Source organism: Streptomyces sediminimaris (assembly GCF_047049295.1).
Taxonomy (GTDB): Bacteria; Actinomycetota; Actinomycetes; order Streptomycetales; family Streptomycetaceae; genus Streptomyces; species Streptomyces sediminimaris.
The window spans coordinates 2,113,342-2,566,046 of sequence record NZ_JBJWOT010000001.1 but is presented as its reverse complement, the minus strand read 5'-3'; the positions used below and the strand labels follow the sequence as shown (position 1 = coordinate 2,566,046).

Sequence of the window (452,705 nt, the reverse complement as noted above, 5' to 3'; positions counted from 1 at the left end):
GCGTCGAGGCCTCGCCATAGGGGTCGTCCAGTTCCTGGTAGAGCACGACGGCCTCCTCGCAGCGGTCGAGGGCCTTGTCGTGCTCGCCGATCAGGATGTACGTCCACGCGACCTGGTTGAGCACACCGGCCTCGCCGCTGAGGTCGCCCCCGGACCGGTACAGCTCGACGGCCCGCGCGTAGTGGTCGAGGGCGGCGGAGCGGCGGTCCGTCCGGTTGCACAGATAGGCGAGCCCGCGATGGGCCCGGGCCTGGCCGTCGGCGTTGCCCGTCGACCGGAACAGCTCCAGCCCGTCCTCCAGGTGCCGCCGCGCCTGCTCCGCGTGGTCGAGCTGGGAGTGCGCGACACCCAGCCCGCACAGTGAGTACGCCTGACCGGTCAGGGACCCCAGGGCCTGCGCCGAGCGCAGGGCCGCGCTGTTGATCTCGAGCAGGTCGTGCCAGTAGCCGAGCCGGTTGAAGTACACGTCCAGGGCCGCGGCGGTGCGCCAGGCGTGGGAGGCGAACCCGTGCGCGGCGGCGTGCGCGACGATCTCGCGCAGGACGTAGCGCTCGGTGCGCAACCAGGCGGTCGCCTGCGCGCGGTCGGTGAACCGCAGCGGCGTGGCATCCGTTGTGCTGGAAGGCAGCGGGATGGTCTCGCGGAACGGGTCCAGGACCATGGAGGCGTGGTGGGCGGTGAACAGGAAGTGGTCGTGCATCCTGAGCAGCGCCGCCCTGCACTCCGGCTCGCTGTCCTCGTCCTCGGTGAGCTCCGCGGCGTAGGCGCGCAGCAGGTCGTGGAAGACGAACCGGCCGGGGACCCGCTCGATGAGCAGGCTCGCGCCGGTCAGCTCCGTCAGCGGGGCGCGCACCTGGCGCGGGGACAGGCCGGCCAGTGCGGCGGCCGCGGCGGTGGTGATGTCGGGGCCGGGGTGCAGCGCGAGCCGGCGGAAGAGAGCGGCCGCTTCGGGCGACAGGGCGTGGTACGACCAGGAGAAGACGCTACGGGCGTCGGTGCCGGAGTCGTCACCGGTGAAGGCGTCCAGACTGCCGTGGTCCTGCCGCAGCTCGGCGGCGATGTCGGCGAGCCGGAAGCCGGGGTGCAGGGCGGCGCGCGCCGCCACGATCGACAGCGCCAGCGGCAGCCGTGCGCACAGGCCGACGATGGCCCGGGCGTCCTCCGGCTCGGCGTCGACGCGTGCGTCGCCGAGCCGCCGGGCGAGCAGTTCGAGGGATTCCTCGGCGGACAGCGGACCCAGGGTGAGCGGATGGGCGCCGTGCCGGGCGACCAGGCCGCTGAGCCGGCTGCGGCTGGTGACGATGACGAGGCAACCGGGAGTGGCAGGCAGCAGCGGTCCCACCTGCTCGGTGTCGCCGGCGTTGTCCAGCACGATCAGCATCCGCCGGCCGGCCAGGACACCGCGGTACAGGGCGGTCTGCGCGTCGAGCCCCTCCGGGACGGCCTGCGGGGCGACCCCGAGCGCCACCAGGAACGTCCCGATCGCCTCGCCGGGGTCCATCCGGGAGCCGGACGGGTCGTAGCCGCGGAGGTTGACGTAGAGGCTGCCGTCGGGGAAATGGTGGGCGATCCGATGCGCCCAGTGCACGGCGAGGGTCGTCTTGCCCGCGCCGGCCATCCCGCTGATCAGACCGATCACCGTGGTCTGCGGCTGCCCCCGGTCGGGCAGCAGCGCGGCGGCTCCCTCCAGTTGGGCCCGGCGGCCGGTGAACGTCAGCAGGTCGGCGGGCAGTTGGGACGGCCGTACGGCACCCTGGCCTCCGGCGGCACCATGGCCTCCGGCGGTACCGGTGACTCCGGCGGCACCGGTGGTGCGCCCGTCGTCCTCGCCGGTCGCGGCGGCACGGTCCGCCTCGTGGTCGGGTCCGCCGTCGGTCTCGGGGTGTGGTCCGCCGTGGGTCTCGTGGCCGGATCTGCCGTGGGTCTCGTGGCCGGGTCCGCCGTCGGTCTCGGGGTGTGGTCCGCCGTGGGTCTCGTGGCCGGATCTGCCGTCCGCCTCGCGGCGGGGTCCGTCGTCGCCCGCGCGGTCCCCGCCCTCGTTGGAGGGCACGTCGGCCCGGACGCCGGCGTCGGGCGTCATACCGGAGGGGCCACCGGCAGGCGGCGCCGTGCCGGAAGGGCCACCGGTGTGCGGCGCCGGTACGGAGCCGCCCCCGGTGTCCGGCGCCGTACCGGAGCCGGCCCCGCTGTCCGGCGCCCGCTGCCGCGGGCGCCGCGTCGGCGTGGGATCGCCCGCCAGGAGTGCGGCGTGCCGGGCGCGCAGCGACGGGCCGGGTTCGATGCCGAGCTCCTCGACGAGGGTGTGGCGGGTGCGGGCGTACACGTCGAGTGCCTCGGCCCGGCGTCCGGCGCGGGACAGAGCGACGAGAAGGAGCTCGCACAGTGCCTCGCGCAAGGGGTGCTCCTCGCACAGGGCGGTCAGTTCGGGCAGCACCCGTGCGTGCTGCCCGAGGTCGAGTTCGAGGCGCAGCCGTGTCTCCAGCACGGCCAGCCGCCGTTCCGCCAGCCGCCTCCGCTCGGCCTCGGCGCGCGGTCCCGGCAGCCCGGCGAGCGGGGTGCCCTGCCACAACCGGAGTGCGTCGCCGAGCAGTTGGACGGCGGCGCGGTCGTCGCCCTCGCCCCGCCGGGTACCCGCTCGGGCCACCAGGTCCTCGAACCGGTCGAGGTCGCTGAGGACGAGGTCGGAGCGCAGGGCGTACCCGGCGCCGAGGGACACCAGCAGGCGCGGTGACGCGTCCGCGGGCCGGTCGGGTTCGAGGATTCCGCGCAGCCGGGAGACATAGGTCCGCAGGACGGAGACCGCGGCGGCCGGCGGGCCGGCGCCCCAGAGCCCGTCCACGAGTTCACCGACACCGACCGCCTGGCCGCGGCGCAGCAGCAGCAGTGCGAGGACGGTGCGCTGCTGGGGCGGTCCGAGCGCCAGTTCCGTCTCCTGCCGCCAGGCGCGCAGCGGACCCAGCAGGGAGAACCGGAACGACACCTTCGCACTTGCGTTCACGCGGAGGACAGTAGCCGCCGGGGTCCCGGGCCGTCAGATCGAACAGCCATTCCAAGACAGATGTACGAGGGTGAACGGAGTTCCCGATCGCCTACCAGGGGTAAACCCTCGAACTGGTGGACGCACCGGGCTCGTTGGGGGCACCGTGGACTCCGCTGTGGTACGGCGCCGACCAGTGGAGGTACGTGCGTGACCGAGTTACGGGCGACCGGGTCCCCCTACGCGCGGGAGTTCACCGATCTGCTGCGGAAACTGAAGAGCCGGGCGGACTGCAGCTACGAGGCGCTGGCCCGCCGGTCGGGAGTGAGCGGTTCCGCCCTGCACCGCTACTGCTCGGGCGCCGGCGTACCCAACGACTTCGATCCCATCGCGCGGTTCGGCAAGGCCTGCGGGGCCGACCCGCGCGAACTCCTGGAACTGCACCGGCTCTGGGTGCTCGTCGACGCCGGCCGAAGACGCGGCACGCCGCGGGGCGAAGGCACCCCGGCCGCCGCCCCCGCGGCCGGCGAACCGGCTGGGACCCCGGCCGCCACGGCCCAGGCCGCCATGGGCCCGGCCGCCACCGAGATGACAGAGCCGCTCGCCGGACGGCCCGGCGCCGGTTCGCCGCAGCCGCTCGCCGAGCGGCCCGCCGCCCACGCCGTTGCCGCGTCGGCGCCCGTGCCGTTCCGCCCCGGGCTGCGGCGGCTGCGCCGGTGGCCGGTTCTGCTCGGCGCCCTGGTCGTCGTCGGGGCGACGGTGGCGGTCGCCGTCCTCCTCACCGGCGGGCGTCCGGCAGGTGCCGACGACGCGCCGAACCGTCCCCTTCTGAGCACCAAGTGCCGTTTCGTCGCCATGGGACACCAGGACGGCTGCGTCCGTGAACTCCAGCTCCGGCTCAAGCAGGCGGGGCTCGACCTCGACGTCGACGGCGCCTTCGGCCCCATCACCCAGATGCGTGTCGTCGTCTTCCAGCTCCTCGCGGGGCTGGAGCCCAACGGGTCGGTCGACGACAGAACCAAACGCGCCCTCTACTCCGGCAAGGTCAAGGCGCGTCCGTGGTCACCCGCACGGGTCGACCGGCGGGTACGGGAAGTCTTCACCGAGGACCCGGACCGCGCCAGCGGCATCGCCAAGTGCGCCTCGAACCTGGACCCGCTCTACAGCCTGGGCAACACCAACGGCACCCGTAACTGGGGGGTGTTCCAGCTGTACGACGGCACCCTGCGCGAACTGGGCGGCACGCCCCGCAAGGCCCTCGACCCGGAGTGGAACATCCGGGCCGCCCACCGTCTGTGGGCCCGCACCCACGACTTCCGCGCCTGGCCGTCCTGCGACAAGGCCTACGAGGCGGGAGTGGCCAAGTCGGGCGCCTCGACGGGACCGAAGGGGGCAAAGGGACCGAAGGGGCAGCCGACGTCCTGACCGCGTCGCCTTCACCGCCACCGGCCGTCATCCCGTCCACCGTCCCAGGCCGTCACGTCGCCGCTGGTGAGAAGGGGTGAGACAGCCCGCTGTCCCGATGTCCCGCAGATCGTTGGCCGGGCCGCCCGTACCTGCCATCGTCCTCTTCCGCCGCCCGCTGCGGGCGGCCCCGACGGGACGAAAGGGCGTACCGCGATGGGCGGTTCACGGCATTGGGCGGTTCACGGCATTACGGCGGACGGCCCCGCGACCGGACCGTCCGCCGTCCGCTGCTCCGGCCACTCCGTGACGACGTGATCGGCCGACCCGTGACGACGTGATCGGCCGCCTCGTGACGACGGGATCGGCCGCGCCTCAACGACGCGATCGGCCCGCCCCGTCAGGGCGCTCCGGGCACGCCGCCGGCACAGGTGATCCCGTGCCGCGTCGTGTTCCGCCTCAACCAGCCAAGGAGAACAAGCACTTGAACGCGAAGACCAAGTTCGGCGCCGCACTGGGCGGCACGGTCCTGACCGTCGCCCTGGCCGTCACCGGAGGCACGGCCTGGGCCGCCCCCGGCTCCTCCACGGCCTCCGCCACCGCGGGCTCTGCCACGGCCTCCGCCGCCGTGGCCAAACTGCACCAGGCGGACGCCGCCAACCGCCTCCGCAACGCGGGGGTCGGCTGGTCGTCCAGCGGCAACTGCACCAACCGCAACAACCCCCACTGCACGTCCTTCGAGCAGATCAACCTCGCGACCGTACAGGGCGCCATCACGCTGAAGAACGCCAGCCGCTGCGCGCTCACCATCACCGGAGGCACCGAGACGGGCCACGCCTCCGGCACGTACAGCCACTGGAACGGCTACAAGCTCGACTTCAACCCGACCACGTGCCTGAGCAACTACATCACCGGCGCCTTCACCTACATCGGCAGGCGCGCGGGGGACAACGCCCCGCAGTACCGGGCCGCCTCCGGGAACATCTACGCCCGCGAGAGCAACCACTGGGACGTCCTCTTCTACTCCTGCGGCTGCTGAACGCCCGCGCCCGCGAAGACGGAAACCGACGCACCCCACGTCACCCCCCACTCCGACGACCAAGGACATTCCGCATGTTCGGCAACCGCAGTACTCCCGGCCACCGCCCCGCCACCCGTCCGCGCCGGCGCCCGCGCCGCGCGGCCCTGGCCACGGCCGCCGCCTCCCTGCTGGCCGCGGCGGGCCTCGCGGCGCTGCCCGCCGCGCAGGCCTCGGCGGCGACGTCGGCACTGTGCTCGACCACGCTCAGCCAGGGCGCGAGCGGCTCGTGCGTGTCCGCGCTGCAGTCCAGACTCGACCAGCTCGGCGCCCACCTCGCGGTGGACGGCGCCTTCGGCCCGGCCACCCGCAACGCCGTCGAGGCGTTCCAGGGCCGTGCCGACCTGGCCGTGGACGGCATCGTGGGCCCGGCCACCCGGGGCCGCCTCAACAGCCCCGGATCGGTGAACCTGAACACCCGCTCCGCCGCGCAGATCGAGACGATGATCCGCCAGACCTTCCCCAGCAACCTGGAGGACAAGGCGGTCCGGATCGCCCGCTGCGAGTCCGGCCTCAACGAGATAGCCGTCGGCCGCAACAACAACGGCTCGCGCGACTTCGGCGTGTTCCAGTTCAACAACGGCGGCACGCTGCAGTCCTACCTCGGCACCACGTCACGCGCCCTGGACGCCCCCCAGAACATCGCCGCCGCCTACCGGCTCTACCAGGCCCGCGGCTGGCAGCCCTGGACCTGCCGCAACGCCTGACGTCCCGACCGGCCGCGGCCTGTCCGCGCCGGGCTCCCCTCCCCGGACGACCCACGACCGCGGTCCGGCGCCGCCCGCCGGCCCCCCCCGGCGGGCGGCGCTCGCGTCAGGCCGCGGGGGCCGCCTCCAGTGGGTCGCTCGGCGAGGGCGGCCCGTGCCGTGAGCCAAGTGACGTGATCGTCAGTCACCGGCGGCGGAGGACGCCCCGAGGGAGCGTGCCGTGACCCCCGCCAGGTGGCGGGTGAACACCTCGCGGGCCTCGGGGGTGAGCGTGCGCAGAGCGACCAGCGCGGTGATCACCACGTCGCAGAGCTCGCCCTGCACGTCCTCCCAGGTGTGGGTCACCCCCTTGCGCGGGTTCTGCCCCGTCGCCCCGATGACCGCCTGCGCCACCTCGCCGACCTCCTCGGAGAGTTTGAGCACGCGCAGGAGCAGGCCCTCCTCGCCGTCGTGCCTGCGGTCGGCGTCCAGCCAGGTCCACAGGGCGTCGACGGAGGACCAGAGGTCGGGACGGGGAGAGGTACGGCCGTGATCGGTCATGGGCGGAGCCTGCCCCGCCGGCTCACTGCCCGAACAGCGCCTCCTCTTCCTCGAACAGCGCCTGCAACGACACCTGGGGCGAGATGCGTACCCGGTGGGGCTGCACCATCGACGACGACGGCCGTATCTCCCGCTTCGAGACCGGGCAGGCGTGACAGCGGCGCGCGAGCCCTTGCGCTGAAGTGCGCTCCAACTCCTAGCGTTCTCGTCCATGGAGACCATCAGGACTTTGGGACGCGGCGGGGCAGGGGTAAGCGCTCTCGGCTTCGGCTGCTGGGCGATCGGCGGTGAGTGGTCCGACTCGGACGGACAGCCGCTCGGCTGGGGCAAGGTCGACGACGACGAGTCCGTTCGGGCGATCCACCGTGCCCTCGATCTCGGGGTGACCTTCTTCGACACCGCCGACACCTATGGCGCCGGGCACAGCGAGCGGGTGCTGGGCCGCGCGCTCGGCAAGCGGCGCGCGGACGTGGTCGTCGCCACCAAGTGGGGCAACCTCTTCGACGAGCGCACCCGCGTCCGCCACGGCGAGGACGCCTCCGTGGAGTACGTCCGCACGGCGCTCACCGCCTCCCTGGCCCGGCTCGGCACCGACTACGTCGACCTGTACCAGCTGCACCTCTCCGACGCCGACCCCGATCAGGGTGCCCGACTGCGGGACGTGTGCGAGGAGTTGGTCCGGGAGGGGCTGATCCGCGCCTACGGGTGGAGCACCGACGACCCCGCCCGCGCCGCCGTCTTCGCGCGGGGCGCGCACTGCGCGGCCGTGCAGCACGCCCTCAACGTGTTCCAGGACGCCCCCGACATGCTCGCCCTGTGCGAGGAGTCGGACCTCGCGAGCATCGACCGCAGCCCCCTGGCGATGGGGTTGCTGGCCGGGCGGCGCCGGGACCGGCTGGAGGCCGGCGACATCCGCAGCAGGCCGCCGGCCTGGCTGCCGGGCTTCGGCGAGGGCACCGGCGCCGACCCCGACTGGCTCGCCCGCGTCGACGCGGTCCGCTCCGTCCTCACCAGCGACGGCCGTACGCTCGCGCAGGGCGCCCTCGGCTGGATCTGGGCGCGCAGCCCGCGCACCGTCCCGATCCCGGGCTTCCGCTCGGTGGCCCAGGCCGAGCAGAACGCCGGCGCCCTCGCCAAGGGGCCGCTCAGCGCCGGGCAGCTGGCCGAGATCGACCGGATCCTCGGACGGTGAACGGCCCCCGCGGGTGCACGGCCCGGCAACTCCGCCTCCGTCATTTCCCGGCCTTTGTCATGTCGTGGCCTCCGGCATTCCCCGGCTTCGGTCTGCGTCATTCCCGGAGACGGGCCATTCCCGTCATTCCCTGAGACAGGCCATTCGCGTGCCCCGGAGGGCCTGCTGACGGGAAGCCGCTGCTGGGCGCGGTGTACGGTCCCGGGATGCGCGATTTCTCTCAGCCGACCCGGCGTGCCGCCCTGGGTCTGGTCGCCGCCGCCGTCCCGCTCACCGCGGCGGCCCCCGCCTCCGCCGCAGCCACCGTCGTCGGCGGTGCGCGACTCGCCCGTGCGGGAATCCAGGTGAACGGTGCCACGGGCCTGCCGGAGAAGCTGACCGCGAGCGCCTGGATCGTCGCCGACCGCGACAGCGGAGAGGTGCTCGCCTCCTACGGCGCGCACCGGCGCCTCGCCCCCGCCTCCACGCTGAAGATGCTGTTCGCCGACACGGTGCTGGGCAGGTTCCACCGCACCGACCGGCACAAGGTGACCGCGGCGGAGCTGGCCGACATCCCGGCGGGCTCCAGCCTGGTCGGGATCAAGCCCGGGATCACCTACACCGTCGAGCAGTTGTGGCAGGGCGTCTTCCTGCGCTCCGGCAACGACGCCGTGCACGTACTCGCCCATATGAACGGCGGGGTGGCGAAGACCGTCGCCGAGATGCAGGCCAGGGCCGAGGACCTGCAGGCGCTGGACACCCATGTGGTCAGCCCCGACGGCTTCGACCACAAGGGCCAGCTGTCCTCGGCCTACGACCTCACCCTGTTCGCCCGGCACGGGCTGCGCAACGCCGACTTCCGCGAGTACTGCCACACCAGGACCGCCGCCTTCCCGGCCGGCGGCGGCAAGACCTTCCAGATCCAGAACACCGACCGCCTGCTCACCGGCTCCTGGGGCCTGAAGACCTACGACGGGCTGATCGGGGTCAAGAACGGGTTCACCAGCCACGCCGGCAACACCTTCACGGGCGCCGCCACCCGCGGCGGCCGGACCCTGCTGGTCACCGTGATGCACCCCAAGAGCGGCTACAACGCCGTCTACCGGGAGACGGCCGCGCTGCTCGACTGGGGCTTCGCGAAGGGCCGTTCGGCCAAGGCGGTGGGCACGCTGGTGGAGCCGGTCAGCGAGGGCGGGGCGCGGACGACCCCGGCGCGCAGGACGGCCCGGGCGGCGGCCGGCCCGCCGGGCGCGGCGTCCGGCAGCCCCTCCGCCTGGCGGCTGCTGGAGGGCGCGGGCAGCACGGTCGTCCTGCTGGCGGGCGGGGTGTGGGCGCTGCGCAGGCGGATGCGGGGCAGCGGCGGCAGGCACGCGGGCTGAACATGCGGCAGCCGTTCCACCCGCCGGTGCTTCTCCCGCGGTCCCACGCGAGATCCACCCCCACCCGGCGCGGTGGAACGGCTGCCGTCTCCCCCCTCGGTGCGGCCTACGGAACGAGGACCTCCCAAGTGTGAAGCTCCTGTGGAGGTGGTTCGAGCATAGGGCTTTGACCGGCCCCTATGGAGCGGATGCAGAAATTCCGCTTGTAGAAGTTGAGGAGTTGAGGAGTTGACGAGTCGTGGGCCGGCGGACGGGGCCGGCCCCGGTCAGCCCCGCCCCACGTACGGCATCGCGGTGGCCAGCACGGTCGCGAACTGCACGTTCGCCGCCGGCGGCAGCTCGGCCATGTGCCGCACCGTACGGGCCACGTCGGCGACGTCCATCACCGGCTCGGGCGCCATCTCGCCGTTGGCCTGGAGCGCTCCGGTCCGCATCCGGGAGGTCATGTCGGTCGCCGCGTTGCCGATGTCGATCTGCCCGACCGCGATGCCGTACGGCCGCCCGTCCAGCGACAGCGACTTGGTCAGCCCGGTCAGCGCGTGCTTGGTCGCCGTGTAGGCCACGGAGCGCGGCCGGGGCGTGTGCGCCGAGATGGAGCCGTTGTTGATGATCCGCCCGCCCTGCGGCTCCTGCTCCTTCATCTGCCGGAAGGCCGCCTGCGCGCACAGGAACGCGCCGTTGAGGTTGGTGTCCACCACGTGCCGCCAGGCGTCGTACGCCAGTTCCTCGACCGGCACCCCGCCGGGGCCGAACGTGCCCGCGTTGTTGAACAGCAGGTCCACCCGCCCGAACCGCTCGACGGCGGCGGCGAACAGCGCGGCCACCTCCTCCGGCCGCGAGACGTCCGTCCGCACGGGGAGACCCGCCCCGCCGGGCACCAGCGCCGCCGTCTCCCGCAGCGTCGCCGGGCGGCGTCCCGCGAGCGCCACCGACCAGCCCGCGCGCAGCAGTTCCACGGCGACCGCCCGTCCGATGCCGGAGCCGGCGCCGGTGACGACCGCGATCCTCGACCGCTGTTCCCTCCGCATGGCATCCATGGCCCCGCAGCGTAGGCGACCGTCCGGCACGCGGGACGCAGGCGTCCGCCATCCGGTTGCCGCGCCCCGGCGAGGGGGCGCCCCGGGACCCCCGCCCGCTCCGCGCCGGGCGCGCGGGGCGGCACTCCGCCGTGCACCCGGCCGCGCCCTCCCGTGGCATCCGGCACCGGGTGCGAGCTGAGAGCATGGTGGCGGACGACTCGCAGAGGGAGGGCGCATGGCCGAGCAGGGGGCCTCGACGGCACACATACGGCACACGGCCGGAGCGGGACACGCACCGGCCGCTCCCGCCGCGCGCCGCACCGGACTGCTCGTCACCCTGATCCTCGGCGGTCTCACCGCCACGCCCCCGCTGGCGATGGACATGTACCTCCCCTCGCTCCCGGAGGTCACCGGCTCCCTGCACGCGCCCGCGGCGACCGTGCAGCTCACGCTCACCGCCTGTCTGCTCGGCATGGCGCTCGGGCAACTGGTGGCCGGCCCGATGAGCGACCGCTGGGGCCGCCGCCGCCCGCTGCTGGCCGGCCTCGTCGCCTACGTCGTCTCGACCGTCCTGTGCGCCCTCGCGCCGACCGTCGGGGTCCTGGTCGCCTTCCGGCTCGCGCAGGGCCTCGCGGGCGCGGCCGGCATCGTCATCGCCCGGGCCGTGGTCCGCGACCTCTACGACGGCGTGCTGATGGCCCGCTTCTTCTCCACCCTGATGCTGATCAGCGGGGTGGCCCCGGTCGTCGCGCCGCTGATCGGCGGGCAGATCCTGCGGGTGACGGACTGGCGGGGCGTCTTCGTGGTGCTCACGCTGGTCGGAACGGCGCTGACCGGGCTCGTATGGGCGAAGCTGCCCGAGACCCTCGCCGCACCGGAGCGCCACGGCGGGGGAGTGGGCGAGGCCCTGCGCGCCATGCGGCGCCTCCTCGCCGACCGCCCGTTCACCGGCTTCATGCTGGCGGGCGGTTTCGCCTTCGCGGCCCTGTTCGCGTACATCTCCGCCTCGCCCTTCGTGATCCAGGAGATCTACGGCGCCTCTCCGCAGACCTTCAGCCTGCTCTTCGGACTGAACTCGGTCGGGCTGGTCGCCGTCGGCCAGATCAACGGCAAGCTGCTGGTCGGCCGGGTCCGGCTGGAGCGGGTGCTGGGCCTGGGACTGGCGGTCGTCATCGCCGCCGCGACCGCCCTGCTGCTGATGTCCACCGGCGTCCTCGGCACCGTCGGGCTCCCGCCCGTCGCCGCCGCCCTGTTCGTCCTGATGTCCGCGATGGGGGTGACGCTGCCGAACGCCCAGGCCCTCGCCCTGATGCGCACCCAGCAGGCCGCCGGCTCCGCGTCCGCGCTGCTCGGCACGTCCTCGTTCCTCATCGGCGCCGTCGCCTCCCCGCTCGTCGGGGTCGCCGGGGAGCACACCGCCGTCCCGATGGCCGTCGTCCAACTGGCCGCCGCACTGGTGGCCCTGGCCTGCTTCGTGGGAATGTGCCGTCCTTGGAACGGGCGTGCGAACGCGGAGGGAGCAGAGAGCTGAGCGCACCGAAACTGCGCAGGGACACCGCCGAACGGGCAGGACTCGACCCCGGCGAACTCCGCCACCTCGTCCAGGAGGTCCGCGACCTCACCACCGGTGAGCATCCGTGGGCCGCGGGCACCGTGGTGGTCGCCGGGCGCGGCCCGGTGATCGCCGTCGAGGAGGCGGCCGGCTGGGCCGTGCGGTACGCGGCCTACGACGCCGAGACCGACCGCGGGGTCGAACTGCCCGCCGGCGCACGGGTCCCCATGACCGTCGACACCCCCTTCGACCTGGCCTCGATCACCAAACTGTTCACCGCGGTCGCCGCCGTGCAGCAGATCGAGCGCGGCACCCTCGGCATCGACGCCCGGGTCGGCGCGTACCTGCCGGAGTTCTCCGCCGCCGCCCGGCACGGCGTCACCGTGCGGCAACTGCTCACTCACACCTCCGGGCTGCGCCCCGAACTCCCGCTCTACGACTGCGCCGACGACGCCGAGCGGCTGGCGAGGCTGCGCGCGGAGGCACCGGTGGGGGTGCCCGGCACGTACACCTACTCCGACCTCAACTTCCTGCTGCTGCAGTTCGTCCTGGAACGCAGCACCGGGCGCACCCTGGACGTCCTGATCCACGACGGGATCACCCGGCCGCTCGGCATGCTGTCCACGGACTTCGGTCCCTGCCCCGGCGCGGCCGCGACCGAGGACCAGCGCCGGCCGTGGGCCAAGGTCGACCGGGGCATGGTGCGCGGTGTCGTGCACGACGAGAACGCGTGGGCACTCGGCGGGATCGCCGGCCACGCGGGCATGTTCTCGACCGGCATGGACCTCGCCGTCTTCTGCCGCACCCTGCTCGCCGGCGGTTCCTACGGTCCCGCCCGCATCCTCGGCGCGGACTTCGTGGAGCTGCTGCTGACCCCGCCGGGCCTGGGCTTCGCGGTCGACCAGCCGTGGTTCATGGGGGAGCTGGCGGGGCGGGGCGCCGCCGGGCACACGGGCTTCACCGGGACGTCGCTGGTGCTGGACCCGTCGACGGGAACGTTCCTGGTGCTGCTGGCGAACGCGGTGCACCCCCGGCGGCGGTCCGCCGACAGCCGGCCTCGGGCCGCGGCGGCGACCCGGATGGCCCGGGCTGTCCGGCCGGTGTAGCGCCGCGGCTGGTGCGCGTCCCTGCCGGGTGCGGCCGGCCCTCGGCCCGGTCCCCCTCTGGTGCTGCTGGCGAACGCGGTGCACCCCCGGCGGCGGTCCGCCGACAGCCGGCCTCGGGCCGCGGCGGCGACCCGGATGGCCCGGGCGGTCCGGACGGTGCAGCGCTCCTCCGGCCGGTGCGGCGCCGCGGCCGGTGCGCACCCCGCCGGGCGCTGCCGCCCCACGCCCCGGCCCCCCTTAGAATCGCCCGGTGAACGCCCCCGTATCCCCGGCCGAGACCCTGCGCGGCGCCCTCGCCGCGCTCCTGGACGGACTTCCGCCCAAGCGGGCCGCCCAGGCCGTCGATCGGCTCATCGGCCACTATCGGGGGGCCACCCCGACCGACGCGCCCATCCTGCGGGACCGCGCGGACGTCGCCGCCTATGCCGCGTACCGGATGCCGGCGACGTTCGAGGCGGTGCGGGCCGCGCTCGGGGCGTTCGCCGACGCCGTGCCCGACTGGGTGCCGGCAAGCCATGTGGACGTCGGCGGGGGCACGGGTGCCGCGACGTGGGCGGTGAGTGCCACCTGGCCCGGTGAGCGCGGTGTCACGGTGCTGGACTGGGCCGAACCCGCCCTCGCGCTCGGCCGGGAGATCGCGGCCGCCAACCCGGCGCTGGAGCGGACCGACTGGCGGCGGGCGCGGATCGATGCCGGTCTCGGTCCCGACCTCGGGGACACCGATCTCGTCACCGTCTCCTACGTGCTCAACGAGCTGACCGAACCCGACCGGGCGGCGCTGGTGGACGCCGCGGCCGCCGCCCGGGCCGTGGTGATCGTCGAGGCCGGCACCCCCGGCGGCTACGCCCGTGTCATCGAGGCCCGCGACCGCCTGCTCGCGGCCGGCTTCCGCGTCGCCGCGCCATGCCCGCACAGCGCGGCCTGCCCGATCGTGCCCGGCGAGGACTGGTGCCACTTCTCGGCCCGGGTCAGCCGCTCCTCCCTGCACCGGCAGGTCAAGGGCGGCTCCCTGCCCTACGAGGACGAGAAGTTCAGCTACGTCGCCGCCACCCGCCTCCCGCCCGCGCCCGCCCCCTCCCGCGTCGTCCGGCGGCCGCAGATCCGCAAGGGGCAGGTGCTGCTCGACCTGTGCGAGCGGGACGGGCGACTGCGCCGCACGACGGTCACCAAGCGTCACGGCGACCGGTACCGTGCGGCGCGGGACGCGGACTGGGGAGACGCCTGGCCGCCGTGACGCGCGACGGCCGCAGAGCCGCGGGGCGATACCGTCGGACCATGGCCGACAAGCCCGCCCCCGACGCCACCCGCCGCAGCGAGAGGTCCCGTCGCGCGATCTACGACGCGGCCCTGGAGCTGGTCGCGGAGACCGGCTACCCCAGGACCACCGTCGAGGGCATCGCCGCCCGGGCCGTCGTCGGCAAGCAGACGATCTACCGGTGGTGGGGATCCAAGGCGGACGTCCTGCTGGAGGCGTTCCTGGAGATGGGCGAGCGGGCCGCGCGGGAGGCCGGGCACGAGCCGCACGCCGTCCCGGACACCGGCGATCTCGCCGCCGACCTCAGGGCGGTGCTGCGGACCACCGTCGACGAGCTCCTCGACCCCCGCTTCGCGGTGCCCGCCCGCGCCCTGGCCGCCGAGGGCCTGGTCGACGAGCGGGTGGGCCGGATGTTCCTCGCCGAACTGCTGGAACCCCGGCTCGGGCGCTACGCCGCCCGGCTGCGCTCGGCGCAGCACACCGGTGAGATCCGGCCCGACGCCGACCCGCGCATCGCCCTGGAGCTCTTCGTCTCGCCGCTGGCCCAGCGCTGGCTCCAGCAGACGGGACCGATCTCCCACGCCTACACCGACACCCTCGTCGAGTACGCGTTGCACGGTCTCGCCCCCCGTACCCGGGATGTCCCTTCTGGCACCCCGGAGGGCGGTCCGGTGGGACCATAGGGCATGCTGGACCGCACGACGGCGAGGCGAGGAGATAGATGAGCGCGGAGTTCGGCGGCCGGACCGGCCGGCAGGGCAGACTCTCCCAGTGGCTGCGCGGACGCCGCCCGCAGGAGGCCGGCGCCGGCGACGGCGGCCGTGAAGCCCTGCTGCTGGCCGCCGCCGGAGCGGGTCTGCCGCTCGCACCCGCCGCCCATCCCGCCCCCGGCTACGGGTGCTCCTGCGACCGCGTGGGCTGTCCCACCCCGGCCCGCCACCCGGTCTCGTTCGCCTGGCAGACGCAGTCCACCACCGACCGCGCGCAGATCGAGCACTGGGCCCGGCACCAGCCGGAGGCCAACTTCATCACCGCGACCGGCATGGTGCACGACGTGCTGGACGTACCCGTGGAGGCGGGACGGCAGGCGCTTCGGCGGCTGCTCGCCTCCGGCGTCGAGGTCGGCCCCGTCGCGGAGAGCGACGACGGCCGGCTCTTCTTCTTCACCCTCACCCGCGGCACTCCCGAGGACGAGGACGAGTGGTGGCCCTGCGAGCTGGACTGCCACCCCGAGACGATGGACGAGCATCCCGGACTGCGCTGGCACTGCCGCGGGTCCTACGTCCTCGTACCGCCCGCCCGGCTGCCCGGTGACGGCGCCCCGGCCGTGCACTGGGTGCGCGGCCCGGAGCACCCGCTGCCGGACCCGCTGAGCCTGCTCGAGATCCTCACCGACGAATGCGCCCGCCACGCCGGCGAGGAGGCCGACCACCTGAGCCCGGCCTGGCCCTCGCACCGCTGAGCCACCGGACCCGCCGCCGAGCCACCGGACCCGGCCGGCTACGACCCCTGGGCCGAGGTCAGCCCCTCCAGCCGGGACAGGACCGACACCTGCCCGCCGCCCGCGTCCCGCTCCGGGTCCAGCGCCACCCCGTTGGAGACGAACTCCATCGTCAGCGACTGCTTGATCTCCCCGGTCGTCAGCGCCTTCACGCTCGCGTTCGGCGCGGAGATCGTGGTGCCCGCGGCCGCCGTCTGCTTCTCGTAGCGGCGGGTGGTGAAGAACACCAGCGCGCCGCCGTCCGCGGTGCGCAGCGCCAGCGGGGCGTAGTCGCCGCTGATCAGCGGCTCGTCGATGTACTGGGTGACCAGGCCGGGCCGCTTGGCCTCCTTCTCGCGCTGCGCGCGCCGGCGGTCGGTCTGCGGGCCGGGGGCGAAGGTCCTGCCGCCCTTCTTCAGGTAGGTCACGTAGTCCCGGCTCAGGTCCCGCGGCGCGACGGCGAGCCCGGCGGAGTCGGCGGGCACCGCCTCGGCGAGGCCGTTCGCGTCCTCGCGCACCTTCGGCAGCGTGCCGGGGGAGACGAGCGTCAGATACGCCGCCTTCCACGTCTCGCCCAGGCCGTCCCGGGTGAACACCAGCAGCCACCGCAGATCGCCGCCCTTGTTGCCCCGCGCGTCCGCCACGAACCAGCGCGGCCAGCCCGCCTTCTTGGGGATCGTGTACCTCGCGTCGGTCAGCTTCAGCGGCGTGTGCGACGGATTGCCGTCCGGGTCGATCGTGTGACCGGCCTTCAGGCGGGCCGCGTCGATGTCGCCCAGGGCGCCGGTGACATGGCCGGCGTCGAGCGAACTGTCGTACGCCTTGTCCGCCTTGTTGTACGCCGTGACGAACTGCTCCATCGCCTTCGCGGCCTCGGCGCGGGTGGCGGCCGGGAGCACCTCGCGCTCCCCGTGGACCACCACACAACCGCTCGCCGTCATCGACAGAGCGGTCAGCGAGGCCGCGACCAGTGCGCCGCGCTCAAGCCTGCGAAGCCTTCGAGGGCCGCGATCCCTGCTCATCAGGTGACTTCACCTTCCCCTTCCCGGAGGCGAACCCTACCGGGGCGAAGAACAGCGCGAGCGTCGGGACCAGGTACAGCAGCCACACCGTGACCTGGAGAACGGTCGGGTCGGGCTGGAAGTTGAACACGCCCTTCAGGAGCGTGCCGTACCAGCTGTCGGGCGGGACGGTGCCGCTGATGTCGAAGGCGAGCCGCGTCAGACCGGGCAGCCAGTCGGCCTCCTGCAGATCGTGGAAGCCGTACGCGAGCACGCCCGCCGCGACCACGACCAGCATGCCGCCGGTCCAGGTGAAGAACTTCGCCAGGTTGATCCTCAGGGCGCCGCGGTAGAACAGCCAGCCCAGCAGGACCGCGGTCGCCAGGCCCAGGGCCACCCCGATCAGCGGGCGCGGGGTGCCGTCGCTGGCCGCGTGCACCGACGCCCACACGAACAGGGCGGTCTCCAGGCCCTCGCGGCCCACGGCGAGGAAGGCGGTGGCGACCAGGGCGCCGGTGCCCATCGCGAGGGCCGCGTCCAGCTTGCCGTGCAGTTCGGACTTCAGGTGCCGGGCGGTGCGCCGCATCCAGAACACCATCCACGTCACCAGGCCGACCGCGAGGACGGACAGGGAGCCGCCGAGGGCCTCCTGCGCCTGGAACGTCAGCTCCTGCGAGCCGAATTCGAGGACGCAGCCGAAGCCCATCGCGATCACGACCGCGATGGCGATGCCGATCCAGATGGGCCGGATAGCGTCCCGGCGGCCCGTTTTGACCAGGTAGGCGATCAGGATGCAGACGACGAGGCTGGCTTCCAGACCCTCGCGCAGGCCGATCAGGTAGTTGGAGAACACGGGCTACGCCTCCTTGGAGAACAGCGTGCCGCCCCACCAGTCGTCCGTGTCACGGACGCCGGGCGGGACCGCGAAGACCGCCGAACCCACGTGCTGGATGTACTCGTTGAGGGCGTCCTGAGCCGAGAGCCTGCGCTGCAGGGGGATGAACCCCTCGCGGACGTCGCGCTGGTAGGCGAGGAAGAACAGACCGGCGTCGAGCCGGCCGAGGCCGTCGGTGCCGTCGGTGAAGGAGTAGCCCCGGCGCAGGATCGTGATCCCGTTGTTGGAGTCGGGGTGGGCGAGCCGGACGTGCGCGTCGGGCTTCATCGCCTTCAGGAACGGCTCGTCGTGCTCCTCGGCCCTGCCGACCGGGGCGCCGGTGCCCTTGTCCCGGCCGAAGACGTCCTCCTGCTCCCGCAGCGAGGCGCGGTCCCAGGTCTCGATGTGCATCCGGATGCGCCGGGCGACGAGGTAGGAGCCGCCGGTCATCCAGGCCGACTTCTCGTCGACGTCCCTCTCGCCGACCCACACGAACCTCTTCAGCCGGTCGGTCTCCGTACCCGCGATGTTGCGGGTGCCGTCCTTGAAGCCCATCAGGTTGCGCGGGGTCTGCGCGCCCGGGGTGGTGGACGAGGTCTTGCCGAAACCGAGCTGCGACCAGCGGACGTTGACCTTGCCCATGCCGATCCGGGCGAGGTTGCGGATGGCGTGCACCGCCACCTGCGGGTCGTCCGCGCAGGCCTGGACGCACAGGTCGCCGCCGGTGCGGGTCCGCTCGAGGTTGTCGCCGGCGAAGTGCGGGAGGTCCACCAGGGCCTCGGGCCGCCTGTCCTCGATGCCGAACCGCTCGCCGTAGCGCTCGAACAGCGAGGGACCGAAGCCGATCGTCAGCGTCAGCCGCGAGGGCTTCAGGCCCAGCGCCTCACCGGTGTCGTCCGGCGGCGCCTCGGCGAGACCGCCGTACGCGCCGTCACCGACCGGCTTCCCGGCCGTCATCCGGCGCGCGGCCGCCGTCCAGTCCTTCAGCATCCGCACGAACTCGGCGCGGTCCTCGGTCTGCAGGTCGAACGCGGCGAAGTGCAGCCTGTCCTGCACCGGCGTGGCGATGCCGGCCTGGTGGGCGCCGTGGAAGGCGACCGCGGCGCCCGACTCGGCGGCGGCCGGGTCCGCGTCGGCGCCGGCCCGGCTCAGCGCGACCCCGCCGCCGGCCGCGGCGGCACCGAGCGCGAGCCCGGCCCCGCCCCAGCCGATCAGCGAGCGCCGTGACGGCCTGCGGCCGGCGGAGGCGGTGGCGGCTTCCTGGGTGTCCGTCATATCGGTCGGTCCCTACTTCGCGACGGCGGCGGCGAGCTTGGACAGCGGCTCGGCGAGCGCGTTCACCGCGTCCGAGAGCTCCTTGCGCCGGGCCTCGCTGACCTGGTCGTACGACACGAATCCGTTCATCGCCTTCGCCCGCGGATCGTTCGTGCGGTACGTGTCGAGCGTCGCGTCCAGCGCGGCGAACTGCTTGTCGAGTTCGGTGGTCAGCGCCTTGTCGTTCTCCCGCGCCACCGGCTTCAGCAGCTCGTACGCCCGCTGCGCGCCCTCGACGTTGGCCTTGAAGTCGCTCAGGTCGGTGTGCGCGTAGCGGTCCTCCTCACCGGTGACCTTGCCGGTGGCGACCTCGTCGAGCAGTTCCTTGGCACCGTTGGCCATGGAGGTCGCGGTGATCTCGGCCTCACCGACCCGCTTCTGCCAGTTCTCGAGGTCGGAGACCAGCTGGCCGGCGAGCGTCTTCTCGGCGGGGCCGATCCTCTGGTCCTGCCACAGCGCCTTCTCCAGCGCGTGCCAGCCGGTCCACTTCTGGCCCTTCTCCAGGCCGTCGGCGCGCGCGTCGGTCTTCGGGTCGATGTCGCCGAAGGACTCGGCGATCGGCTCGGTGCGCTCCCAGCCGACGCGGGAGGGGGCGTAGGCGTTCCGGGCGGCCGTCAGGTCACCGGCCTTGATCGCCTCGGCGAAGGCCGCCACCTTCGGGATCGTCGCGTCGGCCTGCCCCTGCACGTACCGGCGGTAGGCGGCGACGGCCTTGTCCAGCCGCGGGTCGTGCTTGGCCGCGGCGGCGGAGCCGGTGACGGTGAGCTTCTGCCGGATGCCGTGGCCCTTCATACCGGGGCGGCAGGCGATCTCGTAGTCACCCGCCTTCACCTCGGCGGTCAGCGAGTACTCGGTGCCCGGCCCGATGTTCTCCTTCTCCGACACGATCCGGTCGTCCGGGAAGAGGATCTCGACCTCGGTCGCCTTGGAGCCCTTGTTCTCGATGCTCAGCGTGACCTGGCCGGCCGGCACGGACTTCGTGGAGGTCTCGCACCTGGAGTCGGCGGCCGTCACCTTGATCGCGGCGTCCCCCTCCGCCTTGCTCTTCTGCGTGCAGCCCGTGACGGCGGTCAGGGCCGCCGCGGTCGCAACGGCGGTGACGACGGAGAGTCTGGCGGCTGGCATCCGGGCTCCAAGAGAAATCGCGTGTCGGCTCACACCAAGGTTGGTGAGGCTCGCCTAACTTATCTAAGGCTTGCCTGCCTGGAGTCCGCCCATGCGGTGATTCAGCTCTCATGGACGCCGTATGGGCACGGACGGATCACGTAAAGGTAAGGCAATCACCAAGAAACACCCAAGTGGAAGTCAAGGGGTCCGCGTGCACCGTCTCCGCCACCTGGGACGCCCTCGCCGCCCGCGCGATGCTTCAATGCCGGGGTGACCGACTACGACGTGCTCCGCGTCTTCTGCGCTCCCGACGGCGGCTACGGCAACGAACTCGGCGTCGTCCGTGAGGGATCCGTCATGCCCGAGCGGGCGCAGCGGCAGGCGTTCGCCGCGAAACTCGGCTTCAGCGAGACCGTGTTCGTCGACGACCCGGAGCGCGGAGTCGTCGACATCTACACGCCCACCTCGCGGCTGCCGTTCGCCGGGCACCCGTGTGTCGGTGCGGCCTGGCTGCTCGACGTGCCCGAACTGCTGACGCCGGCCGGGGCCGTCGGGGCCCGGCAGGACGGGGAGTTCTGCTGGATCGAGGCGCGCGCGGAGTGGGCGCCGCCGCGGACGCTGCGTCAGTACGCCACGGCCGCCGAGGTCGAGGCGCTCGCCGTGCCGCCGAAGGGGGAATGGATCTACGCCTGGGCCTGGGAGGACGAGCCCGCGGGCCGCGTCCGCGCACGCGGCTTCCCCGGCCGTGACGACGGCATCGACGAGGACGAGGCGACCGGCGCCGCCGCCCTGCTGCTGACCGACCGGCTGGGCAGGGCGCTCAACATCACGCAGGGCGCGGGCTCGCAGATACTGGCCGCGCCGCAGCCGTACGGCTGGGTCGAGATCGGCGGCCGGGTGTACCTGGAGCGCCAGCCGGAGCGCTGAGCGGCGGGCACCGGACCGAGCGCCGGTGCCCGGGTCCGGCCCGCGCCCTCACGGGAGGGTGAGGATCTCCGCTCCCGTCTCCGTCACCACCAGCGTGTGCTCGAACTGGGCCGTCCGCCTGCGGTCCTTGGTGACGACCGTCCAGCCGTCGTCCCACATGTCGTACTCGTGCGTCCCGAGCGTCAGCATCGGCTCGATCGTGAAGGTCATCCCGGGCCGGATCGGCGTCGTCGCGTGCGGGCTGTCGTAGTGCGGGATGATCAGGCCCGAGTGGAAGGACGAGTTGATGCCGTGGCCGGTGAAGTCGCGGACCACGCCGTAGCCGAAGCGCTTGGCGTACGACTCGATCACGCGGCCGATGATGTTGATCTGGCGGCCCGGCCTGACCGCCTTGATGGCGCGGTCGAGGGACTCGCGGGTGCGCTCCACCAGCAGGCGGCTCTCCTCGTCGACGTCTCCCACCAGGTAGGTCGCGTTGTTGTCGCCGTGCACCCCGCCGATGTACGCCGTCACGTCCAGGTTCACGATGTCGCCGTCGCGCAGCACCGTCGAGTCCGGGATGCCGTGGCAGATCACCTCGTTGACGGAGGTGCACAGGGACTTGGGGAAGCCGCGGTAGCCCAGCGTGGAGGGGTAGGCGCCGTGGTCGCACATGTACTCGTGGGCGACCCTGTCGAGTTCGTCGGTGGTGACCCCCGGCGCGATCAGCTTCGCGGCCTCCTCCATCGCCCGCGCGGCGATCCGGCCGGCGACCCGCATCGCCTCGATCGTCTCGGGCGTCTGCACCTCCGGGCCGGTGTACGGCGTCGGCGCGGGCTTGCCGACGTACTCGGGACGGCGGATGTTCCCGGGCACGGAACGGGTGGGGGACAGCTCCCCAGGGACGAGCAGTGACTGGCCAGACATGCGAGCGAGTCTAACGAGCCTCCGTCGGGGAAGATGTCCGTGGCGAGAGGAGCGGGTCATGGCCTTGTTCAAGAAGCGCACGGTCGGCAAGCCGGGCGAATGGTTCTACTGCCTGAAGCACAAGAAGGCCGAGGAGGGGCCGGAGTGCCCCGCCAAGGACCGGTTCGGGCCCTACGCCTCCCGGCAGGAGGCCGAGCACGCGATGGAGACGGCCCGGGAGCGCAACCTGGAGTGGGACAACGACCCCAGGTGGCAGGACACCCCGGCCGGGACCGCCGACGAGGACTGACCAACACCGATCAGGTCCGCGCCGCAGCGCCGTCCGCAACGGCCGCCGTGCGGCGGGCGCGCATCCGTACCGCGTGCTCGTTCGTGCGGACGTCGTACGTCATCAGCTTCGGCAGGCACAGGGCGAGCAGGCCGACCGCGCCCGCGCACAGCAGGCCGCCGGACCACACGGACGCCCGTACGCCCCACCAGGCGGCGAAGCCGCCCGAGCGGACCTGGCCGAGGGTCGGTCCGACCGAGTACGACAGCAGCTCGATGCCGGCGAGGCGGCCGCGCAGCTCGTCCGGGATCGTCTGGTTCCACATGGCCCCGCGGAAGATCCCGCTGACCATGTCGCAGCCGCCCGCCACGGTGAGGAACAGCAGCACGAGCCAGACGTCGTCGACGATGCCGGCCGCCGCGATCGCCAGGCCCCACAGGGCGGCCGACAGCGCCACCGTGCGGCCGTGGCGGTGCACGCGTGAGGTCCAGCCGCTGGTCAGGCTCACCAGCAGCGATCCGAGGGGGACGGTCGCGTACATCAGGCCCAGGGACCAGTCCGCGCCCAGGTCGTCCGCGAGGAACGGCAGCACGGCCAGCGGCATCGCCAGGAACATCGCCGCCAGGTCCACGGCGTAGGTGCCGAGGAGTTCCTTGCGGCTCCAGGCGTAGCGGGCGCCCTCCGCGATCGCCCTCAGCGACGGCTTCGCGGCCTCCTGCGCGGCGGGGGAGGCGGCGATGCGGACGATCAGGGCGACGGAGACGGCGAAGGTCAGCAGGTCCGCGCCGTAGGCCCAGCCGAGTCCCGCGTACGCCACCACGACGCCCGCGACCGCGGGGCCCGCGACGCCGCCGACCGTCCAGCGCAGGGAGTTCAGCGCGGCCGCGGCGGGCAGGTGCTCATGGGCCACGATCCGGGGCCAGAGCGAGTCGATCGCCGGGCGCTGGACCGAGACCAGTGCCGAGGACAGGGCCGCCACCACGTACAGCGGCCAGACTGCGGGGTTCGGCAGCAGGGCGTTGAGCAGCAGCGCGGCGGACAGCAGGCCCTGCCCCGCCTCCGTCCACACGATCAGCTTCCGCTTGTCCAGCGCGTCGGCGAGCGCACCCCCGTACAGCCCGAACACCAGCAGCGGCAGCAGCTCCACCGCCCCGACGGCCCCGACCGCGGCCGCCGAGTCCGTGAGCTCCTTCAGCTGCACCGGCAGGGCGACGAAGGTCAGGAAGCTGCCGAAGTTCGAGACCGTCCCCGACACCCACAGCCGCCGGAAGTCGGCGGAGGCCCGCCAGGGGGTGAGATCGGGCAGGAGGGCGCGCAGGCGGGAGGTGCGCGGGGCGGCGGGCCCGGGGGAGTCGGCGGTCACGAGCGGCCATGCTCGGGCGCGACGCCCCGCGCGGCAACTGCTTTTCGGCGGGGCGGGTGCCGGCGGACGGGTGCCCCTACCACCCCGCGGGCGGTGGCGCCGTCAGGTGGTCGGCCAGGCGGGCCAGGCGGTCGCGCAGGCGGCGGTGGCCTCGCGGGGACGGCAGGGCGTTCTCGCCGGCTGCCGCGCTGACCAGGTGCTGGACCGTGTCGAGGTCGAGCTCGGCGGGGGCCGGGACCGCCAGGGCCTCGTGGGCCATCGACGTGAGGTCGTTCTCCTCCGGGCCCAGGGTGAGGATGGTCGTGCCGGCCCGGCGGGCGTCGCTGACCCGTTCCAGGAGGGGGGCGTGCGGACTCGGCCCGCTCCCGGACGCGCCAGCGCCGGGGGACTGCCACGGCGACACCACGAGGAGCGTCTCGCCGCGCCGGGCCGCCGAGAGGCGGCCCAGGCCGACCGCCAGGTGCGCGGGGTCGGTGGGGCGCGCGTCGTGGCGTACGAGGGTCGGGGTCAGCTCCGGGGTGCCGGACCAGGCGGCCTCGTCCACCAGGTGGGCCGCGAGGTGCCAGGGCTCGTACTCCTCGGTGCCGACGAGCAGCAGCCCCCCGCCGTGCGACACCACCGAGCCGCGCAGCGCCCCCGCGAAGCGGCGCGTGGCGCCCAACCACTCGGTCCCGGCGAGGACTTCGCGCAGCAGCGCGACCCGTACGGCATCCATACGCACGCATCCTGCACCGATCGCCCGGCCGGGCACGGGAGTTCGCCGCCGATTCGCCCGGCCGGGGGACGGCGGGCGAACGACGGAGCGACGGACCGCCCGCCCCGCGATCCCGGCCCGATCCGGCCCTGATCCCATCCCGATCCCGTACGGTTCGACGCCCGGACCGCCGGGCTCCGCCGCCGGATCCGCCTCCGGACGGGCGACGTCGGGGAGGCCGGGCGGACCGTCTCCCGGACGGTGCCCGTGACGCGGCTCACCTGACCGGCGGCGCCGCCCGGGGCGGACGTAAAGTCGGCGCATGACCTCTAGCGACAGTGCTGCACAGACCCCCGCGAAGGCCCCCGCCAAGGACCCCTGGGACCTCCCCGACGTCTCCGGACTGGTCGTCGGCGTCCTCGGCGGGACCGGGCCGCAGGGCAAGGGGCTGGCCTTCCGGCTGGCCAGGGCGGGGCAGAAGGTGATCATCGGCTCGCGGGCCGCCGAGCGGGCGCGGGCCGCGGCCGAGGAGCTCGGGCACGGTGTGGAGGGTGCCGACAACGCCGAGTGCGCGCGCCGCAGTGACGTCGTGATCGTCGCCGTGCCGTGGGAGGGCCACGGCAAGACGCTCGAGGCGCTGCGCGAGGAGCTGGGCGGCAAGCTGGTCGTGGACTGCGTCAACCCGCTCGGCTTCGACAAGAAGGGCGCGTACGCGATCCGGCCGGAGGAGGGCAGCGCCGCCGAGCAGGCCGCCGCCCTGCTGCCGGACTCGCGGGTCACGGCCGCCTTCCACCATCTGTCGGCCGTGCTGCTGCAGGACCCGGAGACCGCCGAGATCGACACCGACGTGATGGTGCTCGGCGAGGTGCGGGACGACGTCGAGGTCGTGCAGGCGCTCGCCGGGCGCATCCTGGGCATGCGCGGCGTCTTCGCCGGCCGGCTGCGCAACGCCCACCAGGTCGAGTCGCTGGTGGCGAACCTGATCTCGGTGAACCGCCGCTACAAGGCGCACGCCGGGCTCCGCGTGACGGACGTGTGAGCGGGTGGGGGACACTGGAGGCGGTAGCAGTGTCCCCCGAACCCGCGCGGTGTTCTGCCGAGCCCGTGCGGCGTTCCTCCGAGCCTGTCGACAGGAGCCGAACGAAATGCCCCGCCTTGGCGTCTACGCCTTGATCGTCTTCATCCTCGCCGTGGCCGCGGCCGTGGTCTCCTTCGCGAAGGGCAGCTGGCTCGGGATCGTCTGGATCCTGCTGGCGGGGCTGTCCAGCAACATGTGCTGGTACTACGTCAAGCGGGGCAGGGGCGCCTACCAGAAGCGGTAGAGGCTGTAGCCGTAGGAGGCGTCCCCGTCGCCGACGCCGAGCCCGCGCAGGATCGCGTCGACGAGGTCGAAGAACACCCCGTTGACAGACGGCAGCCACAGCAGCGCGAACACGAACAGCAGGCCGAACGGCGCGAACGGCTCCACCTGGCGCTTGGCGCCCGGCGGCAGCCAGGGCTCGATGACGCCGTAGCCGTCCAGGCCCGGGACGGGCAGGAAGTTCAGGATCGCCGCGCTGACCTGGAGCAGGGCGAGGAAGGCCAGGGCGTACCGGAAGTCGCCCGGCACGCCGTCCAGGGCGTGCAGCCAGAACGGCGCGGTGCACACGGCCGCGAACAGGACGTTCGTCAGCGGGCCCGCGGCGGAGACCAGGCTGTGCCGCCAGCGCCCCCGGATCCGGCCCCGCTCGATGAAGACGGCGCCGCCCGGCAGACCGATGCCTCCCATGATCACGAAGATCACCGGGAGCACGACGCTCAGCAGCGCGTGCGTGTACTTCATCGGGTTCAGCGTGAGGTAGCCCTTCGCGCCGATCGTGATGTCGCCGCTGTGCAGCGCGGTGCGCGCGTGGGCGTACTCGTGCAGACACAGCGAGACCACCCAGGCCGCCGTCACGAACAGGAACACGGCCACGCCCGGCCGCTCGGCGAACCCGGTCCAGGTGGCCCATCCGGTCACCGCCGTGACGGCCAGGATCCCGAGGAAGACGGGGCTGACCCTCCGGTCGCCGCGGCTGGTGGTGGCGGTGGTCATGAAACTCCCTGGACGATGCTTTCCCCACGCGGTGGGACGGCCCGACGGTACCGGGCGCACGGGGAAAACGTCTCGCGGGGGTGCGGGGGTTCCGTGGAAGGGTGGGCCGGGGCTCCGCCGCCGCCCGGGGAGGCAGGCGCCGCCCGCGCCGACCCACCGCCCGCCCGAACCCCGTGACCGGCCCCGACGTCTACGGAGACAATGGACCCCGTGCGCTACCGCATCCTCGGCACCACCCAGGCGCTCCGCCCCGACGGCACACCCGTCCAGGCCGGCGGGGCGCGGCTGCGTGCCCTGCTGACCGTGCTGGCCCTGCGGGCCGGCCGCACCGTGCCGGTGAGTGTGCTGCTCGACGAGGTCTGGGACGGCGAGCCGCCCGCCGACGCGCCGGGCGCGCTGCAGGCACTGGTCGGGCGGCTGCGCCGGGCCATCGGCGCGGACGCCGTCGCCTCCGCCGAGGGCGGCTACCGGCTCGCGGCCCGGCCCGACGACGTCGACCTGCACCGTTTCGAGCGGCTGACCGGCGAGGGCGTCCGTGCGCTCGCCGACGGCGACCCCGCCAAGGCGGCCGTCGTCCTCGACGACGCCCTCGGCCTGTGGCGCGGCCCCGCCCTCGCCGACCTGCCCGACCGCACCGCCGAGGCGGCCCGCTGGGACAGCCGCCGCCTCGACGCCCTGCGGGCCCGGCACACCGCCGCCCTCGCCCTGGGCCATGCCGAGCAGTCGCTGCCGGAACTGACCGCCCTGTGCGACACCCACCCGCTGGACGAGCCGCTCCAGGCCCTGCGCCTGCGCGCCCTGCGCGACGCGGGCCGCACCGCGGAGGCGCTGGCCGCCTTCGAGGCCGTACGGCGGCTGCTGGCGGACCGGCTGGGTTCCGATCCCGGCCCCGAACTGGCCGCCCTCCACCAGGAGTTGCTGGGCGGGAGCGGCACCGCGCCGCTCGCGCGCGGTGAGCGGCCCGCAGCCCCCGTCCCCGCCTCGCGGGAGGCCGCGCGCCCCGGCAACCTGCGTGCCCGTCTCACCTCCTTCGTCGGCCGGGAGGCCGACATCGACGCCATCCGCGGCGACCTCGCGGCGGCCCGTCTGGTCACGCTGCTCGGCCCCGGCGGGGCCGGCAAGACGCGGCTGTCGCAGGAGGCCGCCGAGACCGTGCGGTACGCGGCCCGGGACGGGGTGTGGCTGGCCGAACTGGCCCCCGTCGACGACCCCGAAGCCGTACCGGAGGCCGTCCTCACCGCCGTCGGAGCCCGCGAGACCGTGCTGTACGGCGCCGGGGCCGAGGCGATGCGGGCCGCCGGCAGCGACCGGCACGACGATCCCCTGGAGCGGCTCGCCGAGCACTGCGGCAGGCGCCGCATGCTGATCGTCCTGGACAACTGCGAGCACGTCGTCGACGCCGCCGCCCGGCTCGTGGAGGAGCTGCTGAAGCGCTGCCCGGAGCTGACGGTGCTCGCCACGAGCCGTGAACCCCTCGGCGTACCGGGGGAGTTGCTGCGCCCGGTGGAGCCGCTGCCGGAGCCGGTCGCCCTGCGGCTGCTCGCCGACCGGGGAGCCGCCGCCCGGCCCGGCTTCCGGGTGGAGGACGACCCGGAGGCGTGCGCCGAGATCTGCCGGCGCCTCGACGGGCTCCCGCTCGCCATCGAACTCGCCGCCGCCCGGCTGCGCATGCTCACGCCCCGCCAGATCGCCGACCGGCTCGACGACCGCTTCCGGCTGCTCACCTCCGGCAGTCGTACGGTCCTGCCGCGGCAGCAGACCCTGCGCGCGGTCGTCGACTGGTCCTGGGAGCTGCTCGACGAGGACGAACGGGACGTGCTGTGCCGCCTGTCGGTGTTCGCCGGCGGCTGCGACCTCGCCGCCGCCGAGGCCGTCTGCGGTCCCGCGGCCCTGCAGGCCCTGGGCTCGCTCGTCGACAAGTCCCTCGTCGTGGCCGCCCCCTCGGGCGACGGCGAGATGCGCTACCGGCTCCTGGAGACCGTCGGCGAGTACGCGGGCGAGCGCCTGGCTCAGGCGGGCGGACAGCCGGAGGCGGGGCGCGCCCACCGCACGTACTACCGCGAACTCGCCCGCCGCACCGACCCGTTGCTGCGCGGCCCCGGGCAGCGCGCCGCCATCGCCCGGCTGGAGCGGGAGTACGAGAACCTGCGCAGCGCGCTGCGCCACGCCGTCGCCGAGCGCGAGGAGCAGGAGGCGCTCTGCCTGGTGCTGTCGCTGGGCTGGTACTGGCAGATGCGCGACCTGCGCATCGAGGCCCGCAACTGGTCCCGGGATGTCCAGGCCCTCGGCCCCGACCCGTTCACCGAGCCCGTCCGCCCCGCCCCGCCGCTGTGGGAGCGCTGCACGGACACCCCGCCGCCCTGGAGCGGCGCGCTGCTCGACGAGGCCCGGCGCGGTCTGCACCTCGTCCATCTCGCCTGCATGGACACCGAGTTGGAGTCCTGGCAGACACCGCAGGCGCAGGCGAAGCTGCGCATCATCTCCGAGACGTACGCCCCGGGGCTGCCGCAGACCTGCCGCACCCCCGGCTCCCTCTGGCTCTTCGCCGTCATGCTCACCGGCGACATGAGGAGACTGCACGAGGTGATCGAGAGCACCGTCCGCACCTGCCGGGCCACGCCCGGGTACGAGTGGGAGCTCGCCGCCGCCCTGCACATGCGTGCCAACCTGCTCGCCAACCGCAGCGACTGGGCGGGCGACGCGACCCGTGACGCCGACGAGGCACTGGAGATCTACCGCCGGCTCGGCGATCTGTGGGGCACGGCGGAGGCGCTCTCCGCGCGCGGCGAGGCGAACGAGAAGCGGGGCGATTGGCAGGCGGCCGCCGCCGACTACCGGTCCGCGATCGAGCACGCCGAGCGCCTCGGCGCCCGCGCCCAGGTGGCCGTGCTCAGCGCCCGGCTCGGCGCCGCGCTGATGGAGGCGGGCGAGCCCGAGCGCGGCGAGCGGCTGCTGCGCGAGGTGATCGCCCGGCAGGACGGCTCGGGCAACGAGGCGATGCCCGCCGCCCGGCTGTTCCTGGCGGGCCGCTACGGCATGACCGGCCGGATCCCGCAGGCGCGCGAGCAGGTCCGGCTGCTGCGCGAGCAGTTCAAGATCGCGCACTTCGTCGTCTTCGACGCGTTCATCCTCGGCACCGAGGCCTGGCTGGACGGCGCCGACGGCCGCTACGAGGAGGCCCTGGTCAAGATCCGGCAGGCGCTCGCGCGGGCCGGCGAGCCGCTCTCCGAGGCCATCGCCCCGTCCATGCGCTCCACCTATCTGACGATCGCGGCCGGCGCCCTGGCCGGCCTCGACGGCGGCGGCCGCGCCCGCGACGCCGCCCGCTGCCTCGGCGCGGCGCATGCGGCCCTGCCGCCCCGCCACGTCCCCTCGTCCCTCGAGCGGGAGACGCTCGGCCAGGCCGTGGCACGCACCCGCGCCGCCCTGGACGAGGAGACGTACGAGGCCGCGTACGCGGAGGGCGGCGGCCTCTCCGCGGAGGAGGCCGCCGCCCTGGTCTGACCCGGGCCGTCAACGCACGGGCCCGGACGTCAGCTCTTGGTGCGGAACTTGTGGATCGCGTACGGCGCCGCCACCGCGGTGATCGCCACCGACCAGCCCAGCGTCACCCACAGGTCGTGCGCGACCGGGCCGCCGACCATCAGCCCGCGCGCGGCGTCCGCGAGCGTGGACAGCGGGTTGTAGTCGGTGAAGGCCTGCAGCCAGCCCGGCATCGACTTCGTCGGCGCGAAGATCGACGAGCCGAACTGCAGAGGGAACAGCACCAGGAAGCCCATCGCCTGCACGGACTGCGCGTTCTTCAGGACCACGCCCAGGGTGAGGAACACCCACATGATCGAGGAGGCGAACACCGCGGACAGCCCGACGGCCGCGAACAGGCCGGCCCAGTGGTGGATGTCGAAGCCGACCAGCACGGCGACGACCATCAGCACGGTGGTCGCGAACAGCATCCGCACCAGCTCGACGGAGATCTTCGCGAACAGCACCGAACCGCGGCCGATCGGCAGGGACCGGAAGCGGTCCATGACACCGGAGTTGAAGTCCTGGCTGAAGCCGGTGCCGACGCCCTGGGACAGCGTCATGCTCATCATCGCGATCATGCCCGGGATGACGTACTGCACGTACCCGTCCTGACCGCCGCCCAGGGCCTGCCCGATCGAGCCGCCGAAGACGTACACGAACAGCAGGGTGAAGACGACGGGCATCAGCAGCGCGTCGAACATCGACTCCGGGTCCTGCTTGATCCACAGCAGGTTGCGGCGGATCAGGGCGCCGGTGTGGCGCAGGTGGCCGCGCAGCGTGATCCGGGCGTCGGCGACGGCGGCCGGCGCGGCCGCGGTGGCGGTGGGGGAAGGGGCGGCGTGAAGCGCCTCGTCCAGGGTGGCGGTGGGCGACGGGTGGGAGCTCATACGGCGACCTCCTCGCGGGTCTCGGTGGGCACGGCGTCCTGCGGGGCACTGGCGCGGTGGCCGGTGAGGGACAGGAACACCTCGTCCAGGCTGGGCAGTTCGGTGGTGATGGAGCTGATGGTGATGCCGCGCGCCATGACCACACCGACCACGGCGGTCAGCTGCTCGTCGCTGAGGACCGGCACCAGCACGGTGCCGGTGTCGGCGTCGACGGCCGTGGTGGCGAGCCCGGTCATGCCGAGCTCGTCGAGAGCGTCGGCGAGCGGTCGCAGCTGCCCCCGGTCGGCGGGCCGCACCCGCAGCGTCCGCCCGCCGACTCTGGCCTTCAGCTCGTCGATGGCGCCGCCCGCGATGACCTTCCCGCGGTCCACGACGGTCAGCTCCGAGGCGAGCTGCTCGGCCTCCTCCATGTACTGCGTGGTCAGCAGGACGGTCACGCCCTCGCCGACCATGACCTTGACCTCGTCCCACACCTCGTTGCGGGTGCGCGGGTCGAGCCCGGTGGTGGGCTCGTCGAGGAACAGCACCTCGGGGCGCCCGATCATCGAGGCGGCGAGGTCGAGCCGGCGGCGCATACCGCCGGAGTAGGTGCTCGCGGGGCGCTTGGCGGCGTCCGTGAGGGAGAACCGCTCCAGCAGTTCGTCGGCACGGGCGCGGGCGTCCTTGCGCGGCAGGTCGAGCAGCCGCCCGATCATGTAGAGGTTCTCCCAGCCGGGGAGCTTCTCGTCCACCGAGGCGTACTGCCCGGTGAGTCCTATCACCCGGCGCAGCTGCCTCGGCTGCCGCAGCACGTCGTACCCGGCGACGGTCGCCCGGCCGGCGTCCGGTGCGAGCAGGGTGGACAGGATCCGCACGAGGGTGGTCTTGCCGGCCCCGTTCGGCCCGAGCACACCCATCACGGTGCCCTCGCGCACGTCCAGGTCGACGCCGTCCAGCGCCTTGGTCTCGCCGTAGTGCTTGACCATCCCCCGCACGGTGACGGCCATGCCGCCGCCACTGGCGTCGTTGTCGATTCGCGTCATGACCCGAACGGTGCCAGGCCCCACCGACAAACGACCGACAGGCCGCCGACACGGCGCCGCCGGCGCCTGCGGGCCACCGACACGGCGCCGGCCGGCCGACGAAGCGGCAGCCCGCCGACGGGGGAAGATCGGCGGGCTGCCGTGGTGCCGCAGTGGCTCAGTGGACGGAGTGCTCCTCCGCCGGGAAGGTCCCGCCGACGACGTCGTCGGCGAACGCCTTCACGGCGTCGCCCATGACCTCGCGCAGGTCGGCGTACTTCTTGACGAACTTCGGCATCCGGCCCGGGGTCAGGCCGAGCATGTCGGTCCAGACGAGGACCTGCGCGTCGGTGTCCGGCCCGGCTCCGATGCCGACCGTCGGGATGTGCAGCACGCGCGTCACCTCGGCCGCCAGCTCCGCCGGGACCAGCTCCAGCACCACCGCGAACGCGCCCGCGTCCTGCACGGCCTTCGCGTCGCGCAGCAGCTGCTGGGCGGCCTCCTCGCCGCGGCCCTGGACGCGGTAGCCCATGGCGTTGACGGACTGCGGGGTCAGGCCGATGTGGGCCATGACCGGGATGCCGGACTCCACGAGGAGGCGGATCTGCTCGTGCGAGCGCTCGCCGCCCTCCAGCTTGACCGCGCCGACCCCGGCCTCCTTGACCAGCCGGGTCGCCGAGCGCAGCGCCTGCACCGGGCCCTCCTGGTAGGAGCCGAACGGCAGGTCGCCGACGATCAGGGGGCGCCGGGTGCCGCGCACCACCGCGGCCGACAGCATGGTCATCTCGTCCAGGGTCACGGGTACGGTCGTCTCGTACCCGAGGTGGCAGTTGCCCGCCGAGTCGCCGACGAGCAGCACCGGGATCCCGGCCGCGTCGAAGACGGACGCGGTCATCGCGTCGTAGGCGGTGAGCATGGGCCACTTCTCGCCGCGCTCCTTGGCGAGGGCGATGTCGCGCACGGTGACGCGGCGGGTGCTCTTGCCCCCGTACAGCGCCTTGGTTCCGTCGGAGGGCTTGTTCTGCGCGGGCTGGGCAGCCGAGAGCTGCGTCATGGCAACGGCTCCTTCAGTCATCTCGAGGCGCCCTGACGGCGTCCCCGGATCAGGTCCATGGTGGCACCTCGTGCCAGTCCCAGCCAAGGGGACCTGCGTCACGCGACCGCGCGGGGGCCTGTGTAAGGGCTGGGTAAAAACATTTCGATACGGTACGGTCTCGTATCTGAATTGCCTAGGCTGGAGCGCATGACCACTCCACCTGCCACCGTCGGCCGGATCCCCGAAGAGGTGCACCGGCGCCGTTGGGCGATCCTCGGCGTGTTGATGCTGAGCCTGCTGATCGTGGTGCTCGACAACTCGATCCTGAACGTCGCCATCAAGACGATCTCCACCCCGGCTCCCACCGGCCTCGGCGCCACGCAGAGCCAGCTGGAGTGGGCGATCAACGCCTATACGCTCGTCTTCGCGGGCCTGCTGTTCACCGCGGGCCTCATCGGCGACCGGGTGGGCCGCAAGAAGGTACTGCTCGGCGGCCTCGTCGTGTTCGGCGCCGGCTCCGCGCTGGCCGCCGAGTCCGGCTCGCCGGCCCAGCTCATCGCCTTCCGCGCGCTGATGGCCCTCGGTGCCGCCTTCGTCATGCCGGCCACCCTCGCCGTCCTCATGAACGTCTTCGAGCGCGAGGAGCAGCCCAAGGCCATCGGCATCTGGGCCGGCGGCGTCGGCCTCGCGATCGCCATAGGCCCCATCACCGGCGGCCTGCTCCTCGACCACTTCTGGTGGGGCTCCGTCTTCCTGATCAACGTGCCGATCGTGCTCCTCGCCCTCGCGCTGATGATCTGGCTGGTGCCCGACTCCCGGGACCCCAGGCCGGGCCGGGTCGACCCGATCGGCGTGGTCCTGTCCGTCGTCGGCCTCGTCCTGCTCGTCTACGGCATCATCAAGGGCGGCGAGCTCGCCGACTTCACGGACGCGACGGTGCTGTCCACCATCGGCGCCGGTCTCCTCGTGCTCGCCCTGTTCGTGGTGTTCGAGAAGCGCAGCGACCACCCGTCCCTGGACGTCACGTACTTCAAGAACAAGGTGTTCTCGGCCGCCATGGGCGCCATCGCGCTGGTCTTCTTCGCGCTGATGGGCGTGACCTTCTTCTCCGTCTTCTACACCCAGAGCGTGCGCGGCTACTCGCCGCTGCAGTCCGGTCTGCTGATGCTGCCGCTGGCCGCCGCGCAGATGATCTTCGCACCGCGGGCCCGGCTGGTCGTCGACCGGTTCGGCAACAAGGTCACCAGCGGAGCCGGTCTGCTGCTGCTCGCCGGCATGCTCGCCGCCTTCGCGGGCTTCGAGGCGGACACCCCGATCTGGGTGCTGGAGGTCGTCTTCTTCCTCATGGGCACCGGCATGGCGCACGTGATGACGCCGACCAGCGTCGTCATCATGCAGGCGCTGCCCCGTGAGAAGGCCGGCTCCGCCTCCGCGCTCAGCAACACCTTCCGCCAGGTCGGCGGCGCGCTCGGCATCGCGGTGCTCGGCTCGGTGCTGTCCGCGGCGTACCGCACCGGCATCGAGGACAAGCTGGGCCTGCTCCCGAAGGGTCTCAGGGAGACCGCCGGCGAGTCCATCGAGGCCACGCTCGGCGTCGCCGCGAAGCTGGGCCCGCGGGGCAGGGGCCTCGTCACCCCGGCCAACGACTCCTTCCTGCACGCCATGCACGTCACCGCCCTGTGCGGCACGGGCGTCGCGCTGCTCGGCGCGCTGGTGGTCTTCCTCTTCCTGCCCGGGAAGCCGCCGGCCCGTCAGGCGGGCGAGGAGCGGCAGGAGTTGGTGGCAGCGGCGGAATAACTCCTTCCGACGTGCTCGGAGGTGCCGTACACAAGGGAGAATCGGACCAGCACACCGAAGGGACGCAGTGACGTGAGCCTCGCCGACAGCCAAGCCGATCCCGGGGCGCCCGCCAGGGGCCGCCCCCGCAGTGAGGCCGTCGAGCGCGCCATCGTCGAGGGCGTGATGAAGCTCCTGGAGGACGGCGTGCCGCTGGCCGAACTCTCCATCGAGCGCATCGCCCGCACCGCGGGAGTCGGCAAGGCCACCATCTACCGCCGGTGGAACGGCAAGGAGGAGCTCTTCGTCGACGTCATCCGCGCCGCCGAGCCGCCGGATCCCGAACTGCCCGGCACCTCCCTGCGCGACGACCTGGTGGCGATGCTGGAACAGCTGCGCCGGCGCGGTGTGATGACCCGTACGTCGGCGCTGCTGCACAACGTCTTCGCCCAGATGAAGAGCAGCCCGAGGATCTGGCGGGCGTACCAGACCGCCGTCGTCGAACCGCGCCGCCGGCTCCAGGTCGAGGTGCTGCGGCGGGGGCAGGCGGCCGGCGAACTCCGGGCCGACGTCGACGTCGAGCTGCTCAACGACATCGTCGTCGGCCCGATGCTGCTGCGCAGCGTCATGCGCCCCGACGCGGACCTGCCCGAGGGCCTCTCCGAGCAGATCGTCGACACCCTGCTGTCGGGGCTGCGGCCCGTCGGTTAGGCCCCGGCCCGCCGGCCGGCCGGTATGTGCGCGTTCCGTCACAGAGCAGGCTTTCCGTCCGCGAATCCGGAACTCACCGCCCCGACTTCTTCGTCCCACTGCCCGTACGGCCGTCGTGGGACGGCGAGATCGAAGCCGGACATCCCCTAGGGTCGGAGACACGGGGGACGGATGGTGGGCACGGCAGGCAGTGAGGCGACGCGGTATGGCGCAGCAGGCGTACGTGACGGAGACCGGCAACGGCGGCTCGGGGCCCGAGCGCCGGGGAGACCGATTCCGCCGCCTGCTGAACCGTCTGTTCTCCGGCTGGCGTGGCGATCCGAGAATCTGGCGCCGCGGCATCGTGACCGCGGCCCTCGCCGTGCTCCTCGGGCTCGTGATGCTCCTGCACGCGCAGATCCCCAACCGGGTCGGCAACCTGGGCAGTCTCACCGAGACCTTCCTGCCCTGGCTCGGCCTGCTGGTCCCGGTGCTGCTGCTGATCGCGCTGGTGCGCCGGTCGGCCACCGCGCTGATCGCGCTGGTGGTGCCGGTGGCCGTGTGGCTGAACCTCTTCGGCGGCCTGCTCACCGACAGGACCGGCGGCGGCGGTGACCTCACCGTCGCCACGCACAACGTCAACGCGGACAACCCCGACCCCGCGGGCACGGCCCGTGACGTGGCCGCCTCCGGCGCCGACGTGGTGGCCCTGGAGGAGCTGAAGGCATCGGTGGTCCCGGTCTACGAGCGGGCGCTGGCGCCGACGTACAGGTACCACTCGGTGCAGGGCACCGTCGGGCTGTGGAGCAAGTACCCCATGACCGGCATCCGCGCCGTCGACATCAAGCTGGGCTGGACCCGGGCCATGCGTGCCGCGGTCGACACCCCGAAGGGACAGGTCGCGTTCTACGTCGCCCACCTGCCCTCGGTCCGCGTCAAGCTGAAGGCCGGCTTCACCGCCCGGCAGCGCGACACGAGCGCCGACGCGCTGGGCGAGGCCATCGCCGGCGAGCCGCTGAAGCGCAAGGTGCTGCTCGGCGACCTCAACGGCACCATGAACGACCGCTCCCTCAACGGCGTGACCGCGCAGATGCGTTCCACGCAGGGCGCGGCGGGCAGCGGCTTCGGGTTCAGCTGGCCGGCCTCGTTCCCGATGGCGCGGATCGACCAGATCATGGTCCAGGGCGTGGAGCCGGTGACCTCCTGGACACTGCCCGCGACCGGGAGCGACCACCTGCCGATCGCGGCTCGTGTGAGCCTGGACACCGGCTCGTAACCTCTCGGAATACCGGGCCCGGGAGGGTTTGTTCCGCAGTTGAACTTAAACTGGGAACACACGCACCTCCAAACCCCCGGAAGGAACAGGCCCTCCATGCCCCTGGCCCTGCTCGCACTGGCCGTCGGCGCTTTCGGTATCGGCACGACCGAGTTCGTGATCATGGGCCTGCTGCCCGACGTCGCGGACGACCTGCACCTCTCGATTCCCGTCGCCGGACACCTGGTCTCGGCGTACGCGCTGGGCGTCGTCATCGGCGCCCCGCTGCTGGCCGCGATCACCGCGCGGATGTCCCGCCGCACGGTGCTGATCGGCCTGATGGCCCTGTTCGTGGCGGGCAACGCCCTGTCCGCCCTCGCCCCGGGGTACGACTCGCTGCTGGCGGCCCGCTTCCTGAGCGGACTGCCGCACGGCGCCTTCTTCGGCGTGGGCGCGGTCGTCGCGACGACCATGGTCGCGCCGGAGCGCAAGGCCCGCTCCGTGTCACTGATGTTCCTCGGCCTGACGGTCGCCAACATCGCGGGCGTACCGGTGGCCACGCTCATGGGACAGCACCTGGGCTGGCGGGCGACGTTCCTCGGGGTCGGCGCGATCGGCCTGGTGGCGATAGTGTCGCTGGCCCTGCTGATCCCGCACGACCACACGCACGCCCCGGCCGCGGGTCTGCGCGGCGAACTGGCCGCCCTGCGCTCCCTGCCGGTCTGGCTGGCGCTCGGCACCACGGTCGCCGGATTCGGCGCGCTGTTCGCCGCCTACAGCTACATCACGCCGATGCTCACGGACGCCGCCGGCTACGCCGGGGCCAGCGTGACCCTGCTGCTCGCCCTGTTCGGTGTCGGCGCGACGATCGGAAACCTGGCGGGCGGACGCCTCGCCGACCACTCCCTGCGCGGGACGCTCTTCGGCGGACTGGTCTCCCTGGCGGCCGTCCTGGCCCTGTTCCCGCTGCTGATGTCGTCCCACTGGACCGCGGCCCTCGCGGTCGTGCTGCTCGGCGCCGCCGCCTTCATCACCGGCTCGCCGCTGCAGCTGATGGTGATGGAGAAGGCATCCGCGGCCCCCTCCCTGGCGTCCTCGGCCAACCAGGCCGCGTTCAACCTGGCGAACGCCGGGGGAGCGTGGATCGGCGGGCTGGCGCTGGCGGCCGGGTTCGGGGTCACCTCGCCGGCCCTGGCCGGAGCGGCACTGGCCGTACTCGGCCTGGGGGTTGCGGCCGCGGCGTACGCGGTGGACCGGCGGCGGGAGGTCGTCCGGGTGGGCCGTGTGGTCGCCGCGCATGTGCCGGAGCGGTCGGGGGCGCTGCACCACTGACCTGGGCGCCCCGTTATGTTTTCCGCGGTCCTGCAAGAGGGCCGCTGGCCTCCGGGCCCGGCATGACTGTTGCCCCCTGTCGAAGGCATGACCTGGGGGGTGGTGTCACCGGGCCCGGGAGGTGCCGTCGGAGACGCTGATCAGAGGTCCGGCCACCGCCCGGTCCGGCGCAACGCCGGACAGTTCGCGGGCGGCAGGTCTGCATAACGTGGATGCGCGAGCACGACACCCGAGCCGAGGCCGGCACCGTCAACACCCCTGGGGAAGGGGCACGATGTTCGAGATCGAAGACGTGGGCGTGTTCCTGGGCCTGGACGTCGGCAAGAGTGCCCACCACGGCCACGGACTCACCCCGGCCGGGAAAAAGGTCTTCGACAAACCGCTGCCCAACAGCGAGCCCAAGTTGCGGGCCGTCTTCGCCAAGCTGCGCGAAAAGTTCGGCACCGTCCTGGTGATCGTGGACCAGCCCGCCTCCATCGGCGCCCTGCCACTGACCGTCGCCCGCGACGCCGGCTGCCAGGTCGCCTACCTGCCCGGACTCGCGATGCGCCGGATCGCCGACCTCTACCCCGGCGAGGCCAAGACCGACGCCAAGGACGCCGCCGTCATCGCGGACGCCGCACGGACGATGCCGCACACCCTGCGCTCGCTGGAACTGACCGACGAGATCACCGCCGAACTCACGGTCCTCGTGGGCTTCGACCAGGATCTCGCGGCCGAGGCCACCCGCACGTCCAACCGGATACGCGGCCTGCTCACTCAGTTCCACCCGTCGCTGGAGCGCGTTCTGGGTCCCCGCCTCGACCACCAGGCCGTGACCTGGCTGCTGGAGCGCTACGGCTCCCCGTCCGCCCTGCGCAAGGCCGGCCGCCGCAGACTCGTGGAGCTGATCCGCCCGAAAGCCCCCCGCATGGCCCAGCGGCTGATCGACGACGTCTTCGACGCACTCGACGAGCAGACCGTCGTCGTCCCCGGCACCGGCACCCTCGACATCGTCATTCCCTCCCTGGCCGCATCCCTGGCCGCCGTCCACACCCATCGCCGGGCGATGGAAGCCCAGATCAACGCCCTGCTGGAGACTCACCCTCTTTCCCCGGTCCTGACGTCGATGCCCGGCGTCGGCGTCAGGACCGCCGCCGTCCTGCTGGTCACCGTCGGCGACGGCACCAGCTTCCCCACCGCCGCCCACCTCGCCTCCTACGCCGGCCTCGCCCCCACCACGAAGCAGTCCGGGACCTCGATCCACGGCGAACACGCACCCCGAGGCGGAAACCGGCAGCTCAAACGGGCGATGTTCCTCTCCGCCTTCGCCTGCATGAACGCTGACCCCGCCTCCCGCACCTACTACGACCGCCAGCGAGCACGCGGCAAGACCCACACCCAGGCCCTCCTCCGCCTGGCCCGTCAACGCATCAGCGTCCTGTTCGCCATGCTCCGCGACGGCACCTTCTACGAATCCCGGACACCGAAAGGCGTCGAGCTCGCCGCGTAACCTCAGCAACCCCGAACCACCCCAAACCCGACAGGAGTGCCTTGACGAAAGACATAGAGGCACCCTCCCGCCGCTGCCCACGCGACCTTCCTGACGTACTGTCAGTTCTGCTTCGCGCCGGCGAAGTCGGGCAGTTCCGTGGACAGCAGCCCGGTCACGGCGCCGTCGAGGAGCCGGGCCGTCTCGGTGGAGCGGGGCAGCATGGTCTTCTCGTAGGCGCGGACGGCCTCGTCGACGGTGTCCGTGTGCGCGATGGCCAGGGCGAGTTCGCAGGCGTCGAGCATGGCGAGGTTGACGCCGACGCCGAGCGGAGGCATGAGGTGGGCGGCGTCGCCGAGCAGGGTGACGGCGGGGTGGTGGTCCCAGGTGTGCGGGACGGGCAGGGCGAAGATCGGGCGGTCGGTGTAGGGGCCGTCGTTTCCGGCGATCAACTCGCGCATACGGGGCGACCAGTGGGCGTAGCGCTCCAGCAGGACGCGGCGGATGCCGTCGGTGTCCTCGGGCGTCAGGCCGACGGCGGTGATCCAGTCGGCCGGGACGCGCTGGATGACGTAGACGCGGATGTGGTTGCCGCTGTTGCGCTGGGCGAACAGTGCGCGCTCTCCGTCGGCCGCCGCGGCGCTGCCCTGGCCGACGAGTTCGGCGACGCGGGGGTGCCGCTCGTCGGCGTCGTCGAACCGGGCCTCCAGGAAGCTGACGCCGGTGTACTCGGGAGTGGCGCGGGAGACGGCCCGGCGGACCGCGGACCAGGCGCCGTCCGCACCGATGACGAGATCGGCCTCGACGGTGGCGCCGTTGGTGAAGTGCAGGGTCCGCGGTCCGTCGGCGGGTCCGGAGACCTCCTCGAGGGTGTGGCCCCAGCGCACGGTGCCCGGGCGCAGGGAGCCGAGCAGCAGGTCACGCAGGTGGCCGCGGTCGATCTCCGGCTTGAACTGCTCGCCCTCTTCGGGGAGATGGTGGAAGAGCAATGTGCCGGCCGTGTCCAGCCGGCGCATTTCCTGCCCCTCGGGGCGCGCCAGCCGGAAGAAGGCGTCGAGCAGTCCGGCTTCGCGCAGCGCGATCTGGCCGTTGTCGGCGTGCAGGTCCAGGGTGCCGCCCTGGTCGCGGGCGTCGGGGCCGGCGTCGCGGTCGTGGACGGTGGCGGTGATGCCGTGCCGCTGGAGGATACGGGCGCAGGTCAGGCCGCCGGGGCCGGCGCCGATGATGGCGATGCGGGGTGCGGGGGTGGGGTTCATGGTGGCTTCCGCTCGTGACGGGCGTGCACGGCACACGGCTGTGCCGCGGTGGCCGGTGGGAGGTGAGGAGTCCACAGAAAAGCACACCGAGGCAATAAGTGCAACGACTCAACTTTTGAATCCGTGCAACCTTGGCGGTAGGCTGTGGGCATGCCCGACACCACCACCGACACCGCGCCCACCGCCGCGCCGGCGCCCCAGGGGCGCCGTGAGCGCAAGAAGGCCGCCACGCGCCGGGCCATCGCGGACGCCGCGCTGCGCCTGTTCCTCGAGCGCGGATACGACGACGTCGGCATCCGGGAGATCGCGGACGCCGCCGACGTGTCCACCACCACGCTGTTCAAGCACTTCCCGGTCAAGGAGGCCCTCGTCTTCGACGAGGAGGACGACGTGGAAGCCGCCCTGCTCGCCGCGGTGCGCGAACGGCCCGAGGGCCGGTCCGTCCCCGCGGCGCTGCGCGAGCACGCACTGCGCTCGCGGATCCTCACCGCGGACGGCGACCCCCGCTTCGCGGCCTTCCTCCGCCTGGTGAACGACACCCCCGCCCTGCGCGACTACCGCCAGAACATGTGGCTGCGCCACACCACCGCCCTGGCGCGAGTCATCGCGGAGGAGTGCGGTCTCCTCGCGGACGACCCCGCCTGCACCGCCCTCGCCCACTTCGCCCTCGAAGCACCCCGCGTCGCCCAGGGTCACGACGACCCCCGCCGGGCCGTCACCCGCGCCTTCGAACTGCTGGAATCCGGCTGGAGCACGCTCGCGCCCACCCGTGGACGACCGTCCTGAGCGCGGCTCTCGCCGCTACTGAGTTGCTGCTCACCGACGCCATCCTGCCGCCGCCCGGGATGGCCGAACAGCTGGAGCGGATCGTGGAGTTGGTCGAACGCCGCCGCATCGTCACGCAGATCGTTCTGCGGAAGTGCAGCCCACATCCCTTCATGCTCGGCAACGCACTCCTCATGACCTTCGCCGACGCGCCGCCGCTGATCTACACCGAGGCGTCCTACAGCGGAGATACCATCGACGATCCGGCCCTCGTGAAGCAGTACCGCAAGGCATACGATCGGCTCAGGGCCGTCGCGCTGTCACCAGACACGTCCCTGGCCATGATCAAGGCGGCGGCAGAGGATTACCGAAAAGGCGAGCAACGGCATCGACTTGAGTGACGCGCTCTGGTGTAAGAGCAGTTACAGCAACGGCGATGGCGGTGAGTGCCTCGAAGTCGCCTCCGACTTCCCCGGCGCCGCCCTCTGGCGCAAGTCCAGCTACAGCAACGGCAGCGGCGGCGACTGCGTCGAAGTCGCCGCCGGCGTCCCCGGCCTCGTCCCCGTCCGGGACTCCAAGGTCCCCGACGGCCCCGCTCTCCTCGTCACCGCCGCCGCCTGGGCCCCCTTCGTCGACTCGCTCAAGTCGTAGGGTCGTCGAAGCGGGCGAGGTCCCGCAGCCAGGCCCGTGCGTTGCTGTCGGACGGCGCGCGCCAGTCGCCGCGAGGTGACAAGGACCCACCGGCCGACACCTTCGGCCCGTTCGGCATGGCCGAGCGCTTGAACTGCGCGAAGGCGAAGAAGCGTCGGCAGAACACCTCCAGCCAGCGCCGGATCTCAGCGAGGTCGTAGGCGACCCGCTTGGCCTCGGGGAAGCCCGGCGGCCACTCGCCGCCCTCCGCGTCGTGCCAGGCGTGCCAGGCCAGGAACGCGATCTTCGACGGCCGGAAGCCGTAGCGCAGCACGTGGAAGAGCGTGAAGTCGTGCAGCGCGTACGGGCCGATCTTCGACTCCGTCGACTGCAGCTCCTCACCCGGCACCAGCTCCGGGCTGATCTCGGTGTCGAGGATCGCGGCGAGCGTGCCGCCCGTCTCCTCGTCGAACTGGCCGCTGCTGATGACCCAGCGGATCAGGTGCTGGATCAGCGTCTTCGGCACCCCGCCGTTGACGTTGTAGTGGCTCATCTGGTCGCCCACGCCGTAGGTGGACCAGCCGAGCGCCAGCTCCGAGAGGTCACCGGTGCCGAGCACGATGCCGCCGCGCTGGTTGGCCAGCCGGAAGAGGTAGTCCGTGCGCAGACCTGCCTGGACGTTCTCGAAGGTGACGTCGTAGACCGGCTCACCGGAGGCGAAGGGATGGCCCATCTCCTCCAGCATCAGCCGCGCGGTGGGCGTGATGTCCAGCTCGGCGGCGGTGACACCGAGCGAGTTCATCAGCTTGTGGGCGTTGTCCTTGGTGTGGTCGCTGGTGGCGAAGCCGGGCAGGGTCCAGGCCAGGATGTCGCTGCGCGGGCGGCCCGCGCGGTCCATCGCGCGGGCGGCGACGATCAGCGCGTGCGTGGAGTCCAGGCCGCCGGACACCCCGATGACGACCTTCGGGCCGCCGATGGACGCTAGGCGCTGCTGGAGCCCCTCGACCTGGATGTTGTACGCCTCGTAGCAGTCCTGGGCGAGCCGGTCGGCGTCGGCCGGCACGAACGGGAAGCGCTCCAGACGGCGGCGCAGCCCCAGGTCGGTGCGGGGCGGGTCGAGCTCGAAGGAGACCGTGCGGAAGTCGTCCGTCCGCGCCTTGTGCGTACGGCGGTTGTCGTCGAAGGTGCCCATCCGCGTCCGTTCCTGCCGCAGCAGGTCCAGGTCCACGTCGGCCACCGCGTAACTGTCGCCGAGCGGGAAGCGCTCGGTCTCCGCCAGCAGCACGCCGTTCTCGTGGACCATGGCCTGGCCGTCCCAGGACAGGTCGGTGGTCGACTCGCCGAGGCCGGCCGCCGCGTAGACGTACGCGGCGAGGCAGCGCGAGGACGCCGAGCGGCACAGCAGCTTGCGGTCCTCGGCCCGTCCGACGGTGATGGGGCTGCCCGAGAGGTTGACCAGGACGGTGGCACCGGCCAGCGCGGCCTCCGCGCTCGGCGGCACCGGCACCCACATGTCCTCGCAGACCTCGGCGTGCAGCACGAGCCCGGGGACGTCCGCCGCTTCGAAGAGCAGGTCCACGCCGAACGGCACGCTCTCGCCGCCGACCCGGATCGTCCCGCCGCGCTCGTCGTCGCCCCCGGCGATCTGCCGGCGCTCGTAGAACTCCCGGTAGTTCGGCGGGTACGACTTGGGCACGACGCCGAGGACGCGCCCGCGGTGGACGACGACGGCGCAGTTGTGGATCCGGTTGCGGTGGCGCAGCGGAGCACCGACGACGAGCACCGGCAGCAGCTCGGCCGACCCCGCCACCACGCTCGCGAGGGCCGCCTCGACCCCGTCGAGCAGCGCGTCCTGCAGCAGCAGGTCCTCGATCGAGTAGCCGCACAGGACCAGCTCGGGGAAGACCGCGACGGCGACGCCCTCCCCGGCGCACCGGCGCGCCTGGTGCAGGACCGCCTCGGCGTTGGCGGGCGGATCGGCGATGACGGTGTGGCCCGTGCACGCGGCGACGCGTGCGAAGCCGTGCTGATAGATGGACCAGAAGTTCGACTGAGGCACGGGACCAGTGTAATCGTCAGAGCGACGCAATAGGGGGCACGGGGGGCGGGGCGCCCCGCGCATGGCGAAGGGGCGCGGGGTGTGTGCGGCCCCGCGCCCCCTCAGAGTGTCGTTTCCGGCGGTGCCTCAGTGACGCTTGTACGACGTGACGTAGCCGTTCGCGGGCGTGCCCACGCCGGTGACGTCGTCGTAGCCCTTCACGGCGGACAGCGAGCTGTCCTTGCCGAGGGAGCGGAGCGAGGTGACCCGGCCGTCGGTGGCGTCGTAGCCGTTGACGTAGTCGACGCGGACGACCGCCAGGCCGGAGCCGGTCGGGTTGTCCGTGACGTCGTGGTACACCTTCGACCCGAACTTGGCGTAGATCGACGGGTTGGCGAAACCGATCGCCCTGCCGCCGCCCGCCTGCTGGGCCAGGGCCTGGATGCCCGCGATCACCGGCGCGGCGAGCGAGGTGCCGCCGATGCGGTACTCGCTGTACGCCAGGGTCTTGCCGTCCGGCATGGTCTGGGTCTGGCCGACCAGGAAGCCGGTGTTGGGGTCGCCGATCGCCGCGATGTCCGGGACCACGCGGTTGCCGGCCGCGTTGTTGGCCGTGGCGAGCGAGTCCGGGACGACGCCCTTCTGGTAATAGGGCTCCGACACCGTCCTGCTGGTGCCGCCGCCCGCGCCGTAGACGAACCCGCCGGGGAAGTTCACCCAGCTCTTGCCGTCGGCCGACAGCGACGCCTTCTCGGTGCCCCAGCCGGTCTCCCACTGGTACTTGTTGTGCTTGCCGACGGCCAGCGAGGTACCGCCGACCGCCGTCACCCAGGCGGAGTTGGCCGGGGTGTCGACCTGCTTCGTACCGGTGTGGGCGACCTCGTCGCCGTTGTCACCGGAGGAGAAGTAGAAGCCGATGCCCTCGACCGCGCCGAACTGGAAGACCTGGTCGTAGGCGGCCGCGAGGTCGGGCGTCTGGTTGGCCTCGATGTCGCCCCACGAGTTGGAGACGATGTCGGCCAGGTGGTTGTCGACGACCTTGCTGAGCGAGTCCAGCAGGTCGTCGTCGTAGCAGGACGCGGCGCCCACGTACGTGACGTCGGCGGCCGGCGCGACCGCGTGCACGGCCTCGACGTCGAGGGTCTCCTCGCCGTACCAGCCGGCCCCGCCGCACTCGTTGACCTTCGTGTACTTCTTCGGCAGCACCTGGTGCAGCTGGCTGGTCTTCCACCGGGCGTCGCCGTGCTTCATCGCGTACATCTGCGCGTCGAAGGCGATGGTCGGCGAGGCGTAGGCGTCCGTGATGGCGACCCGGACGTGCTTGCCGGTGTACTTGCCCGCGCCGTAGGCGGCGCGCAGTTGCTTGCCCGTGTAGCCCTTGACGGTGTACGGCACCTTCTGGCCGTAGGCGTCCGGCAGCGTGCTCGCGATGTTCGAGCCGTAGTACGAGGAGAACGGCCCGGAGTTGCGGAACACGGTCTCCGGGGGCGGCAGCTGGTCGTGGTGGCTGGACTTGTGCGGCGCGTTGTCCAGGCCGGTGACGGTCAGCACGGCGCCCTTGAGGCTGTCCGGGGCGGAGGCGGTCTTCGCCGGCGCCCGGTAGGTCTTCGCCCCCTTGGTGTAGTTGTGCAGCTGGGTGCCGAACGCCTTCTCGGCGGCGGCCACGTCACCGGAGACGGAGACGTAGTGCTGCGTGACGCCCGTGACCTTCAGGCCCGCGGACCTCAGCCACGACTTGACCGCGGCCACCTGGGCCTTGGTCGCGCCGTAGCGGGACCGCGCCTGTCCGGCGCTCAGGTACTTGCCGTACGAGGCCGAGTTCGGGTCGGAGACGGCCTTCGCGTACGCGGCGAGGCCCGCCGCGTCCTTACCGGCCAGGTAGACCCGGGCGGAGACCTGGGCGCGGTTGGACGTCGCGCCCTTGTCCGCCCTGGCCGTCGCCCACGCGGGCTTGGTGCCCGTGAGGGCGTGACGGCCGTGGTTGTCCGCGGCGTGGGCCGCGGGTATGCCGAGCGCCAGCGCGCCGGCGATCATGGGCAGTGTCGCTGCCATGCTCGCGGCACGCATCGTGGCGCGGTTGGATCTCATAGAACCCCCTGCGATGCGGTTCTTCGCATGTGTGGTCGGTCGTCGCCCGTCTCTGTGGCCCCGCGCCGCGGCGGAGGTGCGGGCAGTGGATCAAGCGATAGGGGCCACTCTTGCGATGAACCGTTCATGCCAGGGGAATGCGTAAGCCAAGAGAAACCCAAGGAACCGTCACGCTGGGCGATTTGAGGCTTTCGTTCGTTCGGTGGCGTTACGAACGGGCCTGTGCGCCGCGCTCCTTGAGCATGTCCGCCATCTGTGCGAGCTCCGACCGCCGGGCACTCACCATGCCCCGGGCGAGGTCCCGCTCCACGCCGACCGTGCACCTGGCGACACAGCCCTCGGCCATGTGGACACCGCCCTGGTGATGGGCCGTCATCAGCTGCAGGCAGAGGATCTCCGCCTGCTTGCCGTCGAGCGTGCCGAGCCTGCGCAGCTCGGCGCCGGTCGCCATGCCGGGCATCAGGGAGCCGTCCCCGCGCCCGGGCGTGCCGCCGCCCATGCCCATCCAGGACATCGGCGGCTTCGCCGACGTCTTCGGCGGCCCCCACGGGTCCAGCCGGCCCAGCAGCATGCCGCGCTGGTCGGCCTGCGTCTGCGCGATGTCGTAGGCGACTCGCCGCACTTCGGCGTTCTTCGTGCGGTCGCGGACGAGGTAGGACATCCCGACCGCCTGCTGGTGGTGCACCGCCATGTCCCGGGCGAAGCCGGCGTCGGCGGAACCGGCAGCCGGCGCGCCGGGGGAGGAGCCGCCGCCCTCGGCGACCGCGCAGGTGATCGCGCCGGCCGCGACCGGCGCCGCCGCGGTGACCCCGGCGAGCCGGCCGATGCAGGCCCTCACGTCACATCGCCCCGCTCGAGCAGGGCGCGCCCGGCTCCGGTGTCTGCTTGCCCTGCACGTAGGTCTCGAAGAACGCGGCGACCTTCGGGTCGTCGGCGCTCTTGACGCTCAACTGGTGTCCCCAGGCCGACAGTTCGATCGGCGCGGGCTGGTCCGCGTACGGGCTCATCATCGAGTACGGCGTCCGCCTGACCTTCGCCGCGAGCGCGGCCACGTCCTTCTTGGCCGCCTTGTCGGTGTACGTCACCCAGACCGCGCCGTGCTCCATGGAGTGCACGGCCTTCTCGTCCTTCACGGCCTTGGTGTAGACGGCGCCGTCGCAGTCGACCCAGACCGGGTTGTGGTCGCCGCCCACCGGCGGGTGCATGGGGTAGTGCACGGTCCCGGCGACGTGGTTGCGGGTCAGCTTGCCCGTCCAGGTGCGCACTCCGTCCGCGCCGGTGACGAAGTGCCCCGCGCCCTGGGTCCGGGTGCCGGCCGCGCTCGCGGTCTCCTTCTTGCCCCAGTCGTCCTTCTTGCCCCCGTCCCGGGACGTCGCGACGAAGACGCCGCCCACCACCAGACCGGCGACCACCACCACGCTCGCGGCGACGGCCAGGATCCGGTTGCGCCGCTGCCGGGACCGCTCGGCCCGCCGCACCTCTTCCATCCTCGCCTTGCGTGCCGCGCCGGTGGTCTTGTTGTCGGAGCCCATGGGGGTGTCCTTCGGGAGAAGGGGCGGTCGGGTCCGCTGATGGTAATGGGGAGGACGGGGCGTCCGGCGGGCAGGTCGCGGGACGGCCGATTAGTTGAATGCGAGATGCATATTATCTAGGCTGGCGGTATGCGGCTGCTCCGATCCACCGACCTCGCGTTGCGTGTGCTCATGCGGCTCGCGGTCGCCGGTGAGACCACTCCCACGACCCGCGAGGTCGCGGCCGACATGGACGTGCCCTACACCCACGCGGCGAAGGTCGTGGCCGAACTCCAGCACCTGTCCCTGGTCGACGCCCGCCGGGGCCGGGGCGGCGGCCTCTCGCTCACCGCGGAGGGCCGCACGGCCTCGGTGGGTGCCGTCGTCCGCACCTTCGAGGGCGACGGCGACGTGGTCGACTGCGAGGGCTCCGCCCCCTGCCCCCTCGCCCCCGCCTGCCGCCTGCGCGGCGAACTCCGCCGCGCCCAGGAGGCGTTCTTCGCCTCGCTGGACCCGGTGACGGTGCAGGACATCGTGGCGGGGCCCACGGGGGCGTTGCTGCTGGGGATGCCGCGGGTGCCCTGACCCCGGCGGGGGCGGCGGGGACCGCGGGTGCCCCGGCCCCGCGGGAGCAGCGGGGGCTGCGGGTGCCCTGGCCTCGCGGGGAGCGGCGGAGGCTGCGGGTTCTCTGGCCCTCGCGGGGGCCGGGGGTGTCCTGGCCCGGGTGTCCTGGCCCTCGCGGCGGCCGCGGGCGTCCTGGCCCCCTCGGGTGGTGCCTTCGTCCGCTGCCTCGGCCCGGGCCGGTGCGACTGCCTCGGCCCGGGCTGTACGGCGGCGGCCGGGCGGCCGTACCCGCCCGGCCGCCGCCCGGGGGCACGGCCCGCAGGGGCGCCGGCGGCCCCGGACCGTGGCCCTCGGCTCACCCCTGGCGCTCACCCACGTCGCACCCTCGGCTCAGGCGCGGGTCAGCCAGAGGTCGGGGCCGAAGACCTCGTAGTGGATGTCGGCGGGGGCGACGCCCTTCTCGATGAGCTGGGCGCGGACCGCGCGCATGAAGGGGAGCGGGCCGCACAGGTACGCGCGCGTGCCCCCGGGGACGGCGACGTCGGTGAGGTCGACGAGGCCGGTACGGGTGCCGGGGGCCGCGTCCTGCTCGTACCAGAAGTGCGCGGAGGCGTCCGGGAGCTTCTCGGCGTAGGCCGTGTGGTCGACGCGGAGGGCGTGGTCCGCGGGGGAGCGGTCGCCGTGGACGACGGTGACGGGGGCGGGGTGGCCGGTTCCGGCGAGCTGCGCCAGCATGGCCACCATCGGGGTCACGCCGATGCCGGCGGAGGCGAGCAGCAGGGGCCGGCCGTCGCGGTCGTCGAGGACGAGGTCGCCGTACGGCGCGGACAGCTCCAGCACGTCGCCCGCCCGCACGCGCGCGTGCAGGTGGTTCGAGACCTCGCCGTCGGGTCCCGTGGCGTCCCCGGGCACCCGCTTGACGCTGATCTGCCGGATCGTCGAGCCGGGCGCCCCGGAGAGGCTGTACTGCCGTATCTGGCGGGCCCCGTCCGCCAGCTCCACGCGCACGGACACGTACTGGCCCGCGCGGAAGTCCGCGACCTGTCCGCCGTCCACCGGGCGCAGCCGGAAGGTGGCCACGTCCGCCGTCTCCGCGACCCGCTCCACGACCTCCCAGCGCCGCCAGCCGGTCTCGGCGGACTCCTCGTACAGCCGCTTCTCGATCGCGGTGAGGGCGTTCGCCATCAGCCAGTAGACCTCGTCCCAGGCGGCCGCGACCTCGGGGGTGACGGCCTCGCCCAGGACCTCGGCGATGGCGGCGAACAGGTGCTCGTGGACGAGCTCGTACTGCTCGGGGGCGATGCCCAGCGAGGCGTGCTTGTGGGCGATGCGGGACAGCATCGCGTCCGGCCGCCGGTCCGGGTGCTCCAGCAGGTGCGTGGCGAACGCGGCGATCGAGCCGGCCAGGGCCTGGCGCTGGGTGCCGGCCGCCTGGTTCCCGCGGTTGAAGAGGTCGCGCAGCAGCTCGGGGCGGGCGGCGAACATCCCGGCGTAGAACCGCTCCGTGATCTCGGCGAGCGACGCGCCGACGGCGGGCAGGGTGGCGCGGACGGTGGCGGCGGCTGACTCGGAAAGCATCGGGGCTCCTCGTGAACTCGGTTCGGCAGCACGCTAGTTAAATTGGTATCTGAGATGCAAATTAAAACGACGTGGCGCTCCTCACGTGCGGGGTGGGGCGGGGCATTACGGATGTCAGTCCGAGCAGGCAAGATGGGCAGCAGAGCCGTCCACCCGCCGTATGCGAGCCATTCAGACCCGCGACGCCCGCGTCGATCAAGGTCTGCAACGCGCGTGAAATGCTGTTGTGGTGTGATGCTCAGGTGCCCGACCGCCTCCTGCGGGACACGGAGACAGGCGGCCTGACCAGCAAGGATGGGGAAGCGGAAGATGGACAAGCAGCAGGAGTTCGTGCTCCGGACCTTGGAGGAGCGCGACATCCGGTTCGTACGCCTGTGGTTCACGGACGTGCTGGGCTTCCTCAAGTCCGTCGCCGTGGCCCCGGCCGAGCTGGAGCAGGCCTTCGACGAGGGCATCGGATTCGACGGCTCCGCGATCGAGGGCTTCGCCCGGGTCTACGAGTCCGACATGATCGCCAAGCCGGACCCCTCGACCTTCCAGATCCTGCCCTGGCGCGCCGAGGCCCCCGGCACCGCCCGCATGTTCTGCGACATCCTGATGCCGGACGGCTCCCCCTCCTTCGCCGACCCGCGCTACGTCCTCAAGCGCGCCCTGACCCGCGGCTCCGACCTGGGCTTCACCTTCTACACCCATCCGGAGATCGAGTTCTTCCTGCTGAAGGACCGGCCGCTGGACGGCTCCGCGCCCACCCCCGCGGACAACTCCGGCTACTTCGACCACACCCCGCAGAACATCGGCATGGACTTCCGCCGCCAGGCGATCACCATGCTGGAGTCGATGGGCATCTCGGTCGAGTTCTCCCACCACGAGGGCGCCCCGGGCCAGCAGGAGATCGACCTGCGCTACGCCGACGCGCTGTCCACGGCGGACAACATCATGACCTTCCGCCTGGTGATGAAGCAGGTGGCGCTGGAGCAGGGCGTCCAGGCGACGTTCATGCCGAAGCCGTTCTCGGAGTACCCGGGCAGCGGCATGCACACCCACCTCTCCCTCTTCGAGGGCGACCGCAACGCCTTCTACGAGTCCGGCTCGGAGTACCAGCTCTCCAAGGTCGGCCGCTCCTTCATCGCGGGCCTGCTCAGGCACGCGGCGGAGACCTCCGCGGTCACCAACCAGTGGGTGAACTCCTACAAGCGCATCTGGGGCGGCTCGGAGCGCACGGCCGGCGCCGGCGGCGAGGCCCCGTCCTACATCTGCTGGGGCCACAACAACCGCAGCGCCCTGGTCCGCGTCCCGATGTACAAGCCCGGCAAGACCGGCTCCGCGCGCGTCGAGGTCCGCTCCATCGACTCCGGCACCAACCCCTACCTCGCCTACGCCGTGCTGCTGGCCGCCGGCCTCAAGGGCATCGAGGAGGGCTACGAACTCCCGCCGGGCGCCGAGGACGACGTCTGGGCCCTCTCGGACGCCGAACGCCGCGCCATGGGCATCGAGCCCCTGCCGCAGAACCTCGGCGAGGCCCTGACCCTGATGGAACGCAGCGACCTGGTCGCCGAAACCCTCGGCGAACACGTCTTCGACTTCTTCCTGCGCAACAAGCAGGCGGAGTGGCACGAGTACCGGTCCGAGGTCACCGCGTTCGAGCTGAAGAAGAACCTGCCGGTGTTGTAGGGGCCGGGTCGAACTCCGGACCCCCCGTCCCAGGCCCCGCAGCCTGCCGCTGCGGGGCCGACTCTGGGTTCAGCGGATCGCGCCAGGAGGAAGGACGGCGTGTACTCCGACGACGCCGTTGACGATCTGCGTGACGCGTAAGTCGACCGCAACACTCGCCAGCATGACGGCGTCCGAGCGCGGCACCTTGTAGTGCCGTTCGATGAGGGCGAACATCGCGTCCAGCGCCGGCCGGGTCGCCGTGTCGAGGTCGTCACCTAGCCCCAGGGTCAGCCAGCCCGCCGGTGTATGGGCCACCGGACCATCGAGCGCCCAGTCGGAGTGCAGGTCCAGCCTCAGGTCCACCTGCCGCATGGGACATTCGATGGCTGTGCCGCTGATTTCGCCGTCTCCCTGAGCGGCATGACCGTCACCGACGGAGAGCAGCGCTCCGTCCACTGGGATGGGAAGGTACAAAGTGCTTCCCGCGACGAGTTCCTTGCAGTCCAGGTTGCCCCCGTGCCACCGCGGCGGAAAGGTGGGGTGCAGGCCGGGCTCCGCCGGAGGCATACCCATGACGCCGAGGAACGGTCGCAGCGCGACGGTGTGCCCGTGCTGGTTGCGGCCTGTCATGCTCGCGGAATCGAGTTCCCAGGCGTGCACCGTACCGGGGGTGGAGAGTCCATAGTGGGCGTTGAGCGCGCTCTGTGGCTCCGCGCAGGTACCCCAGGCGTCGGTGATAACGCTGTCGATCCGTATCTCGAGCACCATTCCCGGCCGTGCGCCACGTACTTCGATCGGGCCGATGAGAGCGTGTCCGAATCCCTCCTGGTACTGGCTGACACGCGGCCGCTCGTCGACGTTTGCACCGATGTACGGGCCGGTGGACCACCAGGCGTCCAGCGTGCGGAGGCGCACGGAGTCGCCGGGATCAATGGTCAGTACCGGGGGGAAATCACGCGAGAAGAAGCCGTGCAGGGTTCGGTCATTCGGCACAAGCGAGTGAGTGGATCCCATTGTCACCTCCGGTGCGTCACGGTAGACGTCCATGGCCGCGCAGAAGTCTGTTCCTCAGCTGGATGGCCGAAAATTGCCGCTTCCATGGAGCCTTCCGGACGTCTTTTCCGAGGCCGCGAACTGAAGTATTGTCCCGGGATGGCTCACCAGTGAACTTTTCTCGTGGCTCGGCAGTGTACCAAGAGTAAGGGAACCCGTTTCCGGCTTGAGAGGAGCCACGCATTCCATGATGCGCGAAGAGTTCACACCCGCGGCGCGTTCCATCTCTTATCTCATGAAGAACAACGAGCATGACATCACCGGTGTCCTCATCGGGCGGCCACATCCGACGGTGCTCGGAGTCATCATTGGTGTCACCCCTGGCGAGACCGACAGCGAGCTGGAGTACGCGAAGGCTGTCCGGGCTCATTCGCTCGGCGTCCAGACGCTCACGGACGTCACAACAAACGGTGACACACGGCTGCGGGAGCGGGTACTGGCTTCGCTTGACATCGTCTTCGGCACGGTTCCCACGTACGAGATCCACCGTCGTATCGAGCGGGATGGCGAGGACGCGCGGTCGGCGGTCATGGGCGTCCTGGAAGGGCAGGCCCGCCAGGGCGTCGACTTCGTGACGATCCACGCCTCAGGAACGCTCGAGATGGCGCAGCGTATACGCGACAGCGGGCGAGTCATCCCGGTGACCAGTCGGGGCGGTGCGATGATGGCCGAGATCTCACTGAGTTCCGGAATGCAGAACCCGTACATGGAACACTTCGACGACGTTCTGGAGGTCTGCCGAGACAGCGGAATGGCGCTGAGCCTCGCCGGCACTTACCGTCCAGGCAGTGTTGCCGACGCGTTGGACGCAGCTCATCTGGAGGAGATCGACCACCAAGCGGAATTGGTGCGTCGAGCCCAGGAACGAGGGGTCAAGGTCTCCGTCGAACTGGTGAATCATGTGCCGTTGCATCTCATCCCGGTGTACTGCGAACTCGGCCGTACGAAACTGCACGGCGCGCCGTTCGGTGCTCTCGGTCCCACTCCCACAGACATCGGCATCGGCTATGACGACGTGGTCGGCGCGATCGGTGCGACAACGGCAGCCCAGCACGACACTTCGTGGATCACCTGCGTCACCGCGGGCGAGCACTGCCACATGCCTACGAAAGGCGACATGACACAGGCGGTCAAATACTTCCAACTCGCCCTGCACGTCGCAGCGCTGGGCCGGCACGGTGACCTTGGTCGTGATGCCAAGCTCTCCGAGGCACGCAACCGCAACGACTGGGCGACCATGGCACACCTCGCGCTCCACCGGGACGACGCAACCGATCTCTTCGGCCGGCTTGGTTACCACGAGGGCCAGGCGTGCAGCATGTGTTCCGGGGCCTGCCCCTTGGTCCGCTCGAGAGTCAGCCTCAATGGCAGGATGGAGTAATGACTGACGGCTGGATCGTCCGGGACGAGAACTACAGCAGCGCATCGGTCTCGGAGATCGGGGGCAAGGCCAGGGGGCTCGGCATGATCCTTGCCCGATCGCTCCCCTGCCCGCCGTCGTTCTGCGTCACCACTTCGGCACTGCGGCACTCCCTCACGTCTGTCGCGCATGCGCGGGCCGAGCGTGAAGACATGCAGGCTCTCATGGGGCGCCTGCCGGTGCCCCCCAGACTGGCGCACGAGATCAAGGCACAGACGAAGGCCCTGCTCGACGGCACCGACGGCCCGTCTTCCCTGGCCGTTCGTTCCTCCTTCGTCAGTGAGGACGCTCCGGGGACGATTTCACCAGGCGTCTACCACAGCGAGATCGTCGACGGCTCCTTTGAGGAAGTACTCGAAGCGGTCAGCCGGGTCTGGGCGTCCGCGTACACACCGGAGGCATGTGGCTACCGCAGACTGCATGGTCTGCCGCTGTTCGAACCGGGTATGGCGGTCATTGTGCAGCGAGCGCCCGTGCCGGCCGCAGGTGGCGTGGTGTACACGATGCTCCCCGATGCGGGCGATGCCTCCGCCCTGTTCATCGAGTTCGCCGAGGGTCCTCCCGCCAATGTGGTCGAGAACCGGGGGGAGGTCAGCGCACGTGTCGTCGACAAACACACGCGGGCAGTGGACGCCATTCCAACAGGACCGTTTCGGGCCGATCATGCCGACGATTTGGTCGCATGGTCTCTTGAGCTGGAACGCGCGTACGACTCCCCTCTGGACATCGAATGGCTGGTAGATGAGGACGACGCGCTCTGGCTGCTGCAAGCACGGCAGTTGACCTATCCGACCACGCCACCAGCCGGTCAGTTCGTCTCCGACGCACGGGGGACGACGCTGCGCAGTCCGAAGCTGGTGCCGTTCCAGCTCGCTGGAGACACCCCGATCAACACCATTTCGGCGGCGTTGATCCTCCCGGAGGCGTTCGCGGCGTTCAAGCGCAACGACAGCCAGGTGCCCCCCGACGTAGCCGCGGCGTGCCAGTCGGTTTTCCTCAGCTACTTGTCCCGCGGTCCAATCTCACTGCGGTCCGTCTACTGGTCGGCCTTGGACAGCGGCGACCTGATGCCGCAGTCGGGCTTGTTGACCACGGCGGAGGCCTGCCTCGCCCACCTCATGGATTTCTGGAGCTTCATCGTCGACAACGGCCGCGACGACTACACGGCCGAGGTCGCACTGCTGGTCTGTAACTGGACCGATCTGAGAGCCTCTGTCATCGCCACCGCACCGGCTGCCGACGACAGCGGCGTGGCCACTGTCGCGGCGCTGTATGGACAACTCGACGGGCTCGAATCGTGCGCGCACGACGTGTACGAGGTCCAACTGGAGACCGGGGCCACGATTCGGAGGATCGTGCCGCAGAAGCCGCGCGCCGTGCGCGTTCCCGGCCGGGCGCCGGAACCGGTGCCGGGCGAGCTGTGGCGGTCGCCGGTACTCGACGGGGACGAGACCGCGGCGGTGGCGCGGAACCTGTCGGCGGTCCGTGACTCGTTCGGCCCCGCAAGAGTCGAGCTTCTGATCCTGAAAGGAAGCGGACCTGTCGACGACCGCGTTGTGACCTGGCAGGTCTCACCACTCACTCCCACGGAAGCGCGACTACGCTACTTCAAGGTGACCCCGGCCACGCGGACCGAGACGGGCGCCGTGGTGACGGGCGCACTGACCCCGGTCCGCACCCCGCACGACATTCAAACGCTGCGCAGCCGCCCCGACGGCCGACTGGCCTACATCGATTTCAGCCACTCGGCCTTCCGGGACGCGGCCCTGGCCAACGCCATGGCACTGGACCTCAAGTGCGCCGATTGCCCGATCCTTCTGCGGGGGAGCCTGCTGTCACACTTCGCGGCGCTGCTTCGGGACCACAGACTGACCGTCTATCCGATTATCGAATCATTGAGCGAGATTGTTGCCGGTTCCCTCGTGAGGGTTGATCCATTGGTCTGAGCCGCATCAATTCCGAAGAGCGCGCACCAGTCGAAAACCCAAAGCAGGATATCGGAGTTCGGGATCGTCCCAGCCGCGGAAGCTGGACCGGGCGAACGAGCGAGCGACGAGCCACGAGCCGCCGCGGACCACTCGGGCGTCCTGCGACGAGTAGTCGACTCCTTGAACCGTCGTATCGGACAAGCGGTTCAGGCACCACTCCCAGACATTGCCGTGCAGATCGTGGACGCCCTCCGGGGTCGCGCTCGCCGGGTAGAGCCCGACGGCCACCGTGCGTCCCACTCCCGACTCCAGAGTGTTCGCTTGATCATCCGCCCAGCGTTCTCCCCATGAGTACCGTCGGCCGTCGCCCGGGCCAGACACGGCCAGCTGCCATTCCCAGTCGGCCGGCAGACGGACCTCGATCCCCGATTTCACGCTCAACCACCGGCAGAATGCGACGGCATCATACCAAGAGACGTTCTCGGCCGGGTGGTTGGACATCCGTCGGAACTGGTGTCCTGGAGCGTCTGGACGGCTTGCCAGGTCGACGAACCAGGTGGGATCACAAAAGCCATCCGTGGCTTCGAGGAAAGTCAGGTACTGGCTGTAGGTGACCGGATAGGCGGCGATCTCGAATCCGGGCATTTCGATCTCCCCGGCATCGCTCAGCCGTACCCGTCCCCCTGGAATAGCGCGCCACAGGATGTCCGGTACGCCATGGCGGTCCGCGCCGAGACCGGGGCGGGGATCGCCGATCTCGGCAAGACGGTCACCGATGCTGGCGCGCCGCTGGTGCGGGCAGATCTGTCCGGCCACTTCGGAGAGGATACGTGCCGCCTCGGGGACGATGAACGCCTCGATGGAGGGATCCAGTTCAGGGTCCAGGTTGCACAGCATCGCCTCCGCCATGATCAGACGCTCATGTGGCCACAGGAATGAGTCCGGTCGACCGGCGCGTTCCCAGTCGGCAGCCGCACGCCGCAGCTGCCGCAGCAAGGTCATGTCATCCTGGGTCTGTTGGATCCATTCCGCGAGTCGGGGCCAGGAACTGAACAGGGCTTCGTGAGCCACCTCGACCGTCGGCTCCCGATGCTCGTCGTCGCTGATGACCACCAGGCGGGCCTGAGTCAGCAGGTTGACGAGTTGCCTTGCGGCCGGATCCTGCCCCAGGCTGCTCAGGCGGGCTCGACGCCGGACCGGGGCCCCAGATTCCGCGACATCCGTGAGTTTACGGAACAGCGCGGGTAACTGCTCGCGGTCCGCGGCGGTGAGGTGCTCGAAGATCTCCTCGGCACGACTGGCGATGGCGCCCCGGATGCCTCCGATTCGCTCGTACTCGCTGATCAGTAGCTCGCCTTGGTCGCCGGCCCGCGAACGGAGCAGGTTGAGGGTGAAAGCCATGAGGGCAAGGCCCCCGGGTTCGGCGCCCGCGTCCTCGAGGATCCGCTCCGAAAGGCTGTCCTGGAACCGTAGACCAGCGATCTCCGCCGGCTTCGTGATCATTCGGTACAAGGCACCCAGACTGGCCGTGCTGAGCGGGAACGATCCATTGCGCAGTTGGGCGGCAAGTCCCGGGTACTGCAGGCAACTGGCGTAGAAGTCGGCGCGCAGTGTGACCATCACGACGACACGCTCGGATCGGAGCGCCTTCCCGAGCATGGCCACGAACCGGGCCCGTTGCACTTCCTCGATTGCCGAGACGAAGAGTTCTTCGAACTGGTCGATAATCAGCAGGACCTTGCCCCATGGAGGCGAATTCTCCAGCACAGCGCCGACGTACTGCTTGAAGCTCTCCAGGTCACGCTCGATCCTCTCGGCGATGTCCGGAGGGCCGCCTCGTACTGTCGGCGCACTGTTGGCGAAAGCGGCAGCCACTGCGAGGAATGGGTTGCCTTCAAATTCACCCGGTGTCATCCGCAGGATTTTCCAACTGTCGGAACCGGGAATGGCTCCGGCGCGCAGGTTTGGGATCACCCCGGCGTTGACCAGCGAGGATTTTCCCACGCCGGATGCTCCAATGACGGCGAGGAAGTGATATTCAGGATGGCCCAGACGCTGGATCAGCTCACTGGTCTCCCGTTCACGACCGAAGAAGATCAGCGACTCTTCCTCGTTGAATGGGCGCAGACCAGGGAAGGGCGTAGAGGGAAACTCGCGGCCGGCCCTGGGACCCGTATTCAACGTTTCCTCCTCATCCAGGAGATCCTTTATTACAGTGCGCAGATGACTCTCGACGAGTGATCCGAAATTAGATGCGTCATTGTACTTATTTATCCCGACCGAATCGAGTCTGGATAAATCTGCCACGTGTGTCAAGAAGTCTTCCACCAGGCCCAACTGCTCTTTCTTCGCGGCCAGGTCGGGGTCCCTGAGTGAGACCGGTATGTCCGACGTCCTGTGGTAAAGCAGCACCTTCGGCCGCCGGGTTGCCGCTTCGGAGGTTATCGCGTCATGGAATTCCCACTCTGTTCCGGAACGAAAGGGGTGGCCGTCGGGGCGCGTGTACCCCGGCCCTAGTGGTGTGCCGAGCCGGCCCCATAGGACAACGACCACGACATCACATTCTCGAGGGCGTGGCAGCCCACGGTTTATCGCCTCTTGCGGTGCATAAGATGCCAGCAGTGGAACTTCCGAGCGTGGGCGGTCCCAGGAAATATCCTCGAGGGTCACGCGGTTGCGCAGGAAAGGATCGTAGCGCAGATCCTCCAGAATCCTTCTCACTATCGCACGTTCTTCACTCACATCTGCCGGTGAGGAGATGAACACCTGTATGTGTCTCATGTGGTCACGGCTCCTAGGGTGGGTGGTCAAGCGCCGCTCATGTCATCGAAATGTCCTCACGACGTTGTCGCACCACGTCTCGGCCGGCATGGCGAAGGGAATGATAGGAACTGTGGTGTTGTCCCGGCGATTGGCGTACCAGGACTGGGCGACCGTTTCGTTGCCGATGCCGGTAAGTCGCGCCGGATACTGGTTCAATCCGCCAAGGACGATCAGGTGATCGAATGAGTCGATCCCGTCGGCCATGGTCAGTTCAATGTTGGAGAAACTGTTGCACCAGATTATGGTGAAAAGCGACCGGGAGGCGCCTTCACGTAAGAGGCGCATGAACTTGGATGCGTTCGGGTTGAGGCCGGGCTCTGCGTAGGAGCCTTGCGAGCGCACGCCGTGCGCCGCCTGTAATCCGCACAGGAAGAGGAATTTGGCAGGTAGTTGGGAATCTGCCCCCACATCACGGTGCGTGAGCTCATATTCGAAATCCGTGAGTGTGGTCATTGCTGTGTCGGTAGCACGCTCCGATTTCACGGGCAGGGGCAGGGACATTGCTGCGTCAGTGAAGACGCGAGACTCGTCGGTGCCCAGGAAGTCCATGATGCTGAAGGGCGGTGACGTGTAGATCTCGCGCCTGCCGGGGGTAGTGATGATCTGATTGGCGAGATCGAGCAGCATGGCGGTGAAGATGCCGAGGGCTGCCGTACGGGACGGGCCGACGATCATCACATTAGCCTCGATCTTTCGTGACGGTCCGTCGGTTTCTTCGGCGGGCCGTTTCGGTTGTTCGAGCTGGTGGTGGTCAGGCTGATGGCCCGACTGTCGCGTCGGGTGGGCGCCGGGTTCCACGGCTCCGGTCGGGGTGCTGCTGCTCGCAGGGACGGGAACGTGCTGGTCAGCCAGGGTTCGGGAGAGCGTCAAGTCGTGCCAGGGCGTCGGTGATCACGTCGGTCCAAGGCCAATGGCGTGTGAACCTCAGGTACCGGCGGCGGGCGGTGGTGACGATCTGGGCGGCGGCGGAGAAGAGACGGATCCGGAGACGCCGGGGCTCCCACCTGCGGATTTCGCCAGTCAGAGCGAGCATGGGCATCCATGCGAGGAGATCGAGGGCGATCTGGACGATCTCCAGCCAGATCTGGTTCTGCGCGGTGTCGTGCAGGGGCAGGTTACGCAGGCCGGTGGCGCGGGCTGCCCGGATGCGGTCCTCGGCGCGTGCCCGCTGGCGGTGCCGCAGTTCGAGTGCGGCGATCGGGGCGTCCGCCGTGTTGGTGGCGAAGCAGGTGAGCCGCAGGCCGTCGGCGTCGGTGATCCGCAACTGGGCGCCGGGGTGCGGCCGTTCCTTGCGGACGATCAACCGCATCCCCTTCGGCCAGCCGTTCAGCACGTCACCGGCGATCTCGGCGACCCAGGCGCCGTCACGGATGTCGCCGCCGGTCTCGACGGCCGGCGTCCAGGCGGAGGGAGGAACCTTCAGGACGGCCTGGTGGATGGCGTCGGTGATGGTCATGCCGACCGAGTACGACAGCCACCTGCCGCGCTGGGCGAGCCAGGCGACGAACTCGTGGGTGCCGCCTCCGGAATCGGCGCGAATCAGAGTCCGTCGGCCTCGCCGGTAGGTCTTCGGCAGCTGGGCCAGAGCCAGTTGGGTGGTGGCGATGTGGTCGGCGGCGGTGTTGCTGCCTGCGTTTCCGGGCCGCAGCACAGCAGCCACCGGCTCTCCGGACCCACCTGTGCCGTGGTCGACGAACCCCATCAGCGGGTGGTGCCCGAAGGTCTTCTTCCAGGTGGCGGCCGCGTCCTGCTTGTCGGAGTGGGAGATCACCAGGACTCCGTCCAGGTCCACGGTCACCTGCCCGTCGGCGTCCGGCGCCGCGTCGCCGGCCAGTTGCCAGACGTGTTCGCGGACGTGAGCGCGGGCCTGGCGGATCGCGGTCAGAGCGCGGTTCCCGCTGGCGGCGAGGGTGTCGATGAGCCGGGAGACCGTCGGATCTGAGGCCACCGGCCCGAACACGCCGGGCTCGGCCCGCAACATGGCGACATCGGCGAGGCAGTCGCCGCCGACCGCGACCGCGAGCGCGAGATCCAGCACCGTCTTGCCGGGATCGTGCACCGCGCGGGACTTCCGCCACGGCGCCAGTGCCGTCGATATCGCCTGATCCAGACCGGACTTGCGGACCGTCTCCACCAGCAGTACGGCTCCGGCCTGCGAGACCACCCCGCGACCGCCGCCCTCAGCGCGGACACGCGGGTACGACCCGATACGCTTCTTCACCTGGAAAGTGCCTCCGACAGGGGCGGGAACAAGGGCCTAGACAATCCTCATTCTCGCTGGTCAGAGGCACTTTCTGCTGTCTTGATCACCAGCTGGACAGCCCACTTCGTGAAAGCGCGAGGTTAGCGCGTTTCGTTTTCTCGAACGTGAGTCGCACGGTACTCCAGTCGCACTTCGTGATCTGACTGGTCGTTGGGGTGCGGGGTTCAGTCGAGGTCGGTGAGGCGTCGCTTGTAGTGGTGCCAGCGGGCGCGTGCTTGGTGGCGTCGTCGCCAGGTGGACCACTGCAGGTGGAAGGTCATGCGGCGGGTGGTGAGGGCGGCGGGCAGGTCCCGCAGCAGGTTGGTGAACAGCTGGAACAGGCGTCGGGCCTCGGTGACGGTCAGGGCGATCTGCCCGAAGTCCGCGGGTGCTTCGTCGGTGGGGCTGGTCGGCAGGACCGGGGCGGGATGTTCTCGCTGCTCCAGGCTGGCGATCACGGAGAGCAGGGCCAGGGCGGCCATCGCGAGGACGACGTGGCGTCGCCAGGAGCGGTAGCGGCGGGCCTGGGTGTGGTCCAGTCCGACGGCGTCCTTTCCGTTGGCGAAGTCCTCCTCGACGGTCCATCTGATCCCGGCGATCGCCACGAGGTCGGTCAGCGCCATCGAGCGGCCTTCGGGTGCGTAGGCGTAGAAGTAGGCCAGATCGGTGGGGTCGGCGATGCTGCGGCGGACCAGCAGGTGGTGGCGCGGGTCGGCGGTGGCGACCAGGGCCCAGTCGTAGACGCGCGGTCCCTTGGCGCCCTGCCCGCACGAGAGCCGGTTCCAGGCTCGCTTGGGGACCTTCTTCGCCGCCAGGACGTCCACGCGCATCGGCCCGGCGCTGGTCGGCACGGCGAAGTTGACGCCGACGGCGAAGACGTAGCCGATGCCGTTCTCCTCGAAGAAGCCGCGCAGTTTCGCGCTGCGGCCATAGACCTCGTCGCCCGCCGCCCAGTCCACCGGGACGCCGGCCGTGAGGGCCAGTCGGGCCTGGTCCAAGGCGATGGTGGTCTTGGTGCGGAAGGTGAAGTCCGAGCCCAGTCCGGCTCGTTCGCACCGGTCGGGGTCCTGGGCCCAGTGGTTTTGGACGTAGAGGTCGCCGTCGATCAGGCAGTGGCCGAGCGGGCTGGCGTAGGTGCAGTACACCGCGACGACGGCATTGCTGACCTGTCCGGTGGTGCCGGTGTACTGGCGGCCGACCCCGGCGGTGGCCTCGCCCTTCTTCTCCTGGCCGGTCTCGTCGAAGACCAGTACTGCGCCGGGCGCGGCCAGGTGCCGTACGGCGAAGCGGCGCACCACGCCCAGGGCGGCGTCCTCGTCCCAGGCCGCCTGGGAGAGCAGGCGTTGCAGTCCGAAGGCCCGGTCTTGTCCGGCGTGTTCAGCCATGGTCCAGCAGTTCTTGCGCGGCAGGTCGGCCAGCAGGCCGCGCAGGTAGTCGAGGGCGTGCGCCCGGGGCTCCCGGCGGGTGAAGAGCGGGGCGAGACCGGCCGCGAGCTCGTCGAACTTCTCCTGGAACAGCAAGGGATCTATGCTGGCGGCAGAGGCCGCCTGATCTTCATGATGCGTCACAACACCATGATCAACAGGTGGCCTCGCCCATGCTCCGGAGCCCCCATGGCACCTGCCGCCCCGTCAGATCACGAAGTGCGACTGGAGTAACGGGCTCATCGGATAACTCCGAAAATCCGATGCATGCTGACAATGGCGCTCGCGGCGAGTAGGTCAGGAAGAGACTCGATGGCTCACACTCGAGGTGTCGGATATGCACGAGCGGCTCCTTCGTGACGCCGGCGGTCCTGGTGTCCGACCTTGTACCGTTTTACCCCGGGCGAGCGATCGCTGCACTCGAACGGCAGCAGATGACCACTTCATCCCAACCCCCCTGCGATGCTTGGCAGTCGGAGACGCGGCAGGCGTGTTGGGCCAGTCTACTGGCGGCTCCTCAGCGGTGTGCTTCAGCGCGCCCGGCGTGCGCCCCGCTTCTCCGCTCCTGTGGGGTGTCGGGGACCGACTAGGTCAGGCAGGATGACCTCATGGACGGCACGCGTGAGGGTGAGGGGCTCCATAATGGCAGTGCGTCGCGCCAGAAGATCAGTTTCCTCAACCGCTTCTTCCGGAGCGTGCCGCCGCCGTCGCTGGACATGGTGAACCGGAACCTCTGGGTCGCGTCGTCGGAGTGGTCGGATCAGAAGGCCGCCTACCAGGTGGCTGTACTCGAGCAGTACAAATTATATGCAGAAATGGCGGATCGGGTCAGTGCTCGTCGCGCTCAGGCCAACACGCTTTTCCTGACCCTCAACACCTCCATCTTCACCGCCTTTGGGATATTTTGGCAGAGTCCGCCTTCGATCCATCGTGGCCTGCTGCTCGTGCCATGGCTTGTTCTGGTTGCCCAATGCATGGGATGGTTCTGGTTGCTGCGCTCTTATCGGCAGCTGAACACTGCTAAATATGTGGTGTTGGGGGCGATCGAACAGCGGCTCCCCGCTTCTCCTTATTGGAGTGCGGAGTGGGTGGCCCTCGGTGAGGGCAGGGATCCGGCTCGATACGTTCCCATGAGTTACCTGGAACAGTGGATCCCGTTGTTCTTTGCTTGTGCCTACACCGTTGGGTTTCTGTTGCTGTCGCTCAGTTGAGGGGGGTGGATCAATGACCGTCGCAAGAGTGGCGCTGGTGACGGGAGGGTCTCGTGGGATCGGTCGGGCCGTGGTTGAGAGGCTGGCCGATGCGGGATATTCCGTTGTCATCAACTACCTGAACTCGGGAGAAGCGGCCACTGATCTGATCAAGTACCTCCCCGCGAATGTCCGCGCCCTGCCGGTCCAGGCGGATGTCTCCGATCATGGATCCGTTGTCGCCATGAGAGAGAAGGTTGCGCGGGAATTCGGACGTCTCGACCTGCTGGTGAACAATGCTGGGCAAACGTTGGCGGGTGACTGGTGCACTCTCGAGCCGACAGCTTGGGAGCGAGTACTGCAGGTCAATCTCACCGGTGTGTTCAACTGCATTCAAATTTTCGCGCCGTTACTTTCGGATTCCGACCAAGGGCGCATTGTCAATATCAGTTCGGTCTACGCTGGTATCGGAACTGGTTTTGTTGCGGGATACGCTGCAGCCAAGGCGGCTGTCCCATCGCTGACGCGAGTATTCGCCAAGGAACTCGCTCCTCGCGTTCTGGTCAACGCCGTCGCCCCTGGCGACATCGACACCGAGATGACCATGGCCGCCGGCCCGGAGTTCATTTCGTCCACTGTTGAGAAAACTCCGATTGGCCGACTGGGCAAGCCGGCCGAAATCGCCGCGGTTGTGGCGTTCCTCGCGTCTCGGGATGCGGCATTCATCACTGGGCAGACGATCGTGGTGGATGGTGGCCGGACACTCGGTGACTGATGTACGGACAGGTGGCGGCGGGACTGCGCGGTCTCAGCCCACGTAGGCCGGGGATACCGCTGCTGTGCTGATCAGGCGCGCGCCGAGAATCACCGCCCGGTAGGTGTCCGAGGCCGCGTCGTGCACCGTTGCGAAATGACCATGCGGCCCCGTCGCGTGAGGGTCACCAGTCCTGGTGTGACCTTCGGCCCGCCCGCCTGGACCCGGTCACGGCGGTCCGCGCGTGCCGAGGCGTGCAGTCGGATGCCGCACCGACCCCCGCGAGCGCCACGAGGGCCGAGGGCAGCCCCTTGAAGCGGTTCCGTACCGACATGCCCTTGCCGCCGGGCACCGTAGGACAACCTCAGGATGCCCAGATGCCGATGATGTCCTTGGCGGAGGCCGCGTTGCCCGCGTGCGCGGTCAGGCCCTGGGAGTCCTCCAGGGTGCGCAGGAGGTCGTAGTGGTCGTACGTCGTGGAGCTGGACGAGCCGGCCGTCACCGGCTGTCCGTACAGGACCGTCGGGATGCGGTTGCCGGAGAGGCGGTTGTCCTCGTCGAAGGTGACGACGAGGAGGCTGTTGTGGGTCCTGGCCCAGGTGGCGTAGGCACCGAGGTTGTTCTTCAGCCAGGTGTCGCCGGTCGACACCGAGCAGTCGTGCATGTCGCTGCACAGGTTCGGGATGACGAAGGAGACGTCGGGGAGGGCCGAGTAGTCGGCCGGGAACTGGGCGAAGGTCTTCGCGCTCGACGTCGGCACGTTGCTGAAGCCGAACCACGGGTTGTGCTTCTGCGCGTACCTGCCGCTGCCGCACGTCGTGGAGCCCTGGCCGGGCAGCGACTCGTTGTAGCTGGCCCAGGTCTTCCCGGCGGCGATCAGCTCGGAGGCGAGGTTGGCGGCCGAGGAGAAGCCCGGGGTGACGCAGCTGTCGTCGGTGACGCCCTGGGTGGAGCCGGAGAACAGCGCGTAGTAGTTGGGCTGGCTCGGGTGGGTCTCGGCGTGTGCCTGGCTGAGGTTGGCTCCGCCGATCCTGAGCGAGTTGATGTACGGGGCGCTGGAGGAGCCGATCACCTGGTTGTAGGCGTGGTTCTCGAAGACCACGACGACCACGTGGTCGGGGGACGGCACGCCGGAGGCGGCCGACGAGGAGCCGCCGAGGCCGGTCCACAGGCCGACGGCCGCCGCCGTGAAGGCGAGCGCGGACGCGATCGCCGTGCGGCCGCGGCGGCGTGGGCAACCGGCGGAACGTGCGGAACCGGCGGAACGTGCGGTGCTGGCGGAACGTGCGGTGCTGCCGGACACATCGACCTCCGGAAGGGGAAGGACGGGGGTGGCGGTGCGGACAGGACATGCACACGCCAAGATTCCCGGTCTCCGCGTCACCCAACCCGCGTCACCCGACCCGCCCGGTGAAGAGCGGGTGAACTGCTCCCCCCGCGGTGACTCGTTCCGCCGCGTCGGTCACTGGTCGCGTTACTGGTCGCGTCACTGACCGCACCACTGACGCGTCCCGCACGTGAATCGCGCGAATCGCCGCCGCGCGCCGCTGAACGGCTCCCCTTCCAGCGAAGCCGGGAACCGGCCGGGTCGCCACCGGGAACGGCGATCCGCCCGCCGAAACCGCACTCCCGCCCCGGCGCTCGTGTCAGTGTCTCCGGTTAGGCTCGGGCCAGTACGACCTTGATCCGACGGGAGGACCGGGGATGACTGTGCCGGGGCGCAGGAGCAGTACCTTCACACGGCTGCTGCGGCACGGCTTCACCGATCCGTCGGCCGCCGAGCGGCTGCTGGACAGCGACGAGCTGATGCCCGTGCGCAACGACCCGGTGCTGCTGGAGGCGCTGGGCGCGACCGCCGATCCCGACCTGGCGCTGCTCGGTCTGGTACGGCTGCTGGAGGCCCAGCCCGGCCCCACCGCACACCGCGAGCTGCTGGACACGCTGATAGCGGCCAAGCCGCTGCGCGACCGGCTGCTCGGTGTGCTCGGCGCCTCCACCGCGCTCGGCGACCACCTGGCCCGGCACCCGCGCGACTGGCAGGCGCTGGTCACCTACGAGCCGCGGGACCTGCACCCGGGGGTGGAGGAGTTCGAGCGCGGCCTGGCCGAGGCCGGCGACCCGGTCTCCCTGCGCGTCGCCTACCGCCGGTGCCTGCTGTCCATCGCCGCCCGCGACGTGTGCGGCACCACCGACGTCGCCGAGACCGCCGCCGAGCTCGCCGACCTCGCCACCGCCACCCTGCGCGCCGCCCTCGCCCTCGCCCGCGCCGCCGCGCCCGAGGACGCCGCGCTGTGCCGGCTCGCGGTCGTCGCGATGGGCAAGTGCGGCGGCCATGAACTCAACTACGTCTCCGACGTCGACGTGATCTTCGTGGGCGAGGCGGCCGCGGGGGCACCCCCGGGCCTCTCGGGCACGGGGGGAGGCGCCGACGAGGACAAGGCCCTGCGGGCCGCCACCAGGCTCGCCTCGCACATGATGCGGATCTGCTCGGAGACGACCGTGGAGGGCTCCATCTGGCCCGTCGACGCCAATCTGCGGCCCGAGGGCAGGAACGGCCCGCTGGTGCGCACGCTCTCCAGCCACCTCGCCTACTACCAGCGCTGGGCCAAGACCTGGGAGTTCCAGGCCCTGCTCAAGGCCCGTCCGGTGGCCGGCGACATCGAGCTCGGCGAGGAGTACGTCGCCGCACTGGAACCCCTCGTCTGGAAGGCCGCCGAGCGCGAGAACTTCGTCGCGGACGTGCAGCAGATGCGCCGCCGCGTCGTCGCGAACATCCCCGCCGCCGAGGTCGACCGCGAGCTGAAGCTCGGCCCCGGCGGCCTCAGGGACGTCGAGTTCGCCGTACAGCTGCTGCAGTTGGTGCACGGCCGGGCGGACGCGGCCCTGCGCAGCGGCACCACGCTGGACGCGCTGCGGGCGCTGGCGGCGGGCGGCTACGTGGGCCGCGCCGACGCCGTGCAGCTCGACGAGGCCTACCGCTTCCTGCGCTCCATGGAGCACCGCATCCAGCTCTACCGGCTGCGCCGCACCCATCTCGTCCCCGAGGACGAGGCCGACCAGCGCCGCATCGGCCGCTCCCTGGGCCTGCGCGTGGAGCCGGTCGCCGAGCTGAACCGCGAGTGGCGGCGGCACGCCGCCGTCGTGCGCCGGCTGCACGAGAAGCTCTTCTACCGCCCGCTGCTCGACGCGGTCGCCCAACTGGCGCCCGGCGAGGCCCGGTTGAGTCCGGAGGCGGCCCGGGAGCGGCTGGTCGCGCTCGGGTACCACGACCCGGCGGCGGCCCTGCGCCACCTGGAGGCGCTGGCCTCCGGCGTCACCCGCAAGGCGGCCATCCAGCGCACCCTGCTGCCCGTCCTGCTGGGCTGGTTCGCGGACTCCGCCGACCCGGACGCGGGCCTGCTCAACTTCCGCAAGGTGTCGGACGCGCTGGGCAAGACCCCCTGGTACCTGCGGCTGCTCAGGGACGAGGGCGCCGCCGCCGAGAATCTCGCGCGCGTCCTGTCCGCCGGCCGTCTCGCCCCCGACCTGCTGATGCGCGCCCCGGAGGCGGTGGCCCTGCTCGGCGAGGGGGACGGCGGCGGGCTCACGCCGCGCGGGCGGGACCACCTGGAGCAGGAGATCCTCGCCGCGGTGCGCCGCGCCGAGAACGCACAGCAGGCGGTCACCGTCGCCCGCGGCGTACGGCGCCGGGAGCTGTTCCGCACGGCCGCCGCCGACATCGTCGGCTCCTACGGCACCGAGACCCAGCCCGCCGAGGCCGACGAGGGCGCCCTGGTGGACCGGGTCGGCGCCGCCATCTCCGACCTGACGGCGGCGACGCTGGCGGGCACGCTGCGCGCCGTGGTGCGCGAGGGCTGGGGCGACACCCTGCCGACCCGGTTCGCGATCATCGGCATGGGCCGCTTCGGCGGGCACGAACTGGGCTACGGCTCCGACGCCGACGTGCTCTTCGTGCACGAGCCGCCCGAGGGTGCCGACGAGCGGGAGGCCGCCGACGCCGCGAACCGGGTCGTCTCCGAGATGCGCCGCCTGCTGCAGCTCCCGAGCGCGGACCCGCCCCTGCTCATCGACGCCGATCTGCGCCCCGAGGGCAAGTCCGGGCCGCTCGTGCGCACCCTCAAGTCCTACCAGGCCTACTACCGCCGCTGGTCCCTGGTCTGGGAGTCGCAGGCGCTGCTGCGCGCCGAACCCGTCGCCGGGGACGAGGAGCTCGGCCGGCGCTTCGTCGAGCTGATCGACCCCTTGCGCTACCCGGCGCGGGGGCTCGGCGAGGACGCCGTACGGGAGATCCGGCGGCTGAAGGCGCGCATGGAGTCCGAGCGGATGCCGCGCGGAGCCGACCCCAAGCTGCACACCAAGCTCGGGCCCGGGGGCCTGTCCGACGTGGAGTGGACCGTGCAGCTGCTGCAGCTGCGGCACGGCTGGTCCGAGCCGGGTCTGCGTACGACCCGCACCCGGGATGCCCTCGCGGCGGCCCGCGCGGCCGGACTGATCTCCGCCGACGACGCCTCGACCCTGGACGAGGCCTGGGTGCTGGCCACCCGCGTGCGCAACGCCGTGATGCTGGTCCGGGGCCGCGCCGGGGACACCTTCCCCTCGGACGGGCGGGAGCTGGCGGCGGTGGGGCGCTACCTGGGATACGGCGACGGGCACGTCGGCGACATGCTGGACGGCTACCGGCGCTCGGCGAGGCGGGCCCGGGCCGTGGTGGAGGAGCTGTTCTACGGGGCGTAGGCGGCCGCCGCCGCCCGCCGTCCACCGCGGCCCGCCGCGCCGCCACCGCCCGCCGCCGCCCGTCGTCCACCGCGGCCCGCCGCGCCGCCACCGCCCGCCGCCGCCCGCCGCCGCCCGCCGTCCACCACCGCCCGCCGCGCCGCCGCGCCGCGAGCAGGGCGTGCGGGCGCTCGGCGGCCCAATCCTGGCCCGATCCCGGCCTAATCCGGCGCCCGGGAAGGGGAAGGCGGCAGTTTCGGCAGGGCGTACGGCAGGGCCCCGTACCAGATCCAGGCGACCGCGAACCCGAGGGCGAGGCAGAGGACGCCGCCCACCGCGTCCAGCCAGAAGTGGTTCGCCGTGGCGACGATGACGACCAGGGTCGCCACCGGGTAGAGCAGCCCCAGCACCCGCACCCACGGCACCGTGGCCAGCGCGAAGATCGTCAGGCCGCACCACAGGGACCAGCCGATGTGCATGGACGGCATCGCGGCGTACTGGTTCGACACGTGCTTCAGATCGCCCGACGCCATCGAGCCCCAGGTCCGGTGGACCATGACCGTGTCGACGAAGTGGCCGCCGCGCATGAGCCGCGGGGGCGCGAGCGGATACAGGTAGTAACCGAGCAGCGCCGCACCGGTGGTCACGAACAGCACCAGCCGCGTCGCCGCGTAGCGCCCCGGATGACTGCGGAACAGCCACACCAGCACGCCCAGCGTGATCACGAAGTGCAGCGTCGCGTAGTAGTAGTTCATGCCGACGATGAGCCAGGACACCGAGTTCACCGCGTGGTTGACCGACTTCTCGACGGCGAGGCCGAGTTGGTGCTCGGTCCGCCAGATCCAGTCGGCGTTGCGCAGGGCCTCGCGGCGCTGCTCCGGGACCGCGTTGCGGATGAGTGAGTACGTCCAGTAACTCACCGCGATCAGAACGATCTCGAACCACAGGCGGGGAGCGTGCGGGGTGCGCAGCCGGCGCAGGTACCGCAGATCCCTTGCGGCCGTGCTCGAGCCGGGAACGGCCGCCTGATCACGGTCTTCCAGACTGGTCACGGTCGGGTCACCCATGGGTCCAGAGTCTGCCAGAAACACCTTCCCCGACCGATCATCCTCCGGTCGGGTTCGGCCCGCATGTTCTACAACGCCGGGACGCCCGCGCCTACTCCCGGCGTACCGCGGAACGCCGTGGGACCTCCCCCTCAGGGACGATTCCGGTCCCCGGGCGCCGAAGCGGTCGAACCACGCACCACCAGCTCCGGCATGAACACGAACTCGCTGTGCGGCGCGGGCGTACCGCCGATCTCCTCCAGCAGCGTCCGCACCGCCGCCTGCCCCATCGCCGGGACCGGCTTGCGGATCGTGGTCAGCGGCGGGTCGGTGAAGGCGATCAGCGGGGAGTCGTCGAAGCCCACCACCGAGATGTCGCGCGGGACCTCCAGGCCGTGCTGCCGTGCCGCCCGTATCGCGCCGAGCGCCATCATGTCGCTCGCGCACACCACCGCCGTGCAGTCGCGGCCGATCAGCGCGGTGGCGGCGGCCTGGCCGCCCTCCAGGGTGTAGAGCGAGTGCTGGACCAGCTCCGTCTCGATCACCTGCGGGCTCAGACCCAGTTGGTCCTGCATCGCGCGTACGAAGCCCTCGATCTTGCGCTGCACCGGCACGAACCGCTTCGGGCCGAGCGCCAGCCCGATCCGCGTGTGCCCGAGCGAGGCCAGGTGCGTCACCGCCAGCGTCATCGCCGCGCGGTCGTCGGGGGAGATGAAGGGCGCCTGCACCTTCGGCGAGAAACCGTCCACCAGCACGTAGGGCACGCCCTGGGCGCGCAGCCGCTCGTAGCGCTCCATGTCGGCGTTGGTGTCGGCGTGCAGTCCGGAGACGTAGATGATGCCGGCCACGCCGCGGTCGACGAGCATCTCCGTCAGCTCGTCCTCGGTGGAGCCGCCGGGGGTCTGGGTGGCGAGGACCGGTGTGTAGCCCTGCCGGGTCAGGGCCTGGCCGATCACCTGGGCCAGCGCCGGGAATATCGGGTTCTCCAGCTCCGGGGTGATCAGACCCACCAGCCCCTCGCTGCGCTGCCGCAGACGCACCGGGCGCTCGTAGCCCAGGACGTCGAGCGCGGCCAGCACGGACTGGCGGGTGGTGGCGGCGACGCCCGGCTTGCCGTTGAGGACGCGGCTGACGGTCGCCTCGCTCACCCCCGCCTGAGCAGCGATGTCGGCAAGCCGTGTGGTCACGCCACCGGACTGTACCGGCCGTATCGTCATCGCGGTCCCTCTGTTCTGGTCGGTGCGCCTTGTCCCGCAAGGGGATGATTCCCGTGCCGGAGCCGGATGGCAAGAGCTTGCAGAGTCTTGCACAACCTGGGCCGCCCCCGCTCAAGCCCGTAGAACAAGGGTCTCGCAGCGGTCGACAGGTGGTCACGGCGACGTAACTTCCGTCGTCTCTTTCACTTTTTTGCTGCAAGGTCTTTCGCAACGGTTGCATCGCTGTTACGTTCCCACTCGCCCGGCGGCCTCCCCCGCTCTCGACCTCGCTCGAGCGGGGGACGCCCATCGGCACAGCGGCATCACGGGAGCGGCGGACGGGGCCGCTTCCCGCACCACACGGGCATTCACCCTCAAGGAGAACTCATGCGGCGTGGCATAGCGGCCACCGCGCTGGTGGCGTCCCTCGCCCTCGCGGCGACGGCCTGCGGCGGAAGTGACAGCGGCAGCGACAAGAGCAGCGGCCCGGTCACCATCACCTGGTGGGACACCTCCAACGCCACCAATGAGGCGCCGACGTACAAGGCCCTGGTCAAGGAGTTCGAGGCCGCCAACAAGGGCATCAAGGTCAACTACGTCAACGTGCCCTTCGACCAGGCGCAGAACAAGTTCGACACCGCCGCCGGCTCCAAGGGCGCCCCGGACGTGCTGCGTTCGGAGGTCGGCTGGACGCCCGCCTTCGCCAAGAAGGGCTACTTCCTGCCGCTGGACGGCACCGAGGCCCTCAAGGACCAGGGCAAGTTCCAGCCCAACCTGATCCAGCAGGCCCAGTACGAGGGCAAGACCTACGGCGTCCCGCTGGTCACCGACACCCTCGCCCTGGTCTACAACAAGGCCCTGTTCAAGAAGGCCGGCATCACCGAGGCCCCCAAGACCTGGGACGAGCTGAAGGCCGACGCCGCCAAGGTCGACGCCAAGGAGAACGTGTACGGCTACTGGGGCTCCACCCAGGCCTACTACGCCCAGTGCTTCCTCTACGGCGAGGGCACCGACACCGTCGACGCCTCCGCCAAGAAGATCACGGTGAACTCGCCCGCGGCCAAGAAGGCCTACGGCACCTGGCTGAGCATGTTCAAGGGGCAGGGCCTGCACAAGGCCGACACCACCGCCGACGCCTACGCCCACATCCAGGACGCGTTCGTCAACGGCAAGGTCGCCTCGATCATCCAGGGCCCCTGGGAGATCACGAACTTCTACAAGGGCTCGGCCTTCAAGGACAAGTCCAACCTCGGCATCGCCACCGTCCCGGCCGGCTCCAGCGGCAAGGCGGGCGCCCCGACCGGCGGCCACAACCTGTCCGTCTACGCGGGCTCGGACTCCGCGCACCAGAAGGCCGCACTGAAGTTCGTCAACTTCATGACCTCCGCCACGTCGCAGACGGAGATCGCCCTGAAGAACTCCACGCTGCCCACGCGTGAGGACGCCTACACCGCCGAGGTCAAGGCCGACCCGGGCATCGCCGGCTTCCAGACGGTGCTGCCCGCCGCCCAGCCGCGGCCCGCGCTGCCGGAGTACAGCTCGCTGTGGGGCCCGCTGGACACCGAGCTGCCGAAGATCGCCGGCGGCAAGGAGCCGCTGGACAAGGGCCTGAGCAACGCTGAACTCGCCATCGCCAAGCTGGTGCCCGACTTCAGCAAGTGAGCCCCGGGTGGCCGTCGGATCCGCCCAGGGGGACGGACCGACGGCCACCGGCCTGCGCCCAGCCGCTTCTTCGAGCCGTAGAACTTCCAGAAGGTGCCGAACATGACAGTCGCCATCGACCGCGCGACCGGCAGGGTCCGCGGTGGCCGCGGGCCACGCCCCGGGCTGGGCCAACGCCTCAAGCACGGCTACCACAAGCACTGGTACGCCTACGCGATGATCGCCCCGGTGGTCGTCGTGCTCGGTGTCCTGGTGCTGTACCCGCTGGTGTACGGCCTGTACCTGACCCTCACGGACGCCAACAGCCTCAACACCGCGCGCACGATCGGCGTCAACCACATCGACGCCACCTACAAGTTCATCGGGCTCGACAACTACAAGGACATCCTGTTCGGCCCGACCTCCTACGACCGCTTCTGGTCGCACTTCGTCTGGACGATCGTGTGGACCGCGCTCTGCGTCGCCCTGCACTACACGATCGGCCTGGCCCTCGCGCTGCTGCTCAACCAGAAGCTGCGCGGGCGCACCGTGTACCGGCTGATCCTCATCCTCCCGTGGGCGGTACCGACCTTCGTCACCGTCTTCGGCTGGCGCTTCATGCTCGCCGACGGCGGCATCGTCAACCTGGCCCTGGACGCCCTGCACCTGCCCACGCCGGACTGGCTGGAGTCCACCTTCTGGCAGCGGTTCGCCGCCATCATGGTCAACACCTGGTGCGGGGTGCCGTTCATGATGGTCTCGCTCCTCGGCGGCCTGCAGTCCATCGACGGATCCCTGTACGAGGCCGCCGAGATGGACGGCGCGAGCCCCTGGCAGCGCTTCCGCTACGTGACCCTGCCGGGTCTGCGGTCGGTCAGCTCCACCGTCGTCCTGCTCGGCATCATCTGGACCTTCAACCAGTTCGCCGTGATCTTCCTGCTGTTCGGCAACACCGCCCCCGACGCCCAGATCCTGGTGACCTGGGCCTACTACCTCGGCTTCGGACAGCAACCGCGCGACTTCGCACAGTCCGCCGCCTACGGCATCCTGCTGCTGGCCATCCTGATCGTCTTCACCTCCTTCTACCGCCGCTGGCTGAACCGCAATGAGCAGCAGCTCGCGATCTGAGGCAGGAGCTCCCATGAGTACGACCACCGTCGAGACCTCCGCCGAGGTGCCCCCGCACGACGCCGCGCAGGCCGGCCCGGGCAAGGTGCGCCGCCGGGGCGAGCGCAGCCGTCCGGCGTCCCTCGCCTCGCACGCCGTCCTGACCGTCGCGAGCCTGATCGCCTTCTTCCCCGTGGCCTGGCTGATCTACCTCTCCCTCGGCCCGGACAAGGACGACTACCTGCACCCGGGCGGCATCTGGGGCAAGGCGAGTCTCACCAACTACTCGTTCGTGCTCGAGCACACACAGTTCTTCGACTGGCTGAAGAGCTCGCTGATCGTCTCGCTCGGCACCACGCTCATCGGCGTGACGATCGCCGCCACCACCGGCTACGCGGTCTCCCGCATGCGCTTCCCGGGCTACCGGAAGTTCATGTGGGTGCTCCTGGTCACCCAGATGTTCCCGGTGGCCGTGCTGATGGTGCCGATGTACCAGATCCTGTCGGACCTGCAGCTCATCGACAGCTACCTCGGACTCGTCCTCGTCTACTGCTCGACCGCCGTGCCCTACTGCGCCTGGCTGCTGAAGGGCTACTTCGACACCATCCCGTTCGAGATCGACGAGGCCGGCCGGGTCGACGGGCTGAGCCCCTTCGGCACCTTCGCCCGGCTGATCCTGCCGCTCGCCAAGCCGGGCCTCGCGGTCGCCGCCTTCTACAGCTTCCTCACGGCCTTCGGCGAGGTGGCGTTCGCGTCGACGTTCATGCTGTCCGACACCAAGTACACCTTCGCCGTCGGCCTGCAGACCTTCGTCAGCGAACACGACGCCCAGCGCAACCTGATGGCGGCCACCGCCGTGCTGATCGCGATACCCGTCTCCGCGTTCTTCTACCTCGTGCAGAAGAACCTGGTGACCGGCCTGACCGCCGGCGGCACGAAGGGCTGACCCCCAGGACCGGGACGGTCGCGGTGCCCATCCGACCCCGCAGTCACCGCGACCGTCCCGCCCCACCGGGGTATGCACACCCCACCCCCTGACCCTTCCCCCACTCTCGAATCGGCTCGAGCGGGGGGACCCTCACCGCACCAAGGACGCCATGAGCCAGCAGCACTCCGCCATCGCCCCGGCCCCGCACTCCGCCGAAGCCAAGCGCAGCGACTGGTGGCGGGACGCCGTGATCTACCAGGTCTATCCGCGCAGCTTCGCCGACGGCAACGGCGACGGCATGGGCGATCTGGAAGGCGTGCGTTCCCGCCTGACGTACCTGCGCGACCTCGGCGTCGACGCCGTGTGGCTCAGCCCCTTCTACGCCTCCCCGCAGGCGGACGCCGGTTACGACGTCGCCGACTACCGGGCCGTCGACCCCATGTTCGGCAACCTGCTGGACGCGGACGCGCTGATCCGCGACGCCCGCGAGCTGGGTCTGAGGATCATCGTCGACCTCGTCCCCAACCACTCCTCCGACCAGCACGAGTGGTTCAAGCGCGCGCTGCGGGAGGGCCCGGGCTCGCCCCTGCGCGAGCGCTACCACTTCCGTCCCGGCAAGGGGAGGAACGGCGAACTCCCGCCCAACGACTGGGAGTCCATCTTCGGCGGCCCGGCATGGACGCGGGTGACGGAACCCGACGGCACGCCCGGCGAGTGGTACCTCCACCTCTTCGCGCCCGAGCAGCCCGACTTCAACTGGGACCACCCGGCCGTCGGCGACGAGTTCCGCTCGATCCTGCGCTTCTGGCTGGACATGGGCGTCGACGGCTTCCGCATCGACGTCGCCCACGGCCTGGTGAAGGCGGCCGGCCTGCCGGACCTCGGCTCCCACGACCAGGTGAAGCTGCTGGGCAACGATGTCATGCCGTTCTTCGACCAGGACGGGGTGCACGAGATCTACCGGCAGTGGCGGCTGATCCTCGACGAATACGCCGAAAAGGAGGGGCCCGAAGGGCCTTCGTCGGAAGGGCGGTGGCGGGAGACGGGCGGGCGCATCTTCGTGGCGGAGGCCTGGACCCCGACCATCGAGCGCACCGCGAACTACGTCCGCGCGGACGAGCTGCACCAGGCCTTCAACTTCCAGTACCTGTCGACGGCCTGGGACGCCGGGGAGCTCCGTGAGGTCGTCGACCGCACCCTGGAGGCGATGCGCCCGGTCGGCGCGCCCGCCACCTGGGTGCTGTCCAACCACGACGTCACCCGGCACGCCACCCGCTTCGCCAACCCGCCCGGCCTGGGCACCCAGATCCGCCTGGCCGGCGACCGCGAGCTGGGGCTGAGGCGCGCCAGGGCCGCCACCCTGCTCATGCTGGCACTGCCCGGCTCGGCCTACGTCTACCAGGGCGAGGAGCTCGGCCTGCCCGACGTCGTCGACCTCCCGGACGAGGTGCGCCAGGACCCGGCGTACTTCCGCGGCGCCGGACAGGACGGCTTCCGCGACGGCTGCCGGGTGCCCATCCCGTGGACGCGCGAGGGCTCCTCGTACGGCTTCGGCAGCGGCGGCAGCTGGCTCCCGCAGCCCGAGGGCTGGGGCGCGCTGAGCGTGGAGGCGCAGCAGGGCGTGCCGGACTCGACCCTGGAGCTGTACCGCGCCGCCCTCGCCGTCCGCCGGGAGCACCCCGACCTGGGCGCGGGGGACGCGGTGGAGTGGCTGCGCGCCCCCGAGGGCGTACTCGCCTTCCGGCGCGGGGAGTTCGTGTGCGTGGCGAACACCGGCGGCGAGTCGGTGACGACTCCCGCGTACGGCCGCGTCCTGCTCGCCAGCGGTGAGGTGACCGAGGCGGACGGCGAGGCGAAGGTGCCGGCCGACACGACGGTGTGGTTCACCACCCGCCCCTGAAATTTCTTGCATCAACTTCACACGGCCCGCTGCCTTTTCAGGCAGCGGGCCCTTAACATCTCCGTCACCGCAAGTTGGTTGAAAACTTGCAGCAAAAACCTTCAACGGTGAAGGAGCCCCACATGGTACGCAGAACGCTCTCCGCGGCGGTCGCCCTCACGGCCGCCACGATTGTCATGACCCCGACGAACGCGCAGGCCTCGCCGCCCGGCACCAAGGACGTCACCGCCGTCCTCTTCGAGTGGAAGTACGCCTCGGTCGCCCGGGAGTGCACCACCACGATCGGCCCGGCCGGCTACGGATACGTCCAGGTCTCCCCGCCCGCCGAGCACATACAGGGCTCGCAGTGGTGGACGTCGTACCAGCCGGTGAGCTACAAGATCGCCGGCCGGCTCGGCGACCGCACGGCCTTCCGGAACATGGTGAACACCTGCCACGCGGCCGGGGTGAAGGTCGTCGTCGACACCGTCATCAACCACATGTCCGCGGGCAGCGGCACCGGCACCGGCGGATCGTCGTACACGAAGTACGACTACCCCGGGCTGTACTCCTCCTACGACTTCGACGACTGCACCGCGCAGGTCAGCAACTACCAGGACCGCTGGAACGTCCAGCACTGCGAACTGGTGGGCCTCGCCGACCTGGACACGGGCGAGGAGTACGTCCGCAGGACCATCGCCGGCTACCTGAACGACCTGCTCTCGCTCGGTGTGGACGGCTTCCGCATCGACGCCGCCAAGCACATCGCAGCCGCCGACCTGGCGAACATCAAGTCCCGGCTGACGAACCCGAACGCGTACTGGAAGCAGGAGGTCATCTACGGCGCCGGGGAGGCCGTCCAGCCCACCGAGTACACGGGCAACGGCGACGTCCAGGAGTTCCGCTACGCCTACGACCTCAAGCGCGTCTTCAACAACGAGAACCTCGCCTACCTGAAGAACTTCGGCGAGGGCTGGGGCTACCTGAGCAGTTCGGTGGCCGGCGTCTTCGTCGACAACCACGACACCGAGCGCAACGGCTCCACCCTGAACTACAAGGACGGCGCGAACTACACCCTCGCCAACGTCTTCATGCTGGCCTACCCCTACGGCGCCCCGGACATCAACTCCGGCTACGAGTGGTCCGACGCGGACGCCGGCCCGCCCGACGGCGGCACCGTCAACGCCTGCTGGCAGGACGGCTGGAAGTGCCAGCACGCCTGGCCGGAGATCAAGTCGATGGTCGCCTTCCGCAACACCACCCGCGGCCAGGCCATGACCGACTGGTGGGACGACGGCGCCGACGCCATCGCCTTCGGCCGCGGCAGCAAGGGCTACGTCGCCATCAACCACGAGACGGGCACGCTGACCCGCACCTACCAGACGTCGATGCCCGCGGGCACGTACTGCAACGTGCAGAACAACACGACGGTGGCGGTGAACTCCGGCGGGCAGTTCACCGCCACCCTGGGCGCCGGTACGGCGCTGGCGATCTACGCCGGGAAGTCGAGCTGCTGAGGCCCTACTTCCAGGTGTCGTTCGTGGTGTAGCCGGACGAACCGCCCGTCGTGTACGAGCGGTTCGTGCCGGACTCCCAGGTCACGTTCCCCGAGCCGTCCTTCTTGACGTACTTGTACGTGAAGGCCGTGTTCTTCGGGACGATGACCAGCCGGCTCCACGTCGGGTACGACTGCGAGGACAGCGGGATCGCGTCGGCGGTGTTCCACGAGCCGAGGCTCGGCAGGGAGCCCACGACGTAGACGTTGGTGCCCCAGTCGGTCGTCGCGGACTCGTTGAAGGTGACGTCGGTGGCGTCCGCGTCCGCCACGTTCCAGGAGTCGTCCAGCGAGAGCGCCGACGTCGTGGTCGTGGCCGACCGGTTGGCGTTCGACTCCCAGGTGACGTTTCCGGAGGCGTCCTTCTTGATGTACTTGAAGGTGAAGGACGTGTCGACCGGCACGCTCACCTCGCCCGACCAGACCGGGTAGCCGGCGGAGGAGAGCTTGACCGCCTTGGCGGTGTCCCAGCCGCCGAGGGCCGGGATCGACCCGACCACGTACACGTCCGTGCCGGACGTCGTCGGCGCGTACTCGTCGAACGTCGCGCTCACGGTGGAGCCGGACGAGCCGCCGCCGCCCGCGTCGCCGCAGCCGACGGTGCAGGTGTAGGACGCGTCGTAGAAGGCGACCGCGCCCTTGGCCGGGAGGGTGAGCGAGGCGCTGCCGCCGGAGACGGTCACCGTGCTCGCGCCGCCGTCGACGACGTTGCTGTACGTGCCGTCCGCCATGCCGGTGGTGAAGGTGTAGGTGGCCGGCGAAGAGCCGTTGTTCAGGGCGAAGAAGCCCGCGCCGCCCCGGCCGAAGCCGATCACGTCCGGGGACTTGGTCTGCCAGTCGGTCACCGCCGCCGAGTCCACCGCGTTGTGCCAGGCCACCATGCCGACGACCGCGGTGTCGCGGTCGAGGCAGTACCAGGTGCCGCTGCCGCAGTCGGTGTCCGTGACGAAGCCCGAGGAGTTCGGCGGGGCCTGGTCGCTCTGGGTCCACTCCCAGCTGGCGTAGACCGTGGGGGTCGCCCACTTGTAGGCGAGCTCGAAGAGGTTGGCGAGCTTGTAGGTGCCGCCGTCCTTGTAGCTCATGTGCAGGCCGTTGCGCTCGGTGTCGTGGTTGGTCACGAAGGACACCGAGTTCGCCGCCGGGAGGATGCCGCTGCTCGCCAGCGAGGACAGGTCGCTGACATTGCCCTGGAAGGCGGACTTCATCCGGCTCGCGTAGGTGAAGTCCAGGACGTCGCCGGAGGCGTAGTAGTCGGCGGGCTGCGGGGTCGAGCCCGGGTAGACCTCCTGGAAGACGTACGGCGCCGTGCCCGCCGTCGTGTTCGTCAGCTTCGCCTCGATCGCCGCCAGGTCGGTCTCGGGGATGTGCTTGGCCGCGTCGACACGGAAGCCGTCGACGCCCAGCGCGAGCTGGGAGTTGAGGTAGTCGGCGAGGCCCGCCCGTACGGTGTCGGAGCCGGTCCTCAGATCGGGCAGGCCCAGCAGTTCGCAGTTCTGGACCTGGGTGAGGTTCCCGTAGTCCTGGATGGTGAGGTCGGAGGTGGGGCAGTCCGAGGAGTCGTGGTAGTCGGCGCGGTTCCACTCCGGGGTGTCGTACTTGCTGGTGATCGTCGTGCCGTGGTAGCCGGTGCCGGTCTGCGCGGCGGTGTGGTTGATCACCGCGTCCGTGTAGACCTTGACGCCGGCCCGGTGGCAGGCGGTGATCATCGCGGCGAACTGCGCCTTGTCGCCGAAGCGGCTGTCGAGGTCGTAGGAGTAGGGCTGGTAGACGTCCCACCAGTAGTACGAGGACTGCTTCAGGGACTCGGCCGGGGGCGCGACCTGCACGGCTCCGTAGCCGGCCGGGCCCAGGACGTTCGTGCATTCAGAGGCGATGGAGTTCCAGTTCCACTCCCAGAGGTTGGCGATGACGTCGCCCTTGGCGGTGGTGTCCGCGTGCGCGGAGGCGGCGGGCAGCGCGACGGCGCCCGCGAGTGCCAGCGCGCCGGCGGCCACGGCGCTCGCCGTGCGGCGCCGGAAGACACCCGGGGGTCGGTGTCCGGTCATGTGCGGCTCCGATGAGGGGGTGTGTGGGTTTCGACCAGTGGTGAGCGTGGGGGTGTTGAGAAGGGCACGTCAAGGTTGCCGTTGAAACTTCTTGCTATGAGTTTCAAAACTCTTGCTGTAAACCTTTCGTCAGCGATACGGTCACGCGGGCGCCCGGCGACGAAGCCGTCCCGCGGCGCAGGGGTCGGACCCGACTGAGCCGTAATCGCAAGGAGTTCCCGCCTGTGATACCGAGATGGCCGGCGCCCGCGCGGCGCCGCACCGCCCACGTCAGACGGGTCGCGGCCGTCACCGTCGCCGCGCTCGCCGCCGCACTCGTCCAGCCGCTCGCGGCGCACGCGGACGCTCCGCCCCCGCCGCCCTCCGACGCGCGGCTCGCCGCCGCGCCCGCCCGGCACGGCGACACCCGCGAGCAGTTCTACTTCGTCATGCCGGACCGTTTCGCCAACGGCGACCCGTCCAACGACCGGGGCGGGCTGACGGGTTCGCGCCTGAGCACCGGCTACGACCCCACCGACAAGGGCTTCTACCAGGGCGGCGACCTCAAGGGCCTGACCCGCAGGCTCGACTACATCAAGGGCCTCGGCACCACCGCCATCTGGATGGCCCCGATCTTCAAGAACCGGCCGGTGCAGGGCACGGGCAGCAACGCCTCGGCCGGCTACCACGGTTACTGGATCACCGACTTCACCCAGGTCGACCCGCACTTCGGGACCAACAAGGACCTCCGGACCCTCATCTCCAAGGCGCACGCCAAGGGCATGAAGGTCTTCTTCGACGTCATCACCAACCACACGGCGGACGTCGTCGACTACAAGGAGAAGTCCTACGACTACCTCTCCAAGGGCGCGTTCCCGTACCTGACGAAGGACGGCAGGCCCTTCGACGACAGCGACTACGCGAACGGCACGAAGAGGTTCCCGGCCGTCTCCCGCGACTCCTTCCCGCGCACCCCGGTGGTCACGAGCAGGAGCAAGGTCCCGTCCTGGCTCAACGACCCGACGATGTACCACAACCGCGGTGACTCCACCTACGCGGGCGAGTCCGCCACGTACGGCGACTTCTCCGGCCTCGACGACCTGTGGACCGAGCGCCCCGAGGTCGTCCGCGGCATGGAGAAGATCTACCAGCGCTGGGTGCGGGACTTCGGCGTGGACGGCTTCCGGATCGACACCGTGAAGCACGTGAACATGGAGTTCTGGACGCAGTGGGCGACGGCGCTGGACAGGTACGCCGCCGCGCACGGCCGCAAGAACTTCTTCATGTTCGGCGAGGTCTACTCCGCCGACACCTCCGTCACCTCGCCCTACGTCACCCAGGGGCGGCTCGACGCCACCCTCGACTTCCCCTTCCAGGACGCCGCCCGCTCCTACGCCTCCCAGGGCGGCAGCGCGCAGAAACTCGCGGCCGTCTTCGGCGACGACTACAAGTACACGACCGACAAGGCCAACGCCTACGAGCAGGTCACCTTCCTCGGCAACCACGACATGGGCCGCATCGGGTACTTCCTGAACCAGGACAACCCGAAGGCCGGCGACGCGGAGCTGCTGAAGAAGGACGAGCTCGCCAACGAGCTGATGTTCCTCAGCCGCGGCAACCCGGTCGTCTACTACGGCGACGAGCAGGGTTTCACCGGCTCCGGCGGCGACAAGGACGCCCGCCAGACGATGTTCGCCTCCAAGGTCGCCGACTACCTCGACGACGACGAGATCGGCACCGACCGCACCCACGCGAGCGACTCCTACGACACCAAGGCGCCGCTGTACGAGCAGATCAGCGCGCTCGGCAGGCTGCGCAGGGACAACCCCGCCCTGACCGACGGGGTGCAGACCCAGCGCTACGCGGCCGACGGCGCGGGGGTGTACGCGTTCAGCCGCACCGACGCGAGGTCCGGCCAGGAGTACATCGTCGCCTTCAACAACGCGGGCGAGGCCCGGTCGGCCACCTTCGCGGCCGGCTCCGCGGACATGAAGTACCGCGGTGTCTACGGCACTTCGCACGACGTGACGTCCGGCGCGGACAGCAAGGTCACGGTCACCGTCCCGGCCGAGTCCGCCGTCGTGCTGAAGGCGGCCGGCGAACCCGCCCGGCCGGCCGCGGCCCCGGCCCTCACCCTCAAGGCCCCCGCCGCGGGCGCCACCGGCACGGTCGAGGTCGCGGCCGGTGTCGGCGGCGGCGGGCTGAACCGCGTCGTCTTCGCCGCCCAGGTCGGCAACGGCCGGTGGCGCACGCTGGGCAGCGCCGACCACGCGCCGTACAAGGTCACGCAGACCATCGGCAAGGACGTCGCGCCCGGAACCGCCCTGCGCTACAAGGCGGTCGTCGTCGACTCGGCCGGGCACACCGCGAGCGCCACGGCCGCCTCGACGACCGGCACCCCGCCCGCCCCTCAGATCCCCACCGCCTCCTCCCGCGACTACGCGATCGTCCACTACAAGCGCACCGACGGCGACTACGGCAACTGGAACCTGTACGCCTGGGGGGACCTGGCCGACGGCGAGTCCACCACCTGGCCGGCCGGCCACCCCTTCACCGGACGTGACGCCTACGGCGCCTTCGCCTACGTCAAGCTGAAGCCGGGTGCCTCGAGCGTCGGCTTCCTCGTCGTCGACAAGGACGGCAACAAGGACGTCTCCGCCGACCGCACCATCGACGTGACGAAGACCGGGGAGGTCTGGATCGAGCAGGGCAAGGACGCCATGTCGACGACGCGGCCCGGCTATCCGGCGCAGGACACGACGAAGGCGGTCATCCACTACCACCGCGCGGACGGCAACTACGACGGCTGGGGTCTGCACGTGTGGACCGGCGCCGCGAACCCCACGGACTGGTCCAGCCCGCTGAAGCCGGTGCGGACCGACGCCTACGGCGCGGTCTTCGAGGTACCCCTCACCGACGGTGCCACCAGCCTCAGTTACATCATCCACAAGGGCGACCTGAAGGACCTCCCCGCCGACCAGTCGCTGGACCTCAAGGCGAGCGGCTACGAGGTGTGGCTGCTCGACGGCCAGGAGAAGTACCTGCTGCCGCAGCCCGCGGGCTCCTCGGCCGCACTCGACCTGACCACCTCCAAGGCGGTCTGGATCGACCGGAACACCGTGGCCTTCAACGGCTCCGACGCCGCCGTCTCCACCCAGCTGCTGTACTCCCACGACGGCTCGATCGCCGTCAAGGACGGGACACTGACCAGCGACGACGAGCGCTGGCTGCGCCTTGGGAAGACCACCCTCACCGATGCCCAGAAGGCCAGGTTCCCCTACCTGAAGAGCTACACGGCCTGGTCCGTCGACCCGCGCGACCGCGACCGGGTGCGCGAGGCACTGGACGGCCAGATCGTCGCCTCGCAGCGGGCCGCGAACGGCGCCGTGCTGGCGGCGACGGGCGTGCAGATCGCCGGCGTCCTCGACGACGTGTACGCGGGCGCGACCAGGGCCGCCCTGGGGCCGACGTTCCACAAGGGCCGTCCCACGCTGTCCGTCTGGGCGCCGACCGCGCAGCGCGTCTCACTGGAGCTCGACGGCTCCCTGAAGACGATGAAGCGCGATGACGCCACCGGCGTCTGGTCGGTCACCGGGCCCCCGTCCTGGAAGAACAAGCCCTACCGGTACGTGGTGAAGGTGTGGGCGCCATCCGTCCGGAAGATCGTCACCAACAAGGTCACCGACCCCTACTCCCTCGCCCTGACCGCGGACTCCGAGCGCAGCCTCGTCGTCGACCTGCGCGACCGGTCCCTGGCGCCCAGGGGCTGGTCGTCCCTGGCCAAGCCCAAGGCCGTGCCGCTGAAGGACGCCGAGATCCAGGAGCTGCACATCCGGGACTTCTCGGTCGAGGACGCGACGGTGCCGGCGAGCCACCGGGGCACCTACCTCGCCTTCACCGACCAGGGCAGCGACGGCTCGAAGCACCTGCGTGAGCTGGCGAAGTCCGGTACGTCGTACGTGCATCTGCTGCCCGCCTTCGACATCGCCACCATCCCCGAGAAGAAGGCGGACCAGGCACGTCCCGACTGCGACCTCGCCTCCTACGCCGCCGACTCCGACAAGCAGCAGGAGTGCGTGGCGAAGACCGCGGCGAAGGACGCCTACAACTGGGGCTACGACCCGTTGCACTACACCGTCCCCGAGGGCTCGTACGCGACCGACCCGGACGGCACGGCCCGTACGGTCCAGTTCCGCCAGATGGTCAAGGCCCTGAACGAGGACGGTCTGCGGGTCGTCATGGACGTGGTCTACAACCACACGGCGGCGGCCGGGCAGGCGGACACCAGCGTCCTGGACAAGGTCGTGCCCGGCTACTACCAGCGGCTCCTCGCGGACGGCTCGGTGGCCAACAGCACCTGCTGCGCGAACACGGCCACCGAGAACGCGATGATGGGCAAGCTGGTCGTCGACTCGGTCGTCACCTGGGCCAAGGAGTACAAGGTCGACGGCTTCCGCTTCGACCTGATGGGACACCAGCCGAAGGCGAACATCCTCGCCGTCCGCAAGGCCCTCGACGCCCTGACCGTCGCGAAGGACGGCGTCGACGGCAAGAAGATCATCATGTACGGCGAGGGCTGGAACTTCGGCGAGGTCGCCGACGACGCCCGCTTCGTGCAGGCCACGCAGAAGAACATGGCCGGCACCGGTGTGGCGACCTTCTCCGACCGGGCCCGGGACGCCATCCGCGGCGGCAGCCCCTTCGACTCCGACCCCGGCGTCCAGGGCTTCGCCTCCGGCCTGTACACCGACCCCAACTCCTCGTCGGCCAACGGCACTCCGGCCGAGCAGAAGGCCCGGCTGCTGCACTACCAGGACCTGATCAAGGTCGGGCTGACCGGCAACCTCGCCAAGTACCGCTTCACCGACACCGACGGCAAGGAGGTCACCGGCGGCGAGGTCGACTACAACGGCCGGCCGGCCGGCTACGCGGACGCGCCCGGCGACGCCGTCGCCTACGCGGACGCGCACGACAACGAGTCCCTGTTCGACGCCCTCACCTACAAGCTGCCGAAGGGCACGTCCGCGGCCGACCGGGCCCGGATGCAGGTCCTCGCGATGGCGACGGCCACCCTCTCGCAGGGCCCGTCCCTCTCGCAGGCGGGCTCCGACCTGCTGCGGTCGAAGTCCCTGGACCGCAACTCCTTCGACAGCGGTGACTGGTTCAACGCCATCCACTGGAACTGCGCCGACGGCAACGGCTTCGGACGCGGACTGCCGATGGCGGCCGACAACGCCTCCAAGTGGCCGTACGCCAAGCCCCTGTTGAGCTCGGTGCGGGTGGGCTGCCCGCAGATCGAGGGAGCCTCGGCGGCGTACCGGGACCTGCTGAGGATCCGCTCCTCGGAGCAGGCATTCTCGCTCGGCACGGCCGGGCAGGTGCAGTCGGAGCTGTCCTTCCCGCTGTCCGGGAAGGACGAGACGCCCGGGGTGATCACGATGGAACTCGGTGACCTGGTCGTCGTGTTCAACGCGACGCCGGGCAAGCGGGAGCAGCACGTCGCGGCGCTGGCGGGTACCGGCTACCGGCTGCACCCGGTGCAGTCGGCCGGTGCGGACCCTGTCGTGAAGTCTTCCGCTTATGACCGGAAAACCGGCACGTTCGTCGTTCCGGGGCGCACTGTTGCAGTATTCTCCCGGATCTCCTGATCAGGGCATTACGTTGGTGGGGCGGACCCCGAACCGGTCCGTCCCACCGATGTTGTCCAAGGGTTCGAGAGATGGCAGTCGACGGCAAGCTGACAGACACGACTGTGCTGGTCGTGGACGACGTGGCGGCCAACCGCTACGCCATGGGCACGGTGCTGCGCCGCGCCGGACACCAGGTCGTTCCGGCCGCCAGCGGCCAGGAGGCCCTCGTCGAGCTGGACGTACGGCTGCGCAAGGGCACCCTGCCCGACGTGGCCCTAGTCGACGTCGGACTGCCGGACATGAGCGGCTTCGAACTGTGCCGCCGGGTCAAGGAACGGCCGCACATGGCCAACCTGCCCGTCGTGCACTTCTCCGCCGCCGCGGCCGCGCCGGGGGACCGCTGCCGCGGCCTGGACGCGGGCGCCGAGACGTATCTGACGGTGCCCGCCGAACCCGAGGAGATCGAGGCGGTGGTGCGGGCCGCCCTGCGCACCGCGCGGCTGCGCGCCGGCGACAAGGCGCTGGTACGGCGGCTGACGATGCTCTCGCAGGTCGTCATCACCATCCAGTCGGCGCGCTCCCTGCAGGAACTCGCCGACGCGGCCGCCGACGGCACCGCGCTGCTGACCGGCACCCCCGCCGCCGTCTTCGTGCTCGGCCCCGACGACGAGCTCTACCGCGGCGTCTCCCGGGACCGCACCTCGCTCGCGCTGCCGGACGAGGGCGCCCACCGGACCGTGGCCGGTCTCCTGCGGCGGCTCAGCCGGGGACAGGCCGGCGTGCAGATCACCACGGTGCCCGCGCCGCTGTGGCCGGCCGGGTTCTTCCGTCCCGGCGTCCAGCACGACGCCCGGCTGACGCTGGCCCTCACCCAGGACGGCAGGGCCCCGCTGTGCCTGGCCACGCCCACCCGCGGCACCCGCCGGCCGAACCCCGGGGACGAGGCCCTGGTGGCGCAGCTCGCGCAGGCCACCGCGCTGGCCGCCGAGCCGCTGCTCATGTACCAGGTCGAGCGGCACGTCGCCCTCACCCTCCAGCACAGCTTCCTGCCCCGGCCGCAGCGGCTCTCCGAACTGCCCGGCATGGAGGTCGCGGTCCGCTACGTGCCCGCCTCCCGGGAGACCGAGATCGGCGGCGACTTCTACGCGGCGCAGCGCACCGGCGAGGGCGTGCTCACCGCGGTCGGCGACGTGGTCGGGCACTCGCTGGACGCCGCCACCGTCATGGTCGAGATCCGGCACGCCCTGCGCGCCTACTGCGTCGAGGAGAGCGACCCGGCCGTGCTCGCCGCGCGCCTCGACCGGATGCTGCAGCACTACCACTGCGAGGTCACCGCCACCGTGTGCCTGGCGCTGATCGCCCCCGCGACCGGCCGCACCCGGATCGCCAACGCCGGCCACCTGCCGCCGCTGATCCTGCGCGGGAACGGCGACGCGGAGTACGCCCGGGCCGACGGCCCGCTGCTCGGCCTGGGACTGCCCCGGCCGGAGCCCACCGAGCTGACCCTGCACCCCGCCGACCGGCTGCTCATGGTCACCGACGGCCTGATCGAGACCCGCGGCACGGACCTGACCGTCTCCATGGAGCAGCTGCGCTCCGCGGCCGTCGGCGCCGAGCCCGGCCTGGACGCACTGTGCGACACCCTGCTGGGCTGCTTCGGCCACGACCGCGAGGACGACATCGCGATGCTCGCGGTCCAGCTCAAGAACTAGGCTGGGCCCGCCGCCGTAGAACAGGAGTGCCCATGCCGCAGATCACCGTCGACTACTCGCGTACGATCGCGCCCGCCTTCGACCGGGCCGCCTTCGCCCGCGCCCTGCACGAGGCGACGGTCGAGATCGCCGCGGCCAGGCCGGAGGCGTGCAAGACGCAGTTCCGGCCGGGCGAGTTCACCGTGTACGGCTACGACGATCCCGCCGCGGAACGCCACGGGATCGTCCACGTCACCCTGGGGCTGCTCGCCGGACGCTCCGAGGAGACCAGGGCGAAGCTGACTCAGGCCGTGCTGGAGCTGCTGCGCGAGCACGTCGCGGACGAGGGCATCGTGCTGCACGCCTCGGCCGAGGTGCGCGACCTCGACCCGTCCTACCGCAAGTTCGACCGTTAGCCACTCCGCCGCGGCCGGTCGCCCGGTTCCCCGCGCCCACTCGGGGCGCTGGTCAGGAGGTCAGTGAGATCAGCCGGGCGACCAGGTCCGTGAAGGGGCCGTCGGCCGGCTCGTCCTTGAAGATCCGGCGCAGCAGCACGGCCATCTCCGCGTCGTAGGCGGCACTCACGGCGGCCAGGGCGGCGAAGTCGTGCACCAGCTGGGCCTCCAGCTCGGCACGCGGGATGCGCCGGCCGTCCAGCCAGATCAACGCGGTCGACTCGGCGAGCGAGATCCAGGAGCGTACGACCAGTTCCAGTCGCGCGGGCGGTTCCTCGACGCCCAGATGCGAAAGGATCTGGTCATGGGCGGCCTGCCGTACGGAGTCGATGAGGGCGTTGGTGGCGGAGGAGCCGACGGCCGGGCCGCCGCGCATCAGCGCCGAGAAGCCGGGCCCGTGCTCGTCGACGAAGTCGAAGAAGCGGCGCATCACCCGTCGCAGCCGCGCGCCCAGCGGCCCGTCCCGCGGCTCGTCGAACCGGCCCGCCAGATCCTGCGCGGCCCGCCTCAACGCGGCCTCGTACAGGCTGAGTTTGCCGGGGAAGTAGTGGTAGACCAGCGGGCGGGAGATGCCCGCCGCGGACGCTATCTCGTCGATCGAGACGTCGTCGGGAGAGCGCCGGCTGAACAGTTCGAGGGCGACGCCGATCAACTGCTGCCGTCGCTCCTCGACTCCCATTCTGCGGCGCACTCCGGTAGTCATGCGAACACCTTACCGATCGGATCCGGCCGGGAACGGACCGGACCGGCCGCCGGGTGTTCACATGTCCGGCACCGAACGCTCACTTCGCGCCCTCATATGCGGACCGGCGGCCCGTCCCCGCACCCCACCCCGCCTGCCCTAGCCGAGGCCGGTGACGGATCGTCCGTCGTCCGTGGTGCCCTTCAGCCGGGCGCGGGCGCCCTGTTCGGCCCGGGCGGCCAGCAGGTTGCCCCGTGCGCTCGCCCGCACCCCACCCGTCGTACTGATCGACGCGGTCCCCTCGCTCCCGGCCGCGAGCAGGTACCAGCGGCCCGACTCCGCCTTCCACAGCACACCGGCGAGCACCTGCGGGTCCTTCGCCCCGCACGCCGGGACGTTCTCGGCCTTCGCCGCGACCGCCCCGTACGTCCCGCCCGGTGTGTGGAACTGCGCCAGCACCCGCGTGCCGCCGCCCCGCCAGGTCTCCGCCCGCGTGCACACCCAGTCCGCCGCCGCACCGTCCGGGCCGGCGGACCCCGGCCCGGACGGCAGCGGCTGCTCGGCGTACGGCCAGGCGTTGACGCTGCGCACCCCCGCCGAGCGCAGCGCGCCCAGCGAGCAGGCGTACGGCGCCCAGGTGCGCAGCGCCCGCGCGCCGGAGACCTCGTGGGTGGCGCCGGGGCGCCCCGTGGTCAGCCGCGCGGGGACGAGCTCGCCGAGGTCGGTCGACACATGGGTGCCGGTGGAGTCCGTCAGCTGCATCACGTTCCAGGACGTGCAACTGCCGTTCTGTGCGGAGGAGTTCGCCAGCGGCGCCGTGACGCCGCCGGTGATGGGCAGGTCCATGGCGCCCGCGCCCGGCTTGAGCAGGTCACGCTCGGCGGCCTTGGTCACCCAGGGCGCCGTCAGATAGCGGACGTTGCCGTCGGCCCGGTCCAGGACCAGCGCGCTCGCGTCCGCGCGGCCGGCGCCGTCGACGCGCGCGAAGTCGAGGGCGGCGCCCTTGGTGCCGTCCCGCGGCTCGGCGTACCGCACGATGCGCAGGCCGTCGTAGAGGATCACCACGTGGGCGCTGTCCACGGTCCCGGCGTAGAGCAGCTGGGGCGGGCCGGAGGGGCCGCCGGAGGGGGTGCCGGGGGTCGCGGAGACCTGGACGCTCTCGCCGGGCCTGGCCCAGACGGCGAGCGCGCGGCGCAGCAGGGCCTTGTCGCCTGCGAGGTCCCCGCGGGCCGGCCAGACGGAGAAGTCGGTGCGCGCGGAGGACTCCCACGCGGTGGGGGCGACCCTGGCCAGCTTCGCCGGGTCGAGGGCGGCCTCGGCGGCCGGGTTCTGCGCGTACACGGGGGCGGCGGCGCCGTCCGGGGCCCAGCCGTCGCCGGGCAGACCGAGCAGGGCGCCGCACACGGTGAGCGCCGCCGCGGCGGCGAGCGCGGCCTTGGCGTGCTGCCTGCGCCGCATCAGGTCGGTGGGCCGGGCCTGCAGCGAGCAGGGGTCGAACTCGGGGGAGTCCAGCAGTGCGTACCGCTCCGGGACGCCGTCGGCCTCCGCCAGCGCGGCGTCCGGGTCGGCGCAGCCGGCCGCGGTCAGCACGGCGCGCACCTCGGCGTCGGCGAGCCGCTCCGCACCGCGCAGGACGTAGGCGGCGCGGGCCGGCCCGGACAGCGTCGACAGGTGCTGGTCCAGGGTGAGTTCGTCGGCGCCGCCCGAGCGCGGGAACAGGCGCAGGCCCCATACCTGGGGCAGCAGCGGAGGCAGCTGGGAGCGCCTGGGCCACAGCGTGCGCTTCAGCGGCAGGCCCGCCTCCAGCGCCGTGCGCAGCACCCGCAGGCGGACGAAGGCGTACCCGGGGTCGCCGTCGCGGCCGGCCGACTGCGCCGGGATCGCCGGTGCCGCTGTACGGCCCCTGGGCAGGGCGCGCTGGGTGAGGGCGTGGGCGGTCACCACGCGCCGGTTGCGGCCGAGGCCCGGCGGCAGCACCAGGTAGGCGAGCCTGACCAGCCGCGGGTAGTGCTCGACGAGCGCGGCCTCCGCCTGCTCGACGTCGACGACCGGGTCGGCGGAGGAAGGTGCGGGGCGCGGGGCGACATCCTGTGACTGCACGTTCAGCAGAACGAGCGAATCGTGCGATGGTCACCGCCGCCCGGGCGGGTCGTCTTCCGGCGGGTCGCCCCACGGGCGCCCCGGTCGTGGTCCACGGGCCCGCCTTCGCAGAGGTGTGCAGGGGCCCCGGCGGGCTTTGAGTGCGCCGTACTCCGCGCCCGTATCGATGGTGACGGGCCCCTCGCCGGGGCCGGAAGGGACCGGAGGAACCGATGAGGACGACCCGACCGATGCTCGCCGCGGCGGGCGCCGCGGCCGTGCTGGCGCTGTCCGGCTGCGGAGCCGGGGAGAGCGGCACCGCAGCCGAGGTGCCGCCCGCCGCCACCGGCACGCTGGAGAGCCTCGCCACGGCGGTGAAGTGCCGGCCGGACATGCAGCTGGACACCGACGAGGTCCGCCAGGCCATCTGCGGGCGAGCCGCGGGCAGGTTCGTCCTCGCGACCTTCGCCACCGACCGCGGCCAGCGCGAGTGGATCAACTCGGCCAAGGACTACGGCGGTTTCTACCTGGTCGGCCGCAAATGGACGGTCTCCACCGGCACCCGGAGCGTGATCACGGCCCTGCGTCCGAAGCTCGGCGGCGACGTGGAGATCGGTACCGACCACAGCGCCCACACCGGCTGACCGGCACCGGGCGCACACACCGGCGGCCGGTGGCGGGCTCTCCCGCCACCGGCCGCCGGTGTGTGGTCACCGGATCTGCCGGGTCACTTGCACCGCTGGCCGTTGTTGATGCAGTTGACCACCCGGTTCATCAGGTTCTGGTCCATGACGCTGATGAAGTCGTCGTGGTCGGTGATCGCCTTGTGCAGCTCCTCGGGGAAGCCGTCGACCGCGTACGGGTTCTTGACCTGACCGTTGGCGATGGTCGGCGTCGGAACGTCGTACACCAGGCGCTGCGTCAGCTGCGGGATGGCCTTGAAGCCGTTGGGGCAGGCGCCGCTCGCGGGGTCGGCGAAGGCCACGTGCGTACGGTGGTTGGCGCTGTCGATGTTCTGGCCGTCCCAGCAGCTCTGGAAGGCGAACGTACGGACCACCTTGCTGCCCTGCGGGCACAGCGGGTACTGGTTGGTCAGCTGGACCTTGTCCTCGAAGCCGGTGCAGCTCCAGTGCGCGTTGGCGTTCGCCGCGCCGTTGGTGGCCGCCTTGGCGTCACCGGTGATGATGCGCAGGAACGTGGGCATCGCCACGACCTTGCTGGTCGGGTTGCCGACGTAGGTGATCTGCGCCGACTCCGCCCGCAGGATCTTGCCGACGTTGCCCTCCTTGCCGCCGCCGAGCTGGTTGGCGTCCTTCTCCTGGGTGCCGTCCTGCAGGCGCAGCACCGGCCAGTAGTAGGCCGACTTGTCGCCCTGCTCGGAGCAGGTGGTACTGGCCTTGGCCAGGGTGTCGTTGCTGGAGAAGGCGTTGACGTCCTGGTTGCCCACGTAGTCGTGGGTGTGGTGCGCGCCGTTGTTCACGCCGGGCGCGACGATCAGGTTGTCGGTGTTGCGGTTCTCGTTGGCGTTGACACCGCAGTTGAGGCTGAACGTGCCGGTCGAGGCGTTGTTGCCCTTGTCCGGCTTGCCCTGCACGTTCGGCGCGACCTTCGTGATGTCGACGAAGTCGGCGGCGACCGGCCCGGCCGCACCGTTGCCGTTGTCCTGCTGCTGGCCCGCGCCGGCGGTGGCACCCGCCGAGGGGGAGGCAGTGGCCTGGCCGTTCTGGCCGCCTGCGTTCTGGCCGCCTCCGTTCTGGCCGTTCTGCCCCTGGTTGGCTGCCTGGGGCGTGCACGCCGCGAGCTGGCTGAGGTTGTCGGGCGCCTTGCCGCCGACCCGCTCGATGTCGATCCGGATGCGGTCGAGCGTCGCGATGCGCTTGTCCTTGAGCGGGCCGACGATCGCGTTCTGTACGAAGTTGGCGTCGTTGGCCTGGGCCCGGCGGGTGGAGGCGAGCCGGGAGTAGGCCTCGGTGACCTGCTTGTCGAGGTTCGCCAGCTCCCTGGTCACGCCCTGCCGGGCCCGGTACGGCACGTTCGTCAGCTTCTGGCTCACGTCAGGACAGGCCAGCGTCGCCCACTGGGCGTTGGCGGACTTCGTGTAGTTGTGCCCCGAGTTCGACTCGTGCGCCGAGGCGTAGAAGTTCGCCCAGAGCAGCCCGCCCCCACCGAGCGCTAGGGCCGCCGATGCGGCTATGGCCTTGGTGGCCAGCGGCGTGCGGCGTTTGCGTGTGTTGCGTCCCATGGAACTCCTCTGACTTCCTTGCGGGCTTGGCGGGGCATCGAGGCGCCCGACAGGAGTGAAGCGGCGCCCATGGATACGGACGGCGTCCCAGGGGTGTTCAGCAACCTCACCGGCAAATCAGAGGACTGCACGGCCGACCGGCCTCAACAGCAGCTTGAGCAGCGGAAGTTACGGAGAATCAGCATCCGTTCACCGGCCCTGGTCCAGGTAGGCGAGGACCGCCAGAACGCGCCGATTGTCATCGTCCGACACCTCGAGGTCCAGTTTGGCGAAGATGTTGGAGGTGTGCTTGGCGATCGCCCGTTCCGTCACCACCAGCTGCCCGGCGATCGCCGAGTTGGAGCGGCCCTGCGCCATCAGCTCCAGGACCTCCCGCTCACGGGGTGTCAGCCGGGCGAGCGGCCGGTCCTCGGCGGCCCGGCGGGACAGCAGCTGCCGGATCACCTGCGGGTCCATCACCGTGCCGCCCCCCGCGACCCGCCGCACGGCGTCCACGAACTGCTCCGCGTCGAAGACCCGGTCCTTCAGCAGATAGCCCACCCCGCCACCGCCGTGCCGGGCCGCGCCCGCGCGGGAGGTACCCGCGTCGCCGGCGAGCAGCTCGCGCGCGTACAGCTGCTCCACGTGCTGGGAGAGCACCAGCACCGGCAGACCGGGTCTGTCCCGGCGCGCCCGCAGCGCGCACTGCAGCCCCTCGTCGGTGTACGTCGGCGGCAGCCGGACGTCGACCACGGCGACGTCCGGATCCAGCTCGGCGAGGGCGCGGGCGAGTTCGGGGCCGGACTCGACGGCGGCGGCGATCTCGAAACCGTGGGCCTCCAGCAGGCGCACCAGCCCGTCGCGCAGCAGGAAGAGGTCTTCGGCCAGGACTACGCGCAAGGGATCTCCATGGTCACCATGGTCGGACCGCCCGCGGGGCTGCTGACGGCCAGGACGCCGTCGAATGTAGCGAGGCGCCGCTCGACCCCGGCGAGGCCGGTCCCGGCGCCGATCACCGCCCCGCCACGGCCGTTGTCGGTGACCGAGATCCGCAGCGTGCCGCCGCGCTCTTCCTCCGCCTGGTGCAGGTCGATCCAGATCCGGTCCGCGCCGGAGTGCTTGACCGCGTTGGTGAGCACCTCGCTGACCGCGAAGTAGGCGGCGGACTCCACCGGCGCGTCCGCACGGCCGCTCAGTTCGACGTTCACCTCGGTGGCCACGGGCAGTCGCAGCGCCAGCGCCCGTACCGCGTCACCGAGCCCGCGTTCGGCCAGCACCGGCGGGTGGATGCCGCGGACCAGGTCGCGCAGCTCGGTGAGGGCGTCCGCCGAGGACCGGCGGGTGCGCGCGAGGAGCTCCTTGGCCTTCGCCGGGTCCCGGTCCACGAGCGCCTCGATGGTGCCCAGGTCCATGCCCATCGCCACCAGCCGGGCCTGCGCCCCGTCGTGCAGGTCCCGCTCGATGCGGCGCAGTTCGGCGGCGGAGGTGTCGACGGCGTCCCTCCGGGTCTCGGTGAGCACCCGCACCCGCTCGGCCAACTCGCCCTGGCTCGCGCCCAGGACGGCCCGGGTGAGCCGGAAGTGGGCGGCCAGCAGGCGCGGTGCCAGCGGGCTGAGGCCGAGGAGCACGACGGCCAGGGCGCCGGCCGCCAGGGCGGAGGCCTGACCGGTGACGTGCACGAAGCCGTACCAGTACCCGCCGCTCGCGGAGAACGGCCGCCACAGCCCGGCCGCGACCGCGAGCCCCTCCAGCGGGTAGAGGACGAGCGCCGCCGGCAGCAGCGCGGTGACGAACCCCGCCGTCATGTCGACCTGGAGCCACCGCAGGTCGCGCCAGACCGCCGGGTCGCGGAGCATCGCGTACGTCCGCGCCCAGGGGCCCGCGCCCTCGGGGAGCGGACGGTAGGAGGCCGGGATCCGCACCCCGGCCCACTCGGCCGCCAGCATCCGCCGCCGGTCCGCGAAGACCCGCACGCCCGTCAGCAGCCACGGCGTGGTGTAGGCCCCGACGCCGACCGGGACGAGCGCCAGGGACACCAGGGTGAGCGTGTAGAGGACGACGGCCGGAGGGAGGGTCACCAGGGCCAGCACGAACCCCCGTCCCGCCGCCAGGGCGACGGCCCGCGCCCTCCCGGTCGGGGAGCCGCTTTCCGTGTTGGTGGTCATGACGCAGAGTCTGGCGGAGCGGGCGCGGACGGTCACGGGGCCGAGCCCCCCGGTCCCGGGGTGGTGCCAGGTACACCCCGGCCGGTCTTCTTCCGGGGGTGCGGGGAATCGTGCGTGCTCTTCCGGGGGTGCGGGGAATCGTGCGTGCTCTTCCGGAGGCGCCGGGAATCGTGCGTCCTCTCCCGGGGGTGCGGGGAATCGTGCGTGCTCTTCCGGGGGTGCGGGGAATCGTGCGTGCTCTTCCGGGGGTGCGGGGAACCGCGCGACAGGCCCCCACCGACCGCGGCCCGGTCACCGACCGCGCAGGACGTCCGCCTCCACCGCCGGGTCGAGCCCCACCGGCGGCCGGTCCGGGCGCTGAGGCGCGGTTCCGCCGATGTCCCGCAGCCACCTCCACGTGTCGCCGACGGTCTCCTCGACGGGCCGGCAGGCCAGCCCCGTCGCCAGGGCCCGCGAAACGTCCGAGCCATGCAGGAAGTCGTGCAGGTCACTGCCCGCCGGCACCCACACCGGCAGCTGCGTCCACGGCTCGATCCCCGCCTCCAGGATCACGTCCGGCTCCGTCCAGCACAGCCGGGCCGCCGCGCCGGTGGCGGTCGCACACGCCTGGAGCAGGGACCCCATCGTGGCGTGCCCCCGCGGACCGACGAGGTTGTACGGGCCGCTCAGCTCCCGCTCGGCCGCCCCCAGGATCCACTCGGCCAGGTCCCGCACGTCGACGTACTGCAGCGGGAGGTCCCGCGGTCCGGGCGCCAGCACCGGCCCGCCGCGCGCCACACGGGCCAGCCACCACGGCAGCCGGCCGACGTTCTCGTACGGGCCCAGGATCAGCCCCGCCCGGACCAGCACGCAGCGGTCCGCGCCGAAGGCCTCGACGGCGGCGATCTCCGCGCCCCTCTTGTCGCGCGCGTAGTCGGTCTGCCCGGCGTCCGGCTCGGCGCCCTCGACCAGCGGCGCGTCCTCGGTGTAGCCGGCGGGCGCGGGCCAGGCGTACACCGAGCAGCTGGACACGTACACGTACCGTCCGGCACGGCCCCGCAGCAGCCGCGCCGCCTCGTGCACGGCCCGGGGCGCCGCCGACCAGGTGTCGACGACGACGTCCCAAGCTCCGTCGGCGAGGGCGCCGAGCCCGCCGGGCACGGTCCGGTCGCCCCGCAACGCCTTCGCACCGGAGGCGGGCCGGTGCCGGCCGCGGTTGAGGACCGTGACCTCCCAGCCGCGCCCGAGGGCCGCCTCCACGACGGCCCGTCCCGCGAACTCCGTACCACCCAGCACCAGAAGTCTCATGCCGGTGAGCCTGCCCGGCCCGGACGCGGGGCGGAACGCCGCTCTGCCGAGGGCAGACGACGGCGGACGAGGGCGGACGAGGGCAGGGGATCAGCGGCCGGGCGCCGCGAGGCGGGCGAGCGGCGGGATCAGACCTGGCCGGCCTTCTCCAGCGCGGAGCAGCAGGTGTCGACGAGCAGACGCGTCACCACGTACGGGTCGACGTTGGCGTTCGGACGGCGGTCCTCGATGTAGCCCTTGCCGTCCTTCTCGACCTGCCACGGGATGCGGACCGAGGCGCCGCGGTCCGAGACGCCGTAGGAGTACTCGTTCCACGGGGCGGTCTCGTGCAGACCGGTCAGGCGGTCGTCGATGCCGGCGCCGTAGTTCTTGACGTGGTCCAGGGGCTTGGAGCCCTCGCCGAGCGACTCGCAGGCGGTGACGATCGCCTCGTAGCCCTCGCGCATCGCCTTGGTGGAGAAGTTGGTGTGCGCGCCCGCGCCGTTCCAGTCGCCCTTCACCGGCTTCGGGTCGAGCGTCGCGGCGACGCCGAAGTCCTCGGCGGTGCGGTACAGCAGCCAGCGGGCCACCCACAGCTGGTCGGAGACCTCCAGCGGGGCCAGCGGGCCGACCTGGAACTCCCACTGTCCGGGCATGACCTCGGCGTTGATGCCGGAGAGGCCGAGACCGGCCTTCAGGCAGTTGTCCAGGTGCGCCTCGACGACGTCACGGCCGAAGATCTCGTCGGCGCCGACGCCGCAGTAGTAGCCGCCCTGCGGGGCCGGGAAGCCGCCCTTGGGGAAGCCGAGCGGGTAGCCGTCCCGGAAGAACGTGTACTCCTGCTCGATGCCGAAGACCGGCTCCTGCGCGGCGAACTTCCCGGCGACCTCGGCCAGCGCGGCACGGGTGTTGGACTCGTGCGGCGTCATGTCGATGTCGAGGACCTCGCACAGGACGAGGACGTCGTCGCCGCCGCGGAGCGGGTCGGGGCAGGTGAAGACCGGCTTGAGGACACGGTCCGAGGAGTGACCCTCCGCCTGGCTCGTGGAGGACCCGTCGAAACCCCAGACCGGCAGCGCGTCGAGCCCGCCGGGCTCACCGGTGATGATCTTCGTCTTGGAGCGGAGCTTCGCCGTCGGCTGGGTGCCGTCGATCCAGATGTACTCAGCCTTGAAGGTCACGGGCCACTTCCTTCGGGGTGTGTCTGGCGCACCTGCGGGTGCCGCGGCGCCGCGGCACCGGGGCGCCGCCGTTGATGGCCGCGAGCCTGCCAACGGGCGGTTTCCCGGCCATTGCCCGTACGTGAACCCCGTGTTACCCGGCATGGCTGCGGTGCGACTCACGTGTGAGGGCGGCGGTCGCGGGTCAGCCCGCCCCGGCCGCGGCCTCCCGCACCGCCTCCAGGAACCCCCGGATCGCCGCCCGCTCCCGCTCGTCGTAACCCCGCAGCACGTCCACCGCGCGCCCGATCAGCGGCCCGAAGTAGGCCCAGCCGAGCTCGACCGCCCTCTCCTCCACCTCGATCACGACCCGGCGCCGGTCCGTCCCGCCGCGCACCCGCCGCACGTGCCCGGCCCGTTCCAGCCGGTCCACGAGTGCCGTCGTCCCGGCGGAGTTCAGCCCGAGCGCCGCACCGAGCCGGCCCGCCGTCATCTCCGCACCCGCGCGTGCGGCGTCCATGAGGGCGATCAGGGCGCGCACGTCGGTGGGGTGCATGCCGTAGCGCTGCGCGAACCGGCCGCTGTGCAGGCCGAGTTCGACGGTCACCGCACGCAGCAGATGGACGATCTCCAGTTCCGGGCCCTGGGGCTGCATACGCCTTCTCCGTTATCATCTCGCTCGACGAGTATCTCGCTCAGCGAGATAATAGGGGATGCCGGAGGATCACCCGGGGAGGGCACACGGATGAGCGGTGCATACGACATGGACGGCTTCCTGGCCGCCTACGAGACGGTCATGGCCAAGTGGCCCGCCGGGCGGGAGGCGCTGGCCGTCCGCACGCCGTTCGGGACCGCCCACGTCAACGCGTGCGGCCCGCGCAGCGGCCCCCCGCTGGTCCTCCTCCCCGGCGGCGGGGGAGCGACCTCCGCCTCCTGGTACGCCCAGGCCGCCGACCTGGCCCGCACCCACCGCGTCCTGGCCGTCGACCTGATCGGCGCCCCCGGCCGCGGAACCGAGGCCGGCGACCGCCACCCCCGCACGGTCGCCGACCTGGTGGCCTGGCTGGGCGCGGTCCTCGACGGGCTCGGCGTGGGGGAGACCGCGCTCGCCGGGCACTCCTACGGCGCCTGGATCGCCCTGCACCACGCGCTGCGGGCACCCGCGCGGGTGCGGCGCCTCGCGCTGCTGGACCCCACCGGGTGTTTCGCCGGGTACCGGCCGGCCTATCTGCTGCACGCCCTGCCGATGCTGCTGCGGCCGACGCCGGCCCGTGTCCGCGCCTTCCTGCGCTGGGAGACCGGGACGGGGGCGCCTCCCGCTCGGGCGGGGGCGCGGGATCGGGAAGCCCTCGACCCCGACTGGCTGCGCCTGCAGGAGGCGGCCGCCGGCTTCCCCTCCGTATCGAAGCCGGTGACCGGTCCCCGCCCGGCGCCCGACGCCCTGCGCGGGCTGGACGTGCCGGTCCTGCTGCTCCTGGCCGGGAGCAGCAGGACGCATGACGCGTACCGCGTGGCGGCGCGGGCCGGTGCGCTGCTGCCGCGTGCCGAGACGGTCGTCCTGCCCGGTGTCTCCCACCACGCGCTGCCGCAGGCCGCACCGGCCGAACTCGGCCGCCGCCTCACGGAGTTCCTGGGTCGCTGAGCCTCACCCCACCTTCTCGATCAACGCGTGGCGGATCAGGAACTTGCCGGGCTCACGGACCTGTTCGAAGGCCGCGTCGTTGAGCAGCGCACAGCTGCCGGAGACCGAAGTAACCTTCACCGTCGTGGACTTGGCGTTGTCCAGGTTGGTGACCTTCAGCGTCGTCCCCACCGGGAACTGGTTGCTGGAGGCGGCGGGCGCCCCGCCCTCGCCGGAGAGGGTCACGGTGGAGCCGTTGCACACCTGCCGGCCCGGGGCCGCACCACCACCGGCGTTCCCGCCGGCGCTTGCGCTCGCGTTTCCCGCGGAGGCCCCCTGCGAGGGCTGAGCGGTCCCCTGCGCCGGCTGCGTCGACTGGGAGCCCTGAGCCGACTCCCCAACGGTGCAACCGGACGCCTTCTGCTGGACCTTGATCTGCTCGATGACCGCCTGGCGGTTGGCGATCCGGGCCGCGGACTGGGCGTCGGGAGCGGCCTTCTGCCCGTCGATGAACCTCTGGTTGTTGCCGAGGGCGGTGGCGAGCCCGAGGCAGACGTTGGAGTCCGCGGCGGACGACAGGGTCCTGGCCCCCGGACCCTGCGCGGCGTTGGAGGTGCTCGCCATGGCGAAGGCGCCGCCTCCCGCCACCGCCGCCGCGCTCACCAGCAGCGCGATCTTCTTTTTCGTACCGAGCCTTCGCCTGCGCGACATGCGCGCCTCCTGAGGGGTAGGGGAGCGTACGCCGCTATGTACGAGATACCGAACGCAGTTGCTCAGCGGTCGCTGGGGTCGCTGAAGTAACCTGTGTCACAGCCCAGTTGGAGCTGTGGCGAGGCTCCGGCGGGGGTCCTACCGGGACAAAGCGTCCCGTACGGCCTCCTCCGTGCGGCCGATCACGGCGGTGCCGTCGTCGGCGGTGATGATCGGACGCTGGATCAGCCGCGGGTGCCCGGCGAGCGCCCTGATCCACCGCTCCCGCGAGGAGTCCTCCCGTGCCCAGTCCTTCATGCCGAGCTCCCCGGCCTCGGCCTCCTGGACACGGGTGATGTCCCACGGTTCGAGGCCCAGGCGCCCCAGTACGGCCCTGATCTCGTCCTCGCTCGGTACGTCCTCCAGGTAGCGGCGCACGGTGTAGCCGGCGCCCTCGGCGTCGAGCAGGTCGAGGGCGCCGCGGCACTTCGAGCAGGCCGGGTTGATCCAGATCTCCATGCGCCCACGGTACGCGACCGCAGCCGCCCGAAAGCCCTTGTGGCCAGGGGCTTTTGTCAGTGGCGGGCGCTAGAATAGAAGCAGTGTTCGAGGAAGCCGCCGGGGTCGGAACGTCCCTGGTGGGCGACCTGACCGCGACAGGAGGATGCCTGTGCCCGCTGCCGCACTGAAGCCGAAACCGACGCAGTCCACTGCCCAGCACCCCGTTCTGCTCGACCTGCCCTACGAGCCCGTGGAGAAGCGCCCGCTGCCGCCGGGCCGTCCGCGCGAGTGGTACGTCACGCACAACCGCCGCCTGAAGGCGATGCGGCTCGCGATCGCCCTGCTCGACTCGGGCGTCTACATGCCCAACCAGGCCCGCAACGAGACGATACGCAGCACGGCGGAGATGATCGGCGTCCATCCGCCGTCGGACACGACGTGCCACATGGTGCGGGCACTGATGCGGTACTCGCGTTGACGGGTGTGCCGGGTGCCGCCCGACGCCGCGGCACCCGGCGCCGCCCCTGCTTCCGGGGGTCCTGCCCCCGGAGGAGGGACGGCCGGGGGACGGCGGGGGCCGGGCTTGCCTACCCCGCCAACTCCCGCTCCACCGGCGTCCGGAACCGAGGCGTCACCCCCGTGGCACCCACCCACCCCCGCAACCGTTCCGCCTCCGCCGAGATCAGGGCCTCCGCCTCCCGCCCCACCCCGCCGGGGACCAGCACGCGCCACACGATCTCCCCGCCCCTGCGCTGGGCCCAGGCTCCGACCACCCGTCCGTCCCACCACACCGTCGGCCCCACGTTCCCACTGCGGTCGAACAGCATCGGCCGCAGCTCCGGGGCCAGGTACCAGTCCCGCTCCCGCCACCCCATCGCCGTCGGATCCAGCGCCGGCAGCAGCGCCGCCCACGGCTCGGCGGGCCCGGTCACGGGCTCGGTGTCACCGGCCACGACGTATCCCGTCCCCTCGTCCAGCGACACGGCACGCGCGCCGATCGTGGCCAGCGCGCGCCGCACGTCGGTCACCTTCCAGCCCGTCCACCACTTCAGGTCGTCCTCCGTGGCGGGCCCGCACACCGCGAGCCACCGGCCGAGCAGCGCCGCCTGCGCCTCGGCCACGCCCAGTTCCGGATGCGGCGGCGCCACCGCCCAGCGGAACTGGCTGGAGGTCCACGACCCGAGCGGCCGCCCCCGGACGACCTTGCCCTCCAGGCCCAGCACCCTCAGCAGCCGGGTCGAGACGGTGTGCACGCCCTCGTAGCTCTTCCCGGCCGCGTACACGAACCGCTCCCGCAACCGCGGTTCGTCCGAGGCGAGTTCGGCCGCGGTCGCCTGCCCGCGCCGCGCCAGCGCCGCCAGCGCCGACTCCTCGACCTCCTTCAGCCAGGCCGCGTCCGGTGCCCCGGCCTCCGCCATGGCCTTGAGCAGCGACGCCCGCTCGCGGGCGGCGACCGTGAGACCGGTCGAGGCGTGCACGACGGCGGCGAGAGCCGTCGGGAAGACGAACACGGTGTGCCGCATGCCGTGCATACGGACCAGGGAACGGTCCTCGTACAGCGCACGCTCCGTCTCCGCCACGGTCACCGCCGGGTCCGCGAGCCGTGCGCCGACGGCAAGGTGGACCGTCGCCGGGTCCGTGCCGTGCAGCGCGACCAGGGTCCCGGCGACCTCCTCGGGGCTGCCCGCCCGCGCCGCCCCGGCGAGCCGGTGGCGCCACGCCAGCCGGGCCCGCCGCTCCTCCGCCCCGATGTACCGCACGCCACCGTCCACACCGGCCTCCCCGTCGCTCACGTCAGTGTCGCTCACGCCCATCCTGCAGGAGGTCACTGACAACGGGCCCGGACGGCGTGGGGTACGGCGGCCTCGGGACAGCGCCCCCACGTCCGCGGCAGGCCCTAGTCTGGCCGTGTGCAGCCCCCCGAGTCCGCGTCCGACCGTTTCGAAGTCGTGGCCATCGCCTCCTCAGCCGGCGGCATCCACGGCCTCGCCACCGTGCTCGGCGCCCTGGACGCCGAACTCCCGGTGCCGGTCCTGGTCGTGCAGCATCTCGACCCCCGGCACCGCACGGTGATCGCGGAGGTCCTGGACCGCCGTACGGAGATGGCGGTGAAGCTCGCCGAGGACCATGAGCGGACCGTTCCCGGCACGGTCTACATCGCCCCGCCGGACCGGCACCTCCTGGTCCGTCCCGGCGGGCGGCTCGCCCTCACCGACAGCGAACTGATCCACTTCGTCCGGCCCTCCGCCGACCTGCTCTTCGAGTCGGTCGCCGGGGCCTACGGGGCGAGGGCCATCGCCTGTGTGCTCACCGGCACCGGGCGCGACGGCGCGATGGGGGTGGACGCCGTCAAATCACGCGGGGGCACCGTCATCGTGCAGGATCCGGCGACGGCGGAATTCAAGGGCATGCCGGATGCGGCCGTGGGTACGGGGAGGGTGGACTTCGTGCTACCTCTTGAGGAGATCGCCGCGGTGATCAGCGGACTGGTCGGGCTCGAGCGGCAGTAGCGGAGAAGTGGGCGACAGCAATGGTTGACGGACATCCGGACGTGGAGACGGACGAGGAGCTCGAGGAGCTGCTCCGGTTCCTCCGTGACGCCCGCGGTTTCGATTTCACCGGGTACAAGCGCTCCTCGCTGGGCCGCCGCATCCGCAAGCGGATGGCGGACGCCCAGGTCGGGTCCTACACGGACTACCGGGACCGCCTGGAGACCAACGCGGACGAGTTCGACGCGCTGTTCAACACCATCCTGATCAACGTCACCTCTATCTTCCGCGATCCCGACGCCTGGACCTTCCTGCAGCGCGAGGTGCTGCCCGAACTGCTCGCGCAGAGCGGGAGCGAGGACGAGATCCGGGTGTGGAGCGCGGGCTGCTCCAGCGGCGAGGAGGCCTACTCGCTGGCGATCATGTTCGCCGAGGCCCTCGGCCTGGAGGAGACCCTCGAACGCGTCAAGATCTACGGCACGGACGTCGACGACGAGGCACTGCGCGATGCCCGCAGCAGCCTGTACTCGGCCAAGGCGCTCGAGCCGCTCGCGCCGGAGCTGCGCGAGAAGTACTTCGAGCCGAACGGCGCCCGGTTCTGCTTCCGCTCCGACCTGCGCCGCAAGGTGATCTTCGGCCGCCACGACATCACGCGCGACGCGCCGATCTCCCGCCTCGATCTGCTGGTGTGCCGCAACACGCTGATGTACTTCAACGTCGAGGCGCAGACGCAGATCATGGACCGCTTCCACTTCGCGCTGCGCGACGGCGGCTACCTCTTCCTCGGCAAGGCGGAGATGCTGCTCAACGACGCCGAGCGGTTCGAAGTGGTGAGCATGCGGCAGCGCGTGTTCCGGCGCCGGCCCGGCGACGCCGCCACGCCGTACCAGCCCGCCCCGGTGAAGATCAGGGCGGGAGCGGGCGGCGAGCTGCACAGCGCGGCACGCCACCGCCAGCTGCGCGATCTCATCCTCGACGCCGCGCCGGGCGCGAGCCTGGCCGTCGACGCCGACGGCCTGGTCCTGCTGATCAACAACCACGCGCGCGTGGAGTTCGGCCTCACCACGAACGACATCGGCCGGCCCTTCCAGGACCTGGAGATCTCCTACCGCCCCGTCGAACTGCGCTCCCTGATCGAGCAGGCCGTCCACGAGCGGCGCACCCTGCGGGTCAACGGCGCCGAGCGCCGGGTCGCCGACGGCGTCCAGTTCTTCGACATCACCGTCCAGCCGCTCACCGGCCCCGACGGCCAGGTGACCGCCACCAGCATCACCTTCACCGACGTCACGGTCGCCACGCAGCTGAAGTCCGAGATCAAGCGGGTCCGCGAGGACCTCGAGACGGCGTACGAGGAGCTCCAGTCCACGAACGAGGAGCTGGAGACGACCAACGAGGAGCTCCAGTCGAGCATCGAGGAGCTGGAGACGACCAACGAGGAGCTCCAGTCGACCAACGAGGAGCTGGAGACCACCAACGAGGAGCTCCAGTCCGGCAACGAGGAACTGGAGACCATGAACGAGGAGATGCGGGTCCGCACCGAGGAGCTGGACGAGGCCCGTACCTTCCTGGAGGCAGTGCTGACCTCCATCGCCGCCGGAGTCGTCGTCCTCGACCAGAACATGAAGGTCAAGAGCTGGAACCGCGGCGCCGTCGACCTGTGGGGCCTGCGCGTCGACGAGGTCCTGGACCAGTCCTTCTACGGCCTCGACTTCGGCCTGCCCACCGAGAAACTGCGGGAGACGATCCAGCTCTGCGTCGACACCGGCGGACGGGGCGATCCCGTACCCGTGCCGGCCATCAACCGGCTGGGCCGCTCGATCATCTGCACGGTGCAGTGCAGTCCCTTCGACGGCCACAACGGCGGGGTCGTCCTGCTGATGGAGGAGGCCCGGGCGAACCGCTCCGAGTAGGACGAACGTGAGCGTACGATTCCGATATGGCCACCGAAGGCGCGGCTTCCGAGCTCATCGCCTCCGCAGAGCGGAAAGCCGCCATGGCACACGCGCGTTTCGGGTACGAGACCGATCGCGCGGAGCGGCATGAGCTCCTCGCCGACCAGGCCCGCACCCAGGCCCTCAGGGAGATGCATCTGCGGATCGCCAGGATGCACCGCTCGACGGCGGCCTGCCATCAGACCGCGGCGCGCCTCCAGGAGGACTACGTGACCCGGCTGACGGGCTGGACGCCTCGGCGCGGTGGCCCGATGCCGGTGTTCATGTCGGGTGTCGCGGCGGCATGCGGCACCGACAGCGCGGCGGTGGCCCTGATCGGAGCCTCCCACGACCAGCTGGCCCTGGCCGCCTCCGACGAACCGTCCCGGGCCGCACAGGAGCTGGAGTTCCTGCTCGGCGAGGGCCCGGCCCGGGACGCGACCAACGAGGCCCGTCCGGTGCTGGCCGACGGCTCCGACCTGTTCGACCGCTGGCCCGGCTACGGCCCGGCCGTCGCGGAACTGGGCATCAAGGCGGTGGCCGCCGTGCCGCTCGGTCTGTCCGGCACGTGCGTCGGCGCCCTCGCGGTCTTCGACCCGGCACAGGGCGTCGCGGACGCGGGCCCCTTCGGGGAGGTCGCCGAGGCGCTGACACGCTCCATGATCCTCGGGCCGGACGGCGATCCCGGACTGTATGGTGCCACCGACGTGCGTGCCGAGGTGCACCAGGCCGCGGGCATGGTCTCCGTGCACCTCGGGTGCCCGGTGACCGACGCCCTGCAACTGATCAAGGCCCACGCGTTTGCCGAGGGTTCCTCCGCCCACTCGGTCGCCGAGCGCGTCCTCAGCGGCGAACTGAGACTCGGCCGATGAGACACCCGGCAGCGAACGAGCAGGACACGCGGACACGACCGGCACCGGCCGGCCGACAGGTGAAGGGAAACCAGCCGATGAGCACGATGTCCCCGTCGCCGCAGGAGCTGGCACGGGCATTCGTCGACCTGGCCGCCAGTCCGGTCACCGAGGTCTCCGACCCGACCGGACTGCTCGCGGCCCTGGCGGCGCACGGAACCCAACTGCTCGGTGAGTGCGCGGCGGTCGTGCTGTACGCCCCCGACGAGCGCTCCCCCGCCGGGGTGACCGCCGTCGGCGAGGAGCTGGTGCGCTTCGCCGGCGAGGCCGCCGGCCGGGGCGAGGGGCCGGGGTCGGAGTCCCGCCGCAGCGGCCGCCCGGTCCCCGACACCGCGCTCGACGGCGAACGGGCCCGCCGCGACTGGCCGTGCTACGCGGCGCGCGCCGTTGAGCTGGGGTTCAACCGGGTCGCCGCACTGCCGCTGCACGTCGGCCCGGACACCCTGGGCGCCCTGGTGCTGCTGGGCCCCGGCACCGCACCGCTGCCCGCCGAGCTCCTCGCGCTGGGCCAGGCCCTCGCCGACGCGGTCGGCTGGGCCCTGGAGCGGGACCTCCGCCTGCGCGAGACCCGCGTCCTGGCCGGCCAGCTGGAGCACGCGCTGACCAGCCGCATCATCATCGAACAGGCCAAGGGCACCCTCGCCGCCCGGCACTCCATCTCGGTCGACGAGGCCTTCCGCATCCTGCGCTCCCACGCACGCTCGCACCGTCGCCGGCTGAACGAAGTCGCCTCCGAGGTGGTGGCGCGAACGCTGGACCTGCCGGTCGTCTAGGCCGGCAGACCGGACCGCACCGCGCCGGCCGGACCAGTTCGAGCTGCTTCTCGCGCACCTGCCCGGCGGTCGCGAGGTGTCCCTCCCGGCTCTGGGCCCGGAGAAAACCGGGTGCACGCCGCGTGACCGTCTCCCTACGCTGGACACGCGTTGCGGAGCTGCTCCTCGCTCTTCGTGCGGGACAGGCACCACCCCGCGGACTCGGGGCTACTCTCTACGCACCGGCGGCCGGACGCCCGTCCCCCAGCGCCCCGCCGGAGAGCACGAAGAGCACCTCGTCACCGCTCGTACACACCCACGCCCACGGAGGCCCTGATGGGCAGCGTCGTCATGGCCGGGACCGTCGTCCTGGTGTTCCTGGGATTCGGAAACCATGTCTGGTGGCTCGCCGCGGTCGCCGTCCTCTTCCTTTACCTGCAGTACGGACGCAGGGGCTCCACCGGCAGCGCCTCGCGGCCCACCGCGTCGGGAGGATCCTCGTCGGGGGCCGTGCCGGCCAGCTACGAGGCCTACCGCAAGCGCCGTGACCAGCAGGCGAAGTGGGAGCGCCGCTACCGCCGCGAGCGTCCCCTGGAGTCACGCCGGCAGGCCCGGGAGAAGCAGCGGTAGGCCTACAGGCCGGGAGCGCCCCACACGGGGAACCAGCGGCTGAGGTCCTCCTCCATCCGCAGGTCGCCGTCGAGCGCCGCCTTCACCTGGAGTTCCAGCGCGTTGTCGCGCCGCTGTCCCGCACCGGGCTGCGGCGCGAACGGGTAGAACGTGCCGCGCTTGTAGAGATAGACCAGCGCCAGCCGTCTGTCCCCCTCGGCCCGGAACCCCGCCACGGAGCACAGCAGCTGCGGCCCGAAGCCGTTCACCTCCATCGCGCTGTTCACCGCGTGCAGGTCGTTGACCAGCGCGGACAGCTGGTCGGGGGAGCGGCGGGAGACCAGCCAGGAGTAGCCGTACTCGTCCTGGCTGAGCTCCACCGGGGGGCCCTCCCGGTCCGCGTCCGCGTCCAGCAGGGCCTGGACCTCCCGGTGCGTCTGCTCGAAGGCCGAGCCCTCGACCGTGGCGAAGCACACCGCGCCCGTGCCGGTCGGCGTGAAACCGGCCGCGGCCTCGAGGGTCACGGCCGCCGACGGAAGCGCGAAAAGGCGGTCCAGGTCGGGCAGGACCGGTTTCGTACGGCCGAGCAGGATGTCCAGCAGGCCCATGCATCACGCCTTTCCGGGGGTCTGAGCCTCGCCCAGCTCGGCGGAGATCCGCCCCAGTTGGTCGAGCCGCTGCTCCAGGCTGGGGTGGGTGGAGAAGAACCGCTCGAATCCGGGCTCCTTGCCGGTGGCGGGCGTGAAGTAGAAGGCGTTGAAGGCCTGCGCGGTCCGCAGGTCCTTGGTGGGGATCCGCGCGATGTCGCCGGAGACCTTGGTGAGCGCGGAGGCCAGCACCGAGGGCCGCCCGGTGAGCAGCGCCGCCGCCCGGTCCGCGGCCAGCTCCCGGTACCGGGACAGGGCCCTGATCAGCAGGAAGCTGATCGCGTAGACGGCCGCCGAGACACCCATCACGGCGGCGAAGACCGCCGCGGTGTTCTGGTCCCGGCGTCCGCCGCCGAAGAGCTGGGAGTAGAAGGCGAACCGCACGATCAGCCCGGCGATCACGCCGAGGAAGGACGCGATCGTGATCACGGCGACGTCCTTGTGCGCGACGTGCGAGAGCTCGTGGGCGAGCACGCCCTCCAGCTCGGCGGGCTCCAGCCGCCGCAGCAGCCCCGTGGTCACGCAGACGACGGCGTGGTCGGGATTGCGTCCGGTCGCGAACGCGTTGGGCATGTCCATGCTGGACACGGCCACCACCGGCTTGGGCATGTCGGCGATCGCGCACAGCCGGTCGACGACCGCGTGCAGCTCGGGATACTCCTCGCGCTCCACGACCCGCCCGCGCATGGCGAACATCGCGATCCGGTCGGAGAACCAGAACTGCGCGACGAACATCGCGGCCACCAGCACCACGATGAGCAGCCAGGACTTGAGCAAAACGATCAACGCGGCGACAAAGGCCACGTACAGCAATCCGAGCAGGAACATCGTGACCGTCATCCGCACGGTCAGCCGCCGGTCGCTCCGGAAGCGGCTCTGCATCTGCATCACCCCGCAGTCAGGCACTCGTCCCACTGCAAGTGTGCACCCGGCGACTCCCATGAAGTGGTCCCGAACGGCCCTAGGAGCTGCAAAAGGCACAGCCGACCGGCCCTGTGTGACGCGAAAGACAGAGGAAGGGCGCGCACGGCAGAGGAAGAGCGGACGAGGCGGTTCCGGAACGACCTAGAACGGCGGACGGAACCGCGCGTAGCCCAGCAGCAGGATGAGCGCGGCGACGGCACCCAGTACGACGGCGGCCGACACCCAGGCCGAGCGGCGCGGCGCCACCGGGTCGGGGTCGGCGCGGAAGGGCTGCGGCTCGGGCGGGTTCTGCCGCCATCGCGCGGCCAGCATCCGGGCCCGCGCCGAGGGCTCCTTGTGCTCGGCGTCGTCCGCCCACCTCAGGTCGAACTCGCGCTCCTCGTCGTCGTGTCCGTGCTGCTGCGGCATCCCGTCCACCCCCGTGTCGTCCTCCCGGAGAATAGAACATACGCCCGTGCCCCCGCCGTCGGTACAGCCGACGGCGGGGGCACGGGCGTATGTTTCGGCCAGGCGCCGGTCACCCGGCGCCAGGCGCGGATCACACGTCGAAGTAGAGCTCGAACTCGTGCGGGTGCGGACGCAGCTGCAGCGGGGCGATCTCGTTCGTGCGCTTGAAGTCGATCCAGGTCTCGATCAGGTCGGACGTGAAGACGTCGCCCGCGAGCAGGAACTCGTGGTCGCGCTCGAGGGAGTCCAGCACGGCCGGGAGCGAGGTCGGGACCTGCGCGACGTTCGCGTGCTCCTCCGGAGCCAGCTCGTAGAGGTCCTTGTCGATCGGCTCGGCCGGCTCGATCTTGTTCTTGATGCCGTCGAGGCCGGCGAGCAGGAGCGCCGAGAAGGCCAGATAGGGGTTGCCGGAGGAGTCGGGCGCACGGAACTCCACGCGCTTGGCCTTCGGGTTCGAGCCGGTGATCGGGATACGCATCGCCGCGGAGCGGTTGCGCTGCGAGTACACCAGGTTGATCGGGGCCTCGAAGCCCGGGACCAGGCGGTGGTAGGAGTTCACCGTCGGGTTGGTGAAGGCCAGCAGCGACGGGGCGTGCCGGAGGATGCCGCCGATGTAGTAGCGGGCGGTGTCCGACAGGCCCGCGTAGCCGGCCTCGTCGTAGAACAGCGGGTCGCCGCCCGCCCACAGGGACTGGTGGACGTGCATGCCCGAGCCGTTGTCGCCGAAGATCGGCTTCGGCATGAAGGTCGCGGTCTTGCCGTTGCGCCAGGCCACGTTCTTCACGATGTACTTGAAGAGCTGCAGGTCGTCGGCGGCCGCGAGCAGCGTGTTGAACTTGTAGTTGATCTCCGCCTGGCCGGCGGTGCCCACCTCGTGGTGCTGGCGCTCGACCTTCAGGCCCTGCTTGTCCAGCTCCAGGGAGATCTCGGCGCGCAGGTCGGCGAAGTGGTCGACCGGCGGGACCGGGAAGTAGCCGCCCTTGTAGCGGACCTTGTAACCGCGGTTGTCCTCGAGGGCGCCGGTGTTCCAGGCGCCGGCCTCGGAGTCGATGTGGTAGAAGGACTCGTTCGACGTGGTGGCGAAACGCACGCTGTCGAACACGTAGAACTCGGCCTCGGGACCGAAGTACGCGGTGTCCGCGATACCGGTCGACGCGAGGTAGGCCTCGGCCTTCTTCGCCACGTTGCGCGGGTCACGGGAGTACTGCTCGCCGGTGATCGGGTCGTGGATGAAGAAGTTGACGTTGAGGGTCTTGTCGCGGCGGAAGGGGTCGACCCGGGCGGTCGACAGGTCCGCGCGCAGCGCCATGTCGGACTCGTGGATGGCCTGGAAGCCACGGATCGACGAACCGTCGAACGCGAGCTCCTCGTCCGGGTCGAACGCCTCGACGGGCACCGTGAAGTGCTGCATGACGCCCGGCAGGTCGCAGAAACGGACGTCGACGAACTTGACGTCCTCGTCCGCGATGAACTTCTTGGCCTCGTCGGCGTTCTGGAACATCCAGCTCCTCCTACTCCCGACCGTCCCGCCGGGGTGGTAGTTCGTTCGTGCGGCCAATGCGGTGGCACACCTGGACCCGAGCCTAGGGATGCGTGATTTCTCGGGCGTGACCCATTTGTTTCGCACAAGTTAACCGGGATCGCGTCCGGCATACCCCACCTGTCCGGATCGCGAAACGGCCGCAGTACCGTGGAGCCGTGGACAACAGGGATGCAATCGGTTCGTGGCTCTCGGGCCCCCGCGCGGCCGCCGAGGAAGCCGGAGTCGAGTTCGGATACCGGGGCCGCCAGCTCGGCCTGCCGGAGGAGGGGCCGGGCTCGATCGCCCGCCCGGGCCGCCGGTTCGCCGCCCTGGCCGTCGACTGGGGCCTGTGCCTGCTGATCGCATACGGTCTCATCACGCACGGCTATGACCAGGCGACGGGCAACTGGGCCCTGCTGGTCTTCTTCCTGCTCCACGTCCTGACGGTCGGCACCGTCGGCTTCACCCCCGGCAAGCGTCTCCTCGGCCTCCGCGTCGTCGCCCTGGACACGGGCCGCCCCAGCCCCCTGCGGACCGTCCTGCGCACGGCCCTGCTGTGCCTCGCCCTCCCGGCCCTCGTCTGGGACCGCGACGGCAGGGGCCTGCACGACCGGCTGGCACGCACGGTCGAGGTCCGCATGTAGGGCTCCCCGGCCCGCCCGCGACAAGCAGCCCTCCTGCGGCGAAGGGGGCCGCCCGGAGTGATCCGGGCGGCCCCCTTCGCCGCAGGACGAGGTTCAGCGGGCCTTCGGCCCGCCCTTCGGCAGCTTCATGCCCTTCGGCATCGGCCCCTTCGGCAGCGGCATGTTGCTCATCAGGTCGCCCAGGGCGCGCAGCCGGTCGTTGGTGGCGGTCACCTGCGGTCCGGTGAGCACCCGCGGCAGCTTCAGCATGGTGGTCCGCAGCTTCTTCAGCTCCACCTGGCCCTCGCCGTCGCCGACGATGATGTCGTGCACCGGGACGTCCACGACGATGCGGTTCATCTTCTTCTTCTCGGCGGCCAGCAGGCTCTTCACCCGGTTCGGGTTGCCCTCGGCGACCAGGACGATGCCGGCCTTGCCGACGGCCCGGTGCACCACGTCCTGGCTGCGGTTCATGGCGACCGCGGGCGTCGTCGTCCAGCCCCGGCCGACGTTGTCCAGCACCGCGGCGGCCGCGCCCGGCTGGCCCTCCATCTGCCCGAAGGCGGCCCGCTCGGCCCGGCGCCCGAAGATGATCGCCGTCGCGAGGAAGGCGAGCAGCAGGCCCAGGATGCCGAGATAGATGGGGTGACCGATCAAGAAACCGATCGCGAGGAAGACACCGAAGGTGACGATGCCGATCGCCGCGAGTACAAGACCGATCTTCTTGTCGGCCTTGCGCGTCATCTTGTAGGTCAGAGCGATCTGCTTCAGTCGCCCGGGGTTCGCAGCGTCCGCTGCAGGTTCCTTCCTCGCCATGCCACGAAGTCTACGTGGCCCGGGGAGCGCCGTACGACGGCAGTGTCCGCAGGGCGGGAATCAGGGGCGGCGGAGCACGTTCTGGTCCAGGACCCGCTGGGCCTCGACGCGGTCCTTGGCGCGGCGGCGGTCCTCCAGCACGGAGGTCCAGGCGTTGCGGCGGGCGGTGCGCTGGCCCCCGCTCATGAGCAGCGACTCGACCGCACGCAGTGCGGTGGTGAACGACGGGATTGCGGTGGCGCGAACCGGCGCGGCCTGCATGGTTGAGGTCCCCCCTCGGATACGGGCTACGGGTTGGAGTGCGGGTGCACATGGCGTGAGCCCACTGTCACTGTTTGGTGTTACCAGGGCGTGACCGACCGGTCAAACACGCATGAAGCCCTGATGCGCGGGTCCCGAACGCCGGCGCGGTCCCGGCGTACGCCCTCATCAGGGCGTACTCCCGGGACCGCGTCATCTCGGTCACTACTCATGAGTAGCCGCTTGTGCGCGAATTCACACGATTGCCCCGCACCGGACTGGGCAAGGCGGGTGACGGTGTGTCAGGAGTCAGCCGGCCTGCGAGGCGGCGTAGGCGCCGTCCGGCCGCGGAGCGGCTGAGTGGCGCTGCTCGACGGCCATCCGGTACAGCCGGCCCGCGCGGTAGGAGGAGCGCACCAGCGGTCCGGACATCACGCCGGAGAAGCCGATCTGCTCGGCCTCCTCCTTCAGCTCCACGAACTCGTGCGGCTTGACCCAGCGCTCCACGGGGTGGTGGCGCACCGACGGGCGCAGGTACTGCGTGATGGTGACCAGCTCGCAGCCGGCCTCGTGCAGCTGCCGCAGCGCGTCGCTGACCTCCTCGCGGGTCTCGCCCATGCCCAGGATGAGGTTCGACTTGGTGACCAGGCCGACGTCGCGGGCCTCGGTGATGACCTTCAGCGAGCGCTCGTAGCGGAAGCCGGGACGGATGCGCTTGAAGATCCGGGGCACCGTCTCGACGTTGTGCGCGAAGACCTCGGGGCGGGAGGAGAAGACCTCGGCCAGCTGCTCGGGGACCGCGTTGAAGTCGGGAGCGAGGAGCTCGACCTTGGTGTGCCCGCCCTCGCGGCCGGCCGTCTGCGCGTGGATCTGGCGCACGGTCTCGGCGTACAGCCAGGCGCCGCCGTCCTCGAGGTCGTCGCGGGCGACGCCGGTGATGGTGGCGTAGTTCAGGTCCATGGTGACCACGGACTCACCCACCCGGCGCGGCTCGTCACGGTCGAGCGCCTCGGGCCTGCCGGTGTCGATCTGGCAGAAGTCGCAGCGCCGGGTGCACTGGTCGCCGCCGATGAGGAAGGTGGCCTCGCGGTCCTCCCAGCACTCGTAGATGTTGGGGCAGCCGGCTTCCTGGCAGACGGTGTGCAGCCCCTCGCTCTTCACGAGGTTCTGCATCTTCGTGTACTCGGGACCCATTTTCGCCCGGGTCTTGATCCACTCGGGCTTGCGCTCGATGGGGGTCTGGCTGTTGCGGACCTCCAGGCGCAGCATCTTGCGTCCGTCGGGGGTGACTGCGGACACAGCGGCTCCCTGTAGCTTCGATTCCTCGGCGTACACCAGGGTACGCCCGTGATGTGTACGGCCCTCCGTGTGGGCCAACCTGGGGCAGCCGGGGTTGATTCCCGTCTACGCGGAGGCCTTCTCGATGACGCGCGGCTTCAGTTCCGCGTGCTCCAGCACGTCCTTCAGGTGCCGCTCGACGACCGGCAGCACCTCGCCGACGGTCACGTCGCGGCCGAGTTCGCCGGCCAGCGAGGCGACGCCGGCGTCGCGGATGCCGCACGGGATGATCCTGTCGAACCACTTGTTGTCCGGGTTCACGTTCAGCGCGAAGCCGTGCATCGTCACGCCCTTGGCCACGCGGATGCCGATGGCTGCGATCTTGCGGTCCTCGCGGCGCTGGCCGGCGTTGGAGGGGGCGTACTCGGGGCCGTTGAGCCGCGGGTCGAACTCCTCGTCGGTGAGCCGGGGGTCGAAGTCGAGGGAGAGCCCGCCGGGCGACGGGCGCCGCTCGACCGGGTCGCCCAGCACCCACACCCCGCTGCGGCCCTCGACGCGCGTGGTCTCGAGGCCGAACTCCGCGCAGGTGCGGATCAGCGCGTCCTCCAGGCGCCGTACGTGCGCGACGACGTCCACCGGACGCGGGAGCTTCTGGATGGGGTAGCCCACCAGCTGGCCCGGGCCGTGCCAGGTGATCTTGCCGCCGCGGTCCACGTCGACGACCGGGGTGCCGTCCAGGGGCCGCTCGCTGTCCGCCGTGCGCCGGCCGGCCGTGTAGACCGGCGGGTGTTCCAGGAGCAGCACGGTGTCGGGGATCTCGTCGGCGAAGCGCGCGGCGTGCACACGGCGTTGCTCGTCCCACGCCGCCTGGTAGTCGACCGCCTCGGCACCGAATCCCATGCGGACGAACCGCAGCTCACTCACGGCAAGCGCCTCCCTAGAAGGTCGTAAGGCACGAAAGGTGCCTACGCCACTGTACGACCGTCCGCTTCGCGTCAGCCCCGCGGGCAATTCTCACACGATCGGATGAACGAGCGGCGGAATGTGCGATCGGCTGCTCACTCTCCGCTACATTCGCGCCGTTCACAGAGGTCCATAAGGGCTGCTCACAGGCAATCCGGGCACAACAGGGCCGACGGCGGTCCCAGAAGGCCCGAAAGGCAGGAGACCGCACCGCAGATGACGGAACGACCCGCGCAGCGCACTCCCAACCGCCAGCTCGCCGCGCTCATCGCAGAAGCCGGGTTCTCCAACGCGGGTCTCGCCCGTCGGGTCGACCAGCTCGGTCTCGAACACGGGCTTGACCTGCGTTACGACAAGACGTCGGTCACCCGCTGGCTCCGCGGCCAGCAGCCCCGCGGCACCACGCCCGCCCTGATCGCCGAGGTCTTCACCCGGCGGCTCGGCCGCAGACTCACCGCCCAGGACCTCGGGCTCGACGCCTGCGCCCCCGTCTACGCGGGGCTGGAGTTCGCCGCCTGCCCCGAGGAGGCCGTCGACATCGTCGGCGGCCTGTGGCGCAAGGACTCCGGCTCGCACGCCGAACTCCGCAAGATCGCGTTCACCCCGGCCGGGCTGGTCGTGCCCAGCCGCGACTGGCTGATCGGCCGCCCCGACGACCGGGTGGCCCGCGGCGAGCAGCCGGCCCGGGTCCCCGCCCAGGGCCGCCCGGTGGTGCCCCGCCAGCGCGGCCAGGCCGAGCGCGGCCCCGGCCAGAAGGTCACCGGCGGCGACATCTCGGCCCTCCGCTCGGTCGCCGAGCTCTTCCGCGCCCTGGACGACATGTACGGCGGCGGCCACGCCCGCCAGGCCCTGGTGCGCTACCTGGAGCACGAGTGCGAGCCGATGCTGCGCGGCACCTACGGCGAGCAGACCGGACGCCGGCTGTTCGCCGCGACCGCCGACCTGACCCGGCTGGCCGGCTGGACGTCGTACGACATCGCGGCGCACGGGCTCGCCCAGCGCTACTTCGTGCAGGCGCTGCGCCTCGCGCAGGCGGCCGGGGACCGGGCCTACGGCTCCTACGTGCTGGTCACCATGAGCCGCCAGGCCGTCTACCTCGGCCACGGCCGGGAGGCGGTGCAGCTCGCGCGGGTCGCCCAGCAGGGCCTCGCGACCAACGCCCCGCCCGTCGTGCAGGCCCTGCTGCACGCGGCCGAGGCGCGCGGGCACGGGGTGCTGGGGGAGGTGCGCAGCTGCACCGCCTCGCTGGTGCGCGCCGAGCGGGCGCTCGAAGCCGCCCGGCCCGGCGACGAGGTGCCGTTCTGGGCCCGGTTCTTCGACGAGGCCCAGCTCGCCGACGAGTTCGGCCACTGCCACCGGGACCTGCAGCAGTTCCGGGCGGCGGCGCAGCACGCGGAGCGGTCGCTGCAGCTGCGCGCGCCGGCGTTCGCCCGCAGCCGGCTCTTCTGCCGTGTCGTCCTCGCCTCGGCGCGGCTCGGCCTGGGGGAGCTCGACCAGGCCTGTTCGCTCGGCGCGGAGGCGGCGGCCGCGGCCGCGGAGATGCGGTCGGTGCGGGCCGTCGAGTACGTGCGGGACTTCGAGCGGCGGCTGGAGCCGTACAAGGACGCGGGACCCGTGCGCGGGTACCGCGACCGGATCGCGGCACTCGGGTAGCCGGTCGCCGCGGGTGCCGGCGCGGTGGGCCGTGCGCGGCTCCCGTCGTGACGTGACTGGTCGCGCGGTTCCCCGCGCCCCTGGAAGACCTTCAGGCCGCCCGTGCCGACGGCAGCGGGGCCGCCCGGTGCATGGAGCCCGCCGCTCCCAGGTCGGTGAGGATCGCCGCGGCGGCGCGGTGGGCCGAGTGCAGGGCGCCCTGGACCGTGCTGGTGTCGCGGTGGTCGCCGCAGACGTAGAGGCCGGCCAGCAGGCGGACCGGGCGGCGCAGGTCGTGGGGCGGGCGCATCGCGGGGACCGCCTCGGGGGTGTGGTGGACGGCGAGGGTCTCCCAGCGGGCGGTCGAGGTGCCGTAGAGGCGCGAGAGGTGCATGCGTACGGCGGTGTCGAGGCCGGGCGGGGGCGGGCCGAGAACCGTGGAGGAGATGAGCGTGCGGCCCGCGGGCGCGCGGCTGGGGTCGACCGCGCTCACCACCGCGGTGTGCGCGACCGGGCCGCCGCGGTCCGCGTCGAGCAGCAGGGCCGCGCCGGTCCGCGGCGGCTCCTCGGCCGTGTGGTGCACCACCGTCAGCGGGTGGAAGCCGGGTACGCGCAGCCCCGGCAGCAGCTCGGCTGCGGCGCGCGCGTCCGTCGCCAGCAGGACGGCGCGGCAGCGGATCACGCCGTGCTCGGCGGTGGTCACCGCGCTGGTGGAGACGGAGGTGACGCGGACGCCGGTGTGCACGGTGCCCGGCGGCAGCGCCCGCGCCAGCAGCTCCGGCAGCATCTCGGCGCCGCCCTCGGGCAGGCACAGCCGCCCGCGGGCGAAGGCGCGCAGCGCCAGGTCGGCGCACCGGCTGGAGGTGGTCAGTTCCGGGTCGCACAGCAGCGCGGCGAGCAGCGGGCGCAGGAAGCCGTCGACGGTGCGCGCGGGCAGTCCCCGGGCCGCGAGGGCCTGGGCCGCGGGCAGTTCCGGACGGGTCAGCAGCCGCTCGGCGGGCGTCGCCGCGAGCCGGGCGAGCGCGGCGTTGAGCCGGGCCTGGTCGACGGCGCCGCCGAGCGGGGCACCGGCCCGGGGCGCGCCCATGGCGGGGGCGCTCGCCAGGGCGCGCACCGCATGGAGTGCGCCCCGTGCGCCCCCCACGGCCGCCGGAGCGACCGCGCGGCAGTGGCGTCCGTCGCTGTGCAGGAGCACGCCCGGCGCGAACCGGCGCAGGACCAGCGCGTCGAGCCCGGGCGCCGTCCGCAGCTCCGGGTACGCCGTGGACAGCAGCTGCCCGATCCGGTCGAGCCGGAATCCGTCGACCTTCTCCGTCGACATGCGGCCCCCGGCCCAGGGGGCGGCCTCCAGGACCGCGGTCGACACTCCTGCGCTGGTCAGCCGGTGTGCCGCCGAGAGTCCGGCCACCCCGGCTCCCACGATCACGACGTCTGCCTGGTACGCGGGCTCAAGCACGTGCCCCTCCTCGAGGTTGCGCGGCCGGTGGAGACGTCATGCCCCCAACAGGCTCCGGGGATACCCGAGTTCGGGTCGAGGTTAGGGCGGTGACCGGTCGAGGACAGTCGCGCATCGGCAGGGCACGGTCGCACGGCGGTCGCATACGGTCGCCGCGGCTCACCGCCCGGCCGCCGGCAGCCCTCGCTACGCCGCCCTCAGCGCCCCCTCGATGTCCGGGAAGGCGAACGTGAAGCCGGACTCCAGCAGCCGCTTCGGCAGCACCCGCGCGCTGCCCAGGACGTCCCCGGCCATCTCCCCGAGCACGGCCCGCAGCACCGGCGCGGGCACCGCGAACAGCGTCGGCCGGTGCAGCACCCGCCCCATGGCCGCCGTGATCTCGCGGTTCGTCAGCGGGGCCGGGGCGGTCAGGTTGAAGGGCCCGGACAGCCCGTCGGTGTCGATCAGGTGCCGGATCGCGGCGACCTCGTCGTGCAGCGAGATGTACGACCAGTACTGGCGCCCGTCGCCCATGCGTCCCCCGAGCCCCGCCTCGAACAGCGGGAACAGCCTGCCCCAGGCCCCGCCCCCGCGGGCCACCACCAGCCCCGTGCGCGTGAACACCGTCCGTACCCCCGCCTCCCGCGCGGGCGCCGCGGCGGCCTCCCACTCCACGCACAACCGCGGCAGGAAGCCGTCGCCGGGCGGCGCGCTCTCGTCGACCGCCCGCTCGCCGGTCTCGCCGTAGTAGCCCATCGCGCTGCCGTTCACGAACACCCGCGGCTTCTGCTCCAGACCGGCGACCGCCTCGGCCAGCGCCGTGGTGCCGAGCACCCGGCTGGTCCTGATCCGCCTCTTGTAGGTGTCGGTCCAGCGGTGATCGCCCACGCCGGCGCCGGCGAGGTTGACCACGGCGTCGCACCCGGCGAGCCCGGCCGCGTCCACCCGCCCGTCCTCCGGGTCCCAGTGGATCTCGTCCTTCGCCCGGGGCGGCCGCCGCACCAGCCGCACCACCTCGTGCCCGTCGGCGGTCAGGGACCGCACCAGGGAGCCGCCGATGAGACCGGACGCGCCTGCCACCGCGATTCGGGAACGTTCCATGCGCCCATTCTGCTCGACGCACCGGTTTCATAAGGTGACCGTCATGCCCGTTGCGCACATCCGCCACGCCACCCTCGACGACGAGGACGCCCTGGGGCGCCTCGACCGCGTCACCTGGTCCCCGCTGCACTCCGTGCAGCCGCGCCCCCAGCCGCCCTACGAGCCCTTCTACGACGAGCGGTTCGGGCCGCGGGACCACCTGGTCGCGGAGCTGGACGGACGGGTCGTCGGCTACGTCCGGCTGGGCTCGCCGACCCCGCTCGCCTGCAACGCCCACGTCAAGCAGATCCAGGGACTGGCCGTGGCCGAGGAGGCGCGCGGCGCCGGTGTCGGACGGGCGCTGCTGCGGGCGGTGTGCGAGGAGGCCCGCCGCCACGGCGCACGCCGGCTCACCCTGCGCGTCCTCGGCCACAACACCCCGGCCCGCCGGCTCTACGAGGCCGAGGGCTTCGCCGTGGAGGGCGTCCTGCCGGGCGAGTTCCTGCTGCAGGGCGCCTACGTCGACGACGTCCTCATGGGACGCGCTCTCTGAGCGAGCGGACCGCGCTACGACGTGACCAGGTCACCGGTGTCCACCGCCGCCGTCGAGGCCGCCGCGCGCCGGGCGTCGGAGGAGACCTCGGCCGCCGTCAGCACGTAGCCCGTCTCGCTGTCCGTGGTCGAGCGGGCGAAGACCACCCCGTAGACCCGGCCGTCGGTGGTCAGCAGCGGGCCGCCGGAGTTGCCGGGCCGGACGGTCGAGCGGATCGAGTAGATCTCACGCGTCACGGTGGCGTCGCCGTAGATGTTCCGGCCGGTGGCCCGCACCCGGCCCGCGACGGTCGCCGCCTGCAGGTTCAGGTCGCCGTCCTGCGGATAGCCGGCCACCACCGCCGAGTCCCCGCGCGAGGCGCCGGTGTCGAAGCGCAGCACGGGGGCGCGCAGCCCGGGCACGTAGAGCACCGCCACGTCCCGGTCCGGGTCGAAGAGCACCACCCGGGCGTCGTAGGACCGCCCGACCCCGCCGACGCGCACGCTCGGGCCGGTGATGCCGGCCACCACGTGCGCGTTGGTCATCACGTGGTCGCGCGCGTACACGAACCCGCTGCCCTCGCGGCCCTGGTCGCCCGAGGCGCCCTCGATCTTCACCGTGCTGAACCTGGCGGCGTTCGTGGCGCTCGCCGTGACGCTGTCGCCGCTGGGCTTGGCGACCTGGGCCGTCGACTCGTTCTCGAAGGGGTTGAAGACCTGCGGGAAGCCCGCCTGGGTGAGGGCGGAGGTGGCCCGCGAGAACCAGGCGGGGGTCGTGTCCGGCATCGCGTCCTGCACCGCGCCGAGCACCGCCGAGTCCCGGATCGCCGTCGTCACCAGCGGCGAGGAGGACGCGCCCAGGACGCTCGCGGCCACCCACGCCACGATCAGCACCGCCACCGAGTTGGCCGCGGCGCCGCCGACCCCGTCGGCCACCCTGAGCGGCCCGTGGTCCAGTTCCCGGCGCAGCCGCAGCGCCAGCCGCCCCGCAAGCTCGTGACCCACCACGGCCGGGACCAGCACGGTCAGCACCGCGGTCACGGTCGCCCGGGTGGTGCCCGCGGTCACCAGGTCCATCACCCACGGCAGGATCCACACGCCGAGGACCGCACCGCCCACGAACCCGGCGAGCGAGACGCAGCCGGCCACCAGCCCGCGCCGGTAGCCGGACACCGCGTAGGCCACCACCACCAGCAACAGCAGGATGTCGAGCAGATCCACCAAGCCGCCTTTCTCTCAGACCCCCGGTCACGCGTTAGTACGAGCGGGACGGGCCCAGTGATCAGCTACGCACGCGGGGGGCCCGGAACCGGCCACGCGCGCGCGTGTACCGGGAAAAACGTCTCGGACCAGGACGATGGTTCCACCGGGTGGCACAGCACACATCGCGGACGGTGCGGATCGGTCCGAAAGTGAACTCATGCGTGTCCGAAGACCGCGAGGAACAGGGCGGGCGCACCGAGGGCGGGTACCCCGTCCCGCGCTCGTGCTGCTCTCCTGGCTGCCCGGACTGGCCGCCGTCCTCGGACTCGCCCTGTGCGCGGACGGCGTCGGGCGCCGGGGCGCCCAGGACGGTCCGCCCGCCGGGGCGCGCGCCGTCCTCCGGCACACCGCGCCGAAACCGCGCATCGTGCCCCGGTCGGCGTGGCTGGACACGCTCACCCGGCACGCCCAGCCGCCCCCGCGCTACGACGACGAGGTCGTCGCGGTCTTCGTCCACCACACCGACTCGCCCAACGGCTACGACTGCGCCGACGTGCCGCGCATCATCCGCTACCTCTACGCGGGCCAGACCGGGGCCCGGAACTGGGACGACATCGGCTACAACTTCCTCGTCGACCGCTGCGGCACCATCTACGAGGGCCGGGCGGGCGGCGTCGACCGCGCCGTCACCGGCGCCCACACCCAGGGCTTCAACCACCGCACGGCCGGCATCGCCGCGATCGGCACCTTCACCGCGGGCGTCCCCGTGCCGAAGGCCATGACGGACGCGATCGCCGCCCTCGCCGCCTGGAAGCTGGGGCTGGCGGGCGTCGACCCGCGCACCGAGGCACGCCTGGTCTCCAGCAACAGCCACAGCCGCTACCCCTCCGGCGCCACCGCCGTCCTGCCGGCCCTCGCCGGCCACAAGGACGCCTACATGACCTCCTGCCCCGGCCGGGCCCTCAGCTCCCGCCTCCCGGCGATCCGGCGGCAGGCGGCGCGGCTGCAGGGGCGTATCCCCTAGGACTGCGGGGGCGGGTCCCCGCGGAGCGCCCGGGGCCCGCTCACAGGCGCCTCCCAGCCGTCTCACCGGGTCCGCCGAGGTCGCCCGCCCAGGATCGGGCACACGCACCGACCGGAGGTGGGAAAGACATGAACAGCAGTCGCACCGGCGGCACCGCCCGGGCCGTCCGCGGTCCCTGGGCGGCGCTCTGCGCGGCCGTCGCCGTCGTCCTGGGCCCGGCGGCCGTCACCGCGCCCGCGCTCGACCAGGCCAACGCGGCCCCGACGCACCACCCGGTGAGGGCCGGCCGTACGCAGGCCCGCGTCCCCCCGGGCACCGCCCGCCGGCGGACGGCCGGGGCCTGACCCTCAGCCTCCGTCGCCGCCGGCCAGTCCCAGGAACCGCTCACCGGACGGATCGACGTCCACCGCGAGGCCGTTCATGAGGCCCGCCAGCATGACGTAGTAACCGGTGGTCGTCACGATCTCGACCACCTGCCGGTCGCTGACGTGGTCGCGCAGCGCCGCCAGCGTGCCCTCGGACAGGGTGTGCCGGGCCACCTGCTCGAACGCCGCGGTCACCGCCGCCGACTCCGTCGGGTCCAGCTCCGGCCCGTCGGCGCGCTGTTCGGCGATCGCCGCCAACTGCTCCGGCGTGACCCCGGCGGCGAGCGCGATCGGGCTGTGCTGGACGGACAGATAGGTGCACCGCGTGCCGGACGCGACCGCCAGCACGACCAGTTCGCGCAGCCGGACCGGGAGCGTCGACTCGCGCAGCACGGCCAGGCCCAGATCGATCGCCGGGCCCGTCAGCGGCGGGGCGTGGGAGAGCATGCGGAAGGCGTTCAGCGGCACGGGCAGCCTGGCGACGGCGTCGGCGGCGCATTCCGGGTACGGGATGCGGGCCATGGTCCCCCTGACGTCGAAACGGTGGTCGTCAATCCCTGAACCGGTCCCAGAGCTTGGGATAGCGCTGTGCCAGCACCCGCTCGTTCTCGAAGTCGAGCGGCGCACCCTCCGGCTCCGCGGGCGCGGGCGGGAGGCCGAGGTCGGGCGCCACGGTCCCGGTGAGCTGCTCGTAGGCCTCGTCCGCCGCGTAGCCCAGCTCCTCCCCGTCGCCGTCGACCTCCTCGTCGAAGTCGTCCAGGAGGTCGGCCAGCGCGTCGGGCTGGTGCACGGCGCCCTCGTACACCTCGCGTCCCTGACCGATCAGCCAGCACCGGAAGAAGTCGAACGCGTCGTCGCTCGCGCCGTCGAGCAGGACCCATGCCGCGCCCCACAGGTCCCAGGTGTACGCGCGGTTGTAGCGGGCCTCGAAGTGACGGGCGAAGTCCAGGACCAGGTCCGGGTCCAGCTGCAGCAGCCGGTCCACGAGCAGGTCGGCCTGTTCCTCCGGGTCGCCCTCGGCGGCCTCGCGGGTGGCGTCCACCAGCTCCCAGAACTCCGTCTCGTCCATCACGGGTCAAGCATCGGCCCTGGGCGGGTGGGGCGCACGCGGAGTGCCACGGATTGTTATGTCCCGTACAGGCGGGCCAGCCGGGCCGCGTCGTCGGCGAAACGCGCCCGCAGGGCCGGCGGAGCCAGCACCTCCGCCTCGGCGCCGAGCCCCGCGAGCTGGCCGTGCGCGACCTCCTCGGACTCCACGGGGAGCGTCAGCGTCACCCAACCGTCCCCGTCCGGCGCGCCCGCGCCCGCGAGGGCCTCCCGCGCGGCGGCGGGATCGACGGCGTACGGCAGCCTTCGCGCACCGGCGGGCGAGAGCCGCAGGACGACCTCGGAGTGCAGGATCGACCGCGCGAACTGCTCGGCCCGCTCCTTCCAGAAGGCCGGCAGGTCGAACTCCCCGTCGCGCGCGAACCGCTCCTCGCCCGTCCTGACGGCCGTGAACCGGTCGATGCGGTACACCCGGTACGACCGACGCTCCACCACCCGCGCACACAGGTACCAGACCCCGGCCTTGAGCACGAGCCCGTAGGGCTCCAGCTCGCGCTCCACCTCCGCCTCCCGGCCGCGGTAGCGCGCGGTGATCCGGCGGTCGTCCCAGACCGCGTCGGCGACGGCGGGCAGCAGGCCGGGCGCCTTCGGCTCGGCGAACCAGTTGGGGGCGTCCAGGTGGAAGCGCTGCGCGGCGCTGCGGGAGGCGTCCCGCAGCGACGGGAGCAGGGCGGCCGACACCTTCAGCCGAGCGGCGGAGGCGGCGTCCTGCAGCCCCATCTCCCGCAGCGCCCCAGGCACCCCGCTCAGGAACAGCGCCTCGGCCTCGCTCCGGGCCAGCCCGGTCAGCCGCGTCCGGTACCCGCCGACGAGCCGGTACCCGCCGGCCCGCCCCCGGTCCGCGTACACCGGCACCCCCGCCTCGGACAGCGCCTGCGCGTCCCGCGTGACGGTCCGCTCCGAGACCTCCAGCTCCCGCGCCAGCTCGGCGGCGGTCATCGAATGCCGTGCCTGCAGGAGCAGGACCATCTTGATGAGGCGGGCAGCGCGCATACGGCCATCATGCTGCGTCGCCGGGCGCGGGCCCGCGGTGAGGGGTGTGGGGGACCGGGGCGAGCGGCCTCCCGCACCCGCGGCCGGGGTTACAGCCCGTACCGCTCCCGCGCCTCCTTCACCGCCGTCGCCTTGACCTCGCCGCGCCGGGCCAGCTGGGCGAGCGCCGCGACGACGATCGACTCGGCGTCGACGCCGAAGTGGCGGCGGGCCGCCTCGCGGGTGTCCGAGAGGCCGAAGCCGTCGGCGCCGAGCGAGGAGTAGTCCTGCTCCACCCACTGCGCGATCTGGTCCGGGACCTGGCGCATGTAGTCGGAGACCGCGAGCACCGGGCCCTCGGCCCCGTGCAGCGCCCGGCGGACGTGGGGGACACGCTCCTCGCCGCGCAGCAGGGCCTCGTCGGCCTCCATCGCGTCGCGGCGCAGCTCGGTCCAGCTGGTCGCCGACCAGACGTCCGCGGCCACGCCCCACTCCCCGGCGAGCAGCTTCTGCGCCCGAAGGGCCCAGTGGATCGCCGTGCCGGAACCGAGCAGCTGGACGCGCGGGGCGTTGGCGGCCGGCGCGAGCCCGGCCTCCTCGGCCGTGTTGAAGCGGTACAGGCCCTTGACGATGCCCTCGTCGATGCCCGCCGCGGACGGCTTCGCCGGCTGCGGCAGCGGCTCGTTGTAGACGGTGAGGTAGTAGAAGACGTTCGGGTCCTCGCCCGGCGCCGTCTCGCCGTACATCCGGCGCAGACCGTCCTTGACGATCGCCGCGATCTCGTACGCGAAGGCCGGGTCGTAGGTCAGCGCCGCCGGGTTGGTCGCGGCGATGACCGGCGAGTGACCGTCGGCGTGCTGCAGGCCCTCACCGGTCAGCGTGGTCCGGCCGGCGGTGGCGCCCACCAGGAAGCCGCGGCCGAGCTGGTCGCCGAGCTGCCACATCTGGTCGGCCGTGCGCTGCCAGCCGAACATCGAGTAGAAGATGTAGAACGGGATCATCGCCTCGCCGTGCGTCGCGTACGACGTCGAAGCGGCGATGAAGTCGGCCATGGAGCCGGCCTCGGTGATCCCCTCGTTGAGGATCTGGCCGTTGGCGGCCTCCTTGTAGTACATCAGCTGGTCGCGGTCGACCGGCTCGTACGTCTGGCCCTTGGGGGAGTAGATCCCGAGGGAGGGGAAGAGCGACTCCATGCCGAAGGTGCGCGCCTCGTCGGGCACGATCGGCACCCAGCGCTTTCCGGTCTCCTTGTCGCGCACCAGGTCCTTGACCAGGCGGACGAAGGCCATGGTGGTCGCCACGTTCTGGGAGCCGGAGCCCTTGTCGAAGGAGGCGAACGCCTTCTCCGCCGGGGCCGGCAGCGGGGCGAGGGCGTGCGTGCGGCGGGCCGGGGCCGGGCCGCCGAGGGCCGCGCGGCGCTCCTGGAGGTAGCGCACCTCGGGGGAGTCGGCGCCGGGGTGGCCGTAGGGGACCTGGCCGTCGGCGAACCGCGCGTCCGGGATGGGCAGTTCGAGCAGGTCGCGCATCGTCTTGAACTCGTCCACCGTCAGCTTCTTCATCTGGTGGTTGGCGTTCTTCGACGCGAAGCCCTCGCCGAGGGTGAAGCCCTTGACGGTCTGGGCCAGGATGACGGTCGGGGCGCCCTTGTGCTCCAGGGCCGCCTTGTAGGCCGCGTACACCTTGCGGGCCTCGTGGCCGCCGCGGGAGAGGTGGAAGCACTCGAGGATCTTGTCGTCGCTCAGCAGCTTCGCCATCTCGGCGAGCGCCGGGTCCTTGCCGAAGAAGTCCTCGCGGATGTAGGCGGCGTCCCGCGTCTGGTACGTCTGCACCTGCGCGTCGGGCACCTCGCGCAGGCGGCGTACGAGCGCGCCGGTGGTGTCGAGCCGGAACAGCTCGTCCCAGGCCGAGCCCCACAGCGACTTGATCACGTTCCAGCCGGCGCCGCGGAACTGGGCCTCCAGCTCCTGCACGATCTTGAAGTTGGCGCGGACCGGGCCGTCGAGGCGCTGCAGGTTGCAGTTGATGACGAAGGTCAGGTTGTCCAGGCCCTCACGGGAGGCGAGGGCGATGGCGGCCGTGGACTCCGGCTCGTCCATCTCGCCGTCGCCGAGGAACGCCCAGACGTGGGAGGCCGAGACGTCCTTGATGCCGCGCGCGGTCAGATAGCGGTTGAAGCGCGCCTGGTAGATCGCCGACAGCGGGCCGAGGCCCATGGACACCGTCGGGAACTCCCACAGCCAGGACAGGCGCCGCGGGTGCGGGTAGGAGGGCAGGCCGCCGCCGGCCGCCTCCTGGCGGAACCGGTCGAGGTGCGCCTCGCTGAGCCGGCCGTCCAGGAAGGCGCGGGCGTAGATGCCGGGGGAGGCGTGGCCCTGGATGTAGAGCTGGTCGCCGGAGCCGGGGGAGTCCTGGGACTCCTTGCCCCGGAAGAAGTGGTTGAAGCCCGTCTCGTAGAGCCAGGCGGCGGAGGCGAAGGTGGCGATGTGGCCGCCGACGCCGAGTTTGCTGCTCCGGGTCACCATCGCGGCCGCGTTCCAGCGGTTCCACGCGGTGATCCGGCGCTCCATCTCCTCGTCACCGGGCACGGCCGGCTCGGCGGCGGTCGGGATGGTGTTGACGTAGTCCGTCTCGAGGAGCTTCGGCAGCGCGACGCCGCCCGCCTCCGCGCGCTCCAGCGTGCGGCGCATCAGGTACGCGGCACGGTGCGGGCCCGCCGCCTTCGCGACGGCGTCCAGCGAGGCCTGCCATTCGGCGGTCTCCTCGGGGTCCCGGTCGGGGAGCTGGTCGAGCTCGCTCGGCTGGATGGCGTTGGGGTCGGTCATGTCGCCGCCTTCCTCAGTCGAAGGGGGTTCCCTCATCGGTAAGGGTTCAGAGGTGCCCTTGGTCTTTGGCAGGACAGGGCGCTGGGCCTCGGTTCAGGCCCGTCGGCGACAATAACTCCCTGATCGATGATCGATCAAAGGGTTCAGGGGTAAAACTTCTCGATGACGAGAAAGTCGGCATGCGGTGCCTTCACGGATGGCACCCGGTGCCGCGATTCCGGGGGGTTTTCGCAGGTGAGCGCGGGGATGCTCGGCTGCTTCAGGCCCGCGGCGCGCAGCCGAGCACGTGGGCCTTCACCAGCTCGGCGATCCTCGGGTCCCTCCTGCGGAACGCCTGTACCAGCTCCTCGTGCTCCTCCGCGTACGACTGCTGGACGGTTCCCAGCCAGCGGATGGACAGCGCCGTGAAGACTTCGATGCCCAGGCCCTCCCAGGTGTGCAGCAGCACGGAGTTCCCGGCGGCCCGCACCAGTTCGCGGTGGAAGGCGACGGTGTGCCGCACCTGGCCGGTGCCGTCGGCGGCGCGGTCGGCCCGGTAGAGGGCGGCGACATGCGGCTCCAGGGCCGAGCAGTCCTCGGCCAGGCGCTCCGCCGCGAGTTCCGCCGCGATCGCCTCCAGGCCGGCCCGGACCGGGTAGCTCTCCTCCAGGTCGGCGGCCGTCAGGTTGCGCACCCGCACGCCCTTGTTGGGAGCCGACTCGATCAGCCGCAGCGACTCCAGCTCGCGCAGCGCCTCCCGCACCGGCGTCTGGCTGACCTCCAGCTCGGTGGCGATGCGCCGCTCCACGATCCGCTCGCCCGGCTGCCAGCGCCCGCTGACGATCCCTTCCACGATGTGCTCGCGGATCTGTTCGCGCAGCGAGTGGATGACGGGCGCGGTCATGAGGGCTCCTTCGGGAGGGGCCGCCCATCGGCCCCGGGGGCGTTTGACGTTTCGACCATAAGGCCGCGAGCGCTTTCCGTAGGGGTGCACGGGGGCGCTTTCACGCAGGTGAGACGAGACTTACACGCCGCACAGAGTGCTACCGGGTGTAAAGACCCGTAGCGGAGCGGACCCGGAGCCGTCACCGCCGTGTCACGGCGAGAACCGCCGGGCGCACCCCGCCGTCGCGGTCGGCAGGGGTGCCCGGGCGGGGTGCCCCCGCACCGTCCGGGGGTCGGCATGGACATCGGGGAACGCAGCGGCAGGCTCGGACTGGCGGTCGCGGTGGCCGTCGCGGGCTCGGTCATCGGCCTGGCGGGGTGCCGGCCGATGCCCACGCAGGCGTCCGGCGGCAGCACCCGCCCGGCCGCCACGGTCCCGGTCACGGCACACGGCGGCCGGCGGGTCCCGGTGCCCGCGGTGGCCGCAGGTCCCGGCCGGGTGCGTCTGCCCGCCGGGGCGGACGGGGCGGACCGGGCGCCGAACTCCGGCCACGACGGCCGGGGCGCCCCGGGTACGGGGACGGACCGGTAGGTCCACGGGGCCGCCGGACCCGGCGGGCAGACGCACGGCGGGGGCCTACGGCGGTGCCCCCGCCCGGAGACTCCGGACAGGGGCACCGTCACAGGGACGCGGAGTCTCAGAGGCCGAGCTCGACCTCGAACTCGCCCGCCTCCAGGATCGCCTTGACCGCGGTCAGGTAACGGGCCGCGTCGGCGCCGTCCACCAGACGGTGGTCGTAGGAGAGGGTCAGGTAGGTCATGTCGCGGACGCCGATGACCGTGCCCTCCTCGGTCTCGATGACCGCCGGGCGCTTGACCGTGGCACCGATGCCGAGGATCGCGACCTGGCCCGGCGGCACGATGATCGTGTCGAAGAGCGCGCCGCGCGAACCGGTGTTGGAGATGGTGAAGGTCGCGCCGGACAGCTCGTCCGGGGTGATCTTGTTGGCGCGGACCTTGCCGGCCAGCTCCGCCGTGGCCTTCGCGATGCCGGCGATGTTCAGGTCGCCCGCGTGCTTGATGACCGGGGTCATCAGGCCCTTCTCGGAGTCCACCGCGATACCGATGCTCTCGGTGTCGAAGTAGCTGATCGTGCCCTCGGCCTCGTTGATCCTGGCGTTGATGACCGGGTGGGCCTTCAGCGCCTGGGCCGCCGCCTTCACGAAGAACGGCATCGGGGAGAGCTTGACGCCCTCGCGCGCGGCGAAGGAGTCCTTGGCCTGGGCGCGCAGGCGCATCAGGCGGGTGACGTCCACCTCGACGACCGAGGACAGCTGCGCCTGCTCGTGCAGCGCCTTGACCATGTTGTCGCCGATGACCTTGCGGATGCGCGGCATCTTGACGGTCTGGCCGCGGAGCGGGGAGACCTCCAGCGCCGGGGCCTTCCTGGCCGGGGCGGCAGCGGCGGCGGGAGCCGGGGCGGCAGCGGCGGCCTTCGCGGCCTCGGCGGCGGCGGTGACGTCCTGCTTGCGGATACGGCCGCCGACGCCGGTGCCCTTGACGGTGGACAGGTCGACGCCGTTCTCGGCGGCGAGCTTGCGCACCAGCGGGGTGACGTAGGCGCCCTCGTCGGTCGCCTTGGCGGCGGCCGGGGCGGGAGCCGGAGCGGCCGGAGCCGCCGGGGCGGGCGCCGGAGCCGGGGCGGGCGCAGGGGCGGACGGCGCCGGGTCCGGAGCCGGCGCCGTGACCTGCTGCGGGGCCGGGGCCGACGGGGCCTGCGGGGCCGGGGCGGGTGCCGGGGCCGCGGGGGCGGCCGGAGCCGGGGCCGGAGCCTCGGCGGCGGGCGCGGGGGCCGGGGCGGCGGGGGCCGGGGCGGCCGCGGGAGCGGCACCCGCGGCGCCGATGACGGCGAGCTTGGCGCCGACCTCGGCGGTCTCGTCCTCACCGACCACGATCTCCAGCAGCGTGCCGGAGGCGGGCGCCGGGATCTCGGTGTCGACCTTGTCCGTGGAGACCTCGAGCAGCGGCTCGTCGGCCTCGACGGAGTCGCCGACCGACTTCAGCCAGCGGGTGACGGTGCCCTCGGTGACGGACTCGCCGAGCGCGGGCAGGACCACGTCCGTGCCGGACGCGCCGCCCGCGGGGGAAGCAGGCGCGGCGGGGGCGGCGGGCGCGGGGGCCGGGGCGGCCGGGGCCTCGGCGGCCGGCGCCGGGGCGGGCTGGGCGGCGGGGGCCGGAGCCTCCGCGGCGGCCGGGGCGGGCGCGGCGGCGGCCGCCCCGGAGCCGTCGTCGATGACGGCGAGCTCGGCGCCGACCTCGACCGTCTCGTCCTCGGCGACCTTGATGCTGGCGAGGACACCGGCGGCGGGCGAGGGGATCTCGGTGTCGACCTTGTCGGTCGAGACCTCGAGCAGCGGCTCGTCGGCCTCGACGCGCTCGCCCTCGGCCTTCAGCCAGCGGGTGACAGTGCCCTCGGTGACGCTCTCGCCGAGCGCCGGAAGGGTTACGGAAACCGCCATGGTTTCGGTTGCTCCTTAGGAATTGCGGAAGTCTGTGTCGTCGCGGAGTCGCTTCGTCGACCGAGGGTCAGTCGTGCGAGTGCAGCGGCTTGCCGGCCAGAGCAAGGTGGGCCTCGCCCATCGCCTCGTTCTGCGTCGGGTGGGCGTGGATGAGCTGGGCCACCTCGGCCGGCAGCGCCTCCCAGTTGTAGATCAGCTGGGCCTCGCCGACCTGCTCGCCCATGCGGTCGCCGACCATGTGGACGCCGACCACGGCACCGTCCTTGACCTGGACGAGCTTGATCTCACCCGCGGTGTTGAGGATCTTGCTCTTGCCGTTGCCGGCGAGGTTGTACTTCAGAGCGACGACCTTGTCCGCACCATAGATCTCCTTGGCCTTGGCCTCGGTGATGCCGACGGAGGCGACCTCGGGGTGGCAGTAGGTCACCCGCGGGACACCGTCGTAGTCGATCGGGACGGTCTTCAGACCGGCCAGGCGCTCCGCCACCAGGATGCCCTCGGCGAAGCCGACGTGCGCGAGCTGGAGCGTGGGGACCAGGTCCCCGACGGCGGAGATGGTGGGCACGTTGGTGCGCATGTACTCGTCGACCAGGACGTAGCCGCGGTCCATGGCGACGCCCTGCTCCTCGTAGCCGAGACCGGCGGAGACCGGGCCGCGGCCGACGGCCACCAGCAGGACCTCGGCCTCGAACTCCTTGCCGTCGGCGAGGGTGACCTTGACGCCGTCCTGCGTGTACTCGGCCTTCTGGAAGAACGTGCCCAGGCTGAACTTGATGCCGCGCTTGCGGAACGCGCGCTCGAGCAGCTTGGAGGAGTTCTCGTCCTCGACCGGGACGAGGTGCTTCAGGCCCTCGACGACGGTGACGTCCGCACCGAAGGACTTCCAGGCGGAGGCGAACTCGACGCCGATGACGCCGCCGCCCAGGATGATCGCGGACTTCGGCACGCGGTCCAGGACGAGGGCGTGGTCGGAGGAGATGATGCGGTTGCCGTCGATCTCCAGGCCCGGCAGCGACTTCGGCACCGAGCCGGTCGCCAGCAGGACGTGGCGGCCCTGGACGCGCTGCCCGTTCACGTCGACGGAGGTGGGGGAGGACAGCCGGCCCTCACCCTCGATGTAGGTCACCTTGCGCGAGGCGATGAGCCCCTGCAGGCCCTTGTACAGGCCGGCGACGACGCCGTCCTTGTACTTGTGGACGGCGGGGACGTCGATGCCCTCGAAGCTCGCCTTGACGCCGAACTGCTCGCTCTCGCGGGCCTGGTCGGCGATCTCGCCCGCGTGCAGCAGGGCCTTGGTGGGGATGCACCCACGGTGCAGGCAGGTACCGCCGACCTTGTCCTTCTCGATCAGGGCGACGTCCAGGCCCAGCTGCGCCCCGCGCAGGGCCGCGGCGTAACCACCGCTACCACCGCCGAGGATCACTAGGTCGAAAACGGTGCTGGCGTCGTTCGCCACGTCACGTCCTCCATGCATGTGCGCCGTACGCCGGGCCCCTTGGTGCCATACGGGGGGTTGACCGGTCGGTCGGCTGGTGTCCGGCCGCTCTTTCTTCGGCCCTGTGGTGGGGGCCCTGTCCTGCCGTGGCCCATCTTCGCACTTGTCGGAGGTGAACGAGACGCCGGGCCGGTGTGTGAGACGTCCCACGTTCACCTGAGCACCCGCCGGAAAAACCCGGCAATCCGTCGGCCACGAGGGGGCTCCGCCCTACCCGCGCGCGGAGCCCCCTCGCTCATCGCCGCATCAGCCCAGGTCGCCCGAGGCCGTCAGCTCCGCCAGCCGGACCAGGGTCCGCACCGCCGTACCCGTGCCGCCCTTCGGCGTGTAGCCGAACGGGCCGCCCTCGTTGAAGGCCGGGCCCGCGATGTCCAGGTGCGCCCAGGTGATGCCCTCGCCCACGAACTCGCGCAGGAAGAGCCCCGCGACGAGGCCGCCGCCCATCCGCTCGCCCATGTTGGCGATGTCGGCGGTCGGGGAGTCGATGCCCTTGCGCAGGTGCTCGGGCAGCGGCATCGGCCAGGCCGGCTCGCCGACCTCCTCGGCCGCCTCGTGCACCGTGGAGCGGAACGCGTCGTCGTTCGCCATGATCCCGAAGGTCCGGCTGCCCAGCGCCAGCATCATCGCGCCGGTGAGGGTCGCGACGTCCACGATGGCGTCCGGCTTCTCCTGGGAGGCGGCCCACAGCGCGTCCGCCAGCACCAGCCGGCCCTCGGCGTCGGTGTTGAGGACCTCGACCGTCTTGCCGCTGTACATGCGCAGCACGTCGCCCGGCCGGGTCGCGGAACCGGACGGCATGTTCTCGGCGAGCGCCAGCCAGCCGGTGACGTTCACCTCCAGGCCCAGGCGCGCGGCGGCGACCACGGCGGCGAAGACGGCCGCCGCGCCGCTCATGTCGCACTTCATCGTCTCGTTGTGGCCCGCCGGCTTCAGCGAGATGCCACCCGAGTCGTAGGTGATGCCCTTGCCGACGAACGCGAGGTGCTTCCTGGCCCTGGAAGGGGTGTACGACAGCTTCACCAGCCGCGGCCCCGACGCCGAACCGGCGCCGACGCCGAGGATGCCGCCGTAGCCGCCCTTCTGGAGCGCCTTGACGTCGAGCACCTGCACCTTGATGCCGTGCTCCTTGGCCGCGGCCACCGCGACCGCGGCGAACGCCTCCGGGTTGAGGTCGTTCGGCGGGGTGTTGACCAGGTCGCGGGCGCGGTTGAGCTCCTCGGCGACGGCGACGGCGCGCTGGACGGCGGCCTTGTGCTCCTTGTCGCGGGGCCTGGCGCCGAGCAGCGCGGCCTCGCCGAGCGGGGCCTTGCCGTTCTTGGCGGCGCCGCCCGAGGGCGCGGTCTCCTTGTAGGTGTCGAAGGAGTACGCGCCGAGCAGCACGCCCTCGCCGATCGCGCGGACGTCGGCGGCGTCGCCGACGGGCAGGGCGAAGGCGGCCTTCTTCGCTCCGGCGAGGGCACGGGCGGCGCAGCCCGCGGCCTTGCGCAGGGCCTCGGCGTCGAAGGCCGCGTTCGCGTCCTTGCCGGGCTCCTGGCCGAGGCCCACTGCCACCACGAGCGGGGCCTTGAAGCCGGAGGGCGCGGGCAGCTTCGTCACCTCGCCCTCGGCGCCGGACGCGCCGAGGGTCTCCAGGACGCCGGCGAGATGGCCGTCGTAGGCCTTGTCCACGGCCTCGGCGCCCGGCGCCACGACCGGGCCCTTCGCGCCCTTGGCCACACCGATCACGATCGCGTCGGCCCGAAGACCGGGCGCCGCGGCGGTGCTGAGAGTGAGAGCAGTCACGGTGGTGAATTCTCGCTTCCGATGTGAAGTTCCTGTGGTCGATCTGTGTGGGTCGACCGGGCCCGACAGCCGACCCTAGATCCGACCTCAGGGTGCGGTCTCAGCGGGGCCTTCCCCGGTGCGGCGAACACTCCGGACGAGACTACGCGCGTGGGCGCGTCGGCTCATTCCCCGCGTCGTCCCCGCGTCGTCCGCGCCCGCGCCGGTCAGAAGGTGCGGGCCGCAGGCGTGGCGGTGGGCGTCCTGATGCCGAGACCGGTGACGGCCGTGCCGGCCACGCGGTCGGCGAGGGAGCGCCGGGTGGGGGAGAAGACCGGGAGCGCGTTGAGGAAGAAGAAGACGACGGCCAGCGCCCACACGGCGACCGACAGCAGGAACTCGCCCTCCATCAGCAGCACGCAGGCGACGGCGTAGACGGCGATGTCGGCGGCCGTGGTGACGGCGGCGCGCACCGCGGCGCGGCGCGGCGCGCTCGGGGCGACCTTCAGGCCGAGCAGACCCTTGCCGAGGGTGCGCCCGGCGAGGGAGAGGCAGGCCCACTGGTAGAGGAAGGTGACGACGATCAGCAGGCCGAAGGCCTCCTCGACGTAACCGACCGCCTTGTCCCACAGCGACACCCCGAACCCCTCCGAGGCGCTGATCACGTCGCCGCGTGAGGTCAGCAGGTCGAGGCCGCCGCGGGTGGCGAGTCCGGGTACGTCGGCGACGAGCGCGGATATGCGGTGGAAGGTGAGCACGGCCAGCGCGGCGGCGAGCGCCAGCACCAGCGCGAAGTCGATGAACCAGGCCGTGACACGGCGAAGCTTCGGCACGAACGTCCCCCGATCGAATTCCTCTGTCCGTACGGCCGAACAGACTACTGCCCCAGTGACATCACGAGGAGACAGACGGTCGCCGCCGTCTCGGCCAGCCCTCCGAACACGTCGCCGGTCACCCCGCCGAAGCGGCGCGTGCAGTGGCCGAGCAGGAGTTCGGCGACGACCAGCGCGGCGAGCACCGCGGCCGCCGTGCGGACGACGCCGTACGTCCCCAGGAGCGCGCCCGCGGCGGCGGCCGCGCCGGTGACCAGCACCGCGGCGAGCGCCGCCGCCCGTACCGGCACCACACCCGCCACCGCCGCGCCCAGCCCCTCGGGGCGGGCGGCCGGCACGCCGGCCCGCGCCGCCAGGGTGAGCGCGAGGCGGGCGGCGGTCGCCGAGACGACGGCCGCGAGCGCGCCCCGGGCCCACGAGCCGCCGTACGCCTGGGCCAGGGCGGCGACCTGGGCGAGCAGCACCAGGACGAGCGTGAGCACTCCGAAGGGCCCGATGTCCGACTGCTTCATGATCCGCAGGGCGTCCGGTGCGGGCTTGCCGCTGCCGAGGCCGTCGGCGGTGTCCGCCAGACCGTCCAGGTGCAGACCGCGGGTGAGGGCGGCGGGGACGGCGGCGGAGACGACGGCGGCGAGCAGGGCGTCGGCGCCGAGCGCCAGCAGCGCCACGCCGGCCAGGGCCGCGCAGCCGCCGACGACGGCTCCGGCGAGCGGCGCGCACAGCATGCCGCCGCGGGCCGCGTCCCGGTCCCAGCGGGTCACCGGGACGGGCAGCACGGTGAGGGTGCCGAAGGCGAAACGGAGGCCGTCCGGCCAGGGCGTCGAGGAGGGTCCGGGCACCGGCGCAGGTTACCGGGCGGTCGGGAGGAGGGCCGCGACGGGCCTGGATACAGTGCGCATATGGGACATTGGCTGCAGCGGAACATCATCGAGCCGGGCAAGCTTCCGCTGCTGCTCGCCCTCACCGCCTTCGTGCTGACATTCCTGGTCACGCGGGCCGTCACGCGCCTCATCCGGGCCGGCAAGGGCCCCTTCGGCAACGTCAAGGCGGGCGGGCTGCACATCCACCACGTCGTCCCGGGCGTCGTCCTCACGACCCTCGGCGGGTTCGGCGCGGTCGCCAGCGGCCGGCACGGGTTCGGCGCCGCCGCGTTCGCGGTCGTCTTCGGCATGGGGGCGGGGCTGGTCCTCGACGAGTTCGCGCTGATCCTGCATCTCGACGACGTCTACTGGAGCGAGGAGGGCCGCAAGAGCGTGGAGGTGGTCGTCCTCACGGCGGCCCTGGTGGGCCTGATGCTCGCGGGCTTCGCGCCGTTCGGCGTGAACGGCATGACCGAGCAGGAACTGCAGGACCGCGGCAGCGTGATCTCGACCGTGGTCGTCAACTTCCTGTTCTCCCTGGCCGTCCTGAGCAAGGGCAAGACCCGGATGGCCGTGTTCAGCGTGATCGTCCCGTTCATCGGCCTGATCGGCCTCGTCCGGCTGGCCCGTCCCGGCTCCCCCTGGGCCAGGCGCTTCTACCGCCGCCGCCCCCGCGCCCGCGCCAGAGCCACCCTCCGCGCCTACCACCACGACCGCCGCTGGCTGGGCCCCCGCCGCAAATTCCAGGACTTCCTGGGCGGCAAGCCGGACCCGGCACCGGGCCGCGCGCTGACCCGGTGACGGCGCTCACGGCACGGCGGGCCTGCTCCCTCCGGCCGGCGGGCGGGACCTGAACGCTCAGCCGTCGCCGTACTCGCCGCCGGTGCTCTCGCGGTGCGGGACCAGGGCTGCCGTGGGTCCGGTGCCGTCGCGGGCTGCGCGGGTTCCCGCGCGGGGGTCCGGTGGCGGTTCCCGGCGCCGTCGGCGCAGCGCCGGGAGCGCGCACAGCAGGACCGTCACGACGATCGCCGCCAGGTGTTCCTTGCCGGCCAGGTTGCCCTTGAGCGCGGCCTCGGCCGCCATGGCGGCCGTCACGGCGCCGGCCGTGGTGTACGCGCCGTAGCGCCAGCCGAGGAAGACGGCCAGGCCCACGACCGCCGCCGAGGGGCCCGTGTCGATCACGGCGGCGTCCGAGGGCGGCAGGCCCAGGGGGCTGTCGAAGCCCAGCCGGACGCCCGCACGGGCGTAGAGCGTTCCGGCGAGGGTGGCGGCGTAGGCGATGACGAGGGTGTGCCGTAGGCCCAGGCAGAGTTCCGCGATGCCGAAGACGAGGAGGACCTGGGCGAGTGCGCCCCACACGGGGAGGTCCAGGGCCGGGACGAACAGCGAGAGAGGGGTGCGCAGCAGGGCCGGCCACACCGGGTCCTCCGCCCGCACCACCCCGACGTCCTGCACGAACCGGTAGCCCCAGGGCTGGTTCTGGACCAGTTGCGCGAGAGCCGTCAGACCCACCGCCCCGAGCGTCCCCGGGAGCGCCCGCCAGCGCCGCGCCAGCAGCGGCTCGCGCGCCGTGACGTACAGCAGCCCCCATTCGGCGCGCGCCCAGCGGGCGAGGGCCCTCACGCGGTGGTCCTCATCGGTGGGTCCCCAGGTGCTCGCGGCGCAGCCACTTCGGCAGCCCCGGTGCCGCGGGGCCCGCCGTCAGGAACCCCTCCGCCCGCGCCGCGGCGATGGCGATGCGCGGCAGGTCCGCGCTCTTCTCGAACAGCAGGAACCGCGGCTCCCAGATGGGCCGGTACTTCGCGTTGGCGCGGTACAGGGACTCGATCTGCCACCAGCGCGAGAAGAAGCTGAGCAGCGAGCGCCACAGCCTCAGCACCGGCCCGGCACCCAGCCGCGCCCCCCGTTCGAAGACCGACCGGAACATGGCGAAGTTCAGTGAGACCTGGGTGACCCCGATGTCCCGGGCGCGGCGCAGCAGTTCGAGCACCATGAACTCCACCAGCCCGTTCCCGGAGTCCCGGTCGCGCCGCATCAGGTCGAGGGAGAGCCCGTGCGGCCCCCACGGCACGAAGGACAGCAGCGCCCGCAACTCGCCCGTCCCGTCGGTGCACTCGAGCATCACGCACTGCCCGTCCTCGGGGTCCCCGAGCCGTCCCAGCGCCATGCTGAACCCGCGTTCGGTGGCCCCGTCGCGCCAGTCGTCCGCCCGCCGGAGCAGATACGCCATCTCGTCGGCCGGGATGTCCTCGTGCCGCCGGATCCGCACGCCGTAGCCGGCCCGCCGGACCCGGTTGCAGGCCTGCCGCACGGTCCGCATGGCCCGGCCCTCCAGCGTGAACTCGGCGACCTCCACGATCGCCTCGTCGCCCAGCTCCAGCGCGTCCAGGCCGTGCCGCGCGTACACGGTCCCGGCCTCCTCGCTCGCCCCCATCACCGCCGGGATCCACCCGTGCGCCCGCGCCTCGGCGAGCCACGGCCCGATCGCGCCGGGCCACGCCTCCGGGTCGCCGAGGGGGTCGCCGGAGGCCAGCGAGACACCCCCGACGACCCGGTACGCCACCGCCGCCTTGCCCGTCGGCGACCACACCACGCTCTTCTCCCGGCGCAGCGCGAAGTACCCCAGCGAGTCCCGCTCCCCCTGCCGCCGAAGCAGTTCCCGCAGCCGTTTCTCGTCGTCCTCGCTGAGCGGGTCCACGGTGCGCCGGGAGCGGAAGGCGGCGTAGAGGACGGCGAGGACGAGGACCGTGCTGAGCACGTTGACGGCGACGTTGACCCAGTTCGGCGCGTCCACGCCGGGGAAGCGGGACTCGTCGACGGCGATGGAGACCAGCCGGAAGGTGCCGTAGCGCCAGCGCTCCGGGAAGGTCGAACGGGCCGCGTCCGGCGCCTGGTCGGTGAGTGTCACCAGCAGCCCGGCCAGCAGCGAGGCGGCCAGCGTCCCGCCCACCGCGACCGCGGCGGCGAGCCGGGGGTTGGCGCGGTCGCCCTTGGCGTAGAACTCCCGCCGCCCGGCCAGCAGGGCCGCGACGAAGGCGGCGGTGAGGGCGAGCGAGATCCAGTTCTGGGCGGACCGCCGGATCTCCGGGAACGCCATCGCGAAGCCGAACAGCCCGAGGAACGGGCCCGCCAGTGCGAGGTTGAGGATCCACGCGGCGCGCTTGCGGCGCCGCATGGTCACGGCGAGGAAGGCCGTGAACACTCCGGAGGCGAAGCCCGCGGTCAGCAGGTACGGCGTGAAGAGGTTCTCCTGGTTGTGCCGCCGCACGTCCTGTCCCAGCGACACCCACACGGCACTGAGAAAGTTGACGAACGCGACGGCCCGCAAATACCAGACGGCGAACGCGGCGGCCCGCCGCGAGGCAATTCGGGCATCTCCCATGGATGAGGATCATATGGGCGATGTCCTGATGAACCCCTCCATCTCGGGTCGTCGGTCGGTCGGCTTTCGGTCCGTGTCGCGGCGCCTGGCCGGCGCCTGCCTAGCCGATCTCCTGCGCCTCGGTCTCCCCGCCCTTCTGCTCACCGTCGCCGGAGAGTCCCCGCTCTTCCCGCTGTTCCCGCTGTTCCTGCTGTTCCTGCTCCTCCGGCCGCTCCGGCAGTTCCGCGGCGAGCGCCGCCGCGGCCTGGACCAGCGGCAGCGCGAGCAGCGCGCCCGTGCCCTCGCCCACGGTCACGCCGTGCGACAGCAGCGGCTCCAGCGCCATCCGGTCCAGGGCCTTGGCCTGCCCCGGCTCCCCGCTGTCGTGCGCGGCCAGCCACCAGTCCGGCGCCCGGAACGAGACCCGCTGCGCCACCAGGGCGCAGGCCGCCGCCACGACGCCGTCCAGGATCACCGGCGTCTTGCGCACCGCGCTCTGCAGCAAAAAGCCCGTCATCGCGGCGACGTCGGCGCCGCCCACCGCCGTCAGCAACTGCAACTGGTCGCCCAGCACGGGCCGCGCCCGCCGCAGCGCGTCCCGGATCGTCGCGCACTTGCGCATCCACGTCAGGTCGTCGATGGCGAGCCCGCCCCGCCCGGTGACGACCGAGGCGTCGGTCCCGCACAGCGCGGCGATCAGCACGCCGGCCACCGTCGTCCCGCCCACGCTCACATCGCCGAGCACCACCAGATCCGTGCCGGAGTCGGCCTCCTCGTCGGCCACCGCGACGCCGGCGCGGAACGCCGCCTCGGCCTCCTCGGCCGTCAGCGCGTCCTCGATGTCGATACGCCCGCTGCCGCGCCGCACCCGGTGCCGTACGACCTCGTCCGGCAGCGTCTGCGGGTCGCAGTCCAGGGCCATGTCGACGACGCGCACCGGCACGCCGAGCCGGCGGGCGAGCACGGACACCGGACGGCCGCCCTCCAGCACCTCCCGCACCAGCCGGCCGGCGCTGCCCGCGGGCCGGGCCGAGACGCCCAGTGCGGCGACTCCGTGGTCGCCGGCGAAGAGCACCACCCGCGGCCGCTCGATCGGCCGCACCGGCACGGCGGACTGCGCGGCGGACAGCCACTCACCGAGTTCGTCGAGGCGGCCCAGTGACCCGGGCGGCACGACCTGGCGCTCCCTGCGCGCCTCGGCGTCGCGGCGTACCCCGCCGTCCGGGCGCTCGATCAGATCGGTGAAGTCGTCGAGATTAAGCGAGCTCATTCGCCGAACAGTACCGGCACCGGTCGAACAGGACAGCGCCACAGGGGCACCACACGCACCCGACGTCGTTGCTCCCGCGTTCCCGATCCCTTACGTTCCGTTTTGCAGCGGAATGTCGTACGCCTCCGGGAGCCGCCTTGAACAGCCTGCGCAGCCGTGTCAGCGCCCTCGGCCGGCGCAGACGTCACCGTTCGGCGGCCCGCGCGATCCTGCGGCTGCTGCCCGAGCCGGAGAGCTGGCTGGACGTCGGCACGGGCGAGGCGCACTTCCCCGAGACCGCCCGGAAGCTCTTCCCCTACACCTCCATCGACGGCCTCGATCCCGGCCCGCGCGTGGCGTACGCCCGCCATCTGGAGCGCGTCGAGGAGGCGTACGCGGGCCATGTGACGGACCGGCACATCACGGCGATCCTGCGCGGCCGCTACGATGTCGTCACCCTCCTCGACCGCCGCTCACCCGTCCCGGACCCCCGCGCCGAACTCGCCGCCGCCCTCACGCTGCTGCGCCCCGGCGGCCTCCTCCTGGTGGAGGCGGCCCCGCAGGAGTCGTACGAGCTGCGCCGCCGGCTGGAGGCGTACGACTGCGCGATCGTGGCCGCGAGCCGGCACGTCCTGGACCGGCTGCCGTACACCTGCCGGATCGTCGCGCGCCGGCCCCGGTCAGCCCCGTAGCACCAGCGCCTGGCCCGCCACCACCAGCACCACGTGCTCGCACTCCCCGGCGAACGCGGCGTTCAGGCGCCCGAGTTCGTCCCGGTAGCGCCGCCCGGACGCCGTGGCCGGCACGATGCCCGAACCCACCTCGTTCGACACGGCGACCACGGTCCGCCGGGTGGCCCGCACCGCCTCCGTCAGCTCCCGCACCCGCTCCCGCAGCGCCCGCTCCCCGCCGTCCGCCCACTGAGCGTCGTCCCACGCCCCGACCGCGTCCATCGCGTCCGTCAGCCACAGGGACAGGCAGTCGATCAGCAGCGGGGGCCCCTCCTCCCTCAGCAGCGGCACCAGGTCGCAGGTCTCGGTCGTCCGCCAGGACCCCGGCCGCCGCTCGCGGTGGGCGGCGACCCGCGCGGCCCACTCCGTGTCGCCGTTGCGCGTGCCGCCCGTCGCCACGTACCGCACGTCGGGGAAGGCCTCCAGGCGCCGCTCCGCCTCCACGGACTTCCCGGACCTGGCCCCGCCCAGCACCAGCGTCCGCCGCGGCACGCCGGCCAGGTCGGCCACGTCGGTGAATTCCCCCACCGTCAGCGTCGTCCCGTCCGGCACGGCCCGCGCCCCCGCGGCGGCGAGCCGCCGGGCCAGTTCGCCGCCCGGCGGCACGTCGTGGTCCAGATGGACGGCGACCACGTCCGTGGCCGGGCCGAGCGCCCCCACCGCCCGCAGACCGGCCAGCGCGTCGGGGCGCCGCACCACGTCGGCGAGCACCATGTCGTACGACTGCGCCGGACCCTCCTCCAGCCCGGCGGGCGCGGACCGGGGCGGCAGGTACAGCAGCCGCTGCCCGCTCGGCCCGGTGACCGCGTACCCGGTGCCCGGCGCGTCCATCGCCACCGCGCGCACCCGGTGCCCCGTCAGCAGCGCCAGCTCCCGCCCGTCCGGCACCCGTCCGGGATGCGGCGTCCCGGCGGGCACCTCGACCGGCGGTCCGTCGTGCGGATGCGTCAGCAGCACCTGCCGTACGCCGCCGAGCGAATGCCCGGACCGGGCGGCCGCGAACGCCGCGCCCGGCGTCAGGTCGAGCAGCAGCGTGCCGTCCACCAGCACGGCGGTCGCCGCCCGCGCGTCAGCGCCGAGCGCGGACGCACAGGCGGCACAGGGACAGTCGGGGCGGGGCAGGCCCGCGGGGGCGCCGGTGCCGAGCAGAGTCACTTCCACGACAGTGATTTTCGCGTGTCTGCGCAGGTGCTGCCCGTCCGACTAGTCTTCTGGACAGGAGCCGGACCAAGATCCGGCTTCTGCTCTGCAGGTGCCCCAGACACGGGAGGCGTACATGGCGGCATGGACGTGGCGTTTCGAGAAGGCGGACGGGGCGGAGGTCCGGCCCGCGGTGCAGCCCGAGGACTTCACCACGCAGGGAGACGCCGAGTCCTGGATCGGGGAGCACTGGAAGGCCCTGCAGGAGGGCGGAGCCGACCAGGTGCGGCTGTTCGAGGACTCCGCGGAGGTCTACGGGCCGATGAGCCTGCACGCCGACGAGGCATAGGCGGTAGCGCGCTACCGGGTCACGCCGGAGGGGCGGCCGGGATCCGGCCGCCCCTCGCGGTGCCGGTCACTGCTCGCCCAGCGTGACGTCCGTCTTCTCCTCCCGGCCGTCGCGGGTGTACGTCACCGACGTCCGGTCGCCCGGCTTCTCGGCGGCCAGCGCCTCGGTCAGCGAGGTGATGGTGGTGATGTCCGTGTCACCCAGCCTGATGATGACGTCCCCGGCACGGATACCCGCCTTGTCGGCGGCCCCGCCCTTCTCCACCTCGACCACGGCGACCCCGGCGGGCCGGAACCGGTCGTCGACGACCGTGCGGCCCGTGATGTTGAGCGCGGCCCGGCCCGAGTCGGTGACCTTGCCGTTCCTGACGATCTGTCCGGCGACCGTCCCCACCATCGACGAGGGGATCGCGAACCCGATGCCGGGCGCCGCGCTGTTGCCGAGGTTCGGGTCGACGGCGGCGAGTGTCGGAATGCCGACGACCCGCCCGTCGAGGTCGACCAGTGCGCCGCCGCTGTTGCCCGGGTTGATGGCCGCCGACGTCTGGATCATGTTCCCGATCGTCGCTCCCGGGCTGCCGCCCGATCCGCCTTCGGTGACGGTCCGTCCGGTCGCCGACACGATCCCCTGCGTGACGCTGGACGACAGCCCGAGCGGCGAGCCCATCGCCAGCACGATCTGCCCGACCCGCACCTTCGAGGAGTCCGCGAAGGCCGCCGGCCGCAGCCCCTTGGGCACCGCCTCCAGCTTGATGACGGCGAGGTCCTGCTGGGGGTAGGAGTACACCAGCGTGGCGGTGAGCGCCTTGTCGCTGTTCGCGGTCGTCACCCGGAACGTCTTCTGGTCCCCGACGACGTGCGCGTTGGTGACGATGTGCCCCTGGTCGTCGTAGACGATCCCCGAGCCCAGGTCGTTGCCGGCCTGGATCTGCACCACCGACGGCAGTACGTCCTTGATCACTTTCTGGTAGTCGCTCTGCAGGTCGGCGGCCGCCATCGGCACGGCGGTCTGCGCGGTCTGGGCGGTCGCCCTCTCCTTCTCGCTCCGGGACGCGGAGCCGGAGCAGCCCGCGACGAGCGCGAGGCAGCAGCACAGCGCGGCGGCCACGGCCGGCAGCCGGACGGCACGGGTGCGGGAAACGTCCATGCCCCGAGTCTCACGTCCGGCCCCGCGCCCGGCCCGCGGTGCGCACCCGAACGGGGCTCAGCCGCGCACGCCGCACAGGTGCAGCAGTGCCGCCACCCCGCGGTAGGGATCGGTCCGCCCGGCCCGCTCCTCGGCCGCGAGCAGACTCTCCATGTCGGCCGGGATCTCCGCCCCGTCCGCCGCGGTGTCCGTGAACACCCGCACCCCGTACCAGGCGTGCAGGGGCGCGCCGATCCCGGCGAGCGTCGCCGTCAGCGCACTCAGCCGGTCGGCCCGTACGTCGAGCCCCAGCCGGTTGGTGTACGACACCGTGTCGAAGGCGCCGAGCGCGCCGGACCAGTCGCCGGACAGGCCCGGCCGCATCGCCAGCGCGTCGGCGTTGCGCACGAGCAGCGACAGAAGCCCGCCGTGGGCGAGCATCCGGGCCAGTCCGGCCAGCAGCGGATCGGGCTCCTCCACGTACATCAGCACCCCGTGGCACAGGACCACGTCGAAGCTGCCCGGCAGGAAGTGCACACCGGTGTCCCGGCCGTCGCCCTCGATGATCCGCATCCGCTCCCGGATGCCCTCGGGCTCACCGGCGAGGGCCCGGCGCGCGGCCGCGACCATAGTGGCGTCCTGCTCCAGCCCGGTCACCTGGTGCCCGGTCCTGGCCAGGCGCAGCGCCTGGGTGCCCTGGCCCATGCCCACGTCGAGCACGCGCAGCCGCCGCCCGACAGGGAACCGTGCCGCCATCTGCTCGTCGAGCTGCCGGGCCACCAGCTCCTGGCGTACGACGTCCCGCAGCCTACCCAGCCCGCTCAGCCAGGCATCCGCCGCGCCCCCGGAGAAAGACGTCGTGCTCAGGGCCGCTCTCCGCGCTTGACCTGCGGCTTCGGCAGCCGGAGGCGACGCATCTGCAGGGAGCGCATCAGGGCGTAGCGGGTGGCGCCCTTGGTGTTCCGGTCGGGGAAGCGCGCGGCCAGCGCCTTCTTCAGCCGGACGGCGCTGACGACCGCGTCGAGCACGATCAGCACGATGATGACGAGCCACAGCAGCAGCGCGATGTTCTGCAGCGCGGGCACCCGGACGACGCTCAGCACCAGGATGACCACGGCCATGGGCAGGAAGAACTCCGCCACGTTGAACCGGGAGTCGATCCAGTCGCGCGCGAACTTGCGGACCGGGCCCTTGTCGCGGGCCGGCAGGTAGCGCTCGTCGCCGCCGGCCAGCGCCTTGCGCTGCCGATCCAGGGCGGCACGCCGCTCCTCGCGCTGGCGCTTGGCGGCGTCCTTGCGCGTCATCGAGGTGTTGGCGACGCTGCGGCGCTGGGACTGGGCCTCACTGCGCTTGGGCGTGGGCCGGCCCTTCGGGGCCTGCGGGTCACGGGGCTGCTTGGAGTCGGTCACGGCCGCCTTGGCGGCGGGGGCCTTCTCTTCCTTGGCACGGCTACGGAACACAAAACCCAAGGGTACGGGGTGGCCGGGGTTGGACCCCAGCCCCGCGGGGAACGATCCGGCAACGCCAGTCGTCATGTAAGGGACAGAGGGGACGTTGCACACGGTGCCTCCCTGGGGAGCCACCTACTCCTTACGCCGGACCGGGATCGGCAGCAGTCGTCCTTGCGGATGAGCGCATCCGTCCCCGAACAGTGCGTCAATGGATGCAGGGCCCGTACTGTGGGTTCTGTCGCAGAGCTGGAGCCGGAGTCGGTCAGAAGGGGGCGCGCGAAGCCCATGAGCGGTGTCATGAAGCGTATGGGGATGATCTTCCGCGCGAAGGCGAACAAGGCCCTTGACCGGGCCGAGGACCCGCGCGAGACCCTCGATTACTCGTACCAGAAGCAGTTGGAGCTGCTTCAGAAGGTGCGCCGGGGCGTGGCGGACGTGGCCACGTCCCGCAAGCGGCTGGAACTCCAGCTGAACCAGTTGCAGCAGCAGTCCACCAAGCTGGAGGACCAGGGCCGCAAGGCGCTGGCGCTGGGCCGTGAGGACCTGGCACGCGAGGCGCTGTCGCGCCGCGCCGCTCTCCAGCAGCAGGTCACCGACCTGGAGACGCAGCACGCGACGCTGCAGGGCGAGGAGGAGAAGCTCACCCTGGCGGCCCAGCGGCTGCAGGCCAAGGTCGACGCCTTCCGCACCAAGAAGGAGACGATCAAGGCCACGTACACGGCGGCCCAGGCCCAGACCCGCATCGGTGAGGCGTTCTCCGGCATCTCCGAGGAGATGGGCGACGTCGGCCTCGCCATCCAGCGCGCCGAGGACAAGACGGCGCAGCTCCAGGCCCGCGCCGGCGCCATCGACGAACTGCTCGCCTCCGGCGCCCTGGACGACCAGTCCGGCATGCACAAGGACGAGATCCAGGCCGAGCTGGACCGGATCTCCGGTGGTAGTGATGTAGAGCTGGAACTGCAGCGCATGAAGGCGGAGCTGGCCGGAGGCTCGCAGCAGCAGGCCATCGAGGGCGGCACCGGTGAGGGACAGTCCCAGCAGCAGCCGACGGACACCCCGCGCTTCGACAAGCAGTAGGGGCCACGCCTAGGAGGCCGGACATGGGCGACGACCTGATCGTGCGGATCATGGGGGAGGGTCAGGTGAGGCTGGCGGAGAGCCACCTCGCCGAGCTCAACAAGCTGGACGACGAACTCCTGCGGGAGATGGAGAACGGCGACGGCCCCGGCTTCCGCCACACCCTGGAGGCGCTTCTCGCCAAGGTCCGCGAACTCGGAGCCCCGCTCCCCGACGACTCCCTGGAACCGTCGGAGCTGATCCTGCCCTCCCCGGACGCGACCTTGGAGGAGGTCCGGGGGCTGCTGAGCGACGACGGGCTGATCCCTGGCTGATCCCGGGCTGACGGGCATCCGGGGCTGACGGCTTTCCGCGGCCCGGGGCCGACGGCTCTCCGCGGAGCCGGCCGGACGGCGGCTTCGTCCCCGCCCGGCGGTCGGGGCGGAGGCCCTTTCGGTGCGGGGGCGGGCGAGCCGTCACCGCAGGCGGCCACCGCGGGGCGCAGGCACCACCCGTTCCGGCCCGGCGTACACCCCCGTACTGTCAGAGCGTGAGCACACTCGACCGCACCAGATGCCGGCTCAGGGCCCATCCGCTGGCACTGGACGCCGCCCTCGCGGCCGGCGTGCTCGGCTGCATGCTGGCGGGCTCCTTCGTGGACCCGAACGGCAGGCACGGCGCCGACTGGGGTCTGCGCACCCCCGACCCGCTCGCCCTGGTCCTGATGACCCTCGGCGCCCTCGCCCTGGTCTTCCGCCGCCGCGCGCCCAGAACGGTCCTCGCCCTCACCGGCACCGTCTCGGTCATCGAGTGCGTGGTCGACGACCCCCGGGCGCCCGTCGCGATGTCCGCGGTCGTCGCCCTGTTCACCGTCGCCGCCACCACCGACCGCCCCACCACCTGGCGCCTCGGCCTGCTGACGATGACCGTGCTCACCGGTGCCGCCATGCTCGCCGGCCCCCTGCCCTGGTACGCCCAGGAGAACCTCGCCATCTTCGCCTGGACCGGCATCGGCGCCACCGCGGGCGACGCCGTCCGCAGCCGCCGCGCCGTCGTGCAGGCCATCCGCGAGCGCGCCGAGCGCGCGGAACGCACCCGCGAGGAGGAGGCCCGCCGCCGCGTGGCAGAGGAACGCCTGCGCATCGCCCGCGACCTGCACGATGTCGTCGCCCACCACATCGCCCTGGTCAACGTGCAGGCGGGCGTCGCCGCCCACGTCATGGACAAGCGGCCCGACCAGGCCATGGAGGCCCTCGCCCACGTCCGCGAGGCCAGCCGCTCCGCGCTCAACGAACTGCGCGCCACCGTCGGCCTGCTGCGCCAGTCCGGCGACCCCGAGGCCCCGACCGAACCGGCCCCGGGCCTGGACCGCCTCGACGAACTCGTCGGTACCTTCCGCAGCGCGGGCCTGCGCGTCGAGGTCGCCCGCGCCGACCAGGGCACCACCCTGCCCGCCGCCGTGGGCCTGGCCGCCTACCGCGTCATCCAGGAGGCCCTCACCAACGTGCAGAAGCACGCGGGCACGGAGGCCAAGGCCGAGGTCAGCGTGGTGCGCGTCGGCCCGAACGTGGAGATCACCGTCCTCGACAACGGCTCCGCCGAGAACGACGAGCCGGCCGGTGGCGGCGGCCACGGCCTGCTCGGCATGCGCGAGCGGGTCACCGCACTGCGCGGCACCCTCACCACCGGCCCCCGCTACGGCGGCGGCTTCCGCGTCCATGCCATCCTTCCGGTCAAGACCCGCTCCCGGGCCGCGGAAGACGCCGTATGACCCACCGCCGTATGACCCACCGCCGTATGACCCACCGCCGTATGACCCACCGCCGTACGACCCACCGCGTGCGACTCACCGCCGCACGACCGTGACTCACTCACCGCCGGACACCCGCCCCGCACTCCGCGAAGGACCCTGCATGACGACCATCCGCGTCCTGCTCGCCGACGACCAGGCCCTGCTGCGCAGCGCGTTCCGTGTGCTCGTCGACTCCGAGCCCGACATGGAGGTCGTCGGGGAGGCGTCCGACGGTGCGGAGGCGGTGCGCCTCGCCAAGGAGCAGCGGGCCGACGTCGTGCTGATGGACATCCGGATGCCCGGCACCGACGGCCTCGCCGCGACCCGCATGATCAGCGCCGACCCGGCCCTCGCCCGGGTGCGCGTGGTGATCCTGACCACCTTCGAGGTCGACGACTACGTGGTGCAGTCCCTGCGCGCCGGCGCCTCGGGCTTCCTCGGCAAGGGCAGTGAACCGGAGGAGCTGCTGAGCGCCATCCGCGTCGCGGCCGGCGGGGAGGCCCTGCTCTCCCCGGCCGCCACCAAGGGACTGATCGCCCGCTTCCTCGCCCAGGGCGACGCCGCCGGCGACGGCCACGACCCCGCCCGCTCCGAACGGCTCGGTGCCCTCACCGTCCGTGAGCGCGAGGTCCTCGTCCAGGTCGCCGGCGGCCACTCCAACGACGAGATCGCCGAACGTCTCGAGGTGAGCCCGCTCACCGTGAAGACGCACGTCAACCGCGCCATGGCCAAGCTGGGCGCGCGGGACCGCGCCCAGCTGGTGGTGATCGCCTACGAGTCCGGTCTGGTACGTCCGAGGGTGGAGTGACGGCCCGGTGCCGATCGGGCCGGCCGCCGGAGCCCTGTGCGACCGGCCGGGACCCTACGGCAGGGCGAGCATCCGCTCCAGCGCCAGCTTCGCGAACGCCTCCGTCTCCTTGTCGACCTCGATCCGGTTGACCGGCTTGCCGTCGGCCAGGGACTCCAGGGCCCAGACCAGGTGGGGGAGGTCGATGCGGTTCATGGTCGAGCAGAAGCAGACCGTCCGGTCGAGGAAGACGATCTCCTTGCCCTCGGGCGCGAAGCGGTTCGCGAGCCGGCGTACGAGATTGAGCTCGGTGCCGATGGCCCACTTGGAACCGGCCGGGGCCGCCTCCAGGGCCTTGATGATGTACTCCGTGGAGCCGACCTGGTCGGCCGCCGCGACGACCTCGTGCCGGCACTCGGGGTGGACCAGGACGTTGACGCCGGGGATGCGCTCGCGGACGTCGTTCACCGAGTCCAGCGAGAACCGGCCGTGCACCGAGCAGTGGCCGCGCCACAGGATCATCTTCGCGTCGCGCAGCTGCTCGGCCGTCAGCCCGCCGTTCGGCTTGTGCGGGTTGTAGACGACGCAGTCCTCGAGGGACATGCCCATGTCCCGCACCGCGGTGTTCCGGCCGAGGTGCTGGTCGGGCAGGAACAGCACCTTCGTGGTCGAGGGATCACCCTGCCGGAAGGCCCACTCCAGCGCCCGCCGCGCGTTGGACGAGGTGCAGATCGTGCCGCCGTGCCTGCCGGTGAAGGCCTTGATGTCGGCGGAGGAGTTCATGTACGACACCGGCACGACCTGCTCGGCCACACCGGCCTCGGTCAGCACGTCCCAGCACTCGGCGACCTGCTCGGCCGTGGCCATGTCGGCCATGGAGCAGCCGGCGGCGAGGTCGGGCAGGACCACCTTCTGCTCGTCGGACGTCAGGATGTCCGCGGACTCCGCCATGAAGTGCACACCGCAGAACACGATGTACTCGGCCTCCGGGCGCGCCGCCGCGTCCCGGGCCAGCTTGAAGGAGTCACCCGTCACGTCGGCGAACTGGATGACCTCGTCGCGCTGGTAGTGGTGGCCGAGCACGAAGACCTTGTCGCCGAGCTTCTCCTTGGCCGCGCGGGCACGGGCCACGAGATCGGGGTCGGACGGCGAGGGCAGGTCGCCGGGGCACTCGACGCCGCGCTCACTCTTCGGGTCGGCCTCGCGGCCGAGGAGCAGCAGGGCGAGAGGAGTCGGCTGTACGTCGAGCTCCGGGGTCTGGGCGGTGGTCACGGCACGCACCCTTTCTACTTTTCGTCGAATTGACGTTATCTATCATAACCCGCTTCACGTCAGTTTGACGATGGTCATAGCGTCGATGTGACGTGAATCCCCTCGGGGAGTTTTCCGCTTCCGGGAGCATGTGCGAGCATGAAGAGGGGAACCGAAACCAGGACGCCGGCCCGGAACGAATCGGCCGGAATGAATCGGCCGGAAGAAATCGGCCCGGAATGAATCCGCGGCCTTGCCGGTTGCACTCGTCGGCAAGCAGTCTCCGTACAACCCGGGAGAGATGTAGATGTCCGTATCGGACGAGACCACCACCGTCACCGACGGCATCGTTCTGACCGACGCCGCCGCGTCCAAGGTCAAGGCCCTGCTCGACCAGGAGGGCCGTGACGACCTCGCCCTGCGTGTGGCCGTCCAGCCCGGTGGCTGCTCGGGCCTGCGTTACCAGCTCTTCTTCGACGAGCGCTCCCTCGACGGCGACGTGGAGAAGGACTTCGGCGGCGTGAAGGTCGTCACCGACCGCATGAGCGCCCCGTACCTGGGCGGCGCCACGATCGACTTCGTGGACACGATCGAGAAGCAGGGCTTCACGATCGACAACCCGAACGCGACGGGCTCCTGCGCCTGCGGCGACTCCTTCAGCTGAGCCGTCCGGCCCACCGGACCCGGCCGAAGGCGGCGGCCCCCTCCGACGGGGCCGCCGCCTTCGTGTCTCCACGGGCGCCTTCGTGTCTCCACGGGGCCGTTCCAGCAGGGCTGCCGCGGCCGGGCTACCGCACCGGAGTCGTCCCCGGCAGGCGCGCCCCCTGCCCGGCGGCCGGCGGAACCGGACTGCCGTCCGAGCCCTCGACCGTGCGGTCGCCGAGCGGCCGCTCCAGCCGCACGGTCTTGTGGAACTCCTTGGCGATCATGATGCAGACCTTGCCCTTCCAGGGCTTCTCGGTCACCGCGACCCTCACCTGGTCCGCGCTCTCGTCGGCCGTCGCCTCGTAGTCCGCGCACACCCCGCCGGTGAAGCTCACGGTCAGCTCCCTGCCGTCCGCGGTGTAGCCGTTCACCCTGACGTCCCGCGGGGTCGGCGCCGACGTCGGCTCGTCGCCCGGGGCGGTCGTCGCCGGCGGTGTGGACGCGGGCGAGTCCGAGGCCAGGTACCTCGGGTCGACGGCCGGATACGTCACCGTGAAGCCACCTCGCGCGTCCGCGCCCCTGACCCGGAACAGCCAGGACGGCACCAGCGCCGGCCGCCCGTCCACGGACCGCGTGGCCAGTCCGAACACCGCGCTCTCGATCGTGACGGTCTCCCGCGGCGCCGGCCCCGTCGTCGGCCGCCCGCACGGCGCCTCCGGCCGGTCCTTCATCGGCAGGGGGCTGACACAGCCGCCGATGCCCATGCGGTGGTCGGTCGTGGGCGCCGAGTTCATCAGCTCCACCGTCCTGCGCGCGCTCAGCACGGGGTAGGTGTCGCTCTTCGCGGGTGCCGCCAGCCGGCCGGTGCCGCCGACCACCTCGCCCTGCGCGCTCACCGTCAGATCGGTCGCCCAGCCGGAGGTGGGCAGCCCGCCGAACCGGGGATCGGCGTTCACCACCCGCTGGGCGCCCATGACCTGGCTCGCGTCCACCTTGGCGTCGTCCTGCCCGATCGCCTTCAGCACCGGCGCCGCGGCCCGCAGGGCGTCCGCCTCTCCCACCCTGCGGCCGGCCGGGTTCGCGGGGTCCTTCGTGCAGGTGGCGACGCCGTTGCAGTTGTCGGTGCCGGCCGCGTACCGGCGGAACATCCACGTCCCCGGCGCCTGCCTGTCGACCACCAGGCTCGGCCCGAACCCGTCCTTGGCGGGGCCGACCTGCCAGGACTGCCCCCGTACCACCGGGGTCCCGTCCAGCCCGAGCGCCTTCGCCAGCCGGGCCACGGCGTCCTTGCCGACCTCGCCGCTCGCCCGGTAGACGGGCGCGGAACCGGGACCGCCTGGAAGCGAGCCCTCCACCTTGTACGTCACTCCGTACGGATTGGGCTCCCCTGGCGCGATCCCGTTCGTACCGCCCCCGGAGTACCCGTCGAGGCGCAGCGGCGGGGGCGTGCCCCCCTCACCGCGCGCCCCGGAGTCCGTCCCCGCGCCGGAGCCTCCCGCGGCCCCCATGGCCAGATACGCGCCACCGCCTCCGACGAGCAGCACGGCGGCGGCGACCGAGGCGACGAGCACGGGGGTGCGCCGCCGGATGGGCGGGACGGGGGCCAGCTCATGGGGACCGGGAACCTCGGCGTGGCCGACCGCGGCGCCGCCGTCCCCGGGGGAGCGGGCGCCCGTACCCGCGTCCCCGCCGGACCCAGTGCCGGAGGGGGTGCCCTTGTCGGTGCCCTTGTCGGTGCCGGTGCCGGCGCCGGAGCCGGTGCCCCTCTCTGTGCCGGAGGAGGAGCCGGAGTCCGTGTCGGGGCGGGAGCCATCGCCGGTGCGGGTGCTGGAGTCGGTGTCTGTCTCCGTACCGGAGCCGGAGTTCGCGCCGATACCCGTCGCCGTCCCCGTGCGGAAGCCGGAGCCTGGGCCCGTGTCCCCGCCGGACCCAGTGCCGGAGTGGATGCCCGTGTCCCCGCCGGGCTCAGTGTCGGCGCCCGTGCCGACGGAGCCCGTACCCGTGTCTGCCCCGGAGCCCGTACCCGTGCCGGCGTCGGCTTCCGCGTCGTCGGGGGCGGTCGTGCCGGACGTGCCGGCCGTGCCGGCGGAGGCGGCCGGGGCCGTCTCGGTCCCGGAGCCGGCGGCGCCCTCCCGCGGCTGTTCCGGAGCGTCCGGCCCGGGCTCCGCGGCGCCGCCGGAGGCCCCGGCCCCGGCCCCGGTGGCGCGCCGCCGCGTACCGTCGCTCCGCTCGTCGGCGGGGCCCGCGGCGTCGTTGTCGGGTCGCTCGGTGTTCACCGCATCGCTCCTTCGGCTGCACAGCTGTCCTGTGACCCTGACCGGACCCTGTCAAAAAGGACGGCCTGAGGGTCGTATCGCGCATCCCCTCGAAGGGGGACGGCGATGGGACGCAGCGGGGGAGCGCGCGGTTCCCTCGAACGCGCCGAACCGGACTACCGGGGCGCGCTCAGTCGCCGTAGTCGGACATCGCCTCCAGCAGCCGGGCCGACTTCGGCGGCACGGTCACGCCGTGGATGAGCGACAGCGGAACCGGAAGAGGAGCGATCGGTTCGGGAGCGGCCCAGTGGGGAACCATCCGGGCGCAGTCGCCGCGCAGCGACGCGAGGCCGCCTTCCGGGTCGACCGGTGCCGGAGTATGGACCTTGAGGTTCGTCATAGCGGAACCGTATGCACGCACCCGCCCGCGAAGAAAGATCTACTATCGGGTAGTTCCGGCCGCTTCAGAGGTCCACCGCGACCCGATAGCGTGAACCGTCTAGTCGTCTCCCCACAGGAGAAACCCCCGTGCGCATCGCAGTCACAGGCTCCATCGCCACCGACCACCTCATGACCTTCCCCGGCCGCTTCGCCGACCAGCTCGTCGCGGACCAGCTGCACACGGTCTCGCTCTCCTTCCTGGTCGACAACCTCGACGTCCGCCGGGGCGGCGTCGGCGCGAACATCGCCTTCGGCATGGGCCAGCTCGGCACGGAGCCGATCCTGGTCGGCGCCGCCGGCTTCGACTTCGACGAGTACCGCGCCTGGCTGGAGCGCCACGGCGTCGACACCGACTCCGTCCGCATCTCGGAGACGCTGCACACCGCTCGCTTCGTCTGCACCACCGACGCCGACCACAACCAGATCGGCTCGTTCTACACGGGTGCGATGAGCGAGGCCCGGCTGATCGAGCTGAAGACGGTCGCGGACCGCGTCGGCGGCCTCGACCTGGTCCTGATCGGCGCCGACGACCCGGAGGGCATGCTCCGGCACACCGAGGAGTGCCGCTCGCGCGGCATCCCCTTCGCCGCCGACTTCTCGCAGCAGATCGCCCGCATGAACGGCGACGAGATCCGGATACTGCTGGACGGCGCGACGTACCTCTTCTCGAACGAGTACGAGAAGGGCCTGATCGAGTCCAAGACCGGCTGGAGCGAGGCCGAGATCCTCGACAGGGTCGGCCACCGCGTCACCACGCTCGGCTCGCGCGGCGTCCGCGTCGAGCGGGCCGGCGAGGACCCGATCGAGGTCGGCTGCGCCGAGGAGGAGCGCAAGGCCGATCCCACGGGCGTCGGCGACGCCTTCCGCGCGGGCTTCCTGTCGGGGCTGGCCTGGGGCGTCTCGCTGGAGCGCGCCGCGCAGGTCGGCTGCATGCTGGCGACCCTCGTCATCGAGACGGTCGGCACGCAGGAGTACCAGCTGCGGCGGGGCCACTTCATGGACCGCTTCGCGAAGGCGTACGGAGACGAGCCCGCGGCGGAGGTCCGCAAGCACCTGGCCTGAGCCCGGCGCACCGGGTGCGGGGGCGCGGCCCCCGCACCCCCGCCGGGCGCTCAGAGCACTCGGCGGACCAGGTACGCCCTGCCGTCGTCCGCCGGCTCCTCGCCCACGTACTCCTGTTCCCGCATGGCGCACCACGCCGGGATGTCCAGCCGGGCCGCCTCGTCGTCGGACAGGACGCGCACCAGCCCGCCGACCGGCACGTCCCCGATGACCCTGGCCAGTTCGATGACGGGGATCGGGCAGCGCTTGCCGAGGGCGTCGACGACCAGGACGTCCTGCCGCACCGTCGCCGCCGGAGCGGGCGCCCCGAGCTTCTCCCGCACTCCCGCCACGGCGCCCGGCAGCACCCGCAGGAACCGCTCGACATCCTCCGCGTCCGTCCCCATGGGCAGCGAGACCCGCACGTTCCCCTCGCTCAGCACCCCCATCGCCTTCAGCACATGGCTGGGCGTCAGCGTGCTGCTCGTACAGGACGATCCGGACGAGACGGAGAAACCCTCCCGGTCCAGCTCGTGCAGCAATGTCTCTCCGTCGACATAGAGACAGGAGAAGGTGACGACCCCCGGCAGCCGCCGCCGCGGGTCCCCGACCACCTCCACGTCCGGCACCAGCTGCGGCACCCGCGCCCGGATCCGCTCCGTCAGCTCCCGCAGCCGTGCCGCCTCCGCCGCGGCCTCCGCGCGCACGGCCCGCAGGGAGGCGGCCGCCGCGACGATCGCCGGCAGGTTCTCGAACCCCGCGGCCCGCCCCGACTCCCGCTCGTCGGCGGGTTCCTGCGGCGCGAACCGCGTGCCCTTGCGTACGGCGAGCAGCCCCACCCCCGCGGGCCCGCCCCACTTGTGGGCACTGGCCGTCAGCAGCGACCAGTCGCCCTCCACCGGCCCCCACCCGAGCGACTGCGCCGCGTCCACCAGCAGCGGCACCCCGGACTCCCGGCACACCGCGGCCACGTCCGCCACCGGCTGCTCGGTCCCCACCTCGTGGTTGGCCGACTGCAGGCAGGCCAGCGCGGTGCCGGGGCGCAGGGCGGCCGCGTACGACGCCGGAGCCACCCTGCCCCGCCGGTCCACCGCGACCCGGGTGACGCTCCCCCCGCCGGCCTCGTGCGCGTCGGCCGCGTGGAGCACCGAGGAGTGTTCGACCGCCGACACGATCAGGTGACGTCCGATCCGGTGACGCCCGGCCAGCGCCCCCGCGACCGCCGTGTGCGCCGCCCGCGTCCCGGACGAGGTGAACACCAGCTCGTCCGGCCGGCACCGTACGGCCTCGGCCGCCGTCTCCCGGGCGGCGTCGAGCAGTATCCGGGCCCGCCGCCCCTCCCGGTACAGCCGTGCGGGATCGGCCCATCCTTCATCCAGGGAGGCCAACAGCGCCTGACGGGCGACGGGATGAAGAGGAGCACCGGAAGCGGCATCGAAGTAGGACACGCGGCAACGCTAAACGCCCCCGGAGGCGCGGGGAACCGCGTGCCCGACCACGACGGCGCCGCGGCCGAGCGGCAGGCCCGCAACCCGGGTCATGAGGCGCCCGGTGTAACCCGCGGCGCGTATGGCACCCCTCCCCGCAAACCCCCGGAGGGCGTCGGCTAGGGTTTGGTCCGCATAAACATCCAAACCCCTGCCCGACGCAGGGCGGCGACCGACCAGCGAGAAGGCAGGCCGCAGCCAACCGCGCGGGCGAGACTCTCGGGAAGGCGCTACGTGAGTCCCAACGGCTCCGACCGCTCGCCGCGGCGCCCGATGCGGCGGAAGCTGCTGCAGGCAATGACCGCGGGCCTGGTCCTGGCGACCGCCACCGGTTGCACATACAAGGACTTCCCCCGCCTTGGTATGCCCACCCCGACCACGGAAGAGGCTCCGCGGATCCTCTCCCTGTGGCAGGGTTCCTGGGCTGCCGCGCTCGCCGTCGGCGTGCTGGTGTGGGGTCTGATCATCTGGAGCGCGATCTTCCACCGGCGCAGCCGCACCAAGATCGAGGTTCCCCAGCAGACCCGGTACAACATGCCCATCGAGGCGCTGTACACGGTCGTCCCGCTCATCATCGTCTCGGTGCTCTTCTACTTCACGGCCCGTGACGAGTCGAAGCTCCTCAGCCTCACGGACAAGAAGCCGGACGTCACGGTGAACGTCGTGGCGTTCCAGTGGAGCTGGGGTTTCAACTACGTCGAGAACGTCGACGGTTCCACCGGTGACGCGAAGACCGACAAGAACCTGGCGGCCATTCCGGACCGGTTCAAGAAGGAATTCCCGGCGAACGCCGGCGGCGTCTACGACGTCGGCACCCCCGCCACGCGCAACCCCCAGACGCACAACCCGGGTCCGACCCTGTGGCTGCCGAAGGGCGAGACGGTCCGCTTCGTCCTCACCTCGCGGGACGTCATCCACTCCTTCTGGGTGCTGCCGTTCCTGATGAAGCAGGACGTCATCCCGGGTCACACCAACGCCTTCCAGGTGACGCCCAACAGGGAGGGCACCTTCCGGGGCAAGTGCGCCGAGCTGTGCGGTGTCGACCACTCCCGGATGCTGTTCAACGTGAAGGTCGTCTCCCCCGAGCGCTACCAGCAGCATCTCAAGGACCTCGCGAAGAAGGGGCAGACCGGTTACATTCCCGCCGGCATCGCGCAGACGAGCCACGAGAAGAACCGGGAGACGAACAACCTGTGAGCATCCTCAACGAACCCCAGGGTGCCGCGGCAGCAGGGTCCCACTACGCGGACGAGCTGCCGGTCCGGCGCAAGCAGCCCGGCAACGTCGTGATCAAGTGGCTCACGACCACCGACCACAAGACGATCGGGACGCTGTACCTCGTCACGTCGTTCGCGTTCTTCCTGATCGGCGGCGTGATGGCGCTGCTGATGCGCGCCGAGCTCGCCCGGCCCGGTCTGCAGATCATGTCGAACGAGCAGTTCAACCAGGCGTTCACGATGCACGGCACGATCATGCTGCTGATGTTCGCCACGCCGCTGTTCGCCGGCTTCACCAACTGGATCATGCCGCTGCAGATCGGCGCCCCTGACGTCGCATTCCCGCGGCTGAACATGTTCGCCTACTGGCTGTACCTGTTCGGCTCCACCATCGCCGTCGGCGGCTTCCTCACCCCGCAGGGCGCGGCCGACTTCGGCTGGTTCGCCTACTCCCCGCTGTCGGACGCGGTCCGCTCGCCCAGCGTCGGCGCCGACATGTGGATCATGGGTCTGGCCTTCTCCGGCTTCGGCACCATCCTCGGCGCGGTCAACTTCATCACCACCATCATCTGCATGCGCGCCCCGGGCATGACCATGTTCCGCATGCCGATCTTCGTGTGGAACGTGCTGCTGACCGCCGTGCTGGTCCTGCTGGCCTTCCCGGTCCTGGCCGCCGCCCTGTTCGCCCTGGAGGCGGACCGAAAATTCGGGGCACACGTCTTCGACGCCTCCAACGGCGGCGCCCTGCTGTGGCAACACCTCTTCTGGTTCTTCGGCCATCCAGAGGTGTACATCATCGCCCTGCCGTTCTTCGGCATCATCAGCGAGGTCATCCCGGTCTTCTCCCGCAAGCCGATGTTCGGCTACATGGGCCTGATCGGCGCGACCATCGCCATCGCCGGCCTGTCCGTGACCGTGTGGGCCCACCACATGTATGTCACCGGCGGCGTGCTGCTGCCGTTCTTCTCCTTCATGACGTTCCTCATCGCCGTACCCACCGGCGTGAAGTTCTTCAACTGGATCGGGACGATGTGGAAGGGGTCGCTGAGCTTCGAGACCCCGATGCTCTGGGCGACCGGCTTCCTGATCACCTTCACCTTCGGTGGTCTGACCGGTGTCATCCTGGCCTCGCCGCCGATGGACTTCCACGTCTCGGACTCGTACTTCGTGGTGGCGCACTTCCACTACGTCGTCTTCGGCACGGTCGTCTTCGCGATGTTCTCCGGCTTCCACTTCTGGTGGCCGAAGATGACCGGCAAGATGCTCGACGAGCGCCTGGGCAAGATCACCTTCTGGACGCTGTTCATCGGCTTCCACACCACGTTCCTGGTGCAGCACTGGCTGGGCGCCGAGGGCATGCCGCGCCGGTACGCCGACTACCTGGCCGCCGACGGCTTCACCGCCCTCAACACGGTCTCCACGATCGGTGCGTTCCTGCTCGGCCTGTCGATCCTGCCGTTCCTCTACAACGTGTGGAAGACGGCCAAGTACGGCAAGCGGGTCGAGGTCGACGACCCGTGGGGCTACGGCCGTTCGCTGGAGTGGGCGACGTCCTGCCCGCCGCCGCGGCACAACTTCCTCACCCTGCCGCGGATCCGCAGCGAATCCCCGGCGTTCGACCTGCACCACCCGGAGATCGCCGCTCTCGACCAGCTCGAGAACGCACCGCACGGTGCGGCGGCGCTGGCTGGCGGCAAGGAGGCCGGCAAGTGAAGATCCAGGGCAAGATGTTCATGTGGCTGAGCGCCTTCCTGCTCGTCATGGCGACCGTCTATGGCGTGTGGTCGAAGGAGCCGGCCGGCACCACGGCCCTCTTCCTGGCCTTCGGTCTGAGCATCATGGTCGGCTTCTACCTGGGCTTCACCGCCCGGCGGGTCGACGCGGGTGCGCAGGACAACAAGGAGGCGGACGTCGCGGACGACGCCGGCGAGGTCGGGTTCTTCAGCCCGCACAGCTGGCAGCCGCTCGCGCTCGCGGTCGGCGGCGCGCTCGCCTTCCTGGCGATCGCGATCGGCTGGTGGCTGCTGTACTTCTCGGCACCGCTGATCCTGATCGGCCTCTACGGCTGGGTCTTCGAGTACTACCGCGGCGAGAACCGCACCCAGTAGCACACGCCGAGCGCATCAGAGCCCGGACACTCCGCCAGGAGCGTCCGGGCTCCTGCTTCTGCCGCAACAACCATCCCTCGTACGAGTTACCCGGCGCGCCGTACTTGACGGACGTCCCTAGCGTCGAGGACATGAACCACACAGTGTCCTTTCGCGGCGCCGGCGTCAGCTGCACGCTGCTGGCGATCGCCCTCGGCGCGGGCGGCACCGCCTGCAGCAGCAGCGGCGGCGACCCGCTGACCGACAAGCCGTACGACGCGACGGACCAGATCTCCTTCAACGGCCTCTCCGAGGACAAGAAGGCCGACCCGGACAAGCCCCTCGAGGTCACCGTCGACGACGACGGCCGGATCACGGACGTCACGGCCACGGACGCCACAGGCCGCTCCGTGACGGGCGAACTCTCCGCCGACGGCACCCGGTGGCACAGCACCTCCCCGCTGGCCGCGAACGCCCACTACACGGTCCGGGTGAGCACGGAGGACGAGGACGGGGCACCCGGCCGCAAGGTCCTGACCTTCGACACCACCAGGCCCACCACCAAGAAGCGCCTGGGCGTGACGTTCGGGCCCGGGTCGGGCACCTACGGCGTCGGTCAGCCGATCACCGCCAAACTGGACAAGCCGGTCAAGGGCAAGGCGCAGCGGGCCGTCGTCGAGCGGGCGCTGCGGGTGGACTCCGTGCCCGCCGTGCAGGGCGCCTGGCACTGGGTCGACGACAAGGAACTGCACTACCGGCCCAGGGAGTACTGGCCCGCCCACGCGACGATCCGGGTGCACAGCAACCTCGACGGCATCAAGGTCGGGGACCGGCTGTGGGGCGCGAAGAGCAAGCCGCTGAAGCTCACCATCGGCGACAGCATGATCGCCGTCGCCGACGCGGCAGCGCACTCCATGACGGTCTACAGGAACGGGGAGGCCGTCAAGGAACTCCCCATCACCACCGGCAAGCCCGGCTTCGAGACCCGCAACGGTGTCAAGGTGGTGCTGAGCAAGGAGTACTACGTACGTATGCGCAGTGCCACGGTGGGCATCGCCGCGGGCAGCTCCGACTCCTACGACCTGCCCGTCTACTACGCGACCCGGGTGACCTGGAGCGGCGAGTACGTCCACGCCGCCCCCTGGTCCGTCGGCTCACAGGGCTACGCCAATGTCAGCCACGGCTGCATCGGGATGAGCACCGGCAACGCCGAGTGGTTCTTCGACGCCGTGCACGAGGGCGACGTGGTGAAGGTCGTCAACTCCGACGGCGACACCATGGAGCCCTTCGGCAACGGCTTCGGGGACTGGAACCTCTCCTGGAAGAACTGGCGCACGGGCAGCGCCCTGGTGGCCGGCACCCCCGATGCCCCGACCGCCGCACAGAGGGCGCGGCTCCGGCCGGAGAGCGTGTGAGGCGACCCCCGGGGGCAGCCCCGCGGGAGCCGCCCCCCGGCCGCTAGGCGCTGCGCTGGAGGTTCCTGCGCCGCAGCAGCGAGGCCAGCGCGGAGGCGAACTCCACCGGCTCCACCGGCAGCGTCACGGCCGCGTCCGCCCGGCTCCAGGTCGCGAGCCACGCGTCCTGCGGCCGCCCGATCAGCAGCAGCACCGGCGGGCAGCCGAACACCTCGTCCTTGATCTGCCGGCACACACCCATGCCGCCCATGGGCACGGACTCACCGTCCAGGACGCAGACGTCGATGCCGCCCCGGTCCAGTTCCTTCAGGACGGCCGCGGGCGTCGCGCACTCCACGAACTCGACGACGGGGACGTCGGGCGCGGGCCTGCGCCCGGTGGCCAACCGGACCTGTTCCCGGGTGTTGGAGTCGTCGCTGTAGACCAGCACCGTGGCGGTCGGCTGCATTGTTCCTCCGGTACGCAGTGATGTCTGACGTCGTACGGAAAGGCCCGTCGCGGCGGATGTTACTCCGTTCAACACCACGTCAACACCGGTACGGACCGGAGCAACACTCCGAACGGCACCCCCCGGGGTGAGGGCGGGATAAGCGACCGACATAATGTCGGACGTGGCGACAGCAACGACAGTAGATACCGGGCACGCGCACCCGTCGGTCAACCGGCCGAACCTCACCAGCGTCGGAACCATCATCTGGCTGAGTTCCGAGCTGATGTTCTTCGCGGCCCTCTTCGCGATGTACTTCACCCTGCGATCGGTGACCGGTCCGGATCACTGGAAGGAGATGGCGAGTCATCTCAACATTCCGTTCTCCGCGACCAACACCACGATCCTGGTGCTCTCCTCCCTCACCTGCCAGCTCGGCGTCTTCGCCGCCGAGCGCGGGGACGTGAAGAAGCTCCGGGGCTGGTTCATCGTCACCTTCGTCATGGGTGCGATCTTCATCGGCGGTCAGATCTTCGAGTACACGAACCTGGTGAAGGAGGACGGCATCTCGCTCTCCTCCGACCCGTACGGCTCGGTGTTCTACCTGACCACTGGCTTCCACGGTCTGCACGTGACGGGCGGCCTCATCGCCTTCCTGTTCGTCCTCGGCCGTACCTATGCGGCCAAGAGGTTCACCCACGAGCAGGCGACCGCAGCCATCGTCGTGTCCTACTACTGGCACTTCGTCGATGTCGTGTGGATCGGCCTCTTCGCCACGATCTACCTGATCAAGTAGCCGGGCCCGTTCCCGCGTGCGCCCCAGGGCGCAGACAACAGAAGCATCGACGCAGAAGATCCTGACACCGGGGTAATCCGTGAAAAAGCTCTCCGCACGACGACGCCATCCGCTGGCGGCGCTCGTCGTCCTACTCCTCGCGCTGGCATGCACCGGGGGGCTGTACGCCGTGTTCGCACCCGCGAGCAAGGCGCAGGCCGACGAAACTGCCCAGTCCCTCGCCATCGACGAGGGCAAGAAGCTCTTCTCCGTGGGCTGCGCCAGCTGCCACGGAACCGGCGGTCAGGGCTCCTCCAACGGGCCGAGCCTCGTGGGCGTGGGCAGCGCGGCCGTCGACTTCCAGGTCGGCACCGGCCGCATGCCGGCCCAGCAGCCGGGCGCGCAGGTCCCGAAGAAGCGGGTCATCTACACGCAGGCCCAGATCGACCAGCTCGCGGCCTACGTCGCCTCGCTCGGCGCCGGCCCGACCATCCCGACCAAGGACCAGTACGGTCCCGAGGGCGCCGACATCGCCAAGGGCGGTGAACTGTTCCGCACCAACTGCGCGCAGTGTCACAACTTCACCGGCAAGGGCGGTGCGCTGACGCACGGCAAGTTCGCGCCGAACCTCGAGGGTGTCGCTCCGAAGCACATCTACGAGGCCATGCAGACCGGCCCGCAGAACATGCCCGCGTTCCCCGACACCACGCTGACCGAGCAGAACAAGAAGGACATCATCGCGTACCTGCACACGGTCAACGGGGACAACAGCGAGAGCCCGGGCGGCCTTGAGCTGGGCGGGCTCGGCCCGGTCTCCGAAGGCCTGTTCGCCTGGATCTTCGGACTCGGCGCGCTGATCGCGGTCGCCGTCTGGGTCGCCGCTCGGACCGCAAAGGCCAAGAAGTCATGAGTAGCCACGACATTCCAGAAGAGAACCTGCCAGCTGAGCAGGACCAGCACGGCGCGGTCGGCGTCGCGGACGAGAAGAACCCGTTCGCCGACCCCGGTCTGCCCCCGCACGAGCACCGCGTCCAGGACATCGACGAGCGGGCCGCCAAGCGGTCCGAGCGCGTGGTGGCCCTGCTGTTCACGGTGTCGATGCTCGCCACGGTCGGCTTCATCGCCTCGTACGTGTCGATCCCGAACGACAAGACGATCTACGTCTTCCCGATCGGTCACATCAACGCGATGAACTTCGCGCTCGGTCTGACCCTGGGCCTGGCGCTGTTCGCGATCGGCGCGGGCGCCGTCCACTGGGCCCGCACCCTGATGTCCGACGTGGAGATCGCCGACGAGCGTCACCCCATCGAGGCCTCGCCCGAGGTCAAGGCCAAGGTGATGGACGACTTCCGGCAGGGTGCCAAGGAGTCCGCGCTCGGCCGCCGCAAACTGATCCGCAACACGATGCTCGGCGCGATGGCCCTCTTCCCGCTCTCCGGCGTCATGCTGCTGCGCGACCTCGGCCCGCTGCCGCACAACAAGCTCCGCCACACGCTGTGGTCCAAGGGCAAGCTGCTCGTCAACATGAACACGAACGAGCCGCTGCGTCCCTCCGACGTCGCCGTCGGCTCGCTCACCTTCGTCAAGCCCGAGGGCCTGGAGGAGACCGACGAGGACTTCCAGACCCAGATCGCCAAGGCCGCCGTGATGATCATCCGGCTCCAGCCGGCCAACATCAAGGACAAGCGCGAGCTGGAGTGGTCGCACGAGGGCATCGTCGCGTACTCGAAGATCTGCACCCACGTCGGTTGCCCGATCTCGCTGTACGAGCAGCAGACGCACCACGTGCTGTGTCCCTGCCACCAGTCCACCTTCGACCTCTCCGACGGTGCCCGGGTGATCTTCGGCCCCGCCGGCCACGCCCTGCCGCAGCTGCGCATCGGCGTGAACGACCAGGGCTACCTCGAGGCGCTCGGCGACTTCGACGAGCCCGTCGGTCCTGCATTCTGGGAGCGCGGATGACCACCAACGACACCACCGCGGTACGCCGCGGAAAGGCACCCGCCGGCGAGCGTGTCGCCGACTGGGCGGACGGCCGCCTGGGGATCTACTCCCTGGCCAAGACCAACATGCGCAAGATCTTCCCCGACCACTGGTCGTTCATGTTGGGCGAGGTCTGCCTCTACAGCTTCATCATCCTCATCCTCACGGGTGTGTACCTGACGCTGTTCTTCCACCCGTCGATGAACGAGGTCACGTACCACGGCAGCTACGTCCCGCTGCAGGGACAGCTGATGTCCGAGGCCTTCAACTCGACCCTGCACATCTCCTTCGACGTGCGCGGTGGCCTGCTGATCCGGCAGATCCACCACTGGGCCGCGCTGATCTTCCTCGCCGGCATGTTCGTGCACATGATGCGCGTGTTCTTCACCGGCGCGTTCCGCAAGCCGCGTGAGGTCAACTGGCTGTTCGGCTTCCTGCTGCTGGTCCTGGGCATGTTCACCGGCTTCACCGGCTACTCGCTCCCGGACGACCTGCTCTCCGGCACCGGTGTCCGCTTCATGGAGGGCGCGATCCTGTCCGTGCCGGTGGTCGGCACGTACCTGTCGTTCTTCCTCTTCGGCGGGCAGTTCCCGGGCGGCGACTTCGTGGCCCGCTTCTACTCGATCCACATCCTGCTGCTGCCGGGCATCATGCTCGGTCTGCTGGTCGGCCACCTGATCCTGGTCTTCTACCACAAGCACACGCAGTTCGCGGGTCCCGGACGGACGAACAACAACGTCGTGGGCATGCCGCTGCTGCCGGTGTACATGGCCAAGGCCGGAGGCTTCTTCTTCCTGGTCTTCGGTGTCATCACGGCCATCGCAGCGATCGCCTCGATCAACCCGATCTGGGCCATCGGCCCCTACCGTCCGGACCAGGTGTCCACCGGCGCCCAGCCCGACTGGTACATGGGCTTCTCCGAGGGCCTGATCCGGACGATGCCGGGCTGGGAGATCAACTTCTGGGGCCACACGCTCGTCCTGGGCGTGTTCATCCCGCTGGTGATCTTCCCGCTGGTCCTGGTCGCGATCGCGGTCTACCCGTTCATCGAGGCCTGGGTCACCGGCGACCGTCGCGAGCACCACATCCTGGACCGCCCGCGCAACGCCCCGACGCGTACCGCGTTCGGTGCCGCGTGGATCTCCTGGTACTTCGTGATGATGATCGGCGGCGGCAACGACATCTGGGCCACGCACTTCCACCTGTCGATCAACGCGATCACCTGGTTCGTGCGGATCGCCTTCTTCGTCCTGCCGGTGCTCACCTTCATCGCCACCAAGCGCGTCTGCCTCGGCCTGCAGCGCCGGGACCGGGACAAGGTGCTGCACGGCCGCGAGTCGGGCATCATCAAGCGCCTGCCGCACGGTGAGTTCATCGAGGTCCACGAGCCGCTCACCCAGGACGCGCTGCACACCCTGACCGCGCACGAGCAGTACCAGCCGCTCGAGATCGGCCCCACGGTCGACGAGAACGGCGTCGAGCGCAAGGTGAGGGGCTCCGAGAAGCTGCGCGCCAAGCTCAGCGAGGCGTACTACGGCGAGGAGTCCCAGATCGCGAAGCCCACCGCGGAGGAGTACAAGGAGATCACGAGCGGCCACGGCCATCACTGATCGCTGAGGCGTCGCCACGCCACGGCGAGGGGCCCCGTCCGGTGTTCGGACGGGGCCCCTTGTCATGCCTTCCGGCTGGATAGGGTGGGGGTCGGACTCCCGCGACGAGTCCTCCTCTTCTACGACACCAGGAGCGGCCCTATGAGCGCTGTGACCCCCGCTGGAGGCGACACCGCGGCGGGCCGTTCCTGGCCCGAGGTGCTGAACGCCCTGCTCTACGGCCGCGACCAGAGCGCCGACGCGACGGCCTGGGCGATGGACCAGATCATGCGCGGCGAGGCGACGGACGCGCAGATCGCGGGCTTCGTCGTGGCCCTGCGCGCCAAGGGCGAGACGGTGGAGGAGATCGCCGGCCTGGTCCGGACGATGTACGAGCACGCCAACGTGATCGAGGTGCCCGGGCGGACGGTGGACATCGTCGGCACCGGCGGCGACGGCGCCAAGACGGTCAACATCTCCACCATGTCCGCGATCGTCGTCGCCGGTGCGGGCGCCACGGTCGTCAAGCACGGCAACCGCGCCGCGTCCTCGGCGTCCGGTGCCTCGGACGTCCTGGAGAAGCTCGGCGTCAATCTGGAACTGACCCCGCAGCGGGTGGCCGAGGTGGCGCAGGAGGCGGGGATCACCTTCTGCTTCGCCGTCAAGTTCCACCCGGCGCTGCGGCACGCCGGCGCCGCGCGCGGCCAGCTGGCCATCCGCACGGTGTTCAACATCCTCGGCCCGCTGACCAACCCCGCCCGGGTGCGGGCCCAGGCGGTCGGTGTCGCCGACCCGCGGATGGCTCCGGTCGTCGCGGGCGTCTTCGCCGAACGCGGCAACTCCTCGCTGGTCTTCCGCGGGGACGACGGACTCGACGAGCTGACCACCACGGCCACCTCCCGGGTCTGGATCGTCCGCGACGGCAAGGTCGCCGAGGAGACCTTCGACCCCCGCGAGGTCGGCATCGAGCTGGTGCCGGTCGAGGCGCTGCGCGGCGGCGACCCCTCGTACAACGCCGAGGTGGCCCGCAGGCTCCTCGACGGGGAGCGGGGGCCGGTGCGGGACGCCGTACTGCTGAACTCGGCGGCCGCGCTCGTCGCCCTCGACCCGGGCCCGGGACCGCTGGCCGAACAGCTCCGCGCCGGGATGGCCAGGGCCGCGGAGTCGATCGACTCGGGCGCCGCCAAGCGGGCGCTGGAGCGCTGGGTGGCGGCCAGCAACGGCTGAGCGTCCGCCGGGAGTGCCACGGCTCGCCGGCCGGCGGCCGCCGGCCGCCGGCGAGCAGGGGCGCGGTCCCGTCATCCGGACACGGGTTGCGGGACCGCGATCACTTCACGTACGTTTCCGACCAGGTCATGAGTGACAGTCATGAGGCCCCGGCCGACTGTCCGGCAACCCTCCGTCCGTGGCGGGGTGCCCCGGGTGAGGACCAGGCCGTGGGCAGCGAGGTCCAGGGCAAGCGCGGATCCCTCGTACACCAGGGGTCCTGGTCGTCGAGGAGCCTTCTGTGAGCCAGCGAATGCGCTAGGGCGTCGAGCCCCGCCTCCGCGTACCCCTTTCACCTCTCCCCGTGCTGGAGCCGTACCGCTCGCACGGCGGATCCGCTCGTCCCTCGCAGGAGTCTCGCCATGTCCGTCCCCACCGCTGCCGCCGTCCAGGCCGTCTGTGCCCCGCTGCCCGTTCTGGGCCGGGACGTCACCGTCCCGCTCGTCACCGGTGGCGAGGTCACCTACGCCGCACTCGACTACGCGGCCAGCGCGCCGGCCCTGCAGCGCGTCTGGGACGACGTGGCGGCCTACGCACCGTACTACGGCAGCGTCCACCGGGGCGCCGGGTACCTGTCCCAGCTGTCGACCGACCTGTTCGAGGGCGCCCGCAGGACGGTCCTGGAGTTCCTGGACTGCCGTCCCGGCGACCAGCTGGTCTTCACCCGCTCCACGACGGACTCGCTGAACCTGCTCGCCCGCGCGCTGCCCGCAGGCTGCCAGGTCCTCGTCTTCGAGACCGAGCACCACGCGAGCCTGCTGCCCTGGCAGGACGCCCGGGTCACCTGCCTCGACGCGCCGCGCACCCCGCAGCAGGCCGTGGCGACCCTGGAGCGCGCCCTCGCCGCCCGCGACCCGCGGACTCCGGCGCTGGTCTGCGTCACCGGCGCCTCCAACGTCACCGGCGAGCTGTGGCCGGTGCGCGAGCTGGCCGCCGCGGCGCACGCCCACGGCGCGCGGATCGTGCTGGACGCGGCGCAGCTGGCCCCGCACCGCCCGGTCTCCGTGCGGGACCTCGACGTCGACTGGGTCGCCTTCTCCGGGCACAAGCTCTACGCGCCCTTCGGCTCCGGTGTGCTGGCCGGCCGCGCCGACTGGCTGCGGGCGGCCGAGCCGTACCTCGCGGGCGGCGGCGCCAGCCGCAGGGTGACGCGGCGCGCGGACGGGGGCGTGGACGTGGAGTGGCACGACGGCGCCGCCCGCCACGAGGCCGGCTCCCCGAACGTGATCGGTGCCCACTCCATCGCCTCCGCCTGCCGGGCCCTCACCGAGGCGGGCTTCGACGGCCTGGTCGCGCGTGAGCAGCGCCTGATCACCCGGGTCCGCGCGGGTCTGGCCGAGGTCCCGCAGGTCACGGTCCTGTCCCTGTTCGGCGACGACGCCCCCCGGGTCGGGGTGATCTCGTTCGTCGTCGAGGGCTGGCACAGCTCCCACTTCGCCGCCGCGCTCTCCGCCGAGTACGGCATCGGCGTGCGGGACGGCCTGTTCTGCGCCCACCCCCTGCTGCGCACCCTGCTGGGCGGCGGCCCCCAGGCCCGGGGCGAGTGCGGCGCCCCCGAGGCCGCCCCGGGCGGGAAGTCCCTCGACGCCATCCGCGTCAGCTTCGGCGCCGGCACCCCCGACGAGCACGTCACCCGCTTCCTGGCGGCCGTGCGGGAACTGGTGCGCGACGGCGCGAAGCGGCGCTACCGCACGCAGGACGGCCGCTGCGTGCCGGCGGTTTGACGACGCCGGTACGACGCGCCTTCAGGAGTCCAGGCCGATGGCGAACGCCGCCTCCAGGTCGTGCTGGGAGTAGGTGCGGAACGCGACGTGCGTGTCCGTGGCCTCGACGCCGGGGATCTTGCTGATGCGGCCCGGGATGATCTCGGCCAGGTCCTCGTGCTCCTTGACCCGGACCATGGCGATCAGGTCGTAGGTGCCGGTGACCGAGAAGACCTCGCTCACGGACTCCAGCGCCGCGATCGACTCCGCGATCTCGGGGATCCGGTCCACGCTGGTCTTGATGAGGACGATCGCGGTGATCACGGCTGGTTCTCTCCCTCGGGAGCCGGAGCTGGGGCGGACCTCACTCTAGTCGCCCCCGGGTCGCCCACCACCGCCCTTCCGCGGCCGCCCCTCGGGCCCTTCCCCCTCCTCTTCCCGGACCGGGCCCAGGCGTAGCAGAAGCCCAGGCCGAAGCCCACCAGGTGGGCCAGGTAGGCCACCCCCGGCCCGCGGTCCGCCCGGCCCGCGGCCAGCCACTGCAGGGCCGCCCAGAACGGCAGGACCACCCACGCGGGGAAGCGCACCGGGAGGAAGAAGAGGAACGGGAGCAGGCTTGTCACCCTGGCCGTGGGGAACAGGTAGAGGAACGCGCCCAGGACGGCGGAGATCGCCCCGGACGCCCCCACCAGGGACTGCTCGGAGGCGGAGTTCGCGGCCGCGTAGCCGAGCAGGGCCAGGTAGCCGCAGCCGAGGTAGAAGAGGGCGAACCGCACGCGGCCCATCCGCTCCTCGGTCATCACGCCGAAGACGTAGAGGAAGAGCATGTTGCCGAGCAGGTGCACCCAGCTGCCGTGCACGAACAGGGCGGTGGCGGGGGTCAGGACGGCCCTGGGGGAGCCCTGGAACAGCTCGGCCGGGATCACCCCCCACCGGTGGAAGTACGCGCGCTGGGCGGCGAGCAGTGCCTCCCCGGAGCCGTAGACCCGGTCCAGGCCCGATGCCGGGCCGATCACGAAGACCAGGCAGCACAGGACGAGCAGCGTGTGGGTCACGGGCGCCGACGGGCGCCGGCTCGTTCTGCTGTCGGTCGGGCTCCGGTGGCTGATCATGAACACAGAGCATGACGTAAGGGGACGCACTCGCACAGAACGCCTCGCCGCCGTGGACAGGCGGGCGGCGGGTCGCCGCCAGGCCGTAGGGTTACGGCCACACGCTCCGGGGAAGCCGGGGCGTCGCGGACACCAGACGGCCCAGAAGGAAAAGGTACGAGTCACGATGACGGTTCCCCTGCCGACCGCCTCGACACGGTGGCGCTGCACCCTCTGCGGCAACCTCACGCGGTTCGACGTGACCCGCTCCTCGAAGGTCGTCGAGTACGTCCACCTCGATCTGGCCGGCGAGCCGAAGGTCGAGGAGCGCGAGGTGGTCAGTGAGACCATCGAGTCGGTGCGCTGCCGCTGGTGCAACGCGGTGGACCAGGTGGAACTCGTGGACAGGCCGGGCGCCGACTCCTGAGCGGAGCGGCCCCACAGGTAATGGGGTGTGACGGATGGCGGAGACCGCGGACGGGGGGCCGGGCGACGGCACCGCCGAGGTGCTTGACCGTCCGCTGCCCGACGGAGTGCGCCGCAGGGTCGTCCAGATCGTCGCGGACGCGTTCGGCGGCCTGACCGTCGCCGAACTGCCCGGACAGCTCAGGCAGTACGCCCGGTTCACCCCGTCTCGCCGCGCCAAGTTCGCCGGCAACGCGATGGCGGCCGCGCTGGAGACCGAGCCGCTGTTCCGGCAGCGGATCGGGGAGAAGCTCAGAGAGGCCCAGCCGGAGCTGGCCGGCGCCCTCGACTCCGGCTCGCCGCCCCCGGCCGCGGACCCGCTCGACGTGGCGGCCGCGGCCTATGTTCTGCGGCCCACCGGCTGGGTGAAGCTCGTGACGGCGGCCGGCGAGGAGGCTCAGCGGGCCGACGCCGAGCGGGCCGGCGAGGAGAGCCGGGCCGAGCTGGAGCGGCTGCGCGAGGAGCTGGAGCGGGCCCGCGAGCAGACCCGGCTCGACACCGAGCGGCTGCGCACCGAGCTGGAGGCCGCCCGCAAGGAGGCCGACTCGCTGCGCCGCAAGCTGCGCGCGGCCCTCAGCGACGTCAAGCGGGGCGAGGCGGCCCTGCGCAAGCTCCAGGGCGAGATGGAGGCCGCACGCGCCGAGGGGCAGGCCCAGGTGTCCGCCGCGGAGAGCGAGTCCCGGCGCCTGAAGGCGCGGCTCGGCGAGGCGGAGGCCGCCCTGGAGGGCACGCGCAGAGCAGCGCGCGAGGGGCGCAGTGTCGAGGACATGCGCGTGCGCCTGCTTCTGGACACCCTTCTCGACGCGACACAGGGGCTGCGCCGGGAACTGGCGCTGCCGCCCGTCTCCGTCCGCCCGGCCGAGACCGTCGACGCGGTCGAGCCGGGGCGCATGACCCCGAAGGACATCGCCGCCCGGGCGCTGTCCGAGCACGACCCCGCGGTCCTGGACCAGCTGCTCGCCCTGCCGCAGGCCCACCTGCTCGTCGACGGCTACAACGTCACCAAGACCGGCTATCCCCAGATGCCCCTGGAGAAGCAGCGGTTGAGGCTGCTGGGCCAGCTCTCGCAGCTCGCCGCACAGACCGGCGCCGAGGTCACCTGCGTCTTCGACGGGGCCGAGCTGGTGGCGCCGGTGCTGCTGGCGCCCCCGCGCGGCGTGCGCGTGCTGTTCTCCAAGCCGGGTGTGACGGCCGACGAGCTGATCCGTCAGCTGGTGCGCGCCGAGCCGCCCGGGCGGCCCGTCATCGTCGCCTCCACCGACCGCGAGGTGGCCGACGGGGTGGCCAGGGCGGGTGCCCGGCCGGTCGCCTCCGCCATGCTGCTGAAACGCCTTTCCTGAGCGACTGTCCCGATGGTCGAAATTCCAGGTTTAATGCCCGAATTGGCGGGATCGTCACGCAACGTAGTGTCAACCGCGTATCACCGCACGTGAGTTGTGTGTAAAGAATGCATGGTGTGACGAGATTTTGCTCCTGAGGATTTGATCTGATCACGATGAGGTCACTAGGGTCTGGCTCCGAACCTCCGAGCGGGTGATCACTCAGAAGAAGGAGTTCACCTTCGTGGCGACCCACCGTCGACCCAAGCAGCCGAGCCGTGCGCGCGTGACCGTGCTCACCACCGCCGCTGCTGCCGCAGTTGCCATCAGCGCCCAGGCCGCCAACGCCGCGCCCAGCGAGAAGCCGTCGAAGGACGAGGTCAAGGCAAAGGTCGACAAGCTGTACGAACAGGCCGAGCAGGCCACCGAGAAGTACAACGGCGCCAAGGAGAAGCAGGAGAAGCTCCAGAAGGAGATCTCCACCATCCAGGACAACGTCGCCCGCGGTCAGCAGGAACTCAACGAGCTGCGTGACTCCATAGGCATGGCGGCGGCCGCGCAGTACCGCTCCGGCACCATCGACTCCTCCCTCCAGCTCTTCCTGTCGTCGAACCCGGACGACTACCTGGACAAGGCGTCCACCGCGGACCAGCTCAGCGCCCAGCAGGTCGAGGCGCTGAAGAAGATCCAGCAGAAGCAGCGCGAACTCGCCCAGGAGCGCGCCGAGGCCTCCGACAAGCTCAAGGACCTCGCCTCCACCCGCACCGAACTGGGCAAGAAGAAGAAGCAGGTCCAGAGCAAGCTCGCCGAGGCGCAGAAGCTGCTCAACACCCTGACGGCGGCCGAGAAGGCGGCGCTGGCCGCCGCGGACCAGCGCGCCAGCCGCTCCTCCGCCGAGCGCGTCGACCTCGGCAACACCGGCTCCGCCTCCGGCCGGGCCGCCGCGGCCTTCTCCGCCGCCCAGAGCCGGATAGGTTCGCCCTACGTCTACGGCGCCACCGGCCCGTCCTCCTTCGACTGCTCGGGCCTGACCTCCTGGGCCTACGCCCAGGCCGGCGTCTCCATACCGCGTACCTCCCAGGCCCAGGCCAACGCCGGTACGCGCATCTACAGCGAGAGCCAGCTCAAGGTCGGCGACCTCGTGCTCTTCTACGGCGACCTGCACCACGTCGGCCTCTACGCCGGCAACGGCCAGGTGCTGCACGCCCCGCACACCGGCGCCACCGTGCGCTACGAGTCGATCGGCAACATGCCGTTCGAGTTCGGCGTCCGGATCTGACGCGCGCGGCCGCGAGCCCGTACCGAACCCGTATCAGGATCAGCGCCACGTGCCGCCCGAACGGGCGAATCGCGTGAACCCGCGCTGACCCCACGCCCCGCCGGTGACCTGCGTCAGCGGCGGGGCGTCACGTTGCGTGGCCACGGAGGGCTTTGGCCGCCGCCCCGCCGCGGGGTTACTGTCTGCCGCGTTTCCCCGCCGTCGTGGGGAGGCAGTCCTTGTCGCCAGCGGAAGGAGCTTGGCTTCCCGTGGGGTCCCATCGCCGCCTTGCACCGACGTCCGGGTTCAACCGCGGCGCCGGCGCCGCCCTGTGCGTGCTGTCCGCCGCGGCCTCCGCGCTCGGCGCGCTGCCGGCCGACGCCGCTCCGCACGACCACACCAGGGCCGAGGTGGACCGCCTCTACGAGGAGGCCGAGAAGGCGACGGAGGCCTACGACAAGGCCGACGAGAACGCCGACACGCTGCGCCGGCAGGTCAGCGACGCGCAGGACCGCATCGCGCGCCAGCAGCAGCGCATCAACACCATGCGGGACTCGCTCGGTTCGCTGGCCGGCGCCCAGTACCGCTCCGGTGGCATCGACCCGACCCTGGCCCTGCTGTTCTCCGACGACCCGGCCGACTACCTCGACAAGGCCGCCGTCCTCGACCGGGTCGGCGCCCACCAGGCCTCCGCGCTCGGCGAGCTGCGGTCCGCGATGCGCGAGCTGTCCCAGGAGCGCGCCGAGGCGGTCCGCAAGCTGGCGGACCTGGAGCGCAGCCGCAAGGCGGTCGCCGCCCACAAGAAGACCGTCGAGAAGAAGCTCGCCAGGGCGCGCCGGCTGCTCAACTCCCTCCCGTACGCGGAGCGCGCCGCCTACGACCGCGTCTCCCGCGGCGCCCGCGGCGCGATCCCCGACTTCGGCGACGCCCTGCCCGCCTCGCCCCGCGCGGCCGCCGCGATCGCCGCCGCCCGCTCGGCGCTCGGGATGCCGTACATCTGGGGCGCCTCCGGCCCCTCGGGCTTCGACTGCTCGGGCCTGATGCAGTGGTCGTACGCGCAGGCCGGCGTCCAGCTGCCGCGCACCTCGCAGGAGCAGCGGTACGCGGGCCGGCAGATCCCGCTCTCCGAGGCGCGCCCCGGCGACCTGGTCGTCTACCGGTCCGACGCCAGCCATGTCGCGATGTACATGGGCAACGGCGAGGTGATCCACGCGCCCCACCCCGGCGCGGCCGTCCGCTACGACCCGGTGAACATGCTGCCCGTGTCCTCGGTCACCAGGGTCTGACCAACCGCGTCGATGCGCCTTACGATCGGGAAGGTGGCTGGTCGTAGGCGGGCGTCGGAATGCGCGGTGGTGGCGCTCGTGCTGCTGCTCGCCTCCCTGGTGGGCTGCGGCGGGCCGTCCGCCGGTGCCGACGGGCGGGCCGGGCTGCAACGGGTCCTCGACCGCCGCTCCACCGCCCTCCTGCACCGCGACCGCGCGGCCTTCGCGCGCACGGGCGCGCTCGGCTGGTTCGAGAACGTGCGCGCGGTGCCGCTGGCCTCCTGGTCGTACCGGGTGACCGCCCTGCACGGCAGCGGCGGCAGGGCCACCGCCGACGCCGAACTGCGCTACCGCATCGAGGGCTACGACAACGCCCCCGTCACCGTCGGCCGCACCCTCACCCTCTCCCGGGACCCGGACGGCCACTGGTACGTGGAGACCGACAGACCCGCCGGGAAGTCCCCCCAGCAGCTGTGGGACCAGGGAGCGGTGACCGTCGTCCGCGGCCGGCACAGCATCGTCCTGGGCACCGGGCAGTCCGGCGAGGCGCTGCACACCTACGCCGGCCTCGCGGACCACGCGGTGCCGGAGGTGTCCAGGGCCTGGGGCCGCGACTGGGCGGGCCACGTCGTGGTGCTCGTGCCGGGATCGGTGCGGGGAATGGCCGGGCTGCTCGGCTCGCCCGCCTCCCAGTACCGCGGGATCGCGGCGGTCACGACGGGCGAGGTGGGCGGCCCGCCGCGGGCGCCCGCGGACCGCATCGTCGTCAACCCGGACGCGTACGCCCTGCTCGGCTCGGTGGGCAGGCAGGTCGTGCTGACCCACGAGGCCACCCACGTCGCCACCCGCTCGCACACCGACGCGGCCACCCCGCTGTGGCTGTCCGAGGGGTACGCCGACTGGATCGGCTACCTCGGCACCGGCCGGACCCCGGCCGAGGCGGCGCCGGAGCTGGCGCGGGCGGTCGGCGACGGTGACGTGCCGTCCCGTCTGCCGACCGACAAGGACTTCGGGTTCAGCGGCGAGCCGACGAAGCTCGCCCGGTCCTACGAGGGCGGCTGGCTGGCCTGCCGGCTGATCGCAGACCGGTGGGGCGGCGAGCGCCTGCGGGCGTTCTACCGGGCGGTCGGCGACCACACGTCGCGGGCGGGCTCGGTCGAGGACGCGATGAAGAAGGTGCTCGGCACCACTCCGGAGGACTTCACCCGGCAGTGGCAGGACTACCTGCGGGTCCAACTCGGCTGATCCGGGCGGCCGGCGGTGCTCAGGAGGACGCCGACGCCTCCCGTGGCCGTTCCGCCCGGGCCGGCCCGGGCGGCAGCGGTTCGCGGGGGACCGCCGACCGCCACAGCCGCACGGCGGCGAGCAGGGCGGCGGCCAGCAGCAGGCCGTTGCGCAGGACGAGCAGGGTGACGCCGAGGGTGTCGCTCATGACGACGTGCTGGAACCAGACGGGGAACTCCAGGACCGTCACGAAGGCGGCCGCCAGGACCAGCCCGACGGGCAGCCGCATCCGGCTGCCGCGGAAGCACAGGCAGACGGCTCCCGTCCCGACCAGCCAGACCATGTACTGGGGGCTGATCACCCGGCTCGTGGCGGTGAACATCAGCACCGCCACGAAGGCCGCGTCGGCGGGCGTGTTCGGCAGGAAGCGCGTCGCCATCAGCCGCCACAGCAGCAGCCAGCCGAAGGCGACCCCGGTCAGGAAGAGCGCGGCCGAGCTGACGAGGGTGACGTAGGGTCCGAGGAACTCCACCGAGCCGTAGTTCAGCAGCACCTGGCCGTCCCAGCCGAAGTGCCGGGCGACGTGGAAGACGAGGGAGCCGACCGACTCCACCTCGGTGCCGCGGTTGCGCTGGAAGGTCACGAAGGCGAACGCGCCCGGCATGCTCAGCGCGAACGCCGCCGTGAGCGAGAGCGCGGTCGCCGCCGCCCAGGCCCAGGCGGCGCGCCCGCGGGCGCCGGTGAGCAGCAGCGCCGGCCATACCTTCAGCATCGCCCCGAAGGCCAGGAGGGCGCCCATCACGCGGGGACGGCGGGCGCCCGCCAGCAGCCCGGCGACGGCCACCGCGGTGACCATCACGTCGTAGCGCGCGTACACGGTCGGACCCAGCAGCGGGACGCCCGCCACCCACACCCAGGCGCCGCGCAGCGTCTTGCCGGGGCGCGGGCCCGTGTACAGCAGCAGCGCCAGGACGGCCAGGTCGGCCAGGAAGGCGAGGACGAAGAAGGCCTTCGCGTACGACAGGAAGCCCAGCAGCGCGGGCGAGAGGATCGCCAGGGCGGCGGCGGGCGGGTACTGCCAGGTGACGTCGCCCCGCGGGAAGGCGCCGTGGCGCAGCGTCTCGTACCAGCCCTGGTAGTACACCGAGACGTCGGTCGTGACGTCCGGGCCCGGGAAGACGAACACCTTGAAGACGAACAGCAGCAGCACCAGCCTGGTCAGGCCCCAGACCCCCAGCAGCCCCGCCACGGACCGCCTCGCCGCCGCCCTGTCCACCACAGCCTCCGTCCCTCCGTCCGCCTCGTGCGGAGAACATGATGTCCTGCCCGGCTGTGTGCCTGCCACAGGCACGGCCGTGACGAGCCGCGGGCGCCGGTTGGATAGGGTCGGCGGCGATGCACAAGACCCTGATCGTGACGAACGACTTCCCGCCCCGCCCGGGCGGCATCCAGGCGTTCCTGCACAACATGGCGCTGCGGCTCGACCCCGAGCGGCTCGTCGTCTACGCCTCCACCTGGAAGCGCGGCCGGGAGGGCGTACAGGCCACGGCGGCCTTCGACGCCGAGCAGCCCTTCACCGTCGTACGGGATGCCACCACGATGCTGCTGCCCACCCCGGCGGCCACGCGCAGGGCCGTCGGGCTGCTGCGCGAGCACGGGTGCGCCTCGGTGTGGTTCGGGGCGGCCGCGCCGCTCGGGCTGATGGCGCCGGCGCTCAGGCGGGCGGGCGCGCAGCGGCTGGTGGCCACGACCCACGGGCACGAGGCCGGATGGGCGCAGCTGCCCGCGGCGCGGCAGCTGCTGCGACGGATCGGGGAGTCGACGGACACGATCACCTACCTCGGCGAGTACACGCGCTCGCGGATCGCCGGCGCGCTGACGCCGCGGGCGGCCGGGCGGATGGTGCAGCTGCCGCCGGGAGTCGACGAGAAGACCTTCCACCCGCAGTCGGGCGGCGACGCGGTCCGGGCGCGGCTGGGACTGACGGACCGGCCGGTGGTCGTGTGCGTGTCCCGGCTGGTGCCGCGCAAGGGGCAGGACACCCTCATCCGCGCCATGCCCCGCATCCTGGCCGCCGAACCGGAGGCGGTGCTGCTGATCGTCGGCGGCGGCCCCTACGGCCGGGACCTGCGCAGGCTGGCGCACGAGACCGGCGTGGCCGGCTCCGTGCGCTTCACCGGCGCGGTGCCCTGGCCGGAGCTGCCCGCGCACTACGGCGCGGGCGACGTCTTCGCCATGCCGTGCCGCACCCGCCGGGGCGGGCTCGACGTCGAGGGGCTCGGCATCGTCTACCTGGAGGCCTCGGCGACCGGGCTGCCGGTCGTCGCGGGCGACTCCGGCGGAGCCCCCGACGCCGTGCTCGACGGCGAGACCGGCTGGGTCGTGCGCGGCGGCTCCCCCGAGGAGGCCGCCGACCGCGTCACCGTCCTGCTCGGCGACGCGGAACTGCGGCGCCGCATGGGGGAGCGGGGGCGGGAGTGGGTGGAGGAGAAGTGGCGCTGGGACCTGCTGGCGGAGAAGTTGAAGACTCTGCTTTAGAACCTCTAGGCGGAATGGGATAATCCGCCGATGCTGCGCGCATGACAGCGAAACTGATACAGCGTCAGCTGACGAGACGTCAAATCCTGGGCATGGCAGCCCTGCAGGCGGCCGCCGCGGCCGGTCTCACCCGTATCGGACTGCAGTCCGCCCAGGCCGCCGAGGAGGCGGCCGCGGTCGACAACGCGCCCGCGATCGTGGTCGGTTCGGGCTACGGGGGCGCCGTCGCGGCCCTCCGGCTCGGCCAGGCCGGCATCCGCACCCTCGTCCTGGAGATGGGCCGCCTGTGGAACACCGCGGGCTCCGACGGCAAGGTCTTCTGCTCCACCGCCGCCCCGGACCGGCGCTCCATGTGGTTCCGCGACCGCACCGAGGCCCCGCTGGCCACGTTCCTGTGGCTGGACGTCGTCAACCGGGACATCACCCCGTACCCCGGCGTCCTGGACCGCGTGCACTTCGAGCACATGTCCGTCTACGTCGGCCGCGGCGTCGGCGGCGGCTCCCTGGTCAACGGCGGTATGGCGGTCACCCCGCTCCGGTCGTACTTCACCGAGCAGTTCCCCACCGTGGACGCGGCGGAGATGTACACCACGTACTTCCCGCGCGCCCGCTCCATGCTCGGCGTCAACACCGTCGACCCCGCGTGGTTCGAGTCCACCGAGTGGTACCGGTTCACCCGCACCTCCCGGAAGGCCGCGGCGAACGCCGGCCTGAGGACCACCTTCGTGCCGAACGTCTACGACTTCGGCTACATGGAGCGCGAGGCGGCCGGCACGGCCACCAGGTCCGCGCTGGGGCAGGAGGTCATCTACGGCAACAACCACGGCAAGCGGAGCCTGGACAAGACGTACCTCGCCGCCGCGCTGGGCACCGGCAACGTCACCGTCAACACCCTGGAGAGGGTGCGGGCCATCGACCGCGCCGGTGACGGGAGCTGGCTGCTCACCGTGGACCGGATCGACACCACCGGCGCGGTCGTCGGGACCAAGCAGTACGGATGCACCTACCTCTTCCTCGGCGGCGGCAGCCTCGGCACCACCGAACTGCTGGTCCGGGCCCGCGACACCGGCGCCCTGCCCGCGCTGGACGCCTCCGTCGGCGCCGGCTGGGGACCCAACGGCAACACCATGCTCGGACGCGCCAACCACGTCTGGGACACCGTCGGCGCCGACCAGTCGACCATGCCGGTCATGGGCATCGACGACTGGGCCAACACCGCCAACCCCGTCTTCGCCGAGATCGCCCCGCTGCCCATCGGGTTCGAGACCTGGGTCAGCCTCTATCTGGCGATCACCAAGAACCCGGAGCGGGCGGCCTTCACCTACGACGCCGCGAGCGACGGGGTCCGGCTCGGCTGGAGCGCCGAGCAGAGCGCCGTCTCGGCGGCGATGGCCAAGAAGCTCTTCGACCGGATCAACGCGGCCAACGCCACGATCTACCGCTACGACCTGTTCGGCTCGTCGAGCAAGGTCTTCGCCGACGACTTCTGCTACCACCCGCTGGGCGGCTGCGTGCTGGGCCGGGCGACCGACGACTACGGCCGGGTGAAGGGCTATCCCAGGCTCTACGTCACCGACGGCTCGCTGGTGCCCGGCTCGATCGGCGTGAACCCGTTCGTGACCATCACCGCGCTCGCCGAACGGACGATGGCGCGGGTCCTCGCCGAGGACACCGCGCCGTGAACCGCCGCGAGCGGGCGTACTACTTCGCGTAGATCGCCTCGATCTCGCCCGCGTAGTCCTTCGCCACCACGTTGCGCTTGAGCTTCAGCGAGGGCGTCAGGTGGCCCGACTCCTCCGTGAACTGGGAGGACAGAATGCGGAACTTCCGCACCGATTCCGCCTTCGACACCGCGGCGTTGCCGTCGTCGATCGCCGACTGGATCGCGGCCAGCAGGTCGGGGTCCTCGCGCAGCGACGCCGCGGTGGCACCCGCCGGCTTGCCGTGCTCCTCCAGCCAGCGGCCCAGGAACTCCTCGTCGATGGTGACCAGCGCGCCGACGAACGGCCGCCCGTCGCCCACCACCATGCACTCCGCGACCAGGGCGTGCGCCCGGATGCGGTCCTCGATCACGGCCGGGGCGACGTTCTTGCCGCCCGCGGTGACGATGATCTCCTTCTTGCGGCCGGTGATCCTGAGGTATCCGTCCTCGTCGAGGGTGCCGATGTCACCGGTGTGGAACCAGCCGTCGGTCAGCGCCTCGGCCGTGGCGGCCTCGTTGTTCCAGTAGCCCTTGAACAGGTGCTCGCCGTGCAGCATGACCTCGCCGTCGTCGGCGATCCGGATCACCGAGCCCGGCAGCGGCTGGCCGACCGTGCCGATCTTGGTCCGGTCCCAGGGGTTGAAGGCGGTGGCCGCGCAGGACTCGGTCAGGCCGTAGCCCTCCAGCACCGTGAAGCCGATGCCGCGGAAGAAGTGGCCCAGCCGCTCGCCCAGCGGGGCGCCGCCGGAGATGGCGTACTCGCCCCGGCCGCCGAGCACCGCGCGCAGCTTGCTGTAGACGAGCTTGTCGAACGTCCTGTGCTTGATCTTCAGGCCGAGCGAGGGGCCCGAGGGGGTGTCCAGCGCCTTGCTGTAGGCGATGGCGACGTCCGCGGCCTTGTCGAAGATCCTGCCCTTGCCGTCGGCCTGCGCCTTGGCGCGCGCCGAGTTGTAGACCTTCTCGAAGACACGCGGCACGCCGAGGATCAACGTCGGCCGGAAGGAGGCCAGTTCGTCGGTGAGGTTCTTGATGTCCGGGACGCAGCCGAGCTTGATCGGCGCCATCATCGGCGCGATCTGCACCAGACGCCCGAAGACGTGCGCGAGGGGCAGGAACAGCAGCACCGAGCACTCGCCGGTGCGGAACAGGGGACGCAGGCGCTCGACGATGTTGCCGCACTCGGCGAAGAAGCTGCGGTGGGTGAGGACGCAGCCCTTGGGGCGGCCGGTGGTGCCGGAGGTGTAGACGATCGTCGCCGGGTCGTCCGCCCGCGCCAGCGAGCTGCGGTCCTCCACCATCGCGTCGGTGACGCCCTTGCCGAGGGTGCCCAGTTCCTCGATCGCGCCGGCCTCGATCTGCCAGATGTGCTTGAGGGCGGGCAGCCGGTCGCGCACCGACTCGACGGCGGCGACGTGGTTGTCCGTCTCCGTGACGACCGCGGTGGCGCCCGAGTCGGAGAGGATCCACTGCACCTGCTCCGGCGAGCTGGTCTCGTAGACCGGGACGGTGATCGCGCCCGCGCACCAGATCGCGAAGTCCAGCAGCGTCCACTCGTAACGGGTGCGGGACATCAGGGCGACCCGGTCGCCGGGCTGGATGCCGGAGGCGATCAGCCCCTTGGCGGCGGCGTGCACCTCGGTCAGGAAGGCCGCGGCCGTCACGTCCTGCCAGGCGCCCCCCGCCTTGCGGGCGATGACGGCGACATCGGGATGCTGCGCGGCGTTTCTCCGGACGATGTCGGTCAGGTTTCCGTCCGCGGGGACCTCGTACAAGGCCGGAAGGCTGAACTCGCGCAAGACTGCTGCTCCTCATAGGGCGCCGGCGCCACGACGTTGTGTGATGCGACGGGGGTCCACGGCTCGGGCGGGTACTCAGGTGTTCGGAGGTTGAAATCCTGAGCACGACTGGACGGCCCGGACGTTACCCGCCGGTATGGCCTCTTCGACAGGGGGTCCCGGCGAGATGTTCGCTGCGTCACACAGGCTGGTGTTCCTCTCCGTACGGTAGTCCACCCGCTAACTGACTGGCCAGTAACGGCAAGGTCACCCGGCACTGTTCACCTCGGCCGCACACGCCTACCCTTGATCGCCATGGCATCCACACCGGCCGGCGGTCGCACCGCACGTGTTCATGTGGTCAGCGACGTGCACGGCAACGCCCGGGACCTGGCCAGGGCCGGCGAGGGCGCCGATGCCCTGGTCTGCCTGGGCGACCTCGTCCTCTTCCTCGACTACGCCGACCACTCGCGCGGGATCTTCCCCGACCTGTTCGGCAGGGAGAACGCCGACCGCATCGTCGAGCTGCGCACCGCCCGCCGTTTCGAGGAGGCGCGGGAGTTCGGGGCCCGGCTGTGGAGGGGCGTCGGCGAGGACCGGGCCGCCATGATCGAGCAGGCGGTGCGCAAGCAGTACGCCGAGATGTTCGCCGCGTTCCCGACACCGACGTACGCCACCTACGGCAACGTCGACATGCCGCCCCTGTGGCGCGAGTACGCCGGGCCGGGTACCCGGGTGCTCGACGGCGAGCGGGTGGAGATCGGCGGCTGGACCTTCGGCTTCGTCGGCGGCGGCCTGAAGTCCCCCATGCGCACTCCGTACGAGATCGGTGACGAGGAGTACGCGGCGAAGCTCGAAGCCGTCGGCGAGGTGGACGTGCTGTGCACCCACATCCCGCCCGAGGTGCCGGAACTCGTCTACGACACCGTCGCGCGGCGCTTCGAGCGCGGCAGCCGGGCGCTGCTGGAGGCGATCCGCGTCACACGTCCGCGCTACGCCCTCTTCGGCCACGTCCACCAGCCGCTGACCCGGCGGATGCGGATCGGGACGACCGAGTGCGTGAACGTCGGGCACTTCGCCGGGACCGGGAGGCCGTGGGCGCTCGAATGGTGAGGCGGCGACGGCGCCGGAACGCAGGTGGGGGTGAACTCCGGTACCCACGTGCGCGGTAGCCTTCACGCTGCACACACGTGCGCACGACCTCTCTACCGGCCCGCATCTGGAGGAGCCACGGCGATGGCGGAACACACCAGCTCGAGCATCACGATCGAGGCGGCACCGGCCGATGTCATGGGGGTGATCGCCGACTTCGCCCGCTATCCGGACTGGACCGGCGAGGTGAAGGAGGCGGAGGTCCTCGCGTCGGACGCGCAGGGCCGCGCCGAGCAGGTCCGCCTCGTCATGGACGCGGGCGCGATCAAGGACGACCAGGTACTGGCGTACACCTGGACCGGAGCGCACGAGGTCTCCTGGACGCTCGTCAAGTCCCAGATGCTGCGCTCGCTCGACGGCTCCTACATCCTGAAGCCGGCGGGGGAGGGCGGCACCGAGGTCACCTACCGGCTGACGGTGGACGTCAAGATCCCGATGCTCGGGATGATCAAGCGCAAGGCCGAGAAGGTCATCATCGACCGGGCGCTGGCCGGGCTGAAGAAGAGGGTCGAGTCGGGGGAGAAGTAACGCCGCCGCCGTACCGGCCGCCGCTCGAACGCGCCGGGGGACCGGGCTCCGTTACCGTTCAGCCTCATGCGCACCATCCTGATCACCGGCCCCGGCGGCAGCGGTCGTACCACGGTCGCCGCCGCCACCGCCCGGGCCGCCGCCCGCGAGGGAACCCGCACCCTCGTGCTGAGCGCCGACCGCGCCGACACCCTCGGTGCGGCCCTCGGCGCGGCGACGGGCCCCGAGCCCGCGCGGATCGCCCCGGGCCTCACCGCGTGCCGGCCCGACGCCGCCGCCGGTTTCCGGGAGGACCTCACCGCCTTCTCGGAACGGGCGGCCGGTGTCCTGGACCTCCTCGGAGCCTCCCGGCTGGACGCCGAGGAGGTCACCCCCCTCCCCGGCGCCGAGGAGCTCAGCTTCCTGCGCGCCCTGCGCGACGCCGCCCTCTCCGAGCGGTTCGACCTCCTCGTCGTCGATCTGCCGCCGGTGGCCGACGCGCTCGCCCTGCTCTCCCTGCCCGAGGAGCTGCGCCGCTACCTGCGCCGCCTGCTGCCGCCCGAGCGCCGGGCGGCCCGCGCGCTGCGGCCGGTCCTCGGCAAGCTGGCCGGTGTGCCCATGCCCGCGGAGTGGCTCTACGAGACCGCCGCGCGCTGGGACGTGGAACTGGCCGCCGTCGAGGCCGTGCTCGCCGACCGCGACACCACCGTCCGGCTGGTCGCGGAACCCGGTCCGGCCGGCGCGGACGCCGTCCGCGACGCCGGCCTCGGCCTCGCCCTGCGCGGCCTGCGCCCCGACGCCCTGCTCGCCAACCGGGTGCTGCCGGAGCGGACGGCCGAGGGCTGGCTGGCCGGGCCCGTCGCCCAGCAGCGCAAGACACTGGAGGAGTGGCGGCAGACGTACGACGTCACCGCCGTCCACCACCTCGGCCGCGACCCGCGCGGCGCCGAGGACCTGGACGCCCTCCCGGTCCCCGGCGTCAACGGCGCGGGCTCCACGGTCGAGTGGCCCGTCCTCGACCGGCGCGCCGACGACGGCGTGCTCGTCTGGCGCATCCCGCTGCCCGGAGCCGTACGCGACGATCTGGACCTCGTCCGGCGCGGCGACGAACTCGTCGTGGCGGCGGGCCCGTTCCGCCGCGTCGTGGCGCTGCCCTCGGTCCTGCGCCGCTGCACCGTCTCGGGAGCGGCGCTGCGCGAGGGCGAGCTGCGCATCCGGTTCGCGCCGGACCCCGGTCTGTGGCCCGGGACCCGGTGAGGCACGTACGCCCATTCGGGTAACGTCGGAGAGACGAACCGTAGTCAGGAGGTCGTCATGAGCGAAGAGCTTCCTCCGTCCGACGCGTGGGAATCCCCCCGACCGAGCGAAGCCGGGAACGGGGAGGAGCACGAGGCGGCCGACGAGGTGCGGGCCGGTGACGCCGACGCCTGGTCGACGGCCTGCGCCGAGGACCTCGCGGCGGAGAAGGCCCGCCGCCGCGTCGAGTACGGCCCGCCGCCGGGCTCGGCCGCCGAGGAGTTGCGCAAGTTCGTCGACGCGGTCACGGACAGGCTGTCGTCGATCCAGTCCCCGCTGCTCGGCTCCGTCGCCGGACCCGCCGCCCAGCAGGTGGTGCGGCAGGTCGTCGAGCAGGCGAAGGCCGCGGTCGAACCCGTCATCGAACGCAATCCGGACGTCTTCGACCACCTCGCCGCCGCGGGCAGCGAACTGCTCGCCGCCTACCGCTCCGCGGTCCAGGCCCAGGAACAGCGCTGGACGACCCGCGTGACGGACCTGCGCAAGGACCTCGACGAGCGCCGGGACGACGGTGAGGGCACCGGCCCCGGACAACGCATCGACCTGGACTGACTCCCTCCCCGCCGCGCGCCGCCGGGCCCCCGCCCGCCCGGCGGGTGGACGACGCGGATGCGACGCCGGGGCCTCGGGTACGGTTGCCGTAGCGGGGCTCGACCGAAACTGAGGGATTCATGGGACTCACCATCGGCGTCGACATCGGCGGTACCAAGATCGCGGCCGGTGTGGTCGACGAGGAAGGCAACATCCTCTCGACCCACAAGGTGCCCACCCCGGGCACGCCCGACGGGATCGTGGACGCCATCGCCTCCGCCGTGGAGGGCGCGCACGCCGGGCACGAGATCGTCGGCGTGGGCATCGGCGCGGCCGGCTACGTGAACCGGCAGCGCTCCACCGTCTACTTCGCGCCGAACATCGACTGGCGCCAGGAGCCGCTGAAGCAGAAGGTCGAGGCCCGCGTGGGCCTGCCCGTCGTCGTGGAGAACGACGCCAACGCCGCCGCCTGGGGCGAGTACAAGTTCGGCGCCGGCAAGGGCCACCGCAACGTCATCTGCATCACCCTCGGCACCGGCCTGGGCGGCGGCATCATCATCGGCAACAAGCTGCGCCGCGGCCACTTCGGCGTCGCCGCCGAGTTCGGCCACATCCGGATGGTGCCGGACGGCCTGCTGTGCGGCTGCGGCTCGCAGGGCTGCTGGGAGCAGTACGCCTCGGGGCGCGCCCTGGTCAGATACGCCAAGCAGCGCGCCAACGCCACGCCCGAGAACGCCGAGATCCTGCTCGGCCTGGGCGACGGCAGCCCCGACGGCATCGAGGGCAAGCACATCTCCATGGCCGCCCGGCAGGGCGACCCGGTCGCCGTCGACTCCTACCGCGAACTGGCCCGCTGGGCCGGCGCGGGCCTCGCCGACCTCGCGTCCCTCTTCGACCCCTCCGCCTTCATCGTCGGCGGCGGCCTCTCGGACGAGGGGGAGCTGGTCCTCGACCCGATCCGCAAGTCCTACAAGCGCTGGCTGGTCGGCGGCAACTGGCGCCCGGTGGCGGAGGTCATCGCGGCCCGGCTCGGCAACGACGCGGGCCTGGTGGGCGCGGCGGACCTGGCCCGGGAGCCCGACCCGATCATGTAGTCCCGGGGGCGTCAGTACGTGATGAGCCCGCCGTGCCCCGCCCCGGGGCGGCGGGCCTCGTCGTATGTTGATCGTCATGGCGACTTCGACCCCGCTGCCCAACTCCCGCACCCACCCCGACGGTTCCGCCGTCGTCCGGGTGCTCAGCTACAACATCCGCTCCATGCGCGACGACACCGCGGCCCTCGCCCGGGTCATCGCCGCCTGCGCCCCCGACCTCGTACTGCTCCAGGAGGCGCCGCGCTTCTTCCGCTGGCGCAAGAAACTGGCCCGGCTGGCGGCGGCCTCGGGTCTGGTGATCCTCACCGGCGGGGCGACGGCCGCGGGCCCGGCGATCCTGTGCACGCTGCGCGCCACCGTCGAACGCACCGAGGACGTGCTGCTGCCGCTCACCCCCGGGCTGCACCGCCGCGGCTTCGCCACCGCCGTCGTCCGGTTCGGCGGCGCCCGCCTGGGCGTGCTGAGCTGCCACCTCTCCCTGCAGCAGGACGAACGCCAGGAGCAGGGCGGCATGCTGCTCGACCGCCTCGCGGGCCTCGGCGTGGACCACGCGGTGGCGGGCGGTGACCTCAACGAGCGCCCCGGCGGCCCCACCTTCCGGCGCCTCGCCGACGACCTCCAGGACTGCCGGGCGGTCGCGCCGTGGGGCGGCGAGCACACCTTCAACCCCGTCACCCCCTTCCAGCGCATCGACGCGATCTTCGCGACGAAGGGCGTGGAGGTGCTCGGCTGCGGGGTGCCCCTGGAGCAGCCGGGTGTGACGCAGGCGGACCTGAGGGCGGCCACGGACCACCTTCCGGTGCTGGCCGCCCTCAGGATCCCGGCCGGTTAGACGACCGCTCCGCGCCCCGGGTCGTCGTCCTCGTCGTCGTCGGTCCTCATCCGCACCACCAGGGTGGTGAAGCCGCCCACGAAGCCGCCGATGCTGAGCGTGGCGAGCCACCAGGTCATCTCCCAGCCGAGCACCACCGCCAGCAGGAGCAGGACCGGACCGCCGATCACGCCCAGCCAGCCGAACTTCGCGGTCGTGTCGGCGGCGGGCAGCGGCGGCGGCTCCGGCGGCACGAAGTGGCCCTCGTCGTCCTCGTCGAAGTCGTCCTCGGACGGCTCGGGGACCTGATGGTCACGCGGTCCCACGCCGGGCGCGAAGGAGACCGAGCCGCCCAGCGGCCGGGCGGGCCCGTCCTGCCGGGGAGCCTCCTTCTCGGGCTCGTCGTCGGTCTCCGGCTCGAGCAGCGCCAGGTCCTCGACCGACTTGAAGGGCTTGGCGCCCGGCGGGTCCTTGGGCTCCTCGCCGTAGCCCGCGACGATGGCGGCCCAGGCAGCCGCCTCGTCGAAGGGGACGCCCTGCTCGTCCGGCTCGCGGCCCTCGCGGTCCGAGTCGTGCTCAGCCACCTACGGCCGTCCCTTCCTTGCCGACACCGGGTGCGAGCCGGCCGATGAACGCGACGCTCTCGTCGAAGATCCGGTCCGCGTCATGGTCCAACGTCGCCACGTGGTAGCTCTGTTCCAGCACGACCTCCGTCACGTCCCGCGACGACACCCGGCTGAGGATCCGCGCCGAGTCGGCCGGCGGCACCACGTGGTCCTGCGGACTGCGCAGCACCAGCAGCGGCTGGGTGACCTGCGGCAGTTCGCGGTCGACCAGCCGGAAGAAGGCCCGCAGCGAGTGGGCCGCGTGCAGCGGCACCCGGTCGTAGCCCAGCTCGGCGGCGCCCTCCTTGGCGATGTCGCTCGCGATGCCCTTCGTCGTCCGCACGAGATGGCGGGCCACCGGAAGGGCGTACGGGGAGAGGCCGTGCATGCGGTTCGCCGGGTTGACGACCATCACCCCGCGGACCGCCTCCCCGTGCTTCGCCGCCAGCCGCAGCGCCAGGGTGCCGCCCATGGACAGGCCCGCCACGAACACCTCGGCGCAGCGCTCGCGCAGGGCCCGCAGCTCGCGGTCCACCTCGGCGTACCAGTCCTGCCAGCCGGTGAGCTGCATGTCCTCCCAGCGGGTGCCGTGCCCGGGCAGCAGGGGCAGCGACACCGTGAGGCCGCGCTCGGCGAGATGCTCCGCCCAGGGGCGCAGCGACTGGGGGGAACCGGTGAAACCGTGGCAGAGAAGGACGCCGGCCTCCCCGCCCTGGTGGCGGTACGGCTCGGCTCCAGGAAGGACCGGCACCATCGGTCTCCTGTTCATGAGAGTCACGTGAAGTCCAGGTGTTGCTTCACCGTACGCGACCGCACTGACACCGACCAGGGCCGTCGGCGCCATTGGGGGCGGGCCGGGTTAAGGTCTCATCGAAGGAAACAGGAGGCACTCGGTTGTTGTACGGCACGATGAAGGTCGCCATCGGGGGACCGCTGAAGGTCGCGTTCAGGCCCTGGGTGGAAGGCATCGAGCACATCCCGGCCGAGGGCGCCGCCATTCTGGCGAGCAATCACCTCTCCTTCTCCGACTCGTTCTTCCTGCCCGCGGTGCTCGACCGCAAGGTCACCTTCATCGCCAAGGCGGAGTACTTCACCACGCCCGGTGTGAAGGGCCGGCTGACGGCCGCCTTCTTCAAGAGCGTCGGCCAGCTCCCGGTGGACCGCTCCGGGGCGCGCGGCGCGGGCGAGGCGGCCATCAGGAGCGGCCTGGAGGTGCTGGAGCGCGGCGAGCTGTTCGGGATCTACCCCGAGGGCACGCGCTCGCCCGACGGCCGTCTGTACCGGGGCAAGCCCGGCGGCCTCGCGCGGGTGGCGCTCGCCTCCGGCGCGCCGGTCATCCCGGTCGCGATGATCGACACCGAGAAGATCCAGCCGCCCGGCCAGGTGATGCCCAAGCTGATGCGCCCCGGCATCCGCATCGGCCGGCCCCTCGACTTCAGCCGCTACCAGGGCATGGAGCACGACCGCTTCGTGCTCCGCGCGGTCACCGACGAGGTCATGTACGAGATCATGAAGCTCTCCGGCCAGGAGTACGTCGACATGTACGCGACCGCGGCCAAGCGCCGGATCGCGGAGGCGGCGAAGGCCGAGAAGGAGGCGGAGAAGGCGGCCAGGTCCGCACTCGCCCAGGAGCACAAGCAGGAGCAGAAGCAGCAGCGGGACGAGAAGCAGGACGAGAAGCAGGACGAGAAGCAGGACGAGAAGCAGGACGAGAAGCGCGACGAGAGGCGCGAGGAGAAGCGGTGACGGAGGCGGACGGATAACGGCAAGTCCGGGTCCTGGGGGCCGGGCACAGGGCAGTCTGGGGCACGGGGGTGGGGAAATGCCCAAGCGCGACACCGTGATGCGCATGTCGGTCGAGCAGCCGCTGTGGCGTGCGCTCGCCGGGTACCGGGTGCTGACGATGCTGTACGCGGTCGGCCTGTTCGCCACCGCCTACGACGAGTACGACCGCGCGGACCTCGCCGTCGTCTACTACGTCGTGCTGTTCGTGTGGACCCTGGCCACCCTGCCCCGCGTCCAGAACGCGGCCGCCTGCACCAAGCGCTTCCTCGCCGTCGACCTCGCCATCGCGCTCACCGGCATCCTGCTCACCCCCCTCGCCGTCGACGACCAGCACATCCGCAGCGGCGGCCCCACCCTGCCGTCGATATGGACCGCCGGCTCGGTCCTGGCGTACGCCATCAAGGGCGGCTGGCGCTGGGCGGCCTTCGCCTCGACGCCGGTCGCCGTCGCCAACCTCATCGAGCGCGGCGCCCCGGCCCGCGACACCGTGCACAACGTGATCCTGGTCTGGGTGGCCGCCATCGCCATCGGCTACGTCGTCGAGGTCGCCCGCGCCTCCGAGCGCACCCTCGCCCGGGCCCTGGAGATCGAGGCCGCGACGCGGGAGCGGGAGCGGCTGGCCCGCGACATCCACGACGGCGTCCTGCAGGTGCTGGCCATGGTGCAGCGCCGGGGCGCGGTCATCGGCGGCGAGGCGGCCGAGCTCGGCCGGATGGCGGGCGAGCAGGAGATCGCGCTGCGCACCCTGGTCTCGGGCGGGCTGCTGCCGCTCTCCCGCGCCTCGGAGAACACGGCCGGGGGCGCCGTCGTGCGGACCGCGCGGGAGCCGTCGTACGACGCCGACGCGCCGGTGGACCTGCGGACGCTCCTCGCCCCCTACGCCGCCGCGAAGGTCGGCTTCGCCGAACCCGGCGCCCCCGTGCTGCTGCCCGCGCCCGCCGCGAAGGAGCTGGCCGCGGCCGTCGGCGCCGCCCTGGACAACGTCCGCCGGCACGCCGGCGAGCACGCGCGCGCGTGGATCCTTCTCGAGGACGAGCCCGGTGAGGTCGTGGTGACCGTGCGGGACGACGGGCCCGGCATCCCCGAGGGGCGGCTCGCGCAGGCCGAGGGCGAGGGCCGGCTCGGGGTGGCCCTGTCGATCCGGGGCCGGCTGCGCGAACTCGGCGGCAGCGCCGAGCTGGTCTCGGTGCCGGGGCAGGGCACGGAGGTCGAGCTGAAGGTACCCAAGGACGAGAAGGCGGGGCATCGATGAGTGAGCGGCAGGATCCGATCAAGGTCATGGTGGTCGACGACCACCCCATGTGGCGCGACGCCGTCGCGCGGGACCTGACCGAGTCCGGCTTCGACGTGGTCGCCACCGCGGGCGACGGCGACCAGGCCGTGCGCCGCGCCCGGGCCGTCGCCCCCGACGTGCTCGTCCTCGACCTCAACCTGCCCGCCAAGCCCGGTGTGCAGGTCTGCAAGGAACTCCTCGGCCACAACCCCGCCCTGCGCGTCCTGGTGCTGTCGGCGAGCGGCGAGCACGCCGACGTGCTGGAGGCGGTGAAGTCGGGAGCGACCGGCTATCTGCTGAAGTCGGCGTCGACCGGCGAACTGCTGGAGGCGGTGCGCCGCACGGCCGCCGGCGACCCGGTGTTCACACCCGGCCTGGCCGGCCTCGTCCTCGGCGAGTACCGCCGTCTCGCCTCCGACCCCGCCCCCTCCTCGGACCCCGACGAGCCCAGGGCCCCGCAGCTCACCGACCGGGAGACGGAGGTGCTGCGCCTGGTCGCCAAGGGGCTGAGCTACAAGCAGATCGCCGAACGTCTGGTCATCTCCCACCGCACCGTGCAGAACCACGTCCAGAACACGCTCGGCAAGCTCCAGCTGCACAACCGGGTCGAGCTGGTGCGGTACGCGATCGAGCGCGGGCTTGACGACGCGTAAACCGCGCGCCCGGCAGTTCACCGGAATTGCCCCTCCGGCCCATCCCTCTGTGACGGGGATCACCATTAGCGTGGCTGTCACCAGGCAACCGCGGCGAAGGGACTTTTCCATGCGGGTCGGAGTACTGACCGGAGGCGGCGACTGCCCCGGGCTCAACGCCGTCATCCGGGGCATCGTCCGCAAGGGCGTGCAGGAGTACGGCTACGACTTCGTCGGCTTCCGGGACGGCTGGCGAGGTCCGCTCGAGGGCGACACCGTACGCCTCGACATCCCGGCCGTGCGCGGCATCCTGCCCCGCGGCGGCACCATCCTCGGCTCCTCGCGCACCAATCCGCTGAAGCAGGAGAACGGCATCCGCCGGATCAAGGAGAACCTCGCCAAGCTGGAGGTCGAGGCGCTCATCGCCATCGGCGGCGAGGACACCCTGGGCGTGGCGGCACGTCTCACCGACGAGTACGGGATCCCCGTCGTCGGCGTACCGAAGACCATTGACAACGACCTGTCCGCGACCGACTACACCTTCGGCTTCGACACCGCGGTCGGCATCGCCACCGAGGCCATCGACCGCCTGCACACCACCGCCGAGTCGCACATGCGCGTCCTGGTCTGCGAGGTGATGGGCCGTCACGCCGGCTGGATCGCCCTGCACTCCGGGCTCGCGGGCGGCGCCAACGTCATCCTCATCCCCGAGCAGCGCTTCGACGTCGACCAGGTGTGCGCCTGGGTCACCTCCCGCTTCAAGGCGTCGTACGCCCCGATCGTGGTCGTCGCCGAGGGCGCCATGCCCAAGGACGGCGAGATGGTCCTCAAGGACCAGTCGCTGGACTCCTTCGGCCACGTCCGGCTGTCCGGCGTCGGCGAGTGGCTGGCCAAGGAGATCGAGAAGCGCACGGGCAAGGAGGCCCGCACGACGGTCCTCGGGCACATCCAGCGCGGCGGCACGCCGAGCGCCTTCGACCGCTGGCTCGCCACCCGCTTCGGCCTGCACGCCATCGAGGCCGTCCGCGACGGCGACTTCGGCAAGATGGTCGCCCTGCGCGGCACCGACATCGTGCGCGTGCCGATCGCGGACGCCACCGCCCGGCTGAAGACGGTGGACCCGGGGCTGTACGAGGAGGCCGGGGTCTTCTTCGGCTGACCCCGGACCGGCGCGTCAGGGTGGTGGGCCGTATATTCGGCCCATCACCCACCGGAAGGGAAGCCGCTTCGTGGAGATCCTGGCCTTCGGCGTGCAGGCCGACGAGAAGCCACTGATCGAGCGGGCCTTCCAGGGGCAGCAGGAGGTCCGCTGCCTCGACGTCTTCCTCAACGAGGACACCGCGCCCATCGCGGCAGGCCACGAGATCGTCTCCACCAGCGTCAACGCCGATCTCGGCGCCCGGGTCCTCGAGCTCCTCGCGGCCGGCGGCACGCGGATGGTCGCCCAGCGCTCCACCGGCTTCAACAACGTCGACCTCGACGTCGCCCAGCGCCTCGGCCTGACCGTCGCCCGGGTCTCGTACTACTCGCCGTACTCGGTCGCCGAGTTCGCCTGGACCCTCGCCATGGCGGTCAACCGCCGTATCGTCCGCGCCTCCACCCGCACGCGGGACTTCGACTTCCGGCTCGACGGGCTGATGGGCCGCGACATGCACGGCCGCACCGCGGGCGTCCTCGGCACCGGCAAGATCGGCGAGGCGTTCGCCCGGATCGCCCACGGCTTCGGCATGCGGCTGCTCGGCTGGGACGTCGCCGAGAACCCCGCGTGCCGGGAACTCGGCATGACCTACGTACCCAAGGAGCAGCTGCTCGCCGAGTCCGACCTGATCACCCTGCACGTCCCGCTGATGCCCCAGACCCAGCACCTCATCGACGCCGACGCCCTGAAGGCGATGAAGGACGACGCGATCCTGGTCAACTCCAGCCGCGGCGGCCTGATCGACACCGCGGCCCTCGTCGCCGAGCTGCGCGAGGGCCGCTTCACGGGTGTCGGGCTCGACGTGTACGAGGCGGAGGCCGGGCTGTTCTACGTCGACCGGTCGCTGGAGGCGATCGAGGACGACACCCTGGCCCGCCTGCTGACCTTCCCCAACGTCCTGGTCAGCTCCCACCAGGCGTACTACACCGAGGACGCGGTCGGCCAGATCATCGAGGCCACGGTGAAGAACGTCCTCGACTACCGGGCCGGCCGCCGCTCGGAGAACGTGCTGGTGCCGCGCAGCTGAGCGACCAGCTCCCGTACGACCGAGACGCCGTCGAGCGTCAGGACCGACTCCGGGTGGAACTGCACGCCGGCGAAGCCCGGGCCGCGCAGCGCGTGCACCTCGTGCGACGGGCTGCGGCTGACCTCGATGCCGTGCGCGGCCAGCTCCGCCCCGGCCTCGTCGTCGCAGCGCGCCACGAAGCTGTTGTAGAAGCCGACCGTCTCGGTCCGCCCGAACAGGTCGATCGCCGTCTGCGCCCCCTGGTACGGCACCTCCTTGCGTACGATCTCCAGGCCCAGCTCGGCCGCGATCAGCTCGTGGCCCAGGCAGACGCCGAGGACGCCGTGGCGGTGGACGGGGGTCCCGCCGCGCGAGCGGAGCCGGGCGTGGGAGAGGAGCACCTCGGCGGTCAGCGCCCGCAGGGCGCGCATCCTTCGATCGCCCGGGTCGCAGGGATCGCCGGGACCGGGGCCGAGGACGACCGGGCCCTCGTGGGCGAGCACGGCGTCGCGCAGCCCGGGTTCGTCGTGGCGCCGGACGCTCACCTCCAGCCCGCTCGACCGCAGCACATGCGCGAGCATCGCGGTGAAGGTGTCCTCCGCGTCCACGACCAGGGCGTGCCCGTCGAGCCGCGCGGAGCGCTCCTGCATCCGCAGCCAGAAGGGGGCGAGCGAGGCCCGGCGCCCGTCGAGCGCGGCACGCACGCGCGGGTCGTCGGCGAGCCGTGTCCGCGCGTGCTCCGCACGCGGCCGTGCCGGGCGCACCCCCAGGGCCGCCAGCACGCCCGCCGCCTTCGCGTGCGTCTCCGCGACCTCGCCCGCCGGGTCCGAGCCGCGGACCAGCGTGGCGCCGACCGGAACCGCCAGGCGGCCGTCGCCGGAGATGTCGGCGGTGCGGATCAGGATGGGGGAGTCGAGGGTCTGGGCGCCGCCGGAGTCCCGGCCGAGCAGCGCCAGGGCGCCCGCGTAGTAGCCGCGCCCCCCGGTCTCGTGGCGCTCGATGACCCGGCAGGCGTTGCGCACCGGCGACCCGGTGACGGTGGCCGCGAACATGGTCTCCTTCAGCACCTCGCGCACGTCCAGCGACGACCTGCCGCGCAACTCGTACTCGGTGTGCGCGAGGTGGGCCATCTCCCTCAGCCGCGGACCGACCACGACCCCGCCCATGTCGCCGACGGTGCACATCATCTTGAGCTCCTCGTCGACGACCATCGACAGCTCCTCGATCTCCTTGCCGTCGGCGAGGAAGCCGAGCAGGTGCTCCGGGGCCGGGCCCCCGGCGGGATAGCGGTACGTCCCGCTGATCGGGTTCATGACGACCGTGCCGCCGGACATCCGCACGTGGACCTCCGGGCTGGCCCCGACCAGGGTCCGCCCACCCGCCTCCCGGTCCCCGGTGTGCACGACGAACGTCCAGTACGCGCCCCGCTCGACCTCCAGCAGCCTGCGGAAGAGCGCGAGCGCGTCCGCGCGGGAGAACCCCGGGATCTCGCCCTGGTACGTCCGGCGGATCACGAAGTTGGCGCCCTCGCCCCGCCCGATCTCGTCCCGCAGTACCCGCCCGACGATCTCGCCGTACTCCTCGTCGTCCACGTCGAAGCCGCCGCCCACCACGCGCACGTCGTGCGCCGGGAGCTGTGCGAGGGCGTCCGCGAGCGGGATCTCGCAGGACTCCTCGGGGCTGAGGAACATCAGCGGGGTGCCGTCGTCGCGGACGTCGAAGCCGCGCTCGCGGATCTGACGGAAGGGCACCAGGGCGAGGCCCTCGTCGGGGAGGTCGGCCAGGCGGTCGCGGGTGGTCACCGGGCCGAGGAGCAGCTCGACGGTGTTCCCGTCCCGGCCCGGCGCGCGGCGGCGCAGCAGGGCGAAGGGTCGGGGGTCGTGCACGAGCCGGGTCAGGTCCATCGGTCCTCTTCCGTCGAGTCGGTGAGGAACGGGCCCCGGGAACGCCGAAGGCCGCCCCTCGGGCGGCCTTCGCGAAGTCTTGCGTACGCGCAGTCAGTGGGCCGCCGGATGAGCGGTCCACCACCAGGTGCGGGTCGAATGCGCGAACATGCGGGGCACTTTACCGCATGTCCCGCCGCCGTACGCCGTGTCTCAATTGATGGGCACGGGGCGGGAGGCCCGACACGACCCCGTAATGTTGAGGCCGTGACCGTGAACGCTAAGACCAGCGCGAGTGCTGGCAACACCTGGCGAAACCTGCCCGCGGCGCAGCAGCCCGAGTACCCCGACACCGAGGCTCTGCGCGCAGTGATCGCGGACCTCGAGTCGTATCCGCCGCTCGTCTTCGCGGGCGAGTGCGACCAGCTGCGCGCCCGGATGGCGGCCGTCGCCAAGGGAGAGGCGTTCCTCCTCCAGGGCGGCGACTGCGCCGAGGCCTTCGACGCGGTGTCGGCCGACCACATCCGCAGCAAGCTCAAGACGCTGCTGCAGATGGGCGCCGTGCTGACCTACGCCGCCTCGGTGCCGGTCGTGAAGGTCGGCCGCATCGCCGGCCAGTACTCCAAGCCGCGTTCCAAGAACACCGAGACCCGCGACGGCGTGACGCTGCCGACCTACCGCGGCGACTCGGTCAACGGCTTCGACTTCAGCGAGGCCGCCCGCGTCCCGGACCCCGAGCGCCTGAAGCGGATGTACCACGCGTCCGCCTCCACGCTCAACCTGGTGCGCGCCTTCACCACCGGCGGCTACGCGGACCTGCGCCAGGTGCACGCCTGGAACCAGGACTTCGTGAAGTCGTCCCCCTCCGGCCAGCGCTACGAGCAGCTGGCCCGCGAGATCGACAACGCGCTCAACTTCATGCGCGCCTGCGGGGCCGACCCGGAGGAGTTCAAGACGGTCGAGTTCTACGCCTCGCACGAGGCGCTGCTGCTCGACTACGAGTCGGCGCTGACCCGCGTCGACTCCCGCACCGGGCAGCTCTACGACGTCTCGGCGCACATGGTGTGGATCGGCGAGCGCACCCGGCAGCTGGACGGCGCGCACATCGAGTTCGCCTCGAGGATCCGCAACCCGCTCGGCATCAAGCTCGGCCCGTCCACGACGGCCGAGGAGGCCCTGCAGTACATCGAGCGTCTGGACCCCGAGCGTGAGCCGGGCCGGCTGACCTTCGTCGTCCGCATGGGCGCGGACAAGATCCGCGACAAGCTCCCGGAGCTGGTCGAGAAGGTCACCGCCTCCGGTGCCACCGTGGCCTGGGTGACCGACCCGATGCACGGCAACACCTTCGAGGCGGCCTCCGGGCACAAGACCCGCCGCTTCGACGACGTGCTCGACGAGGTCAAGGGCTTCTTCGAGGTCCACAAGGGCCTGGGCACCCACCCGGGCGGCATCCACGTCGAGCTCACCGGTGACGACGTCACCGAGTGCGTGGGCGGCGGCGACGAGATCTTCGTCGACGACCTGCACCAGCGCTACGAGACGGCCTGCGACCCGCGGCTGAACCGCAGCCAGTCCCTCGACCTGGCGTTCCTCGTCGCGGAGATGTACCGGGACCAGTGAGCGGCGGTGGGGCGCGGATCACATCCGATCCGCGCCCCTCGGCACTTTTGCGGACTCCGCACGGCGGGTAAGGTTAGGTTAGCCTCACCGATCAGTCGGGACGGCACCACATCGAACCCGCCGGGAGGTGAACCGCGTGTACGTCTGCAGTTGCTTCGGCATCACCGAGCAGCAGGTCAAGCAGCACGCGGACGACGGCGCCCGCACCCCCCGCGCGATGGCCTCCGCGTGCAAGGCGGGCACGGACTGCGGCTCGTGCGTACGGCGCATCCAGGCGCTCCTGGGCCGCGGCGCGTGCCCCCGCCACGAGCTCGCCGAACCGGGCGCGCCGGCCCTCGCCGGGCTCGACGAGGCCGCCTGAGCTCCTCCGCCTAACTCTCCGGCTGCTCGATCAGCTGCGCGATGTAGAGCGCCTCGCCGAGTTTCTCCACCAGCCCCAGCTGGGTGTCCAGGTAGTCGATGTGGTGCTCCTCGTCGGCCAGGATGTCCTCGAAGATGTTGGCGGACGTGATGTCGCCCTTCTCGCGCATCACCGCGATGCCCCGCCTGAGGCGGTCGATGGCCTCGACCTCGACCTGCCGGTCGGCCTCGAACATCTCCTTGACGGTCTGCCCCACGCGCACGTGGAAGAGCCGCTGGTAGTTCGGCAGCCCCTCGAGCAGGAGGATGCGGTCGGTGAGCACCTCCGCGTGCTTCATCTCGTCGAAGGACTCGTGACGCGTGTACTTCGCGAGCTTGGTCCAGCCGAAGTTCTCCTGCATCTTCGCGTGCAGGAAGTACTGGTTGATCGCGGTCAGCTCACCGGTGAGCTGCTCGTTGAGGAATTCGATGACCTCGGGGTCGCCCTGCATCGCAGAGGCTCCTTCCGCGGGGGAACGGGCAGGTTGGGCCGCATGATTGCACCGGCACCCAAGATCGTCCAGTAAGTCTTCACTTAGTGGGTATGGGCGCGCCCGGCGGCTATTGCCCCGGTTCGCGGAGGCCGGTCAGGGGCACCGTCCCCGGTCTGTCAGGATGGAGGCATGGGTCAGCCGGTGGAGCGAGGATCGGGAGAACACGATTCGGGAAGAGCGGCACAGCCCGAGCTTCCGCCGGGACAGCGGCTGCAGCGGGGCTGGCCGGTCACGCACTACGGCCCCGTTCCCAGGTTCCGCCCCGAGCGCTGGGAGTTCCGGGTCTTCGGCGCCACCGCGGACGGCGGGAAGCACTGCTGGACCCATGAGGAGTTCGCGGCGCTGCCGTACACCACCGTGGTGGCCGACCTGCACTGCGTGACGAAGTTCAGCATGCTCGGCGCCGAATGGGGCGGCATCCCGGCCCGTACGATCCTCCGCATCGCCCCGCCCGCTCCCGCGGTCACCCATGTGATGGTGTGGGCCGAGTACGGCTTCAGCGCCAACCTCCGCCTCGCGGACTTCGCCTCGGAGCGCAGCATCTTCGCCACCCACAAGGACGGCGAGCTGCTGACGGCGGAACACGGCTTCCCGCTGCGCCTCGTCGTCCCCCATCTGTACGCCTGGAAGGGCCCCAAGTGGGTGCGCGGCGTGGAGTACATGACCGCCGACCGCCGCGGCTTCTGGGAGGAGCGCGGCTACCACAACGTCGGTGATCCCTGGAGGGAGCAGCGCTACTCCTACCAGGAGGAGCCCGGGGAGGGCCCCGAGCTCTGACTCCCGGCGGACGCCGTCAGCGGTGGTGGGCGTGGACCACCGCGTGACCCTTGCCGCGGCCGATCATCCACTTGTTGACGGGCGTCGTCGCGACGAAGGCGAGCGCCAGCGAGATCGTCAGCGAGACCCAGAACAGCGGGTCGGCGAGGGTGGCGTCCATCGCGTCCGGCCACAGCGCGATCACGCCGTTGTCGATCAGCTCCATCACCGCGATGGACAGGGTGTCCGCGGCCAGCGCCACCCGGAGGGCCGTACGGAAGCCGACGCCGGCCCGCAGCACGCCGCGCAGCGTGAGCGAGTAGCCGAAGAAGAACGCCAGGACGATCGCCAGGACCGTCGTGGAGAGGTTGCCCCAGCCCAGCGCGGTGCCGATGACCATGCCCAGTACCTCGCCGACGGCGCAGCCGGTGAGGCAGTGCAGGGTCGCCCGGGCGGCCGTGCTCCAGGTGGCGCCGGCCGGGTGGTGGTGTGTGTGCGTCCGCACCGGCGCCGGTGCGTGTGCCGCTGCGTGCGTCTGGTCGTGCATCACTGCCCCCAATGTCAGGTCACGGTTCCTGCAGGAGCTGGAGACCGCATACCCCCCAGGGGTATTCCCGCGCGTCAGGAGTCGCGGAGTTTCTTCAGGCGCTCCACGTCCGCCGCGTGCCCCTCCTTGCCGCCGGGCGTCTCGATGACCAGGGGCACGCCCTCGGTCGCCGGGTGGGTCATCAGCGCCCGGAACGGATCCTCGCCGATGTGGCCCGCGCCGATGTTCTCGTGCCGGTCCTTGTGGGCGCCGACGACGTCCTTGGAGTCGTTGGCGTGGATCAGCCTCAGCCGGCCCGCCCCGACCGTCTCCACGAGCAGGTCCAGCGTCCGGTGCATGCCGCCCGGCCCGGTCAGGTCGTGTCCGGCGGCGAAGATGTGGCAGGTGTCCAGGCAGACGCCGAGCCTGGGGTGGGCGTCCAGCGCCTCGAAGTACGGCCCGAAGTCCCAGGTCCGCGAGCACAGCGAGGCGCCCTGCCCGGCCGTCGACTCCAGCAGCAGGAAGGGATCGTCGTCACGGGTGAGCCCGTCCAGCAGGGGCAGCAGACGCTCCCGCACCTGCTTCAGCGCCACGGAGCGATCCCGGCCCCCGGTCGCGCTGCCGGTGTGCACGACCACGCCGAGCGCCCCGATCTCCCGCCCGCGGCGCAGCGAGTGCGCCAGCGACTCCACGGACCTCTCGGCGGTCGCCTCGGTGTGCGAGCCGAAGTTGATCAGATACGGGGCATGGACGTACGCCGGGATCGACTCGGCCTCGCACACCGCGCGGAACTCCTCGTCCTGGCGCGGATTCCCGGCGGGCGTCGCCCAGCCGCGCGGGTTGGCGACGAAGACCTGCACCGTCTCGGCCTTCAGGTCATGGGCGTAGGACAGGCCGACGGAGCTCAGGCCGCCGGCCACGGGGACGTGGCCGCCGACAGGGTTGCGGGGCTGCTGGCTCTTCACCCCTCAAGGGTGTCACGCGCCGCGGCCCGCTCCGTCACCGGATCTTGATGCTGATCGTCGACCCCTTGGGCGCCTTGTCGCCGCCCTTCACGGACTGGTCCTTGACCGTGTCCCCGAACAGCCCCAGCAGGCCGCGGTTCTCGTCGACCTTGAAGCCGGCGTCCTCCAGCGTCCGCTTCGCGTCGTCGACGTTGTCACCGGTGACGTCCGGGACCACGACCATCACCGGGCCCTTGGACAGCGTCAGGGTGACCGTGTCGCCCTCGGCGGCCCGGCCGTCGCCCGCGGGCGTCTGGGTGGCGACCTGGCCCTTGTCGAACTCGGAGTTGACGCGCTCGGGCGCGACCCGCACCGCCAGGCCCGCGTCCTGCAGGTCGGCCTTCGCCTCCTGAAGGTCCTCACCGGTGACGTCCGGGACGTCGACCGGGGTGCCCTTGCTGACGACCAGGGCGATCGCCGAGCCCGCGTGCCGCTCGGTCCCGGCCTGCGGATCGGTGGAGATCACGGAGCCCTTCTCGACGGTGTCGCTGAACTCGCGGGTGACCATGCCGGGCTCCAAGGCGGCCTGCTTCAGCTCGGCCCTCGCCCGGGCCAGCGGCCGGCCCTCCAGGTCCGGCACCCGCACGGTCTCCGGGCCGTCGGAGATGGTGAGCGTCACGGAGGCGTTGTCCCGGACGCGCGTACCGGGTACCGGATCGGAGCTGATGACCGTGCCCCGCTTCACCGTGTCGCTGTAGGCGTGCTCGACCTTCCCGAGGTCCAGTCCGGCGTCGCCGAGCTGCCTGCGCGCCTCGGACTGGCTCTTGGCCAGCACCGGCGGGACCTTGGTGAACTGGCCGGAGTTGATGTACCACACGCCCGCGCCGACGCCGAGGGCCAGCAGCACGGCGAGCACGATCGCGACCGGACCGCGCCGGCCACCCGCGCCGCGGCGGCGGCGCGGCGGCAGGGGCGGCGGGCTCTCCAGCAGGCTGGTGCGGTGGACGTCGTCCTCGTTCACCGGCAGCGGGCGCTGCGTCGTCAGCGCGCGCGGGATCACGCTCGTACGGTCCTGGGAGATGTCCCGGTGGTCCGCGGCGAGGGCCTGCGGCGGCATCGCGTCGAGCTGGTCCGCGTCGAGCGCGAGCCGGACGTCACGCACGTGCGCGAGCAGCGCCACCGCGTCCTGCGGCCGGCGGGCGGCGGTGCGGGCGGTGGCCACCGCGACCAGCTCGTCCAGCTCGTACGCCAGCCCCGGCACGGCGGCCGACGGCGGCGGGACGTCCTCGTGGATGTGCTTGTACAGGACGGTGGCCGCGGAGTCCCCGCCGTGCGGCCGGTCCCCGGTCAGCATCTCGTAGAGCACGACGCCGCACGCGTACACGTCGACCCGGGGATCGGCGATGCCGTGCTCGATCTGCTCCGGGGCGAGGTAGGAGACGGTGCCGAGGACGGTTCCCGTCGTGTTGGTGACCGTGTTCACCGAGCGGACCAGCCCGAAGTCGGCGACCTTCACCCGGCCGTCGTCCCCTATCAGGACGTTCTCCGGCTTCATGTCCCGGTGCACGAACCCGGCCCGGTGCGCGGCACCGAGCGCGGCGAGGACCGGCTCCAGGATGTCCAGGGCGGCGCGCGGCTGCAGCGCCCCGCGCTCGCGCAGCACGTCACGCAGGGTGCACCCGGCGACGTACTCCATGGCGAGATAGACGTAGGACCCGTCGGTGCCCTGGTCGAAGACCTGCACCACGTTCGGGTGGGCCAGCCGGGCGACCGACTTCGCCTCCCGGATGAACCGCTCGACGAACGTGCCGTCGGCGGCGAGGGCCGGGTGCATCACCTTCAGCGCGAGCACACGGTCCAGGCGGGTGTCCAGGGCCCGGTAGACCGTGGCCATCCCGCCGACCGCGACCCGCGCGTCCACGCGGTAGCGCCCGTCGAGCACCTGCCCGACCAAAGGGTCCTGAAGGGTCGTATCCACGCAGGTGAGTGTACGAGCCGCGACCGACAGCGCCCCGCGTTCCCGCCGGATCGGGGCGTGACTGCAGCCGACCTGTGACGGACCTCGCACCGGCTCCCGGATTCCGTCGAACGCCCGTTCAGAAGGCGGGGCGCTCGGGATCCAGGTGCGCCCGGCCCTCGTGCGGCGAGGACGCCTCGGCGAAGTGGCGGCGCGGAATGCGGCCCGCCCGGTGCGCCAGCCTGCCCGCCTCCACGGCGTGCCTCATGGCCTCGGCCATCAGCTGCGGCTCCCGCGCCCGGGTCACCGCCGAGGCGAGCATCACCCCCGCGCACCCCAGCTCCATCGCGAGCGCCGCGTCCGATGCCGTGCCGGCGCCCGCGTCCAGGATCACCGGCACGCGCGCGTGCTCGGTGATCAGCTGGAAGTTGTGCGGGTTGCGGATGCCGAGACCGGAGCCGATGGGAGAGCCGAGCGGCATGATCGCCGCGCAGCCGGCGTCCTCCAGCCTCCGTGCGAGCACGGGGTCGTCGTTGGTGTACGGCAGCACCGTGAAGCCGTCGTCGACCAGGGTCTCGGCGGCGTCCAGCAGCTCGATCGGGTCGGGCAGCAGCGTGCGCTCGTCGGCGATCACCTCCAGCTTGACCAGGTCGGTGCCGAGCGCCTCGCGGGCCAGCCGCGCGGTCAGCACCGCCTCCCCGGAGGTGAAGCAGCCCGCCGTGTTCGGCAGCACCCGGATGCCGAGCCGGTCGAGCACGGACAGCACCGAGCCGTGCACCGAGGCGTCCACGCGCCGCATCGCGACCGTGGTCAGCTCCGTGCCGGACGCCACCAGCGCCCGCTCCAGCACGTCGAGGCTCGGGGCGCCGCCGGTGCCCATGATCAGGCGGGACGTGAGGGACGTGCCGCCGATGACGAGGGGATCGTCGGCCATGGGTCAGCCTCCTTGGACGGCGGTGAGGACCTCGACGCGGTCTCCCTCGGAGAGGGACGTCGACGGCCACTCGGCGCGCGGGACGACGGTTTCGTTGAGGGCGGCGGCGACCCCGGAGGGGGCCGGGGTCAGTGTCCTGACGACGGTGTCGAGAGCGGTGCCGGGAGCGAACTGACGGAGCTCCCCGTTGACGGAGACGTTCATACGGGCTGCTCCACGCGCGCGAAGCGCCTCGGGGTGAACGGGCGGGCCTCGTCCGGCAGCCGGCCGGTGACCAGGACGTGGGCCATGGCGTCACCGGTGACCGGGGTGAGCAGCACGCCGTTGCGGTGGTGCCCGGTGGCCAGCAGCAGCCCCGGCAGCTCCGTCGGGCCGAGCAGGGGGGCGTTGTCGGGGGAGCCCGGGCGCAGCCCCGCGCGGGTCTCCGTCAGCGGCAGCTCGGTGAGGCCGGGGACCAGCTCGTGCGCGTCGCGCAGCAGCTCGTACACCCCGCCAGCGGTGACCGTGGTGTCCCAGCCGAGCTCCTCGGTGGTCGCGCCGATCACCAGCTCGCCGTTCTCACGCGGCACCAGGTAGACGTGGCTGCCGCGCACCACGGCGCGCACGGTGCGGCTCAGGAAGGGCGCGAGCCGCCGCGGCACGGTCAGCCGCAGCACCTGCCCCTTCACCGGCCGCACGGGCGGCAGCACCTCGTCCGGCACGCCCGGCAGCCGCCCGCTGAGGCTGCCGGCGGCCAGCACCACCTGGTCCGCGCCCAGCTCGGTCCCGTCCGCCGTGGTGACACCGGCGGCCCGGCCGCCCGCGACGCGGAGACGCTCCGCCCACGCGCGGTGGAGGACCACGCCGGCCTGCTCGCACGCGGCCACCAGCGCTCGTGCCAGGCGCCGCGGGTCGATCTGGTGGTCGCCGTCGACCCGGAGCCCGCCGCGCACGCCCGGCGCGAGCATCGGCTCCAGGCGCCGGCACTCGCGCCCCGACAGCCACTCCGACTCCAGGCCCGACTCCCGCTGCAGGGCGTGCAGTTCGCGCAGGTGGGCACGGTCGTCGGCGTCCAGCGCGACGGCCAGCGTGCCGCACCGGCGATAGCCCAGCTCATGGCCGGTGACACCGGTGAGCTCGGCCGCGAAGTCCGGATAGCGGCGGGCCGAGGCGAGGTTCAGGCCGAGCAGGGTCTGCTCGCCGTGGTGCAGTTCCGTGACCGCGGCCAGCATGCCCGCGGCCACCTGCGCGGCCCCGCCCCCCGGTTCGGGGTCCACGACGGCCGTGGCGAACCCGCGCTGCGCGGCGCGCCAGGCCGTGACCAGGCCGATGATCCCGCCCCCGATGACGAGGACGTCTGACGTACGTGACGGCATGGGCGTCCAGCCCCTCCCTTCGCCGGCATGACCCGGATCAGGTTCGTACGGTCGGAGGCCGCCAGCCTCCCTCTCAGCCCGGTGCGTCCGGGCTCCCGCGAGTGCTTGTACGGTGGCCACCCTAGCCCGACCCCGCCCGCCTCTGTAAGGGAGCCCGCCGCCGTGTCCCGCTCGCTGGACGGCCTCGTCCTCGCCCCGGTCGCCGACCAGGCCCCAGGTCAGGTGGGTACGCGGACCCGGTTCCGCTACCACGAGAAGGACGGCGGGATCTGGGCCGAATACGCGGGCGGGGACGTCGTGCGGGGCCGCCTGGTGGGCACCCGGGCGGGCGACCGGCTGGACTTCCGGTACGTGCAGCTCAAGCGGGACGGGACGACGTCCTCGGGGCACTGCGTGTCCACGGTGGTGGAACTGCCGGACGGGCGCGTCCGGCTGGAGGAGACCTGGGAGTGGGAGTCGCGGGACGGCAGCGGGACCAGTGTTGTGGAGCAGGTCACCGGGCACGACCGCTGACTGACGATTTGTCAGTTGGCTAGGGTGATCAGGTGAACGAGCAGACGCGGGAAACGGACGGGCCGCCCTCGCGGCGCGTGGTCGTGGTGGGTGCGGGCATGGCCGGTGTGCAGACCGCGGTCGCCCTGCGGGAACAGGGCTTCACCGGCAGCGTGACGCTGATCGGCGCCGAACCCCACCAGCCCTACGACCGGCCCCCGCTGTCCAAGGCCGTCCTGCTCGGCAAGGCCGAGGGCTCCGCCTTCGACGTCGACTTCGAGGCGCTCGGCATCGGGCTGCGGCTGGGCTGCGAGGTGCTGGGCCTGCGTCCCGGCGAGCACGAGCTGGACACCGGGGCCGGGCCCGTCCCGTACGACGTCCTCGTGATCGCCACCGGTGCCGAGCCGGTCCGGCTGCCGGGCGCCGAGGGCGTGCCCGGCGTGCATCTGCTGCGCACCCTGGACGACGCCGAACGGCTGCGCCCGGTGCTCGCCCGGCAGCACGACATCGTGGTGGTCGGCGCGGGCTGGATCGGCGCCGAGTTCGCCACCGCCGCGCGCGAGGCCGGCTGCGCGGTGACGGTCGTCGAGGCGGCGGACCGGCCCCTCGCGGGCGCCCTGCCGGCCGAGGTCGCCGCGCCGATGGCGGCCTGGTACGCCGACGCCGGCGTGGAGCTGCGTACGCACGCGCGCGTGCGGCGCGTCGAGCCCGGCGCGGTCGTCCTCGACGACGGCTCGCGGCTGCCCGCGGGCGCGGTCGTGGTCGGCATCGGCGCGCGCCCCGCCACCGCCTGGCTGGCCGGCTCCGGTATCGAGCTCGGCAGGCACCACGAGGTCGTCGCCGACGCCCGTCTGCGCTCCTCGGCGCCGGACGTGTACGCCGTCGGCGACTGCGCCTCCTTCCCCTCGGGGCGCTACGGCGAGCGCCTGCTGGTCCACCACTGGGACAACGCCCTCCAGGGGCCGCGCACGGTGGCCGCGAACATCGTGGGCGAGACCACCGGCGCGCCACCGGCCGTCTACGACCCGGTCCCGTACTTCTGGTCCGAGCAGTTCGGCCGTTTCGTCCAGTACGCCGGCCATCACCCCTGCGCCGACACCACCCTGTGGCGCGGCGACCCGGCCGGGCCCGCCTGGTCCGTCTGCTGGCTGCGCGGCAACCGCCTGGTCGCACTGCTGGCGGTGGGCCGGCCCAGGGACCTGGCGCAGGGCAGACGGCTGATCGAGGCCGGGACCCCGATGGACCCGGAGCGCCTGGCGGATCCGGCCCGGCCCCTGAAGGCGGCCGCGGCCTGACGCGAAGCCCCGGGTCGGACCGGCCCGGCTTCCGACTGTCGGTGCGGGATGGCAGGCTTGATTCCGTGACCGAGATTGACGCAAAGATCGATGCTCTCGTCCCCGCCTGGCTCACCCTCCCCGACATCGCGGAGATGCTCGATGTGGAGGTGACGCGCGTGCGGCAGCTGGTCAAGGAGGGCCAGCTCATCGCCGTACGCCGGGGCGAGAACCGCGCACTGCACGTCCCCGCCGCCTTCATCGACGGGGACAAGGTCGTCAAGGGCCTCAGCGGCACCCTGACGCTCCTGCGGGACGACGGCTTCACCGACGAAGAGATGCTGGAGTGGCTCTTCACCCCCGACGAGAGCCTGCCGGGCACCCCCGCCCAGGCCCTCAGCGAGAATCGAGGCACGGAGGTGAAGCGCCGCGCCCAGGCGCTCGCCGTCTGAGCCGAACCCGCTGATCACCCGCTGATCCGAACACCGTCCGGCGTACGGGGCCGGGGTCCGCGCGGGCCGCGGCCGCGCTACGGCGCGGCCCGCCGCAGGGAAGCCGACGCTTCCGGGCCCGCGGCCCGTACGCCACCGACCACGGGGGGACACCCGCATGCCCGGCACCGCAGCCACCGCCCGCGCCCGCCTCGCCGACGCCCGCGTCTACCTCTGCACGGACGCCCGCAGGCGCCAGGGCGATCTGCCGCAGTTCCTGGACGCCGCCCTGGCGGGCGGTGTCGACATCGTGCAGCTGCGCGACAAGGGGATGGAGGCGCGCGAGGAGCTGGAGCACCTCGAGGTCCTCGCCGAGGCCTGCGCCCGCCACGGCAGGCTGCTCGCGGTCAACGACCGGGCGGACGTCGCGCACGCCGCCGGCGCCGGCGTCCTCCACCTGGGCCAGGACGACCTCCCGGTCCCCGCGGCCCGGGCGATTCTCGGCGACGGCGTCCTCATCGGCCGTTCGACGCACGCGGAGTCCGAGGCCGCGGCGGCCGCCGTCCAGGAGGGCGTCGACTACTTCTGCACCGGTCCCTGCTGGCCGACCCCCACCAAGCCGGGCCGCCACGCCCCCGGCCTGGACCTGGTCCGGTACACCGCCGCCCTCGGCACCGACCGTCCCTGGTTCGCCATCGGCGGCATCGACCTCGGCAACCTCGACCGGGTGATCGACGCGGGCGCCCGCCGGGTCGTGGTCGTCCGCGCGATCACCGAGGCCGACGACCCGGGCGCCGCCGCGGCGGAGTTCGCGCAGCGGCTGCGGCAGGCCTGAGCGCCCCGGCTGTCCGAGGCGTGGACAACAGGTCGACAATTCGGGTAAAAATCCCGCGTTCGGTTGGGGGACCGTCGGCCCCTGGTTAACCTGCGAGTATGGCCCTCGGAACCGCATCCACCCGGACTGATCGCGCACGCACCGTGCGCGACATGCTCGCCACGGGCAAGACGACGTACTCCTTCGAGTTCTCGGCGCCCAAGACCCCCAAGGGCGAGCGGAACCTGTGGAGCGCGCTGCGCAGGGTCGAGGCCGTGGCTCCCGACTTCGTCTCCGTGACCTACGGCGCCGGCGGCTCCACACGGGCGGGCACGGTCAGGGAGACCCAGCAGATCGTCGCCGACACCACGCTGACCCCGGTCGCCCACCTCACCGCGGTCAACCACTCCGTCGCCGAACTGCGCAACATCATCGGCCAGTACGCCGACGCCGGGATCCGCAACATGCTCGCCGTGCGCGGCGACCCGCCCGGCGACCCCATGGGCGAGTGGGTGCCGCACCCGAAGGGCCTCGTCTACGCCGCGGACCTCGTCCACCTCATCAAGGAGTCCGGCGACTTCTGCGTGGGCGTCGCGGCCTTCCCGGAGATGCACCCGCGCTCCGACGACTGGGACACCGACGTCACCCACTTCGTCGACAAGTGCCGGGCCGGCGCCGACTACGCCGTCACGCAGATGTTCTTCCAGCCGGAGTCCTATCTGCGGCTGCGCGACCGCGTCACCGCGGCGGGCTGCGAGACGCCCGTCATCCCGGAAGTGATGCCGGTGACCAGTGTGAAGATGCTGGAACGACTGCCGCAGCTCAGCAACGCCCACATCCCCTCCGTCCTGAAAGAGCGGATCCTCACAGCAAAAGACGATCCGGCCGCTGTACGCTCCATTGGCATCGAATTCGCCACGGAGTTCTGCGCGCGGCTGCTGGCCGAGGGAGTGCCCGGGCTGCACTTCATCACGCTCAACAACTCCACGGCGACGCTGGAAATCTACGAGAACCTGGGCCTGCACCACCCCCCGCAGGCCTAGACCGGCCGCACCGGTGTACGACACACTGCGTAGCGGCGACTGGGAGAGGGGCGTACATGGGCTGGACGGTCCTCTATATCGCGTTCGGCATCGTCGCGCTGTGGCTGCTCGGTGAGGTGCTGCTGCAGTACAAGGCGCGGCTGCGCTGGCGGCTGCTCGCGTTCGCGGGTTTCCTGGGCGTCGTCATCGGCGTGCTGATCCCCTCGGTGGTCGTCATCGGCCTGGGCGCGGCGGCGTTCGCGGTCGGCCAGACCTACGTCACCCTCTCCTTCCGCCGCGGCTTCTCCGCGGGCTGGGCGGTCAAGCGCCCGGAGGGCGACGACGGCAGCAAGCGGCGGCGCGGCAGGGCGGACCACCAGGACCCGGCCCTGGAGGTCTCCGACCTCGAGCCGGACGACGGCGGATACGACGAGCGGGCCGCCTACACCCGCGAGAACGCCGCCCTCAACGACGACGACTACGACCGCGACGACGTCTTCACGCCCGCCCAGCCCACGGCCGCCGAGAGCACCATGGTGTACGAGCCGCAGCCCATGCCCGACGACACCGGTTCCTACGGCGTGTACGACACCTCCGCCTACGCCGGCGCGGGCCAGGCCCAGCAGGCCCAGGACCAGTACGCGACGGCCGCCCAGGGCGCCGACCAGTCCTACGGCTACGACTACTCCGGCTACGACCAGCAGCAGTACGGCTACGACACCGGCGGCCAGCAGCAGTACGCCGCCTACTCCGACCCGTACATCGGCACCCAGACGTACGGCGGCTACGACGCCGCCTACGGGCAGCAGTACGGCCAGCAGGGGTACGGCCAGGACCAGCAGCAGTACGCCACCGGCGGTTACGGCGGCGAGACCCCGTCCGGCGCGGTGTGGGTCCCGCAGCAGCGCACCGACGAGTCCTACGGCGGTGAACTCCCGCCGGAGCAGAACTACCCCTACCAGGGCGACGGCCAGGGCCGGCCGCAGGGGAACGGGTTCGACGAGCAGTACCGGTTCTGAGCCGCTCGCCCGCGCGCCGCTCGGCGCAGGGCGCTCACTGAGAGCCCCTGAACTGCGGTCCCTCCACGATGAGGCCGGCCACCAGCGCGCCCGACATCCCGGCGTGCGGCAGGCCGCCACCGGGGTGCGACCAGCGGCCGACCCGGTACAGCCCCGGCAGGCGGGTGGTGTTGGCCGGGTGCAGGAAACGCCCCTGCCCGGCGGCCAGTGAGGGCGGGGACACCTCGCCCGATCCGGCGCCCGTCCCCTCCTCGCCGTGGCCCGGCGCCCGCACCTCGCGCCAGAGGATCCGCTCCCGCAGCCGCGGTATCGCGGCCTCCGCCGCGGTGACCAGCACGTCGGCGAGGGCTTCGCGCCGTGCGGCCGGGCGCCCGCCGGTCTCCGGCGGCACCACCGCCGACACGACCACCGACTCGTGCTCCCCGTCCGGGCGCAGCGCCGGGTCGTCCGGCCGCAACACGGTCACCGTGGGCCGGACGGGCTCGCTCGAGCGGCCCGCCAGGAAGTCCCACTCCGCCGTGCGGTCGGGGGCGTGGACGACCGTGCGGTGCACCGCGCCGGGCTCCCGCGGGCCGCGCAGCGCGAGCAGCACGGTGAACCGTCCGGGGCGCGGGCGGGTGTCCGGCCGTACGTCGCCCTCGTCGTCGAGGGGGTGGCGCGTCAGCTCCCGCAGCCTCCGCGGATGGACACCGGCGACCACGTGGTCCGCCTCCTCGACCGTCACTCCTCCGGAGCCGGAGCCGGAGCCGGGGGCCCGGGAGGCGCCCTCCGTCAGCTCCACCCCCGCCGCCCGGCCGTCCTTCTCCAGCACGCCCGTCACCTCGGCGCCGAAGCGGAACTCGACCCGGCGGGCCAGGCACCGCTCGTACACCGCGCGCGCCAACTCCCTTGTGCCACCGCGCACGTACCAGGTCCCGAAGGCGTGCTCCAGGTAGGGCAGCACGGCCGCGCCGGCCGGAGCGGTGCGCGGATCGAGGCCGTGGGCGAGGGCGTGGCTCTCCAGGAGCGCGGTGAGACGGGGGTCGCGCAGCTCCCAGGCGCCGATCTCCGCGAGCGTGGCGGCCCGCCGGGTGCGCAGCAGCCGCTTGTGCGGGACCGCCGGGTAGGGCTCACGCTCCGCGAGCACCGGCCAGTTCGGCCAGAGGGGCTCCTCGAGGAGCGGACGGCGGGTGCGGTCCCAGGTCTCGCGGGCGCGCACCAGGAAGTCGCCCCAGCGGTCGCCGGCGCCGGTCCCGAGCGCCTCGTCCAGGGCGGCGACGACCCCCGCGCGCGAGGCGTTGGGCAGCACCACCTCGGTCCCGTCCGCGAACACGTGCCGAGCGGACGGGTCGGCCTGGACCAGTTCGACGCAGGCCTCCAGCGGCTCCTTGCCGGTCTTGACGAACAGATCGCGCCAGACGGCGGGCAGCGTCAGCAGCCCCGGGCCGGTGTCGAAGCCGAAGCCGTCCCGCTCGAAGCGGCGCACCGCTCCGCCGTACGTCTCCGCACGTTCGTAGACCGTCACCCGGTGGCCCGCGACGGCCAGCCGGGCGGCGGCCGCCATCGCGCCCGTCCCGGCGCCGATCACCGCAATCCGTCCCATGCCTGCGACTTTATCGACCGCCACCGACAGTCACGGCAGGCGCTCCCGCCCGTGGCAGGACGGGCGGGGGAGTACGGGCGCGGGCGCGCTGATGACCAGTCGGGGAGACAGCACCCTGGGGGTGAGTGCGCAGCCTTGAGTATCCGTACCTAGTGATGGAGATGAGTAGCCGCGCGGATGGGCCGCGACCTGCGGGAACGAGACAGTGGAGACACGGAGAGGGGCTCGGCTCCGGCACCGGCGGCACGGGGCGCCGGAACGGAACCGCCCGCGATCCGCTCCTTCCGCCGGCCGAGGCCGGCGGGAGCGAGGCACGGGGGAACCCGGGGGAACGACCGAGAACGGGGGCCCAACGGGGGGAAGTGGAAACGGGGGAGCACGAGAGGGCGCCGGTTCGAGGCGGCCCGCGGGGGACGCGGCCGCACCGGACCGGCGCTTTCGTGTCTCCGGGGTGGTCAGGGGTTCCCTGGGGGGATCAGGGCTTGCCGGTGCGATCAGCGGCTCGGTGGCGTACTCAGCGGCGCCCGCTCCCGCTCACGCGCCCCTGGAGCAGCCGGGACAGCGCCGCGTGCACGTCGTCCAGGGAGCGCTCCGGCTGGAAGGACTGCCAGTCGAGCGCGGCCACCAGCACCATGCCGACCAGCGCCGACGCGGTCAGCGGCACGTCGATCTCGTCGCTGAACTCGCCGTTCGCCACTCCCTCGCGCAGCACGTCCTCGACCACCGCGACCGCCTGCTGCCTGACCACCATCAGCGTGGACTGCCAGGCCCGGTTGGTGCGCCACAGCTCGGCCACGTACAGCTGGGTGAAGGCGGGGTAGCGGTCGATGAAGACCAGACCGGCCCGGATCATCGCGTCCAGGGCGTCCAGCCCGCCGCCCCCGTCCCTGGCCGTCTTCTCCGCCGCCTCACGCAGGGAGGCGGTGAGGAGCCCGACGCCGTGCCGCAGCAGTTCCTCGAAGAGGACGGACTTGCTCGCGAAGTTGTAGTAGACCGTGCCCTTCGCCACCCCGGCCCGCTCGGCGATCTCGTCCACCGTGGTGGCGGAGAAGCCCTGCTCGGCGATGAGCGTGACGGCCGCCTCGTAGAGCCTCTGCCGGGTGGCCTCGCGGCGCGTGCTGCCGCCCGAGGCGGTGCTGCTGCTTTCCATGGCTCCGATTGTCACAGCAGCCGCACCTCCCGTCGGCACCGCGGCGCTCACAGGCTCAGCTCCGGGTGCAGCCGCTCCAGCGTCCACACCTGCCGGCGGCGGGCCGACAGCGCGGTCAGCGCCAGGGCGCCCGCGGTGAAGGCGCCGAGCACCACGCACGCGTGCCACACCGGTCCCGCGCCGCCGCCCGTGATGAGCCGCCTCAGGGCCTGCACGACATAGCTCATCGGCAGGAAGGGGTGGAGCGCGGTGAAGAAGCCCGGACTCGTCTGCACGGGGTAGGTGCCGCCCGCGGACGTCAACTGCAGCATCAGCAGGGCGAGGACGAGGATCCGGCCCGCCGCCCCGAAGCGCGCGTTCAGCCACTGCACGATCGCCGCGAAGCACGCCGTCACCAGGAACAGGAAGCCGATCGTGCCGGCCGCCCGCACCATCCGCAGGCCGATCGCCCAGTGCAGCACCGCCATCAGGGCCACCGTCTGCAGCACGCCGATCGCCACCACCGGGAGCCAGCCCGCGAACGCGATCCGCCAGGCCGGTGCGCCCGTGGCGAGCGCGCGCCGGTTCAGCGGCGGGATCAGCATGTACGCCACCATCGCGCCCACCCACAGGGACAGGGGGATGAAGTACGGGGCGAACCCGGTGCCGTAGTTGGGCGCCTCGTGCAGGTCCCTGGAGACGAGGTGGACGGGGTCCGCCATGACCTCGGTGCGCCGGTCGCGGTCCTTCTTGCCGTAGTCGGGGATCTTCCCGGCGCCGTCGTGCAGCCCGCCCGCGAGCTTCCCGGAGCCGTCGACGAGCTTGTACATGCCGCCGTTGAGGTCCTCGGCGCCGGTCTTGAGCCTGCCGATGCCCTCGTCCAGGTCGCTCGCGCCGCCGGAGGCCGTGCCGAGCCCCTTGTGCAGCTTCCTGGCGCCCTCGGCGACCTTCCCGGCGCCCTCGTTCAGCTTGTCGATCCTGGAGACGGCGTCGTCGAGGTCCTCGGAGAGGTGCGGCGCGCGGTCGGCGAGGGCCTGGGCCTGCGTCTGGAGGGTGGCCAGGTTCGTGTCGAGCTTCTTCAGGTCGCCGTCCTGGTCGCCGATGAGCGTGTTGAGGTCGTCGGCGATCGCCGCCACGTCGTCGGCCGCCTCCTCGGCCTTCTTCAGGTCGGAGCAGGCCGCGTCCGGCAGCACGGGCTTCTCGCAGCGCGTCCGGTAGACGTCGTGCAGTGCGGCGGAGGCCGTGTGGGCGCCCTTGGCGGCGACCGGGGCGGTCCTGACCAGGGTGCCGAGGTTGTGGCGGATCGCCTTGGAGGAGTCGGCGACCAGCTGGGCGGTGTCCCCGATGGTCTTCTCGTTGTCCTTCAGGAACGGGCCCGCCTTCCTGTCGACCGCGTCGACCTTGTCCGCGAGCGTCTGCGTGCCCGCCGCGACCTGCTTCGCGCCGTCCTCCAGGGCGTCCGCACCCGTGTTGAGCTTCTTCAGGCCCTTGGCGAGCCTGCCGCTGCCGCTCTTGGCGTCCTTGAGCCCGTCGGCCAGGTCCTTGGCGCCCTTCTCCGCCTTGCCGATCCCGCCGTTGAGCTTGTCGGCCCCGTCGGCGGCCTTCACCGTCGCGCCGTGGATGTCGGAGAACGAGATGAAGATCTTGTCCAGGAAGGACCGCGACGCCTTGGTGGAGGCCGCCCGGCGCACCTCGCTGAACACCGTCCGCGAGATCTGCCCGACGATGTAGTTGTTGGCGTCGTTCGTACGCACCTGGAGCGCGCCCGTCTCCGGGGAGTCGCCCGCGCTGGAGGCGATCCGCCTGCTGAAGTCGGCGGGCATGGTCAGCGACAGGTAGTAGGTGCCGTCCTCCAGGCCGGCGCGTGCCTCGTCGGCGCTCACCTCGTGCCAGTCGAAGACCTCGCTCTCGCGCAGCCCCTCGGTCAGGTCGTCGCCCGCGGTGATCTTCTTCCCGTCGGCCGTCGCCCCCTTGTCGTCGTTGACGAGCGCCACGGGGATGCGGTCCAGGCGGCCGTAGGGGTCCCAGAACGACCACAGGTACAGCGCGCCGTAGAGCAGCGGCAGCACCAGGAGCGCCACCAGGGCGGCCCGGGGCAGCCTGCCCCTGCCGAAGCGCCTGAGCTCAAGCGCGGCCAGTTTCGGCGAGCGCATCGGCCCTCTCCCTTCCCGTGGTGTTCTCCGTGGTGACGACGACGGCGTCCTCGGGGGCCTCGCTGCACACCGCGACGACGGTCGTGCCGGACTCGGCGACCGACCTCAGCAGCGCCCAGACCTCGTCCCGCTCGGCGTCCGAGAGCTTCAGATCGGTGTCGTCGACGCCGAGCAGCCGGGGACGGCCGAGCAGGGCGAGCGCTATCGACAGCCGCAGCGCCTCCAGGCGCTCGAGGTCGCGCACGGCCGTGCGCGCGCCCTTGGGCAGGGCCGCGCGGTCCAGTCCGGCGGCGGACAGCGCGGTGTCGATCCGCAGCTTCTCCTCGGCCGCGTGCTCGCCGCGCGGCCGCAGCAGCGCGCGCAGCGAGTCGCCGAACCGGCGCTGCAGCAGCGCCCGCTCGTGCAGATGCTCGGCCACGGTCAGGGCCGGCTCGAGTTCGGTGACCCCGGCGACGTGCGCGAGCCCGCAGACCCGCCGCACGGACGCCATCTGCCTGGGCAGCCCGTACTCGCCCAGCACGGCCTCGCCCGCCGTCGGCTTCATCCGTCCCGTGAGCGCGAGCAGCAGACAGGTACGGCCGGACCCGGACGGGCCCTCGATCGCGATCAGCGAACCGGGCTCCGCGTCGAACGTGACGTCGCGGAAGGCCCAGCCGCGCGGGCCCCTGAGCCCCAGCCCGCGGGCGATGACACCCACACCGGACACGGTTCTTCCCACCCCTGTATTTGAACTGACTGGTCAGTGCAAAAACTATCCCGAACCTTCGATCGAAGCAAAGCCCCAGGTCAGAACGGATTGTCAGTGGCGTATCGCACGATGGACACATACGGCAGCCCTTCTCGGGCAAGGCCGTCACGCAGACGACAGGAGGTTCGTCATGGCCAGCTATCACGCAGCAGCCGCCCGCCGGCGCCGTGCCACCGGCCCTGCCCCCTCACTGACCGGCCCGGCGAGCGACGTCCACCCCGTGCTGCGCCGGACCACGGCCCCGCCCGCCGCCCTCGACCTGCTCGCCCAGGCCCGCGCCGGGCTGGACGAGGCAGCCGTCCTCGAGACGCCCAACGAGCGCTACGCCACGGCCCACCTCGCAGCCCTGCGCACGGCCGCCGCCGTGCTCGCGGCACGGGGGCGGCCGGAGCCGTCGTCCCGACGGCGTGCCCGCATCCGGAGCGCCTGGGAGGTGCTCCCCGAGATCGCGCCCGAACTGACCGAGTGGAGCGTGCTGTTCGCCTCCGGGGCCCGGCGCCGGGCCCGCGCCGAGGCGGGCATCCAGGGCGCGGCCAGCCGCCGCGACGCCGACGACCTGATACGGGACGTGGCGATGTTCCTGCGCCTCGTCGAGCGGATGCTGGTCCTGCAGCCCGTCCTCCCGCAGCCGCGCCAGGACGCCGACCATCCGCACGCCGAAGTGGAGAGCGACCGTGGCTTACCGGACACCGGCTGACCGCGTCCGCGGTACGAGACGCCCGGCGGGGCGCGTCACCGCGGTGACCAGGCGGGCCACCGGAGGCAATAGGGTGGAGGGCGCCTGAACCCTTCCCTCCCGCGCCGAGGAGTCAACTGCCGTGTCGGACCCCATGCGCCCCCGTGCGTCTCTGCGTACAGCCGTGGTCTGGGAGGTCCTCCAGGACGCCCTCGAACGCCGGGTCAAGGCCACGGGGCGGGAATCGCTTGACGTTCTCGACACCGGAGGCGGCAGCGGCAAGTTCGCGGTGCCCGTCGCCCGCCTCGGCCACCGGGTCACCGTCGTCGACCCCAGCCCCAACGCGCTGTTCGCCCTGGAGCGCCGCGCCGCCGAGGCCGGTGTCGCCGACCGGGTGAAGGGCGTCCAGGGCGACGTCCACGGCCTCTTCGACGTGGTCGAGCGCGCTGGCTACGACGCGGTGCTGTGCCACGGCGTCCTGGAGTACGTCGACGACCCGGCCGACGGCGTGCGCAACGCCGTGGCCGCGCTGCGGCCCGGTGGCGTGCTCAGCCTGCTCGCGGCGGGCCTCGGCGGCGCCGTGCTCGCCCGCGCCCTGGCCGGCCACTTCAAGGAGGCCCGCCAGGCCCTCGAGAACCCGGACGGCCGCTGGGGCGAGGGCGACCCCGTGCCGCGGCGCTTCACCGCCGGGCAACTGTCGGCGCTCGTCGAGGGCGCGGGCCTCAGGGTCGGCGCCGTGCACGGCGTACGGGTCTTCGCCGACCTCGTCCCGGGCGTTCTGGTGGACACCGAGCCCGGTGCCCTGGAGGCGCTGCTGAAGCTGGAGGAGGCGGCGGCCGAGTCCCCCGCCTTCCGCTCCGTCGCGACCCAGCTCCATGTGCTCGGCGAGACGGCAGGGACCGCCGGGGCCTGAGTCGTCTCCTGCGGTGCGCCGCTGATCAGGGACTTGGCCGCACATGGAGTACGCCACAGGCCCCCCGATAGGGCGCTCAGCGCCGTATGATCGAGGAAGACCGCCCGGCATGACGGGTCGGCCGTTGGGGAATGCAGGACTCAGCGAGCCGGGGCCGCGCATGGCGGGTACCGGTTGGTCAATTGGCGCAGAGGGGCGGGTTTCACGGGGGCGATTCCCTGCCTATCCTGAAGGGACCCCCCGGGTCGCCCCGGCGACTGCACGATGAGGAGGACTCCGTGCCGCTCTCGGAGCACGAGCAGCGCATGCTCGAGCAGATGGAGCGAGCGCTGTACGCCGAAGATCCCAAGTTCGCGTCGGCGCTCGAGGGAAGCGGGCTGCGTACGTACACCCGACGGCGGGTCTACCAGGCGGTCGCGGGCTTCCTCGTGGGTATCGCGCTCCTCATGGCTGGAATGGTCGCCAAGCAGGTGTGGCTGAGCGTGGTGGGCTTCCTGGTCATGCTGGGGTGCGCGGTGCTCGCCGTGACCGGCTGGCGCAAGGCCCCCAAGCCGGGTGAACAGCCCGCCGCCGGCGCCCCGCACGCGCGCCGCCAGGGACGGCAGAAGCGCTCGATGATGGACCGTATCGAGCAGCGCTGGCAGCGCCGCCGCGACGAACAGGGTCACTGACACCTCGTCCACGTGAGTGAGGGGGTGACCACCCACCGGGTGGTCACCCCCTCACTCACGCGCCCGTGGGGCGGCCGGGCCGGCAGGCCGCGAGCGAACCGACCGTGACCGGCAGCCCGTGATCCGGCCCAGCCCCGCAGGCTGCCCGCCGAGCCGCGCCCGCGGGGCGTGAGCCGGGCCGGGCCTGCAGTCCGGGCTTGGCCGCAGCTCGTGAGCCGGGCTTGGCCTGTGGCCCGTGGGCCGGGCTTGGCCGGCGGGCCGGGGGTCGGTCTTGGTCCGCAGCCCGTGAGCCGGGCGTGACCGGCAGGGCGCGGGCCGGCCCTGGCCCGAAGTCCGCAAGCCGGGCCGCGCCCGCGACGCGTGAGCCAGGCCTGACTGGCAGGGCGTGAGTCGGCCCTGATCCGAAGTCCGCAAGCCGGGCCTGACCGGCAGGGCGTGAACCGCTCCTGCCTCGAAGTCCGCAAGCCGGGCCGCGCCCGCGGGGCGCAAGCCGGGCCGCGCCCGCGAGGAGTGAGCCGGGCCGCGCCCGCGGGGCGCAAGCCGGGCCGCGCCTGCAGGGCGTGAGCCGGCCCTGTCTCGCAGGTTGCCCGCCGGGCTTGGCCCGTAGTCCGCAAGCCGGGTCGGGTCCGTGGCATGCGGACACGAACCGGTCCGTGGTCCGTGAGCCGAGTCGGCTCGCGCGTGGCGAGGCCGGCCCCCGGCTCGCGTCAGCCGCCGCTCTGCTGCCCGGACGGACGTCGTACCAGTGCCGCCAGCGCCGATCCCCGCCCGGCCCAGCGGGCCTTGGCCGCCGTCCAGCGTTCCGTCGCCTCCCACACCGCCCGCACGGCCGAACGCGGGGCCAGGACCGCGCGCACCCGGGTGGTCCGGCCGGCCCCGGACCGCAGCGCCGCCCGCATCCTGCGGACGTCGTCCGCCAGTCCGGGCTCGGCGTGCGGCTCCGGCGCGAAGAGCACCTGTTCCACTGCGCTCGCCACCCGGTGCACGGAGTGCGCCGTTGCCGCGTCGAGCTGCCCGAGGCGCACGATGCGCGCGGCCGCCCTGCGCGGGGTCAGCGCGTCGTCCGGCACGATGCCGTAGTCCCAGGCGGTGTCGGTGAGCTCGCGCCAGACGGCCAGGACGTGGTGCGCGGCCACCTCGGCGGCGTACCCCGCCGCGGCCTCGACCGGCAGAGCCGTCGGATCCACGTCGTCCGTGGACCCGGCGTCCGGATCGCGGGCTCCGCGGCCCCGCCGGGCCGACGCCGGCCCGGACGCGGAGTGCTGGGCCGAGGCCAGCCGCGCCGAGCGCCGTCGCAGGCGCCACAGCATGGGCAGCAGCGGAAGGGCGATCACGAGGAGCGCGAGCAGGGCCCACGCGGCGATCCGGTACCAGGGCACACCCGCGTCCTGCGGCTTGGCCGTGTCCACCGGCAGTGCGCCCGCGCAGGCCTGGAGCTTCCTGTCCACGGCCGAGCAGCTCGTGCTCGCCGACGGCGCGGACGAGGCCGCCGCACCCGCCGACTGCGTGGGCCGCGCCACGTCGGGAAGGCTGCTGCCCGGCGTGTCCGTCTGCGTGTAGGAAGGGGCCACGCCCCGGTTCGGAGTCGGCTCGAAGCGGGTCCAGCCCACTCCCTCGAAGTACAGCTCGGGCCAGGCGTGGGCGTCCTTGAGGCCCACCGACACCGAGCCGTCCGCCTGCGGCGTACCCGGTGCGAAGCCCACCGCCACCCGGGCCGGGATGCCCAGACTGCGGGCCATCGTCGCCATCGCGAAGGAGAAGTGGACGCAGAAGCCCTCCTTGTCCTTCAGGAACTTGGCGATCGCCTTCGGGCCGCTTCCCACCTGCACCTGGGTGCTGTACTGGAAGCCGCCGTCGACCGCGAAGTAGTCCTGGAGCTTGACCGCCTGCTCGTAGTGGGTGGTCGCCCCCTCGGTCACCGCGCGGGCGGTCCTGGCCACCACCGCGGGCACCGAGTCCGGCACCTTGGTGTAGTTGCGCAGGATGGCGGCGGGCGGCGCAGGCGCGTTCGCCAGCTGCTCCGCCGTCGGCTCCACGTCCAGGCTCTTGACCAGGTAGGTCTTGCCGCGCGTGGTCTCGCCGTGGTCGCCGACCAGGGTCATGCCGACCGGTTCGTAGCGCCACTTGCCCGGCACGTCCACGCCGCTCGGCGGATACGGCATCGGCAGCCAGTCCTGGGCGTACCAGTCGGCGGCCGAGATACGGGTCTCGATCTCCGCCCGCTTGACGTCCGCACCGAGGCCGGACGGGGTCGGGAACCTGTCCGGCACGCCGGTGACGTGCCGCTTGGACGGCCGCCAGGTGCTGCCGTCGAAGTCGTCCAGGGAGACGATCCGCAGGTACAGGTTCGAGATGTCGCTGCTGTTCGTCTTCAGGGACATGACCTGGCGGTCCTGGTCCACGTTCAGGCTGTCGCGCAGCGAGACCAGCGGGTTGACCGCGGAGATCGTGCCGCCGCCTCCGGTGCCGTTGCCCACGCCCGTCCCGGCGGCGTCCAGCAGACCGCCGTTCATCGCGGGCAGGGCCAGCGGCACCACGAGGGCGACACCGAGCGCGACCATCCCGATGCGCCGCCCGGTGCGCACGGGCGCCACCGCGCCCGGCTCCCCGCCGGGCGCGCGCGCCGCCCCGGCGAAGACCCGGCCCCACTGCGCGAGCCGCTCACGGCCCTCGGCCAGCAGCAGCATCAGATAGCCGCCCGCCGCGACCAGGAACCACAGCCAGTCGGCGCCGCCGCCGGACAGTCCCGCGGCGACGGAGTACAGCGCGAGCAGCGGCAGTCCGGCCGGGGCCGCGCTGCGGAAGGTCACCGCGAGCGTGTCCACCGCGAGGCCGATCAGCATCACCCCGCCGAGCAGCATCAGCCGGATGCCGTCGGACTCCAGGGGCGCGGGGATCGAGTACCGCGCGATGTCGTCGCCCCCCTGCCGGAGCAGCTCGGCGAAGTGGCGGAACGCCTCGGGCCCCGGCACCACCCCGGCCAGGGCCTGCTGCCGGGCGAAGACCAGGGTCAGCAGCAGCAGCGTCACCAGGGCCTGCGCCGCGACCGTCAGCGGCCGCGCCAGCGGCACCCGGCGGGTCGCCGCGCCGACGCCCGTCTGCACCGCCAGCAGGACGGCCGCCTGCAGGATCCAGGTGGCGGGGGAGACCAGGGGCAGCAGGGCGCAGGACGCCATCAGCGTGGCCGCCCAGGCGCACAGCGCCAGTCGTGCCCGCCCGCTCATGAGCCCGCCCCCTCACCGCTCGTCCCCGTCGTCGCGGCCAGGCCCGTGCGCTCACGGTCCGCCTGCCGCCACAGCTCGCCCAGCGAGGCGCCCCGCGGCACGCTCAGGGCCGTCCAGCCCGCCTCGCGCAGCATCCGCAGCCGCTCCTGGTGCCGGTCCGACGCCCCGGGCACATCGGTGGGTTCCCGCAGCCAGGCACCGCTGTCCAGGACGAAGGCGACCGCGCCCCCGCTGCGCTGGCGCATCTTGGCGGCCACCGCGGCCTGCTCCTCGTCCAGGCCGCCGAAGAAGGCCACCAGAAGCCCTTCGTTCCCGCCGCGCAGCACGTCGTACGCCCGGGACAGGCCGGTGCCGTCCGAGTGGTCGACCACCGCGAGGGTGTCCATCATCAGCCCGGCCGAGTCGGCCGTCTCCTGGCTCGCGCCCGCGAACCCGTCGGAGCCCTCGCCGGGCACCGAGTTGCCGGTGTCCGTCAGCAGCCGTACGGAGAAACCCCGCTCGAGCATGTGCACCAGCACCGACGCGGCGCCCGAGACGGCCCACTCGAAGGCCGAGTCGGGTCCGGCGCCCTCGAAGGCGATGCCCCGGGTGTCCAGCAGGACCGTGCAGCGGGCGCGCTGGGGCTGTTCCTCGCGGCGCACCATCAGCTCGCCGTAGCGGGCGGTGGAGCGCCAGTGGACGCGGCGCAGATCGTCGCCGTGGCGGTAGCCGCGCGGGATCACGTCGTCCTCGCCGGCCAGGGCGAGCGAGCGCTGCCGCCCGTCGCCGTACCCCTTCGCCTCGCCGGCCAGCCGCACCGGAGGCAGCGCCTCCACGCGCGGGATCACCGTCAGGGTGTCGTACGTGGAGAAGGACCGGGTCAGCTCGCACATCCCGAACGGGTCGGTCAGGCGCAGCTGCAGCGGGCCGAGCGGATAGCGGCCGCGCAGGTCGGAGCGGACCCGGTAGGACACCTCGCGGCGGCCGCCCGGCTCCACCCGGTCCAGCACGAACCGGGGGCGCGGGCCGAGCACGTACGGCACCCGGTCCTGGAGCATCAGCAGGCCCGTGGGCAGCCGCGAGACGTTGTCCATCCGCAGATGGACCCGGGCCTCGCTGCCGGCGGGCACGCGCCCGGGGGAGAGGCGGCGGCTGCCCGCCACCCGGTAGCGCGTGCGGTACAGGAACACCGCGCAGACCAGGGGCAGCGCGGCCAGCAGCAGGCCGACCCGCAGCAGATCGCTCTGCCCCAGGACGTAGGCGCAGACGGCGGCCGCGATGCCGGCCGCCAGGAAGGAGCGCCCGCAGGTGGTCAGACCGGCCAGGGCGGTGCGAAGACCGCCCTTCTCGCCCCGGCCGGTGTCCGCCTGCCCCGTCCCCCCGCCGGCCATCACAGCCTCCGCGGCGGTTGCTGGGGATACGCCGGGGCGCCGCGGCTCAGGCCGCCGAAGCCGCTCTGCTGCTGGGGCGCGGCCGGTACCGGCGTGCGCTGCAGGATCTCCTGCACCACCTGCTCGGAGGTGCGGCGGTTGAGCTGGGCCTGCGCGGTGGGCAGCAGACGGTGGGCCAGGACGGCGACGGCGAGTGCCTGGACGTCGTCCGGCAGCGCGTACTCCCGGCCGTTCAGGGCCGCGGCCGCCTTCGCCGCGCGCAGCAGGTGCAGCGTCGCGCGCGGTGAGGCGCCGAGTCTGAGGTCGGGGTGGGTGCGGGTGGCGGCCACCAGGTCCACCGCGTACCGGCGGACCGTTTCCGCGACGTGGACGCCGCGGACCGCCTCGACCAGCTTCACGATGTCGTGCGCGTGCGCCACCGGCTGGAGGTCCTGCAGGGGGGACACACCGCCGTGCACGTCGAGCATCTGCAGCTCGGCCTCCACGCTGGGATAGCCCACGGAGACCCGGGCCATGAAGCGGTCGCGCTGGGCCTCGGGCAGCGGGTAGGTGCCCTCCATCTCGACCGGGTTCTGGGTGGCCACCACCATGAAGGGGCTCGGCAGTTCGTAGGTCTGCCCGTCGATGGTGACCTGGCGCTCCTCCATCGACTCCAGCAGCGCCGACTGGGTCTTGGGGGAGGCGCGGTTGATCTCGTCGCCGATCACGATCTGCGCGAAGATCGCGCCCGGTTTGAACTCGAAGTCCCGGCGCTGCTGGTCCCAGATCGACACGCCGGTGATGTCCGAGGGCAGCAGATCCGGGGTGAACTGGATGCGCCGGACCGAACAGTCGATGGACCGGGCCAGCGCCTTGGCGAGCATGGTCTTGCCCACGCCGGGGACATCCTCGATCAGAAGATGTCCCTCGGCGAGCAGTACGGTCAGCGAAAGCCGTACGACCTCGGGCTTGCCCTCGATCACTCCTTCCACCGAACTGCGGACCCGCTCCACAGTGGCAGTCAGATCAGTGAGGCTCGCTCGATCGTCATAGGTCGTCACCCGGCCCTCCTCGGCCCGTTTCTTTCACCGGGCCGTCGCTTGGCGATGCGGACCGGCCCACCCCGGAACACGGACACCACGCGTGGGTAGTTCCGCGTGACGTCACTCCCGCATTCTTGCTGCCGTTACCGATTCGTGTCACTCGACTGTGGACAACTGGCTGCGATATGTCGGGTTTTACGGCGCTTGGGCTCCAGCATGCGCGGGTTTTGCGGAAAACGCGAAGGGCCGGGTGGCGGTCAGGCGGGATCGATCTCGCGCAGCAGGCCCGTCCTCACGTCGAAGACGAAGCCCCGTACGTCGTCGGTGTGCTGCAGGAACGGCGAGGTGCGCACGCGCTGCATGGACTGCCGTACGTCCTGGTCGACGTCGGCGAAGGCCTCCGCCGCCCAGGCGGGGCGCTGGCCGACCTCCTCCTCCAGCTCGGTGCGGAAGTCCTCGGTGATCGACTCCATGCCGCAGTTGGTGTGGTGGATGAGCACCACGCTGCGGGTGCCGAGCTTGCGCTGGCTGATGGTGAGCGAGCGGATCACGTCGTCGGTGACCACACCGCCGGCGTTGCGGATGGTGTGGCAGTCGCCGAGCTGCAGGCCGAGCGCCTTGTGCAGGTCGATACGGGCGTCCATGCAGGCCACGACCGCGACGTGCAGGACGGGGCGGGCGTCCATGCCGGGGTCGGTGAAATCGGCGGCGTACCGTTCGTTCGCCTCGACGAGGCGGTCGGTGACGGAGCCGCCGCGTATGGCGCCTTCGGACTCGGTGGGAACGGATGCGGAAGTCGTCATACCTGTGACGTTACTGGTCATACGCGATCCGGTCGCGGTGTGGGGGCGGGAAAAGGGTGTCATCACACTCCTGTTGTGAGGTACGCCACACGTGTGGAGTCGGGTCCGTGCGGATGGTTTTCCCCGCCCGCGCCGCATCGCACTCATCCGGCCGCGCGACGCGCAGGCCGGTTGATTGACCGCGCAAGACCGTGGACTAAAGTGACGCGGAGCGGGAGGCGAGGCCCTCCCCGCTGGACTGACATTCCCGGAGGCCGGACGCGCGGACGGCCTCCCCGCGTGCGCGGCGCGTACGTACGGCTCGGCCTCCTCCCGCCCCCGGCCGGCCGACGCTTCCGGCGCCGGCACGGCCCCCCTTTCCCCGGGGACCCCCGGCCTGCCGGGGAAGGGCGGGGAACCCGGTGGTGCGTACGGCCGCGCCGGATCTGAGAGGGCCCACGATCACATGGGGCGCGAAGCGCAGTCGTACGAGGGCGGTGGTGGGCGACCGGTGGGTCGGAGCCGGCACGTGCCGGTGATGCTCCAGCGGTGCCTGGACCTGCTGGCCCCCGCCCTCCAGCGGCCCGGAGCGGTGGTCGTCGACTGCACGCTGGGCCTCGGCGGGCACAGCGAGGCCCTGCTGGAGCGGTTCCCCGGGGCCCGGCTCGTCGCCCTCGACCGCGACAAGGAGGCACTGCGCCTGTCGGGTGAGCGGCTGGCCCCGTTCGGCGAGCGCGCCACCCTGGTGCACGCCGTCTACGACGAGCTCCCCGGCGTCCTGGAGCGGCTCGGCATCGCGCGCGTGCAGGGCGTCCTGTTCGACCTGGGCGTCTCCTCCATGCAGCTCGACGAGGCTGGCCGCGGCTTCGCCTACGCCCAGGACGCACCGCTCGACATGCGCATGGACCAGACGGCCGGCATGAGTGCCGGCGAGGTCCTGAACACCTATCCGGCGGGCGAACTCGTCCGGATCCTGCGGGCGTACGGCGAGGAGAAGCAGGCCAGGCGCATCGTCTCCGCGATCGTGCGCGAGCGCGGGAAGGAGCCGTTCAGCAACAGCGCGCGGCTCGTCGAGGTCATCCGGGACGCGCTGCCGCAGGCCGCCAAGCGCACCGGCGGCAACCCGGCCAAGCGCACCTTCCAGGCCCTGCGCATCGAGGTCAACGGCGAACTCGCCGTCCTGGAGCGGGCGATCCCGGCCGCGGTGAAGGCGCTGGACGTGGGCGGGCGGATCGCCGTGCTGTCGTACCACTCGCTCGAGGACCGTCTGGTCAAGCAGGTGTTCGCGGCCGGTGCCGCCAACACCGCCCCGCCCGGGCTGCCGGTCGTGCCCGAGCGCTACCAGCCCCGGCTCAAGCTGCTCACCCGCGGTGCCGAACTTCCCACCGAGGAAGAGGTCGCCGAGAACCGGCGGGCGGCACCGGCCCGGCTGCGCGGGGCCCAGCGCATCAGGGAGGACGCCGAGTGAGCAGGCTCGTCGAACGGGCGAAAGAACGGCCCGGCGAACAGGCCGGCCGGCGGGCCGGCGCACACGTCGGGCAACAAATCGGGGAGTGAGCGAGTTGGGAAACCGGACTCACTGGAGGCGGTGTGAGTAGGAAACCCGAACTGAGGGGGCGGGCCGCTCGTCTCGCGCGGCTCTTCCCGGGACCCGCCAACCGGGGAAGGGCGGCCCGCACCCCCTTCGTCCTCCTCGTCGTGCTGCTCCTCGGCGGCGGCCTGATCGGACTGCTGCTGCTGAACTCCGCGGTCAGCGAAGGCTCGTTCAAACTCGACGACCTGCAGAAGGACACCAAGAGCCTCACCGACGAGCAGCAGGCGCTCCAGCGCGACATCGACTCCTACTCCGCGCCGGAGGCCCTCCAGCGCCGTGCCCGCGAGCTCGGCATGGTCCCCGGCGGCGACCCCGCCTTCCTCGGCCCGGACGGCACCGTGAAGGGCGTGCCCTCGGCGGCCGCCGAGCAGTCCGCCGCCGACCGGCCGCTGGTCCTGCTCCCGCCCGAGGCCCTCGCCTCCGAGTCCGCGGCCCCCGGCGCGTCCCCGGCGCCCACGGACCCGTCCCTCGGGGCGGCCACCCCGGCCGCGCTCCCGGACCGGGCGACCACCCCCGCCGCGCTTCCCGACCGGGCGACCACCCCGGCGGCCCTCCCCGAACAGCCGACCACTCCGGCCGCCCTCCCCACTCCGACGACCCCGACCCCCGGCAGGTGACGGAAGTGCCAGACGCTTCTGGAGACAGGCAATCGCCGCGCCGCCGCGTGCCCGGCCCCGCGCGTCCCGCCTCCGGCCGGCGCCCGGGCCCGGGCGCCCGCCCGGCCCGCCGCCCGGCGCCGGCCCGGCCAGCGCCCCCCAGAATCCTCCGGCTGGGCAGCCCACGCCCCCGGCTGCGCATGGTCGGCCTGGCCCTCGCCCTGGTCCTGATCGCCTTCGTCGTACGGCTGCTGCAGGTGCAGGCCGTCGACGCGAGCGCGTACGCCGCCAAGGCCGAGCAGAACCGCTACGTGGGCCATGTCCTGGCAGCCGAGCGCGGCGGCATCACCGACCGCAACGGCGTGGCCCTGGCGACCAGCGTGGACGCCTACGACATCACGGCCGACCCCACGATGTTCAACCGTGAGCAGCTGAAGATCGACGACGGCCCCGAGCAGGCGGCCGCGCTCCTCGCGCCGATCCTCGGCGTCGACCAGGAGTCGATCGTCAGGAAGCTGCGCCCCGCCAACAAGGACCTGCGCTACGTCCTGCTCGCCCGCCGCCAGACCCCGCAGGTCTGGACCCAGATCAAGGACCTGAGGTCGGCCCTCGCCGCCAAGGGGGAGACGGACAGGTCCACGGTCGACGTGCTCGCCGGCGTCTTCGCCGACCCCAGCAGCAAGCGGGTCTACCCCAACGGCGACCTCGCCGCCGGGATACTGGGCTGGGTCAACCTCGACGGCAAGGGCGGCGGAGGCGTCGAACGGCAGTACAACCGCGAGCTGGCCGGCAAGGACGGCAAGATCCGCTACGCCCAGTCCGGCGGTCGCCAGGTCCCCACCGCGGGTTCCACCGAGACCCCCGCCGTGCCCGGCAGCGACGTCGAGCTCACCATCGACCGCGACATCCAGTGGGCCGCGCAGGACGCGATCAGCCGGCAGGTCGCCAAGTCCAGGGCGGACCGCGGCTACGTGGTGGTGCAGGACACCCGGACCGGCCAGATCCTGGCCATGGCCAACTCGCCCGGCTTCGACCCCAACGACCTGTCCAGGGCGAGTTCGAGCGCGCTGCACAACTGGGCCGTCGAGGACGCCTTCGAGCCCGGCTCCACCGCCAAGATCATGTCGATGGCGGCCGTGCTCCAGGAGAACGTCGCGACCCCGCTGACGCACGTCGTCGTGCCGAACCGGCTGCACCGCGGCGACCGGCTCTTCAAGGACGACATCGACCACGGGACCTGGAACCTGACGCTCAACGGCGTGCTCGCCAAGTCCAGCAACATCGGCACCATCCTGGCCACCGGTCAGCTGGGCAAGACCCAGGCGCAGGCCAACCGGGTCCTCTACTCGTACCTGCGCAAGTTCGGCCTCGGCAGCTACAGCGGCCTCGGCTTCCCCGGTGAGACGAAGGGCATCCTCGCCCCGCCCGGCAAGTGGTCGACCTCGCAGCAGTACACGATTCCTTTCGGCCAGGGCGTGTCCCTCAACGCGCTGCAGGCGGCCTCCGTCTACTCGACCATCGCCAACGGCGGCGTACGCGTCGAACCCACGCTCGTACGCGGCACGAAGGGACCCGACGGGCGCTTCACACCGACCGGGAAGCCCAAGAAGACAAGGGTCGTGAGCGCCAAGACGGCGAAGACCCTCGCCCACATGCTGGAGTCGGTCGTCGACGACCAGGAGGGCACGGGCACCAAGGCGCGCATCCCCGGCTACCGGGTCGCGGGCAAGACGGGTACCGCGAACCGAGTGGATCCGGCCACCGGCAAGTACCGCGGCTACACCTCGTCGTTCGCCGGATTCGCGCCCGCGGACAAGCCCCGCGTCACCGTCTACTGCGCCATCCAGAACGCCACGAGCGGCAGCTATTTCGGCGGCCAGATCTGCGGGCCCATCTTCAAGCAGGTCATGGAGTTCGCCCTGAAGACCCTCCAGGTCCCGCCCACCGGGGCCAAGCCCGCGAACCTTCCCGTCAGCTTCAAGCCCTGACCAGCGCACTCAGCCAGGAACGCCCCGTGACCATGATCACTCCCGATCCCGGGAACCAGAGCCCGCCGCTGTCCCCGCCCGCCCGTCTGCCGCCACCGCCCCCACCGGGCCGCGCTGCGCGCGGGTCCCTGTTTAGCCCGCAGGCAGGTGCGCCCGGTACGCTCACCGCCGTGCCACACGCTGATCAGTCCCAAACCACCCAGAAGGGCGTATCCGTGACATACCCCGGGCCGCCCAGGCCGGTTCAGGTCTCCGCCACACCCCTCGCGGAACTTGCCGATCAGCTGGGTGCCGCACGGCCGGAAAGCGCCGCCGACGTCACGGGCATCACCCACGACTCGCGCGCCGTCCGCCCCGGAGACCTCTACGCCGCCCTGCCCGGCGCCCGCCTGCACGGCGCGGACTTCGTCACCCAGGCCGCCGGCCTCGGCGCGGCCGCGGTGCTGACCGACCCGACCGGCGCCGAACGCGCCGCGGCCACCGGTCTGCCGGTCCTGGTCGTCGACGACCCCCGGGCGCAGATGGGCGAACTGGCCGCCACGATCTACGGCCACCCGGGCCGCGACCTGCTCCAGATCGGCATCACCGGCACCTCCGGCAAGACCACCACCGCCTACCTCGTCGAGGGGGGGCTGAAGACCAAGAGCAACACCGGACTGATCGGCACGGTCGAGATGCGCATCGGTGACGAGCGCATCAAGTCCGAGCGCACCACCCCCGAGGCCACCGACCTGCAGGCCCTGTTCGCGGTCATGCGCGAGCGCGGCGTCGAGGCCGTCGCCATGGAGGTCTCCAGCCACGCCCTGGTCCTCGGCCGGGTCGACGCCTGCGTCTTCGACATCGGCGTCTTCACCAACCTGAGCCCGGAACACATGGAGTTCCACTCCGGCATGGAGGACTACTTCCAGGCCAAGGCGCAGCTGTTCACGCCGGCCCGCAGCAGGCTCGGCGTCGTCAACGTCGACGACGAGTACGGCCGCCGGCTGGCCAAGGAGGCGACCGTGCCGGTCGTCACCTACTCCGCCGAGGGCCACCCCGACGCCGACTGGCGCGCCGAGGACGTCGAGGTCGGCCGGCTGGACTCGACGTTCACCGCGATCGGCCCCGACGGCGAGCGGATCGACGCCAAGTCGCCGCTGCCCGGCCCCTTCAACGTGGCCAACACCCTCGCCGCGATCGTCGCCCTCGCCGTCGCGGGCCTCGACCCGCAGGCCGCCGCCGACGGCATCGCCGCCGTGCCGGGCGTGCCGGGGCGCCTGGAGCGGGTGGACGCCGGGCAGCCGTATCTCGCGGTCGTCGACTACGCCCACAAGACCGACGCCGTCGAGTCGGTCCTGCGCGCCCTGCGCAAGGTCACCGAGGGCAGCCTGCACGTCGTGCTCGGCTGCGGCGGCGACCGCGACAGGACCAAGCGGGCGCCGATGGGCGCGGCGGCGGCGCGGCTGGCCGACACCGCCGTACTGACCTCCGACAATCCCCGCTCCGAGGACCCCCTCGCGATCCTTGCAACCATGCTGGAGGGTGCGGCGTCCGTACCAGCACACGAACGCGGCGAGGTCCAGGTCTTCGAGGACCGGGCCGCCGCGATCGCCGCCGCCGTCGCCCGCGCGCAGCCCGGGGACACCGTGCTGGTCGCGGGCAAGGGCCACGAGCAGGGCCAGGACATCGCCGGGGTGGTCCGTCCCTTCGACGACCGCCAGGTGCTTCGAGAAGCCATCCAGAAGACCCAGGGATGAACTTGTGATCGCCCTCTCTCTCGCCGAGATCGCAGAAGTCGTCGGCGGGCAGACGTACGACATACCGGATCCGTCCGTCGAGGTCACCGCGCCGGTCGTCCGGGACTCCCGCGAGGTGGAGCCCGGAAGCCTGTTCGTCGCCTTCGCCGGCGAGCGCGTGGACGGCCACGACTTCGCACGGCAGGTCGTCGAGGCGGGCGCGGTCGCCGTACTGGCGTCGCGTCCCGTCGGCGTCCCCGCGATCGTCGTCGACGACGTCCAGCGGGCCCTCGGCGCCCTCGCGCGTCACGTCGTACGCCGGCTCGGCGCGACCCTCGTGGCCCTCACCGGCTCCGCGGGCAAGACCAGCACCAAGGACCTGATCGCCCAGGTACTCGGGCGCAAGGCGCCGACGGTGTTCACGCCGGGCTCCCTCAACAACGAGATCGGGCTGCCGCTGACGGCCCTGTCCGCCACCGAGGAGACGAAGTTCCTCGTGCTGGAGATGGGCGCCCGCGGCATCGGCCACATCCGCTACCTCGCCGAGCTGACGCCCCCGAGGATCGGCCTCGTCCTCAACGTCGGCAGCGCCCACATCGGCGAGTTCGGCGGCCGCGAGCAGATCGCGCAGGCCAAGGGCGAACTGGTGGAGAGCCTGCCGTCGGCTCAGGACGGCGGCACCGCGGTCCTCAACGCGGACGACCCTCTCGTACGGGCCATGGCCTCGCGTACGAAGGCGAAGGTCGTCCTCTTCGGAGAGGCCGACGAAGCGGACGTACGCGCCGAGAACGTGCGACTCACGGACACCGGACAGCCCGCCTTCAGGCTCCACACACCCTCCGGTGCAAGCGATGTGACCATGCGCCTGTACGGTGAGCACCACGTGTCGAACGCGCTCGCCGCGGCCGCCGTCGCCCATGAGCTGGGCATGTCCGCGGAAGAGATCGCCACCGCGCTCTCCGAGGCGGACTCCCTCTCCCGCTGGCGTATGGAGGTCACCGAGCGACCGGACGGCGTGACCATCGTCAACGACGCCTACAACGCGAACCCCGAGTCCATGCGAGCGGCCCTGCGCGCGCTCGTGGCGATGGGCAGGGCCTCACGGGCACGGGGGGGTCGGACCTGGGCGGTGCTCGGCAAGATGGCCGAGCTCGGGGACGAGGCGCTCGCCGAGCACGACGCGGTCGGACGGCTCGCCGTCCGGCTCAATGTCGGCAAGCTCGTCGCGGTCGGGGGCAGGGAAGCGTCCTGGCTGCAACTGGGCGCATATAACGAGGGTTCGTGGGGTGAGGAGTCGGTGCACGTGTCCGACGCACAGGCGGCGATCGACCTGTTGCGCAGCGAGTTGCGCCCGGGGGACGTCGTCCTCGTGAAGGCGTCCCGTTCGGTCGGTCTCGAAGGCGTCGCCCAGGCGCTCCTCGCGACCGGTGCCGAGGGTGAGGTCGCCGCCCGATGATGAAGCAGATCCTGTTCTCGGGAGTCATCGGCCTCTTCCTGACGCTGGTCGGCACCCCGCTGCTGATCAAGCTCCTCGCCCGCAAGGGCTACGGCCAGTACATCCGGGACGACGGCCCGCGCGAGCACGCCAGCAAGCGCGGTACGCCGACCATGGGCGGCATCGCCTTCATCCTCGCGACGGTCGCCGCCTACTTCCTGTCCAAGCTGATCACCGGCTACGCCCCGACCTACTCGGGTCTGCTGGTGCTCGGCCTGATGGTCGGCATGGGCCTGGTCGGCTTCCTCGACGACTACATCAAGATCGTCAAGCGGCGCTCACTGGGCCTGCGCGCCAAGGCCAAGATGGCCGGCCAGCTGATCGTCGGCATCTCCTTCGCGGTGCTCGCCCTGCAGTTCCAGGACGCCCGCGGCAACAGTCCGGCCTCCACCAAGCTGTCGTTCATCACGGACTTCGGCTGGAAGATCGGCCCGATCCTGTTCGTGGTCTGGGCGCTGTTCATGATCCTCGCGATGTCGAACGGCGTGAACCTGACCGACGGTCTGGACGGCCTGGCCACCGGCGCCTCGGTGCTCGTCTTCGGCGCCTACACCTTCATCGGCGTCTGGCAGTTCCAGGAGTCCTGCGCCAACGCCACGACGCTGACCAACCCCAACGCCTGCTACGAGGTGCGCGACCCCCTCGACCTCGCGGTCATCGCCTCGGCGCTGATGGGCGCCTGCCTCGGCTTCCTGTGGTGGAACACCTCGCCGGCCAAGATCTTCATGGGCGACACCGGTTCGCTCGCGCTCGGCGGTGTCCTCACGGGCCTGGCCATCTGCTCCCGCACGGAGCTGCTGGTGGCCATCATGGGCGGCCTGTTCGTCCTCATCACCATGTCGGTCGTCATCCAGGTCGGCTCCTTCCGCCTCACCGGGCGGCGCGTCTTCCGCATGGCGCCGCTGCAGCACCACTTCGAACTCAAAGGCTGGTCCGAGGTCCTGGTGGTGGTCCGCTTCTGGATCATCCAGGGCATCTGTGTGATCGTCGGACTGGGCCTCTTCTACGCGGGATGGGCAGCGGACAAGTGACCGACTCGGTGTCCGGAGGATCTTCGGAGTTCCAGGGCAAGCACGTCACCGTCGCCGGGCTCGGCGTCTCAGGTGTCCCGGCGGCCAAGGCGCTGCACGCACGCGGGGCGATCGTCACGGTCGTCAACGACGGCGACGACGCACGCGCGCGTGAACAGGCCGCCGGACTCGAGGCGCTGGGCATCAGGGTGCGGCTCGGTGACGGCGCCACCCTGCCCGAGGGCACCGAACTCGTCGTCACCGCACCCGGCTGGAAGCCGGACAAGCCCCTGTTCGCCGCGGCCCGCGAGGCCGGCCTGGAGATCTGGGGCGACGTCGAACTCGCCTGGCGCCTGCGCGGACCCGACGCGGCGCCGTGGCTGGCCGTCACCGGCACCAACGGCAAGACCACCACCGTCCAGATGCTGGCCTCCATCCTCGAGGCCGCCGGACTGCGCACCGCCGCCGTCGGCAACATCGGCGTCTCCCTGCTCGACGCGGTGCTCGGCGAGGAGCACTACGACGTGCTGGCCGTGGAGCTGTCGAGCTACCAGCTGCACTGGGCGCCCTCGCTGCGTGCCCACTCCGCCGCCGTGCTGAACCTGGCGCCGGACCACCTCGACTGGCACGGCTCCATGGAGGCCTACGCCGCCGACAAGGGCCGTGTCTACGAGGGCAATCGCGTCGCCTGCGTCTACAACGCCGATGCCACCGGCAAGCCGTCCACCGAGGACCTGGTGCGCGAGGCGGACGTGGCGGAGGGCTGCCGTGCCGTCGGCTTCACCCTCGGCACGCCGGGCCCGTCCCAACTCGGCGTCGTGGACGGCATCCTGGTCGACCGCGCCTTCGTGGAGAACCGGCACAGCAGCGCCCAGGAGCTCGCCGAGGTCTCCGACGTCCGCCCGCCCGCGCCGCACAACATCGCCAACGCCCTCGCGGCGGCCGCCCTCGCGCGCGCCTTCGGGGTGCCCGCCACGGCCGTACGCGACGGGCTCAGGAACTTCACGCCGGACGCGCACCGCATCGCGCACGTCGCCGACCTGGACGGGGTGGCGTACGTCGACGACTCGAAGGCGACCAACACCCACGCCGCCGAGGCCTCGTTGGCGGCGTACGAGTCCATCGTGTGGATCGCCGGCGGGCTCGCCAAGGGCGCCACCTTCGACGAACTGGCCGCCGCGTCGGCGAAGCGGCTGCGCGGTGCCGTGCTCATCGGCAGGGACCGCGCCCTGATCCGGGAAGCCCTGGCGCGACACGCGCCGGAAGTCCCCGTCGTCGACCTCGACCGGACCGACACTGGGGCCATGCTCGCGGCCGTCCAGGAGGCGAAGCGGCTCGCGGAGCCGGGTGACACGGTGCTGCTGGCCCCGGCCTGCGCCTCCATGGACATGTTCGCCAACTACAACAAGCGCGGTGACGCGTTCGCGGAGGCGGTTCGCGAACTCGGCTCCTGACCGACGCAGCGGAGGCGCTGATGCCCAGTAGCCGTACCGGACGGCCGCCCGTGCAGCGGGCCGCCAGACGTCCCGCAGCTGTCCGGGCGCCGCGCGAGCATCCCGCCCTGCGGCTCTACACCAACGCCCGCAGGGCCTGGGACCGGCCGCTGACCGCGTACTACCTGATCCTCGGCGGCAGCGTGCTGATCACCGTGCTCGGCCTGGTGATGGTCTACTCGGCCTCCCAGATCACCGCGCTGCAGATGTCCCTGCCGGGCTCGTACTTCTTCCGCAAGCAGCTCCTCGCCGCCGTCATCGGCGGCGTCCTGCTGCTGATCGCCGCGCTGATGCCGGTGAAGCTGCACCGGGCGCTCGCCTACCCGATCCTCGCGGGCGCCGTCTTCCTGATGGCGCTGGTGCAGGTGCCGGGGATAGGGATGTCGGTCAACGGCAACCAGAACTGGATCGCGCTCGGCGGCTCCTTCCAGATCCAGCCGAGCGAGTTCGGCAAGCTCGCGCTGGTGCTGTGGGGCGCGGACCTGATGGCCCGCAAGCAGGACAAGAGGCTGCTGAACCAGTGGAAGCACATGCTGGTGCCGCTCGTGCCGGTCGCCTTCATGCTGCTGGGCCTGATCATGCTCGGCGGCGACATGGGCACGGCGATCATCCTGACGGCGATCCTGTTCGGCCTGCTGTGGCTGGCCGGAGCGCCCACGCGGCTGTTCGCCGGGGTGCTGTCGATCGCCGGCCTGCTCGGTGTGATCCTCATCAAGACCAGCCCGAACCGCATGGCCCGTCTGGCCTGCATCGGCGCCACGTCCCCGAAGTCGGGACCCGCCGACTGCTGGCAGGCCGTGCACGGGATCTACGCGCTCGCCTCGGGCGGAATCTTCGGATCCGGGCTCGGTGCGAGTGTGGAGAAATGGGGCCAACTACCCGAAGCGCACACGGACTTCATCTTCGCCGTCACCGGTGAGGAACTGGGTCTGGCGGGGACGCTGTCGGTGCTCGCCCTCTTCGCGGCTCTAGGCTATGCGGGTATCCGCGTGGCCGGACGCACGGAGGACCCCTTCGTCAGGTATGCCGCGGGAGGCGTGACCACCTGGATCACCGCTCAGGCGGTGATCAACATCGGTGCGGTGCTCGGCCTGCTGCCGATCGCCGGCGTCCCCCTCCCGCTGTTCTCCTACGGAGGATCCGCCCTGCTGCCGACCATGTTCGCCATCGGGCTGCTGATCGCGTTCGCGCGTGACGAGCCCGCTGCGCGGGCGGCGCTTTCCGTGCGGCAACCCCGCTTTGGTAGAAAGCGGGCGGGAGGCGCCGTGCGGAACCGGGGGCCTCGGAGATGGAACACGATGCGACGGCGCGCCTAGGCGGCGCGTTCGTCCGGAGAGCGGTGAATTTCGGTGCATGTCGTACTCGCCGGTGGGGGGACCGCCGGCCACATCGAGCCCGCGCTCGCCCTCGCGGACGCCCTGCGCAGGCAGGATCCGACCGTGGGAATCACGGCCCTGGGCACGGAGCGGGGTCTTGAGACCACGCTCGTCCCGCAGCGCGGCTACGAGCTCGCGCTGATCCCGGCGGTACCGCTGCCGCGCAGGCCGACGCCCGAACTGATCACCGTTCCGGGCCGGCTGCGCGGCACGATCAAGGCCACCGAGCAGGTCCTGGAGCGCACCAAGGCGGACTGCGTGGTCGGTTTCGGCGGTTATGTCGCCCTGCCCGGCTACCTCGCCGCCAAGCGACTCGGCGTGCCGATCGTGATCCACGAGGCCAACGCCCGCCCCGGCCTCGCCAACAAGATCGGCTCGCGCTACGCCTCCCGGGTCGCCGTCTCCACTCCGGACAGCAAGCTGCGCGACGCACGCTACATCGGCATTCCGCTGCGCCGCACCATCGCCACCCTGGACCGGGCGGCGGTACGCCCCGAGGCCCGCGCGGCCTTCGGCCTCGACCCCAACCTGCCCACGCTGCTGGTCTCCGGCGGCTCGCAGGGCGCCCGCCGTCTCAACGAGGTGACCCAGCAGGTCGCGCCCTGGCTCCAGCAGGCCGGGATCCAGATCCTGCACGCGGTCGGTCCGAAGAACGAACTGCCGCACGTGCAGCAGATGCCGGGAATGCCCCCGTACATCCCGGTAAGTTACCTGGACCGGATGGACCTCGCGTACGCCGCCGCCGACATGATGCTCTGCCGCGCGGGCGCGATGACCGTCGCCGAACTCTCCGCCGTCGGGCTCCCGGCCGCCTATGTCCCGCTGCCCATCGGCAACGGCGAACAGCGGCTGAACGCCCAGCCGGTGGTCAAGGCCGGCGGCGGACTGCTGGTCGACGACGCGGAACTGACGCCCGACTGGGTACGGGCGACCGTGCTGCCCGTGCTCGCCGACCCGCACCGGCTGTACGAGATGTCCCGCGCGGCCGCCGAGTTCGGCCGCCGGGACGCCGACGACCTGCTCGTCGGCATGGTGTACGAGGCGGTCTCCGCCGGCCGTGCACATCGGTAGCGACCGTATTTCGACGCAGGCGAAGGGCAGGAAGCGTGGCCGGACCGACCACCGCCGAACGCGGTGAACGCCAGCAGGAGTCGTCCGGCCCGCCTCCGGCAAGGAGGTTGAGGCTTCCCCGTCCCCGTACGATCATCATCTTTGCCGTCGCGCTCGTCCTTCTCGGAGCGGGCGCCGTCTGGGTGCTGTACGGCTCGCAGTGGACCCGGGTGCAGCGCGTATCCGTCTCCGGCACCCGGGTCCTGACGCCCGGACAGGTCCGCGAGGCCGCCCAAGTCCCCGTCGGGGCGCCGCTGATTTCCGTCGACACCGACGCGATCGAGACGCGTCTGACCCGGAAACTGCCCCGTATTGACACGGTTGACGTCGTTCGTTCCTGGCCCCATGGAATCGGCCTGAAAGTGGTTGAGCGCACTCCGGTTCTGGTGGTGCAAAAAGGCGGAAACTTCGTCGAAGTGGACGATGAAGGTGTCCGTTTCGCTACGGTTTCCCGGGCCCCGAAAGGCGTTCCGGCACTGGAATTGAGGCCGGCCTCCTCGGGGTCCGCCGCCGCGAGCCTGCGGCGCTTCGGGCAGGACCGCCTGGTGCGTGAGGCGGTGCGCGTCGCCGACGCCGTCCCGGCCGCGGTGGCCCGCGACACCAGGGCCGTCACCGTGCGCTCCTTCGACGACATCTCACTGGAGTTGGGCGACGGCCGGACCGTCGCCTGGGGAAGCGGCGAGGAGGGTTCCGCGAAGGCCCGTACGCTCACCGCTCTCATGAAAGCGGCGCCCGATGCGCGGCACTTCGACGTCTCGGTTCCCACCGCCCCCGCGTCATCGGGGAGTTGACGCACATCCGCGCAGGCCAGCACCCTGGCTGGGCACCGCTATGGCTGATCACATAGGGTGAAAAGAAAAACGGGAGGTTCGGCGTGTTCGTTGAACGTGCGCCACTTGTCGACTTAGTGTCCTGTTCGGAAGAGTCCAGCGAACAGACACACTGGTAACCCTAAACTTCAACGTTAGGGTTTGGGTCGGCGATATGGACCGTCCCAATCGGCATCAGTCGTACGACCGCGGCACCGCCCGCGAGAGGACGACACGTAACTCGAGGCGAGAGGCCTTCGACGTGGCAGCACCGCAGAACTACCTCGCAGTCATCAAAGTCATCGGTGTCGGCGGCGGTGGTGTCAATGCCATCAACCGGATGATCGAGGTCGGTCTCAAGGGTGTCGAGTTCATTGCCATCAACACGGACGCACAGGCGCTGTTGATGAGCGACGCCGACGTCAAGCTCGACGTCGGCCGTGAACTCACCCGCGGACTCGGCGCCGGAGCCAACCCGGCCGTCGGCCGCAAGGCCGCCGAGGACCACCGCGAGGAGATCGAAGAGGTCCTCAAGGGGGCCGACATGGTCTTCGTGACGGCCGGTGAAGGCGGCGGCACCGGCACCGGCGGCGCACCCGTCGTGGCCAACATCGCCCGTTCCCTGGGCGCCCTCACCATCGGTGTGGTCACCCGCCCGTTCACCTTCGAGGGACGGCGCCGGGCCAACCAGGCCGAGGACGGCATCGCCGAGCTCCGCGAAGAGGTCGACACCCTCATCGTGATCCCCAACGACCGGCTGCTGTCCATCTCGGACCGCCAGGTCTCGGTGCTGGACGCCTTCAAGTCGGCCGACCAGGTGCTGCTCTCCGGTGTCCAGGGCATCACCGACCTCATCACCACGCCCGGTCTGATCAACCTCGACTTCGCCGACGTCAAGTCGGTCATGTCCGAGGCAGGTTCGGCCCTCATGGGCATCGGCTCGGCCCGTGGCGACGACCGTGCGGTGGCCGCGGCCGAGATGGCGATCTCCTCGCCGCTGCTCGAGGCGTCGATCGACGGCGCCCGCGGTGTGCTGCTGTCCATCTCCGGCGGCTCCGACCTCGGCCTGTTCGAGATCAACGAGGCCGCCCAGCTGGTCAGCGAGGCCGCCCACCCCGAGGCCAACATCATCTTCGGCGCGGTGATCGACGACGCCCTCGGCGACGAGGTGCGGGTCACCGTCATCGCGGCCGGCTTCGACGGCGGCCAGCCGCCCGCCAAGCGGGACAACGTCCTCGGCTCCGCCTCCGCCCGCCGCGAGGAGCCCGCCCCCGCGCGGCAGCCCGAGAGCCGCCCGTCCTTCGGCTCCCTCGGCAGCGTCACGCCGAAGGAGGACCCGGAGCCCGCGCCCGAGCCGGCGAACGACATCCCGGCCGCCCCGCCGGTCCCCTCCTCGCGGTCCTACTCGGACAGCGGTGCGGAGGAACTGGACGTACCGGACTTCCTGAAGTGATAGGACGGCACTCCGGGACGAGCACCGTGAACGGCGCGCACTTCGCTTTCACCGACCGGTGGGGCGGGGTGAGCGCCGTTCCGTACGAGGAGCTCAACCTCGGCGGAGCGGTCGGCGACGACGCCGACGCGGTACGGACCAATCGCGAGCTGGCGGCCAAGTCCCTGGGGCTCGACCCGGCCCGGGTGGTCTGGATGAACCAGGTGCACGGCGCGGAGGTGGCGGTGGTCGACGGACCGTGGGGCGAGTCTCCCGCGCCCGAGGTGGACGCCGTCGTCACGACGCGGCGCGGTCTCGCCCTCGCGGTCCTCACCGCCGACTGCACGCCCGTTCTGCTCGCCGACCCCGTCGCCGGGGTGGTCGCCGCGGCCCACGCGGGGCGGCCCGGCATGGTTGCCGGGGTCGTCCCCGCCGCCGTACGGGCCATGACCGGACTCGGTGCCGAGCCCGGCCGGATCGTGGCCCGCACCGGACCCGCGGTGTGCGGCCGGTGCTACGAGGTGCCGGAAGCGATGCGCGCCGACGTGGCCGCCGCCGAACCGGCGGCGCACGCGGAGACGAGCTGGGGTACGCCCGCGGTCGACGTGACCGCCGGTGTGCACGCCCAGCTGGAGCGGCTCGGGGTGCGCGACCGGGAGCGGTCGCCGGTGTGCACGATCGAGTCGGGCGACCACTTCTCGTACCGTCGCGACCGGACCACGGGGCGACTCGCGGGATATGTCTGGCTGGACTGAGGGACATGACGGACCGTAAGGACGAACTCGCCGCGAACCTGGCGAAGGTGGAGCGCCGTATCGCCGCCGCGTGTGCCGCAGCCGGGCGCGGGAGCGAGGAGGTGACCCTGATCGTGGTCACCAAGACCTACCCGGCGGGCGACGTGCGGATCCTGTCGGAGCTCGGTGTGCGGCACGTGGCGGAGAACCGTGACCAGGACGCGGCGCCCAAGGCCGCGGAGTGTTCGGACCTGCCGCTGACATGGCACTTCGTGGGTCAGTTGCAGACCAACAAGGTGCGTTCCGTGGTCGGTTATGCCGACCTTGTGCAATCCGTCGACCGCGCCCGGCTCGTCACGGCGCTGTCGAAGGAGGCCGTTCGGCAGGAGCGCGAGATCGGCTGCCTGGTCCAGGTCGCGCTGGACGCGGACGAGGGCGGACGTGGTGAGCGCGGGGGCGTCGGGCCCGGCGGAATCGAAGAGTTGGGCGAACTGGTCGCCCGTGCGCCGGGTCTGCGGTTGGACGGTCTGATGACCGTCGCGCCGCTCACCGGGCCTTACGCGGGTCGCGAACGGGCGGCTTTCGAGCGGTTGATGGATTTGTCGACCGACCTGCGCCGAGCCCATCCGGCTGCGAACATGGTCTCGGCAGGAATGAGTGCGGACCTCGAACAGGCCGTGGCGGCGGGGGCGACACATGTACGCGTCGGTACGGCGGTACTCGGAGTCCGCCCCAGGCTCGGGTAACGTCGCCAGGAAGTCGGACCACAGCAGAAAATATGGTCAATGCCGCCGAAGACGGGCGCAACGACCTCGTGGATCGCGGGCACTTGGCGGTCGTCAGCCGATCCACCACAGAGCGGAGGACTCAGAGCATGGCCGGCGCGATGCGCAAGATGGCGGTCTACCTCGGCCTCGTGGAGGACGATGGGTACGACGGCCGGGGATTCGACCCCGATGACGATTTCGAACCCGAACTCGACCCTGAGCCCGAACGGGACCACCGTCGGCACGAACCGTCCCACCAGCAGCATGTGGCACATCAGTCACAAAGGGACGAAGAGGTGCGAATCGTGCAGGCGCCGGCGGCGCGTGAACCGGTCGCCCGTTCCACTTCGCTCCCCGCGGAATCCGGCCGTCCGGCGCGTATCGCGCCCGTGTCGTCCATCACACAAGAACGCGCAAGCCTGGAGAAGAACGCACCGGTGATCATGCCCAAGGTCGTGTCGGAACGAGAGCCTTACCGGATCACCACGCTTCACCCGCGGACCTACAACGAGGCCCGTACCATCGGGGAACACTTCCGTGAGGGCACCCCGGTGATCATGAATCTGACTGAGATGGATGACACAGACGCCAAGCGACTTGTCGACTTTGCGGCCGGATTGGTGTTTGGTCTTCACGGCAGCATCGAGCGGGTGACGCAGAAGGTGTTCCTGTTGTCGCCTGCTAACGTCGATGTCACGGCGGAGGACAAGGCCCGCATCGCAGAGGGCGGGTTCTTCAACCAGAGCTGAGACGCACGACCGGAAACAGCGATACTGAGATACAGAGCAGTACCCAGCAGCACGGAAACAGGGGAGAGGGAAGCACGGGTCATGAGCGTGGTCCTTGATGTGATCTACATCGCGCTGATGTGCTTCCTCATCGTGCTGATCTTCCGGTTGGTCATGGACTACGTCTTCCAGTTCGCCCGCTCATGGCAACCCGGCAAGGCGATGGTGGTCGTTCTGGAGGCCACCTACACTGTCACTGATCCACCGCTCAAGCTTCTGCGGCGGTTCATCCCGCCGTTGCGTCTCGGGGGCGTGGCGCTCGACCTGTCCTTCTTCGTACTGATGATCATCGTCTACATCCTGATCTCTGTGGTGAGCCGGCTGTGAGCGATGTGACCTACCGTCTTGCCGAATGCCGACGACTACGTTGAGGTGAAGAGATGCCGTTGACCCCCGAGGACGTGCGGAACAAGCAGTTCACGACCGTCCGCCTCCGAGAAGGCTATGACGAGGACGAGGTCGATGCCTTCCTCGACGAGGTCGAAGCCGAACTGACCCGCCTGCTCCGGGAGAACGAGGACCTGCGCGCCAAGCTGGCCGCGGCCACCCGTGCCGCCGCCCAGAATCAGCAGAACATGCGCAAGCCCCCGGAGGGTCCCGGCGGTCCTGGTGGTCCCGGTGGCCCCGGCGGTCCCGGCGGCCCGCAGGACCAGCAGCACCAGGGCCACCAGCAGCATCCGCAGCACCCGCAGCAGGGCATGCGCGGTCCGGGCGCTCCCGTGCCCGCCGGCATATCGGGCCCGCCGCAGCAGCAGATGGGCGGCCCCATGGGAGGCCCGCCCCAGCTGCCCAGCGGTGCTCCGCAGCTGCCCGCCGGTCCCGGCGGTGGTCAGGGTGGTCCCCAGGGCCCCGGTCCGATGGGTCAGGGTCCGATGGGTCAGGGCCCCATGGGCCAGGGCCCGATGGGCGGCCAGCCCCCCATGCAGCAGCAGATGGGCGGCCCGATGGGCGGCCCCATGGGTGGCCCGATGGGCGGCCCCGGTCAGGGACCCGGTGGCGACAGCGCCGCCCGTGTCCTCTCGCTGGCTCAGCAGACCGCCGACCAGGCGATCGCCGAGGCCCGTTCCGAGGCCAACAAGATCGTGGGCGAGGCGCGTTCGCGTGCCGAGGGCCTCGAGCGGGACGCCCGTGCCAAGGCCGACGCGCTGGAGCGGGACGCGCAGGAGAAGCACCGCGTCGCGATGGGCTCCCTGGAGTCCGCACGCGCCACGCTGGAGCGCAAGGTCGAGGATCTGCGCGGCTTCGAGCGCGAGTACCGCACGCGTCTGAAGTCGTACCTCGAGTCCCAGCTGCGTCAGCTGGAGACCCAGGCGGACGACTCGCTGGCCCCGCCGCGTACCCCTGCGACCGCGTCCCTGCCGCCGTCCCCGGCGCCCTCCATGGCACCGGCCGGCGCGAGCGCCCCGTCGTACGGCGGCAACCAGCCCATGGGCGGTGCGCCGAGCCCGGCTGCCCCGTCCTACGGCGGTCAGCAGCAGATGTCCCCGGCGATGACCCAGCCGATGGCGCCGGTCCGCCCGCAGAGCCCGTCTCCGATGGGTCAGGCGCCCTCGCCGATGCGCGGCTTCCTGATCGACGAGGACGACAACTGACGGCCGCCCACGCGGCCCCGTAGTACGCGGTAGGCGTCGGCAGCCTTCACCAGGGCGGGGCCCGGACTTCGGTCCGGGCCCCGCCCTGGTGCGTACGCCGTGTTCGTCCGTGTGCGCCTGCTCGCCGCTGCAGAAGGGCCCGGCCTCCCCCGCGGGAAGGCCGGGCCCCGGTGCCTTCCGCCTACGCCTTGCGCAGGCGGAAGGTGAGCGACAGGCCCTCGTCGGTGAAGGGCTCCGAGTACGTCCCGTCCGCCTCGCCCTGGGCGAAGTCCGTGGCCAGGACCTCGTCCGAGATCAGCCCCGCGTGCTCGCTCAGGGCGGCGATGACGGCCGGGTCCGTGGAGGTCCAGCGCAGGGCGATCCGGTCCGCCACGTCGAGGCCGCTGTTCTTGCGGGCCTCCTGGATCAGGCGGATCGCGTCGCGGGCGAGCCCGGCCCGCCGCAGCTCCTCGGTGATCTCCAGGTCGAGGGCGACCGTGGCCCCCGAGTCGGAGGCCACCGACCAGCCCTCGCGCGGGGTCTCCGTGATGATCACCTCGTCGGGGGCGAGGCTGATCGTCTCACCGTCGACCTCGACCGACGCCGTGCCCTCGCGCAGGGCCAGGGACAGCGCGGCCGCGTCCGCGTTCGCCACGGCCTTCGCCACGTCCTGGACGCGCTTGCCGAAACGCTTGCCCAGGGCGCGGAAGTTGGCCTTGGCCGTGGTGTCGACGAGGCTGCCGCCGACCTCGGAGAGCGACGCCAGGGAGGTGACGTTCAGCTCCTCCGTGATCTGCGCGTGCAGTTCGGGGTCGAGGGAGGCGAAGCCCGTCGCCGCGATCAGCGCGCGCGAGAGCGGCTGGCGCGTCTTCACGCCCGACTCCGCGCGCGTGGCCCGGCCCAGTTCGACGAGCCGGCGCACCAGGACCATCTGCGTCGACAGCTCCGGGTCGATGGCCGACAGGTCCGCCTGGGGCCAGGAGGCGAGGTGGACCGACTCCGGGGCGTCCGGGGTCACCGGGACGACCAGGTCCTGCCACACCCGCTCGGTGATGAACGGGGTCAGCGGGGCCATCAGCTTGGTGACGGTCTCGACGACCTCGTGCAGGGTGCGCAGCGCCGCCTTGTCGCCCTGCCAGAAGCGGCGGCGGGAGCGGCGGACGTACCAGTTGGAGAGGTCGTCGACGAACGCGGACAGCAGCTTGCCGGCGCGCTGGGTGTCGTAGGCCTCCAGGGCCTGCGTCACCTGGTCGGTGAGCGCGTGCAGTTCGCTCAGCAGCCAGCGGTCCAGCACCGGCCGGTCGGCCGGGGCCGGGTCCGCCTCGCTGGGCGCCCAGTCGGAGGTGCGCGCGTACAGGGCCTGGAAGGCGACCGTGTTCCAGTACGTCAGCAGCGTCTTGCGGACGACCTCCTGGATGGTGCCGTGGCCCACGCGGCGCGCCGCCCACGGGGAGCCGCCGGCCGCCATGAACCAGCGCACCGCGTCGGCGCCGTGCTGGTCCATCAGCGGGATCGGCTGCAGGATGTTGCCCAGGTGCTTGGACATCTTGCGGCCGTCCTCGGCGAGGATGTGGCCGAGGCAGACGACGTTCTCGTACGAGGACCTGTCGAAGACCAGGGTGCCGACGGCCATCAGCGTGTAGAACCAGCCGCGGGTCTGGTCGATGGCCTCGCAGATGAACTGCGCCGGGTAGCGGGCCTCGAACAGCTCCTTGTTCTTGTACGGGTAGCCCCACTGCGCGAACGGCATCGAACCCGAGTCGTACCAGGCGTCGATGACCTCCGGCACGCGCGTGGCCGTCTTCCCGCAGCCCTCGTGGCGGCAGGCGAAGACGACGTCGTCGATGTAGGGGCGGTGCGGGTCGAGCTCGGACTGGTCGGTGCCCGTCAGCCCGGTCAGCTCCGCACGGGAGCCGACGCAGGTGAGGTGGTCGTCCTCGCAGCGCCAGATCGGCAGCGGAGTGCCCCAGTAGCGGTTGCGGGACAGCGCCCAGTCGATGTTGTTGTTCAGCCAGTCGCCGTACCGGCCGCGCTTGACCGTGTCCGGGAACCAGTTGGTGTTCTCGTTCTCCTGCAGCAGGCGGTCCTTGACGGCCGTGGTGCGGATGTACCAGGACGGCTGCGCGTAGTAGAGGAGCGCGGTGTGGCAGCGCCAGCAGTGCGGGTAGCTGTGCTCGTACGGGATGTGCTTGAAGAGCAGGCCGCGCCGCTGGAGGTCCTCGGTGAGCCGCTCGTCCGCCTTCTTGAAGAAGACGCCGCCGACCAGCGGGACGTTCTCCTCGAAGGTGCCGTCCGGGCGGACGGGGTTGACGACGGGCAGACCGTACGCGCGGCAGACCTTGAGGTCGTCCTCGCCGAAGGCGGGGGACTGGTGGACCAGGCCCGTGCCGTCCTCGGTCGTGACGTACTCGGCGTTGACGACGAAATGGGCGGGCTCCGGGAACTCGATCAGCTCGAACGGCCGTTGATACGTCCAGCGCTCCATCTCCGCGCCGGTGAAGGTCCGGCCGGTGGTCTCCCAGCCCTCGCCGAGCGCCTTGGCGAGGAGCGGTTCGGCGACGACGAGCTTCTCCTCGCCGTTCGTCGCGACGACGTAGGTGACCTCGGGGTGCGCGGCGACGGCCGTGTTGGAGACCAGCGTCCAGGGGGTCGTCGTCCACACCAGGAGCGCGGCCTCGCCGGCGAGCGGACCGGAGGTGAGCGGGAAACGGACGTACACGGACGGGTCGACGATCGTCTCGTAGCCCTGCGCCAGCTCGTGGTCCGACAGGCCCGTCTCGTCGCGCGGGCACCAGGGGGCCACGCGGTAGTCCTGCACCAGCAGGCCCTTGTCGAAGATCTCCTTGAGCGACCACCAGACCGACTCGATGTACTCGGGGTCCATGGTGCGGTAGGGGTCGGTGAGGTCGGTCCAGTAGCCCATGCGGGTCGTGAGCTCTTCGAAGGCGTCGGTGTGGCGGGTCACCGACTCGCGGCACCTGGCGTTGAACGCGGCGATGCCGTACGCCTCGATGTCCTGCTTGCCGGTGAAGCCGAGCTCCTTCTCCACCGCGAGCTCCACCGGGAGGCCGTGGCAGTCCCAGCCGGCCTTGCGGGCCACGTGGTAGCCGCGCATGGTGCGGAAGCGGGGGAAGACGTCCTTGAAGACGCGGGCCTCGATGTGGTGGGCGCCCGGCATGCCGTTGGCGGTGGGCGGGCCCTCGTAGAACACCCACTCGGGGCGGCCCTCGGACTGCTCCAGGGTCTTGGCGAAGATCTTCTGGTCGCGCCAGAAGTCGAGCACGGCGTGCTCGAGCGCGGGCAGGTCGACCTGGGCGGGCACCTGGCGGTACGTCGGCGTTGTCATCAGCGGGCTTCCTCCGGCGGACTTGCTGCCTTCCGTCCGGAGGGACGAGAGCCGTGTCCTTCTCTACGCCGGTTTCGGCGCGCTCCCGCGGTACCACCCTCCTTGGCCCCCCGACGCCGGATGAGCGACGGTGAGCCCCCTCATTGGGGTCGCGATGCCGGTTCTACTCGCCGCCGCCCGTCGGCTGCGGCTTTCTTCCGGCGGCTCCGGGGTGATCTTCACGTCGCGCTGGCCCCCGGGCTTCCACCGTCCCCGGGTCGCTCTGGGCTGCGTACGCCGCTACTCGTCCCCATCCACGCTTTTCGCTCCGCCCAGTGTACGGCGCCGCACGGACAGCGGCCGACCGGTTTCGGGGTACCCGGGAGTGCGGGCGCCTGCCGGCCGGAGATGACCCGAATGGAGCGGTACGCGTGTTCGGATCCTGGGACGGACGGTCCGGCGGATTACCCCGCGGGGAGCTGGGCACAACGCATGCAGGCTTGCGGAGCGGGGTGCGCGAGCCGGGCGAATCGGGCGGTGTGCCCCGTTGCCGCGGGGCTGAAGTCGATTTATCGTCCCAGCACGATTCGCGTGCAAGATCACAAAATGTGAAGGGGCCGCGGCCATGGTGGCGAAAAGGACCGCCGTACAGCAGTCGGCGTCGCCCACGGCGGCCACGTCGAGGCTGGTCCAGAGGGCGCGGGGGGTTGCCGGCGGAGGAGGACCGGACGCGGCGAAGCACGCCGAGAAGAGAACCACCAAGGCGGACGCCGCCGGCGCGGGGTCCCCGAAGAGGGCGACCGCGGCGCGGCACCGCGGGGTGCCTGCGGCGCCTGCCGGAGCGGCTGCGGAGGCGGGGGGCGGAGCGCAGACCGGGAGGAAGAGAGCTGGGGGAAAGACGGCCGAGGAGAAGACGGCCGAGGAGAAGACGGCCGAGGTGAGGAAGGCCGGGGGGAAGGGCGCCGAGGGGAAGAACGCCGAGGGGGGAGAGGCCGGGAGGAAGACGGCCGAGGCGAGGAAGGGCGCGGCCAGGACGGCGGCGGCCGCGAAGAGGCCGCCCAGGTCGACCGCGGCGACGAAGAGTGCGGCAGGGGAGACCGCGAACGGAAAGGCCGGGACCACGAGGACAACGGCGGCGAAGGGCACGACGAGGAAGACCGGTGCGGCCAAGAGCGCCGGGAAGAAGGCCGCAGCCGCCGGGGCCGCGGCAGAGGAGGCTGCGGCCACGAGCGGTACGGGGAAAGCGTCTGCCGCCGCTGAGACTGCGGGGAAGAAGGCGGCTGCCGCGAAGACCGCGAAGACCGCGAAGGCTACGAAGGCGGCGGACAAGGAAACCGGTGCCGCCAAGGGCGCGGGGAGGAAGGCCGCCGCCGCGAAGGCTGCGGGGAAGGAAGCCGCTGGCACGAAGGCCGCGGGGAAGGAAGCCGCTGGCACGAAGGCCGCGGGGAAGAGAACCGCTGCCGCGAAGGCCGCGGGCAAGGAGGCCGCTGTCGGCGAGGGCGCGGGGGAGAGGACCGCTGCTGCCGGGCCTGCGGGCAAGGAAGCCGCTGCTGCGAAGGGCGCGGGGAGAAAGGCCGCTGCCGCCAAGCCTGCGAGCAAGGAAACAGGTACCGCCAAGGGGGCGGGGAGGAAGGCCGCTGCGGCGAAGTCCGCGGGCAAGGAAGCCGCCGGCACGAAGGGCGCGGGGAAGGAAGCCGCCGGCACGAAGGGCGCGGGGAAGGAAGCCGCCGGCACGAAGGGCGCGGGGAAGGAAGCCGCCGGCACGAAGGACGCGGGCAAGGAAGCCGCCGGCACGAAGGCCGCGGGGAAGAGAACCGCCGCCACCAAGCCTGCGGGCAAGGAAGCCGCCGCCACCAAGGCTGCGGGGAAGAGAGCCGCTGCCGGTGAGGCCGCGGGCAGGGAGGCCGCAGGCACCAGGGGTGCGGCCGGGAGTGGTGCGGCCGGTGCGGCCGCGGCGGGTAAGGGCGCGCGCGCGAAGGGCGCGGGTGTGGGCAGGAAACGTACGGCCAAGACGGTGGGTGCGGCTCAGGCCGCGGAGGAGACGGGAGCCACGACAGTGGTTGCGAAGAAGACTCCAGGCACGGCCACGGCGGCGAAGACAGCCGTACCCAAGGCGCGGGCCGGGGCGGCGGAGCCCGGCGAGCTCGCGGTACGCCCCGGTGAGGACCCCTGGACCCCGAAGGAGGTCGAGGAGGCGCGGGCCGAACTGCACGCCGAGGCGACGCGGCTCAACGACGAGATCACCTCGTCCGAGAGCGCCATCGCCGGCCTGATGCGGGACTCGGGCGACGGCGCGGGCGACGACCAGGCGGACACCGGGACCAAGAACATCACGCGCGAGCACGAGCTGGCCCTGGCGGCCAACGCGCGCGAGATGCTCGAGCAGACCGAGCACGCCCTGCAGCGGCTGGACGCCGGCACCTACGGGCTGTGCGAGAACTGCGGCAACCCCATCGGCAAGGCCCGGATGCAGGCGTTCCCGCGGGCCACCCTGTGCGTGGAGTGCAAGCAGAAGCAGGAACGCCGGTACTGAAGGGGGCGGGAGGCGTGTCGTACCCTCGTCCTCAGTCAGGTATCTAGGTTGAGGGACTCACGTGGCAGAGGCGGAGCGCATCATCGGTACCCCGGACACCCCAGAGACCGCGGGGACCGAGCCGGAGCGGGGCGGTACCGCACGCCCCAGGGGCAAGCGCCGCATCGCCGTGCTGTTCACGGTCGCCGCGTTCGCGTACGCCCTCGACCTGATCAGCAAGATGATCGTGGTCGCCAAGCTGGAGCACCACGCGCCGATCCGGCTCATCGGGGACTGGCTGAAGCTCGAGGCGATCCGCAACGCGGGCGCCGCCTTCGGCTTCGGCGAGGCCTTCACGGTGATCTTCACGGTGATCGCGGCGGCCGTCATCGTGGTGATCGCCCGGCTCGCCCGCAAGCTCTACAGCCTGCCCTGGGCGATCGCGCTCGGCCTGCTCCTCGGCGGCGCCCTCGGCAACCTCACCGACCGGATCTTCCGCTCGCCCGGCGTCTTCGAGGGCGCGGTCGTCGACTTCATCTCCCCCAAGGGCTTCGCGGTCTTCAACCTGGCCGACTCGGCGATCGTGTGCGGCGGCATCCTGATCGTGCTGCTGTCCTTCAAGGGGCTCGACCCGGACGGCACCGTCCACAAGGACTGACCGCCGCCGGCTTCGTCCACAAGGACTGACCGCCACCGGCTTCGTCCACAGGCTCCGGTCGGTGCTGCCGGCCCCGTCCGGCATACTCGACGGGTGAGCACGATTCCCGAGATCCGTACCCTGCCCGTGCCCGACGGCCTGGAGGGCGAGCGCGTCGACGCCGCCATCTCCCGCATGTTCGGCTTCTCCCGGACCAAGGCGGCCGAGCTCGCCGCCGCGGGGAAGGTCACGGTCGACGGGTCGGTGGCCGGGAAATCCGAGCGGGTGCACGGCGGGGCCTGGCTGGAGGTCGAGATGCCGCAGGCGCCCGCGCCCGTGCAGATCGTCGCCGAGCCCGTCGAGGGCATGGAGATCGTGTACGACGACGATGACGTGGTCGTGATCGTCAAGCCGGTCGGCGTCGCCGCCCATCCGTCGCCCGGCTGGACCGGCCCCACCGTCATCGGGGGGCTGGCCGCCGCCGGTTACCGCATCTCCACCTCCGGCGCCGCCGAGCGCCAGGGCATCGTGCACCGCCTCGACGTGGGCACCTCGGGCCTGATGGCGGTCGCCAAGTCCGAGCGGGCGTACACCTCGCTCAAGCGCCAGTTCAAGGAGCGGACGGTCGACAAGCGGTACCACACGCTCGTCCAGGGCCACCCCGACCCGACCAGCGGCACCATCGACGCGCCCATCGGCCGCCACCCAAGCCACGACTACAAGTGGGCGGTCACGGCCGACGGCAAGCCCTCGGTCACGCACTACGACCTGATCGAGGCCTTCCGCGCCGCCTCCCTGCTCGACGTGAAGCTGGAGACCGGCCGCACCCACCAGATCCGCGTCCACATGGCCGCCCACCGCCACCCCTGCGTCGGCGACCTCACCTACGGCGCCGACCCGACGCTCGCCAAGCGGCTGCATCTGACCCGCCAGTGGCTGCACGCCGTGCGGCTCGGCTTCGAGCACCCCGGTGACGGGCAGTGGGTGGAGTTCGAGAGCGACTACCCGGCCGACCTGCAGAAGGCCCTGGACCAGGTCCGGGAGGAGACGTACGGATGAGCACGCCGGCGTACGGGGTGCGCGTCGCCGAGGACCCCGCCGACCTCCGGACGTGCTTCGCCCTGCGCAAGGACGTCTTCGTCGCCGAGCAGGGCGTGCCCGAGGACGTGGAGTACGACGCGTACGACGCCGTGGCCGTGCACGTGCTGGCCGTGCGCGACGACGGTGTGCCGCTCGGCACCGGGCGTCTGCTGCTCGGACAGGCGGCCGCCGCGAAGACCGGCGGCGACCCGTCGGTGGGCTCGCTCGGGCGTCTCGCGGTGACCCGGGACGCGCGCGGGCTCGGTGTCGGCGCGGCGCTGGTGCGGGCCATCGAGGACGCCGCACGCGCGCGCGGGCTGGCGGCCGTGGACCTGCACGCGCAGACGCACGCGCTGGGGTTCTACGAGCGGCTCGGATACGAGGCGTACGGGCCGGAGTACGCGGAGGCGGGCATCCCGCACCGCGCGATGCGGCGCGCCCTGCGGACCACGGGCTGAAGGCGCTGGTCGGGGCGGCGGCGTGGCAGGCTTGAGGTCTGCTGCCGTCGTCCGACCCGCCCGGAGCGCTGACCGTGGACCAGCTGGCCCTGCTGTTCGTGCTGCTGCTCGGGGCCCTGGTGAGCGTCCCGCTGGGGGACCGCTTCGGGTTGCCCGCGCCGGTGCTGATGACGCTGCTGGGGATCGTCCTCGCCGTCGTGGACTTCGTGCCGAACGTCGACGTGCCGCCGGACCTGATCCTGCCCCTGCTGCTGCCACCGCTGCTGTACGCGGCCGTGCGGCGCACCTCCTGGCGGCAGTTCGCGGCCAACCGCCGGCCGATCTTCCTGCTGGCGGTGGCGCTGGTCTTCGTCACCACCGTGTGCGTGGCCGCCGTGGCGCACACCATCGTGCCGGGGCTGTCCGTCGCCGCCGCCGTGGCGCTCGGCGCGCTGGTGGCGCCGCCGGACCCGGTCGCCGCGACCGCCGTCGCCGGGCAGCTGGGGCTGCCCCGCCGGCTGGTGTCCATCCTGGAGGGCGAGGGTCTGTTCAACGACGTGACGGCGATCGTGCTGTATCACGTCGCGGTCGCGGCCGTCGTCAGCGGCGCCTTCGATCCGGGGCGGGCCGCGCTGGACCTGGTGCTGTCCGCCGTCGTCGCCCTGGCCGTGGGCGTGGCCCTGGGCTGGGGCGCCAACCGGCTCCTGGACCTGCTGGGGGACGCGACCCTGCAGGTCGGCCTCACGCTGCTGGTGCCGTACGCCTCGTACGTCCTCGCGGAGGAACTGCACGGCTCCGGTGTGCTCGCCGTGCTCACCACCGCGCTCTTCCTCGCCGAGTACGGCACCGACCCCGACGACGTGATGACCCGGCTCGCCGGTCACACCTTCTGGGACATCGTCGACACCCTCGTCACCGGGGTCGCCTTCGGTCTGATCGGTCTCGAACTGCACAACGCGCTGCGGACGGCGTCCGGGCGGTGGAGCGAGATGCTCGGATGGGCGGGCGTGGTGGTGGCCGTGGTGGTCGTCCTGCGGCTGGTGTACCTGCTGCCGGCGACCTGGCTCACCAGACGGCTGCACGCCGGACGGGACCACGACGAGGACATCCCGATGACCTGGCGGGAGACCGTCATCATGTGGTGGTCGGGGATGCGCGGGGTGGCCTCGGTGGCGCTGGCGCTGGCGATCCCGCTGAGGACCGACGACGGCTCGGCGTTCCCGGACCGGAACGAGATCGTGTTCATCGCCTTCGGCGTGATCATGGCGACGCTGGTGCTCCAGGGACTGACCCTGCCGTGGCTGGTGAGGCGGCTGGGGGTGCGGGCCGACACGGAGCGGGAGAAGGCGTTCGAGAGGACGCTGGCCGCGCGGGCGGCCAAGGCGGCCAAACGCAGGCTGCGGGAGATCGAGGAGGTCGAGGAGCTGCCGGAGGAGCTGTCCGAGCAGATGCTGCGGCGGGCCTTCGAGATCGGGGTGCGGATCAGCCCCGAGATGGGCGAGGAGGAGCGGCGGGAGGCGCACGAGATGCGGGTGCGCCGGCTCAGGCGGATGCGCCGGATCCAGGGCGAGATGCTGAGCGCCGCCCGGCACGAGGTGCTGGCCGCGCGCAGCGAGCCGGGAGCGGATCCGGAGATCGTGGACCGGGTGCTGCGCCATCTCGACGTGCGCAGTCTGCGCTGACCTCCGCCGCCGGCGGGCACGTGGGGCCGCCGCGCCGCCCGGATACGGCCGCCGCGCCGCCCGGATATCGATCGCGGCCGGCGGCCGGGCTTCGTAGAGTCGCCTCATGGCTCGCAATGTCGTGATCAGTGGTGGCGGTACGGGAATCGGGCTCGCCGCGGCCCGTGTCTTCGCGGCGGACGGGGACCGGGTCCTGCTGCTGGGGCGCCGGGAGGAGGTGCTCAGACGGGCCGGGGTGCCCGGGGCGTCGGCCTACGCGGCCGACCTGAGTGACACGGCCGCCGTGCGCGGTGTCGCCGGTTTCGTGGCGCAGGAGTTCGGCACGGTGGACGTGCTGGTCCACAGTGCCGGGGGCACCGGGCAGCTGGAACCCGGGGCGGAGGGCGAGGATCCGCTCGACCGGGTCGCGCACGAGTGGACGGTGAACTTCCGGATCAACACCCTGACCGCCGCGCTGCTCACGGAAGCGCTGAAGCACCGGCTGGCCTCACGGGCGGACGGGTGCTGTTCATCAGCTCCATCGCGGCGTACCGGGGGTCCGGGAGCGGGGCGTACGGCGCCGCCAAGGCCGCCCTGCACCCGTACGCCCACGACCTGGCACGGGAGTTGGGGCCGCGCGGGATCACCGTGAACGTGGTGGCGCCGGGCTATGTGGAGGACACCGAGTTCTTCGGGCCGCGGATCGACCCGGCGCGACGCGAGCGGCTCATCGCCGACACCTCCACCAAACGCCCCGGTACGCCCGGTGACGTCGCCTCGACCCTGCACTGGCTCGCCTCCGCGGGCGCCGGCCACATCACCTCACAGGTCGTGCAGGTCAACGGCGGCGCCGAACGCGGACACTGAGGCCGCACGGGCCGCACGGGCCGCACGGGCCGCACGGGCCGTACGGGAGGGACCCGCACGGCCCGGGGCCGGCGTCTCGCCTCAGCCGCGGCCCGTCCGCGGCGACTCGGAGACACGGCGCGCGGCGGCACCGCCGTCGGCGTGGCCGGAGCGGTGCCCGTCACGCTGTGCGCCGATGTGCCCGTCCGCGGTGGGCCGGCCCGGCGGCAGGACCGCCTCCGCCGTGTTGACGCGGGGCAGGGCGTAGGGATGGTTCCGGCACAGCCAGGCGAGCATCTGCTCGCGCACCGTGACCCGGACCGTCCAGATGTCGTCCGCGTCCTTCGCCGTCACCAGGGCGCGGACCTGGACGGTGTTCGGCGTGGAGTCGGTGACCACGAGACCGCAGGCGCGGCCGTCCCAGGCCGGGCACTCGCGCAGGATGTCCCGCAGCCGTTCGCGCATCGCCTCGACCGGCGCGCTGTGGTCGAGGTGCCAGAAGACGGTGCCCGTCATCTGGTTGCCGCCGCGCGACCAGTTCTCGAACGGCTTCGAGGTGAAGTACGACACCGGCATCGTGATCCGGCGCTCGTCCCAGGTCCGCACGGTCAGGAAGGTCAGCGTGATCTCCTCGACCGTGCCCCACTCGCCGTCCACCACGACCGTGTCGCCGATCCGCACCATGTCGCCGAAGGCGATCTGGAAGCCGGCGAACATGTTGCTGAGGGTCGACTGGGCGGCGACACCGGCGACGATGCCGACGATGCCGGCCGAGGCCAGCAGCGAGGCACCGGCCGCGCGCATGGCCGGGAAGGTCAGCAGCATCGCGGCGACGGCCACCACGCCGACGCTCGCGGTCACCACCCGCATGATCAGCGACACCTGGGTCCGCACCCGGCGCACCCGGGCGGCGTCGTGGTGGGCGCGGGCGTAGTGGCTGTACGACGTCTCGACGATCGCGGCCGCGATCCGCACGACCAGCCACGCGGTGGCCCCGATCAGCACCAGGGTCAGCGCCTGGCCGATGCCGACCCGGTAGTCCCTGAGCCGCTGCAGCTGGTCGTAGGAGCCTCTCAGCAGGGCGGCGCAGATCACGAGCTGGTAGGGCACACGGGCGCGGCGCAGCAGCCCCCACAGCGGCGTCTCCCGGTGCCGTTCGTCGGCCTTGCGCAGCAGCTGATCGGTGGCCCAGCCGATGACCAGCGTGAGCACGACCGAGCCGCCGATCACGATCAGCGGACGCAGTACGTTCTCCATGCCTCCGAACGTAACCGTCTCCCGGGGCCATGAACATGTGAGTTGCGGCTCGATGCGGGTACGGCCGCGGAAGGGTGCTGCCGGACCCGGCTGGCACCATGGCCTCATGAACATCATGCTCTTTCACTCGACCTACGGCCTCAGGCCCGCGGTGCGCGAGGCCGCGGACCGGCTGCGCGGCGCCGGGCACGAGGTGTGGACGCCGGACCTCTTCGACGGGCGTACGTTCGAGACGGTCGAGGAGGGCATGGCCTGCAAGGACGAGATCGGCAAGGACGAACTGCTCAGGCGTGCCGTTCTGGCCGCCGCGCCCTACTCCGAGCGGGGCCTGGTGTACGCCGGCTTCTCGCTCGGCGCCTCCGTCGCCCAGACCCTCGCCCTCGGCGACGAGGGGGCCCGCGGACTGCTGCTCCTGCACGGCACCTCGGACATCGCGCCGAACGCCGCGGTGGACGGCCTGCCGGTACAGCTGCACGTGGCCGAGCCCGACCCGTTCGAGACGGACGACTGGCTGAGCGCCTGGTACCTGCAGATGGGCCGAGCGGGCGCGGACGTGGAGGTGTACCGGTACGCGGGCGCCGGGCACCTCTACACCGATCCCGGCCTGCCGGACTGGGACGAGGAGGCCGCCGAGGCCACCTGGCGGGTGGCGCTCGGCTTCCTCGGGACCCTGTAGCCGAGCCGGGGGCTACACGGGGCGGTAGGCGCGCTCGACCTTCTGCGTGCCGGAACGCGTGCGGTACGAACGCACCCAGGCCGAGGTCGCGTTCCGGTCCGTGCGGTCGGACAGGACGTAGTAGTCCATCTGCGCGCGGTCGGCGGTGACGTCCAGGACGCCGTAGCCGTGGCGGTCGGTGTCGACCCAGTGGACGTGCCGGTTGGCGGCGCGGATGACCGGCGCGGCGACCGCGGAGACCGTGCCCTCGGGCGCCTTCACGATGTCGTCGAGGTTGTCGGAGGTCACCGAGGTGACGACGAACTCCGTGGCGGCGGAGGCCGACAGCGGATACGTTCCGGCGTCCACCGGCACGTCGTTGGCCCACGCCATGTGGATGTCGCCGGTCAGGAAGACGGTGTTGCGGATCGCGTGGGAGCGCAGGTGGGCCAGGAGCTCGCGGCGGTCGTCCGTGTAGCCGTCCCACTGGTCGGTGTTGAGCGCGAGGCCCTCCCGCGGCAGCCCGAGCAGCTCGGCGAGCGGCCTGAGCAGGTCCGCGGAGAGGGAGCCGATGACGAACGGCGAGATCATCACCGAGTTGCCGACCAGCCGCCAGGTGGTGTCGGAGGCCTTCAACCCGGCCTTCAGCCAGTCCAGTTGGGCCCGCCCGGTGATCGTGCGGTCCGGGTCGTCGACCGAACCGCTCGCCGTGGACGCCTGCTGGGAGCGGAAGGAGCGCAGGTCCAGCAGGGAGAGGTCGGCGAGCTTGCCGAAGCGCAGCCGGCGGTAGGTCGTGCCCGCGATCGCCGGGCGGACCGGCATCCACTCGAAGTAGGCCTGCTTCGCGGCCGCCTTGCGGTCGGTCCAGGTGCCCTCGGCGCCCTCGGTGTGGTTGACCGCGCCGCCGGACCAGGCGTTGTCGGCGAACTCGTGGTCGTCCCAGATCGCGACGACCGGCGCCGTGTGGTGCAGCGCCTGCAGGTCCGGGTCGGTCTTGTACTTGCCGTGCCGGGTGCGGTAGTCGGCGAGGGTGATGATCTCGTGCGCGGGCGCGTGCGGGCGCACGACCGTGCCGCGGGCCGCGTACTCGCCCGACTTGTACTCGTAGATGTAGTCGCCGAGGTGCAGCCAGGCGTCGAGGTCGCCCCGGGCCGCGAGATGGCGGTAGGAGGCGAAGTAGCCGCCCTCCCAGTTGGCGCAGGAGACCACGCCGAAGCGCAGGCCGGAGACGGCGGCGTCGGCGGCGGGCGCGGTGCGGGTACGGGCGACGGGGGAGTCGGTGCCGCCGGCCGAGAAGCGGAACCAGTAGTCGGTGGCGGGCGCGAGGCCCCGTATGTCCGCCTTGACGGTGTGGTCGGAGGCGGCGGTCGCGGTGGTGGAGCCCTTGGCCACGACGTCGGTCAGCGCCCTGTCCCGGGCGACCACCCAGCCGACCTCGGTGTCCGGACCGAGCCCGGAGCCGGGAACGGCGTCGGCCGTGGGCGTCACCCGCGTCCACAGCAGGATGCCGTCGGGCAGCGGGTCGCCGGAGGCCACGCCGTGCAGGAAGGCGGGCGTGTCCGCGGCGGCGCGGGCGGGGAACGCGGCGGCGAGCGGGCCCGCGACGATACCGGCGCCGGCCGTCGCCGCCGCGGCTTTGACGACTGTACGGCGGCGGGGCGCAGGCGAGTTGGGGTCCTGAAGCGCCTCGGATGATCTGAATCGACTGGTCACGGGCGATCAGGTTACTGGCTGGTATGCGCCGGAGCGGGCGAACACGGAAAGTTCGCCCGCTCTTCACGCGGAGGCCGGGGAGCCCGGTCGGGGCAAGGGCCTTCCCGGAGCCCCGGCCGGAGCTCAGGACTTGAGGGCCGCGCCCACCACCTTGTTGAAGTCGGCCACGGTCAGCAGCGGGCTGCCGTTGTTGAGCTGCTTGCCGTCCATGACGAAGGTCGGGGTGCCGGTGACGCCGTCCTTGTTGTCGTCGAAGGTCTTCGACATGGCCATCGCCCAGGCGTCGTAGGTGCCCTTCCTGACCGCGTTCTGGAACGCGGTGTTGTTCTTCAGCGCGGGGACGGTGTTCGCGACCTTGATGAGGTAGCTGTCGTCCTTGAACTTGTCCTGCGTCTCGTCCGGGTGCCACTTCGTCGAGTAGAGGGCGCTCTTGTACTGCAGGAACGCCTCGTCGCTGACGTTCAGCGCGGCGCCCAGGGCGCTGAGCGCGTTCTTGGAGCCCTCGCCGTTGTCGTGGCCGTCGATGAACGTGGCGCCGACGTACTGGAACTTGAACTTGCCGGCGTCGATGTCCTTCTTCACCGTCGCGCCGACGGTCTGCTCGAACTGGGCGCAGACCGGGCAGCGCGGGTCCTCGTAGACCTTGAGGGTCTTCTTGGCGCTCGCCTTGCCGATGACGACTGTCGTGCCGTTCTTGCCGGTGGTGTGGGCCGGTGCGACGACCTTCTCGTCCTTCACGGCCTCCCAGTGGCTGGGCTTGTTCGCCTGCACGACGGCGTAGCCTATGCCGCCCGCCGCCGCCAGGACGACCACGATCGAACCGGCCACGATGGCCTGCCGCCTGACCTTGGCCCGCTTGGCCTGGCGCTCGCGTTCCTGGCGCAGCCGCTCGCGGGCCGCCGTCTTCGCCGCCTGGCTGTTGCGCTTGCTCATGTCGGTGTTCTCCCTGTGGGACGCGCAGCTGTATGCGCGCAGAGCGTGTGGGGGACTGGTCGTGCTCGGTGAGGCCGGCCGGGCGCCCGGGAAGGGCGCTCAGACCAGCGCGGGCGAGCACGGCGGTCCGCGCCGTCCCAGGGAGTGCACGAGGAGCCGGTCGAGGACGAGGGCGGCCGGCGGGCCGGGGCGCCCCAGGCGCCGGAGCACGGCGGCGGGCCGTACGGCCACCGCGGCGACCGCGAGCAGCAGCGGCCGGAACGTCGTCGCGGCGGCCGCCCGCAGCAGCTGGGTCAGGGCGCGCTCGCCGCGGCGCAGCCAGGCGGCGGCGAGCAGGCCGACACCGACGTGCGCGCCCAGCAGCAGCCAGGTGGTGGCCGGGTCGGCATGGGCGAGCAGCGACGCGAGCCGGTCGGTGCCGGTGTCGGCGGCCACCCGGGTCAGCGGGGTGCCGACCTGGGTGCCGGTGCCGCACAGCAGGTCCCAGCCGACGGAGCGCAGCGGGCCGGTCACCGGTCCGCCCGCGGGGCCATAGCAGACGTGCTGACCGGTGGTGAAGACCGTGTCCGCGGCCAGCTCCAGCGGGATCAGCAGGGCGGCGATCGGACCGAAGCCGCGCTCGCGGCCGGCCAGGGCGTAGGAGACCGCGAACACGGTGGCGGCGACCGCGGCCACCGTGTTCAGCGGCAGCGGGACCTGCGACAGCAGCACGTGCGACGCGGTGCTGAGCGTCACGACCAGCGTCGTGAACAGCGCCGCGCGAAGCGCTCGGAGTCGGATCCCGGTTATGTCCATAGCGAGGAAGAGTGTGTCATGCGCTCCGGTAAGAGAGCCCTAAAAGGTCCCTGTGAGAGCCCGGACCGTCACAGACCCGGAATCCGGCCGTTGCGGAACAGGTCGACGAAGATCTGGTGGTCCGCCCGCGCGCGTGCGCCGTAGGTGTGCGCGAAGTCCGTCAGCAGGTCCGCGAAGCCGTCCTCGTCGGCGGCGATCACCGCGTCGATGGCGCGCTCGGTGGAGAACGGCACGAGGGACTCGCCGGAGGTGTCGTCGGCCGCCGCGTGCATGGTGGCCGTGGCCCGGCCGAGGTCGGCGACGACGGCGGCGATCTCCTCCGGGTCGTCGATGTCGCCCCAGTCCAGGTCGACCGCGTACGGCGATACCTCGGCGACCAGCTGCCCCGCGCCGTCCAGCTCGGTCCAGCCCAGCCACGGGTCGGCGTGCGCCTGCAGGGCGCGCTGTGAGATCACCGTGCGGTGGCCCTCGTGCCGGAAGTAGTCGCGGATCGCCTGGTCGGTGATGTGCCGGGAGACGGCCGGGGTCTGGGCCTGCTTGATGTAGATCACCACGTCGTTCTCCAGGGCGTCGCTGTGGCCCTCGAGGAGGATGTTGTACGACGGCAGGCCGGCCGAGCCGATGCCGATGCCGCGGCGTCCGACCACGTCCTTCACCCGGTAGGAGTCCGGACGGGCCAGCGACGCGTCCGGCAGCGTCTCCAGATAGCCGTCGAAGGCGGCGAGGACCTTGTAACGGGTCGCCGCGTCCAGCTCGATCGAGCCGCCGCCGGGGGCGAAACGGCGCTCGAAGTCGCGGATCTCCGTCATCGAGTCCAGCAGCTCGAAGCGGGTCAGCGAGCGGGCTGCGCGCAGGGCGCCGAGCAGCGGGCCCTCGGCGGTGTCCAGCGTGAACGGCGGCACCTCGTCGCTCTTCGCGCCGGTCGCCAGCGCGTGGACGCGCTCGCGGTACGCGCCCGCGTAGATCCCCACCAGCTCGGTGATCTGCCGGTCGCTGAGCGCCTTGGCGTAGCCGATCAGGGCGATGGAGGCGGAGAAGCGCTTGAGGTCCCAGGTGAAGGGGCCCACGTAGGCCTCGTCGAAGTCGTTGACGTTGAAGACCAGCCGGCCGTTGGAGTCCATGTACGTGCCGAAGTTCTCCGCGTGCAGGTCGCCGTGGATCCACACGCGCGAGGTGCGGTCGTCCAGGTACGGGCCGCCCCGCTTGTCCGCGTCCAGGTCGTGGTAGAAGAGGCACGCCGTGCCCCGGTAGAACGCGAACGCCGAGGCCGCCATCTTCCGGAACTTCACGCGGAACGCGGCCGGGTCGGCGGCCAGGAGCTCGCCGAAGGCGGTGTCGAAGACGGCGAGGATCTCCTCGCCGCGCTGCTCGTCGTTGAGCTGGGGTACCGACATCGCGGGGTGCCTCCTGGTGCATGGATGTGTACGACGGCGTTCCGTCGTTTCCAACGGGTGAGGACGCGCGGAAGTGCCCGGGATCCTCGCTGTGAAGGTACGCGGCGGAGCCCCCGGAGTGTCAGTGCCGGGGCATAGACTTCGGCGCTGACCCCACAACCGTCCGAGCGCCCGTCACCGAGTGTTTTCCATGGAGGCCGCACCGTGTCAAAGCCGCCGTTCACGCACCTGCACGTCCACACCCAGTACTCGCTGCTGGACGGTGCCGCGCGGCTGAAGGACATGTTCAACGCGTGCAACGAGATGGGCATGACGCATATCGCCATGTCCGATCACGGCAACCTCCATGGGGCGTACGACTTCTTCCACTCCGCGAAGAAGGCCGGAATCACCCCGATCATCGGGATCGAGGCATATGTCGCGCCCGAGTCGCGGCGCAACAAGCGCAAGATCCAGTGGGGCCAGCCGCACCAGAAGCGCGACGACGTCTCCGGCTCCGGCGGTTACACCCACAAGACGATGTGGGCCGTGAACAGGACGGGCCTGCACAACATCTTCCGCCTCTCCTCCGACGCCTACGCCGAGGGCTGGCTGCAGAAGTGGCCCCGCATGGACAAGGAGACGATCTCCCAGTGGTCGGAGGGGATCGTCGCCTCCACGGGCTGCCCCTCGGGCGAGGTCCAGACCCGGCTGCGCCTGGGCCAGGAGGAGGAGGCCCTCAAGGCGGCCGCCGACTACCAGGACATCTTCGGCAAGGACCGCTACTTCCTTGAGCTGATGGACCACGGCATCGACATCGAGCACCGGGTCCGCGACGGCCTGCTGGAGATCGGCCGGAAGCTCGGCATCCCGCCGCTGGTCACCAACGACTCGCACTACACCTACGCGCACGAGGCGACCGCGCACGACGCCCTGCTGTGCATCCAGACCGGCAAGAACCTCTCCGACCCCGACCGCTTCAAGTTCGACGGCACCGGCTACTACCTGAAGTCCACGGACGAGATGTACGCCATCGACTCCTCCGACGCCTGGCAGGAGGGCTGCCGCAACACCCTGCTCGTCGCCGAGATGGTCGACACCACGGGCATGTTCGAGAAGCGCGACCTGATGCCCAGGTTCGACATCCCCGAGGGCTACACCGAGGTCACCTGGTTCAAGGAGGAGGTCCGCCGCGGCATGGAGCGCCGCTTCCCCGGCGGCGTCCCCGAGGACCGCCAGAAGCAGGCCGAGTACGAGATGGACGTCATCATCTCGATGGGCTTCCCGGGCTACTTCCTCGTGGTCGCCGACTTCATCATGTGGGCCAAGAACAACGGCATCGCGGTCGGCCCCGGCCGTGGCTCCGCGGCCGGCTCGATCGTCGCCTACGCCATGGGCATCACCGACCTCGACCCGATCCCGCACGGCCTGATCTTCGAGCGGTTCCTCAACCCCGAGCGCATCTCCATGCCCGACGTCGACATCGACTTCGACGAGCGCAGGCGCGTCGAGGTCATCCGGTACGTGACGGAGAAGTACGGCGCCGACAAGGTCGCCATGATCGGCACCTACGGCACCATCAAGGCCAAGAACGCCATCAAGGACTCCGCGCGCGTGCTGGGCTACCCGTACGCGATGGGCGACCGCATCACCAAGGCCATGCCCGCCGACGTCCTGGGCAAGGGCATCCCGCTGTCCGGCATCACCGACCCGCAGCACCCGCGCTACTCGGAGGCCGGCGAGGTCCGCGGGATGTACGAGAACGAACCGGACGTGAAGAAGGTCATCGACACCGCACGCGGCGTGGAGGGCCTGGTCCGGCAGATGGGTGTGCACGCGGCCGGCGTGATCATGTCCAGCGAGACCATCACCGAGCACGTGCCGGTCTGGGTGCGCCACACCGACGGCGTGACCATCACGCAGTGGGACTACCCGAGCTGCGAGTCGCTCGGTCTGCTGAAGATGGACTTCCTCGGCCTGCGCAACCTGACGATCATGGACGACGCCGTCAAGATGGTGAAGTCCAACAAGGGTCTCGACATCGACCTGCTGAGCCTGCCGCTCGACGACCCGACCACCTTCGAGCTGCTCCAGCGCGGCGACACCCTGGGCGTCTTCCAGTTCGACGGCGGCCCCATGCGCTCCCTGCTGCGCCTGATGAAGCCCGACAACTTCGAGGACATCTCCGCCGTCTCGGCCCTGTACCGCCCGGGCCCGATGGGCATGAACTCCCACACCAACTACGCGCTGCGCAAGAACAAGCAGCAGGAGATCACGCCCATCCACAAGGAGCTCGAAGAGCCCCTGCGGGAGGTCCTGGACGTCACCTACGGCCTGATCGTCTACCAGGAGCAGGTGCAGAAGGCCGCGCAGATCATCGCCGGCTACTCGCTCGGCGAGGCCGACATCCTGCGCCGGGTGATGGGCAAGAAGAAGCCCGACGAACTGGCGAAGAACTTCACCATCTTCCAGGCCGGCGCCCGCAAGAACGGCTACAGCGACGAGGCGATCCAGGCCCTGTGGGACGTCCTGGTCCCCTTCGCCGGCTACGCCTTCAACAAGGCGCACTCGGCCGCGTACGGACTGGTGTCGTACTGGACGGCGTATCTGAAGGCCAACCACCCCGCCGAGTACATGGCGGCGCTGCTGACCTCCGTCAAGGACGACAAGGACAAGTCGGCCGTCTACCTCAACGAGTGCCGCCGCATGGGCATCAAGGTGCTCCCGCCGAACGTCAACGAGTCGGTGCACAACTTCGCCGCCCAGGGCGACGACGTGATCCTCTTCGGCCTGGAGGCCGTGCGCAACGTCGGCACGAACGTGGTCGAGTCGATCATCAAGAGCCGCAAGGCCAAGGGCAAGTACGCCTCCTTCCCGGACTACCTGGACAAGATCGACGCGGCCGCCTGCAACAAGCGCACCACCGAGTCACTCATCAAGGCGGGCGCCTTCGACACCCTGGGCCACACCCGCAAGGGCCTCACCGCACAGTACGAACCGATGATCGACAACGTGGTCGCGGTCAAGCGCAAGGAGGCCGAGGGCCAGTTCGACCTCTTCGGCGGGATGGGCGAGGAGGAGTCCAGCGAGCCCGGGTTCGGCCTCGACGTGCAGTTCACCGACGAGGAGTGGGACAAGACCTACCTGCTCGCCCAGGAGCGGGAGATGCTCGGTCTCTACGTCTCCGACCACCCGCTCTTCGGCCTGGAGCACGTGCTGTCGGACAAGGCCGACGCCGGTATCGCCCAGCTCACCGGTGGCGAGCACGCCGACGGCGCGGTCGTCACCATCGGCGGCATCATCTCGGGCCTGCAGCGCAAGATGACCAAGCAGGGCAACGCCTGGGCGATCGCCACGGTGGAGGACCTCGCGGGCTCCATCGAGTGCATGTTCTTCCCCGCGACCTACCAGCTGGTGTCGACCCAACTCGTCGAGGACGCCGTGGTGTTCGTCAAGGGCCGCCTCGACAAGCGCGAGGACGTCCCCCGGCTGGTGGCGATGGAGCTGCAGGTCCCGGACCTGTCGAACGCGGGCACCAACGCCCCCGTGGTCCTCACCATCCCGGCCACCCGGGTCACCCCGCCGATGGTCAGCCGCCTCGGCGAGATCCTCAGCCACCACCGGGGCGACAGCGAGGTCCGCATCAAGCTCCAGGGCCCGACCAGGACCACGGTCCTGCGCCTGGACCGGCACCGGGTCAAGCCCGACCCGGCCCTGTTCGGCGATCTGAAGGTGCTGCTCGGCCCCTCCTGCCTGGCGGGCTGAGCACCGGCTCCACGCGCGAGGGGCGCACCCTTTCACGGGGGTGCGCCCCTCGGCCGTGCCCGGGTCTCGACAACCCGTCACGCAGACGTCAGTTGTGACCGAAGCTCTTCTGCCGGCCCTTGCGCGGCATGTCACCCGGAGTGACCTGCAGGGGGCTCTGCTCGGTGGGGGTCTCCATCGAGGGCTGCCGGTCCTGCTGCTGCGCGCGCTCGGACTGCGGCTGCTTGCGGTTCTGTTTCTTGTTCTTGGCCATGGTGATCTGCCTCCTGTGGGGGATCTGGGGGCCAGGACCGGGATCAGATTCACATAGGCTGACAAGGAACGCATTTCGAATAATTACCGTCCGTGACAGGGCTTGTCGGAGCGCGGGAGCGCGGCCCGCGAGCCGAAACGCCACGCCGAAGATCGAGTTCGGGCCGTTAACACCCGCGCAGTCGGGCAGACTCGAAGGAAGCCCGAAGCAAAACTCCCGGAAAGAGGGTGGATCGCGTGGACCGCTGCATCGTCCTTGTCGACGCCGGGTATCTGCTGGGGGCCGCTGCCAGTCTCCTCGCGGGGGAGCCCTCGCGTTCCCGTATCACCGTCGACCACACCGCCCTCATCCAGGCCCTGCGCGTACGCGCCGAATCCGACACGGAACGGCCGCTGCTGCGCATCTACTGGTTCGACGGCGCCCCCGACCGCGTCCCCCAGCCCGAGCACCGCCGGCTGCGCGTGATGCCCCGGGTCACCGTCCGGCTCGGCGCCCTGACCCGCAGCGACGGACGCTGGGCCCAGAAGGGCGTGGACGCCGCCATGCACGCCGAGCTCACCGAGCTGGCCCGCAACCGCGCCTGCTCCGACATCGTCCTCGTCACCGGCGACGGCGACCTGCTGCCGGGCATGATGGCCGCCAAGGAGCACGGGGTCGCCGTACACCTGTGGGCCGTGCAGGCGGCCGACGGGGACTACAACCAGTCCGAGGACCTGGTCGCCGAGGCGGACGAGCGGCGGGTGCTGGACCGCACCTGGATCACCCAGGCCGTACGGGCCAGGGAACTCGGCGGGGTGTGCGCGCCGCCGCCCGCGCCGCGGCCCGAGATCGCCGCCATCCTCTCCGCCCCGCTGCCGGACGCCCCGCTCGCCCAGGCCCCGGAACGGAGCGCCGAGGAGACCGAGCACGCCCCGGCCGCGGCCGCCACCGGGAACGGCACGCAGGAGCGGGGGCCCGCCGCCAAGGGCGTGCCCACCCCCAAGGACCTGGCCGCGCTGCGCGCCCCCGGGGTGCAGCCCGCCCCGCACCCGCCGACCGCGACCCTGCGCTGGTCCTCCGACAAGGGCTGGGTGGACCGGCCGCCCGCGGAGCCGGCCGAGGCCGCCTCGATGCCCACGCTCGCGCAGCTGACCACGGCGGAGCAGCGGTGGGCCGACCGCGAGGAGGACATCACCACGGTCGGCGGCGACCCCTACGAGGTCGGGCAGGTCTTCGCGCGGCGGTGGATGGAGCGGCTGGGCGACCAGAGCCATCTGCAGAAGCTGTCCGGGATGTACCCGCGGGTCCCGCACCGCATCGACGGGGAGCTGCTGCGCTACGCCGCCCGCTTCGGGCTGCTCGCCCACAAGGACGACCAGATCGACGAGCACGACCGGTACGCCATCCGGGCCGGGTTCTGGCGGGAGATCGACGTGCGCACGGCCGCGGAGCACGCGCCCGCCGGTGAGTAGGTTTTTACCGGCGGATTTGCTGTTGTGGACCAACCCGAGGGCGGGCGGCGGTTCCGCACCCCGTACCCTCGTGGTTTGTGGGTACGCGCGCGACACAGGCACTTCGGCACCGTGGTGATGTCGTGTGCGCGGTGCGCGGACTGACCAAGACCTATCCCGCGGCACGAGGACGGCGGGGCACCCCGGCCACCCCCGCGGTACGGGCCACCGACGACATCCGCCTCGACGTCCGCCGCGGTGAGATCTTCGGGCTGCTCGGGCCGAACGGCGCGGGCAAGTCCACCCTCGTACGGCAGCTGACCGGGCTGATGCGGCCCGACGCCGGGCGGGTGGCGATCCTCGGGCACGACATCGTGCGGCACCCGGAGCGTGCCGCGCGCCTCCTCGCCTACCTGGGTCAGGAGTCGAGCGCGCTGGACGAACTGACCGTCTCCCTGGCGGCCGAGACGACCGGGCGGCTGCGCGGCCTCCAGGCGCGCCGGGCGCGGGCCGAGCGGGACGCCGTGCTCGAGGAGCTCGGGCTGACGGCGATCGCCGGGCGGCCGCTGAAGAAGCTGTCCGGCGGGCAGCGGCGGCTCGCCTGCTTCGCCGCCGCGCTGGTCGGGGAGCGCCCGCTGCTGGTGCTCGACGAGCCGACCACCGGGATGGACCCGGTGGCCCGGCGGGCCGTGTGGGCGGCCGTGGACCGGCGGCGGGCCGAGCGCGGGACGACGGTGCTGCTGGTCACCCACAACGTCATCGAGGCCGAGACGGTCCTCGACCGGGTCGCCGTGATCGACCGGGGACGGGTGATCGCCTGCGACACCCCCGCCGGGCTGAAGGAGCGGGTCGCCGGGGAGGTGCGGGTGGAGCTGGTGTGGCGCGAGACGGCGCCGCTGCACGTGCCCGAGGTCGCGGCGCTGCGCGAGCGGGCTGCGGAGTCCGGGCGCCGCTGGACGCTGCGGCTCGTCCCGGAGGAGGCCCGCGCGGTCGTCGCCACCGTCACCGGCGGCGCCGCCTTCGCGGCGCTGGACGACTTCACGCTGGCCACCCCCAGCCTCGAGGACGTGTACCTGGCGCTGGGCGGCGCCGCGCAGCAGGGGCTGGTGAAGGCGTGAGCCACCTCATGAGCGCGCGGGCCGCCGGATTCGTATGGTCCTTGCGGGGAACTGCCCCAGTGAGCCCGATGCGGAAGGAGAGCAGCACGACGTGAGTGCCGTACCCGCCGATGTCCTGCCGGGCGGTGCCCTGGCCGTCGAGGAGGCCGGCCCCGGTGCCGGCGAGCTCGGGCCGCGGGCGCGGATGTGGCCGGCTCTCGCCGCCGTGTACCGGGCGCAGCTCTCCCGCGCGCGGGTGGCCCGTATCCCGCTGCTGTTCGTGGCGACCTTCCAGTCGGTCGGGATCATGATCCTGATGCGGGGGGTCGTGTCCGGCGGGGGCGAGGCCGAGTCGGTGGTGGCGGGCTCCGCGGTGCTCGTGGTGGCGTTCGTGGCGCTGAACCTGCTCGCCCAGTACTTCGGGCAGCTGCGGGCGAGCGGCGGCCTCGACCACTACGCGACGCTGCCGGTGCCGCCCGCGTCCGTGGTGCTGGGCGCGGCGGGCGCGTACGCCTCGTTCACGGCTCCCGGGGCCGTGGTCACGGCGGTGTTCGGGTGCGTGCTGTTCGGGCTGCCGATGGCGCACCTGTGGATCCTCGCGGCGGTGATCCCGCTGGCCGGGGCGGCGCTGGCCGGGCTGGGCGCGGCGCTGGGACTGCTGGCGCCGCGGCCCGAGCTGGCCACGCTGCTGGGGCAGCTGGGCATGTCCGCGGCGCTGCTGCTCGGGGTGCTGCCGGCCGACCGGATGCCCGAGGTGGTGCGCATCGCGCGGGACCTGCTGCCGTCGACGTACGGCGTCGAGGCCTTCGCGCGGACCTTCGGACCGCATCCGGACTGGACCTTCGTCCTCGGCGACCTCGCGGTCTGCGGGGCGGTGGGTGTCGTCTCGCTCGCCGTCGCCACCTGGGCCTACCGCCGGGCGGCCGTCCGGTGACGCGCCGCACAGGCGCGCCTGGCACGATGTCAGGGTGACCGCACCGTTGACTCCTCCTCCACCGCCGCATGAACAGTCCTCGCAGAACGCGTGGCAGCCGCCGGCCGCCGGGCGGGTGGCTCCCGCGCCCCATGACGCCCTCTGGCACGGCACGTACGGACAGGACGGGCCCGGAATGAAGACCGAAGTGCGGGATGCCGCCGTGGTCACGGTGGCCGTGGCGCTCGCCGGGGCGTTGCTGGGTGTTCTGTGGTGGTGGCTGGCTCCGCACGTGCCGCTGGTCGGGGACGTGGTCGACAAGAGCTGGGTGGTCTATCTCTCGGACAGCGAGGGCGAGCAGGCGATCGGGGTGGACGGAACGTTCACGCTGCTCGCGCTGGGCTTCGGTGTGATGAGCGCGCTGGCCGTCTTCCTGCTGCGGCGGCGCGGGGGAGTGCCGCTGGTGGTGGCGCTGGGGGTCGGCGGGCTGCTCGGGTCGTTGCTGGCCTGGCGGGTCGGGGTGTGGCTCGGGCCCGCGCAGGACGTGATCGCCCATGCCAAGGAGGTGGGCAAGGGGGTGGTGTTCTCCGCGCCCCTGAAACTGGGGGCGAAGGGGGCGTTGCTGGCGTGGTCGCTGGCCGCGCTGGTGGTGCACCTGGGACTGATGGCGTTGTTCGGGCCCCGGGAGCCGGAGTCGTACCCGGAGCCGGGGCCGCAGGACTCCTACGGGGCGCCGCTCGGATAGGGCGCCGCCCCGGTCGCTCCGGGCGGTCCGGTCGCTCCGGGCGGCGTCGGCCCCGGACGCGGTACGGGCCGGGAAGCGGCTGACCGGCGTCCGGGGCGGGGGTTCGGCGTCATGCCGGGCGGTGGCCGTGGTTCGAGCGGCCCTTCTTGGTGCGCCACTTGCGTTTTCTGGTTTTCTTCGACATGTCCTTCGTCATTAGCCGAGACCGGGACCGCCGTCGAGGGGTCAGGCACGACCGATCGGGGCCACGACCGCTCCGGTGAGCTCGGTGAGGTCGTCGGGGGCCAGTTCCACCTCCAGGCCGCGGCGGCCCGCCGAGACGCAGACCGTGGCGTGGGCGCATGCCGAGGCGTCCAGGACCGTGGGGAGCCGCTTGCGCTGGCCCAGGGGGGAGATGCCGCCGCGGACGTAGCCCGTGGTGCGTTCGGCGAGGGCCGGGTCCGCCATCGCGGCGCGTTTGCCGCCCACCGCCGAGGCCAGGGCCTTCAGATCGAGCCGGCCCGCCACCGGGACCACGGCGACCGTCAGGGTTCCGTCCACGTCCGCCACCAGGGTCTTGAAGACCCGGTCCGGTGAGACGCCCATCGCCTCCGCCGCCTCCTCGCCGTAGGAGGGGTGGGAGGGGTCGTGGTCGTAGGAGTGGACCGTGTACGCGACGCCGGCCGCCGTCAGGGCCACCGTCGCCGGGGTGCCTGCCGGCTGCTGCTTCCTCTGCTTCCTCGCCATGCCGCGCTTGTCCCTAGTTGAGGCTCGTCCGGCCGCGCGTCAGCTCCGACGCCGGCAGTGACGGCAGGTTACGGATGATCGCGGTCTCGGTGCGAAGGAGTTTCAGCTCGTCGCGCAGCCGGGAGGAGGTGTCCGGGGCCTGCAGCAGGCGCTGTTTGGTGGGGGTGTCCAGCATCATCGCCGCGGCCACCAGGTAGGAGACCACGGAGGGTTCGTCCGGGAGTTCGGCGCCGGTCGACAGGGAGCGCTCGCGCGCGCCCGCCAGGCGCTTCTGGTACTGGCGGAAGGCGCGCAGCACGCCCTCGGCCAGCGCGCCCGCCTCGTCGCCCGCCTCCTCGGGGAGCTCCTCCAGCTCCGCCGTCAGGAAGGGGCCCGAGGCGTCCACGGACAGCAGGCGCACCCGGGTGGTGCCGGTGGCCAGGACCTCGAAGGTGCCGTCCGGGCGTTCGCGGATGGTCGCCGCGTCCGCCACGCAGCCCGTCGCGTGGAACGACTTCTCCGGTTCGGGCCCGAAGCCCGCGGCGGGCCCGCGCTCGGGCAGGGCCGTGGGGTCGGGCAGGCCGGACCCGCTCGGTGCCACCTCGTGGCCGTCGCGGATCGCCACGACGGCGAACCGGCGCGGTTCGTCCTCGGGGGTCTTGAGCAGTTCGCGCATCATGGCGCGATAGCGCTCCTCGAAGACGTTCAGCGGCAGCACCAGCCCCGGGAACAGCACCGAGTTCAGGGGGAAGAGCGGGAGACGGACGGTGGTCACGGCGTAGAAGCCTAGTGGTCGCCGGGGGAAGCGCGTCCGCCACGTTCACTCCGTGGATGCCCGGAGGGGTCCGCGGGGGCCGTCGCGCGGGCGCGGATCTCGCCACGCACCCGGAGGAAGAACGCCAGCGGGTCGTCCGACCAGCGCGCCCAGGGGAAGGAGGTGGCGTAGGGGCCGATCCGGTGAGCCTCGGTGAGCGCTTCCTGCCAGCGTTCCAGGCGGAAGAGGACGTACATCAGCTTGTTGCGGATCTGGGCCGGCCAGGGGTCGGCCGCCGGGAAGCGGGCCGAGAGGGCGATCGCCCGGTCGGCCGCCGCGTGCAGCCGGTCGCGGGGCACCGAGCGGCAGGCGCCGTCGCCCGCGCCGTCGGTGAGGCAGGCCAGGGCCGCCCGCGACGGCAGCGCCTGGATCAGGGAGTCGGGCAGGGCGTCCTGCGCGGCCCGGTCGGCGAAGTCGAAGCACTCGCGGTACGAGCCCTGCCAGGAGTCGGCCAGGTAGCGCAGGGCCGCCACGTGGCAGCCGTAGTGGTGCGGGGCGCGGCGCAGGGCCGCCTCCCACAGTTCGCCGAAGTACGTGTGGCCGGCGCGGGTGCCGCGCGCGTGGTCCAGCGCGATCCGCCACGGCACCGGGTCGCGGTCGTAGCCCCGCGCGGCCGCCGTGATCAGGGGGCTCACCTCGCGCAGCAGCTCGGCGCGGGCGGGGGAGTCCCAGGCGCGGTCCACTTCCAGCTGGGCGCGGACGAGGAGCAGGTCCGGGTCGTGCGGGTCGGCGGCCGACCACCGCTGGAACCACTCCGGGCGGGAGCGGGCGAAGGCGGCCAGGCGTCTGGTGTTGCGGTCGCGCATCTCCCAGTCGGCGGACCCGCGGGACTCCGCCAGCAGGGCGGCCGCGGGAGCGTGCTCGCCGCGCGCGGCCGCGACCAGCGCGTGGCCCAGACGGTCGTCGGGAACGTCGAGCAGCACCTCGTCATCGGGCGGAAAGGCGCCGTCGAGGGGCTGCAGGGCCCGGGAGGCCCGGGCCGTGCGGTTGAAGGGATGCAGCAGAGCCATGGTGACGACCATTGAAAGACCGCAGGTCACGCATGCGCCAGCGGCAATGCGTAATCCGCGGAAAGTTGTACGCGAACCGGTCAAGACAGAGTAAAGGTAAACCGTTCAACTACTGTTCCGCATCTGTGGTCACTGTGAACAGCCCTGCTCAATTCCGTCGCAACAGCCGCGTGGCACCCGCCGCCACCGTCGTGGCCAGCACCCAGCCCAGCAGGACCAGGGCAGCGGCCAGCCACTGGTAGCCGCCCCGCAGCTGCCACTGGCCGGCCTGGCCGAGGTCGACGACCGGGAGCAGCAGGTCCAGCGCGAACAGGGCGGGGTTCCACGGCGGATGCTGCCCGGGCTGCACCGGCGGATGGGCGGCGTGCGCGAAGGCCAGCGTGCCCGCCGCCCACAGCACCGCCATCCATATCGCGGCCCGCCCCGGCCGGTAGCCGTAGGCCACCGTCCAGTCCTGCGCGTAGCCCCAGAGCTTCGCGGCCGGCGGCAGGCTCTCGCGGCGCCGGCGCTGCTTGGCCAGCAGCACCTCGCGGGCGTCCTCGTCCTCCCCGCTGTTGCGCAGCACGGAGGCGAGCAGCTCGTACGGCTCCGGGTTGTACTCGGCGGTCGCCGCGGCCACCCACTCCAGCCGCTCGGTCAGCGGGAAGGGGCCCCGCGGCACCAGGTTCTCGTAGGTGAAACCGCCCATGTGCAGATTGCCAGGGCCGGGCCAGGCGCTCGCCCGGTCGACCAGGTTGCCGACCCGTGCGCCGGACAGGGTGACCTTGCCGCGCTGCGGCCGCTCGCCGAGGAAGCGCAGCTCGGGCGTCTGCACCCGGCGCATCGACAGTTCCTGGTCGTCGGTGAGGGTGAACCGGGCCCGCTCGAAGTCGACCGCGTCCCCGAACCGCCCGTCGTCCAGGCGCACCCCGCCCTGGCACTCGAACCGCTGGATGCGCGTCCCGCGCGCGGGGGTCACGCCGCTCGACATGGAGGCGCCGACGCCCGCGGGGGTCAGGTACAGCGTGCGCCCCACCGTCAGCTGCGGCGCGTTCAGCGCGAGCCGGGTGTGGGGATTGGCCAGCCGGGCGCCGCGCAGGCTCAGCGAGACGCCGATCTTCGCGCTGCGCAGGCTGAGCTCGCCGTGCGACTCCAGCAGCTCGGCCTGGAGGTCCTGGCCCACGGTCATCCCGTCGCCGGCGATGGAGCGGTCGCTGCGGTCGCGGTGGACGACCGCCTGGTTCAGCAGCAGGTCGGTGCCGATGTGCGCGTCGGTCAGCCGGACGCCGCCCTGGAAGCGGCAGCGCGGGAGGTGCAGGTCGCCCTCCGTGTGGACGCGGGCGGCCTCCAGGCGTGGCACCGAGCAGTTCACCAGGCGCACGGTGGTGAAGCGGGCCTCCGGCAGCAGGACGTCCCGCTCGAAGCGGCAGCCGCGCAGCTCCACGTACGGCACCACGATGCCGCCGGCCAGGTCCAGGCTGCCGCTGATCCGCACCCCGCGCAGCTTCAGGGAGGACACCCGGCCGGCCAGCGCGGGCGGGCCGTCGAGCAGCAGCCAGCACACGATGCGCGCCCGCACCGTCCGCTCGGGCCCCCACGGGTGTCCGCCGTGCGGATCGTCGACGGCCGCGTCCCCGCAGCTCAGGTCGTAGTCACTGCCGTTGCGGAAGGCCTGCCACATGCCGGACTCCGTCGCGGTCAGGTCACCCGGCAGGTCTCCGACGCGCAGGCCGGCCCCCTCGGTCACTGCTCCTCACTCCTCCGATACGGTGTCGCACAACCGTTCATGCCCGCTGAGTGACGGCTCAAGCACGGAACGTGAAGGTGATCTTCCGGGGTGCCCGCGCATTCTGTATCAGCCATTGATACGCGCGGACGGCGCCCGGCCCGGGTCTGAGAGAATTGGGTACGTGATCTCCCGAATCGATCTGCGCGGCGACGCCCTCCCCGAGGGCCCCGCCCTGCGCGACCTGCTGCCCCGAGCCGACTTCGACGTCTCGGCCGCCCTGGAGAAGGTGCGTCCGCTCTGCGAGGCCGTGCATCATCGGGGCGACGCGGCGCTGATCGACTTCGCGGAGAAGTTCGACGGTGTCCGGCTCGACCGGGTGCGGGTGCCCGCCGAGGCGCTCGCCAGGGCACTCGACGAGCTCGACCCGGCGGTGCGCGCGGCCCTGGAGGAGTCCGCACGGCGCGCCCGCCACGTCCACCGCGAGCAGCGCCGTACGACCCACACGACCCAGGTCGTGCCCGGCGGCTCCGTGACCGAGAAGTGGGTGCCCGTGGACCGGGTCGGGCTGTACGCCCCCGGCGGCCGGTCGGTCTACCCGTCCTCCGTGGTCATGAACGTGGTGCCCGCCCAGGAGGCCGGCGTCCCGTCGATCGCCCTGGCCTCCCCGGCGCAGGCCGAGTTCGGTGGCCTGCCGCACCCGACCGTCCTCGCCGCCTGCGCGCTGCTCGGCGTCGACGAGGTGTACGCCGCCGGCGGCGCGACCGCCGTCGCGATGTTCGCGTACGGCACGGAGTCCTGCCCGCCCGCCGACATGGTCACCGGCCCCGGCAACATCTGGGTCGCCGCCGCCAAGCGCTACTTCACCGGCAGGATCGGCATCGACGCCGAGGCCGGCCCGACCGAGATCGCGATCCTCGCGGACGACACGGCCGACCCGGTGCACGTCGCCTCCGACCTGATCAGCCAGGCCGAGCACGACCCGCTGGCCGCCGCCGTCCTGGTCACCGATTCCGTCGCGCTCGCGGACGCGGTCGAGAAGGAGCTGGAGCCGCAGGTCGCGGCCACCAGGCACATCGAGGACCGGATCCGCCCGGCGCTCGCGGGCCGGCAGTCCGCGATCGTCCTGGTCGACGGCGTCGACGAGGGACTCAGGGTGGTCGACGCCTACGGCGCCGAGCACCTGGAGATCCAGACCGCCGACGCCACCGCGGTCGCCGACCGGGTGCGGAACGCGGGCGCGATCTTCGTCGGCCCCTGGGCGCCGGTCTCGCTCGGCGACTACGCGGCCGGCTCCAACCACGTGCTGCCGACCGGCGGTTGCGCCTGCCACTCCTCCGGCCTGTCCGTGCAGTCCTTCCTGCGCGGCATCCACATCGTCGACTACACCAGGGACGCGCTGGCCGAGGTCGCGCACCACGTGGTCACGCTGGCGGAGGCCGAGGACCTGCCGGCGCACGGCGCGGCGGTCAAGGCGAGGTTCGGGTGGAAGGTGCCGACGAGCAAGTGAACCCCGGAATCGACGATCTGCCCGTACGGGACGAGCTGCGCGGCAAGTCCCCCTACGGCGCGCCCCAGCTGGACGTACCCGTACGGCTGAACACGAACGAGAACCCCTACCCGCTGCCCGAGCCGCTCATCGAGCGGATCGCCGAGCGCGTCCGCGCCGCCGCCCGCGACCTCAACCGCTACCCGGACCGGGACGCGGTGGAGCTGCGCACGCGGCTCGCCGAGTACCTGACGCACACCTCCGGCCACGCGGTGGGCCTCGCCAACGTCTGGGCGGCCAACGGCTCCAACGAGGTCATCCAGCAGCTGCTGCAGACCTTCGGCGGACCGGGCCGCACGGCGATCGGCTTCGAGCCGTCGTACTCGATGCACGCGCTCATCGCGCGCGGCACCGGCACCGGCTGGATCTCCGGCCCGCGGAACGAGGACTTCACCATCGACCTCCCGGCGGCCGAGAAGTCGATCGCCGCGAACAAGCCGGACGTCGTCTTCATCACGACCCCCAACAACCCCACCGGCAACGCGGTGCCGCGCGAGACGGTCCTCGCGCTGTACGAGGCCGCGCAGGCGGCCAAGCCGTCGATGGTGATCGTGGACGAGGCGTACGTCGAGTTCAGCCACGGCGACTCACTGCTGCCGCTGATCGAGGGCCGGCCGCACCTGGTCGTCTCCCGGACGATGTCGAAGGCCTTCGGCGCGGCCGGCCTGCGCCTGGGCTACCTCGCCGCGCACCCGGCGGTCGTCGACGCCGTCCAGCTGGTACGGCTGCCGTACCACCTCTCGGCGGTCACCCAGGCGACCGCGCTGGCCGCCCTGGAGCACACCGGCACGCTGCTGAAGTACGTCGAGCAGCTGAAGTCGGAGCGGGACCGGCTGGTGAGCGAGCTGCGCGCGACCGGCTACGAGGTGGTCGAGTCCGACGCCAACTTCGTGCAGTTCGGGCGGTTCGACGACTCCCACGCGGCCTGGCAGCGGATCCTCGACCAGGGTGTGCTGGTCCGCGACAACGGCATTCCGGGGTGGCTGCGGGTGTCCGCCGGAACCCCCCAGGAGAACGACGCGTTCCTCGACGCGGTCCGTGCAATGAAGAAGGAGCAGAGTTCATGAGCCGCGTGGGACGCGTGGAGCGAGTCACCAAGGAGACCTCGGTGCTCGTCGAGATCGATCTCGACGGCGCCGGCAAGGTCGACGTGTCGACAGGGGTCGGCTTCTACGACCACATGCTCGACCAGCTCGGCCGGCACGGCCTGTTCGACCTCACCGTGAAGACCGAGGGCGACCTGCACATCGACTCCCACCACACCATCGAGGACACCGCCCTCGCGCTCGGTGCCGCCTTCAGGCAGGCGCTCGGCGACAAGGTGGGGATCTACCGCTTCGGCAACTGCACGGTCCCCCTGGACGAGTCCCTCGCCCAGGTCACCGTCGACCTCTCCGGCCGCCCCTACCTCGTGCACACCGAGCCCGAGAACATGGCGCCGATGATCGGCGCGTACGACACCACGATGACCCGGCACATCCTGGAGTCCTTCGTCGCCCAGGCGCAGATCGCCCTGCACGTGCACGTGCCGTACGGGCGCAACGCGCACCACATCGTGGAGTGCCAGTTCAAAGCGCTGGCGCGGGCGCTGCGGTACGCGAGCGAGCGCGACCCGCGCGCCGCCGGCATCCTCCCGTCCACGAAGGGCGCGCTGTGAACGGCCTGTCGACCCTCCTGATCGTCGTCGGCCTCTTCCTGGTCGGCGGCATCATCTCCTTCGTCAAGCAGGGCATGCCCAAGCAGCTGATCGTGCTGCTGTCGATCGGTGCCGCGATGTGCCTGGTCGCCGGTGTGATGCGGCTGGAGGTGTGGAATTGAGCGCCCGGAAGAAGGTCGTCGTCTTCGACTACGGCTTCGGCAACATCCGCTCGGCGGAGCGCGCCCTCGTCCGCGCGGGCGCGGACGTCGAGACGACGCGGGACTTCGACACGGCCATGAACGCCGACGGTCTGCTGGTGCCGGGCGTCGGCGCCTTCGCCGCCTGCATGCGCGGCCTGAAGGAGGCGCGCGGCGACTGGGTGGTCGACCGCCGGCTGTCCGGCGGCCGCCCCGTCATGGGCATCTGCGTCGGCATGCAGATCCTCTTCGCGCGCGGCATCGAGCACGGCGTGGAGACCGAGGGCCTCGACGAGTGGCCCGGCTCGGTCGAGCCGCTGCAGGCCGAGGTCGTGCCCCACATGGGCTGGAACACCGTCGAGGCGCCGGCCGGCACCGAACTGTTCGCCGGCCTGGACGCGGACGCGCGCTTCTACTTCGTGCACTCCTACGCCGTCCACGACTGGTCCCTTCAGACGCACAACGCGGCGATGCACGCCCCCAGGGTGACCTGGTCGACGCACGGCAAGCCCTTCGTGGCGGCCGTGGAGAACGGCCCGCTGTGGGCCACGCAGTTCCACCCCGAGAAGTCCGGCGACGCCGGAGCCCAGCTCCTCACCAACTGGATCGGAACACTGTGAGCAAGCTCGAACTCCTCCCGGCCGTCGACGTCCGCGACGGCCAGGCCGTCCGGCTCGTGCACGGCGAGTCCGGCACGGAGACCTCCTACGGCTCCCCGCTGGAGGCCGCCCTCGCCTGGCAGCGCTCGGGGGCCGAGTGGCTGCACCTGGTCGACCTGGACGCCGCGTTCGGCACCGGCGACAACCGGGAGCTGATCGCCGAGGTCGCCGGGGCCATGGACATCAAGGTGGAGCTGTCCGGCGGCATCCGCGACGACGCCTCGCTGGCGGCCGCCCTCGCCACCGGCTGCACCCGGGTGAACCTGGGCACGGCCGCCCTGGAGAGCCCGGAGTGGGTCGCCGAGGTCATCGCCGGGCACGGCGACCGGATCGCGGTGGGCCTGGACGTGCGCGGCACGACCCTGCGCGGCCGCGGCTGGACCCGCGACGGCGGCGACCTCTACGAGACGCTGGCCCGCCTCGACAAGGAGGGCTGCGCCCGGTACGTCGTCACCGACATCGCCAAGGACGGCACCCTGCAGGGCCCCAACCTGGAACTGCTGCGCAACGTGTGCGCGGCGACCGACCGCCCGGTGGTGGCCTCCGGCGGCGTGTCGTCCCTGGACGACCTGCGCGCCATCGCCGAACTGGTACCCCTCGGTGTCGAGGGCTCCATCGTCGGGAAGGCCCTGTACGCGAAGGCGTTCACCCTGGAAGAGGCATTGGAGGCGGTAGCCCAGTGAGCGATCTGCGACGGGTGACGACCGGTACGCCCTGGGAGGAGGCGTTCGGCTACTCCCGTGCGGTCGAGCTGCCGAACGGCCTGGTGCTGGTGGCCGGCTGCACGTCCATAGTGGACGGCGAGATCGCCGGGGGCGGTCCGTACGAGCAGGCGGTCAACGCCTTCAACGTCGCGCTGGCGGCGCTCGGGCGGCTGGGGCTCGGCCGTGACGACGTGGTGCGCACGCGCATGTACATCACGCATGCCCGGGACGTGGAAGACGTCGGGCGGGCCCACAAGGAGCTGTTCGACGCCGTACGCCCCGCCGCGTCGATGATCATCGTCTCCGGTTTCGTGGACCCCAGCCTGGTCGTCGAGGTCGAGGTGGAGGCCTACCGCCCCGGCGGAGAACACGGAGTACCCGCATGACCCTGGCCGTACGAGTCATCCCCTGCCTGGACGTGGACAACGGCCGGGTCGTCAAGGGGGTGAACTTCCGCAACCTGCGCGACGCGGGCGATCCCGTCGAGATGGCCACGGTGTACGACGCCGAGGGCGCCGACGAGCTGACCTTCCTGGACATCACCGCCTCCTCGGGCAACCGCGAGACGACGTACGACGTGGTGCGCCGCACCGCGGAGCAGGTGTTCATCCCGCTCACCGTCGGCGGCGGCGTGCGCACCGCCGAGGACGTGGACAAGCTGCTGCGGGCGGGCGCGGACAAGGTGGGCGTCAACACGGCGGCCATCGCGCGCCCGGACCTCATCCGCGAGATCGCCGAACGCTTCGGCCGCCAGGTGCTGGTCCTCTCGGTGGACGCCCGCCGCACCCCCGAGGGCGCCTTCGAGGTGACGACCCACGGCGGCCGCGAGGGCACCGGCATCGACGCCGTGGAGTGGGCCCACCGCGCCGCCGAGCTCGGCGCCGGCGAGATCCTGCTGAACTCCATGGACGCGGACGGCACGAAGGACGGCTACGACCTGGAGATGATCGCGGCGGTCCGCAAGCACGTCACGGTCCCGGTGATCGCCTCCGGCGGCGCGGGAAAGCTCGCCCACTTCGCCCCCGCGATCGCGGCGGGCGCGGACGCGGTACTGGCGGCCTCGGTCTTCCACTTCGGCGACCTGCGCATCGGAGAGGTGAAGGAGGCCCTGCGGGAGGCGGGACACTCCGTGCGGTGACGTCCCGCGGAGGCGCGTAGACCCGCGGGTCCAGGAACAGGGAGACCTGCACACGCTGCGAGCCCCGGCCGCCGGGTGGCCGGGGCTCGCTCATCGGCAGACGCACAAGAGAAATTGCGCAAAATCAATTGCGCAATTTTTCCTTCGCATCTACCGTCGGTGGCATGCCCGAGACGCACAGAGACCGCCGCATCAAGGACGTCGGCACCCTCAAGGCCCTCGCCCACCCGCTGCGCGCGCAGCTGTACCGGCTCCTGACCATCGCGCGGACGGCGACCGCCTCCCAGCTCGCCGAGCAGGTCGACGAGGCCGTCTCGCTGGTCAGTTACCACCTGCGCAAGCTGGCCGAGCACGGGCTGATCGAGGCGGCCGCGTCGCCGGGCGAGGACGGCCGCGAGCGGTGGTGGCAGCCCGCCTCGGAAGGGGTGAGCATCCGCGACGAGGACTTCAGGGACGCCCCGGAGAAGGCCGCCGCACACACGGCGGCCAGCCGGCTCTTCTTCGAGCAGCGCGCCGACATGTTCCGGCGCTACCTCGACGAGCGCGCGCACTGGAGCGACGCGTGGACGACGGCCTCCGAATCCGCCGAGTGGCTGCTGCGGCTCACCCCGGGCGAACTGGCCGAGCTGTCCAAGGAGATGTACGACCTCGTGCGCCGGTACGAGGAGCGCGGACGTGCCGCCGTCGAGGCGGGCGACACCGAGGGCCGCGAGCATGTCGCGGTGCACACGTATGGCTTCCCGTTCCGCGTCTGAGGCGGCACTCGACGGCACCGCCGCGGTCGCCGCCGGGCCCGTCGCCCACCGCGACGCCAACGTCCTGCGCTGGCTGGCCGCCTTCACCTTCTCGATGGTCGGCGACAGCGTCTACTACATCGCGCTGTCCTGGGCCGCCGTACAGGCCGGCACGGCCTCGCAGGCGGGGCTGGTGATGACGGCGAGCGCGCTGCCGCGTGCGGTGCTGATGCTGGGCGGCGGGGTGATCGCCGACCGGCTGGGGCCGCGGCGCGTGGTGATCGGCAGTGACACCGTGCGCTGCGCGGCCGTTCTCTCGGTGGCCGCGCTGCTGTTCCTCACCGGCCCCGGCCTGTGGCCGCTGGCGCTGCTCGCCCTGGTCTTCGGCATCGTCGACGCCGTCTTCCTGCCGGCCGTCGGCGCGCTGCCCGCGCGCGTGACGCACCGTGACCAGCTCGCGCGCGTGCAGGGCATGCGAGGGCTTGCGATCCGGTTCGCGAGCGTGGTCGGCGGCCCGCTCGGCGGGCTCGGCGTGGCGCTGGGCGGGGCCGCGGCCGCGTTCGGGCTCGCGGGGCTGCTGATCGCCGCGTCGGTGCCGCTGCTGGTCTGCGTGCGGATGCGGGAGCTGCCGCCGGACGACACCGCCGGCGCACGGAGCCCCACCGCCCGGGGCGACCTCGTGGCCGGCCTGCGCTACGTCCGCCGCCACCGGGTGCTCGCCCCGCTGATGCTGGCCATAGCCCTCGGCGACCTCGGCTTCGTCGGACCGCTCAACGTCGGCCTGACCCTGCTCTGCGACACGCGCGGCTGGGGCGCGTCCGGAATGGGCTGGGTGCTCGCGGGCTTCGGCGTCGGCGCGGGTGCCGCCTCGCTGCTGCTGACCGTGCAGGGGCGGCTGCCGCACGCGGGGCAGGCCGCCGGCTGGTCGATCCTGGCCGGTTCGGTCGCGGTCGGCGCCCTCGCGTACGCGCCGACCGTCGCCCTCGCCGTCGGCACGGCCCTGCTGATCGGCCTGCTCACCGGGCTGAGCGGTGCCCTGTGCGGGGCGCTGCTGCAGACTCAGGCCGATCCGGCCTACCTCGGCCGGGTGACCGCCGTCTCCAGCCTGGTCAGCCTGGGTCTCACCCCGCTCAGCATGCCCCTGTCCGCCACCGCGATCGGCGTCTGGGGCACCGGCCCGGTCTTCGTGGTCAGCGCGGCGGTGTGCGGCCTCGGCGGCGCGGTCGCCCTGTGCGTGCCCGCCCTGCGCCGGGCCGAACTGCCCCGCTGAACCCGGGGAGCCCCGGGCCTCGGCACCAGAGGCTCATGAAGATCTTGGTGAGCCTTCTAGATCCCCAGCTGCTTGGCCTCGTGGAGCTTGGTGACCGCTTCCTTGTCACCGTCCAGTTCCACGTCGGCGGCGTTCTGGCGGCCGTAGGAGAACAGCAGGAGTTCCGAGGGCTCGCCGGTGACCGTGACCACGGGGGTGCCGCGGTGGGCCACCGCGGTCTGGCCGTCCGGGCGGCGCAGGACGAGGCCCGTGGGGGCGCCGCGGCCCATCAGGCGGGCCGAGCGTTCGAGGCGGGACCACAGGGCGTCCTGGAAGACCGCGTCGAGTTCGCGCGGCGTCCAGTCGGGCCGGGCGCGGCGCACGTCCTCGGTGTGGACGTAGAACTCCACCGTGTTCGACATCTCGTCGACCTGCTTGAGCTGGAACGGCGAGAAGCGCGGCGGGCCGGTGCGGATGAGCTGGATCAGCTCCCCGTACGGCTTCGCGGCGAACTCCGCCATCACCCGCTCCAGGCGTGGCGCGAGCTGCTTGATCAGGATGCCGCCTGCGGCATCGGGGCGGCGCTCGCGCACCACCACGTGCGCGGCGAGGTCACGGGTCAGCCAGCCCTCGCAGAGGGTCGGGGCGTCCGGGCCCTCCGCCTCCAACAGGTCGGCCAGGAGAAGTCGTTCACGCTTGGCGAAAGTCGACATGCAGTCAGCCTACGACCACGCTCCGGGTCCGGCCCACCCGTAGCCCGGCACCGTTGCCCGCCGGAAGGCCCGCGCCGCCCCTTCCCAGTCGGTGGACACGGCGCCATGGCTGTCGGTGCCGCGCGGCACAATGGCACTCATGACCAGCAATCCCCCAGTCAGCAGCCTCGACCCGGAGATCGCCGCGCGTCTGAAGCGCAGTGCCGACGGGCTCGTGCCCGCCATCGCCCAGCAGTACGACACCGGTGAGGTGCTCATGCTCGGCTGGATGGACGACGAGGCGCTGCACCGCACCCTGACCACAGGCCGCTGCACCTACTGGTCGCGCAGCCGCCGGGAGTACTGGGTCAAGGGCGAGACCTCCGGCCACTTCCAGTGGGTGAAGTCCGTCGCGCTGGACTGCGACGCGGACACCGTGCTGGTCAAGGTCGACCAGGTCGGCGCCGCCTGCCACACCGGCGCGCGTGCCTGCTTCGAGGCCGACGTGCTGCTCAAGGACGCCGATTCCGGCGCGCCCGGCGCGGATCAGTAGGGTCGGCCGCCATGGACCTCGAGACGTTCCGCAAGCTGGCCACCGACCGCCGTGTCATCCCGGTCACCCGCAAGCTCCTCGCCGACGGCGACACCCCGGTCGCGCTCTACCGCAAGCTCGCCGCCGAGCGCCCCGGCACCTTCCTGCTGGAGTCCGCGGAGAACGGCCGCACGGCGTTTCAGTGGTCTCGCTACTCCTTCGTGGGCGTGCGCTCCGCCGCCGTCCTCACCGCGCGCGACGGCCAGGCGCACTGGCTCGGCGCCCCGCCCGCCGGCGTCCCCACCGACGGCGACCCGCTCGAGGCCCTGCGCGCCACCATCGAGGCCCTGCACACCCCGCACCAGGAGGACCTGCCGCCCTTCACCGGCGGCATGGTCGGCTATCTCGGCTACGACATCGTGCGCCGCCTGGAGAAGATCGGCCCCGGTGAGCGGGACGATCTCGCGCTGCCCGAGCTGACCATGCTCCTGACCAGCGACCTCGCCGTGATGGACCACTGGGAGGGCTCGGTCCTGCTGATCGCCAACGCGATCAACCACAACGACCTCGACACGGGCGTCGACGAGGCCCACGCCGACGCCGTGGCCCGCCTCGACGCCATGGAGGCGGACCTCACGCGCGCGGTCGCCCAGCCGCCCGCCGTCCTCCCGCCCTCCGAGCTCCCGGAGTACACGGCCCGGTGGGGCGGCCCCGACTTCCGGACGGCCGTCGAGGACGTCAAGGAGCGCATCCGCGCCGGCGAGGCCTTCCAGGTCGTCCCCTCGCAGCGCTTCGAGACGCCGTGCACGGCGAGCGCGCTGGACGTCTACCGGGTGCTGCGCACCACGAACCCCTCGCCGTACATGTACCTGTTCCGCTTCGACGGCTTCGACGTCGTGGGATCCAGCCCGGAAGCCCTGGTGAAGGTCGAGGACGGGCAGGCCATGGTGCACCCCATCGCCGGCACCCGGCCGCGCGGCGCGACGCCGCAGGAGGACCAGGCGCTCGCCGAGGAACTGCTCGCCGACCCCAAGGAGCGCGCCGAGCACCTGATGCTGGTCGACCTCGGCCGCAACGACCTGGGGCGGGTGTGCGAGCCCGGTTCGGTCGAGGTCGTCGACTTCATGTCCGTCGAGCGGTACTCGCACGTGATGCACATCGTCTCCACGGTCACAGGCAGGGTCGCCGGGGGCCGCAGCGCCTTCGACGTCCTGACGGCCTGCTTCCCGGCCGGCACCCTCTCCGGTGCCCCCAAGCCCCGCGCGATGCAGATCATCGACGAGCTCGAGCCGTCCCGCCGGGGGCTGTACGGCGGCTGCGTCGGTTACCTCGACTTCGCGGGCGACTCCGACACCGCCATCGCCATCCGCACGGCCCTGCTGCGCGGCGGCACGGCGTACGTCCAGGCGGGCGCCGGCATCGTCGCCGACTCCGACCCGGTCGCCGAGGACCAGGAGTGCCGCAACAAGGCCGCGGCACTCCTGCGCGCGGTCCACACGGCGAACCGGCTGGGCGGATGAGGGGGCGCCTCCCGCGCGATGGGGCGCTTCTCACGTGAACCCCGGGTGACGGCCGGGCCGGGGTCCGGGTGATAGTGGAGTACGTGACTGCCGTTCCTCCCCCCCGTTCCGAAGCCGACGGACCCGCCCGGGCCGGCCGCCGGAGTCTCGCCGTTGCCCTGCTGTGCGGTGCGCTCGGCGCCGCCGTGGCCCTGCTCTCCACCCGGCAGCGCTGGTCGGAGGGCACCACGACGGTGGCCGGCGGCGCCTTCTCCCTGACCGCCAAGGGCAGCGACGTCACGGGCGTCCCCGCGGCGCTCGCCATAGTGGGCCTCGCCGCGCTCGTCGCCGTCTTCGCCGTCCGCAGGACAGGCCGCCTGCTGGTCTCCGCCCTGCTCGCGCTCTCCGGCGCGGGCACCGTCGCCGCGGCCCTGCTCGGCGTGTCCGACAGCTCCGCCCTCGACGAGAAGGCCGCGCGGGCCGCCGGCGACACCTCGGCCACCGTCGGCGCCCTCACCCACACCGCCTGGCCGTACGTCGCGGCAGCGGGCGGGGCCCTGCTCCTCGTGGCCGGACTGCTCGCCCTGCGCTACGGCCGCCAGTGGCCCGCGATGTCCGGCCGCTACGAGCGCGCCGGCGCGCCGAAGTCCCGCCGCCGGGCCGTGGCCGTCGACCCCGATCGCCCCGAGGACATCTGGAAGGCGCTGGACCGGGGCGAGGACCCCACCGGCGCGTAGCCGCTCGGTGCGGGCGGGTCGGGTCCGCCGCGGGCGCTCAAGCCGCTCGGCGCGGGGCCGGGGCCGAGTCCGGCCCGCCGCCGGTGCCGCGGGCGGGAGGACCACCCCCCGGCGGCGCCCCCGCGCGCGTGCGGGACAATGACCTGTGAGCGTCCGGCTCAGACACGAAAACAGCAATGAGGAGCAAGCAATGGCGGGCAGCAGCCACGGTCACACTCCGGCCGCCTGGACCGGTGTCATGATCGCCTTCGTCGGTTTCTGCGTCGCGGGTGCCTTCATGGTGATGGCTCAGCCCGTGGGCTTCTGGGCCGGCATGGGCATCGTCGTCGTGGGCGGCGTCGTCGGCTGGATCATGAGCGCGATGGGCATGGGCCAGCCGAAGGACATGGAAAAGGACTTCCAGGACGCGCTGGCGCGCAACCAGGCCGCCGCGAGCTCGACGAAGAGCTGACCGCGCACGGCACGCGCGCGTGAGGGGCGATCCGGCACCGGATCGCCCCTCACGCGCGCGCGTGGCGGTTCGCCGGGGGACAATGCAGGACGTGAACGCCGAGAGTCAGTTCCCGATGCCGGCCCCCGCCGAACCGACGGTGGTGTCCCGGCTCGCCGTCCCCGCCGGACTGCTCGCGGCCGTCGCCGGAGCCTTCGCCTACGTGGCGGCCGTGAACCCGTACCGGCCCGGCCACTACCCGGTCTGCCCGCTGTTCGGGTTCACCGGCCTCTACGGCCCCGGCTGCGGCGGTCTGCGCAGCGCGTACTCCTTCATCCACGGCGACTTCCTCGCGGCCCTGCAGGACAACGCCCCCGCGGTCGTCGGCTATCTGGGTTTCGCCGTGCTGTGGACCGTATGGGTGGTGCGCGCGGTCCGCGGCCGGCCGCTGCGGCTCGACGTCGGGCCGGTCCATCTGTGGACCGCGGGGGCGTTGATGCTGGTCTTCACGGTTGTCCGGAACCTGCCGTTCGGTGGCTGGCTTCACCCTTGATCGACCGGCATATGCCCAGGTAGTGGGACCGGCGTCAACCGGATGCGAGGCCTTCGCCCTGCTGCGGATACCATCGCAGTGACCATCGGCTTTCCCCCGGGTCAACCTTTTGAACAGTCAACCGTCTGAAAGGGGGCCTCTCGCGTGAGTGTGCTCGACGAGATCATCGACGGAGTCCGTGCCGACCTCGCGGAGCGGCAGGCGCGCGTCAGCCTCGACGAGCTCAAGGAGCGCGCGGCGAAGGCTCCCTCGGCCAAGGACGGACTGGCCGCGCTGCGCGGCGACGGCGTCAAGGTCATCTGCGAGGTCAAGCGCTCCAGCCCCTCCAAGGGCGCGCTGGCCGCGATCGCCGACCCGGCGGGCCTGGCCGCCGACTACGAGGCGGGCGGCGCCGCCGTCATCTCCGTGCTGACCGAGCAGCGCCGCTTCGGCGGCTCGCTGGCCGACCTGGAGGCGGTACGGGCCCGGGTCGACGTCCCGGTGCTGCGCAAGGACTTCATCGTCACCTCGTACCAGCTGTGGGAGGCCCGGGCCCACGGCGCCGACCTCGCGCTGCTCATCGTCGCCGCCCTGGAGCAGTCGGCCCTGGAGTCGCTGATCGAGCGGGCGGAGTCCATCGGGCTCACCCCGCTCGTCGAGGTCCACGACGAGGACGAGGTCGAGCGCGCCGTCGACGCGGGCGCGAAGGTGATCGGCGTCAACGCGCGCAACCTCAGGACCCTCGAGGTCGACCGGGGCACGTTCGAGCGCGTCGCTCCCGAGATCCCGGCGCACGTCGTCCGGGTCGCCGAGTCCGGCGTCCGCGGTCCGCACGACCTCATCGCGTACGCCAACGCCGGCGCCGACGCGGTCCTCGTCGGCGAGTCCCTGGTGACGGGGAAGGACCCGAAGACGGCGGTGTCGGATCTGGTGGCGGCGGGGGAGCATCCCGCGCTCCGGCACGGGCGCGGTTGATCACCCGGTAGAGTTGGCGCCGATGACTCCCACTGCGACGACCCTGGACCGGTACGCCCGCCTCGCGCGCGGCTGCCGCCCCCGGGGCTGCCGCGCGCCGGCCCGCAGGGTGCACGGCCGTCGCGTGCGGTACGTCATCGGTGACGAACCCGGGCAGGTGAACGGCCGCCGATGGCAGCGCGCCCTCCAGGGGCGCGGGACCGTGCCCGATACGGGCGCGATGTGACACGGACGGCCGGTGGCCGTCGAACAAGCCCCGCCCCCACGGCGATTCGGTTCCTTCCCAACTCACCGTGAGGTTTCCGCATGCCCAGCGACTTCTTCATCCCCGACCCGGACGGTCAGGTCCCCACCGCCGACGGCTACTTCGGCGCCTTCGGCGGCACGTTCATCCCGGAGGCCCTCGTCGCCGCCGTGGACGAGGTGGCCGTCGAGTACGACAAGGCCAAGCACGACCCCGAGTTCGCCCGCGAGCTCGACGACCTGCTGGTCAACTACACCGGCCGGCCCAGCGCCCTGACCGAGGTGCCCCGGTTCGCCGAGCACGCCGGCGGGGCACGGGTCTTCCTGAAGCGGGAGGACCTCAACCACACCGGCTCCCACAAGATCAACAACGTCCTCGGCCAGGCCCTGCTCACCAAGCGCATGGGCAAGACCCGCGTCATCGCCGAGACCGGCGCCGGCCAGCACGGTGTCGCGACCGCCACGGCCTGCGCGCTGTTCGGCCTCGACTGCACGATCTACATGGGCGAGATCGACACCCGGCGCCAGGCCCTGAACGTGGCCCGCATGCGCATGCTCGGGGCCGAGGTCGTCGCCGTGAAGTCCGGCAGCCGGACGCTCAAGGACGCCATCAACGAGGCATTCCGCGACTGGGTCGCCAACGTCGACCACACCCACTACCTCTTCGGTACGGTCGCGGGCCCGCACCCCTTCCCGGCCATGGTCCGGGACTTCCACCGGGTCATCGGCGTGGAGGCCAGGCGCCAGCTTCTTCAGCGCGCCGGACGTCTCCCGGACGCCGCCGTCGCCTGCGTGGGCGGCGGCTCCAACGCCATCGGCCTCTTCCACACCTTCATCCCCGACACCTCCGTCCGCCTGATCGGCTGCGAACCGGCCGGGCACGGCGTCGAGACGGGCGAGCACGCGGCCACGCTGACCGCGGGCGAGCCCGGCATCCTGCACGGCTCCCGCTCCTACGTCCTGCAGGACGAGGAGGGCCAGATCACCGAGCCGTACTCCATCTCGGCCGGGCTGGACTACCCGGGCATCGGCCCGGAGCACTCCTACCTCAAGGACAGCGGCCGCGGCGAGTACCGCGCGGTCACCGACGACGCGGCGATGCAGGCCCTGCGGCTGCTCTCGCGCACCGAGGGCATCATCCCGGCGATCGAGAGCGCGCACGCCCTCGCGGGCGCCCTCGACGTCGGCAGGGAGCTGGGCAAGGACGGCCTGATCGTCGTCAATCTCTCCGGCCGCGGCGACAAGGACATGGACACGGCCGCCCGCTACTTCGGCCTGTACGACACCGACGCGGAGGTCGCCGCCGACGAGGCCGACACCGCCGAGATCGAGGGGGACGCCAAGTGAGCGGCAACATCCAGCTGTTGACGGACACCCTCGCCGCCGCCAGGGCCGAGAACCGCTCCGCGCTGATCGCCTACCTCCCGGCAGGCTTCCCGACCGTGGACGGCGGCATCGAGGCGGTCAAGGCGGTCCTGGACGGCGGAGCGGACGTCGTCGAGGTCGGCCTGCCGCACAGCGACCCGGTCCTCGACGGCCCCGTCATCCAGACCGCCGACGACATCGCCCTGCGCGGCGGCGTCAAGATCGCGCACGTCATGCGCACGGTCAAGGAGGCCCACGCGGCCACCGGGAAGCCGATCCTGGTCATGACGTACTGGAACCCCATCGACCGCTACGGCGTCGAGCGCTTCACCGCCGAGCTCGCCGCGGCGGGCGGCGCGGGCTGCATCCTGCCCGACCTGCCGGTGCAGGAGTCGGCGCTGTGGCGGGAGCACGCGGAGAAGCACGGGCTCGCCACGGTCTTCGTGGTCGCGCCCAGCAGCAAGGACGAGCGGCTCGCCCGGATCACCGCCGCGGGCAGCGGCTTCGTCTACGCCGCCTCGCTGATGGGCGTCACGGGCACCCGTGAGTCGGTCGGCGCCCAGGCGCAGGACCTGGTCGAGCGCACCCGGGCCACCGGCACCGGCCTGCCCGTCTGCGTGGGGCTCGGCGTGTCCAGCGCCGAGCAGGCCGCCGAGGTGGCCGGCTTCGCCGACGGCGTCATCGTCGGTTCGGCCTTCGTCAAGCGGATGCTGGAGGCTCCGGACCACGCGGCCGGCGTGGAGGCCGTCCGCTCGCTCGCCGGTGACCTCGCCAAGGGCGTGCGCGGACAGGTGTAGCCGGGCATCCGAATGTCCCGGAGATCCCCCTTACGAGTGGATCTGGCACCGGGGAGGCGCGCTGCGCCTCCCCGGTTCGTTCTGGGGGTGTGAGCGAGAAGAACCGTGAGGGAAAGCGCACCGCCCGGGAGCGGCTGGCGGTCGAGCGCGAGAAGCAGAAGGCCGCGGACAGGCGACGGCGGACGCTGATCGTGGGCGCGAGCGTCGTCGGCGTCCTGGGCCTCGCCGCGGTGATCGGCGTGGTCGCCGCGAACGCGGGCAAGGACAAGCAGAAGGCCGCGGGCCCGGCCGTGGCACCCTCAGGGGCGCAGGGCAAGGACAGCCTCGCGATCCCGGTGGGCAAGGACGGCGCCAGGCCGACGCTCACGATCTGGGAGGACTTCCGCTGCCCGGCGTGCATGGCCTTCGAGACGGCGTACCGCCCGACGCTCCACCAGCTGACCGACTCCGGGCAGATGAGGATCGAGTACCACCTGGTCCGGCTGATCGACGGGAACCTCGGCGGGACCGGCTCGCTGCGCGCGGGCAACGCCGCCGCGTGCGCCCAGGACGCCGGAAAGTTCCGCGCCTACCACGACGTCCTGTACGCGAACCAGCCGAAGGAGACCGACGACGCCTTCGGCGACAACGGCAGGCTCATCGATCTGGCGGGCAAGGTGAAGGGCCTCGACACGGCCGCCTTCCGCTCGTGCGTCGACAACGGCAAGCACGACAGCTGGGTCGACAAGTCGAACGCCGCCTTCAAGGCCGCCCGCTTCAGCGGGACGCCGACGGTCCTGCTGGACGGCAAGAACATCTACCAGGACCAGACGATGACCCCGGCGAAGCTGAAGCAACTGGTGCGGCAGGCGAACAAGGGGTAAGAGATTCACGCCCGCCCGTTATGGAGCCGTAGCCGGTGCGCCTGCCGTCCGGCCCGCCGGGCACGGTAGCGTCGACCTTGCCATGGAAGAACTTGCCTACATTCCGAGCCCGTCGCGCGGGGTGCTGTACCTCGGCCCCATCCCGCTGCGCGGCTACGCGTTCTGCATCATCATCGGCGTCTTCGTCGCGGTCTGGCTCGGCAACAAGCGCTGGATCGCCCGCGGCGGGCGGGCCGGCACGGTGGCCGACATCGCCGTCTGGGCGGTGCCCTTCGGCCTCGTCGGCGGCCGGCTCTACCATGTCATCACGGACTACGAGCTGTACTTCAGCCAGGGCCGTGACTGGGTGGACGCCTTCAAGGTGTGGCAGGGCGGGCTCGGCATCTGGGGCGCGATCGCCCTCGGCGGCCTGGGCGCCTGGATCGCCTGCCGCCGCCGCGGCGTCCCGATGCCCGCGTACGCCGACGCCGTGGCGCCCGGCATCGTCCTGGCGCAGGCGATCGGCCGCTGGGGCAACTGGTTCAACCAGGAGCTGTACGGCAGGAAGACCGACGTCCCCTGGGCACTGCACATCACGTCCTCGACGGACGGCCGCGTGCCCGGTTACTACCACCCGACGTTCCTCTACGAGTCCCTGTGGTGCGTCGGCGTCGCCTTCCTGGTCATCTGGGCCGACCGGCGTTTCAAGCTGGGGCACGGGCGGGCCTTCGCGCTCTACGTCGCCGCCTACTGCGTGGGCCGGGCGTGGATCGAGTACATGCGCGTCGACGACGCCCACCACTTCCTGGGCCTGCGCCTGAACGACTGGACCGCGCTGATCGTGTTCCTGCTCGCGGTGACGTACATGGTGGTGTCGTCGAGGATGCGGCCGGGCCGGGAGGCCGTGGTCGAACCGGGTGCCGTCGACGGCGATTCCGAGGGCGACGGCGAGACCGAGGGCGACGGCGCGGCCGAGGACGAGGCCACCGGGAAGGTCGCGGACGCCAGGGCCGGGAAGCCGGACGCCAGGGCTGGGAAAGCGGGCGTCAGGACGGGGAAGGCGGACCCCGGGACCACGGAGAGGGCGAACCCCGGGACTGAGGACGCGGGCCTCGAGGCCGGGGACGCGGGTGTCAAGGCCGAAACGAAGGACGGGGCCGAGTCGGCCAACAAGAGCTGACCGCCGTAGTACGCGCCGCCGGGCGCCGGGCACACCGCCCGGTGCCCGGCGGCGCGTCGTCACGCAGGCGGGCACCGACGATGCCGTCACACGCTGACCGCGGGGCGGACGGGGCGGCCTCCCACGGCGCGGCCGGCGCGGCCGGGCAGCCGGATGACGGGCGGCGCGACGGCCCGGTGCGGGGTCGCCCCGGGTCCGCCCGGGGCATGCCGCGAATGAGCGGTCGTGGGCGAAACCGCAGGTTAGCCGAGCCTCTCCTTGCTGGCGGGGGTGGAATGCGCGGCGTACCTTGTGCGTTGTCGAAAGATAGACAGCGTCCAAAGTTAGCTTTGCCTTAGCTTCCCTGGGGGAGACCCGTGGCCATCATCGAGACCGAAGCCGCGCTGCACGAAGCGCACCGCGACAACCACACGCACCGGGACGTGAACGGCGGCTGGCTGCGCCCCGCCGTCTTCGGCGCGATGGACGGCCTGGTCTCCAACCTCGCCCTGATGACGGGTGTCGCCGGTGGCGCCGTCGGCCGGCAGGGGGTCGTGCTGGCCGGGCTCGCGGGGCTGGCCGCCGGCGCCTTCTCGATGGCCGCCGGTGAGTACACGTCCGTGGCCTCGCAGCGTGAGCTCGTCGAGGCCGAGCTGGACGTGGAGCGCAGGGAGCTGCGCAAGCACCCCAAGGACGAGGAGGCCGAGCTCGCGGCGCTCTACGAGGCCCGCGGGGTCGAGCCCGAGCTGGCCCGGGAGGTGGCCCGGCAGCTGTCGAAGGACCCCGAGCAGGCGCTGGAGATACACGCCCGCGAGGAACTCGGCATCGACCCCGGCGACCTGCCCTCCCCCCTGGTCGCCGCCGTGTCGTCGTTCGGTTCCTTCGCGCTGGGCGCCCTGCTGCCGCTGCTGCCGTACCTGCTCGGGGCGTCCGCGCTCTGGCCGGCCGTGCTGCTCGCGCTCTTCGGGCTGTTCGCCTGCGGAGCGGTGGTGGCCAGGGTGACGGCGCGCAGCTGGTGGTACAGCGGACTCCGGCAGCTCGTTCTGGGTGGCGCGGCGGCCGGTGTGACGTACGCCCTGGGCGGCCTGTTCGGAACGGCCGTAGGATGAAGAAGGCTGCGCATATGCGCTGGGCCGCATAAGTAGCCGTTACTTGCTGGTTTCGGATGCATGACCACGGGGCATGAGCCGTAAGCGCTGTGGGCAATGACGCCTGTCGCGCACCCGCGGGGCGGGCGACACCGCCCCTCCCGCCTTGGGCCGACGGACATCGATCTGTCCCGTTCGGTCCCCATGGCTTCCACCGCAGGCGTGGTACCCCCGCCACCCCGTGGTGTCCGTATGTTGGAACGAAGTATCCGCTTCCCGAGAATCACTCCATCATGTAACCTGCACGAAATTTTGCACCCAGCAGAGGGCCAACGTCGTCCCTCGGCACCATGAACACGCCACTTGAGACGACGACGGGAGAGCCGATGCGTACGCCGCGCCAGCCGTCCCAGCATTCCGCGAATGGCCAGAACTGGTCCTTCATGGATGCTCGCCCTGCTGCGCAGGGTATGTACGACCCCCGCAACGAACACGACGCGTGCGGCGTCGGCTTCGTGGCCACCCTCACCGGCGAGGCGTCCCACACCCTGGTCGAACAGGCGCTGACGGTGCTGCGCAACCTCGAGCACCGCGGTGCCACGGGCTCCGAGCCCGACTCCGGGGACGGCGCGGGGCTGCTCTCCCAGGTGCCCGACGCCTTCCTGCGTGAGGTGGCCGGATTCGAGCTGCCCGAGGCCGGTGCGTACGCCGTCGGCATCGCCTTCCTGCCCGAGCAGGGCACCGAGGGCGCCGTCTCACGCATCGAGACGATCGCCGCCGAGGAGGGCCTCACGGTGCTCGGCTGGCGCGAGGTCCCGGTCGCCCCGGAGCTGCTCGGCGCCACCGCCCGTTCGACGATGCCCGTCTTCCGGCAGATCTTCGTGACCGACGGCGCGAGCAGGGACATCGTCCTCGACCGCAAGGCCTTCGCGCTGCGCAAGCGCGCCGAGCGGGAGGCCGGCGTCTACTTCCCGTCGCTCTCGGCCCGCACCATCGTCTACAAGGGCATGCTGACGACCGGCCAGCTGGAGCCGTTCTTCCCCGACCTCTCCGACCGCCGCTTCGCCTCGGCCGTCGCCCTGGTCCACTCGCGCTTCTCCACGAACACCTTCCCGTCGTGGCCGCTCGCGCACCCCTACCGCTTCATCGCGCACAACGGTGAGATCAACACCGTCAAGGGCAACCGCAACTGGATGCGCGCCCGCGAGTCGCAGCTCGTCTCCGACCTCTTCGGGGACAGGGGCCTGGAGCGCCTCTTCCCGATCTGCACGCCGGACGCCTCCGACTCGGCGACCTTCGACGAGGTGCTCGAACTGCTGCACCTGGGCGGCCGTTCGCTGCCGCACTCCGTGCTGATGATGATCCCGGAGGCGTGGGAGAACCACGACTCCATGGACCCGGACCGGCGCGCCTTCTACCAGTTCCACTCCACGATGATGGAGCCCTGGGACGGCCCCGCCTGTGTCACCTTCACCGACGGCAAGCAGGTCGGCGCGGTCCTGGACCGCAACGGCCTGCGCCCCGGCCGCTACTGGGTCACCGACGACGGCCTGGTCGTCCTCGGCTCCGAGGTCGGCGTCCTCGACATCGACCCGGCCAAGGTCGTGCGCAAGGGCCGGCTGCAGCCCGGCCGGATGTTCCTCGTCGACACGGTCGAGCACCGCATCATCGAGGACGACGAGATCAAGGCGACCCTCGCCGCCGAGCAGCCGTACGCCGAGTGGATCGAGGCCGGCGAGATCGAGCTGGGCGACCTGCCCGAGCGCGAGCACATCGTGCACACCCACGCCTCGGTCACCCGCCGCCAGCAGACCTTCGGGTACACCGAGGAGGAGCTGCGCGTCATCCTGGCGCCGATGGCCAAGGCCGGCGCCGAGCCGATCGGCTCGATGGGCACGGACTCGCCGATCGCCGCGCTGAGCGACCGTCCGCGGCTGCTCTTCGACTACTTCACCCAGCTGTTCGCGCAGGTCACCAACCCGCCGCTGGACGCCATCCGCGAGGAGCTCGTCACCTCGCTGCGCTCGTCGCTGGGCCCCTCGGGCAACCTGCTGCAGCCGACGGCCGCCTCCTGCCGCTCGGTCCTGCTGCCGTTCCCGGTGATCGACAACGACGAGCTGGCCAAGCTCATCCACATCAACGCCGACGGCGACATGCCCGGCTTCAAGGCCGCGACCCTCTCCGGCCTGTACCGGGTATCCGGCGGCGGTGACGCCCTCGCCGCCCGCATCGACGAGATCTGCGCCGAGGCCGACGCCGCCATCGCCAACGGCGCCCGGCTGATCGTGCTGTCGGACCGCCACTCGGACGCCGAGCACGCGCCGATCCCGTCGCTGCTGCTCACCGCGGCCGTCCACCACCACCTCATCCGCACCAAGCAGCGCACCCAGGTGGGCCTGCTGGTCGAGGCCGGTGACGTCCGCGAGGTCCACCACGTCGCCCTGCTCATCGGCTTCGGCGCCGCGGCGGTCAACCCCTACCTGGCCATGGAGTCCGTCGAGGACCTGGTCCGCGCGGGCACCTTCCTGCCGGGCGTGGAGTCCGAGCAGGCGATCCGCAACCTGATCCACGCCCTCGGCAAGGGCGTGCTGAAGGTCATGTCCAAGATGGGCATCTCCACCGTCGCCTCCTACCGCGGCGCCCAGGTCTTCGAGGCCGTCGGCCTCGACGAGGCCTTCGTGGAGAAGTACTTCAGCGGCACGGCCACCAAGATCGGCGGCGTCGGCATCGACGTCGTCGCCCAGGAGGTCGCCGCCCGCCACGCGAAGGCCTACCCGGCCACCGGCATCGCGCCGGCCCACCGCGCCCTCGACATAGGGGGCGAGTACCAGTGGCGCCGCGAGGGCGAGCCGCACCTGTTCGACCCGGAGACGGTCTTCCGCCTCCAGCACTCCACGCGCACCGGCCGCTACGACGTCTTCAAGAAGTACACCCAGCGGGTGAACGAGCAGTCCGAGCGCCTGATGACGCTCCGCGGCCTGTTCGGCTTCAAGCCCGGCCGCGAGCCGGTCCCCGTCGACGAGGTCGAGCCGGTCTCCGAGATCGTCAAGCGCTTCTCCACCGGCGCCATGTCGTACGGCTCCATCTCGCGCGAGGCGCACGAGACGCTCGCCATCGCCATGAACCAGCTGGGCGGCAAGTCCAACACCGGTGAGGGCGGCGAGGACGCGGACCGCCTGTACGACCCGGCCCGCCGGTCCGCCATCAAGCAGGTCGCCTCCGGCCGCTTCGGCGTGACCTCCGAGTACCTGGTCAACGCGGACGACATCCAGATCAAGATGGCGCAGGGCGCCAAGCCCGGCGAGGGCGGCCAGCTGCCCGGCCACAAGGTCTACCCGTGGGTCGCCAAGACCCGTCACTCGACCCCGGGCGTCGGCCTGATCTCCCCGCCGCCGCACCACGACATCTACTCCATCGAGGACCTGGCCCAGCTGATCCACGACCTGAAGAACGCGAACCCGCAGGCGCGGATCCACGTCAAGCTGGTCTCGGAGGTCGGCGTCGGCACGGTCGCCGCGGGTGTGTCGAAGGCGCACGCGGACGTCGTGCTGATCTCGGGCCACGACGGCGGCACGGGCGCGTCCCCGCTGACCTCGCTCAAGCACGCCGGCGGCCCCTGGGAGCTGGGCCTCGCCGAGACCCAGCAGACCCTGCTGCTCAACGGCCTGCGCGACCGCATCGTCGTGCAGACCGACGGTCAGCTGAAGACCGGCCGCGACGTCGTCATCGCCGCGCTGCTCGGCGCCGAGGAGTTCGGTTTCGCGACCGCGCCGCTCGTCGTCTCCGGCTGCGTCATGATGCGCGTCTGCCACCTGGACACCTGCCCGGTCGGCATCGCCACGCAGAACCCGACGCTGCGCGACCGTTTCGCCGGCAAGGCCGAGTACGTCGTCAACTTCTTCCAGTACATCGCCGAAGAGGTCCGCGAGATCCTCGCCGAGCTGGGCTTCCGCTCGATCGAGGAGGCCGTCGGCCACGCCGAGACCCTCGACGTGACCCGTGCCGTCGACCACTGGAAGGCACAGGGCCTGGACCTCGAGCCGCTGTTCCACGTGCCCGAGCTGCCCGAAGGCGCCGTGCGCCACCGGCTGATCGAGCAGGACCACGGCCTGGCGAAGGCGCTCGACAACGAGCTGATCAAGCTCGCCGCCGACGCCCTGGCCGCGGACTCCGCGACCGACGCCCAGCCGGTGCGCGCCCAGGTCGCCATCCGCAACATCAACCGCACGGTCGGCACCATGCTCGGCCACGAGGTGACGAAGAAGTTCGGTGGCGCGGGCCTGCCCGACGACACCATCGACATCACCTTCACCGGCTCGGCGGGCCAGTCCTTCGGCGCCTTCCTGCCGCGCGGTGTCACGCTGCGCCTGGAGGGCGACGCCAACGACTACGTCGGCAAGGGCCTCTCCGGCGGCCGCGTCGTCGTCCGCCCGGACCGGGGCGCCGACCACCTCGCCGAGTTCTCCACCATCGCGGGCAACACCATCGCCTACGGCGCGACCGGCGGCGAGCTGTACCTGCGCGGCCGTACGGGCGAGCGGTTCTGCGTCCGCAACTCCGGTGCGCTGGTCGTCTCCGAGGGCGTGGGCGACCACGGCTGCGAGTACATGACCGGCGGTCACGCGGTGGTCCTCGGCGAGACGGGCCGCAACTTCGCGGCCGGCATGTCGGGCGGTGTCGCGTACGTGATCGACCTGAACGTCGACAACGTCAACGCCGGCAACGTCTCCGCCGTCGAGGCCCTCGACGACTCCGACAAGCAGTGGCTGCACGACGTCGTGCGCCGGCACCAGGAGGAGACGGGGTCCACGGTCGCCGAGAAGCTGCTCGCCGAGTGGGACACCGCCGTGGAGCGCTTCAGCAAGATCATCCCCAGCACGTACAAGGCAGTGCTCGCCGCCAAGGACGCCGCCGAGCGAGCCGGTCTCTCCGAGACCGAGATCACCGAGAAGATGATGGAGGCGGCGATCAATGGCTGACCCGAAGGGCTTCCTCAACCACGGCCGCGAGGTCGCCAAGACCCGCCCCGTCGCCGAACGCGTCAGGGACTGGAACGAGGTCTACGTCCCCGGCTCCCTGCTGCCGATCATCAGCAAGCAGGCCAGCCGCTGCATGGACTGCGGCATCCCGTTCTGCCACAACGGCTGTCCGCTCGGGAACCTGATCCCCGAGTGGAACGACTACGCCTACCGTGAGGACTGGGCGGCCGCCTCCGAGCGCCTGCACGCGACCAACAACTTCCCGGAGTTCACCGGTCGCCTCTGCCCGGCCCCCTGCGAGTCGGCGTGCGTGCTCGGCATCAACCAGCCGCCGGTCACCATCAAGAACGTCGAGGTCTCGATCATCGACAAGGCGTGGGAGACCGGGGACGTCGCCCCGCAGATCCCCGAGCGCCTGTCCGGCAAGACCGTCGCCGTGATCGGCTCGGGCCCGGCGGGCCTGGCCGCCGCCCAGCAGCTGACCCGGGCCGGCCACACCGTCGCCGTCTACGAGCGCGCCGACCGCATCGGCGGCCTGCTGCGCTACGGCATCCCCGAGTTCAAGATGGAGAAGCGGCACATCAACCGCCGCATCGAGCAGATGCGCGCGGAGGGCACCCGCTTCCGTACCGGCGTCGAGATCGGCCGCGACCTCAAGGCGACCGACCTGAAGAAGCGCTACGACGCCGTCGTCATCGCCGCCGGTGCGACGACCGCCCGTGACCTCCCGGTCCCCGGCCGCGAACTCAAGGGCATCCACCAGGCGATGGAGTACCTGCCCCTGTCCAACAAGGTCCAGGAGGGCGACTACGTCACCTCTCCGATCTCGGCCGAGGGCAAGCACGTCGTGGTCATCGGCGGCGGCGACACCGGCGCCGACTGCGTGGGCACCGCCCACCGCCAGGGCGCGGCCTCCGTCACCCAGCTGGAGATCATGCCCCGCCCGAACGACGAGCGGCACCCGACGAACCAGCCCTGGCCGACCTTCCCGATCCTGTACAAGGTCACCTCCGCGCACGAGGAGGGCGGCGAGCGGATCTACTCCGCCTCGACGAGCCACTTCGAGGGCGACGAGGACGGCAACGTCCAGTGGCTGCACCTCGCCGAGGTCGAGTTCGTCGACGGCAAGCTGACCTCGAAGCCGGGCACCGAGCGCAAGATCCCCGCCCAGCTGGTCACCCTCGCCATGGGCTTCACCGGCACCGACCGGGACAACGGCCTGGTCGAGCAGTTCGGCCTGGAGCTCGACGAGCGGGGCAACATCGCCCGCGACGCCGACTTCCAGACCAACGTCCCCGGTGTCTTCGTCGCCGGTGACGCGGGCCGCGGCCAGTCGCTCATCGTGTGGGCGATCGCCGAGGGCCGCTCCGCAGCCAGGGGAGCCGACCGCTTCCTGACCGGTGCCAGCGACCTGCCGGCCCCGATCCGCCCGACGGACCGCGCCCTGACGGCCTGACGGACCGTGCCCTGACGGCCTGACGGCCTGACGGCCTGACGGCCTGACGGCCTGACGGCCTGACGGCCTGACGGCCTGACGGCCTGACGGCCTGACGGCCTGACGGCCCTCGACGCCTGACGGCTCAGGGCTCCACACGTCCCGTACAACGGCGTACGGGCGGGATATCCGGGGGGCGACCCCCGGACCCCCCGTGGCGGCGCCTGCCCCGGAAGTCCCCGACCGGACGACGGGCAGGCGCCGTCGCACGTCCGGGCGGGGCTACGGCACCCGGTACGTCTCCCCGTACACCTTCCACGTCAGCGGCGTCTTCAGGCCGAGGTTCCCGTCGTAGAGGAACTGCCGCTGGGCCGTGTCGATGCGGGAGGTGTCGATGTCGGCCTTCTTGGCCTTCATGGCCTTGCGGCGCACGTCCAGGAAGATGTCGAGGTAGGCCTTCTCGGAGCCGCCCTGGGAGGGGATGTCCGCCTCCCTCATCGCGCGCTCGCGCAGGCCGTAGAAGCTGTTCGGGCCGGTGCCGGGGCCGTGGAAGACCAGGGCGTCGTAGTAGATGAACTGGCCCAGCGTGCCGAGGCCGTCGAGCTTGGCGAGGCGCACGGCCGGGTTGAAGTAGACGCGGTCGCGCTCCTCGTCCTGGGCCCTGCGGAAGGCCGGCAGCCGGGCCTCCGCCTTCCAGGCGGCCGTGAAGCCCGGGTCCAGGCCCTCGTGGGAGTCGGTGCCGTCGACCCTGCGCAGGGCGGGGAGGTACCTGGCGAGGCCGTTGCCGGGGTGGGTCCTGGTGTAGCGCTCGACCAGGGTGAGCAGATCGTGCGTGCCGGTGCAGAAGCCGATGACGCCGGCCGTGTAGCCCTGGCCGTCGCCGATGTCCTCGATGTAGCCGTAGGCGCTGCGCCAGTCCAGAGTCGAGTTCTCGGCGCTGGCGACCAGCTTCTGGGCCAGCTCCTTCTCGGCCGGGGCGGCGAGGCCGGGCGGCAGGTCGGCGATCACCTCGTCGTCCTCCGCCCGCTCCTGCTCCGCCCGGCTCTTGGCGTCCGCGGCGCCGTGCGGCGCCGCGGACACGGACGTCTTCGGCCTGCCGTCGTCGGAGTGCGCGGGCGTGAGGACGTAGACCCCCGCGGTGATGACCACGGGGAGGGCCGCGAGGAGCAGACAACCGGCGCGCTTCATGGAGCACACATTACGTGCACGGATCCCACCGTTCGCTCACACGGTCAGTTCGGCGACCCTCGCCATGCTGAGGATCACCAGCAGCGCCAGCAGGGCGAGGCCCGTGCCGGCCTGGACGAGGTCGCGGCGCTGGTCCCGGGGCGCGTAGGCGTACGCCAGGGTCAGCACGCCGCCCGCCAGGAGGCCGCCGAGGTGGCCCTGCCAGGAGGTGAGGCCGGCGGAGATCAGCAGCCACAGCAGCAGGCCGGCCATGAAGCGGTTGACGGGGCGCATGTCGGCGCCGAGGCGGCGGGCCATCACGTAGTACGCCGCCCCGAGCCCGAAGATCGCCCCGGACGCGCCGAGCGTCGGGGTGTCGGGCGCGATCAGCAGAACCAGGACCGATCCGCCGAGCGCGGACAGCAGGTACAGGGCGACGTAGCGGACCCGGCCCAGCTGGTACTCCACGATCCGGCCGAGGTTCCACAGTGCCACCATGTTCATCACGATGTGCAGGATCCCGAACGTCCCCTCGGTGACCGGGAGATGGAGGAAAGCGCCGGTCAGCAGCCGGTACCACTCGCCGTCGACGACGCCTTCGGGGTGGTAGCCCGCGGGGTGGGCGGCCTGCCACACGTAGTGCGCGCCGTCCGGTCCGGCGAGGCCGCGGCCCAGCATCTCGAAGCGGTCCACGATCCCCGGGCGCACCGACTCGCCGACGTACGCGAGCACGTTGAGGCCGATCAGGATGTACGTCACCACGGGCACGGCCGCGATCCGGCCGCCGAACACCGTGCGGGCCCGCCGTACCGACCGCGCGCCCTCCTTCACGCACTCCACGCACTGGTGGCCGACCGCCGCCTCCCGCATGCAGTCGGGGCAGATGTAGCGGTCGCAGCGGGTGCAGCGGACGTGGGACTCCACCCTGGGATGGCGGTAGCAGGTGGTGACGGCGGACTCGGGTTCCACGGCCGGCTCCTCGGAAGGTGTGGGACAGACGGTGAGCCGGTGGGGACGGCGGCGAACAAAATAACCAACACCGGGGGCGGATGGGAGAGTAGGGGCCATGGTCGCGATCAGTCTGCAGAAGGTGGAGGAGACCGCGCCCGCGCTGGTCGGTCTCTACAAGAGCGCGGGGGTGTCCCTCGCCAAGCACGGCCTGGACGGACAGCGGGCCGCGGTCTACCTCGTGGTCGACTACTCCGGGTCCATGGCGCCGTACTTCAAGGACGGCAGTGTCCAGGCGCTGGCCGACCGGGTACTCGGCCTGTCGGCCCATCTCGACGACGACGGTGTGGTGCCGGTCGTCTTCTTCTCCACGGACGTCGACGCCGTGGCCGACATCGGTCTCCGTGACCACAGCGGACGCATCGAGAGGCTCGCGGCCGAACTCGGTCACATGGGCAGGACCAACTACCACGTGGCGATGGACGTCGTCATCGACCACTACCTCGACACCGGCTGCGAGGAACCTGCTCTGGTCGTCTTCCAGACCGACGGGGGACCGACCAGCAGGGCCGCCGCGGAGAAGTATCTGTGCAAGGCGGCCCGCCTGCCCTTGTTCTGGCAGTTCATCGGCTTCGGAGACCCGGACAGCCGGCAGTTCGACTTCCTGCGCAGGCTCGACGAGTTGCCGGTACCGCACAAGCGTGTGGTCGACAACGCCGGCTTCTTCCACGCGGGAACGGACCCTCGGCGGGTGTCGGACGCGGAACTGTACGACCGGTTGCTCGGCGAGTTCCCCCAGTGGCTCGCCGCCGCCAGGGCGCGGGGCATCCTGCCGCCGGCGTCCTGACCGGCCGCCGCGTCGGCCGGGACCGCATCCCAGGAACTCACCGGCGATGATCACCACCACCGACCACGACGTCCCGGCACGCCTGGGGCCCGCCCCAGGCGTCGCGCAGAGCGCGGGCCTTGGTCAGCCACAGCGACAGGTCGTACTCGGCGGTGTACCCGATCGCGCCGTGCGACTGCAGCGCGGTACGGGCGGTGGCGCAGGCCGCCTCGCAGGCGGCGACCTTCGCGGCGGCGACGTCGGCGGGCGCGAGGGTCAGGGCGGCGCCCAGCACCAGGGGGCGCGCGAATTCCAGGGCGATCTTCGCGTCGGCCAGGCGGTGCTTGACGGCCTGGAACGAGCCTATGGGCACGCCGAACTGGGTCCGCTGTCCGACGTACCCGACGGTGCGGTCCAGCAGGGCCAGACCGACCCCGAGGGCCTGGGCGGCGGTGGCGAGGCGAGCCAGCAGCAGGGCGCGCGCCACGGCCTCGGACACCCGCGGCCCGTCGGCGAGGAACTCCCCGCCGGCCGGCAGCGCGAACAGCCGCCGGGCGGGGTCGAGGGACGGCCGGGGGGCGGAAGCGGGGGCGGGGCCCGGGAAGGCGGAGCGGGGGTCGGCCGTCCCGGCTGGGCAGGCGGGGTCGGGGGTGGTCGGTCCGACCGGCGGCGCGAGGCGTACGGCCGTGGACCCCGCACCGCGGGGCCCGCCCCTCTCGCGGCCGGGCATCCTGGGCCCCGGCACCCCGGGCCCCGGCACCCCGGGCCCCGGCACCCCGGGCCCCGGCACCCTGGATCCCGGCCCCTCGAACTCCTGCCCTCCGACTCCCTGCCCTCCGACTCCCTGCTCCCCTGCCCCCTGCCCCCCGACCTCCGGCCCCTCGGCCCCCTGCCCTCCGACCTCCGGTCCCTCGGCCCCCTGCCCTCCGACCTCCGGTCCCTCGACCCCCTGCCCTCCGACCTCCGGTCCCCCGACCCCCTGCCCCCCGACCTCCGGTCCCCCGGCCGCCCGCGCCCGGGCGTGCGGACGCTCCACCGACAGCCGGATGTCTGCCATGTCGGCGTCCAGTGCGCAGGAGGAGGTCGTCATGGTCGCCACGCACGCGCCGGAGGCCAGCGCGGGCAGGAGGCGCTCGGCGGGGGCCGGGTCGTCGAGGCCGGCCAGGAGGGCCGCCGTCGCGGCCGTCTCCACCAGCGGGCCCGGGACCGCGTGCCGTCCCGACTCGGTCAGGGCGACGACCAGTTCGACGGGGTGGAGGCCCGCGCCGCCGTATTCCTGCGGAACAGCCAGGGAGAAGACGCCCGCGTCCGCGATGCGGGACCACAGCGCGCGCCCGCTCGTGTGGTCGCCGCGGCTCCAGTCCCGTACGACCGACGGGGTGTCCGCCGCCGTCAGCATCGCGTCCAGCGAGTCGGCGAACGCCCGCTGTTCGGCGTCGAGCAGGAAGCGCATCAGCGGCGTCCCTTCGGCAGGCCCAGCAGGCGCTCGGCGATGATGTCCCGCTGGATCTCGTTCGTGCCCGCGTAGATGGGGCCCGCGAGGGAGAAGACGTAGCCCTCGGACCAGGGGGTGTCCGCCAACTCGGCCTCCTCGCCGAGCAGATCGAGTGCCGTCTCGTGCGCGGCGAGGTCCAGCTCCGACCAGAAGACCTTGTTCAGGCTGGACTCCGGGCCGAGAAGAGCGCCCTCCAGGAAGCGGGAGGCCGCCGCGTAGGTGAAGAGCTGGTACGCGCGGGCGCCGATCAGTGCGTCGGCCACCCGCGGCTGGGCACTGCTGGGGCCGCCCACCAGCCGCCACAGCCGCCGCAGGCGCTCCGCGGTGGCGAGGAAGCGGCCGGGGGCCCGCAGCATCAGCCCCCGCTCGTTGCCCGCCGTCGACATCGCGATCCGCCAGCCCTCGCCGGGGGCGCCGATCACGTCCTCGTCCGGCACGAAGACCTCGTCCAGGAACAGCTCCGCGAACGCCGGCTTCCCGTCGAGCCGGCCGATCGGCCGGACCGTGACACCGGGGGCGCGCAGGTCGAACATCACGTAGGTCAGCCCCTGGTGGGGTTTCGGCCGGTCGGCGTCGCTGCGGAACAGGCCGAAGGCGCGGTCCGCGAACGCGGCCCGCGACGACCACGTCTTCTGCCCGCTCAGCAGCCAGCCACCGTCCGTGCGCACCGCCCTGGACCGCAGGGACGCGAGGTCGGAGCCGGCCTCCGGCTCCGACCACGCCTGCGCCCAGACGACCTCACCGGTGCCCATGCGAGGCAGCACGCGCGCCCGCTGCTCCTTCGTGCCGTGGTCGAAGAGGGTCGGCGCGAGCAGGCTGATGCCGTTCTGCCCGACGCGCCCCGGCGCGCCCGCCGCCCAGTATTCCTCCTCGAAGATCAGCCAGTGGATCAGGTCCGCGTCCCGTCCGCCGTACTCCACCGGCCAGTTGACGGCCGACCAGCGGTCCGCGGCCAGCTCCGCCTCCCACGCGCGGTGTGCCGCGAAGCCCTCCGCCGTCTCCAGCGACGGCAGGGGAGCGCCCGGCACATGGGCCGCGAGCCAGTCCCGGGCCTCGGTGCGGAAGGCATCCTCCTCCTGCGTGAAGGCGAGATCCATCGGCGGCCATCCTTCCCTAACAAGTGTTTGGTAGGTTAGCGTGGAGCCATGACAGCCGTCGAGAGCCCTGTGTACGAACCGGGACACGGACTGCTCAAGGGACGCACCGCCGTCATCACCGCGGCCGCCGGCGCGGGCATCGGCGGCGCGACCGCGCGGCGCTTCCTGGAGGAGGGGGCGCGCGTGCTGATCAGCGACGCCCATCCGCGGCGGCTGAAGGCGTACGAGACCGAGCTCGCCGGTGAGTTCGGTCCGTCGGCGGTGGCCGCTCTGCCCTGCGACGTCACCGACGACAACCAGGTGCGAGCCCTGTTCGAGGCGGCCGAGGGGGAGCACGGACGGCTGGACGTGGTGGTCAACAACGCCGGCCTGGGCGGCACTTCGGACCTGGCGGACATGAGCGACGAGCAGTGGACCCGCGTCCTCGACGTGACCCTGAACGGCACCTTCCGGTGCACCCGGACGGCGCTGAGACGGATGCGGGCGGACGGCCGCGGCGGCGTCATCGTCAACAACGCCTCCGTCGTCGGCTGGCGTGCCCAGGCCGGCCAGGCGCACTACGCCGCCGCCAAGGCGGGCGTGATGGCGCTGACCCGGTGCGCGGCGATGGAGGCGGCCGGGTACGGGGTGCGGGTCAACGCCGTCTCCCCGAGCCTCGCCATGCATCCACACCTGGTGAAGGTGACGACGGACGACCTGCTGCGGGAGCTGACCGCACGCGAGGCGTTCGGGCGGTACGCGCAGCCCTGGGAGGTGGCCAACGTGATCGTGTTCCTGGCCTCCGGCTACTCCTCGTACCTCACCGGAGAGGTCGTCTCCGTCAGCAGCCAGCACCCCTGAGGACCGGAACAGATCACAATGGAAGCGTGCCGACCAAGAAGAAGCCCCAGGTGACCGCCGCCCCCGCCCGGCGCCGCGAACTCCTCGACACCGCCGCCGAGGTCTTCGCCGAACAGGGCTACAACGCCACCACCGTACGCAAGATCGCCGACCACGCGGGCATGCTCGCGGGCAGCCTCTACTACCACTTCGACTCCAAGGAATCGATGCTGGAGGAGATCCTGCGCACCTTCCTCGACGAGCTCTGGGGCGGCTACGACGCCGTCCTGGAGGCCGAGTCGGGACCGCGGGAGACCCTGGAGGCCCTGGTCACCGAGTCGTTCCGGGAGATCGACCGGCACCGCGCCGCCGTCGCGATCTACCAGAAGGAGAGCAAGCAGCTCGTCGCGCAGGAGCGGTTCGCCTTCCTCGCCGAGTCGCAGCGCAGGTTCGAGAAGGCGTGGCTGTCCACGCTGGAGCGCGGGGTCGCCGCCCAGGTCTTCCGGGCCGACCTCGACGTCCGGCTCACCTACCGGTTCGTGCGCGACACGGTGTGGGTGGCCGCGTCCTGGTACCGGCCGGGCGGGCAGCACAGCCCGGAGGAGATCGCCCGGCAGTACCTGTCGATGGTGCTGGACGGGATCGCCGTACGTGAATAGCCCTTACAGCTGAGGGAGTTGCCATGGCCGAGGCCTACATCGTCGAAGCGGTCCGTACGCCCGTCGGGCGGCGCGGGGGCGGGCTGAGCGGGGTCCACCCGGCCGATCTCGGGGCGCACGTGCTGGGGGAGCTGGTCGCCCGCGCGGGCGTGGACCCGGCGGCCGTGGAGGACGTCGTGTTCGGCTGTCTGGACGCGGTGGGGCCGCAGGCCGGGGACATCGCGCGGACCTGCTGGCTGGCGGCCGGGCTGCCCGAGGAGGTGCCGGGCGTGACGGTCGACCGGCAGTGCGGCTCCTCGCAGCAGGCCGTGCACTTCGCGGCGCAGGCCGTGCTGTCCGGCACGCAGGACCTGGTGGTCGCGGGCGGCGTGCAGAACATGTCGCAGATCCCGATCGCCTTCGCCACCCGCCGGGCAGCCGAGCCGCTGGGCCTCACCCAGGGGCCGTTCGCGGGCAGCGAGGGGTGGCGGGCGCGATACGGCGACCGGCCGGTGAACCAGTTCGCGGGCGCCGAGATGATCGCCGCGAAGTGGGGGATCAGCCGCACGGACCAGGAGGAGTTCGCGCTGCGCTCGCACCGGCGGGCGCTGCGGGCCATCGACGAGGGCCGCTTCGAGCGGGAGACCGTGGCCTGCGGCGGGGCCGCCGTGGACGAGGGGCCGCGCCGGGACACCTCGCTGGAGAGGATGGCCGGACTGAAGCCGGTCCTCGACGGCGGCACCATCACCGCCGCCTGCTCCTCGCAGGTCTCCGACGGCGCGGCGGCGATGCTGCTGGCCTCGGAGCCGGCGGTGCGCGAGCACGGCCTCGCGCCACGCGCGCGCGTGCACCACCTCTCCGTGCGCGGCGAGGACCCCATCCGCATGCTCTCCGCGCCGATACCCGCCACCGCCCACGCCCTGAAGAAGACCGGCCTGAGCATCGACGACATCGACCTCGTCGAGATCAACGAGGCCTTCGCGCCGGTCGTCCTCGCCTGGCTCAAGGAGACCGGCGCCGACCCGGCGAAGGTCAACGTCAACGGCGGCGCCATCGCCCTCGGCCACCCCCTCGGCGCGACCGGCACCAGGCTGATGACGACCCTGCTGCACGAACTGGAGCGCACGGGCGGCCGGTTCGGGCTGCAGACGATGTGCGAGGGCGGCGGCCAGGCGAACGTGACGATCATCGAACGGCTCTGACGACCGGCGCGGGGGCGGCCCGTCAGTGGGTGAGCGAGAAGCCCAGGACCACGCCCGCCGACACCTCCACCATGCCCGGCGCCAGGTCGCCCGCCGAGTTGCCGCCCCCCGCCGCCGTGGCCCCGGTACTGGCGGAACTCGTACGACTCGGAGTCCACGTCCTGGATGTGCACCACCGGGCCGAGCCGCACCCCGGACGCCTCCGTGTACGCCTCGGCCTTGCGCCGGGCCGCCGCCACCGCCTCGCGCCGCGCCTCCACCCGTACGCTGCCGGCGCCGAACACTCCCCACGCTCGGCTTCGCTCGCGCGGGCGGTACCCCCACTCGCCCCCAGGGGTCTTCGATCGTCTCCGTCATGCGCGCATTGAAGCACCGCCGGCCGGCAGCGCGTCCATGATCCCCGCCGCCTGCGACATCACTCTCCGCACCAGCTCCGCACACGACGGCAGGTCCTCGATGACGCCGGCGACCTGCCCGGAGGCCATCACCCCGAGATCCGTACGGCCGTCCACCATCGCGGACCTGAGCAGCATCGGTGTGTTGGCGGCCAGCAGCACCTGGCTCCAGGACAGGTTCTTGCCATGGCGCAGGGCGAGCCCGTCGCGCACCATCTGCCGCCGGCTGAGCCCGGACAGCCGCCGGAACCCGGCCGCTCGGCGGACGGCGTGCAGCAGGTTCCCCGTGCGGCCGGACTTCTCCAGCACGTCCACGAAAGGCGTGCGGAGCATCCGGTGGGGCAGGCCGTCGACGGCCGTGGTGAGGGTGACGTCCTTGACCGACGCCGCCAGGTACCGCGCCTTCACCGCGTCCGGCACGGTCGAGTCCGACGTCAGCAGGAACCGCGTGCCCATCGCGATCCCGGCGGCCCCGTACGCCAGCGCCGCCACCAGGCCCCGCCCGTCGAAGAAGCCGCCGGCCGCCACGACCGGTATCCGTACCGCGTCCACCACCTGCGGCAGCAGCACGGTCGTCGCGACCTCGCCGGTGTGCCCGCCGCCCTCGCCGCCCTGCACGATCACGGCGTCGGCGCCCCAGGCCGCCACCTTCTCGGCATGCCGCCGGGCGCCGACGGAGGGCATGACGACCACGCCCGCCTCCTTCAGCTCCGCGATCAGCTCCGGGGAGGGGGCGAGGGCGAAGGACGCCACCCGCACGCCTTCCTCGATCATGATCCGGACCCGGTCGCCCGCGTCCGAGGCGTCGGCGCGGAGATTGACCCCGAAGGGCGCGTCGGTACGGGACTTGACCTCCCGGATCGCCGCGCGCAGCCGGTCGGCGGTCATGGTCGCGGAGGCCAGGATGCCGAGTGCGCCCGCGTTCGCCGTCGCGGAGACCAGGCGGGGCCCCGCCACCCAGCCCATGCCCGTCTGTACGATCGGGTGCCGCACGCCGACCAGCCGGGTGAGCGCGGTACGCATCACGAGGCGACCTCCCGGGCCCGGGTGTCACCGGGATCGATCACCTCGCGGACGAGGCGCAGTTCCTCGGCGGTGGGTTCGCGGGTCGCCGGGACCTCGCCGGGGACGGCCAGGTCGAAGGAGGTCGCCTCCCTGACCTGCTCCACGGTGACGCCGGGGTGCAGCGAGGCCAGCCGCATCGAGTGGCCGGGCGTGTCGAAGTCGAAGACGCCGAGGTCGGAGACGACCCGCGGGATGCGGTGATAGCGGGCCCCGCCCGCGTGGTCGTACCCGACTCCGCACACCATGTCGACGCGCTCGACGAAGACCCGCCGGGAGTGCTTCGGCACCCAGTAACTGGTCGGGTTGTTGAGCGTGTTGACCGGCGCGCCGCGCACCCCCAGCAGCTGCCGCCCCGGCCGTGCCCAGTCGCCGATGCACGCGATGTTCTGGTTGCCGTACCGGTCGATCTGGCTCGCGCCCATCATCACGTGCCGCCTGCCGCCGGTGACCAGGGCGAGGTGCCGGCGGTAGGGCAGCCAGCCCTCGGTGGTGCCGTCCGGGCGGACGAGCAGTGCCTCGCCGTCGGTCAGCAGCAGGTCGGGCGCGAAGGTGAGCCGGGCCAGCCGGGCCCCGATGGCCGGGATCAGGCCCATGGGGCTGGCCAGCACCTCACCGCCTCCGCGCCAGGCCTCGGCGCAGGCGATCACGCAGTACTCGGCGCGGGTGGGTGGGAGAAGAGGGGTGCGGGTGGGTGGGAGAAGAGGGGCGCGGGTGGGCGGGAGAGGGTGGGCGGGCCTGTCGGTCATGATCCGGTCCTCTCGGGGGAGGCGAGGTGGCGCGCGGCGAACTCCGGCCAGGGTGTGGTGGCGTACTCCCGTTGCGCGGCCTCGTCCCGGCCGTAGTCCGGTGCGCAGGAGGTGAAGTGCGCGCCGTTCGGGGCCTCCACGACACCGGTCACCGTGTGCCGCTGGACGAGCAGCGTCTGGGGTGCCGCATCCTTCGTCAGCTCGGCCGTGTCGACGATCCGTTCGCAGCTGACGTAGGCCGCGTCCGCCGCCTCGCAGAACAGGTCGTCGAAGTAGGGGTCCGGGCCCAGGTACTGCCCGTTGCCGAGCCGGTCGGCGCGGTTGACGTGCACCAGGGCCGCGTCCAGCCGCAGGGCGGGCACCGCCACGAACGTCTCCCCGTCCTCGTAGGGCGAGGTGACCGTCTTCAGGCCGGGGTTGACCCGCATCACGTCCGAGCCGATCCCGGCCCGCACCGGCAGGAACGGCAGCCGGTTCGCGGCCGCCCGCAGCCCCCACATGAACATCGCCTCGTCGAGCTCCGTCAGCTCCAGGGCGCCGGACTCCCGGGCCGCGCGGTAGTGCGGTTCGAGAGGGATCGAGTCGAGGGTGACGAAGGCGGCGACCAGCCTGCGGATCCGTCCGGCGGCCGCCAGCATGCCGACGTCGGGACCGCCGTAGGAGACCACCGTGAGGTCCGTGACGTCGGACCGCAGCAGGGCTCTGACCAGGGCCATGGGCTTGCGGCGCGAGCCCCAGCCGCCGATGCCGAGGGTCATGCCGCTCTCCAGACGGCGGACGGCCTGCTCGGCGGTCATCGTCTTGTCGCTCACTCCGCGCCCTCCTTGCCGAAGGTGTCCCGCACCCGGTCGGCCGCGCCGGCGGTGCTCGCCTCGTAGGTGAAGCCCTGCTCGAAGCGGTAGCTGCGGCGCACGTCGACGGGGTCGATGCCGTTGATGGCGGCCTTGGCCAGCCGCACCAGCTCGCCGTCCTTGGCGGCGATCTCCCGCGCCAGCTCCAGTGCGGCCGTGCGCAGTTCCCCGCGCGGCACCACCCGCCACACCGAGCCGTACCGGTGCAGCTCGGCCGCGCTCACGGTGCGCGCGGTGTAGTACAGCGCGCGCATCAGGTGCTGCGGGACCAGGCGGGCCAGATGCGTGGCCGCGCCCAGGGCGCCCCGGTCCAGCTCGGGCAGCCCGAACGTGGCGTCCTCGCTCGCCACGATCACGTCGGCGTTGCCCACCAGGCCGATGCCGCCGCCCAGGCAGAAGCCCTGCACCGCCGCCACCACGGGCACCGCGCACTCGTACACCGCCGCGAACGCCTCGTAGCAGCCCCGGTTGGCGCCGATCAGGGCACGCGAGCCCCGCGCCTGTATCTCCTTGATGTCCACGCCCGCGTTGAACCCCCGTCCCTCCGCGGCCAGCACCACGCACCGCGCCCGCGGGTCGCGGCCCGCCGCGCGCACCGCCTCGGCCAGCGCGTACCAGCCCGCCACCGGCAGCGCGTTTACCGGCGGGAAGTCGACCGTCACGACGGCGATCCCCTCTTCGCCGGTCTCTCCGGTCTCTCCGGTCCCTGCGGCCTCTCCCGCTTCTGCGGGCCTGTTTTCCGGGAACGAGGTGGAGACACTCATGGGCGCATCAGCTACCTTTCCACCAAACGTTTGTTAGGTGAAGGGTAGCCGCGCATGGGACTGAACGGGAAGGTCGCGGTCGTCACCGGCGGCAGCCGCGGCGTCGGGGCAGGGATCGCGAGGGCCTTCGCCGAGGCCGGCGCCGAGGTCGTGACCTGTGCGCGCAGACCGCCCGAGGAGCCCGTCGAGGGAACGGAGTTCTTCCCCGTCGACCTGCGTGATCCGGACGCCGTGGGCCGCTTCTTCGCCCGGCTGCCCCGGGTGGATGTGCTGGTGAACAACGCGGGCGGCACTCCCCACCGCCGGCTCGACCGGTCCGGGGCCCGGTGGCACGCCCGGGTCGTCGAGCTGAACCTCATCACCCCGCTGACCGCCTCGCTCGCCGCGTACGGGCAACTGCGGCGCGCCGGAGGGTCGGTGGTGATGATCGGCAGCGTGAGCGGCACCCGCCCCTCACCCGGCACGGCGGCCTACGGCGCGGCGAAGGCCGGCCTGGAGAACCTCGCCCGCTCGATGGCCGTGGAATGGGCGCCGGAGGTCCGCGTCAACACCCTCGTCGTCGGCATGGTCCGCACCGAGCTGTCCCCGCTCCACTACGGCGACGAGGACGGCGTCGAGGCCGTCTCGCGTACGGTGCCGCTCGGCCGGATGGCCACACCCGCCGACGTCGGCGCCGCCGCCGTCTTCCTCGCCTCGGACGCCGCCGCGTACATCAGCGGGGCGAGCCTGCTCGTGCACGGGGGCGGGGAGCGTCCCGCCTACCTCGACGCGGCGACCGCCGGCAAGGAGGCGTGAGATGAACGGGATCTGCGACGGGCGGGTGGTCGTCGTCACCGGCGCCGGGCGCGGCCTCGGGCGGGCGCACGCGCTCGCCTTCGCGGCCCAGGGGGCCCGGGTCGTCGTGAACGACCTGGGCGTGGGGCTGGACGGCGCGCCCGGCGCCGACAGCCCCGCCGGGCGCGTGGTGGACGAGATCCGCGCGGCGGGCGGCGAGGCGGTCGCGCACGGCGGCGACATCGCGACCACCGAAGGTGCGGCGTCCCTGATCGCGGCCGCCCTGCAGGCGTACGGCCGCCTCGACACCCTCGTCAACAACGCCGGCTTCCTGCGCGACCGGATGCTGGTCAACCTCGACGAGGACGACTGGGACGCGGTGATGCGCGTGCACCTCAGAGGGCACTTCCTGCCGCTGCGGCACGCCGCCGCGCACTGGCGGACGGAGGCGAGGGCGGGCCGCGCGCCGGCCGCACGCGTCGTCAACACCAGCAGCGGGGCGGGTCTGCTGGGATCGGTCGGCCAGGGCAACTACAGCGCCGCGAAGGCGGGCGTCGTGGGGCTGACGCTGGTCGCGGCGGCCGAGCTCGCCCGCTACGGCGTCCAGGTCAACGCGATCGCACCCGCGGCCCGGACCCGGATGACGGAACGCGCCTTCGCCGAGACGATGGCCGCCCCGGCGACCGGCTTCGACGCGATGGCCCCCGGCAACGTCTCCCCCCTCGTCGTCTGGCTCGGCTCCGCCGCGAGCGCCGGCGTGACGGGCCGCGTCTTCGAGGCGGAGGGCGGCCGGATCACGGTCATGGAGGGCTGGCGGCCCGGCCCGAGCGCCGACAAGGGCGCCCGGTGGACCCCGGCCGAGGCGGGGGAGACGGCACGCGAACTGCTCGCGCGGGCGGAGGCGCCGGGGGCGGTGTACGGGAGCTGAGGGCGGGCGGCCGGCCGGGCCCTCCGGCGCCGGCACGGTCACTACGTGTCGCACTCCAGCACCGTCCGGCACAGCCCGCACCGCGCGCGGACGCGCCCCCGCACCGGCACCCGGATCCTTTGGTGGCAGGTGGGACAGGGGAACGACACCCGCAGCGGTCCGCGCCCGTCCGGGGTGAAGGAGTAGGGCGCACCGGGGTGCGGCGCGGGAGCGTGGTGGTCCTGGGCGTGGCGGCGGTCCCGGGCGTAACGGCGGCGCCCCGCCCAGCCGGCCGCCGTCAGCGGGGGCTGCTGCCCGTCGTGGCGGGCCTTGGCCATGCCGCGCTGGTAGGCCTCGTAGGCCTGCGGGCTGGTGAACCAGATCGAAGGGTCCTCGTCGAAGACCAGCGCGCGCTTGGCCAGGACGTAGCCGAACTCCTCGGGTGTCAGATAGCCGAGCTTCTGTGAGGACGCCGAGTCCTCCCGGTAGGCGTCCAGCAGCAGCCAGCCCGCGCCGAGGTAGGTCGTCGCCGTGTCCGTGAGGATCTCGTTGTCCCGGGTGCCGGGGAAGGACAGGTCCAGGCGGTGCAGGTAGACGTGCATGATCTCGTGTGCCAGCGCGGCTCCGATGTCGCGGCGGTGGGTGCGGAAGCGCTCGTTCAGCTCGACGAAGTACTCGGGGCCGGCGGCGAGTTCGATGTTCGCCGCGTGCTCCATCTCGCGGAAGCCGACGATCAGGCGGGCGTCCGGGAGGCGGTAGTGGTGGACGAGCTCGCGGGCCACCCGCTGGGCGCCCAGATGGATGTCGTCCGTGTCGGCGAAGGCCACGTCGGCCGGGGCGACGCTGCTGGAGAACGTCCGGATCGTGTCGTACGACAAGCGCCTGTAGAGCGCGGTGATGGCGGCCCGCACCTTCTCCAGGTGTGGGAAGCCGTGCTCGACCGGTCCGCCGTTCGCCACGCCTGACCCCCAGGACGACCTGCACCCGGTCCCACTCTACGGGGAGGCGGGCCGATTTTCCCCGGGCCGTTTCCCGGGGCCCTTTCCCGGGTCGTCCTCCCGCCAGGCGGTGTCGTGGGCCCTGTCGCCCCGTCGCCCTGTCGCCCCGTCGCCCCGTCGCCCTGTTGTCCCGTCGTCCCGTCTCCCTGTCCAGGGCGTCCGCAGGGAGACGCCGCCCGTGCCGGCCGCGTCCCGGCCGTCCAGCCCCGGCAGCCACACCGCGTTGCCGCCCTCGCCCAGCACCGGACCGGGTACGCACGGCGAGCGCCGTGGACCGGCGGACCGGAAGCGGCCCAGGCCGAAGGCGTTCACCCGGACGAACCCACGCCCCCGGCCCGGCAGTTCGAGCCGGACGTCCCGGTGCCGCGCACCGTGACCGTGCCCCGGTACGGCCCTGGCCCCGCGTCCCCGGGGGAGCGGGCCGACGGGGACGAGCCGGCCGCCCGCCCCGGCGAGCCGGCGACCGGGCCCTCGCCCGGTCCGCGGGGGTGATCGGCACCGGGCCCGCCCCGTAGGGTGGGCGCCCATGACCACCAGCAACACCGGCGCGCAGGACGTCGATCCTGCCGTCCGCACGGAACTCGCCCGGCTGCGCGACAGCATCGACAACATCGACGCGGCCGTCATCCACATGCTCGCCGAGCGCTTCAAGGCCACCCAGCAGGTCGGCCATCTCAAGGCCGCGCACCGGCTGCCGCCCGCCGACCCGGCCCGTGAGGCCCGCCAGATCGCGCGCCTGCGCGACCTCGCGGAGAGCGCCAAGCTGGACCCGGCGTTCGCTGAGAAGTTCCTGAATTTCATCGTGGCGGAAGTGATCCGGCACCACGAGCGCATCGCCGAGGACGCCGTGAACGGCTCCGCGTGAACGGCGAATTGACCTCGGCAGATGCCACAAGGGGAGTGACAGCACGGCCGGCAGGGGGCATGCTGCGCTGTGCACTCCTTGTCAGCTGACGGGCACGCCGCGTCAGCGTTCCGGTCATAAGCTGGTTGTCCACGCGGGAGGGACGTCGGGCCATGCCGGATGCCAAGATCCTCATCGTCGACGACCACGAGGACACGCTGTACGCCCTGGAGAGCGCCCTGGCCCCGCTCGGCTACCTGCTGGGGCGGGCCACGAGCGGCGACGAGGCGCTGAAGCAGGTGCTCCGAGGTCAGGTCGGCCTCCTCCTGCTCGACGTGCGCATGCCCGGCGTCAGTGGCCTGGACGTGGTCCGCTACATGCGCCGGGTGGAACAGACCCAGCACATCCCGGTCATCCTGCTCACCGGCTTCGGCGTCGACCACCTCGTGACCTCCACGGCCTTCGGGCTCGGCGTCGCCGACCTGGTCATGAAGCCCGTCGACCCCTGGGTCCTGCGCACCAAGGTCCGCTACCTCTACGACGCCCACCGCCGCTTCCTCGAACTGGAGCGGGAGGTACGCGCCCTGCGCGCCCTGGTCGAGGACCGCCCCGGGACCGGCGGGCCCGTGCCCCGCGCGCCCGGCCTGCCCCACCCGGACGCCTGTCTCCCCGTCCAGCGCACCGGCCGCGCGCACGACGGAGAGCTCGAGGAGGAGCGGACGTAGCGCGGGCGCCGGCATCCCGCAGGGGAAGGGAGACGTCCGTCCGGCCGCCCGGGGAATCCGTCCGGCCGTCCGGGAAGTCCGTCCGGCCGTCCGGGAAGTCCGTCCGGCCGTCCGGGAAGTCCGTCCGGCCGTCCGGGAAGTCCGTCCGGCCGTCCGGGGAACGCGGGCGCCGTCCGAGGGGAGCGCGCGCGGACCGCGCACCGATATCCCCTGTGCCGTGTCAGCGGCATCAGGCAGCATTGCCTGCATGTCCGTACTGACGCGCAACGAAGCGCAGACCCGTGCCACGCTCCTCGACGTCCACCGCTACACGATCGACCTCGATCTGACCACCGGCGACGAGACCTTCGACTCCCGTACCGTCATCCGGTTCAGCGCGCACGCGGACGCGGACACGTTCGTCGAGGTCAAGCCGGCCGAACTGCGCTCGGTCACGCTCGACGGACAGCCCCTCGACCCCGAGACCCTGCGTGAGAACCGCCTGCCGCTGAAGGGCCTCACCGCCGGCGAGCACGAACTGCGCGTCGACGCGAGCATGCGCTACTCCCGCACCGGCGAGGGCATGCACCGCTTCACCGACCCCACCGACGGCGAGACCTACCTCTACACGCAGCTGTTCATGGAGGACGTGCAGCGGGTCTTCGCCGCCTTCGACCAGCCCGACCTCAAGGCCGTCTTCGAGCTCGCGGTCACGGCCCCCGAAGGCTGGAGCGTCCTCGCCAACGGCGTCACCGAGCACCTCGGCGGGGGCCGCTGGCGGGCCGCCGCCACGCCACTGATCTCCACCTACCTCGTCGCCGTCGCCGCGGGCCCCTGGCACTCGGTGCGCACCGAGCACCGCGGCCTGCCCTTCGGCCTGCACTGCCGCCGCTCGCTCGCCCCCCACCTCGACGCGGACGCCGACGAGCTCTTCGAGATCACCCGGCAGTGCTACGACCGCTACCACGAGAAGTTCCAGGAGCCCTACCCCTTCGACTCCTACGACCAGGCGTTCGTCCCGGAGTTCAACGCCGGCGCCATGGAGAACCCGGGACTGGTCACCTTCCGCGACGAGTTCGTCTACCGCTCCGCGGTCACCGACACCGAGCGGCAGACCCGCGCCATGGTCGTCGCCCACGAGATGGCCCACATGTGGTTCGGCGACCTCGTCACCCTGCGCTGGTGGGACGACATCTGGCTGAACGAGTCCTTCGCCGAGTACATGGGCTACCAGACCCTCACCGAGGCGACCCGCTTCACCGACACCTGGACCGACTTCGGGGTCGCCCGCAAGGCCTGGGGCTACGACGCCGACCAGCGGCCGTCCACCCACCCCGTGGCCCCGGAGAACGTCGACGACACGGCCTCCGCCCTCCTCAACTTCGACGGGATCTCCTACGCCAAGGGCGCCTCCGCGCTGCGGCAGCTCGTGGCCTGGCTCGGCGAGAAGGACTTCCTCGCCGGCATCAACACCCACTTCGCCCGGCACAGGTTCGCCAACGCCACCCTCGCCGACTTCATCGACTCCCTCGCCTCCGCCACCGAGCGCGACGTGCACGCCTGGGCCGACGCCTGGCTGCGCACCACCGGGGTCGACACGCTCAGCCCGGTGGTGACCCGCGGCGACTCGGGCACCTACGGCCTCCGGGTCGAGCACACCGGCAGCCGCCCGCACCGCATCGCCGTCGGCCTCTACGACCAGGACGTCTCCGACGAGGGCGGGCAGCTCACCCTGCGCGAGCGCGTCGACCTCGACATCCCGCAGACCGAGCCCCAGCCGCTCGGCAAGCGCCCCGCCCTGCTCCTGCTGAACGACAGCGACCTCACCTACGCCAAGATCCGCTTCGACGCGGAGTCCTTCGAGGCGGTCCGCACCAGCCTGTCCGGCCTGCCCGACCCGCTCACGCGCGCGGTCGTGTGGAACGCCCTGCGCGACTCCGTCCGCGACGGCCGGATCCCGCCGGGCGCCTACCTCGAGGCGGCCCGCACGCACCTCCCGCACGAGACGGACCTCGCCCTCGTCCAGGGCGTCCTGGCCTTCGCCTCCGCCCAGGTGGCCGACCGCTACGTCACCCCCGGCGAGCGTCCGGCGGCCCTGAACACGCTCTCCTCCCTCTGCCGCGACCTCATCCGCCGCACCGAGGACGGCGACCACCCCGGCCTGCGCCTGATCGCCGTCCGCCACTTCATCGACGTCGCCGCCCAGCCCGACACCATCGCCGCCTGGCTCGCCGACGGCACCGTACCCGGCGGCCCCGAACTCGACCCCGAGCTGCGCTGGCGCGTCCTCGCCCGGCTCGCCGTCCTCGGCGCGACCGACGAGGCCGCCATCGCCGTCGAACTCGACCGCGACCCCTCCGCCACCGGCCAGGAGGGCGCCGCGCGCTGCCGCGCCGCCCTGCCCGACGAACAGGCCAAGGCACGGGCCTGGGCGGCGATGTTCGGCGGCGACGACGGCACCGACCTCTCCAACTACCTGTTCATCGCCACCGCCCAGGGGTTCTGGCAGCCCGAACAGGCCGATCTCCTGCGCGACTACGTCCCCCGCTACTACGGGGACGCGGTGGCGGTGGCCGCCCGCCGCGGCCCCGCCATCGCCGACGCCGCCGGCCGCTGGGCCTTCCCGCTGTACGCCGTGGACGCCGAGACGCTCCGCCTGGGCGAGACGTGCCTGACGGAGGCGCAGCCGATCCCGTCGCTGCGCCGCAAGCTCGTCGATCAACTGGACGACCTGGCACGGGCGTTGCGGGTGCGGGAGACGCGGGAGGCGTAGCGCGGGGAACCGGCCGGGCGCCGGTCCGCCGCCCGGCCCGTCCGGCGCTCGGGGCGGGGCCGGTCGAGGGCCGGTGGCCGGGGCCCTGGGGGCGGCAGCCCCCCGGCCCCCGGCGCTGCGGCACCCTCCCCGCGCAGCGCCGCGGGCAGGCGTACCCACTTTCGGGTTCCGATCGTTGACTCTTCGGGCACGCGCACGCATCTGCGTACAAGCTGGAACTCCCTCAGCCCGCGCGCCCGGGAGGAACCCATGAGCACACCGAGCCTCGCCTCGGGCCCCGAAGGCCGCGACGCCCTGCGCCCCCTGCTCGACACCGTGCTCGACGCGCTGGAGGAGGGCGCCCGCGCGCGCGGCGGCCCCCTGCCCGCGGGCGGACCGGACGCCGTGACCGCACGGCTGCAGGCGGCCGTCGGGGACGTACTGCCGCAGGACGGCGACCCCGGCGCCCTGCGCGCCCTCGTGCACGCCCTCGCCGAGGGCGCGGCCGACCCGGCCCACCCGCTGTGCGCCGGTCATCTGCACTGCCCGCCCCTCGCCGTCGCCACCGCCGCCGACCTGGCCGCCAGTGCCCTCAACCCCTCCCTGGACTCCTGGGACCAGGCGCCGGCCGCCTCCGCCCTGGAGGCCCTCGTCACCCGCGCGCTGGCCCGGGAGGCAGGCGCCTCCGACGCCGTCGTCACCACCGGCGGCACCGAGGCCAACCACCTCGCCCTGCTGCTGGCCCGAGAGCTCCACGGCGCCGGAGTCCGCCTCGTCTGCGGCGCGAACGCCCACCACTCGCTGCCCCGCGCCGCCTGGCTGCTCGGCCTGCCCGACCCGGTGATCGTTCCCACCCCGGCCGGCACGCTCGACCCCACCGCACTCGACGCGGCCCTGACCACCCTCCCCGGCCCGCACCTCGTCGCGGCCACCGCCGGCACCACCGACGCGGGCCTCATCGACCCCCTCCCCGAGATCGCCGCACTGTGCACCGCCCACCGGGCCCGTCTGCACATCGACGCCGCCTACGGCGGGGGCCTGCTGTTCAGCGACCGCCACCGCGAGCGGCTGGCCGGTCTGGGGCGTGCCCACAGCATCACCCTCGACCTGCACAAACTCGGCTGGCAGCCGGTCGCCGCGGGGCTCCTCGCGGTGCGCCACCCCCGCGACCTGGCCGTCCTCGAGCACCACGCCGACTACCTGAGCGCCGACGACGACACCGCGGCCGGCCTCCCCGACCTCCTCGGCCGCTCCCTGCGCACCACCCGCCGCCCGGACGTCCTCAAGGTCGCCGTCACGCTGCGCAGTCTGGGCCGCGGCGGCCTGGGCGCCCTCGTCGACCAGGTCTGCGGCCTGGCCCGCGAGTTCGCGGGTCTCGTCCAGGACCATCCCGCCTTCGAACTCCGCGGCAGGCCCGCGATCAGCACGGTCCTGTTCCGGCCCGCGCACGCCTCCGACGCCGCCGTGGCCGCCGTACGCCGGAGCCTGCTCCATCAGGGCCGGGCCGTCCTCGGCCGGGCCCGCCTCGACGGCCGGCTCTGGCTCAAGGCCACCCTGCTCAACCCCGGCACCCGCCCCACCGATCTGGCCGCCCTCCTCGACCTCGTCGAAGCAGGCGCCGCGCAGGTCGCCGAAGAAGCCGCACAGGCCGTGGCGGCCGAAGAGACAGCCGACGCACTCGTGGAAGGACCCACCCCCCGATGAGCACGCCCCACCGTCCCCGCCCCCCGCACCACGAGCCCGACGCCCCCCGCGACCTGGTCGGCGTCGGCATCGGCCCGTTCAACCTCTCGCTCGCCGCCCTCGCCCAGCCCCTCGCCGGACTCGACGCCGTCTTCTACGACCAGCGCCCCTCCTTCGACTGGCACCCGGGCCTGCTCATCGGCGGCTCCCGCGTCCAGGTCCCCTTCCTGGCCGATCTGGTGACCCTCGCCGACCCCGCCAGCGACTGGAGCTTCCTCAACCACCTCAAGGCCCGCGACCGGCTCTTCCCCTTCTACTTCGCCGAGCGCTTCCACATCCAGCGCGCCGAGTACGACGCCTACTGCCGCTGGGTCGCGGACAGCCTGTCCGCACTCCGCTTCGGCCACCAGGTCGACGCCGTCCGCTGGAACCCCGAACGGGACCTCTTCGAGGTCGACTTCACCCAGCTCGACGCCGACGGGGAGGCCGAGGCCCTCGGCCGCACGTACACCAGGAACGTCGTCCTCGGCATCGGCACCGAGCCCTACGTGCCCGAACCCCTCAAGCCCCTCGTCGAGGCGCCCGGCGTGCCCGTCGTGCACGCCGCCGACTACCTCACCCACCGCGAGGCGCTGCTCGGCGCCGGGCACGTCACCGTCATCGGCTCGGGGCAGTCGGGCGCGGAGATCTTCCTCGACCTGCTCCGCGACCGTCCCGTCACCCGCGAGAGGCTGCACTGGCTCGGCCGCACCGAGGCCTTCGCGCCCATGGAGTACTCCAAGCTCGGCCTCGAGCACTTCACGCCCGACTACACGCGCTACTTCCACGCCCTGCCCGAAGACGTCCGCGACCGTCTCGTGGCCGGCCAGTGGCAGCTGCACAAGGGCATCGACGCCGGCACCATCGCCGCCATCCACGACGAGCTCTACCGGCGCAGCCTGCACGGCGGCTGGCCCGACGTCGTCCTCACGCCCGGCGTCCGGGTCCGCACCGCGGGCCGCATCGCCACCACCAAGGTCGAACTCCACCTGGAGCATGTGCAGCAGGACACCCGCACCCGGCTGACCACGGACGCCGTCGTCCTCGCCACCGGCTACCGCGAACGCCCGCTCGGCCGCCTCCTCGCCGGCCTCGATCCCTATCTGCGCCGCGACAGCCGCGGACGCCCGCGCGTGGACGAGCAGTTCCGTCTCGTCCTGGACGCCTCCGTCAGCGGCTCCGACTGCCACGTCTACGTCCAGAACGCCGAACGCCACACCCATGGCGTCGGCGCCCCCGACCTCGGCCTCGCCGCCTGGCGCAGCGCCACCATCCTCAACTCCCTGACCGGGACGGACACATACCGGCTGCCGGCCCGGACGGCCTTCACCACCTTCGGGCTCGACCAGTCCCCGCACGCGCCGCGGGTTCCGCAGGCACGGCAGGCCCAGGTACTCACCCCGCTCGCCGACGGAAGATGACACAGTGGGTCGTATGACCCTCCCCGCACCGGACGACTCCCGCCCCGCCGTCGCCCACGGCACCCCCGGCGCGCCCCGCGTCGCCGTGCGAGGCGAGGCGCGTCTCGAGGTCGACCCCGAGATCGCCCGCATCGGTGTCACGGTCGCCTCCCGCGGCAGGGACCGCCGCGCCGCCCTGGACGACCTCACCCGGCGCAACACCGCCGCCCTGGACCTGATCAAGGGCTACGGGGAGGCGGTGGAACGCCTGGAGACGGGCGCCTTCTCCATCAGCCCGGAACTCAGGGAGAAGGGCCGCGGCGAGCGCGTCCACGCCTACCACGGCCGCGTCCACCTCACTGCCGAGCTGACCGACTTCACCGCCCTCGGCGAGCTCACCACACGCCTCGCCGACCTGGAGCTGACCCGGGTGGACGGCCCCTGGTGGGCGCTGCGCCCCGACTCCCCGGCCCATCGCGAGGCCCGGCGGCAGGCGGTGCGGGAGGCCGTCCAGCGGGCCAGGGAGTACGCGGAGGCGCTCGGCACCTCGCTGGCGGCCCTCCTGGAGCTGGCCGACATCGGCGCCGAGGACGCCCAGCCCTACCCGCAGGCCCCCGGCCGGATGCGCTCCATGGCCTACGGCGGCGCCGAGGACACCACGCCGGCCCTCGATCTCGAACCCCAGCGCCAGCGGGTCCACGCCGCCGTCAACGCCCGGTTCACCATGCATCCGCCGCGGCTCTGAGGCGCCGGACACGGCCGGTTCGCGCGGCGGGACGGGCCGCGACCGGGGAATCGCTCATCGGAGCACCCCGCCGCACAATTCAATACTTGTCAACACCGCTTCACCCAACGGTTGTTGAGTAGTCACCCTCGGCCAATTCTCTACCCGCGGGTAAGCCCTAGGCTCGAACCATGCGCCGAGCGAAGATCGTCTGTACTCTGGGGCCCGCCACCGACTCGTACGACCGGATCAAAGCGCTGGTCGACGCCGGAATGGACGTGGCCCGGTTCAACCTCAGCCACGGCGGGCACGCCGAGCACGAGGAGCGCTACCGGCGGGTCCGGAAGGCCGCCGACGAGACCGGACGCAGCGTCGGACTCCTCGCCGATCTTCAGGGTCCGAAGATCCGGCTCGGCAGCTTCGCGGAAGGTCCCGTACTCCTTGAACGCGGTGACAGCTTCACCATCACGGTCGAAGAGGGCGCCGAGGGGGACGGACAGCTCTGCGGCACCACCTATCCGGGACTCGCCGACGACGTCACTCCCGGTGAGCACATCCTGGTCGACGACGGGAAGGTCTGCCTGGAGGTCACCTCCGTGGACGGCCCCCGGGTCCGCACCACCGTCGTCGAGGGCGGCATGGTCTCCGACCACAAGGGCCTCAACCTCCCCGGCGTCGCGGTCTCCGTCCCCGCGCTCTCCGCGAAGGACGAGGCCGACCTGCGCTGGGCGCTGCGCACCGGCTTCGACGTCATCGCGCTGTCCTTCGTGCGCAGCGGCCGCGACATCGAGGACGTCCACCGCATCATGGCCGAGGAGGGCCGCCGCCTGCCCGTCATCGCCAAGGTGGAGAAGCCGCAGGCGGTCGACGCGATCGAGGACATCGTCGCCGCCTTCGACGGGATCATGGTCGCCCGCGGGGACCTGGGCGTGGAGATGCCGCTGGAGCAGGTCCCGATCGTCCAGAAGCGTGCGGTCAAGCTGGCCAGGCGCAACGCCAAGCCGGTGATCGTGGCGACGCAGATGCTCGACTCGATGGTCGACAACGCGCGGCCGACCCGCGCCGAGGCGAGCGACGTGGCGAACGCCGTCATCGACGGCACGGACGCGGTGATGCTGTCCGGCGAGACGAGCGTGGGCACGTACCCCGTCGAGACGGTCCTGACGATGGCCAAGATCGTCGAGGCGGCGGAGGAGGACATGCTCGCCAGGGGCCTGCCGCCGCTGACCCAACGCAACAAGCCGCGCACCCAGGGCGGCGCGGTGGCGCGTGCGGCCGCGGAGATCGGCGACTTCCTCGGGGCGAAGTTCCTGGTCGCCTTCACGCAGTCCGGCGACACCGCCCGCCGGCTGTCCCGCTACCGCTCCCCGATCCCGCTGCTCGCCTTCACCCCCGAGCCGGCCACGCGCTCGCAGCTCAGCCTGACCTGGGGCGCCGAGACGTTCCTCGGCCCGCCCGCGGAGTCGACGGACGCGATGGTCGCGCGGGTCGACGACCTGCTGCTGAAGTACGGCCGCTGCGAGAAGGGCGACGTCGTGGTCGTCACGGCGGGCTCACCGCCCGGGGTGTCCGGCTCGACGAACATGGTCCGGGTGCACCGCGTCGGCGAGGACGACAGCCTCACCTAGGGCCGCCCCAGAGGCCGACCCGGACGGGTCACGAGCCCGGACCGCCGCAAAAAGCGGAGAATCACGTGAACGTGATCCTCCGCTTCTGGTCCCGCTGTGCCCGGTGTGGGATTCGAACCCACATGCCCATAGGGCACGGCATTTTGAGTGCCGCGAGTCTGACCAGTTCCTCCAACCGGGCAGGTTGTGGATCTGCCGGGAAGTGTACCGGGTCACCGCGGCTCCCCGCCGCTGGGTAGGCTGCATACGCAGCAGTACCTGCCCGGCCCGTAACAAGGAGCCCCTGTGACCGCCCCCGAGTCGCCCCAGCCCGTGGACACGCCCGACGAGGACAAGTCGCACGTTCCTCCGCTGACGACCCGTGTCGTCATCGCCGAGGACGAGGCCCTCATCCGGCTCGACCTCAAAGAGATGCTGGAGGAAGAGGGCTACAGCGTCGTCGGCGAGGCCGGCGACGGCGAGCAGGCCATCGAGCTCGCCCGTGAGCACCGGCCGGACCTCGTCATCCTCGACGTGAAGATGCCCAAGCTGGACGGCATCTCCGCGGCCGAGAAGATCGCCGAGGAGAGCATCGCCCCGGTGCTGATGCTCACCGCCTTCTCCCAGCGCGACCTGGTCGAGCGCGCCCGGGACGCCGGTGCCATGGCCTACCTCGTGAAGCCGTTCAGCAAGAGCGACGTCGTACCCGCCATCGAGATGGCCGTCTCCCGCTTCACCGAGCTGAAGGAGCTGGAGAAGGAGGTCGCCGACCTCACGCTGCGTCTGGAGACGCGCAAGCTGGTCGACCGCGCCAAGTCGGTCCTGCAGACCGAGTACGGCCTGACCGAGCCGGCCGCCTTCCGCTGGATCCAGAAGACCTCCATGGACCGGCGGATGTCCATGCAGCAGGTGGCCGAGGCGGTCATCCAGGACGCCGAGGAGAAGAAGGCGTCCAAGGGCTGATCCCGCCCACCGCGCACACCGCACGAGGCCCGCGTCCCCCGGTCGTCCGGGGAGCGCGGGCCTCGTCGTGCCGTCCGGGGGGCGCTCAGTCCTCGCCGAGGTAGGCCTTGCGCACCGACTCGTCGCGCAGCAGGTCCGGCCCGGTGCCGGAGAGCACGATGCTGCCGACCTCCATGACGTGGCCGTGGTCGGCCAGCGACAGCGCCGCCTGGGCGTTCTGCTCGACGAGCAGAATGGTCGTCCCCTGCGACTTCAGCTCGGCGATGGTCGACATGATCTTCTGCATCATGATCGGCGACAGGCCCATGGAGGGCTCGTCCAGCATCAGCAGCTTGGGCCGGGACATCAGCGCGCGGCCCATGGCCAGCATCTGCTGCTCACCGCCGGACAGGGTGCCCGCGGCCTGCTTGCGCCGCTCTCCCAGGATCGGGAAGAGGTCGTACGCGCGCTGGATGTCCTTCTCGATGCCGGCCTTGTCGTTGCGCAGGAACGCGCCCAGCCGCAGGTTGTCCCCGATCGTCATCCTGGGGAAGATGTGCCGTCCCTCGGGCGAGTGGGCGAGCCCCAGGGAGACGATCTGGTGGGCGGGGGTCTTCTTCAGCGACTTGCCGTTGAACCTGATCTGGCCGCCGACCGCCTTGAGCAGACCCGACAGGGTGCGCAGCGTGGTGGTCTTCCCGGCACCGTTGGTCCCGATGAGGGTGACGACCTCCCCCGCCTCGACCTTGAACGAGATGCCCTTGACGGCCTCGATCTTGCCGTAGGCGACGCGGAGGTCCTCGACCTCGAGCAGTGCGGTCATCGGTCGGTCTCCTTGCCGGGCGCGGCGTCCGTCGTGGGGTCGGCCTGGGCCTCGGCGGCCTCGACCTCGGCGGCTTCCCCGTCGCCGGGGGAGTCGTCGAAGGGCTCGCCGAGATAGGCGGCGACGACGCGCTCGTCGCCCTGGACGGTGGCGCTGTCGCCCTCGACGAGCTTCTCGCCCTGGACCAGTACGGCGACCCGGTCGCAGAGGTTGAAGATGAACCGCATGTCGTGCTCGATGACGAGGACGGCGATGCCCCGGTCGCGGATCGCGAAGACCAGCTCCTCGGTGGCCCTGGTCTCCTGCGGGTTCATGCCGGCGGTCGGCTCGTCGAGCAGCAGCAGGCCCGGTTCGCTGGCCATGGCCCGGGCGATCTCCAGCTTGCGCTGTTCGCCGTAGGGCAGGTTGCGGGCCAGGTGCTCGGCCTTGCCCGCGAGGCCGACGAACTCGAGGAGCTCCATGGCGCGTGCGCGGGAGGTGGCCTCGGCCCGGTGGAAGCCGGGGCCGCGCAGCACCGCGGACCAGAAGCCTTCCCTGGTACGGGTGTGGCGGCCGACGAGGACGTTCTCCAGGACCGTCATGTTGGCGAACAGACGGATGTTCTGGAAGGTCCTCGCGATACCGGCCGCGGTCACCTTGAAGGACTTGGCCGGCAGGACCTCGCCCTTGTAGCGGACCTCGCCCTCGGTGGGGATGTAGAGGCCGGTGAGGCAGTTGAAGAAGGTCGTCTTGCCCGCGCCGTTGGGCCCGATCAGGCCGACGATCTCGCCGCTGTTGACGGTGAGGTCGACGTTGCGCACGGCGGTCAGGCCGCCGAAGCGCATCGTCACGCCGCGGGCGTCGAGTACGACCTGTCCGGGGGCGGTGGCGCCCGGGGTGGTGCCCTGGGTGGAGGTGTCGGTGGTCATGTGTGGTCAGGCCCCTGTCTTGCCGAGGACTGCGGGCGCTTCGGCCTCTTCGTGGAACTCCAGCTGGCGGCGCCGGTTGGGGACGAGGCCCTCCGGACGGAAGCGCATCAGCAGGATCAGCGCGACACCGAACGCGAGGAGCTGGTAGTCGCCGAGGAACTGGAGCTTGTTGGGGATGAGGAACAGCAGCGCGGCGCCGATGAGAGGGCCGCCGATGGTGCCCATGCCGCCGAGGACGACCGCGGCGAGCAGGAACGCGGAGTTGGGCGGGATGGGTCCGGCGAACATGTACTGCTCGGGAGTGACGGTGTAGGTCACGTGCGCCTGGACGGTGCCGGCGAGACCCGCGAGGGAGGCACCGACGGCGAAGGCGATGAGCTTGACCCGGAAGCCGTTGATGCCCATGGCCAGGGCGGCCGTCTCGTCCTCGCGGATGGCGACCCAGGCGCGGCCGATGCGGGAGTCGCCGCTGCGCCGGAAGACCAGCACGACGACGGCCGTGATGATCAGCATCAGCAGGAAGTAGTTGGCGAACCGTCCGATGGTGAAGCCGAGGATGGTGTGCGGTGCGCCGAGGTCCCAGCCGAGGATCTTCAGGTTGGGGATCGAGGAGATGCCGTTGGATCCGTTGGTGATGTCCGGACCGGAGGTGCCGTCCAGGTTGTTGGCCGTGATGCGGAAGATCTCACCGAAGCCGAGGGTGACGATGGCCAGGTAGTCGCCGCGCAGCCGCAGGGTCGGCGCGCCGATGAGGACGCCGAAGGTGAGCGAGGCCGCGGCGCCGACCAGGACGGCCCCCCAGAACGGGAAGTGCACGTGGAAGGGCGAGCTGGGCGATCCGGAGACCAGGGCCGCGGCGTAGGCGCCGACACCGAGGAAGGCGACGTAACCGAGGTCGAGGAGGCCGGCGAGGCCGACGACGATGTTCAGGCCGAGCGCGACGGTGGCGAAGATCAGGATGTAGACGCCGAGGGTCGCGTACTGGTCGTCGGTCTGGGTGAAGGGGAACAGCGCCGCCGCGATGAAGGCGCCCCAGACGGTGATGGTCTGGTGCCGGGCGGTGATCTGGGAGGCCTGGGCGATCAGGCCGGCCTTGTTGAGGGCGGCGAAGCCGAAGCCGGCGGTGATCAGGAAGCCCACGAAGAGCTCGTCGTACTCCGTGCCGATGCCGTAGGTGAAGACCAGCAGGCCGACGGCCATGATGCCGGCGATGATCAGGATCTCGACGAAGGCCGGGAGCTTGCCGACGGACCGCGGGGGATTGCCGGCGAACGCCGCCTTGATGTTCTCCCACCCGTGGGCCGCCCGGTGCTTGAAGTGCTCCCAGTCGGTGTCGTCGGGGTCGATGGGGTCGGGCTCGGGGTGCCGGTAGGGCAGCGCCAGGGCGCCGACGAGGGCCGCGAGGGAGGCGATGGCGACGAGGTAGCCGCCCGGGTCGAGGTTGACGACGCCGCCGAGTTCGCTGCTGATCGCGATGACCGTGTACCAGGCGGTGGCGAAGGCGGCGAGCGCCGCGAACTTCAGGGCGCCGTCGCCTCCGGCGGGCACGAACCCGCGCAGCCACGTGACGCCGTAACCGGCCAGGGCGAAGAGAGTGGTGAAGACGCCGCTGATGAGGACCAGGACCTGCAGGCCGCCGGGGTAGCCGTAGACGGTGAGGTCGCCGGGGAACGCGGCCGTCCAGGTCCACGACATGAACGTCGAGACGACCGTGAGGGCGCCGCCGCCGAGGGCGAGGGCGCGGCCGAGCTGCGGCGGGAGGCCGATCAGGCCGGACGGGGTGGCCGGGGCCGGGGTCTCAGGGGTCTCTGGAGCGGTGGTCTGTGTGGTCATCGGTGTCACGCCCTGTCCGCGACGCGCTCGCCGAGCAGACCCTGGGGCCTGAACAGGAGCACAAGGATGAGGAGTACGAACGCCCAGACGTCTGCCCAGGACTGGCTGCCGAACTTGTCCATGCCGGGGATGTCGGAGATGTAGGCGGAGGCCAGTGTCTCGGCGACACCGAGGACGACGCCGCCGATCATGGCTCCGTAGATGTTGCCGATGCCGCCGAGGACGGCCGCCGTGAACGCCTTGAGGCCGAGGATGAAGCCCATGCGGAAGTTGATCTCGCCGTACTTCAGGCCGTAGGCGACGCCTCCCACGGCGGCGAAGACGGCGCCGAGGGCGAAGGCGATCACGATGATGCGGTCGGTGTTGACGCCCATGAGCTTGGCGGTGTCCGGGTCCTGGGCCGTGGCCTGCATCCCGCGTCCGGTGCGGGTCCGCATGACGAAGTAGCCGAGGACGGCCATGCTGACGGGAGCGGCGATGATCAGGAAGATGTCACCGGTCTGGATGGTCACGTTGCCGATGTGGAACGGGCCGCCGTGGATCTGCGGGAAGGTCCGCGAGGACTTGGCTTCGGGGTACCAGGCCCAGACGGCCTGCTGCAGGGCGAGGGAGAGGCCGATGGCGGTGATGAGGGGGGCGAGGCGGGGGGCGTCCCGCAGGGGTCGGTAGGCGAACCGTTCCGCCCCTACGGCGACAGCCGTGGAGACGAGGACGGCGCCGATCAGCATCAGCGGCAGGGCGATCCACATCGAGGTGCCGCCGGGCAGGACGTAGACGTAGACCGTCAGAGCGCCGAAGGCTCCCGTCATGAAGATCTCGCCGTGGGCGAAGTTGATGAGTTGGACAATGCCATAGACCATCGTGTAGCCGATGGCGACCAGCCCGTACATGGATCCCAGTAGCAGGCCGTTGACCAGCTGCTGCGGCAGTTCGTTCACCGCATGTCCTCCGAGACTTTCGGATGATTTCGACGGATGAAGCCGGATGCGAGAACGCGCGGGGCGCCTGTGGAACAGCGCCCCGCGCGGCTCGTCGGTGGTGCGGGTGAGGGTCAGCCGGTGAACGTACCGGACTTGACGGGGGCCCACGCACCGTTCTTCACGGCGTAGACGGTGAGCTGCTTGTTGGTGGCGTCACCGTACTGGTCGAAGGAGACCTTGCCGGTGACTCCGTCGAAGGAGACGTTCTGCATGGCGGCGGTGACCTTCGCGCGGGCGTCGGAGGGCAGCTTGCCGTTGTTGTCGTCGACGACCTTCTTCACGGCCTCGATGACGGCCCAGGCGGAGTCGTAGGAGTAGCCGCCGTAGGCGCCGTAGTTCTCCGTGTAGCCGGCCGCCTTGTAGTCGGCGACGAACTTCTTGGCCGAGTCGAGGGAGTCGACCGGGGCGCCGACGGAGGTGGCGAGGTCGCCGGCGCTGCTGGGGCCGCCCAGCTTGATGAAGGTCGGGTCGAAGATGCCGTCGCCGCCGACGAGCGGGATCTTCGCACCGGCGGCCTTGATCTGCTTGCTGAGCGGGCCGGCCTGCGGGTACTCGCCGCCGTAGTAGACGACCTCGGCACCGGAGTTCTTGACCTGGGTGGCGACCGAGGAGAAGTCCTTGGTGTCGGGGTTGATGTGCTGGGTGCCCACGACCTGGCCGCCGAGCTTCTTGAACTCGTTGGTGAAGGTGGCGGCGAGGCCGGCGCCGTAGGTCTTCTTGTCGTCGATGACGAAGACCTTCTTCTTCTTGGCCGTGTTGTAGACGTACTCGGCGGCGAACGGGCCCTGGATGGCGTCCGTGGTCGCGGTGCGGAAGTACGACTTGAACGGGCGGGACTTCGAGGTCTGCCAGTTCGTGCCCTGGGTGAGGGCGGGGTTGGTGTTGGCCGGGGAGACCTCGACCAGCTTGGCGTCGTCGAAGACCTTCTGCATGGACTCGGCGACGTTGGAGTTCAGGGGGCCGACGACGCCCAGGACGCTCTTGTCGGCGACCAGGGAGGTGGCGTTCTGCTGGCCGGAGGAGGCCTGCGCCTGGTCGTCCTTGGCGACGACCTTGAACGTGACCCCGTCGACGAACTTCTGCTTGTTGGCCGTCTTGGCGGCGAGGTCCACGGAGTTCTTGATGCCCTGGCCCAGCGCGGACAGGTCGCCGGTCAGCGGGGCGTCGACTCCGATGGTGACGGTGGTGCCACCGCTGCCGGAGTTGCCCTTGTCGCCGCTGTCGCGCGAGCCGCAGGCGGTGAGGGTGAGTGCTCCCGCCGCCAGCGCGGCGGTGATGGCGATGAGCGAACGTTGACGCACGATCAGTCCTTTCCCTGTCACCGGCCCCTTCCCCGTGGAAGTGGCCGAGTCGCTGCGCCGGGCCGAAGAGACTTTTCGGCAGCACGGTGACTGGCGGTGACTCTAAGCGGGTGGAGGAAGCCTGGAGGAGGGTCTGACTGAGGCTGTGACTGTCTTGTTATGACCCCACGTTATGCAGAGCGGTACACGGTGGGTGGAACAGCGGAATTCCAGCCGATTCGCCCCGTCCGCATTCTGAGAACCCGCAGGATCCGCACGGGGTTGTCAGGCGCTTGGGGTGTTTTGCTAATTACCCGGAAGTGGTGTCGCAGATGGCTCGCAGGGCGTCGGAGAGGTGCTGTGCATAGCGCTGCCCCAGGATGAAACTGTGGACCTCTATTGCGCGCGTATTACGCAGAGTTACGTCCAGGAAAGGGAGTCCGGCGCTTTCCGGCGCTTTCCGGCATTGCGTGACGTGCATGGTGATCACGACCTCGCGGTGGTCGCCGGCCCGTGTCCGGAAAGGGGTACGGGGCCGCGAGGTCAGGGTCAGGCCGACGTAGGGCTGGGTGATGTCCCGGACCGTGACGGGCGGGCCGGACGCCACGCTCAGCTCCACCGCGAAGCTGAAACCGCCCGTCCGGTCCGGGCCCGGGACGGCCACCGGGGACAGGTAGGTGATGTCCACAACCTGAGACGGGTACGGCGGGGGAGGGGGTGGCGGCTTGTGCGGCCGGGTGAGGTAGAGGTAGCCGCCGGCCGCGAGGAGGGCGGCGGCCGTGACGGCGGCGACGGCGGCCCGCCGGTGCCGGTCGTACCACTCGCCGAGCGGGCCGCGCGGACGGCGGAGCCGGGCAGGGGTGCCCGCTTCCGGGGTGTCCTGGGCCCAGGTGCCCTCACCCGGCTCCAGGGGGCCGACGCCGCTCACTGCCACGGCCCGTTGCTCGGACCGCCGGTGCGGTACCAGTCCCGGCAGCCCTGGCGCGCCCGGCGGACGATCAACCGGTCCGCCGCGGCGGCGCCCCGGCGCCTCTTGGCGTCCCTCGCGGCGTCCACGGCGTCCCGCAGGATGTCGTACTGCCCGTTGGACAGGCCCATCGTCTGGTAGTCCCCGTAGGTGTGGCCGTCCAGCACCTTGCGCGACCAGTACGTGACCACCCGCGCGCACAGTGCCTCGGGCGGTGTGGCGGACGGTGCCGCCGAGGCGGTGCGTGCGGCGGCCGCGCGGCTTCCGGAGTCCGGCGCACCGCACCCGGCGCACGCGCCGCTCACCGCCAGGACCAGCGCCAGCCAGCCGCCGGCCACCGCCGTGGGCCGCCCGGTCCCTCCCGTTCTCATGGCATGACGCTATGGCCTGATCGGCGGGTCGGACCAGAGGCGGGACGCGGGACCGGCGGGAAGGCGGGCGGGTCAGCCGGTGGCGCCCACCGGCGCCCCGTCGCCCGGACGCACGTCCCGCAGCAGGCAGGTGAGCCGGGCGGTGCACACGCGGCGCCCCTCCTCGTCGCTGATCACGATCTCGTACGTCGCCGTCGAGCGGCCCCGGTGCACGGGCGTGGCCACCCCGGTGACCAGGCCGGAGCGGGCGCCGCGGTGGTGGGTGCAGTTGAGGTCGACGCCGACCGCGATCTTGGAGCTGCCGCCGTGCAGCATCGAGCCGACGGAGCCGAGGGTCTCGGCCAGCACGGCGGAGGCGCCGCCGTGCAGCAGGCCGTAGGGCTGGGTGTTGCCCTCGACCGGCATCGTGCCCACGACGCGGTCCGCCGAGGCCTCGGTGATCTCCACGCCCATACGGGTCCCGAGGTGCCCGGCGGAGAACAGGGCCTCGAGGTCCACGCCGAGCGCGGCGTACTCGTCGATGACCTCCTGCGGGAAGATCACGTTGCTCTGCTCGCCCATCGGTCCTGCTCCGTTCGTCCGGATCACTCGTCCAGCCTGCCTGAGCGAACGCTCAGTCGGCTGCCGATTGTTCCAGACGCACGACGACGGACTTGCTGGCCGGGGTGTTGCTGGTGTCGGCGGTGGCGTCCAGCGGGACGAGCACGTTGGTCTCCGGGTAGTACGCGGCCGCGCAGCCGCGGGCCGTCGGGTAGTGCACGACCCGGAAGCCGTTCGCCCGGCGCTCGACGCCGTCCTTCCACTCGCCGACGAGGTCGACGTACGCCCCCTCGGCGACCCCGAGCGCCCGCGCGTCCTCGGGGTTGACCAGCACGACCCGGCGGCCGTTGCTGATGCCGCGGTAGCGGTCGTCGAGGCCGTAGATCGTGGTGTTGTACTGGTCGTGCGAGCGCAGCGTCTGCAACAGCAGGCGGCCCTCCGGCAGTTCGGGGTACTCCACGGGCGCCGCCGTGAAGTTCGCCTTCCCGGTCCGCGTGGGGAAGCGGCGTTCGTCGCGCGGGGCGTGCGGGAGGGCGAAGCCGCCGGGCCGCGCCACCCGCGTGTTGAAGCCCTCGAAGCCGGGGACCACGCGCGCGATGCGGTCGCGGATGGTGGCGTAGTCCTTCTCGAACTCCTCCCACGGCACCGGGTTCTCCGCGCCCAGCACGCGGCGTGCCAGGCGGCAGACGATGGCCGGCTCGGACAGCAGGTGCCTGCTCGCCGGCTCCAGCCGGCCGCGGGAGGCGTGCACCATGCCCATGGAGTCCTCGACGGTGACGAACTGCTCGCCGCCGCCCTGCAGATCGCGCTCGGTGCGGCCCAGGGTGGGCAGGATCAGCGCCCGCGCGCCGGTGACCGCGTGCGAGCGGTTGAGTTTCGTCGACACGTGCACGGTCAGGCGGGCGCGCCGCATGGCCGCCTCGGTGACCTCCGTGTCGGGGGACGCGGCCACGAAGTTGCCGCCCATGGCGAAGAAGACCTTCGCCTCCCCGTCGCGCAGGGCGCGGATCGCTTGGACGACGTCGTAGCCGTGCTCGCGCGGCGGAGCGAAGCCGAACTCCCGCTCCAGGGCGTCCAGGAAGGCGGGCGCGGGGCGCTCGAAGATGCCCATCGTGCGGTCGCCCTGGACGTTCGAGTGGCCGCGCACCGGGCACACGCCCGCGCCCGGGCGGCCGATGTTGCCGCGCAGCAGGAGGAAGTTGACGATCTCCCGGATGGTCGGCACCGAGTGCTTGTGCTGGGTGAGGCCCATCGCCCAGCAGACGATGGTGCGCTCCGAGGCGAGCACCATGCCGAGGGCCCGCTCGATCTCCTCGCGCGTGAGGCCCGTCGCCGCCAGTGTCCCGTCCCAGTCGGCGGCCTCGGCGGCGGCCGCGAACTCCTCGAAGCCGTGGGTGTGTTCGGCCACGAACGCCTCGTCGACCGCGCCCTCCGTGCCGAGGATCAGCTTGTTGAGGAGGCGGAAGAGGGCCTGGTCCCCGCCGATGCGGATCTGCAGGAACAGGTCGGTGAGCGCGGCGCCCCTGAGCATGCCCTGTGCGGTCTGCGGGTTCTTGAAGCGCTCCAGGCCCGCCTCGGGCAGCGGGTTGACGCTGATGATCCGCGCGCCGCCCGCCTTCGCCTTCTCCAGGGCGGTGAGCATGCGCGGGTGGTTGGTGCCGGGGTTCTGGCCGGCGACGATGATCAGGTCGGCCTTGTGCAGGTCCTCCAGCAGGACACTGCCCTTGCCGACGCCGATCGTCTCCGTGAGCGCCGAACCGGACGACTCGTGGCACATGTTGGAGCAGTCGGGGAGGTTGTTCGTGCCGAGCTGCCGGGCGAACAGCTGGTAGAGGAAGGCCGCTTCGTTGCTGGTGCGCCCCGAGGTGTAGAAGACCGCCTCGTCCGGGGAGCCGAGCGCGGCGAGCTCCTCGGCGACGATGCCGAAGGCGCGCTCCCAGGTCACCGGCTCGTAGTGGTCTCCCCCTTCGGGCAGGTACACGGGGTGCGTGAGCCGGCCCTGCTGGCCGAGCCAGTAACCGCTGCGGTTCGCGAGGTCGGCGACGGAGTGCGCGGCGAAGAACTCCGGGGTGACCCGGCGCAGGGTGGCCTCCTCGGCCACCGCCTTCGCGCCGTTCTCACAGAACTCCGCCGTGTGCCGGTGCTCCGGCTCCGGCCAGGCACAGCCCGGGCAGTCGAAGCCGTCCTTCTGGTTGACGCGCAGCAGCGTCAGCGCGGTGCGCTTCACGCCCATCTGCCGCTGGGCCATGCGCAGGGTGTGGCCGATCGCGGGCAGTCCGGCCGCCGCGTGCTGCGGGCCGGCGACCCGCGGCGCGTCCTGGACCGGATCACTCTGAGGTGGTTTCGTCGCCATCGCGCACTCTCCTTCACCAGCGCCTGTACCTGCGCCGTACCGCTCCGATCCTCGCACGCGGCGGTGACGGTGAGCGCCGGCGGATCCGGTTCTTTCCGCTGGCCCGACGGGCGGCTCCTTCCGCGGGGTGGCGGGCGGCTCCTTCCGCGGGGCGGCGGGCGGCCCTTTTCGCTGGGCGGCGGGCCGCCCTTTCGCTGGGCGGCGAGTGACCGCCGCCGCGGGGCCGGCGATCCACGTCGAACGGGACCACTGCTTCCGCGGCGCCGGGGAGCGAACCTTCCGCGGCGCCGGGGAGCGAACCTGCCTCGGCGCCGGGGAGCGAACCTGCCTCGGCGCCGTGGAGCGACTCTGCCGCGCCGGCGGCGCGTGCCCTTCCGCGGCGGCGACAGGTGTTCTTCTGCGGCGGCGACAGGTGTTGTTCTGCGGCGCCGACGGGTGTCCTTCCCGCGGCGGCGAGCGGCCTTCCCGTGGCCCCGGCGAGCGGCCTTCCCGCGGCCCCGGCGAGCGACCTTCCCGTGGCCCCGGCGAGCGGCCTTCCCGCGGCCCCGTCGAGCGACCTTCCCGCGGCCCCGGCGAGCGACCTTCCCGCAGCCCCGGCGAGTGGCCGGGGCGGCACTCCGCGGCGTCCCCGGCAGCGGCGTGACCCCGAGTGTCAGTGGCTCGTGGCAGGATCGGGTTCGTGGCAGAGACAGCACCGAAGCAGACCGAGAACACCGCCGGCGGCAGGACGCGGCCCCGCCTCATGCTCATGGACGGGCACTCGCTGGCCTACCGCGCGTTCTTCGCGCTGCCCGCGGAGAACTTCACGACCGCGACGGGCCAGCCGACGAACGCGATCTACGGCTTCGCGTCGATGCTGGCCAACACCCTGCGTGACGAGGAGCCCACGCACTTCGCGGTGGCCTTCGACGTCTCCCGCAAGACCTGGCGCTCCCAGGAGTTCACGGAGTACAAGGCGAACCGCTCCAAGACGCCGGACGAGTTCAAGGGCCAGGTGGAGCTGATCGGGGAGCTCCTCGACGCCATGCACGCGTCGCGGTTCGCGGTCGAGGGCTTCGAGGCGGACGACATCATCGCCACCCTCGCCACCCAGGCCGAGGCCGAGGGCTTCGAGGTGCTGATCGTCACCGGCGACCGTGACTCCTTCCAGCTGGTCAGCGAGCACACGACGGTGCTGTACCCGACGAAGGGCGTCTCCGAGCTGACCCGGTTCACCCCGGAGAAGGTCTTCGAGAAGTACGGGCTGACGCCCGCGCAGTACCCCGACTTCGCCGCCCTGCGCGGCGACCCGTCCGACAACCTGCCGGGCATCCCCGGTGTCGGCGAGAAGACCGCCGCGAAGTGGATCAACCAGTTCGGCTCCTTCGCCGAGCTGGTGGAGCGTGCCGAGGAGGTCAAGGGCAAGGCCGGGCAGAACCTGCGCGAGCACCTGGAGTCGGTCAAGCTCAACCGCCGCCTGACCGAGCTGGAGCGGAACGTCGAGCTGCCCGGGGCCGTCGCCGACCTCGCACGTGAGCCGTACGACCGCAAGGCCGTCTCGATGGTGCTGGACACCCTGGAGATCAGGAACCCCTCGCTGCGCGAGCGGCTCTTCGGCGTGGACCCCGGAGCCGAGGAGGCCGAGGCCACGCCGATCGCCACCGACGGCGTGGAGCTGGACGGCACCGTGCTCGGCACGGGTGAGCTGGCGCCCTGGCTCGCGGAGCACGGGACCGGCACGCTCGGCGTGGCCACCGTCGACACCTGGGCGCTCGGCACCGGCTCGGTCGCCGAGATCGCGCTCGCCGCGGCCGGGGGAGCGGCCGGCTGGTTCGACCCCTCCCAGCTGGACGAGGAGGACGAGAGGGCCTTCGCGGGCTGGCTGGCCGACGCCGGCCGGCCGAAGGTCTTCCACAACGCCAAGGGCGCGATGCGGGTCTTCGCCGAGCACGGCTGGAGCATCGAGGGCGTCCGCATGGACACCGCGCTCGCCGCCTACCTGGTCAAGCCGGGCCGCCGCTCCTTCGACCTGGACGCGCTGTCCCTGGAGTACCTGCACCGCGAGCTGGCCCCCGCCGCCGCGGCCGACGGCCAGCTCGCCTTCGGCACGGACGACGGTGCCGAGGCCGAGGCGCTGATGATCCAGGCCCGCGCCGTCCTCGACCTGGGCGAGGCCTTCGAGAGCCGGCTGGCGGAGGTCGGCGCCGCGGACCTGCTGCGGGACATGGAGCTGCCGACGTCCGCCCTGCTGGCCCGGATGGAGCGGCACGGCATCGCGGCCGACCGGGCCCACCTGGAGGCCATGGAGCAGATGTTCGCGGGCGCCGTCCAGCAGGCGGTGAAGGAGGCGCACGCGGCGGCCGGGCACGAGTTCAACCTGGGCTCGCCCAAGCAGCTGCAGGAGGTCCTCTTCGGCGAGCTCGCCCTGCCGAGGACGAAGAAGACGAAGACGGGCTACACCACGGACGCCGACGCCCTGGCCTGGCTCGCCACCCAGACGGACAACGAGCTGCCGGTGATCATGCTCCGCCACCGTGAGCAGGCGAAGCTGCGGGTCACGGTCGAGGGCCTGATCAAGACGATCGCGGCGGACGGCCGCATCCACACGACGTTCAACCAGACGGTCGCCGCGACCGGCCGCCTGTCCTCCACGGACCCGAACCTGCAGAACATCCCCGTCCGCACCGACGAGGGCCGGGCCATCCGCCGCGGCTTCGTGGTCGGTGAGGGCTTCGAGTCCCTGATGACCGCCGACTACAGCCAGATCGAACTGCGCGTGATGGCCCACCTCTCCGAGGACGAGGGCCTGATCGAGGCGTTCACCTCCGGCGAGGACCTGCACACCACGGCGGCCTCCCAGGTGTTCGCCGTCGAGCCCGCCGCGGTGGACGCGGAGATGCGCCGCAAGATCAAGGCCATGTCGTACGGCCTCGCCTACGGCCTGTCCGCGTTCGGTCTGTCCCAGCAGCTGAACATCGAGGCGGCGGAGGCGCGCGGCCTGATGGACGCGTACTTCGAGCGCTTCGGCGGGGTCCGGGACTATCTGCGCCGGGCCGTCGACGAGGCGCGGGCGACGGGCTACACGGCGACGCTGTTCGGGCGCCGCCGCTACCTCCCCGACCTCAACAGCGACAACCGCCAGCGCCGCGAGGCGGCCGAGCGCATGGCCCTGAACGCACCCATCCAGGGCACCGCGGCCGACATCGTCAAGATCGCGATGCTCAAGGTCGACGGGGCACTGCGCGAGGCGGGCCTCACCTCCCGCATGCTCCTGCAGGTCCACGACGAGGTCGTCCTCGAGGTCGCCCCCGGTGAGCGCGCGGCGGCGGAGGAGATCGTCCGCCGCGAAATGGCGGACGCCGTGCGGCTGAGGGTGCCCCTGGGCGTCTCGGTGGGCGCGGGCAGGGACTGGGAGTCCGCGGCGCACTAGCCTCCGGCGGGTCGGCGGCAGGGGGCGGTCTGGTGGAGCGCCGCCGCCGGGACGGGCCTGCCCGGTGCGGCGCGGCGGTGACCCCGGTCCGGCCGGGGCGGGGGCCGGGCACTCCGGGGCGGCGCCGTGCCGCACCGGACCCGTCACTCACGTGGCCCCCGCAAAGGCGCCGCACGCCCGCCGCCTGTACAGGATGCGGGCATGGGTATACGCATGCTCAACCGCCGGCCGGCGAGAGCGCAGGCGAGTGCCGAGGAGGCGCCCTCCGTGCCGCCCGCGCCGGTGCCGGCCTTCGCAGCCCGCGCAAGCACCGCCCGCATCCCCACCGACCTCAGGGTCGTCCTGCGCCGCACGGCGGCGGACCTCCGGCGCCGGCTGCGCCGTATCGCGACGGGCGGCGCGGAGCCGCCCACCTGGCGGCTGTGGGCCGGGCTGGGCCGCAGCTACCTGACCGACCTCGTCGGCCGCGTCCGCCGCAGCCGCTCCGCACGCGGCGTCACGGTGTTCGTCGTGGCCGCCGGTCCGCTCAGCGACCGGCCGGACGGCCGCCCTCCGCGCTGACCCGCTCCGGTTCGCGGGACGCCGGAACGGGGCGCCACACCCTGACCCCCGCCCCGTGGAGCAGCAGCCCCAGCACCAGCCCCGCGCCCGCCCCGAAGCAGACGCCGGGGATCAGCTCCCACAGCTCGGCGGTAGCTCCCCGGTAGGTCCACCACCGGGTCGCGCGCTCCACGGCGCCCACCGCCGTACACCCCCCGACCACGGCACCGGCCCACCACCGGTCCCGCACGGACAGCAACGGCACCCCCGGCACCCTGGCGCACGCCGCGCCCGTCACGCCCGCGTCCGTCGTCCGCGCGTCCGTCGTGTCGGCGCCTGTCGTCCGCGTGCCTGTCGTATCCGCGCCCGTCGTCCGCGCGTCCGTCCCGCCCGCGTTCTCCGCCCGCGCCCCCGACCCCGTCGGCGCCCGCCGCACCGCGCGTGCCAGCCACACGGCGATCACGGCCGCCGCCACCGCCGAACCGGCGTACTGCAGGTACCAGTACAGCGGGAAGCCCGCGAGGCCCCGGGTCAGTACGGGGAACACCCGTACGCCCCACCGGTCGGGGTGGGTGAAGGCGTCCCACACGACATGGGTGAGTGCGCCGAGTGCGGCGGAGGCGTACCACCGGGCGACCAGCGGAGCCCGTACGCGCGCGGGTCGCGCCCCGCACCGCAGCAGGGCCGCGGGCCGCGGCTGGCGGGCCCGCGGCAGCAGTGCCACCAGCGGCTCGCGCACCAGCAGCCACAGCCATACCAGGGCCCAGGCCACCAGCACGTCGACCGTGAAGACCCCGGGGAAGGAGTGCGTGACGTCCCCGAACTCCATCGCACCGGAGATGACACTCGCCGCGTAATAGGTCATGTCGGGCGCGAAGGAACCGGCCACGAGGACCGCGGGAACCAGCCGTCCCCGGCCGGTCCCGTCGGCGCGCACGGCGGGCAGTACGGCGGCCGCATGGCTCAGGGTGAACGGCAACTGGGCTCCTCACGCCGGACGTTGCCCGGGCGGCCGGCCCGGGTGATCACCTCGCTCCAGTATGCGTGCGCGGCCCCCGCGCCACTCGCATATGGCCGGCCGGTGAAATCCGGGCTCGAACGGCTCCCGGCGCAAGGGAAGTTGTCGTAGGGTCGCCTGGGCACTGTGCCGGACGTGCGGTCGAACGGGAGAACCGAAGGAAAAAAGACAGGACTCGACAGGCCACGAAGGCAACCCGATCGCCAGGTCGGTCGTCACATCTGGGGCGAGCGGGCACGCTCGGCAGACGAAGACGGACGCTCGCGCGTCCACGGGAGGGGTTCACTCTATGGCGGCGCAATTCGGCAGGAGGCTGTGCAAGGGGGCGGCTACCACCGCCGTCGCGGCGGCCGCGGTCGCGGCCCTGTCCGCGTCCCAGGCTCCCGGAGTCACCGTCGACGGCCACGGCAGACGGACCGCCTCCGACGCGCAGCCCTCCCCCGAAGCGACCGCCGGCGGCGACGGCGCCGCGACCGGCAACTCGCCGTACTACACGGACCTGCCGCCGCTCAACAGCCCGAACCCGAGCCCGTCGCCGTCCGCGACCGCCACGCCCGCGAGCCCGGGCGCCTCCGAGTCCGGCATCCCCGCGACCGTGCTCGCCGCCTACAAGAAGGCCGCGGCCGAGCTGCGCTCCTCCAAGCCGGGCTGCAACCTGCCCTGGCAGCTGCTCGCCGCGATCGGCAAGGTCGAGTCCGGCCAGGCCCGCGGCGGCCGGGTCGACGCGAACGGCACCACGCTCTCCCCGATCCTCGGCCCGCAGCTCGACGGCAACGGCTTCGCGCTGATCAAGGACAGCGACGGCGGCAGGTACGACGGCAACAGCTCCTACGACCAGGCCGTCGGGCCCATGCAGTTCATCCCGTCCACCTGGGCGTGGGCGGGCCGCGACGGCAACGGCGACGGGGTGAAGGACCCCAACAACGTCTACGACGCCGCGCTCGCCGCCGGCCACTACCTGTGCCGCGACAACTGGAACCTGGCCGACCAGGCCGATCTCAACCGCGCGATCCTCAGCTACAACAACTCGCAGGACTACCTCAACCTCGTCCTGTCGTGGCTGCGGTACTACCGCAACGGCACCCACGAGATCCCGGACGGCACCGGCACGATCCCCTCGCACCGCAGCGACGGCACCGGGAAGAGCCGTTCGAAGCCGTCGGCCCCGACCCCGTCGAAGCACCCGAAGACCTCCTCCGGCAAGGGCTCGTCGAACTCCGGCAAGCCGCCGTCGCGCCCACCGGCCGACCCGGGTACGCCCTCGCCGGGGCCGGGCAGCCCCACGCCCACGCCCACGCCCCCGCCGGCACCGACGCCGACCGACACCGTCGACCACCTGCAGAGCGCGGGCACCGGCACCCTCACCGCGATGGCCGGCGACACGTTCGTGAACAAGGCCGGCGTCAAGGCCGAGACCAAGGCCGGCAAGGGCGTCGCCAAGGTCCGGGTCCGTTTCACGGTCGTCGGTGACACCGACGCCACCTTCAGCGGCGGCGAGAAGGCCGCCGTGGCCGTCACCGACGGCAGCGGCGTGGCCGTCGCTCCCGCGCTCCAGGCGGGGGAGAAGACCGGCGACTTCACCGTCCGCGCCGCGGTCGTGGGCCGTTCGATCACCGGCCTCGACGCCAAGGCCACCGTCACCGAGCGCGCCGCCGACACCCTCGTGCGCACCAGCGACACCGCGCTGACCTGCACCCCGGGCGGCGAGTTCGCCGACCAGGTCGAGGTGCGGGCCACCTACAAGGGCGCAGTCGCGGACAAGGTCGCGGCCACGGCCACCCTGATCAAGTCCACGACCGACGCGACCGCGAACGACAAGGGCCCCTACTTCAAGGACGCGGACGGCAAGGCCGTACGCACCCTGACGGGCCTGCAGACGGACGACAAGGGCCTGCTGAAGCTGCCGAAGCTGTACTCCGACGACACCACCGGCACCTTCGTCCTGCGCATCACCACCGCGGGCGGCGCGAGCCTCGACGTCGAACTGACGGTGGCCCAGGCCGACTCCTCGCCGAGTCCGTCGCCCAGCCCGTCGGCGAGCCCCTCCGCGTAACCGCCGCACGACGAGGGCGCCCCCTCCGCTCCGGCGGACGGGGCGCCCTCGTCCGTGTGCGACGTGTTCTCATCTCGGCCACCCGTTGCTACGGTGCCGGACCTGACGCTGTATCAGTTCCGCTCCGTCCGCTCCACCCCGTCGGGAGGCAGGAATGCGCGCCCTGATCGCCGCCGCGACCGGTCTCGCCGTCGCCCTCGCGCTGGTCCTCACGATCACCGCGATGGGGTCGCCGACGGGCGGCACGTCCCCGAAACCGCTGCTGACGACGGTGCCGTCGCACCCGTAGCCGCACCGCCAGCCGTCCGCCCGGGAGGCCGAGATGCGCCGCAAGGCCAGTCTGGTCCTGCTCGCCTTCGCCGTGTTCTTCGCGGCCCTGTCCCCGCTGCTGCGCTACTACGCCTTCCCGCGCCTCGCCAAGGTCCCGGCGAACCAGTACCAGGACATGGTCCTGCAGGCCAAGGGCGCGACCCTGCTCGACTACGGCACGATGAAGGCGCGCAAGGTCTCCGAGGTCACCATCGTGCAGACCCTCAAGGGCAACGTGGCGGCCGGGAGGAAGATCGAGAGGACGGCGGGCCGGGACGTCGTCGTCTGGGACGGCCTCTCCTACGTCCAGGGGCCCGACGGCAGGATGGTCTCCGAGATCCCCGAGCGCTACATCTTCGACGCCCACAGCCAGGCCCCGGTGCACGCCACCGGGGAGATGGTCGACGGCGACCCGGTGAAGCGGGACGGCATCGAGTTCAAGTGGCCCTTCCTGACGCAGAAACGGGACTACGAGTACTTCGACGCCCAGACCCGCACCACGAACCCCATCCACTACAAGGGCACGCGCGACTTCCGCGGCCTGAAGGTCTACTACTTCGAGCAGACGATCCCCTGGACCAAGGTCCCCTTCCCCAAGGTCATGCCCGTCAAGGGCATCACCCCCCAGTCGGTCGCCAGGACCGGCACCACCCGCTGGTACACCACGGTCCGCAGGTTCTGGGTCGAGCCCGTCACCGGGGCACCCGTCTACGGCGAGGAGATCCACAAGGAGGAACTGCGCGGCGGCACCCTGCTCGGCGGCCGCGACAAGGTGACCGCCTTCGCCGGCCACGTGAAGATGCGCGAGGACTACATCGAGCACACCGTGAACCTGGTCCGGTCCAACCGCACCCTGATCCTGCTGCTGACGTCGTACCTGCCCGGGGGGTTCCTGCTGCTCGGCACCCTGCTGCTCGCCCTGTCGCTGTGGCTGGAGGCCCGCGGCCGCCGCCCGGCCGACCCGGAACCGGCCGAGTCCGCCGCGGCGGAGCCGGTCAGCGCCTGAACCGGCGGCGCCCGGCTCCCGGCGGTCAGCGCCCGAACCGTGCCTTGGTGTGGCGGGTCGGTTCGGCGGCGAGGGGGTCCTCGGGCCACGGGTGCTTCGGATAGCGGCCGCGCAGCTCCGCCCGTACGTCCCGGTAGCCGTCCCGCCAGAAGGAGGCGAGGTCGGCGGTGACGGCGGCCGGACGGCCGGCGGGGGAGAGGAGGTGCACCAGCAGCGGCACGCCCGCGACGGCGGGTGACTCGTGCAGCCCGAACATCTCCTGCAGCTTCACGGCGAGCACCGGCCGCTCGGGGTCGCCGTAGTCGATCCGGATCCTGGACCCGCTCGGCACGGTGATGCGCTCCGGAGCCAGCTCCGCCAGCCGCGCCGCCTCCCCGGACGCCCACGGCAGCAGCCTGCCGAGCGCCTGCCCGGCGTCGATCCGCGCCAGGTCGCCGCGCCGCCGGGCCCGGCTCAGCTCGGGCTCCAGCCACTCGTCCACGCGCGCGTGCAGCGCGTCGTCGGACACGTCGGGCCAGGGCTCCCCGAGGTGCAGACGGAGAAAGGCGAGCCGCCGGCGCAGGAGGGCGGCGTCGGGCGTCCAGCGCAGCAGGCCGAGACCCTCGCGCCGCAGTCCGTCCACGAGCGCCTCGCGCACCAGCGCCGGATCGGCGTCCGGCAGCGGACGCGCCGCCAGCTCGATCGCGCCCAGCCGCTCCACCCGCCGCGCCACGACGTCCCCGCCGGCCCAGTGGACCTCCTGCTCCCGCGCGTACAGCGTGGCCGCCGCCGAGCGCGCCACGTCCTCGTCCACCGCCGCGGCGAGCCGCACGCGCGCGTGCCCCGCGCCCAGGGGACGGTCCGCCACGGCCACGGCGATCCAGGGGGCGCCGCGCAGGGGACTGCCCTCGCGGAGTTCGGCGCGCGTGCCGGAGGCCATGAGATAGGAACCCCCGTCGGCCCTGGCCACCCGCTCGGGGAAGGCGAGGGCGGCGACGAGGCCCACGGTGCGGTCGTCCGCCGCCGCGCGCCCGCCGTCCGGCGCCAGCCGCCGTACCTCCGCCCGCCACCGTCCCGCATAGGCGTCACCGCCGCGCCGGGCCGCGCGCAACGCGGCCGCCAGGTCGTCCCCGTACTCCCGCGGCGCCTCCTCCGACAGCAGCGCGACCACCTCGGCACCCCTGCCCGACGTGTCCAGCAGCGCCCGCCCCAGCCGCGGGTGCAGGCCCAGCCGCGCCAGCCGCGCGCCCCGTTCCGTGGCCCGCCCGGCGGCGTCCACGGCGCCGACGGCCGTCAGCACCTCCCGCGCCGCCGCCATCGCCCCGCGCGGCGGCGCGTCCAGCAGCGCCAGCCCGGACGCGTCGGGATCGCCCCAGCAGGCGGCCTGGAGGGCGAACGCCGTCAGGTCGGCCACCTTGATCTCCGGCGAGGGCAGCCGCGGCAGCCGGGCGTCCTCGGCCTCCGCCCAGCACCGGTACACCGTGCCGGGCGCCTCCCGCCCGGCCCGTCCCGCCCGCTGCCGCCCGGCCGCGCGCGAGGCCCGTACGGTCGTCAGCGCGCTCAGCCCGCGCGCGTGGTCGACGCGGGGTTCGCGCGCCAGACCCGAGTCGACGACCACCCGCACGCCCGGGACCGTCAGCGACGACTCCGCCACCGAGGTGGCGAGGACGACCCGGCGCCGCACCCCGGGTGCCAGCACCGCGTCCTGCACCGCGGCCGGGGCCCGCCCGTGCACCTGGAGCACGTCGACGCCGCCGGGATCCCCCAGCTGCCCGGCCACGCGCGCGATCTCGCCCACGCCCGGCAGGAAGCACAGCACGTCCCCGTCGCGCTCGGCCAGCGCCCGCCGCACCACCGACGCCACGTGCGCGAGCAGCGCCGGATCCACCCGCGTCCCGTGCGGCGGCCGCACGGGACGCGCTGGGGGTCCCCCCGGACGAAGTCCAGGGGGAGGCGCCCACACGACCTCGACCGGATGCGGGACACCGGCCGCCTCGACCACCGGCGCGCCGCCCAGCAGCCCCGCCCACCCCTCGGCGTCCGTCGTCGCCGACGCGGCCACCAGCCGCAGCTCCGGACGCAGCGTCTGCCGTACGTCCCACAGGAAGGCCGCCGCGGTGTCGGCGTCCAGGTGCCGCTCGTGGCACTCGTCGAGCACCACCACGTCGACGCCCGCCAGCTCCTGGTCGCGCTGGAGCCGCTGGAGCAGCACACCGGTCGTGACGACCTCCACGCGCGTGTGCCGCCCGACGACGCGCTCGCCGCGCACGGTGTACCCGATGCTCGCGCCGGTCTCCTCGCCCAGCAGCCACGCCATCCGCCGCGCCGCCGCCCGCGCCGCGATCCGGCGCGGCTCGGCCACCACCACCCGCCGCGCCGGCCCCTCGCCCAGCAGCCCGGCCAGCGCCGGCGGCACCAGGGTCGTCTTGCCGGTGCCGGGCGGCGCGACCAGAACGGCCGTGCCGGGTCCGTCCAGCGCCCGGCGCAGAGCGGGCAGAGCGGCGCGTACGGGCAGCGCGTCCAGAGCGTCGTGGCGGATCACAGGCTCAGTCTCCCGCCCGGCCTCCGGCCGGAGGCGCCCCCGTCCCGCCCCGCTCGCACACGAAGACGGCCGTCCCGGGGATCAGCTCTCCGCGCAGCGGTGACCAGCCGCCCCACTCCGAGGTGTTCCAGTCCGGCCACTCCGGCTCGACCAGGTCCACCAGTCTGAGGCCCGCCGCGACGACGTCCCGGACCCGGTCGCCGATCGTCCGGTGGTGCTCGACGTAGACCGCGCGGCCCCGCCCGTCGTCGACGTACTGCTCCACATAGGGCGTGCGGTCGAAGTACGAGGCGGAGACGGTCAGCCCCGCCGGCCCGGGCTCGTCCGGGAAGGCCCAGCGGATCGGATGGGTCACCGAGAAGACCACGCGGCCACCCGGACGCAGCACCCGGTGCGCCTCCTTCAGCACCAGCACCGGGTCGGCGACGAAGGGCAGCGCCCCGTACGCCGAGCACACCAGGTCGAAGGAGCCGTCCGCGAAGGGCAGCGCGCCCGCGTCGGCGCACACCAGCGGGAACGACCCGCCGATGCGCAGCGCGTGCTGGAGCTGGCGGTGCGAGATGTCCAGGGCGACCGGGCGGGCGCCCTGCCCGGCCAGCCAGCGCGAGCACTGGGCGGCGCCGGCGCCGATCTCCAGGACGTCCTTGCCCCGCAGCTCCTCCGGCGGGCCGAGCAGCTCCGCCTCCACCTCGTCGAGGCCCTCGGGGCCCCACACGAAGCGGTCGTCGCCGAGGAACGTGCCGTGCTCGGCCTGGTACTCGTCCGCGTTCCGGTCCCACCAGCCCCGGTTGGCCCGGGCGCTCTCCGCGACGCCCGCCGTGCGCCGGGTGGCTTCGGGTTCGAAGGCTTCGGCCTCTTGGATGATCGGCTCCCTCGTCGTACTCTTCCGTCACCTTCGCGGTGCCGCCGGCCCCTCCGGCGGTGTCACGGAAGGTGTCTGCCGGACCCCGCGTGGCCTCCGGAGACTGTTCTTGTGCCGGGATTGGGGCGATCCGCCCCGGGTGTGCGCGTTCGTGCGTTGACCCTGTCCGGCTGCCCCCGTATGCTACAAGTTGCGCTGCGGGCCTGCGCACCTCAGACGGAGCAGGCTGCGCTCGCATCTGTTGTATGTCCCCTCGGTTCTCGAGGCGCCGCCACCGGATCCCGGTGGGGCGCTTCCTTGGCTGTCCGGCTTCTGCAGAGCGAAACGGGCTCCCGGCGTAAGCAGTACCTACGACTTCAATGTCCGTACCGGAGCCCTTTCCCACATGACGAGCAGCACCGAGACCACCGCCACCACCCCGCAGGTTGCGGTCAACGACATCGGTAACGAGGAAGCCTTCCTCGCCGCGATCGACGAGACGATCAAGTACTTCAACGACGGCGACATCGTCGACGGCGTCATCGTGAAGGTCGACCGGGACGAGGTCCTGCTCGACATCGGTTACAAGACCGAAGGTGTCATCCCGAGCCGAGAGCTCTCGATCAAGCACGACGTCGACCCGAACGAGGTCGTCGCCGTCGGCGACGAGATCGAGGCCCTGGTCCTCCAGAAGGAGGACAAGGAAGGCCGCCTGATCCTCTCGAAGAAGCGCGCCCAGTACGAGCGTGCCTGGGGCACCATCGAGAAGATCAAGGAAGAGGACGGCATCGTCACCGGTACCGTCATCGAGGTCGTCAAGGGTGGTCTCATCCTCGACATCGGCCTCCGCGGCTTCCTGCCGGCCTCCCTGGTCGAGATGCGCCGCGTCCGCGACCTCCAGCCCTACGTGGGCAAGGAGCTCGAGGCGAAGATCATCGAGCTGGACAAGAACCGCAACAACGTGGTCCTGTCCCGCCGTGCCTGGCTGGAGCAGACCCAGTCCGAGGTCCGCCAGACGTTCCTCACGACCCTGCAGAAGGGGCAGGTCCGCTCCGGCGTGGTCTCCTCGATCGTCAACTTCGGTGCCTTCGTGGACCTGGGCGGCGTCGACGGTCTGGTCCACGTCTCCGAGCTGTCCTGGAAGCACATCGACCACCCCTCCGAGGTCGTCGAGGTCGGCCAGGAGGTCACGGTCGAGGTCCTCGACGTCGACATGGACCGCGAGCGTGTCTCCCTGTCGCTGAAGGCGACCCAGGAAGACCCGTGGCAGCAGTTCGCCCGCACCCACCAGATCGGCCAGGTCGTGCCCGGCAAGGTCACGAAGCTGGTTCCGTTCGGCGCGTTCGTCCGCGTGGACGAGGGCATCGAGGGTCTGGTCCACATCTCCGAGCTGGCCGAGCGCCACGTGGAGATCCCGGAGCAGGTCGTCCAGGTCAACGACGAGATCTTCGTCAAGGTCATCGACATCGACCTCGAGCGCCGTCGCATCAGCCTCTCGCTGAAGCAGGCCAACGAGTCCTTCGGTACCGACCCGGCCTCGGTCGAGTTCGACCCGACCCTGTACGGCATGGCCGCGTCCTACGACGACCAGGGCAACTACATCTACCCCGAGGGCTTCGACCCCGAGACCAACGACTGGCTCGAGGGCTACGAGAAGCAGCGCGAGGAGTGGGAGCGCCAGTACGCCGAGGCGCAGTCCCGCTTCGAGCAGCACCAGCAGCAGGTCATCAAGTCCCGCGAGGCGGACGCCGCGGCGGCCGCCGAGGGCGGCGACGCGGCGGGTGCGGCTCCGGCCGCGTCCGGCGGCGGCTCGTACTCCTCCGAGGGCCCGGACAACTCCGGCGCGCTGGCCTCGGACGAGGCGCTGGCCGCCCTGCGCGAGAAGCTGGCGGGCGGGCAGAGCTGAACGCCCGCTGAGCAGTAGCTCCTGACCGAGGGGCCGTACCTTTCGAGGTGCGGCCCCTCGGCCGTGCCCGCCGTGAAAAGGCCCCGGGAGAGGCCTGATCAGGGGCACGGGCGGGAATGAGCCTGCTCCGGGCCGCGTTGAGACGTACGGACACGAGGAGGAGCGGTCACAGTGCTTGATCCGCAGGGTTTGTACGCATGGGAAGCGAAAGGCCTGGCAGCCGTCGACATGGCGCTCGCCCAGGAGTCGGCCGGCCTTGTCATGCTCTACCACTTCGACGGATACATCGACGCGGGCGAGGCCGGCGACCAGATCGTCGACCGGCTCCTCGACTCGCTGCCCCACCAGGTTGTCGCCCGCTTCGACCACGACCGGCTCGTGGACTACCGCGCCCGCCGGCCGCTGCTGACCTTCCAGCACGACCGGTGGACCGAGTACGAGGACCCCACCATCGACGTCCGGCTCGTCCAGGACGCCACCGGAGCGCCCTTCCTGCTGCTGTCCGGCCCCGAGCCGGACGTGGAGTGGGAGCGGTTCGCCGCCGCCGTCGGGCAGATCGTGGAGCGGCTCGGCGTGCGCCTGTCGGTGAACTTCCACGGCATCCCCATGGGCGTCCCGCACACCCGCCCCGTGGGCCTCACCCCGCACGGCAACCGCACCGACCTGGTCCCGGGCCACAGCAGCCCCTTCGACGAGGCGCAGGTCCCCGGCAGCGCCGAGTCGCTGGTCGAGTACCGCCTCATGGAGGCCGGGCACGACGTCCTCGGGGTCGCCGCGCACGTACCGCACTACATCGCGCGCTCCCCCTATCCGGACGCGGCCCTGACCGTCCTGGAGGCCATCACGGCCGCCACCGGGCTGGTGCTCCCCGCCGTCGCGCACTCCCTGCGCACGGAGGCACACCGCACCCAGACCGAGATCGACCGGCAGGTCCGCGAGGGCGACGAGGAGCTCACCGCGCTCGTCTCGGGCCTGGAGAACCAGTACGACGCCGTCGCGGGCGCCGACAGCCGGGGCAACATGCTCGCCGAGCCGGTCGACATCCCGTCGGCGGACGAGATCGGCCTCGAGTTCGAGCGGTTCCTGGCGGAGCGGGAGGGCGACAGCTGACCTCCGGCGCCCTTGCCGCCGGCGCCAGGGCCTAAGCTGCCGCTCATGCTGAAGGTGGGCCTGACCGGCGGGATCGGCGCCGGCAAGAGCGAAGTGTCGCGGCTGCTCGTCGAGTGCGGCGCCGTACTGATCGACGCCGACCGCATCGCCCGGGAGGTGGTCGCGCCCGGGACGCCCGGCCTGGCCGCGGTCGTGGACGCCTTCGGGACGGAGGTGCTCGCCCCGGACGGCGGCCTGGACCGGCCCAGGCTCGGCTCGATCGTCTTCGCCGACGCGCAGCAGCTGGCCGTCCTGAACGCGATCGTGCATCCCCTGGTGGGCGAGCGCTCCCGCGAGCTGGAGGCGGCCGCCGCCGGGGACGCGGTCGTCGTCCACGACGTACCGCTCCTGGCGGAGAACGGCCTGGCCCCGCTGTACGACGTCGTGATCGTCGTCGACGCCCCGCCCGAGACCCAGCTCGACCGGCTGGTGCGGCTGCGCGGCATGACCGAACAGGACGCCCGCGCGCGCATGGCCGCCCAGGCGAGCCGGGACGAGCGCCGGAAGATCGCGGACGTCGTGATCGACAACGACGTGCCGCTGGAGGAGCTCCGGCGCCGGGTGAAGGACGTCTGGGCGGAGCTCGTGCGCCGGGCCCGGGCGTAGCCGGTGCCGCCGGCGGGAAACCAGGAATAGCGGCCCCGGTACGGGCGTTGAAGCCTCGCAGCAAGGGAAGGACTGTGCCGTGCCCGACACCAGCGGTTCCACCGGACGTACTCCGGAGACGCACGTCATCGACTTCCGTGCCGCCGAGCAGCTGCTCAACGCACGGGACCCGCGGGGCGCGGTGAAGCTGCTCGACCCGGTCATCGCCGCCCACCCGGAGAACACCGCCGCCCGGCTGCTGCGCGCGCGTGCCTTCTTCGCCGCCGCGCAACTGCGGCCGGCCGAGCTGGAGTTCACGATCGTGCTGGAGCGCGAGCCGGACAACGCCTTCGCGCACTTCGCGCTGGCCCGGACCTTCGAGCGCCGGGGCGAACCGGAACAGGCCAAACGGCACTTCAGGCTGGCGGCCGCGCTGGACCCCAACCCGCGGTACCTGAGGGCGGCGCGCTTCGAGTCGTGAGGGGGCGCGCCCCGGTTTCCGCGGCGGGTCCTGGTCCTAGCGGATCCGGCCCTCCGGTGGCCGGTACGGCGGGATGTCCCGGCCCGGCTGGTAGTGCGGGCCCTGGCGGATGTGCCTGAGGACGACGGTCATGTCGACGGTGACCACCAGCCACAGCACTCCGCAGGCGGCGGCCCACCCGGGGCGCCCCGCGAGCGCGAAGGCCACCGTGCCGAAGACCGCCCAGAGGAGGCCCCACACGCTCAGCCAGAACCGCGCCCGCAGCGCACTGCGCGCGGTCGTCGGCTCACTTCCTGTACGCATCGGGATCACCGCTCCTGTACGCAACGTACTCTTCGGGACGTACCTTCACCAAGGAGAACGGGACCAGGGGGTCGTCGCGTGCTGCCGGATGCCGATGAGTTCGCCGAGGTGCTGCTGGACCTCGCCGTACCGCACGAGGACATCAACGCGCTCGTGCGGATGAGCCGGCGGGTGACCGACGACCCGGAGCTGCTGCGCTTCCTGGAGGCGTCGGTGGACGAGCTGGTGCGCGGCATGGGGGAGGTCGGCGGCGCGGTGGACCTGCCCCAGCTGGACTGGGCGTCGGGGCCGCTGCAGCGCTGCTTCCCCGTCTACGTGTTCGTCGCCGCGCTGCCGTTCACCCGCGCGTACCACCGCGCCCGGGGCGTCCCCGACGACGTCTCCCGGCGCACCCTCGCCGACCTGGGGCGGAACATGGCCGCGCACCGCCGGCGGCACGGCCGGGCGGGCGTGCAGGCACCGTGGTGGCTCACCCGCCACTTCCGGGGCGAGCTGTACCAGCTGGGGCGGCTGCAGTTCGAACGGACGCGGCCCGGGCAGCGCACCTCGCGGGCGCTCACCACGGCCGGCCTGGACCTCGATGAGGGGGCGCTCTGTCTCAACCTCCACATCCCGGACCACCTCGGCCCGCTGTCACCGGCGGCGTGCGAGCGCTCGCTGGCGCTGGCGGCGCGGTTCTTCGCGCGCCACTATCCCGAGGAGAAGTACCGGGCCGCCCTCTGCCACTCCTGGCTGCTGGACGCGCAGCTGAAGCAGTACCTGCCGGCCGGCTCCAACATCGTGCGGTTCCAGGAGCGCTTCCGCATCGCCCGCGAGGACCGCGAGCAGGCCGACACCGAACCGGTCGGGTTCGTCTTCGGCGACCCGGAGTCGCCGATCGGGACCCTGCCACGGCGCACGGCGGTGGAACGCGCGGTCGGGGACCACCTGAGGGCGGGCGGGCACTGGTACATCGGGCACGGGTGGTTCCCGCTCTAGGCGTGGTGCCGGCGGAAGCCCGGTCGAGGGCCGCCCGCCCTGGACGGCTTCCGCGAAATACCGTCCGGCGGCGATGAGTTCCGCCGCGAGGGCCGGTCTACCCCTGTGACAGCGACCCGCACCGCCTCCACCGCTTCCACAGGGAGAACCCCATGTCCGAGACCACCGCTCGCGTCACCTCCGCCCCCGTCGTCGCCGAGTCCGCGACCGCCCGCGGCCGCCGCGCCAGGATCGCCCTGCGCACCGTGCAGGTGCTGATCGCCCTCTTCTACGGTGTCGCGAGCGCCCTGCCCAAGCTGATCGGGAACCAGTACGCCGTCGACGCCTTCGACAAGATCGGCTGGGGCAGCGCGGGCATGTACACCATCGGCGCGCTCGAACTGGCCGGTGGCGTCGCCCTGCTGATCCCGGTGCTGCAGTCGGTCGCCGCGGTCGCGCTCAGCGCGCTCATGGTGGGCGCGTTCGTCGTCCAGATGACTGTCTTCGGCGGTGAGAACGCGGCGACCCCGCTCATCCTGATCGTGCCGCTCGCCCTGATCGCCTGGGCCCGCCGGGGCTCCAACGCCGATCTGCTGCGGCTGGTGCGACGACGGTCGTGAGCCGCGCCCACGGCGCGTCGACGGCGGTGGCGTCCGGCGGGACCCGAGGAGTCCGGGCCGGACGCCACGGCCGTGGGTCAGCGTCCGCCGGGGCCCTTCGGGCCGGCGCCGCCGCCCATCAGGCCCCGCAGGCGTTCCAGCTCGCGGCGGTCGCGCTTGGTCGGGCGGCCCGCGCCGCGGTCGCGGACGCCCGCCGGGGCGAAGGCCTCGCGGGGCGGCGGGGGCGGGGAGTTGTCGACGTAGCACTGCGCCGCCACCGGGGCGCCGACCCGCTTGCGGATCAGCCGTCTGACGATGACGACCCGCTCCCGGCCCTCCTGCCGCACGCGTACCTCGTCGCCGATCCGCACGGAGTACGCGGGCTTCACCCGCTCGCCGTTCACGTGCACGTGCCCGCCCTTGCAGGCCGCGGCGCCGAGTGAGCGGGTCTTGACCAGGCGTACGGCCCAGATCCAGCTGTCGATCCGCACGTTCCCGCCGTTCGCCGGGCCGGCCGCCTCGGCGGCGGCGATCGCGGCGGCGACCTTCGGCTCGACGGCGGGTCCTGCCGCCGCCCCGGCGGCCTGCCCGGCCGCCTGCCCGGCGGTGCCCCGCCCGCTCGTCTCCTCGTCACCTTCCAGCGCCATGCCTTCGACCTTAGCTCGCCGCCGGCGGCGCGCCCGGCGGTTTCCCGCCCGCGTACCGGTACGTGGCCCGTCACGTCCGCGGAGGTCACCGCCGTACCGTTGAGGCATGGACAGCCTGGCCGAGCTCGACCGCCGCGTCGCGGGGTGCGCCGCGTGCCCCCGGCTCGTGGAGTGGCGCGAGGAGGTCGGGCGCACGAAGCGCGCGGCCTTCCGGGACTGGACGTACTGGGCGCGGCCGGTGCCCGGCTTCGGGCCCGCCGACGCGTCACTGCTGATCATCGGCCTCGCTCCCGCCGCCCACGGCGGCAACCGCACCGGCCGCATGTTCACCGGCGACCGCTCCGGTGACGTGCTGTACCGGGCGCTGTACGACGTGGGCCTGGCGAACCGGCCCACGTCGGTCCGCAGGGACGACGGGCTCGCCCTGCACGGGGTGCGGATCACCTCGCCCGTGCACTGCGCCCCGCCCGGGAACAAGCCCACCCCCGGGGAGCGGGACACCTGCCGGCCCTGGCTGGTGCGGGAGCTGACGATCCTGCGGCCGGCCCTGCGTGCGGTGGTGGTGCTCGGCGCCTTCGGCTGGCAGGCCGCGCTGCCCGCGTTCGCCGAGGCGGGCTGGACGGTGCCCCGGCCGCGGCCCGTCTTCGCGCACGGCGCGCGCGTGCCGCTCGACGGCCTGGACCTCTTCGGCTGCTTCCACGTCAGCCAGCGCAACACCTTCACCGGCCGGCTCACACCGGAGATGCTGCGGGAGGTGCTGCGCACGGCGGGGCAGGCGGCGGGGCTGCCGGTGAAATGAGCGGGCGGCGGTGGCCGCGGAGCGGTTACGGTCACCGGATGCCCCTCTATCCGCAGACCGAGCCGTACGACCACGGCATGCTCGACGTCGGCGACGGCAACCGCGTGTACTGGGAGACCTGCGGCAACCCGCACGGCAAGCCCGCGCTCGTGCTGCACGGCGGCCCCGGATCCGGCTGCTCCCCCTACTCCCGGCGCCTGTTCGACCCCGCCGCCTACCGGATCGTGCTGCTCGACCAGCGCGGCTGCGGACGCTCCACACCGCACGCGAGCGCGTACGGGACGGACATGGGCGTCAACACCACCTCTCATCTCATCGCCGATCTGGAGCTGCTGCGGCGGCACTTGGGCATCGGGCGCTGGCTGGTGTGGGGCGTGTCCTGGGGCTCGGTGCTGGGGCTGCGGTACGCGCAGACACATCCCGGGTCGGTGTCCGAGCTGGTGCTGACGGGCGTGGCGACCGGCTCCGGTGCCGAAGTGGCCCTGCTGACCAGGGGACTCGGGCGGATCTTCCCGGCGGCCTTCGAGAGGTTCCTCGGCGGACTGCCCGCCGGCGCACGCGAGGGGAACCTGGCCCTCGCGTACAACCGGCTGATCGAGTCGCCGGACCCCGGGGTCCGGGCCCGGGCGGCGCGGGCCTGGACGGACTGGGAGACGGCGACGATCCCCGCGCCGCCGGGATCGGTCGAGCGGTTCGAGGACGAGACGTTCCGGCTGGGTTTCGCCCGCACGGTCACCCACTACTGGGGCAACGACCACTTCCTGGGCGAGGGCGACGACGAGGGCGTCGTCCTGCGCGACGCACCTCTGCTGGCGGGCCTGCCGGGCACCCTCGTCCAGGGCAGCCTCGACTTCGGCAACCTCCTCGGCATCGTCTGGCGGCTCCATCACGCCTGGCCCGGGAGCGAGTTGGTGATCGTGGACGACGTCGGTCACGACACGCGCGCGCCGGGCATGGCCGATGCGCTGGTGGCGGCGACGGACAAGTACGCCCGCCGCTGAGCCGCTCGGGCAGCGGGGCCCTACGCCTCCCGGTCCTCCCGGTCCTCCCGGTCCTCCCGGTCCTCCCCGCCCTCCCCGCCCTCCCCGAACAGATGCCGCACGGTGGAGCGGTAGTTGGTCCGGACATGGGCCAGCGCCTGCGCGCGGGCGCGTTCGGGATCGCCGGAGGCGATCGCCTCGTACAACTCGCGGTGCTCCACGAGGAGATGGGGCCATTCCTCGTTGCGCCGGGTCATCCAGCGCAGCCGGCCCGCCACCGGCTCCAGCGCCTCGGTCAGCAGGCTGTTGCCCGCCATCGCCACGATGCGGTCGTGCAGCCGGCTGTTGATGTCCGTGATCGCCTCGGCGTCGCCCGCCCCGGTCGCGGCGGCCGCGAGGCCGAGCAGCTTCTCCACCTCGGCCAGGTCCCCGGGCGTGGCACGGGAGGCGGCGAGCCCCGCGGCGTAGACCTCCAGGGCCTCGCGCAGTTCGAAGAGCTCCTTGACGTCCCGCCGGGTGAGGCGGCGCACGACCGCGCGGCGTGGGGTCTCGAAGTGGACGAAGCCCTCCGCGACCAGCGCGCGGACCGCCTCGCGCACCGGCACCCGGGAGACCCCGAAGCGGTCCGCCAGCTCCCGCTCGACCAGCCGGTCGCCGGGGCGGAGGGTGCCGGAGATGATCTCCTGCCGCAGTCCGGTCAGCACACGCTCGCGGATCGCGCCCAGGGGTTCGATCTTCGTCATGGAGCTCATGGGCCCATTTTCCCCGACCCCGGGGAGGTTTTACGGAGCGGTAACGAGCCCGACTTCGGTCCGAGTGCTTGACGGGGGGAGCATGCCGCTGTTTGGTATACCAAACGGCTGCCGTCCTCCGTCCGCTCGCCCCTGGAGGCCCCCGTGTCCCTCGCCGATCGCGCCCCAGCCACCAGCGCCTCAGCCTTCACCCCCGACCCACGCCTCACCAACGAGGACCTGGCACCCGCGAAGAAGCGGAACTGGAAGGTCTTCGACCTCTTCGCCATGTGGATGTCCGACGTCCACAACCTCGGCAACTACACCTTCGCCGCCGGCCTGCTCGTCCTCGGGATGAACGTCTGGCAGGTCTTCACCTCCCTCCTGGCCGGCTTCGTGCTCATCTACGCCGGCATGAACTGGATGGGCCGGATCGGCCAGCGCCACGGCGTGCCCTTCCCGGTCGTCAGCCGCATCAGCTTCGGTGTCTGGGGCGCCAACATCCCGGCCCTGATCCGGGCCGTGATCGCCATCATGTGGTACGGCATCCAGACCTATCTGGCCTCCGTCGCCGTCAACGTGATGCTGCTGGCGGCCTGGCCGGGCCTGACGTCCTGGACCGAGCACTCCTTCCTGGGCCTCGACGCCCTCGGCTGGGCGTCGTTCCTGTCGCTGTGGCTGATCCAGGCACTGATCATCAGCCGGGGCATGGAGTCCGTGCGGAAGTTCCAGGACTTCTGCGGCCCGGCGATCTGGCTGGTGATGATCGCCCTGGCCCTGTGGGTGCTGTCCAGGGCCGGCTGGAGCATCTCGCTCACCTCCACCCCGCGCCCGGTCCCGGCCGGCGAGCAGTGGCGGCAGTGGTTCGGCGCGATCGGGCTGATCCTCGCCACGTACGGCACGCTGATGCTGAACTTCTGCGACTTCTCGCGCTTCGCGCCGGACTACCGCACCGTCCGCCGCGGCAACTTCTGGGGCCTGCCCGTGAACTCCACGGCGTTCGTGGTCGTCTCGGTGATCGTCACGGCCGGTTCGCTGAAGGTGTTCGGCGAGGCGATCACGGACCCCGCCGAGCTGGTGGCGAAGATCGGCAACACCTGGGTGCTCGTCGTGTCCGCGTTCACGTTCGCCGTCGCCACCATGGGCGTCAACATCGTCGCCAACTTCGTCTCACCGGCGTACGACCTGGCCAACGTGTGGCCGCAGAAGATCAGCTTCAAGGTCGGCGGCATGATCAGCACGGTGGCCGCCCTGGCCGTGACCCCCTGGAACCTCTTCTCCGACCCGACGGTCGTGAACTACTTCCTCGGTGGCCTCGGCGCCTTCCTTGGCCCCCTGTTCGGCGTGATCATGGTGGACTACTACCTGATCAAGCGCGGCCGGGTGGACGTGGAGCAGCTGTTCTCCGCCGCCCCGGGCTCCCGCTACCACTACCGCCGGGGCGTCAACCCGCGAGCCCTGGGCGCCTTCCTGCCGGCCGCCGCGGTCGCGGCGGTGCTCGCCCTGGTGAAGACCTTCAGCGACGTGGCGCCGTACTCCTGGTTCGTCGGTACGGCACTGGGGGCGGGCCTGTACCTGCTCCTGGGCCGGCGCGGCGAACCCGCCGCGCGGGAGGTCTGAAGGACGTGCGGATCGTCGTCACCAACTGCAACACCACGCGGGAGATGACCGAGGAGATCGTGCAGGGTGCCCGGGCCGCCGCAGGCCCGGGCACCACCGTCCTCGGGCTGACCCCCGCGTGGGGACCGGAGTCGGCGGAGGGCTGGCTCGACAGCTACCTCTCCGCCGCCGCGGTCATCGACCTGCTGCGGACCTACGAGGGGCCGCGGTACGACGCCGTGGTCATGGCGGGGTTCGGGGAGCACGGACGGGAAGGGGTGCGGGAGCTGGTGGACGGGCCGGTGGTCGACATCACCGAGGCCGCGGCGCACCTGGCCTGTCTGCTCGGGCGCCGCTACGGGGTCGTGACGACGCTGGAGCGCTCCCGCGGCCAGATCGAGGACAGCCTGGAGCTGGCGGGGGTGGCCCGCAACTGCGCCGCCGTCGTCGGCACCGGCCTCGGCGTCCTGGATCTCGGCGACGCCGACCGCACGCAGGCGGCGTTCCTCACGGCCGCCGAACGGGCGCGGGAGGCGGGGGCCGAAGTCCTGGTGCTGGGGTGCGCCGGGATGACGGGGCTGCAGCAGGCGGTGAGCCGGAAGCTCGGGCTGCCGGTGGTCGACGGGGTCCAGGCGGCCGTGAAGCTGGCGGAGTCCCTGGTGGCGCTCGGCCTGACGACCAGCCGGGCGGGCGGCTACGCCAGACCGGTGCCCAAGCGGCGGGAGTGGGGGCCCGGGGGTGCGGACGGGCCCCGAGCGCCGTAGCGGCGGACGCGCGGCGACCGTACGTCCGGCGCCGGCGACCGTTCGTCGCACCGGGCACACCGTTCACCGACGGCGGCTGTCGCCGCGGCGCCCGTGTCGTAGGTGGTGCCTACAATGGCCGTAGGTTCTTGTGATCTCAATCACAGGAGGAGCGCACATGAGCACCCCGACCACCGAATCCGGAATGATCGCGGACCCCGGTCCGCTCGGCCTCGCGGCCTTCGCCGGGACGACCTTCGTCCTCAGCGTCTTCAACGCGAACCTCATCACCGACCAGAAACTCGTCGCCGTAGTACTGCCACTCGCCCTCTTCTACGGCGGGCTGGGCCAACTCCTCGCAGGCATGTGGGAGTTCCGCAAGGGCAACACCTTCGGAGCCACCGCGTTCACGTCCTACGGCGCCTTCTGGCTGGCGTACGCCGCCTACGCGAAGTACGTCGCACCGGGCCTGCCCGCCTCCACCGCGCACCAGGCGACCGGCCTGTTCCTGCTGATGTGGGCGGTCTTCACGGTCTACATGGCCATCGCCGCGACCCGGACCACGGGCGCCATCCTGGCGGTCTTCGTCACCCTGGCGGCCACGTTCATCGTGCTGTGCATCGCCGAATTCGCGCAGTCGCCCAACACCGCCAAGGCCGGCGGCTGGATCGGCCTGGTCACCGCCGCGTGCGCCTGGTACGCATCGTTCGCCGGCGTCACCAACTCCACCTACCAGCGTCCCGTCCTGCCGGTCTTCCCGAACATCGGTGAACGCCTCCGGCCGCACCGCGGCGGCCCCGTCGCCGGAGTACACGCATGACCGACACCGGTGGCGGAACACTCTCCAACCTGCTGCACGAGGAGCGGCGCTTCCCGCCGCCCCCCGAACTGGCCGAAACGGCCAACGCCACCGCTGCGGACTACGAAAGCGCCCGTGCCGACCGCCTCGCCTTCTGGGCCGAGGCGGCCGGCCGGCTGGACTGGGCACGGCCCTGGGACGAGGTCCTGGACTGGAGCCGCGCCCCGTTCGCCCGATGGTTCACGGGCGGCCGCCTCAACGCGGCGTACAACTGCCTGGACCGGCACGTCGCCGCCGGCCGGGGCGACCGGGTCGCCTTCCACTGGGAGGGCGAGCCGGGTGACACCCGCACCATCACCTACGCCGAGCTGACGGCGGACGTCTGCCGGGCCGCCAACGCCCTGCAGTCGCTCGGCGTCGGCACCGGCGACCGGGTGGCGATCTACATGCCGATGATCCCGGAGACGGTGGTGGCGATGCTGGCCTGCGCCCGCATCGGCGCTCCGCACACCGTGGTCTTCGGCGGCTTCTCCGCCGAGGCGCTGCGCGGCCGGATCCTCGACTGCGACGCGCACGTGGTGATCACCGCGGACGGCGGCTACCGCAGGGGCAGCCCCTCGGCGCTGAAACCGGCCGTCGACGAGGCGGTGCGGGAGTGCCCGGACGTGCGCAGCGTGCTGGTGGTCCGCCGTACCGGCCAGGAGGTCGAATGGACCGAGGGCCGGGACGTGTGGTGGCACGACGCCGTGGACGGGCAGCCGGCCGAGCACGAGGCCGAGGCGTTCGACAGCGAACACCCGCTGTACATCATGTACACCTCCGGCACCACCGCCCGCCCGAAGGGCATCCTGCACACCACCGGCGGCTATCTCACCCAGGTCGCCTGGTCCCACTGGGCGGTGTTCGACGTCAAGCCCGAGCGGGACGTGTTCTGGACGGCGGCGGACATCGGCTGGGTCACCGGCCACTCGTACATCGTCTACGGGCCACTGGCCAACGGCGTCACCTCCGTCCTGTACGAGGGGACGCCGGACACCCCGCACAAGGGCCGCTGGTGGGAGATCGTCGAGAAGTACGGGGTGACGATCCTCTACTGCGCCCCGACCGCGATCCGCACGTTCATGAAGTGGGGCAGCGGCTTCCCGGCCGACTTCGACCTGTCGTCGCTGCGCATCCTGGGCTCGGTCGGTGAGCCGATCAACCCGGAGGCGTGGATCTGGTACCGCAAGCACATCGGCGGCGACCGCTGCCCGGTGGTGGACACCTGGTGGCAGACCGAGACCGGAGCCCAGATGATCAGCCCGCTGCCCGGGGTGAGCGTCTGCAAGCCCGGCTCGGCCCTGCGCCCGCTGCCCGGCATCGCGGCGGACGTCGTCGACGACACGGGCAAGCCGGTCCCCGACGGCGCGGGCGGCTATCTGGTCCTCACCGAGCCGTGGCCCGGGATGCTGCGCACCATCTGGGGCGACGAGCAGCGGTACGTCGACACGTACTGGTCGCGTTTCCCCGGGACGTACTTCGCCGGGGACGGCGCCAAGAAGGACGAGGACGGCGACATCTGGCTGCTCGGCCGGGTCGACGACGTCATGAACGTCTCCGGGCACCGCATCTCCACCACGGAGGTCGAGTCCGCCCTGGTCTCGCATCCGCTGGTCGCGGAGGCCGCCGTGGTCGGCGCGAGCGACCCGACGACCGGCCAGGGAGTCGTGGCGTTCGTCATCCTGCGCGGTGACGCCGCCGGGGAGGCGTCGGCCGGCCCCGAGGACACGGCGGCGCAGCTGCGTGCCCACGTCGCCAAGGAGATCGGCCCGATCGCCCGGCCCCGGCAGATCCTGGTCGTCGCCGAGCTCCCCAAGACCCGCTCCGGCAAGATCATGCGTCGCCTGCTGCGTGACGTCGCCGAGAACCGGGACCTCGGCGACGTGACCACGCTGACCGACTCGTCGGTCATGGTGGAGATCCGGGACCGGCTGCCGTCGGCGGGCGCGGCCGGGGACGAGGAGGCGTAGCGAAGGTCCGTCCGACCGGCACGGTTCAGGGGCGCCACTCGTAGCGCACGTCCGGCTCGCCCTCCTCGTTGCCGCCGCCGTCCGTGAAGGTGACGGCGACGAAGCCGTGCCGCTCGTAGAACCTGCGGGCGGGCTCGTTGACCTGGAAGGCCCACAGGCCGAGCCCGCCCGGGCTGCGCTCCTTGGCGAGCGCGACGAACCGGTCACCGAGGCCGCGCCCGCGCCAGTCGGGGTGCAGACAGAGCTGGGAGAGCTCGCCGTCACGGAGCACCATCACCCCGACGATCCCGCCGCCGGCACCGGCGTCCGCGACCCAGGTCTCCCGCAGCGGCACCACGACCTCGCGGAAGTGATCGCGTACGTCGTCGTCGGTCCGCGGCCGGACGACCGTGGGCAGCGCGGCGGCGAAGGAACGCAGCCAGACCTCGGCCGCGGCGGCGGCGTCGGGGCCGGCGGCCCTGCGGAGAGTCACGGAGGAGGCACCCGCGGATGCGGCGGGTGAGGCCGGCTCCACGGCGGGTGGGTCCCCGGCGGCCGGTCCCACGGCGGTCGGCTCCACGTCAGCAGGCTCCGTCTCGGTCGGTTGCGTCTCGGTCGGTCGCGGGTCGGTGGGTCGCGGGTCTGCCGGGTGTCAGTCGCCGAGCGTACGGTCGTCGAGATGGGCGCCGTAGTAGTCGGCCTGGCGCGCCATGATGTCCCGCATGGAGGTGCCGCGGGCGACGCCGTAGACCGTGCCGGGGAAGTCCAGCTCCTTCTGCACGGCCCACAGTCCGTCGTGGTCGTCGGGTGGGAAGAGGCGGGCCGTCGGTGTCCCGGCGGCGATCCATCCGATGGGCAGGACGGTACCGGGCGGCAGCACCGAGTTGGCGTGCAGCACGCTGTTGATCCGCAGCTCGCAGCCACGGCCGGCGACGGCCCCGGGAAAGACCGAGGCCCCGGTGGCGGCGAAGACCTCTTCCTCGAGGGTCGCGCCGTTGATGTGGGCGTGCGGCCCGACCAGCACGGCGTCACCGATGACGGCGGGGTGCCCGGCCCGCCCGCGCACCAGGGCGTTCTCCATGACGACGACGTCCGAGCCGACGTGCACCTGCCCGTCCTCGGCACTGAGCACGGCTCCGTGCAGTACGCGGGCCCGCTCGCCGAGCGTGACGGCGCCGCACAGCACGGCCGTCGGCGCGACGTAGGCGGAGTCGGGGACGACCGGGCGGCGGCCTCGGTGCTCGATCAGCATGCGATCACCTGCGGGTCTCGGAAACCTCGGGAACCTCGGGAACCACGGCGGTGGCCGTGATCTCCACCAACTGCCCCGTGTACCCCAGACACGCCACGCCGATCAGCGTCGAGGAGTGCGGTCCGAGGCTGAGCCCGGATGCCTGGACGACCTCCCAGACGGCCGACAGCACCGCGGTGTCGCCGCCGGCCACGTACACGTCGGTCGCCACCACGTGTGCCAGGCTGCTGCCGACGGCCCGCAGCTGCTCCTCGAGGTTGGCCAGCACCTGCTCGGCCTGCCGTACCGGGTCCCCTTCGCCCACCAGCTTCCCGTCGGCGTCGAGCGGGACGGAGCCGGCCAGGAAGGCCAGCGCGGTGCCGGCCTCGACGACGGAGGCGTGGGAGTAGGCGGGCGGCGGGAAGAGGGAGGGGACGGTGACGCGCCGGATCATGAGCGGCTCCTCGGGGTGGACGACGGGCGACCCACCGATGGTCCGGCCGGCCCGCCTCGCGCGCATCCGGTTTTCCGCGGCCGCGCACCTTTCCCATAGTGCCCGGCGCCGATGGCCGCGTGCCTTTCCCATATTGCCTGGCGCCGACCGTCGGGTGCGGGGCAGGCTGGCGTCATGGCTGTGACGTACCGAGACGACCGGCGGTTTCTCGACGCCGTCGCCGACCGCCTCGCCGCACTCCCCACGGTCCGGGCCGTCGCCCTGGGCGGCTCCCGCGCCCAGGGCACCCACCGCCCGGACAGCGACTGGGACCTGGCCGTCTACTACCGCGGCCCCTTCGACCCCGCCGACCTGCGCGCCCTCGGATGGCAGGGCGAGGTCTCGGAGGTCGGCGGCTGGGGCGGTGGCGTCTTCAACGGCGGCGCCTGGCTGACCATCGACGGGCGCCGCGTCGACGTGCACTACCGCGATCTCGACGTCGTCGAGCACGAGTTGGCGGAGGCGCAGGAGGGGCGCTTCCGGGTGGAGCCGCTGCTGTTCCATCTCGCGGGGATTCCGAGCTATCTGGTCGTCGCCGAACTCGCGGTCAACCGGGTGCTCCGCGGCCGGGCGCCGCGGCCGGCCGGGTATCCGGAGAAGCTACGCGTCTGCGCCGCCGACCGCTGGCGCGGCACCGCCCACGCCACGCTCGCCTACGCGAAGGCCAGCCACGCGCCCGAAGGACGTCTCACCGAACTCGCCGGGGCCATCGCCACGGCTGCCATGCAGACGGGACATGCCGTGCTGGCCGGGCGAGGGGAGTGGGTGACGAACGAGAAGAGGCTGCTGCAGCGAGCCGGTCTGCGCGAGGTCGACACCGTCCTCGGGAGCCTGCGGCCGGATCCCGAGGTGCTGTCACGGGCCGTGGCCGACGCGGAGGCACTGTTCGCGAGCCGCGCCCGCTGATCCAGGAAAGGACGGGGCCCCGGACCGGTCGTACGGCGACCGCGGGGGGCGAATAACCCTTCGAATCAACGCGGTTGGCACTGCTAACGTCCCTGTCGTGGCGAAACTCAATCAGATCATCGCAGTGGAGAAGGGCATCAAGTCCAAGGCTCACCAGGACCTGACGGCCGCTCACCACGGGCTGCAGAAGCCCGCGTTGCTGGCCGGCATCTCCCGTACGTACCAGCCGAAGGACGAGGAGGGCGAGCAGCTGCCGCCCGAGTCGACGCGGGTGCAGGTGAAGGCCGAGGACGTGCTGCGGGAGACCGCGGCGACCCTGACCCGGCTGTTCGACGTGACCGCCACCAAGGACTGGGCCAACTGCGCCGCCCGCGCGGACGTGAAGGTCGACGGGCGGGTGCTGGTGTCCGACGTGCCCGTGTCCTACCTGCTGTTCCTCGAGAAGCAGCTGGTCGATCTCAACACCTTCGTGCGGAAGCTGCCCGTCCTCGACGCCTCCGAGTCGTGGATGCAGGACCCGTCCACCGACGCGTGGAAGACCGAGCCGGTGCGCACGCTCAGGACCAAGAAGGTGCCGCGCAACCACGTGAAGGCGGAGGCGACCGAGAAACACCCCGCCCAGGTGGAGGTCTACTACGAGGACATCCCCGTCGGTTACTGGACCACGGTGAAGTTCTCCGGTGCTCTTCCCGCCCGTCGCGTCAACGAACTCCTCGACCGAGTCGAGAAGTTGCAGCAGGCCGTGAAGTTCGCGCGTGAGGAGGCGAACGGCACGGACGTCGTCGACCAGCGGGTCGGTGACGCCGTGTTCGGCTACCTGTTCGGGTAGCCTTCGAGACTCCCCGGTCCTTCGCGGCCGGGGTGCGCGAGGAGCGCAAGCTGAAGCTGAAGCTTGTCGTGACTGCGCGGTTCCAGTGGAGGTTCGAGTCCTCCCCGCGGCATCAGAAGCCATTCCGTGCCGCGGTGGCCCAACCGGCAGAGGCAGACCGCATCAATCTCAGACTCTCGCTCCAGACTCAGCATTCGCCGTCGATCGCCGGATCGACCGGATTCGGGCCCCAGAGCGTCGAAATGCTGGTTCAAGTCCAGTCCGCACAGCTCGATGTGCGGTGGTCCAAAGGCAGGACGCGACGACATGACAACTGACCTGAATTCTCAAGCGTGCCGGCGTGTGAACATGGACGGCATCACAGGGCCCGGGGGCAGGCTACGCCCCCGGGTCCGTCCACGTTCCGGCCGCCTCGGTCCGCATGCCGACCGACCGGAGCCCTGATGGCGTTCCTCCTGCTTGCGTTCATAAAGAACACGGCTCACCGGTCAACCGTCACATTCCCGAAATACGATCGCCTCGTCCTCCGCGGTCACGCGATCTACCGTGGACACCGACCGAACTCGGCCACCGTCGCCCGAAGGCTCACCCCGCCCTCGTCCTGACAGGAGGCCCGCTCGCCGTGTCACCGTCCGGCACCCGGAGAACCACCCTGCCGCCCTGGCTGGCCCACGCCCTGCGCGCCCAGCGCGGCCCCGTTCCCTGGAGCGCCGTCGTGCGGGGGGCCCTGTCCGCCGGGCCGCTCCTGCTCGGCTCCGTCCTTCTGGGCCGTGCCCCACTGGGAGTCGTGGCCGCCATCGCCGCCATGCTGGCCGGGATCAACGACCGGCCCGGGAGCCGGCGTTCGTCCGTCCGGCGGCTGGGGGTGCCCGCGCTGGCGGGGGCGGCGGGGCTGCTCGTCGGGTCGTACGCCGCAGAGCACATCGGGGCCGTGGGTCTCACCGCTCTTCTGGCGGGCCTCGGGCTGGTCGCCGGGGGTGTGAGCGCCGCCGGGCCCGTGGCCTCCAGCGCCGGTACGCACCTGCTCGTCATGTCCGCCGTAGGGGCCGGGATGCCGCTGCCCGGGGAGGGATGGCAGCGGGCGGTCGCCTTCGTCGCCGGCGCCGGATGGCTGGCCGGGCTGCGGCTGGTGCTGCCCACGCCCGGTGCCGGAGCCGGTGACTTCCGGTTCGACGGGGAGCGGGAGGCCGTGGCCGCCGTCTACGAGGCGGTCGCCGATCTGCTCGACGCCGCCGGGACCGAGCACGCCGTCGCGCGGCGCGCCGCGCTCACCGCCGCGCTCGATCACGCACAGGACGCCCTCACCGGGCCCCGGCTGCGGCGCCGTGCCTCCTCCGCCGCGGAGCGGCGGCTGCACGCGCGGTACGCGGCCGCGTTGCCGCTGGGCGAAGCCGCGACCGCTCTCGCGTGGGCGGGGGAGGCCGTCGGCGGGCGGGCGGCCGAAGCGCCCCGCCGGCTCGCCGCCGCCGTGCGCGGCAACGGCCACACCGGGCCGCTGCCCGCGCCGCACCGCTCGGGGCCGGCCCTGCGGGCCCTCGACGACGCGCTGCTGCACGCCGCGCACGCCTTCGACCAGGGAAAGGGAGGCGACCTGCACAGCCGGCGCCGTACGGCGAGGGCCTTCGTCCGCGTCGTCCTCGGCGCCGGCGGACGTGAGTACGGTCTGCGCGTCGCCCTGTGCTTCGGGGTCAGCGTCGCCGCGGCGCAGGCCCTGCACCACGCCCGCTGGTACGGGCAGCACGAGCACTGGTACTGGCTGCCCGTCACCACCGTCTTCCTCGTCAAGCCCGACCTGGGGCCGCTCGTGTCCCGGGTGCTGTGCCGGGCGGCGGGGACGGTGCTCGGGGCGCTGCTCTTCGCCGGGCTCGCCGCCGCGCTGCCCCGGCCCGGGGGGCTCGTCGCGGTCGTGGCGGTCGGCGGGGCCCTGATTCCCGTCGCCACACGGCACTTCGCCGCCCAGACCACGGTCGTGACCGTGCTCGTCCTCGCCCTGGTGATGGTCGGGGGCGAGCGGCAGGCCTCCGCCGGACGGATCGGTGAGACCCTGCTGGCCTGCGCGATCGTGCTGGTCGTCGGGCACCTGCCGATGCCGGGGCAGCGCGGCGGGGGAGTACGGGCGCGGGTATCGGCGGCGGGTGCGGCCGCCTGCGCCTATCTCACCCACGTCCTCGCCGGACCCGGTGACCGCGCCGCCCGCTGGACCCTGCGCCGCGAGGCCTACCGCACCCTCGCCGAGGCCCGCACCGCCATCGCCCTCGCCGCCGCCGAACTCCCCTCCCTCGCCCGGCACTCGCGGGGCGCGGGCGAGATCGTCACCACGCTCGAACGGCTCGTCGACGCCACCACCGCCTGTGCCGTGCACCTCGACGACTCGGGACGTCTGCCGCCCGCTGACCGGGAGCGGCTCGGCGCGATCCTCGACGAGTTGGCGAGTCGGAGGGAGGGGCCGGGACCACGGCTGCCCGAACTGCCCCTGGCCGGGTGGCGGAGCGGTACGGGGAACGGCACACCGCCCGGCGGCGCTCCCCGCGCGCCCGCGGCCCGGTCGTGCTCCCGGTGGCGTACGCGCGAGGCCGCCCGCGGGAAGTGATCACATCCGCTCTCACGATGAGTACAATCAATGAAGCGGAAAGTAGTCACGAAACGGTCGGGATCTTCAATCGGTGACCGGATCCTCACACTCCGCGCTGAACAAGTGTCAACTACGTCTCAGTACGGCAACTGAACGAGGCGTTCGGCCCCTGGAAGGCGTTAACTCCTACAGGACAACGCTTCTGGAGGTGCGAGATGGTGAACGGGCGAACCGTGCTCGAACGCTTTCCCGCAGGTGGGCCGCGAGGCTCGTGGCCGGCGGAGGAGTTCGCGCACGCGCGACGGCAGGAGGGACTGCCCGCCGAGGTCGTCATGGACCTCGCGACGGACATGTTCCTGGTGATCGTGCGCGGTGAGACGATCGCGGACGCGATCGCGTGAGCGGGCCTCAGCCTGCCTCGGGGGCGGGCACCGGCGCCCTGAACTGCTGGGCCTGGAGCGAGTACAGCTCCGCGTAGATCCCGCCCCTGGCCAGCAGTTCTTCCGGGGTGCCGGACTCCGCGAGACGGCCCCGGTCCAGCACATGCACCAGATCCGCGTGGCGTACGGACGCCAGTCGGTGGGTGATCAGGATCACGGTCTGGCCCGCCGAGGCCAGGGCCCGGATCTTCTCGAAGACCTCCAGCTCGGCCCGCGCGTCCAGGGCCGCCGTCGGCTCGTCCACGACCAGGATCCGGCCGCGCCGGTAGGCCGCCCGCGCGATGCCGAGCCGCTGCCACTGACCGCCGGACAGCTCGTGGCCGCCGCTGAAGTTGCGCGCGAGCAGGGTGTCCAGGCCGCGCGGCAGGTTCTCCACCACGTCCTCGGCGCCCGCCTCGGCGAGCGACGCGGCCATGCGCTCCTCGGTCAGGGGCGCGGCGGAGCGGCCGACGGCGACGTTCACCCGGGCCGTGAACGGCCAGCGCTTGAAGTCCTGGGCCAGCATCGCGACCCGCTCGGCCAGCTCCTGGCGGTCCGCGGTCGCCGCGTCGACGCCGTCCCACAGGATCCGGCCCGCGTCCGGCGTGTACAGACCCGCGAGGAGTTTGATCAGGGTCGTCTTGCCGGAGCCGTTCTCACCGACCAGCGCCACGATGCCGCCCAGCGGCAGCGTGAGCGTGACGTCGTCGAGAGCGGGGTGCGCGGACTCGCCGGGGTAGCGGAAGGTGACGTTCTCGAACCGGATCTCTCCGGGATCCTCCGGCAGCGGGTCGCCGCCGACCGGGATCGCCCGTTCGGCCGCCTCGACGTACAGCTTCTGAAGATCGCCGACGAACAGGGCCTCCTCGTGCAGCGCGTTGATCTCCAGGACCAGGCTGTCGAGGCTCGACGAGCCCGTCCGGATCGCGATGACGGCCGTCCCCGCCACCGACAGCGCCATCGCCCCGCTCAGCAGCAGCCCGCCCAGGGTCGCGTACGTCGACACGGTCGCGATGCCCGTCCAGGCGGCCGCGATCAGCCCGGTGCGCGCGGCGAGCCGGGCCAGCCGCGCCTGTTCCGTCTCCGCGGCCTCCGACATCGCGCGGAAGTGGCGCAGCAGGAAGGGGCCCACGCCGTGCACGCGGATCTCCGGCGCGGCGGCGGGCTCGGTCAGAAGCCTGCCGATCAGCTGCCCGGCCCGCGCGTGCTGTACCCAGACGTGGAAGGACTCGTAGCGGCGCCTGGCGTTGGTCAGCGCACTCCACGCGCTGGGCAGCGTCATGGTCGCCAGCAGCGGAAGCAGCGCCGGGTGCAGCACGGTCAGCACGCTCGCCGCCGCGAAGAGCGAGATCATCGCGTTCACCACGCGCGTGCCGTACGAGATCATCCGCCGGGCCGAGGTGGCACCGTACTGCGCGGTGTCCAGCAGCTTGTGGAAGGCGTGGTCCTCGATCGCGGCCAGTTCCACGGCGGCCGCCCGCTCGAGGTACAGCTCCGTGGCCACCCTCTCCACCTTGGGCTCCAGCCGTCCGGTGGCATACGTCGACGCCGCCCGCAGCAGGGCCCCGACCAGCATGACGGCGGCCATGGCGATCAGCGCGGGAGCGGCGCCGCGCAGCCGGTCCTCGATCGCCCCGCCGCCGATCAGCCGCCCCAGCACGCTGTTGACCGCGAGCAGGCTCACCGCCTGCGTCGCGCCCCGGCCGGTCTCGGCGGCCAGCACGATCCGCGCCGCCCGCGGGTCGGCCTGCCAGGCGAGCCGGAAGCTCGACGCCAGCAGCGAGGGCAGCCGCCGCACCATGGCCCGGAAGTCCAGTTCGAGGAAGGCGTCCCGGTACTGGTCCCAGCCCACGTCGTAGCGCAGCGGGCCCCCGAAGAGCAGCTGCTCCGACTCGGAGACCTCGGGCGTGGCCCTGTGGCCTCGCTCCCGCCGCCTGCCCCGTTCCCGTCGCCGGCCCGGCTTCCGCCGCCGCTCGGCCTGCTCCGGCCCCTCGGCCTGCTTCGGTCCGTTGCCCTGCTTCGGTCCCTCACCCTGCTCGGGTCCCTCGGCCTGCTTCGGTCCGTTGCCCTGCTCCGGTCCCTCGGCCTGCTTCGGTCCCTCACCCCGTAATGACCGCACCGTCGGCCTCCCCCGATCCACGTCGACGAAGGGCCACTATCGCCGGGCCCGGCCGTTCGGGGCAGGGCGTGTGACGGACGCGGGCCGGACGCGCGGGCGTGCGCCCTGCGGGCACGAAATGTTTACGCAATCACGGGCTACGCGGCAGCGGGCCGCGACCAGTCCGGTGTCGTCCCCGTCAGCCGGCACAGGGCGAGATACAGCGGGATCGGCGGGGTGTACGGCACCGTGCCCGTGGGCCGGTGGATGAGGTCGGGGACCGCCGGGGCGTCCGGAACTACCGCCCCGGCGGCGTACTGCGTGGGCGCCGGCCACTCGATCGCGTAATCGGAGTCGGACGGGACGAGCCACCACCAGTGCGTGTCATCGGCGTACACGCACCCCACGCGGGGCAGTCGGGGCAGCACCAGCGGGCCGAGGCGGGCCGGCACCTCCACGGCGTCGCAGCCCAGCGGCGCCGTCATGCCCTCGGGCACGGCCAGTCGCCGGGGCGTGGCCGGTGTGTGCAGTTGCCGCCGGAGGCGGACCAGCGTGTCCAGGCTCAGCGCCCGGGCGCCGGACGCGGCCGTCACCGCCATGCGCCTCCCGTCCCGTGCCGTCCGTGTGCGTCCGTATCGTCGTCGTCGCCCGCCCCGCCGGCCGGGCCCGGCTTGGGGCGTGCGCCCCAGCCCAGGTCGTTGCGTGGACCGGCCACCTCCGGGGGCGCCCCGCCCGGCGCGGAAAGCCCGCCCCGGCCGGCTCCGGCGCAGGGTCCGCAGGTGTGGCCGGGGGCGTCCCGGGGCACGGCCCTGCGCGGCAGCTCCGCCCAGACCAGCAGCCCCGGACCGTGTTCCTGGGCGCCCCAGGCGTCGCAGAGCGCGTCGATGAGGAGCAATCCCCTCCCGTGCTCCTCCTCGGGCCTCGCCCGTGACGGATGGGGCTCACCCGGTGCGCAGCCCTCGTCGCGCACGGCTATGCGCACCAGGTCGTCGCCGTCGTGCAGCTCGCAGACTATGCGGCTGCTCGCCGTGTGCACGAGGGCGTTGGTGACCAGCTCCGAGATCACCAGAGTCGCTGTGTCGCAGATGTCCTCGCACACCGACCACACGTTCAGCCGGGCCTTGGTCAGGCGTCTGGCCTGCGAGGGAGAGCCCGGGTGTGCGGCCAGCTCGAAGCGGAACCGGCGCTCGGCGGGGGCCTCGTCGGGTCCCACCGCCGTGGCGGCGCCGAGACCGGGAAGGCCTGCGGCAGCGTCTGTTCCTAAGGGCGCGGACGGAATCACGCTTGCCACTATCGCCCCGCCGTGAACACTTGGCAAGTGTCACTATGAAAAATGCAGAGTGCTGTGTGACTCGGTCAAATGCCGTGGCACACTGCTCGCAACAGCACCTCGGGCGGCGCCAGTTGGGATCGACGGAGATCCGTACAGATCTTCGAACAGGTCTTCGAATGGCGCCGTACGGCTGTCAGCATGCCGGCGAACGGCTGCGACCATGCTTGCAAGGATGCTCTTGAGGCGGGCAGGGATGCTCGTGAGGCGGGCACGGCCCCCGGCGGCCGCCCCGCCGGGAACGACAGGACGAACGCGACTCGGTGGAGGTGGAGCGTGAGTGAACCGCGGTCCGCGCCGACGGTCGGGCAGGTCGTCCTCGGTCGCCGCCTGCTGGACCTGCGGGAGCGCGCCGGCCTCAAACGCGAGGAGGCCGCCCGCGTCCTCCGCGTGGCCCCCGCCACCGTCCGCCGCATGGAGACGGCGGAGGTCGGCCTCAAGATCCCCTACCTCCAGCTGCTGCTGAAGTCCTACGGCGTCTCGGACGAGGAGGCCGAAGCCTTCGTCCAGCTGGCCGAGGAGGCGAACAGACCCGGCTGGTGGCAGCGGTTCCACGACATCCTGCCGGGCTGGTTCTCCATGTACGTCAGCCTGGAGGGCGCGGCCGCCCTCATCCGCTCCTACGAGCCGCACTTCGTCCCCGGGCTGCTGCAGACCGAGGACTACGCGCGAGGGGTGCTCAGGTCGGGTGCGGTCGGCCAGACCAAGCCCGAGGACATCGAGCGCCACGTCGATCTGCGCATACAACGCCAGGATCTGCTCACCCGTCCCGACGCGCCCCGATTCTGGGCCGTCATGGACGAGACCGCGTTGCGCCGCCCGGTCGGCGGCCCGGAGGTGATGCGTGCCCAGATCGACAGGTTGCTCGAGGCCACGAAGCTGCCCAACGTGACGCTGCAGGTCGCGCCCTTCACCAATGGGCCGCACCCCGGCACGTACGGGCCCTTCGTGCTGTTCCGATTTGCCATGCCGGAACTCCCGGACATGGTCTACAGCGAGTACCTGACCGGCGCCGTCTATCTCGACGCGCGTGCGGAGGTGGCGACCCACCTCGAGGTCATGGACCGCATGGCGGCGCAGGCCGCTACGGCACATCGCACGAAGGAGATCCTCCGGGATCTCCGCAAGGAGCTGTGAATGGATCGCAACAAGCCGCGCAAACCCGTCTACAACGGCATGCCCTCGCGGGAGCTGGGCAGCGAGGGATGGCACAAGCCGTGGAGCGGCGGCAACGGCGGCAACTGCCTGGAGGCGATGAAGCTCGCCGACGGGCGGATCGCCGTCCGTCAGTCCACCGACCCGGACGGGCCGGCGCTGATCTACACCACCGACGAGATGACCGCCTTCATCGAGGGCGCCAAGGCGGGGGAGGCCGACTTCCTGCTGTCCTGACCCTTGCCGCCGATTGCCGATTGCCGATCGCCGATTGACAGTCACCCGTTGTCAGGTGCCCGTTGCCCGTTGTCAGTCGCACCTTCGTCCGTTGCCCGTTGCCCGTTGCCTCGTCCCGTCGATTCTCTTGTGTTGGCACTAAGTGATCATTGTTTGTGGCAGAGCCCGCGTCCTCACACCGTCATCGGGCGGTCGTACGGCCCGATCGGCGACGGCAGCTGCGAACCGCCCGTCAGGTGGCGGTCGACGGCCGCCGCGACCGCCCGGCCCTCCGCGATCGCCCACACGATCAGCGACTGGCCGCGCGCCGCGTCCCCGGCGGCGAACACTCCGGCGACATTGGTCGCGAAGGAGGAGTCCCGGGTGATCGTGCCGCGCGGGTCCGTCGCCAGCCCCAGCTGGTCGATGAGCCCGTCGGCGCGGTCGGGTCCGGAGAAACCGAGCGCGAGCAGCACCAGGTCGGCGGGGAGCGTGCGTTCGGTGCCCCGCCGCGGGGTGCGCGCCGCGTCGACCTCGACCAGGTGCAGCGACCGCACATGCCCGTGCGCGTCGCCCTCGAAGCGGAGCGTCGACGCCGCGAACAGCCGCGCGTCCGCGTCCGCCGCCGGCGCCGTCCGCAGCTCACGGGCCTCCTCGTGCGCGGCCGACAGCCGGTAGATCCTCGGGTACGTGGGCCAGGGCTCCGCGTCGTCGTCGCGGTCGGCGCCGGGCTGCGCGTAGATGTCCAACTGCGTGACGGACGCGGCCCGTTCCCGTACCGCGGTGCCCAGGCAGTCCGCCCCGGTGTCACCGCCGCCGACGATCACGACGTGCTTCCCGGCGGCGGACATAGGGGAGGTCCGCAGGTCCCCCGCGCGCACCCGGTTGGCCAGCGGCAGATACTCCATCGCCTGCCGGACCCCGGCCAGCTCCCGCCCCGGCACGGGCAGGTCGCGCCAGGCGGTCGCCCCCGTGGCGATCACCACGGCGTCGTAGCGCGATCTCAGCTCCGCCGCCCCGACGTCCCGCCCGACCGCCGTGGAGGTACGGAACTTCGTGCCCTCGGCCCGCATCTGCTCCAGCCGCCGGTCCAGATGACGCTTCTCCATCTTGAACTCGGGGATGCCGTACCGCATCAGCCCGCCGAGCCGGTCCTCCTTCTCGTACACGGCGACCGTGTGCCCCGCCCGGGTCAGCTGCTGTGCGGCCGCGAGCCCGGTGGGGCCCGAGCCGACGACCGCGACGGTCCGTCCCGAGAGCCGCTCCGGCGGCCGCGGCGGCACGAACCCCAGCTCCCAGGACCGGTCGGCGACGGCGACCTCGACGTTCTTGATGGTGACCGCGGGCTGGTTGATCGCGAGCACACACCCCGCCTCGCACGGCGCCGGACACAGCCGGCCGGTGAACTCGGGGAAGTTGTTGGTGGCGTGCAGGCGGTCGGCCGCCGTGCGCCAGTCGTCCCGGCTGACCAGGTCGTTCCACTCGGGGATCAGGTTGCCGAGCGGGCAGGCGTCGTGGCAGAACGGGACGCCGCAGTCCATGCAGCGATCGGCCTGCTCGCCGACGATGGGCAGCAGGGCCCCGGGCACCTGCACCTCGTCCCAGTCGCGCACCCGCTCCTCGACCGGCCGGCGAGGCCACTCCCGGCGCGGGGTGGACATGAATCCCCTGGGATCGCCCATGGCCGTCTTCCTTGCCTGCGGACTCGCCTGCGGACACGGCGAGCTCGTCCACGGACGCGACGAGCCGGCGTCACCGGCGGAACTCCTGCGGCCACGATACGACTGCCGCGCCACCTGCGCAGAGGGGACGAACAGCGGTTTCCAGGCGTCAGGTGAGGGCTATGACGTACGCCACCGCCGAGCCGGCCGAGGCGATCGTGCGGACGTGGTTCCAGAAGGTCCACTCGCGCACGTACGTCGGCCAGTACGCGGCCGCCTCCGGGGTTCCCGGATCCAGCCGCGCCAGCGCGTCGTTGCGCGGCACGCTGGCGACCATGGTCACCCCGAACGAGCCGAACAGGTACAGGGCACTGCCCAGCAGCAGCGCCACCCGCCCGTCGCCGGGCCAGAGCACGAACGTCACCACGGCGAGCACCGCGCACAGCACCGCCGACCCCACGAACACCAGCATGAACGCCGGCGTCACCGCGGTCACGTTGATCGCGTTCATCGCGGCGACACCTTGCGCCGGCGGCAGCGATGCCAGCCCCCTCATCACGAACGTGGAGAACCCGCAGAACACACCGGCCACCAGGCCGGTCCCCAGCACACCCAGCACCGTCAGCCAGAGGTACGGTCCGTCGGTCATGTCGTCAACTCCCCCGTCGAGCCGAGACCCTGCCCGGCGCCTCTCGTCACCTCAAGGGACATCGCGTACGGACGCCGTAACTGCGGCCGTGACCGCGGCCGCGGCCCAGGGAGGCGGGCCCGAGCGCCCGCGGCCGGGCGGGGACCTCCGGCGCGCCACGTGGGCTGCCGCCGCTGCCTGCACCGGCGCGTCCGGAGGCGCCCGCACCGGTGTGTCCGGGGATGGCTCGGCCGAGGTTCCCGCCCATGCGCCCGGGGATGCTTCCGCCGGGGTTCCCGCCCACGCGTCCGCGGGTGCGTCCGCCCGTGTGTCCACCGGTGATCGCGCCGGTGCGGGATCTGCCCGGCGCTCACCGTCCCGTCTTCGTCCGTCACCCGATCTCCGCCCTTCCCGTTCGCCACTCCCGCAGCACCGTCTCCACCCCCGCTCCGTACCTGTCTGATTCCCCTCTGACAGGGCCCGTGACCACCGGACGACCGGGCCTGTGCGCATCGCGCGCCGAGGCCGGCGCATCATGGCCGTGTGCGACTCGAAGCGATCACCTGGGACCGGCTCGGCGACCTCCTGGCCGACCGCCTGCTCGACCTCGAACCTGCCGACGGCGGCCCCTGGCTCCGTGTCGCCTTCGACGGCGCCCCGGCGGCCCGACCGGGAGACCTCGCCGAGCGGGTGGCCGAGGCCCTGCGCGTGCGCGGCCGTCCCTCGCTGACCGTCGGCGCGGAGGGCTTCCTGCGGCCCGCCTCCGTCCGCCTTCAGTACGGCCGCCAGGACATCGACGCCTATTACGACGGCCGGCTGGACACCGGCGCCCTGTGGCGCGAGGTCTTCGGTCCCCTCGAACCCGGCGGCGACGGACGCGTCCTGCCCGACCTGTGGGACCCGGTCACGGACCGTGCGACGCGCAGCCCGTACGTCCAACTCCCGCCCGGAGGTCTGCTGTTGCTGCACGGGCCCCTCCTGCTGCGCCACTGGTTCCCCTTCGACCTGACCGTCCACGTCCTGCTCTCACCCGGTGCCCTGCGCCGCCGCACCCCCGAGACCGACCACTGGACACTCCCCGCCTACGAGCGCTACGCCGACGAGACCGACCCGGCGGGCACGGCCGACGTCCTCGTCCGCGCGGACGACCCACGGCATCCGGCGTGGAGAGGCTGACGCCCGGCGGCGCCCGCCGGCGCCCGGAGGGCCGCAGGGACCGCGAAGACCGTCGGAGCTGGGAGCGAGCGGCCTCCGTACGCGCTCTCGCACAAGCACCTCGGTGTCAACCCGCTCATCCCGGGACGGCGTCGTCGACCCGCTCACCCCGGGGCGGCCCGCCGGGCGTCCGTCACCGCGGAGTTCCGGGTGCGGAGGGCGGGCCGCGCCGGGAGAATGAGGGGCGCCGGGACCAGCGGTGCGTCCTGCGCCGCGCCGGCCGTCCGGCACCGGGAGGTACTCCATGACCACTGCCGGAGACATCATGCACCGTGGTGCCCAGTGGATCCCCGCCCACGAGACGCTGGACCGCGCGGCCCAGCTGATGCGCGAGCTGAACGTCGGAGCCCTGCCCATCAGCGACGAGAACGAGCGGCTGTGCGGCATCCTCACCGACCGCGACATCGTCGTCGGCTGTGTGGCCATGGGCCACGACCCCGCCAGGACCACCGCCGGTGAGATGGCCCACGGCACCCCGCGCTGGATCGACTCGGGCGCCGACGTCGGCGACGTGCTCCGGGAGATGCGGGACCATCAGATCCGCCGGCTCCCCGTCATCGAGAACAAGCGGCTGGTCGGCATGATCAGCGAGGCCGACCTGGCCCAGCACCTGGCGGAGGAGCAGATCGCCGACTTCGCGCACGGCGTCTACGCCAGGACGACGACGAGCTGACCGGCCCGCCGGGGCACCTCACAACCAGCCGTTGCGCCGGAAGCCGCGGTGGAGCGCCAGGCAGGCGACGGATATGACGCCGAGGACGAGGGGGTAGCCGAACGTCCAGTGCAGCTCCGGCATGTGATCGAAGTTCATGCCGTAGACACCGCACACCATCGTCGGCACGGCGATCACCGCGGCCCAGGCTGTGATCTTCCGCATGTCCTCGTTCTGCGCCACCGTGACCTGCGCGAGGTGCGCCTGCAGGATCGAGTTGAGCAGTTCGTCGAAGGCGGCGATCTGGTCCTTGGCCCGCATCACATGGTCGAAGACGTCCCTGAAGTACGTCTGTATCTCCGGGCTCACCACCCGGATCGGCCGGGTGGCGAGTTCCTCGACCGGACGGCCGAGGGGGACGACGGCCCGCTTCAGCTCCAGCAGTTCCCGCTTCAGCTGGTAGATCCGACCCGGGTCGGCCCGCTCGCCGTTCTCCGCGAACACGTCCATCTCCACCTGGTCGATGTCCGCCTGGACCGCGTCGGTGACGTGCAGATAGTCGTCCACCACATGGTCGGCGATCGCGTGCAGCACCGCCGCGGGCCCCTTCGCGAGCTGTTCCCGGTCGGCCTCCAGCTCCTCGCGCAGCGGGCCGAGCGAGCCGTGCATGCCGTGCCGGACCGAGATCACGAAGTCCTCGCCGACGAACACCATGATCTCGCCGGTGTTCACCACCTCGCTGGTCGCGGTCAGTTCGTCGTGCTCGACGTAACAGACGGTCTTGAACACCGCGAACAGCGTCTCGCCGTACCGCTCCAGCTTGGGGCGCTGATGCGCCTCGACCGCGTCCTCCACCGCCAGCGGATGCAGGTCGAAGAGCTCGGCGATGCCCGCGAACTCCTGGTCCGTCGGCTCGTGCAGACCCAGCCATACGAACCCCTCGCCGTCCTTGCGCACGCGCTCCACGGCGTCGACCAGGTCGCTGCCGGCCGGCTCGCGCACACCCTCCCGGTACATCACGCAGTTGACCACCGAGGAGCCCAGCGGGGAGCGGGCCGGGTGGCTGAGGTCGACGCGGGGGCGCCGCCTGGTCAGCCGTGCCACCTTGCGGAGGTTGCTCACCTTGCCGAGGTGCGTGACCTTCCGCAGATTCCCTGCCATGGACATCTGGAACTCCTAGCGTGGGTCTCCGGGCTCGAAGCGCGCTCCGCGCTCCGCCCCGCTCGGGTGAGCCGCCCGCCTGTGCCGTGGCGATCAGTCTGCCAGGTCCGCGTAAGGGGTGGGTGAGGCTGTGGGAGCAGGCCATTCCGCTTTGTTCCCGCCTGTGGACGAAGGATTCCGGCGGCCCGCCGTACCGCCGCGACTGCGATGATCACGGCATGAGCGAATCCGACGGGTACCTCCTCGACAACCGGCAGACCGAGGCGGCGGAGCGCTTCGACGCCTTCACCGCGCTCTTCGATCCCACGACCTTCCGGCACCTCGAAGGGCTCGGCATTGGCTCCGGCGGGCGCTGCTGGGAGGTCGGCGCGGGCGGCGCCTCCGTGGTGTCCTGGCTGGCCGAGAAGGTCGGTCCGGACGGGGAGGTCCTCGCCACCGACATCGACACGTCGTTGCTCACCTCCGTCACCCGCCCGCCGGTGCGGGTGCGGGTCCACGACGTCGGCGCCGAGGAACCCCCGGGCGAGGGTTTCGACCTGGTGCACGCCCGCCTCGTCCTCGTCCATGTCCCGGACCGCGAACGGGCGCTGCGGTCGATGGTCAAGGCCCTGCGCCCCGGCGGCGTGCTCCTGGTCGAGGACGCCGACCCCGCCCTGCAGCCCCTCGTCTGCCCCGACGAGCACGGCCCCGAGCAGGTACTCGCCAACCGCCTGCGCCGTGGCTTCCGCCGGCTCCTCGCCGAGCGGGGCGCCGACCTCTCCTACGGCCGCCGCCTCCCGCGCCTGCTGCGCGAGGCCGGCCTGGACGACGTACGGGCCGACGCCTGCTTCCCGCTCACCTCGCCGGCCTGCGCCGCGCTGGAGTCGGCCACCGTCCGCCAGATCCGCGACCGCCTCGTCGCCGCGGGCATCGCCACGGACGACGACATCGACCGCCACCTGGCGAATGTCGCGGCCGGCGGGATGGACCTGGCCACGGCACCGATGATCTCGGCGTGGGGACGCAAGCCGTAGCACCCGGGGGACCGGTGGTCCTTCCCCCGGCCGCACCCTTGCGGCCTGCCGCAGATCACACGAGCCTGAAGAACATGACCGACAACACGATGCGTCTCGACCATGTCGTCCTGTGGGTGCGCGACCCGGTGGCCTCGGCCGACTTCTACGAGAAAGCGGTCGGGCTGCGGCCCCTGAGACTCACCGAGTTCTCCGCGGGGGAGGTCTCCTTCCCCTCGGTACGGCTGAACGACGAGACCATCATCGACCTCATGCCCCGCTCCATGGCACAGGGCATGCAGATGGTCCCCGGCGCCGCCGACAGCTCGGGCCATCCGGTCAACCACGTCTGCCTGGCCCTGCCCGGCGAGGAGTTCGACGCCCTGCACGGCCGCCTCGAGGAACGCGCCGTCCCGGTCTCCGAGTTCTCCCACGACTCCTACGGCGCCCGCGGGAAGGCCCGGCGCAGCTTCTACTTCCGCGACCCGGACGGGAACGTCTTCGAGGCCCGGCACTACGACTAGCCGCGCGGCCGGCCCGCGAGGGTGCCCACGCGCGTACGCGTGGGCACCCTCTGTCCGCCTTTCCTCTCTCCGTCTGCCCTTCTGTCCCGCTGTGTCTCGTTCCTCCTGTTCAGCGGCTCAGACGGGGCTCACGCCGCTCAGTGCCCCGTGCGGATCGAGCACGTACTTGCGGCTGGCGCCCTGGTCGAACTCGGCGTAGCCGCGCGGTGCGTCGTCCAGCCCGATGACGGTGGCGTTGACCGCCTTGGCGATGTGCACGCGCTCGTGCAGGATCGCCATCATCAGGCCCCGGTGGTACTTCATCACCGGGCACTGTCCCGTCGTGAAGTGGTGGCTCTTGGCCCAGCCCAGGCCGAGCCGCACCTTCAGCGTCCCGGACTTCGCGTCCTCGTCGACCCCGCCGGGGTCGTCCGTGACGTACAGCCCCGGGATGCCCAGGGCGCCGCCCGCGCGCGTGACGCCCATCAGGGAGTTGAGCACCGTCGCGGGTGCCTCCGGGGCGTCCTTGCCGTGGGCCCGTGCCTCGAAGCCGACCGCGTCGACCGCCGCGTCCACCTCGGGCTCCCCGAGGATCTGCACCAGCTGGTCCTCGATGCTGCCCTGCGAGACGTCGACGGTCTCGCAGCCGAAGCTCCGTGCCTGGGCGAGACGTTCGGGGTTGAGGTCGCCGACGACGACCACGGCGGCGCCCAGCAGCTGCGCCGACGCGGCCGCGGCGAGACCGACGGGACCCGCCCCGGCGACGTACACCGTCGAACCGACTCCGGCGCCCGAGCTCACCACACCGTGGAAGCCCGTCGGGAAGATGTCCGACAGCATGGTCAGGTCCAGCAGCTTCTCGCGCGCCTGGTCCCGGTCCGGGAACTTCAGCACGTTGAAGTCCGCGTACGGGACCATGGCGTACTCGGCCTGGCCGCCGACCCAGCCGCCCATGTCGACATACCCGTAGGCAGCGCCGGGGCGCGCCGGGTTGACGTTCAGGCAGATACCGGTCGCGCGTTCCTTGCAGTTGCGGCACCGCCCGCAGGCGATGTTGAACGGTACGGAGACGATGTCGCCGACTTCGACGAACTCGACGTCCGGCCCCCTTTCGACGACCTCCCCGGTGATCTCGTGTCCGAGGACCAGCCCTTCCGGCGCGGTCGTCCGCCCGCGCACCATGTGCTGGTCGCTTCCGCAGATGTTGCTGGCGAGCACCTTGAGGATCACACCGTGCCGGCACTTCCGGCCGACATTCTCCGGTGCCACCCCCGGCCCGTCCTGGAGTTCGAGCGTGGGGTAGTCGATGGTCCTGACTTCCACCGCTCCCGGCTTGAGATAGGCGACTGCCCTGTTTCCGGTCATGCGTGATCGCCGTCCCTTCGGCTCCGAGTCCTCGGATGCCAGTGGCTGTCCGCATGTCCGAGTCTGCTACTGCCTTCCGGTCTCGGCCACCCTTGCAGCAGTCGGTCAGAACAGAGGCTCAGGCAGCACGCCCTCCAGGGCGAGCAGCTTGCGCTTGGTCTCCAGCCCGCCACCGAACCCGCCGATGCCCCCGTCGCTCTCCACCACCCGGTGGCAGGGGACGACGACCGGCAGCGGATTCGATCCCATCGCCGTTCCGACCGCCTGGGCCGCGCCCGGCTGGCCCACCCGCCCGGCCAGATCGCCGTAGCCCACGACGGCGCCGTACGGGACGCCGGCGGCCAGCTCGCGCAGGACCTGCCGGTTGAAGCCGGATATCAGCGACCAGTCCAGCGGCAGCTCGAAGTCCCGCCGCTGACCGGCGAAGTACGCCCTGACCTGTCGTATCGCCTCGGCCAGCAGCGGTGAGTCGGGAGCCTCGACGGGCTCGCCGCCCAGCCGGGAGGCGAGCCGGGAGAGCGCCTTGTCACGCACCGCGTCGGTGGCGTGGAAGACGACGTTCACCAGGCCCTCAGGGGTCGCGGCCAGCAGCAGCGGACCGATCACGGTACCGGTCACCGCCCACACGACCTGCTGCTCGTACTGCCCATCGCTGTCCATGCGCCCACCGTACGACCCGCCACTGACAACGCCCGGCGGAGCCCGGCTCAGGGCGTCCGGAGTGCGGCGCGGACCACGTCCGGCTTGTCGCTGATGACGCCGTCGACGCCGTAGCGGGCGACCCGGCGGGCGGTCTCCCCGTCGTCGACGGTCCAGGCGAAGACGGCGAGCGGCCGGCCGTGCGGTCCCGCGACGGAGTGCACGGCCGCGACGTACTTTCTGGAGATCGAGCGCTGCGACGGGTTGATCCCGTCGGCGAAGCCCGCGCACCCGGGCAGGTCCGCGACGCTCGGTGTGCCGAGGAGGGCCGTCCTGACGGCGGGCGCGAGGCGGTGCACGGTCCGCAGGCTGTCCGCGCCGAAGCTCTGCACGATCAGCCGGTCCGCCAGGTGCCGCCGGTCGAGCCAGCCCTCGTCGCCGAGGACCTTCAGGATCTGCCGCTCGATGCCCGGGTACAGCTCGGGGTTCTTGATCTCAAGCAGCAGCTTCTGGTGGTTGTGCTCGACGCGGCGCATGTACCGTGCCAGCGTCGGCACGCGCGTGCCCGCGAACCGGGAGCCGAACCAGCTGCCCGCGTCCAGGCGCGCGATCTCGGCGGCGGTGAAGTCCTTCACCTTCCAGGGCGACCGGCGGGGGAAGACGTCCTCCACGTTCGTCGTCCGCCGGAGGCTGTCGTCGTGGATGACGACGAGCTCGCCGTCCTTGGTGCGCTGGACGTCGTTCTCGACCCAGGAGACGCCCAGCTCGGCGGCCCTGTCGATGGCGGCCAGCGTGTTCTCGGGCGCCTGGGCGGAGGCCCCCCGGTGACCGATGGCCAGGGGCCGGGTGCCGACGCCGCCCGGCCGGGCGTGGGAGACCGCGGCGTGGGAACCTGCCCTGGCGTCGGAACCGGGCACCAGGAGGGCGGCCGTCCCCAGGAGAGCGGTGGTGATGGCGGCGACTGCGCGCGCGTACATGCGGGCCCCTCACGTCGGTCTATCACGGACAGATCAACTGTGACAGCAGAGCGTGCACCATGCCGGAGAGCGCGACGACCACACATCGGACCGCGCGGCGCGGGTCCGCTCACCGGTGCCGCACAAGTGGGTCGACGACGTGTTTCTTTGCCGGAATATCGTTCGACCATTCCGGTGGGGGTCATACTCTCTGCCTCAACCCTGACCGCTCGGGCGGTCCTGGGAGGGGGCGCGTTTCAGCGGATCACGGACGCATCACGGACCAAGAGGGCGGAAGGGCAGCCGCGCATGCGAGGCACGGTCGACGGATTCAGCTACGGACTCGTGACACCGGTGGTGGCCTATCTCATGGCCTCCCTCGGCGGCGCCCTGGGCCTGCGCTGCACCACCAGATCGATGCGCGTGGCGCAGTCCTGGCGTCCCGGCTGGCTCGCCCTCGGCTCGGCGGCCATCGGTTCCGGGATATGGACCATGCACTTCGTGGCCATGATGGGCTTCACGGTCGAAGAGGCGCCGATCCGCTACGACGAAGCGCTGACGTTCGCCAGCCTCGGTGTCGCCATCGTGATGGTGGGCGTCGGGATATTCATCGTCGGCTACAAGGGCGCCAGGGGAGCGGCCCTGTTCACCGGGGGCACGATCACCGGCCTGGGCATCGCCTCGATGCACTATCTGGGCATGGCGGGCATGCGCCTGAACGGAACGCTGGAATACAACACGCTGACCGTCGCCGCCTCCGTCGTCATCGCCATGGTCGCCGCGACAGCCGCCCTGTGGGCGGCCGGACAGGTCAGAGGGTTCCTGTGGAGCGTGGGCGCGAGCCTCGTCATGGGCCTCGCCGTCGCCGGCATGCACTACACGGGCATGGCGGCGCTCAGCGTCCACCTGCACGACACGGGAGTGCCCACCGGGGGCGAGTCGCCCGCCGCGCTGCTGTGGCCCATGCTCGTGGGGCCGCTGTCCTTCCTCGCTCTCGCCGGCGTGGTCGTGCTGTTCGATCCGATGATGGTCATGGGCAGGCCGGCCGTGGCCCCCGTCGAGAACAAGCCGGGTGTCCCGGCCCATCCGGCGGTGCGCCACCAGGCCGCCCGCCGCCCGCCGCTCCGCCCGGTCCGGCTCTCGGACCGCAGCGGCTCCCGCGCCCCGCAGAACCGCTGACCGGCCCGCGTTGTCAGTGGCGGGTCGTACGGTTGGTTCCATGCGGCCCGTTTCCCACATCGAACGCACGGTGGCGCCCTTCGAGGTCGTCAGCCCCTACCAGCCCAGCGGCGACCAGCCCCAGGCCATCGCCGATCTCGCCCGGCGCATCCAGGCAGGTGAGAAGGACGTCGTCCTGCTCGGCGCGACCGGCACCGGCAAGTCCGCCACCACCGCGTGGATGATCGAGAAGCTCCAGCGCCCCACGCTGGTGATGGCGCCGAACAAGACCCTGGCCGCCCAGCTGGCGAACGAGTTCCGCGAACTGCTGCCGAACAACGCGGTCGAGTACTTCGTCTCGTACTACGACTACTACCAGCCCGAGGCCTACGTACCGCAGTCGGACACCTACATCGAGAAGGACTCCTCGATCAACGAGGAGGTCGAGCGGCTGCGTCATTCGGCGACCAACTCGCTGCTCACCCGCCGCGACGTCGTCGTGGTCGCCTCGGTGTCCTGCATCTACGGCCTCGGTACGCCGCAGGAGTACGTGGACCGCATGGTCCCGCTGAGGGTCGGCGACGAGATCGACCGGGACCAGCTGCTGCGCCGCTTCGTGGAGATCCAGTACACGCGCAACGACCTGGCGTTCACCCGCGGCACCTTCCGCGTCCGCGGCGACACCATCGAGATCTTCCCGGTCTACGAGGAGCTGGCCGTCCGCATCGAGATGTTCGGCGACGAGATCGAGGCCCTGTCCACCCTCCACCCGGTCACCGGCGAGATCATCAGCGACGACCAGCAGCTGTACGTCTTCCCGGCCTCCCACTACGTCGCGGGCCCCGAGCGCATGGAACGGGCGATCAACGACATCGAGAAGGAACTCGGCGAGCGACTGGCCGAGCTGGAGAAGCAGGGCAAGCTGCTGGAGGCCCAGCGCCTGAGGATGCGCACGACGTACGACATCGAGATGCTCCGCCAGATCGGCTCCTGCTCCGGGGTGGAGAACTACTCGATGCACTTCGACGGCCGCTCTCCCGGCTCCCCGCCGAACACCCTGCTCGACTACTTCCCGGACGACTTCCTGCTCGTCATCGACGAGTCGCACAACACCGTCCCGCAGATCGGTGCCATGTACGAGGGCGACGCCTCCCGCAAGCGCACCCTCGTCGACCACGGCTTCCGGCTGCCCTCGGCCCTCGACAACCGGCCGCTGAAGTGGGAGGAGTTCCAGGAGCGCGTCGGGCAGACGGTGTATCTGTCGGCGACCCCGGGCAAGTACGAGCTCTCGCGCGGGGACGGTGTCGTCGAGCAGATCATCCGTCCCACCGGCCTCGTCGACCCGGAGGTCGTCGTCAAGCCCACCGAGGGCCAGATCGACGACCTGGTGCACGAGATCCGCACGCGCACCGAGAAGGACGAGCGCGTCCTGGTCACGACCCTCACCAAGAAGATGGCCGAGGACCTCACCGACTACTTCCTGGAGCTCGGCATCCAGGTGCGCTACCTGCACAGCGACGTCGACACCCTGCGCCGCGTCGAGCTGCTGCGCGAGCTGCGCTCCGGTGAGTTCGACGTGCTGGTCGGCATCAACCTCCTGCGGGAGGGCCTCGACCTGCCCGAGGTGTCGCTCGTGGCGATCCTGGACGCCGACAAGGAGGGCTTCCTGCGCTCCGGGACCTCCCTGATCCAGACCATCGGCCGCGCGGCGCGCAACGTCTCCGGTCAGGTCCACATGTACGCCGACAAGGTGACCCCGGCGATGGAGAAGGCCATCGAGGAGACCAACCGCCGCCGGGAGAAGCAGATCGCCTACAACACCGAGCGGGGCATCGACCCCCAGCCACTCCGCAAGAAGATCAACGACATCGTCGCGCAGATCGCCCGTGAGGACGTCGACACCGAGCAGCTGCTCGGCTCCGGCTACCGCAAGTCGAAGGACGGCAAGGGCGCGAAGACACCGGTGCCCGCCCTCGCCAAGCAGGCGGCCGGCGGCAGGACCGCCAGGGGCAAGGCCGAGGAGACGGTCCCGACCGACCGCCCCGCGGCCGAACTCGCCGACCAGATCGAGGAGATGACGGCGCGGATGCGGGCCGCCGCCGCCGATCTCCAGTTCGAGATCGCGGCGCGGCTGCGCGACGAGATCTCCGAGATGAAGAAGGAACTGCGCCAGATGCGGGAGGCGGGCCTGGCCTGATCGTGTGCCACCACCTGGCGGATCCGCCCCGTGCGCGCTGTGTTGCAAGACCGACACAAAGCACGGGTCGGGGTTCGTCACTTTCGGTGGCCCTGCGTAGGGTTCTGGTCAACCGCGGACATCGCGGCAACAGGGGACAGCTCGAGAGGGGAATCACCGCGTGACCGTCAACATGACAAAGGGTCAGGCCATCAGTCTCCAGAAGAACGACGGGGGCAGCCTGAGCGCGGTGCGCATGGGTCTCGGCTGGCAGGCTGCTCCCCGGCGCGGCCTGTTCGGCTCGCGCACCCGGGAGATCGACCTGGACGCCTCCGCCGTGCTGTTCGCGGACAAGCAGCCGGTCGACGTCGTCTTCTTCCGCCACCTGGTGAGCGACGACGGCTCCGTGCGCCACACCGGTGACAACCTCGTCGGCGGTGCCGGCCAGGGCGGCGACGACGAGGCGATCCTCGTCGACCTCGCGCGGGTCCCGGTCCACATCGACCAGATCGTCTTCACCGTGAACTCCTTCACGGGCCAGACGTTCCAGGAGGTGCAGAACGCGTTCTGCCGCCTGGTCGACGAGACCAACGGCCAGGAACTGGCCCGCTACACGCTGGCGGGCGGCGGCGCCTACACCGCCCAGATCATGGCCAAGGTACACCGCTCGGGCTCCGGCTGGACGATGACGGCCCTCGGTACACCGGCCAACGGCCGCACCTTCCAGGACCTGATGCCGGCGATCCTGCCGCACCTGTAGTCCCGCCCCGCCAGGGCGCGTCCCCGGGCCGGGCCCTGGCGCACACCACACGACACATCAGCCGCACAGGGGGGGACGAGGCGATGACGGCCGAGCTGGTGCGGGGGCAGAACCACCCGCTCTCCCAGGTCCGTCTCGAGATCCGGGTCTCGGCCGGCACACCGATCGTGGCCTCGGCCACGCTCAGTGACGCGGACGGCAGGGCGCGCGGCGCCGAATGGGTGGCCCACCCGGGCGCGCCCACCCTGCCGGGGCTCGAGGTCTCCAGGCAGCCGGCCGCCGATCACCGTCTCGCGGTGGACCTGGACGCCATGCCGGAGGCCGTGCACCGCGTCAACGTGCTGCTCGCCCTGCCCGCGGCCGCCGGCTGTCCGGCCCGCTTCGGCGCGGTGGCGGCCCCCTTCGTGGCGGTCACCGGCCTCGACGGCGCCGAGGTGGCCAGCTACACGATCACCGGCCTGGACGCCGAGTCGGCCGTCGTCGCGCTGGAGCTCTACCGCCGCCAGGGTGGCTGGAAGGTGCGCGCCGTGGGACAGGGGTACGCCGGTGGCCTCGCCGAACTGCTCACCGACCAGGGCCTGCCCGAGGCCCACCGGCTCGCGGGCACCATCGACGAAGCCGTGGCCCGGAGCCTGGCGCGCTCGGTCCCCGCGCCTTCGCGGCGGACGGCGGACGGCGACCGCACACGTCAGACCGCCGCACCGGCGCTCGGCCCCGACCAGGGCGCCCCCGCATGCCAGGGCACCTCCGGACCCGGCTCGCAGGCCGCGTCCGCGTACGGTCCGCAGGACGCCCGGCCGGATCATCCCACCGGACCGGTCGATCCCTCAGCGGTCACCCGGCCGGCCACGCCCACCGCCGGTGGGCCGGTCGACTACAGCCACCCCGCCCGGCAGACCCCCGCCCCGCCACCGCCCGCGCCCACCGCGCCCCCGGTCCTGCCCGGGCAGCCCGCACAGCCCGTCGCGGGCGACGCGACCGGCTGGTCCATGGACGAGCGGCTGTACAACCAGGTCTGGGGCATGTTCGAGGACCTGGCGCGCACCACGGCCGCGTACCGCAGCGCCGTCGACTTCGCCGAGTCGCGCATGGAGAAGGAGCTGGACCAGGTCCTGTCCGACCCGCGCAGCAGGATCGGGGGGCAGGGCGACGCCGCCCGCGAGGCGGCCCGCGCCCGGCACGCGCTGCTGGTCGGCCAGGCCAGGCAGGCGCTCGACAGGGACCTCGCCCAGCTCACCGCCGAGTCGGAGGTCGTCGAGCCCGCGCTGCCGCCCGCGTACGCACGCTGGGACAACCCCGTCTGGCAGGGCTACCGGGTGCCGATGGAGATCCCCATGGCCCTGCGCCTGGGCGACCTCCGGCTGCCCGAGAGCGAACTGCTGCGTATCCCGATGCTGGTCCGCCTGCCGCTCGAGCGCGGTCTGTGGATCGACAGCGGACGCACCGCCCGTCCGCACGACGGGGCCACGGACAGCCACGCGCTGCGGCACCTCGCGATGGAGACCGCCGTGGCGCTGGCGGCCCGGCTGCTCGCGGTCTATCCGGCGGGCGAGTTCGCCGTGCACGTCGTCGACCCGGCCGGCTCCGGGGCCCAGGCACTCGCGCCGCTGGTGCGGACCGGCGTGCTGGCGTCGCCGCCCGTGCCGGGCGCGGCGGGGGTGACGGACGTCCTGACCCGGCTCACCCGGCGGGTCGACCTGGTGCAGATGGCGGTACGCGGCGGTGCGGCCGACGCGTTGCCGCCCGGACTCGACACCGCCGAGCAACTCCTGATCGTCAACGACTTCCCGCACGGCTTCGACGACCGCGCCGTGACCCGGTTGCGCTATCTCGCCGACGAGGGCCCGGCCGTCGGAGTCCACCTGATGATGGTCGCGGACCGGGAGGAGGCGGCCGGTTACGGGCCTTTGCTCGACCCGCTGTGGCGTTCGCTGCTGCGACTGACCCCGGTGCCCGACGACCACCTCGCCGACCCCTGGGTCGGTCACGCGTGGACCTACGAGCCGCCTCTCGTACCGCCGGGCAGCCAGGTGCTCCAGCAGGTGCTCACCCGGGTCGCGGTCGCTCGCACCAAGCCCGCGTAATCCCCTTTGACCTGCTTATTTGGTCTTTCTTTTGCCAATCACTTTACTATCTCTTGGGGATTGGGTACTGTTTTCCTCACGGAGGGGAGTACTCCCTGTCTACTGCGGCGCACCCGTCAGTACGGATCAGCCGGATCCCGGGGCGTCGGCCCAGGCCCCGTGCCTGGGTGGAAGAGACCTCCGGTAGCGACGACGCTGACATTTGCCGTTACATACCGCCGGAGGCGCAGTGGATGTTTCCGCGACCCTGTGGGTCCTGACCGTCGTGGGCCTTGCCGCCCTGATCGCGGCCGACTTCTTCATCGGCCGCAAGCCGCACGAGGTGTCCATCAAGGAAGCCGGGATCTGGACCGTTGTCTGGATCACCCTCGCCGGGCTCTTCGGCCTCGGCCTGCTCGTCTTCGGCGGCGGCCAGGCAGGCGGCGAGTTCTTCGCCGGCTTCATCACCGAGAAGTCGCTGAGCGTCGACAACCTCTTCGTCTTCGTCCTGATCATGGCGAAGTTCGCGGTCCCCTCCCAGTACCAGCAGCGGGTCCTGCTCGTGGGCGTTCTCATAGCCCTGGTGCTGCGGGCGGTCTTCATCGCCGCGGGTGCCGCGATCCTCGCGAGCTTCTCGTGGGTGTTCTACCTCTTCGGCGCCTTCCTGATCTGGACCGCCTGGAAGCTCATTCAGGAGGCCCGAACCGATCAGGAGGACGAGGAGTTCGAGGAGAACAAGCTGCTCAGGGCCGCCGAGCGCAGGTTCGGCGTGGCCGACCGCTACCACGGCACCAAGCTGTGGATCCAGCAGAACGGCAAGCGGGTCATGACCCCGATGCTGGTCGTGATGCTGGCGATCGGCACCACCGACGTGCTCTTCGCGCTCGACTCGATCCCCGCGATCTTCGGCCTGACCCAGGACCCGTACATCGTCTTCACCGCCAACGCCTTCGCGCTGATGGGGCTGCGGCAGCTGTACTTCCTCATCGGCGGTCTGCTGAAGAAGCTGGTCCACCTCAGCTACGGCCTGTCGATCATCCTCGGCTTCATCGGCGTGAAGCTGGTGCTGCACGCACTGCACGAGTCCGGGGTGCACGTACCCGAGATCTCCATACCGGTCTCCCTCGGTGTCATCTGCTCCGTCCTGATCGTCACCACGATCACCAGCCTGCGGGCGTCCAGGAGGCAGGCGGCGGACGGGACGGCGCGGGCGGAGAGCGAAGGCGCTGCGAAGGACAGCATCCGGGCCTGACCACGACCGGCGTAGAGACAACCACCACCGGGAGCGGGGCGCTCCGAATTGCCGAAGACCGCTCCCGGTGCTTCGTTGGGTGAAAGGCGCTTCCGCCCCGGGAGCGCCCCGGCCGGGGGAGGCACCGTGGACACACCGATGAAGTTCGTGCAGATCGTGGACTTCGAAACCGACCGCATCGACGAGATGCGCAATCTGTCCGAGGAGATGGACGAGAAGTTCGCCGGCCGTAGCGGCGGTCCGACGCACCGCCTCGTGCTGCGGGACCGCAACACACCGGGCCGCTATCTCGTCGTCGTCGAATTCGACTCCTACGAGGAGGCCATGCGCAACAGCAACGACCCGGAAACGACGAAGATGGCCGAACGCATGGCCGCGCTGTGCACCAGGCCGCCGTCCTTCACGGACTGCGACGCACTCGACGTGACCGAGTTCAAGTGAGACTGACGGGCCCCGCGCGACGGTCGAAGTCCGGGCCTTTCGTGGCCGAGGTCGTGGCCGAGGTCATGACCGCTGTCCTGGCCGAGATCATGGTCGAGGCCCTGGCCCGGACGGCCGGAGTGCGGCGCCCGGGCGCCTCTGCGACGATCGCTCCGCGCTGACCGTGGTTGTGGCCTCCCTGACCATGGTGCCGGGCCGGGCCACACCGCTGCAGGGCGGAGTGCATCTCGTGCTGCTCGCGGCCCACCTGGAGCTGGCGATCGATCCATGACCGCGCTCGCCCGTCTGTGACCGTCCGCGCCTGTCCATGGCCGTCTTCGCGCATCCGTGACCGTACTCGTCGCTCCGCGGCTGCTCCGGCGGCTCCATGACACCCCCTGTCACTCCGCCTCCGCCTCCGCCACCGTCTCCGGGGGCGATCGCGGGCGCCGGCCGTGTCGCGGGCGGCAGCGCGAAGCAGCCCGGGCTCAGCAGCCGGCAGGGCGGTCCCCGTCCAAGAGGCGCCGACACCCCGGGGGACCCGGCCGCCGTGCCCGGCCGGTGCCGTCGCCCTGATCGCGGTTGCGGGGGCGTACGGCCACGACCGTGGCTCGTCAATACGTGACGGTGACGCGCCGGGCGGGTCCGTCGACGCGGACGAAGCCGCCGTAGGGGATGACGAGCTGCGGGTCGGTGTGTCCGAGGTCGACATCGAAGACGATCATGGTCTCGGGGGCGTACGTCCGCATGGCCCGCAGGACGGCCTCGCGCTGGGCGGCGGCGTAACGGGCCCCTTCCTCCGGGGTGTTGGGGCGCTGGAAGGACCAGGTCCGCGCGCGGCCCATCAGCAGGGCGGAGAAGCGCTGGAGCAGGCCGCGCTCGCCCATGTTGCGGAGGGTGCGGAACACCTCGTCGGCGCTCGGCAGTTCCTCCGAGGTCTCCAGGAACAGCACGCCGCCGTCGTACGCGGTCAGGTCGTGGGAGATCTCCCGGTCGGCCATCAGCAGCCAGCCCAGGATCTCCAGATTGCCGCCCCAACTGCGGCCCTCGACCGCCCGGTCGGCGTTCACCCAGGTCCAGCCCTCGCCCGGCCGGGAGGCGGGTTCCCGCTCGAAGGTCGCGGGATCCGCCCAGTCGCCGTTGACGTCGTTCCAGCGCTCGGCGGGCCGCAGTTCGTACGGGCCCGAGGTGAACAGCGCGGCGCGCAGGGAGTCGGCGGTCCGCGGGTGCATGGCGCCGGGGCGGCCGAGCTCGCACATCACCGTCGCGCCGTGGTAGCCGACGATCCCCGCGTTGCGCAGGTACAGGAGAAGGTTGGTGTTGTCGCTCATGCCGAAGAACGGCTTCGGGTCGGCCCGGATCAACTCCCGGTCCAGCAGGGGCAGAACAGTGATCTGGTCCTCGCCTCCGATCGACGCGACGACGGCCCTCACGTCCGGGTCGGCGAACGCGGCGTGGATGTCGTCGGCCCGCTGCTGCGGTGTCGAGCCCATCCTGCGGGTCGCCGGGTACTCCACCGGTTCGAGCCCGTACTCCTCGCGCAGCCGGTCCAGGCCGAGTTCGTACGGACGCGGGAAGAGCCCCGGCAGGCCGGCGGAGGGCGAGATCACGGCCACGCGGTCACCGGGCGAGGGCTTGGGAGGGTACGAGATCGTCGTCATGCCGGGAGGGTACGGGCCGTGGCGCCGCGCACGCACCGTGATAAACCGGGTCCGAGCAGCGGTCCCGACGGATCGCCGAGACCACCGGACCGGAGGAACCGTGCCCCGCACCCTGGCCAACGCCCCGATCATGATCCTCAACGGGCCCAACCTGAACCTGCTCGGTCGGCGCCAGCCGGAGATCTACGGCAGGGACACCCTCGCCGACGTCGAGGCGCTGTGCGCCAAGGCGGCGGCGGCGCACGGCGGCACGGTGGACTTCCGGCAGTCCAACCACGAGGGGCAGCTGATCGACTGGATCCACGAGGCACGGCTGAGCCACTGCGGGATCGTGATCAACCCCGGCGCCTACTCCCACACGTCGGTCGCCATCCTGGACGCGCTCAACACCTGCGAGGGAATGCCGGTGGTGGAGGTGCACATCTCCAACATCCACCAGCGTGAGTCCTTCCGGCACCACTCCTACGTCTCGCTGCGCGCGGACGGTGTCATCGCCGGGTGCGGGGTGCAGGGGTACGTGTTCGGCGTGGAGCGCGTCGCGGCCCTGGCGGGGGCGGCACAGGCGCAGGCGTAAGTCCCGCCGTCCTGGCGAGCGCCCCTTACCGGTCTCCCGGCGGGCACCCCTGGCGCGGCGAGGGTCTTCCTTCCACGACGCCGGGGCCGCCGGCCGAGGGCGGGGATGGAAAGACCGGCGGCCCGTACCGCGCAGGAGCCGTCATCCTGTGCGGGGCTGCCTCCAGTTGACTGCTCCGCGAGGTGCGCCGGGAGCGTGCACAGGGCTCCGGCGCGTGTGAACGGTTCACACGGGGGGTGCGGGTGATCCTTGTGGGCACCGGGGCGATCTCCACGGCCCGGCGTCCGCGCCGCTGGATGTGACGCTTCCGCCGCTCGGTGCGCTGTAGGGCATGACTCCCATGGGTCGGCGGCCCGTCCTCTCGAGGCGGCAAGCGGGCCGAGGCGTACAGGGGCGGCAGGCGACGGAAGCCGACCGCCCCTGTGTGCGCTCCGGCGTTCCTACCACCCGCGCGCGTGCCACTCCGGCAGGTGGGGCCGCTCCTCGCCGAGGGTCGTGTCGTTGCCGTGGCCCGGGTAGACCCAGGTCTCGTCGGGGAGCTCCCCGAAGATCTTCGTCTCCACGTCGTGGAGGAGACTGGCGAACGCCTTCGGGTCCTTGTGGGTGTTGCCGATGCCGCCCGGGAAGAGGCAGTCACCCGTGAACACGTGGGGATGGCCGTGCGGGTCGTCGTAGACGAGGGCGATCGAGCCCGGTGTGTGCCCGACCAGATGGCGCGCGGTGAGCTCCACGTGCCCCACCCTGATGGTGTCGCCGTCGTCGACGAGGACGTCGGTCGGCACCGGGATGCCGGTGGCGTCCTCCCGGCCCGCGTAGGTGCGGGCGCCGGTGGCGGAGACGACCTGGGCGAGCGCCTGCCAGTGGTCGCCGTGCTGGTGGGTGGTGACGACGGAGGCGATGCCGTCGTCACCGATCATGCCGAGCAGCGTGTCCGCGTCGTTCGCCGCGTCGATCAGCAACTGCTCGTCGGTGGCCCGGCAGCGCAGCAGATAGGCGTTGTTGTCCATCGGGCCGACCGCGATCTTGGTGATCATCAGGTCCTTCAGCTCGTGCACGTCCGCCGGGCCGCCGACCGTCACCTGTCCGCTGTACGTCATGGCGGTCAGCCTATAGCCGGGGAGTGCGCCCGCGTCCCCGGCCACGGGCCGCGGGCTCACAACGGGGGAAGCACCGGAAGCGAGCCGCCCCGCACGGCGAGCCCGGAGCCGTCGCGGCGGCCGGCGAGCCAGCCGAGCAGCCCGGGTGCCGGGCCCGTCACGGTGACCTCCGGCTCCGCCGCCTCGCGACCCGTCCGCCACGCGTGCGTGCCGTCCGTCAGCCGTGTGGGAGGCACGTCGGGACGGCCCGAGAAGCGCCGGGCGAGGAAGTCGATCTCCCGCTCGGCGAACTCCGCCGGCACATCCTCCAGCTCGTAGCCGATGCCGAGGTCCACGTGGTGCAGTTCCACCTCGCCCCAGCGCCTGAACGGCACCCGGGAGGCCGAGTCGGTGACGCCGTTGCGCAGCTCCACCGTGCGCGACGGGTCCGCGGGCGCGGCCGCCGTCTCCTGGAAGCGCGCCGCGCTGTCGCGCACGTCGGCGAGCTGGGCGTCGAGAGGGCGCGGGGCACCCCGCTCGATGTCGGCGTCGCGGGCCTCACCGGAGACGTACATGGGACGGCCTTCGAGGACGTTCACCAGAGCGTCCGCGTTGCGGGCGAGATGGGCGAGGACATGGCCGCGGGTCCAGCCGGGGAGCCGTGACGGCTCGGCCACCGCCGCGTTGTCCAGTCGGGCGGCCGCGGTGAGCAGCCGGTCGGTCGCGTCGCGTACAGACGCCAGGTCATGACCGTGATCAATCATGGTGCTGACCCTAGCCCCGCCACACCTTTGGGTGAAGGCGGTGAAGGAGCGCCGTAAATCGAATGCGCGTGCTATAGGGTCGGAAGCGACGCCGGGCATGCTGGATGGCCGGGGATTGTTATGCATCCCGGAATCCGACCGGCGTTGTCAGTGGCTCCCCCTAGTCTGAAGAAGCACGGGGGCCTCGCCCCTGTCACTTCTCTCAAGAAAGGTGCGGACCGGCGTGGCCGACCGTCTCATCGTCCGTGGCGCGCGCGAGCACAACCTCAAGAATGTCTCGCTCGACCTGCCGCGCGACTCGCTCATCGTCTTCACGGGCCTGTCGGGGTCGGGCAAGTCCTCGCTGGCCTTCGACACCATCTTCGCCGAGGGGCAGCGGCGCTACGTGGAGTCGCTCTCCTCGTACGCCCGCCAGTTCCTCGGCCAGATGGACAAGCCGGACGTCGACTTCATCGAGGGTCTGTCCCCGGCCGTCTCCATCGACCAGAAGTCGACCTCGCGCAACCCGCGCTCGACGGTCGGCACCATCACCGAGGTCTACGACTACCTGCGTCTGCTCTTCGCGCGCATCGGCAAACCGCACTGCCCCCAGTGCGGCCGCCCGATCTCGCGCCAGTCGCCGCAGGCCATCGTCGACAAGGTCCTGGAGCTGCCGGAGGGGAGCCGCTTCCAGGTGCTGTCGCCGCTGGTGCGCGAGCGCAAGGGCGAGTTCGTCGACCTCTTCTCCGACCTGCAGACCAAGGGTTACTCCCGCGCGCGGGTGGACGGCGAGACGATCCAGCTCTCCAGCCCGCCCACGCTGAAGAAGCAGGAGAAGCACACCATCGAGGTGGTCGTCGACCGCCTCACGGTGAAGGGCTCCGCCAAGCGGCGCCTCACCGACTCCGTGGAGACCGCGCTCGGTCTGTCCGGCGGCATGGTCGTGCTCGACTTCGTCGACCTCCCCGAGGACGACCCCGAGCGCGAGCGGATGTACTCCGAGCACCTGTACTGCCCGTACGACGACCTGTCCTTCGAGGAGCTGGAGCCCCGCTCCTTCTCCTTCAACTCGCCCTTCGGTGCCTGCCCCGACTGCACCGGCATCGGCACGCGCATGGAGGTCGACCCGGAGCTGATCGTCCCGGACGAGGACAAGTCCCTCGACGAGGGCGCCATCCACCCCTGGTCGCACGGGCACACCAAGGACTACTTCGGCCGCCTGATCGGCGCCCTCGCGGACGCACTCGGCTTCCGGACGGACATCCCCTTCGCCGGCCTGCCGCAGCGTGCCAGGAAGGCGCTGCTCCACGGCCACAAGACGCAGATCGAGGTCCGCTACCGCAACCGGTACGGGCGCGAGCGCGTGTACACCACGCCCTTCGAGGGCGCCGTCCCCTTCGTCAAGCGCCGGCACAGCGAGGCGGAGAGCGACGCCAGCCGCGAGCGCTTCGAGGGCTACATGCGCGAGGTGCCCTGCCCCACCTGTGAGGGCACGCGCCTGAAGCCGATCGTCCTCGCGGTCACGGTCATGGGGAAGTCGATCGCCGAGGTCTCCGCGATGTCCATCAGCGACTGCGCGGACTTCCTGGGCGAGCTGAAGCTGAGCGCCCGCGACAAGAAGATCGCCGAGCGCGTGCTGAAGGAGGTCAACGAGCGGCTGCGGTTCCTGGTCGACGTCGGCCTGGACTACCTCTCGCTCAACCGCGCGGCGGGCACCCTCTCCGGCGGCGAGGCCCAGCGCATCCGGCTGGCCACCCAGATCGGCTCCGGCCTCGTCGGCGTGCTCTACGTCCTGGACGAGCCGTCCATCGGCCTGCACCAGCGCGACAACCACCGGCTGATCGAAACCCTGGTCCGGCTGCGCGACATGGGCAACACGCTCATCGTCGTCGAGCACGACGAGGACACCATCAAGGTCGCCGACTGGATCGTCGACATCGGCCCCGGCGCCGGTGAGCACGGCGGCAAGGTCGTGCACAGCGGCTCCCTGAAGGAGCTGCTCGCCAACACCGAGTCGCAGACGGGCCAGTACCTGGCCGGCAAGAAGGCGATCCCGCTGCCCGACGTCCGGCGCCCGCAGGACCCCTCCCGTCTGCTCACGGTGCACGGCGCGCGCGAGAACAACCTCCAGGACATCGACGTCTCCTTCCCGCTGGGCGTGTTCACCGCGGTCACGGGCGTGTCGGGCTCCGGCAAGTCCACGCTGGTCAACGACATCCTGTACACGCACCTGGCGCGCGAGCTCAACGGCGCCCGCAACGTCCCCGGACGCCACACGCGCGTGGACGGCGACGACCTCGTGGACAAGGTCGTGCACGTCGACCAGTCGCCGATCGGGCGCACCCCGCGCTCCAACCCGGCGACGTACACCGGCGTCTTCGACCACATCCGCAAGCTGTTCGCGGAGACCACGGAGGCGAAGGTCCGCGGCTACCAGCCCGGCCGGTTCTCCTTCAACGTCAAGGGCGGCCGCTGCGAGAACTGCGCGGGCGACGGCACGATCAAGATCGAGATGAACTTCCTCCCGGACGTCTACGTCCCGTGCGAGGTCTGCCACGGCGCCCGGTACAACCGGGAGACCCTGGAGGTCCACTACAAGGGCAAGTCCATCTCCGAGGTCCTGAACATGCCGATCGAGGAGGCCATGGACTTCTTCGAGGCCGTCCCGGCGATCAACCGCCACCTCCGGACGCTGAACGACGTCGGTCTCGGCTACGTCAGGCTCGGCCAGGCCGCGACCACCCTCTCCGGCGGTGAGGCCCAGCGCGTGAAGCTCGCCAGCGAGCTGCAGAAGCGCTCCACAGGGCGGACCGTCTACGTCCTGGACGAGCCGACCACCGGTCTGCACTTCGAGGACATCAGCAAGCTGCTGAAGGTGCTGTCCGGCCTGGTCGACAAGGGCAACACGGTCATCGTCATCGAGCACAACCTCGACGTGATCAAGACCGCCGACTGGGTCGTCGACATGGGCCCGGAGGGCGGCGCGGGCGGCGGACTCGTCGTCGCCGAGGGCACGCCCGAGGAGGTCGCCGGGGTCCCGGCGAGTCACACCGGAAAGTTCCTGCGGGAGATCCTGGACCCGCGGAAGCTCAGTGACGCCAGCCTGGTGAAGCCCCCGCGGAAGAAGGCGGCCAAGACCGTCGCGGCCACCAGGACGGCTGCGAACAAGACGGTCACGAACAAGACGGTCACGAACAAGCCGGTCACGGGCAGGACGGCTGCCGGCAGCACGGCCGCGAAGAAGACCGCGGCCAAGAAGACGGCGGCCAGGAAGACGGCGGCCAAGAAGACCGCGGCCGAGAAGACCGTCACCGAAGCGGCCGCGAAGAAGACGACCAGGCCGGCCAGGGCCTGACCGCAAGACACCGCGTGCCGCACGGGACCCTCCCGTGCAGCACGCGGTGTCGTCGTCTCCCCGTCAGGCACCCTTCGGCTCGACGAACTGCATGTCGAGCTGGATCTTCACCACGTCCCCGAGCATCCCGGGCGCGAAGCCGAGCCCGAAGTCGCTGCGCCGGATCTCCCCCGTCGCCTCGAACCCGGCGTGCCGGCTGCCGTCCATCGGCACGTCGACCAGCCCGCCGAACTCGACGGCCAGAGTCACCGGCCGGGTCACGTCGCCGATGGTCAGCTCGCCTTCCATCGTCCAGTCCCCGCCCCCGCCCCGCACCCGGGTCGAGCGGTACGTCATCGTCGGGCGCTTCTCCACGTCCAGCAGGTCGGACGAGCGCACATGAGCGTCCCGGTCGGGGTTCCCGGTGTCGATGGAGGCCAGCTCGACGGCGGCGGACACCCGGACGTCCTCGGCGGTATCGCCGACGTACAGCTCGGCCCGCACCGCGGCGAATCGCCCGCGCACCTTGGCGATGCCGAGATGGCGGATGGTGAAGTTCACGGCGGAGTGCAGCGGATCCAGGGCCCAGTTCCCCGAGGCGATCGGCAGGGCGGCGGTGTCGGTGTCGGTGTCGTTCGTCATGCCCTCACCCTGCGGCGCTCGCACCCGGGGAGGGAGACCGGCCCGATCGTGGTAGCGGCAGGGCCACCCTCCGTCGCGCCGCCGTTGGTACGTTCGAGCTGTGAGCCACAACGAGTTGGGCACCTTTCTGCGTACCTGGCGCGAGGCCGTCACCCCGGCCGAGGTGGGGCTGCCCGCCGGCCCCCGCCGGCGCACCCCGGGCCTGCGCCGTGCCGAGCTGGCCACGCTCGCCGGCGTCAGCGTCGAGTACCTCACGCGCCTGGAGCAGGGCCGGGACCGCAACCCCTCCGCGCAGGTGCTCGGCGCGCTCGCCGACGCGCTGAACCTCTCGCTCAGGGACCGTCTCCTGCTGCGCCGCGTCACCAAGGAGGCCGAGGGCGGTGACCCGCTGCTCTGCCCGGCCGCCCCGCCGCTCAGCAGTGCGGCACGCCCGACCGTGCGGGCCGTCCTCGACCGCCTCGAGCCCGCCCCCGCCGCGGTGGTCAACCGGGTCGGCGACGTCATCGCCCGCACCGACGGCTACGCCCGGCTGTTCGGCCCGATCGGCCTGCTGGACGCGGAGCGGCCCAATCTGCTCCGTCACCTGTTCACCGATCCGCGCGCCCGCACCGCCTACCCCGACTGGAGCGGCGTCGCCGACGAGCTGGTCGCCCGGCTCCGGCACGCCGTACCCCTGCGCGACCCCCACCTCGCCGAGCTGGCCGAGGAACTCATGGTGACCGCCGGAGCGGAGTTCGCCGACCGGTACGAGGCCCTGACCGTGGCGCCGCGCAGTGTCGGGTCCCAGCGGGTCGAGCACCCGGAGGCCGGGCCGCTGCGGCTGCTGTACGAGACGCTCGCGCTGCCGGACGACGGCCAGCACATGGTGGTGCACCTGCCCGCCGACGGCGCCACCGCCGCCGCCCTGGACCGCCTCGACGGCCGCCGCCCCGGCGCCCTGCGGGCCGTCGGCAGGGCGGGCTGAGCACCGTCCACCGGGCACGGCAGGGCAGGCACCGTACCGCGGAACAACCCGGTCAGGGACGTACGTCCGTCAGCTCATGGGCGTACGGCGGCTCCGCCCCCGCGCGCGAGCAGGTGATGGCCGCCGCCCGGGCCGCGAACCGCAGCAGTTCGCTCCACCCGGCCGGGCCCAGTGCGTCGAGCGCCGCCGGGGACAGGGCGTCCCGCGTGGCGAGGCCGTGCAGCAGCGCCGCGTTCACCGTGTCCCCGGCGCCGATGGTGTCCACGACCTCGACCGGCTCACCGGGCGCGGTGTGCACGCCGCCGTCACGGGTGAAGGCGGTCAGCCCGTCGCCGCCGTGCGTGATCACGACGGCCGAGGGCCCGGAGGCCAGCCACTCCTTCGGGTTGCCGCCCAGCCAGAGGGCGTCCTCCTCGGACAGTTTGAGCAGGGACACCGACGGCAGCCAGCTCTTGAAGCGGGCCCGGTAGGCGTCCGCGTCCGGGATCAGTCCGGACCGGATGTTGGGGTCCAGGGCCGTGAACAGGCCCTGCGCGGCCGCCGTCCGCAGCAGATCCTCGTACGCGCTCGCCCCCGGCTCCAGCACCAGCGAGCAGGTCCCGAAGGACACCGCGCGTGTTCCGGCGGGCAGCGCGGCGGGTGCCGTGAAGAGGCGGTCGGCGGTGCCGTCGACGTAGAACGAGTACGCCGCCGAGCCCCCGGCGCCGATCGTGGCGACGGCGAGCGTGGTCGGCTCCTGGCCGCGCTGGACGCCCGAGACGTCCACCCCGGCCCGCCGCAGCCCGTCGAGCAGGGCCTCGCCGAAGGCGTCCTCGGAGGCGCGCGAGCAGAAGGCGGTCGGCGAGCCGAGGCGGCCGAGGGCCACGGCCGTGTTGTACGGGCCGCCGCCGAGGGCGGGCCGCAGGTCGGCGAGGGCACCCGGGCCCCGCGGTACCAGGTCGATCAGGGCCTCACCGGCGACGACGATCACGGGGCGGTTCCTTTCCGGGACTGCGCGGGCGGCTCGGGGCAGCCGCACGAGGTGCGGTGGACGAAGGTGCAGGGGAGCCGCACGGTGCGGGCGGGTCGGTCGGGGGAGGCGAGGCGTTCCAGCAGGACCCGTACCGCCCGAGCGCCGATCTCCTTGCTGGGCTGGGAGACGGCGGTGAGCCGGGGCGAGAACAGGTCCCCCCAGGGGAAGTCGTCGAAGCAGCACAGCGCGAGGTCGCCCGGCACGGACAACCCCCGCTCCCGCAGGGTCCGCAGGGAGCCGAGCGTCATCGTGTTGTTGGCGGTGACGAGCGCCGTGGGCCGGGCGGCGAGCGAGAGGAGCTCGGCGGTGGCCCGTTCGGCGCCGGCGGACTCGGAGTCGCCGTGCACCACGAGTCGCTCGTCGTAGGGGAGCCCGGCGCCCGCCAGGCCGCGGCGGTACCCGGCGACGCGTTCGCGGGTGGTGCTGAGCCCGGGCAGGCCGGCGACCAGGGCGATCCGGCGGTGGCCCAGCCCGGCGAGATGCGAGACGAGCCGGGCGGTCGGCTCGGCGCTCTCCGCGCAGACCTGGTCGTGACGCGGTGAGCCGTCGGCCTGGGCACCGTCGGCCGGGGTAGGGACGAGCCGGTCGAGGAAGACCGCAGGAACCTCGTGCCGGCCGAGGTAGGCGAGGAGCTCCCGCGGGTTCGCGGAGGGGGCGACGATCATGCCGTCCACCCGGCGCTCGTGCAGCAGCTGGACGACCTTGCGCTCGTGCTCCGGGTCGTCGTGCGGATCGGCGATGAGCAGGCTGTAGCCCTGTTCCACGGCGGCCGCCTCGACGCCCTGGAGGATCTCGGTGAAGTAGGGGTTGCTGATCGCCGACACCGCGAGCCCGATGGAGCGGGTGCGGGACGTCACCAGGGAGCGGGCCAGGGTGTTCGGGGTGTAGCCGAGCCGGTCGACGGCGTCCAGGACCGCCTGGCGGGTGTGGGGCAGCACGGGGCGGGTGTCGTTGAGAACGTGCGAGACGGTCGCGACGGAGACGCCCGCGCTCCGGGCGACGTCGGTCATCGTGGCCATCGCGTTCCCCTTCGCCTTCCCGGGCCGCGTCCGGTGGTCGCCGGCGGCGGCGCGTGTGTCCTTCCGGGGGACGGTATCCCATTCCGGGCCGGGCGTAAACGCTTGCGCAAACGTTTACGCCCGGCGTCGGAACCAGCTTGCGTCCGGGCCCCGGATCAGTCACTCCTCGAACGGCTCGGACGCCTCGGGCGCTCCTCGGACGGCTCGGATGCCTCGGGCGCTCCTCGGACGGCTCGGATGCCTCGGGCGCTCCTCGGACGGCTCGGCCGGGGCGGAACCCGTCGCGCCTCAGCCGGGACGCACCCCGGTCGCTGCCGGTCCCACCCGGCTCACTCCCAGTCCCACCCGATCCCCACGATCCCCGTGCGCACCCGGGGCTCGACCAGGTGGACCGAGTGATGCGGGTCGCTCAGGCGCAGTTCCTGGCGGCCGCTGCGCGGAGCGGCCGGTGAGTGCTGGGCGAAACGGTGGCAGCGGGCCGGCAGGGCTCTCGCGTCGAAGCGCACCTGGAGCGCGTACTGCCCGCCGGCCGGCCCGAAGCCGCGGACGTACTCGCGGCAGACCCCGGCGGTGCCGTCCTCGATGCCGTAGCGGAAGAGGAAGGTGTCGCCGGCCCGCAGCCGGGTGTCGAAGAGGAGCTCGGCCACGAGCACGCCGGTGTCCTGGTGCACGCGTACGCGTCCCGCACGGCAGTTCTCCAGCGCGTGCACGCCCATGCGTTCCGGCACGCACCCCTGGTCGCCGTGGTGGACGGCCAGGAAGCGGTCGACGCCGTCCTTGTGGGCGCGCACGATGTGGTGCGACTCGCGTCCCGCCAGCTCACGCCGCGGGCCGATCCGCACCAGCTCGTGGTGGCCCAGGGTGTGCAGCCCGCCGTCGGGGGGCGAGCCCAGCTCGGCCAGCATCCGCTGCAGGACGCCCGACGCCTCCACCAGGGAGCGGTAGGAGCGACCCGCGGGCCGGCGCGTGGAGGTGCCCTCGTCGGGCTCGGCGAGCAGCCGGATCAGGGACTCTTCCGGCAGCTGGAGTATCTCCTCCAGCGCGCGCACGGCCCGCAGGGATTCCGGGCGCTGCGGGCGCCGGGCGCCCTGCTGCCAGTAACTCAGGCTGGTGACACCGACCTTGACTCCGTGGCGCGACAGATGGTGCTGCACCCGCTGCAGCGGCAGTCCGCGGGCGGCGATCGCGGCACGCAGCGCCACGTGGAAGGGGCCGCCCCGCAGGGCCGAGTCCAGTTCCGCGGTGGCGACGGCGGCGACGTCCGCGTGCTGTGTGGCGTGCGGCATGCAGGGGCCTTTCTGTGAATACTCACTACGGCTGGTCGGGCCGGGTTTCGCGCTTGCCCTCGGGGCCACCCCGTCGGCGCCGGGGCGTCTTCACATCCGTACGCCGTCCTTCACGGCCCCGAGTTCCCACGCATTGAAGCGTGTTGACCTAGTCCGGACAACACCTGAAACCCAACAGCGGCGCGCTCCTGGCCGAGACGCGATCAGCGGCCCGGCGCGGGTGCGCCGTGCCGCCGTTCCGCAGTCGCGCCGGGCCCCGTCCACAGGCCCGTCGGCTGTCGGTCCCCGCCAGTAGGGTGTGAGACATGGCCGATCCCTCCAGCTACCGCCCCCGGCCGGGTGAGATCCCGGACTCCCCAGGGGTGTACAGGTTCCGTGACGAGCACCGCCGGGTGATCTACGTCGGAAAGGCAAAAAGCCTGCGCCAGCGCCTGGCGAACTACTTCCAGGACCTGACCAACCTCCACCCCCGCACCCGCACCATGGTCACCACGGCCGCGTCCGTGGAGTGGACGGTGGTGTCCACGGAGGTCGAGGCGCTCCAGCTGGAGTACTCCTGGATCAAGGAGTTCGACCCCCGGTTCAACGTCAAGTACCGAGACGACAAGAGCTATCCGTACCTCGCGGTGACCATGAGCGAGGAGTTCCCGCGCGTGCAGGTGATGCGCGGCCACAAGCGCAAGGGCGTGCGCTACTTCGGGCCGTACGGCCACGCGTGGGCCATCCGCGACACGGTGGACCTCCTCCTGCGCGTCTTCCCGGTGCGCACCTGCTCGGCGGGCGTCTTCAAGAACGCCACCCGCACCGGCCGCCCCTGCCTGCTCGGCTACATCGGCAAGTGCTCGGCTCCCTGCGTCGCCCGGGTCTCGGAGGAGGAGCACCGCGAACTGGCCGACGAGTTCTGCGACTTCATGGCCGGCCGCACGGGGACGTACATCCGCCGCCTGGAGCGGCGGATGGCCGAGGCGGCCGAGGAGATGGAGTACGAGCGGGCGGCCCGGCTGCGCGACGACATCGAGGCCCTGAAGAAGGCCATGGAGAAGAACGCGGTCGTGCTCGCCGACGCGACCGACGCCGACCTGATCGCGGTCGCCGAGGACGAGCTGGAGGCGGCCGTCCAGATCTTCCACGTCCGCGGCGGGCGCGTGCGCGGCCAGCGCGGCTGGGTCACCGACAAGGTCGAGGAGATCACCACCGGCGCCCTCGTCGAGCACGCCCTGCAGCAGCTCTACGGCGAGGAGAAGGGCGATTTTGTCCCCAAGGAGGTCCTCGTCCCCGCCCTGCCCGACCCGCTCGAACCCGTCCAGGAGTGGCTCGCCGAGCGCCGTGGCTCCAACGTCTCCCTGCGCGTCCCGCAGCGCGGCGACAAGAAGGCCCTGATGGAGACGGTGGAGCGCAACGCCCAGCAGGCGCTCGTACTGCACAAGACCAAGCGCGCCTCGGATCTGACCACGCGCTCGCGTGCGCTGGAGGAGATCGCCGAGGCCCTCGACCTGGACAGCGCCCCGCTGAGGATCGAGTGCTACGACATCTCGCACCTCCAGGGCGACGACGTCGTGGCCTCCATGGTCGTCTTCGAGGACGGCCTGCAGCGCAAGAGCGAGTACCGCCGCTTCCAGATCAAGGGCTTCGAGGGCCAGGACGACGTCCGCTCCATGCACGAGGTGATCAACCGCCGCTTCCGGCGCTACCTCGCGGAGAAGGAGAAGACGGGGGAGTGGGCCGACGGTGAGAACACGCTCACCGAGGAGGACGGCCGCCCCAGGAAGTTCGCCTACCCGCCCCAGCTCGTCGTCGTCGACGGCGGCCGGCCCCAGGTCGCGGCCGCGAAGAAGGCCCTCGACGAACTCGGCATCGACGACGTCGCCGTGTGCGGCCTGGCCAAGCGCCTGGAGGAGGTGTGGCTGCCGGACGAGGAGGACCCGGTGGTCCTGCCCCGCACCAGCGAGGGCCTCTACCTGCTCCAGCGCGTGCGGGACGAGGCGCACCGGTTCGCGATCACCTACCAGCGCACCAAGCGGGCCAAGCGCTTCCGCTCCAGTCCGCTGGACGACGTGCCGGGCCTCGGGGACACCCGTAAGCAGGCACTCCTCAAGCACTTCGGTTCGCTGAAGAGACTGCGATCCGCCACCATCGACCAGATCTGCGAGGTGCCCGGCATAGGCCGCAAGACGGCCGAGACGATCGCCGTGGCCCTGGCCCGGACGGCCCCGGCCGCTCCCGCCGTGAACACGGCGACCGGAGAGATCATGGAGGAGGAACCCGGTACCACGGGTTCCGCCGGGGAGCCCCTGACGACGGGCACCCCGGACGAACGACGGGGGCAGGAGACATGAATGTGAACGAGCACGACGGGCAACAGGCCCACGGCGGAGACGGAGCACAGGTGAGTACGGGCGCGACCAGCGAGCCGGCCGGGGCACCCGAACCGGCCATCCCCGAGCTGGTGATCATCTCCGGCATGTCCGGAGCGGGCAGGTCGACGGCCGCCAAGTGCCTGGAGGACCTCGGCTGGTTCGTCGTGGACAACCTGCCGCCGGCCCTGATCCCCACCATGGTGGAGCTCGGCGCCCGCTCTCAGGGCAACGTGGCGCGCATCGCGGTGGTGGTCGACGTCCGCGGCCGCCGCTTCTTCGACAACCTCCGCGAGTCCCTCGCCGACCTGGACCAGCGGGACGTCACACGGCGGATCGTCTTCCTGGAGTCCTCCGACGACGCCCTGGTGCGCCGCTTCGAGTCGGTGCGCCGCCCGCACCCGCTGCAGGGCGACGGCCGCATCGTCGACGGCATCGCCGCCGAGCGCGAGCTGCTGCGCGAGCTGCGCGGCGACGCCGACCTGGTGATCGACACCTCCAGCCTGAACGTGCACGAGCTGCGCGCCAAGATGGACGCCCAGTTCGCCGGCGAGGAGGAGCCCGAGCTGCGGGCCACGGTCATGTCCTTCGGCTTCAAGTACGGCCTCCCGGTCGACGCCGACCTGGTCGCGGACATGCGCTTCCTGCCCAACCCGCACTGGGTCCCCGAGCTGCGCCCCTACACCGGCCTCAACGACGAGGTGTCGGCGTACGTCTTCAACCAGCCCGGTGCCAAGGAGTTCCTCGACCGCTATGCCGAGCTGCTCAGGCTGATCGCGGCGGGCTACCGCCGGGAGGGCAAGCGGTACGTGACCATCGCGATCGGCTGCACGGGCGGCAAGCACCGCTCGGTGGCCATGTCGGAGAAGCTCGCCGCGCGCCTCGCGGCCGAGGGCGTGGAGACGGTGGTCGTGCACCGGGACATGGGACGCGAATGACGGAACCTCCTCTGCGGCCGAGCCGGCTCAGCCGGCTGCGCCGTACGGTGCCCGAGTCGCGCACGGGCCGGCCCGTCGCGGCCCGCGGCGCCCGGCCGCGCCGCCGGGGCGCCCAGCCCAAGGTCGTCGCCCTCGGCGGCGGCATGGGCCTGTCCGCCTCGCTCGCCGCCCTGCGCCGGATCACCGGTGACCTCACCGCCGTCGTCACCGTGGCCGACGACGGCGGCTCCAGCGGGCGCCTGCGCGACGAGCTGGGCGTGCTGCCGCCCGGCGACCTGCGCAAGGCGCTGGCCGCGCTGTGCGGGGACGACGACTGGGGCCAGACCTGGGCCCGCGTCATCCAGCACCGCTTCCAGTCCAAGGGCGACCTGCACGAGCACGCGGTCGGCAACCTCCTGATCGTCGCCCTGTGGGAGCAGCTCGGCGATCACGTCCAGGCGCTCGACCTGGTCGGCAAGCTCCTGGGCGCGCACGGCCGGGTGCTGCCGATGTCCGCCGTACCCCTGGAGCTCCAGGCCCTGGTCAAGGGGCACGATCCGGACCGGCCGGACGAGGTCGACCTGGTGCGCGGCCAGGCGACCGTGGCGCTGACGCCCGGCGAGGTGCAGTCCGTGCACCTCGTGCCGCACGACCCGCCCGCCGTCCCCGAGGCCGTCGAGGCGGTCCTGGACGCCGACTGGGTGGTCCTCGGGCCCGGCTCCTGGTTCTCCTCGGTCATCCCGCACCTGCTCGTGCCCGACCTGCTGGACGCGCTGACGGCGACGAAGGCGCGCCGGGTACTCTCGCTGAACCTCGCCCCGCAGCCCGGAGAAACCGACGGGTTCTCCCCGCAGCGTCATTTGGAGGTTTTGGGACGACACGCCCCTAAACTCGCCCTGGACGTGGTGCTGGCCGACGAGGCCGCCGTTCCCGACCGCGAGGTGCTCACCGAGGCCGCCAAGCGGCTCGGGGCCGCGGTCGAGCTGGCGCCGGTGGCCCGGAGGGACGGAACTCCGCGGCACGATCCGGAGCTGCTGGCTGCCGCGTACGACCGTATTTTTCGGATGCATGGAAGGATCGGCCCATGGCGATGACGGCAGCGGTGAAGGATGAGATCTCCCGGCTTCCCGTCACCCGGACCTGCTGCAGAAAGGCGGAGGTCTCCGCCATTCTGCGGTTCGCCGGCGGCCTCCACCTGGTCAGCGGGCGCATCGTGATCGAGGCGGAGCTGGACACCGCGATGGCGGCGCGGCGCCTGAAGCGGGACATCCTGGAGATCTTCGGCCACAGCTCCGAGCTGATCGTGATGGCGCCGGGCGGGCTGCGCCGCGGCTCGCGCTACGTCGTGCGGGTCGTCGCCGGCGGCGACCAGCTCGCCCGGCAGACCGGCCTCGTGGACGGCCGGGGCCGCCCGATCCGCGGTCTGCCCCCGCAGGTGGTCTCGGGGGCCACCTGCGACGCGGAGGCCGCCTGGCGCGGTGCCTTCCTCGCCCACGGCTCGCTCACCGAACCCGGCCGCTCCTCCTCCCTCGAGGTGACCTGCCCGGGCCCCGAGGCCGCCCTCGCCCTGGTGGGTGCCGCGCGCCGGCTGTCGATCGCCGCGAAGGCCCGCGAGGTGCGCGGCGTGGACCGGGTGGTCGTCCGGGACGGCGACGCGATCGGTGCCCTGCTCACCCGCCTCGGCGCCCACGAGTCGGTGCTGGCCTGGGAGGAGCGCCGGATGCGCCGCGAGGTCCGCGCCACGGCGAACCGGCTCGCCAACTTCGACGACGCCAACCTCCGCCGCTCCGCGCGCGCGGCCGTCGCCGCGGGCGCCCGCGTCCAGCGCGCCCTGGAGATCCTCGGCGAGGAGGTGCCCGAGCACCTCGCGGCCGCCGGCCGGCTGCGCATGGAGCACAAGCAGGCCTCGCTGGAGGAGCTGGGCGCGCTCGCCGACCCGCCGCTGACCAAGGACGCGGTCGCCGGCCGGATCCGCCGCCTGCTGGCCATGGCCGACAAGCGCGCCTGCGACCTCGGCATTCCGGGGACGGAGTCCAGCATCACCGAGGAGATGGCCGACAACCTCGTCGGCTGACGCGGCGTCAGGTCCGGCGACCCGCCGGTGCCGCGGCGCACTTGGACGCCGGGCCGCGGCCCGGCGGAAGGCCGGGCGGGCGGGCCCGGCCGTCCCCGGGGGCCGGGCGGCCGACCGCAACACCCCGGTGCGGAAGGCGCTCAGGGCCCTCGAAGGGTGAACTCCCCGGTCAACGCTGACCGGCTCACCGTGGTCAGAAGGAGTGACGGCGCTTCCGGCCGGGCGGTCCGTACCCCTACTGGCGGGTACGGACCGCCTGCCCGGGTATGCGGCATCTCGATGTCACCACCGGGGTCCCAGGGAGGTAGGGTCGGGGGTGGTCGGGGACATCCCAAACAGAGCTCGCCGGCACCGCATGGCCGGCGTACCAACGAGGAGATCGGTTCGTGACGATCCGCGTAGGCATCAACGGCTTCGGTCGTATCGGTCGCAACTACTTCCGCGCGCTGCTGGAGCAGGGTGCAGACATCGAGATCGTGGCTGTCAACGACCTGGGTGACACCGCGACCACCGCTCATCTGCTGAAGTACGACACCATCCTGGGCCGCCTCAAGCAGGAGGTCTCCCACACCGCCGACACGATCACCGTCGACGGCCACACCATCAAGGTCCTGTCCGAGCGCAACCCCGCCGACATCCCGTGGGGCCAGCTGGGCGTCGACATCGTCATCGAGTCGACCGGCATCTTCACCAAGAAGGAAGACGCCGCCAAGCACATCGCCGGTGGCGCGAAGAAGGTTCTCATCTCGGCCCCGGCCAAGGACGAGGACATCACCATCGTGATGGGCGTCAACCAGGACAAGTACGACCCGGCGAACCACCACGTCATCTCCAACGCCTCCTGCACCACCAACTGCGTGGCGCCGATGGCCAAGGTGCTCGACGAGAACTTCGGCATCGTCAAGGGCCTGATGACGACGGTGCACGCGTACACCAACGACCAGCGCATCCTCGACTTCCCGCACAAGGACCTGCGCCGCGCCCGGGCCGCCGCCGAGAACATCATCCCGACCACCACCGGTGCCGCGAAGGCCACCGCGCTGGTCCTGCCGCAGCTCAAGGGCAAGCTGGACGGCATGGCCATGCGCGTGCCGGTCCCCACCGGCTCGGTCACCGACCTGGTCATCGAGCTCAGCCGCGAGGTCACCAAGGAAGAGGTCAACGCCGCCTTCCAGAAGGCCGCCGAGGGTGAGCTCAAGGGCCTGCTCGAATACACCGAGGACCCGATCGTCTCCTCCGACATCGTCAACGCCCCGGCGTCCTGCACCTTCGACTCCTCCCTGACCATGGTCCAGGAGGGCAAGAACGTGAAGGTCATCGGCTGGTACGACAACGAGTGGGGCTACTCCAACCGCCTCGTCGACCTCACGGTCTTCGTCGGCAACCAGCTCTGATCCGGTCGCCCCAGCAGGCAACTCGATGTGAAGTCAGGGCCCGGGCGGTGCAGGGACGCGCCGCCCGGGCCCTGAGTCACGTACGGATCGGCCCTCGTACGATCGATCACGCGCACCATCAGTCCTCTCGGGAGCCCTCTCACAATGAAGACGATCGACGAACTCCTCGCCGAAGGAGTGTCCGGCAAGCGGGTCTTCGTCCGCGCCGACCTCAACGTGCCGCTGGACGGCACGGCCATCACCGACGACGGCCGCATCCGGGCCGTGCTGCCCACCGTCAAAGCCCTCGTGGCGGCGGACGCCAAGGTCGTCGTCGCCTCCCACCTCGGCCGCCCCAAGGGGGCCCCGGACCCGGCCTTCTCGCTGCTGCCCGCCGCCCAGCGCCTCGGTGAACTCCTCGGCGCGCCCGTGGCGTTCGCCCAGGACACCGTCGGACCCGCCGCCCGCGACGCCGTGGACGGACTCCGGCCCGGCCAGGTCGCGGTCATCGAGAACCTGCGCTTCAACGCCGGCGAGACCTCCAAGGACGACACCGAGCGCGGCGCGTTCGCGGACCAGCTGGCCGCCCTCGCGGACGTGTACGTCGGCGACGGCTTCGGCGCGGTGCACCGCAAGCACGCCTCCGTCTACGACCTGCCGGCCCGGCTGCCGCACTACGCCGGCTACCTCATCGCGAACGAGGTCGCCGTCCTGAGGAAGCTGACCGACGAGGTCCGGCGGCCCTACGTGGTCGCGCTCGGCGGCGCCAAGGTCTCCGACAAGCTCGCCGTCATCGACGAGCTGCTCGGCAAGGCCGACCGCCTCCTCATCGGCGGCGGCATGGCGTACACCTTCCTCAAGGCCAAGGGCCATGAGATCGGCGAGTCGCTCCTGCAGGAGGACCAGATCCCGGCGGTCCGGGAGTACATCGAGCGCGCGGAGAAGACCGGCGTGGAGCTGGTGCTCCCCGTCGACGTGCTGGTCGCCGACGCGTTCCCGGACCTGAAGACGAAGGCGCCCGCGCACCCCGACGCCGTCGCCTCGGACGCCGTCCCCGCCGGTTCCATGGGCCTGGACATCGGTCCGCAGACCCGCAAGCTGTACGCCTCGAAGCTCGCCGACGCCGCCACCGTCTTCTGGAACGGCCCCATGGGCGTCTTCGAGCACCCCGACTACGCCGAGGGCACCAAGGCGGTCGCCCAGGCCCTCATCGACTCCCCGGCCTTCACCGTCGTCGGCGGCGGCGACTCCGCCGCGGCCGTGCGTCTCCTGGGCTTCGACGAGACCGCATTCGGCCACATCTCGACCGGTGGCGGCGCCTCCCTCGAATACCTCGAGGGCAAGACGCTCCCCGGCCTCGCCGCACTGGAGGACTGAACCGCATGAGCACGCGCACGCCGATCATGGCGGGCAACTGGAAGATGAACCTCAACCACCTCGAGGCCATCGCACACGTCCAGAAGCTCGCCTTCGCCCTCGCGGACAAGGACTACGAGGCCGTCGAGGTCGCCGTCCTGCCGCCCTTCACGGACCTGCGCTCCGTGCAGACCCTGGTCGACGGCGACAAGCTGAAGATCAAGTACGGCGCCCAGGACATCTCGGCGCACGACTCCGGGGCCTACACCGGGGAGATCTCCGGCCCGATGCTGGCCAAGCTGAAGTGCACGTATGTGGTGATCGGCCACTCCGAGCGCCGGCAGTACCACGCGGAGACCGACGAGCAGGTGAACGCCAAGGTCAAGGCCGCCTACAAGCACGGCCTGACCCCGATCCTGTGCGTCGGCGAGGAGCTCGAGGTGCGGGAGGCGGGCAACCACGTCACGCACACGCTCGCCCAGGTCGAGGGCGGTCTGAAGGACCTCCCGGCCGAGCAGGCCGAGACCGTCGTGATCGCCTACGAGCCCGTGTGGGCCATCGGCACCGGCAAGGTCTGCGGTTCCGGGGACGCGCAGGAGGTCTGCGCCGCCATCCGCGGCAAGGTCGCCGAGCTGTACGACCAGGACCTGGCCGACAAGGTGCGCATCCAGTACGGCGGCTCCGTGAAGTCGGGCAACGTCGCCGAGATCATGGCCCAGGCCGACATCGACGGGGCCCTGGTCGGCGGTGCCTCGCTGGACGCGGACGAGTTCGTCAAGATCGTGCGCTTCCGCGACCAGTGACACGAGCTGGGAGTATGCGCTAGCGGCGATACGTCGTACCCTTGCGGGGGCACAGCTGTGTGGCTGTGCCCCCGTCGTCCATCCGAATCCGAGAGAGTTGGTCCAGCCGTGGTTTTGGGGTTCTCGATCGCCCTGATCGTCTTCAGCCTGCTGCTGATGCTGCTGGTGCTGATGCACAAGGGGAAGGGCGGCGGTCTCTCCGACATGTTCGGTGGCGGCATGCAGTCGTCCGTCGGCGGCTCCTCGGTCGCCGAGCGGAACCTCGACCGCATCACCGTGGTGATCGGTCTGCTGTGGTTCGTGTGCATTGTCGTACTCGGCATCCTCATGAAGACGAACAGCTGAGCGGCAATACACACACCGCACCCGTATTCCGCACGTAAGGCCCCATGTTCGGTACGCGCAGCTGAGCGCGGCCTATCATGGGGCTTGCGTCTGGGTACGGAGGTTGTAACTCCAAGCACTGGACGCGCGTTGGGCCTTACGTAGACTGAGGCGCTCGCAACGAAGCGAAACGCCGACTCGCTTCGCGGCACCATCACGCAGGGAGTTACGACCGTGGCAAGTGGCAACGCGATCCGAGGAAGCCGGGTCGGGGCGGGGCCGATGGGCGAGGCCGAGCGCGGCGAGTCCGCGCCGCGTCTGCGCATCTCCTTCTGGTGCTCGAACGGGCACGAGACGCAGCCCAGCTTCGCCAGCGACGCGCAGGTTCCCGACACCTGGGACTGCCCGCGCTGCGGCTTCCCGGCCGGACAGGACCGGGACAATCCGCCGGACCCGCCGCGCACCGAGCCCTACAAGACGCACCTCGCGTACGTCCGGGAGCGGCGCAGTGACGCGGACGGCGAGGCGATCCTCGCCGAGGCGCTCGCCAAACTGCGGGGCGAGATCTAGGACTTGAGAGCCGGCCGGGCACCGAGGGGTGCCTGGCCGGAGCCTTTTCGTACCCGGCCGGGGGACGGGCGGGCCCGGCCCGCCCGCTCGCCGTCGCGCCCTCGCCCCGTCCGTCCCCGGGCCGCCCTGCCCGTCCGCCCACGAGCTGACACCCGCACGCACACGGCACGTACCTGTTGCCGTACCGGCCTGTTGTCGTGCCGGACGACGCCGCCATGACGGTTCACGTCCCGCGCTGATCAATTAGGTTGGAAGCCGCTGGGACAGGGACGAAAGAAGGCTGAAGTCGGACATGAACGCAGACGGACGTACCAGGCTCAACCAGACGCCCGAGTGGGCCGCGCTGGCCAAGCACCGTGAGGAACTCGCCGGCACTTCTCTGCGGGAGTTCTTCGCCGCCGACCCCGGCCGCGGCTCCCGCTACGCGCTGCAGGTGGGCGACCTGTACGTCGACCACTCCAAGCACCTGGTCACCGACGAGACCCTGCGGCTGCTGCGCGAGCTGGCCGCGGCCTGCGACGTCTTCGGCCTCAGGGACGCCATGTTCCGGGGCGAGAAGATCAACACGACCGAGGACCGCGCCGTGCTGCACACCGCGCTGCGGGCGCCCCGGGACGCGGTGATCGAGGTCGACGGCGAGAACGTGGTGCCGCGGGTCCACGCCGTGCTGGACAGGATGGCCGGCTTCGCGGACCGGGTCCGCTCCGGCGCCTGGACCGGTCACACCGGCAAGCGCATCAGGAACGTCGTCAACATCGGCATCGGCGGCTCCGACCTCGGACCCGCGATGGCGTACGAGGTGCTGCGCGGCTACACCGACCGCGGACTGACGGTGCGCTTCGTGTCGAACGTCGACGGCGCCGACCTGTACGAGGCCACCCGGGACCTGGACGCGGCGGAGACGCTGTTCGTCATCGCCTCCAAGACCTTCACCACGATCGAGACGATCACCAACGCCACCTCGGCCCGGGAGTGGCTGCTCGGCGAGCTCGAGGCCGGCCCGGAGGCCGTCGCCCGGCACTTCGTGGCGCTGTCGACCAACGCGGAGAAGGTCGCCGGGTTCGGTATCGACCCGGACAACATGTTCGAGTTCTGGGACTGGGTCGGCGGACGCTACTCCTACGACTCGGCGATCGGCCTGTCGCTGATGATCGCCATCGGCCCGGACCGCTTCCGCGAGATGCTCGACGGCTTCCGCATCGTCGACGAGCATTTCAGGACCGCGCCCGCCGAGTCCAACGTGCCGCTGCTGCTGGGGCTGCTGGGCATCTGGTACGGCAACTTCCACGGCGCCCAGTCGCACGCCGTGCTGCCCTACAGCCACTACCTGTCGAAGTTCACCGCGTACCTGCAGCAGCTCGACATGGAGTCCAACGGCAAGTACGTGGGGCGCGACGGGCGGGAGGTCGACTGGCAGACCGGGCCCGTGGTGTGGGGTACGCCGGGCACCAACGGTCAGCACGCCTACTACCAACTCATCCACCAGGGAACGAAGTTGATCCCGGCGGACTTCATCGGGTTCGCCGAGCCGGCCGCCGCGCTGAGCGGCGCGCTGAAGGCGCAGCACGACCTGCTGATGGCCAACTTCTTCGCACAGACGCAGGCGCTGGCTTTCGGCAAGACACCGGAGGAGGTGCGGGCCGAGGGAGTGGCGGAGGACCTGGTGGCGCACAAGACCTTCAAGGGCGACCACCCGACGACGACGATCCTCGCGCGCGAGCTGACCCCGTCCGTGCTCGGCCAGCTGATCGCCCTCTACGAGCACAAGGTGTTCGTGCAGGGCGCCGTCTGGAACATCGACTCCTTCGACCAGTGGGGCGTCGAGCTCGGCAAGGTGCTGGCCAAGCGGGTGGAGCCCGCGCTGACCGAGGGGGCGCGGGTGCCGGGACTGGACCCGTCCAGCACGGCCCTGGTCGCCAAGTACCGTCAGCTGCGCGGCCGTTCATGACGAAGCGGGTGGGGCGGTCGGGCGGCGGGTGAGCGTCCCCTTCCCCTAGACTCTCCCGGGCGATCACGGACACGACCGCTCGGGGGAGCAGGACATGAGCAGCGGGCAAGGGGGCTGGGTCGGCGAGAGGCTGACCGCCCGGAGCTTTCTGAAGCCTCACCACGTGGCGCGGGCGGTGTTCCACCCCGCCTGGATCCCCGAGGCGGTCGACCCGTCCGTGGAGCGGCTCAAACGCCTGCGGGTCATCGGCGGGGCGGTCGCGGCGCTCGGCGTCTACACCTTCGTCCAGGGCGGGTTCGCCTTCGACGAGATGCTGGACAACGCGGCCACCGCCTCCGTCGTCGTGTTCTTCGTCACCCCGCTGACGGTCGGGGTGATGCTCTACGTCTGGCGGCGCGGCGGCACCGTGCGGCAGCTGAAGGTGCCGCTCGTCAACGCGCTCAAGCTGCTGCTGCTCTTCATCGGCTCGGTCCTGGCGACGGTGCTGCTCTTCCGGCTGGGCGACGCCTTCGGCGTCCCGGCGAAACTCGTGCTGAGCCTCGCCGGGCTCTGGCTGGGGATCTTCGTGATCGAGGGCGCGGTCAAGCTCACCGGGAACTTCTTCGGCACCGCGGCCGTGCACCGCGGGCTGCCGCCGCTGCTCGCCACGGTGACGACCTCGCTGATGGCCGTCATGGACCTCCTCACCGGGGATCTGCACGGCCTGAGCCTGACCATGGGGATCGTGTTCATCCTGGGCGCGCCCGTGACGGTCGCGGCGATCGCCCTGCTGGAGCTGCGCAGGCTCAGGCAGCGGTACGGCATCCGGCTCGCGGACCACCCGGCCGTGCTGCCGAGGACCGCGCCGCCGCCCCCGCCGTACGCCCCGCCGGGTCCCGGCGGGTTCGTCCCGCCCGGGGGCCGTCCCCACGGCAGCCCGTACGGATCTCCGTACGGCAATCCGTACGGCGCACCGCCGCCGTACGGACCCGGTGACCCGTACGCCGGTTGACCCTGCGGCCGCTCGGGTCAGGCGATCGCCCCGAGCGTGTCGGCGAGGCGTCGCCCGGTCGCGCGGGCCGCGGGCAGGGCGGCCAGAGCGGCCGCGCCCAGCACCGCCGCCAGCCCGAAAAGCACCAGCGAAACCGGCGACGGACCCTGCGCGATGCCCGCTCCGATGCCGTTCGATCTGCCCTGGGCGTCGATCAGCCAGTGCGCGAGGGGCGTGCCCAGGGCCGTGCCGACGAGGACGGCGGCCAGGGCGGTGCAGCCGGTGGCCGTGATGGTGATCCCGCCGATCTGGCGCGGGGAGAGGCCGATGGCCTTCAGGGCGAGCAGATCGCGTTCGCCCTCGCGGACGGTGCCGCCGATCGCCGTGAGCAGTTCGATGAGCCCGATGAGGGCGAGGACCACGATCAGCCCGGCGGCCACCGAGCGCAGGGGCGAGAGCCCGTCGGCCGGGTTGGTCACGGCGTGCACGTCCAGGTGCCCGTGCCCCGCGGCGGTCAGCCGGCCGGCGGCCTCCCGCGGATCGGCCCCGGGGCGCAGGCGGAGCTGGTAGAAGGTCGGGGCTAGGTGCGGGTCGTTCTCGCGGAGGGTGTCGAGAGAGGTGGTGATGACCCGGCCGGCGTTCTCCGGCTCGATGCTGCGGCCCACGATGTGCAGGATCTGCGGCTGGTCGCCGACCATCATCCGCACCCAGTCGCCGACGTGGACGCCCAGCAGGTCGAGGAGGCCCTGCCCGGCCACCGCCTCGTCGCCGTCACGGGCGGGACGGCCCTCGGCCAGGGTGTACGGGTAGGGGTTGCGGCGGGTGCCGAGGCCGCGCAGCGCGATCGTGGCCGTCTGGCCGGGGACCAGGGCGGCCACCTCGACGCCGGGGTAGGCGGCGGCCACCTGGGGGTCGCGGGCCAGCAGCGTGCGGGTCGCGCGGTCGCTGAGGCCTGTGTCCGCGTGGACGGTGAGCGCGGCCGGCAGCCCGATCTGGTCCGGCCTGCTGTGGAAGCGGTCGATGGTCGTCCAGGCGTTCATCGCCACGACGATCAGCAGCAGCGGCAGCGCCAGCCGCGCCACGGTCGCCAGCGACCTGAGCCGCCGGACGGAGGTCGTGTGCCACCCCAGCACGAGCGCGGGCGGCATCCCGAGCGCGAGCGCCCGCCGCGCCATGGCGGAGAGCCGGCCGGGGGAGACGCCCGGGGCGCCCTCTTCCGGGGCGGACCGGGAAGGCTGCGAAGGCTGAGAAGACCGGGAAGGCCGGGAAGGCCGGGAAGGCTGAGAAGACCGGGAAGGCTGCGAAGACCGGGAAGCAGGCGCTCCCGCACGCCGTGGGCCGAACAACGCCCGGCGCGCGGCCCCCACCGGCGCGCCCCGGGGCACCGGTACCGGTGGCACCCGGCCCGCGCGCCAGGCCGCGAGGCCCGTCGTGGCGCCGATGAAGAGGACGGCGCCCACGGGGATCGCGAAGAGGGCGACCGTGTGGCCGGGCAGGCCCTGCCACAGGCCGAGGGCCTCGCCGAGGCGGCCGGGGAAGTGGCTGCCCAGGGCCCGGGTGAGCGCCGCCGCGCCGACGGCGCCGAGGACGGCGTAGGCGATGTGCTGGAGGAGGAAGACGCGCACGACCTGGCCCGGTGTGAAGCCGATCGCCTTCAGGACCGAGATGTCCCTGAGGTGGCCGCGGATGCGGGTGGCGATCGCGCCGTGCACCGCGAGCCCGGCGGCGATCAGCGCGCCCAGCCCGAACAGGCCGAGCACCTGCCCGAGCAGCCGGTTGTCGCCCTGTGCCTCGGCCCGCGCCTGCTGCCACGTGGAGACCTCGCCGATGGCGCCGGCGCCCAGGGCGGTGACGGCGCGCTGCACCGCGTAGCCGGTGTCGTCGGGGTTGGTCAGGCGCAGGCCGATGACCTGGCCGTTGGGGTGGGACAGGGCGGACGGGAGTGCCCAGACGAGCCCGGGCTGCTCGCCGGGCCGGTAGCGCGGTTCGGCGCTGTCGGCGACGCCGAGGACGGTCACCGTCCGCCCCTTGCCCGGCAGGGTGAGCGTGTCGCCGGGCTCGGCCAGCAGCGCGCGGGCGAGGCGGCTCTCCAGGACCACGCCGTCGGGTGTGGCGAGGTCCAGCCAGCGGCCGGAGGTGAGCAGCGGGTGGCCCACGGAGGAGCGCTCGGGCGTGGCGCGCAGTTCGACCGAGGCGCGGGTGCCGCGGGAGGCGAGCGTGGTGGACTCGGTGGCGTAGGGGCCGGAGACGGACTCGACGCCGTCCAGGTCGGCCAGCTTGCTCGCCGGGGCGGACGCGGAGGTGTGGATCCACACGTCGTGCGCGCCGCGCTCCTGTGTGAAGATCCGCTGCCAGGGATTGGTGGCGTATCCGAACAGGGCCGTCGCCAGCAGCAGCGACAGCACGATCCCGGCGGTCGCCAGCACCAGGAACAGCGCCTCGCCGCGGTGCGTCCGCAGATCGGAGTGCGCCCAGCGCAAGGTCGCTCGCACCGCGCCTCAGCCCTTCCGGGCGTCGTCGTACACCCGCATGTCAGTCCTTGAGCTCCAGTACGCCCGATATCCCGGTCCCGCGGGCCGGCCTGCCGTCCAGTTCCGCGTCGTCGGCGATGCGCCCGTCGAAGAAGCTGATCACCCGGTCCGCGGCGCTCGCCAGCCGGGCGTCATGGGTGACCAGCACGATCGTCTGGCCACGCCGGTGGAAACGGGACAGCAGCCGCATCACCTCACGGGTGCCCTTGCTGTCCAGGCTGCCAGCGGGCTCGTCGGCCAGCAGCAGCGGCGGGTGGTTGACCAGCGCCCGGGCCAGCGCGACCCGCTGCTGCTCACCGCCGGACAGCTCGGCCGGCATGCTCCGCTCCTTGCCCGTGAGCCCCAGCTCGGCCAGCAGCTCCTCGCGCCCGGCGCGCGCCTGCCGGGGCGCCACCCCGGCGAGCAGCGCGGGCAGTTCCACGTTGTCGGCGACGGACAGGTTCGAGACCAGGTTGAAGAACTGGAAGACGATCCCGATGCGCTTCCTGCGCTCCACCGCCCAGCGGGCCTCGCTCCAGGCGTCCGTGCGTACGCCGTCCAGCCGGATGCCGCCGGCGTCCGGCCGCTGGAGCCCGCCCAGCAGGTGCAGCAACGTCGACTTGCCGGCGCCCGAGGGACCGGTGACGGCCACGAACTCGCCCTGCCGCACACAGAGGTCGACACCGCGCACGGCGTGCGCCGGCGCGCCCTCGCCGTAGTGCGTCTTGACCAGGCCCTCGGCGTGCAGCACGGGAGCGGGACTGTCGCTCACTGACGCTCCTCCAGCTCTTCCTGGCACCGCTCCAGCCAGTCCAGGTCGGCCTGGAGGTGCAGCATCGCGCCCTCGATCAGCAACTGCGCGACGCGGTTGTCCCGGTTCTCGGCGGCGGCCAGTTTCGACAGGTTGCGCATGGTGTTGAGGTACTGGCGCCGCTGTTTGTTGATGAGGGCGATCTGGTCGGCGAGTCCGGTCTGCGGGGCGAGCGCCAGCTTCATGAAGAACTCGTCCCGCACCCGTGGCTCGTCCTCGGGCTCCTCGAACCAGGCGCGCAGTGCCTCCCGCCCGGTTTCGGTGAGGTGGTAGACCTTTTTGTTGGGCCGGCTCGACTGCTCGACGTCCTCGCCCTCGATCAGCCCCTGCTTCTCGAGGCGGCCGAGGGTCACGTAGATCTGGCCGACGTTCGGCTGAGGGTACGCGGAGCCCAGCAGTTGCTCAAGGTCCTGCTTGAGCTCGTAGCCGTGCGCCGGACCGCGCGCTAGGAGAGCCAGGAGGGGCAGGCGCACTCGTCCCCTCCTCCAAGTCTGCGCAATGTGCTCCAGGCCCTAGTATCGCCCATACCTAACAGGTATACATGGCCTCTGACTCCGGGCGAAGGTGCCCGGCGCCGGTGTGCAAGGAGGAACCTATGCGGTGGATACACGCCGCCGGTAGGGGCCTCCTCGTTCTCGTCGTGGTCATGACCGGTTACGTCGCCTCCGGCGCCCGTGCCGACGAGGGCCCGACGGGCGGCCGCGGGCCTCTGACGCTGGCCACCGCCGGGGACCTCACCGACTATCTCGGCCCCCTCCTGCAGGGGTGGAATCGCACCCATCCCGGCGAGAGGGTCACCCTCGTCGAGCTGCCGGACTCCGCCGACGAGACCCACGCCCAGATGGTCACCGACCTGCGCGGGGGAGACCGCAGCCGGTTCGACGTCCTCAACATCGACGTCAGCTGGACCTCGGAGTTCGCGGCCGCCGGCTGGATCCGCCCGCTGCCCCGCGACCGCTTCCCGCTCGGCACCTTCCTGAAGCCGGTCGTCAGCACCGCGGAGTACGACGGCCGGCTGTACGCCGTCCCGTACGTCACCAACGCCGGCCTGCTCCTCTACCGCAAGGACATCCTCGCCAAGGAGGGCGTGCCGCCGCCGCGGACCTGGGCGGAGCTGGAGCGGGACGCGAAGACCATCGCGCCGAAGTACGGGCTCGACGGCTACGCGGGGCAGTTCCTGCCCTACGAGGGCCTGACGGTCAACGCCGCCGAGGCCGTCTACTCGGCGGGCGGCAGCATCCTCGGCGACGAGGGCGGACGGGTCACCGTGAACTCGGCCGCCGCCCGCAAGGGCATCGGGTTCCTCGCCCGGGGCGTGCGCGAGGGCTGGATCCCGAAGAAGGCGCTGACGTACAAGGAGGAGGAGTCCAAGCAGGCCTTCCGGGACGGCAGGCTGCTCTTCCTGCGCAACTGGCCCTACGCCTACGTCGTCTCCTCGGCCAAGGGCTCCCCGGTCGCCGGCCGGATCGGCGCCGTGCCGCTGCCCGGTCCGGACGGGCCCGGCAGGAGCGTGCTCGGCGGCTCCAACCTGGCCGTCAACACCTACGCGCGGCATCCCGACTCGGCCGCGCGACTGATCGCGTACCTCACCAGCGAGCCCGTGCAGCGCCAGGTGCTCACCCGCGGCGCGCTGCCGCCCGTGCGCGCCGCCCTGTACCGGGACCCCGGGCTGATCCGGAAGTTCCCGTACCTGCCGACCCTGCGCGAGAGCGTGCGCTCGGCCGCCCCGCGCCCCAAGAGCCCGCGCTACGGCCAGGTCAGCCTCGTGGTGCAGGCCGTGGTGCACGACGCGATGACCGGGCACGAGACGCCCGCGGCGGCCGTGCGCCGACTGGCGCGGGAACTGGCCGCCATCCCCGGCCGGTAGGCCCGGGTCTTCCGCGTCTCCATCGGCTCGCATAGTTACATGTTAGGTAACGCGGGCATCTCATCTGGTTGGAGATTGCCCTGCTAAGTCCGTATTTGCAACCTCAACCGGGCGGTAGTTTCCCGCCTTTTCATTGACACCTCCACGACACACCTACCTAACATGCATGCATGTTGAGTAAGTGCCGCTGGTGGCGGGACGCAGTGATCTACCAGGTGTACGTCCGCAGCTTCCTGGACAGCACCGGCGACGGCATCGGAGATCTGGCCGGAGTGCGGGCCGGGCTGCCGTATCTGAAGAAGCTCGGCGTGGACGGGATCTGGCTGAGCCCGTTCTACCCCTCGCCCCAGCACGACCACGGCTACGACGTGGCCGACTACTGCGACGTCGACCCGCTCTTCGGCGACCTCGCCGAGTTCGACCTGCTGGTGGCGGCCGCCCGGCGCCTGGGCGTCAAGGTGCTGCTCGACGTCGTGCCCAACCACTGCTCCAGCGAGCACCCCTGGTTCCGGGAGGCACTCGGCTCGGCCCCCGGCAGCGCCGCCCGTGCCCGCTTCCACTTCGCCGACGGGCGCGGCCCCGACGGCGCCGAGCCGCCCAACAACTGGCACTCGATGTTCGGCGGACCGGCCTGGAGCCGGGTCACCGAGCCCGACGGCCGCCCCGGCCAGTGGTACCTGCACATGTTCGCCCCCGAGCAGCCCGACTGGAACTGGCGCAACCCCGAGGTCGGCGCCGAGTTCGACCGGGTGCTGCGCTTCTGGCTGGACCGGGGCATCGACGGCTTCCGCATCGACGTCGCGGCCGGCCTGTTCAAGCACCCCGGCCTGCCCGACTCCGACGACCCCGAGGCCGACGCCCGCACCCGCGACTCCGTCAACCCGCTCGCCTGGAACCAGCCCGAGGTGCACGGCGTGTGGCGCCACTGGCGGGCGGTGTGCGAGGAGTACACGGCGCGCGACGGCCGCGAGCGGCTGCTGGTCGGCGAGGTGTCCGTGCCGAGCGCACGCGAACACGCCCGGTACGTACGGCCGGACGAGCTGCACCAGGCCTTCTTCTTCGACCTGCTCAGCGCCCCGTGGAACGCCGACGCCTTCCGCAAGGTCATCTCCGAGGCCATGCAGGACATCGCCGGCACCGGCTCCACGGTCACCTGGGTCCTCAACAACCACGACCAGGTCCGCACCGTCACCCGCTACGGCGAACCCGCCCCCGAGGGCAGCGGCCTCGGCCCCGCCCGGGCCCGCGCCGCCGCGCTGCTGATGCTGGCGCTGCCCGGGGCGGCGTACATCTACCAGGGCGAGGAGCTGGGCCTGCCCGAGGTCGTCGACCTGCCCGACGACGTGCTCACCGACCCGATCTTCCGGCGCACCGGGAACCGGGCCCGGATCCGCGACGGCTGCCGGGTGCCGCTGCCCTGGTCCGGGCAGGCCTCGCCGTTCGGCTTCACCTCCGGCGCCGAGAGCGCGCGGCCCTGGCTGCCGCAGCCCTCCTACTTCGCCGAGTACGCCACCGACCGCGCCCTCGCCGACACCCGCTCGTTCTGGCACCTGTACCGCGACGGACTCCAGCTGCGTGCCGCGCTGCCCCAGCTGGGCGAGGGCACGCTCGACTGGCTCGACACCCCGCCCGGCGTCCTCGGCTTCGTCCGCGGCGACGGCCTGGTCTGCGCCGTCAACTTCGGCACGGCGCCCACGCCCGCGCCCGTCTCCGGCACCCCGCTGCTGTCCAGCGGTCCGTGCCCGGCCGGGGTGCTGCCCGGTTCGACGGCGGCCTGGTGGCTGAGCGACCTCTGATCACCGCCGCACCCCGCGGCGCCCCCCTTGGGTTTCCACCGGCTTCTCACCCCTCGAAGGGATCAACCATGATGCGACGACGCACCACCCTGCTCGCCGGCTGCACCGCCCTCGCCCTGGCACTCGGCGCGACCGCGTGCGGCGGCGGGGACCCGGTCTCCGCCGGCGGCGGCGACAAGGCGCTCAGCGGCCAGACGGTCACGGTGGCCGGAGTGTGGTCCGGCAGCGAGCAGAAGAACTTCCAGAAGGTGCTGGACGCCTTCACCGCGAAGACCGGCGCCAAGACGCAGTTCACCTCCACCGGCGACAACGTCTCCACCGTCGTCGGCAGCAAGATCGAGGGCGGCAACGCACCCGACGTGGTGATGGTCCCGCAGGTCGGCGTGCTCCAGCAGTTCGCGCGCAAGGGCTGGCTGAAGCCGCTGTCACCGGCCACCGAGAAGTCGGTGGACGCCGGGTACGCCTCGGTCTGGAAGAAGTACGGCAGCGTCGACGGCACCCTGTACGGGCTGTACTTCAAGGCCGCCCACAAGTCGACGGTCTGGTACAGCCCCGCCGCCCTCGACCAGGCCGGCGTCAAGCCGCCGACGACGTACGACGCGATGCTGAAGGCCGGCCACACCGTCTCCGACTCCGGCCTCGCCGCCTTCTCGATCGCCGGGCAGGACGGCTGGACCCTCACCGACTGGTTCGAGAACATCTACCTCTCCCAGGCGGGACCCGAGAAGTACGACGCCCTCGCCGCCCACAAGCTGAAGTGGACCGACGCGTCGGTGGTCAGGGCGCTCGGCACCCTCGGCAAGCTCTTCAAGGACAAGCAGCTGATCGCCGGCGGGCAGAAGGAGGCCCTCAACACCGACTTCCCCGGCTCGGTGGAGAAGGTCTTCGGACCCAAGCCCGAGGCCGGCATGGTCTACGAGGGCGACTTCGTCGCCGGTGTCGCCAAGGACCAGTTCGGCAGGACGATCGGCAAGGACGCCGACTTCTTCCCCTTCCCCGCGGTCGACGGGGGCAAGGCGCCGGTGGTCAGCGGCGGCGACGCGGCCGTCGTCCTGAAGGCCGGCAAGGACTCGGCGGCCGGCATGAAGCTCCTGGAGTACCTGGCGACCCCCGAGGCCGCGGCCGTGTGGGCGAAGGCCGGCGGCTTCCTGTCGCCGAACAGGAAGCTCGACCTCGGCGCGTACGGCGACGACGTCACCCGCGCCACCGCCAAGTCCCTGGTCGCGGCCGGGGACTCGGTCCGCTTCGACATGTCCGACCAGGCGCCGGCGGCGTTCGGCGGTACCAAGGGCGCCGGCGAGTGGAAGCTGCTGCAGGACTTCCTGCGCGACCCCTCGGACCCGGCGAGGACCGCGGCGCGGCTCGAGGCCGCCGCGGCCAAGGCGTACAAGGGCTGACCTCCCATGACCGCGACTTTGGTGAAAGAGACGAGTCCGCCGGCGGCCGGGGCCGTCGAGCGGGCCCGCCGCTCGCGCCGGCGGGCCCGGATCATCGCCCTGCTGTTCGCCTTCCCGGCGCTGCTCCTGCTGGGCGCGCTCGTGGTGTACCCGGTGCTGTTCTCGATCGGCCGCAGCTTCTTCGACGCCTCCGGCAACCGCTTCGTCGGCGGCGAGAACTACACCGAGATGTTCCGCGACCCGGCGACCCTCAAGGCCGTGCGGAACACGGCCATCTGGGTGGTCGTCGCACCGGCGCTGCTGACCGGCCTGGGCCTGATCCTCGCCGTCCTGGTGGAGAAGGTCCGCTGGGCGACCGCCTTCAAGCTGCTGCTGTTCATGCCGATGGCGGTGTCGTTCCTGGCCGCGGGCATCATCTTCCGGCTCGCCTACGACCAGGACCCGCACAAGGGCGTGCTCAACGCCGCCGTGGTCGGGGTGCACGACGCCTTCGAGGGCACCTCGCACTATCCGACGGCGCGGGCCCGCGAGGGCCAGGGCCTGAAGGCGGGCCCGGACGGCTCGTACCGGACGGGCACCGCGGTCTCACCGGGGGACTCGGTGACGCTCGGACTGGTCGGGGTGGCACCGAAGGACCTGCCGGCGGGGGCCGAACCGGCCTACACGGCCGCGGGCCGCAAGGCGGCGGCCGGTGAACTGCGCGGCGTCGTCTACCTGGACTTCACCCCCGGCGGGGGCGGCCGGCAGGGCAAGGTCGACCGGCGGGAGAGCGGGCTGCCGGAGATGAAGGTCGAGGCGGTGCGGTCCGACGGGAGGACGGCCGCGAGCACGACCACCGCGGCCGACGGCTCCTTCGACTTCAAGGACCTCGGCTCCGGCTCGTACACGGTGCGGCTGCCGGCCTCGAACTTCGCCCAGCCCTACGACGGCGTCTCCTGGCTCGGGCCCGCGCTGGTCACCCCGGCGATCATCGGGGCGTACCTGTGGATCTGGACGGGCTTCGCCATGGTGCTGATCGGCGCGGGCCTCGCGACGCTGCCGCGTGACGCGCTGGAGGCGGCCCGGATGGACGGCGCCAACGAGTGGCAGATCTTCCGGCGGATCACGGTGCCGCTCCTCGCGCCCGTGCTGACGGTGGTCTTCGTGACCCTCGTGATCAACGTGATGAAGGTCTTCGACCTCGTCTACATCATCGCGCCCGGACCGGTGCAGGAGGACGCGACCGTGCTCGCCACGCAGATGTGGCTGGTGTCCTTCGGCGGCGGCAACAACCAGGGGCTGGGCAGCGCGCTCGGTGTGCTGCTCCTGCTGCTGGTCGTCCCCGCCATGGTCTTCAACGTCCGCCGTTTCCGAAGGAGTCAGCGATGAACGCGGTCAGGCGCGGCCTGGGCAACGGGCTGGTGCAGGCCTTCCTGGTCCTGATCGGCCTGGTGTGGCTGACACCGCTGGCGGGACTGTTCCTGTCCTCGCTGCGCTCCAGCCGGGACTCGGCGAGCAGCGGCTGGTGGACGGCGATCACGAGCCCCGGGCAGCTGTCCTTCGACAACTACTCGGCGCTGCTGAAGAACGCCGGGATGACGCAGGCCTTCTGGAACACGGTGCTGATCTCGGTGCCGGCGACCGTCCTGGTCGTCGTCCTCGCGGCGCTGGCCGGATACGCCTTCGCCTGGCTGGACTTCCCCGGCCGGGAGGCCGTCTTCCTGGTCGTGGTGGCGCTGCTGGTGGTGCCGGTGCAGATCGGCCTGCTGCCGGTGGCCAAACTCTTCGGCGAGCTGGGGCTGTTCGGCACCATCCCGGGCGTGGTGCTCTTCCACGTGGCCTACGGCCTGCCGTTCGCCGTCTTCCTGCTGCGCAACTACTTCGCCGAGATGCCGAAGGAGATGCTGGAGGCCGCGCGGATGGACGGCGGCAGCGAGTGGCGCATCTTCACCCGCCTGGTCCTGCCGGTGGGGCGCCCGGCGATCGCCTCCCTCGCCATCTTCCAGTTCCTCTGGGTGTGGAACGACATGCTGGTCGCCCTGCTGTTCGCCGACAGCTCCTCCCAGCCGCTGACGGTCCAGCTCCAGTCCCAGATCCGGCAGTTCGGCAGCAACATCGACGTGCTGGCGCCCGGGGCGTTCGTGTCGCTGGTGGTACCGGTGGCCGTGTTCTTCGCCTTCCAGCGGCACTTCGTGCAGGGGGTCATGGCGGGCTCGGTGAAGTGAGGGCGCGGCGAGGGGCACCGGCCCCTGGGCGGGGACCCCTCGCCGCGACCCGGCCACGAACCTCAGGGCGAAGCCGGCGGGTACAGCGACCGCGGCAGCTGCGACGCCGCCGCCGCGTCCAGCAGCCACAGGGTGCGGGAGCGCCCGCGGGCACCCGCCGCCGGCGCCTGCACCTCGCCCGCGCCCGAGAGGGCGATCGCGGCGGCCCGGGCCTTGTCCTCGCCGGCGGCGAGGAGCCAGACCTCGCGGGCGGCGCGGATCGCCGGGAGGGTCAGGGTCACCCGCGTCGGCGGCGGCTTCGGCGCGCCGTGCACCCCGACCACCGTACGGTCCGTCTCACGGACCGCCGGGAGCTCGGGGAAGAGCGAGGCCACGTGCGTGTCCGGCCCCACGCCCAGCACCAGGACGTCGAACGAGGGCACGGCGGCGTGGTTCTCCGGGCCGGCCGCGCGGGCCAGCTCCGCGGCGTAACCCTCCGCCGCCGCCTCGGCGTCCGTTCCGTACGGCCCGTCCGACGCGGGCATGGCGTGCACGCGCCCCGGGTCCAGCGGGACGGAGTCCAGCAGTGCCTCGCGGGCCTGGGTGACGTTGCGCTCGGGGTCGCCCTCCGGCAGGAAGCGCTCGTCGCCCCACCACAGGTCCAGCCGGCCCCAGTCGATCGCGTCCCGCGCCGGCGCGGCCGCCAGCGCCGCCAGCAGGCCGTTGCCGTTGCGGCCGCCCGTGAGGACCACGGACGCGTGACCCCGCGAGGCCTGCGCGTCCACGATCTTCGTGATCAGGCGGGCCGCCGCGGCCTGCGCCATCAGCTCCTTGTCGCGGTGCACGACCAGCTGCGGAGCGCTCACCGCGCCGCCGCCTTCCGCTGCGACCCGGGCGCCTGCGGGTCGGTCACCGGCGCTTGCGCCGCCGCCTGACGCGCGGGAGCTTTCGCAGCCTCCTCGACCGGGGTGTCGACGGCGGCCCGTCCCTCTCCGGAGCCGGCGGCCCGTTCCCCTCCGGGTTCGGCCCCCCGTTCCCCTTCGGGCTCGGCGATCCGCTCTCCGCCGGGCTCGGCGACCCGTTCCCCTCCGGCGCCTGCGACCCGTTCTCCTTTGGGATCGGGGTCCGTGGCGGAGGGCACCGGCGTCCCGGCCCCGTTCAGCCGCTCCACGCCGAACCGCAGCGCCGAGGCGTACGTGTCGTCCGGGTCCAGCCGGCGCAGCTCCTCCGCGATCAGCTCGGCCGTCTCGCGCCGCTTCAGCGCCACCGCACGGTCCGGCTGGCCCTGGATGGAGAGCGTGGCCAGTGAGCCGTCGGCGCGGTCCAGGACGATCCGGCCGCTGTCGGTGGCCATGCGGACCGCGGTCAGACCGGGGCCGTCGGACAGCGACCGCCTCACCGGCACGTCCAGCCGGTCCGCCAGCCACATCGCCAGCAGCTCGCAGCTCGGGTTGAACTCCTCGCCCTCCACCTCGACGGCCGCCACCTCACAGGTGACCTGGTCGAGCGCGGCGGCCAGCATCGAGCGCCAGGGCGTGATGCGGGTCCAGGACAGGTCGGTGTCGCCGGGGGTGTAGGTGCCGGCGCGGGCCGTCAGCTCCCGCACCGGCTGCTCCGCGGCGTAGGTGTCCGTGACCCGGCGCTGGGCGAGCGCGCCCAGCGGGTCGTTCGCCGGGTCGAGCGGCGCGTTCACCGGCCACCAGACCACCACCGGGGCGTCCGGCAGCAGCAGCGGCAGCACCACCGACTGGGCGTGGTCGACCACTTCCCCGTAGAGGCGGAGCACGACCGTCTCGCCCGTGCCCGCCTCCGCGCCGAGCCGCACCTCCGCGTCCAGGCGGGACGACGTGCGGTCGCGCGGGGTGCGCGAGACGCGCTTGATGACCACGAGCGTGCGCGAGGGGTGCTCGTGCGAGGCGTCGTTCGCCGCCTTCAGGGCGTCGTACGCGTTCTCCTCGTCCGTCACGATGACCAGCGTGAGCACCATGCCCACGGCCGGCGTGCCGATGGCCCGCCGGCCCTGCACCAGCGCCTTGTTGATCTTGCTGGCCGTGGTGTCCGTGAGGTCTATCTTCATGGCCGGCGCCAGCTCCGTCCCTCTCGTGCGAGCATTTCGTCCGCCTCGGCGGGACCCCAGGTGCCGGACGCGTACTGGGCGGGCCTGCCGTGCTGGTCCCAGTACTGCTCGATCGGGTCGAGGATCTTCCAGGACAGCTCGACCTCCTCGGTACGCGGGAAGAGGTTCGAGTCGCCGAGCAGCACGTCCAGGATCAGCCGCTCGTACGCCTCGGGGGAGGACTCGGTGAAGGACTCGCCGTAGGCGAAGTCCATCGACACGTCCCTGATCTCCATCGAGGTGCCCGGCACCTTGGAGCCGAAGCGGACCGTCACGCCCTCGTCCGGCTGGACGCGGATGACGATCGCGTTCTTGCCGAGCTCCTCGGTCGCCGTGTGGTCGAAGGGGGAGTGCGGCGCCCGCTGGAAGACCACCGCGATCTCGGTGACCCGGCGGCCCAGGCGCTTGCCGGTGCGCAGGTAGAACGGCACACCCGCCCATCGGCGGTTGTCGATCTCCACCTTGATGGCGGCGTAGGTGTCCGTCTTCGACTGGGCGTCGATGCCCTCCTCCTGGAGGTAGCCGACCGCCTTCTCGCCGCCCTGCCAGCCCTCCGCGTACTGCCCGCGCACGGTGTCCCGGCCCAGGTCCTTCGGTAGCCGTACGGCCCCGAGCACCTTGGTCTTCTCCGCGGCCAGCGCGTCCGCGTCGAAGGAGGCGGGCTCCTCCATCGCGGTCAGCGCCATCAGCTGCAGCAGGTGGTTCTGGATGACGTCGCGGGCGGCGCCGATGCCGTCGTAGTAGCCGGCCCGGCCGCCGATGCCGATGTCCTCGGCCATGGTGATCTGCACGTGGTCCACGAAGGACCGGTTCCAGATCGGTTCGAACATCGTGTTGGCGAAGCGCAGCGCCAGGATGTTCTGGACGGTCTCCTTGCCCAGGTAGTGGTCGATGCGGAAGACCTGGTCCGGGGCGAAGACCTCGTGGACGACCTTGTTGAGGTCCTCGGCCGACTTCAGGTCGTGGCCGAAGGGCTTCTCGATGACCGCGCGGCGCCAGGAGCCGGAGCTCTGGTCGGCCAGCCCGTGCTTCTTCAGCTGCTGGATCACCACCGGGAAGGAGCGCGGCGGCACGGACAGGTAGAAGGCGAAGTTGCCGCCCGTGCCCTGGGCCTTGTCGAGCTCGTCGATGGTGGCGCGCAGGCGCTCGAAGGCGTCGTCGTCGTCGAAGGTGCCCTGGACGAAGCGCATCCCCTGGATGAGCTGCTGCCAGACCTCCTCGCGGAACGGCGTCCGGGCGTGCTCCTTGACGGCGTCGTGGACCTCCTGCGCGAAGTCCTCGTTCTGCCACTCACGGCGGGCGAAGCCCACCAGCGAGAAGCCCGGCGGCAGCAGACCCCGGTTGGCGAGGTCGTACACGGCGGGCATGAGCTTCTTCCGGGACAGGTCGCCCGTGACGCCGAAGATGACCAGGCCCGACGGCCCCGCGATACGCGGGAGCCGTCGGTCGGCGGGGTCACGAAGCGGGTTGGCCCCGGAACCGGAGAAGGGCGGCAAAGATCAACCCTCCGAGGGGGCGAGGCGCTCCAGCTCCGCCTCGGTCGACTTGAGCAGGTCGTTCCAGGACGCCTCGAACTTCTCGACGCCCTCCTCCTCCAGGAGCTGGACCACCTCGTCGTAGGAGATCCCGATGCTCTCGAGCGCGTCCAGGTCGGCGCGGGCCTGCTCGTACGTCCCGGCGATCGTGTCGCCGGTGATCGAGCCGTGCTCCTCGGTGGCCTCCAGGGTGGCCTCCGGCATGGTGTTGACCGTGTTCGGCGCGACCAGCTCGTCGACGTACAGGGTCGGCTTGTAGGCCTTGTCCTTCACACCGGTGGAGGCCCACAGGGGACGCTGCTTGCGGGCGCCCGCCTTCTCCAGCGCCGCCCAGCGCTCGGAGCCGAAGACCTCCTCGTACGCCTGGTAGGCGAGGCGCGCGTTGGCGACGGCGGCCTTGCCGCGCAGGGCCTTGGCCTCGTCGGTGCCGAGCGCGTCGATCCGCTTGTCGATCTCGGTGTCCACGCGGGAGACGAAGAAGGACGCCACGGAGCGGATCTGCGACAGGTCCAGGCCGCGCTCCCTGGCCTTCTCCAGGCCCGAGAGGTAGGCGTCCATGACCTTGCGGTAGCGCTCCAGCGAGAAGATCAGCGTCACGTTCACGCTGATGCCGAGGCCGATCACCTCGGTGATCGCCGGCAGGCCCGCCTCGGTGGCCGGGATCTTGATGAGGGTGTTGGGCCGGTCCACCAGCCAGGCCAGCTGCTTGGCCTCGGCGACGGTCGCCTTGGTGTTGTGCGCCAGGCGCGGGTCGACCTCGATCGACACCCGGCCGTCCTGGCCGTCGGTGGCGTCGAAGACGGTACGCAGGATGTCGGCGGCGTCCCGGACGTCCGCCGTGGTGATCATGCGCACGGCCTCTTCGACGGTGACCCTGCGGGCGGCCAGGTCCGACAGCTGCCGGTCGTAGCCGTCGCCCTGCGAGATGGCCTTCTGGAAGATCGTCGGGTTGGTGGTGACGCCCACGACGTGCTGCTGGTCGATCAGCTCGGCGAGGTTGCCGGACGTGATCCGCTTGCGCGACAGGTCGTCCAGCCAGATCGCGACGCCTTCCTCGGAGAGGCGCTTCAGTGCGTCTGTCATGGAATTACATCTCCTACGTGTCGTATATGGGCGTCAGCGCTGGGCGGCGGCGAGGGATTCCCGGGCCTTGGCGGCCACGTTCTCGGCAGTGAAGCCGAACTCCCGGAAGAGGACCTTGCCGTCGGCGGAAGCACCGAAGTGCTCCAGGGAAACGATGCGACCGGCGTCCCCCACGTACCTGTGCCAGGTGAGACCGATACCCGCCTCGACCGCGACCCGCGCCTTCACGTTCGGCGGCAGGACGCTGTCCCGGTACCCCTGGTCCTGCTCCTCGAACCACTCCACGGACGGCATGGACACCACGCGCGTGGGCACCCCGTCGGCCTGCAGCTGCTCGCGCGCCTCGACGGCGACGTGCACCTCGGAACCGGTCGCGATGAGGATGACCTGCGGTGCCGCGCTCTGCCCCGCGGGCCCTTCGGCCTCGAACAGGACGTACCCGCCGCGCGCGGTGTCCTCGTTGGGCTCGTAGACCGGCACGCCCTGCCGCGTCAGCGCCAGTCCGTGCGGGGCGCCCTTGCCGTACTCCTTGGTGTACCGCCTGAGGATCTCTCGCCAGGCGATGGCGGTCTCGTTGGCGTCGGCCGGGCGGACCACGTTCAGGCCCGGGATGGCACGCAGCGAGGCCAGGTGCTCGACGGGCTGGTGCGTCGGGCCGTCCTCGCCGAGACCGATGGAGTCGTGCGTCCAGACGTACGTCACCGGCAGGTGCATCAGCGCCGACAGCCGCACGGCGTTGCGCATGTAGTCGGAGAAGACCAGGAACGTACCGCCGTAGACACGGGTGTTGCCGTGCAGGGTGATGCCGTTCATCTCCGCGGCCATGGAGTGCTCGCGGATGCCGAAGTGGAGGGTCCGCCCGTAGGGGCTCGCCTCCGGCAGCGGGTTGTCCGCCGGCAGGAACGAGCTCGTCTTGTCGATGGTGGTGTTGTTGGAGCCGGCCAGGTCGGCGGAGCCGCCCCACAGCTCGGGGATCACCGCGCCGAGGGCCTGCAGCACCTTGCCGGAGGCGGCGCGGGTGGCGACGCCCTTGCCGGGCTCGAACACCGGGACCTTCTCCTCCCAGCCGGCCGGCAGCTCGCCCTTGGCGACGCGGTCGAACTCGGCCGCGCGCTCGGCGTTGTCCTGCCGCCACAGCTGGAACGACTTCTCCCACTCGGCCTTCGCCTCGCGGCCGCGCTCCAGGGCCTGCCGGGTGTGCTTGAGGACCTCGTCGGAGACCTCGAAGCTCTTGTCGGGGTCGAAGCCCAGGACCCGCTTGGTGGCCGCGACCTCGTCGTCACCGAGCGCCGAGCCGTGGGCGGCCTCGGTGTTCTGCGCGTTCGGGGCGGGCCAGGCGATGATCGAACGCATCGCGATGAACGACGGCCGGTCCGTCACCTGCCTGGCGGCCTCGATCGCGTTGTAGAGGGCGTGCGGGTCGAGGTCGCCGTCCGGCTTCGGCGCGACGCGCTGCACGTGCCAGCCGTAGGCCTCGTAACGCTTGACGGTGTCCTCGGAGACGGCCGTCTCGGTGTCGCCCTCGATGGAGATGTGGTTGTCGTCCCACAGCAGGACGAGGTTGCCGAGCTTCTGGTGGCCGGCCATCGAGGACGCCTCGGCGGAGATGCCCTCCTGCAGACAGCCGTCACCGGCGATGCAGTAGATGTAGTGGTCGAAGGGCGACTCGCCGGCCGGCGCGTCCGGGTCGAACAGGCCGCGCTCGTACCGGGCGGCCATGGCCATGCCCACGGCGTTGGCGACACCCTGGCCCAGCGGGCCGGTCGTGGTCTCGACGCCCTTGGTGTGGCCGTACTCCGGGTGGCCGGGGGTCTTCGAGCCCCAGGTGCGGAACGCCTTCAGGTCGTCCAGCTCCAGGCCGAAGCCGGCCAGGTAGAGCTGCGTGTAGAGGGTCAGGGACGAATGGCCGGCGGACAGGACGAAGCGGTCGCGGGCGACCCAGTCCGGGTCGGCGGGGTCGTGCCGCATCACCTTCTGGAAGAGGGTGTAGGCGACGGGCGCCAGGCTCATCGCCGTACCGGGATGGCCGTTGCCGACCTTCTGTACGGCGTCGGCGGCCAGGACGCGGGCGGTGTCCACGGCCCGCTGGTCCAACTCGGTCCACTCGAGGTCTGTGGTGGTCGGCTTGGTGCTCACCCTGAGTCAGGGCTCCTCTCCACATGTCACGCATGTCGAATGCCGGCGCACTGGACGCCCACCGGCCGTTGTCGAGCCTACCCCCGTGGGAACGCGTGTTTTTTCGAGTCGTTCCAGACTGCCGGGCCCGACCGGGATCCGCCTCCCGGCTGCCCGGATCCGTGTGTCGGCCCCTGAATACGCAGCCGTTCGTCCGGCTGCTCAATCGAGCTTCGTGACCTCGGCCGAGCGCGTCCGTGCGGGCCGGTCGCGGCCCCCTCGGCCAACACGACCCGACCCCCGCGAAGGCCGGGGTATGGGCAACGTCTAAAGTGGCGTGGTACGCGCGAGCCTTTACCGGTGCTTCACACGGGAGGGGCTCGCTGGGATGTCTCTGTAGGGGTGTGCGTGACGGCCGTCGAATCCCGTCCAGCGGGTGGGGGCACCTCCCACGCCATTCAGGCTGTGGGGGAGCTCGGTGCGAGCCAGAGCCCGAGCCACCGGCCGTTCGGGGCCCGTGTCAAGGCGTTCGTGGCGCTGACCAAGCCGCGGATCATCGAGCTTCTGCTGATCACCACCGTTCCGGTGATGTTCCTCGCCCAGCAGGGCGTGCCGGACCTGAGGCTGGTCCTGCTCACCTGCCTCGGCGGCTACCTCTCCGCGGGCGGCGCCAACGCGCTCAACATGTACATCGACCGCGACATCGACGCCCTGATGGACCGCACCTCGCAGCGTCCGCTGGTCACCGGGATGGTCGGCCCGCGCGAGTGCCTCGCCTTCGGCGTCACCCTGGCGGTCGTGTCGACGCTGCTGTTCGGGTTGACCGTCAACTGGCTGTCCGCCTGGCTCTCGCTCGGCGCGCTCCTCTTCTACGTCGTCGTCTACACGATGATCCTCAAGCGCCGCACCTCGCAGAACATCGTGTGGGGCGGCATCGCCGGCTGCATGCCGGTGCTCATCGGCTGGTCGGCCGTCACCGACTCGATGTCGTGGGCTCCGGTCATCCTCTTCCTCGTCATGTTCTTCTGGACCCCGCCGCACTACTGGCCGCTGTCCATGAAGGTCAAGGAGGACTACGCGCGCGTGGGCGTGCCGATGCTCCCGGTCATCGCCTCCAACAAGGTCGTCGCCAAGCAGATCGTCATCTACAGCTGGGTGATGGTCGCCGTCTCCCTGCTCCTGACGCCCCTCGGCTACACCGGCTGGTTCTACACCGCGGTCGCGCTCGCGGCCGGCGGCTGGTGGCTGTGGGAGGCACACGCGCTGCAGAACCGCGCGAAGTCGGAGGTGACGGGCGGGAAGCTGAAGGAGATGCGCCTGTTCCACTGGTCCATCACCTATGTCTCGCTGCTGTTCGTGGCGGTCGCGGTGGACCCCTTCCTGCGCTGAGCGCCGCTCGCGCGACGGTGACGTCCGACGGGCGGGGTGCGTGGCCAAGGCCACGCACCCCGCCCGTCGCCGTCGCACCTACCCGTCGGTAGCATCCTGGCCATGGCAGAGACTGAGCAGGTTGACCCGAAGGCCGGGCGCACGGTGGCGCGCCTCGCCCGGCAGATCAGCGCCTTCGCCCAGGCGCACGGCGGGGCCGAGGGCCAGGTGTCCTACATCGGCGAGCGCGGGGCGCGCATCGTCCTCGTCGGCGAGGACGGCGGCTGGGGCGACCTGGTGGCGCCCTCGCCGGAGCTGGCCCGGAAGGCCGTGGAGAAGGCGGGCATCACGGAGCACGAGGCCTTCGACGGCGAGTTCGCGGCCAAGGTGCGGACCGGGCCGTACGAGTGGACGCGCATGGCCGGGATCCAGCTGGGCGGTCCGAGCAACACCTGACGCCGGTTCACCCGTTAGGACCTGTGAGAGCACAGGTCCGCCGAACGGGGAGCCCGGATGATCGAAACGCCGTCCCTCGTGGACCAGTACTGCCACGGCGTACTGAGGACGGAGCTGGGCCTCGGCACCTTCGAGGCCCAGCTGGCCCGCACCGAGGGCCCGCCCGCGCCCGGCACCACCCTCTTCGACACCCAGACCGGTTTCGCCGTACGGCGCTGGTGCCCGCCGCTGCTCGGCCTGGAGCCGCACTGCCCGCCCGCCCGCTATCTCGCCCGGCGCCGCGAACTCGGCGTGCCGGAGGCGGACCGCAGGCTGCTGCGGGGCAGCGGCATCACCACGTACCTGGTCGACACCGGGCTGCAGGGCGATCTGACCGGCCCCCGTGAGATGGCCTCCTCGGGGGACGCGGAGGCCCGCGAGATCGTCCGTCTGGAACTGCTCGCGGAACAGGTCGCCGACACCTCGGGCACCGTCGAGTCCTTCCTCGCCAACCTCGCCGAGTCGGTGCACGGCGCCGCCGCGAGCGCGGTGGCCTTCACCTCCGTCGCGGGCGTGCGCCACGGCCTGGCGCTCGCGCCCGAACCGCCCGGCCCGGGCGAGGTGCGCGGCGCCGCGGCCCGCTGGCTGGGCGGCCGCACCGTGGGCGGCGAACTGGCCGATCCCGTGCTGCTGCGGCACCTGCTGTGGATCGCGGTCGCCTCCGGCCTGCCGCTCCAGCTCCACGCGGGCCTCGGCCAGCCGGGCGGGCGCATCGACCGTACGGACCCGGTCCTGCTGACCGACTTCGTCCGCGCGACCGCGGGCCTGGGCACCGACCTGATCCTGCTGCACGGCTACCCGTACCACCGCCACGCCGCCCACCTCGCCGGCGTCTTCCCGCATGTCTACGCCGACTCGGGCGCCGCGCTCGTCCGCACCGGCGCCCGCGCGGCGACGGTCCTCGCGGAGATCCTCGAACTGGCCCCCTTCGGCAAGATCCTCTTCTCCAGCGGCGCCCACGGCCTGCCGGAACTCCACGTGGTGGGCGCCCGCCTCTTCCGCGAGGCCCTCGGCCGCGTCCTGGGCGGCTGGGTCGCCGAGGGGGCGTGGTCGCCGGCCGACGCGCAGCGGGTGGCGGGGATGGTCGCGGCGGGCAACGCGCGCAGGGTGTACGGGCTGGAGTGAGAGCCGCGCTCCACTCCGGGAGCCGGCGCTTCACCCTGGGAGCCGGTGCTTCACCCCGGGAGCCGGCGCTTCACCCCGGGAGCCGGTGCTTCCCCCCCCGGGCGCGGCTCCGGCCCGCTCGGGCAGGAGGGCCCGTGGCTCACTCGGGCAGCGGGCCGGGGCGGCGGTTCAGACCCCGGCGCCGACCGCCGAACCCGACTGCGCGGGCCCCGGGATCTCCAGTGCGGACTCCGGCCGTTCCCGCAGCGTCAGCAGTACCCGCAGCACCCAGATCCAGATCAGGGCCGAGCCGAGCATGTGCAGGCCGACGAGGATCTCGGGCAGGTGCGTGAAGTACTGGACGTAGCCGATGACGCCCTGCGCCAGCAGGATCAGGAACAGCTCGCGGGTGCGGGCCAGGGGGCTCCTGGGGGCGTCGACCGCCTTCAGGATGAACCACAGGGCGAAGGTCAGCGTGACCACGATCCAGGCGAGCACGGCGTGCAGCTTGGCGACCGTCTCCCAGTCGATCGGGATCCGCTCGACCTCCTTGGAGTCACCCGCGTGCGGGCCCGCGCCGGTCACCACCGTGCCGACCGCGATCAGCAGGACCGAGGCGAGCACCAGGAACCACACCAGCTGCCGGACCGGCTTGCCGACCAGCGGACGGGGGGCGCCGTCGCCCTCACGGGTGCGCTGCCACATGAGCGTCGCGACCGCGATCAGGGCCGAGGAGAGCAGGAAGTGCGCCGCGACCGTGTAGGGGTTCAGGCCGACCAGCACCACGATGCCGCCCAGGATCGCGTTGCCCATCACGATCCAGAACTGGGCCCAGCCGAGGCGGGTCAGGCCGCGCCGGTACGGCTTCTGGGAGCGGGCCGCGATGATCGCCCAGCCGACGGCCGCGCACAGCACGTAGGTCAGCATGCGGTTGCCGAACTCGATGGCTCCGTGGAAGCCCATCGCGCTGGTGGTCGTGAGCGAGTTGTCGGTGCACGTCGGCCAGGTCGGGCAGCCGAGCCCCGAGCCGGTCAGCCGCACCGCGCCACCGGTGACCACGATGATCACCGCCATGACGAGCGCGGAAAGGGCCGACCGCCGGACCGTCCCGGGTGCGGGGGTCCAGCGTCCGGCAATGAAGGAGAGCGGGTTGCGCAGCGCCGCCAGGGCGTCGGCGCGGGTCACGTTCGGCACGCCCACCATGGTAGGCGCCCGCTTGTGCACGCGTTCACGAGGGTCCATGACACCCCTACTCCCAGCGGAAGAACTTCCCTGCCGCCGCCAGCCCCACGACGGCCCACACGGCCAGGATCCCCAGGTCGCCCCACGGCATGCCGGCCCCGTGCCGGAGCACCTCCCGCAGGCCGTCGGACAGCGCCGAGATGGGCAGCAGGCCGAGCACGTCCTGGGCGCCCTGCGGGAACTTGTCCAGGGGCACGATCACACCGCCGCCCACGAGCAGCAGCAGGAAGACCAGGTTCGCGGCGGCCAGGGTCGCCTCGGCCTTGAGGGTGCCGGCCATCAGCAGGCCGAGGCCCGAGAAGGCCGCCGTGCCCAGGACCAGCAGGAGCAGGACGGCTCCGGGGTCGCCGTGCGGCGACCAGCCCAGCGCGAAGGCGATCACCGTCAGCAGGATCACCTGCATGACCTCGGTGACCAGCACCGACGCCGTCTTCGCGGTCATCAGGCCCCAGCGCGGCAGCGGGGAGGAGGCCAGGCGCTTCAGGACGCCGTAGCGGCGTTCGAAACCGGTGGCGATGGCCTGGCCGGTGAACGCCGTGGACATCACCGCGAGCGCCAGGATGCCGGGGGTGAGGAAGTCGACGGAGCTGCCCGCCCCGGTGTCCACGATGTCGACCGAGCTGAACAGGACCAGCAGCAGCGTCGGGATCACGACCGTCAGCAGCAACTGCTCGCCGTTGCGCAGCAGCATCTTCGTCTCGAGCGCCGCCTGCGCCGCCAGCATGCGGGTCAGGGGCGCCGCACCGGGCTTCGGCGCGTACGTACCGGTGGCCGTCGTCACGAGCGGAGCTCCTTGCCCGTCAGTTCGAGGAAGACGTCTTCGAGGGTGTGCCGCTCGACCGAGATCTTGTCCGGCATCACCCCGTGCTGCGCGCACCAGGACGCCACCGTCGCGAGCAGCTGCGGGTCGACCTTGCCGTTCACCCGGTACGAGCCCGGCGTCAGCTCCGCCGCCGAGCAGTCGGCGGGCAGCGCCTTGAGCAGGGAGCCGACGTCCAGGCCCGGGCGGCCGACGAAGCGCAGCGTGTTCTCGGCACCGCCGCGGCACAGGTCCTCGGGCGAGCCCTGGGCGATGACCCGGCCGGCGTCGATGATCGCGACGTCGTCGGCGAGCTGCTCGGCCTCGTCCATGTAGTGCGTGGTGAGGATCACCGACACGCCGTCGGCGCGCAGATCCCCGACCAGGTCCCAGGTCGCGCGGCGGGCCTGCGGGTCGAGGCCGGAGGTGGGCTCGTCCAGGAACACCAGCTCCGGGCGGCCGACGACGGCCATGGCGAGGGCCAGGCGCTGCTGCTGGCCGCCGGAGAGGCGGCGGTAGGCCGTACGGCCGCAGGAGCCGAGCCCCAGCCGCTCGATCAGGGCGTCGACGTCGAGGGGGTTCGCGTGCAGCTTCGCCACGTGCCGCAGCATCTCGTCGGCCCGCGCTCCGGAGTAGACGCCGCCGGACTGCAGCATCACGCCGATGCGGGGGTGCAGCTCACGGGCCTGGCGCACCGGGTCGAGGCCGAGCACGCGCACCGCGCCGGAGTCGGGTCTGCGGTACCCCTCGCAGGTCTCCACGGTGGTCGTCTTGCCCGCGCCGTTCGGGCCGAGTACGGCGGTCACGCCGGCCTGGGCCACCAGGTCGAGGCCGTCCACGGCGGTCTTCGCGCCGTACCGCTTCACCAGGGCCTGGACCTGGACCACGGGCTCACTTCGCATGGGCCCGAGTCTAGGTACGGCGTTCCGGGCCGCGTCGGGCGGGTGCAAGATCTCCACCGGACGGCGCGAATCGGCGGCCGGCGGCCCGCGGTCACCTGTTCGGCCGCACCGCCGCGAGACGGTGTGGCGGCTGTGCCCGGCGTGGCAAGAGCGCCGGTCGGAGGGGGTGCGCGCCGGCCCGGGCAGCCGCCCGCGGGCGCCGCCGCAAGGGCCGCGCACCGATCGGCGGAGACCGTTTCCGCAGGTGGGATTAGGTATACCTAAGTGACGCAGGGCACCGATCACCGGCACGGGCGCCGCTTGCCCGCTCCCGAGGAATTACGCAACAATGGCGTTGTGAAAAACGTCGGCGAGGCTCGGGAGACCCCCGCGGGGGCCCCTCAGGAGGAGTTCGCGACCGGTGAGCGCTCCACGCGCAACCGGGTCGCGCGGTCCATCCTGGACCACGGGCCGTCGACCGTCGCCGAGCTGGCCGGGCGGCTGGGCCTGACCCAGGCCGCCGTCCGCAGGCATCTCGACGCACTGGTCGCCGACGACGTCGTGGAAGCCCGGGAGCAGCGGGTCTACGGGGCCCGCGGCCGGGGCCGCCCCGCCAAGGTCTTCGCCCTCACCGACTGCGGCCGTGACGCCTTCGACCAGTCCTACGACAAGCTCGCCGCGGACGCCCTGCGCTGGATCCAGGAGCGGTTCGGCGGGGACGAGGCGGTCGTCGCCTTCGCGCGCGCGAGGGTCGCGGAGCAGGCCGGCGCCTACCGGGCGGCGATCGAGGCCGCGGCCCCCGAGGAGCGCACCGAAGCCCTGGCCAGGGCGCTGAGCGCGGACGGGTACGCTGCCACGGCGCGCAGCGCACCGGTCGGCGAGCAGCTGTGCCAGCACCACTGCCCCGTCGCCCACGTCGCGGAGAAGTTCCCCCAACTCTGTGAGGCGGAGACCGAAATCTTCTCCGAGCTCCTGGGAACCCATGTACAGCGGCTGGCGACCATCGCGCACGGTGACGGCGTCTGCACGACGTTCATCCCCAAGAATTTCCCACAGACCGATCTGCACGGTCACAACGCATCTGCAAGCACGGCCGGGAGGAACCCCGCATGACTCTCCCCATCGAGGAGACCGCCCACCCCGAGCTCGAAGGCCTGGGCAAGTACGAATACGGCTGGGCGGACTCCGACGAGGCCGGTGCCGCAGCGAAGCGCGGCCTGAACGAGGACGTGGTCCGCGACATCTCCGGCAAGAAGTCCGAGCCGGAGTGGATGACCAAGCTCCGCCTCAAGGGCCTGAAGCTGTTCGAGAAGAAGCCCATGCCGAACTGGGGCTCGGACCTGTCGGGCATCGACTTCGACAACATCAAGTACTTCGTGCGCTCCACGGAGAAGCAGGCGGAGTCCTGGGAGGACCTGCCCGAGGACATCAAGAACACCTACGACAAGCTCGGCATCCCGGAGGCGGAGAAGCAGCGCCTGGTCGCCGGTGTCGCGGCGCAGTACGAGTCGGAGGTCGTCTACCACCAGATCCGCGAGGACCTGGAGGAGCAGGGCGTGATCTTCCTCGACACCGACACCGCGCTGAAGGAGCACCCGGAGCTCTTCAAGGAGTACTTCGGCACGGTCATCCCGGCCGGTGACAACAAGTTCGCCGCGCTGAACACCGCCGTGTGGTCCGGCGGCTCCTTCATCTACGTGCCGAAGGGCGTGCACGTCGAGATCCCGCTCCAGGCCTACTTCCGCATCAACACGGAGAACATGGGCCAGTTCGAGCGGACCCTGATCATCGTCGACGAGGGTGCCTACGTGCACTACGTCGAGGGCTGCACCGCCCCGATCTACAAGTCGGACTCGCTGCACTCCGCGGTCGTCGAGATCATCGTCAAGAAGAACGCCCGCTGCCGCTACACGACCATCCAGAACTGGTCGAACAACGTCTACAACCTGGTCACCAAGCGCGCCGTGGCCTACGAGGGCGCGACCATGGAGTGGGTCGACGGCAACATCGGCTCCAAGGTGACGATGAAGTACCCGGCCGTCTACCTGATGGGCGAGCACGCCAAGGGCGAGACCCTCTCCATCGCCTTCGCGGGCGAGGGCCAGCACCAGGACGCGGGCGCCAAGATGGTCCACATGGCCCCGAACACGTCCTCCAACATCGTCTCCAAGTCGGTGGCGCGGGGCGGCGGCCGCACCTCCTACCGCGGTCTCATCGAGATCGGCGAGGGCGCCCCGGGCTCGAAGTCGAACGTGCTGTGCGACGCGCTGCTCGTCGACACGATCTCCCGCTCGGACACCTACCCCTACGTGGACGTCCGCGAGGACGACGTGTCCATGGGCCACGAGGCGACCGTCTCCAAGGTCTCCGAGGACCAGCTCTTCTACCTGATGAGCCGCGGTCTGAGCGAGGACGAGGCGATGGCGATGATCGTGCGCGGCTTCGTGGAGCCGATCGCCAAGGAACTGCCGATGGAGTACGCGCTGGAGCTCAACCGGCTGATCGAGCTGCAGATGGAGGGCGCGGTCGGCTGACCGCCCACCGCCCTTCCCAGCAAGCCACTCACGCAAGAAAGCGAGCATGACGACAGCCATGGCCGAGGCCCAGAACTCCCCCTCCCTCGAATCCGCTCGCGCGGGGGGGCCGCCACCCGTGGGCTCCACCACCGCGGGTTCGATCGCGGTCGCCGCCGAGTCGACCGTCGCCACGCGCATGAGCGCGCCCCCCTCCTACGACGTGGCGGACTTCCCGGTCCCGCACGGCCGCGAGGAGGAGTGGCGGTTCACCCCGCTGGAGCGCCTGCGCGGACTGCACGACGGCACCGCGGCCGCCACCGGCGAGGGCGTGCGGGTCGAGGTGGAGGCGCCCGAGGGCGTCACCGTCGAGACCGTCGCGCGCGACGACGCACGGCTCGGCAGGGCGGGCACCCCGGTGGACCGCGTCGCCGCCCAGGCGTACTCCGCGTTCGAGAAGGCCGGCGTGGTCACCGTCCCCAAGGAGACGGTCCTCACCGAGCCGATCCGCATCGCCGTGCACGGCGAGGGCGGGACCCGCTTCGGCCACCAGGTGGTCGAGCTGGGCGCCTTCGCCGAGGCCGTCGTCGTCATCGACCACACCGGTGACGCGGTGCTCGCCGCCAACGTCGACTACGTCCTGGGCGACGGTGCCAAGCTGACCGTCGTCTCCGTCCAGGACTGGGACGACAAGGCCGTGCACGTGGCCCAGCACAACGCCCTCGTGGGGCGGGACGCGTCCTTCAAGTCCGTGGTCGTCACCTTCGGCGGCGACGTCGTACGGCTGCACCCGCGCGTCTCCTACGCGGGCCCCGGCGGCGAGGCCGAGCTGTTCGGCCTGTACTTCACGGACGCCGGGCAGCACCAGGAGCACCGCCTGCTGGTCGACCACAACACCCCGCACTGCACGTCGAACGTCGTCTACAAGGGCGCGCTCCAGGGCGACGACGCGCACGCCGTGTGGATCGGCGACGTCCTCATCGAGGCCAAGGCCGAGGGCACGGACACCTACGAGATGAACCGCAACCTGGTGCTGACCGACGGCGCCCGGGTGGACTCGGTGCCCAACCTCGAGATCGAGACCGGTGAGATCGTCGGCGCCGGCCACGCCAGCGCGACCGGCCGCTTCGACGACGAGCAGCTCTTCTACCTGATGGCCCGCGGCATCCCGGAGTACGAGGCCCGCCGTCTCGTGGTCCGCGGCTTCTTCGCCGAGCTGGTCCAGCAGATCGGTGTCCCGGACATCGAGGAGCGCCTCATCGCCAAGATCGAAGAGGAGCTGGAGGCGTCGGTCGCATGAGCGCCTTCGTACGCGTCTGTGGGCTGGGCGAGCTGGAGGAGGGCACCCCGAAGCGGGTGGAACTCGACGGCACGCCGGTCTCGGTCGTGAAGACCGAGGGGGAGGTGTTCGCCATCCACGACATCTGCTCGCACGCGAACGTCTCGCTCTCCGAGGGCGAGGTGGAGGACTGCCAGATCGAGTGCTGGCTGCACGGCTCCAGCTTCGACCTGCGCACCGGCAAGCCGTCCGGCCTCCCCGCGACGCGCCCCGTCCCCGTATACCCCGTACAGATCGAAGGGGACGACGTGCTCGTCTCCCTCAACCAGGAGTCCTGAGACACCCATGGCAACGCTTGAAATCCGAGACCTGCGCGTCACCGTCGAGGCCGACAACGCCACGAAGGAGATCCTCAAGGGCGTCGACCTCACCGTGAAGCAGGGCGAGACGCACGCCATCATGGGCCCGAACGGCTCCGGCAAGTCGACCCTCGCCTACTCCCTCGCGGGCCACCCGAAGTACACGATCACCGGCGGCACCGTCACCCTCGACGGCGAGGACGTCCTGGAGATGTCCGTCGACGAGCGGGCCCGCGCGGGCCTGTTCCTGGCGATGCAGTACCCGGTCGAGGTGCCGGGTGTCTCCGTGTCGAACTTCCTGCGCACCTCCGCCACCGCCGTGCGCGGCGAGGCCCCCAAGCTGCGCACCTGGGTGAAGGAGGTCAAGGAGGCCATGGAGCGCCTCAACATCGACCCCTCCTTCGCCGAGCGCAACGTCAACGAGGGCTTCTCCGGCGGTGAGAAGAAGCGCCACGAGATCCTCCAGCTCGAGCTGCTGAAGCCGAGGGTCGCGATCCTCGACGAGACCGACTCCGGCCTCGACGTCGACGCGCTGCGGATCGTCTCCGAGGGCGTCAACCGCGTCCGCGAGACCGGCGAGGTCGGCACCCTGCTGATCACGCACTACACGCGCATCCTGCGCTACATCAAGCCCGACTACGTCCACGTCTTCTCCGGCGGCCGCATCGTCGAGTCCGGCGGCGCCGAGCTCGCCGACAAGCTGGAGGACGAGGGCTACGAGGCCTACACGAAGGGTGGCGCATCCGAGTGACACAGCTGCCGGGCCTCCTCGACACCGAGGCGATCCGCAAGGACTTCCCCATCCTGGACCGGCTGGTCCACGACGACCGGAAGCTCGTGTACCTGGACAACGCGGCGACCTCGCAGAAGCCGCGCCAGGTGCTGGACGCCCTCGGTGAGTACTACGAGCGCCACAACGCCAACGTCCACCGCGGTGTGCATGTGCTCGCCGAGGAGGCCACGGCGCTGTACGAGGGCGCGCGCGACAAGGTCGCGTCGTTCATCAACGCGCCGAGCCGCGACGAGGTGATCTTCACCAAGAACGCCTCCGAGTCGCTCAACCTCGTGGCGAACATGCTCGGCTGGGCCGACGAGCCCTACCGCGTCGACGCGGAGACCGAGATCGTCATCACGGAGATGGAGCACCACTCCAACATCGTGCCGTGGCAGCTGCTGGCGCAGCGCACGGGCGCGAAGCTGAGGTGGTTCGGCCTCACCGACGACGGCCGCCTGGACCTGTCGAACATCGACGAGGTCATCACGGAGAAGACGAAGATCGTCTCCTTCGTGCTGGTGTCCAACATCCTGGGCACGGTCAACCCGGTCGAGACGATAATCCGCCGCGCCCAGGAGGTCGGCGCGCTGGTCTGCATCGACGCCTCCCAGGCGGCGCCCCACATGCCGCTGGACGTCCAGGCCCTCCAGGCCGACTTCGTGGCGTTCACCGGCCACAAGATGTGCGGCCCGACCGGCATCGGTGTCCTGTGGGGGCGCCAGGAGCTGCTGGAGGACCTGCCTCCGTTCCTCGGCGGCGGCGAGATGATCGAGACGGTGTCGATGCACTCGTCGACGTACGCCCCCGCGCCGCACAAGTTCGAGGCGGGCACGCCCCCGGTCGCCCAGGCGGTCGGCCTCGGCGCGGCCATCGACTACCTGTCCGCGATCGGCATGGACAAGGTCCTCGCCCATGAGCACGCGATCACCGAGTACGCGGTCAAGCGGCTGGCCGAGGTCCCCGACCTGCGGATCATCGGACCGGCCACGGCCGAGGACCGGGGCGCGGCGATCTCGTTCACGCTGGGTGACATCCACCCGCACGACGTGGGCCAGGTTCTCGACGAGCAGGGCATCGCGGTCCGCGTCGGCCATCACTGCGCGCGGCCGGTCTGCCTCCGCTACGGAATTCCTGCGACCACCCGGGCGTCGTTCTACCTGTACTCCACGCCGGCCGAGATCGACGCTCTGGTCGACGGACTGGAGCACGTACGGAACTTCTTCGGCTGACGGGACGGGACGAGCGATCGCATGAAGCTGGACTCGATGTACCAGGAAGTCATCCTGGACCACTACAAGAACCCGCACGGGCGTGGTCTGCGGGACGGCGACGCCGAGGTGCACCACGTGAACCCGACGTGCGGTGACGAGATCACCCTCCGGGTGAAGTACGACGGCACGACGATCGAGGACGTCTCGTACGAGGGCCAGGGCTGCTCCATCAGCCAGGCCTCGGCCTCCGTGCTGAACGAGCTGCTGGTCGGCAAGGACCTGGCGGACGCGCGGAAGATCCAGGAGACCTTCCTGGAGCTCATGCAGTCCAAGGGGAAGATCGAGCCCGACGACGCGATGGAGGAGGTGCTGGAGGACGCCGTCGCGTTCGCCGGTGTCTCCAAGTACCCGGCGAGGGTCAAGTGCGCCCTCCTGAGCTGGATGGCGTGGAAGGACGCGACGGCCCAGGTGCTGGGCGGAGCCGACGCCGAAAGGAAGACGGCATGAGCGAGACCGTTGAGATGAAGCCGGCCTCGGAGGAGGAGATCCGCGAGGCGCTGTACGACGTCGTCGACCCCGAGCTGGGCATCGACGTGGTCAACCTCGGGCTGATCTACGGCATTCACATCGACGACGCGAACATCGCGACGATCGACATGACCCTGACCTCGGCGGCCTGCCCGCTGACGGACGTCATCGAGGACCAGGCCAAGTCCGCCACGGACGGCCTCGTCAGCGAACTGCGCATCAACTGGGTCTGGATGCCGCCGTGGGGCCCGGACAAGATCACCGACGACGGGCGGGAGCAGCTCCGGGCGCTGGGCTTCAACGTCTGAGTCCCCCCGCGTCTGCGGGAGACGGCCGTACCTTCACGGGTACGGCCGTCTCGCCGTTCCGGGCCGCCGTTCAGGCCACCCCGTCCACGATCCGGAACGAGGAGTCCGCGCGGTACAGGTCGCTTCCCTGGTAAGGGTCCAGCTCGAGCTGGAAGTTGCGGTGGCGCAGGAAGCGGCCGGGGTAGTTCACCGACTCCAGCATGACCGCGCCCGGGTAGGACGAGGTCCGCGGGCAGAAGGTCGCGTCCTGCTCGAACAGGGCCGAGCCGTCGTCGCGTTCGGAGCGCAGGAGGAAGTCGCGGTGGCGAAGGTACCTGCCGCCGGCCGTGGCGAAGGAGTAACAGGACCGGTCCGCGAGGCCCTTGACCAGCGTGAAGGTGGCGTCCCGCCGGGCGGGGGCGGAAGCGACCGGGTCGAGTCTCACCAGGTCGCCGCTGACGTGCCAGAAGCGGTCGGGGTAGTTCACCGAGCGGACGGAGCGGTAGGCGGCCGAGGGCTTCGCGCGGCCCGGTGAACTCGCCGGCGTGGCGGGCGGCTCGGCGGACCCGGAACCGCCGGCCGCGGACGCGCGCGGGTGGGCCGGTGCGGACGGCGCGGCGGTCCGCGCGGACGGCGGGCCGCCACGTGCCGCGGGTGTGGTCGCGCTCTTGGCGGCGGACGGGGTGGCGAAGGAGATCAGCCCCGGGCCCGTGGCGGAGACCGACGACGAAGGGTCCCCGGATGCTGATGACGGGTCGTCAGGGCCCTTGTCCATCAGGCCGATCGCCGTCACGCAGGCGACGATCGTGGCCACTGCCAGCGCGCCCGCCAGCCAGAGTCTTCGGGTTCCGGGGGCGCGTGAGGTGTCGGGGGCCCAGCCGTCCTGCCAGGATGCGCGGGCGGGCGGCTCGGGGGTGGTGTCGGGCATGCGCGGTTCCTCCAGCGGCGCCGCGGCGGCGGCCGGGGGTGTGAGGGGGGTGCGGACGAGCGGTGAAACCCTAGTGGAGCGGAGGCGGCGGCGGGAGTCGTATCAGTGAGCGGTTTCTATGAAAGTCGAACCTCCTCATGCGGAACACAGGACTTCATATCCCGCTCCCAGCGCCGTCCCAGGCCCCGCTCATCCGCGGGCGGCAGCCTGGCGCCGCGTGGCCACCTCCGCACCGGCCCCCGCGCCCGCCCCCGCCCGCCCCGTCTTCGTCCTCGGCTGCCCCCGCTCCGGCACCACCCTCCTGCAGCTGATGCTGCACGCCCACCCGCGTATCGCCCTGCCGCCCGAGACGCGCTTCGTGCTGCCGGCCTACGAGGACCGCCTGCGCTTCGGCGACCTCCGGGAGCGGGGCAACCGGGCCCGCCTCGCCGCCTGGATCACCGGGCGGAAGGAGACGCGGTTCGACGAACTCGGGCTGGACGCCCGGCGGATCGCCGCCCGGATCGAGCACGGGCCGCCCACCCTCGGCTCCGCACTGGGCATCGCACTGAAGTCGTACGCCGAGCGCCACGGCAAGGCGTGCTGGGGCGACAAACGGCCGGCCTACGCCCTGCACGTCGAGGAGATCCGGCGGCTGTTTCCCACCGCCCGGTTCGTGCACCTCGTCCGCGACGGCCGCGACTGCGTCGCCTCGCTGCTGGGCATGCCGTGGTGGCACCGCGGCTTCGACGAGGCCGTCGCCACCTGGGCGCAGGTGATGGACGTGACCCGCCGGCATGCGCGCGGGCTCGGCCCGGACAGCTGGCACGAACTGCGCTACGAGGACCTCCTGGCCGACCCCGAGCCCCGCCTGCGGGCCTTGTGTGCCTACCTGGGCGAGGAGTACGCCCCCGGGATGACCGAGCCGCGCCGCGTGGCCGGTGCGGCGGTCCCGGCCCGCAAGACCTGGCACCGGCGCACGCGCGGGGCGCTGGACGTCTCACGGGCGGGCAGCTGGCGGCAGCGGCTGACGCCGGATCAGATCCGGTTGTGCGAGACCGTGCTGGCGGGCCGGCTGACCGCACACGGCTACGAGCTCGACGGGGCGGTCCGCGCCGATCCCGCCGACGTCCTCCGCTACCGCCGGGTCTCGGCCCTGCGCCGCGCCGCCCGCACCAAGCGGCGCGCCCTCGACCGTCTGACGCGGCTGCGCGAACCGGGCCCGGTGGCCGCCTCGCCGGCCGCGGTGACCGAGCCCGGCGCGTGAGGTCCGCCGACGATGACCGTCAGGGGTGTGACCGCCGTTATGTACACTCGTACGCATGGGATTCCTGACGCTTCTCGCGGCGATAGCCGCCGAGGTGGGCGGCACCACCGCCATGAAGTACAGCAACGGCTTCAGCAGGTTGTGGCCCTCGGTGCTGACGCTCGCCGGATACGTCGTGTCCTTCTGGCTGCTCGCCCAGACGCTGAAGAGCATGTCCGTCGGCACGGCCTACGCGATCTGGGCCGGCCTGGGCACCGCGGCCATCGTGGGGATCGGGATGGTGTTCCTCGGGGAGGGGCTGACCGCGCAGAAGGCCGCCGGGATCGCGTTGATCATCCTGGGGGTCGTCGTGCTCAACCTCGGGGGTGCGCACTGATGGCCCGCCGTTACGACCCCGACCGGCGCCAGCGGATCATCGACGCGGCGATCCGGGTGGTGGGGGACAAGGGCCTGGCCGGTCTGAGCCACCGCTCGGTCGCCGCCGAGGCGGACGTACCGCTCGGCTCGACCACGTACCACTTCAGGACCCTCGACGAGCTGATGGTCGCCGCCCTGCGGCAGGCGAACGAGGGCTTCGCCAAGGTCGTCGCCGCGCACGGCGCCCTGGAGGACCGCGAGTGCGACCTGGCCGCCGAGCTCGCACGGATCCTGGGCGAGTGGCTGAGCGGCGACCCCACCGGCGTCGAGCTGGAGTACGAGCTCTATCTGGCCGCCCTGCGCCGCCCCGCCCTGCGCCCCGTCGCCGCCGAGTGGTGCGAGGACCTCGCCGGCCGGCTCGCCGGGCGCACCGACGCGGTCACGGCGCGGGCCCTGGCCGCGCTGATGGACGGCATCTGCCTCCAGGTGCTGCTGACGGGGGCGACGTACGACGAGGCGTTCGCGCGCGAGGCGCTGGCACGGGTGATGTCCGCACCGGCCGCCGGCAGCGGGTGAGGTCCCGGCCCGGCACGGCCGGGGGCCGGCCCGCTCCCTGAGACGCCGCACCCGGCGGTTGGCCTCCGTGCCCCCCGGCCGGTTAGGTTGCCCTCATGACCGACACGACTGCTCCTCGCACCACCGGCGCCGTGGCCACCGGGCTCGCCACGATCGCCGCCGACGGCACCGTTCTCGACACCTGGTTCCCCGCACCCGAGCTGAGCGAACAGCCCGGCCCGGCAGGCAGCGAGCGGCTGTCCGCCGAGAGGGCCGCGGAGCTGCTCGGCGAGGGCGCGGCGAAGGCCGTCGGGCCGGACGCCCGCCGCGGTGTCGAGGTGGTCGCGGTGCGCACGGTCATCTCCTCCCTCGACGAGAAGCCGATCGACGCGCACGACGTCTACCTGCGGCTGCACCTGCTCTCGCACCGCCTGGTCAAGCCGCACGGCCAGAGCCTGGACGGCATGTTCGGCTTCCTCGCCAACGTCGCCTGGACCTCGCTCGGCCCCGTCGCCGTCGACCACCTCGAGACGGCGCGGCTGAACGCCCGCGCCGAGGGGCTGTACCTGCAGGTGACCTCGGTCGACAAGTTCCCGCGCATGACGGACTACGTCGCCCCGAAGGGCGTCCGCATCGCCGACGCGGACCGGGTGCGGCTGGGCGCGCACCTCGCCGAGGGCACCACGGTCATGCACGAGGGTTTCGTGAACTTCAACGCGGGCACCCTGGGCACCTCCATGGTCGAGGGCCGGATCTCCGCCGGTGTGGTCGTGGGCGACGGTTCGGACATCGGCGGCGGCGCCTCGACCATGGGCACGCTCTCCGGCGGCGGCAACGTCGTCATCTCCATCGGCGAGCGCTGCCTGATCGGCGCCGAGGCGGGCGTCGGCATCGCGCTCGGCGACGAGTGCGTGGTCGAGGCCGGCCTGTACATCACCGCGGGCACGCGCGTGACCATGCCCGACGGCCAGATCGTCAAGGCCCGCGAGCTCTCCGGCGCCTGCAACATCCTCTTCCGCCGCAACTCGGTCAGCGGCACGGTCGAGGCCCGCCCGAACAACGCGGTCTGGGGCGGCCTGAACGACATCCTGCACAGCCACAACTGACACCACGTCAGCACCGAGCGCCCTTCCGCCGCCGTACGGAAGGGCGCTCATCGGCGTTGCGCAGCCGTCAGGAGCGCTGCGCCGCAGCGAACTGAGCCAGCGCCCCGAAGTCCTCCTCGCGCAGGCCGAGTCGCGGGCTGACGTGGTGCAGGAGCGCCGGGGCCGGGTGGTGTTCGGCGACGTAGCGCCGGTCCGCGGGGCTCTGTTCGTCGTCCACCCAGGCGAAGGGGCGGCCCCCGGCGTGGCGCACGATCGCCTCCGTCTTCCAGTGCACGCCGTCGGGCCGGAGCGCGAACAGACCCGTGCCGAAGTCGACGTACGGCAGCTCGGGCAGCCCGATCACCGGGGCGATCCAGCGGTTGGCGGCGTCCATCCAGGTCGTCGCCCAGCACAGGTCGTAGCCGAGGGCGAGCAGGGCCGGGCCGTGCGAGGGGCTCAGCCAGACGCGCAGGGCGCGGCCCGGGTGGAGGGCGACCCTGATCGTCGTGTAGCCGTCGGGGCGCCGCTCCGGCTGGGCCGCCCACGGGTTGAGGGGGCCGTCGACGTCGAGGAACAGCAGCGGGCGGCTCACAGCGACACCGTACGGAAGATTTCCCCGAACGGGCAGGCGCGGCGCCGGGCGGCCGGACACCGGCCGGGGCTTCACCCCCTCCGCCGTACGTTGCCTCGGAGCGGCCGGTGCCGGTCGCCGCCGGCGAGGAGGCTCCGGACGGCGGCCTCCGGTCGGCGACCGCGGCGGAGCCGGGCGCACGGGGTGTCAGCCGTCCACGCACTCGGCGTACGCCGCGAGCAGCCCGCGGACCGCTTCCCGGCCGGCGGGCCGGAGCGGGGCGCGGACCGGGCCCGCGGGCAGGCCGAGCTCGCTGAGCAGGGCCTTGGCGGTGACCGAGCCGGGCAGACCCGCGGCCATCATCGACTCGACCAGCGGCGTGACGCGCTGCTGGAGGCGGGCGGAGACGAGGGTGTCGCCCGCATCGAAGGCGTCGATGACGGCGCGCAGCCGCTCCGGTACGACGTTCGCGACGGTGCTGATGTAGCCCGCGCCGCCCACCGCGTACAGCGCGAGGTTGTGCTCGTCGCACCCCGCGTAGTAGGCGAGCCCGGTGCGGGCCAGCACCTTCTGGGCGGCGAGGAAGTCGTAGGAGCAGTCCTTGACCGCCACGATCCGCGGGTGCTCGGCGAGACGCAGCATCGTGCCGGGCTCGATGCGGGTGCCGGTGCGGCCCGGGATGTCGTACAGCACGACCGGCAGCCCCACCGCATCCGCGACCGCCAGGAAGTGCGCCTCGACCGCGTCCTGCGGCGGCCTGCTGTAGTACGGGCTGACCACGAGCAGACCGTCCGCGCCCGCCTTCTCGGCGGCACGGGCGAGTGCCACGGTGTGCCGCGTGTCGAAGGTCCCGACCCCCGCCACCACCGGCGCCCGGCCGCCCACCGCCTCCCGCACCGCCTCGATCAGCCTCGCCTTCTCGGCGTCCGTGGTGGTCGGGGACTCGCCCGTCGTCCCCGAGAGCACCAGCCCGTCGCAGCCCCGGGACACCAGGTGCGCCGCAAGCCGCTGCGCACCGTCCGCGTCGAGCGCGCCCTCCTCGGTGAACGGGGTGATCATCGCGCACAGGGCGCGGCCGAAGGGAGGCACCCGGGTGCCGGCGGTCGTCATGTGAAGAGTCTCGGGACTCGAACGGTGAAGCTCCACTTAATTCTGCTACGAGGTATTGCCAAGCAGAGCTGATTCGTCGGGGTGGGCACGGGACCCTGTGTCCAAAACGCCCCTTCATGAGTCACCATGGCCGGAAGGGTGACCGGCAGCGCGACATGGGAGGCGACATGAAGCTCGGCAAGGCACTGGCCACGGGAGCCGCGGAAGAGCGGCCGCAGGTGCGGGACCAGGAACCCGAAGATCTGGAACTGCCCGAGGAGATCCGGGAACCGAGGGCCCCCGAAGAGGTTCCGGCGGCCCGATGAGACTGCGGCTTCCGGCGGAACGCCCGACGGAGCCGCCGACCGGATACAAGATCGCCCACCCGGTGCTGTCGCAGGACGGCACCCGGGCCGGGTTCACCGGTGTGTCGCTCGGCGGCGCGCTGCCGTACGGGGTCCTGGCCGACGCGTCCTGCGTCTACGGCCTGCGCCACAGGCCGCCGCACCGCCGCTGCGGCTGCGGCTTCCACTGCCTGCACGAGCGCGCGGCGGCCGAGGCGATGCTCTGCACCGCCGAGCACCGGGCGGCCGTGCTGCTCGAGGTGTCGGTGCTGGGTGCCTTCATCCGCTTCGAGCGCGGCTTCCGCCACGCCCGCCAGCGGGTACGGACCGCCACGGCCGGCCCCTGCGCCTGCGGCGCGGCCTGCGTGGCCCTCGCCGACGCCGGCTGGGGCAGGCCCGGCTGGCGGGCGCTCGCCCCCTCCTGCGCGGCCTGCGTCCGCGGCCGTGCGTCCGTCTCGCTCGCCGCCTTCGCGCGGCTGGCGGGGGAGGGGCTGTGGGTGGTCGCCGGCGGTGTCGTGCCAGGTCAGGGCGGTGATTCACCGACCGAGGGACTCGGCGTGCCCGAACTCGCCGCGGAGGCGGCCCTGTTGCAGGCGCGCCTGGACTGGTTCCAGACCCAGCTCGCCCGGCTCGGCGAGCCGGGGCCCGGCGGGCGGCAGGGGTAGCCGTCCCGGGCCGGGGTACCCGCACTCTTCCGGAGGAACGGAACACGACAGGAGGCGACGCCGTGACCGGGACCATGCACCCCGGGCCGGTGCGCGACGAGCACCACTCGGTGGGCGAACTCGTCGGCCAGGCCACCGAACAGCTTTCCCGGCTCGTACGACAGGAAGTGGCCCTCGCCAAGGAGGAGCTGGCGGCCAAGGGCCGCCGTGCCGGACGCGGCGGCGGGCTGCTCGGCGCCGCGGGCGCGTTCGCCTACGCCGGCCTGCTCGCGTCGGCCGGTACGGCCATCGCCGCCCTCTGCCTGGTGCTGTCCGTCTGGGCCGCGGCACTCATCGTCACCGGCGTGCTGTTCGTGATCGCGGGCGTGCTCGCCGCGGCCGGTCGCGCCCAGCTGCGCCGGGCCGGACCGCCCACTCCCGAGGAGGCTCTCGGCAGCGTCAGGGCCGACGTCGAGGAGATCAAGGAAAGGGCGCACCGATGACCGACAGGACGGCACCACCGGAGACGGGCGCGAAGGGACCCGACGAGCTGCGCCGGCAGATCGAGCGCACGCGCAGCGAACTCGGCCGGACAGTGGAGGAGTTGGCGGGCAAGATGGACGTGAAGGGGCGCGCGAAGGCCCGGGCGGCCGACCTCAGGGACAAGGCCGGCGCGATGACCGTGCAGTTGCGCAGCACCGCCGCACAGGCGGGCCACACCGTGCAGGAGAAGGCCACGCACGCCGGGCACAGGGCCCAGGACAGGGCCGCCAGGGCCGGTCACCGGGTGCAGGACGGCGCGGCGGGCGCCGGGCACGAGGCCCGTGACCGGGCCGTGCGGGCGGGGCATGCCGCGCAGGACACGGCGCGCTCGACGGGACACGAGCTGGAGCACCGGGTGGCGGACGGCGTGCCGGCACCCGCCCGGCCGCTCGTGCAGAAGGCCATGAGCCATCCCGGGCCCACGCTCGTCATCGGCGCGGTGCTGGTGACGGTCGTGGTGGTGGGGTGGAAGTTCCCCAGGAAGTAGCGGCGCCGCGGAGCGCATGCCCGAGGGGCCGGGTCGGCCGACCCGGCCCCTCGGGCATGCGCGGACGGGCCATGTCCGCGCACGCGTCCGCGGCGGGTCAGGCCGGCCCTGACCCCGACCGGGCGGGGGTCACGGCCTGAAACGCAGCACCTGCGGGTCGTGGTCGCTGATCTGGTCGTGGAACTCCGAGTTGATGTGCACGGAGTCGTAGGCCAGGTGGCAGCCGCGCCGGATCGAGGGGGAGACCAGGATCTGGTCAAGGACCTGCTCGTTGCCCTGGTAGTCGTAGGTGTAGCGCTCGTTCTTCGGCAGCGACTTGATCGCCGACCACAGTGCTCCGTCGCCCTCCAGGAGCTTGGCGGTGCCGGAGAACTCGAAGTCGTTCATGTCGCCGAGCGCGACGACGTCCGCGTTCTTCTGGACGTCGAGGATGCTCTTGACGAACGCGTTGACCAGCGTCGCCTGCGCGTGGCGCTGGGTCTCCGAACCGCGCGTGGGCGGCTGGTACCGGGAGTGCAGCGCCTGGTCGCCTCCCTTGGAGGCGAAGTGGTTGCCGATCACGAAGACCGTGCGGCCGCGGAAGACGAACTCGCCCGCCAGCGGCTTGCGGCTGTCGGTCCAGGCCCCGTCCGCGGGGGCGATCCGGCCGGGGGAGGCCGTCAGGTGCGCCTTGCCGTGCACCTTGGTGACGCCGACGGCGGTGGTGGCGTCGCCGCCCGCCCGGTCCACGAAGGAGACCCGATGCGGGTTGAAGAGGAACACGTTGCGGATGTTGCCGCCGGGCTGGCCGCCGTCCTGGTCGTCGACCGGGTCGATCGAGCGCCAGTCGTACGTCGGGCCGCCCGCCGCGGCGATCGCGTCGATCAGCTTGTTCACCGTCACGTCGGCGGCGACGGTGCCGTCGTCCTTGGCGCCGTCGTTGTCCTGGATCTCCTCCAGGGACACGATGTCGGGCGACCGCAGGTTGTGCACGATCGCGGCGGCGTGCTGGTCGAAGGTGCCGTCGGACGGGTCGAGGTTCTCGACGTTGTACGTCGCGACCGCGAGCTCGCCCCGGGACTGCTTCCTCGTGGTCTCGCGCTGGAGGCCGCCGCTGACGAGCGGGCCGATCCGGTTCGCGACGAGGGTGTAGCCGCCGTACTGGTTGTAGTCCATCGGGCCGGTCGTGGTGCCGGTCAGGGTGTCGCCGACGTCCGCCACCGGGAAGTCGGCGCTCGCGCCCAGCGACTGGATCTGCAGGCGGCCGGTGTTCTGCGAGTCGTAGGAGCCGTAGAGCGTGCCGCCGCGGCGGGTCGGGTGCTCGTGCGGCTTCACGGTGACCCACAGCTCGGCGTACCGGTCGGTGGCGGTGACCACGCGGGCGTCGCCGATCCGGACGTTCATGCCCTCCAGGGACTCGTAGTAGTCCAGGGCGTACTTCGACGGCCGCAGGGTCAGGCCGTTGATCGAGCCGTTCGCGGCGGGGTCGCCCGGCGGGGTGTAGGCCGAGGGCACCGACCTCGCGTCGATCACCGTCGGGGCCGGCACCGCGTTGCCGGTGGAGAGCGTGGTGATCGACGGCCTGCTGATCTCGGTGACCGACTGGTTGCCGGAGGAAGTGCCGCCCGGGACGTACTCGGAGACCGTGCCGGTGACCGTGACGGAGTCACCGGCGGCGACCTTCGGGGTGGAGCCGGTGTAGACGAAGACGCCCTCACTCGTGGCCGGGTCGTCGTCCGGGTGCGGGTCCTGCATCCAGAAGCCTCTGGAGGAGCCGTAGGCGCGCACGCCGGTGACGATTCCGGCCACGTCGGTGGCCTTCTGGCCGGCGTACGGAGACGTGCGCGTGGTGCCCTGGATGTCATGGATGCGCACGGAGTCCGCGTGCGCCGGGGAGGTCAGGGCGACGGCGGACGCCGCGGAACAGACGGCGGCGACGGTGAGCGCAGCGAGACGCGTGGAAGACTTGCTCGGCAACGTGAATCCCTCCGGGGACGTGCGTGGGCGCCGGGACGAGGGTGGTGCGTGGAACCGGTCCTTGGGCCGCGGTCCTGGGGCGGTCCGCGACGCGCGTAGAAGTCCGCCGAACGGCTGTCCGCCGGCTTCTACGCGCGTCAATCTCCTGCGTGGTCAGGCCAGTTGTCAAGGTTTCGGCCATGTACGGCCGTGGTCCGGCAGATGAACCGGGCGGCATGGGTGTAAATCCGTCTAGGCTGAGCGGCTGAGTGGTACGACACGCCCGAGGAGAACCAGCAGATGCCAGACAGCTCCCCCCTGCCGCCGGTGCGGCTGCACCCCGAAGCGGAGCTGGCGCGGGACGCGTTGTCCACGCCGCTGCTCTCCCGGGCCGCGCGGCTCGCCCGCTGGGCCGGTCCCGACACGCGGGTCGACGCCGGGGGCGGTCTCGTGGACGGGCAACTGGCCGCCGCCGCCGAGGCGCTCGGGCTGAGCGGGGACGACGCCGCGGCCACCACGAGCGAGGCGTGGCGGGCCGCCGTGGACACCGGGCTGGTGCAGATCGCCGACGAGGACGAGGGCACCGTCACGGCCGGGGAGGAGCTGGCCCTGCTCACCTCGGGCTCGCCGCACGACGTCCTGGGCGTGTGGCAGGAGGCCCTGGAGACGGTGCTCGCCGACGCGAGCGTGCCCGACCTGGAGGGTCTGGAGGACGCCCTCGACGAGGACGGCGGGATCGACCTCTCCCGGCTGGAGTGGGACCCGGACGGCGAGGCCGAGTTCCTCGACGGCGTCCTCGGCAACCTGTACCTGCTGACGGTCAGCGAGGACGGACCCGGCGACGCGCCCGTGCCGCTGCCCGCCCTCGCCGCGTCGATGGTCGTGCCCAGTGACATGGGCGAGCCCACCGACGACGTCCTGGAGCAGGTCTCCGAGGCGATGATGCGGCTCGACGACCAGTTCCGGCTGCTCGAACCGGTGGGACTCGTGGAGTACCAGCCGGTGGACGAGGCACTGATGGCGGACGCCGACGGCGCCGAGGAACCCACCGCGCCGCTCGACGACGCCGACGTCTCGCGCTACGGCATGGTGCGGCTGACGCCCCTCGGCCTGTACGGGCTGCGCTCCCGGCTGATGGAGGCCGGGTTCGTCGCGCCCGCGGTCGGCGACCTCGCGGACAAGGGGGCCGACGCGCTGCTCGACGGCACGGCGGCGTTCCCGCAGGGGGCGGCGCGGGCCGAGACCGAGCAGTGGCTGGCGCGCCGTGAACCCCTCGCCGCGGCGCGGGAGTTGCTGGCCGCGGCCCGGGGCGCCGACGCGGGCGCGCCGCTGCGCCGGCTGCGCTGCCAGCAGGCGCTCTCGCTCCTCGGCGCGGAGGCCGAGCCCGCGCTGCGCGAGGTCCTCGACGACGCGGAGCTCGGTGGCCTCGCCCGGGTCTGGCTGACCGAGCAGGGGGCGGCCGACGTGCCGGCGCCGTCCGAGGCGATGATCTTCTGGCTGACCATCGACACGGTCGCCGCGCAGCTGGCCGCGGAGGGCAACTCCGAGGAACTGCGGGCCCTGGTGCAGGGGCTGGCCGCGCAGCACGGCGGCTTCTTCGCGGCGGCCTGGCGCGTCGACCACCCCGCGACGGCGGACGTGCTGGAGGCCATGGGACGGCTGCACCCGGACCGGCGGATCGCGAAGGAAGCGCGCAAGGCGGCGTTCAAGGCGCGCTCGCAGCACGGCGGTTGAGCGACGCGGGGCCGGGCGGGGTTCGCCGGAAGAT

At 72.0% G+C, this 452,705-nt stretch carries 402 protein-coding genes, 1 tRNA gene, 7 pseudogenes and 2 riboswitches (1 of these 412 running past the window's edge); of the genes and pseudogenes, 241 read left to right on the top strand and 169 right to left on the bottom strand.

Annotated elements, in window-relative coordinates; all coding sequences use genetic code 11:
• Positions 1-2,998, bottom strand: the 5' portion of a protein-coding gene (locus ACJ9NR_RS12040) for an AfsR/SARP family transcriptional regulator (RefSeq protein WP_412487534.1). 281 nt of this gene lie to the left of the window's left edge; only the first 2,998 of its 3,279 coding nucleotides appear in the window; its start codon is at positions 2,996-2,998; its stop codon lies off the left edge, out of view.
• Between the two features lie 189 nt (positions 2,999-3,187).
• Here ACJ9NR_RS12040 and ACJ9NR_RS12035 point away from each other — a divergent pair, with 189 nt between their 5' ends.
• The 3 genes from ACJ9NR_RS12035 (at position 3,188) to ACJ9NR_RS12025 (ending at position 6,166) form a co-directional block, all read left to right on the top strand.
• Positions 3,188-4,402, top strand: a complete 1,215-nt coding sequence (locus ACJ9NR_RS12035) for a helix-turn-helix domain-containing protein (RefSeq protein ID WP_412487533.1) — start codon at positions 3,188-3,190, stop codon at positions 4,400-4,402.
• 463 nt (positions 4,403-4,865) lie between these two features.
• Positions 4,866-5,420 carry a hypothetical protein gene (locus ACJ9NR_RS12030; protein ID WP_412487532.1) on the top strand — a complete coding sequence of 185 codons (555 nt, stop codon included), beginning with the start codon at positions 4,866-4,868 and terminating at the stop codon, positions 5,418-5,420.
• Between the two features lie 74 nt (positions 5,421-5,494).
• Positions 5,495-6,166: a peptidoglycan-binding protein gene (locus tag ACJ9NR_RS12025; RefSeq protein ID WP_412487531.1), complete on the top strand. Its 672-nt coding sequence runs from the start codon at positions 5,495-5,497 to the stop codon at positions 6,164-6,166.
• Positions 6,167-6,346: 180 nt separating this feature from the next.
• Here ACJ9NR_RS12025 and ACJ9NR_RS12020 read toward each other — a convergent pair whose 3' ends face one another.
• Positions 6,347-6,706 carry a MazG-like family protein gene (locus ACJ9NR_RS12020; protein ID WP_412487530.1) on the bottom strand — a complete coding sequence of 120 codons (360 nt, stop codon included), beginning with the start codon at positions 6,704-6,706 and terminating at the stop codon, positions 6,347-6,349.
• A 65-nt stretch (positions 6,707-6,771) separates the two neighbouring features.
• On the opposite strand from ACJ9NR_RS12020, the pseudogene ACJ9NR_RS12015 reads away from it, so the two are divergent.
• From ACJ9NR_RS12015 to ACJ9NR_RS12005, 3 genes and pseudogenes are all read left to right on the top strand, one after another.
• Positions 6,772-6,861 (top strand): annotated as a pseudogene (locus ACJ9NR_RS12015) (nuclear transport factor 2 family protein); the annotation flags it as partial.
• Between the two features lie 56 nt (positions 6,862-6,917).
• Positions 6,918-7,898, top strand: a complete 981-nt coding sequence (locus tag ACJ9NR_RS12010) for an aldo/keto reductase (RefSeq protein ID WP_412487529.1) — start codon at positions 6,918-6,920, stop codon at positions 7,896-7,898.
• A 206-nt stretch (positions 7,899-8,104) separates the two neighbouring features.
• Positions 8,105-9,256: a D-alanyl-D-alanine carboxypeptidase family protein gene (locus ACJ9NR_RS12005; protein ID WP_412487528.1), complete on the top strand. Its 1,152-nt coding sequence runs from the start codon at positions 8,105-8,107 to the stop codon at positions 9,254-9,256.
• 266 nt (positions 9,257-9,522) lie between these two features.
• On the opposite strand, the gene ACJ9NR_RS12000 is transcribed toward ACJ9NR_RS12005, so the two are convergent.
• Positions 9,523-10,293, bottom strand: a complete 771-nt coding sequence (locus ACJ9NR_RS12000) for an SDR family oxidoreductase (protein ID WP_412487527.1) — start codon at positions 10,291-10,293, stop codon at positions 9,523-9,525.
• A 217-nt stretch (positions 10,294-10,510) separates the two neighbouring features.
• Between ACJ9NR_RS12000 and ACJ9NR_RS11995 the strand changes: the two genes are divergently transcribed.
• The 5 genes from ACJ9NR_RS11995 to ACJ9NR_RS11975 all read left to right on the top strand — a co-directional run bounded on the left by ACJ9NR_RS11995 (position 10,511) and on the right by ACJ9NR_RS11975 (position 15,650).
• The gene (locus tag ACJ9NR_RS11995) at positions 10,511-11,806 is read left to right on the top strand and encodes a multidrug effflux MFS transporter (protein ID WP_412512691.1); all 1,296 of its coding nucleotides are present in this window, start codon (positions 10,511-10,513) and stop codon (positions 11,804-11,806) included.
• Positions 11,758-12,933, top strand: coding sequence for a serine hydrolase domain-containing protein (locus ACJ9NR_RS11990; RefSeq protein ID WP_412487525.1), 1,176 nt, complete (start codon positions 11,758-11,760; stop codon positions 12,931-12,933). The genes ACJ9NR_RS11995 and ACJ9NR_RS11990 overlap by 49 nt, the downstream gene beginning before the upstream one ends.
• Positions 12,934-13,183: 250 nt before the next feature.
• Positions 13,184-14,167, top strand: a complete 984-nt coding sequence (locus ACJ9NR_RS11985; RefSeq protein WP_412487524.1) for a small ribosomal subunit Rsm22 family protein — start codon at positions 13,184-13,186, stop codon at positions 14,165-14,167.
• 41 nt (positions 14,168-14,208) lie between these two features.
• Positions 14,209-14,871 carry a TetR/AcrR family transcriptional regulator gene (locus tag ACJ9NR_RS11980; RefSeq protein WP_412487523.1) on the top strand — a complete coding sequence of 221 codons (663 nt, stop codon included), beginning with the start codon at positions 14,209-14,211 and terminating at the stop codon, positions 14,869-14,871.
• 38 nt (positions 14,872-14,909) lie between these two features.
• On the top strand, positions 14,910-15,650 hold the full coding sequence (locus ACJ9NR_RS11975) for a bifunctional DNA primase/polymerase (protein WP_412487522.1): 741 nt from the start codon (positions 14,910-14,912) through the stop codon (positions 15,648-15,650).
• 38 nt (positions 15,651-15,688) lie between these two features.
• Here ACJ9NR_RS11975 and ACJ9NR_RS11970 read toward each other — a convergent pair whose 3' ends face one another.
• From ACJ9NR_RS11970 to efeO, 4 genes are read right to left on the bottom strand one after another with little or no spacing between them, the layout of a single operon-like run.
• Positions 15,689-16,690, bottom strand: a complete 1,002-nt coding sequence (locus ACJ9NR_RS11970) for an SCO2278 family lipoprotein (protein WP_412487521.1) — start codon at positions 16,688-16,690, stop codon at positions 15,689-15,691.
• Positions 16,650-17,522 carry an iron uptake transporter permease EfeU gene (gene efeU, locus ACJ9NR_RS11965; RefSeq protein WP_412487520.1) on the bottom strand — a complete coding sequence of 291 codons (873 nt, stop codon included), beginning with the start codon at positions 17,520-17,522 and terminating at the stop codon, positions 16,650-16,652. The genes ACJ9NR_RS11970 and efeU overlap by 41 nt, the downstream gene beginning before the upstream one ends.
• Before the next feature lie 3 nt (positions 17,523-17,525).
• Complete coding sequence (gene efeB, locus ACJ9NR_RS11960; RefSeq protein ID WP_412487519.1) at positions 17,526-18,818, bottom strand: iron uptake transporter deferrochelatase/peroxidase subunit; 1,293 nt, start codon at positions 18,816-18,818, stop codon at positions 17,526-17,528.
• Positions 18,819-18,830: 12 nt separating this feature from the next.
• The gene (gene efeO, locus ACJ9NR_RS11955) at positions 18,831-19,982 is read right to left on the bottom strand and encodes an iron uptake system protein EfeO (protein WP_412487518.1); all 1,152 of its coding nucleotides are present in this window, start codon (positions 19,980-19,982) and stop codon (positions 18,831-18,833) included.
• 252 nt (positions 19,983-20,234) lie between these two features.
• On the opposite strand from efeO, the gene ACJ9NR_RS11950 reads away from it, so the two are divergent.
• Entirely contained in the window at positions 20,235-20,891 is a 657-nt protein-coding gene (locus tag ACJ9NR_RS11950) for a PhzF family phenazine biosynthesis protein (RefSeq protein WP_412487517.1), read from the top strand.
• A gap of 48 nt (positions 20,892-20,939) precedes the next feature.
• On the opposite strand, the gene map is transcribed toward ACJ9NR_RS11950, so the two are convergent.
• On the bottom strand, positions 20,940-21,797 hold the full coding sequence (gene map, locus ACJ9NR_RS11945) for a type I methionyl aminopeptidase (RefSeq protein WP_412487516.1): 858 nt from the start codon (positions 21,795-21,797) through the stop codon (positions 20,940-20,942).
• Positions 21,798-21,855: 58 nt separating this feature from the next.
• Here map and ACJ9NR_RS11940 point away from each other — a divergent pair, with 58 nt between their 5' ends.
• Positions 21,856-22,086, top strand: coding sequence for a hypothetical protein (locus ACJ9NR_RS11940; protein WP_412487515.1), 231 nt, complete (start codon positions 21,856-21,858; stop codon positions 22,084-22,086).
• Between the two features lie 10 nt (positions 22,087-22,096).
• Here the strand turns inward: ACJ9NR_RS11940 and ACJ9NR_RS11935 are convergent, their stop codons facing one another.
• Together ACJ9NR_RS11935 and ACJ9NR_RS11930 are read right to left on the bottom strand one after the other, a co-directional pair.
• A complete protein-coding gene (locus ACJ9NR_RS11935) occupies positions 22,097-23,428 on the bottom strand; it encodes an MFS transporter (protein WP_412487514.1) in 1,332 nt (443 codons plus the stop codon).
• 76 nt (positions 23,429-23,504) lie between these two features.
• On the bottom strand, positions 23,505-24,143 hold the full coding sequence (locus ACJ9NR_RS11930; RefSeq protein ID WP_412487513.1) for a hypothetical protein: 639 nt from the start codon (positions 24,141-24,143) through the stop codon (positions 23,505-23,507).
• A gap of 301 nt (positions 24,144-24,444) precedes the next feature.
• Between ACJ9NR_RS11930 and npdG the strand changes: the two genes are divergently transcribed.
• Both npdG and ACJ9NR_RS11920 read left to right on the top strand, forming a co-directional pair.
• Positions 24,445-25,161, top strand: a complete 717-nt coding sequence (gene npdG / locus ACJ9NR_RS11925; protein WP_412487512.1) for an NADPH-dependent F420 reductase — start codon at positions 24,445-24,447, stop codon at positions 25,159-25,161.
• A 106-nt stretch (positions 25,162-25,267) separates the two neighbouring features.
• Positions 25,268-25,444, top strand: coding sequence for a hypothetical protein (locus ACJ9NR_RS11920; RefSeq protein ID WP_412487511.1), 177 nt, complete (start codon positions 25,268-25,270; stop codon positions 25,442-25,444).
• On the opposite strand, the gene ACJ9NR_RS11915 is transcribed toward ACJ9NR_RS11920, so the two are convergent.
• Complete coding sequence (locus ACJ9NR_RS11915) at positions 25,429-26,196, bottom strand: site-2 protease family protein (RefSeq protein WP_412487510.1); 768 nt, start codon at positions 26,194-26,196, stop codon at positions 25,429-25,431. The genes ACJ9NR_RS11920 and ACJ9NR_RS11915 overlap by 16 nt on opposite strands.
• 201 nt (positions 26,197-26,397) lie before the next feature.
• On the opposite strand from ACJ9NR_RS11915, the gene ACJ9NR_RS11910 reads away from it, so the two are divergent.
• Positions 26,398-29,700: an AfsR/SARP family transcriptional regulator gene (locus ACJ9NR_RS11910; protein WP_412487509.1), complete on the top strand. Its 3,303-nt coding sequence runs from the start codon at positions 26,398-26,400 to the stop codon at positions 29,698-29,700.
• Between the two features lie 29 nt (positions 29,701-29,729).
• Here ACJ9NR_RS11910 and ACJ9NR_RS11905 read toward each other — a convergent pair whose 3' ends face one another.
• From ACJ9NR_RS11905 to panB, 3 genes are all read right to left on the bottom strand, one after another.
• The gene (locus ACJ9NR_RS11905; protein WP_412487508.1) at positions 29,730-30,608 is read right to left on the bottom strand and encodes an ABC transporter permease; all 879 of its coding nucleotides are present in this window, start codon (positions 30,606-30,608) and stop codon (positions 29,730-29,732) included.
• On the bottom strand, positions 30,605-31,630 hold the full coding sequence (locus tag ACJ9NR_RS11900; protein WP_412487507.1) for an ATP-binding cassette domain-containing protein: 1,026 nt from the start codon (positions 31,628-31,630) through the stop codon (positions 30,605-30,607). The genes ACJ9NR_RS11905 and ACJ9NR_RS11900 overlap by 4 nt, the downstream gene beginning before the upstream one ends.
• A 157-nt stretch (positions 31,631-31,787) precedes the next feature.
• On the bottom strand, positions 31,788-32,663 hold the full coding sequence (gene panB / locus ACJ9NR_RS11895) for a 3-methyl-2-oxobutanoate hydroxymethyltransferase (protein WP_412487506.1): 876 nt from the start codon (positions 32,661-32,663) through the stop codon (positions 31,788-31,790).
• A 189-nt stretch (positions 32,664-32,852) separates the two neighbouring features.
• Between panB and ACJ9NR_RS11890 the strand changes: the two genes are divergently transcribed.
• The 5 genes from ACJ9NR_RS11890 (at position 32,853) to ACJ9NR_RS11870 (ending at position 39,190) form a co-directional block, all read left to right on the top strand.
• Positions 32,853-34,442 (top strand): MFS transporter, encoded by a 1,590-nt coding sequence (locus ACJ9NR_RS11890; RefSeq protein ID WP_412487505.1) that lies wholly within the window; start codon positions 32,853-32,855, stop codon positions 34,440-34,442.
• 72 nt (positions 34,443-34,514) lie between these two features.
• Positions 34,515-35,132: a TetR/AcrR family transcriptional regulator gene (locus ACJ9NR_RS11885; RefSeq protein ID WP_412487504.1), complete on the top strand. Its 618-nt coding sequence runs from the start codon at positions 34,515-34,517 to the stop codon at positions 35,130-35,132.
• Positions 35,133-35,337: 205 nt separating this feature from the next.
• On the top strand, positions 35,338-36,387 hold the full coding sequence (locus ACJ9NR_RS11880) for an endonuclease/exonuclease/phosphatase family protein (RefSeq protein ID WP_412487503.1): 1,050 nt from the start codon (positions 35,338-35,340) through the stop codon (positions 36,385-36,387).
• Between the two features lie 96 nt (positions 36,388-36,483).
• Positions 36,484-37,698: an MFS transporter gene (locus ACJ9NR_RS11875; protein ID WP_412487502.1), complete on the top strand. Its 1,215-nt coding sequence runs from the start codon at positions 36,484-36,486 to the stop codon at positions 37,696-37,698.
• A 274-nt stretch (positions 37,699-37,972) separates the two neighbouring features.
• Positions 37,973-39,190 (top strand): IS110 family RNA-guided transposase, encoded by a 1,218-nt coding sequence (locus tag ACJ9NR_RS11870; protein ID WP_412487501.1) that lies wholly within the window; start codon positions 37,973-37,975, stop codon positions 39,188-39,190.
• A gap of 101 nt (positions 39,191-39,291) precedes the next feature.
• Here ACJ9NR_RS11870 and ACJ9NR_RS11865 read toward each other — a convergent pair whose 3' ends face one another.
• Positions 39,292-40,425, bottom strand: coding sequence for an FAD-dependent oxidoreductase (locus ACJ9NR_RS11865; RefSeq protein WP_412487500.1), 1,134 nt, complete (start codon positions 40,423-40,425; stop codon positions 39,292-39,294).
• A gap of 150 nt (positions 40,426-40,575) precedes the next feature.
• Between ACJ9NR_RS11865 and ACJ9NR_RS11860 the strand changes: the two genes are divergently transcribed.
• The 3 genes and pseudogenes from ACJ9NR_RS11860 to ACJ9NR_RS11850 all read left to right on the top strand — a co-directional run bounded on the left by ACJ9NR_RS11860 (position 40,576) and on the right by ACJ9NR_RS11850 (position 41,841).
• Positions 40,576-41,211: a TetR/AcrR family transcriptional regulator gene (locus ACJ9NR_RS11860; protein ID WP_412487499.1), complete on the top strand. Its 636-nt coding sequence runs from the start codon at positions 40,576-40,578 to the stop codon at positions 41,209-41,211.
• Positions 41,212-41,231: 20 nt separating this feature from the next.
• Positions 41,232-41,591, top strand: a pseudogene (locus ACJ9NR_RS11855) (Scr1 family TA system antitoxin-like transcriptional regulator); the annotation flags it as partial.
• A complete protein-coding gene (locus tag ACJ9NR_RS11850; protein WP_412487498.1) occupies positions 41,584-41,841 on the top strand; it encodes a DUF397 domain-containing protein in 258 nt (85 codons plus the stop codon). The pseudogene ACJ9NR_RS11855 and the gene ACJ9NR_RS11850, both read left to right, overlap by 8 nt.
• Here ACJ9NR_RS11850 and ACJ9NR_RS11845 read toward each other — a convergent pair.
• The 4 genes from ACJ9NR_RS11845 to ACJ9NR_RS11830 all read right to left on the bottom strand — a co-directional run bounded on the left by ACJ9NR_RS11845 (position 41,831) and on the right by ACJ9NR_RS11830 (position 47,478).
• Positions 41,831-43,879, bottom strand: a complete 2,049-nt coding sequence (locus ACJ9NR_RS11845; protein WP_412487497.1) for an NAD(+) synthase — start codon at positions 43,877-43,879, stop codon at positions 41,831-41,833. The genes ACJ9NR_RS11850 and ACJ9NR_RS11845 overlap by 11 nt on opposite strands.
• Before the next feature lie 126 nt (positions 43,880-44,005).
• Entirely contained in the window at positions 44,006-45,946 is a 1,941-nt protein-coding gene (locus tag ACJ9NR_RS11840) for a S53 family peptidase (RefSeq protein WP_412487496.1), read from the bottom strand.
• A 208-nt stretch (positions 45,947-46,154) separates the two neighbouring features.
• On the bottom strand, positions 46,155-46,784 hold the full coding sequence (locus tag ACJ9NR_RS11835; protein ID WP_412487495.1) for a DUF305 domain-containing protein: 630 nt from the start codon (positions 46,782-46,784) through the stop codon (positions 46,155-46,157).
• A 1-nt stretch (position 46,785) separates the two neighbouring features.
• On the bottom strand, positions 46,786-47,478 hold the full coding sequence (locus ACJ9NR_RS11830) for a thioredoxin-like domain-containing protein (protein ID WP_412487494.1): 693 nt from the start codon (positions 47,476-47,478) through the stop codon (positions 46,786-46,788).
• A 129-nt stretch (positions 47,479-47,607) separates the two neighbouring features.
• On the opposite strand from ACJ9NR_RS11830, the gene ACJ9NR_RS11825 reads away from it, so the two are divergent.
• A complete protein-coding gene (locus ACJ9NR_RS11825) occupies positions 47,608-48,042 on the top strand; it encodes an RrF2 family transcriptional regulator (RefSeq protein ID WP_412487493.1) in 435 nt (144 codons plus the stop codon).
• 369 nt (positions 48,043-48,411) lie between these two features.
• Here ACJ9NR_RS11825 and ACJ9NR_RS11820 read toward each other — a convergent pair whose 3' ends face one another.
• A complete protein-coding gene (locus ACJ9NR_RS11820) occupies positions 48,412-49,599 on the bottom strand; it encodes a globin domain-containing protein (RefSeq protein WP_412487492.1) in 1,188 nt (395 codons plus the stop codon).
• 309 nt (positions 49,600-49,908) lie between these two features.
• On the opposite strand from ACJ9NR_RS11820, the gene glnA (ACJ9NR_RS11815) reads away from it, so the two are divergent.
• Positions 49,909-51,270: a type I glutamate--ammonia ligase gene (gene glnA, locus ACJ9NR_RS11815; protein WP_412487491.1), complete on the top strand. Its 1,362-nt coding sequence runs from the start codon at positions 49,909-49,911 to the stop codon at positions 51,268-51,270.
• Positions 51,271-51,339: 69 nt separating this feature from the next.
• On the opposite strand, the gene ACJ9NR_RS11810 is transcribed toward glnA (ACJ9NR_RS11815), so the two are convergent.
• Entirely contained in the window at positions 51,340-52,299 is a 960-nt protein-coding gene (locus ACJ9NR_RS11810; RefSeq protein ID WP_412487490.1) for an acetamidase/formamidase family protein, read from the bottom strand.
• Positions 52,300-52,492: 193 nt separating this feature from the next.
• On the opposite strand from ACJ9NR_RS11810, the gene ACJ9NR_RS11805 reads away from it, so the two are divergent.
• Together ACJ9NR_RS11805 and ACJ9NR_RS11800 are read left to right on the top strand one after the other, a co-directional pair.
• The gene (locus tag ACJ9NR_RS11805) at positions 52,493-53,686 is read left to right on the top strand and encodes a phosphomethylpyrimidine synthase ThiC (protein ID WP_412487489.1); all 1,194 of its coding nucleotides are present in this window, start codon (positions 52,493-52,495) and stop codon (positions 53,684-53,686) included.
• Positions 53,686-55,671, top strand: a complete 1,986-nt coding sequence (locus tag ACJ9NR_RS11800) for a PEP/pyruvate-binding domain-containing protein (RefSeq protein ID WP_412487488.1) — start codon at positions 53,686-53,688, stop codon at positions 55,669-55,671. The genes ACJ9NR_RS11805 and ACJ9NR_RS11800 overlap by 1 nt, the downstream gene beginning before the upstream one ends.
• A 6-nt stretch (positions 55,672-55,677) precedes the next feature.
• Here ACJ9NR_RS11800 and ACJ9NR_RS11795 read toward each other — a convergent pair whose 3' ends face one another.
• From ACJ9NR_RS11795 to ACJ9NR_RS11780, 4 genes are all read right to left on the bottom strand, one after another.
• Positions 55,678-58,434 carry an nSTAND1 domain-containing NTPase gene (locus ACJ9NR_RS11795; protein ID WP_412487487.1) on the bottom strand — a complete coding sequence of 919 codons (2,757 nt, stop codon included), beginning with the start codon at positions 58,432-58,434 and terminating at the stop codon, positions 55,678-55,680.
• A gap of 42 nt (positions 58,435-58,476) precedes the next feature.
• A complete protein-coding gene (locus ACJ9NR_RS11790) occupies positions 58,477-59,274 on the bottom strand; it encodes a hypothetical protein (RefSeq protein ID WP_412487486.1) in 798 nt (265 codons plus the stop codon).
• A gap of 46 nt (positions 59,275-59,320) precedes the next feature.
• Positions 59,321-60,697, bottom strand: a complete 1,377-nt coding sequence (locus ACJ9NR_RS11785; RefSeq protein ID WP_412487485.1) for an IS1380 family transposase — start codon at positions 60,695-60,697, stop codon at positions 59,321-59,323.
• Between the two features lie 206 nt (positions 60,698-60,903).
• A complete protein-coding gene (locus ACJ9NR_RS11780; protein ID WP_412487484.1) occupies positions 60,904-62,238 on the bottom strand; it encodes an IS701 family transposase in 1,335 nt (444 codons plus the stop codon).
• 512 nt (positions 62,239-62,750) lie between these two features.
• On the opposite strand from ACJ9NR_RS11780, the gene ACJ9NR_RS11775 reads away from it, so the two are divergent.
• Together ACJ9NR_RS11775 and ACJ9NR_RS11770 are read left to right on the top strand one after the other, a co-directional pair.
• A complete protein-coding gene (locus ACJ9NR_RS11775) occupies positions 62,751-63,353 on the top strand; it encodes a RipA family octameric membrane protein (RefSeq protein ID WP_412487483.1) in 603 nt (200 codons plus the stop codon).
• A 13-nt stretch (positions 63,354-63,366) separates the two neighbouring features.
• Positions 63,367-64,107: an SDR family NAD(P)-dependent oxidoreductase gene (locus ACJ9NR_RS11770; RefSeq protein WP_412487482.1), complete on the top strand. Its 741-nt coding sequence runs from the start codon at positions 63,367-63,369 to the stop codon at positions 64,105-64,107.
• A 343-nt stretch (positions 64,108-64,450) separates the two neighbouring features.
• On the opposite strand, the gene ACJ9NR_RS11765 is transcribed toward ACJ9NR_RS11770, so the two are convergent.
• Positions 64,451-65,296: an alkaline phosphatase family protein gene (locus ACJ9NR_RS11765; protein ID WP_412488808.1), complete on the bottom strand. Its 846-nt coding sequence runs from the start codon at positions 65,294-65,296 to the stop codon at positions 64,451-64,453.
• Positions 65,297-65,790: 494 nt separating this feature from the next.
• Between ACJ9NR_RS11765 and ACJ9NR_RS11760 the strand changes: the two genes are divergently transcribed.
• On the top strand, positions 65,791-68,820 hold the full coding sequence (locus tag ACJ9NR_RS11760) for a bifunctional [glutamine synthetase] adenylyltransferase/[glutamine synthetase]-adenylyl-L-tyrosine phosphorylase (RefSeq protein ID WP_412487481.1): 3,030 nt from the start codon (positions 65,791-65,793) through the stop codon (positions 68,818-68,820).
• Between the two features lie 200 nt (positions 68,821-69,020).
• On the opposite strand, the gene ACJ9NR_RS11755 is transcribed toward ACJ9NR_RS11760, so the two are convergent.
• Positions 69,021-69,866 carry a phosphatase PAP2 family protein gene (locus tag ACJ9NR_RS11755; RefSeq protein WP_412487480.1) on the bottom strand — a complete coding sequence of 282 codons (846 nt, stop codon included), beginning with the start codon at positions 69,864-69,866 and terminating at the stop codon, positions 69,021-69,023.
• Positions 69,867-69,997: 131 nt separating this feature from the next.
• On the bottom strand, positions 69,998-71,032 hold the full coding sequence (locus tag ACJ9NR_RS11750) for a LacI family DNA-binding transcriptional regulator (RefSeq protein ID WP_412487479.1): 1,035 nt from the start codon (positions 71,030-71,032) through the stop codon (positions 69,998-70,000).
• A gap of 396 nt (positions 71,033-71,428) precedes the next feature.
• Between ACJ9NR_RS11750 and ACJ9NR_RS11745 the strand changes: the two genes are divergently transcribed.
• From ACJ9NR_RS11745 to ACJ9NR_RS11725, 5 genes are all read left to right on the top strand, one after another.
• Complete coding sequence (locus tag ACJ9NR_RS11745; RefSeq protein WP_412487478.1) at positions 71,429-72,703, top strand: extracellular solute-binding protein; 1,275 nt, start codon at positions 71,429-71,431, stop codon at positions 72,701-72,703.
• Between the two features lie 102 nt (positions 72,704-72,805).
• The gene (locus ACJ9NR_RS11740; protein ID WP_412487477.1) at positions 72,806-73,810 is read left to right on the top strand and encodes a carbohydrate ABC transporter permease; all 1,005 of its coding nucleotides are present in this window, start codon (positions 72,806-72,808) and stop codon (positions 73,808-73,810) included.
• 13 nt (positions 73,811-73,823) lie between these two features.
• Positions 73,824-74,735, top strand: a complete 912-nt coding sequence (locus ACJ9NR_RS11735) for a sugar ABC transporter permease (RefSeq protein WP_412487476.1) — start codon at positions 73,824-73,826, stop codon at positions 74,733-74,735.
• A gap of 151 nt (positions 74,736-74,886) precedes the next feature.
• A complete protein-coding gene (locus tag ACJ9NR_RS11730) occupies positions 74,887-76,617 on the top strand; it encodes a glycoside hydrolase family 13 protein (protein WP_412487475.1) in 1,731 nt (576 codons plus the stop codon).
• A 122-nt stretch (positions 76,618-76,739) separates the two neighbouring features.
• Positions 76,740-78,113 (top strand): alpha-amylase, encoded by a 1,374-nt coding sequence (locus tag ACJ9NR_RS11725; protein WP_412487474.1) that lies wholly within the window; start codon positions 76,740-76,742, stop codon positions 78,111-78,113.
• Positions 78,114-78,117: 4 nt separating this feature from the next.
• Here ACJ9NR_RS11725 and ACJ9NR_RS11720 read toward each other — a convergent pair whose 3' ends face one another.
• Positions 78,118-80,196 (bottom strand): carbohydrate-binding module family 20 domain-containing protein, encoded by a 2,079-nt coding sequence (locus tag ACJ9NR_RS11720; protein ID WP_412487473.1) that lies wholly within the window; start codon positions 80,194-80,196, stop codon positions 78,118-78,120.
• Between the two features lie 224 nt (positions 80,197-80,420).
• Between ACJ9NR_RS11720 and pulA the strand changes: the two genes are divergently transcribed.
• The 3 genes from pulA to ACJ9NR_RS11705 all read left to right on the top strand — a co-directional run bounded on the left by pulA (position 80,421) and on the right by ACJ9NR_RS11705 (position 87,912).
• The gene (gene pulA / locus ACJ9NR_RS11715) at positions 80,421-85,823 is read left to right on the top strand and encodes a pullulanase-type alpha-1,6-glucosidase (RefSeq protein ID WP_412487472.1); all 5,403 of its coding nucleotides are present in this window, start codon (positions 80,421-80,423) and stop codon (positions 85,821-85,823) included.
• Between the two features lie 71 nt (positions 85,824-85,894).
• Positions 85,895-87,517 (top strand): SpoIIE family protein phosphatase, encoded by a 1,623-nt coding sequence (locus ACJ9NR_RS11710; protein WP_412487471.1) that lies wholly within the window; start codon positions 85,895-85,897, stop codon positions 87,515-87,517.
• 32 nt (positions 87,518-87,549) lie between these two features.
• Positions 87,550-87,912: a 5-carboxymethyl-2-hydroxymuconate Delta-isomerase gene (locus ACJ9NR_RS11705; protein ID WP_412487470.1), complete on the top strand. Its 363-nt coding sequence runs from the start codon at positions 87,550-87,552 to the stop codon at positions 87,910-87,912.
• A 52-nt stretch (positions 87,913-87,964) separates the two neighbouring features.
• Here the strand turns inward: ACJ9NR_RS11705 and ACJ9NR_RS11700 are convergent, their stop codons facing one another.
• Positions 87,965-88,654, bottom strand: coding sequence for a TetR/AcrR family transcriptional regulator (locus tag ACJ9NR_RS11700; RefSeq protein WP_412487469.1), 690 nt, complete (start codon positions 88,652-88,654; stop codon positions 87,965-87,967).
• A 138-nt stretch (positions 88,655-88,792) separates the two neighbouring features.
• Positions 88,793-90,733 carry a hypothetical protein gene (locus ACJ9NR_RS11695; protein WP_412487468.1) on the bottom strand — a complete coding sequence of 647 codons (1,941 nt, stop codon included), beginning with the start codon at positions 90,731-90,733 and terminating at the stop codon, positions 88,793-88,795.
• Between the two features lie 212 nt (positions 90,734-90,945).
• On the opposite strand from ACJ9NR_RS11695, the gene ACJ9NR_RS11690 reads away from it, so the two are divergent.
• Positions 90,946-91,356: a hypothetical protein gene (locus tag ACJ9NR_RS11690; protein ID WP_412487467.1), complete on the top strand. Its 411-nt coding sequence runs from the start codon at positions 90,946-90,948 to the stop codon at positions 91,354-91,356.
• Positions 91,357-91,439: 83 nt separating this feature from the next.
• Here ACJ9NR_RS11690 and ACJ9NR_RS11685 read toward each other — a convergent pair whose 3' ends face one another.
• From ACJ9NR_RS11685 to ACJ9NR_RS11660, 6 genes are all read right to left on the bottom strand, one after another.
• Positions 91,440-92,954, bottom strand: a complete 1,515-nt coding sequence (locus tag ACJ9NR_RS11685) for a DUF1996 domain-containing protein (protein ID WP_412487466.1) — start codon at positions 92,952-92,954, stop codon at positions 91,440-91,442.
• Between the two features lie 189 nt (positions 92,955-93,143).
• Positions 93,144-93,833, bottom strand: a complete 690-nt coding sequence (locus ACJ9NR_RS11680; protein WP_412487465.1) for a LuxR C-terminal-related transcriptional regulator — start codon at positions 93,831-93,833, stop codon at positions 93,144-93,146.
• Positions 93,824-95,098 (bottom strand): sensor histidine kinase, encoded by a 1,275-nt coding sequence (locus ACJ9NR_RS11675; protein WP_412487464.1) that lies wholly within the window; start codon positions 95,096-95,098, stop codon positions 93,824-93,826. The genes ACJ9NR_RS11680 and ACJ9NR_RS11675 overlap by 10 nt, the downstream gene beginning before the upstream one ends.
• 291 nt (positions 95,099-95,389) lie before the next feature.
• Positions 95,390-96,385: an NAD-dependent epimerase/dehydratase family protein gene (locus tag ACJ9NR_RS11670; protein ID WP_412487463.1), complete on the bottom strand. Its 996-nt coding sequence runs from the start codon at positions 96,383-96,385 to the stop codon at positions 95,390-95,392.
• A gap of 128 nt (positions 96,386-96,513) precedes the next feature.
• A complete protein-coding gene (gene glnII / locus ACJ9NR_RS11665) occupies positions 96,514-97,545 on the bottom strand; it encodes a glutamine synthetase (RefSeq protein WP_412487462.1) in 1,032 nt (343 codons plus the stop codon).
• 184 nt (positions 97,546-97,729) lie between these two features.
• Positions 97,730-98,179: a MarR family winged helix-turn-helix transcriptional regulator gene (locus ACJ9NR_RS11660; RefSeq protein ID WP_412487461.1), complete on the bottom strand. Its 450-nt coding sequence runs from the start codon at positions 98,177-98,179 to the stop codon at positions 97,730-97,732.
• A 90-nt stretch (positions 98,180-98,269) separates the two neighbouring features.
• Here ACJ9NR_RS11660 and ACJ9NR_RS11655 point away from each other — a divergent pair, with 90 nt between their 5' ends.
• Entirely contained in the window at positions 98,270-99,166 is an 897-nt protein-coding gene (locus ACJ9NR_RS11655; protein WP_412487460.1) for an alpha/beta fold hydrolase, read from the top strand.
• A gap of 3 nt (positions 99,167-99,169) precedes the next feature.
• Here the strand turns inward: ACJ9NR_RS11655 and ACJ9NR_RS11650 are convergent, their stop codons facing one another.
• Together ACJ9NR_RS11650 and ACJ9NR_RS11645 are read right to left on the bottom strand one after the other, a co-directional pair.
• On the bottom strand, positions 99,170-99,856 hold the full coding sequence (locus ACJ9NR_RS11650) for an SCO2207 family protein (protein WP_412487459.1): 687 nt from the start codon (positions 99,854-99,856) through the stop codon (positions 99,170-99,172).
• 138 nt (positions 99,857-99,994) lie between these two features.
• Entirely contained in the window at positions 99,995-100,354 is a 360-nt protein-coding gene (locus ACJ9NR_RS11645) for an arsenate reductase family protein (protein WP_412487458.1), read from the bottom strand.
• A 151-nt stretch (positions 100,355-100,505) separates the two neighbouring features.
• On the opposite strand from ACJ9NR_RS11645, the gene ACJ9NR_RS11640 reads away from it, so the two are divergent.
• Positions 100,506-100,814 carry a hypothetical protein gene (locus tag ACJ9NR_RS11640; RefSeq protein WP_412487457.1) on the top strand — a complete coding sequence of 103 codons (309 nt, stop codon included), beginning with the start codon at positions 100,506-100,508 and terminating at the stop codon, positions 100,812-100,814.
• 109 nt (positions 100,815-100,923) lie between these two features.
• On the opposite strand, the gene ACJ9NR_RS11635 is transcribed toward ACJ9NR_RS11640, so the two are convergent.
• A complete protein-coding gene (locus tag ACJ9NR_RS11635) occupies positions 100,924-102,144 on the bottom strand; it encodes a winged helix DNA-binding domain-containing protein (protein ID WP_412487456.1) in 1,221 nt (406 codons plus the stop codon).
• A 102-nt stretch (positions 102,145-102,246) separates the two neighbouring features.
• Here ACJ9NR_RS11635 and ACJ9NR_RS11630 point away from each other — a divergent pair, with 102 nt between their 5' ends.
• The 5 genes from ACJ9NR_RS11630 (at position 102,247) to ACJ9NR_RS11610 (ending at position 107,049) form a co-directional block, all read left to right on the top strand.
• The gene (locus ACJ9NR_RS11630; RefSeq protein ID WP_412487455.1) at positions 102,247-102,846 is read left to right on the top strand and encodes a chemotaxis protein CheB; all 600 of its coding nucleotides are present in this window, start codon (positions 102,247-102,249) and stop codon (positions 102,844-102,846) included.
• A gap of 20 nt (positions 102,847-102,866) precedes the next feature.
• Positions 102,867-104,735 (top strand): CheR family methyltransferase, encoded by a 1,869-nt coding sequence (locus ACJ9NR_RS11625; RefSeq protein WP_412487454.1) that lies wholly within the window; start codon positions 102,867-102,869, stop codon positions 104,733-104,735.
• Between the two features lie 26 nt (positions 104,736-104,761).
• Positions 104,762-105,628: a GAF and ANTAR domain-containing protein gene (locus ACJ9NR_RS11620; protein WP_412487453.1), complete on the top strand. Its 867-nt coding sequence runs from the start codon at positions 104,762-104,764 to the stop codon at positions 105,626-105,628.
• A gap of 77 nt (positions 105,629-105,705) precedes the next feature.
• Entirely contained in the window at positions 105,706-106,440 is a 735-nt protein-coding gene (locus ACJ9NR_RS11615; protein WP_412487452.1) for an ANTAR domain-containing protein, read from the top strand.
• 315 nt (positions 106,441-106,755) lie between these two features.
• Entirely contained in the window at positions 106,756-107,049 is a 294-nt protein-coding gene (locus ACJ9NR_RS11610; RefSeq protein ID WP_412487451.1) for a hypothetical protein, read from the top strand.
• A 2-nt stretch (positions 107,050-107,051) separates the two neighbouring features.
• Here ACJ9NR_RS11610 and pspAB read toward each other — a convergent pair whose 3' ends face one another.
• The 4 genes from pspAB to glnA (ACJ9NR_RS11590) form a co-directional block, all read right to left on the bottom strand.
• A complete protein-coding gene (gene pspAB / locus ACJ9NR_RS11605) occupies positions 107,052-107,636 on the bottom strand; it encodes a PspA-associated protein PspAB (protein WP_412487450.1) in 585 nt (194 codons plus the stop codon).
• Positions 107,637-107,639: 3 nt separating this feature from the next.
• On the bottom strand, positions 107,640-108,557 hold the full coding sequence (htpX, locus tag ACJ9NR_RS11600) for a zinc metalloprotease HtpX (protein ID WP_412487449.1): 918 nt from the start codon (positions 108,555-108,557) through the stop codon (positions 107,640-107,642).
• Between the two features lie 183 nt (positions 108,558-108,740).
• Positions 108,741-109,007 carry an SCO2583/SCO2584 N-terminal domain-containing protein gene (locus tag ACJ9NR_RS11595; RefSeq protein WP_412487448.1) on the bottom strand — a complete coding sequence of 89 codons (267 nt, stop codon included), beginning with the start codon at positions 109,005-109,007 and terminating at the stop codon, positions 108,741-108,743.
• A gap of 130 nt (positions 109,008-109,137) precedes the next feature.
• Positions 109,138-110,547, bottom strand: a complete 1,410-nt coding sequence (gene glnA, locus ACJ9NR_RS11590; RefSeq protein ID WP_412487447.1) for a type I glutamate--ammonia ligase — start codon at positions 110,545-110,547, stop codon at positions 109,138-109,140.
• 197 nt (positions 110,548-110,744) lie between these two features.
• Between glnA (ACJ9NR_RS11590) and ACJ9NR_RS11585 the strand changes: the two genes are divergently transcribed.
• Positions 110,745-111,212 carry an RDD family protein gene (locus ACJ9NR_RS11585; RefSeq protein WP_412487446.1) on the top strand — a complete coding sequence of 156 codons (468 nt, stop codon included), beginning with the start codon at positions 110,745-110,747 and terminating at the stop codon, positions 111,210-111,212.
• 93 nt (positions 111,213-111,305) lie between these two features.
• Here the strand turns inward: ACJ9NR_RS11585 and ACJ9NR_RS11580 are convergent, their stop codons facing one another.
• From ACJ9NR_RS11580 to lipB, 4 genes are all read right to left on the bottom strand, one after another.
• Complete coding sequence (locus ACJ9NR_RS11580) at positions 111,306-112,007, bottom strand: DUF4191 domain-containing protein (protein WP_412487445.1); 702 nt, start codon at positions 112,005-112,007, stop codon at positions 111,306-111,308.
• A 60-nt stretch (positions 112,008-112,067) separates the two neighbouring features.
• The gene (locus ACJ9NR_RS11575; RefSeq protein WP_412487444.1) at positions 112,068-112,268 is read right to left on the bottom strand and encodes an SCO2195 family GlnR-regulated protein; all 201 of its coding nucleotides are present in this window, start codon (positions 112,266-112,268) and stop codon (positions 112,068-112,070) included.
• Positions 112,269-112,556: 288 nt separating this feature from the next.
• Entirely contained in the window at positions 112,557-113,546 is a 990-nt protein-coding gene (gene lipA / locus ACJ9NR_RS11570; protein ID WP_412487443.1) for a lipoyl synthase, read from the bottom strand.
• 105 nt (positions 113,547-113,651) lie between these two features.
• Positions 113,652-114,449, bottom strand: a complete 798-nt coding sequence (gene lipB / locus ACJ9NR_RS11565) for a lipoyl(octanoyl) transferase LipB (RefSeq protein WP_412487442.1) — start codon at positions 114,447-114,449, stop codon at positions 113,652-113,654.
• A 255-nt stretch (positions 114,450-114,704) separates the two neighbouring features.
• Here lipB and ACJ9NR_RS11560 point away from each other — a divergent pair, with 255 nt between their 5' ends.
• Positions 114,705-116,141: an NsdA family TPR-like regulatory protein gene (locus tag ACJ9NR_RS11560; RefSeq protein ID WP_412487441.1), complete on the top strand. Its 1,437-nt coding sequence runs from the start codon at positions 114,705-114,707 to the stop codon at positions 116,139-116,141.
• Between the two features lie 91 nt (positions 116,142-116,232).
• Here the strand turns inward: ACJ9NR_RS11560 and ACJ9NR_RS11555 are convergent, their stop codons facing one another.
• Positions 116,233-117,576, bottom strand: coding sequence for an NAD(P)/FAD-dependent oxidoreductase (locus tag ACJ9NR_RS11555; protein ID WP_412487440.1), 1,344 nt, complete (start codon positions 117,574-117,576; stop codon positions 116,233-116,235).
• A 186-nt stretch (positions 117,577-117,762) separates the two neighbouring features.
• Complete coding sequence (locus tag ACJ9NR_RS11550) at positions 117,763-118,656, bottom strand: TIGR01777 family oxidoreductase (protein WP_412487439.1); 894 nt, start codon at positions 118,654-118,656, stop codon at positions 117,763-117,765.
• A 43-nt stretch (positions 118,657-118,699) separates the two neighbouring features.
• Between ACJ9NR_RS11550 and ACJ9NR_RS11545 the strand changes: the two genes are divergently transcribed.
• On the top strand, positions 118,700-119,188 hold the full coding sequence (locus tag ACJ9NR_RS11545) for a GNAT family N-acetyltransferase (protein ID WP_412487438.1): 489 nt from the start codon (positions 118,700-118,702) through the stop codon (positions 119,186-119,188).
• Positions 119,189-119,202: 14 nt separating this feature from the next.
• On the opposite strand, the gene ACJ9NR_RS11540 is transcribed toward ACJ9NR_RS11545, so the two are convergent.
• On the bottom strand, positions 119,203-120,387 hold the full coding sequence (locus ACJ9NR_RS11540) for a MarP family serine protease (RefSeq protein WP_412487437.1): 1,185 nt from the start codon (positions 120,385-120,387) through the stop codon (positions 119,203-119,205).
• A gap of 199 nt (positions 120,388-120,586) precedes the next feature.
• Between ACJ9NR_RS11540 and ACJ9NR_RS11535 the strand changes: the two genes are divergently transcribed.
• Both ACJ9NR_RS11535 and ACJ9NR_RS11530 read left to right on the top strand, forming a co-directional pair.
• Positions 120,587-121,393 carry a peptidoglycan recognition protein family protein gene (locus tag ACJ9NR_RS11535; RefSeq protein WP_412487436.1) on the top strand — a complete coding sequence of 269 codons (807 nt, stop codon included), beginning with the start codon at positions 120,587-120,589 and terminating at the stop codon, positions 121,391-121,393.
• Between the two features lie 128 nt (positions 121,394-121,521).
• Positions 121,522-121,737, top strand: coding sequence for a hypothetical protein (locus tag ACJ9NR_RS11530; protein WP_412487435.1), 216 nt, complete (start codon positions 121,522-121,524; stop codon positions 121,735-121,737).
• A gap of 3 nt (positions 121,738-121,740) precedes the next feature.
• Here the strand turns inward: ACJ9NR_RS11530 and ACJ9NR_RS11525 are convergent, their stop codons facing one another.
• From ACJ9NR_RS11525 to ACJ9NR_RS11505, 5 genes are all read right to left on the bottom strand, one after another.
• Positions 121,741-122,280, bottom strand: coding sequence for a carboxymuconolactone decarboxylase family protein (locus ACJ9NR_RS11525; protein ID WP_412487434.1), 540 nt, complete (start codon positions 122,278-122,280; stop codon positions 121,741-121,743).
• Positions 122,281-122,308: 28 nt separating this feature from the next.
• Positions 122,309-122,827 (bottom strand): DUF4240 domain-containing protein, encoded by a 519-nt coding sequence (locus tag ACJ9NR_RS11520; RefSeq protein ID WP_412488807.1) that lies wholly within the window; start codon positions 122,825-122,827, stop codon positions 122,309-122,311.
• A gap of 56 nt (positions 122,828-122,883) precedes the next feature.
• The gene (locus tag ACJ9NR_RS11515) at positions 122,884-123,858 is read right to left on the bottom strand and encodes a helix-turn-helix transcriptional regulator (RefSeq protein WP_412487433.1); all 975 of its coding nucleotides are present in this window, start codon (positions 123,856-123,858) and stop codon (positions 122,884-122,886) included.
• Between the two features lie 89 nt (positions 123,859-123,947).
• Positions 123,948-126,659 (bottom strand): pyruvate dehydrogenase (acetyl-transferring), homodimeric type, encoded by a 2,712-nt coding sequence (gene aceE / locus ACJ9NR_RS11510; RefSeq protein WP_412487432.1) that lies wholly within the window; start codon positions 126,657-126,659, stop codon positions 123,948-123,950.
• A 259-nt stretch (positions 126,660-126,918) separates the two neighbouring features.
• The gene (locus ACJ9NR_RS11505) at positions 126,919-127,542 is read right to left on the bottom strand and encodes a GntR family transcriptional regulator (protein ID WP_412487431.1); all 624 of its coding nucleotides are present in this window, start codon (positions 127,540-127,542) and stop codon (positions 126,919-126,921) included.
• A 279-nt stretch (positions 127,543-127,821) separates the two neighbouring features.
• On the opposite strand from ACJ9NR_RS11505, the gene ACJ9NR_RS11500 reads away from it, so the two are divergent.
• Positions 127,822-128,115, top strand: a complete 294-nt coding sequence (locus tag ACJ9NR_RS11500; protein WP_412487430.1) for a hypothetical protein — start codon at positions 127,822-127,824, stop codon at positions 128,113-128,115.
• 106 nt (positions 128,116-128,221) lie between these two features.
• Here the strand turns inward: ACJ9NR_RS11500 and sucB are convergent, their stop codons facing one another.
• The 5 genes from sucB to ACJ9NR_RS11475 form a co-directional block, all read right to left on the bottom strand.
• Positions 128,222-130,042, bottom strand: a complete 1,821-nt coding sequence (gene sucB, locus ACJ9NR_RS11495) for a 2-oxoglutarate dehydrogenase, E2 component, dihydrolipoamide succinyltransferase (RefSeq protein WP_412487429.1) — start codon at positions 130,040-130,042, stop codon at positions 128,222-128,224.
• 67 nt (positions 130,043-130,109) lie between these two features.
• On the bottom strand, positions 130,110-131,498 hold the full coding sequence (gene lpdA, locus ACJ9NR_RS11490; protein WP_412487428.1) for a dihydrolipoyl dehydrogenase: 1,389 nt from the start codon (positions 131,496-131,498) through the stop codon (positions 130,110-130,112).
• A gap of 285 nt (positions 131,499-131,783) precedes the next feature.
• Positions 131,784-133,319 (bottom strand): leucyl aminopeptidase, encoded by a 1,536-nt coding sequence (locus ACJ9NR_RS11485; protein WP_412487427.1) that lies wholly within the window; start codon positions 133,317-133,319, stop codon positions 131,784-131,786.
• 206 nt (positions 133,320-133,525) lie between these two features.
• Positions 133,526-134,131 (bottom strand): RDD family protein, encoded by a 606-nt coding sequence (locus ACJ9NR_RS11480; RefSeq protein WP_412487426.1) that lies wholly within the window; start codon positions 134,129-134,131, stop codon positions 133,526-133,528.
• A gap of 44 nt (positions 134,132-134,175) precedes the next feature.
• The gene (locus ACJ9NR_RS11475) at positions 134,176-134,970 is read right to left on the bottom strand and encodes an adenosylcobinamide-GDP ribazoletransferase (protein WP_412487425.1); all 795 of its coding nucleotides are present in this window, start codon (positions 134,968-134,970) and stop codon (positions 134,176-134,178) included.
• Between the two features lie 60 nt (positions 134,971-135,030).
• Here ACJ9NR_RS11475 and ACJ9NR_RS11470 point away from each other — a divergent pair, with 60 nt between their 5' ends.
• Positions 135,031-135,792, top strand: coding sequence for a hypothetical protein (locus tag ACJ9NR_RS11470; protein WP_412487424.1), 762 nt, complete (start codon positions 135,031-135,033; stop codon positions 135,790-135,792).
• A 57-nt stretch (positions 135,793-135,849) separates the two neighbouring features.
• On the opposite strand, the gene ACJ9NR_RS11465 is transcribed toward ACJ9NR_RS11470, so the two are convergent.
• The 3 genes from ACJ9NR_RS11465 to cobT form a co-directional block, all read right to left on the bottom strand.
• Positions 135,850-136,614 (bottom strand): hypothetical protein, encoded by a 765-nt coding sequence (locus ACJ9NR_RS11465; protein ID WP_412487423.1) that lies wholly within the window; start codon positions 136,612-136,614, stop codon positions 135,850-135,852.
• A 10-nt stretch (positions 136,615-136,624) separates the two neighbouring features.
• Entirely contained in the window at positions 136,625-138,373 is a 1,749-nt protein-coding gene (locus ACJ9NR_RS11460; protein ID WP_412487422.1) for a phosphatidylglycerol lysyltransferase domain-containing protein, read from the bottom strand.
• Positions 138,374-138,473: 100 nt separating this feature from the next.
• On the bottom strand, positions 138,474-139,622 hold the full coding sequence (gene cobT / locus ACJ9NR_RS11455; RefSeq protein ID WP_412487421.1) for a nicotinate-nucleotide--dimethylbenzimidazole phosphoribosyltransferase: 1,149 nt from the start codon (positions 139,620-139,622) through the stop codon (positions 138,474-138,476).
• Between the two features lie 137 nt (positions 139,623-139,759).
• On the opposite strand from cobT, the gene ACJ9NR_RS11450 reads away from it, so the two are divergent.
• A complete protein-coding gene (locus ACJ9NR_RS11450; protein ID WP_412487420.1) occupies positions 139,760-140,293 on the top strand; it encodes a methyltransferase domain-containing protein in 534 nt (177 codons plus the stop codon).
• On the opposite strand, the gene ACJ9NR_RS11445 is transcribed toward ACJ9NR_RS11450, so the two are convergent.
• The gene (locus tag ACJ9NR_RS11445) at positions 140,282-141,493 is read right to left on the bottom strand and encodes a bifunctional adenosylcobinamide kinase/adenosylcobinamide-phosphate guanylyltransferase (protein ID WP_412487419.1); all 1,212 of its coding nucleotides are present in this window, start codon (positions 141,491-141,493) and stop codon (positions 140,282-140,284) included. The genes ACJ9NR_RS11450 and ACJ9NR_RS11445 overlap by 12 nt on opposite strands.
• A gap of 115 nt (positions 141,494-141,608) precedes the next feature.
• On the opposite strand from ACJ9NR_RS11445, the gene ACJ9NR_RS11440 reads away from it, so the two are divergent.
• Entirely contained in the window at positions 141,609-141,821 is a 213-nt protein-coding gene (locus ACJ9NR_RS11440; protein WP_412487418.1) for a hypothetical protein, read from the top strand.
• Positions 141,822-141,887: 66 nt separating this feature from the next.
• Here ACJ9NR_RS11440 and ACJ9NR_RS11435 read toward each other — a convergent pair whose 3' ends face one another.
• From ACJ9NR_RS11435 to ACJ9NR_RS11425, 3 genes are all read right to left on the bottom strand, one after another.
• The gene (locus tag ACJ9NR_RS11435; protein ID WP_412487417.1) at positions 141,888-142,967 is read right to left on the bottom strand and encodes a S1C family serine protease; all 1,080 of its coding nucleotides are present in this window, start codon (positions 142,965-142,967) and stop codon (positions 141,888-141,890) included.
• A gap of 57 nt (positions 142,968-143,024) precedes the next feature.
• On the bottom strand, positions 143,025-143,726 hold the full coding sequence (locus tag ACJ9NR_RS11430; RefSeq protein ID WP_412487416.1) for a class I SAM-dependent methyltransferase: 702 nt from the start codon (positions 143,724-143,726) through the stop codon (positions 143,025-143,027).
• 83 nt (positions 143,727-143,809) lie between these two features.
• On the bottom strand, positions 143,810-144,481 hold the full coding sequence (locus ACJ9NR_RS11425; protein WP_412487415.1) for a DUF3043 domain-containing protein: 672 nt from the start codon (positions 144,479-144,481) through the stop codon (positions 143,810-143,812).
• Between the two features lie 228 nt (positions 144,482-144,709).
• On the opposite strand from ACJ9NR_RS11425, the gene ACJ9NR_RS11420 reads away from it, so the two are divergent.
• From ACJ9NR_RS11420 to ACJ9NR_RS11405, 4 genes are all read left to right on the top strand, one after another.
• Positions 144,710-145,474 (top strand): PspA/IM30 family protein, encoded by a 765-nt coding sequence (locus ACJ9NR_RS11420; protein ID WP_412488806.1) that lies wholly within the window; start codon positions 144,710-144,712, stop codon positions 145,472-145,474.
• A 35-nt stretch (positions 145,475-145,509) separates the two neighbouring features.
• Positions 145,510-145,788, top strand: a complete 279-nt coding sequence (pspAA, locus tag ACJ9NR_RS11415) for a PspA-associated protein PspAA (RefSeq protein ID WP_412488805.1) — start codon at positions 145,510-145,512, stop codon at positions 145,786-145,788.
• A gap of 215 nt (positions 145,789-146,003) precedes the next feature.
• Positions 146,004-147,224: a sensor histidine kinase gene (locus ACJ9NR_RS11410; RefSeq protein ID WP_412487414.1), complete on the top strand. Its 1,221-nt coding sequence runs from the start codon at positions 146,004-146,006 to the stop codon at positions 147,222-147,224.
• A gap of 142 nt (positions 147,225-147,366) precedes the next feature.
• Entirely contained in the window at positions 147,367-148,053 is a 687-nt protein-coding gene (locus tag ACJ9NR_RS11405; RefSeq protein ID WP_412487413.1) for a response regulator, read from the top strand.
• Between the two features lie 54 nt (positions 148,054-148,107).
• Here ACJ9NR_RS11405 and nadA read toward each other — a convergent pair whose 3' ends face one another.
• Entirely contained in the window at positions 148,108-149,304 is a 1,197-nt protein-coding gene (gene nadA, locus ACJ9NR_RS11400) for a quinolinate synthase NadA (RefSeq protein ID WP_412487412.1), read from the bottom strand.
• Positions 149,305-149,590: 286 nt separating this feature from the next.
• On the opposite strand from nadA, the gene ACJ9NR_RS11395 reads away from it, so the two are divergent.
• Positions 149,591-149,947 carry a HesB/IscA family protein gene (locus ACJ9NR_RS11395; RefSeq protein ID WP_111002424.1) on the top strand — a complete coding sequence of 119 codons (357 nt, stop codon included), beginning with the start codon at positions 149,591-149,593 and terminating at the stop codon, positions 149,945-149,947.
• Between the two features lie 124 nt (positions 149,948-150,071).
• On the opposite strand, the gene ACJ9NR_RS11390 is transcribed toward ACJ9NR_RS11395, so the two are convergent.
• Together ACJ9NR_RS11390 and ACJ9NR_RS11385 are read right to left on the bottom strand one after the other, a co-directional pair.
• The gene (locus ACJ9NR_RS11390; RefSeq protein ID WP_412487411.1) at positions 150,072-152,204 is read right to left on the bottom strand and encodes a hypothetical protein; all 2,133 of its coding nucleotides are present in this window, start codon (positions 152,202-152,204) and stop codon (positions 150,072-150,074) included.
• Between the two features lie 169 nt (positions 152,205-152,373).
• Positions 152,374-152,583, bottom strand: a complete 210-nt coding sequence (locus tag ACJ9NR_RS11385) for a hypothetical protein (RefSeq protein ID WP_412487410.1) — start codon at positions 152,581-152,583, stop codon at positions 152,374-152,376.
• 128 nt (positions 152,584-152,711) lie between these two features.
• On the opposite strand from ACJ9NR_RS11385, the gene ACJ9NR_RS11380 reads away from it, so the two are divergent.
• Entirely contained in the window at positions 152,712-153,686 is a 975-nt protein-coding gene (locus ACJ9NR_RS11380) for a carbohydrate kinase family protein (protein ID WP_412487409.1), read from the top strand.
• A 50-nt stretch (positions 153,687-153,736) separates the two neighbouring features.
• On the opposite strand, the gene ACJ9NR_RS11375 is transcribed toward ACJ9NR_RS11380, so the two are convergent.
• A complete protein-coding gene (locus ACJ9NR_RS11375) occupies positions 153,737-155,113 on the bottom strand; it encodes a cysteine desulfurase/sulfurtransferase TusA family protein (RefSeq protein WP_412487408.1) in 1,377 nt (458 codons plus the stop codon).
• Positions 155,114-155,386: 273 nt separating this feature from the next.
• Between ACJ9NR_RS11375 and ctaC the strand changes: the two genes are divergently transcribed.
• The 4 genes from ctaC (at position 155,387) to ACJ9NR_RS11355 (ending at position 159,871) form a co-directional block, all read left to right on the top strand.
• Positions 155,387-156,349, top strand: coding sequence for an aa3-type cytochrome oxidase subunit II (gene ctaC / locus ACJ9NR_RS11370; RefSeq protein WP_412487407.1), 963 nt, complete (start codon positions 155,387-155,389; stop codon positions 156,347-156,349).
• Entirely contained in the window at positions 156,346-158,082 is a 1,737-nt protein-coding gene (gene ctaD, locus ACJ9NR_RS11365; protein ID WP_412487406.1) for an aa3-type cytochrome oxidase subunit I, read from the top strand. Before ctaC ends, ctaD begins: the two co-directional genes overlap by 4 nt.
• Entirely contained in the window at positions 158,079-158,477 is a 399-nt protein-coding gene (locus ACJ9NR_RS11360) for a cytochrome c oxidase subunit 4 (RefSeq protein ID WP_412487405.1), read from the top strand. Before ctaD ends, ACJ9NR_RS11360 begins: the two co-directional genes overlap by 4 nt.
• A gap of 131 nt (positions 158,478-158,608) precedes the next feature.
• Positions 158,609-159,871, top strand: coding sequence for a L,D-transpeptidase (locus ACJ9NR_RS11355; RefSeq protein ID WP_412487404.1), 1,263 nt, complete (start codon positions 158,609-158,611; stop codon positions 159,869-159,871).
• A gap of 43 nt (positions 159,872-159,914) precedes the next feature.
• Here ACJ9NR_RS11355 and ACJ9NR_RS11350 read toward each other — a convergent pair whose 3' ends face one another.
• Positions 159,915-160,319, bottom strand: coding sequence for a response regulator (locus ACJ9NR_RS11350; RefSeq protein WP_412487403.1), 405 nt, complete (start codon positions 160,317-160,319; stop codon positions 159,915-159,917).
• A gap of 154 nt (positions 160,320-160,473) precedes the next feature.
• On the opposite strand from ACJ9NR_RS11350, the gene ctaE reads away from it, so the two are divergent.
• The 6 genes from ctaE (at position 160,474) to ACJ9NR_RS11320 (ending at position 167,635) form a co-directional block, all read left to right on the top strand.
• A complete protein-coding gene (gene ctaE / locus ACJ9NR_RS11345; protein WP_412487402.1) occupies positions 160,474-161,094 on the top strand; it encodes an aa3-type cytochrome oxidase subunit III in 621 nt (206 codons plus the stop codon).
• A gap of 79 nt (positions 161,095-161,173) precedes the next feature.
• A complete protein-coding gene (gene qcrC / locus ACJ9NR_RS11340) occupies positions 161,174-161,983 on the top strand; it encodes a cytochrome bc1 complex diheme cytochrome c subunit (RefSeq protein ID WP_412487401.1) in 810 nt (269 codons plus the stop codon).
• Positions 161,980-163,035 carry a cytochrome bc1 complex Rieske iron-sulfur subunit gene (gene qcrA, locus ACJ9NR_RS11335; protein WP_412487400.1) on the top strand — a complete coding sequence of 352 codons (1,056 nt, stop codon included), beginning with the start codon at positions 161,980-161,982 and terminating at the stop codon, positions 163,033-163,035. Before qcrC ends, qcrA begins: the two co-directional genes overlap by 4 nt.
• Positions 163,032-164,666, top strand: coding sequence for a cytochrome bc1 complex cytochrome b subunit (gene qcrB / locus ACJ9NR_RS11330; RefSeq protein ID WP_412487399.1), 1,635 nt, complete (start codon positions 163,032-163,034; stop codon positions 164,664-164,666). The genes qcrA and qcrB overlap by 4 nt, the downstream gene beginning before the upstream one ends.
• A 141-nt stretch (positions 164,667-164,807) precedes the next feature.
• Complete coding sequence (trpD, locus tag ACJ9NR_RS11325) at positions 164,808-165,872, top strand: anthranilate phosphoribosyltransferase (RefSeq protein WP_412487398.1); 1,065 nt, start codon at positions 164,808-164,810, stop codon at positions 165,870-165,872.
• A gap of 124 nt (positions 165,873-165,996) precedes the next feature.
• Positions 165,997-166,113: riboswitch (SAM riboswitch) on the top strand.
• 160 nt (positions 166,114-166,273) lie between these two features.
• Complete coding sequence (locus ACJ9NR_RS11320) at positions 166,274-167,635, top strand: aminotransferase class V-fold PLP-dependent enzyme (protein WP_412487397.1); 1,362 nt, start codon at positions 166,274-166,276, stop codon at positions 167,633-167,635.
• A gap of 21 nt (positions 167,636-167,656) precedes the next feature.
• Here ACJ9NR_RS11320 and ACJ9NR_RS11315 read toward each other — a convergent pair whose 3' ends face one another.
• Together ACJ9NR_RS11315 and ACJ9NR_RS11310 are read right to left on the bottom strand one after the other, a co-directional pair.
• Positions 167,657-167,938, bottom strand: coding sequence for an Lrp/AsnC family transcriptional regulator (locus tag ACJ9NR_RS11315; RefSeq protein WP_412487396.1), 282 nt, complete (start codon positions 167,936-167,938; stop codon positions 167,657-167,659).
• Entirely contained in the window at positions 167,935-168,726 is a 792-nt protein-coding gene (locus ACJ9NR_RS11310; RefSeq protein ID WP_412487395.1) for a rhomboid family intramembrane serine protease, read from the bottom strand. The genes ACJ9NR_RS11315 and ACJ9NR_RS11310 overlap by 4 nt, the downstream gene beginning before the upstream one ends.
• Before the next feature lie 166 nt (positions 168,727-168,892).
• Here ACJ9NR_RS11310 and ACJ9NR_RS11305 point away from each other — a divergent pair, with 166 nt between their 5' ends.
• The 5 genes from ACJ9NR_RS11305 to ACJ9NR_RS11285 all read left to right on the top strand — a co-directional run bounded on the left by ACJ9NR_RS11305 (position 168,893) and on the right by ACJ9NR_RS11285 (position 174,257).
• The gene (locus ACJ9NR_RS11305) at positions 168,893-169,132 is read left to right on the top strand and encodes a hypothetical protein (RefSeq protein WP_020137397.1); all 240 of its coding nucleotides are present in this window, start codon (positions 168,893-168,895) and stop codon (positions 169,130-169,132) included.
• 34 nt (positions 169,133-169,166) lie between these two features.
• Positions 169,167-170,510, top strand: a complete 1,344-nt coding sequence (locus ACJ9NR_RS11300) for an NYN domain-containing protein (protein WP_412487394.1) — start codon at positions 169,167-169,169, stop codon at positions 170,508-170,510.
• A 223-nt stretch (positions 170,511-170,733) separates the two neighbouring features.
• On the top strand, positions 170,734-171,768 hold the full coding sequence (locus ACJ9NR_RS11295) for a C40 family peptidase (RefSeq protein ID WP_412488804.1): 1,035 nt from the start codon (positions 170,734-170,736) through the stop codon (positions 171,766-171,768).
• Positions 171,769-172,016: 248 nt separating this feature from the next.
• Complete coding sequence (locus tag ACJ9NR_RS11290) at positions 172,017-173,033, top strand: C40 family peptidase (protein WP_412487393.1); 1,017 nt, start codon at positions 172,017-172,019, stop codon at positions 173,031-173,033.
• A gap of 33 nt (positions 173,034-173,066) precedes the next feature.
• On the top strand, positions 173,067-174,257 hold the full coding sequence (locus ACJ9NR_RS11285; RefSeq protein ID WP_412487392.1) for a hypothetical protein: 1,191 nt from the start codon (positions 173,067-173,069) through the stop codon (positions 174,255-174,257).
• A gap of 19 nt (positions 174,258-174,276) precedes the next feature.
• Here the strand turns inward: ACJ9NR_RS11285 and ACJ9NR_RS11280 are convergent, their stop codons facing one another.
• Positions 174,277-175,512 carry a glycosyltransferase 87 family protein gene (locus ACJ9NR_RS11280; protein WP_412487391.1) on the bottom strand — a complete coding sequence of 412 codons (1,236 nt, stop codon included), beginning with the start codon at positions 175,510-175,512 and terminating at the stop codon, positions 174,277-174,279.
• Positions 175,513-175,631: 119 nt separating this feature from the next.
• On the opposite strand from ACJ9NR_RS11280, the gene ACJ9NR_RS11275 reads away from it, so the two are divergent.
• Positions 175,632-176,774, top strand: a complete 1,143-nt coding sequence (locus ACJ9NR_RS11275) for a glycosyltransferase family 4 protein (RefSeq protein ID WP_412487390.1) — start codon at positions 175,632-175,634, stop codon at positions 176,772-176,774.
• Between the two features lie 41 nt (positions 176,775-176,815).
• Entirely contained in the window at positions 176,816-178,456 is a 1,641-nt protein-coding gene (locus ACJ9NR_RS11270) for a GMC oxidoreductase (protein WP_491074816.1), read from the top strand.
• Positions 178,457-178,475: 19 nt separating this feature from the next.
• Here the strand turns inward: ACJ9NR_RS11270 and ACJ9NR_RS11265 are convergent, their stop codons facing one another.
• Entirely contained in the window at positions 178,476-180,272 is a 1,797-nt protein-coding gene (locus ACJ9NR_RS11265; RefSeq protein ID WP_412487388.1) for an AMP-dependent synthetase/ligase, read from the bottom strand.
• Positions 180,273-180,566: 294 nt separating this feature from the next.
• Here ACJ9NR_RS11265 and ACJ9NR_RS11260 point away from each other — a divergent pair, with 294 nt between their 5' ends.
• The 6 genes from ACJ9NR_RS11260 to ACJ9NR_RS11235 all read left to right on the top strand — a co-directional run bounded on the left by ACJ9NR_RS11260 (position 180,567) and on the right by ACJ9NR_RS11235 (position 185,663).
• Positions 180,567-181,364, top strand: coding sequence for a metallophosphoesterase family protein (locus ACJ9NR_RS11260; RefSeq protein ID WP_412487387.1), 798 nt, complete (start codon positions 180,567-180,569; stop codon positions 181,362-181,364).
• Positions 181,365-181,487: 123 nt separating this feature from the next.
• On the top strand, positions 181,488-181,931 hold the full coding sequence (locus ACJ9NR_RS11255) for an SRPBCC family protein (protein WP_412487386.1): 444 nt from the start codon (positions 181,488-181,490) through the stop codon (positions 181,929-181,931).
• Between the two features lie 66 nt (positions 181,932-181,997).
• Positions 181,998-183,167: an ArsA family ATPase gene (locus ACJ9NR_RS11250; protein ID WP_412487385.1), complete on the top strand. Its 1,170-nt coding sequence runs from the start codon at positions 181,998-182,000 to the stop codon at positions 183,165-183,167.
• Positions 183,168-183,224: 57 nt separating this feature from the next.
• Positions 183,225-183,758, top strand: coding sequence for a DUF5304 domain-containing protein (locus tag ACJ9NR_RS11245; RefSeq protein ID WP_412487384.1), 534 nt, complete (start codon positions 183,225-183,227; stop codon positions 183,756-183,758).
• A gap of 119 nt (positions 183,759-183,877) precedes the next feature.
• Complete coding sequence (locus ACJ9NR_RS11240; RefSeq protein WP_412487383.1) at positions 183,878-184,831, top strand: ROK family glucokinase; 954 nt, start codon at positions 183,878-183,880, stop codon at positions 184,829-184,831.
• Between the two features lie 76 nt (positions 184,832-184,907).
• The gene (locus ACJ9NR_RS11235; protein ID WP_412487382.1) at positions 184,908-185,663 is read left to right on the top strand and encodes an endonuclease/exonuclease/phosphatase family protein; all 756 of its coding nucleotides are present in this window, start codon (positions 184,908-184,910) and stop codon (positions 185,661-185,663) included.
• Here ACJ9NR_RS11235 and ACJ9NR_RS11230 read toward each other — a convergent pair.
• Entirely contained in the window at positions 185,660-186,226 is a 567-nt protein-coding gene (locus tag ACJ9NR_RS11230) for a hypothetical protein (RefSeq protein WP_412487381.1), read from the bottom strand. The two genes, ACJ9NR_RS11235 and ACJ9NR_RS11230, sit on opposite strands and share 4 nt — an antisense overlap.
• The gene (locus ACJ9NR_RS11225; RefSeq protein ID WP_412488803.1) at positions 186,219-186,998 is read right to left on the bottom strand and encodes an alpha/beta hydrolase; all 780 of its coding nucleotides are present in this window, start codon (positions 186,996-186,998) and stop codon (positions 186,219-186,221) included. Before ACJ9NR_RS11225 ends, ACJ9NR_RS11230 begins: the two co-directional genes overlap by 8 nt.
• A 158-nt stretch (positions 186,999-187,156) precedes the next feature.
• Between ACJ9NR_RS11225 and ACJ9NR_RS11220 the strand changes: the two genes are divergently transcribed.
• The 5 genes from ACJ9NR_RS11220 to ACJ9NR_RS11200 all read left to right on the top strand — a co-directional run bounded on the left by ACJ9NR_RS11220 (position 187,157) and on the right by ACJ9NR_RS11200 (position 192,162).
• Positions 187,157-187,993 (top strand): lysophospholipid acyltransferase family protein, encoded by an 837-nt coding sequence (locus ACJ9NR_RS11220; RefSeq protein WP_412488802.1) that lies wholly within the window; start codon positions 187,157-187,159, stop codon positions 187,991-187,993.
• A gap of 76 nt (positions 187,994-188,069) precedes the next feature.
• The gene (gene macS, locus ACJ9NR_RS11215; RefSeq protein ID WP_412487380.1) at positions 188,070-189,284 is read left to right on the top strand and encodes a MacS family sensor histidine kinase; all 1,215 of its coding nucleotides are present in this window, start codon (positions 188,070-188,072) and stop codon (positions 189,282-189,284) included.
• Positions 189,281-189,958 (top strand): response regulator, encoded by a 678-nt coding sequence (locus tag ACJ9NR_RS11210; protein WP_412487379.1) that lies wholly within the window; start codon positions 189,281-189,283, stop codon positions 189,956-189,958. The genes macS and ACJ9NR_RS11210 overlap by 4 nt, the downstream gene beginning before the upstream one ends.
• Positions 189,959-190,067: 109 nt before the next feature.
• Complete coding sequence (locus tag ACJ9NR_RS11205) at positions 190,068-191,096, top strand: 6-phosphofructokinase (protein ID WP_412487378.1); 1,029 nt, start codon at positions 190,068-190,070, stop codon at positions 191,094-191,096.
• 70 nt (positions 191,097-191,166) lie between these two features.
• A complete protein-coding gene (locus ACJ9NR_RS11200) occupies positions 191,167-192,162 on the top strand; it encodes a 2-hydroxyacid dehydrogenase (RefSeq protein WP_412487377.1) in 996 nt (331 codons plus the stop codon).
• Here ACJ9NR_RS11200 and ACJ9NR_RS11195 read toward each other — a convergent pair.
• Together ACJ9NR_RS11195 and ACJ9NR_RS11190 are read right to left on the bottom strand one after the other, a co-directional pair.
• On the bottom strand, positions 192,114-194,045 hold the full coding sequence (locus tag ACJ9NR_RS11195; protein WP_412487376.1) for an anthranilate synthase family protein: 1,932 nt from the start codon (positions 194,043-194,045) through the stop codon (positions 192,114-192,116). The two genes, ACJ9NR_RS11200 and ACJ9NR_RS11195, sit on opposite strands and share 49 nt — an antisense overlap.
• Positions 194,046-194,138: 93 nt before the next feature.
• On the bottom strand, positions 194,139-194,195 hold the full coding sequence (locus ACJ9NR_RS11190; RefSeq protein ID WP_078493144.1) for a trp operon leader peptide: 57 nt from the start codon (positions 194,193-194,195) through the stop codon (positions 194,139-194,141).
• A 96-nt stretch (positions 194,196-194,291) separates the two neighbouring features.
• On the opposite strand from ACJ9NR_RS11190, the gene ACJ9NR_RS11185 reads away from it, so the two are divergent.
• Together ACJ9NR_RS11185 and ACJ9NR_RS11180 are read left to right on the top strand one after the other, a co-directional pair.
• Complete coding sequence (locus ACJ9NR_RS11185) at positions 194,292-195,644, top strand: class II 3-deoxy-7-phosphoheptulonate synthase (protein WP_412487375.1); 1,353 nt, start codon at positions 194,292-194,294, stop codon at positions 195,642-195,644.
• A 127-nt stretch (positions 195,645-195,771) separates the two neighbouring features.
• A complete protein-coding gene (locus ACJ9NR_RS11180; RefSeq protein ID WP_412487374.1) occupies positions 195,772-196,005 on the top strand; it encodes a (2Fe-2S)-binding protein in 234 nt (77 codons plus the stop codon).
• A 10-nt stretch (positions 196,006-196,015) separates the two neighbouring features.
• On the opposite strand, the gene bfr is transcribed toward ACJ9NR_RS11180, so the two are convergent.
• Positions 196,016-196,495, bottom strand: coding sequence for a bacterioferritin (gene bfr, locus ACJ9NR_RS11175; RefSeq protein WP_412487373.1), 480 nt, complete (start codon positions 196,493-196,495; stop codon positions 196,016-196,018).
• A 171-nt stretch (positions 196,496-196,666) separates the two neighbouring features.
• On the opposite strand from bfr, the gene ACJ9NR_RS11170 reads away from it, so the two are divergent.
• On the top strand, positions 196,667-197,314 hold the full coding sequence (locus tag ACJ9NR_RS11170; protein ID WP_412487372.1) for a sulfite oxidase-like oxidoreductase: 648 nt from the start codon (positions 196,667-196,669) through the stop codon (positions 197,312-197,314).
• Between the two features lie 16 nt (positions 197,315-197,330).
• On the opposite strand, the gene ACJ9NR_RS11165 is transcribed toward ACJ9NR_RS11170, so the two are convergent.
• The 6 genes from ACJ9NR_RS11165 to thiO all read right to left on the bottom strand — a co-directional run bounded on the left by ACJ9NR_RS11165 (position 197,331) and on the right by thiO (position 203,009).
• Positions 197,331-197,840: a DUF4396 domain-containing protein gene (locus ACJ9NR_RS11165; RefSeq protein ID WP_412488801.1), complete on the bottom strand. Its 510-nt coding sequence runs from the start codon at positions 197,838-197,840 to the stop codon at positions 197,331-197,333.
• Positions 197,841-197,914: 74 nt separating this feature from the next.
• Positions 197,915-198,784, bottom strand: coding sequence for a deoxyribonuclease IV (locus ACJ9NR_RS11160; protein ID WP_412487371.1), 870 nt, complete (start codon positions 198,782-198,784; stop codon positions 197,915-197,917).
• Between the two features lie 34 nt (positions 198,785-198,818).
• Positions 198,819-200,741 (bottom strand): Stk1 family PASTA domain-containing Ser/Thr kinase, encoded by a 1,923-nt coding sequence (pknB, locus tag ACJ9NR_RS11155; protein ID WP_412487370.1) that lies wholly within the window; start codon positions 200,739-200,741, stop codon positions 198,819-198,821.
• A 118-nt stretch (positions 200,742-200,859) separates the two neighbouring features.
• The gene (locus ACJ9NR_RS11150) at positions 200,860-201,654 is read right to left on the bottom strand and encodes a thiazole synthase (protein WP_412487369.1); all 795 of its coding nucleotides are present in this window, start codon (positions 201,652-201,654) and stop codon (positions 200,860-200,862) included.
• Positions 201,655-201,657: 3 nt separating this feature from the next.
• Entirely contained in the window at positions 201,658-201,858 is a 201-nt protein-coding gene (gene thiS, locus ACJ9NR_RS11145; RefSeq protein WP_412487368.1) for a sulfur carrier protein ThiS, read from the bottom strand.
• On the bottom strand, positions 201,855-203,009 hold the full coding sequence (gene thiO / locus ACJ9NR_RS11140) for a glycine oxidase ThiO (RefSeq protein WP_412487367.1): 1,155 nt from the start codon (positions 203,007-203,009) through the stop codon (positions 201,855-201,857). Before thiO ends, thiS begins: the two co-directional genes overlap by 4 nt.
• Positions 203,007-203,118, bottom strand: a riboswitch (TPP riboswitch). It overlaps the preceding gene by 3 nt.
• A gap of 53 nt (positions 203,119-203,171) precedes the next feature.
• On the opposite strand from thiO, the gene ACJ9NR_RS11135 reads away from it, so the two are divergent.
• From ACJ9NR_RS11135 to ACJ9NR_RS11110, 6 genes are all read left to right on the top strand, one after another.
• Positions 203,172-203,522, top strand: a complete 351-nt coding sequence (locus ACJ9NR_RS11135) for an avidin-fold protein (RefSeq protein ID WP_412487366.1) — start codon at positions 203,172-203,174, stop codon at positions 203,520-203,522.
• Positions 203,523-203,554: 32 nt separating this feature from the next.
• Positions 203,555-204,796, top strand: a complete 1,242-nt coding sequence (locus ACJ9NR_RS11130) for an NAD(P)/FAD-dependent oxidoreductase (protein ID WP_412487365.1) — start codon at positions 203,555-203,557, stop codon at positions 204,794-204,796.
• Between the two features lie 65 nt (positions 204,797-204,861).
• Positions 204,862-205,227 carry an Rv2175c family DNA-binding protein gene (locus ACJ9NR_RS11125; protein ID WP_031483328.1) on the top strand — a complete coding sequence of 122 codons (366 nt, stop codon included), beginning with the start codon at positions 204,862-204,864 and terminating at the stop codon, positions 205,225-205,227.
• 157 nt (positions 205,228-205,384) lie between these two features.
• Positions 205,385-206,041 (top strand): thiamine phosphate synthase, encoded by a 657-nt coding sequence (gene thiE / locus ACJ9NR_RS11120; protein ID WP_412487364.1) that lies wholly within the window; start codon positions 205,385-205,387, stop codon positions 206,039-206,041.
• 98 nt (positions 206,042-206,139) lie between these two features.
• Entirely contained in the window at positions 206,140-207,063 is a 924-nt protein-coding gene (gene metF / locus ACJ9NR_RS11115) for a methylenetetrahydrofolate reductase [NAD(P)H] (RefSeq protein ID WP_412487363.1), read from the top strand.
• Between the two features lie 56 nt (positions 207,064-207,119).
• Positions 207,120-208,061 carry an SCO2102 family sporulation regulator gene (locus tag ACJ9NR_RS11110; RefSeq protein ID WP_412487362.1) on the top strand — a complete coding sequence of 314 codons (942 nt, stop codon included), beginning with the start codon at positions 207,120-207,122 and terminating at the stop codon, positions 208,059-208,061.
• A 34-nt stretch (positions 208,062-208,095) separates the two neighbouring features.
• On the opposite strand, the gene ACJ9NR_RS11105 is transcribed toward ACJ9NR_RS11110, so the two are convergent.
• The 4 genes from ACJ9NR_RS11105 to ACJ9NR_RS11090 all read right to left on the bottom strand — a co-directional run bounded on the left by ACJ9NR_RS11105 (position 208,096) and on the right by ACJ9NR_RS11090 (position 213,631).
• A complete protein-coding gene (locus tag ACJ9NR_RS11105) occupies positions 208,096-209,643 on the bottom strand; it encodes a phytoene desaturase family protein (protein ID WP_412487361.1) in 1,548 nt (515 codons plus the stop codon).
• Positions 209,644-210,157: 514 nt separating this feature from the next.
• Positions 210,158-210,793, bottom strand: a complete 636-nt coding sequence (locus ACJ9NR_RS11100; protein WP_412487360.1) for a TetR/AcrR family transcriptional regulator — start codon at positions 210,791-210,793, stop codon at positions 210,158-210,160.
• Between the two features lie 47 nt (positions 210,794-210,840).
• The gene (locus ACJ9NR_RS11095) at positions 210,841-212,925 is read right to left on the bottom strand and encodes a YhgE/Pip family protein (protein WP_412487359.1); all 2,085 of its coding nucleotides are present in this window, start codon (positions 212,923-212,925) and stop codon (positions 210,841-210,843) included.
• Positions 212,897-213,631, bottom strand: a complete 735-nt coding sequence (locus tag ACJ9NR_RS11090; protein WP_412487358.1) for an ATP-binding cassette domain-containing protein — start codon at positions 213,629-213,631, stop codon at positions 212,897-212,899. Before ACJ9NR_RS11090 ends, ACJ9NR_RS11095 begins: the two co-directional genes overlap by 29 nt.
• A 172-nt stretch (positions 213,632-213,803) precedes the next feature.
• On the opposite strand from ACJ9NR_RS11090, the gene ACJ9NR_RS11085 reads away from it, so the two are divergent.
• The 3 genes from ACJ9NR_RS11085 to ACJ9NR_RS11075 all read left to right on the top strand — a co-directional run bounded on the left by ACJ9NR_RS11085 (position 213,804) and on the right by ACJ9NR_RS11075 (position 215,933).
• Entirely contained in the window at positions 213,804-214,370 is a 567-nt protein-coding gene (locus tag ACJ9NR_RS11085; RefSeq protein ID WP_412487357.1) for an SAV_6107 family HEPN domain-containing protein, read from the top strand.
• A 121-nt stretch (positions 214,371-214,491) separates the two neighbouring features.
• Positions 214,492-215,262: a methyltransferase gene (locus tag ACJ9NR_RS11080; protein ID WP_412487356.1), complete on the top strand. Its 771-nt coding sequence runs from the start codon at positions 214,492-214,494 to the stop codon at positions 215,260-215,262.
• A 278-nt stretch (positions 215,263-215,540) separates the two neighbouring features.
• Positions 215,541-215,933: an SCO2097 family morphological protein gene (locus ACJ9NR_RS11075; RefSeq protein ID WP_099928183.1), complete on the top strand. Its 393-nt coding sequence runs from the start codon at positions 215,541-215,543 to the stop codon at positions 215,931-215,933.
• Positions 215,934-216,640: 707 nt separating this feature from the next.
• On the opposite strand, the gene ACJ9NR_RS11070 is transcribed toward ACJ9NR_RS11075, so the two are convergent.
• From ACJ9NR_RS11070 to ACJ9NR_RS11055, 4 genes are all read right to left on the bottom strand, one after another.
• Positions 216,641-219,157, bottom strand: a complete 2,517-nt coding sequence (locus ACJ9NR_RS11070) for a transglutaminase TgpA family protein (protein WP_412487355.1) — start codon at positions 219,155-219,157, stop codon at positions 216,641-216,643.
• On the bottom strand, positions 219,154-220,527 hold the full coding sequence (locus ACJ9NR_RS11065; protein ID WP_412487354.1) for a DUF58 domain-containing protein: 1,374 nt from the start codon (positions 220,525-220,527) through the stop codon (positions 219,154-219,156). Before ACJ9NR_RS11065 ends, ACJ9NR_RS11070 begins: the two co-directional genes overlap by 4 nt.
• Positions 220,527-221,567, bottom strand: coding sequence for an AAA family ATPase (locus ACJ9NR_RS11060; RefSeq protein WP_412487353.1), 1,041 nt, complete (start codon positions 221,565-221,567; stop codon positions 220,527-220,529). The genes ACJ9NR_RS11065 and ACJ9NR_RS11060 overlap by 1 nt, the downstream gene beginning before the upstream one ends.
• A gap of 239 nt (positions 221,568-221,806) precedes the next feature.
• A complete protein-coding gene (locus tag ACJ9NR_RS11055) occupies positions 221,807-222,352 on the bottom strand; it encodes a beta-class carbonic anhydrase (protein WP_412487352.1) in 546 nt (181 codons plus the stop codon).
• Positions 222,353-222,842: 490 nt separating this feature from the next.
• Between ACJ9NR_RS11055 and rsmH the strand changes: the two genes are divergently transcribed.
• The 16 genes from rsmH to ACJ9NR_RS10975 all read left to right on the top strand — a co-directional run bounded on the left by rsmH (position 222,843) and on the right by ACJ9NR_RS10975 (position 240,830).
• Positions 222,843-223,799 carry a 16S rRNA (cytosine(1402)-N(4))-methyltransferase RsmH gene (gene rsmH, locus ACJ9NR_RS11050; RefSeq protein WP_412487351.1) on the top strand — a complete coding sequence of 319 codons (957 nt, stop codon included), beginning with the start codon at positions 222,843-222,845 and terminating at the stop codon, positions 223,797-223,799.
• A gap of 122 nt (positions 223,800-223,921) precedes the next feature.
• Positions 223,922-224,542 carry a cell division protein FtsL gene (gene ftsL, locus ACJ9NR_RS11045; RefSeq protein WP_412487350.1) on the top strand — a complete coding sequence of 207 codons (621 nt, stop codon included), beginning with the start codon at positions 223,922-223,924 and terminating at the stop codon, positions 224,540-224,542.
• 179 nt (positions 224,543-224,721) lie between these two features.
• Positions 224,722-226,509 carry a peptidoglycan D,D-transpeptidase FtsI family protein gene (locus tag ACJ9NR_RS11040; protein WP_412487349.1) on the top strand — a complete coding sequence of 596 codons (1,788 nt, stop codon included), beginning with the start codon at positions 224,722-224,724 and terminating at the stop codon, positions 226,507-226,509.
• Positions 226,510-226,724: 215 nt separating this feature from the next.
• The gene (locus tag ACJ9NR_RS11035) at positions 226,725-228,245 is read left to right on the top strand and encodes a UDP-N-acetylmuramoyl-L-alanyl-D-glutamate--2,6-diaminopimelate ligase (protein WP_412487348.1); all 1,521 of its coding nucleotides are present in this window, start codon (positions 226,725-226,727) and stop codon (positions 228,243-228,245) included.
• Positions 228,246-228,249: 4 nt separating this feature from the next.
• Entirely contained in the window at positions 228,250-229,680 is a 1,431-nt protein-coding gene (locus ACJ9NR_RS11030) for a UDP-N-acetylmuramoyl-tripeptide--D-alanyl-D-alanine ligase (protein ID WP_412487347.1), read from the top strand.
• Positions 229,680-230,750, top strand: a complete 1,071-nt coding sequence (mraY, locus tag ACJ9NR_RS11025; protein WP_412488800.1) for a phospho-N-acetylmuramoyl-pentapeptide-transferase — start codon at positions 229,680-229,682, stop codon at positions 230,748-230,750. The genes ACJ9NR_RS11030 and mraY overlap by 1 nt, the downstream gene beginning before the upstream one ends.
• Positions 230,732-232,183, top strand: coding sequence for a UDP-N-acetylmuramoyl-L-alanine--D-glutamate ligase (gene murD, locus ACJ9NR_RS11020; RefSeq protein WP_412487346.1), 1,452 nt, complete (start codon positions 230,732-230,734; stop codon positions 232,181-232,183). The genes mraY and murD overlap by 19 nt, the downstream gene beginning before the upstream one ends.
• A gap of 20 nt (positions 232,184-232,203) precedes the next feature.
• The gene (ftsW, locus tag ACJ9NR_RS11015) at positions 232,204-233,538 is read left to right on the top strand and encodes a putative lipid II flippase FtsW (protein WP_412487345.1); all 1,335 of its coding nucleotides are present in this window, start codon (positions 232,204-232,206) and stop codon (positions 233,536-233,538) included.
• A gap of 33 nt (positions 233,539-233,571) precedes the next feature.
• Positions 233,572-234,669: an undecaprenyldiphospho-muramoylpentapeptide beta-N-acetylglucosaminyltransferase gene (gene murG, locus ACJ9NR_RS11010; protein WP_412487344.1), complete on the top strand. Its 1,098-nt coding sequence runs from the start codon at positions 233,572-233,574 to the stop codon at positions 234,667-234,669.
• Positions 234,670-234,704: 35 nt separating this feature from the next.
• Positions 234,705-235,499 carry a cell division protein FtsQ gene (gene ftsQ / locus ACJ9NR_RS11005; RefSeq protein WP_412487343.1) on the top strand — a complete coding sequence of 265 codons (795 nt, stop codon included), beginning with the start codon at positions 234,705-234,707 and terminating at the stop codon, positions 235,497-235,499.
• Positions 235,500-235,779: 280 nt separating this feature from the next.
• Positions 235,780-236,970 (top strand): cell division protein FtsZ, encoded by a 1,191-nt coding sequence (ftsZ, locus tag ACJ9NR_RS11000; protein WP_412487342.1) that lies wholly within the window; start codon positions 235,780-235,782, stop codon positions 236,968-236,970.
• Positions 236,971-236,996: 26 nt separating this feature from the next.
• Positions 236,997-237,704, top strand: a complete 708-nt coding sequence (gene pgeF / locus ACJ9NR_RS10995; RefSeq protein ID WP_412487341.1) for a peptidoglycan editing factor PgeF — start codon at positions 236,997-236,999, stop codon at positions 237,702-237,704.
• A gap of 5 nt (positions 237,705-237,709) precedes the next feature.
• Positions 237,710-238,429 (top strand): YggS family pyridoxal phosphate-dependent enzyme, encoded by a 720-nt coding sequence (locus ACJ9NR_RS10990; RefSeq protein ID WP_412487340.1) that lies wholly within the window; start codon positions 237,710-237,712, stop codon positions 238,427-238,429.
• 128 nt (positions 238,430-238,557) lie between these two features.
• A complete protein-coding gene (locus tag ACJ9NR_RS10985) occupies positions 238,558-239,199 on the top strand; it encodes a cell division protein SepF (RefSeq protein ID WP_412487339.1) in 642 nt (213 codons plus the stop codon).
• An 81-nt stretch (positions 239,200-239,280) separates the two neighbouring features.
• Positions 239,281-239,565, top strand: a complete 285-nt coding sequence (locus ACJ9NR_RS10980; protein ID WP_030596379.1) for a YggT family protein — start codon at positions 239,281-239,283, stop codon at positions 239,563-239,565.
• 53 nt (positions 239,566-239,618) lie between these two features.
• A complete protein-coding gene (locus ACJ9NR_RS10975) occupies positions 239,619-240,830 on the top strand; it encodes a DivIVA domain-containing protein (RefSeq protein ID WP_412487338.1) in 1,212 nt (403 codons plus the stop codon).
• A gap of 181 nt (positions 240,831-241,011) precedes the next feature.
• Here the strand turns inward: ACJ9NR_RS10975 and ileS are convergent, their stop codons facing one another.
• Positions 241,012-244,155, bottom strand: coding sequence for an isoleucine--tRNA ligase (ileS, locus tag ACJ9NR_RS10970; protein WP_412487337.1), 3,144 nt, complete (start codon positions 244,153-244,155; stop codon positions 241,012-241,014).
• Between the two features lie 604 nt (positions 244,156-244,759).
• On the opposite strand from ileS, the gene ACJ9NR_RS10965 reads away from it, so the two are divergent.
• The 6 genes and pseudogenes from ACJ9NR_RS10965 to ACJ9NR_RS10940 all read left to right on the top strand — a co-directional run bounded on the left by ACJ9NR_RS10965 (position 244,760) and on the right by ACJ9NR_RS10940 (position 251,328).
• The gene (locus ACJ9NR_RS10965) at positions 244,760-246,667 is read left to right on the top strand and encodes a TraR/DksA family transcriptional regulator (RefSeq protein WP_412487336.1); all 1,908 of its coding nucleotides are present in this window, start codon (positions 244,760-244,762) and stop codon (positions 246,665-246,667) included.
• A 61-nt stretch (positions 246,668-246,728) separates the two neighbouring features.
• The gene (gene lspA / locus ACJ9NR_RS10960; protein WP_412487335.1) at positions 246,729-247,304 is read left to right on the top strand and encodes a signal peptidase II; all 576 of its coding nucleotides are present in this window, start codon (positions 246,729-246,731) and stop codon (positions 247,302-247,304) included.
• A 93-nt stretch (positions 247,305-247,397) separates the two neighbouring features.
• Complete coding sequence (locus tag ACJ9NR_RS10955) at positions 247,398-248,342, top strand: RluA family pseudouridine synthase (protein WP_412487334.1); 945 nt, start codon at positions 247,398-247,400, stop codon at positions 248,340-248,342.
• Positions 248,339-248,821 (top strand): GNAT family N-acetyltransferase, encoded by a 483-nt coding sequence (locus ACJ9NR_RS10950; RefSeq protein WP_412487333.1) that lies wholly within the window; start codon positions 248,339-248,341, stop codon positions 248,819-248,821. The genes ACJ9NR_RS10955 and ACJ9NR_RS10950 overlap by 4 nt, the downstream gene beginning before the upstream one ends.
• Before the next feature lie 74 nt (positions 248,822-248,895).
• On the top strand, positions 248,896-250,482 hold the full coding sequence (locus tag ACJ9NR_RS10945) for a Na+/H+ antiporter (protein WP_412487332.1): 1,587 nt from the start codon (positions 248,896-248,898) through the stop codon (positions 250,480-250,482).
• Between the two features lie 106 nt (positions 250,483-250,588).
• Positions 250,589-251,328 (top strand): annotated as a pseudogene (locus ACJ9NR_RS10940) (SDR family NAD(P)-dependent oxidoreductase).
• Between the two features lie 81 nt (positions 251,329-251,409).
• On the opposite strand, the gene ACJ9NR_RS10935 reads toward ACJ9NR_RS10940, so the two are convergent.
• Entirely contained in the window at positions 251,410-252,564 is a 1,155-nt protein-coding gene (locus ACJ9NR_RS10935; RefSeq protein WP_412487331.1) for a mechanosensitive ion channel family protein, read from the bottom strand.
• A gap of 106 nt (positions 252,565-252,670) precedes the next feature.
• On the opposite strand from ACJ9NR_RS10935, the gene ACJ9NR_RS10930 reads away from it, so the two are divergent.
• Positions 252,671-253,240 carry a dienelactone hydrolase family protein gene (locus ACJ9NR_RS10930; protein ID WP_412487330.1) on the top strand — a complete coding sequence of 190 codons (570 nt, stop codon included), beginning with the start codon at positions 252,671-252,673 and terminating at the stop codon, positions 253,238-253,240.
• Positions 253,241-253,252: 12 nt separating this feature from the next.
• Here the strand turns inward: ACJ9NR_RS10930 and ACJ9NR_RS10925 are convergent, their stop codons facing one another.
• From ACJ9NR_RS10925 to ACJ9NR_RS10910, 4 genes are all read right to left on the bottom strand, one after another.
• Positions 253,253-254,932, bottom strand: a complete 1,680-nt coding sequence (locus tag ACJ9NR_RS10925) for an alkaline phosphatase D family protein (protein ID WP_412487329.1) — start codon at positions 254,930-254,932, stop codon at positions 253,253-253,255.
• A gap of 123 nt (positions 254,933-255,055) precedes the next feature.
• Positions 255,056-255,865: a thioredoxin domain-containing protein gene (locus tag ACJ9NR_RS10920; protein ID WP_412487328.1), complete on the bottom strand. Its 810-nt coding sequence runs from the start codon at positions 255,863-255,865 to the stop codon at positions 255,056-255,058.
• A 99-nt stretch (positions 255,866-255,964) separates the two neighbouring features.
• Positions 255,965-256,660, bottom strand: coding sequence for a hypothetical protein (locus ACJ9NR_RS10915; protein WP_412487327.1), 696 nt, complete (start codon positions 256,658-256,660; stop codon positions 255,965-255,967).
• A 68-nt stretch (positions 256,661-256,728) separates the two neighbouring features.
• Complete coding sequence (locus ACJ9NR_RS10910; RefSeq protein WP_412487326.1) at positions 256,729-258,054, bottom strand: DUF2252 domain-containing protein; 1,326 nt, start codon at positions 258,052-258,054, stop codon at positions 256,729-256,731.
• 204 nt (positions 258,055-258,258) lie between these two features.
• Here ACJ9NR_RS10910 and dnaE point away from each other — a divergent pair, with 204 nt between their 5' ends.
• Entirely contained in the window at positions 258,259-261,798 is a 3,540-nt protein-coding gene (gene dnaE, locus ACJ9NR_RS10905; RefSeq protein ID WP_412487325.1) for a DNA polymerase III subunit alpha, read from the top strand.
• 88 nt (positions 261,799-261,886) lie between these two features.
• On the opposite strand, the gene ACJ9NR_RS10900 is transcribed toward dnaE, so the two are convergent.
• Complete coding sequence (locus ACJ9NR_RS10900) at positions 261,887-262,051, bottom strand: hypothetical protein (RefSeq protein ID WP_412487324.1); 165 nt, start codon at positions 262,049-262,051, stop codon at positions 261,887-261,889.
• Positions 262,052-262,287: 236 nt separating this feature from the next.
• On the opposite strand from ACJ9NR_RS10900, the gene ACJ9NR_RS10895 reads away from it, so the two are divergent.
• From ACJ9NR_RS10895 to ACJ9NR_RS10880, 4 genes are all read left to right on the top strand, one after another.
• Positions 262,288-263,502 carry an NYN domain-containing protein gene (locus ACJ9NR_RS10895; RefSeq protein WP_412487323.1) on the top strand — a complete coding sequence of 405 codons (1,215 nt, stop codon included), beginning with the start codon at positions 262,288-262,290 and terminating at the stop codon, positions 263,500-263,502.
• A gap of 122 nt (positions 263,503-263,624) precedes the next feature.
• On the top strand, positions 263,625-264,599 hold the full coding sequence (locus ACJ9NR_RS10890; RefSeq protein ID WP_412487322.1) for an ABC transporter ATP-binding protein: 975 nt from the start codon (positions 263,625-263,627) through the stop codon (positions 264,597-264,599).
• 91 nt (positions 264,600-264,690) lie between these two features.
• Positions 264,691-265,512, top strand: coding sequence for an ABC transporter permease (locus ACJ9NR_RS10885; RefSeq protein ID WP_412487321.1), 822 nt, complete (start codon positions 264,691-264,693; stop codon positions 265,510-265,512).
• 34 nt (positions 265,513-265,546) lie between these two features.
• On the top strand, positions 265,547-266,236 hold the full coding sequence (locus ACJ9NR_RS10880) for an AAA family ATPase (protein WP_412487320.1): 690 nt from the start codon (positions 265,547-265,549) through the stop codon (positions 266,234-266,236).
• 225 nt (positions 266,237-266,461) lie between these two features.
• Here ACJ9NR_RS10880 and ybaK read toward each other — a convergent pair whose 3' ends face one another.
• The 4 genes from ybaK to ACJ9NR_RS10860 all read right to left on the bottom strand — a co-directional run bounded on the left by ybaK (position 266,462) and on the right by ACJ9NR_RS10860 (position 270,491).
• Positions 266,462-266,962: a Cys-tRNA(Pro) deacylase gene (gene ybaK, locus ACJ9NR_RS10875; protein ID WP_412487319.1), complete on the bottom strand. Its 501-nt coding sequence runs from the start codon at positions 266,960-266,962 to the stop codon at positions 266,462-266,464.
• A 13-nt stretch (positions 266,963-266,975) separates the two neighbouring features.
• Positions 266,976-267,716, bottom strand: a complete 741-nt coding sequence (locus ACJ9NR_RS10870; RefSeq protein ID WP_412487318.1) for an LON peptidase substrate-binding domain-containing protein — start codon at positions 267,714-267,716, stop codon at positions 266,976-266,978.
• Between the two features lie 11 nt (positions 267,717-267,727).
• Positions 267,728-268,777, bottom strand: a complete 1,050-nt coding sequence (locus ACJ9NR_RS10865) for a hypothetical protein (protein WP_412487317.1) — start codon at positions 268,775-268,777, stop codon at positions 267,728-267,730.
• A gap of 136 nt (positions 268,778-268,913) precedes the next feature.
• Complete coding sequence (locus ACJ9NR_RS10860; protein WP_412487316.1) at positions 268,914-270,491, bottom strand: oxidoreductase; 1,578 nt, start codon at positions 270,489-270,491, stop codon at positions 268,914-268,916.
• Positions 270,492-270,654: 163 nt separating this feature from the next.
• On the opposite strand from ACJ9NR_RS10860, the gene hisD reads away from it, so the two are divergent.
• The 10 genes from hisD to ACJ9NR_RS10810 all read left to right on the top strand — a co-directional run bounded on the left by hisD (position 270,655) and on the right by ACJ9NR_RS10810 (position 278,360).
• The gene (gene hisD / locus ACJ9NR_RS10855; protein ID WP_412487315.1) at positions 270,655-271,980 is read left to right on the top strand and encodes a histidinol dehydrogenase; all 1,326 of its coding nucleotides are present in this window, start codon (positions 270,655-270,657) and stop codon (positions 271,978-271,980) included.
• Positions 271,977-273,086, top strand: coding sequence for a histidinol-phosphate transaminase (locus ACJ9NR_RS10850; RefSeq protein WP_412487314.1), 1,110 nt, complete (start codon positions 271,977-271,979; stop codon positions 273,084-273,086). The genes hisD and ACJ9NR_RS10850 overlap by 4 nt, the downstream gene beginning before the upstream one ends.
• Complete coding sequence (hisB, locus tag ACJ9NR_RS10845) at positions 273,083-273,676, top strand: imidazoleglycerol-phosphate dehydratase HisB (RefSeq protein ID WP_412487313.1); 594 nt, start codon at positions 273,083-273,085, stop codon at positions 273,674-273,676. Before ACJ9NR_RS10850 ends, hisB begins: the two co-directional genes overlap by 4 nt.
• The gene (locus tag ACJ9NR_RS10840) at positions 273,673-273,837 is read left to right on the top strand and encodes a hypothetical protein (protein WP_412487312.1); all 165 of its coding nucleotides are present in this window, start codon (positions 273,673-273,675) and stop codon (positions 273,835-273,837) included. Before hisB ends, ACJ9NR_RS10840 begins: the two co-directional genes overlap by 4 nt.
• Positions 273,828-274,475, top strand: a complete 648-nt coding sequence (gene hisH / locus ACJ9NR_RS10835; RefSeq protein WP_412487311.1) for an imidazole glycerol phosphate synthase subunit HisH — start codon at positions 273,828-273,830, stop codon at positions 274,473-274,475. The genes ACJ9NR_RS10840 and hisH overlap by 10 nt, the downstream gene beginning before the upstream one ends.
• On the top strand, positions 274,472-275,197 hold the full coding sequence (gene priA, locus ACJ9NR_RS10830) for a bifunctional 1-(5-phosphoribosyl)-5-((5-phosphoribosylamino)methylideneamino)imidazole-4-carboxamide isomerase/phosphoribosylanthranilate isomerase PriA (protein WP_412487310.1): 726 nt from the start codon (positions 274,472-274,474) through the stop codon (positions 275,195-275,197). The genes hisH and priA overlap by 4 nt, the downstream gene beginning before the upstream one ends.
• A complete protein-coding gene (locus tag ACJ9NR_RS10825) occupies positions 275,194-275,604 on the top strand; it encodes a RidA family protein (RefSeq protein ID WP_412487309.1) in 411 nt (136 codons plus the stop codon). The genes priA and ACJ9NR_RS10825 overlap by 4 nt, the downstream gene beginning before the upstream one ends.
• Positions 275,601-276,356, top strand: coding sequence for an imidazole glycerol phosphate synthase subunit HisF (hisF, locus tag ACJ9NR_RS10820; RefSeq protein ID WP_412487308.1), 756 nt, complete (start codon positions 275,601-275,603; stop codon positions 276,354-276,356). Before ACJ9NR_RS10825 ends, hisF begins: the two co-directional genes overlap by 4 nt.
• A 164-nt stretch (positions 276,357-276,520) precedes the next feature.
• Positions 276,521-277,111, top strand: a complete 591-nt coding sequence (locus ACJ9NR_RS10815; protein ID WP_412487307.1) for an ArsR/SmtB family transcription factor — start codon at positions 276,521-276,523, stop codon at positions 277,109-277,111.
• On the top strand, positions 277,089-278,360 hold the full coding sequence (locus ACJ9NR_RS10810) for an MFS transporter (RefSeq protein ID WP_412487306.1): 1,272 nt from the start codon (positions 277,089-277,091) through the stop codon (positions 278,358-278,360). Before ACJ9NR_RS10815 ends, ACJ9NR_RS10810 begins: the two co-directional genes overlap by 23 nt.
• Before the next feature lie 56 nt (positions 278,361-278,416).
• On the opposite strand, the gene ACJ9NR_RS10805 is transcribed toward ACJ9NR_RS10810, so the two are convergent.
• Positions 278,417-279,052 (bottom strand): TIGR03085 family metal-binding protein, encoded by a 636-nt coding sequence (locus ACJ9NR_RS10805; protein WP_412487305.1) that lies wholly within the window; start codon positions 279,050-279,052, stop codon positions 278,417-278,419.
• Between the two features lie 139 nt (positions 279,053-279,191).
• Here ACJ9NR_RS10805 and hisI point away from each other — a divergent pair, with 139 nt between their 5' ends.
• The 14 genes from hisI to ACJ9NR_RS10735 all read left to right on the top strand — a co-directional run bounded on the left by hisI (position 279,192) and on the right by ACJ9NR_RS10735 (position 295,665).
• Complete coding sequence (gene hisI, locus ACJ9NR_RS10800; protein ID WP_412487304.1) at positions 279,192-279,584, top strand: phosphoribosyl-AMP cyclohydrolase; 393 nt, start codon at positions 279,192-279,194, stop codon at positions 279,582-279,584.
• An 11-nt stretch (positions 279,585-279,595) separates the two neighbouring features.
• A complete protein-coding gene (locus ACJ9NR_RS10795; RefSeq protein ID WP_412487303.1) occupies positions 279,596-281,083 on the top strand; it encodes an anthranilate synthase component I in 1,488 nt (495 codons plus the stop codon).
• Positions 281,084-281,157: 74 nt separating this feature from the next.
• Entirely contained in the window at positions 281,158-281,799 is a 642-nt protein-coding gene (locus tag ACJ9NR_RS10790; RefSeq protein ID WP_412487302.1) for a TIGR02234 family membrane protein, read from the top strand.
• Between the two features lie 190 nt (positions 281,800-281,989).
• Complete coding sequence (locus tag ACJ9NR_RS10785) at positions 281,990-282,250, top strand: HGxxPAAW family protein (RefSeq protein ID WP_412487301.1); 261 nt, start codon at positions 281,990-281,992, stop codon at positions 282,248-282,250.
• A gap of 82 nt (positions 282,251-282,332) precedes the next feature.
• Entirely contained in the window at positions 282,333-282,782 is a 450-nt protein-coding gene (locus ACJ9NR_RS10780) for a DUF2752 domain-containing protein (protein WP_412487300.1), read from the top strand.
• A gap of 144 nt (positions 282,783-282,926) precedes the next feature.
• Positions 282,927-283,736: an indole-3-glycerol phosphate synthase TrpC gene (trpC, locus tag ACJ9NR_RS10775; RefSeq protein ID WP_412487299.1), complete on the top strand. Its 810-nt coding sequence runs from the start codon at positions 282,927-282,929 to the stop codon at positions 283,734-283,736.
• 22 nt (positions 283,737-283,758) lie between these two features.
• Positions 283,759-283,962, top strand: a complete 204-nt coding sequence (trpM, locus tag ACJ9NR_RS10770; RefSeq protein WP_412487298.1) for a tryptophan biosynthesis modulator TrpM — start codon at positions 283,759-283,761, stop codon at positions 283,960-283,962.
• Positions 283,963-284,042: 80 nt separating this feature from the next.
• Complete coding sequence (trpB, locus tag ACJ9NR_RS10765) at positions 284,043-285,326, top strand: tryptophan synthase subunit beta (protein WP_412487297.1); 1,284 nt, start codon at positions 284,043-284,045, stop codon at positions 285,324-285,326.
• The gene (trpA, locus tag ACJ9NR_RS10760) at positions 285,323-286,141 is read left to right on the top strand and encodes a tryptophan synthase subunit alpha (protein WP_412487296.1); all 819 of its coding nucleotides are present in this window, start codon (positions 285,323-285,325) and stop codon (positions 286,139-286,141) included. The genes trpB and trpA overlap by 4 nt, the downstream gene beginning before the upstream one ends.
• A gap of 89 nt (positions 286,142-286,230) precedes the next feature.
• Positions 286,231-287,004, top strand: a complete 774-nt coding sequence (locus ACJ9NR_RS10755; protein ID WP_412487295.1) for a DsbA family protein — start codon at positions 286,231-286,233, stop codon at positions 287,002-287,004.
• An 82-nt stretch (positions 287,005-287,086) separates the two neighbouring features.
• The gene (gene lgt / locus ACJ9NR_RS10750) at positions 287,087-288,163 is read left to right on the top strand and encodes a prolipoprotein diacylglyceryl transferase (protein ID WP_412487294.1); all 1,077 of its coding nucleotides are present in this window, start codon (positions 287,087-287,089) and stop codon (positions 288,161-288,163) included.
• Positions 288,164-288,519: 356 nt separating this feature from the next.
• Positions 288,520-289,251: a VIT1/CCC1 transporter family protein gene (locus ACJ9NR_RS10745; protein WP_412487293.1), complete on the top strand. Its 732-nt coding sequence runs from the start codon at positions 288,520-288,522 to the stop codon at positions 289,249-289,251.
• A 365-nt stretch (positions 289,252-289,616) separates the two neighbouring features.
• Positions 289,617-294,209 carry a glutamate synthase large subunit gene (gene gltB, locus ACJ9NR_RS10740; RefSeq protein WP_412488799.1) on the top strand — a complete coding sequence of 1,531 codons (4,593 nt, stop codon included), beginning with the start codon at positions 289,617-289,619 and terminating at the stop codon, positions 294,207-294,209.
• On the top strand, positions 294,202-295,665 hold the full coding sequence (locus ACJ9NR_RS10735) for a glutamate synthase subunit beta (protein ID WP_412487292.1): 1,464 nt from the start codon (positions 294,202-294,204) through the stop codon (positions 295,663-295,665). The genes gltB and ACJ9NR_RS10735 overlap by 8 nt, the downstream gene beginning before the upstream one ends.
• A 261-nt stretch (positions 295,666-295,926) precedes the next feature.
• Here the strand turns inward: ACJ9NR_RS10735 and ACJ9NR_RS10730 are convergent, their stop codons facing one another.
• Both ACJ9NR_RS10730 and ACJ9NR_RS10725 read right to left on the bottom strand, forming a co-directional pair.
• A complete protein-coding gene (locus ACJ9NR_RS10730) occupies positions 295,927-296,832 on the bottom strand; it encodes a chitosanase (protein WP_412487291.1) in 906 nt (301 codons plus the stop codon).
• Positions 296,833-296,868: 36 nt separating this feature from the next.
• Positions 296,869-297,780, bottom strand: a complete 912-nt coding sequence (locus ACJ9NR_RS10725) for a rhomboid family intramembrane serine protease (RefSeq protein ID WP_412487290.1) — start codon at positions 297,778-297,780, stop codon at positions 296,869-296,871.
• A 97-nt stretch (positions 297,781-297,877) separates the two neighbouring features.
• On the opposite strand from ACJ9NR_RS10725, the gene ACJ9NR_RS10720 reads away from it, so the two are divergent.
• The gene (locus tag ACJ9NR_RS10720; RefSeq protein ID WP_412487289.1) at positions 297,878-298,606 is read left to right on the top strand and encodes a vWA domain-containing protein; all 729 of its coding nucleotides are present in this window, start codon (positions 297,878-297,880) and stop codon (positions 298,604-298,606) included.
• Between the two features lie 37 nt (positions 298,607-298,643).
• On the opposite strand, the pseudogene ACJ9NR_RS10715 reads toward ACJ9NR_RS10720, so the two are convergent.
• The 3 genes and pseudogenes from ACJ9NR_RS10715 to ACJ9NR_RS10705 form a co-directional block, all read right to left on the bottom strand.
• Positions 298,644-299,186, bottom strand: a pseudogene (locus ACJ9NR_RS10715) (acyl-CoA dehydrogenase family protein); the annotation flags it as partial.
• A gap of 516 nt (positions 299,187-299,702) precedes the next feature.
• Positions 299,703-300,038 (bottom strand): annotated as a pseudogene (locus ACJ9NR_RS10710) (acyl-CoA dehydrogenase family protein); the annotation flags it as partial.
• Complete coding sequence (locus tag ACJ9NR_RS10705; protein ID WP_412487288.1) at positions 300,038-301,177, bottom strand: acyl-CoA dehydrogenase family protein; 1,140 nt, start codon at positions 301,175-301,177, stop codon at positions 300,038-300,040. The gene ACJ9NR_RS10705 and the pseudogene ACJ9NR_RS10710, both read right to left, overlap by 1 nt.
• Positions 301,178-301,225: 48 nt before the next feature.
• Here ACJ9NR_RS10705 and ACJ9NR_RS10700 point away from each other — a divergent pair, with 48 nt between their 5' ends.
• The 3 genes from ACJ9NR_RS10700 to ACJ9NR_RS10690 are packed head-to-tail and all read left to right on the top strand — an operon-like array spanning position 301,226 to position 303,836.
• Positions 301,226-302,017: an SDR family oxidoreductase gene (locus ACJ9NR_RS10700; protein WP_412487287.1), complete on the top strand. Its 792-nt coding sequence runs from the start codon at positions 301,226-301,228 to the stop codon at positions 302,015-302,017.
• 26 nt (positions 302,018-302,043) lie between these two features.
• The gene (locus ACJ9NR_RS10695; RefSeq protein ID WP_412487286.1) at positions 302,044-302,655 is read left to right on the top strand and encodes a TetR/AcrR family transcriptional regulator; all 612 of its coding nucleotides are present in this window, start codon (positions 302,044-302,046) and stop codon (positions 302,653-302,655) included.
• A 23-nt stretch (positions 302,656-302,678) separates the two neighbouring features.
• Positions 302,679-303,836, top strand: coding sequence for an acetyl-CoA C-acetyltransferase (locus ACJ9NR_RS10690; RefSeq protein WP_412487285.1), 1,158 nt, complete (start codon positions 302,679-302,681; stop codon positions 303,834-303,836).
• Between the two features lie 22 nt (positions 303,837-303,858).
• Here ACJ9NR_RS10690 and ACJ9NR_RS10685 read toward each other — a convergent pair.
• The 5 genes and pseudogenes from ACJ9NR_RS10685 to ACJ9NR_RS10665 form a co-directional block, all read right to left on the bottom strand.
• A pseudogene (locus ACJ9NR_RS10685) lies at positions 303,859-304,105 on the bottom strand (SIMPL domain-containing protein); the annotation flags it as partial.
• An 84-nt stretch (positions 304,106-304,189) separates the two neighbouring features.
• Positions 304,190-305,254 carry an NAD(P)H-dependent flavin oxidoreductase gene (locus tag ACJ9NR_RS10680; protein ID WP_412488798.1) on the bottom strand — a complete coding sequence of 355 codons (1,065 nt, stop codon included), beginning with the start codon at positions 305,252-305,254 and terminating at the stop codon, positions 304,190-304,192.
• Positions 305,254-306,042, bottom strand: a complete 789-nt coding sequence (locus ACJ9NR_RS10675; protein ID WP_412487284.1) for a CoA-transferase subunit beta — start codon at positions 306,040-306,042, stop codon at positions 305,254-305,256. The genes ACJ9NR_RS10680 and ACJ9NR_RS10675 overlap by 1 nt, the downstream gene beginning before the upstream one ends.
• Complete coding sequence (locus ACJ9NR_RS10670) at positions 306,039-306,854, bottom strand: CoA transferase subunit A (protein WP_412487283.1); 816 nt, start codon at positions 306,852-306,854, stop codon at positions 306,039-306,041. The genes ACJ9NR_RS10675 and ACJ9NR_RS10670 overlap by 4 nt, the downstream gene beginning before the upstream one ends.
• Positions 306,851-307,657: an enoyl-CoA hydratase family protein gene (locus ACJ9NR_RS10665; RefSeq protein ID WP_412487282.1), complete on the bottom strand. Its 807-nt coding sequence runs from the start codon at positions 307,655-307,657 to the stop codon at positions 306,851-306,853. The genes ACJ9NR_RS10670 and ACJ9NR_RS10665 overlap by 4 nt, the downstream gene beginning before the upstream one ends.
• A gap of 54 nt (positions 307,658-307,711) precedes the next feature.
• Between ACJ9NR_RS10665 and ACJ9NR_RS10660 the strand changes: the two genes are divergently transcribed.
• Together ACJ9NR_RS10660 and ACJ9NR_RS10655 are read left to right on the top strand one after the other, a co-directional pair.
• Positions 307,712-308,452, top strand: a complete 741-nt coding sequence (locus tag ACJ9NR_RS10660; protein ID WP_412487281.1) for an SDR family oxidoreductase — start codon at positions 307,712-307,714, stop codon at positions 308,450-308,452.
• A gap of 1 nt (position 308,453) precedes the next feature.
• A complete protein-coding gene (locus ACJ9NR_RS10655) occupies positions 308,454-309,359 on the top strand; it encodes an SDR family oxidoreductase (RefSeq protein ID WP_412487280.1) in 906 nt (301 codons plus the stop codon).
• Positions 309,360-309,400: 41 nt separating this feature from the next.
• On the opposite strand, the gene ACJ9NR_RS10650 is transcribed toward ACJ9NR_RS10655, so the two are convergent.
• The gene (locus ACJ9NR_RS10650; protein ID WP_412487279.1) at positions 309,401-310,297 is read right to left on the bottom strand and encodes a hypothetical protein; all 897 of its coding nucleotides are present in this window, start codon (positions 310,295-310,297) and stop codon (positions 309,401-309,403) included.
• 565 nt (positions 310,298-310,862) lie between these two features.
• Between ACJ9NR_RS10650 and ACJ9NR_RS10645 the strand changes: the two genes are divergently transcribed.
• From ACJ9NR_RS10645 to pyk, 7 genes are all read left to right on the top strand, one after another.
• Complete coding sequence (locus ACJ9NR_RS10645) at positions 310,863-311,201, top strand: chorismate mutase (RefSeq protein WP_412487278.1); 339 nt, start codon at positions 310,863-310,865, stop codon at positions 311,199-311,201.
• 152 nt (positions 311,202-311,353) lie between these two features.
• Positions 311,354-311,905, top strand: coding sequence for a response regulator (locus ACJ9NR_RS10640; RefSeq protein ID WP_412487277.1), 552 nt, complete (start codon positions 311,354-311,356; stop codon positions 311,903-311,905).
• Between the two features lie 247 nt (positions 311,906-312,152).
• Positions 312,153-314,657, top strand: a complete 2,505-nt coding sequence (gene pepN / locus ACJ9NR_RS10635; protein WP_412487276.1) for an aminopeptidase N — start codon at positions 312,153-312,155, stop codon at positions 314,655-314,657.
• 249 nt (positions 314,658-314,906) lie between these two features.
• Entirely contained in the window at positions 314,907-316,340 is a 1,434-nt protein-coding gene (locus ACJ9NR_RS10630; protein ID WP_412487275.1) for a pyridoxal phosphate-dependent decarboxylase family protein, read from the top strand.
• Positions 316,337-317,779, top strand: a complete 1,443-nt coding sequence (locus ACJ9NR_RS10625; protein ID WP_412487274.1) for a lysine N(6)-hydroxylase/L-ornithine N(5)-oxygenase family protein — start codon at positions 316,337-316,339, stop codon at positions 317,777-317,779. Before ACJ9NR_RS10630 ends, ACJ9NR_RS10625 begins: the two co-directional genes overlap by 4 nt.
• A 13-nt stretch (positions 317,780-317,792) precedes the next feature.
• Entirely contained in the window at positions 317,793-318,503 is a 711-nt protein-coding gene (locus ACJ9NR_RS10620) for an SIMPL domain-containing protein (protein ID WP_412487273.1), read from the top strand.
• 170 nt (positions 318,504-318,673) lie between these two features.
• Positions 318,674-320,110: a pyruvate kinase gene (gene pyk, locus ACJ9NR_RS10615; protein ID WP_412487272.1), complete on the top strand. Its 1,437-nt coding sequence runs from the start codon at positions 318,674-318,676 to the stop codon at positions 320,108-320,110.
• A 97-nt stretch (positions 320,111-320,207) separates the two neighbouring features.
• Here pyk and ACJ9NR_RS10610 read toward each other — a convergent pair.
• Positions 320,208-320,291: transfer RNA gene (locus ACJ9NR_RS10610), tRNA-Leu, on the bottom strand.
• A gap of 104 nt (positions 320,292-320,395) precedes the next feature.
• Here ACJ9NR_RS10610 and ACJ9NR_RS10605 point away from each other — a divergent pair.
• Entirely contained in the window at positions 320,396-321,052 is a 657-nt protein-coding gene (locus tag ACJ9NR_RS10605; protein WP_412487271.1) for an ANTAR domain-containing response regulator, read from the top strand.
• Between the two features lie 85 nt (positions 321,053-321,137).
• On the opposite strand, the gene ACJ9NR_RS10600 is transcribed toward ACJ9NR_RS10605, so the two are convergent.
• From ACJ9NR_RS10600 to ACJ9NR_RS10560, 9 genes are all read right to left on the bottom strand, one after another.
• Complete coding sequence (locus ACJ9NR_RS10600; protein ID WP_412487270.1) at positions 321,138-321,854, bottom strand: ABC transporter ATP-binding protein; 717 nt, start codon at positions 321,852-321,854, stop codon at positions 321,138-321,140.
• Entirely contained in the window at positions 321,851-322,762 is a 912-nt protein-coding gene (locus ACJ9NR_RS10595; RefSeq protein ID WP_412487269.1) for an ABC transporter ATP-binding protein, read from the bottom strand. The genes ACJ9NR_RS10600 and ACJ9NR_RS10595 overlap by 4 nt, the downstream gene beginning before the upstream one ends.
• 6 nt (positions 322,763-322,768) lie before the next feature.
• The gene (locus ACJ9NR_RS10590; protein ID WP_412487268.1) at positions 322,769-324,595 is read right to left on the bottom strand and encodes a branched-chain amino acid ABC transporter permease; all 1,827 of its coding nucleotides are present in this window, start codon (positions 324,593-324,595) and stop codon (positions 322,769-322,771) included.
• A 5-nt stretch (positions 324,596-324,600) separates the two neighbouring features.
• Positions 324,601-325,533, bottom strand: a complete 933-nt coding sequence (locus tag ACJ9NR_RS10585) for a branched-chain amino acid ABC transporter permease (RefSeq protein WP_412487267.1) — start codon at positions 325,531-325,533, stop codon at positions 324,601-324,603.
• 113 nt (positions 325,534-325,646) lie between these two features.
• Positions 325,647-326,876 (bottom strand): branched-chain amino acid ABC transporter substrate-binding protein, encoded by a 1,230-nt coding sequence (locus tag ACJ9NR_RS10580; RefSeq protein ID WP_412487266.1) that lies wholly within the window; start codon positions 326,874-326,876, stop codon positions 325,647-325,649.
• Between the two features lie 289 nt (positions 326,877-327,165).
• The gene (locus ACJ9NR_RS10575; protein WP_412488797.1) at positions 327,166-327,783 is read right to left on the bottom strand and encodes a Tat pathway signal sequence domain protein; all 618 of its coding nucleotides are present in this window, start codon (positions 327,781-327,783) and stop codon (positions 327,166-327,168) included.
• A complete protein-coding gene (locus ACJ9NR_RS10570) occupies positions 327,780-328,193 on the bottom strand; it encodes a hypothetical protein (protein WP_412487265.1) in 414 nt (137 codons plus the stop codon). The genes ACJ9NR_RS10575 and ACJ9NR_RS10570 overlap by 4 nt, the downstream gene beginning before the upstream one ends.
• Before the next feature lie 72 nt (positions 328,194-328,265).
• Positions 328,266-328,754 (bottom strand): PaaI family thioesterase, encoded by a 489-nt coding sequence (locus ACJ9NR_RS10565; protein WP_412487264.1) that lies wholly within the window; start codon positions 328,752-328,754, stop codon positions 328,266-328,268.
• Positions 328,755-328,806: 52 nt separating this feature from the next.
• Positions 328,807-331,086 carry an FdhF/YdeP family oxidoreductase gene (locus ACJ9NR_RS10560; RefSeq protein WP_412487263.1) on the bottom strand — a complete coding sequence of 760 codons (2,280 nt, stop codon included), beginning with the start codon at positions 331,084-331,086 and terminating at the stop codon, positions 328,807-328,809.
• 679 nt (positions 331,087-331,765) lie between these two features.
• On the opposite strand from ACJ9NR_RS10560, the gene polA reads away from it, so the two are divergent.
• Together polA and ACJ9NR_RS10550 are read left to right on the top strand one after the other, a co-directional pair.
• On the top strand, positions 331,766-334,495 hold the full coding sequence (polA, locus tag ACJ9NR_RS10555) for a DNA polymerase I (RefSeq protein ID WP_412487262.1): 2,730 nt from the start codon (positions 331,766-331,768) through the stop codon (positions 334,493-334,495).
• Positions 334,496-334,696: 201 nt separating this feature from the next.
• Positions 334,697-335,056: a hypothetical protein gene (locus ACJ9NR_RS10550; protein ID WP_412487261.1), complete on the top strand. Its 360-nt coding sequence runs from the start codon at positions 334,697-334,699 to the stop codon at positions 335,054-335,056.
• On the opposite strand, the gene ACJ9NR_RS10545 is transcribed toward ACJ9NR_RS10550, so the two are convergent.
• Entirely contained in the window at positions 335,022-336,014 is a 993-nt protein-coding gene (locus ACJ9NR_RS10545) for a DUF4184 family protein (RefSeq protein ID WP_412487260.1), read from the bottom strand. The genes ACJ9NR_RS10550 and ACJ9NR_RS10545 overlap by 35 nt on opposite strands.
• Positions 336,015-336,342: 328 nt before the next feature.
• Here ACJ9NR_RS10545 and ACJ9NR_RS10540 point away from each other — a divergent pair, with 328 nt between their 5' ends.
• The 3 genes from ACJ9NR_RS10540 to pgfA all read left to right on the top strand — a co-directional run bounded on the left by ACJ9NR_RS10540 (position 336,343) and on the right by pgfA (position 339,421).
• Positions 336,343-338,106, top strand: a complete 1,764-nt coding sequence (locus ACJ9NR_RS10540; protein WP_412487259.1) for a lytic transglycosylase domain-containing protein — start codon at positions 336,343-336,345, stop codon at positions 338,104-338,106.
• A 154-nt stretch (positions 338,107-338,260) separates the two neighbouring features.
• Entirely contained in the window at positions 338,261-338,395 is a 135-nt protein-coding gene (locus ACJ9NR_RS10535) for an SPW_0924 family protein (RefSeq protein WP_412487258.1), read from the top strand.
• A gap of 33 nt (positions 338,396-338,428) precedes the next feature.
• Positions 338,429-339,421, top strand: a complete 993-nt coding sequence (pgfA, locus tag ACJ9NR_RS10530) for a cell envelope lipid trafficking protein PgfA (RefSeq protein ID WP_412487257.1) — start codon at positions 338,429-338,431, stop codon at positions 339,419-339,421.
• A 25-nt stretch (positions 339,422-339,446) separates the two neighbouring features.
• Here pgfA and hrpB read toward each other — a convergent pair whose 3' ends face one another.
• Together hrpB and ACJ9NR_RS10520 are read right to left on the bottom strand one after the other, a co-directional pair.
• On the bottom strand, positions 339,447-341,942 hold the full coding sequence (hrpB, locus tag ACJ9NR_RS10525) for an ATP-dependent helicase HrpB (protein WP_412487256.1): 2,496 nt from the start codon (positions 341,940-341,942) through the stop codon (positions 339,447-339,449).
• A gap of 4 nt (positions 341,943-341,946) precedes the next feature.
• Positions 341,947-342,807 carry a class I SAM-dependent methyltransferase gene (locus ACJ9NR_RS10520; RefSeq protein WP_412488796.1) on the bottom strand — a complete coding sequence of 287 codons (861 nt, stop codon included), beginning with the start codon at positions 342,805-342,807 and terminating at the stop codon, positions 341,947-341,949.
• Between the two features lie 382 nt (positions 342,808-343,189).
• Here ACJ9NR_RS10520 and rpsA point away from each other — a divergent pair, with 382 nt between their 5' ends.
• From rpsA to ACJ9NR_RS10500, 4 genes are all read left to right on the top strand, one after another.
• Positions 343,190-344,689 carry a 30S ribosomal protein S1 gene (gene rpsA, locus ACJ9NR_RS10515; RefSeq protein WP_412487255.1) on the top strand — a complete coding sequence of 500 codons (1,500 nt, stop codon included), beginning with the start codon at positions 343,190-343,192 and terminating at the stop codon, positions 344,687-344,689.
• A 171-nt stretch (positions 344,690-344,860) separates the two neighbouring features.
• Entirely contained in the window at positions 344,861-345,799 is a 939-nt protein-coding gene (locus ACJ9NR_RS10510; protein ID WP_412487254.1) for a PAC2 family protein, read from the top strand.
• Positions 345,800-345,844: 45 nt separating this feature from the next.
• Positions 345,845-346,444: a dephospho-CoA kinase gene (gene coaE / locus ACJ9NR_RS10505; protein WP_412487253.1), complete on the top strand. Its 600-nt coding sequence runs from the start codon at positions 345,845-345,847 to the stop codon at positions 346,442-346,444.
• Positions 346,445-346,523: 79 nt separating this feature from the next.
• Positions 346,524-346,904, top strand: a complete 381-nt coding sequence (locus ACJ9NR_RS10500) for a tetratricopeptide repeat protein (RefSeq protein ID WP_412487252.1) — start codon at positions 346,524-346,526, stop codon at positions 346,902-346,904.
• A 36-nt stretch (positions 346,905-346,940) separates the two neighbouring features.
• Here ACJ9NR_RS10500 and ACJ9NR_RS10495 read toward each other — a convergent pair whose 3' ends face one another.
• The gene (locus ACJ9NR_RS10495; RefSeq protein ID WP_412487251.1) at positions 346,941-347,207 is read right to left on the bottom strand and encodes a DUF6343 family protein; all 267 of its coding nucleotides are present in this window, start codon (positions 347,205-347,207) and stop codon (positions 346,941-346,943) included.
• 78 nt (positions 347,208-347,285) lie between these two features.
• Between ACJ9NR_RS10495 and ACJ9NR_RS10490 the strand changes: the two genes are divergently transcribed.
• Together ACJ9NR_RS10490 and ACJ9NR_RS10485 are read left to right on the top strand one after the other, a co-directional pair.
• On the top strand, positions 347,286-348,185 hold the full coding sequence (locus ACJ9NR_RS10490) for an acyltransferase domain-containing protein (protein WP_412487250.1): 900 nt from the start codon (positions 347,286-347,288) through the stop codon (positions 348,183-348,185).
• A 152-nt stretch (positions 348,186-348,337) separates the two neighbouring features.
• Positions 348,338-348,784, top strand: coding sequence for a DoxX family protein (locus ACJ9NR_RS10485; RefSeq protein ID WP_412487249.1), 447 nt, complete (start codon positions 348,338-348,340; stop codon positions 348,782-348,784).
• A gap of 77 nt (positions 348,785-348,861) precedes the next feature.
• Here ACJ9NR_RS10485 and ACJ9NR_RS10480 read toward each other — a convergent pair whose 3' ends face one another.
• Positions 348,862-349,410, bottom strand: a complete 549-nt coding sequence (locus ACJ9NR_RS10480; RefSeq protein ID WP_412487248.1) for an RNA-binding S4 domain-containing protein — start codon at positions 349,408-349,410, stop codon at positions 348,862-348,864.
• A gap of 106 nt (positions 349,411-349,516) precedes the next feature.
• On the opposite strand from ACJ9NR_RS10480, the gene ACJ9NR_RS10475 reads away from it, so the two are divergent.
• Positions 349,517-350,209, top strand: coding sequence for a uracil-DNA glycosylase (locus tag ACJ9NR_RS10475; protein ID WP_412487247.1), 693 nt, complete (start codon positions 349,517-349,519; stop codon positions 350,207-350,209).
• 38 nt (positions 350,210-350,247) lie between these two features.
• Positions 350,248-351,210, top strand: coding sequence for a prolyl aminopeptidase (gene pip / locus ACJ9NR_RS10470; RefSeq protein ID WP_412487246.1), 963 nt, complete (start codon positions 350,248-350,250; stop codon positions 351,208-351,210).
• 20 nt (positions 351,211-351,230) lie between these two features.
• Here pip and ACJ9NR_RS10465 read toward each other — a convergent pair whose 3' ends face one another.
• Positions 351,231-351,941, bottom strand: coding sequence for a GntR family transcriptional regulator (locus ACJ9NR_RS10465; protein ID WP_412487245.1), 711 nt, complete (start codon positions 351,939-351,941; stop codon positions 351,231-351,233).
• A gap of 144 nt (positions 351,942-352,085) precedes the next feature.
• On the opposite strand from ACJ9NR_RS10465, the gene ACJ9NR_RS10460 reads away from it, so the two are divergent.
• The 4 genes from ACJ9NR_RS10460 (at position 352,086) to acs (ending at position 357,070) form a co-directional block, all read left to right on the top strand.
• Entirely contained in the window at positions 352,086-353,540 is a 1,455-nt protein-coding gene (locus tag ACJ9NR_RS10460; protein ID WP_412487244.1) for an NCS1 family nucleobase:cation symporter-1, read from the top strand.
• 5 nt (positions 353,541-353,545) lie between these two features.
• Entirely contained in the window at positions 353,546-354,283 is a 738-nt protein-coding gene (locus tag ACJ9NR_RS10455; RefSeq protein WP_412487243.1) for an aspartate/glutamate racemase family protein, read from the top strand.
• A 157-nt stretch (positions 354,284-354,440) separates the two neighbouring features.
• Entirely contained in the window at positions 354,441-355,082 is a 642-nt protein-coding gene (locus ACJ9NR_RS10450; RefSeq protein ID WP_412487242.1) for an acetate uptake transporter, read from the top strand.
• The gene (acs, locus tag ACJ9NR_RS10445; RefSeq protein ID WP_412487241.1) at positions 355,079-357,070 is read left to right on the top strand and encodes an acetate--CoA ligase; all 1,992 of its coding nucleotides are present in this window, start codon (positions 355,079-355,081) and stop codon (positions 357,068-357,070) included. The genes ACJ9NR_RS10450 and acs overlap by 4 nt, the downstream gene beginning before the upstream one ends.
• A gap of 25 nt (positions 357,071-357,095) precedes the next feature.
• On the opposite strand, the gene ACJ9NR_RS10440 is transcribed toward acs, so the two are convergent.
• From ACJ9NR_RS10440 to ACJ9NR_RS10430, 3 genes are all read right to left on the bottom strand, one after another.
• A complete protein-coding gene (locus tag ACJ9NR_RS10440; RefSeq protein WP_412487240.1) occupies positions 357,096-357,542 on the bottom strand; it encodes a GNAT family N-acetyltransferase in 447 nt (148 codons plus the stop codon).
• 159 nt (positions 357,543-357,701) lie between these two features.
• Positions 357,702-358,301, bottom strand: a complete 600-nt coding sequence (locus ACJ9NR_RS10435; protein WP_412487239.1) for a gamma carbonic anhydrase family protein — start codon at positions 358,299-358,301, stop codon at positions 357,702-357,704.
• Positions 358,302-358,305: 4 nt separating this feature from the next.
• Positions 358,306-358,734 (bottom strand): RidA family protein, encoded by a 429-nt coding sequence (locus tag ACJ9NR_RS10430; protein ID WP_412487238.1) that lies wholly within the window; start codon positions 358,732-358,734, stop codon positions 358,306-358,308.
• A gap of 174 nt (positions 358,735-358,908) precedes the next feature.
• Here ACJ9NR_RS10430 and ACJ9NR_RS10425 point away from each other — a divergent pair, with 174 nt between their 5' ends.
• The 4 genes from ACJ9NR_RS10425 (at position 358,909) to ACJ9NR_RS10410 (ending at position 363,481) form a co-directional block, all read left to right on the top strand.
• On the top strand, positions 358,909-359,679 hold the full coding sequence (locus ACJ9NR_RS10425) for a nucleotidyltransferase domain-containing protein (protein WP_412487237.1): 771 nt from the start codon (positions 358,909-358,911) through the stop codon (positions 359,677-359,679).
• A gap of 97 nt (positions 359,680-359,776) precedes the next feature.
• Complete coding sequence (locus ACJ9NR_RS10420; RefSeq protein ID WP_412487236.1) at positions 359,777-360,508, top strand: DUF7873 family protein; 732 nt, start codon at positions 359,777-359,779, stop codon at positions 360,506-360,508.
• Between the two features lie 622 nt (positions 360,509-361,130).
• Positions 361,131-363,098, top strand: a complete 1,968-nt coding sequence (locus ACJ9NR_RS10415) for an FUSC family protein (RefSeq protein ID WP_412487235.1) — start codon at positions 361,131-361,133, stop codon at positions 363,096-363,098.
• Between the two features lie 197 nt (positions 363,099-363,295).
• Complete coding sequence (locus ACJ9NR_RS10410) at positions 363,296-363,481, top strand: DUF8839 family protein (RefSeq protein WP_412487234.1); 186 nt, start codon at positions 363,296-363,298, stop codon at positions 363,479-363,481.
• A gap of 7 nt (positions 363,482-363,488) precedes the next feature.
• Here the strand turns inward: ACJ9NR_RS10410 and ACJ9NR_RS10405 are convergent, their stop codons facing one another.
• The 3 genes from ACJ9NR_RS10405 to ACJ9NR_RS10395 all read right to left on the bottom strand — a co-directional run bounded on the left by ACJ9NR_RS10405 (position 363,489) and on the right by ACJ9NR_RS10395 (position 366,915).
• Complete coding sequence (locus tag ACJ9NR_RS10405) at positions 363,489-365,300, bottom strand: ABC transporter ATP-binding protein (protein WP_412488795.1); 1,812 nt, start codon at positions 365,298-365,300, stop codon at positions 363,489-363,491.
• Between the two features lie 455 nt (positions 365,301-365,755).
• Entirely contained in the window at positions 365,756-366,196 is a 441-nt protein-coding gene (locus ACJ9NR_RS10400; RefSeq protein WP_412487233.1) for a hypothetical protein, read from the bottom strand.
• Complete coding sequence (locus tag ACJ9NR_RS10395) at positions 366,187-366,915, bottom strand: ATP-binding protein (protein WP_412487232.1); 729 nt, start codon at positions 366,913-366,915, stop codon at positions 366,187-366,189. The genes ACJ9NR_RS10400 and ACJ9NR_RS10395 overlap by 10 nt, the downstream gene beginning before the upstream one ends.
• 288 nt (positions 366,916-367,203) lie before the next feature.
• Between ACJ9NR_RS10395 and ACJ9NR_RS10390 the strand changes: the two genes are divergently transcribed.
• Together ACJ9NR_RS10390 and ACJ9NR_RS10385 are read left to right on the top strand one after the other, a co-directional pair.
• Positions 367,204-368,064 (top strand): Sco1979 family transcriptional regulator, encoded by an 861-nt coding sequence (locus ACJ9NR_RS10390; RefSeq protein WP_412487231.1) that lies wholly within the window; start codon positions 367,204-367,206, stop codon positions 368,062-368,064.
• Entirely contained in the window at positions 368,065-368,319 is a 255-nt protein-coding gene (locus tag ACJ9NR_RS10385; protein WP_412487230.1) for a DUF397 domain-containing protein, read from the top strand.
• Between the two features lie 173 nt (positions 368,320-368,492).
• On the opposite strand, the gene ACJ9NR_RS10380 is transcribed toward ACJ9NR_RS10385, so the two are convergent.
• Together ACJ9NR_RS10380 and ACJ9NR_RS10375 are read right to left on the bottom strand one after the other, a co-directional pair.
• Complete coding sequence (locus ACJ9NR_RS10380; protein WP_412487229.1) at positions 368,493-369,980, bottom strand: glutamate synthase subunit beta; 1,488 nt, start codon at positions 369,978-369,980, stop codon at positions 368,493-368,495.
• 148 nt (positions 369,981-370,128) lie between these two features.
• On the bottom strand, positions 370,129-370,608 hold the full coding sequence (locus ACJ9NR_RS10375; protein ID WP_412487228.1) for an anthrone oxygenase family protein: 480 nt from the start codon (positions 370,606-370,608) through the stop codon (positions 370,129-370,131).
• Between the two features lie 522 nt (positions 370,609-371,130).
• Between ACJ9NR_RS10375 and ACJ9NR_RS10370 the strand changes: the two genes are divergently transcribed.
• Positions 371,131-371,763: a nucleoside/nucleotide kinase family protein gene (locus ACJ9NR_RS10370; protein WP_412487227.1), complete on the top strand. Its 633-nt coding sequence runs from the start codon at positions 371,131-371,133 to the stop codon at positions 371,761-371,763.
• A 283-nt stretch (positions 371,764-372,046) separates the two neighbouring features.
• Positions 372,047-372,475, top strand: coding sequence for a CBS domain-containing protein (locus tag ACJ9NR_RS10365; protein WP_412487226.1), 429 nt, complete (start codon positions 372,047-372,049; stop codon positions 372,473-372,475).
• Positions 372,476-372,493: 18 nt separating this feature from the next.
• On the opposite strand, the gene ACJ9NR_RS10360 is transcribed toward ACJ9NR_RS10365, so the two are convergent.
• On the bottom strand, positions 372,494-373,621 hold the full coding sequence (locus ACJ9NR_RS10360) for a magnesium and cobalt transport protein CorA (protein ID WP_412487225.1): 1,128 nt from the start codon (positions 373,619-373,621) through the stop codon (positions 372,494-372,496).
• Positions 373,622-373,833: 212 nt separating this feature from the next.
• Between ACJ9NR_RS10360 and ACJ9NR_RS10355 the strand changes: the two genes are divergently transcribed.
• Positions 373,834-374,628 (top strand): methyltransferase, encoded by a 795-nt coding sequence (locus ACJ9NR_RS10355; protein ID WP_412487224.1) that lies wholly within the window; start codon positions 373,834-373,836, stop codon positions 374,626-374,628.
• Between the two features lie 74 nt (positions 374,629-374,702).
• The gene (locus ACJ9NR_RS10350) at positions 374,703-375,131 is read left to right on the top strand and encodes a VOC family protein (protein WP_412487223.1); all 429 of its coding nucleotides are present in this window, start codon (positions 374,703-374,705) and stop codon (positions 375,129-375,131) included.
• Positions 375,132-375,248: 117 nt separating this feature from the next.
• Here the strand turns inward: ACJ9NR_RS10350 and fdhA are convergent, their stop codons facing one another.
• From fdhA to ACJ9NR_RS10335, 3 genes are all read right to left on the bottom strand, one after another.
• Positions 375,249-376,475 (bottom strand): formaldehyde dehydrogenase, glutathione-independent, encoded by a 1,227-nt coding sequence (fdhA, locus tag ACJ9NR_RS10345; RefSeq protein WP_412487222.1) that lies wholly within the window; start codon positions 376,473-376,475, stop codon positions 375,249-375,251.
• A gap of 105 nt (positions 376,476-376,580) precedes the next feature.
• On the bottom strand, positions 376,581-377,135 hold the full coding sequence (locus ACJ9NR_RS10340; RefSeq protein ID WP_412487221.1) for a methylated-DNA--[protein]-cysteine S-methyltransferase: 555 nt from the start codon (positions 377,133-377,135) through the stop codon (positions 376,581-376,583).
• Between the two features lie 47 nt (positions 377,136-377,182).
• Positions 377,183-378,091: a glycerophosphodiester phosphodiesterase gene (locus tag ACJ9NR_RS10335; protein WP_412487220.1), complete on the bottom strand. Its 909-nt coding sequence runs from the start codon at positions 378,089-378,091 to the stop codon at positions 377,183-377,185.
• Between the two features lie 288 nt (positions 378,092-378,379).
• Here ACJ9NR_RS10335 and ACJ9NR_RS10330 point away from each other — a divergent pair, with 288 nt between their 5' ends.
• From ACJ9NR_RS10330 to ACJ9NR_RS10300, 7 genes and pseudogenes are all read left to right on the top strand, one after another.
• The gene (locus ACJ9NR_RS10330; RefSeq protein ID WP_412487219.1) at positions 378,380-379,249 is read left to right on the top strand and encodes an MHYT domain-containing protein; all 870 of its coding nucleotides are present in this window, start codon (positions 378,380-378,382) and stop codon (positions 379,247-379,249) included.
• Between the two features lie 40 nt (positions 379,250-379,289).
• A complete protein-coding gene (gene uvrB / locus ACJ9NR_RS10325; RefSeq protein WP_412487218.1) occupies positions 379,290-381,425 on the top strand; it encodes an excinuclease ABC subunit UvrB in 2,136 nt (711 codons plus the stop codon).
• A gap of 160 nt (positions 381,426-381,585) precedes the next feature.
• A complete protein-coding gene (locus ACJ9NR_RS10320; RefSeq protein ID WP_412487217.1) occupies positions 381,586-382,164 on the top strand; it encodes a TerD family protein in 579 nt (192 codons plus the stop codon).
• A gap of 83 nt (positions 382,165-382,247) precedes the next feature.
• The gene (locus tag ACJ9NR_RS10315) at positions 382,248-384,248 is read left to right on the top strand and encodes a TerD family protein (protein WP_412487216.1); all 2,001 of its coding nucleotides are present in this window, start codon (positions 382,248-382,250) and stop codon (positions 384,246-384,248) included.
• A gap of 229 nt (positions 384,249-384,477) precedes the next feature.
• Entirely contained in the window at positions 384,478-385,479 is a 1,002-nt protein-coding gene (locus ACJ9NR_RS10310) for a TerC family protein (protein WP_412487215.1), read from the top strand.
• A 126-nt stretch (positions 385,480-385,605) separates the two neighbouring features.
• Entirely contained in the window at positions 385,606-385,920 is a 315-nt protein-coding gene (locus tag ACJ9NR_RS10305) for a DUF1330 domain-containing protein (protein WP_412487214.1), read from the top strand.
• Positions 385,921-386,074: 154 nt separating this feature from the next.
• A pseudogene (locus tag ACJ9NR_RS10300) lies at positions 386,075-386,191 on the top strand (ionic transporter y4hA); the annotation flags it as partial.
• Positions 386,192-386,513: 322 nt separating this feature from the next.
• Here ACJ9NR_RS10300 and ACJ9NR_RS10295 read toward each other — a convergent pair.
• The gene (locus ACJ9NR_RS10295) at positions 386,514-387,560 is read right to left on the bottom strand and encodes a S66 family peptidase (RefSeq protein ID WP_412487212.1); all 1,047 of its coding nucleotides are present in this window, start codon (positions 387,558-387,560) and stop codon (positions 386,514-386,516) included.
• A gap of 100 nt (positions 387,561-387,660) precedes the next feature.
• On the opposite strand from ACJ9NR_RS10295, the gene aroQ reads away from it, so the two are divergent.
• Positions 387,661-388,134: a type II 3-dehydroquinate dehydratase gene (gene aroQ, locus ACJ9NR_RS10290; RefSeq protein ID WP_412487211.1), complete on the top strand. Its 474-nt coding sequence runs from the start codon at positions 387,661-387,663 to the stop codon at positions 388,132-388,134.
• A gap of 440 nt (positions 388,135-388,574) precedes the next feature.
• Here aroQ and ACJ9NR_RS10285 read toward each other — a convergent pair whose 3' ends face one another.
• Both ACJ9NR_RS10285 and ACJ9NR_RS10280 read right to left on the bottom strand, forming a co-directional pair.
• Positions 388,575-389,231, bottom strand: coding sequence for an MBL fold metallo-hydrolase (locus tag ACJ9NR_RS10285; protein WP_412487210.1), 657 nt, complete (start codon positions 389,229-389,231; stop codon positions 388,575-388,577).
• A 56-nt stretch (positions 389,232-389,287) separates the two neighbouring features.
• Positions 389,288-389,974, bottom strand: coding sequence for a maleylpyruvate isomerase family mycothiol-dependent enzyme (locus ACJ9NR_RS10280; RefSeq protein ID WP_412487209.1), 687 nt, complete (start codon positions 389,972-389,974; stop codon positions 389,288-389,290).
• 223 nt (positions 389,975-390,197) lie between these two features.
• On the opposite strand from ACJ9NR_RS10280, the gene uvrA reads away from it, so the two are divergent.
• Entirely contained in the window at positions 390,198-393,308 is a 3,111-nt protein-coding gene (gene uvrA, locus ACJ9NR_RS10275; RefSeq protein WP_412487208.1) for an excinuclease ABC subunit UvrA, read from the top strand.
• Positions 393,309-393,371: 63 nt separating this feature from the next.
• Here uvrA and ACJ9NR_RS10270 read toward each other — a convergent pair whose 3' ends face one another.
• Positions 393,372-393,929: a YceI family protein gene (locus ACJ9NR_RS10270; RefSeq protein ID WP_412487207.1), complete on the bottom strand. Its 558-nt coding sequence runs from the start codon at positions 393,927-393,929 to the stop codon at positions 393,372-393,374.
• Between the two features lie 100 nt (positions 393,930-394,029).
• On the opposite strand from ACJ9NR_RS10270, the gene ACJ9NR_RS10265 reads away from it, so the two are divergent.
• A complete protein-coding gene (locus ACJ9NR_RS10265; RefSeq protein ID WP_412487206.1) occupies positions 394,030-394,893 on the top strand; it encodes a helix-turn-helix domain-containing protein in 864 nt (287 codons plus the stop codon).
• A 52-nt stretch (positions 394,894-394,945) separates the two neighbouring features.
• Here ACJ9NR_RS10265 and ACJ9NR_RS10260 read toward each other — a convergent pair whose 3' ends face one another.
• From ACJ9NR_RS10260 to ACJ9NR_RS10250, 3 genes are all read right to left on the bottom strand, one after another.
• Entirely contained in the window at positions 394,946-395,863 is a 918-nt protein-coding gene (locus ACJ9NR_RS10260) for a carbohydrate kinase family protein (protein ID WP_412487205.1), read from the bottom strand.
• Positions 395,860-396,924 (bottom strand): LacI family DNA-binding transcriptional regulator, encoded by a 1,065-nt coding sequence (locus ACJ9NR_RS10255; protein WP_412487204.1) that lies wholly within the window; start codon positions 396,922-396,924, stop codon positions 395,860-395,862. Before ACJ9NR_RS10255 ends, ACJ9NR_RS10260 begins: the two co-directional genes overlap by 4 nt.
• Positions 396,925-397,253: 329 nt before the next feature.
• Positions 397,254-398,210, bottom strand: coding sequence for a hypothetical protein (locus tag ACJ9NR_RS10250; RefSeq protein WP_412487203.1), 957 nt, complete (start codon positions 398,208-398,210; stop codon positions 397,254-397,256).
• Between the two features lie 305 nt (positions 398,211-398,515).
• Between ACJ9NR_RS10250 and uvrC the strand changes: the two genes are divergently transcribed.
• The 11 genes from uvrC (at position 398,516) to ACJ9NR_RS10195 (ending at position 410,920) form a co-directional block, all read left to right on the top strand.
• Complete coding sequence (uvrC, locus tag ACJ9NR_RS10245; protein WP_412487202.1) at positions 398,516-400,546, top strand: excinuclease ABC subunit UvrC; 2,031 nt, start codon at positions 398,516-398,518, stop codon at positions 400,544-400,546.
• Positions 400,543-401,502 (top strand): RNase adapter RapZ, encoded by a 960-nt coding sequence (gene rapZ, locus ACJ9NR_RS10240; protein ID WP_412487201.1) that lies wholly within the window; start codon positions 400,543-400,545, stop codon positions 401,500-401,502. Before uvrC ends, rapZ begins: the two co-directional genes overlap by 4 nt.
• Positions 401,499-402,575, top strand: coding sequence for a gluconeogenesis factor YvcK family protein (locus ACJ9NR_RS10235; protein WP_412487200.1), 1,077 nt, complete (start codon positions 401,499-401,501; stop codon positions 402,573-402,575). Before rapZ ends, ACJ9NR_RS10235 begins: the two co-directional genes overlap by 4 nt.
• A complete protein-coding gene (whiA, locus tag ACJ9NR_RS10230) occupies positions 402,566-403,555 on the top strand; it encodes a DNA-binding protein WhiA (protein WP_412487199.1) in 990 nt (329 codons plus the stop codon). The genes ACJ9NR_RS10235 and whiA overlap by 10 nt, the downstream gene beginning before the upstream one ends.
• A gap of 386 nt (positions 403,556-403,941) precedes the next feature.
• The gene (gene gap / locus ACJ9NR_RS10225) at positions 403,942-404,949 is read left to right on the top strand and encodes a type I glyceraldehyde-3-phosphate dehydrogenase (RefSeq protein WP_412487198.1); all 1,008 of its coding nucleotides are present in this window, start codon (positions 403,942-403,944) and stop codon (positions 404,947-404,949) included.
• A 144-nt stretch (positions 404,950-405,093) separates the two neighbouring features.
• A complete protein-coding gene (locus tag ACJ9NR_RS10220; RefSeq protein WP_412487197.1) occupies positions 405,094-406,305 on the top strand; it encodes a phosphoglycerate kinase in 1,212 nt (403 codons plus the stop codon).
• A gap of 5 nt (positions 406,306-406,310) precedes the next feature.
• On the top strand, positions 406,311-407,087 hold the full coding sequence (gene tpiA / locus ACJ9NR_RS10215) for a triose-phosphate isomerase (RefSeq protein WP_412487196.1): 777 nt from the start codon (positions 406,311-406,313) through the stop codon (positions 407,085-407,087).
• A 114-nt stretch (positions 407,088-407,201) separates the two neighbouring features.
• A complete protein-coding gene (gene secG, locus ACJ9NR_RS10210; RefSeq protein ID WP_399347239.1) occupies positions 407,202-407,432 on the top strand; it encodes a preprotein translocase subunit SecG in 231 nt (76 codons plus the stop codon).
• Between the two features lie 213 nt (positions 407,433-407,645).
• Entirely contained in the window at positions 407,646-407,981 is a 336-nt protein-coding gene (locus ACJ9NR_RS10205) for an RNA polymerase-binding protein RbpA (protein WP_003957010.1), read from the top strand.
• A gap of 292 nt (positions 407,982-408,273) precedes the next feature.
• Entirely contained in the window at positions 408,274-409,929 is a 1,656-nt protein-coding gene (pgi, locus tag ACJ9NR_RS10200; RefSeq protein ID WP_412487195.1) for a glucose-6-phosphate isomerase, read from the top strand.
• A gap of 94 nt (positions 409,930-410,023) precedes the next feature.
• Positions 410,024-410,920 carry a hypothetical protein gene (locus ACJ9NR_RS10195; RefSeq protein WP_412487194.1) on the top strand — a complete coding sequence of 299 codons (897 nt, stop codon included), beginning with the start codon at positions 410,024-410,026 and terminating at the stop codon, positions 410,918-410,920.
• Positions 410,921-410,937: 17 nt separating this feature from the next.
• Here the strand turns inward: ACJ9NR_RS10195 and ACJ9NR_RS10190 are convergent, their stop codons facing one another.
• Genes ACJ9NR_RS10190 through ACJ9NR_RS10180 form a run of 3 tightly spaced genes read right to left on the bottom strand, consistent with a single transcriptional unit; the run spans position 410,938 to position 414,693 of the window.
• On the bottom strand, positions 410,938-413,391 hold the full coding sequence (locus ACJ9NR_RS10190; RefSeq protein ID WP_412487193.1) for an ABC transporter permease: 2,454 nt from the start codon (positions 413,389-413,391) through the stop codon (positions 410,938-410,940).
• A gap of 40 nt (positions 413,392-413,431) precedes the next feature.
• Positions 413,432-414,181 (bottom strand): ABC transporter ATP-binding protein, encoded by a 750-nt coding sequence (locus ACJ9NR_RS10185; protein WP_412487192.1) that lies wholly within the window; start codon positions 414,179-414,181, stop codon positions 413,432-413,434.
• Complete coding sequence (locus tag ACJ9NR_RS10180; RefSeq protein WP_412487191.1) at positions 414,178-414,693, bottom strand: PadR family transcriptional regulator; 516 nt, start codon at positions 414,691-414,693, stop codon at positions 414,178-414,180. The genes ACJ9NR_RS10185 and ACJ9NR_RS10180 overlap by 4 nt, the downstream gene beginning before the upstream one ends.
• A gap of 122 nt (positions 414,694-414,815) precedes the next feature.
• Between ACJ9NR_RS10180 and ACJ9NR_RS10175 the strand changes: the two genes are divergently transcribed.
• The 5 genes from ACJ9NR_RS10175 (at position 414,816) to ACJ9NR_RS10155 (ending at position 421,484) form a co-directional block, all read left to right on the top strand.
• Positions 414,816-416,087 carry an ABC transporter substrate-binding protein gene (locus ACJ9NR_RS10175; RefSeq protein WP_412487190.1) on the top strand — a complete coding sequence of 424 codons (1,272 nt, stop codon included), beginning with the start codon at positions 414,816-414,818 and terminating at the stop codon, positions 416,085-416,087.
• A gap of 170 nt (positions 416,088-416,257) precedes the next feature.
• Positions 416,258-417,883 carry a glycoside hydrolase family 13 protein gene (locus tag ACJ9NR_RS10170; RefSeq protein ID WP_412487189.1) on the top strand — a complete coding sequence of 542 codons (1,626 nt, stop codon included), beginning with the start codon at positions 416,258-416,260 and terminating at the stop codon, positions 417,881-417,883.
• 68 nt (positions 417,884-417,951) lie between these two features.
• Positions 417,952-419,280 (top strand): ABC transporter substrate-binding protein, encoded by a 1,329-nt coding sequence (locus tag ACJ9NR_RS10165; RefSeq protein ID WP_412487188.1) that lies wholly within the window; start codon positions 417,952-417,954, stop codon positions 419,278-419,280.
• Positions 419,281-419,286: 6 nt separating this feature from the next.
• Complete coding sequence (locus ACJ9NR_RS10160) at positions 419,287-420,648, top strand: carbohydrate ABC transporter permease (RefSeq protein WP_412487187.1); 1,362 nt, start codon at positions 419,287-419,289, stop codon at positions 420,646-420,648.
• Entirely contained in the window at positions 420,645-421,484 is an 840-nt protein-coding gene (locus ACJ9NR_RS10155) for a carbohydrate ABC transporter permease (protein ID WP_412487186.1), read from the top strand. The genes ACJ9NR_RS10160 and ACJ9NR_RS10155 overlap by 4 nt, the downstream gene beginning before the upstream one ends.
• A 62-nt stretch (positions 421,485-421,546) precedes the next feature.
• Here the strand turns inward: ACJ9NR_RS10155 and pgl are convergent, their stop codons facing one another.
• Genes pgl through tkt form a run of 5 tightly spaced genes read right to left on the bottom strand, consistent with a single transcriptional unit; the run spans position 421,547 to position 428,333 of the window.
• Entirely contained in the window at positions 421,547-422,329 is a 783-nt protein-coding gene (pgl, locus tag ACJ9NR_RS10150; protein WP_412487185.1) for a 6-phosphogluconolactonase, read from the bottom strand.
• Positions 422,326-423,540 carry a glucose-6-phosphate dehydrogenase assembly protein OpcA gene (gene opcA / locus ACJ9NR_RS10145; RefSeq protein ID WP_412487184.1) on the bottom strand — a complete coding sequence of 405 codons (1,215 nt, stop codon included), beginning with the start codon at positions 423,538-423,540 and terminating at the stop codon, positions 422,326-422,328. Before opcA ends, pgl begins: the two co-directional genes overlap by 4 nt.
• Positions 423,537-425,075, bottom strand: coding sequence for a glucose-6-phosphate dehydrogenase (gene zwf, locus ACJ9NR_RS10140; RefSeq protein ID WP_412487183.1), 1,539 nt, complete (start codon positions 425,073-425,075; stop codon positions 423,537-423,539). The genes opcA and zwf overlap by 4 nt, the downstream gene beginning before the upstream one ends.
• Positions 425,076-425,078: 3 nt before the next feature.
• The gene (gene tal, locus ACJ9NR_RS10135) at positions 425,079-426,197 is read right to left on the bottom strand and encodes a transaldolase (RefSeq protein WP_412487182.1); all 1,119 of its coding nucleotides are present in this window, start codon (positions 426,195-426,197) and stop codon (positions 425,079-425,081) included.
• Positions 426,198-426,230: 33 nt separating this feature from the next.
• The gene (gene tkt, locus ACJ9NR_RS10130; RefSeq protein ID WP_412487181.1) at positions 426,231-428,333 is read right to left on the bottom strand and encodes a transketolase; all 2,103 of its coding nucleotides are present in this window, start codon (positions 428,331-428,333) and stop codon (positions 426,231-426,233) included.
• Between the two features lie 381 nt (positions 428,334-428,714).
• On the opposite strand from tkt, the gene ACJ9NR_RS10125 reads away from it, so the two are divergent.
• The 3 genes from ACJ9NR_RS10125 to ACJ9NR_RS10115 all read left to right on the top strand — a co-directional run bounded on the left by ACJ9NR_RS10125 (position 428,715) and on the right by ACJ9NR_RS10115 (position 431,300).
• On the top strand, positions 428,715-429,701 hold the full coding sequence (locus ACJ9NR_RS10125; RefSeq protein ID WP_412487180.1) for a heme o synthase: 987 nt from the start codon (positions 428,715-428,717) through the stop codon (positions 429,699-429,701).
• 102 nt (positions 429,702-429,803) lie between these two features.
• Complete coding sequence (locus ACJ9NR_RS10120; protein WP_412487179.1) at positions 429,804-430,136, top strand: hypothetical protein; 333 nt, start codon at positions 429,804-429,806, stop codon at positions 430,134-430,136.
• A gap of 57 nt (positions 430,137-430,193) precedes the next feature.
• Complete coding sequence (locus ACJ9NR_RS10115; RefSeq protein WP_412487178.1) at positions 430,194-431,300, top strand: amidohydrolase family protein; 1,107 nt, start codon at positions 430,194-430,196, stop codon at positions 431,298-431,300.
• Between the two features lie 168 nt (positions 431,301-431,468).
• Here the strand turns inward: ACJ9NR_RS10115 and ACJ9NR_RS10110 are convergent, their stop codons facing one another.
• Genes ACJ9NR_RS10110 through ACJ9NR_RS10100 form a run of 3 tightly spaced genes read right to left on the bottom strand, consistent with a single transcriptional unit; the run spans position 431,469 to position 434,222 of the window.
• Positions 431,469-432,482 (bottom strand): COX15/CtaA family protein, encoded by a 1,014-nt coding sequence (locus ACJ9NR_RS10110; RefSeq protein WP_412488794.1) that lies wholly within the window; start codon positions 432,480-432,482, stop codon positions 431,469-431,471.
• A gap of 46 nt (positions 432,483-432,528) precedes the next feature.
• On the bottom strand, positions 432,529-433,245 hold the full coding sequence (locus ACJ9NR_RS10105; RefSeq protein WP_412488793.1) for an ABC transporter permease: 717 nt from the start codon (positions 433,243-433,245) through the stop codon (positions 432,529-432,531).
• Positions 433,246-433,298: 53 nt separating this feature from the next.
• Positions 433,299-434,222 carry an ABC transporter ATP-binding protein gene (locus ACJ9NR_RS10100; protein WP_412487177.1) on the bottom strand — a complete coding sequence of 308 codons (924 nt, stop codon included), beginning with the start codon at positions 434,220-434,222 and terminating at the stop codon, positions 433,299-433,301.
• 336 nt (positions 434,223-434,558) lie between these two features.
• Between ACJ9NR_RS10100 and ACJ9NR_RS10095 the strand changes: the two genes are divergently transcribed.
• From ACJ9NR_RS10095 to ACJ9NR_RS10060, 8 genes are read left to right on the top strand one after another with little or no spacing between them, the layout of a single operon-like run.
• A complete protein-coding gene (locus ACJ9NR_RS10095; RefSeq protein WP_412487176.1) occupies positions 434,559-435,314 on the top strand; it encodes a helix-turn-helix transcriptional regulator in 756 nt (251 codons plus the stop codon).
• Positions 435,311-436,735 carry a Fe-S cluster assembly protein SufB gene (sufB, locus tag ACJ9NR_RS10090; protein ID WP_412487175.1) on the top strand — a complete coding sequence of 475 codons (1,425 nt, stop codon included), beginning with the start codon at positions 435,311-435,313 and terminating at the stop codon, positions 436,733-436,735. Before ACJ9NR_RS10095 ends, sufB begins: the two co-directional genes overlap by 4 nt.
• 58 nt (positions 436,736-436,793) lie before the next feature.
• The gene (sufD, locus tag ACJ9NR_RS10085) at positions 436,794-438,014 is read left to right on the top strand and encodes a Fe-S cluster assembly protein SufD (protein WP_412488792.1); all 1,221 of its coding nucleotides are present in this window, start codon (positions 436,794-436,796) and stop codon (positions 438,012-438,014) included.
• A complete protein-coding gene (locus ACJ9NR_RS10080) occupies positions 438,011-438,331 on the top strand; it encodes a bifunctional 3-phenylpropionate/cinnamic acid dioxygenase ferredoxin subunit (protein ID WP_412487174.1) in 321 nt (106 codons plus the stop codon). Before sufD ends, ACJ9NR_RS10080 begins: the two co-directional genes overlap by 4 nt.
• A gap of 7 nt (positions 438,332-438,338) precedes the next feature.
• Complete coding sequence (sufC, locus tag ACJ9NR_RS10075; protein WP_412487173.1) at positions 438,339-439,103, top strand: Fe-S cluster assembly ATPase SufC; 765 nt, start codon at positions 438,339-438,341, stop codon at positions 439,101-439,103.
• Entirely contained in the window at positions 439,100-440,356 is a 1,257-nt protein-coding gene (locus ACJ9NR_RS10070) for a cysteine desulfurase (RefSeq protein WP_412487172.1), read from the top strand. The genes sufC and ACJ9NR_RS10070 overlap by 4 nt, the downstream gene beginning before the upstream one ends.
• Before the next feature lie 21 nt (positions 440,357-440,377).
• Complete coding sequence (gene sufU, locus ACJ9NR_RS10065) at positions 440,378-440,845, top strand: Fe-S cluster assembly sulfur transfer protein SufU (protein ID WP_412487171.1); 468 nt, start codon at positions 440,378-440,380, stop codon at positions 440,843-440,845.
• Complete coding sequence (locus tag ACJ9NR_RS10060; protein WP_412487170.1) at positions 440,842-441,174, top strand: metal-sulfur cluster assembly factor; 333 nt, start codon at positions 440,842-440,844, stop codon at positions 441,172-441,174. Before sufU ends, ACJ9NR_RS10060 begins: the two co-directional genes overlap by 4 nt.
• Positions 441,175-441,244: 70 nt before the next feature.
• Here ACJ9NR_RS10060 and ACJ9NR_RS10055 read toward each other — a convergent pair whose 3' ends face one another.
• Entirely contained in the window at positions 441,245-442,081 is an 837-nt protein-coding gene (locus ACJ9NR_RS10055; protein ID WP_412487169.1) for an AbfB domain-containing protein, read from the bottom strand.
• Positions 442,082-442,298: 217 nt separating this feature from the next.
• On the opposite strand from ACJ9NR_RS10055, the gene ACJ9NR_RS10050 reads away from it, so the two are divergent.
• The 4 genes from ACJ9NR_RS10050 (at position 442,299) to dapD (ending at position 445,345) form a co-directional block, all read left to right on the top strand.
• Entirely contained in the window at positions 442,299-443,327 is a 1,029-nt protein-coding gene (locus ACJ9NR_RS10050) for a sulfotransferase family protein (protein ID WP_412487168.1), read from the top strand.
• A 55-nt stretch (positions 443,328-443,382) separates the two neighbouring features.
• The gene (locus ACJ9NR_RS10045; protein WP_412487167.1) at positions 443,383-443,703 is read left to right on the top strand and encodes a DMT family transporter; all 321 of its coding nucleotides are present in this window, start codon (positions 443,383-443,385) and stop codon (positions 443,701-443,703) included.
• Positions 443,703-444,260, top strand: a complete 558-nt coding sequence (locus ACJ9NR_RS10040) for a TetR/AcrR family transcriptional regulator (protein WP_412487166.1) — start codon at positions 443,703-443,705, stop codon at positions 444,258-444,260. Before ACJ9NR_RS10045 ends, ACJ9NR_RS10040 begins: the two co-directional genes overlap by 1 nt.
• 95 nt (positions 444,261-444,355) lie before the next feature.
• The gene (gene dapD, locus ACJ9NR_RS10035) at positions 444,356-445,345 is read left to right on the top strand and encodes a 2,3,4,5-tetrahydropyridine-2,6-dicarboxylate N-succinyltransferase (RefSeq protein ID WP_412487165.1); all 990 of its coding nucleotides are present in this window, start codon (positions 444,356-444,358) and stop codon (positions 445,343-445,345) included.
• A gap of 67 nt (positions 445,346-445,412) precedes the next feature.
• Here dapD and ACJ9NR_RS10030 read toward each other — a convergent pair whose 3' ends face one another.
• Both ACJ9NR_RS10030 and dapA read right to left on the bottom strand, forming a co-directional pair.
• On the bottom strand, positions 445,413-445,916 hold the full coding sequence (locus tag ACJ9NR_RS10030; protein WP_412487164.1) for an HAD domain-containing protein: 504 nt from the start codon (positions 445,914-445,916) through the stop codon (positions 445,413-445,415).
• A gap of 186 nt (positions 445,917-446,102) precedes the next feature.
• Entirely contained in the window at positions 446,103-447,005 is a 903-nt protein-coding gene (gene dapA / locus ACJ9NR_RS10025) for a 4-hydroxy-tetrahydrodipicolinate synthase (RefSeq protein WP_412487163.1), read from the bottom strand.
• Positions 447,006-447,121: 116 nt separating this feature from the next.
• Here dapA and ACJ9NR_RS10020 point away from each other — a divergent pair, with 116 nt between their 5' ends.
• From ACJ9NR_RS10020 to ACJ9NR_RS10005, 4 genes are all read left to right on the top strand, one after another.
• On the top strand, positions 447,122-447,310 hold the full coding sequence (locus ACJ9NR_RS10020; protein WP_412512776.1) for a hypothetical protein: 189 nt from the start codon (positions 447,122-447,124) through the stop codon (positions 447,308-447,310).
• A complete protein-coding gene (locus ACJ9NR_RS10015; protein ID WP_412487161.1) occupies positions 447,307-447,993 on the top strand; it encodes a hypothetical protein in 687 nt (228 codons plus the stop codon). Before ACJ9NR_RS10020 ends, ACJ9NR_RS10015 begins: the two co-directional genes overlap by 4 nt.
• 62 nt (positions 447,994-448,055) lie before the next feature.
• Entirely contained in the window at positions 448,056-448,475 is a 420-nt protein-coding gene (locus ACJ9NR_RS10010) for a phage holin family protein (RefSeq protein ID WP_412487160.1), read from the top strand.
• Positions 448,472-449,002 (top strand): DUF3618 domain-containing protein, encoded by a 531-nt coding sequence (locus ACJ9NR_RS10005; RefSeq protein ID WP_412487159.1) that lies wholly within the window; start codon positions 448,472-448,474, stop codon positions 449,000-449,002. The genes ACJ9NR_RS10010 and ACJ9NR_RS10005 overlap by 4 nt, the downstream gene beginning before the upstream one ends.
• 129 nt (positions 449,003-449,131) lie before the next feature.
• Here ACJ9NR_RS10005 and ACJ9NR_RS10000 read toward each other — a convergent pair whose 3' ends face one another.
• Positions 449,132-450,958, bottom strand: a complete 1,827-nt coding sequence (locus tag ACJ9NR_RS10000) for a DUF8508 domain-containing protein (RefSeq protein ID WP_412487158.1) — start codon at positions 450,956-450,958, stop codon at positions 449,132-449,134.
• Between the two features lie 279 nt (positions 450,959-451,237).
• On the opposite strand from ACJ9NR_RS10000, the gene ACJ9NR_RS09995 reads away from it, so the two are divergent.
• Positions 451,238-452,671 (top strand): hypothetical protein, encoded by a 1,434-nt coding sequence (locus ACJ9NR_RS09995; protein ID WP_412487157.1) that lies wholly within the window; start codon positions 451,238-451,240, stop codon positions 452,669-452,671.
• Positions 452,672-452,705 lie beyond the last annotated feature (34 nt).

Coding starts and splice junctions, on each gene's coding strand:
- sufC (WP_412487173.1), top strand. CDS start 438,339: ATGGCAACGCTTGAAATCCGAGACCTGCGCGTCACCGTCGAGGCCGAC.
- ACJ9NR_RS11310 (WP_412487395.1), bottom strand. CDS start 168,726: ATGATCAGCCACCGGAGCCCGACCGACAGCAGAACGAGCCGGCGCCCG.
- ACJ9NR_RS10005 (WP_412487159.1), top strand. CDS start 448,472: ATGACCGACAGGACGGCACCACCGGAGACGGGCGCGAAGGGACCCGAC.
- ACJ9NR_RS10630 (WP_412487275.1), top strand. CDS start 314,907: ATGAGCACACCGAGCCTCGCCTCGGGCCCCGAAGGCCGCGACGCCCTG.
- ACJ9NR_RS10110 (WP_412488794.1), bottom strand. CDS start 432,482: ATGGTGGGCGTGCCGAACGTGACCCGCGCCGACGCCCTGGCGGCGCTG.
- ACJ9NR_RS11320 (WP_412487397.1), top strand. CDS start 166,274: ATGTCCGTCCCCACCGCTGCCGCCGTCCAGGCCGTCTGTGCCCCGCTG.
- sufB (WP_412487175.1), top strand. CDS start 435,311: ATGACTCTCCCCATCGAGGAGACCGCCCACCCCGAGCTCGAAGGCCTG.
- ACJ9NR_RS10255 (WP_412487204.1), bottom strand. CDS start 396,924: ATGGCCACGATGACCGACGTCGCCCGGAGCGCGGGCGTCTCCGTCGCG.
- trpM (WP_412487298.1), top strand. CDS start 283,759: ATGACTCCCACTGCGACGACCCTGGACCGGTACGCCCGCCTCGCGCGC.
- ACJ9NR_RS10730 (WP_412487291.1), bottom strand. CDS start 296,832: ATGAAGCGCGCCGGTTGTCTGCTCCTCGCGGCCCTCCCCGTGGTCATC.
- ACJ9NR_RS09995 (WP_412487157.1), top strand. CDS start 451,238: ATGCCAGACAGCTCCCCCCTGCCGCCGGTGCGGCTGCACCCCGAAGCG.
- macS (WP_412487380.1), top strand. CDS start 188,070: ATGCCCAAGCGCGACACCGTGATGCGCATGTCGGTCGAGCAGCCGCTG.
- ACJ9NR_RS11795 (WP_412487487.1), bottom strand. CDS start 58,434: ATGAGACACATACAGGTGTTCATCTCCTCACCGGCAGATGTGAGTGAA.
- dapD (WP_412487165.1), top strand. CDS start 444,356: ATGACCGACACGACTGCTCCTCGCACCACCGGCGCCGTGGCCACCGGG.
- ACJ9NR_RS10910 (WP_412487326.1), bottom strand. CDS start 258,054: ATGTCGGTACCCCAGCTCAACGACGAGCAGCGCGGCGAGGAGATCCTC.
- ACJ9NR_RS11670 (WP_412487463.1), bottom strand. CDS start 96,385: ATGAGACTTCTGGTGCTGGGTGGTACGGAGTTCGCGGGACGGGCCGTC.
- ACJ9NR_RS12025 (WP_412487531.1), top strand. CDS start 5,495: ATGTTCGGCAACCGCAGTACTCCCGGCCACCGCCCCGCCACCCGTCCG.
- ACJ9NR_RS11940 (WP_412487515.1), top strand. CDS start 21,856: ATGGCCTTGTTCAAGAAGCGCACGGTCGGCAAGCCGGGCGAATGGTTC.
- ACJ9NR_RS11740 (WP_412487477.1), top strand. CDS start 72,806: ATGACAGTCGCCATCGACCGCGCGACCGGCAGGGTCCGCGGTGGCCGC.
- ACJ9NR_RS10100 (WP_412487177.1), bottom strand. CDS start 434,222: ATGCGAAGTGAGCCCGTGGTCCAGGTCCAGGCCCTGGTGAAGCGGTAC.
- ACJ9NR_RS11675 (WP_412487464.1), bottom strand. CDS start 95,098: ATGACCACCAACACGGAAAGCGGCTCCCCGACCGGGAGGGCGCGGGCC.
- hisI (WP_412487304.1), top strand. CDS start 279,192: ATGACCAGCAATCCCCCAGTCAGCAGCCTCGACCCGGAGATCGCCGCG.
- ACJ9NR_RS11505 (WP_412487431.1), bottom strand. CDS start 127,542: ATGACCGCGCCCGTCATCCACTCGCTGCGCGAACAGATCCGCGAGCAC.
- ACJ9NR_RS11545 (WP_412487438.1), top strand. CDS start 118,700: ATGCCCGTTGCGCACATCCGCCACGCCACCCTCGACGACGAGGACGCC.
- pepN (WP_412487276.1), top strand. CDS start 312,153: ATGTCCGTACTGACGCGCAACGAAGCGCAGACCCGTGCCACGCTCCTC.
- ACJ9NR_RS10655 (WP_412487280.1), top strand. CDS start 308,454: ATGAACGGGATCTGCGACGGGCGGGTGGTCGTCGTCACCGGCGCCGGG.
- panB (WP_412487506.1), bottom strand. CDS start 32,663: ATGACGCAGCTCTCGGCTGCCCAGCCCGCGCAGAACAAGCCCTCCGAC.
- ACJ9NR_RS11710 (WP_412487471.1), top strand. CDS start 85,895: ATGGCAGTCGACGGCAAGCTGACAGACACGACTGTGCTGGTCGTGGAC.
- ACJ9NR_RS11040 (WP_412487349.1), top strand. CDS start 224,722: ATGGTCGGCCTGGCCCTCGCCCTGGTCCTGATCGCCTTCGTCGTACGG.
- glnA (WP_412487447.1), bottom strand. CDS start 110,547: ATGTTCCAGAACGCCGACGAGGCCAAGAAGTTCATCGCGGACGAGGAC.
- lgt (WP_412487294.1), top strand. CDS start 287,087: ATGGAAGAACTTGCCTACATTCCGAGCCCGTCGCGCGGGGTGCTGTAC.
- glnA (WP_412487491.1), top strand. CDS start 49,909: ATGGACAAGCAGCAGGAGTTCGTGCTCCGGACCTTGGAGGAGCGCGAC.
- ACJ9NR_RS10700 (WP_412487287.1), top strand. CDS start 301,226: ATGACAGCCGTCGAGAGCCCTGTGTACGAACCGGGACACGGACTGCTC.
- ACJ9NR_RS11645 (WP_412487458.1), bottom strand. CDS start 100,354: ATGGAGATCTGGATCAACCCGGCCTGCTCGAAGTGCCGCGGCGCCCTC.
- pgi (WP_412487195.1), top strand. CDS start 408,274: ATGAACGCAGACGGACGTACCAGGCTCAACCAGACGCCCGAGTGGGCC.
- ACJ9NR_RS10950 (WP_412487333.1), top strand. CDS start 248,339: ATGAGCACGCCGGCGTACGGGGTGCGCGTCGCCGAGGACCCCGCCGAC.
- acs (WP_412487241.1), top strand. CDS start 355,079: ATGACCGACACCGGTGGCGGAACACTCTCCAACCTGCTGCACGAGGAG.
- ACJ9NR_RS10795 (WP_412487303.1), top strand. CDS start 279,596: ATGGACCTCGAGACGTTCCGCAAGCTGGCCACCGACCGCCGTGTCATC.
- ACJ9NR_RS10175 (WP_412487190.1), top strand. CDS start 414,816: ATGCGGTGGATACACGCCGCCGGTAGGGGCCTCCTCGTTCTCGTCGTG.
- htpX (WP_412487449.1), bottom strand. CDS start 108,557: ATGCAGAGCCGCTTCCGGAGCGACCGGCGGCTGACCGTGCGGATGACG.
- ACJ9NR_RS11860 (WP_412487499.1), top strand. CDS start 40,576: ATGCCCGACACCACCACCGACACCGCGCCCACCGCCGCGCCGGCGCCC.
- ACJ9NR_RS11655 (WP_412487460.1), top strand. CDS start 98,270: ATGAGCGGTGCATACGACATGGACGGCTTCCTGGCCGCCTACGAGACG.
- ACJ9NR_RS11650 (WP_412487459.1), bottom strand. CDS start 99,856: ATGTCGCGCAGGCGAAGGCTCGGTACGAAAAAGAAGATCGCGCTGCTG.
- ACJ9NR_RS10620 (WP_412487273.1), top strand. CDS start 317,793: ATGACCCTCCCCGCACCGGACGACTCCCGCCCCGCCGTCGCCCACGGC.
- ACJ9NR_RS10965 (WP_412487336.1), top strand. CDS start 244,760: ATGGTGGCGAAAAGGACCGCCGTACAGCAGTCGGCGTCGCCCACGGCG.
- ACJ9NR_RS11085 (WP_412487357.1), top strand. CDS start 213,804: ATGGCCAGCTATCACGCAGCAGCCGCCCGCCGGCGCCGTGCCACCGGC.
- ACJ9NR_RS10785 (WP_412487301.1), top strand. CDS start 281,990: ATGGCGGGCAGCAGCCACGGTCACACTCCGGCCGCCTGGACCGGTGTC.
- ACJ9NR_RS10810 (WP_412487306.1), top strand. CDS start 277,089: ATGGCTTCCCGTTCCGCGTCTGAGGCGGCACTCGACGGCACCGCCGCG.
- ACJ9NR_RS11460 (WP_412487422.1), bottom strand. CDS start 138,373: ATGGGAGATGCCCGAATTGCCTCGCGGCGGGCCGCCGCGTTCGCCGTC.
- ACJ9NR_RS10350 (WP_412487223.1), top strand. CDS start 374,703: ATGACCGACAACACGATGCGTCTCGACCATGTCGTCCTGTGGGTGCGC.
- ACJ9NR_RS11270 (WP_491074816.1), top strand. CDS start 176,816: ATGACAGCGAAACTGATACAGCGTCAGCTGACGAGACGTCAAATCCTG.
- ACJ9NR_RS11245 (WP_412487384.1), top strand. CDS start 183,225: ATGAGCGAAGAGCTTCCTCCGTCCGACGCGTGGGAATCCCCCCGACCG.
- ACJ9NR_RS10020 (WP_412512776.1), top strand. CDS start 447,122: ATGAGTCACCATGGCCGGAAGGGTGACCGGCAGCGCGACATGGGAGGC.
- ACJ9NR_RS11805 (WP_412487489.1), top strand. CDS start 52,493: ATGATGCGCGAAGAGTTCACACCCGCGGCGCGTTCCATCTCTTATCTC.
- ACJ9NR_RS10565 (WP_412487264.1), bottom strand. CDS start 328,754: ATGGGCGAGCAGAGCAACGTGATCTTCCCGCAGGAGGTCATCGACGAG.
- gltB (WP_412488799.1), top strand. CDS start 289,617: ATGCGTACGCCGCGCCAGCCGTCCCAGCATTCCGCGAATGGCCAGAAC.
- ACJ9NR_RS11690 (WP_412487467.1), top strand. CDS start 90,946: ATGAGGACGACCCGACCGATGCTCGCCGCGGCGGGCGCCGCGGCCGTG.
- ACJ9NR_RS10735 (WP_412487292.1), top strand. CDS start 294,202: ATGGCTGACCCGAAGGGCTTCCTCAACCACGGCCGCGAGGTCGCCAAG.
- ACJ9NR_RS10540 (WP_412487259.1), top strand. CDS start 336,343: ATGGCGGCGCAATTCGGCAGGAGGCTGTGCAAGGGGGCGGCTACCACC.
- ACJ9NR_RS11055 (WP_412487352.1), bottom strand. CDS start 222,352: ATGACGACTTCCGCATCCGTTCCCACCGAGTCCGAAGGCGCCATACGC.
- ACJ9NR_RS11525 (WP_412487434.1), bottom strand. CDS start 122,280: ATGGCCCGCATCCCGTACCCGGAATGCGCCGCCGACGCCGTCGCCAGG.
- thiE (WP_412487364.1), top strand. CDS start 205,385: ATGCCCGGCACCGCAGCCACCGCCCGCGCCCGCCTCGCCGACGCCCGC.
- ACJ9NR_RS11685 (WP_412487466.1), bottom strand. CDS start 92,954: ATGGGACGCAACACACGCAAACGCCGCACGCCGCTGGCCACCAAGGCC.
- ACJ9NR_RS10195 (WP_412487194.1), top strand. CDS start 410,024: ATGAGCAGCGGGCAAGGGGGCTGGGTCGGCGAGAGGCTGACCGCCCGG.
- ACJ9NR_RS10705 (WP_412487288.1), bottom strand. CDS start 301,177: ATGGATCTCGCCTTCACGCAGGAGGAGGATGCCTTCCGCACCGAGGCC.
- ACJ9NR_RS11610 (WP_412487451.1), top strand. CDS start 106,756: ATGGGCAGCGTCGTCATGGCCGGGACCGTCGTCCTGGTGTTCCTGGGA.
- ACJ9NR_RS11870 (WP_412487501.1), top strand. CDS start 37,973: ATGTTCGAGATCGAAGACGTGGGCGTGTTCCTGGGCCTGGACGTCGGC.
- ACJ9NR_RS10080 (WP_412487174.1), top strand. CDS start 438,011: ATGAGCGCCTTCGTACGCGTCTGTGGGCTGGGCGAGCTGGAGGAGGGC.
- ACJ9NR_RS11890 (WP_412487505.1), top strand. CDS start 32,853: ATGACCACTCCACCTGCCACCGTCGGCCGGATCCCCGAAGAGGTGCAC.
- ACJ9NR_RS11575 (WP_412487444.1), bottom strand. CDS start 112,268: ATGCAGGCCGCGCCGGTTCGCGCCACCGCAATCCCGTCGTTCACCACC.
- ACJ9NR_RS11875 (WP_412487502.1), top strand. CDS start 36,484: ATGCCCCTGGCCCTGCTCGCACTGGCCGTCGGCGCTTTCGGTATCGGC.
- whiA (WP_412487199.1), top strand. CDS start 402,566: ATGGCGATGACGGCAGCGGTGAAGGATGAGATCTCCCGGCTTCCCGTC.
- ACJ9NR_RS10165 (WP_412487188.1), top strand. CDS start 417,952: ATGATGCGACGACGCACCACCCTGCTCGCCGGCTGCACCGCCCTCGCC.
- ACJ9NR_RS10980 (WP_030596379.1), top strand. CDS start 239,281: ATGAGCGTGGTCCTTGATGTGATCTACATCGCGCTGATGTGCTTCCTC.
- ACJ9NR_RS10720 (WP_412487289.1), top strand. CDS start 297,878: ATGGTCGCGATCAGTCTGCAGAAGGTGGAGGAGACCGCGCCCGCGCTG.
- ACJ9NR_RS11165 (WP_412488801.1), bottom strand. CDS start 197,840: ATGCACGACCAGACGCACGCAGCGGCACACGCACCGGCGCCGGTGCGG.
- trpB (WP_412487297.1), top strand. CDS start 284,043: ATGCCCAGCGACTTCTTCATCCCCGACCCGGACGGTCAGGTCCCCACC.
- ACJ9NR_RS11170 (WP_412487372.1), top strand. CDS start 196,667: ATGGGTCAGCCGGTGGAGCGAGGATCGGGAGAACACGATTCGGGAAGA.
- ACJ9NR_RS10430 (WP_412487238.1), bottom strand. CDS start 358,734: ATGATCCGGCGCGTCACCGTCCCCTCCCTCTTCCCGCCGCCCGCCTAC.
- ACJ9NR_RS11255 (WP_412487386.1), top strand. CDS start 181,488: ATGGCGGAACACACCAGCTCGAGCATCACGATCGAGGCGGCACCGGCC.
- ACJ9NR_RS10625 (WP_412487274.1), top strand. CDS start 316,337: ATGAGCACGCCCCACCGTCCCCGCCCCCCGCACCACGAGCCCGACGCC.
- map (WP_412487516.1), bottom strand. CDS start 21,797: ATGTCTGGCCAGTCACTGCTCGTCCCTGGGGAGCTGTCCCCCACCCGT.
- ACJ9NR_RS11725 (WP_412487474.1), top strand. CDS start 76,740: ATGGTACGCAGAACGCTCTCCGCGGCGGTCGCCCTCACGGCCGCCACG.
- ACJ9NR_RS11275 (WP_412487390.1), top strand. CDS start 175,632: ATGCACAAGACCCTGATCGTGACGAACGACTTCCCGCCCCGCCCGGGC.
- ACJ9NR_RS11150 (WP_412487369.1), bottom strand. CDS start 201,654: ATGGCCGACGATCCCCTCGTCATCGGCGGCACGTCCCTCACGTCCCGC.
- ACJ9NR_RS10560 (WP_412487263.1), bottom strand. CDS start 331,086: ATGGCGACGAAACCACCTCAGAGTGATCCGGTCCAGGACGCGCCGCGG.
- ACJ9NR_RS10410 (WP_412487234.1), top strand. CDS start 363,296: ATGGTGAACGGGCGAACCGTGCTCGAACGCTTTCCCGCAGGTGGGCCG.
- murD (WP_412487346.1), top strand. CDS start 230,732: ATGGGCAGCGGACAAGTGACCGACTCGGTGTCCGGAGGATCTTCGGAG.
- qcrB (WP_412487399.1), top strand. CDS start 163,032: ATGACCACCAACGACACCACCGCGGTACGCCGCGGAAAGGCACCCGCC.
- ACJ9NR_RS11865 (WP_412487500.1), bottom strand. CDS start 40,425: ATGAACCCCACCCCCGCACCCCGCATCGCCATCATCGGCGCCGGCCCC.
- ACJ9NR_RS11350 (WP_412487403.1), bottom strand. CDS start 160,319: ATGCAGCCGACCGCCACGGTGCTGGTCTACAGCGACGACTCCAACACC.
- ACJ9NR_RS11825 (WP_412487493.1), top strand. CDS start 47,608: ATGCGGCTGCTCCGATCCACCGACCTCGCGTTGCGTGTGCTCATGCGG.
- ACJ9NR_RS10680 (WP_412488798.1), bottom strand. CDS start 305,254: ATGCGTACCGCGCTCACCCGGCTGGTCGGCGTGCGGCACCCGATCGTA.
- ACJ9NR_RS10280 (WP_412487209.1), bottom strand. CDS start 389,974: ATGATTGATCACGGTCATGACCTGGCGTCTGTACGCGACGCGACCGAC.
- ACJ9NR_RS11235 (WP_412487382.1), top strand. CDS start 184,908: ATGGCGACTTCGACCCCGCTGCCCAACTCCCGCACCCACCCCGACGGT.
- mraY (WP_412488800.1), top strand. CDS start 229,680: ATGAAGCAGATCCTGTTCTCGGGAGTCATCGGCCTCTTCCTGACGCTG.
- ACJ9NR_RS11395 (WP_111002424.1), top strand. CDS start 149,591: ATGTCCGTATCGGACGAGACCACCACCGTCACCGACGGCATCGTTCTG.
- sucB (WP_412487429.1), bottom strand. CDS start 130,042: ATGGCGGTTTCCGTAACCCTTCCGGCGCTCGGCGAGAGCGTCACCGAG.
- ACJ9NR_RS10480 (WP_412487248.1), bottom strand. CDS start 349,410: ATGGCGCTGGAAGGTGACGAGGAGACGAGCGGGCGGGGCACCGCCGGG.
- ACJ9NR_RS10900 (WP_412487324.1), bottom strand. CDS start 262,051: ATGGCCAAGAACAAGAAACAGAACCGCAAGCAGCCGCAGTCCGAGCGC.
- ACJ9NR_RS10450 (WP_412487242.1), top strand. CDS start 354,441: ATGAGCACCCCGACCACCGAATCCGGAATGATCGCGGACCCCGGTCCG.
- ACJ9NR_RS10385 (WP_412487230.1), top strand. CDS start 368,065: ATGGATCGCAACAAGCCGCGCAAACCCGTCTACAACGGCATGCCCTCG.
- ACJ9NR_RS10270 (WP_412487207.1), bottom strand. CDS start 393,929: ATGACGAACGACACCGACACCGACACCGCCGCCCTGCCGATCGCCTCG.
- ACJ9NR_RS11205 (WP_412487378.1), top strand. CDS start 190,068: ATGCGGGTCGGAGTACTGACCGGAGGCGGCGACTGCCCCGGGCTCAAC.
- ACJ9NR_RS10330 (WP_412487219.1), top strand. CDS start 378,380: ATGCGAGGCACGGTCGACGGATTCAGCTACGGACTCGTGACACCGGTG.
- ACJ9NR_RS10045 (WP_412487167.1), top strand. CDS start 443,383: ATGGGATTCCTGACGCTTCTCGCGGCGATAGCCGCCGAGGTGGGCGGC.
- ACJ9NR_RS10295 (WP_412487212.1), bottom strand. CDS start 387,560: ATGACGACGATCTCGTACCCTCCCAAGCCCTCGCCCGGTGACCGCGTG.
- ACJ9NR_RS10335 (WP_412487220.1), bottom strand. CDS start 378,091: ATGTACGCGCGCGCAGTCGCCGCCATCACCACCGCTCTCCTGGGGACG.
- ACJ9NR_RS10380 (WP_412487229.1), bottom strand. CDS start 369,980: ATGGGCGATCCCAGGGGATTCATGTCCACCCCGCGCCGGGAGTGGCCT.
- ACJ9NR_RS10535 (WP_412487258.1), top strand. CDS start 338,261: ATGCGCGCCCTGATCGCCGCCGCGACCGGTCTCGCCGTCGCCCTCGCG.
- ileS (WP_412487337.1), bottom strand. CDS start 244,155: ATGACAACGCCGACGTACCGCCAGGTGCCCGCCCAGGTCGACCTGCCC.
- trpD (WP_412487398.1), top strand. CDS start 164,808: ATGAGCGCTGTGACCCCCGCTGGAGGCGACACCGCGGCGGGCCGTTCC.
- efeO (WP_412487518.1), bottom strand. CDS start 19,982: ATGCCAGCCGCCAGACTCTCCGTCGTCACCGCCGTTGCGACCGCGGCG.
- ACJ9NR_RS10355 (WP_412487224.1), top strand. CDS start 373,834: ATGAGCGAATCCGACGGGTACCTCCTCGACAACCGGCAGACCGAGGCG.
- sufD (WP_412488792.1), top strand. CDS start 436,794: ATGGCCGAGGCCCAGAACTCCCCCTCCCTCGAATCCGCTCGCGCGGGG.
- ACJ9NR_RS11435 (WP_412487417.1), bottom strand. CDS start 142,967: ATGGACGTTTCCCGCACCCGTGCCGTCCGGCTGCCGGCCGTGGCCGCC.
- ACJ9NR_RS11405 (WP_412487413.1), top strand. CDS start 147,367: ATGACGACCATCCGCGTCCTGCTCGCCGACGACCAGGCCCTGCTGCGC.
- ACJ9NR_RS11515 (WP_412487433.1), bottom strand. CDS start 123,858: ATGCGCGCTGCCCGCCTCATCAAGATGGTCCTGCTCCTGCAGGCACGG.
- ACJ9NR_RS11705 (WP_412487470.1), top strand. CDS start 87,550: ATGCCGCAGATCACCGTCGACTACTCGCGTACGATCGCGCCCGCCTTC.
- ACJ9NR_RS11195 (WP_412487376.1), bottom strand. CDS start 194,045: ATGGACCTGACCCGGCTCGTGCACGACCCCCGACCCTTCGCCCTGCTG.
- sufU (WP_412487171.1), top strand. CDS start 440,378: ATGAAGCTGGACTCGATGTACCAGGAAGTCATCCTGGACCACTACAAG.
- hisB (WP_412487313.1), top strand. CDS start 273,083: ATGAGCCGCGTGGGACGCGTGGAGCGAGTCACCAAGGAGACCTCGGTG.
- rpsA (WP_412487255.1), top strand. CDS start 343,190: ATGACGAGCAGCACCGAGACCACCGCCACCACCCCGCAGGTTGCGGTC.
- ACJ9NR_RS10570 (WP_412487265.1), bottom strand. CDS start 328,193: ATGAGAACGGGAGGGACCGGGCGGCCCACGGCGGTGGCCGGCGGCTGG.
- ACJ9NR_RS10935 (WP_412487331.1), bottom strand. CDS start 252,564: ATGGAGAACGTACTGCGTCCGCTGATCGTGATCGGCGGCTCGGTCGTG.
- ACJ9NR_RS10915 (WP_412487327.1), bottom strand. CDS start 256,660: ATGGACATAACCGGGATCCGACTCCGAGCGCTTCGCGCGGCGCTGTTC.
- ACJ9NR_RS10155 (WP_412487186.1), top strand. CDS start 420,645: ATGAACGCGGTCAGGCGCGGCCTGGGCAACGGGCTGGTGCAGGCCTTC.
- ACJ9NR_RS10590 (WP_412487268.1), bottom strand. CDS start 324,595: ATGACCACACAGACCACCGCTCCAGAGACCCCTGAGACCCCGGCCCCG.
- ACJ9NR_RS11260 (WP_412487387.1), top strand. CDS start 180,567: ATGGCATCCACACCGGCCGGCGGTCGCACCGCACGTGTTCATGTGGTC.
- ACJ9NR_RS11700 (WP_412487469.1), bottom strand. CDS start 88,654: ATGACTACCGGAGTGCGCCGCAGAATGGGAGTCGAGGAGCGACGGCAG.
- ACJ9NR_RS11910 (WP_412487509.1), top strand. CDS start 26,398: ATGGACCCCGTGCGCTACCGCATCCTCGGCACCACCCAGGCGCTCCGC.
- ACJ9NR_RS10985 (WP_412487339.1), top strand. CDS start 238,558: ATGGCCGGCGCGATGCGCAAGATGGCGGTCTACCTCGGCCTCGTGGAG.
- ACJ9NR_RS11810 (WP_412487490.1), bottom strand. CDS start 52,299: ATGGACGTCTACCGTGACGCACCGGAGGTGACAATGGGATCCACTCAC.
- ACJ9NR_RS10340 (WP_412487221.1), bottom strand. CDS start 377,135: ATGGACAGCGATGGGCAGTACGAGCAGCAGGTCGTGTGGGCGGTGACC.
- ACJ9NR_RS11560 (WP_412487441.1), top strand. CDS start 114,705: ATGACGGAACGACCCGCGCAGCGCACTCCCAACCGCCAGCTCGCCGCG.
- ACJ9NR_RS10315 (WP_412487216.1), top strand. CDS start 382,248: ATGACGGCCGAGCTGGTGCGGGGGCAGAACCACCCGCTCTCCCAGGTC.
- ACJ9NR_RS11980 (WP_412487523.1), top strand. CDS start 14,209: ATGGCCGACAAGCCCGCCCCCGACGCCACCCGCCGCAGCGAGAGGTCC.
- ACJ9NR_RS11900 (WP_412487507.1), bottom strand. CDS start 31,630: ATGACGCGAATCGACAACGACGCCAGTGGCGGCGGCATGGCCGTCACC.
- ACJ9NR_RS11970 (WP_412487521.1), bottom strand. CDS start 16,690: ATGAGCAGGGATCGCGGCCCTCGAAGGCTTCGCAGGCTTGAGCGCGGC.
- ACJ9NR_RS10285 (WP_412487210.1), bottom strand. CDS start 389,231: ATGACGTACAGCGGACAGGTGACGGTCGGCGGCCCGGCGGACGTGCAC.
- ACJ9NR_RS12010 (WP_412487529.1), top strand. CDS start 6,918: ATGGAGACCATCAGGACTTTGGGACGCGGCGGGGCAGGGGTAAGCGCT.
- ACJ9NR_RS10990 (WP_412487340.1), top strand. CDS start 237,710: ATGACGGACCGTAAGGACGAACTCGCCGCGAACCTGGCGAAGGTGGAG.
- opcA (WP_412487184.1), bottom strand. CDS start 423,540: ATGAAGATAGACCTCACGGACACCACGGCCAGCAAGATCAACAAGGCG.
- ACJ9NR_RS10475 (WP_412487247.1), top strand. CDS start 349,517: ATGGACAGCCTGGCCGAGCTCGACCGCCGCGTCGCGGGGTGCGCCGCG.
- ACJ9NR_RS11620 (WP_412487453.1), top strand. CDS start 104,762: ATGGCCACCGAAGGCGCGGCTTCCGAGCTCATCGCCTCCGCAGAGCGG.
- ACJ9NR_RS11770 (WP_412487482.1), top strand. CDS start 63,367: ATGACCGTCGCAAGAGTGGCGCTGGTGACGGGAGGGTCTCGTGGGATC.
- ACJ9NR_RS10595 (WP_412487269.1), bottom strand. CDS start 322,762: ATGACCACCGACACCTCCACCCAGGGCACCACCCCGGGCGCCACCGCC.
- uvrB (WP_412487218.1), top strand. CDS start 379,290: ATGCGGCCCGTTTCCCACATCGAACGCACGGTGGCGCCCTTCGAGGTC.
- dapA (WP_412487163.1), bottom strand. CDS start 447,005: ATGACGACCGCCGGCACCCGGGTGCCTCCCTTCGGCCGCGCCCTGTGC.
- ACJ9NR_RS10365 (WP_412487226.1), top strand. CDS start 372,047: ATGACCACTGCCGGAGACATCATGCACCGTGGTGCCCAGTGGATCCCC.
- ACJ9NR_RS10170 (WP_412487189.1), top strand. CDS start 416,258: ATGTTGAGTAAGTGCCGCTGGTGGCGGGACGCAGTGATCTACCAGGTG.
- ACJ9NR_RS11595 (WP_412487448.1), bottom strand. CDS start 109,007: ATGCCGCAGCAGCACGGACACGACGACGAGGAGCGCGAGTTCGACCTG.
- ACJ9NR_RS10220 (WP_412487197.1), top strand. CDS start 405,094: ATGAAGACGATCGACGAACTCCTCGCCGAAGGAGTGTCCGGCAAGCGG.
- efeB (WP_412487519.1), bottom strand. CDS start 18,818: ATGACGGACACCCAGGAAGCCGCCACCGCCTCCGCCGGCCGCAGGCCG.
- fdhA (WP_412487222.1), bottom strand. CDS start 376,475: ATGACCGGAAACAGGGCAGTCGCCTATCTCAAGCCGGGAGCGGTGGAA.
- ACJ9NR_RS10425 (WP_412487237.1), top strand. CDS start 358,909: ATGGCTGTGACGTACCGAGACGACCGGCGGTTTCTCGACGCCGTCGCC.
- ACJ9NR_RS10485 (WP_412487249.1), top strand. CDS start 348,338: ATGTCCGAGACCACCGCTCGCGTCACCTCCGCCCCCGTCGTCGCCGAG.
- thiS (WP_412487368.1), bottom strand. CDS start 201,858: ATGAACGTCTCCGTCAACGGGGAGCTCCGTCAGTTCGCTCCCGGCACC.
- ACJ9NR_RS10235 (WP_412487200.1), top strand. CDS start 401,499: ATGACGGAACCTCCTCTGCGGCCGAGCCGGCTCAGCCGGCTGCGCCGT.
- ACJ9NR_RS11100 (WP_412487360.1), bottom strand. CDS start 210,793: ATGGAAAGCAGCAGCACCGCCTCGGGCGGCAGCACGCGCCGCGAGGCC.
- tpiA (WP_412487196.1), top strand. CDS start 406,311: ATGAGCACGCGCACGCCGATCATGGCGGGCAACTGGAAGATGAACCTC.
- ACJ9NR_RS11775 (WP_412487483.1), top strand. CDS start 62,751: ATGGACGGCACGCGTGAGGGTGAGGGGCTCCATAATGGCAGTGCGTCG.
- ACJ9NR_RS11210 (WP_412487379.1), top strand. CDS start 189,281: ATGAGTGAGCGGCAGGATCCGATCAAGGTCATGGTGGTCGACGACCAC.
- ACJ9NR_RS10105 (WP_412488793.1), bottom strand. CDS start 433,245: ATGCTGGCGGCGCAGGCGGCGCTCGAGACGAAGATGCTGCTGCGCAAC.
- ACJ9NR_RS11915 (WP_412487510.1), bottom strand. CDS start 26,196: ATGACCACCGCCACCACCAGCCGCGGCGACCGGAGGGTCAGCCCCGTC.
- ACJ9NR_RS10660 (WP_412487281.1), top strand. CDS start 307,712: ATGGGACTGAACGGGAAGGTCGCGGTCGTCACCGGCGGCAGCCGCGGC.
- ACJ9NR_RS10930 (WP_412487330.1), top strand. CDS start 252,671: ATGAACATCATGCTCTTTCACTCGACCTACGGCCTCAGGCCCGCGGTG.
- ACJ9NR_RS10405 (WP_412488795.1), bottom strand. CDS start 365,300: ATGGTGCGGCGGCTGCCCTCGCTGCTGGCGTCGAGCTTCCGGCTCGCC.
- ACJ9NR_RS11095 (WP_412487359.1), bottom strand. CDS start 212,925: ATGCGCTCGCCGAAACTGGCCGCGCTTGAGCTCAGGCGCTTCGGCAGG.
- ACJ9NR_RS11755 (WP_412487480.1), bottom strand. CDS start 69,866: ATGGGTGACCCGACCGTGACCAGTCTGGAAGACCGTGATCAGGCGGCC.
- ACJ9NR_RS11470 (WP_412487424.1), top strand. CDS start 135,031: ATGGGACATTGGCTGCAGCGGAACATCATCGAGCCGGGCAAGCTTCCG.
- ACJ9NR_RS11440 (WP_412487418.1), top strand. CDS start 141,609: ATGGCGGCATGGACGTGGCGTTTCGAGAAGGCGGACGGGGCGGAGGTC.
- cobT (WP_412487421.1), bottom strand. CDS start 139,622: ATGAGCTCGCTTAATCTCGACGACTTCACCGATCTGATCGAGCGCCCG.
- ACJ9NR_RS11530 (WP_412487435.1), top strand. CDS start 121,522: ATGAACAGCAGTCGCACCGGCGGCACCGCCCGGGCCGTCCGCGGTCCC.
- ACJ9NR_RS10115 (WP_412487178.1), top strand. CDS start 430,194: ATGATCGAAACGCCGTCCCTCGTGGACCAGTACTGCCACGGCGTACTG.
- ACJ9NR_RS11220 (WP_412488802.1), top strand. CDS start 187,157: ATGAAGGTCGCCATCGGGGGACCGCTGAAGGTCGCGTTCAGGCCCTGG.
- ACJ9NR_RS11880 (WP_412487503.1), top strand. CDS start 35,338: ATGGCGCAGCAGGCGTACGTGACGGAGACCGGCAACGGCGGCTCGGGG.
- ACJ9NR_RS11930 (WP_412487513.1), bottom strand. CDS start 24,143: ATGGATGCCGTACGGGTCGCGCTGCTGCGCGAAGTCCTCGCCGGGACC.
- ACJ9NR_RS11250 (WP_412487385.1), top strand. CDS start 181,998: ATGCGCACCATCCTGATCACCGGCCCCGGCGGCAGCGGTCGTACCACG.
- ACJ9NR_RS11110 (WP_412487362.1), top strand. CDS start 207,120: ATGGGCTGGACGGTCCTCTATATCGCGTTCGGCATCGTCGCGCTGTGG.
- thiO (WP_412487367.1), bottom strand. CDS start 203,009: ATGCCGTCACGTACGTCAGACGTCCTCGTCATCGGGGGCGGGATCATC.
- bfr (WP_412487373.1), bottom strand. CDS start 196,495: ATGCAGGGCGACCCCGAGGTCATCGAATTCCTCAACGAGCAGCTCACC.
- ACJ9NR_RS10600 (WP_412487270.1), bottom strand. CDS start 321,854: ATGACCGCACTGCTCGAGGTCGAGGACCTCCGCGTCGCCTACGGCAAG.
- ACJ9NR_RS10060 (WP_412487170.1), top strand. CDS start 440,842: ATGAGCGAGACCGTTGAGATGAAGCCGGCCTCGGAGGAGGAGATCCGC.
- ACJ9NR_RS10040 (WP_412487166.1), top strand. CDS start 443,703: ATGGCCCGCCGTTACGACCCCGACCGGCGCCAGCGGATCATCGACGCG.
- ACJ9NR_RS12020 (WP_412487530.1), bottom strand. CDS start 6,706: ATGACCGATCACGGCCGTACCTCTCCCCGTCCCGACCTCTGGTCCTCC.
- ACJ9NR_RS11300 (WP_412487394.1), top strand. CDS start 169,167: ATGGCGGAGACCGCGGACGGGGGGCCGGGCGACGGCACCGCCGAGGTG.
- ACJ9NR_RS10815 (WP_412487307.1), top strand. CDS start 276,521: ATGCCCGAGACGCACAGAGACCGCCGCATCAAGGACGTCGGCACCCTC.
- ACJ9NR_RS10920 (WP_412487328.1), bottom strand. CDS start 255,865: ATGAGCAAGCGCAACAGCCAGGCGGCGAAGACGGCGGCCCGCGAGCGG.
- uvrC (WP_412487202.1), top strand. CDS start 398,516: ATGGCCGATCCCTCCAGCTACCGCCCCCGGCCGGGTGAGATCCCGGAC.
- ACJ9NR_RS11760 (WP_412487481.1), top strand. CDS start 65,791: ATGACTGTGCCGGGGCGCAGGAGCAGTACCTTCACACGGCTGCTGCGG.
- pip (WP_412487246.1), top strand. CDS start 350,248: ATGCCCCTCTATCCGCAGACCGAGCCGTACGACCACGGCATGCTCGAC.
- ctaE (WP_412487402.1), top strand. CDS start 160,474: ATGTCGGACGTGGCGACAGCAACGACAGTAGATACCGGGCACGCGCAC.
- ACJ9NR_RS11420 (WP_412488806.1), top strand. CDS start 144,710: ATGATCTTCCGCGCGAAGGCGAACAAGGCCCTTGACCGGGCCGAGGAC.
- ACJ9NR_RS10465 (WP_412487245.1), bottom strand. CDS start 351,941: ATGAGCTCCATGACGAAGATCGAACCCCTGGGCGCGATCCGCGAGCGT.
- ACJ9NR_RS11905 (WP_412487508.1), bottom strand. CDS start 30,608: ATGAGCTCCCACCCGTCGCCCACCGCCACCCTGGACGAGGCGCTTCAC.
- ACJ9NR_RS10250 (WP_412487203.1), bottom strand. CDS start 398,210: ATGCCGCACGCCACACAGCACGCGGACGTCGCCGCCGTCGCCACCGCG.
- ACJ9NR_RS11425 (WP_412487415.1), bottom strand. CDS start 144,481: ATGACGACTGGCGTTGCCGGATCGTTCCCCGCGGGGCTGGGGTCCAAC.
- ACJ9NR_RS10400 (WP_412487233.1), bottom strand. CDS start 366,196: ATGGCGGTGACGGCCGCGTCCGGCGCCCGGGCGCTGAGCCTGGACACG.
- ACJ9NR_RS11070 (WP_412487355.1), bottom strand. CDS start 219,157: ATGAGCGGGCGGGCACGACTGGCGCTGTGCGCCTGGGCGGCCACGCTG.
- ACJ9NR_RS11800 (WP_412487488.1), top strand. CDS start 53,686: ATGACTGACGGCTGGATCGTCCGGGACGAGAACTACAGCAGCGCATCG.
- ACJ9NR_RS11735 (WP_412487476.1), top strand. CDS start 73,824: ATGAGTACGACCACCGTCGAGACCTCCGCCGAGGTGCCCCCGCACGAC.
- ACJ9NR_RS10665 (WP_412487282.1), bottom strand. CDS start 307,657: ATGAGTGTCTCCACCTCGTTCCCGGAAAACAGGCCCGCAGAAGCGGGA.
- ACJ9NR_RS10435 (WP_412487239.1), bottom strand. CDS start 358,301: ATGCTGATCGAGCACCGAGGCCGCCGCCCGGTCGTCCCCGACTCCGCC.
- coaE (WP_412487253.1), top strand. CDS start 345,845: ATGCTGAAGGTGGGCCTGACCGGCGGGATCGGCGCCGGCAAGAGCGAA.
- ACJ9NR_RS10780 (WP_412487300.1), top strand. CDS start 282,333: ATGCAGGACGTGAACGCCGAGAGTCAGTTCCCGATGCCGGCCCCCGCC.
- npdG (WP_412487512.1), top strand. CDS start 24,445: ATGACCTCTAGCGACAGTGCTGCACAGACCCCCGCGAAGGCCCCCGCC.
- ACJ9NR_RS11625 (WP_412487454.1), top strand. CDS start 102,867: ATGGTTGACGGACATCCGGACGTGGAGACGGACGAGGAGCTCGAGGAG.
- ACJ9NR_RS12005 (WP_412487528.1), top strand. CDS start 8,105: ATGCGCGATTTCTCTCAGCCGACCCGGCGTGCCGCCCTGGGTCTGGTC.
- ACJ9NR_RS11745 (WP_412487478.1), top strand. CDS start 71,429: ATGCGGCGTGGCATAGCGGCCACCGCGCTGGTGGCGTCCCTCGCCCTC.
- ACJ9NR_RS10645 (WP_412487278.1), top strand. CDS start 310,863: ATGACCACCAGCAACACCGGCGCGCAGGACGTCGATCCTGCCGTCCGC.
- rapZ (WP_412487201.1), top strand. CDS start 400,543: ATGAATGTGAACGAGCACGACGGGCAACAGGCCCACGGCGGAGACGGA.
- ACJ9NR_RS10015 (WP_412487161.1), top strand. CDS start 447,307: ATGAGACTGCGGCTTCCGGCGGAACGCCCGACGGAGCCGCCGACCGGA.
- ACJ9NR_RS10495 (WP_412487251.1), bottom strand. CDS start 347,207: ATGCGTACAGGAAGTGAGCCGACGACCGCGCGCAGTGCGCTGCGGGCG.
- ftsW (WP_412487345.1), top strand. CDS start 232,204: ATGCCCAGTAGCCGTACCGGACGGCCGCCCGTGCAGCGGGCCGCCAGA.
- ACJ9NR_RS11995 (WP_412512691.1), top strand. CDS start 10,511: ATGGCCGAGCAGGGGGCCTCGACGGCACACATACGGCACACGGCCGGA.
- ACJ9NR_RS10975 (WP_412487338.1), top strand. CDS start 239,619: ATGCCGTTGACCCCCGAGGACGTGCGGAACAAGCAGTTCACGACCGTC.
- ACJ9NR_RS11240 (WP_412487383.1), top strand. CDS start 183,878: ATGGGACTCACCATCGGCGTCGACATCGGCGGTACCAAGATCGCGGCC.
- ACJ9NR_RS11730 (WP_412487475.1), top strand. CDS start 74,887: ATGAGCCAGCAGCACTCCGCCATCGCCCCGGCCCCGCACTCCGCCGAA.
- ACJ9NR_RS11820 (WP_412487492.1), bottom strand. CDS start 49,599: ATGCTTTCCGAGTCAGCCGCCGCCACCGTCCGCGCCACCCTGCCCGCC.
- ACJ9NR_RS10640 (WP_412487277.1), top strand. CDS start 311,354: ATGCCGGATGCCAAGATCCTCATCGTCGACGACCACGAGGACACGCTG.
- ACJ9NR_RS11660 (WP_412487461.1), bottom strand. CDS start 98,179: ATGCAGCCCCAGGGCCCGGAACTGGAGATCGTCCATCTGCTGCGTGCG.
- ACJ9NR_RS10690 (WP_412487285.1), top strand. CDS start 302,679: ATGGCCGAGGCCTACATCGTCGAAGCGGTCCGTACGCCCGTCGGGCGG.
- metF (WP_412487363.1), top strand. CDS start 206,140: ATGGCCCTCGGAACCGCATCCACCCGGACTGATCGCGCACGCACCGTG.
- ACJ9NR_RS10805 (WP_412487305.1), bottom strand. CDS start 279,052: ATGTCGACTTTCGCCAAGCGTGAACGACTTCTCCTGGCCGACCTGTTG.
- hisF (WP_412487308.1), top strand. CDS start 275,601: ATGACCCTGGCCGTACGAGTCATCCCCTGCCTGGACGTGGACAACGGC.
- ACJ9NR_RS10375 (WP_412487228.1), bottom strand. CDS start 370,608: ATGACCGACGGACCGTACCTCTGGCTGACGGTGCTGGGTGTGCTGGGG.
- ACJ9NR_RS11355 (WP_412487404.1), top strand. CDS start 158,609: ATGAACCACACAGTGTCCTTTCGCGGCGCCGGCGTCAGCTGCACGCTG.
- qcrA (WP_412487400.1), top strand. CDS start 161,980: ATGAGTAGCCACGACATTCCAGAAGAGAACCTGCCAGCTGAGCAGGAC.
- ACJ9NR_RS11105 (WP_412487361.1), bottom strand. CDS start 209,643: ATGGGACGGATTGCGGTGATCGGCGCCGGGACGGGCGCGATGGCGGCC.
- ACJ9NR_RS12000 (WP_412487527.1), bottom strand. CDS start 10,293: ATGGATGCCATGCGGAGGGAACAGCGGTCGAGGATCGCGGTCGTCACC.
- pgfA (WP_412487257.1), top strand. CDS start 338,429: ATGCGCCGCAAGGCCAGTCTGGTCCTGCTCGCCTTCGCCGTGTTCTTC.
- ACJ9NR_RS11580 (WP_412487445.1), bottom strand. CDS start 112,007: ATGGCGAGGAAGGAACCTGCAGCGGACGCTGCGAACCCCGGGCGACTG.
- ACJ9NR_RS10360 (WP_412487225.1), bottom strand. CDS start 373,621: ATGTCCATGGCAGGGAATCTGCGGAAGGTCACGCACCTCGGCAAGGTG.
- ACJ9NR_RS11305 (WP_020137397.1), top strand. CDS start 168,893: ATGACGGTTCCCCTGCCGACCGCCTCGACACGGTGGCGCTGCACCCTC.
- pspAB (WP_412487450.1), bottom strand. CDS start 107,636: ATGGGCCTGCTGGACATCCTGCTCGGCCGTACGAAACCGGTCCTGCCC.
- ACJ9NR_RS11535 (WP_412487436.1), top strand. CDS start 120,587: ATGCGTGTCCGAAGACCGCGAGGAACAGGGCGGGCGCACCGAGGGCGG.
- ACJ9NR_RS11615 (WP_412487452.1), top strand. CDS start 105,706: ATGAGCACGATGTCCCCGTCGCCGCAGGAGCTGGCACGGGCATTCGTC.
- ACJ9NR_RS10550 (WP_412487261.1), top strand. CDS start 334,697: ATGGGTATACGCATGCTCAACCGCCGGCCGGCGAGAGCGCAGGCGAGT.
- tal (WP_412487182.1), bottom strand. CDS start 426,197: ATGACAGACGCACTGAAGCGCCTCTCCGAGGAAGGCGTCGCGATCTGG.
- ACJ9NR_RS11830 (WP_412487494.1), bottom strand. CDS start 47,478: ATGGGCTCCGACAACAAGACCACCGGCGCGGCACGCAAGGCGAGGATG.
- pyk (WP_412487272.1), top strand. CDS start 318,674: ATGCGCCGAGCGAAGATCGTCTGTACTCTGGGGCCCGCCACCGACTCG.
- ACJ9NR_RS11720 (WP_412487473.1), bottom strand. CDS start 80,196: ATGACCGGACACCGACCCCCGGGTGTCTTCCGGCGCCGCACGGCGAGC.
- ACJ9NR_RS11840 (WP_412487496.1), bottom strand. CDS start 45,946: ATGAGATCCAACCGCGCCACGATGCGTGCCGCGAGCATGGCAGCGACA.
- ACJ9NR_RS11920 (WP_412487511.1), top strand. CDS start 25,268: ATGCCCCGCCTTGGCGTCTACGCCTTGATCGTCTTCATCCTCGCCGTG.
- aceE (WP_412487432.1), bottom strand. CDS start 126,659: ATGACCGACCCCAACGCCATCCAGCCGAGCGAGCTCGACCAGCTCCCC.
- ACJ9NR_RS10055 (WP_412487169.1), bottom strand. CDS start 442,081: ATGCCCGACACCACCCCCGAGCCGCCCGCCCGCGCATCCTGGCAGGAC.
- ACJ9NR_RS10120 (WP_412487179.1), top strand. CDS start 429,804: ATGGCAGAGACTGAGCAGGTTGACCCGAAGGCCGGGCGCACGGTGGCG.
- ybaK (WP_412487319.1), bottom strand. CDS start 266,962: ATGGCGAGGAAGCAGAGGAAGCAGCAGCCGGCAGGCACCCCGGCGACG.
- ACJ9NR_RS10865 (WP_412487317.1), bottom strand. CDS start 268,777: ATGGTCGTCACCATGGCTCTGCTGCATCCCTTCAACCGCACGGCCCGG.
- ACJ9NR_RS11550 (WP_412487439.1), bottom strand. CDS start 118,656: ATGGAACGTTCCCGAATCGCGGTGGCAGGCGCGTCCGGTCTCATCGGC.
- ACJ9NR_RS11975 (WP_412487522.1), top strand. CDS start 14,910: ATGAGCGCGGAGTTCGGCGGCCGGACCGGCCGGCAGGGCAGACTCTCC.
- ACJ9NR_RS11065 (WP_412487354.1), bottom strand. CDS start 220,527: ATGGCCGGCGGGGGGACGGGGCAGGCGGACACCGGCCGGGGCGAGAAG.
- ACJ9NR_RS11500 (WP_412487430.1), top strand. CDS start 127,822: ATGGACATCGGGGAACGCAGCGGCAGGCTCGGACTGGCGGTCGCGGTG.
- ACJ9NR_RS10160 (WP_412487187.1), top strand. CDS start 419,287: ATGACCGCGACTTTGGTGAAAGAGACGAGTCCGCCGGCGGCCGGGGCC.
- ACJ9NR_RS11385 (WP_412487410.1), bottom strand. CDS start 152,583: ATGACGAACCTCAAGGTCCATACTCCGGCACCGGTCGACCCGGAAGGC.
- ACJ9NR_RS10675 (WP_412487284.1), bottom strand. CDS start 306,042: ATGACCGACAGGCCCGCCCACCCTCTCCCGCCCACCCGCGCCCCTCTT.
- ACJ9NR_RS11520 (WP_412488807.1), bottom strand. CDS start 122,827: ATGGACGAGACGGAGTTCTGGGAGCTGGTGGACGCCACCCGCGAGGCC.